Raw genomic sequence first — 457,595 nt, 5'->3', positions numbered from 1 at the left:
TATGGCCGCTTTACACGCCACGCCGCTGTGCTAGGCTCGCCCGCAAGTTCCCATCCTTTTCTCAGGGAGCGCCCCCAAACCAACATGCCCACTCTACCCACCAAGTCCACAGGCCCTGCAACCAACACTCTGGTGATCGTCGAATCGCCCGCCAAGGCCCGTACCATCGAAAAGTATCTCGGTAAGGGCTACTCGGTGGAATCGAGCATCGGCCATATTCGTGATCTGCCCAAAAGTGCTGCCGATATTCCCGAAAAGTACAAGGGCAAGGCGTGGGCCAGACTGGGACTGGACATAGAAGACGACTTCCGGCCTCTGTACGTGGTGTCGCCGGACAAGCGGGCGCATGTGGCCAAGCTCCGCAAGATGGCGAGCGAGGCCGACGAGATCATTCTGGCGACGGACGATGACCGCGAGGGCGAAAGTATCGCGTGGCACCTGTTTCAGGAACTCAAACCCAAAGTGCCGGTCAAGCGCATGGTGTTTCACGAGATCACCAAAGAGGCGATTCTGGCGGCCATCGCCAACCCGCGTTCTATAGACACCAATTTGGTAGAGGCGCAAGAAACCCGCCGCGCCCTAGACCGCTTGTACGGCTACGAGGTTTCGCCCGTGCTGTGGAAGAAGGTGGCCCCCAAGCTCAGCGCGGGCCGCGTGCAGTCGGTGGCGACCCGGATGCTGGTAGAGCGGGAGCGCGAGCGGATGCGCTTTGTCAGTGCGTCGTGGTGGGACTTGTTGGTCACGGCCCAAACCGCAGAGGGCGCGACTTTTCCCGCCCGCTTGACCGATGTGGGCGGCGTTCGCCTCGCTACAGGCAAAGATTTTGACCCGCTGACAGGTAAGCTGAAATCCGATTCCGGCGTGCTGCAAATGAACGAAACCCGCGCCGTAGCGTTGGCCGATGCTCTGAAGGGCCAGACCCTCACCATCGCTTCTGCCGAAGAAAAACCGTTTACGCAAAAGCCTTACGCACCGTTTATTACGTCCACTTTGCAGCAGGAAGGCAGCCGCAAGCTGGGGTTTGCCGCCACGCGCACTATGCGGGCCGCTCAGCGGTTGTACGAGGGCGGCTACATCACCTATATGCGTACCGATTCCACCAACCTGTCGGCAGAGGCAGTGTCGGCGGCCCGCGCACAGGTGCAGGAAATGTACGGCCCGGACTACCTGAGTCCTCAGCCCCGCGTGTATTCCAAGAAGGCCAAAAACGCACAGGAAGCGCACGAGGCGGTGCGGCCCGCCGGAAGCACCTTCCGCACGCCTGACCAACTGCGGGCCGAACTGGGCGGCGACGAATGGCGCTTGTACGACCTGATCTGGAAGCGCACGGTGGCCTGCCAGATGGCCGACGCACGGGGCCGGGGCCTGCGCGTGCGCCTGACTGGGCAGGCTTTAGGCGATGACGTCACCCTGAGCGCGTCGGGCCGCACTATCGATTTCCCCGGATTCCTGCGGGCCTACGTGGAAGGCAGCGATGACCCCGCCGCCGCCCTCGAAGACCGCGAAACGCCCTTGCCCCCGCTGAAAGCTGGGCAGACCGTGACCGGACAGGCCGCCAAACCCGAAGGCCACGACACCCAGCCCCCCGCCCGCTACACCGAAGCCAGCCTCGTGCAGTCGCTGGAAGGTGCGGGCATCGGGCGTCCGAGTACGTATGCCAGCATTCTGGGCACCATTCAAGACCGGGGCTACGCGGCCAAAAAAGGTCAGGCGTTGGTTCCGTCTTGGACGGCCTTTGCGACTTCTGCGTTGCTGGAACACCACTTCGGCAAGCTGGTGGACTACGATTTCACCGCCCGCATGGAAGAAGATTTGGACGATATCGCGGGTGGACGGGCACAGCGCGTGCCGTACTTGCGCCGTTTCTTCTTGGGCGACAACGGCGAAGGCATGGCGCTGCGGCCCCTGATCGAGCAGCAGATGGGCGAGATAGACGCACGCGGGATTGCGACCATCCGGATTCCCAAACTGGAAGGCACGGGCATAGAGGTGCGGGTGGGGCGCTACGGCGCGTACATGCAACTGGGCGAGCAAAAAGCCAACCTCCCCGAAGGCATGGCCCCGGACGAACTGACGGCGGAACGGGCCGCCGAGATTCTGAGCCGCCCCAGCGGAGACCGCGTGATCGGCACCGACGAGGCCAGCGGGCATCCGGTGGTGGCCCGCGCTGGGCGCTACGGCCCGTATGTGACGCTGGGCGAGGGCAACCCGCCTATTCGCACCGCCAGCCTGTTTCCCGGCGACGACCTGAACGAATTGACGCTGGAGCGGGCGCTGAGGCTGCTCAGTTTGCCCCGCTTGGTGGGCACGTCCGAGGGCGAGGAAGTCTGGGCCTTCAACGGCAAATACGGCCCGTACCTGAAGCGCGACAACGACAGCCGCAGCCTCACCAATCACGAGCAACTGTTCAGCGTGGGTATCATGGAAGCCGAGGCGCTGTTCATGCAGCCGCGTTTCCGGGCGCGTGGGGTGGCTGCCGCGCCGCTGCAAACCTTCGAGTTCGAGGGCCGGGCCCCCATTTTGCTCAAATCAGGCCGCTTTGGGCCGTACCTGACCGACGGAGAGCGCAACGCCACATTACGTAAGGGTGAAGAAGAAGGCACGCTGACCGCCGAACGTGCCCTAGAAATCCTCGAAGAACGGGGCAAGGAGCCGAAAGGCAAGCCCGCCAAACCCGCGAAGAAGGCGTCTGGAACGGCCAAAGCGGGAACGAGAAAGGCAGCTTCGGCCAGCAAGAAGGCCCCGGCTAAGGCCAGTGCAGCCAAGGCGACGGCCACCAAGAAAGCGCCCGCCAAGAAGCCTGCTTCCAAGGCGGCGGCGGCCAAAGCACCGGCTAAAACTCCGCTGACTTGGGCGGAACTCAAGCCCCATCTGTCGGTACTCAGCGAGCAGGAACGCCAACTCGTCACCGCCACCCGTGAGCGGGGCCAGAAAGTCGAAGACATTGCGCCTACGCTGGGGCTGGACGTGAAGAAGGCCAAAGGTATGGCGCTACAGGCCAGCAAGAAACTGAATCAGGCCGCGCGGGCCGAGTAAGGCAGGTTGCTGAGTGCCGTCCCGCGCCCGCCCCGAAGCGCCGCCGCCGCTGAACTTGGCCCGCCTCGCTGCGGGTGCGCCCGGTGCTTGGGTGGTGCTGCCGGGAGCCGAGGTGCGCGTGCTGGCGATGGACGGCAAGCAGGCTGGCCCCAGCGAGTCGGGCTGGCTGGTCTGCCTGACCGGAGAAGCCCTGATAGACCTGTCCGAGGGCGATTTTGTGCGCCTGCGGGCCAGTGAAGCCCATCGCCTGACCCCCGCAGACGATTGGGAAGCCCTGCCCGTGAAGGCTGGAACGGTGCTGATGCTGGTGCCGGACGGCCAGCAGTAAGGCGGGTTCCGTCTCTTTTCTGCTTGCCCTGATCGGACAGAAACCTAGCATGAACGGCTTTCAAATTGGCTGCTGACTGACCGCGTGCTGAGCTTGTGCCTGCCTGCTCCCCACGGTGGTTCGGCGTGCTGCGGCTGTTCAACCGTGTCGGTCATCCCGGCCCGCGCCTTTGGCTGAAGCCGCCAATTTCGCAATATTTATGCAAATTAATAACCCGGTAGTCAGAGGATTGTGACATCCTCCTGCTTAATCTCGCTCTTAGAAGACCAATCGGGCAGTTATCACAGCGCCATCTCCGGGTCTTTGCCCTCAGCCGTTCAAACCACTCGTTCTAGCCCTGACCTACGGAAGCTCGCCGCTTCTGTGTTCGGTGTCTTGCTCATTTTGTTTTGCGGGCAACCTCAGGTGAAGCAAGGAGACCACTATGAAAACAGAACAACGGTTCAGCTCGAAGTTGTTAGGAATTACCTTGGGTGCGGCGCTGTTGGCTGCGGGTTCTGGCGCATCGGCCCAGAGCAATTTAACCCTCAAAATTCTGGCTCCGGCGTCGGTGGGCGGGGGCTGGGACAACACCGCCAAAGCTATTGCCGAAACCCTGAAGCGCGAGGGGATTTTTAACGATGTGAGCGTGTACAACCTGCCCGGTAAAGCAGGCACGCTGGGCTTGGCCGAATTTGTGAAACTCAAGGGACAAAGCAATCAGCTCATGCTCACCGGATTTGTGATGGTGGCGGGGATTCCGCTCAACCAAAGTCCCTTCGACCTCAACAGCGACGTGACCCCGATTGCCCGCCTGACTACCGATTACGAAGTGCTGATCGTGCCTGCCAAGTCGCGGTTCCGTGATGTCGAAGACTTGGTTGCCGCATTCAAGGCCGCGCCGAGCAGCATCCGGTTTGGCGGCAGCAGCGCGGGCGGCAGCGCCCACATCGCCATCGGCAAGCTGGCCCGCGAACTCAATATTTCTATGGATCAGGTGAAATATGTGCCCTCGGCGGGCGGCGCACAGGCCACCGCTGCCATGTTGGGCGGAGAGCTGGACGTGGTCAGCGCGGGCTACAGCGAAATAGAAGACGCTCTGAAGAGTGGACAGGTACGCGGGCTGGCTATTTTGGCCCCCGAAGCTGTGAACGGCATCAATCTGCCCACCCTGATCGAAAAAGGCATCGACGTAGACGTGTCCAACTGGCGCGGCGTGGTGGCTCCCGCCGGAATCAGCGCCGCCCAACGCGCCCGCCTCACGCTGATGATGACCCGCATGGTGCGGAGCCGGACTTGGCAGCAGCAGTTGTCTCAGAACAAATGGAACGCCTACTTCGCAACGGGCGATACCTTTGACCGCTTCGTGCGCTCGCAAAAAACAGTAGTGACTCAATTGCTCCGCAGTCTGGACATCCTGAAATAAGTCGGCGCAGTCAGATCACCCTGCACGGACGGGAGAGCCTCACCTCTACGGCCCATTCGGATGTTGACCGCCTGTGGCCCCACAGAATTTACCGGAGAGTTGCCTATGTTCAGAGCCACCTACACTTCAGAAACGCTACCGCTGCTGCTCCGCTATGTGGCGAGCCTCGGTCAGACTGGGCTGATGCGCTGTCACTCGTCGGGCGCGGGCGTGACCGTCATTGGGATTTCGGGGCAGCAAGTGGTGTCTTGTACCACCGTGCCGCAGCACCTAGAGGGCTTGGCCGCCGTGCAAGCCCTGACGCGCCACGCGGGGGGAACCTGTCATTTCGAGGAAAGCTGGGCCGCCGAAGAAGAACCCGCGCCCCTTAGTGCGGCCAGCCTGATCGGGCTGAGTATGGACGCTCTGTTGGGGCGTGTGCTGGCCGCTTCAGAACCCAGCCATCCGGCTCACCTTGACCTGACGCATATCCGCCCCCATAGCGTGCCTTTTGCGTTGGTGGCCGCGCCTGCAAGGACAACAGGTAGAGCAGAGGCCGATCTGTTTGATCTAGACCTGCTTGACCTCGATGCTCTGGAGATAGAGCCGGAGAGGGCCGCCACCGAATCTCACCGCCTGCTGTGGGCACTCATAGACGGCCAGCGCAGCGCCCAAGCTCTGGCCTCGGCGCTGGGCCAACCCCTCGACGAAGTGCGCTGGACGTTGGCGCAACTGGAACAGCAAGGCTCGCTGCGCTTGGGCACGGGGCCGGTGCTGCCCGCTGCGGGCGTGACCGAGTTCATGCGGGGCCTGACCGCCGTCGTTGGCCCCGTCGCGCAACTCCTGATGCGCGACGCCCTCAAAGCGGTGGGAGCCACCAAAGAAGCCATTCCGGTAGAGGTGCTGCCCGGTCTGAAAGCAGATGTCCTGCGCGGTTGCCCGGTCAGCCGTCACCCCCAAATAGAGGTGTTGTTTGCGGCTCTCGCCAGCTTGCCCCCCGTACAGCCTGCCGCCCCGCCCACCGCGCCGCCTTTTTCTCCGCAAGACCTGACCCACCAACTGACCCATCTGCTTGGCCCGATTGCGCGGGAACTGGTGAACGAGAGCTTGCAACAGGTGCAGGGCGGTGCGGCCACCCGGCCCCTCGACAAGGCGCAGATTCCCAGTTTTCTAGATGCGTTGCAGGCGCTCCTGCCCCCAGCGCGGCGAGTCGAAGCGGTGTCTTTGCTGCAAAGTTTTCGCCGTTAGGGACAGTGTTTTGTTTGTAGTGAGTGTGATTGTAGGAGACTCTAAGCTCTAATACGGAATTAACTTGAATCCTTGACATGGGGTAGGTACGCCGCTCATACGCCCCCTCTGCTTTGCAGCTCTGCGAGGCACCCCGCTGCAACCCAAGCGCCCCTCTCCCGCAGGTGGAGAGGGCAACAGCACCTGTCCGAGACTCTTTTGCCGACTGTCCTCCAAGGAGTGAACTCTATGTTTACCGCATCTAAAGCGTCTCCAGCCAAGTTGTCTGCGGTCAAGTTGTCTCCACTCAAGCTGTCACTGAAACTCAAGATTTTTTTGCTGGTGCTGGTACCTCTGTTGGTGCTGGCAACCCTGATGCTTGCGCTGATGTCGGGCCGCCACGCCAACGAATACCGGGGGCTGTTGGTGCGGGCCACCGCGCAATCGTCGTCGGTGTTCGGGATGGGCGTGCAGGAACTCATGGACTCGTCGGGCAAACCCCTGAGCAGCAACGATATTCAGGACAGCGTGCAGATGCGCCTGATGGAACTGGTGGCGTTGGGGGCCACGCCGCTGCATTTTGCCAGCGTGTACAACCAAGACGGCACCTTGCTGGCCGCCTACGACAGCAGCTTTCAAGGCTCCAGCGTCGAAACTTCGGTGCTGCGCCAAAACTTTATTCGGCTGATGGGGGCGGACGTGAAGCCCATCAGCGCCTACAGCCAGAAGATCGGCAAATTTGAACCCACCGCGGCGCAGGTCACGCCCCCGGCCCTGACCAAGGTGCTGGGCAACCGGCAAACCACCCTGACCGGCTACCCGTTGCCCGGAGGCGTGGGCGTGGTGGTGCTGGGCCTCAGCGAGCAGTACATCCGCGAGCGCGTGCTGGCAAGTTTGGCTCCCACCGCCCTCCTGACCTTGCTGGTGGTGCTGCTGACGGCAGTCGGCGCGGCCCTGTTCGCCAACGCCCTGATTGGCCGGATTCAACGGTTGTCGGCGCGGGTCACGGCCATCAGCATGGGCGAACTCGATCAGCCGATAGACGCCGACGCCAAAGATGAACTTGGCGAACTGGCCGAATCGGTAGAGCGCATGCGCTTTAGCCTAGAAACCATCATGGCTCGGATGTAAACGGTGCAAGACGCGCCATTCATCCCCCGATGGGACATTCACAGCCCCGCCCAGTGCTAGCGTAAGCCCATGACGGCCCCCGCACTGCTGCCCACCCCCGACTCTGCCCGGTTCGCGGTGCTGGACAGGGCCGCACGGGGCGAGCGCCTGAACGCCGAAGAAATTGAGTCGTTGTATCACCTGCCCTTGCCCGACGTGGCGGCGGTGGCCCACGAACTGCGCCTGACTCGCCGAGACCCCAACACGGTCACGTTCCTGATCGACAGGAACATCAATTACACCAATATCTGCAACGTGGGCTGCAACTTCTGCGCCTTTTACCGCACGGGCCGCCAAAAAGACAGCTATACGCTGGATTACGAAACGGTCAGCGCCAAGATTCGGGAACTGGAAGCGGTGAACGGCACGCGCATTTTGCTGCAAGGCGGCGTGAATCCGGCGCTGGGGCTGGACTACTACTTGGGCCTGCTGCGCCACGTCAAAGCCCACCACCCCAGCATTCGCATCGACGCCTTTTCGCCCGAAGAAGTGCTGTTCATGGAAAAAAACTTCGGGCTAGACCTGAACACGTTGCTGGATACGCTGATCGAGGCGGGATTGGACGGCCTGCCGGGTGCAGGCGGCGAGATTCTGGAAGATGAAGTGCGGGCCAAAGCCGCGCCTGCCCGCATTCGCAGCGCCGACTGGTTCCGCATTCTGGATGCGGCGCAGCAAAAGGGGCTGTACACGATTTCCACGATGGTCATCGGCTTCGGCGAAACCTACGCGCAGCGCACCCGCCATCTGCTCAAAATCCGTGACCAGCAGGACAAGGCGCAGGCCGAGTACGGCGGCAACGGCTTTAGCGGCTTTGCCATGTGGACGCTGCAAACCGAGCATACCCGGCTGCACGGCAAGGCCCCGGGGGCCACCGCGCACGAGTATTTGCAGCAACTTGCCATCGCCCGAATCGCGCTGGACAACATCGTGAATATTCAGGCGTCGTGGCCCGCACAGGGCTTTAAAGTGGCGCAGGCGGCCCTGTATTACGGCGCGAACGACCTCGGCTCCACCATGCTGGAAGAAAACGTGGTCAGCGCGGCGGGCGGGCATGGGCGGCATCACGCCACCGTGCGCGAACTGATCCGCATCGCCGTAGACGCTGGATTTGACCCGGCCATTCGCAACAGCCGCTTTCAGATCATTGACCGGCCCGATGTGGACGCTGTGCTGAACCGTGCCGACGCCAATCCCGAAGCGGCGCGTGCGGTGGGCGCTCCCGGCTGAGCAAGCTCGACAGGACGGGGTTTCTGAAGCCTCTGCTCTAGCTTTTCAGTGCTTTTGCATCTGCTTTTCCGCCACAATAGGCCGCATGAGTGCCCTCGTCTTTGTCGCCTGTGAAAGTTACGGCGAGGGCGCGTGGCGTCTGGAAGCGCATTTTCACCTCGCCGCAGTGCGGGATTTCCTGACCGTGCTGGCCTCGGCGGGAATCAGTGGGCGCGGCCATCCCCCCGACCTGAGCGTGACGCTAGAGGCCGAACTCCTGTTTGAAGAGGAAGTCATCGCCGTGCCGACCTACTTGGCCGCCTCTGAACTTGGGCGGTTGCTGGGTCACGCGCCACCCGAATTGGCCGCCCAGTTCCGCGCATGGCACGCCCTGACCCGCGCCTTCGAGGGCATGGGCCGCCCCGCGAGGCTGATCGTGTGGCAGATCGAATGAGGCAGATCAAATGAGACAGGCGAGCTACGATTCCCGAACATCCGCAACCCCACCGGATGTTCGTCCACCTTCGCTCTCCCGTCTTTTTTGCTGCTCCTTCCAGTCGGATTCGTCTTCGACTCATCGCAATTATTTATGAGCGCCCTCGTCTTCGCCGTCTGCGAGGCCCGGATAGGGGAGAGTTGGTACGAGGTAGCCAGCTTCGAGCATGGCTCAGGCCGTCATCTGCTGGCGCTGCTGGATGAAGCAACGCTGTCTGGGCGCGGCTGGCCGCCAGAGCCGGGGGCGGGTGCGCGTGCAGGTCAGGAAGAAGCTCAGGCCTTTGGCGCGACGTTCTTGACTGGGCCGGAGCTGGCAGTTTTGGCGGCAGCAGACGACGACCCCATCACGCTCCCTGCATGGCAAGCCTTCGCCCGCGTGTACGAGGACGCGGGCGCGGCGGTGCGGGTGGTGCTTTGGTTTGTGTAGGTTGGGGGTTTTGTAGGCTGAAGCCTATGACCGCTTCAGCCGCCGCATCACGCCCGCCACTTCCGGCATTTTGAGGGCCACCGCCAGCCCCAAATAAGCCGCCAAGCCCGCGCCGCCCGCCACCGCCAGCCCCAGCATTCCCGGCAAGATAAATCCGGGTTCGGGCATCAGGCGTGAAATGAACCACGCCAACGCCCCGGCCACCGCCGCCATTGGCAAGATGCGGGCCAGGTGCGCGGCGATCTGGCGCGATGGAAAGCCTAGAGCGCGGCGATAGAGCCACGCCAACGCCCCGGCCATCAAAATACCGCTGATGGTGGTGCTGACACCAAAGCCCAGGAGCCCCAGTGGCGGCACCAGCAGGCTGTAGAGCCCCACTTCCAGCACAAAGCCGATGGCGCTGATAATCACGGCTTCGCGGGTGCGCTCGCGGGCATAGAAGGTTCTCAGCAAAATGGTGACAATGGCCCACGGCACCAAGGCCAGCGCCCAGCCAGTCAGGATTCCGGTTCCGGCCTCGAAGCGCGGCACATCGAAATTGGGGCGCAGGTTGAACAGACTGACCGCATATGGCGCGAGCGCCACCAACAGCGCCCCCATAGGCGCGGCCAGAAAAGTGGTGCTGCGAACCGCTTGCACGGTCAGCGCCCGGAAAGCAGGCCAGTCTTTCTCGGCGGCGTGTTGGGAAAACCGGGGCAACAATGCCAGCGCGGGCGACACCACGAAGAGGCCGTTGACCAAACTGAACAACGTTTCAGCGTAAAAGTAGCCTGATTGGGTTCCGGCCCGGAACTGGGTGCCGTCGCTGAGCAGGCGTGTGACATATAGATTCAGGAATTGCCGTGCGCCCGCCGTTAAGGTAAAGGGGGCCATTTGCCGCAACACCCGCCCCAGCGCTGGATGCCGCCTGAGCGCGGGCGTGGGCAGCAGTCCAAAGCGCCGTAGCGCGGGCAGTTGCACCACCAATTGCGCCACCCCGCCGATCAGCCACCCGAACGCCAGCCAAGTGGCCGTATCGGGTAGCAGCAGCAGCGCGATGATGGAGGCGATGTTGAAGGCCACTGGCGCAAAGCTGGATTCGCGGAAATGTTCGTCGGCGTTCAGCAGGCCCATCGCAACGCTGGACAGGCTGATCAGCATCAAAAACGGCATCACCAGTTGCGTCATGTACACGGCCAGCGCCCGGTCTACGTTGGAATTGGCGGCCAGCAGCAGGTCTACGATCAGGGGCGCGGCCAAGATTCCCGCCGCCATCAACACGAGATTCACGGCGATCAGCACGCCCGAAAAAGCCGATGCGAGGGCCTTGCGCTCTGCGGCGTCCAACGTTTTGTACACCGGAATAAACGAGTTGACCAGCGCACCTTCGGCCAGCAGTTCGCGCAAGAGGTTGGGAATCTTGACGGCGGCTAAGAAAGCGTCCAGCAAGGTATTGCCAAACAGCGCCATAATCTGCGCCCTCACGATGCCCGACAAGCGCGATCCCAGCGTTCCGGCCATCACGATCAGGGTGTTGCGCCGGATGGATTTTTGCGGCACGGGCTTTTTTGGCCCCCCGGTATCGGCGGGCGTACTGTCCTGAAAGTCGATTTGAATGACTGGGGGAGTGTTTGGAGGGCCGGAAGGCGGGACGGTCACGCGGTCAACTGTAGCGCCTCACTGCGGCCCTGACCTCTCGCGCCCCCCCAAAAGCTGTGGTAAACTCCCTCTTGCTTGTGGGGCCATGCGCCCAGCGGCAGTGCGGAGAGGTGCCAGAGTGGTTGAATGGGTCAGTCTCGAAAACTGAAGTACGGGCAACTGTATCGTGGGTTCGAATCCCACCCTCTTCGCCAAAGACCAAAGAACTGCCCCGGACAGATGATGTCTGGGGCAGCTTCTTTTTGCTTAACACGAGTGTGGATCGTGGAACGTGGTGAACACCAACACCACGTTCTTAGACTGCACCCGCTCTCGGCTTCAGCGCCCCCTGTGCCTGCAAGTATTCCGCGATCTGCACGGCATTCAGGGCTGCCCCCTTCAGCAGTTGGTCACCCGCCACGAACAGTTCTAGGCCGCCTTCAAACGCGAGGCTGGCGCGGATTCGCCCTACTTCCACGTCGTATTTGCCGCTGGCGGTGAGGGGCATGGGGTACAGCTTGGCTTCGGGGTCGTCACGCACTTCTACCCCGGCGGTATGGCGCAGCAGTTCGCGGGCTTCGTCGGGCGTGGCGGGGCGCTCCAGCTCCAGCGTAATGGCCTCACTGTGGGTACGCAGCGTAGGAATCCGCACGGCGGTACAGGAAATGATCAGGTTTTCGTCGCCCAAAATCTTGCGGGTTTCCCACGCCACTTTCATTTCCTCTTTAGTGTAGCCGTTGTCCTGAAAGGCGTCGATGTGCGGAATCACGTTGAAGGGAATCGGGTGGGCGAACACGCTGGCGGTGGCCTCTTTGCCGTGAAGCTGCATGTGCGTCTGCTCCAGCAGTTCTTCCATCCCCTTCTGGCCCGCGCCGCTGGTGGCCTGATAGGTCGAAACGATCATGCGTTTCACGCCGTATTTGCGGTGTAGCGGTGCAACGGCGACTACAGCAATAGCGGTGGTGCAGTTCGGGTTGGCAATAATGCCCTTGTGCCCCAGTGCGGCTTGCCCGTTCACTTCCGGTACCACCAACGGCACGTCCGCGTCGTAGCGGAAGGCGCTGGAATTGTCGATCACCAGTGCGCCGCCCGCCACCCACGCCGGGGCCAATGCCTTACTGATGCTGCCGCCCGCCGAAGCCAGAATCACGTCGGCGTCGATTGCGCCTTCCGGGGTGGCCTGCACGGTCAACTCCTGCCCCCGAAACGGCAGTTTCAGGCCCGCCGAACGGGGTGAGGCGTAGAGCTGCAACTCGCTAAAGTCCAGCGTGCTGTTCTCCAGCACCTTCATCAACTCGTGTCCCACTGCGCCCGTGGCCCCAACAATCGCTACTTTCAGTCCGCTCATAGGTCTATCCTCCCAGAAAAAAAGTCCTGCACAGTGTTTAACAGTGTTTGAACGACTTCCACCAAAAAAAACCGCCCGACGACTCTTCGCGGGGCGGTGCTGTTGGCTTGAACAATCCAGCAGACCGCCGCTCAGGTGGTAAGAGTTCCCTGAGTGTTGGTGTGCTGAATGGTGGGACGGCAAAGCATGACCCAACGGTAGCGGCCCAGCGGGTGCAGGTCAAGCGGGCGGGCTAGGGGGGTAGGTCTGTAGACTCGTCCCATGCAGCGTATCCCCACACAGCGCATCCTGATCACCGGCATGTCGGGCACGGGTAAATCGTCGGTGATAGAGGCGTTGGCGGCTCGTGGGTTCGCGGCCATAGACACCGACTCCGACAAATGGTGCGAGTGGCACACAGACGAATCGGCACAACCCGACTGGATCTGGCGTACAGACCGAATAGAGGCATTGCTGAGCGCCCCACACGAAACGGCCCTGTTCGTGTCCGGCTGCAAGTCCAATCAGGGCCAGTTCTACTCGTACTTCAATCAAATCGTGTTGCTGAGTGCGTCCCTAGAAGTCATGCTGAGTCGGATCGCGGCCCGCAGCAACAATTCGTATGGCAAAACGGCGGCAGAGCGCGAACAGATCGTGCAGCACCTGGAGTGGGTAGAGCCGCTGCTGAGGGCGCGGGCCACGCTTGAACTAGATACGTCCCGCTTCAGCGTGGCCGAAATTGCGGATCAATTGGCGGCGCTGGGGACGGGCTAAGGCTTTTGGCCTGCTACTTCTTGCGCTTGAGGAACCCCAGCCATCCGGCCTTGTTCGCCAAGCTTTCCGGCGTGCTGCGCGGCGTAGCGGGGGCAAAGTCTTCCAGCTTGATTTCGGCTTCGGGGTGAGGGGCGGTTTTCCAGTCGCCCTCGGCAGTCGCCACTGCCCCGCCAAAGCGCCCAGCGGCGTACAGCGCGTGCAACTGCTCCTGCTCCTCGGTGTTGGCGCGGGGGTCTGCGAGGGCTTCTAACATGGCAAGCAGGCTGTCGTCTTCGCAAGACCAGTGGCCCTGCGTAAACGTCGCTTCTTTGCCGTAAATGCGGATTCTGGCGGGCATGAACCACTCCGGGCCGGGCGGGCTGACCACCGTCCGGGCAATATGTCAGTTGTGTGACCCCCACAGAATAGCGCACCGGGTCAGTGAGGGGGATGAACTGGGGTGTTGGCCTTGCAAATGAAAGTGATGCTGCGTGTAAACCTCCCAGTCCCTGCGGGCCAGCCCCCCTCCCTCCGGGCCAGCCCCCCTCCCTCCGGGCTGTACCAGTCAAAGAGAGCGCAACAGCTGTTGTCCTCCCCTCTCCTGCGGAGCTTTTCAAGTCAAGGGGGGGCGTTGCAAAGCAACGCGGGTTCACCCACAAACCTAACCCCTACTTCTCCCCCAACCGCCGCTCGTTCCCGCCCGTCAGCCGCCCGATATTGTCGCGGTGTTGGTAGATCAGCAGGGCCGACAGCGCGGCGATGGCAAGGCACAGCCACACGCTTTGGCCTGTGACCACTGCTACCAGCGTTCCCGCGATGACGCCCAGAATGCTGCCCGCCGACACGAGGCGCGTGAGCCAGACTGTCGTCAGAAAAATAACTGCCGTGCCGATGCCTACCACTGGAACGAGCGACACCATGACGCCGAAGGTGGTAGCTGCGCCTTTGCCGCCCCGGAACTGCAAGAACGGGCTGAAATTGTGGCCGATGACGGCGGCGATGCCGCACAGGGCCGCCACATTTTCACCGAGGCCCAGCCACCGCGCTATCCAGATCACCAGCACGCCTTTCAGCACGTCGAAGGTTGCCACCGCCACCGCTGGGCCTTTGCCCGCCGCCCGCATCATGTTGGTTGCGCCGCTGTTGCCGCTGCCCACCGTGCGAATGTCGATGCCGCGTGCGCGGGCCAACCACGCCGCCGCCGGAAGCGAACCGAGGGCGTAAGAAATCAGGACAGCCAGAACCGCAGTCAGAGTCACGCCCAGAATTGTACGCTGCCTTTCTTTGGGGGCGCGGTGTTGATGGGCTTAGTCTGTCGGTTTTATTGGACTGCTGCATTCATCTGCACCACTCCCCTTCCCGACTCAGTACACTGCCCCATGATTTCGGCGGCGCTGACGGTAGAGCAGAGGCAACGGCTGGTGCGGGTGGCACGCGGTCAGGAGGACGGCGATCTGCTGATTCGCGGCGCGTCGGTGGTACAGCCCGCCACCCGCGAAGTGTTTGAGGCCGATGTGGTGATCGCAGAAGGCCGAATCGCCGCCTTCGGGCCGGGGTACGGTGCGGCGCGGGTTGTGGGGGCACGCGGGGCTTTCCTCGCGCCCGGTTTCATGGACGGCCACGTTCATATCGAATCGAGCTTGCTGACCCCGGCGGGCTTTGCTCGGGCGGTGTTGCCACGCGGCACGACTGGAATCGTGGCCGAGCCGCACGAACTGGTGAACGTGGTGGGCGCGGCGGGTTTGGGCTGGATGCTGGACGCGGGCCGAAGCTCTGGCCTGCGCGTCTGGGCCTCCGCGCCGTCGTGCGTGCCTGCCAGCGAATTCGAACAGGGCGGAGCGGCAGTCGGGGCCGCCGACATTGCCGAAATGCTGGCCCTCCCCAGCGTGCTGGGCCTCGCTGAAATGATGAATTATCCGGGCGTACTGAATGCCGATCCCGGCGTGTGGGAGGTACTGGAAGCGGGGCGCAGAGCAGGGGGATTCGGCGCGGCGCGGCGCATGGACGGCCACGCGTCGGGGGTGGGGGGGCGAGACCTGCACGCTTACGCGGCGGCGGGCCTGCATTCCGACCATGAGGCTACCACCCCGGAAGAAGCCCGCGAGCGCTTGCGGGCGGGCCTGTGGCTGATGGTGCGCGAGGGTTCGGCGGCCCGCAACTTGGCGGCGCTGTTGCCCGTGCTGAGGGAAGGCCCGCGCCGCGCCATGTTGGTCAGCGACGACGTGAGCGTAGACGAACTCTTGGAACTCGGACATCTAGACCGCTTGCTCAGAATGTGTGTGTCGGGCGGCCTGCACCCCGCCGATGCGGTAGCCCTCGTGACCTGCAATCCCGCCGAATACTGGGGCCTGCACGATTACGGCCTACTTGCACCGGGCTACCACGCCGACTGTGTATTGCTGAAGGATTTGGCAGGTTTTGAAGTGCTGGAAACCTTCGTAGGCGGGCAGGAAGCGCGGGCTGGAAGCAGTACGCCGCCGCTGCCGGGTGGGGGCGTGGACTTGGGCGCAGGCTGGAGCGCCGCCACCTTCGATGTTCCCGCCCACTGGCCCGTGATGGAGGTGCGGCCCGATCAGATCACCACCGGAATGGGCGCACCCGGCAGCGGCGACACACGCCTAGTGGTGGCAGACCGCTACGGACGCGCGGGGCCGGGTCAGACGGCGCATAGCACCTGCTGGACGTCCGGCACGGGCTTAACGGGTGGCACCTTGGGCATCAGCGTGCTGCACGACGCACACAACGCGGCTTTTTTGGGTGGCACCGACGCCGACATCCGGGCAGCGGGCGCGGCGCTGGAGCAGTTGGGCGGCGGCGTGGTGGTGGTGGCAGGCGGCGAAGTGCGGGCTTCGCTTCCCCTGCCCTACGCGGGCCTGATGACCGATGCCGATCCACATGCAGCGGCGGCAGCTGTGGGCCAAATCACGGCGGCGGTGCGGGCGTTGGGCTGCGTGTTGCCCTACCCAGTCACCACCCTCAGCTTCCTGGGCCTCACGGTTATTCCGGCCCTGAAACTCACGCCGCGCGGCCTGCTGGATGTGGGGGCGTGGCAGATGATCGGGGGAGCTGACCACAACTGAACGCGAGTAGTCTAATCTTCTCCTATAAAACAACGTGGGCGCGGCTCCAAACAGCAAATTTGTGAGGCGTTTGTGCTGCTTGATCACCTAAAGTAGCGTGAGGTTTTTAACATCCGTATGGCATTCACCGTTTCCAAACCTGATCGCAGTACCACTGTTCTGACACCTGCCCAAGCGTCACGCGCTTTTTCATGGACTCGCTTCCTCATTCTGCTGGCCTTGCTGCTGACCCAGATCGGCACAGTCACGGGGGTGCTGTTGGCCAATCGGCGCGGCGGGGAAGCCGTGGTGCAGGCGCAGGCCCGCCAGAACCTCCAGAAACTGGTGCGTGTCACGGCTGACAGTGCCCGTTCTTATCTGCAAACGTCGGTTCAGATCGTGCGGATCACGTCCTCTCTGATCGCTTCCGGTCAGACCAACGCCTACGACTCCGGGGCGCTGAGCCAGACGTTTGGCACTCTGCTGGACGCGACCCCGCAGCTGGACGCCGTGCTGGTGGGCCAGCCCGATGGCCGCTTCGTGTTTGTGCGGCGCGACGGAGCGGGGCAGTACATCAAGGTCATCGAGCCTCCGCCGCAGCGCCGAACCACGGTGACCACCCTGAACGAGGCGGGCCGCGTAACCTCGCAGTCCACGCCCGCCGATCCGTATGACCCCCGCACGCGGCCCTGGTACACCCTGGCTGTGGCTCGCCCCGGCCAGATCGTCTGGACTGCGCCCTACGTCTTCACCTCTTCGCAGTTGCCGGGCATCACGGTGTCGGCGGTGCAGCAGGGATTGGATGGCCGCGAACTGGTGGTCGGCGTAGACATGCAGCTCAGCGGCCTGACCCGAATGCTGCAGCAGGTGCAGCTGACGCCGCGTGCCCGCGCCTTTATTACCGATTCGGACGGCCACGCCATCGCCGCGTCCCGTGCATGGCCGCGCAGGATTCAGGGCCGTGTTCCCGCCCTGACCGAAGTGGGCGATCCGGCTCTGCAAGCCCTACTGGACGACGGCGGTGTGCCGAGCTTGGCCGGAGAAGAAGGCCCCAGCAGCGAGGTGACGCGGCGCTATCTGGTGGGCACGGAACCCTACGCGGCCATCCTGCGCCGGGTGGAGGTTCAGCCGGGCATCAGCTGGGTGGTGGGCGTGTACGCGCCCGAATCCGACTTTACGGGCGAACTGGACGGTGTGTTCCGTCAGCATCTGATCATCATCGCGGTGATGGCCCTCCTGAGCGCCCTGATCGCGTGGCCGCTGGCCTTTAGCGCCACCCAGCCGTTTGCGGCGTTGCAGCGGCAAGCCACCACTGACGCCCTGACCGGATTGCGGAACCGCGCCAGCCTATTGGCCCAACTCAGCGAGGATGTGCGCCACAAGGCCACCAACCCCCACGCCGGAGAACTGGGGGTCGTGATCTTGGATCTGGACGGCTTTAAGGCCGTGAACGACACCTACGGGCACGCGGTGGGCGACGAGGTACTGCACGCGGTGGGCGCGAGCTTGCTCAGTGCGGCGCGGGTAGGAGACACCCTGGGGCGGCTGGGCGGCGACGAATTTGCTCTGATCGTACACGGCGCGACCCGAGAGGCCGTGCGGCTGCGTGTGGAGGGCATCATGCAGGCCATCATGCGGCGGCCCATGACGGTCAACGAAGTTCCGCACCAGTTGGGCGCGACGGCGGGGCTGGTCTTTTACGAGCAGGCTGTGGCCGCGCCGTCCACCTTAGAGGAGATCGAAGAGGCCTCTCACCTGCTGCTCCTGCGGGCCGATACAGCCCTGCTGAGGGGCAAAAAGCGCGAGAAGGGGCGAGTCTGGCTGGCCGATGAATTCGGTGGGCCGACGGTGTTGTAGGGGCGCTTGAGTGTTCATGTCCTAGACCCGCACACGCCCGGAAGCGGCTGCCCCCGCCTTACCGCCGTACCTGCAAAGGCCGCGCCCCGAACAGTTGCGCCCGCAGACTTTCCCGCGCAGCAGTCAGCTCCCGGTCTAGCGTTGGCCCCCGCGCCGCCGCCGCACGCAGCCACACCGCGCCGCCTGCCGTGTGGCCGCAAGCCAGTTGGCTGGGTACAGCGGGCCAATCTGCGAGTTCTCCAGCGCCCACCCACACGCCGCTGGCCGCGTAATCCCAGTCGCTCCAAATCCCCGGTGCGCGGGTGGATTCAGTCGGCTTGAGCCGCAAGTGATCCAGATACAGGCGCTCCCCGCCGCGCCAAATTTCGACCCGGCTGCGGTACTCGGCAAAGGCCAACCGCTCGCCCATCTGCACGCGCCCAGAGGCCAGCGTTTCGGTCAGGCCCAGTTCTGCGCCGTCTTGGAAGTCGGCCCGCAAGGTCTGGTGAAAGGCGCTGCCCGCAAAGGGAATGGTGCGCTCCGGGTAGTATTCCAGCCGCCCGCCTGACGCCACCGTAAAGCGGATATCCTGCGTCGCCACTGCCCCAGACGGCGAAGGCTGAAGCCGCGTGGCCGACTGCGTGAGAATTAAAACCCGTGCGCCCGCGCCTACCTCGGCCACGATTTCGCTGTGATCGCCGCCCAGCACGCCGCCAGTGGGATTGACCACGAACACCATCAGCGTGCCGCAGGGCAACTCGAAGGGCCGAATGATCATCAGCGGCGCTTTTTGCAAGTCGCGGGTCAGCACAGTTTTGCCCCGCTGCTGCTCGAATGTCAGGTGCAGCAGGCCTGTGCGGGTGCGTTGGCCCAGCGTGCTGCTCGTCATTCCTGCAACCCGATCTTGGGCGGCGCGACATCCTTAAACAGCAGATCGTGTTCGATCCACGCGATCACTTCCGCCACGCCCAGCCCACGTTTGAGGTCAGTGAAGACATACGGCCTGACTTCCTCGCCCACTGTTCTTTGCGCCCGTGCGTCGGCGTCCATCACGCGCAAATCGGCTCCTACATACGGCGCGAGGTCTATTTTGTTGATGACCAGCAGATCGGAGTTCCGCACGCCGGGGCCACCCTTGCGCGGCACTTTTTCTCCGCCCGATACGTCCAGTACGAATAGCCACGCGTCTACCAGTTCCGGTGAAAAGCTGGAGGCCAGATTGTCGCCGCCCGACTCTATAAAAATCAGTTCCACGCCCGGAAAATCAGCTTCCAGCGCCTCCACCGCCTCCTGATTCAGCGACGTGTCCTCACGGATGGCGGTGTGCGGGCAGCCACCTGTTTGTACGCCCCGGATGCGCTCGGCAGGCAGGGCCGCAGCGGCGGTCAGAATACGCTGATCCTCGAAAGTGTAGATATCGTTGGTGATGACGGCGAGGGCGTACCGCTCCCGCAAGGTGCGGCACAGCACCTCCAGCAGCGCCGTTTTGCCCGAACCCACCGGGCCACCGACGCCAATTTTAAGCGGAGCAGGGGAGAGAGTCACGCCGAGTAGTCTGGCGCATTTTGGTTGGGTTAGGCTGGTTTGATGTGAGCATAATTGCCGCTTAAATTCATCTGTAGACAAACTGAATTCTATCGTCTACCCTGTGACCAAAGACACGTTTCCCCGACTCTGTTTCACTCAGGAGGCTCTATGACCCAGACCGAATCTGCTCCGATGTTGCTGACGCCTGCAAGCCTGCTGGCCCACTGGCAAGGCCACCGCCGCCTCACCCGCCGCGTGATTGAGGCTTTCCCAGAAGATCAACTGTTCAGCTTCAGCGTGGGCGGCATGCGTCCGTTTGGCGTGCTGGCGTGGGAAATCCTGACAATCTCTACTTACCTGATGAATGCGCTGCACACCGATCAATGGGGCGCGGAAACCATGAGCCGGGAACCGAAGCCGCAGGAACGCACGGCGCTGCTGGCCGAGTGGGACGCGCTGACGGCCCGCTTGGATGCCGAGCTTCCCGGCACCTCTGCGGCGCTGCTGACCACCGAAAAAGACTTGCCGTTTGGCCGCCAGACGCCCACCGCTGCCGCCTTTTACATGATCGACAACGAGGTGCATCACCGGGGGCAGGGCTACGTCTATCTGCGGGCGTTGGGAATCGAGCCGCCGCCGTTTTGGGAGCGCTGATGTCGGAGCTTCTCACCCCCGAAACGCTGCTGGCCCACTGGCAGGGCCACCGCCGTCTTACTCGCCGCGTGATCGAGGCTTTCCCAGACGATCAATTGTTCAGTTTCAGCATCGGCGGAATGCGCCCGTTCGGCAGGTTGGGCTGGGAAATGGCAGGCACAGTTGCCAACACGCTGCACGCCCTAGAGCACGACGACTGGACAGGGAAAGGCGTGGATGCGGGCGAGCGCACGAATACCAAAGCAGCGCTGCTAGACGTCTGGGACGCGGGTACGGCGCGGCTGAACGCAGAATTTCCCAGTTATTCGGCTCAGTACCTCGCCACCGAACAGGACATGGCGTGGGGGCGGGGATCGCCCATGCGGTTTTTGCTGTATCAGATCGACAACGAAGTGCATCACCGGGGGCAGGGCTACGTGTATCTGCGGGCACTGGGAATCGAGCCGCCGCCGTTTTACGTGCGCTGAGGCTTGCGCCCTCAAGTCTGAAACAGCCGACTTTCTAGCCCCGCCTGCTCGTGGGCGGCCATATCCAGCAGTGGGGAGAAACCGCCCAAATCATCAGGCGTGGCGTGCAGCGCGGCCTCAACGCACGTTTGCGCCGCGTCCTCTGCCAGTCGTGCGGCCCGTTGTGCCTCCAGCCCACCCAGTTTCATCAGCCGGGTGGCCGAGGTGACGCGCCCCAGCAGCCACGCGCTCACATACGCGCCCACCGCATCGGCCTGAGCCACGCCCAGCGCGGCAGCAATGACTCCAAAACTGGTGGCGTGGTGGCGCGTGGTGGGCAAATCGGCCAATTCCTGCGGCCAGAGATGCAGCGCGGCGCGGCGCAGGTTGGCCCCGACGCGCAGGCTGGCCTCACGTGGCCCCTGTACCAGCTTCAGATCAGTGAGGAGAGTGTCCAAATCAGTTAACTCAGTGGGTGTCGCGGCCCAAGCCAGCGCACAAGCGGGCGCGTCTTGCCTGCCCCAGCCATGTGCCAATTGCCCGCACAAGAAGGCGCTGAGGTCTGTGGCCGTGCGAACCTCTCCGCGCACCGTCAGGGTTTCTAGGCCGTCGCTGAAGGCATACGCCCCGGTGGGAAAGGCCGAATCGGAGAGTTGCAGCAGGCGGAGGAGTGCAAGGGTGGGCAGGCTCAAGATTCATGCTCCCAAGTGCTGCGCCCCAAAAAAGGCCGGGTCTGGCGGGAAAATGGCACGCCCAGCCGGGTCAGCAGGAGTTCTATCGGCGCGTCCCACAGCACCAAAAACACACCCTGATCTTCCACGAAGTCGCGGTGCAGGTTGCCTACCGCGTGGGCGACTTTGGCGGCCTCACTCATGCTGCGCGGCGCGACGGCGGCCACATCTTCCGGCGCGGCAGCCACCACGTAGGTCAAGCCGTCAATGCTGTCCAGCACGCTGCCGGGAACCAAGACCGTGCCAGTGGGGAAGGCCAATTTCAGTTCTACCCCGTTTGGCGCAGTCAGGCGGCGGCGCACCCGGCGGCGGTCTAGGGCCGTCATGGGTACGGCAACGGTGTGGGCTGAGGCTGCCACCGATTTGGTCTGCTCGCTCGCCAACACCTTCCGCCGTAATCCGGTCAGGCGGGTCAGGGCAACTCGCCCCGCACGAATCCGAACCAAGGCTCTAGCCCCACGCCGCGTTTGCTGCTCAGTTCGATCACCCGCACGCCGGGCCGGGCGCGGTCTATGTTCTCGCGGCAGAGGTTCAGGTCAAATTCCACCGCCTCGGCAATGTCCATTTTGGTAATCACCACTACGTCGGCGGTATTGAACATCGTCGGATATTTCAGCGGCTTGTCTTCGCCCTCGGTGGTGGAAATCAGCACCACTCTTGCTGCCTCGCCCAGATCGTAGGAACTGGGGCAGACCAGATTGCCCACATTTTCTAGAAACAACACGTCCAGCGGGGCCAAATCGAAGCGCGGCAACACCTGCTGCACCATGCTGGCGTCGAGGTGGCAAATGGTGCCCGTTACGATCTGTTCGGCCTGAGCGCCCCACTGCCTCAGCCGGGCCGCATCGTTGTCGGTGGCGAGGTCGCCTACTGCCACCGCCATGCTTACTTGCCCTCGAAGGTCTTGCAACGTCCGTTCCAGCAGCGCCGTTTTGCCTGCGCCGGGGCTAGAGACCAGATTGATGGCCCGCACGCCCGCTGCCTGAAACGTGTGGCGGTTTTCGGCGGCTACGCGGTCATTGTCCTTCAGGATGTTGCGGCGCACAGTCACGATTCGGGGGGCAATGGTCATTGTTCTCCTTTAGTCCAGTTCCAGTTCGTCCAATTCCAGTTCATCGCCCTGAAGCAGCGTGGGCGTGGGCAAATCGCAGACCGGGCAGCGCAGGCCGCGCCGCAAGTCCAACGTGACGGGGCCGTGCGTGGGGCAGTCTCCGACACCCGGCACCCGCACGATGCTCAGGCGTGCGCACTCTAGTGGCGTGCCCTCGGCGGCGGCAGGAAAGGCCGCCTGTAACGCTTCGGGCACCACCGCTGACCACTGCCCAATCCTGACCGTCAGCGCCGTAATTCGCCCGCCGCCGTGTTCCTGCATGGTTTCGGTGGCAACGGCGATTAAAGACAGGGCGATAGAGGCTTCGTGCATAGGCTTAAGTCAGAGTGTTCGAGAGGGGAGATTCGGAGTTGGACACATTCGCCTTGAGATCAGCTAGAGCCTCGGCATATTTAGCGAGAATAGGTTCAGGAACAGCCGCCCCATCATAGTTTTGGACTCTCCTTGCTTCTTCAAGCCTATCGAGTGTTTCCAGCAACACCGAATGATCTTGCTGAGGAAAACGTTTCGGCAATTGACATAAAACAGGCACGGCTACCAACGTCGCCGGATAGATCGTTCCCTGATCTTCTATTTCGGCCAGAATGTTTTCAAACAAGGGAATCTGGTCATTCGTATAGAAGCCTTCAGCGGTCAGCATCCAGTCGTAATCTCCCGGCCCTTCGGTAAGGACGCGCTCCAGCCATTCTGCAAGGCGGGGGCTGTGGTGGGCACTTTGGGCCAAAAGTTTTAATTTCTGCTCAGTGAAGATGGACATTTGGGTTTACCTCAGCATAGGAAATGCTTTTACGCCAGCGGTGATTATTTTTAACGAGATTACCTGCTGTCGCTGTGGGCCGGAGTAGTGGGATTGAGGGCGGCGGCATCATTCTTTCGGGAGGGAGCGCATGGCCTCCTGCTGCTCTTGGAGCCAGTGGAAATCTTCCTTGGCTTCAGCCATAGAACTCCCTGCATTTACGCGGCGATACTCCTTGATGAAGGCGATCAAGTCACTTTCCTGAACAGTTTGTCCCATCAAACGTGTGGTGATTTTTGGGAAGGGGAGGTCAACAAAAATGTAATCGGGATGCCACGTTCCCCAATCTAGCGAGCGTGGGAAGTCACCCCAGATATGAGTGTCTTTGCCGCATTTAAGCCCCCGAACCATGTCTATTTGCAGATAGCGACAGGTAGAACATTTCTTAGGAACCGTCACCTTTGAAGTGAAGTATTTGTGGTCAAAGAAGACTGGGTGGGTTGGCCCAGCGATGCCACAGAACCCATGATCTAAGTTCAGGTACCGGCCAATTCTTTCGGCAGCTCTTGTGCATGAGCCTTCAAACAGGAAGTCGCAGGTGCCGCACTTCTGCGGAACGGCTCCTCTAAGTCCCAGATGCCCGAAGGGAACAGGCGGCTCAATCGAGCCGTTGACAGAGCAGGCGGGGAAGGCATCGTGCCACATCAGAATAAAAAATACTTCTGCGCCAACGGCAGTTCGTCCAGCGGTTCACACGTTGCCAGTTCGCCGTCTACCCGCACTTCATAGGTTTCGGGATTCACGTCGATCTGCGGCGTCCCGGCGTTCAGAATCATATCGGCCTTGCCGATGCTGCGCGTATTCGCTACGGCGCTGTAGCGGCGGCCCACGTCCGGCAAGTGGCCCAGTTCCAGACTGATGCCCGACACGAAATGCAGGCAGGTGGCGTCCATTCCGCCGCCGTGTGCGGCAAACATGGGGCGCGGGTACACGGGCTGCGGCGTGGGAATACTGGCGTTGGCATCGCCCATCTGCGCGGCTACCACCAAACCGCCCTTGATGATCATGGCCGTTTTTGCGCCGAAAAAGGCAGGCTTCCACAGCACCAGATCGGCCAGTTTGCCCACTTCGATGCTGCCGACTTCGTGCGCGATGCCGTGTGCGATGGCCGGATTGATGGTGTATTTGGCGATATAGCGCCGGGCGCGGAAGTTGTCGGCGCGGGTGTCCGTGTGGAGTGCGCCGCGCTGAAGCTTCATCTTGTGCGCCGTCTGCCACGTCCGGGTAATCACCTCGCCCACCCGCCCCATCGCCTGAGAATCGCTGCTCATCATGGAAAACACGCCCAGATCGTGCAGCACGTCTTCGGCAGCAATGGTTTCGGGCCGAATCCGGCTTTCGGCAAAACTTACATCTTCGGGAATGCGCGGGCTGAGGTGGTGGCAGACCATCAGCATATCCAGATGTTCGTGGATGGTATTGACGGTAAACGGCATGGTGGGGTTCGTGCTAGACGGCAACACGTTGGGCAGCCCCGCCACCCGGATAATGTCGGGCGCGTGGCCGCCGCCTGCGCCCTCGGTATGAAAGGTGTGAATGGTGCGGCCCGCGAAGGCCCGGATGCTGTCTTCCACGAAGCCCGATTCGTTCAGAGTGTCGGTGTGAATCGCCACCTGCACGTCAAAATCCTCGGCCACGCTGAGGGCGGCATCTATTGCGGCGGGCGTAGTGCCCCAGTCCTCGTGCAGCTTGAGGCCCAGCGCCCCGGCCCGAATCTGCTCGGCCAGCGGCGCTTTGGTGCTGGCGTTGCCCTTGCCCAGCAGTCCAAAGTTCAGCGGCAGGCCCGCCAAGCTTTCCAACATGCGGTGAATGTGCCACTCGCCGGGGGTGCAGGTGGTGGCGCTTGTGCCCGCTGTGGGGCCAGTGCCGCCGCCGATCATGGTGGTCACGCCCGATTCCAATGCCGTCCAGCACTGCTGCGGCGCAATAAAATGAATGTGGGTATCCACGCCGCCCGCCGTAAGAATGTGGCCCTCGCCCGCGATGATTTCGGTGCTGGCCCCGATGGTCAGGCCCGGACTGACGCCGTCCTGCGTGCCGGGATTGCCCGCCTTGCCAATCGCCGTAATCCGCCCGTTCTTCACGCCTACATCGGCCTTAATCACGCCCCAGTGATCCAGAATGATCGCGTTGGTGATGACCAGATCGGGCACGTTCGGATCGGCGCGGGTAGCGGTGCTGCTCTGGCCGAGGCCGTCCCGAATGACTTTGCCGCCGCCAAATTTCACTTCTTCGCCGTAGGTGGTCAGGTCGCGCTCAATTTCGATCAGCAGTTGTGTGTCGCCCAAGCGCACCCGGTCTCCGGTGGTGGGGCCGTACAGGTCGGCATATTGCTTGCGGGAAATCCTCATCAAACAGACCCCTCTGCCCGGTGTAGGCGAGTGAGACGAGACCGATTGGTTTTGCTCCCCACCTCTAAGGGGGGGCGTTGCGAAGCAACGGGGGGTTGCCCTTTATCACTCTGCCCCCCTGAATCCGCCCGCCCTGGCCCGCTCCAGTGCCCGTTCCCGTTCCGAGTCCAAATCGCCGCTCACCAGTGCGTTCATGCCGTACACGCTGCGGGTTCCGCCGAGTGGCACGGCTTCCACTTCCCGTTCCTCGCCGGGTTCGAAGCGCACGGCGGTTCCGGCGGGAATGTTCAGGCGTTGGCCGTAGGCGGCGGCCCGGTCAAAGTTCAGCGCGGCGTTCACCTCAAAAAAATGAAAATGGCTGCCCACCTGAATCGGGCGGTCTGCGGTGTTGGCAACCATCAGCACGGTCACAGGTTTGCCCGCATTCAACTCTATTGCGCCGTCTTGCAGCAGGTATTCGCCCGCGATGACCCCGCTGTGGCCCCCGCGAATCGGGTCATGAATAGTGACCAGCTTGGTGCCGTCGGGGAAGGTGCCTTCTACCTGAATATCGTGGATCAGTTCCGGCACGCCGTCCATTACGTCGTCGGCGGTCAGGAGCGTCGCGCCCCAGCCCATCAGGTCTTCCACGCGCCGCCCGTCGCGGATGCCTTCCAGCACTTCCGCCGTGATGTACGCCACCGCCTCCGGATGGTTCAGCTTCAGGCCGCGTGCCCTACGCCTGCGGGCCACCTCAGCCGCCGTAAAAATCAACAGTTTGTCGCGTTCGCGTTCAGTCAGTTTCACGCAGGCTCCTTGGGGGTGAACAGGTCTGTAGAAATCAGCTTATGCCGCCGCGTCTGCATTCTGTCGCCGGGTTTCTAAGCAGGATGCAATCAACTGTTGACGATACAGGCAAACGTCCTGTTTCTGCGACTGGTTGTATTCCATCTGACAGACAGGCTGCGTGTATATAGCATCCGGTCTGACTCACCCGCCTACCTGTCTGTGTTCGTGTGGGGGATAGGCCGCCGTCATCCTTTATGCTGACTCTCAGATGAGCGCCGTGATTCACCTCCAAGCGTTGGGCCTGACCGAATACGAGGCCCGCGCCTATACCGCGCTGCTGGCGCTGGGCCGGGCTGTGCCTGCCCGTGTCGCGCGGCAAGCGGGCATTCCTCGCCCCAAGATTTACGAGACGCTGGAACGCTTGGAGGGGCGTGGGCTGGCGGCCAAAGTAGGCCAGAATCCGCTGGAATACGCGCCCCTCAGCGCCCGCGAGTACTTGGCCCGCTCGCGCCGATCCTTCGATGACCGCCTCAGTGCCCTAGACCGTGATCTGTCGCGCCTCGCCCCCGATCCGGCCCCCGAAGCCGTATACCACCTGTACGGCGAGGCCGCCATTCGCAGCCTGTGCGAAGACCTGACCCTGAATGCCCGCCGCAGCGTCTACATGGCCGGAGACGCGGCGTTGGCTGACCGGCTGGAGCGCCTGACCCCACGCGGCGTAGAGCTTCACCGCACGGTGCTGACCAATTTGCCCTCCATTGCCGCCGCCGGACAGCAGGCCTTCCTGCTCGCCCGCGACGGTGAGGCGGCGTTGGTGGCACACTTCATAGAAGAGGGCGGCGTCGGTGACGCGCACGGCGTCCACACGCACAATCCGGTCATCATTCACCTGATCGAGGGCTACGTGCGTTTGGCTGCCCAGCACGGGGTTTCTGCGCCGCCTGCGCCTTAGGCAGAATGCGTTTTACGCTGGTGGTTGACAAGTTCGAATCTCGCTGTTAACCTAGCTGAGCCTTGAGAGCGGCACAAGAGGCGAGCAAGAGAATACGGTGAGGGGCTGTGGCGCAGCTGGGAGCGCGTCTGAATGGCATTCAGAAGGTCAGCGGTTCGATCCCGCTCAGCTCCACCAAAGTCGGCCCCGCCCAACAGCGGGGCAACTTTTATCACTGCATAAGCATCAGTGTACAGTTGGCAGGACGCACCACCCTAAGGCGATGTAGCTCAGCTGGTTAGAGCGAACGACTCATAATCGTTAGGTCCGCGGTTCAAGTCCGCGCATCGCCACCACAAAAATTAGGAACAGAAAACCCCGTGTCAAAACGGGGCTTTTTTGTCTGAATTTTAGGAAGGCCCTGTGCTACAAAATCCGTTGCCCTAACAGACTGGCCGCCATGCTCACCATCACCTCGGCAGTTTGGTTCCGCACGTCCAGCACCGGGTTCACCTCCACGATATCCATACTGGTCACGCGGCCCGAATCCGACAGGAGTTCCATCAGCAGGTGGCCCTCGCGGTAGGTCAGGCCGCCGGGAACGGGGGTGCCCACGCCGGGGGCCACGCTGGGGTCAAGGGCGTCGGCGTCGAAGGACACGTGTAGGCGGGCCGTGTCCGACAGGCGCTCCTGCGTCTCTGCCACGATCCGTGTGATGCCCAACTGGTCTACGTCTTTCATGGTGTAGGCCTTGATTCCAGCCTCGCGCAGCAAGTCGCGCTCGAAGCGGTCTACGCTGCGAATGCCGATCATCACGATGTCTTCGGGGCGTAGGCTCCAGCCGCCGCCCAGTCCCACGAGTTCGGGGTCGCCGCGCCCAGTCAGGTGGGCCACCGGCATGCCGTGAATATTGCCGCTGGGACTGCTGCTGGGCGTGTTGTAGTCGGTGTGGGCGTCCACCCAGATCAGGCCCATGCGCGTGCCTGCCGCGTTTCCGCGCAGGGCGTTACCCGTGACCGTGCCCATGCTGACCGAGTGATCTCCGCCAAGTGTCAGGGGAAATACGTCGTCTGGCAGGGCCGCCAAGCGCTCGGCGGTGGTGCGGCAAGCCTGCACAATCGGGTCTAGAAACACCAGTCCGCTTTCGATGTGCTTGTCCATCGTTTCGGGAATAGCGACGGGCACGTCGCCCAAGTCGTGTACGGTATGCCCCAACTCACGCAGGGTGCGCGACAAGTGCGCGTTGCGGAGGGCCGAAGCGCCCATATCTACACCCCGGCGACCAGCGCCCAAATCCATCGGAATCCCCAAAATAGACACATTCATACAGACCAGCTTAGAGCTTAAACGGGACTATGCCTTGCGTCTGCAACAATATTTTCGGCGTATGGGGCTTAAAGGGCTGCAGTACACGGAGTCTGAATATTCAGGTGTATATTCATGAGCCTGTGTGTGAAGTGGTCAGGCCGCGCCAAGTCCACACCCACAAATCGCCATCTTCTTCATCCCACGCCTGCGCGGTGCGCTCAAAATTCTGTTTGATAAGGACGCGGTGGCTTTCCACGTTGGTGTGCAGGGTGTGTGCGATTACGGTTCTCACGTCTGGGCGCTGACCGAGGGAGGTCAGGAGTGCCCCCACCGCCTCGGTTGCCAGCCCACGCCCCCACGCCTGCGGAGTCAGGCCGTACCCGATCTCGACTTTGCCTGTCCGATCCGGAAATCCTTTGGTGCCCAGTTGCCCCACGGCGCAGAGGCTGGCGCGTTCTATCGCCACAAAATTGCTGTCGACTACCTCGGCCCCACTGTCGAGCAGTACAGGCAACATCGGCAAAAAATCGCCGGGCCATTCGGCAGGCAAATGAACCGTCACTTTTCCAGCTGGCCCGTCTACAGCGGCGTCAAATCCAGCTTGGCCTTCCGCCGACATCCGCCGCCACATCAGGGCGCGGGTCAGGGGCGTCAAAAATAGGCGCGGGGTGGTCAGAACGTTCATGAGTCCGAGCGTACTGGCTGGGTTCGTGTCTCGTCCAGCCTTTATCCCGGCTAGATGCTTGGGCCTGTGCGGGGCCGTTCGGCGCTAGACTCCAGAGAACAGCAACTCAGCCTCCGCTCCTGCGCGGTCTTCTTTTCCCCCGGCTTCGGCACTGACTTTGTTTTCCCTCTTTTTTCATGATCGATACGCCCACCCCCACCCCCTCCACTCTGCCCGGCGAAACGGTAGACCCGCACACGGCGCTTTCGGCGTCTGCCGCGCCCACCAAGCGCCTGATGCTGCTGGCCGACTACGTGCATCCTTTCGTGTACCGCGAAGGTTTTCCGCACGGAGCGCCGCCCGTCGATCTGGTACTGGCCGCCGGAGACTTGCCGGGGTATTACCTCGAATTCTTGGCGAGTACCCTGACCGTGCCCATCGTGTACGTGCACGGCAACCACGAAAACGAGTACGTGAACGAGGGCGACGGGCGCATTCCGCCGCGTGGCGTGATCAACGCACATGGCCGCGTGGTAGAAGAAGCAGGCCTAAAAATCGCGGGCTGGGGCGGCGCTCCCCGCTACCGCAAAGACGGCGCGGGCCAGTACAGCGCCACCGAGGGCCGCATGGGACTGGGCATGCTGGCGTGGCGGGCCAGACGGGGCGTGGACATCCTGCTCACGCACGCGCCGCCGCTGGGGCCACACGCGGGCCTCGATTATGCTCACCGGGGCTGTGATTCCATTTCCCGCTTCATCCGCCAGCGCCACCCCCGCCTCGTGGTTCACGGTCACATCCACGAGTACGAGGGTAAAAAGCAGGATTACACCGACGAAGAAAGCGGCTCGAAAGTGGTCAACGTGTACGGGTACAGGCTGCTGGAGCTGTGAGCGGCAAGCCTTTCTTAAGCCGTCAGACCCTAGACCCTTAGACGCCTGTCGCCCCTCCCACCCCCATTTCTTACCCCCACCGTCGGCCAAATAGCTTAAGGCGTCTGTACATTCGGCACATGTAACCCTGACAATTGACCCCTATACTTTTTCACGGCCCTGAGCGATGAGTTCCTTGTAGTGTTCGCTCTGCACAGAACAGTCTTGACAGACTAAGGGCCGGAGGGAGACGCCCACCTCTGTACCAACGGGCGCGCGAGCGGGCCGAATGTAGGCCGCAGGTGGGTTCGAGTCCCGCCACCCGCCACAACACGACACAACTTCAGGAGTCCCTAGCGGCTCCTGATTTTTTGGTATGAACCCGACAGAACGGGGCTGCTACTCTGCCGCTGTGTTCTTGCCGCCCCTGCTCGCCGTATCGCTGTTGGTTCCTGCCGCGCCCGTTCCGCAGGTCACGGCCCATGCGGGGGCTGCCGTGAGCCTCACGGTCACGTTTCCGTTGAAGGAAGTGCTGCTGAACCGAGCCGCGCCCAACCGCCTGACGCTGTATACGCCTTGGGGCGGCGCGGCGGGCGCTCCCAGTGGCGCAGTTCATACCCAGCCCGAGTTTAAGAGCTATTTCGGTTCGCTGCGGCCCTTGCTGCTGCGCGTGCCTGTGCCGCCGAACGTGCGCCCCGGCCTGTATGCGGCGCGGCTCAGCGGTCCTTTGTTCGTGTGCAACACCAAAGCCGCGATCTGTGTTCGCCGTGACCTGAATCTGGCGGTGAATGTGCGGGTGATGCCCGCCAGCGAAACGGTGTTGTCTGCGTCGCTGCCGCTGACAGACAGGGTGGTGGAGGGGCGGCGCTGAGGGCTGGGTTTGCTGGGGCAGCGTCTAAGGGTCTAAGGTGCTGGGGCGGGTGCGTCGCTGGGCGGCCTCCTCTGCCGGGGCTGCAAGGCGGAACGGTGAGGCCTTTGACCTGCCCTTAGCCCTCTAACCTTAGACGCCCTCCCTCCGCCCCAGCGGGTAGCATCTGCCCCATGTCTGTCACCTCCGGGCCTGCCCCTTCTCTCCCACTTTCCAACGCTGCCAAATTACGCGAGTTTCACCGCGCTATCGGCCTGAAGTTGCCCTCCCAGCCCACCGTCCCTTCCCCTGAACTGCTGGCCCTGCGCCGTACCCTGATCGCCGAGGAATGGGCCGAGGTGCAGCAGGAATTCGAGTCGCTGAAGACCCGTCTGGATGCTGCCGAAGCCCCCGCGCCCGCCCCGCTGGAACTTGCCCCGCTGGCGCACGAACTGGCAGACCTGCTGTACGTCACCTACGGCGCTCTGGACGCGCTGGGGCTGGATGCCGACGCCATTTTCGCCGAGGTTCACCGGGCCAACCTGACCAAAACCACTGGCCCCAAACGCGCCGATGGCAAGCAGCTGAAGCCCGAAGGTTGGCAGCCTGCCGATGTGCGGGCGGTGATTGCGGGGGCGGGGGAGGGCGTCTAAGGGTCAAGGGGCTAGAAAAGCAAAAAGAGGGGTTGCCCCCTCTGGTGGTGTGCTGCTGGTTTTGCGAGTCAGACGGTGCGCCTGAAGCTGCTTAAAACGGCGTTTCTTCCTCTGCTACCGCCACTGCTGCTCCGGTGGCTCTGGGCGCGGCGGTGGGGGCCGGGCGGGGGCGCTGGGGGGCGGCTTGGGCGGGGGCTGCGGCGGCTCGGGGTGCGTTGGCGGCTGCACCTCCGGGAACGGCGTACCGCTCTTGGCGGCGGCCTCCCCGGAAAATCGCCAGCGTCACGTATTCAAATTCGCCATCGGCTTTTTCGCGCACGTGGTCTGGGTCGCTGTTTTTGGCTCCCCGGCTGTACTTCACGGCGGCGGGCAGCTTCATTTTGCGGCTGTCCACGGGTTCCAGTTCGCGGCGGCGGTAACCGTGCCCTTTGTGGTACACCATTTCCTCGCCTTCGGGCGTGGTGTATTTGCGTGCGCCCAACAGCGCCCAATCAAAGTCGGCCTCGTTGTCGAAGGGGAACTGGTAACCGCCCGACGGCAACTCGCCGCTCGTCCAGCCCAAGCGCCCGTATTGACGCTGAACATCCAGCAATTTGTCGGCGCTGTCCACGTCTACCGTGACCCGCGCACCCAGATCGGTAATGAATTCGATATGCAACATAAGACCTCCTGAGATGGCTAACTACGTAAATAACATAACACAGGCGACGCGAAAATGCCAGAGGGACAGGGAACAGTTCTGTCCCGCGTTAGGCCTTCAAGCGCCGGATGGTTCGGCTGTGTTGGCTTCCCGTTCCCGCCGCGAGACCGTCCCCAGAAACAGGGCCAACAGGTCGCCCGTTTCAGGACTGCCCCGCCGCAGTTCTACCCGGTATGTCGCCAGTGTGCGGGCCACCCGTTCGGGCGTGGCAACAGCGTGTAGCACGTCGCCTTCCTGCGCGGCCCGAAAAAAGCTGAGGTGGGTCTCTACGGCTACCGCCTGCGCCTGGAGGTTGCTGATCACGGCAAACGCTTCGTCGGCGAGGCTGAACAACAGGCCGCCGTGCGCCGTGCCGTGCATGTTCAGGCCCGCGCCCGATACCGCCAGCGTCAGGTGCGTGCGCTGCGGCGTAGATTGCAACACGGTCATTCCCAGCATGGCAGCATAAGTCATGCCTGTAGACTAAGCTTTCCACGCCCCCCTAGCTCGGCAATGTTTGTCAGGGTGTGCCCCCTTAAACTAAAGGTGGATTTATGTACCGTTCAGGCCATTTGACGTTATCCTGTTCGCTATGTCGGTGTTGGTTCAGTCATGTCTTTGAGCAATCAGCAGAATAGATGCGCGGCCTGTTTGGTTTCATCTGAGCAAGCTCTTCCATTAAGTATGGCCTTTCAGCCTATCGTTGATGTGCTTAAGCGTGAAGTGTATGCCTACGAGGCACTTGTTCGCGGCCCGCACGGAGAACCTGCGGCTTGGGTCTTTGCTCAAGTCACGCCGGAAAACATGTATCACTTCGATCAGACTTGCCGCGTCACGGCTATTCGCGCGGCGGCCCGTGTGGGCATGCACACGCGGCTGTCTATCAACTTCTTGCCAAATGCTGTATACGATCCGGCCACCTGTATTCGTGCCACCCTTCAAACGGCGCAAGAAGTGGGTTTTCCATTAGACCGACTGATTTTTGAAATTACCGAGCACGAATCGGTATTGAATGAGGCCCGTGTGCGCCGAATTATCGATGCCTACCGGGGCTACGGCTTTGTCACGGCACTGGACGATTACGGTGCGGGGCACGCCACCGCCGGCCTGCTGCTGGCCCTGCGCCCCGACATCGTGAAGGTGGATATGGCGGTCATTCGTGGCCTAGACCGGGATCACTGGCGCTCCAACTTGGTGGATCATCTGGCCCAATTCGCCGCCAAAGTGGGCCTGATGGTCATTGCCGAGGGCGTCGAAACCGTGGAAGAAGCCCGCTGTCTGCTGTCGCTGGGCATCACCTATATGCAGGGCTACTACTTTGCACGGCCCGCCTTTGAGGCCCTGCCGCCCGTACCCGACGATGTGTACTCGGCCTGCCTGAGTGCGGATTGGGTGGCGCGTGTGGCGGTGGACTGAGGGGCGTTGTAGGGGAACGGTGCTGGATGGAGGAAAAGCGTCTAAGGGTCAAGGGTCTAAGAACAGCAGGCCCCGGCGAGACGTTTAGAGCGGTGAGGATGAGAGGCCACCCAGCCACCGAACCCGCCCCAACACCTTAGGCCCTAGACCTTTAGACTCAGCCCCTTAGGCTTCGCTCCTCAGCTCGTCAGACTCCCGCCCAGCCGGAAGAAAAGGCCGGGCCACATCCCCCACCAGATCGTCTTCGCCCGCCGCGTCCCAGTCGGTGTGGTAGACCTCGCGGCAAGCCAGCGGGCCAGAGGTTCCATGTGCTTTGGCGTAGGCGTCTGCCGCGTCGTAGGCGTGCAGAATGGCCGGAAACTGGAATTGCTGTTTGGTCAGCGTGACGAAGGCTTCGGCGTGGGCGGGTTCGGTTCGCAGGGTCACGCCGTCTGGGGCGGTCAGCGTTCCCGCGTAGGGCACACACATCTCTATGGGGCCGTCGCTGTCGGCATTCACCTCTCCGTGATAGATCACTACGCTTGGCCCGGTGGCCTGCGGGCCTGCCAGCGCGTGCAACTGCCCCAGCCCCTGCCGAATCACGTCGCTCAGTTGGTCTACGTACACCCGGCGCGTCAGCGTGGCAAAACGCTGTTCGGGCACTTGGCGTTGCTGCACGGGCAATGAGTCTGTTTGGGTCATTTCTGCTGCCTCCTGTCGTTGTTTGTAGGTCTGCCGGATCAAGTATTCGGCCAAAGCTCTTCTCTGCTGATGCAGGTGCTCCAGCTCTTGCCAGATGGCGTGCAGCATCGCGCCGCGCTGGGCAGGTGGGGCGTCCAGCAGGCTCTGAATCTGGGGCAAGGGCAACTCCAATTGCCGCAGCAGCCCGATGGCCCGCGCCCGTTCCAATTGCTGCGCCGAATACAGGCGGTAGCCGCTGGCCGGGTCAACCTGTGCGGGCGGCAACAGCCCCAGCGCGTCGTAGAGCCGCAGCGCCTTCAGACTCAGCCGACTGAGGCGCGAGAATGCGCCGATGGTCATGTTGGTCTGAGCGCCCAAATCACTGACTGTCGCTTCTGCGTCTGTGTGTGCCGCCATGCTGCCTTCCCCCGGAGGTGAAAAAATTGCGATGAGTCGAAGACGAAGCCGAACAAGGTGAGTGGCAACAGGTACGGGATTGCGGCTGACCTCAGTGTGCGGTCTGCCCTTGGGGGAAGGTCAAGTCCTGCCGCCGGATCAAGCTTTGCACGCTAGATTGGCCTCCATGACTGCCCCGCCCGGTTCCTTGTTGCGCGGCCCACTGTTGCGCGAAACGGAGGCGGGCTGGGTGCGCGGCGAAACGCTCAAGGCAGGCCACAGCCACAGTTGGGCGTGGTTAGGCGTGCCTTACGCGGCGCAGGCGGCGGGCCCCTTGCGCTTCCGGCCCCCGCAGCCGCATGGGGGCTGGGTGGGAATACGGGAAGCCCGCAGCTTCGGCCCAGACGTGCTGCAACCCCTCGATCCCTCGGTGACGCTCACGCCATCGGTAGAGGGCAGTCTGCTGCTGAATATCTGGACGCCCGCCCGCCCCGCGCCCGCTGGGGGCTGGCCCGTGCTGTTCTGGCTGCACGGCGGCGCATTCCGCGCAGGCAGTGGCCGCCTGTACGATGGCCGCGAATTGGCCGCACGCGGAGAAATTGTTGTCGTGAGCGTCAATTCCCGCTTGGGGCCGCTGGGCTACGCCAATTTTGGCGGCCTGTTTGCCGATGACCGATTTGCCCCCAATGCCGGGTTTCAGGATCAGGTGGCGGCGCTGCGCTGGGTGCATGCCAATATCGCGGCTTTCGGGGGCAATCCGGCCCGAATCACGGCGGCGGGCCAATCGGCGGGGGCGGCGGGTGTGTCGCTGCTGCTGGGGCACGGCTCTACTGCCCCGCTGTTGGCGGGGGCCATCTTGCAAAGCGGCGGGCTGAATCAGGTCAGTGATTTGGACAATAGCCTCGATATTGCCCGCGCCTATGCCAACGCGTTGGGCGTGCGCCGCGACAACCTGAACGCGCTCTGGACACTGCCGCCCCGTGCCTTCGTGGCCGCGCTGCACACGCTGGAAGGCGTGCGGAAACGCAGCCTGAATTCCCGCCCCTTCCTTGACGGCGTGCTGCTGCCTACCACCCGCGCTGAACTGCTGGCCCGCCCGCTGGCTCCCGTACCGCTGCTGATCGGGGCCAACCGCGAAGAATATTCACTGTTCGTGCGCCTGCCAGACCGCATTTTTCAGAAGATAGACCGGACGTATTTGGCGCATAAGCTGGAGCAACAAGCTTCGCCGGAGCGGGTGCTGAAGATTCTGTCGGCCTACCCGGACACCCTAGAAGGGCTGACCGCGCTGGGCACCGACCTGTTTTTTCACACGCCTAACGATGTGCTGGGCGACGCGCACCCGGCCCCGCACTGGCGCTACCGATTGGACTGGGGCACTAAAGTCGCGGGCCTCGGCGCAACGCACGGCATGGAACTGCTGTTCCTGTGGCCCCGCCCGATGGGGTTGTCGTCGGCCCTGATGCGCGGTGGGCAGGCCCGCCAACGTGCCGCGCTGGCACACAGAATGCAAACCGCGTGGCTGAACTTCGTGCGGGAGGGTAGCCCCGGCCCCGACTGGCAGCCCGGTAGCGCCGAACAGCCCAACGTGAATGTGTTGTCGCTGGCGGGCCTGAGTGTGGAAGCTGAGGCTGAGCGCAAACGCCGCGCCCTGTGGGACGGTTTAGTCGTGCCGATGCCGTGAGCGTCCAGCCTTTCCCACGTTCCACACTCCACGATTCAACCACCCCCATGTTAGATTCACCCCCATGCGAGGAAAACGGGGTCTAGGCGGGGTTTTGACCGGAGCGGCGGTGCTGTGGGCTGGGCTGTGGGCCGGTTCCCAACTGGCGTGGCGCTGGGCCGGGTTGGGGGTTGCCCGCCGGGGCCGCAGCGCCACGCCTACTGCCGCGCTGATGCTGGTAGGTGGCCCGGATCCTATGGTCACGCCGCCTATGCTGGATGCCCTGCACGCCGCCGGAGTGAAGGCCACGTTTTTTGTGGATGCCGACGCTGTAGCCCGGTTCCCCGACTTGACGCGCCGAATCGTGGAGGCCGGACACTCGCTGGGAGCCGATCTAGGCGGCTCTGCGGTGTCATTGCCTTGGGTGCTGATAAGCAAGCTGAAGCGGACGCGGCAAGCTATTCAAACTGCGACAGGTGAAGACATTCAGTTTTTCACCGCTCGCCCGCAGGCCCCGCCGCCCAGTGTGCTGTTGGCCGCCCACGCTACGGGCCTCACGCCTGTGCAGGGCGAGCCGATCAGCGCCGGATTGCCTGCTCACTTGCCGCAAGGCCGTCTGCTGGCGTTGTCTGGGACGCATTCCAGTACGCCTGACCTCTTGCCGCCTCTCTTGGCCGAACTCCGGGCACGCGGTTACGTTCCGCATCCCTTGCCCGCACTCCCCGGCCTGCGCCCCGAACACTCTGGCGACCTGATCCCTGACCTGATGGGCGTAGTCGACGTGCTGTATGACCGCACGGGCCGCATTCGGCGCATCGGGGGACACGCGCATAGCCTGTTCCGGTTGGGCACTGCTCCGTATCCGTTGCCCACCATCACGCTCACCGACCCGACCCAGCCGCAAGGCTTAAGCATCGCGGCGGGCCAGCGCATCGCAGAGTTTCATCTCGACAGCGCCCGCTTGGTGCAACTCGCGGAGCGCCCTGTGGCGGGGCGGCACGTGGTCAAGCACTCCATTCACGACCTTGCCGCCGCCATGCGTGACGATCCCCAGTGGAATACTCTCCCCGCCGTGTTCAGTATCAGCATTTTCTCCGATGTGCTGCGGTTGTACGGGTTTACGGTGGTGGAGTTGCCCGCGCCGATGCTGCGCCGCCTGAACTGGTGGTCACGCACCCTGCGCCGCGCTTACGGAGTGTCCGACCTGAGCCGCCCGCATACGCCCAAGCTGGCCGTCATCTCGCGCACCGAACTGATTCGGCGCTTTGGAGAACGCAAATAGACGCTGAGGCCGCGCCCGCTGACCTGTAGGCTGGGGCCATGCGTTCCTTTTTGCTGGCCTGCCTGATGGTCTCTTCCTCTGCTGTGGCAGGCGGTTCGGGCGGCGGGCGAGTGCTGCCGCCTGCGCCCACGCGCCTGCCTGCTTCGGCCCCGGTGCAGTCCGGTCAGGCCTGGGTCTTGGCCGGAACCACTGCAGACGGCGAGCAATTCCAGACCGTGTTGAAGCTGAGTGCAGACGCCCCCCAATTGGACGGTGCATGGACATTCCGCGCAGACCGGGGCGTGCTGCTGTACGATTCCGCCGCCCAGTCCGTAGTGGCGCTGGACTTGAAAGAAGTGGCCGAAGGTGGGCTGGCGCTGGCGTGTGTGCGGGTGGGTAGGCTCACTGCCGGGGCAGGGGAGGGCGTGCTGGTCAGCGGCACGGCCCCGCAAGTGGCGGCCCGCTTGGAAGAAGCGTTTGCTGTTGCCAGCGCCACCCCTGATCCGGCAGACCTCGCGGCAGCGGCGGCAGGGTTGCGGCTGGGACGCTGCACGCTGACCCAGCAGAACTAGCGGCCTGCGGGCTTGGCATCCCCTTCATCTTGCCCTGTTCGTAAACGTCGCTTGAGCTTCGGCTTGTCTGACCCATGTGTGCGGCTGTCACACTTGCCCCATGCCAGACAAAGACGACAAGAACAAGGGCCACACCAGCCTTCCCGATCAGTTTGACCGCAACAAGAAGGAAGTGCACGAAATCGACGACGGCCACAAGCCCAATTTGAAAGGCGCGAATGACCGCGAGGCCACCGCCGCCCGCAACAACGAGCATGAGGGCCACAAAGAAAAGCAGGATGTGGAAGAAGCCCGCTCGGTTCCGGCCAGCAAGCAAGGCTAAACTCTACATACAGCAGGCAGAGGCCGGGGAGAACATCCCTAGCCTCTGCTTTTTGGGGTTGTTAACGAATATCCAATGGCTCGTACACTTTTTTACTCGTGCCGTCATCAAACACCAGCGTGCCGATGGCTCCCACCCGTACATAGCGGCGGTCTGCACGGGCACGCACGTTCAGGGGCAAAGTAAAGCTGAAGCTGCCGCCCTGCTGCGCCAATTTCACGTTGCCGCCGCCGCCCACCGCATACGTATCGCGCCCCGGAAGGCGGAGCTTGGCGGTAGCGCCGCCCACGTAATATTCCAGTTCATATTCGAAGCTGGCGCTGATGAGTCGCCGTCCGTTGGGCACAGTATTGACCCGCAGGGTGCAGGCCGCGCCCTCACCCAGCGGCAGGTAGGCCGTGACGCCCCGGTTGCTGCGGCAGGATGTGAACGACCAATCCAGCAGCTTGAGCGCCGCGTTGTTTGTGGTTGTGGCCGCACGCGCCGGAGCCGGAGCGCTGTAGTTCGTGTAAGTCAAGTCGGCCAAGAGTGCAATAGCCGTTTGCCCACCGTCCCGCACGCACAAAATAGAGCGGGCGTTGGGAGCCGGATAACTGCTGAGCAGGCGCTCGGAGGTGGCCCCGTAGCAGGGTTCGATACGGCCTGTGAAGGCGGCGTACCCTATGGCCGTGCGTTGCAGATTGGCGAAGGTGGCTCGGTCTGTTTCGGCGTAAAAGGCGTCCTCGTCGATAAAAATCGCCATCAGTTCAATTCGGCCCTGCGCGTCGTCATTCTCGCGCCGGATAAAAGCCCGGTCTCCGGTATTCAGGTTATAGATCCAGTTCTGGCCGTTGCGGTAGGGTTCGCTACAACTGTATTGGCGGCAAAACGGGCTGTTATAAAAACTGTCGCGGGTGCCTAAGATTCCGGCGGCAGAGGCCGTCGACAGCGCCGCGCTAGAGAGGGCGGCCAAGAGCAAGCCCGCAAACGGACGTGGCAGATTCAGCATGCCTGTAGGGTAGTGGGTCAGTCAGATGGGCGGGGCCGCATATCCAGCAGATGCGGCCCCTGTGGTGTGGTTGTCAGGGCGCTACGAACGCCGCCCGCGCTGGCGCACCTTTTGGCCCGGCACCGTCGCCTGCTTAAAGTCCTTGCCCTGCAACTTGGCCTCAATGGCCCGGATTTGGTCGCGTAGGCTGGCCGCACGCTCAAAGTCCAAGTCCTCGGACGCCTGCCACATATCCAACTCGAGGTCGGTCAGTTGGCCGTTCAGGGTGTCGCGGTCGTCGCCCAGCGTCACGTTGTCCGGGTCGTCCAAGTTGGCTTCCTCGCCGCGAATCACGTTGCGAATCCCCTTCACGATGGTGGTCGGCGTGATGCCGTGTTCCTCGTTGTAGGCGGTCTGTTTCTCGCGCCGCCTGCGAGTTTCGTCCATCGCGCTCTGCATGGCGGGCGTCATATTGTCGCCGTACAAGATCACTTCGCCGTTCACGTTGCGGGCGGCGCGGCCAATGGTCTGAATCAGGGCGCGTTCGCTCCTGAGGAAGCCGGGTTTGTCGGCGTCCAGAATTGCCACCAGCGACACTTCGGGCAAGTCCAGCCCTTCGCGCAGCAGGTTAATCCCGATCAGCACGTCGTAATGGCCTAGGCGCAGGTCACGAATAATAACTTGCCGCTCCACGCTGTCTATGTCGGAGTGCATGTAGCGGGCGCGAATGTTCTTTTCCAGCAGGTATTCGGTGAGGTCTTCGCTCATGCGCTTGGTCAGGGTCGTGATCAGCACGCGCTCGCCCTTGCTGGCCCGCTCGCGGATTCGGCCCAGCAGGTCGTCGATTTGGCCCTGAATCGGCCTCACGCTCACGGGCGGGTCGACAAGGCCGGTGGGCCGAATGATCTGGTCGGCCTGAGAATCGCTGTTTTCGCGCTCGAAGGGGCCGGGGGTGGCCGACACATACACGGTTTGCCCGGTCTTCTCCATGAACTCCTGAAAGTTCAGCGGGCGGTTGTCCATCGCACTCGGCAGCCGGAAACCGTAGTCCACCAACGTCTGCTTGCGGGCGCGGTCACCGTTCGCCATGCCGCCAATCTGGGGCACGGTCACATGGGATTCGTCGATAAAGGTAATGAAGTCGTCGGGGAAGTAATCCAACATGGTGTACGGCGTATGCCCCACCGCCCGCCCGTCTATGTGCCGCGAGTAGTTTTCGATGCCGGAGCAGTAGCCCAGCACCTTCAGCATCTCTAGGTCATATAGCGTGCGTTCTTTAATCCGCTGCGCTTCCAGCAACTTGCCCACCGATTTGAAGTACTCCAGCCGCTCATCCAGCTCCTGCTGAATGGTCACGATGGCCCGCTCTATGTTTCCGGCGCTGCTGACGTAATGCTTGGCCGGATAAACCACGGTGGCGTCAAGATCAGCCAAGCGGTCACCCGTCACAGGATGCACCACCGTAATCCGTTCTATGTCCTCGCCCCACAATTCGACTCTTAGGGGTTGTTCATCGTAGCTGGGCCAGATTTCCACCATGTCGCCCTTCACCCGGAAACGCCCCGGCGACATCTCTAGGTCGTTGCGCTCGTACTGCATATTCACCAGTCGGCCCAAGATTTCATCCCGGCTGATCTGGCCGCCCACCTTCATAATCAAGTTCAGGGCGGTGTATTCGGCAGGATCGCCCAAGCCGTAAATACAGGACACCGACGCCACGACAATCGTATCGCGCCGGGTCAGCAAACTGCGGGTGGTGGAATGCCGCAACCGCTCAATCTCTTGGTTGATGGCCGCGTCTTTTTCAATAAACAAGTCTTTGCCGGGCACATAGGCTTCGGGCTGGTAATAGTCGTAGTACGAAATAAAGAATTCGACGGCGGCATCCGGAAAGAACTCCTTAAATTCGGAGGCCAATTGCGCGGTCAGAATCTTGTTGGGGGCCATGATCAGGGCGGGCCGCCCGGTTTCCTCGATCACTTTGGCAACGGTGTAGGTTTTGCCCGTGCCTGTCGCTCCCAACAGCGTCTGGGCGCGGAGGCCGGAGTTCAGGCCGTCTACGAGACTGCGAATGGCCGTTGGTTGGTCGCCGGACGGAGTGAATTCAGACTGTACCCGTAGCATCCCCCTAGTTTACGCTCTGGGCGTACTTAGATGAAAGGGGGAAAGGCTGCAAAAGCCCTCAGCCCGCGCTAATTAACACGGCCTAAGCCTTATGACCTGCATGGACTGGCTGCCCTGCCAGCCAGCCCCGAATTTCGGCGTCTGAGCGCAGAACCACGACTTTCAGATGCGGCACTTGCGCCAACTCTTGCCGCTGTCGTTGGGCCTGCGGTGGAAACTGCCAGATGTCTTGCAACAGGGCGCGGGACGGCCATTTGGCTCCATCGTGGCGAGCGTGAGGACGCAGATTCAGACGTTCCCGCCAGAAGGCCCGCCACAGGCACAGCAGGCGCGGCGGCATCAGAAACAGCACCAGATCGGCGCGTAAGGCCCGCTCCCGCAGCGTCGGACTGAAATTGCCGTCTAGAATCCAGCGTTCTTGGGCCAACGCCTCGGCCAAGCGCTGTTGCCACACTGTCCGTTCAACCTTGACCCAGCCGGGGTTCCAGTACAACTCGTCCAAATGAATGAGGGGCAATCCCGTTCGGGCCGCCAGTTTTTTGGCAAGAGTGCTTTTGCCTGCGCCGGGGCTGCCCACGATCAGCACCCGATTCATGGATATTTGCTTAACGGTCATGTGCGGCCACTTGCTCCCCCAATTCTGCCTGAGCCACGCCCAAAAACGCCTGCACGATGGGGTCATGCGGGCTGCGGGTAGGATTGCTGCGCTGCCACACCGCCACGATTTCTACCACTGGTGCGCCGTCTACGGGGCGGTACACCACCCCCGGCAACGCCAACCGCTCGAAGAAGGCAATCGGCAGGAATACGCCCACGCCCGCCGCGACCAACGACAGCAACGTGGGAATTTCTATCGCTTCCTGCGTCACGTTGGGTGTAAAGCCCGCGCCCGCGCACCAGCGCATCACCTGATCGAAGTAGGTGGCCCGCAACTGGCGAGGAAAAAACACGAACGGTTCGCCTGCGAGGTCTGAAATCTTGAGCTTGCGCTTGCGGGCCAGCGCGTGACCGGAGGGCAGCGCCGCCACCAGCGGTTGCCGCCACAGGGCGCGGGAATCCAAGTTCGGATCGCGCACCGGCAGCAGCATCAGCCCCACATCCACCTGCCCGCCGCGCAGGGCCGCTTCCTGCTCCTGCGCCGTCAATTCGCGCAGGTCTACCGACACGTTGGGATACAACTCGCGAAACTTCCGCACGATTTCGGGCAACCCGCCAAAGGCCAGCCCGCTCACAAAGCCCACCGTCAGGCGGCCCACTTCGCCCCGTGCGGCGCGGCGGGTGCGCTCCACGGTTTGGGTGGCCTGCGCCAGCGTCAGCCGTGCGCCCTCCAAAAACTCGCGCCCAGCCGGGGTCAGTTGCACGCGGCGGGTGGTTCGCAGCACCAGCGGCACGCCCACTTCGTCTTCCAAATTCTTAATAGAGTTGCTGAGGGCTTGCTGCACCACGAACACGCGCTCGGCGGCCCGCCCAAAGTTTTCTTCCTCGGCCAGCGCCACAAAATGCCGGAGGTGTCGGAGTTCCATCTAGGGCTTCTCCATGCTTGCCGCGTTGGCGATCCGCCCATTCAGGGTGCTCTGGGCGTGGTAGATGATTTTTCGCATAGATTCCCCCGGCCTGCTCTGACTTCCCCCATTCGCCTGCCCGACTCCCTTCACCTACCATTCTAACTGGTGGGTAAGCGGACAATAGCCTGTTGGAAGCGGTGAATGCCGGGGCTTAGACTGCACGCATGACAAACGTACCGCCGAAAGGGCCGCCGCGTGCGGGCCTCCCGCCGCAGGAGCGCGAGCAACTGAACACGGTGGAAACGCAGGAGTGGCTGGACTCTCTGGCCTACGTGCTGGCCGACGGGGGAGATGACCGCGCCGCCCAACTGCTCGAAGACCTCGACCACTACGCCTATTTTCATGGTGCGCCCATTCTGTTCAAGCAGAACACGCCCTACCTGAACACCATCGACGTAGACAAGCAGCCCGACTACCCCGGCGACATCGACATGGAGCGGAAAATCCGCAACATTATTCGCTGGAACGCGGTGGCGATGGTGGTCAAGGCCAACAAAAAGAGCGACGGCATCGGCGGCCACTTGTCGACGTATGCCAGCAGCGCCGAACTGCTGGAAGTCGGCTTTAATCACTTCTTCAGGGGTCACGGCGCGGGCCAAGACCGCGACTTGGTGTTTTTTCAGGGCCACGCCAGCCCCGGGGTGTATTCCCGTTCGTTCCTCGAAGGCCGACTGGACGGCGGACGCCTAGGCCGCTTCCGGCGCGAGTTGCAAGCCGAACCCGGCCTCAGCTCCTACCCACACCCGTGGCTGATGCCCGATTACTGGGAGTTTCCCACCGTCAGCATGGGGCTGGGGCCGATGCAGGCCATCTATCAGGCCCGCTACATCAAGTACCTAGAGAACCGGGGCCTGAAGCCCGCCGGAGACGCCAAAGTCTGGGCCTTCCTCGGTGACGGCGAAATGGACGAGCCGCAGAGCATCGGCGCACTCCGCTTTGCCTCCTACGAAAACCTCGACAACATCGTGTTCGTGCTGAACGCCAATTTGCAGCGCCTCGACGGGCCGGTGCGGGCCAACTCCAAGGTCATTCAGGAGTTTGAAGCCTTGTTCCGTGGCGCGGGCTGGAACGTGATTAAAGTGGTCTGGGACAGCAAGTGGGACGAACTGCTGAGCAAGGACTACAACGGCGAGATCGTCAAACGCTTCGAGCTGCTCGTAGACGGCGAATCTCAGCGCTACGCGGCGTTCGGCGGCAAGGAATTGCGCGAGAAGTTCTTCAATACACCCGAACTGAAAGCCCTGATCGAAGGGTGGAGCGACGCCGATCTGGAGTTACTGAACCGGGGCGGCCACGACGTTCGTAAAATCTACGCGGCCTACGCCTCGGCCACCAAGCACAAGGGCAGCCCCACCGTCATCATCGCCCGCACCATCAAGGGCTACGGCCTCGGCGATACGGCGCAGGCCCGCAACGCTTCCCATCAGGTCAAAAAGCTGGAATTCGACGCCCTGAAGAACCTGCGCGACCTGCTGGAACTGCCCATGACCGATGAGCAGGTGGAGCATCTGGAGCTGTATCACCCCGGCCCCGACAGCCCCGAAGTGAAATACACCATGGAGCGCCGCGCCGCGCTGGGCGGCCCCGTGCCTGCCCGCAAGGTGGAGTACCCGCATCCCACCGTGCCCACCGGCGAGTTTTATGAGGAATTTGCAGGCGGCAGCAAAGGCCGCGCCGTCAGTACCACGATGGCCGCCGTGCAGGTCATCTCCAAGCTGCTGCGCGACAAGGAAATCGGCAAATATATCGTGCCCATCGTGCCCGACGAGGCCCGCACCTTCGGCATGGACGCGCTGGTTCCGCGTATCGGGATCTACAGCCCGCGTGGACAAACGTATACGCCCGTCGATAGCGGCTCCCTGATGGCCTACAAGGAATCCAAAGACGGTCAGATGCTTGAAGAAGGCATCACCGAAGACGGCGCGATGGCCTCGTGGATCGCGGCTGGCACGTCTTATGCCAATCACGGCGTCCCCACCATTCCCTTCTTCGTGTTCTATTCCATGTTCGGTATGCAGCGCGTGGGCGACCTCGTGTGGGCCGCCGCCGACCAACGGGCACGCGGCTTTCTGCTGGGGGCCACTGCAGGTCGTACCACGCTGGCGGGCGAAGGGTTGCAGCATCAGGACGGTAACAGTCAGCTTCAGGCGTATGTGGTGCCCAACCTCAAGGTGTACGATCCGGCCTTCGCCTACGAACTCGCCGTGATTGTCGAAGACGGCATTCAGCGCATGTTCGTCAACGATGAGGATATTTTTTATTACGTCACCATCGACAACGAGAACGAAGTGCAGCCTGCCATGCCCGACGATGGCCGCAGCCACGACGAAATCCGTCAGGGCATCGTGAAGGGTCTGTACCGGTTTCAGCGCAGCCAGAGCAAGGGCAAGCTGAAGGCGCAGATTCTGGCGGGTGGCCCGGCCATGGGCGCGGCGCTGGAAGCTGCCCAGAAGCTGGAAGCCTACGGTGTGGCCGCCGACATCTGGTCTGTCACGAGCTACAAGGAACTGCATCAGGACGCCCTCGCCGTGCAGCGCCACAACATGCTGCACCCCACCGAAGCGCCGCGCACCTCCTACGTGGCCCAGCAACTCAGCAAAGACAACGCGCCCGGCGTCCTGATCAGCGTCAGCGACTACGTGAAGCTCAGCGCCGACGGTCTGAACGGCCACATCGACCGCAAAATCTGGACACTCGGCACCGACGGCTTTGGCCGCAGCGAGGCCCGCGAAGAACTGCGCGACTTCTTCGAAGTGGACACCAAGCACGTGATCTTGGCAACCCTGTACGCCCTGCTCCGCGACGGCAAAATCAAGGGCGACGTGGTGCAGCAGGCCATTACCGATCTCGGAATCGACCCAGAGCGCCAAAATCCGTTCCTGCGGTAGAGGCGTCTGAGGGTCTAAGAACTGCTGGCCTGTGTCCTCCCCTTCAAGGGGGGGCGTTGCAAAGCAACGGGGGGGGGTTGACCCAGAATCCCAGAACAACACCTCTCCTTAGTCTCTTAGACCCTCGACCCTTAGACCAAGCCCCTATGCGCACGCAACCTCAATTCCCCATCATCCCCACCGCACCCAAGGAGTCACCCTCATGGCGCAAGAACTGAAACTCCCCGATGTGGGCGACAATATCGAGCAAGGCACTGTCGTTTCTGTCCTCGTCAAGCCCGGCGACACCGTCACCGAAGGCCAGCCCATCATCGAAATCGAGACCGATAAAGCCGTGATCGAAGTGCCCGCTTCGGCAGGCGGGACGGTGGAAAGTGTGGCCGTGACCGTGGGCGACACCGTGAAAATCGGCGCGGTCTTGCTGACCCTCGGCGGCGGCGCAGGGACATCAGCGGGCGCATCTGCTGAAGCCTCCGCCCCGGTTGCTCCGGCTTCCGAACCCGACCCCGCCACCGTGGCCGACGATGCCGAAACCGCTCGCCGGATCGCGCAGGCCCAGCAGCAGAGCCAGAAAGAACAGGCCGCGCCGCCCGTGGAAACGGCATCTGCCGCGTCCGCTTCTGCCCCCGCTGCTGCTCCATCGGCCCCAGCCAGCGCAGGCGCTCAGATCACGCTGCCCGACGTGGGCGACAACATCGAGCAGGGCACTGTCGTCACGGTTCTGGTGAAAGCCGGAGACACGGTGACCGAGGGCCAGCCGGTCATCGAAATTGAAACCGACAAGGCCGTGATCGAAGTGCCTGGCAACGTGGGCGGCACGGTGCAGACCGTGAACGTGAACGTGGGCGACACCGTGAAGATCGGTGCAGTCCTGCTGACCTTGGGCGGCGGTGCGGCGGCTCCAGCTCCTCAAGCGGCTCCAGCTTCAGCACCTCCGGCCCCAGCCTCAGCAACCCAGACTCCAGCAACTCCGGCTCCAGCGCAGGCCGACGCGCCCGTGTCCAGCCTCAGCACCGAGCGCCCTACGCCTGCGGGTGCGGGTCAGCAGTCGCCCGAACGTGCCCACCCCGCCACGCAGCAGCCCGGTGCCGAGCGCCCCTACAACACGCAGGCCTACGACAACCGCCTGCTCGTGCCCGCCGCGCCCAGCATTCGCCGCATGGCCCGCGAAATGGGCGTGGACATCCATGACGTTCACGGCACGGGAATCGCCGGACGCATCAGTGAAGAAGACGTGCGCCGCAGCGCCGGGACGCCCAGTGTCGGTCAACCTAGTGTGGTTCAGCCGGGTGTTGCTGCTGCGGCTCCTATAACCCAACCTGCGGCCAGTGTGCCCGCCCCTGCTCCTGCCCAAGCTCCCGCATCTCTGCCCAATTTCGAGAAGTGGGGCACGGTGCGCCGCGAGGATATGAGCGGGATTCGCAAGGCCACCGTTCGCAGCATGGCCGCGTCATGGTCAAGCATTCCGATGGTCACGCACTTCGACAAGGCCGACGTGACCCGCATGGAAGAGGTTCGCAAACAGTTCGGGGCGCGAGTGGAGAAGGCGGGCGGCAAGCTCACCATGACCCACATTCTGATGAAGGTGGTGGCGAACGCCCTGCGCAAGTTCCCCAAATTCGGCGCGAGTCTGGACTTGGCGGCCAATCAGGTGGTCTACAAGGATTACGTCAACCTCGGCGTGGCCGTGGATACCCCTGTAGGCCTGCTGGTGCCCGTGCTGAAGGACGCTGACCGCAAGAGCATCACCGAAATCGTGCTGGAGCTGAACGAACTGGCCGGAAAAGCCCGTGACCGCAAGCTGAAGCCCGACGAAATGCAGGGCGCGACGTTCACGATTTCCAACCTCGGCGGCATCGGGGGGCACGCCTTCACGCCCATCGTCAACTCGCCCGAAGTTGCCATCTTGGGTGTCAGTCGCGGCGGCTTCGAGCCGGTGTGGAACAAGGAAACCAACGCCTTCGAACCGCGCAACATGCTGCCTCTGAGCCTCACCTACGATCACCGCCTCATCGACGGCGCAGACGCGGCCCGCTTTGTGCGCCACATCTGCGAAACGCTGGAAGACCCTTTCCTGATCTCGCTGTAAACGCCTGAATCTTAGTCGCCCCCGCCGATCTGGTGGGGGTTTTTAAGATTTATTGTTTCCCTTCCTGATGGACGACGTTCAAGGGTGGCCTAACCCCCCAGTCTGCTCTCCTGCGGAGCTGTACAAGTCAAGGGGAGCGCAACAGCTTTTGTCCTCCCCTCAAGGGGGGGTATTGCGCCAGCAACGGGGGGGTTTACACGCCAACTCAACACGCTCAAGCTGTTACGCGACTCAGCAACAACCTAAATCTTCCAGCCCCCCAACGCCGCAATTTGCCGCGCCGCCGCTTCCGGCTCCAGCTCGGTGGTGTCCAGCACGGGCACGCCAGCGGGTGCGCCGAATGCGCCGCGTGTGTCCAGCAGGGCAGCCAGCAATTCAGGATTCTTCAGCTTCAGGCGGTCTTGCCGTTCGGGGCGGTCTATTCGGCGGGCCAGTTCCTCGCGGTCACAGGTCAGCACAACGGGCACGAACACAGCCCCACGTGCCTTCGCCAACTCTGCCATGCCCCCGAATGTCTCCTCTTCTTTGGCCTCTGCTGTCAGGTAGTTGGTGAAGATGTGGCTCACAGACGGCGGTGCGAGGCGGGCCGCAGCCATCACCGCCAACCGCACCTGCTCCCGCAGTGGGCCGAGGCCAACAGGCAATTCATGATGCCCGGTCACGCCGCACGCCCGGAAAATCGGATCGCTCCAGAGGTGGTTGTCCAGCAGTATGGCTCCGGTCTGCCGCTCCAGCAGTTGCCCGATGGTGCGTTTGCCGCTAGCGGGAGGGCCGATCAGGTAAAAGAGAGTGGGCATAGGGGGCAGAATACGGGGGCGGGGGAGAAGGGGCATGGGCTGTACGGCGTAGGGCTGCCTAACGGTCAAGGGTATAAGGGCGTGTGGGACAGCCTTCATGGTCTATTCGGCAGCCAGCAAAAAACCCCAGCCGAAGCCGGGGCATCCTGAGCTGAACTTGTTTATTCCAATACAGCGTCGTAACTAATCTCTACGTTGCCCTTCATCACGCGGCTGAGGGGGCAGACTTCGGCGGCCTGTACCACATGCTTCTGAAATTCGGCGTCGTCGATGTTGCCGACTTTGCCGCGCACGCTCAGTTTCATGGCGCTGATTTTGAACCCTGCGCCGTCGCGCACCATTTCGCAGGTGGCCTCGGTACGCACGTCTTGGGGATCGTGCCCGTGAGCGGCCAGCAGCGCCGAAAGCTGCATGGTAAAGCAGCCTGCGTGGGCGGCGGCCAACAGTTCTTCGGGGTTGGTGCCCACGCCGTTTTCAAAGCGCGTGCCGAAGGAATACTGGGCGTCCTTCAGCGTGCCGCTGCCGCTGCTGATGGTGCCTTTGCCTTCGCGCAGGTTGCCCATCCACTGCGCGTTTGCCTTCCGTGCGATATCTGCCATAGTCCTAGCTTCCCGCTTTTGCCTCGGCCTGTGCATTTATTCACTCTTTAGCTTCCCGCCATACGGCAGCGTACACTCGCGTATGACTGCTGAATCTGTGGTGGCCGCTCCCGCGCCCGAGTCTTGGAGTTTTGACGCCCCCGTGAAGGGCTACAACTGGGCCGCCCATACGCCCACCACACGCGGCACAGTGTTGTTGGCCCACGGCTTCGGAGAATACGCGGGGCGCTACGTAGACCGCTATCACACCCTGATCCCTACCTTGCAGGCGGCAGGCTTCGCTGTGTACGGCTACGATCAGCGCGGCCACGGAGCTTCGGAGGGGCGGCGAGCGGTGATCAGCGCCCATAAGCTCACCGAAGACCACTTGAAGGCGCGGGAAGCCTTGCGTGCGCTGCCGGGGCCGCTGTTCGCCTTCGGGCACTCGCTGGGCGGCCTGATTACCGCCAGCAGTATTGCCCGCGATCCGCGTGGACTCAGCGGCGTCATCTTGTCTAGCCCCGCCCTGTTGGTGGGCGAAAATGAACCCGCGTGGCTTAAGCGGTTGGCTCCGTGGTTGGCCCGCATCGCCCCCGGCCTCGCCACCACCGATCTCGGTACGGCGAGCCTGTCGCGGATGCAGGCTGAAATAGACGCGTATCAAGCCGACAAATCCATTTATCAGGGCAAAGTGCCTGTGCTGACCGGCGCGTCCATGCTGCAACTCAGTGCCGAACTGTGGGCGCACACCGCCCGCTGGAACCTGCCCACCCTGATCGTTCACGGCACCGAAGACAAGATCACCGACATCAACGGGAGTCGGCGTCTGATGCAGGAAGCGCCCGCCCCCGACAAGCGCCTCGTGGAGATTGAAGGCGGCTACCACGAACTGCTGAACGACGAGTGCCGGGAAGAAGTGCGCGGTCTGATGGTGGATTGGCTGCGGGAGCGGACGGCGTGAAGGCTCTGGCCCCAGCAAACCCAGGCTAAATTCAAGCAGACAAAGCGGTCAGGTTTTCCACTATGGAGAACCTGACCGCCGTCCATCACGCCCCACTCACACCCCGCCCGCTATCTTCCGGGTACCGCAAAAAACGGTTTGTTGCCCACTTCGCCCCCTGTTCCGGAGGTTTTTTGATGCGTTCACGATTGCCCGCCGTGTTGTCCCTGTCCGCGCTCTTGGCCGCCTGTTCCACGGCCCCCCAAGACACTCCTCAAGCCGTGACCACGCCCACCGGAGCTGTAGCTGCCACTGCACCCGAAACCCGGCCCGCCACCCTGATCTTGGAAGACGGCACGCGCCAACAGGTCACCGGAATCGTCAGAGACGGCTATCTGCTGCTGGAAGACGACATCATTCTGGCCGACCTGAACGACTTGACGCCGCTGGGAACGTATGTCATCGATACCCGCCTGCGCTGGACGGCCCGCACCATTCCGTATACCTTCGCCAGCAACGTTCCGCAGGCCATTCGTGACCGCGTGGCACAGGCCGCCGCCACCATCGGCAGCACCACCAACATGATCGTGAAGCCGCGTACCACTCAGAGCAACTACGTGCAAATCACGTACAACACAGGGACAAGCTGCGCCAGCGGCCTCGGCATGACGGGCGGACGGCAGACCATCACGCTGGCTGACCGCTGCACCACCGGTACCATCATTCACGAATTTGGGCACACGCTGGGCCTGTTCCATGAGCAGACCCGCCCTGACCGCGACCAGTTCGTGCAGATTCAGTGGAACAATATTCCCGCCGACTGGCAATCTCAGTACCAGATTCGCAGCGGCAGCAAAGGCTACGGCACCTACGACTTCGATTCCATCATGCACTACCCCGCCACCTTCGACGGCAAACTGGCGATCAAGCCGCTCGACGCCAGCGTAGACCTCAACCGCATGGGCCAGCGCAACGGCTACAGCACCACCGACAAGGCCAACATCAACTTCATGTACCCCCGCTAAGGCCAAACAAGCACAACCAAGAGTGGGGCCAGCAGCGGGGGACGCCTCAGCTGCTGGCCCTGTTCGTGTTCTGTTGTTAGACCCTTCGACCCTAGACCCTTAGACGCCTTCCCGCCCCCTCACACTGCTCCCTCAGTCCGACCCTCAGTCCGCCGCGCCCACCGCGTCCGGCTCCGCCTGCGCCGCCACTTCGTCCGGGCCGCCCAGAATGTCTGGGTGAATGCCGAAGTCCTGCGCGATCAGGCGGGCTGTCATCTTGGCGCTCATCATCACGCTGGGGGTGCCTGCACCGGGCTGTGCGCCCGCGCCCACCAAATACAGGTTCCGCACGTCTTCGCTGCGGTTGTGGGGCCGGAAATACGCGCTCTGGATCAGCGTCGGCTCTGGCCCGAAGGCGTTGCCCATATAGGCGTCCAGCGTGCCTTCAAAGTAGTCGGGCGTGATGTATTCGCTGTGCGTCAGGCGCTCCCGCAAGTTGGGAATATAGCCCCGTTCCTCCAGAAAGTCGTAAACGCGCTCCACCAGTTTTGGCCCCTCTACACTCCAGTCTAGGCCGCTGGCATTGTGCGGCACGGGCACCAGCGTATAGGCGGCGTGGTGGCCTTCCGGGGCCAACGTCGGGTCAGTCAGGGTAGGTACATGCAAGTACTGGCTGAAGTCCTTGCTCAGCACCTTCTGACCAAAGATTTCGGTCAGCAGTTCTTCGTAACGTGGCCCCAGAATGATGTTGTGGTGGCGCAAATCCAGCGGGCGGTCGTTGGGGCCGTCGCGCCGAAATCCGAAGTAGATGACCAGCAGGCTCATGCTCTGGCGGGCGGCCCGCACGCGCACATCGCTGTTGACGAGGCGGGCTTGCGGCGGCACCAGCTTCAGATAGAGGTTGGCCCAGTCGCCGTTGCTGACCGTGATGTCGGCGTGCAGTTCCTCGCCGCCCGCCAGCGCCACGCCCCGCGCCACCCGCGCCCCGGTGGGCCGTTTGACTGGCTTGCCTTTGGCGTCGCTCACCAGCACGCGCTCCACTTCCGCGCCGTAGCGTATCTGGCCGCCCAGTTCCTCGAACTTTTGTACGAAGGCCCGTACCAACGCGCCTGTGCCGCCCATCGCGTAATGAATCCCCCATGTCTTTTCGACGAAGTGAATCATGGCGTAGATCGCGGGCACGCTCAGGGGATTGCCGCCCACCAGCAGCGTTTCAAAGCTGAACACCTGCCGCAGTTTGGGCGACTGGAAATACTTGCTGGTAAAGCTGAACAGCGTTCGCACGGCGTCCAGTTTCATAAGGTCGGGCACCACGCGCAACATGGTCGGCATATCGCCAAAGTGCGTGTAGCCCAGTTCCAAAAAGCCGCGCTCGAAGATGGCTCCGGCGTCCTTGTGAAAGCGCTCGTAGCCTGCCAGATCATCGGGGGCCAGTTCCAGAATCTGGCGGCGGGTGGAGTCGGGGTCGCCGTCGTAGTCGAAATAGGTGCCGTCATCGAAGTAGATGCGGTAGAAGGGCAAAATCGGCACCAGTTTCACGTAGTCGCGGGTGCGCGGGCCGCCGCTCTCGCCTTCGCGTACTCTCTCGTTTTCCAGCACATGCGCCGGATAATCGGGCGTGGTCAGCGCGGCCCGGTCACGTTCCAGCGCAAACAATTCTTCAATAAAGTGCGGCACTGTTATGACGGTTGGCCCCATGTCGAACACGTAGCCGTCTTCGGTGCGTTTCTGGTAGGCCCGCCCACCCGGAGCGTCCAGCTTTTCCAGAATGGTGGTATTAAATCCGAGGCTTTGCAGCCGGATGCCGAGGCTCAGGCCGCCGATGCCGGAGCCGATGATCAGGGCGGTTTTGCGCTGGGTGGAGTTGGATTGGGTGGGATTGGATGGGGGAGTGTGGGTCATGGGGGAACCTCGAAAAACTGTGAGTGGTGAGTGGTCAGTGGGAAAAGCACTGGTGACGCAGGGTTTAGGCGGGCAATGGCCCCAAGCACAGCCAAAGCGCACTTGCCCTTAGACTCTTAGACCAAAGCCGTAGAGAGGCTTACGCCCGCGCCATAAAGCCCCGCAGTTCCCACCACGCTTGCGGCAGCATCAGCAGTTTGCGGGGGCCACTCACGTAGGCGCGGCGGCGGAAGTTGTCGAAGTCGGCGCGTTCGAGGTCGTCCAGAATGCCCTCGTAGGCGCGGGCGGCAGTTTGTACGGCAAGGCGGGCGCTGCCGTGCAGCATAGGAATTCCGGTGCGGCCCTGCTTGTACCAGTCGCGGGCCAACGCCGACAGGTGGCGCATCAGGGCACGGTATTCGGGCGTCACTATTCCGCGTTGCAGATCTGCCCCCGACACGCCGTATTCGGTCATCAGGTCGGCGGGCAGGTACACGCGCCCTCGCTCCAGGTCTTCGCCCACGTCGCGCAAGATGTTGGTCAGTTGCATGGCCTGCCCCAGCATCAGCGCATGCTGCAAGGTGCGTTCGCCGCCGCTGTAGCCGCTGATGGGCGCGATCATGAAGCCCACGACGCCTGCCACCCGGCGGCAATACAGGGTCAGGTCGTCCATCGTCTGGTAGCTGTGGCCGTTCAAGTCCATTCTCAGGCCCTCGTGCAGTTCCCCGAAGGCCGACAGGGGAATGGGGTAGGTCTGCGCCGCCCACGACAGCGCCGTGTCTATCGGGTGCGTGCCGTCTGGCTGTGGGTCGGGCAGCCCGGCAAAGGCAACCTGCATGCGCGCCCACCAGCCGTCCAACTGGGTCACGGCGTCATGGCCCGTCAGTTCGTCGGCAATGTCATCTCCGTCGCGGCAGGCGGCGTACACAGCCCACACGGCGGCCCGCTCCTGCGCCGGGAAAAAGCGCGAACCCAAGTAAAAGGTTTTGCTGTGCAGGCGCGTCACGTCCCGGCAGTGCGCCACGGCGTCGGCAAGGCACGTCTGGGCAGGGGGCAGGGGGGTGGCGTTGGTCGTCACAGGTGATATTCCTCTCTTTGGGCGAGTCTAGGCGGCCTTCACTCGCAGAACGTCACGCTTTCTTACAAATAAGGCGAATTTGGCTACGGGGGACAGAAACCGGGCGGCACACCAGCCTCATCTTAAGGGACAGCTTCAATCTCCCTTCACCTTACCGTTTGGTCAGGAGTTGGATGTAAAGCTTCACACTCAGGCTGCGAAGATGAAGACTAGATAAAGATGCTGGATATTCAGCCGAGGCGTGCGGCTCCCACTTTTTCGTAGCGCTCGAACACGACTGCGCCCACATGCAACAAATCGGTGCGCTGACAGCCGGGCAACTGCCGCGCCACCCACGCCGGATCGTGGAACGACAGACCGCCTAATGCGGGCGTACTCAGCAGGGTTTGCAGCGGGCCAGCCGTGCGCGGCAGGTACATCAACCACAGTTGCCCACCGGGGCGGGTCAGGCGGACGAGTTCCCGCAAGAAGCGGGCCGGATCGTTGGTTTCATTCAGGGTCGCTCCCACCGTCACACCGTCAAAAGAAGCATCAGGCAAGCCGCTGGCCTCTAAGTTCAGCATGGCCCAATCGATCTGGCCGCCGTCCATCTGCTCACTGGGTTGATGACTGGGTTCGCGCCGCTGGGCTTCGGCCAACATGGGGCCGCTCAGGTCGGCAGCTAGAACTCGGCAGCCCGCACGGGCCAGCACCCCCGCATAAAAGCCGGTGCTGGTGCCCGCATCTAGCCAACTTTGGCTGGGTTGAGGGCGGCAGAGGTTGCTAAAAAGGGCTGCTTCCCGCTCTAAACCAAAGGCCTGCCCCCCCAACAAGGTGAGGGAATGCGCCCGCCACCACGCATAGCCCCACGCCGTGACAGGCCAGAGATTGCTGCGCTGGGCCACACTCAGGCTTGGCCCGGAGTGTGCAGCAGAGTTCAGGGTTTCTTTGAGGTGACGCGGCAGACTCATACCTTTCAGTATGCTGTTCCCGACAGGCCCGTATGCCCCGCTACCGTATGCACCGGTGAGGGGGGGCCGCATTCCCGGAGGAAGGTATGGAAGAACGCAAGAGTATGGGGGGCGCAATCGTCGACGTGTTCGACGCTGCCGTCACCCTCGTGAAGTCTGAAATCAGCGGCGTGGCCCGCCGGGTCGGAGACGTTGCCAAAGCCAAAGGCATCGGCGTGGTGTTGCTGCTCGCCGCCTCTGGCCCGCTCATTCTGGGCCTGATCTTCCTGATTTTGGCCGTGTATTTCGGCCTCGTTCGCCTCGGCCTCGGCTGGTGGGCGGCGGCCCTGCTGATCGCCCTGTTCAGCTTCGCCCTCACGGGTGCGCTGGTGTTTCTGGGCATCAAACGGCTGGGCGCAGAGGTCAAGACCGACGACGCTTCTGCCCGGCGCAGTGGCCCCATGACCGAAGACGAGATGCTGGAAGCCCGTTATCAGGCCGAGCAGAAGGCGCTGAAAGACGGCCAGAAGACCGAAGCGAAAACCACCGGAGCGCCCGTAACGCAAACCAGCGGGACGGCAGGCGGCTACAAGGTGGCCGATACCGGCTCCAAGCCCGCCACCTACGTGCCCGGCGGCAAGAGCATCGAAACGCCCGCCGCCACCCAGACCCACAGCACGCCCAAAAATGAACCGGGCCGCAGCAACACCACTGGCGGCGTAGACATGACCCGTGACCCTGATCTGCACACCGCCGGAGAAACCCGCGTGATCTCCGAGAGCGAGGGCCGGGCCACCATCCGCGTGGAGGGCGGCACCACCACGATTCCGGTGTTCGAGAGCAAGCCCGACGGTGAGGCACAGGTGTACGGCAGCGGCCTGAACAAAAAAATTGACGGCAGCGACACCCACGAGGACAGCAGCGGTCACGGCAACGCAGACCACAGCGCCGACGATGGCGGCGGACACAGTGGCGGGCACGGACACGGCGGCCACGCCCACGATCCCAACATTCAACACCCGGTGGTCTTGAAGGACGCGCCCGGCATCAAGGTCAGCACCACGCCCACCTACCGCGACGAGATGGACAAAGACAGTGTCAATGTCAACAAAAAGGAGAGCTGAGCATGGCTGAAGACCGTTCCTCTGATTTCTCTGATTTCCAGTCGCCCCTGAGCGAGCGAGACGAGAACCGCGCCCGCCTGAAGGCCAGCATCGACGCCCTGACCGAACAGGCCAGCCTTCAGGTGAACTTGCAAAAAGAGCCGCTGAAAATGCTGGGCGGCGCTTCGGCAGTGGGCGCGGTGCTGGGCATGGTGGTGGGCCGCCAGTTCCGGCGCAGCAAGAAGATTTACGTAGACGCCGCCAGCCCGGTCAAGCACCAGAAGGCCCTGATGAAAGTCCAGAAGGGCCAGAAGAGCAAGGGCGGCATCGGGAGTGCCCTGATTGCCACGCTGAGTACACTGGCTGTCAAAACCCTGACCGACAAGGTGATCACCCCGCGCCTAGAGGGAATGGCAAACTCCATGCTGGACAGGGCTGGGCAGCCCGTGAGCAAGCCAGCCGCCAAGCCGGGCGCACCCAAAGCCGACGCAGGCCACGCCGACGCTGCGGCAGAGGGCTTGAAGTCGGCGCTAAGCAAGCTGGGTCTGGGCAAATCTGACTCCGCCGAAGCCAAAGCCGAACGCGCCACGCCCCTGCTGAGGACTCCGGCTCCAGCCACCCGCACCAGTGCTGTGCCCACTAGCAGCGTGGCTCCGGTCAGCACAGGCGGCGTCGCCAGCTTCATCAAGTCTCACCCCGGCCAAGTTGCCGCACCCGAAAGCAAAGTGGAAGCCAAAGCTCAGGGCAGCGTCATTACTGAGACCGAGAAGGCAAATCCGAATCTCTGAGCGTTAAGAAGAACGTCGAAAGCGCGGCCTCCCAGATGAAGGGTGGGCCGCGCTTTTCTGGACGGTGCTGAATCTGGCTTGTCTGGTGTTGCTCTCTCCACCTGTGAGACTCGCAAAGTAGCGAGGTAGAGGGGTGAGTGAGCGAAGCGATTGCCCGTTTGATCTTCCCACCCACAACAAAACAGGCCCGGCGGCTTTGTCCACACCGGGCCTGCTTTTGTTTTCAACCAGTCAGAACTTCAGTCCTGCCTGACCCTCCAACTCCTACTCGTCAGCACTTACTCGCTTTTCTGAGTATCGGTTTCGGGGGCTACGGCTTCGGGAGCCGCTACAGGCTGAACGTCGTCTTTCTTGTCGTTGCTCAGGCCGAACTGGGCAAACAAGTCGGCGTACACGTCGCCAAGCTTGGTGCTGATCTTGCCGCCCTGAGAGGCGTCCTTCGCGTTGAAAGCGTAATCGCTGTCGCCACGACGGCCACCGCGTCCACCTGCGCCGCCGCCCTGACCGCCACGGCTAGGAGCGCCGCTGGGGCCTGCGCCGAAGCGGTCGCTGCGAGCGCCACCGCCTTGGCTGACGTAGTCGCGTGGGGGCGCGCCGCCACCGAGGAAGCGGCGACGGCTGAGGCTCGCACGCTGCTCCACGGGGTCGATGTTCAGGATCACGGCTTCAATCTCGTCGCCCTTCTTGAACAGGTCGGCGGGGTTGTTGACGCGGGCGGTATCGAGTTCGCTGATGTGAATCAGGCCCTCGATGCCTTCCTCGATCTCCATGAACACGCCGAAATCGGTCATGCCGGTGATCTTGCCCTTGACCTGCGTACCGGGGGGGTAGCGGTCAGGCAGCGCACTCCAGGGATCGTCGGTGGTCTGACGAATACCGAGGCTGATGCGGCGATCCTTGGGATCAATTCGCAAGATGACGGCTTCCACTTCGTCGCCTTCCTTCATGACCTCGTTGGGATGACGCACGCGCTTCGTCCAGCTCATTTCGCTGACGTGTACCAGACCCTCGAGGCCCGACTCCAGCTCGATGAACGCGCCGAAGTTGGTCAGGTTGGTAACCTTGCCCTTGACCTTCTGGCCGATGCTGTAGCGGTCTACGGCACCTTCCCAAGGGTCTTGCGTCAGGGCCTTCATGCTCAGGTTGATGCGCTCGCGGCCTTCGTCCACGTCAATGACCTGAACTTGAACCTTGTCGCCCACCTTGACCACGTCACGGGGGTGGTTAAAACGCCCGTAGGTCAACTCGCTGCGGTGAACCAGACCATCGATGCCGCCGAGGTTCACGAACACGCCGAAATCGGTGATCTCGACGACTTCGCCCTCGAACTGCGCTCCGGCTTCCAGCTGACCCACCGTGGCTTCACGGGCCTTGGCTTTCTGGGCTTCCATGATGGCGCGGTGGCTGATGATCACGCGGTTGCGCTTGCGGTTCAACTCGATCAGCTTGACCATCAGGGGGTGGCCGACGAAGGGATCGAGATCGTTCACGCGGCGGGTGTCCACCTGCGAGGCGGGCAGGAACGCACGAATGCCTTCCACCTGCGCGACCAAGCCGCCGCGTACTTTTTCAAGCACGTCGACTTCAAAGGCCTCGTTCTCAGCTTCCATCTTTTCCAGCACGCGCCAGCCCTTGTCCTGATCGGCGCGCTTTTTGCTCAGCACGATCTGGCTGTTGGGCAGGTCTACGCGAACCACATACGCCTCGATCTTGTCGCCGGACTTGTACAGCTCCTGCGCCTGCTCGAGAGTTACGGGTTCTTCGCCGATCTGGTTGAGGGGAATGACGCCTTCAACCTTCGCGCCGATATCTACGGCGATGCCGTCCTGACCGATGAACACGACTGTGCCGTCCACGATGTCGCCACGCGAGACGCTCTGGGGTTCCTGCGCCTCACTGGCGAGGATGTCCTCCATGGTCATGGCGGGGTATTCGCGTTCCTCGGCTTGAGGGGCTGCGGCGGGGGCAGCAACCACTTCGGCAGCGGGCGCGGCCTCCGGAGAAGTCGCCTCCGCCGTCGTGGCGGTGTCCGCCTGAGCCGTGTCCATCGCTGCGGTGTCCATCGCTTCGGTGCCCGTCGTGGGCTGAGTCCCGTCCTGATGGGCGGGGGTCTGGGTGTTGTCTTCCATGAACTCCTGTCCTCCTGAGCGTCGGCACTTGACATACCGTCGCCACAATCCTAAATCCTGCCTGATACCTGCGCGTCGGCGCGGCAACACCTCAGTGTATCAGAGTGGGGGGGGTAGGGCAACCGAATTTTGCGCGTGTCTACACGGTCTGAAGCGCGTCTGAACGCAGTCCATTCGATGTTCAGCCTTTTGCAGCCTGTAGGCGGCACACCCGTCTGACGCCGTTCTGATCAGAAGAGGTCTTGACGCCTGCTGCTGCGGCCTTTATACTCCCTAACGCTCGTATGCGGCGTCTGACGCTGTGGCAGAGCAACTGCGGAGGGTCTGCGGGCCATTCCAGTTTCGTTCTCGGTGGGGCGTCGTCTAACGGCAGGACTCCGGTCTCTGACACCGTCAATTATGGTTCGAATCCATACGCCCCAACCAACACAACGGCTCCTGCTTCGGCGGGAGCTTTTTTCGTGTGGCATAAGCGTTGTGTGGCTTGGGTTTACGGTGTTGCGTTAATCTAAACTACTTTATAAAGTAAACTGTGTCCTGCTGACCTTCTCAGAACGTGACTGGTGGTACGCTCAGGCCATGACCAGTGCCCAAAACCCTATCCAAGACCTTGACGTGGTGATCGTGGGGGGCGGCCCCGCCGGACTGACCGCCGCCATCTACACGGGCCGCGCCAACCTGACCACCCTGATTTTGGAAAAGGGCTTGCCCGGCGGCCAGATCGCCCAGACCGAGGAAGTGGAAAACTACCCCGGTTTCCCCGACCCGATTCCCGGCATGGAACTGGCCGAGCGCATGGTGAAGCAGGCCGAGAAGTTCGGCGCACGCATAGAGATGGATGAGGTGGAAGCCATCGAATCTACGCCCCAGCACCATCCGTATATGTTTACGGTGCGCGGCTACAGCGGCACCTACCGCGCCAAAAGCGTGATCCTGAGTACCGGAGCCAACCCCAAGCGCCTGAACGTGCCCGGTGAGGAAGCCTACTGGGGCCGGGGCGTCAGCACTTGCGCCACTTGCGATGGGTTCTTCTACCGGGGCAAAAAAGTCGTGGTGGTAGGCGGTGGCGACGCAGCCGTAGAAGAGGGCCTGTTTCTAACCAAGTTCGCCGATGAAGTCACGCTGATTCACCGCCGCGACACCTTGCGGGCCAACAAAGTCGCGCAGGCCCGCGCCCTCGCCAACCCCAAGATGAAGTTCATCTGGGACACCGCTGTAGAAGAAATTCAGGGGGATGGCAGCGTCAGCAATGTGCGCCTGAAAAACCTGAAGACCGGAGAAGTCAGCGACTTTGCCACGGACGGTGTGTTCATCTTCATCGGCCATATTCCCAACACCGATTTTGTGAAGGGCACCGTGAAACTGCGCGACGACGGCTACGTGGACGTGACCGACGAGATTTACACCAGCGTCCCGATGTTGTTTGCCGCAGGTGATGTGAGCGATCATGTGTACCGTCAGTTGGCGACGAGCGTCGGTGCAGGCACGCGGGCGGCCATGAGTGCTGAACGCGCCTTGGCCGCGTTGGAGTTAGAAACGCAGACAGGGACAGATACGGCAGCGGACTGAAACCAGTGAGCAACAAAGTGGGGAAGCTTGGGCCAACGCGTCCACCTTCCCCGCTTTCTTTGACCAATATTTGGGACTTTTGTTACAAACCCCCGTTTGCGTTTATCCTGTTTCTATGCTCCGCCTTTCGCCCCTCCAGCGGCTGATTCGCAAGGTGCGCGGCTATGCAGGCAAGGCGCTTCGCCTGAGCCGGAGTCTGACCACCCGCACCGCCCAGCCCGAAGACGCTTGGGCCGCCGAATATCTGACGCCCGAAGAAGCCCGCGTGTACGGCGGGATGGACGCCCGTGACCGCGAACATGCTTGCCGCGTGGCCCGCCACCTGCTGCGCGATTATCCCCACGCACAACCTGAACTGATGGCCGCCGCCCTGCTGCACGACTGCGGCAAAAGCTTGCGCCCGTACTACGTGATAGAGCGGGTGTTGGTAGGCCTGATTCCCAACCGCTTGGCCCGGCTGCTGCCGCCTGTGGGGGCCATCGGGATTCGGGCCAATCACCCGGAACTGGGCGCACAACTGCTGGCCCGTGCCGGGGCAAGGCCGCGCGTGGCCCGCCTTGTGGCCCGCCATCATCATCCGGTGGGCGATCCCGACGCCGCGCTGCTGCACCATTACGACGATCTGGAATAGGGTAGGCAGTGGATTCGTTACCTCACGCCATTCAAAGTCTGACCGATGCCTTGGGGTCTGCCTTGGAGCGGGGCCGAACAACCGGCATTTTCGCCCTGTCGCTGAGTGGCCCCGGCAGTATGCCCGTGCTGGCCGATCTGGACAGGCCCGAACTGCATTTGGATTTGCTGCCCGGTACGCCCGCCGAAGCCCCGCTGCTGGCGCTGGGGTATATCCGGCAACCCGGCGGCACATTCCTGCATCCCGGTGGTTGGCGCGTGGTTGTCGCGGAGGAAGGCACGGCTTGGGCCACCGATCAGGCGGTGCTGCGTGACTTGCTGCTGACTGTGCCCGACACGGCCCAGCGTTACCGCGCTGCATTCACACAGGCTGGACGCACCCACGCCGATGCCCTGCTGCTGCCCGCTGCCTACGCCCACCACGCCCAGACGGTGGGCTTTGCCCCGGCCCTCTTTGCGGCCCAGACTTTGGCCCCGCTGAACTTGCCGTGGATGCTGGCAGGTGGTTGGGCGCTGGATGCGTGGCACGGCACCGTCACGCGCCCGCATGAGGACGTAGACGTGACCGTGCCCCGGCACAGGCAGGATGAAGTGCGGGATGCGTTGGCCGCTGCGGGATGGCGGCTGGACGCCTGCCGAGGCGGGGCCTACCACGCTTGGACAGCTCCGATAGTAGCGCCCGACTTTCAAGTCCACGCCCGTCATCGTGGGTTGCCGCATGCTCAACTGCTGGATGTGATGCTGACCGACGTTAATGACGCTGGCGATGAACTCTGGCTTTACCGCCGTGATCCCCGTGTGACCCTACCGATGGGGCAGGCCCGCCTAGTCGGCGCACATGGGCTGCCCCATCTGGCTCCCGAAGCCGTGCTGCTGTTTAAAAGCCGCACCGCAGGCCGTGACCCCAGAGGCAAAGACCAGCGTGACTTTGCCCGCACCCTGCCCACGCTGAAGGCCGAAGCCCGCGCATGGCTGGAAGATGCGTTACGCCTCACGTCGCCGGGGCACGAGTGGCTGGCCATGCTAGGCAGTTGATGGCCCCGATTCCCACAACAAAAACAGCCCTGAGGTCGCCCCCAGAACTGCCGAAGCTGATGCTCAGGCTTCAGTCGTGGTCATGCATCCCGGCGGTGTGGGCGTGGCCGTGTTCCAGTTCCTCGGTGGTGGCGTCGCGCACGCTCAGCACCGTCACGTCAAAGTTCAGCACCTGTCCGGCCAGCGGCGGATTGAAATCCACTTTCACGCTGTCGCCGTCGATGCTCAGCACCGTGAAGGGCAATACGCTTCCGTCCTCGGCCTGCGCGTAGTAAGTCATGCCCACTTCGATGTCGTCCTCGAAATCGGCGCGGTCAAGTTCATCCGTGTTGTCTTCGTCGCGGGGGCCGTAGCCGTCTTCGGGCTGCACCGTCACCTGCAGCGTGTCGCCTGCCGAGCGGCCCTCTATGGCCTGCTCTAAGCCGGGAATGATGTTGCTGTGGCCGTGCAGATAGGTCAGGGGTTCGCCGGGTTCGCTCCGGTCTCTGATTTCGCCGTTGATGGTCAGGGTGTATTCAAGTTCTACAACTTTATCTTGGGCGATGGTCATGGTGTCTCCTGTGGCCGCACTTTCCGGCTCGTTTGCTTCAAGGGCGTCTAGGGTCAGAATTTCTAATTCGTCGTGGTCATGCATTCCAGCGCTGTGGGCATGCCCGTGTTCCAACTCTTCGGGCGTGGCGTCGCGCACACTCAGCACCGTGACCTCAAAGCCCAGCACTTCTCCGGCCAGAGGCACATTGAAGTCCACGCGCACGGTATCGCCGTCTATTTCCAGCACCGTAAAGGGTACTACCTCGCCGTCTTCATCCTGGGCATAGTAGGTTGCTCCCACTTCGATGTCATCGTCAAAATCTTCGCGCCCCAGTACGTCTACTTTGTCTTGGTCGCGCACGCCGTACCCGTCTTCGGGCTGTATGGTGACTATCAGGCGGTCACCAGTTTCCAAGTATGTCAGCTTCTCTTCTAGGCCGGAAATGATGCCGCCGTGCCCATGCAGATAGATCAGCGGCTCGCCGGGTTCGCTACGGTCTATGGTTTCGCCGTTCACGCTGAGCTTGTAATCGAGTTCCACCACTTTGTTCTGAGTAATCTTCATGCGCTCTCCGTTCCCCTGCCAATGTGCTGGCCGACTTGCTGCGGGCATTGCCCAAAAGTGTACCCTCTGGGTTGCAGCACAGGGCTGCGTATGGCCGAACCGTGAGAAATTGCAGCCCAATGCCTTCAAAAACCGCCTCTAAGAATCCGGCCCGCTATCCTGCCCGCATGACTGCCGCCCGCCCGCCAGAATTTCCTATGTTCGTCAGTGTGGACGAAGCCCGCCGGATGCTGGCTGCCCTGCTTCCGCCGCCCGAAACCGAATGGGTGGGGGTGGGGCAGGCGCACGGGCGCACGCTGGCCGAGCCTTTGGCCGCGTTGGTCAGTCATCCCAGCGCCACCGAGAGTGCGCTGGACGGAATCGCCTGCCGCGCCGCCGACACGCTGACGGCCACCCAGTCCACGCCCACGCGCCTGCAAGTCACCGGGGAAAGCCGCGCCGGAGTGCCTTTTGCCGGAGAGGTCAGCCCCGGCCAGTGCATCCGAATCTATACGGGTGCGCCCATGCCCGCCGGAGCCGACGCGATTGCGCCCGTAGAGCAACTACTAGACGACGGCCCAGACGCTGTTCTTGTTCAGCGTCCCGCCAGCCCCGCCGACGTGCGGCCAGAAGGCGGCGATTTCCGCGCCGGGGAAAAGGTGATGCCCGCCGGATTGCTCCTGACTGCGCCGCGTGTGGCGTTGGCCGCCGCGCTGGGTCACGCCCGTATTCCGGTGCGCCGCAAACTGCGTGTGGCGCTGCTGTCTACCGGAGATGAGGTGATTGAACCCGGCTTGCCGCTGCTGCCCGGTCAGGTCTACGACAGCAACAGCATCGGCCTGAGTGCCATGCTGCACGACTCCGGCTGCGAAGTGTCGCCGCTCGGCCACGCGCCCGACAGTCCGGCTGCGCTTCAGGCCGCCATAGACGGCATCGGCGGCGCAGACCTGCTGCTCACCAGCGGCGGCGTCAGCATGGGCAAATACGACTTTATGCGCGACTTACTCATCGGTCAGGGCCGCGTCTCGTTCTGGAAAGTGAGGATGCGGCCCGGTGGCCCCGCGTTGCTGGGCGGCTGGAACGGCCTTCCGGTGTTCGGCTTGCCGGGAAATCCGGTCAGCAGCCTCGTGGTGTTTCACGTCATCGTGCGTCCCGCCCTGACCGGACAGCCTGTGCAGACGCTGCGGCTGCGGGCGGCCACACCCTTTCGCGGCATCCCCGACAAAATGGCGTTCTGGCGGGCCAATATCGTGGGCGGCGAGGTGCATGACTACGGCAAACAAGGCAGCGGCGTGTTGCGCTCGCTGAGTGAAGCCGGAGCGTTGGTGGTGGTGCCGGAAGGCGGCGGTGTGGCGGTGGGCGAGGCTGTGGACGTGGTGTTGCTGTGACTTCTGTGAGTGGTCAGTGGGAAAAGCGTGGTGGCCGTAGCGTTGACGCTTTGATCAAGGCTGGAACACTGCGTGGGATCTGGCGTTTGGGCAGTAGGCTGCTAACCGACTTTTTTACCCTGTCCTGCCCGCCAGACCAGCCACATCAATAACGGTTGCAACGGCAGCCTCAGCCACAGCGCCCATTCCGGCAACGGGCGGTACCGTTCGGCGTTCACGGCCATATTCAGATTGGCCGGAAACACCGCCAGTAATAGCGCCAACAGGCCCAAGCGGGCGGCGGGGCGCGTGGCCGGGTGCAGCAACCCCAGCCCGCCCGCGATTTCGGCGGCCCCGCTGAGCAGGGTGGCTGTCCGCGCAGGCATCGGCACCCAACTTGGCACGATGGAATCGAAGGGTTCGGGCCGGACAAAATGCATAACGCCTGCAAATGTAAACAGGGCGGCCAAGAACAGCAGATCAGGCGTGAGCTTAGGCTGAGATTGCTTGTACAGAGATGGCATGGAATTAAAGACGCGGCAGGGTCACACCTGTTTGGCCCTGATATTTGCCTTTGCGGTCTCCATACGTGACTTCGGGGCGCTCGCCTTCAAAGAAGAGGAGCTGAACACAGCCTTCGTTGGCGTACATCTTGGCGGGAAGGGGCGTGGTATTGCTAAACTCCAGCGTGACATGGCCTTCCCAGCCAGGTTCTAAAGGAGTCACGTTGGCGACTATGCCGCACCGCGCGTAAGTCGATTTTCCCAGCGCCACAACCATTACGTTGTCTGGAATTTTCATGTATTCCAACGACCTTGCCAACACAAAGCTATTAGGCGGAATGATAATTTCATCGGCTTGAATATCGACGAACGATCTGTCATCAAAGTTTTTGGGGTCTACCAAGGCGCTATGTACGTTGGTAAATACTTTCCATTCGTCGGCGCAGCGTAGGTCATAGCCAAAGCTACTCAGGCCGTAACTGATGACCTGCGCGTTGTCTGAAGTGCGGATCAGGCGGTCTTCAAAGGGCGTGATCATGCCCTCTAGGGCCAGTTGCCGGATGCGCCAGTCGGGAAGAATGCTCATGGCCGTCATGGTAGCGGGTGACAGACAACAAGGCTCCGAGCCGCCATCTGCCGGGCTAGGCTGTGCGGGTGCGTGTGGCAGTCATTTCGGATGTGCATGGCAATGCGTTCGCGCTGGATGCCGTGCTAGAGCAGCTTCGGCGGGCAAGTCCTGACCTGATCCTCAATCTGGGCGATCAGGTGGAGGGCGTGGCAGACCCGGCGCGGGCAGGGGCGATGCAAGCAGAACTCGCCTCTGCCGGGGCACTGGAAGTACGCGGCAACAACGAAGAAAAACTCTGGCCGGATGGACGCCGCTCGGCCCTGTCGCGCTCCTTTGGCGAGTGGCTGAGCGGGCAAGTGGCCGCCCCGGCTTTGGCACGCTTGGCCGCTTTACCTCTGACCGCCCGCGCCTTAGACGGAGAACTGCTGGCCTGTCACGGCACGCCCGACAGCGCGTGGCACAGCCTGCTCTGGGAATGGCAGCACGAGGGAGAAGGCCCGCACGGTCAAAGTGGCCGGGGCTTTTACCGCTCGCGTGACCCCCGGCAAGTGCGGGCGCAACTGGAACCTTTGGGGGCCGGCGTGGTGATCTGCGGCCACACCCACCGCCCCGGCGCAACCCGTGTGGGCGACACGTTGCTAGTCAATGCAGGAGCCGTCAGCGATCAGGTCGACGGCGATCCCCGCGCCCGTTGGACACTGCTGGAGAGGCGGGCCGGAGCGTGGTCAGTGGAGTTCTGCGCCGTGCCCTACGACATAGATGCCGCTGTGCGCTGGGCCGAAACCCGTTCCCCGTTCGGGGCTTTCGTAGGCGGGATGCTCCGCAACGCCACCTTCGATGGGCGCGGAGTGGGGGAGGGGCGTTGACGGGCAAACGACAGGCGCTAGGCTGGGTCTAATGAAACTCTTGCCTATGAAGCGCTGCCGATCTCTGGCCTTCCTGCTCTGTGCAGGCTTGGCTTCCGGCGCGGCGGCCCAAGACGCGGACTTGCAGGAGTGTGGCGGCGTGGCGGGCGCTCCGGCGTGGGCGGCAGCCACCATCAAGGCGGGTGCCATCTACCGGGGAACGGTGGGTACCTTGCCGGTGGTGCTGCAACTGGGCGCGGGGGCAGACGGCGTGGGCGGCGAAGCGCGGTATTACTACGAGCGCCGGGGCGTCAACATAGAACTGACCCCGTTTCGCAGCGGTCAGAGCCTGATTTTGCAGGAAGAAGTCTGGAGCGGCCCCATGAATGGCCGCTTGGTTACAGGCTGTCTGACGCTGAACCGCAATGGGGTTGGATTTACGGGCACTTGGGCCAAAGCCAACGGCTCAGGCAAGCTGCCCGTGCGTCTTTCCACCCTGAATGTCATGGGTATGCCGCTGAAACTTCCCACTTCCCCCGGCTTGCTGAAACTGAGAACTGCTGACCCACTGGCTTTCCTGAAACTGAACCGGGCGTGGGCGGCTCAGGCGGGCGGCAAAACGGTGCGAGAGCCGCTGTCGGGCGTGGTTTATCCGCGTGTGGCGGGGGCAAGTCTGGCTCTCAGTGCCGCCCTACAAGACCAACAACTGGGGCACGCCGTCAGTGCGCTGGACTGCAAATCTATGTTGGGCAGCAGCGACATGGCCGAAGGGTACGATCTGAACGCGGCCATCACGTACACGTCGGCCAAGTTGGTCAGCCTGCGCGAAGATGCCGGGTACTACTGCGGCGGCGCTCATCCCGATAATTTCACTGTCGGCGTGATCTTAGACCGCGCTACAGGCCGCGCCGTGCCCTTGTCTGCCATCTGGCCCAAGTTGACTGATGCCCGTCAAAAGGCGCTGTATCTGGCAAACTTGCCCGCCGAAGTGGACACCGAATGCCGCGACGTCCTGCGCGAGCGGGGCAGCGAATTTACCTTTCACCTCACGCCAGCGGGCCTGAACCTCACGCCGACGAGTTTGCCACATGTAGTAGGAGCGTGTGCCGAAACCGCAGTGCTGCCGTTTGCCAGCCTGAAGGCCGAAGCGAACGCACAGGGGGCGTACTACCGCGAGTTCTACCGCTAAACGATTGCTCTGCCCAAAGAAAAACGCCCCAGCATTGGCCGGGGCGTTTTTGGTTGCTAGGCTAGGGGTTAGTCGCGGCTGCCACCCGTGAGGCGCAGGATGAAGAGAAACATATTGATGAAGTTGAGGTACAAGGAGAGTGCCCCGTTGATGGCAGCACGCTCAGCCATTTCGCCCGTGACGCCGCTGAGGGCCATGTTGCGGAGCATTTGCGTGTCGTAGGCGGTGAGGCCCGCGAACAGCAACACGCCTACCACGCTGATGATCAGGGTCAGGGTACCGCTGGCGAAGAACAGATTCACGATCATGGCAATGAACAGGCCGATGATGGCGAACAGGAAGAAGCGGCCCATGGCACTCAGGTCACGCTTGATGGTGAAGCCGATGATGCTCATGACGGCGAAAGTTCCGGCGGTGGTGGCAAAGGCACTGATGACGGCGGCGGGGCTATAGGCGAACAAAAGGGCACTGAAAGTCAGGCCGGTGAGGACGGCGTATACCATGAACAGCACACCAGCGAGGGCGCTGCTCATGCGCTGAACGAGGCCTGCCAGCACGAACACGAGGGCCAGTTGCGCCAGCATCAGCGGCAGGCGCAGGCCCATGACCTGCATCGCCAGCGTTTCGTTCTGGGCCGTAAAATAGGCGACTCCGGCGGTCAGCGCCAATCCGGCAGTCATCCACGAGTACGTCCTGGCCATAAAGGTTCGGACAACATTTTCCGTTTGAAGTTTGGTAGTGGGATAGGATTGCATACGCCTTAAGATACGGCTTTTAGTCTAGAAAAGTTCCCAAAATGCGTGAAGCAGCCTTGAGTCTGACCGGGCAGTTTGTCCTTGCATTTGGGGCGGGAAGGTTCGGGGTACAGGCACCTCAGCCGTCGCCCCAAAGGGCCAGTAGGCTACAGTCAGGCATGACGATCAAGACCGAAGCTGAGTTGCAGGGAATGCAGCGAGCAGGCCGCGTCGTGGCTGAGACGCTCCGGACACTGAAGGCGGCCATCTGCCCCGGTGTGACCCCCGCCGAACTCGACGCCCTCGCGGGTCAGGTGTTCCGGCAGCATGGGGCCAAATCCGCCCCACGCCTGACCTACAACGCCCCCGTCAACGTGTTCATCAGCGTCAACGACGACATTGTGCATGGGCTACCGACACAGCGCCCGCTGGCGGCTGGCGACGTGGTCAGCATCGATGTCACGCCGTTTGTAGACGGCTACTTTGCCGATGCTGCGGTCACGGTGGCGGTGCCGCCTGCCTCGCCCGTGGTCATGCGCCTGATCGAATGCACCGAGGCGGCGTTTCAGGCGGGAATGGCGGCGGCCACAGCGGGGCGGCCCGTGCATGCCATCGGTCAGGCGGTGGAACAGGAGGTCAAGCGCCGGGGCTTTACCGTGCTGCGGGAACTGTTCGGGCATGGGGTGGGCCGCGCCATTCACGAGGAACCAAACGTGCCCAACTATTACCGTCCGCAAGACAGAATGAAGCTGCACGAGGGCCTAGTGATCGCCGTGGAACCGATGGTGTCCACCGGGCGCTCACGCCGCGTCCGCACCTTGCGCGACGGCTGGACGCTGAGTACCACGGATGGCGGGTTGGCCGCCCACTTCGAACATACCGTGATGATCACCAAGGGTCAGCCGCTGATTCTGACGGCCTGATCGCTCTGTGCTTGCGCGACCATACGGATTCCGGCCACTGCGTCAGCTCTTGGAAAAGCGTCAACAGCTAACTCCATTCTGGAATCCGCACTTTTCCTACTCGTTCCGCTCGGATTGCAGCGCCAACTCTGGCGCTTTCAATCTGAATCCCGCTCAGCGCCGTACCAACAACGCCAACGGAAAATCTTCCAGCACTTTGCCTAGCGCTACTTTATCGCCGCGTACACGCACGGTTTGCCCGGTCAGCAGGTTGTCGTAGGTGCCGGGGCGGGGCATCGAAAGCTGGCGGTTGCCCCAGACTTCTCCCACCGCCCAAGGCGTTTTCTCGCGGGTCAGGCTGAGGCTTAGGCGGGGGGCGACGGTGACGGCCACTCGCGCCTTATCCACCGACTCCCGCGCAAAGGCAAGCAGGTATTTCCCGGCTTCTATCGGGCGGTAAGTGCCGTGTTGAAACAGCTCAGGGTGCTGGGTTCTGGCCTGCAACCCGGCCCACGTGACCAGCAGTTTCACGCCGCCATCTGCGTAGTTCTCCAGCAACTCCGACGCCAGTTTCAGGCCGTCCGAGCCGTGCCGCTTTTCTATTCGCCCCAGCAATTTGCCCAAGCGGGCGTAATCCACCGGGCGGCGGTTGTCGGGGTCTACCAAACTTTGGTTCCAGCCTTCTGCCCCCTGATAAGTGTCGGGCACGCCGGGAGCGGTCAGGCGTACCAGTGCGGCGCTCAGGCCGTTTTGCGCTCCATACGGGCTGATGCGGGCGTGCAGTTCGCGGAGCCGTTCGGTGTAGCGTTCGTTCGCCAACAGGCCGCGCACCATGCTTTCCAGCGCCGCCTCGTAATCTTCGTTCGGGCTGGCCCAACTAGTTCGCAGCTTGGCTTCCCGCGCCGATTTTTGCAGGTAGGCCACCAAGCGGTCTGGGAAGTCGCTCAGGTTGCCGTCCAGCGGATAGGCTCCCAGCACGGTTTGCAGCAGCGTGTAGGTGTCGGGCGCGTTGGGGGCGCGGCCCAGATCAAGGTCTGTTTCCAGCGTCCTGAGCAGCGGTGACCACTCGCTGAGGTGCGCGGCCCACGTCTGCGGCATTTCGGAAATCACGCTGATGCGGGCGCGGGTGTCTTCGCCGCGTTTGGTGTCGTGGGTGCTGAGGGCCAGCATCGCGGCGGGCCAGTGTTCGGCCCGGTCTTTGGCGGCGGCATGAAAGGACTTGGGCGGCGTGCCAAACAGCGCCGGGTCGCCGCCCACCTCGTTCAGTGACAGCAGGCGCGGGTAGCGGTAGAAGGCGGTATCCTCGGCCCCCTTGGCCGTGACCGGGCCAGTGAGTTGCTGAAAGCGCAGGGCAAAGTCGGCGTAGTCCTCCCGCGTAGGCTGGTCGGGTGCGTCCAGCGTCAGTACGGCTTTCAGGAAGTCGAACACGCTGGCATCCACCGCCCCGCCGCCCTGCCGGGTGTGCGCTTTGGCGTCGCGGATGGCGTGGTCAATTTTGGCATTGTCGCCGGGTTCGCGCTCGCCGCCCGCCCGCACATAGGTGCGGTACACCGGAAAACTGGCGATGACTTCCCGAATGGCGTCACGCAGGGCACTCAGCGTAAAGTCGCGGTACCGCAAGTCGGCTTCGGCCAGCGCCGCCAAATGCTCGGTCAGCACGTTCACTTCTCCGGCCAACGACACGCGCTGAATTAGGTGTTTGCCCCGGTACAGGTGCTCGCCGTAAGAGTCGCGGTCTCCCGTGAAGCGGCGGTAGATGGCCGTCAGTTCCTCGGCGTTGGCTCCTTCCACAAAAACACCGTTCAGTTGGGCCAAAAAGTCGTAGCCGCTGGTGCCGTGAACCGCCCACGCTTCGGGCAGGCGCTCGCCGGGTTCCAAGATTTTTTCGGCCACCACGTACAGCGGCAAAACACCTGCCCTACCGGGGCCGAGCGGAGCGAGTGGGTGCCGGAATGCCTCTGGGAGACTGGAAGCCTGAGCATGGGTTTTTTGCTCAGGCTGTAAGTTGGACAGAGGCAACGTCGATTCTGCTTCTGATACGCCCAGCGCCCGCGCCGCCCCCGTCTGGAGCGCCCGGAAGTAGCCCGCCGGGTCGAACAACCCATCGGTGTGATCGAGCCGCACTCCGGTAAATACGCCGTCTGCAATCAGTTCGAACAGCTTGGCGTGTGCCCAGTCGAACACGCGGGCGTCTTCCATCCTCAGCGCCGCGAGGTCGTTGATGTCGAAGAAACGGCGGTAATTGATCTGCTCGGAGGCCACGCGCCAATTGGCGAGGCGGTAGTTCTGCTCCTGCATCAGCCGGTCTAAGCGCTCCGGGTCGGCGTTCACTTCCTGCACGGCGGCGTCCAGTACCTTCCGCACGGTGCCCGACGCTTCGGCCAGCGCGGCCAGTCGCCGTTCCATCACTTCCACTTCTTGGGCGCGGCCCACCCGGTCTTCATCGGTCAGGGCGGCGTCGGTAGAGCGCGGCAGGTTGGACACGCTGCGGGCAATACTCGCCAGTTCGCCGCGAATGGCGGGGGCGGTTTGCGCGGGCAAATGCTCGGTCACGCGCTCCAGCAGGGCGGCCAAGCTGCGCGGCGACATGGGCAGGCGTCGCTCGTAATACCGGAACGAAAAGCGCCCGCCGTCACGCTCCAGTTTCAGCTCCCGGCGTTCCAGCACGCGCCCGTAAGCGTCGCCCAGCACAGGCAGCAGCACTTTGCCCTCCAACGCCCGTTTTAGGGGAGACCAAGAAATATCGAAAAAGTGCGCGTAACGGCTGGCCTGCCCGTGCGCCAACACATCTTCCCAGTAGCGGTTGTGGCCGCCCTGAATGCCCATGTGGTTGGGCACGAAGTCCACCACCACGCCCATACCGAGCGCCCGCGCCGCCGCCGACAGCTTGCGCAGGCCCGCCTCGCTGCCCAGTTCCGGGTTGATGCTGGCGTGGTCGGTCACGTCGTAGCCGTGCGTGCTGCCGGGGGCACTTGTCCACACGGGCGACAGGTACAGGTCGGTGATGCCGAGGCGGGCGAGGTAGGGCAGCACCCGCCGCGCCGCCGCGAACGTGAAGCCGGGGTGCAGTTGCAGGCGGTAGGTAGACGTGGGGATGTGGGCGGTGGGCGGTGTGGTGTGGGACTCTTGGACGTCAGCTTCAATCAGGGCTGGCTCAGTCAGGGTGTAGGTCATGCTGGCCCGCCCAGAAGCACGGCTTCGCCCGGCAGCAAGGCCGCGAACTTGCTGCGCCCCTCGCTGTGGCGGATCACTTCGGCAGGCAGGTTCAGATCAGGCAGGTTCAGATTCAGCGTCGCCAACTCCACTTCTTCCCGGCCCGTGTTCCAGAGCAGCAGGCGTTCCCCGGCGTCGGTGTGGTGGCGCACCCAGACCACATCGCCCGCATGTCCAGCCCCAACGTTTCGGCGCGAACGCTGACGCAGCACCGGGTCTTCTCGCCGCAGCCACAGCAGATCGCGGGAGAGGGCCAGCGTGCGGGCATGTTCGCCTTCCTCCGCCTCGTGCCAGTTCAACTTGGCTTTCAGGTAGGTGTCTTCGGCCTGTGGGTCAAGAATCTCTTGACTGGAAAACGACTCGAAGGTGCCAAACTCGCGCTTGCGGCCTTCCGACACCGCCGCGCCCAGTTCCCCGTGATGGTCGCTGAAAAACGGAAACGGCGCACTGGACGCCCACTCTTGCCCCTGAAACAGCAGCGGCGTCATGGGCAGCGTGAGCAGCAGCATAGAGGCTCCCCGGAAAGCGGCGTCCGACACGCGGTCAAGGTGATGCACCCGGTCTCCGATGGCGCGGTTGCCCACCTGATCGTGGTTCTGAATGAAGTACACGAAGTTGGGAGCGTCGAGGGCGTCGGCCTTCTTGCCGCGCGGCTTGTTTTCCTCGGCCCAGTACTGTCCCTCGTACACCCACCCCCGGTTGATGACGTTCGCCAACGCCGCCGCCCCGCCCCGGTAGGCCGAGTAATAGCCGTCCTGATCGCCCGTGAGCGTCACACGCACTTCATGGTGAAAGTCGTCCACCCAGATGCCGTCGAGGTGATAGTCGGTGACGAGTTCCGGCAAATTGCGGTAGTCCTCGGCCAACAGCAGGTGCGTGCCGCCCAGCTTGTGCACCTCCTGCGCCAACTCCTGCAAAATATGCACTTCGGAGTCGTCCTGCATAGCTTGTGTGGCGTCCAGCCTCAGGCCGTCGAAGTGATAATCGCGCAGCCACATGCGGGCATTTCCGGTGATGTAGCGGCGCATGTGGGCTTCGGCGTAATCCAGCCCGGCTCCCCAAGGGCTGGAAAACCGCTCGGTGAAGTAGGTGGGGGCGTAGGCGGCCAAATAAGCCCCGTCCGGCCCGAAATGGTTGTATACCACGTCCAAAATGACCGCCAGCCCCAGCCCGTGCGCGGCATCTATAAAGGTCTTCAAGTCTTCGGGCCGCCCATATGGTGCGTAGGGCGAATACAGGGCCACGCCGTCATACCCCCAGCCGCGCTCGCCGGGAAAGGCGGCAATGGGCATCAGTTCTATGGCCGTCACGCCCAGTTCGGCAAGGTACGGCAGGCGCTCCTGTGCGGCGCGGTAAGTGCCTTCGGGGGTAAACGTGCCCACGTGCAGTTCGTAAAACACGCAATCTTCCAACTTCAGGCCGCGCCAGTTCGTATTCACCCACTCGTGCTCTTCCACGTTCACCACTTCGGCTTCCCCGTGAACGCCATCGGGCAAAAATTGGGCGTAGGGGTCGGGTCGGGGCACACCGTCCAGCAAGAAGATGTAGCGGGAGCCGACACCGACAGGCAATTCGGTTTCGAAATACTGGCCGTCCAGCGCCTGCATCGGGTAGATTTGGCCGTCTACGCGCACTTCCACTTGTTTGGCCGTGGTCGTCCAGACCCGGAAGCGTGTGCCGCCGCCGGGAAGAGGGTGTGCGCCGAGCCGGGAAGCGTGGGCGGCGGTTTCGGGCAGTTGGCCGTTCATGGGTGCGTTCAGATTCGAGTCAGAATTGGTGGCTGAATCGGGGTGGATAGGATCAGTGATGGTCATGGTGGATCTCCTTGGGCTAGAGCAAGCCCGCCTCACGCCAACCGAATTGATCCAACCGAAAAGACCCGGCGTGAGCGGGCGACGAACTAGCGTAGGAACCAAGCGCCTGACAACAGTGAGAACAAGGTAAAGTCGGCTTGCCGCTTTTGAGATTTAGGCGAGCAGCTTGACCACAGCCAAACCGATGTTCCCGGAAACACAGCAAAAATAGGGACAGGCCCACACCCGGCGGCCTGTCCCTATTTGGCTTAGCGTTAAGCGCGTTGACAACGGTAGAGCTTCACACTGCGGCCCTTGAGGGTCGTTTCCTCCCCTGCCTTCACGGTTTCCGCCGCATGGTCGTCGGTGGTGTCCAGCATCAATTCCCACTGGCCGCAACTGTCCAATTCAGGCAGCTTGAAGGGCAAGTCGATGTAGGTGCCCGACAGCAGCAGCAGCAAATCGTCGTCGCGCAGGGGGTTGCCTTCGGCGTCTACATCGTCCAGCCCGTCGCCGTCGAGGAACATGCCCAGCGATTGGGTCTGGGGGTTGTACCAGTCTTCGTCGCTCATCTGCTGGCCGTCGAAGCGCAGCCACACGATGTCGCTCACGTCTTCGCCGCGAATGGTGCGTCCGCTGAAAAACTTGCGGCGGTGCAGGGCCGGGTGCGCCTTGCGGAGCGCGATCAGTTTGCGCGTAAAGGCCAAGAGTTCTTCGTCGATGTTGGCCCAGTCGTACCAACTGATTTCGTTGTCTTGGCAGTAGGCGTTGTTGTTGCCGCCTTGCGTGCGCCCGAGTTCGTCGCCGCCCAGAATCATGGGCGTGCCCTGACAGAGCAGCAGGGTGGCGAGCAAGTTGCGCTGTTGCTGGCGGCGCAGGGTGTTCACCACCTCATCGTCGGTTTCGCCCTCTACGCCGCAATTCCAGCTCTTGTTGTCGTTGTGGCCGTCTTGGTTGCCTTCACCGTTGGCATCGTTGTGCTTCTGGTTATAGGTCACCGTGTCGCGCAGGGTAAAACCGTCGTGGGCGGTCACGAAGTTGATGCTGGCATAGGGCTTGCGCCCGTCGTTCTGGTACAGGTCGCTGCTTCCGGTCAGGCGGTAGCCGATATCGCGGGCCAGTCCGCCCTCGCCCTGCCAGAAAGCCCGCATATCGTCGCGGTAAATGCCGTTCCACTCGGCCCAGTTGACTGGGAAGTTGCCCACCTGATAGCCGCCCTCGCCCACATCCCAAGGCTCGGCAATCAGTTTGACCTGACCGATGATCGGGTCTTGGTGGATGATGGTAAAAAAACCGGAGAGCTGATCGACTTCGTGCAGGCCGCGTGCCAGCGTACTGGCGAGGTCGAAGCGGAAGCCGTCCACGTGCATGTCGGTGACCCAATAGCGCAGGCTGTCCATGATCAGTTGCAAGGTTTGGGGGTGGCGCACGTTCAGGCTGTTGCCCGTGCCGGTGTAATCGAAGTAGAAGCGCGGATTCTCGGCCACCAGACGGTAATAGGTGGGGTTGTCGATCCCCTTGAAACTCAGCGTCGGCCCCATGTGGTTGCCCTCGGCGGTGTGGTTGTACACCACGTCCAGAATCACTTCTATTCCGGCGGCGTGCAAGGCCCGCACCATGTTCTTGAATTCGGGCACGGCCCCGGCTGGGTCGCCCCGCTGCGCCGCCGCCGAGTAGCGCACATCAGGCGCGAAGAAGCTGAGGGTGGAGTAGCCCCAGTAGTTGGTCAGGCCCTTGTCCAAGAGGAAGGGGTCATCCAAATGCTGATGCACAGGCAGAAACTCGATGGCCGTGATGCCCAAATCTTTGAGGTACTGAATCACGGGTTCGGTGGCGACGCCTGCATAGGTACCGCGCAGGGCTTCGGGCACGTCGGGGTGGGTCATAGTCAGGCCTTTCACATGCGCCTCGTAAATCACCGACTGGTGAAAGGGCACGTTGGGCTTGGCGTCGCCTACCCAGTTGAAGCCCGGATCGACGACGATGCCCAGCGGTGCGCCGCGCTGCTCTTGCGTCTGCATCACGTCGTCGGTGCCGCCCGGAACATAGCCGAACACGCCCTCTGCAAAGCGTTCGGTGCCGTCCAGCGCTTTGGCGTAGGGGTCGAGCAGCACCACGTTCGGATTAAAACGCAGGCCTTCCTCGGGCACGTATTCGCCGTGAACACGGTAGCCGTAGCGTTGGCCGGGGTTCACGCTGGGCAAGTAGCCGTGCCATACGAAGGCCGTCTGCTCGGTCACGGGAATCCGGGTTTCGTTCCCTGCTTCGTCAAACAAACACAGTTCGACTGCCGTAGCGTTTTCGGAGTACAGGGCGAAATTGGTGCCTTTGCCGTCCCAAGTGGCTCCGAGTGGATACGGTTTGCCGGGGCGAATTTTGGGCAGGGCGGCAGAGGAGGCGGCCTGATCGGGTACGGGTGTTGTTGAAGGTGCGGTCATAGTTTGGCTCTCTTTTCCGGGCGATGGCTTACGCCCGGAGATGGTGTCACAGGGAACTTGCGAAATAGTGTTCACGGGTCATGAGGAAACGGTGGCCTGCCTTGTCGGTACAAGACCACCGCGCACTCTGTTGGAAACGGTACCAGAAAGACTTTTTGTTCTCATTGGGCGACCTTACAGAAGGCCAGAATGTTCAAGAACATCTCAGGAACCTGCCTAGATGCCGTGCGGTTTTCAAGACGGAGGATGTTGATGATTGCTTTTCCTGAGCAGCACAAAAAAATTCGCCGCCGAGCAGTCTTTCCCCGGCGGCTCTGAATTGAGAGTGGGTGGTGTCTATAGCATTTGTCATAATAATGACCGAGCGAAGCGAGCGAATTTTACCGAGCAGGACGGAGAATGGAGACACCGAAAGTCCCTTTTCCGGTGGCGTAATTCGGAGAACTGCTCTAGAAGCCTAGATTCCCGCGTGGCCCCATCAGGCGGGCCAGCTTTTCGGGTGTCCAGAGTTCGTAGGTGTACATGGGGTACTGGCGCTTGAAGCGGCCTACCTTGTCCCACACTTCGCGTGACTCGAAGGGCACCACCAGCAGCAGCCGGATCACGCTGTCTTCGGCGTCGTAGATGTAGAAATCGAAGTAGAACGACTGCTCGCCGCCGCGCTCGGTGAACAGGGGGAAAGCAAACGGACGGTAGCGCCACGCCTTGTTCTTGTCGGTCAGGATTTGGGCGGCCACGCGCTTGAGGTTGCTGTCGGCAAAGGTCAGCAGTTCTCCGTCGCGGTCTTTAAAAGTCTTGCTGGGGTCTGGCGCGTCGAGTTGCACCCGCTTCAGCTCTGGCAGCGCCTTTTTGCCGTTGATCCGGGGGGCGGGGCGGCGGCCTTGCGTCTTGGTGAAGCCTCCGCCCGTGCGTCCGGTGGGGGCGCGGTCAGCAGGCCGTTCGTCGCCGCTGCGTGAATCGGTGGCGCGGTCATCCGGGTCACGGCTCCCCGCTCCGCCCCGCATTCCGCCGGACTTGGCCCCGCCGGGTCTGGTGCCTGTGGGCCGCACCCAGCCCGACTTGGTGCCCGTTTTGGTAGACCCCAATTTAGAAGGCCGTGCGCCCGACTTCTCCGCGCCTGCTTTGGCCCCAGCTTTGGCTTTGCCCCCTGATCTGGCTGGCCCCACTTTCACGATGTCCGTGCGGCCAGAGCTTGTGCTGGGTCTGCCCGAATCGGGTCGCCCTGAATCCGAGCGGGCCTCTGTTTGGGAAGGCCGCCCTTTGGGTCTGTCCTGAGCCGTCCCCGTTCTGGGGGAACCTGCTTTAGAAACACTGCTTTTTGCGCCGAAGCGTGAAGCCCCAGCGCGGGCGCTTCCTGCTCTGCCCGTGCTGGTACTTTTGCCGCTTCCGGCGCTGCTGATTTCACTGCCGCGTGCAGTGGTGCGCTCGCGGACAGGGGCGGTGTTTTCGCGGGTTGCCCCGCCTCGCCCCTGTGCCACATTGCGTTTTGGGGCGCGTCCCCGAGATCCCTTCTTTGGCCCCGTCATCCGGCCAGCATACCGGGAATGGGGAGTGGAGTGTGGAACGTGGATCGTAGTCAGGGCAACAACTTGGCTGGTGGCTCGCTTACTTCAAGCGTCAGCAGCGCAGGTTTAGAGCTGTTTACCACGTTCTACACTCTACGATCCACGCTCACACTCCTTACTTCGCCAATCCCCGGATCAGGCTCAAATCTACGAACTTGTTCAGATCCGGCACGTCCCGCGCAAAGCCTGCTTCCTTGTTCAGTTGCGCGTATTCAGCCAGCGTTTTCAGGTTGATGTCCCACGTCACGCGGGTGCGGGCCAGAGCCTTGAACAGTTCGGCGGTGTTGGGGCGCTTGCCCGTGAAGGTATAGATCTGCTCGGCCACGGCTTTTTGTGCGCCCGCGTTGCTGCCCTTAATGAAATTGATGGCGGCGAGGTGGCCCCGCAGCAGATCCTTGACCGTTTCGGGGTTCTGCGCGGCGTACTTGGTGTTCACGACCAGCACGGTGGTGGTGTAGTTGCCACCTTCCCAGATGGCTTTTTCGTTGGCGATGAGTTTCGCGCCCTGCGTTTCCATCACTGCGCCCCAAGGTTCCTGCACCAGCGCGGCGTCGACCTGCTTGGCGGCAAAAGCGGCGGGCATGTTGGCCGGGTCGATGGGCACGATGGTCACGTTACCGCCCTCGTCGGTGGCTTTCAGGCCGTTCTGGTGCAGCAGGTGGCGCAGGCTGATGTCCTGCGTGCTGCCGCGTGTGGGCACCGCCACTTTTTTGCCGCTCAGGCTCTTCACGCCCTTCCAAGCAAGGTCGCCGCGCCCCACCAGCACGGCTCCGGCGTTGGCCGCGCCTGCCACCACCTGAATGGGCACGCCGCGCATAAAGGCGTTCATGGCGGGGCCGGGGCCGACGTAAGCGGCGTCAATCGCGCCCGCTGCAAACGCCTCGTTAATTTGGGAACCGTTGGCAAATTCGCGCACCACCAGTTTTACGCCGCCGCCCAATTCCTTCTGAAAGAGGCCCCGCTGCACGGCGACCAGTCCGGCGGCGTGCGTCACGTTGGGAAACACGCCCACGCGCAGTTCTTTGGCCTGTTGTGCGCCTGCCTGAGCAGTCAGCGAGAGGGTCAGGAGGGAAAGGAGTGCAAGCTTCATGCCATACAGAATAGCAGATAAGTTGAGTAAGTTTGTAAACTAGTCGGCCCTGAGTTACCGGTCATGGCATGGTCACTGGAGGGTCATGCACCCCTGCTTAAAGTGCGTTCCAGACAGGGAAGACGACACCAGAGCGGCCCACCGTTTCCCGGTCATTCGACCCAAACAAGGGGGGAAGGTATGCAGCAGTCATGGCAGGAGCGGTTGGTGGCAGCAGGCAAGCGGGTGATGTTGGGCGTGTCTCTGGTGTTGATGGTGGGGGGAAGCGTGCAGGCCGACGTGGTGCCTAGCAGCCTCTATGGCCTGTATCAGAGCTTGGTGCGGAACTCTGCACAGTACTACGAGATTTTTGAGCCGGACGTGTTCTATATGGATACCTCCGACAGCGAGACAGTGACGCTCACCCTGGATGGCGGCGAATATTTGTTCAAGGCCACTTGTGACACCGATTGCGACGATGTCGATTTGGTGATCCGTGATTGGAACGGACGCCTAGTGGATTCGGACTTTCTGGACGATTCTGTGCCGCGTGTCAGCGGTTATTTTCCGCAAGGACGCTACACCGTCAAGCTCAACATGGAAAGTTGCGACTGGGATCCCTGCACCGCCGTGCTTATCTACCTCAAACGCTGAGCTTGGGCTAGGGGCTGTCTGCGGGGGCGGCCCCCCAACACAGCCTCTCAAGTCAGCGGTCACGTTTCGGTCACCGGGCGGTCACGTGGGTCTGCTTACAGTGCGTCTCAGACAGGAAGGACGGCACCACAGCGGCCCACCGTCATCCGGTCATTCAGTGGTTCGGTGCTTCGGCCCAAGCAAGGGGGAAAAGTTATGCAGCAGTCACAACAGCAGCACTCACCCAAAGATCGGCGCGGCAACTTGGCTCGGAAACTCTGGTGGGGTGTTCCTCTGGCACTGATGATGGCCGGAGCGGTTCGGGCCGATGCGCTGCCCAGCGACCTGCACCGCGTGTACAGCCAACAGGCCACCCTGACGCGCAACTTCGGCTATTCGGCCATGATGACGCCGCAAGTGTTTTATTTGGCAGCGGGCCAGCAGATAGAGCGCCAAGTCGATGTCGTGAGCGGTGAGACGATGGTGCAAGCCATCTGCAACAGCGAGTGCAGCGACCTGAACCTGGAAGTGATGGACGCATCCGGCTGGGTGCTGGTGTCCGACATGGCCGAAAATGCCGTGCCTGTGGCGTCGTGGTGGGGCGATGCAGGTTCCTACCGAGTCAGGATTACCATGAAGACCTGCGCCGCGCCAACGTGTACCGCCGCGCTGCTGGGCTTCAACTGATAAGGAGTCCGATTGAGTCCTGCACTTTTAGGATTCAATCCGAGCAGACTTGCAAAGCTGCGAAGCAGAGCGAGTAGGAAAGAGTACGGGCTACGCATTGTGGAGCTGCAAGCGGTGCTTCTCCGATTGTGGCGGAATGGAGCGGAGTCCGTATAAGCCACAATTACGCCACAACTCACCGCCGCCAGAAGGCCGACTTTGTTTCCGTTGGCCTTCTGGTCTGATTCGGGTTGATCCCCGCCTCCCCGCCTTCATAGGTCATTTTGCTTCCCCTCCCTTCCCGCCTCTCCGCCTACAATCTGCTTGTGACGGTTGCCGCTCCTAATCTTGCCAAACTCCTGCCCGCTGCCCCGGTGGGCAATCTCGTGTTGCTGCCGCAAGTGGCGCGGGCGGCGCTGTTTTCGGCCCACGCTGGCCCCGCCGTCCTGCTCACCACTCCAGACCGGGCGGCCCTCTACGGTTCGGCGGGCGTGCTGGGCGCACCCGTAACGGTCAATCCCGGTTTGCGCGACTGGGACACCCGGCACCAACATGTAGTGCTGGACGTAAACACGGCGCTGGACTTGTTTCCCGCCCGCCCCGAAGACCATGCCCTCAGCCTGCGCGTGGGCAACACTTATCCGCGTGAAGAGTTGCTGGCCCGCCTAGAACGCCTCGGCTACGAACGCGATGAAGAACCCGGCTACCAGTTGCGCGGCGACACGGTAGAACTGCGTCTGGAACCCGGTGCAGGCGTGCCCGCCGACGCCGAAGCCGTCTGGATTCGGGCCGAATTCTTTGGCGACGAGCTGGACACCTTGCGCCAACTGGTTCCCGGCGAGATGACGGGTGACAAGATCAAAGAGTTTGTGCTGGAACCCACCGCCGACTACCTGACCGATGTGAAATGGGACGCCACCCGGCTGGAACTCTTGCCGGGGCGGGTCTTCTTGGACGCCCCGGAGTTCTATGCTTCCTCACTTGGCCCCCTCACCGACGTGTTGTGGACGCGCCTACGCGAACGGGAAGTGACTTCGTTTGGCCGTGCCCCGTTGGAACTGACCGATTTCAACCTTGATCTGGTGGTGCTGCCGTTTTACCGTGCCCGCCTGAGTGACCTAGAGCGTGACATTACCGAGTGGCGCGGTGCGGGTTACCGAGTCCTGATTCTGGTGCGCCATGACCGCACGGCGGCGTATCTGGCCGACAAATTGCTGAATACGCATGAGATTCCGTGGCTCAGCATTCCCCGCGTTCCCGAAGGCGGCCTCGGCTTCCTGCGGGCGGCGGGCGAGGGCGGCTTCGTCATTCCCGAACACCGCACCGTCGTTCTCACCGAAGACCTGATCTACGGCTTTCAGGGCGGCAGTGCGCTGCGCGGCAAGCGGCTGAACGGCAAACCCGTCACCGACGCGCTAGGCCTGCATGTGGGCGATTACCTGATTCACCCCGAACACGGCATCGGGCAGTTTCAGGGGCTGGAAACGCGCACGGTGCTGGGCGTCACCCGCGATTACCTGAATCTGGAGTACCGCGCAGGCGCACGCCTCAGCGTTCCGATAGAGCAATTGCCCGTGCTGCGGCGGCATCCCGGTACCACTGACGACCCGCCCGTGTTGAGCAGTTTCGACAAAAAGGATTGGGCGCGGGCCAAAGAGCGGGCACGTAAGAATGCCGAGGAAGTGGCCGGAAAACTGCTGGTGCAGTACGCGGCCCGCCAAGTGACTCCCGGCAACAGCTTTCCGCCGCAGCCCGAGTGGGATTCGATGGTGGAGGCCAACTTCAAGTTTGAACTCACCGCCGATCAGAAGACGTCGCTGAAAGAGACGATGCGCGATCTGGAGGCCGCCAACCCCGCAGACCGCCTGATCTCCGGCGACGTGGGTTTCGGCAAAACCGAGGTGGCGCTGCGGGCCGCCCACCGCGTCATCGGGCACGGCAAACAGGTGGCGATCTTGGTGCCCACCACGTTGCTGGCCGAGCAGCACACGTCCACGTTCGTAGAACGCTTCAAGAGCCTGCCCGTGCGGGTGGAAGGCCTGTCACGCTTCACGGGCGACAAGCAGGCCAAAGCGATTCTGGCCGAGTTGGCACAGGGCAAAGTGGACATCATCATCGGCACGCACCGCCTGCTCAGCGCCGATATTCAGTTCAAAGATTTGGGCCTGATCATCGTGGACGAGGAACACCGCTTCGGCGTGAGTCAGAAGGAAAAACTGCGTGCCCTGCGCGGGATGCCTGACACCAAAGACGGCAAGCTGGACATTCCGGAGGGAACGAAGGCGGTAGATACGCTGGCGCTCTCGGCCACGCCCATTCCGCGCACGCTGTACATGAGCATGGTGGGTCTGCGCGACATGAGCAGCATCCAGACCCCGCCCAAGGGCCGCAAACCTATCCAGACCATCCTCGCGCCCTTCGATCCGGTCACCGTGCGCGACGCCATCCTCTCGGAAATCGAGCGCGGCGGCAAAGTCTTCTACATCCATGACCGCATCGCCTCTATCGGCGCACGCAGCCTGTATCTGCGGAACCTGATTCCCGAAGCGCGAATTGGCGTAGCACACGGGCGCATGAACGAAGAGGAATTGGAAGAAATCATGATGGGCTTCGAACAGGGCGCGTTCGATGTGTTGGTGTCCACCACCATCGTCGAAACCGGGCTGGACATTCCAGAAGCCAACACGATCCTGATCGAGCGCAGTGACCGCCTCGGCCTCGCGCAGCTTTATCAGCTCCGGGGCCGGGTGGGACGCCGTGCCCAGACTGCCTACGCCTACCTGTTCTATCCGCCGCGCATGACCGAAAACGCGCAACGCCGCTTGTGGGCCATTGCCGACTTGCAAGACCTCGGATCGGGGCACCTGCTGGCCGAAAAAGACATGGAAATTCGCGGCGTGGGCAACATTCTGGGCGAGGAGCAGCACGGGCATGTGCAGGCCGTGAGCATCGACGTGTACACCGAAATGCTGGCCGAAGCAGTGGCCCGCCTGAAAGGGGAAAAGACCAAAGCGCCCGCCAGCGTGTCTATCGATTTGCCCATCAACGCCCGCCTGTCGCCTGAATACTTTGCCACGCCGGAAGGGCAGCCCGACGACGAAGCCCGGATTGCCGCGTATGGCCGCCTGAGTGAAGCCCGCACCCTGCAAGCCGTGAGCCGTGTAGAACGCGATCTGCGAAAAAAATACGGCCCACCCAGCCCCGAAGTCCAGAATTTCATCGATCTCTCCAAACTCCGCATGACTGCCCTCGCCAAACGTGCACTCAGCATTGGCGAGACCATGACGCACATTCAGATCACCTTTGCTTATAAGTCGCTGGATTACGACGCGGCAGGCCTCCGCAATTACCCACACCGTACCGAAGTTCAAACGTTCCCGCCCAGTGTCAAGCTAGAGAAGCGCGGGATTAAGCCCGACGACTATGCCCGCACGCTCATCGATCTTCTGGGCTACTTCGGCTGATACCTAAGCTTAAGCAGGGCTTTAATAGACCATTCACGCCTATCATCTAACCCCACCAAATCTCAATCTTCCCTACAGTTTGGGTTTAGATACGGGCCACATGGAATCGGTTTCATTTAACGTTTGTGGCATGACGCTGAATGCCGATGCACTTTCACACCGCCTGAGTTGGCGCGGTGTTTTCGCTGGCCTCGTAATGGGCCTTGTTTCTACGCTGACCATCGTTGCCTTGGGCACGGTCATCACCGCCCTCACCGGCCTCACGCTGTCGGGTGTGGGCATTGCCGCTGCCATCTGGACGGCCATTGCCGCGCTCGTCGGTGCCTACGTGGCGGGCCTCACCGCCGTGCGGGCCAGTGCTCCTGCCACCCGCAACAGCGACGGCATCGCCGCCATGACCCACGACGACGCCACCCTCACCGGACTGGTCACGGCGGGTCTGCTGATTTTGCTGTCCACCCTGTTCGCCCTGAATAGCGCCAGTCGCCTGATCGGCACCGCCAGCAACGTGGTGGGGAATGTCGCCAACGCCGCTGGCAACGCTGCCGGAGCCGCTGGCAACGAAGTCGCCCAGAACGGCGGCGGGATCACCGGCTTCCTCAGCGGCATCAACGAGGACGACATCAGCGAACTGATCGCCACGAACAGCGACGACCTGAGTGAAGAGCAAGTGGACGCCGCCAGCAACGTCGTGACGGGCATTTTCCGCCGCGCCCAGTACGACCTCGGCCAACAGGATCTGGGCAACATCACCGACTTTGCTGCCGCCCGCGTGACCGCCATTCGCAATGCCCTGACCGGCGACCAGTTCGTGACCCGCTTGGAGCGTCAGGGCCTCAGCAACGCTCAGGCTCAGGAAGTTCGCACCAGCGTCACCACCGAAGTTGACCGCTTGGAGAAGCAGGCCGCTGACGTGGCCGCCGCCGCCGAACGCACCGCCCGCACCGCCGCCAGCACCGCTGGATGGGGCTGGTTGTTGGGCGCTGGTCTGACCCTGCTCGCCAGCATCTTCGGTGCCCGCAGCGCCGCCACGCACCGCGTCGTGCCCGTGACCACCAACACCACCCGCCGCTAAGCACAGCAGTCAAGCATCCGGCTCCGCCCCGATATGGGATGGAGCCGGATTCTTTTTGGTAGGCCGAATTAGGATTTAGGGCGTGGTTGGTGTAGCCCGGTAGACCTCAGTTTTCTCTATCAATTTTCCATCAGACAAGGCGTACACGCGGGTGCGCTCGCCGCCGGGAATGGCCTGCAGCACTGCCACACTCCGCCCATCCGAACCCGTGATGCTCCAGCGTTCGCCCAAATAGCGTTTCCAGCGGGTTTGACCGGTTCGGGAATCGCGGGAAATCAGCAAAGTTGTGGTCTGTAACGTCGGCTGACCACCAATAATGCTGGGAACGGTGCGGCTCGTTTCCGCCAAGAGTAGTAAAACTGTCCCCAGCACCCGCGTCTGCGTGAGCTGATAAGGCTTGGGGACTGTCGAGAAGACTGGAGCAGCGAGGGCGACCCCACCTATTGATAGCGGCCCAAATCGGAGTTGCTACCTTGGGTGAAGTATGGCGTCTTGGCACCCCTCGAAGTACACCCGCGCTCAGCTCGAAGAGCGACGACTGGCCGCGCTGCCCTTCCTCCAGGCGGGTGGGCAGAGCAATCAGCAGTTGGCCGATCAGTTTGGCGTTTCCATCCACACCGTCTACACCTGGAAAGAGCGTCTCAAAAAGCAGGGCAGTCTAGAAGCGACTGTCACGCCTGGTCGTCCAGGCCGCTTGACCCCTGAACAGCGACAGCAGATTGGCACCCTCCTGGAGGAGGGTGCTGGCGCGTTTGGGTTTCCCGATGAGACGTGGACGACCCCTCGCGTGCGGGAGGTCATCGGTCGTCGCTTAGGCGTTTGGTACCACCCGGATCATGTTCGCAAACTGCTGCACGGGTTGGGATTCTCACCTCAACGGCCGAGCAAAGGCGCGCTGGAACAGAACGAGACCGCCGTGCGAACCTGGGTGCAGACCACGCGCCCAGCGGTCGAAAAAAAAGGTTGCGCTCGGCGCGACCCTGGTGTACCTGGATGAAGTGGGCTTCAGTTTGAAAGGTGTGGTGCGCCGAACATGGGCCCCCAAAGGGAAGACGCCGATCGTGCGTCTTCCGGCCAGTTGGCAGAAACTGTCGACCACCTTGGCAATCACGTCGACAGGCCAATTCCTGCAGCACACTCAGGCAGGAGCGATCAAGACGGACAATGTGGTGACGTTTTTGGAACACCTTTTGAAGCATGTCCCAGGTGAGGTCATCTTGGTGCTGGACAACGCCGCCATCCACCGAGCGAAAGCCGTGTCGGCTTTCGTAAAGACCGTAGAACGCCTGGCCCTGGTCTATTTGCCCCCGTACTCGCCCGAATTGAACCCTATTGAGAAGGTCTGGGCTTATGTCAAGCGCAACATCCTCGGTAATTTCTGCCCCAAGACGGTGAAAGAGCTCAGAGAGCGACTCCGCTCAGGATGGCAACGGGTGCGGTACATTTGTCTACCACAGCGGCTCATGGCAGCAACTCCGATTTAAACCGGTATCAATAATAAGGCCCACAAGAGGAACTTCACCGCCCTTCCCGCGCATGTTCCAGCAGGTCTCCGGCAATCTGTAGGGCGGCGGGGCCGAGTGGCGAGCGTTCTACGCCGATCAGAGTCGCCAATTTGTCGCGCCTCACGCTGCTGATAAACCCCCAGCGCTCTAAGTCAGTGCGGTGGGTGCGTGCGGTTTCGTCGCGCAGCAGACGCACGGCTCCGTCGTAATAGCCGGAGTTGAAGGCGGCACGGGCACGCTTTTCCTGCTCCAGTAACCCCAAGCCGCGAGTCGCCAGCAGCACCCGCCGCGCCTCGGGTTCGCCGCCAAAGCCGTACAAGCTGTCTAGGCCGTACACCGCCTTGGGAAAGCGCAGCCCCGCCGCCGCCCGCCAAGCGTGGGGCAGCCGGATTTCAAATTCCGGCCACGTGTGAGAGTGGGTCAGCAGGGCCGGATACAGCAGATTGAGGGCCACGTCGCGGGCGTCGGCAAGGGCCAACAACTGCTCCTGCACGCTGTGGCCGGGGCCGGTGTAGGCCGTGTGCGCGGCGTTCAGGCGTTCTGTGCCCCGGTGCAGCAACTCCGAGCGCCACGCGGCCAACTGCGAGGCGTTCAGGTTCCATAAGGTGCGCTGAATCCGGCCATAAAACCCGGTGGGATCGTAGGCTACGCGGCTCGTCGCCAGCAGGGCCAGCGGCGCTTCTTGCCTCGCCGCGTCCCAGTCGCGCCATTCTTCTAGCTTCTCGTAGGGCCAGCGGTTCACAGTAATTCCGGCCCGCGTTTCGGTTTGCGCCGACAGCAGGCCACGCTCGAAGGTCACGAACGTCGGCTGGCTGCCCGCCCAAGCGTTTTCGGTGCCGTAGCTGCCCGCCTGCGCCACCGCCCGCACTTTGCGGTCAGAAACGAGGCGCTCGCTGATGCGTTCTGGGGTCAGCCGCTCGCCTGTCCAGCGGTCGGCGGAACCTTCTTTGTCTTGCCTTGCTTGTGTCACGCCTGCCCCCCGGCCCACAGAATAGGCGGCAAGGAGGCTGGACACCGTAACCGCCATGTGAAAGCGGAGAATATCGAACGCCTGACCCTATTCTGGCCCTCAACAAAGGAGTGACTATGCCGCGTGTTCCTTCAAGCTCAGAGCAGACCAACTCAGGAACGACAAGCTCTGATAGAGGCAACAAACCGCTCTCCGTCGAGAGTTTTCTGGCTTCTTTAACCCACCCTTGCAAGCCTGAAATTCTGGCTCTCAGACAGCTTCTTCTGAACGTTGATCCGGCAGTGACCGAAACTGTGAAATGGAACGCGCCCAACTTCCGGACATCGGGAGATTTCGCTACGTTTCACCTTCGCACTCAGGACAGCGCCCGCTTGATTCTGCATTTGGGAGCCAAAAAGCGGGCAGATTCGGACATCCGGGCCAGCCTGACCGACCCCGGCAACCTGCTGACTTGGTTGGGGCCAGACCGGGCCGCCGTGGGCTTCCGCACTCAGGAAGACATCGCCGCGCATCAGGCGGAATTGACGGCGGTGTTGCGCCAGTGGATCACTTTTTTGTGAGCGGCAAGAGTCATCTAGTCCTGTTCTGATTGCTCTGCCCCTTCCCCATGAGCCTCCTGCAATTTGCGCCAGCGTCCCGCCACCCGCGCTTCCCAGCCCTCGCCGGTGGGGGCGTACAGGCCCAACTGCACGCCGTCTGGCAGGTAATCTTGCTCAAAACTGCCTTCCGGATCGTCAAAATAGTAGGCGTAGCCTTTGCCGTAGCCCTGCTGCCGCATCAGGCCAGTAGGAGCATTCCGCAGATGCAGCGGCACCGGCAACGTTTCGCCTTCCCGCACGGCGTCCAGCGCGTTTTTCCAAGCCACGTACACACTGTTGCTTTTGGGGGCCAGCGCCAGATACACCACCGCCTGAGCCAGCGCCAAATCGCCTTCGGGGCTGCCCAAAAATTCCACCGTATCGCGGGCGGCGATGCACAGGCGCAGGGCTTGCGGGTCGGCCAGTCCGATGTCCTCTGCGGCCATTCTGACCACGCGGCGGGCCACGTACATGGTGTCTGCGCCGCCCTCAATCATGCGGGCCAGCCAGTACAGCGCCCCGTCTACATGGCTCCCGCGCACGCTTTTGTGCAGCGCCGAAATCAGGTTATAAAAGTCCTCGCCGTTCTTGTCCATCGCCGGAAGATGCTTGCCGAACGCCTCCGTAATCGCTTCGGGCGTCACCGGATCAGCGAGGCTGGCGGCCACTTCCAGCGTACTCAGGGCGCGGCGGGCGTCGCCTTCGGCCAAGCGGGCCAGCAGTTCTAGGGCTTCTGGCTGGGCCGATACCCCCGGCAACCCGCGTGGGTCAGACAGGGCGCGGTCTAGCAGGTGGCGCACTTCTTCCTGCGTCAGCGCCTGCAACACAAGGGTGCGGGCGCGGGAACGCAGGGCCGGATTCACCTCAAAACTGGGGTTTTCGGTGGTCGCGCCGATCAGGGTCAGCAGGCCGGACTCCACGTGCGGCAGCAGGGCGTCCTGCTGCGCTTTGTTGAAGCGGTGAATTTCATCCAGAAACAGAATCGTGCGCTGGCCTCGGCCCCGCAAGCGTTCGGCCTCGGCAGTGGCCTCGCGCACGTCCTTCACGCCCGCCGACACCGCCGACAGCGGAATAAAATGCGCCCCGACTTCGCCCGCCAGCAGCCGTGCCAGCGTGGTTTTGCCCACTCCCGGCGGCCCCCACAGGATCAGGCTGCCCAAGCGCCCCGACGCCAGCACCCGCGTCAAGGGTTTGCCGGGGCCGATCAGGTGAGATTGCCCCACCACCTCGGCCACCGTGCGGGGGCGCAGGCGTTCGGCAAGGGGCGCGGGCGGGTCGAACAGAGTCACGCGCCGGAGTGTAGCGGGGCGGGAGCCGGGGCAACGTGGTGAAAGGTGGGAAGGTGGGGTGGTCTAAGGTAGGTCAAGGGCAATCGCGTTGCTCACTCACCCCCTCCCCGGCCCTCCCCCCTCAAGGGAGAGGGAGCAAACAGCCCCAGATTCAGTTCTTGCCCTTCGCCTTCGCCCCTTGCGGGACTCGCAGAGCTGCGCAGCAGAGAGGGGTGAGGGGGCAATTCAGCAGCGAAACCGCCCCAACACCTTAGACCCTTAGACCCTTAGACTTTTAGACCCTTAGACCACGCCCCACCCCCACCGACATGCCATTCTTTCGGGCATGACCACTGCACCAAACGGCCATTCTTCGCCCGATATTGCCGAACCATATATCCGACTGGCTCACGGCATAGATGCCCACCTAGAAGGCTTTGTGGACGGCTACGGTGGCCCGCCGGAGTGGGCTGACCGGACTTGGCGCGAGCCTGCCACCCTGCACGCCCAAGCCGAGGCGCTGCTGGACGCGGTGAATGGGGTAGAAGACACGGCCCGGCGCACCTTCCTCACTGTGCAGGCGCGGGCCATGCACACCTTGACCGGAATGCTGACGGGCCAGCAGTTGCCCTACGCCGAGGAAGTGCGCGGCCTGTTCGACATTGACCCCGTGCGGTCAGAATTCAGCGTGCTAGACGAAGCTTTAGCGGCGTTGAGTGCGGCTCTTCCCGGCAGCGGCAGCCTGCTTCAGCGTGAAGAGGCGCTACGGGCGCGGGTGGCTCTGCCCAAGTCCGAGATTGTGCGGGTGGCCGCGCCTATTCTGGAGACTTTGCGTGAGCGTACCTGGCAGCGTTTTGGTCTGCCGGACGGCGAAAACTTTTCGGTGGAGTTGGTCAGCGATAAGCCTTGGGGCGGATACAACTGGCCGCTGGGGAATCTTCAGAGCCGCATCGACATCAACACCGATTTGCCCGTGCTGCTGCCCACCTTGCCCGATTTGCTGGCGCATGAGGGCTACCCCGGCCACCACACCGAACACGCCACCAAAGAGGCCAAACTGGTGCGTGGGCGCGGCTGGCAGGAACACGGGATTCAGTTGATCAATGCACCCGAATGCGTGGTCAGCGAAGGCATTGCCGTGAATGCCCGCGCCGCGCTGATGTCGCGTGAAGAGCAGGATGTGTGGCTGGCGGGCGAACTGGCTGCATTGGCGGGCCTAGATCCCGACGACGTTCGCGCCTTCCAGCACGCCGAGCTGGCCCGCGAGCACTTGAAGGGCGTTCCCGGCACGGCGGCCCTGATGCTGCACGCCGACGGTGTGCCCGAAGCCGAGGTGCTGGATTTCCTGATGCAGTACAGCGTGGCCCCGATTGAACGCGCACGCCAAAGCCTGCGTTTCATCTCGCAGCCTAGCTTTCGGGCTTACATCTTCACCTACAGCGTGGGCGGCGCACTGGTAGAAGGCTGGATGGAGCGGCACGGCGCGGCAGGATTTGCCCGCCTGCTGAGCGAACCGCTGACGCCGGGGCAACTGCGGGCAGAAACAGCTTAGAACTGGTGGTCGTTCAAGGCTGCCCTCGCCGCCCAATACCCCCCCATGCCGTGAATGCCGCCGCCGGGGGGCGTGGCGCTGCTGCACAAATACACGCGCGGATCGGGTGTGCGGTACGGCGTGGGCGTGGGCAGGGGCCGGGCCAGTAAGCCCCATAAATCGCCTTTGCCACCATTCACGTCGCCGCCCTCGAACACCGGACTCAGTGCCTGAAGCTGGCGGGCGTTGGTCAGGGTACGCCCCAAGATCAGATCACGGAAACCGGGGGCGGCACGTTCGATTTGCGCCTCTATCGTGTCGGCGTAGGAGTCGGGCGTATTCGGCGGCACATGAGCGTATGCCCAGAAGGTGTGCTGGCCTGCCGGAGCGCGAGACGGGTCAAACAAAGTGTGCTGCGCGGCGAGCACGTAAGGGCGTTCCGGCAAACCACCGCGTGACACGGTGGCTTCGGCCTGTGCAATGGCTTCCAACGTGCCGCCCAGATGCAGCGTGCCTGCCCGCCGCAACGCTGGGTCAAGCCAAGGCACCGGCCCCGACAAGGCATAATCCAGTTTCAGAATGCCGCTGCCGTAGCGGTAGCGCCCCAACCAGCGGCGGTAGGCGGGCGTGGCGGCGTCGCCCAGCAAGTCCAGCAGCACACGCGGGCTGGAATCCACCAGCACCACGCGGGCGGGGGGAAGGTCTTTCAGGCTCTCCACGTTCACGCCCGTTTGCACGTCGCCGCCCAGAAACCGCAGGTAGGCCACCAGCGCATTCGTCAGACTCTGTGCGCCGCCGCGTGGAAACGGCCAATTCACCGCGTGGGCCAGCGTGCCCAGCATCAGCGCCGCCGCTCCAGTGCCGGGAACCGACAGCGGCAACGTGCCGTGTGCGGCCAGCCCAGCCCATGCCGCACGCGCTTCAGGAGTCTTGAGAAGTCGTGCGCCCAACACGGCAGGCGGCACGCCTCGCAGCCCAAAGCGGGCCAGCGTCAGCGGGTGCTTGGGGAGCCGGGGCAAGGGTCGCAGCACGTCATCCAGCATGCCTTCCCAACCCGCCAGCATCGGCCCAAACAGCGTGCGCCAGCCCCGCCCCCCCGCGCCCAAGCTCTCGGCGGTGGCGTCCAAACTCTGCTCGATCACCACGCCGCGTCCGTCTTCCATCACATGTCCAAATGGTGCAGGCGGCGTCACCCAGTCCAGCCCGAAGGCGTGCAGCGGCCAGTCCCGAAACGCGGGCGAGGCCAGTCCCAGCGGATGAATAGCGCTGCCGACATCGTGCGTAAACCCCGGCAGGGTCAGCGCCGCGCTGCTGAGGCCACCGCCGGGTTGGGCATTGCGCTCCAGCACCAGCACCCGCAAGCCTGCCCGCGCCAGCGTGACTGCCCCAGCCAGTCCATTCGGCCCAGACCCGATCACGATGGCGTCCCATTCGGCAGATTTGGGGGCGGCGTTAGGGGTGGGGGACATGGGGAGAGTGTAGAGGGTGGGGGAGTGGATGGAGGCTGAGGTGGTGCGGGCTGGGTTTAAGGAGGGGCAATCGCTTTGCTCACTCACCCCCTCCCCAGCCCTCCCCCCTCAAGGTGGAGGGAGTCAAAAGCCCACGATTCTTGCTCTTGCCGTTGTCCCTCCACCCTTGCGGGGGAGGGGCGCTGCAAGGCAGCGGGGTGGGGGGGCCACCCAGTAGCCGCCCCCGCCCCACCACCTTAGACCCTAGACCTTTAGACCCTTAGACCAAGCCCCCTCCCCCTCAGACTGCATCCATGCCCCCGCTCCAGCACCCCGCCTCACCCCACCGGGCGCTACACTCCTTCCCGTATGGCCCCACGAGTATGCCGCTAGAGATTGGCGCAACCATCGCCGCCCGCTACACCCTGCGTGCCCTGTTGGGCGAAGGCGGCAGCGCCCGTGTGTTCCGCGCCCACGACGCCCTGCTAGACCGGGAAGTGGCCGTGAAGCTGATGCACGCGCATGTGCCGGACTCTGACCGGGCGCGGTTCCTGCGTGAAGTCCGCACTTTGGCCCGCCTGACGCATCCCGGCGTGGTGCCTGTGCTGGATTTGGGCGAGGAAGATTCTGGCCGCCCCTTTTTTACTATGCCGCTGTTTACGGGTGGGCAGATTACGGCGCTGGGGCCGCTGGAAGACGCGCCCGGCCCGCTGGCCCGCTTTCTCACGGCGGCGGCCTTCGCTTCCCGCGCCCTGCATTTCGTGCATTCTCAGGGCATCGTGCACCGTGACCTCACGCCCGGAAACATCTTGCTGGACGGGGCTGGACTGCCGCGCATCATGGATTTCGGGCTGGTCACGCTGACCGAACAGACCCGGCACCTGACCCGCAGCGGCGTCACGCTGGGCACGCCCGCTTACATGGCCCCCGAGCAGGCCAAAGGCGTGGGCGTGGAACCCCGCAGCGATTTGTACGCGCTGGGCGCGGTGCTGTACCGGGTGGCGTGCGGCAGTCCGCCTTTTATTGGCGATTCCGACCAGAGCGTGATGTTTCAGCACGTCTATGAAACGCCCAAAGACCCGCGTGAACTGAATCCTGCCGTGCCAGACGCCATTGCACGGGTTCTGATAGCTCTGCTGTCCAAGCGCCCCGAACACCGCCCCGAAAGTGGCGAGGCGTTGGCGCACCTGTGGGCGTTGGCTCGCCGCGACGTGTGGACGGCCCATGCGCGGGGCCAGTACCGGGGAGGCCGCGCCCGCACCGGAGAACACCCCGACGGCCCCGCCCGCGTCGCCAACCTGCGCGAAGCATGGAGTGTGGCCCTCCCCGGCGAGGTCACTTGGCCTGCCGCTGTAGTGGGCGAGGGCGACCTCGTGGCAGTCGGCACTCGCGGGGGCCAGTTGGTGCTGACGCATGCTTCCGGGCGGCCTTTTGCCACCTACGCCGCCCGCGACGAAGTGACCGCGCCTGCCACGTTTATTGGGCGGCATGTGCTGTACGGCGCGTGGGACGGCACCTTGCGCCGCGTGCAACTGTCGGACGGCGCAGAGGTCTGGAAGCATCAGGCCCGCGCCGAATTTACGGGCGCACCGACGCTGTGGGCAGACCGGGTGCTGGCCGCCAGCCGCGACGGGCATTTGCACGCCCTCGACGCCCGCACCGGAGAACTGGCGTGGGCCTACCGCGCGGGCGGGCCAGTGGCGGCCAGTCCGCTGGTGTGGGGCGGTGCGGCTCTCCTGTGCGATGAAAACGGATGGCTGCACGCCCTAGACGCCCGCACCGGAAGCCCCCTCTGGAAGGTAGAAGTGGGCACGGTTCACGGCACGCCCGCCCTGCTGCCCACCGCCCCCGGCGAGGCCACGCTGGTTGTCGCCACTTGGCCCGGAGAGATTCACGCCCTGCACCTGACCATTCGCGGCGGGCGGGCGGCACTGGGAAGCCCTGACCCCATTCTCTGGACATACGACCTAGAAGACGAAATCTGGGCCGCGCCCGCCATCGCCCGCTCATCGGTGGTGGCTGCGCCTGCCGATCTGACTCAAATTGCGGCCACGCCCACCGCTGGCCTCGTCACAGGCGGTATCGTCATTGCGGCGGGCTGGGGCGGTACGGTGCGTGCGCTGCGCCTCGCGGACGGCGAAGACGTATGGGCGCACACTTTAGAGGGCCGCGTCACCGCCAGCCCAGTCATCAGCGCGGGCTTGGTCTTTCTGGCCTCTGAACTGGGCGAACTCGTGGCGCTGGACGTGCGAACCGGAGAAGTCCGCTGGAGCCACCGCGAAACGACGGGTGTGCAGGCTACGCCACTGGCCGCCGACGGTACGCTGTACGTGGCTTTTATGAACGGGACGTTGCGGGCTTACCGGGGGGAGTAGGCGAGGGGGTCATGCCCTGACCATCCCCTGACATTCCAGTGACGCCCCGCTGACAGTTCACCTTCAGGCTGTCAGGCATGAAGAAGACTTTCTTGGGCCTCGCCCTTGTTGCAACCGCGTCGTTCGGCACCGCCTCCGCTCAGGGCAGCATCACGGGCGCGGGCGCGAGCTTCCCCTTCCCCCTGTACTCCAAGATGTTTGCCGAGTACAAGGAGAAGACTGGCGTCAGCGTGAACTACCAGTCCGTCGGCAGCGGCGCGGGCCAGAAGCAGATCATCGAGCGCACCGTGGACTTCGGGGCCAGCGACAACGCCATGACCGACGAAGCCATGAAAGACGCCCCCGCCAAGTTGCTGCAAATCCCCACCGCCATCGGCGCAGTGGTGCCCAGCTACAACCTGCCCGGCGTCACCACCCCCCTGAAATTCACCGGTAAAGTGCTGGCCGACATCTACCTCGGCAAGATCAAGACTTGGGGCGACAAAGCAATTGCTGCCCTGAACCCCGGCGTCACCATTCCCCCCTTGCCCATCACGGTGGCCCGCCGCAGCGACGGCTCCGGTACCACCTACGTCTTCGCCGATTATCTCGCCAAGGTCAGCAGCGAGTGGAAAAGCAAAGTGGGCGTGGGCAACAGCCTCCAGTGGCCTGTGGGCACGGGCGCACGCGGCAATGACGGCGTAGCCGGAGTCGTGAAGAGCACCCCCGGAGCCATCGGGTACGTCGAACTCGTGTACGCCAAGCAGAACAAACTGGCTTACGGCAGCGTTCAAAACCGTGCAGGCAAGTTCGTGGTGGCCGACAACGGCCCCGCCGCCGCCGCCGCACTGGGCGTCGTGATTCCCACCGATACCCGCGTCAGCATCACCAACAGCGCCAACGCCGAGGCCTACCCCATCGCCAGCTTCACCTACGTCATCTTCTATCAGGATCAGAAGTACGGCAACCGCACCGAAGCGCAGGGCAAGGCCCTCAAGAACCTGCTGAACTGGATGATCACCACCGGCCAGCAGTACAACGAGCCTCTGGACTACTCCAAGCTGCCCGCCAACGTGCTGAACAAGGCCAAAGCTTTGGTCAACTCGATCAACTACGGCGGCAAGAAGCTCTAAAAGCAGGAATTGGATTGGCGGGAGTGGGAAGGGCCGAGTGCCTGACGTCTTTCCGCCACCCATAGAAACGCTGTACAGTTCAGAGTTTTAGTCTATTTTGAACTTCCACGGGGCGGCCTCGCGTATGGGGCCGCCCGTTGCTGTGCCTGCACACCAGCGTCCTCCCTAGCCTTGTATGCCCAATTCTTCACGGCCTGACTTGTCCCTGACTTTAGGCGTGTGAACTGTTCTCATATGGAGCCTCTTCGTCTGGAACCAAGCTTGAATGCTGACCTGAATAGAGGGAACCGGACGTTTCTGCACTCCGGCCCGGAGGGGCCACACCGCCATGATTGAACCTGCCCGCCGTCCGCCTTCGCGTGGTGCTCTCTCCAGTCAGGGAGACCGCGTGTTTCAAATTCTGATTCTGGCCCTCGCCAGCGTCATCGTGCTGATTTTCGTGCTAAGCCTGTACCAGTTGGGCCGGGAATCCTTGCCCGCGCTGCAACGCTTCGGCTTCAGCTTCTTTACCGAGCGCACTTGGAACCCGGTGTCGGGCACGTATGGCGCGGCTACCATGATCGTCGGCACGCTCGTGACCAGCCTGATCGCCCTGCTGATCAGCGTGCCGTTGGCCGTTGCCAGCGCCCTGTTCGTGGCCGAGTACGCCCCCAAGTGGTTGGCGAATCCGGTAGGCTACCTCATCGAGTTGCTGGCTGCCGTGCCCAGCGTGGTGTACGGCCTGTGGGCTTTGTTCGTCATCGCACCCATTCTGGCCAAATGGCAAACCGCCTACTTCCTGAATCCCGACAACTTGGGCACTATTACCCGCTGTAGCGAACTGTGGGCCAACCAGCAGACCAACTTGCAGTGTTTCTTCGTCCCCAGCGGCGCGGGCGGGCGCGGCTTGGCGCTGGCCATCATCATCCTGACGGTCATGATTTTGCCCTACACGGCGTCGGTGGCCCGCGACGTCATTCGCCTTGTGCCTGCCGATCAGCGCGAGGCTATGTACGCCCTCGGCGCAACAAAATGGGAAGTCATCAGCCGCGCCATCTTGCCGTATGCCCGCGCCGGAATCTTGGGCGGCGTCATTCTGGCCCTAGGCCGTGCGTTGGGTGAAACGTTGGCCGTCGCGATGGTCATCGGAGACAGTCAGGAACTTCTGAAAAGCCTGTGGGGCAACGCCAGCACGATGGCTTCGGTCATCGCCAACCAATTCGGAGACGCGCAGGAGGCCATTCACCGCTCCAGCGTGGTCACCCTCGGCCTCAGCCTGTTTTTCCTCAGCGTCATTGTCAACTACATTGCCCGCCTGATCATCGCCCGCCTCACTCCCAAAGGCATTCAATGATGAGCACTGCACTGTCTGCTATGGCCCGTTCCAACGCCAAACTGTCTCCGGCCCGGCGCATCCAGAACACCCTGATGGGCGGCATTATTTTGCTCGCCACCATCGCCGTCGTCGCGCCCCTGATCCTGATTTTCCTGTACCTGCTGCGCGAAGGCGTGGGCGCACTGAACCTTGATTTCTTTACCAAAACCCCGGCCCCCGAGGGCGAAACGGGCGGCGGCTTGCTGAACGCCATCATGGGCAGCATCACGATGTTGGCGATGGCCAGCGTCATCGGCGTGCTGGTGGGTGTGGCAGGCGGCATCTTCCTTGCCGAGTACCCACGCCACCCCCTGATGCCCACCATCCGCATGATCAGTGACGTGCTGGCGGGCATCCCGGCCATCGTGATGGGCCTCGTGGCTTACGGCCTGATCGTGCTGGTCTTCGGCTTCAGTGGGTTGGCAGGTGCACTGGCCCTCGGCTTCCTGATGATTCCCATCGTCGTCCGTACCACCGAAGAAGTACTGAAACTCGTTCCCCTGACCGTGCGCGAAGCGGGGCTGGCGCTGGGGCTGCCGCAGTGGTTGGTCATCATGCGAATCGTGCTGCCTGCCGCACGCGGGGGCATCATCACGGGCGTCATGCTCGCACTGGCCCGCGTGGCCGGAGAAGCTGCGCCGCTGCTGTTCACGGCCTTCGGCAACCCCAACGTCAACTTTGACCCCAGCAAGCCCATGAGTGCGCTTCCCCTCGAAATTTACCGGGGAGCCACCAGCGCCTACGACGAGAACCAGCGCCTCGCCAAAGCCGGAGCTTTGCTGCTGATCCTGCTGATCTTCGCCACCAGCCTGCTGGCCCGCTACGCCACCCGCCAGCGCAAGTAAGGGGGAACGGGTTGTCTTTAGACCCTAGACCCTTAGACCTGCGCCCACAACCCACGATCCACCCCCCACTCCAAGGAGTCCCCATGACCGCTGCTGCCCCCATCCTCACCGCCCACGACGTCAATATTTTTTACGGCTCCAAGCAGGCCGTCAGAAACGTGCATCTGGAAGTCCAGCGCGGCTCCGTGAACGCCTTGATCGGCCCCAGCGGATGCGGCAAAACCACCTTCCTGCGGGCCATCAACCGCATGCACGACTTGACCCCCGGCGCACGTGTGACGGGCAAAATTATGTTGGACGGCGAAGATGTGTACGGCCCCAACGTAGATCCCGTGAACATGCGCCGCCGGGTGGGGATGGTCTTTCAAAAACCCAACCCATTCCCCACCATGAGCGTGTTCGACAACGTGGTCAGCGGCTTGAAGCTGGCCGGAATCCGCGACAGCAAGCGCCTGATGGAAGTGGCCGAACGCAGTTTGCGCGGCGCGGCCCTCTGGGAAGAAGTCAAAGACCGCCTGAAGACGCCCGCGACGGGGTTGTCGGGTGGGCAGCAGCAACGTCTGTGCATCGCGCGGGCGCTGGCCGTGGAACCCGAAATCCTATTGATGGACGAACCCACCAGCGCCCTCGACCCTGCCAGCACCGCCAAAATCGAAGACCTGATGAGCGATCTGAAGAAGGTCACGACCATCATCATCGTGACCCACAACATGCACCAGGCCGCCCGCGTGAGCGGTACCACCAGCTTTTTCCTGAACGGCGACCTCGTGGAACACGGCGTCACCGACCAGATTTTCACCAGCCCCCGCGACGAGCGCACCGAAGCCTACGTGACCGGGCGCTTCGGCTGATCGTCCATCCTCAGAACAGCTTCAGACCCCGCCCAGTGCAGATGCTCGGCGGGGTTTTCGCTGTTGTGCTGCCGTGTCCTGATAGGCTGGATGACCTGACCCGCACATCACAAGCCGCCACGATACTGCCCCCATGACGGCAGGGGCGGCGTGACAACCAAGATCGACGGTGGCAATACAGATGCAGGCAGGGAGAGCAGCGTACACATCACGGCCCGCTTTCTGAGAATGCTCAGTATCACGCTAGAACAGCTGGACGCCGTGCGCGACGCCAACAACCGGGCCGAATTCGCGGGCCTGACGTTGCGGGCGCAGAATCTGGAACGCGAAACCGACGCCCTAGAGCGCGAAATAGAGGACGCCTGCCTGCACGCCTTTTCGCTGGGCCTCTCGCCCGATGACCTCGCCTTTCACTTGCTGGTGTTCCGCAGCCTGACCAACTTGGAGCGCGTGGGCGACTACGCCTTCACGGTGGCGCGGGACTTGGAGGCCTTGGCCCCCCGCACCCGCAGCGCCACCCTGCAAGACGCCCTGCCGCTGGTGCGCCTGCTCTCGGAGATGGTAGAGCGGCTGGCCTTCGCCTTTGCCGAACGCGACGTGCCCGCCGCCCGCGAGGTGATGCGGCTGGATTTCGAGCAAGTGGACGCCTTGTACGAGCAGATGCAGCGGGCCAGCCTGACGCGCCTGCTGGAGCGCCCCGAAGATACCGAGGTGGCTCTGACCGCCGGACGCATGGCCCGCAATCTGGAACGCTTGGGCGACCATCTGGTGAACGTTGCAGAGCGGCTAGAAGCGCTGGTGCTGGGGCATTTTCCGGATATTGATAGGGCTGGGTAGCAGAGAGGCTTTGGGATATAGGCTGTGAATTGCAGGGGAGGAGAGCTATGTTTTTGCTCCCTCTCCCTTGAGGGGGGAGGGCTGGGGAGGGGGTGAGTGAGCGCAGCGATTGCCATTCCCGCCCGCCCCACCCACTCAATTCTTCATCCCACCTGAGATGGTTGTTTTACACTCTCCCACATGACCTCAACCCAACCCCCCGCAGCCCAGTTGGCGGCCCAGTTGCCCCGTTGGCGCACCGACGACCTGTACAGCGGCCTGACCGATCCCCGCTTTGCCACCGACCTGACCGAGTTGCGTGGGCAAGTGCAGGCGCTTGAAGCCCTCTTCGATTCAATCGGTGTCAGGAAGGGTGGCCCCGCCGCTACGCCGCAGACGCTGGAGCCTGTGCTGAACGGCATGAATGAGCTTTCGCTGCGGCTGACCAGTGTACGGGCCTTCATCACCGCGTTCGTGACCACCGACAGCCGCGACGCCGAGGCCCAGCGGGCACAGGGCGACCTGACCACGCTCACACTGCCGCTGGGGCCGATGCGTTCGCGCCTCACGGCTTGGCTGGGTGGGCAGGATGTGGAAGCTTTGCTGGCTGACTCCGAAGTGGCCCGCGCCCACGAACACCTGATTCGACGCGCTGTGGTGTACGCGCAGCACCAAATGTCGCCCGATGAGGAAGACTTGGCCGCCCGGTTGCGGCCCAGTGGCGCAGGCGGCTGGAGCAAATTGCACGGCAATGTGACCAGCACCCTGAAAGGTGACTTCCGGGGCCAGAAACTCCCCGTGACGGCCCTGCGAGCGCTCGCCACCGACCCCGACGCCAGCGTGCGCCAGGATGCCTACCACGCCGAAATTGCTGTGTGGCAGGATGCCGAAGTGGTGCTGGCCGCCGCCCTGAACGGGGTCAAGGGCGAGGAAGGCACGCTGGCCGCCCGCCGTGGCTTTGCCGACGCGGTGGCCCCCAGCCTGCTGACTCACGGTATAGATCGCCAAACGCTGGACGCCATGCAAGCCGCCGTGGTGCGCTCGTTTCCCGATCTCCGGCGCTACTTTGCGGCCAAAGCGCGGGGCATGGGCAAACCCAAACTGGACTGGTGGGACTTGTTCGCCCCCGCCGGACGCAGCGAAACCGAGTGGACGTATGGCGCGGGCAAGGCCTTCGTCGAAACCCAATTCCGGGCCTTTTCGGGCAAATTGGGAGACTACGCGGCCCGCGCCTTCGAGGGCGACTGGATCGACGCTGGCCCCCGCGACGGCAAACGCGGCGGGGCATTTTGCATGGGCTGGCAAGGCGCAGACAGCCGCATCCTGATGAACCACGATCCCAGCCTCGACAGTGTGTCTACGCTGGCGCACGAGCTAGGGCACGGCTACCACAACATGCTGAAAGCGGGCCGCACGCCCCTGCAACGCGAAACGCCCATGACCTTGGCCGAAACCGCCAGCATCTTCTGCGAAACTATTATTCAGAATGCGGCGCTGGAGCAGGCGACGGGTGCCGAGCGGCTGTACGTGCTGGAAACCCAACTGTTGGGCCACGCGCAAGTCGTCGTAGACATCCATTCCCGTTTCCTGTTCGAGCGGGCCGTCTTCGAAAAGCGGGCCGAGCGCGACCTGACCCCGCAGGAGTTCAGCGACCTGATGGTGTGGGCGCAGCGCGAAACCTACGGCGACGCCCTCGCCACGCCGCACCCGTATATGTGGGCCGTCAAGCCGCACTATTACTCCCTGTCGTTTTACAACTACCCGTACACTTTTGGCCTGCTGTTCGGGCTGGGACTCTACGCCCAGTACGTGCAGGCGCGGGCGGGGGGGCAGGAAGCCGAGTTTCAGGCCCGCTACGACGAACTGCTCGCCAGCACAGGTCAGGCCGACGCCCGCGCCCTCGCCGCCGGATTCGGCATCGACCTGCACGCGCCAGAGTTCTGGGAAGGCAGCTTGGATGTGATTCGGGGCCAGATCGCGGCGTATGAAAGGGCTGTCAGCGAGCAGTAGAACAGGCGAAATAAAACGTGGATCGTAGATCGTGGTTTGGCTGTTCCCACGTTCTACGATCCACCCTCTACGCTCCCTACCTCACTTTCACATCCTGATCAAACCACGTCAGCACCCGCTCCTTGCCAAACGGCCACAGGCTCAGGCCTTCTAGCGTTACGGCGCTGTGGGCCAGACTCGCGGCCTCCTGCACAAATTCGGGCAGGGGGCCGTGATTTTTGGGTGTGGCGTTCCACGTGGGCGCGTCGTAAGGGAGGCCTGCCAATTCTGCGGCGCGTTCTATGCCGGTGTGCAAGTCGCCCAGCTCATCGATCAGGCCGTGTTCTAGGGCGTCCACTCCGCTCCAGATGCGGCCTCGGCCCAGTTCGTTCACGCGCTCCTTGGTCAGCTTGCGGCCTGCGGCCACCCGCGACACGAAGCGGTCATACACCTCGCCAATGCTGCGTTCGATCAGGGCGCGTTCGTCGTCGCTGTAGGGGCGCGAGGCCGAATACATCAGGGCGCGGTCATTGCCCACCCGCTCCGGGTTCAGGTTGTTGCGGGCGTTGAATTCCTTCAACACGGGCTTGCCGCTGACCACGCCGATGCTGCCGGTCAGGGTGTACGGCGAGGCCACGATGTGCTTGGCGTGCGTCGCCACGTAGTAGCCACCGCTGGCCGCGTACTCGTCCATGACCACCACCACAGGCTTTTCACTGGTCGCCACCTCGCGCCAGATCAGGTCAGAGGCGAGGGCCGAACCGCCGCCGCTGTTCACGTACAGCACGATGGCTTTGGTTTTGTCGTCTTGCTTGGCCCGCTTGAGGGCCGCCGTAACCGTATCCGACCCGGCCATCGGGCCGCCCAGCAAGGGCAGGGGTACGGGGTTGTTGCGGCTCTTGCCCGGAATAATCGTGCCGATCAGCGGAATAATGGCGATTCGGCCCGCTTTGGCGTTGCTGGGTTTTTTGGGCATAAACAAATCCAGCACAGCAGCCATCGGGCGGGTGCCGGGGCCGACCAGTTCATCTTCGTAGGCGATTCGGGTGATCAGGCCCGCGTCCAGCGCCCCCTGAGCCGAGGTCAAGTCGCCCGACAGCCAGCCCCGTGCCGTGTCTTCACTGACGCCCCGCGCCTCCGCCAAATCCCGCGCCCACGCGCCTTCCATCCCGTTGATGTACGCGCCTAACTGTTCGCGGTTGGCCTCGTCCATATGATCCTGAGAAAAGCGGGTTAGCGCGGCCTTGTACTCGCGGATTCGCAGGTTCTCGAACTCTATGCCGTGCTTTTTCAGAAAGGCCCCGAGGAAGGTGGATTCCACCGCGAAGCCGCCCAGCATCACGTCTGCCGATTCGGGCGCGGCGATTTCGGTCGCGCCGCTGGCCGCGATCAGGGCGGTCATGGTCAGTTGGGGCAGGTGGGCCACCACCCGTTTCTCCTGTGCCAGCCGTCCCAGAATGCCGCGCACCGCGTGGGCTGTGGCTGGGGCCGCCGCAAAGCCGCCAAAGCGCACCAACACGCCGTGCAGCCACTCTGCGCCGCACAGTTTTTCCACGCGGGCTTCCAGTGCTTCCAGCGTTTCGGCGCGGTTGAGCAGGGCGGCGATGGGGCTGGCAGGCTGCCGCGCCGGGTACGCGCCCTGCAAATCCAGCACCACCCAAGTCGGGTGGGTCACGCCGTTGGGCAGGCCAGAGTCGGATTTATTCAGAAACGGAAGATTCAGGGGGGCCATATCAGCAAAGTACGCGCCGAGCATGAGATGGGTTCCCGTTGGGGATGATGGACGAGAGTCTTAGGGTCAAGGGTCTGAGGGTCTAATACGAACTTAAAATGAGTCGAAGACGAATTTCGAGCGAAGCGAGTGGAAGAAAAGACGGGATGGCGGCGATGGACGACCCTATCGGTGCTTTTGCGGATGTTCGGGAATCAAAGCAATCCCGTATAAGGAAGGTCAAGTGCAACCCCCAACGTCATGTCAGCTAGGGCTTTCAGTTCTGCTGGCCCGCTTTTGCCCCAGCCTCTGGCCCATCGCTTCGGCCCGTGAGATCAGTACCTGAGCGGCGTCGGGCGGCAGGTGGGCTTCGGCGGCGGTGCGGAACAGGGCCAGCCAGCGGGCCAGATGCACCCCGCGCACTCCCAACGGCGCGTGAATGTGGTTCAAATTGCCGCGCCAGCGTTGGCTCCCCAGTTCAGTCCCGCCCCCCAGCATCGTGACCCAAAAGGCGGTCACGGCCTCTAGGTGCGCTTCCCAGTCGGACACGTGGGCGGCGAAGACTGGCCCAAGTACCCCATCCGCCCGTGCCTGTGCGTAAAAATCGGCCAGCAGGGGACGCAAAACTGCCTCGCCCCCAATACTTTCCAGTGGCGTGGCAGGCGTGTGGGGAGTGGGGACTTCAAGCAGATTCAGAAACTCCCGTTTCAGCGTATCGGGCAAGGTTTCCCCGGCCCAAGCGGTCACGGTTCCTGCTCGCCACAGCAGCGGCGCACCGCTCAGCCAGCGTTCGGCTTGGGCGTCGCGGGGCAAGACCGCCCATTCTTCCGCCGTGCTTTCCCCGCCTTCTGCGTTTGCCCCGGCCTGAATCGCTGCCCCCAGCACCCGGCCCGCCAGTGCTGCTCCCGTGCCCCACGCCAATACCGGTAATCCGCGCCGCACCGCGCCCGATACCAGTGTCAACACGGCCCAGCGATCCGGTCTGTTCTGCACGTCGCGCACGGGTTGTCCGTCGTGCGGTACCAACAGGCCCGCCGCGTGTGGCAGGGCGTCGGCGGTGGCAAGCTGCACCGTCCAACCGTCCCAGCCGCCAGCCAACATGTCCGGCAGGGGAGAGGTGGTCAGCAGCAGGCGAGAAGTCACGTGCACAGCATAAGCGCCTGCCTCAATAAGCGCCTGCCCCAGCAACAAAAAACCCGCCGGGGAGGACGGGTCAGGTGGGGCTGGTCTGTCTTCAGTTCAGCGTCTTGATATAAGCGTGAATATTGGCGATTTCCGCGTCGCTGAGCTGCTCGGGCGAGAAGCGGGGCATGGTGGCGGCCAGTTCACGGTCAGGGGTTTTGCCCTCACGCAGCGTCAGCTTGAACTGATCCAGCGTCCAGCTCTTGGGGCCGTCGGCGGTGTTCAGAGCCGCGCCGATGCCGCCGCCGCCCTCTGCACCGTGGCAGGCTCCGCAACTGCTCACAAATTTGGCTTGTCCTTCCTCTACATTGCCTGCCTCGGTGGTCACGGTTGCGCCCGTAGACGACATTTCGGCGGGTGGGCGGCCCGATTCGCTGCCCTCGTTGGCGGTGGTGTTTTCTCCGGCCTGCGCGCCCTCGGTGGTGGCTACGGTGGCGCTGTTGTTCTCGGTCACGCCGTTTTCCTGATTTCCTATGGCTGCGCCCTGGCTGCCCATGACTGCGCCGTTTGGCCCCGCCTGCTCACCGCCCGCATTGGGGGCTTTGGCATTGCCCTGCGCCTCGGCGGAGCCTGCCGCCCCGGTAGCCGTACTCGTGGCGCTCGGCGCTTCTTCGCTGGGCACCGACCCGGCGCGTTCTTCTTGGTCGCCCGTGCCGCCCTCGGCCTTGGATTCGGTGTGGTGGGGCGCGACAGCAATCTGGTACGCGGCATAAGAGCCGCCCAGCGTCAGGGCCAGCAGCAACGTCATGGTGACGGCGAACGTGTTCTTCATAGGCCCACCCTACCATACGGTCAGGGGGCGTTTGACTGTGCTGGGCAGCTTTCAGACCTCTGGGCGGGGCAGTCTTTCGGGTCGGTGAAGGGGCCGCCAGAGGGCGTGAGAATGGTGTGGCTGCTGAATGGCACGGCCCCCCAGAGTTGGGCCAAACGACACGGCAAACGCACACAGCCCGGTGAAGGGTTGCAGTCTGCAGATGCATGGAGCGTGCATCTCCCATGCTTTTTAATGCTCTAGGCTCCTTCCCATGAACGACGCACCAGACCAAGATTTCCCGGCGCAGACCACAGGTACACGGGGCACAGCCACACAGATCGCAGGCAGGGCGCGGGCCACCATTTTTGGCGAGCAGGAAGGCCGGATTTTAGACCGACTGGCCGCCCTCGACCCTGATCTGATGGCCTACATCCGGGATTTTGCCTACGACACCGTGTACGAGCGTCCGGGCCTTGACCTGAAAACGCGGGAACTGCTGGCCTGCACGCTGTTGGTGGGGTTGGGCAGCCCGCCGGAACTGCGAACCCATCTGCGCGGCGCACTCCGGGCCGGGGCCACCGAGACAGAACTGCGCGAAACGCTGCTGATGTGCGTGCCCTATCTGGGGTTTCCGCGTGTGGTGGCGGCCTTCGAGCAACTGCGCCTGTTGCTGGAAGCGGCCAAAAAAACGCCCCCCACCCAACAGGCAGGGGACGCTGAATAACCGTGCGTTAAAACAGGGCGCTGGGGCTAAAACTTAGTAAGTGACCTTCAGGCCGATGCGGGCCTTGAAGACCGTACCGGGGCGCACGAAACGGTTGTCGATGGCAGCGTAACCAGCGTCGTCAGTGGCAAACGAGTCGCTTGCGCCGTTGCTGTTGCTCACGCCGATGGTGCTCTTGAAGTACTGCTCGACGCCGAGGTCGCCCACGATGCTGAGGTTACCCGCGATAGCGTAGCTGGCCATCACACCCGCGCCGATGCCGAAGGACGAAGCGTTGTAGGTGGTGCTGCCCGATGCGCCGTAGTCTTCGGTGGCCTTGAACATGCCGTAGCGTCCGCCAGCGTACAGCGTGGCGTCGGCACCGGGGGCCAGTTCGCCCAAGCTGTAGGTGCCGTCCACACCGACAGTCACGTGGCTGCCGTTTTCGGTGGCTGCGCCCGATGCTTTGTAGGAACCGAACGTTCCCACACCGAGGTCACTGGAATCATTGATGGAATCGCTGGGGTTGGTGTAAGAGGCGCTGACCTTGACACCCACGGGGCCGAGCAGGTTGGGGCTGTGAACGAACACGCTGCCGCTGAGGCCGCCCGCGTACCCGCCCGTCAGGCCGAGTTCTACGCCGCTGAGGCTCTGTGCGCCCGCTGCGCCCGTCATCATGCCCGCTACCACTGCCGTCATCAGGATCTTCTTCATACCTGTAGACTCGCCCACCAAGATGAGCCGCCCTCATGAACGGTGTCACGGCGGCTTTAGAAACGAAACAGGTCACCGTCAGAAAAGAAACAGAATCCACAATGTGCGCTGACTCTAATCTGGGCGAGCGCCGTGCAGCACACGGCAAAGCTGGAGTAACTCCAGACCCGACGGGATGAAATCCCCACACTTGACGCCGCCTTTATGTCTGCTCAACAAATCCCCTCGGGACGGGACGGCTGGACTCAGGCCCACCCGAATTCCAACACTGTGCTGTGTGCCAAACCCCTAGACTGGGCCACTTTCCATGCGCCGCGTGCGTCTCCGCGCCCGATCTGGGCCATGAACGCGGCGTCGCGGGCGAGTGTGGTCAGCACCCAAAAGTCTCCCCACGCTTCTAGGCCCCATTGTTGGCGCATGGCTTTGGCCGCCGCCGCCCACACGGGCTCACTGAGGTGCTCCAGCGGCGCGATGTAATGCACTTCGCCGTCTGTGCCGGGGGTGCGGGCCACTTCGCGGCGGTACTCCTCGCGCTCGCGGCGGGGCATGTCGTCCCACGTTTCGGCGGCGCAGTAGCGGGCAGGCAGGGCGCTGAAGGTGTCGCGGCAACGGGTAGGGCGCACGTCGTAGCGTGAGCAACTGCCACTTTCGCGGTTCAGCAGGGGGCAATACCCCACTTCGCGGCGGTGGCGGTCTACGTAGGTGTCGTCGTCGGGGGCGCTGCGGGCATTGGCAAGCACAGCGCGGGCGTGGGCTTCCATGCGGGCGGCCTCGGTGTCGGTCAGGGCCTGCGCCGTGATCAAGGCTTCGGCCAGCGACACCCGGATCGGCATATTGCAGCAGCCGAAGCAACCCGCCCCGCAAAACACGCGCCCGCCCCGCTGTTCGTAGCCCTTCAGCCACGCGCCCGACTGCCGGGTATAGCGGGCATAACCGCGCTTCACGGCGTCTGTGACGGCAGCGTGAGGCAAAACGGAGGCAGAGGAGGGGGTGGAAAAGTGGCGCGTCATCGAGAGTAGCCTAGCGCGGGTATACTGCGGCTACCGTGTTCCGACGCCCACGCCAGCCGCAGACGCCCACCCCGGAACCCCGGAAGACTGGCCCCACGCCGTCTGCCGAGGCTCCAGACGCCACCCGCGTTCTCTCGGAGTTGCTGGCCCGCCCCAGCACCGAAGGCATTTTGGAAGGTGCTTTGGCCCACGCCGCGCTCCTGCTGGGCGGCCAAACCCACGGCTTCGCGGTGCTGAGGCGCGGCCAAGACCGGGTGGTGGCTGTGTTCGGCTATCCCAAAGCCCTGATCGGTACGGCCCTCAGCGGCCCTTGGGCCAGTATGCGTGCCCGCCTGTTGGCCGACGGATCGCGCGAACTGTACGAGATGAACCCGCCCGAACTGCACGCCATTTTGGACGATGCAGGCATGCGAGAAGTGCCCGTGACGCTGGTGATTCCCCTGAGTGACCGGGGCCGCAACCTAGGGGCGCTGGTGCTAGACCGCGTGGTGGCCGATCCGATTTCGCCCACGCAGATGGAAACGGTGTCGCGCTGGGCCACCGCCGTAGGGCCGCTGCTGGGCATTCTGGATTCCCGCGACGACTGGCGGCACGCGGCGCGGCAAATTACGACGGCGCTGGTAGAAGCCGTGGAAAGCCGGGAATTCGACGCGTTGGGCCACGCACAGGCCGTAGCCGACGTGAGCCTGAAATTGGGCCGCGCTGTGGGGCTGGCCGAGCGTGAACTGGAAGAACTCTGGTACGCCGCTACCCTGCACGATCTGGGCAAGATTCACGGCGAACAGGGCCACGCGATGGTGGGGGCCAATTTCCTTCATGGCGTGCCGCACTTGGCCGAGGCGCAGAAGGCCATTCGGCACCACCACGAGCGCTGGGACGGGCAAGGCGACCCCGACAAACTGACGGGCGAGGACATTCCGCTCTACGCCCGAATTTTGGCCGTTGCCAACGCTTATGTGCGTGTGGGCGACATAGAGCGCCTGCGCGGTCAAGCCGGAAAAGGGCTGGACGCCCGCCTGCTGACGGTGCTGGAGAAGCTGCCGCAGTGAAGACGGGTATCAGTTTCAACGCTCTAAGGTTCAACCTGAAATCCGGCCTGAGTCCAGTCTTTCAAAGCTTTCTGCATTTTCCGGAAGCTTGGATTCTGCGCCCAGCACGCCTTTCCCACTCACCACTGACCACTCACCACTTGCTGGGCCTGACCCCATGACCCTGCGTCCCAATCCCAACGCCGAGGAAGGCAGCGAGGCCACCAGCCACCGCTTTCCGGTGCTGGAAGCCCGTTTTGGCCGTCTGACCCCGATGGACGCCGGAATGCAGAGCCGCGTGTACAGTACCCCGGACGGCACGACGGTGGTGAAGGTGTACCGCAACCATCAGGGCGAACACCGTCTAGAAGCGGACAACATGCGCCGCGCCGATATGGGTGCGTGGGTATTAGACGCCGTGGAAGCCGACGGCGTGGAGGCCTTGATTATGCGGCGATTCGCGGGGCGGCCCCTCACGGCTGCCGACGTGCCCCGCGCCCTGCCCCGCCTGCGCGAAATTATCGGGGCGCTGCATAGGGAACGCGCCGGACGGGTAGACCTGCGCCGCGTGCGCGAACGCCTGCGCCGCTTCCGCAGTGCGCTGGCCGCTTATCCGCTGGACGACCTGTTCGACGCCGTAGAAATTCCGCTGGAAGCTGGGCTGCTGGATCAACCGGCTGCCTTTTGCCATCTGGACATGTGGCACGACAACATTTTGATTGGGTCTGGCTTAGCTGGAACAGACCAACCGGAAGTCTTGGTCATCGACTGGACGAAGGCAGGCTGGGACGATCCCCTGCGCGATCTGGCGTTGCTGAAGACAGGCACGCTGGATTTGCTGCCGCCCGATGAAAGTCTGGACGCTGCCCTGACCTTTTTGCCCGATCACGCGCCCGCCACCCTGACCCGCTACCGCGCCTACCTTGCCATGACCACGCTGCACGACTTGTACTGGTTTCTGATGAACGAGCCGTATGAATTCGAGGGCCAGCGGGATCAGAAATTACCCAGAGCGCGGCATGTGCTGGGGCGGTTGCCGGGTTTGTAGGGGCGGGGTTCGCAATTACGATGGAAGGTGAACCCCCCCGTTGCTGGCGCAACGCCCCCCCTTAGAGGGGAGGACAGAACAGCTTTTACGCTCCCCTTTGAGGGGGGCTGGCTGCGCAGCAGACTGGGGGGTTTTGTCGCCAATGCCGCCCCATCCACCCTGTCGGGACACCCCGTTCCTGATACAGCCCTTGTCAGTCACTTCAGACTGCGGGCTCTGCTAAACTTGAACCCAGTCTAATTTGTCATGATGTAGCCTCTTCTTCAGAGTCCGAACCCCGCTGCACCCGGCAGCACCCCTCCCACAACATCCATCCAAGTGCATCCATACAGGAGAACCGATGAATATTCTGACCCTTGTCCGGCAAGTTCCGGATGCCGAAGCCCGCGTCAAAGTCTCTGGCAGCGCGGTAGACCTCGAAGGCGCGACGCTCGTCATTGACGGCATGGACGAGTACGGCGTGGAAGAAGCCCTGCGCCTGCGCGAAGGCGGCGCGAATATCGAGACGATTACGGCGCTCGCCATTGGCCCCAAGCGCAACGAGGACGCCCTGCGGACGGCGCTGGCGATGGGTGTAGACCGCGCCATTCACGTGGAAACCGACGAGAAACTGGACGCCGTGGCCCTCAGCCGGGTGGTGGCCCAGATCGCGCAGGCCGAGAATGCAACCCTGATCTTGGTGGGCGGGCAGGAAGCCGACTGGGATTCTCAGGCGTTGGGGGCGGCCACCGCCGAACGCCTCGGCTGGCCCCAACTGACGTGGACGAACGAGCTGAAGATTGAGGGCGAGAGCATCAGTGGGCGGCACGATGTAGACGACGGGAACGAGAGTTTCAGCGCCCCGTTGCCCGCCGTAGTCACCACGCAGCAAGGCCTGAACGAGCCGCGTTATCCCACGCTGCCCAACATCATGAAGGCCAAGCGCAAGGAACTGCGGAAAGACACGCTGGACACCTACGGCGCGGCCAATACGGTGCGTGTGGTGAACGCCGAAATTCAGACCCGCGCCCGTATGAACCGTGTGATAGACGGCAAAGACCCGCAGGCCGCCGCCGAGCAACTGCTGGACTTGCTCCGGAACGAAGCCAAGGTTCTGGCTTAAGGGAGATTGACCATGAAACTGATCGTTGCTGAACATGCAGGCGGCAAGCTGACCAAAGCCACGCTGGAAATGGTGGCTGCTGCCCAGAATGCGGGCGGAGAAGGCCCCGTGACGCTGCTGGTGCTGGGGCAAAATGTGGCTGCTGTTGCCACCGAAGCTGCCCAGTACGCCGAGCAGGTCTTGGTAGGAGACAGCGCCGCACTGGCCGTCTACAACCCCGAAGTGTGGGCCGCCGCCGCCGCGCAGATCGCGCAGGAAGGGGAAGCCAGTTTGGTGCTCATCGGCGGAAGCCGCAGTGGGCGCGAATATGCCCCCCGTGTGGCCGTCAAACTGGACGCACCATATCTGGAAGACGCCACCAGCCTCAGCGTAAATGGCGATACCGTGCAGGCGCAACGCTACACCTACCTGGCCCGCGTCACCGAAACGGTTGAGGCCAGTGCGCCCACCGTGATCGTGACCGTAAAGCCCGGATCGTTTGCGCCCGCCGCCCCTGTTGCCGCCGCTGGTGAGCAGTACGATGTGGAACTGGAATTGCCCGCCGCCCGTACCCAGATCACGGGCCGCAGCGTGGAAAAAACCAGCCGTGTGGCCCTCACCGAAGCCGACGTGATCGTGACGGGCGGGCGCGGCGTGGGCAGCCCCGACAATTTTGCCACCTACGTAGAAGGCCTCGCAGACCGCATCGGCGCAGGCGTAGGCGCGACCCGTGCAGTAGTAGACGCGGGCTGGCGGCCCTACGCCGAACAGGTGGGCCAAACCGGGAAAACCGTGCAGCCCAAGGCTTATATCGCGTTGGGCGTCAGCGGCGCGGTGCAGCATCTCAGCGGCATGGGCAAAAGCAAGTTCATCGTGGCCATCAACAAGGACGCCGAAGCCCCGATTTTCAAGGTGGCCGATTACGGCATCGTGGGCGACGTGAACCAGATCGTGCCCGCACTGATTGAGGCTGCCAAGAAGTAAATATCTAAAGCTGAAGCGCCGCCTGTCCTGATGGGGATGGGCGGCGTTTTTGGTTGCTCCGGGCTGGCTTTTGCCCTTGCCTTTCCTTAGACCCTAGACTTTTAGACCCTTAGACGATTCCTATTGCGGGGTTGCATCCCCCTGACAACTTTGTGGGTAGACTGGGCAGGCCATTCCAATTCGCCCCGGCCTTCGCTGGCCGCCCCCGCACCGCACAAGGAGTTTTATGCTGCCTTCCAAGCTGATGCCGTTTGCCGTCGCCGCCCTCACCCTCACTTTGGCCGCCTGTACGCAGGCCACCACGCCTGCCAGCCTAACCGACTATGCCAGCCGCCCAGAGTTGCAGGACGCCGAAAGCCAAGCGATTTTGGCCCGCTACGGCAACGATCCCGGCCTGATCGACGCGCTTCAGCAAGCTTACGGCGAGAAGCCTGCGCAACTGAGTTTGCCCGCCGTACCCGCCCTGACCGGACTTGACCTTGCCAGTGATCGCCTCGCCTACATCAAGCGCACGGGCTGGGGCAGCGTAGGCAATTACAACGCGCAGTACGCGGCCTATGCCTTCAGCGGACAGCCTTACACGGGCCTCGATTGGGGCCGCGACGGCTGCTCTGCGCCCGATGGCCTCGGCCTCGGCTACCGCGAGGATTTCCGGCCCGCCTGCAATGTCCACGACTTTGCCTACCGCAACCTCAAGGTGTACCAGCGCACTTCGGCCAATCGCCTGACCAGCGACGAGGTGTTTCAGACGAACATGAACACCATCTGCGCGGCCAAGAGCTGGTACAAGCGCCCCGCGTGCTACTCGGCGGCCTATGCCTACTATCAGGGCGTGCGAGTAGGGGGCGACAGCAGCTTTTAGAGCAGTTCTCCAAATTACGCCACCGAAAAAAGAGACTTTGGGTGGCTCCATTCTCCGTCCTGCTCGGTAAAATTCACTCGCTTCGCTCGGTCATTATTATGGCAAATGCTATAAAATCGCAGTTCATCGCAAGATGAACCGAGCGGAGCGAAAGGCGAAGGAAGGACAGCGCCGCGAGAATGGAGAGATTCCGGTGCTGTTCTGGAAACTCGGAATGTCAGCGCTGATGTCCTGAGAGTCTGTGTAGGACGTGGGAAGTGGCTGTAGGAAGGGCGCAAAAGCCCACAACCTACCTCCCACTTCCCACAACCCATTCTGTGCGGCGCTATCGTATCGGCATGGTCACAGTCGTTTCTCATCCGCTGGTGCAGCACAAACTTTCTCTGATGCGCGACGTGCAGACGGGCGTCAAGGAATTTCGGGAATTGGCTGCCGAACTGAGTTTGCTGCTGGCCTATGAAGCCATGCGCGACCTAGAAACCGTGCCCACGCGCCTGCACACGCCTATAGAAGAGGGCGAATTCCCAATGCTGAGCGGCAAAAAGCTGGCCTTGGTGGCTATTTTGCGGGCGGGGCTGGTCATGACCGACGCGATTGTGCAGCTCGTGCCCGCCGCCAAAGTAGGGCATATCGGCCTCTACCGCGATCCCGCCACGCTGCAACCAGTGGCCTACTACAACAAACTCCCCACTGACATTGCCGAACGCCGGGTCTTCCTCACCGATCCGATGCTGGCAACCGGCGGCAGTGCCAGCGCCGCCATCGGGTTCCTGAAGGAAGCGGGGGCGCAGACCATCAAGCTGATGTGCATTCTGGCCGCGCCGGAAGGCATCGCGGTCATTCAGCGTGACCACCCGGAAGTAGAGATCGTGGTGGCCGCCATCGACCCGCGCCTGAACGATCACGGTTACATCGTGCCGGGGCTGGGCGACGCTGGAGACCGGATTTACGGGACGAAATAAGCCGCGTGGCCCGCACTGTCAACCCGATTCAAGACCGGGCGCGGCGTGCTGCGCTGGAAAAAGCCGCGTATCTGGCGATTTATGAGCGCGGCTACGCGGGCGTCACGCTGGCCGACATCGCCGCCCATGCAGGCGTGAGCCGGGGCACGCTCGTCTACCACTTCGGCAGCCGCGCCGGACTGTTGGCCGCCGTGATGAAGCGGTTTACCCGCACGATCGGCGTCGCCACCCGGCGTGCCCTGCGCCAAGCCCAAACGCCTGAAGCCAAGCTGACCGCCTTCGTGGAAAACCAGTTTTACGGCGTGCAGAACACCCGGCGCTTCTACACCGTGTCGCTGGACTTTCTGGCGGCGGCTACCCGCGACCCGGCACTCATGGCGGTACAGCGGGATTCCCTGCAAGACACGTTGACGCTGGATTTGGAACTGGCGCGACTGGCCGGAGAAGGGGGTGCAGAGCGCCGGGCGCGGCAATTGCGGGCGCTCATCGATGGCCTGAGCGTGCGCTTTCTGGCCGATCCTGACCCCGATTTGCAGGCCTACCGGGACGACTGTCTGGCCGGACTGCGGGCCATTCTGGGCGGCGAGAGTCAACCACTTCCCTGACCGCCGCTTCAAACCCAGCCGCCTGCTGCTCTAGCTAGCAAAAAAGACCCGACACCTAGGCCGGGCCTTCTCTGGGGGTCAACTTACTTCAGGGCTTTGATCACGGCTGGCGTCAGGTCGGTGGTCTGCGTGTTGGCATACACCACGAGGCCGGTCTTGGCGGCGATGTTTTGGTCGAGAACCACGGTAAATCCACTGGTTTTGGCGACCTTGGCAACAGTGGCGTTCAGTTTGGTCGCCAGCGGTGCAAAGGCCGTGTTCAGGCGCGACTGGTAGCCGTTCTGGGTGGTGCGGAAGGTCTGCTGCGCCTTCACCAACGCCTGCTGATCGGCGGCCTTGCGGGACGCGGCGGCTTTGGCGGCCAACGCCTGAAGACTCTTGGTTCGGGCGGCCAGATCAGCCGTCACGTTGGTATTCAGTTTCAGGTAGGCGGCGCTGTTGGGCATGGCTTTTACAGCGGCTTGTACGTCAACGAAGCCTACCCGTGAGCGGGATTGTTGGGCCTGCGGCACCGTGACCATCAGGGCAAAAGGGAGCAGAAGAAACGTCAGTTTGAGATTCATGTGTACCTCTAGAGCATTTGTCATAAGAATGACCGAGCGGAGCGAGTGAATTTCACCGAGCAGGACGGAGGGTGGAGTGATCAGAAGTCTTTTCCCTGATCACGTAATTCGGAGAGCTGCTCTGAAGAAGGGGAAACGGGAGCAAAGAACAACCCCCGCCTGATGCGGGGGCGGGCAGGCTGACCCCGCAGGATCAGGACTGCTGGCTCAGGGCTTCAGGATTTTAACGGCGGCGTCGGTCATCTCGGCGCTGGGGTCGGCGTAGACCACTAGACCGCTATTCTTGGCGACGTTGCGATCCATGACCACGCCGAAGCCGTTGGTCTTGGCAACCTTGTCGATGGCGGCGTCAACGGCATTTTCGACCACGGCCACTTTGGGCTGAAGCTGCTTGTCGTACTCGGCGGCTTTGGCCTGAAGAGTCTTGATCAGGGTTTCACGGCTCTGCTTGTCGGCGGCGGTGGCCTGCGCGCCCTTGGCGTCGATGGCCTTGATCTGTTTGTCCATGACGCTCAATTCAGCGTCGGCCTTCTTCTGAATGGCCTCAATTTCAGGATTGGAGGGGTGAGAGGTCAGCAGCTTCTGCACGTCTACAAAGCCGATCTTCTGGGGAGCGGTCTGGGCGTGCGGCGCGAGCGTACCGAGGCCGAAGGCGGCGACGATGGCAATTGGGGCCAGTGCTTTGGGCGACAGGAATGATTTGGCGGAAAGCTTCATGATTCGCACCGTATCACGCTCATTTCTGAGCCGAATGAAGGCCGACGCCGCCTGTTCACATCTGCCGTCAGAGAGCCGTCAGGCCGGGAGAATCTCTCTTGGCGCTCTGGGCAACGTAAACTGGCTCTTATGCTGGTACGCGACTGGATGACCCCTGACCCTATGACGGTGATGCCCGATACCCCCGTGATGGACGCCCTCAAGATTTTGAAGGAGCGCGGCTTTCGGCGGCTGCCCGTGATGCAGGGCGGCCAACTGGTGGGCATCACCACCCGCAAAGACCTCAAGGACGCTGTGCCCAGCAAGGCCACCACCCTGAGCGTGTGGGAACTGAACTACCTGTTGAGCAAACTGACGGTGGCCGAAATGATGGCCCGTCCGGTCATCACTGCCTCCGAGGGCGAATATATGGAGGACGCGGCCCTGCGGATGCAGGAACACGCGGTGGGCGGCCTGCCCGTCCTCGACGACTTTGGGCAACTGTGCGGCATCATCACCATCACCGATGTCCTGCGGGCCTTTACCAACATCATGGGCCTGCGCGAAGGCGGCAAACGCCTGACCCTCGACATGCCCGACGTGCCCGGTAGCCTTGCGCGGGCTACGCAGGCCATTCACCCCAGCAATATCATCAGTGTGGCCACCTACCACAAAGACACTGACCCCACAGACGCCGAAGCAGGCCGCCGCCGCTTCGTGATGCGCGTGACCGGAGAAGGCGTGCGCGACGTGCGGGCGCGGGTGCGGGCCGTGGGAATAGATGTGCTGGACTGAGGGAGGCGGGGGGCGTGGGTTGTCGGCCCACCTTCCCCGCGTTGCTGAACAACAAGGTTCCAAGACAAAACTGAAAATGGAGCTAAAAACGAGAAAACCCGCACAAGGCGGGTCTTTTCTTGGTGGGATGTGTAGGACTTGAACCTACAACCCGCTGATTAAAAGTCAGCTGCTCTACCGATTGAGCTAACATCCCAACTCTGTCCCACTGCCCTAAGGGGCGGCGTGTGGCAGCGGGAATGAGTATAAGGACGCGGTACGGTTCTGTCAAATCTAGGCTGAATGGCTCCAGAAGGAGCTAGACCCTCAGCGCTTCAGATTGCGCGGCATAGGCGGCATTTTTTGGGGAAACCCGCCCTTGCCGGGGCCTTTGCCGCCGGGGCCACTCATGCGGCCCAGCATCTTCATCATGTCTTTCATCTGCTCGTGCATCTTCAGAATCCGGTTGATGTCCTGTACGGTGTGGCCGCTGCCCGCCGCGATGCGCTTGCGGCGTTTGCCGTCGATGATCTTGGGATTGCGCCGCTCTTTCAGGGTCATCGAACTGATCATGGCGTCGATGCGCTGAATTTGGGCCTCGTCCACATTGAAGCCTTCGGGCAGGGCGCGGCTCATGCCGGGAATCAGTTTGAGCAGGTCGCCCAGCGGCCCCATCTTGCGAATCTGGCGCAGTTGCACCAACAAGTCTTCCAGATCGAAGTCGCCGGGTTTCTTGACTTCCATCGCTTTCAGGTCGGCTTGTTGGGCACGCTCGATCAGACCCAGCATGTCGCCCATGCCGAGGATTCGGCCTGCCACGCGGTCAGGATAGAACGGCTCTAGCCCACTCAGCTTCTCGCTGGTGCCTGAAAAGTAGATCGGCTTTCCGGTGACGCTGCGGGCGCTCAGGGCCGCGCCGCCGCGAGCATCGCCGTCCATTTTGGTGATGATCAGGCCCGACAGATTCACGCGGGCGTCGAAGGTCTGGGCCACGTTCAGGGCTTCTTGCCCGGTCATGGCGTCCACCACCAGCAGCGTTTCGCTGGGTTGCAACTGGCTTTGCAGGTCGGCCAACTGATCCATCAGTGCGGCGTCTATTTGCAGGCGGCCCGCCGTGTCCACGATCACCAGATCACGGAAATCTTCTTTCAGGTGCGCTTCCAGCCGTGCCCGCGTCTGCTGAGGGGTTTCGCCGTCGGCCACCTTCAGCACGGGCACGCCCACCTGGTTTGCCAGCACTTCCAGTTGGTCGCGGGCGGCGGGGCGCTGGGTATCGGCGGCCACCAGCAACACGCGGCGACCTTTGGCCTTGTAGTGGGCGGCCAGTTTGCCCGTGCTGGTCGTCTTGCCTGCCCCTTGTAGGCCCACCATAAACCACACGTTGCCTTCGGTTTTCAGGGTCGGCTGCGCCGCTTGCCCGCCCAGCGTCTCGATCAGCTCGTCATGCACCATCTTCACGATGGTCTGGCCCGCGTTCAGGCTGCCCAGCACGTCTTGGCCCACGGCCTTTTCGCTCACGCGGGCCACGAAATCTTTGGCCACCGTAAAGTTTACGTCGGCTTCCAGCAGCGCCATCCGAATCTCGCGCATGGCGGCCTTCACCTGCGTGTCGGTGAGTTTGCTCTCGCGGCCCACCCGGTCAAGGATGTCCTGTAACTTGTTGCCCAGCGCCTCAAACATAGCGTGAGGCTACCACGCAGCCGGGGCCAGCTTTGTTGTGCGGAGTTTATTCTGAGCGCGGGATAGAGTGCCGGGGTGGGCAAATTGGTCAGAGACGGCATCCCGGCAATCGTGGGAGCAGGCGCAGTGGCGCGGATTCTGGATGTAGAAGAATATGCGGCTGCCCTACGAGCCAAGTTGCAGGAAGAAGTCGCGGAATATCTGGAAGCGCATGACCCGCAGGAATTGGCGGACGTGCTGGAGGTGTTGCACGCTCTGGCCGCCCTGCACGGCCTGACACCGCAGGAGTTGGAAGCACAGCGGGCTGCCAAAGCACAGGCGCGGGGCGGCTTCGGCGGGCGCGTTTGGATGGACTTCTGAGGGTGTGGCAAGTGGGTGGTGCGCTTTAGGAAAGGCGTGGGTTTGCAATGGAATGAGGAGAGACGCTCGGCCCCGAAGACCAGCTTTAAGCCGCCGCTCAACTCCTTTCTTAGGCCCTCGATCCGTAGACGCCTTTCCACCCGTCCCGCCATGCCTAACGCCCGTTAGTTTTCCTGCGCTACGCTATGCCCATGACCCCACCCCAGTCCACCCAGAACCAGATTTCTTGGCTGGCCGTGCCCACCGAAACTGACGTGCCCGAAGGCGTGCGGAAGCTGTGGAGCAAGGCGGAGGCCAACGTCGGATTCGTCCCCAACGTGTTCCGCGCTCAGGCCCTCAACGGTGAACAGTTCCTGGCGTGGTGGGGCTACTTCAATCTGCTGCTGAACAAGGAAGGCTTCTTGACGCCGCTAGAACGCGAGATGGTAGCCGTGGTGGTCAGCGGCGCGAACCGCTGTATTTACTGCGCGGTATCGCATGGGGCGGCCCTGCGCGAATTCCTACGGCAAGCAGGCGAAAACCCGCACACCGCAGACTTGGTGGTCGTAAACTGGCGACATGCCGACCTCAGCCCCCGTATGGCGGCCCTGTGCGCCTACGCCGAGCGCCTGACCCTGCATCCGGCAGAGGTGGCCGAAGCCGACTTGCAACCGCTACGCGACGTGGGTCTGAACGACCAGCAGATTCTGGAACTCGTACAGGTGATCGGCATGTTTAACCTGACTAACCGGGTCAGTGGGGCGCTGGGATTCCTGCCCAACGCGGAATACCACGGTCAGGCGCGGTAAAGAATACGGATTCCACTCCATTGCGCCCTATCCGGGACAGCACTATAGGCGGCTCCATAACGCGTAGCCCACATTTTTTCCTCGTCGCTCACTTCGTGCTGTGCCAGTCCGCTCGGATTGAACACTGAAAAGCACGGTGTTGAGTCGGAATCCTTATCCGGCACCGACAACAACGGCGGATTCCTGCTCTTCTGAACAAGCCAGACGGACAGGAATCCCCGAAAACACGAATCTTGAACTGTTGTCTTTAGCTGTTTTGGGTGTAGCCCGTGGTTTGCCAGCCACAGCCGCTGCGTACCAGATTCACGGTGCCGCCGTAGGTGCCGCTGACCGACTGGCCGTTGCTGACCTGTACTGCCGAAAAGGAGATACTGCCGCTGACGGTGGCGTTGTTGCCACTGACACTCGTAGAACCCACGCTGATGTTGGGGCTGATGTCGCGGTAGATGCCCGCGTAGGCACTCGCGCCTGCCTGAACGGCACTCTGCATGGCACTCTGGGCGGCGGAGGCGGCGTTGGCGGCGTCGTCGCTGGCGCTGATGTTGCACTGCGCGGGGGCGCTGGATTCGCCGCTACCCACCGTTCCACTCGCCGCAGAGGAAGCCGACAGGTCTACGCCGCGAAAGACGTAGTTCACGCCGACGGCCACGCGGGGGCCGACCACCGGGCCGAGCAGGGTATTGGTGCGCTGCACGCCCGCTTCTGCATACCCTTCTACCGGAAACAGCGGGATACCGTAGCGCACGCCCGCGCCTGCAAAGAGGCTGGCGTCTGTGCCGGAATTGGTATTGGCTCCGGCCAGCAGGTAGGCCCCCACCGTTTGCGACTGGTACACGTCGAAGGTCAGAGCGCCGCCCAACGACACGCCGCCCGCCACGCCCTGCACGTTGCTGCTGCAGTACACGCCTTGAATAAAGCCGCCGAAGCGCCCTTCCTGTAGGCCCGCCCGCACGCCCGCCACCTGACAGCCCAGCCCGAATCCGGTATTCAGGCCTAAGCGCACGTCGGCGGCGTTGGCCGTGCCCATCATGCCCATGCTGGTAGCCGCAACAGCTGCCGAGACGATCCATTTCACACTAGGTTTCATAGACCTCTGTTCTAACATGCCTGCCCCAAGCTCTTCTGACCATACCTTCACCACTGCTTTTTGGTAGACCGCATTGGAATCAGTACTTATAAAATCCCTGCCCGCTCTTGCGCCCCAACAGCCCCGCCTGCACCATCTTTCTCAGCAGCGGCGAGGGCCGGTATTTGTCGTCGCCCAGCCCCTTGTGCAACACGTCCATGATGGCGAGGCAGGTATCTAGGCCAATAAAGTCGGCCAAGGTCAGCGGCCCCATCGGGTGATTCATGCCCAGTTTCATGATGCCGTCTATGGCTTCCGGCTCGGCCACGCCTTCCATCACGCACTGAATAGCTTCGTTCAGCATAGGCATCAGGATTCGGTTGGACACGAAACCGGGGAAATCGTTGCACGTCAGCGGGGTTTTGCCCATCTGCTCGGCGGTCTGAATGACTTTTTGAGCCGTTTCGTCGCTGGTGCTGTGGCCGCGAATGACTTCGACAAGCGCCATGAGCGGAACGGGGTTCATAAAATGCATGCCGATAAACTGCTCAGGGCGGCCCGATGCACTGGCAAGCGCCGTAATAGGAATGCTGCTGGTATTGCTGGCTAAAATTCCGTCTGTCTTGACGATGCTGCCCAACGTGCGGAACAGCTCGGCTTTGATAGCTTCGTTTTCCACGATGGCTTCGACCACCAGATCGCTGTCGGCAAAATCGGCCAAGTCAGTGCTGAAGCGGATGCGGCCCATGATTTCGTCGGGCGTTTCGGTCAGCTTGCCCTTCTCATGCAATTTGGCAAGGCTCTTTTGAATGGTGGCCCGTCCACGTTCCAAAAACTCTGGTTTGACATCTTGCACGATGACGCTAAAGCCACTTTGCGCGGCCACCTGTGCAATCCCCGCGCCCATCTGTCCTGCACCTACGACTCCGAAGTTCATTCTGTGGCTCCTTGTGCTGTGTCTAAGGGACTGCGGCGGTCAGCTTTACGTGGGCAGACCAGTGAGTGAGAGCGTCTGGCATGGCCTTTGACTTTCTCAGTCTCTTAGACCCTTGACCCTTAGACAGCCTCTACTCCACCAGCGCCACGCCGTCCAATTCCAGCGCCTTCCCACGCTTCACAGGCGTAAACGGCGTGTAGCTGTATTCGCTGCATCCATTCAAGACAAACGGGTCATTCTTAAAGACATCTTCCAATTGCGCCTGACTGTCGGCGTGGGCCAGCAAAACTCCGCCCGTACCGTCCAACTTGCGGCCCGACACCAAGAACAGTCCGCCGACATAGTGCTGATCCAGCCAAGCGCGGTGCAGCGGCGTAATGGCGGCCAGTTCGTCGCCGGTTTTGAGGTAGCGGCTTTGGATGATCCAGAGGGTGGGGACGGTCATGGGGCAAGTCTACGGGAGCCGCGCCTCAAACCCGCCGAACTGCCAATGCCAGCCCGTTGCCGCCGCCCATGCACAGCGTCGCTACGCCCGTTTCCTTGTCGTGTGCTTTCAGTGCATGCAGTAGCGTGACCAGAATGCGTGCGCCGCTGGCTCCAATCGGGTGACCCAGCGCCACCGCGCCGCCGTTCACGTTCACGCGGGCGGGGTCTAGGCCCAGTTCGCGGCTCACGGCGAGACTCTGCACGCTAAACGCCTCGTTCAGTTCCCACAAATCCACGTCGCCTACGCCCATGCCCAGATTCTTCAACAGCTTCTGCGTGGCGGGCACGGGCGTCATCATCACCCATTCGGGGGCAAGGCCGCCTGTAGCGTACCCGGTAATTTCGGCCAGAGGCTTCAGCCCGTGCGCAGCGGCGGCGTCCTCGCTCATGACCAGCAGGCTGGCCGCGCCGTCGTTGAGGCCGGGGGCGTTGCCTGCCGTGACCGAACCGTCTTTGCGGAAGGCGGGTTTCAGGCGGCCCAACGTATCCAAGCTCGTATCGGCGCGGGGGCCTTCGTCAGCGTCTACAACGGTGTCACCCTTGCGGCCCTTCACGGTCACGGGCACGATCTCTTCGGCAAAGTGCCCGGCCCCCTGCGCAGCAATCGCTTTCTGGTGGCTGGCGGTGGCGTAGGCGTCCTGCTCGTCCCGCGTAATGGCGTATTTGTCGGCCACGCGCTCTCCGGTCAGGCCCATGCCCTCGTCGTTGATGGAACACCACAGCCCGTCCTGCGTGTTGGCGTCCAGTACCTGCGCGTGCCCTAGGCGGTAGCCCTTGCGTGCGCCGGGGAGTAGATGCGGCGCGTTGCTCATGGATTCCATGCCGCCCGCCAGCACCGCCGACTGGTCGCCCGCCCGGATGCTCTGGGCGGCCAGAATCACCGCTTTCAGGCCGCTGCCACACACTTTGTTGATGGTCAGCGCCCCCACCTCGTTGCTGAGGCCCGCCGCTAGTGCCGCCTGCCGCGCCGGGTTTTGCCCGCAACCCGCCTGCACGACTTGGCCCATGATCACTTCTTCTACCAGCTCGGCAGGAATCCCGGCCCGGCGCAGGGTATCGGCCAACGTAATACTCCCAAGTTCCACGGCCCGCACCGATTCCAGCGCCCCCAGAAACTTACCCGTCGGCGTGCGCGAGGCCGCCACAATGACTGCTTTGTTCATGTTGCCAAGAATAGCGCAGGAAAACTAACGGGCGTTAGGCATGGCGGGACGGGTGGAAAGGCGTCTAAGGGGCAAGGGGTTTGAGATAAAGAGGGTGGGATGGGTGAGCGGGGGGGGAATACGGGGCGGAGGCTGGGCTTAGGCCACGCTGCACGGTCTACGTTCTGCACTTTTTGCCCCTCCTATGACCGCTAGAATGGCGAGTACGTATGGACATGAAGAAATTGATGAAGCAGATGCAGCAAGCGCAGGCCGCCGCTGCCAAGATTCAGGACAACCTCGCCGCACAGTCGGTGGAAGGCACGGCCAGTGGCCTTGTGACGGTCACCATGAGCGGTCACGGCAAAATCACGGCCCTGAAGATCAAGCCCGAAGCTGTAGACCCAGACGACGTGGAAGCCCTTGAAGACCTGATTTTGGTGGCGATGCAGGACGCCACCGCCAAAGCCGACGCCCTCCAGCAAGACGCCACACGCGGGCTGGGCCTGCCCGGATTTTGAGCGGGCGTCCGGGGGCCGGTAGAGGAGAGGCATGAAGTATCCGCCGTCCCTCGTGGCCCTGATCCGCGAGCTGTCGCGCTTGCCGGGCATCGGCCCCAAGAGCGCCCAGCGGCTTGCTTTCCACCTGTTCGAGCAACCCCGCGAAGACATAGAGCGGCTGGCCGGGTCGCTGCTGGCCGCCAAGCGTGACCTGCACGTGTGCCCGATCTGCTTCAACATTACCGACGCAGACCGCTGTGACGTGTGCAGTGACCCCAACCGAGACCAGAATCTGATCGCGGTAGTAGAGGAACCCGGCGACGTGATCGCCATTGAGCGCAGCGGCGAATACCGGGGGCTGTATCACGTGCTGCACGGCGTTCTGAGTCCTATGAACGGCGTCGGCCCCGACAAGCTGCACATTCGGCCCCTGCTGCCGCGTGTGACGGAAGGCATGGAAGTCATTCTGGCCACCGGAACCACCGTGGAAGGCGACGCCACGGCGCTGTATTTGCAGCGGTTGCTGGAGCCGTTGGGGGCATTGGTGAGCCGCATCGCCTACGGATTGCCGGTGGGCGGCGCGCTGGAATACGCCGACGAAGTGACGCTAGGCCGGGCCATGACGGGGCGGCAGCGGGTGAGTAAGTAGGGTTTGTTGGGGCGTTGTCTAAGGTAGTGGGGTGGGTGCGTGGCAGAACTGCCCCCTTACCCCGCTGCGATGCAGCGCCCCTATCCGACAAGGGGCGAGGGATAAAAGCTAAGGGCGAGAAGCTTGGTTTGCTCCCTCACCCTTGGCTGGTACAGCTCCGCAGGAGAGGGGGGAGGGTTGGGGAGGGGGTGAGTGAGCAACGCGATTGCCCTTCCTTAGACCCTCAGACCCGCCCCCACCCACTCCGGCGTATCGTTCTTCCATGAGCGATGCGCCTGATTCTTTGCCTACAGCCCCAGCCCCCGCCGCCGAGTGGCTGTTGGCCCCCACCCTACCGGGCCGCTTCATTAGGCTGGAAGCCCTGACCGAAGCTCACGCTGAGGCTTTGAATGCTGGGGCCGATGCCGACACGGTAGCGATGCTGGCGCGGGGCGGGCCAGAAGAAGCCACCGCTGAAGCTTGGGCCGACTACATCGCGCGGCTGAATGCCCTGCCAAACCGTATCAACTGGGCCGTGCTGCTGGGCGGGCAGGCGGTGGGCCGCATCAGCTACAGCGAGGTCAAGACCGTAGACCGCTGGATGGAAATTGGCACGATGTTGCTGCCGGGGGCGCGGGGCGGCGTGGTGAATCCCGAATCCAAACTGTTGCTGCTGGCCCGTGCTTTCGAGGTGTTGGGGGCCAACCGAGTGCATTTCAAGGTAGACGCCCGCAATGCCCGCAGCCTCGCCGCCATGCGGAAAATGGGGGCGGTAGAAGAAGGCACGCTGCGCCAATATCAGGTGCGCCCGGATGGGTTTGCCCGTGACAGCGTCATGTTCAGCATCTTGCGAGGCGAATGGCAGAGCGTGAAGGCAGGGTTGGAAGCTCGACTGGCAGCGCCTTAAGGCCCGGTCTAGTTTCCATGAGAATTATCCCAAGCTTGTCATAACCGCCCTGTTAGTCTGGGGGAGCCATGTCTGCCCGTACCCCTGTTGCTGCCCTGCTGACCGCCGCCGTGTTCGCTTTTGCTCCGGCACAGGCGCTGATCGTGCCCATGACCGGCTGGACACCTGTAGCGGGCAACGCCAACGAGTGGATAGACGAAGCGGGCGCGTGCCTTCTGCGCGAGGAAAAACATGGGCAGGCCTTCCCCGCCTTCAAAACTCAGGATCAGGCCCGCGCCTTTGCCCTCAAACTGCAATCCAAACTCAGCGCCCGCAAAGTCCGCGAAGTGGTCACGCAACCGGTAGACCGCGCCGGGGCATGGAGCATTCTGGCGTCGTACTCCTACGAGCAGGGCGGCGTCACTTACCGCATCAGTCAGTTGTATCTCAGCGACAGCGGCATCCTGCGTACCGTGACAGGCAGCAGCGCGGAGTTTGAAGGCAGCCCGTGTGTCAACGCCATGCGCGAGTTTTTGCGGTATCTGGCCGATTGAGGGAATGAAGTCGTGTGTGAACCCCCCAGTCCGCTTCGCGGCCAGCCCCCCTTAAAGGGGAGCGAAAAAGCACTTGTCCTCCCCTCTAAGGGGGGGCGTTGCGAAGCAACGGGGGGGTTTACACGCCAACCCCATCCAAAACACCAAAAAACAGGGCCGACGCACATTCAAGCGTCGGCCCTGCCTTCGTTTTTGTCGCTTAGGCTTGCTCGGCTGCGGCCTTCAGCTTGTTGATGGCTTTGGCGAGGCGGCTCTTCTTGCGGGCGGCGGTGTTCTTGTGCAGGGTGCTGCCCTTGGCGGCCTTGTCGATCAGGCTCTCGGCCTTGCTCTGCACGGCGGCGGCGTCAGCAACGTTCTGCTGGGCGGCGTCCACGGCCTTCTTCACGAAGGTCTTGATGGTGCTCTTGCGGCTGCGGTTCAGCATGCGGCGCTTGAGGCTCTGGCGGTGGCGTTTCTGGGCAGACTTGTGACGTAGGGCCATATTCGTTCTCCTTATTCTCCCAAATCCATCTTGGATGCATTCGGGGCGGTTCCCACGCTGGGGAACTCGACGCACCGGGCAATTTCGGTTGCCTTCGGCGCACCCGCTCAGGCCACGTTGAGCCTGATTCGGGGTCAGCCAGAGTGCCTAGAAATGAATCAGAGGCAAAATGGGCAACTTCGTTACTGTATCCGGTATGGCGGATTGGGTCAAGCGCTAGACTGCCCGGCGTGAGCTTCCGGCCCCGAAAACCACGCGCAATCCCTGAATTGGACGGCACTGATGCAGAGGGAAAGCCCGCCAAGCCCGCCCGCGTGCCCACCCCCGAAGAAGCCCGCGACAGCCTGCTGGCCTATGCCTTTCGCGCACTGGGGGCAAGGGCGCTGACCGCCGCTGAACTGAAGACCAAATTGCAACGCCGCAGCGACGACGAAGCATTGGTAGAAGAAGTGCTGGAGCGGGTGCAGGAGCTGGGGTATCAAGACGACGCACAGGTGGCGCAGGCCGAAGGAGCGCGGCGCGGCATCGGCGGCTTCCGCGTGCGCCAAACCCTCAAGCGCCGGGGCGTCACGGCCCCCCTCATCGACGAAACCATGTTGGCCCGAGATCCAGACGACGAGCAGGCATCCGCCACCGAACTGCTCAGCCGCCGCTGGCCCAGCCTCAGCCGCAAGCGTGATCCGAGGTCTAGCGCCTACGGATTCTTGGCGCGGCGCGGCTTTCCGGGGGCCGTTATCTGGAACGCCATCCGCGAAGTCAGCGCCGAGCAGATCGACGATGAGGATGCCGTGGAGCCGGAGTTTATGGACGATGAGGAGTAGGGGGGCTGTGGTTGAGGCAGTCTAAGGGTCTAGGGTCGAAGGCTCTAAGAACGGCAAAAACCTCAGTCCTTTCGACCCTTTGACCCTTAGACTTCCCGGTGCGTGAACGCCCACCCCGTCTGCCATTTGGCCTGCTTTCTGTAGGCTACCCGCTTGCTTGACACTCCCAATCTGGCCCGCGTAAACTGCCGATTGCACCAAAGCGGCCCCAACTGGCGCGGCGGGCCGTGGAATCGGGGCGTAGCGCAGCCTGGTAGCGCACGTCGTTCGGGACGACGGGGTCGGAGGTTCGAATCCTCTCGCCCCGACCACGCCGGAAGCCTCCCTGCTCGTGGGAGGTTTTTTTTGTGGCGATCCCGCTTCGGTTATGCTGGACACTGCCGTTGCCTGTCTGCCTTTTCCTTCTTGCCGGAGTGCCCCTATGCGCGTGTTTGCCATTGCCGATCTGCACCTTGCCACCGTGATTCCCAAACCCATGACGGTGTTTGGGCCGCAGTGGGCAGGCCACCCGGAGGCGATTTGGTCACACTGGCGTGAACTGGTGCGTGATGAAGACGTGGTGCTGCTCCCCGGTGACCTGTCGTGGGCCATGCGCCTGCCCGACGCCCTGACCGACCTGAGCGTGGTGGCCGAATTGCCGGGAACCAAAGTGCTGCTGCGCGGCAACCACGATTATTGGTGGCCGACTGCCAGCCGCCTGCGGGCCGCGCTGCCTGCGGGAATGTTGGCAATCGTCAACGACGCCGTGCGCGTGGGCAACGTCGTCATTTGTGGTTCACGCGGCTGGACAACACCCGGACATGAGGCCTTGAATGCCGAAGACGAGCGCCTGCTGACCCGTGAGGCCGAACGCCTGAGCCTGAGTGTGAAGGCCGCTGGGGCGTTGCGGCAACCCGGCGACCACTTTCTGATGATGCTGCACTACCCACCCGCCTCGCCGCCCTACCCGCCCAATCCCCTGACCGACGTGATCGCGGCGGCCCGGCCCGATCTGATCGTGTACGGCCACCTGCACGGCGTTCCACCGGAGCGGGCCATTCAGCAGGTAGACGGCATTCCGGCCTACCTTGTGGCCGCCGACGGGCTTAAGTTTCGGCCCAAGTTGCTGCTGGATACCTCGCTGTAAAGCTTTAGCGTTACCGAGCGGAGCGAGAAACGAAAGAAGGAGGGCGCGCTGGGAATGGAGAGATTCCGGTGTTTTCCCGGAAACTCGCAATGTTAAGTGTGTCCTCCTTAGATACGGGGGACGGAGAGTAGGCAGAACGTAGACGGTAGATCGTAGAAAAGCGTGATGGCTACGCAATCTGGAGTCTGGGTTTAGAGTTCAAGTCAGGCTGAATACGTCCTGAACGCAGGACTCAGCCCCGCGCCGCGACCACCAACGTCACCACCAACGCTGCTAGCCCCATGCCGATGCTGCTGGCGGCCCCAGTCAACTCGCCTTCCTCGCGGGCGCGGGCGGTGCCGATGCCGTGTGCGACGGCTCCCAGTGCGATGCCGCGTGCCAAGGGATGCCGCACGCCCAACCGGGTCAGGAAGGCGGGCAAGATCAGCGCCCCCAACAGGCCCGAAAGCACGGCCAACGTCGCTGCCAGCGCTGGAGTCGCCCCCGTGATGTCTGCCAATTGCAGCGCAACCGGGCTGGTGGCCGGGGCCGTTGCCAGCGCCCGCTGTACATCCGGACTCAGGCCCAGCGCACGCGGGAGCAGGGTATCTAAAGCTACGCCCGCCAGTGTGCCCGCCGCCCCACCCAACAACAGCGCCCGCCATTGCCGCGCCAGCAGCCCACGCAAGCGGTACAGCGGCACGGCCAGTGCCACCACTGCCGGAGCCAAGAATGCCGAGATGGGTTCGGTTGCCCGCGTGTACGTGTCGTAGGACGTGCGTGTCAGGAGCAGCACAATACCGACTAGAACGGTGGCGAGCAAGGTGGGGTTCAGTAACGTTCGCAGCAGTGGGCGGGACTGCAAGTGAAGTTGCAGCACCACGCCGAGTGCGAAGGCCAGCAGGGTGAGGGCAAACCAGATCATGTCAGAGCCATCCAAAGCGCAGTTGTCCTCCCCTCAAGGGGGGCGTTGCGGAGCAACGGGGGGGGTTCACCTTCCATGTCAGTCCCGCACCAACCGCCCCGCCAACCAACCCGCTACACCTGCACCGAGCAGCAACCCGGCCACCATCACCAGCAGCCACAGCCCCCACTCGGCCCCGGCCCCCAAAAACTGAATGGCCCCAACGGTGGCCGGAACAAACAGCAGGCCCAAGATTCCCAGCAGGCCGTCGGCGGCGGGTTCTATCCAGTGCAGGCGCACCACACGCGATCCCAGCGCCAGCAGCAGCAACACCATGCCCACCACCGAACCCGGCAGGGGCCAATGCAGCAGCCTCATCAACCCTTCTCCGAGGGCGGCAAAGCCCACCAGCACGCCCAACCCCAGCACCACGCGCACGGCGGGCGGCAGGGCGGCGGTCTGAGAGGTCATCCGGGTTAGGCTTGCGGCGTCAGGCGGGCCAGCATGCCGCGCACCACCTGTTTGGCGTGGCGGGCCACCAGCGGCATAAAGGTTCGGTAATCCACGTTGGCATCGTGGTCTGCGGTGTCGCTGACGCTGCGGATGATCACGAACGGCACGCCCGCCTTGCTGCACACCTGCGCCACTGCCGCGCCTTCCATCTCGGCGCAGGCCGCCCCGAACAATGTCCAGAGCCGCTGCACGCCCTCGCGGGAAGCGATGAACTGATCGCCACTGGCAACTCTGCCGTCCAGCACGCGCACGCCCTCTACATCTCGCGCTGCTTCGAGGGCTACTGCTCGCAACGTTTCATCGGCGGGCCACGCAGGAAGCTCGCCCGGTATGCTGCCCAGTTCGTAGCCCAATGCGCCCACATCTACATCGTGCTGCACGCAATCGGTACTCACTACGATGTCGCCCACCCGCAGCTCTGGATGCACGCCGCCCGCCACCCCGGTAAAAATAACTTGTGTAGCTCCCTGCATCAGCAAATATGCGGTGGTCAGGGCCGCATTGACCTTGCCGATCCCGCCGCGAGTGAGCAGTACAGGTACGCCCTCCAGAGTGCCCTTATGCAGCGTCACGCCTGAGAAGGTCAGCGTTTCGGGGGCCTGCAAGTCGGCCAGCAACAACTCGATTTCTTCGTCCATCGCGCCCATGATCGCCAGCATAGGGGGCAGTGTACAGGAGCCGCGCCGCTGACCTATGCCTGCACGGCGCGGCGGCGTATGCTCGCCCTATGACTGGCCTGCATTCGCCCGAAGTGTCCGTGCTAGAAACCACCGACGTCTACAGCCACCTTGACCCCGCCGCGCTGCGCCACGCCGATTCGCTGAAATGGACGCTGTACGGCGAAGATGTGATTCCGATGTGGGTGGCCGACATGGATTACCCGGTGGCCCCCGCCATTCTGAATGCCCTGCAAGACCGCCTCACACGCGGTTTAGGCTACCCGCAACTGATGGGCGATCCCCTGTTGACCCGCCTGATTCAGGAGAAGGCTGCCACGCAAGGGCTGACCGACTTGCCCGCCGAGGGTGTGGCGTTGCTGCCGGGAGTCGTACCGGGGATTTTTGCCGCTGTACACGCTCTCACCGCTCCCGGCGACGGTGTGCTGACCATGCTGCCCGTGTACCACCCGTTTCACCTCAGCATCAACGATCAGCGCCGCGTGGTGCAGGCCGCCGCCCTCAAAGATTCCGGCACGCGCTGGGAAATCGACTGGGAAGCGCTGGAAGGGGCAGTCACTCCGTCCACGCGCCTGATGCTGCTGTGCCATCCCCACAACCCCACCGGGCGCGTGTGGAACGCCGAGGAACTGGGCAAACTGCGCGACTTCGCACTGAAGCACAACCTGTATGTCTGTTCCGATGAGTTGCACGCCGACTTAAGCTTTGCCGACGCGCTGTTCGAGTCGTTCGCCGCCGATCCGCGTGTGCGGGGCCGTACCGTCACGCTCACGGGGCCGTGCAAGGCGTTCAATACGGCGGGGCTAGGCATCGGGGCCATGCTCAGCCACGACGCGGCCCTCATCAAGCGCCTGAAAACGGCAGTCGGCGGCCTGATGGGGCATCCCAGCGCCCTGAGCATCACCATGTGGCAAGCGGCGTTGCAAGAGGGTGGGCCTTGGTTGGCCGAAACGGTGGCCTACTTGCGCGGCAATCGCGACTTGTTGCAGGCATTTTTGGCCGAAAGATTCCCGTATATCAAGTCCTATGCGGTAGAAAGCACCTATCTGGCTTGGCTAGATGTGCGCTCGCATCCGCACGCGGGCGATATTCAACAGGTTTTGCTGGAGCAGGCGCGGGTTGCCATTCACAACGGCCCCGTATTCGCCCCCGATCCTCAGAAGGCCGACTATCAGGGCTTTATTCGGGTCAACTTTGCTACCAGCCGTGCGCTGCTTACGGAGGCGTTGGAGCGGATGGCGGGGGTGTTGGGCGGGGACGTCGAATAAGATTAAGGTTTTGGGATTGCTGCCACGTTTCCCCCACCCCCCAGCCCCCGCCCCCAAAGGGGTCAGGGGAGTTTGTCGCTGCGCTCGGCAGGATTGATCTTGTTGCGTTCAGGCTTGGCGAAATCGTTCCTTTGAAGCGGAACTGCCAGTTCATTCCCAGATGGAATTGGCCCGCCCACTGCGTGGACGACGGCCTCACACGGATTTGGGCGGGGACGATTTGGGGTGGCGGTCACGGAACAACGCGATTACCCTTCCGCCCCATTCAGCAACTCCACCAACGCCCCGAAACTGACCACCGCCCCGGAGTCGTCCCGATCTGTAGGGACAGTCAACGCTTCTACCTCCGCCACACTGTCTACGCCGTCCAGTGTCCAAGCGGCCATCAAGGCGGCGCGGCATTGGGTCAACAGGGGCAAGCAGGCTTCCCAGTTGTCAGGCAGTGGGCAAACTGAGCGGTATCCGGCGAGCAGGTGAGGCCTCAGCATGGGCAACAGGTCAGCGGGCAGTTCCAGTCCGGCGCGGGCCAGATCAGTTGCCAGTGGGCCGAACACGGGTTCATCGAAGTCGATGATGACCACACGCTTGCCGTCCCAGATGGCGTTGCCGGGGCGTAAGTCGCCGTGCGTGAGGCCGAAGCCCTCGCCCCAGCCCTGTGTTTCGTCATCCGGCCAGCATCCAGCCGGGCCGCCCCACTCGTCTACCAGCAGGGTCAGGCGGGCAAAGTGGCGGGCCAAATCGGGGTGCTTGGCGGCGTGTGGGGCGGCGCGGTGCCAGAAAAATCGCCATGACGGGAAGACGCCGGGGAAGGCCGGGCCGATCATGTTCGGTGTGCCGGGAGTGGGCCGGAAGCTGCGCCCAGCCGCGTGCAACTCGCCAATCGCCTGCCCAAACGCTTCATAAAGTGCTGGTGTTGGCGGCAACTCCGACACGCGGGGGCCGTGTATCCAGCCAATGGCCGTGACCAGAAAGCCGTCTGGGAGTGCTTCTATGTCCTGCCCCGCAAGGCTGGGAAGTGGTGGGCACACGCCCGCGCCCGCCGCGTGCAGATGGCGCAAAAAGTCCAGCGGTGGACGCAGGGCGTCGGCGCTCCGCAGGCTGGAATGGGTGAAGCGGAGGGCGATGTCTCCGGCGGCAGTGCTTGCCCGGTAGACATGATTGAACCCCATATTCACTGGCCGCACGTTGCCTGCGCCCCAGCGTTCGGCTCCGGCGGCCACCAATTCGGGCGTGAGGTTGCTCAGGGCCGCTTGCCAGTTCAAGGGCTTTTACCCCACCGTGTCAGCGGCCACCAGTTCGCGCAGGCGTTCGATCAGTGGGCGCAAGCGCTCTCGCCGCAACTTCAGGGCTGCACGATTGACCACCAGCCGCGCACTCGATTCGAACAGCACGTCCACTTCCTCAAGGTTGTTGGCCCGCAGCGTGCCGCCCGTCTGCACCAGATCGATCACGGCGTCGGCCAGTCCGGTCAGGGCCGCCAGTTCAATGTTGCCACTCAGTTTTACGATTTCGGCGGGGATGCCCTGCGCGTTCAGGTAGGCGCGGGCGGCTCGCGGGTACTTGGTGCCCACCCGCCCGATGGTTCCAGTGGCCCCGATTTCACGAATCAGCGACAGGCGGCAGGCGGCAAAACGCAGGTCTACAGGTTCGTACACAGCGCGGCCCGATTCGATCAGCACGTCTTTGCCTACGATACCAACGTCGGCCACGCCAAGGTCTACGTACACGGGCACATCCTGATTCCGCAGTTCCAGCAAGGTCACGCCGGGGAATTCGTGGCGCAGGGCACGCGATTTTTCGGGCATGGTCAGGGGCAGGCCAGCGCGGGCCAGCAGCACCAATGCTTCTTCCAGAATGCGGCCTTTGGGCAGCGCCAGCGTGAGGTGATCGGGCGTGCGCGTGGGGGCGGGGGTCATGCCTCTGCTCCGTTTTTATCGGAACCGTCTACAACGGTAAATGTTTCGCCCTGCACCATGCGTCTGATGCCCCGTGCCATGCAGAACGCTTGTAATTCCGCCCTGTCGTCCGTCCATGCCAACTCTGCCGTGAGGCCAGCGGCGCGGGCCAATGTTGCGCCCGCCAAGTCCAGTGCCAGCACCACTTCAGGTTCGGGCGGCAGCGTGGGAGCCAGCACCCCGGTCAGGCGTTCCAGTCCCACCGCGAAGCCTGCGCCGGGCAGCCCGCCTTCCAGCGCGTACCGTCCGCCGCCCAACACCGGCTGGTTCAAGCCGTCTGCGTAGGCCCGGAAGGTGATGCCCGTGTAGTAGCCGTAGCGCCGACTGACGCCCAGATCGAACAAGAGGGGGCCGCTGTACAGGGCCGCCACAGTCCGCAGATGCGCCACCGCGTCCCTTGCCCGCTCGCCCTGAGCCAAAGCCTGCGCTGTGTCCAGCACTTCCGCGCCGCCGTACAGATCGGTCAGGGCATGCAGCGTGCGCGTCACTTCTGGGCTGAGGCCGTCTCGCCGTGCCAGCAGGTCTACATCTGCACCACTCTTGCGGTCAATGGCGTCGTGCAGGGCGTCCCGCGCTTTTCCGTGCAGGCCCGCGTCTTCCAGCACGGCGTCCACGAAGCCCGGATAACCCACCTCTAGCTGAGCTGAAACCCCCACCGCCCCCAGCGCCGCCGCCGCCAAGTGCAGCAGTTCGGCGTCGGCCTGCGGAGTCGCTACGCCGATCAGCTCCACCCCCACCTGATAGAACTCGCGCAACCGCCCCAGTTCGCTGGTCAGCGCCCGCAGCCACAGCCGCCCGCCGTAGTGCAGCCGCAGCGGGAATGGCCCCGCCGGAAACCGGGAACGCACCAGCCGCCCCATCGCGGTGGTGAATTCGCTTCTCAGGGCCAGCACTTGCCCGCCCGAATCGATCAGCTTAAAGGCCCGCGCATCTTGCGGGTGGCTGGCACTGGCGTATTCGAGAGCCGGAAGTTCGACGCCCCGGTAGCCCCACGCGCCGAACACTTCGACAAGTCGCGCCCGCAAATGCTCGCGCTGTGCCCATTCGGGCGGCAACACATCGCGCGTGCCTTCGGGAATGGCAGCGGCAAGGGGCGGGGCAGGCGAACGGGCGGGAGAACTCACGGGGGCATGATAGCGGGTGTGGGTTGTGGTGCTGTGCGGCGGGGGCTGAGTCTAAGGGTGCTCTGTCGAAGGGTCTAAGGGGGTGGGGCGGGTTCGGTTGTGGGGTGCCCCCCCTGCTTCGCAGCTCTGCGATTCCCACAAGAGGCGAGGGCAAAAAGCAGCAGCAGAGAGCTTTGTTTTGCTCCCTCACCCTTGAGGGGGGAGGGCTGGGGAGGGGGTGAGTAAGCAACGCGATTGCCTTTCTTAGACCCTCAACCCTTAGACTTCTCCCCCGTAGACCGTCCTCAAGCCTCCCGCCTGTACGCCACCGCCCCGCCCACTACCGTCAGCATGGGCCACCCGCGAAGGCTTTCGCCTGCCCACGGCGTGAATTTGGCCTTGCTCTTAAACTCTGCCGGGTTCACGGTGCGCTCGGTGTGCAGGTCAAACACGGTCAGGTCGGCGGGTGCGCCTGCTTCCAGAGAGGGTTCGGGCCAGCCCATCACGCGGGCGGGGGCCTGTGTCATCAGGTCAAGCAGGCGCTCTAGCCCCAGCGTTGCGCCAAACCGCGTCCACATCAGCGGAAAGGCCAGTTCTATGTAGGCAATTCCAGATGGCGCGGTCAGCAAGTCGCGTTCCTTTTCGGCGCGGGTGTGGGGTGCGTGATCGGTGGCGATGCAGTCCACGCTGCCGTCTAACAAGCCCGCCAGCAGGGAATCGGCGTCGGCCTGAGTTCGCAGCGGCGGGGCCACTTTATAGATAGAGTCGAAGGAACGCAGCGCCTCGTCGGTGAGGGTCAGGTGGTGGGGGCAGACCTCACAGGTCACGGGCAGGCCGCGCCGCTTGGCTTCGCGCACCAAGTCCAGCGCCCGCGCCGTGGAGAGGTGCTGAACGTGCAGGCGCACGGGGCGGTCCTGTGCCTGCAAGCCCGCCACGATTTCCAGGTCACGCGCCACCCGCGCCGCTTCTGCCGCCGCCGGGTTGCCGGGCAGGCCCAACGCCTCGCTCACTGCGCCCTCGTTCATCACGCCGTCGGCCCGCAAGCTGGCGTCTTCGGCATGCACGCTGACCACCATGCCGAGGCTGCCTGCATATTCCAGCCCCAGCCGCAACACCCGCGCGTCTTCGTTGGTGCGCCCATCGTCGGTAAACATGGCCGCGCCCGCGTCCTGCAAAAAGGTCAATTCGGCCAGCGTTTCGCCCGTTTGCCCTCTGGTCAGGGCCGCCGCAGGCCGCAGCCGCGCAAAGCCGAGGCGGTTGGCCTTCTCGATGAGTGAGCGCACGATGGCGGGGTCATCCACCACTGGCGACGTGTTCGGCATAGACACCACCGTGCCGTAGCCGCCCGCCGCCGCCGCCGCGAGGCCCGACGCGAGGTCTTCTTTTTCGGTTTGCCCCGGCTCCCGCAGATGCGCGTGCAGTTCGATCAGCGCAGGCGCAAGCGTGCCGCCCTTGCCGTCTATGATTTCGCCCTCAGCGGGCAGGTTCCAGCCTTTAATCAGGCCGTTCTCTAGGGTGATGGATTCCAGCGTTTCGGAATTGGGACGGCGGATATTGGTGATTGTTAGGGTCATGGGGACTCCTGATTCAGAAAAAGTCGTACATGATGCAGGGGTTGGGGCTGGTGCCGAATCGCTTGGTCTGATGCAAAGGAACCGTGCGGTCTACGGCGCTTCGGAGAGAAATTTCTATAGACGGGGTGCTATTCGGCTCTGGGCGCTGAGGAACAAAGCGGCAGCGTTCGATGCGGTACCAAGTCGTGTCTGTGATGCCCAGACTTTGGCAGGTGGGCGGAGCGAACAGCCTCTTCACTTCTTGCCAGAAGTTCTGCGGTTGTCCGGCGAGAACGCGGTACAGTTCCGAACCTAATCTCTCTTTGACAGAGATCACGCGCTGTCCCAAAACCGTTGTGCCCGCGCTGGTAGCCTTGACTTGCAAAACCACGCTGCCAGCCTCGGCGCTGAGCGTCCAGCCATCCCCACTCTGCTTGACCTTTCCCGGATAGATGGCCGTCAGTAGGGGAATCACTTGGCTGGGAGAAGCCGCAAAAACCTTGCACCATGTTCGGGAACGTGGCATTCGTGGCGCGGTGCAGGGACTTGATTGAAGGGCCGACAGTTGCTTATTGGCTTTCAGGAATGAAGCAGAGGGTTTGGCTGGTGAACACGCCCCCGCCCACCCTTGCGTCAGCATCAGGCCAGCCAACAAAGCCCGCCTCATTTCTTACTCGCGCCCAACCAGCAGGTGATACAGCACGCTCATCCGGACTGCCTGCCCATTCTCTACCTGTTTCAGCACGCGGCTTCTGGGGCTGTCGGCGGTGTCGGCGCTGATTTCCAGGTCACGGTTCATCGGCCCCGGATGCAGCACGATTGCGCCCGCTTCGGCCTCTGCCAACAGGCGCTCGTTCACCTGATACACGTCGGCGTATTCCTGCAAACTGCCGAGGTAGCCGCCGCTCATGCGCTCGCTTTGCAGGCGCAGGGCCATGACCGCGTGTGCGCCGCGCACCGCCTCACGCGGGTTGGTGGTCAGCGTGACTCCGGGGAGGGCCGCCAAATCTGCCGGAAGTAGCGTAGCGGGGCCGCACAGCACGACTTTTGCTCCCAGCTTAGGCAACAATTCGGCGTTGCTGCGGGCCACCCGTGAATGGCGAATATCTCCGATAATGGCAACCGTTTTGCCTTCCAGCGAGCCGTATTCCTGCCGCACCGTGTAGGCGTCCAGCAGGGCTTGCGTGGGGTGAGCGCGGCGTCCGTCGCCCGCATTGATCACGGGTTTGCCACTGTAGCGGGCCACCAGATGCGCGGCCCCGGCAGCGGCGTGGCGCACGATATAAGCGTCTACCTTGTAGGCCGTCAGCACCTCGATGGTGTCGCGCAGGCTCTCGCCCTTGCTGACGCTGCTGTTTCCGGTGGCAAAGCTGACCACATCGGCACTCATGCGGCGGGCAGCCAGTTCAAAGCTGATGCGGGTGCGGGTGGAATTCTCAAAAAACGCCGTGCAGACCGTCAGGCCTTGCAGCGCCGGAACCTTCTTCACGGGCCGTTCCAGCACCTGATTCATAGTGTCGGCGTTGTCCAGCAGGGCGGTCAGGCGTTCGGGCGTCCAGCCTTCAAAGTCCAGCAGGTGGCGCGGGCGGGCGGTCATTGGTCTGCCGTCCCGTTCAAGTCCCAGAGTTCGACAAGGTCTAGACCATCCGTTTCCAGCAACTTCACCTTCACCAGTTCCGACTTGGCCGTCGGTAGGTTTTTGCCCACGTAGTCGGCCCGAATCGGCAATTCGCGGTGGCCCCGGTCTACCAGAACCGCCAACTGAATTCCTTCCGGGCGGCCCAAATCAATCAGGGCGTCCAGCGCGGCGCGAACGGTGCGGCCCGTGTACAGCACGTCATCCACCAAAATCACGCGGCGGCGGGCCAGATCAAACGGCACATGCGTTTCGCGGATCACAGGCTGGTGCGAAATCTCGGAGAGGTCATCGCGGTACAGCGTGATGTCCAGCATTCCAGTGGGAATCGCCACGCCTTCCAGTTCTTCCAGCTTGGCGGCCAGCCGCGCGGCCAGCGGAATGCCCCGCGTGTGCACGCCGATCAGGGCCAGATTCTCCGCGCCCTTGTTGCGCTCCACGATCTCGTGGGCAATGCGCGTCATGGCGCGGCGCACCTCGTCGGCGGTCAGGATGGTGGCTTTGGGCTGGGGCGTCATGGAGTGCCCCCAACAAAAAAAAGACCGTCCAGCGCGGGCTGTCGGCGTGTTTGGGATACAGATGTCAGGCGTGGATTTATCTGGGCATTCATATGAACTCCTCTCCTGCCTCACAGGGCGGGCGCGACCTCACGGGATCGCTGAGAAAGGTGGCTGTGCTTCTCGGTGGATCAGGTCAGGCTTGACCTACTTCCGCAGGCGAGTCTATCAGGTGGGCGGGACTTGACCACTGCGCCGCTTCCAAAAAATATTACCTTCCGCTAAAGCTGCACTAAACTTGACACGATGGCACTCAAGTAATAGCATATCTCTATCAGCGCGAGGCCAAGAAAGCAGCGGCCAGCGCGACCAATCTCAGGAGGTATGAACAGTGATGCGATTTGATCCCTTCCGTGACATTGAAGAATTGACCCAGCGCATGGATCGTGCCTTTGGCGCGGCCAGCACCGCCCCCGCCCGCCTCGCCCCCCCGGTAGATGTGCATGAGGACGAAACCGGACTGGAATTGACCCTCGATTTGCCTGGCGTGCAGGCCGACGCCATTCAGATCGAGGCCGAGAACCAGACCCTGACCGTGCAGGCCGAGCGCACCTACAGCCGCCGCGAAGGCCGCACTGCACACCGTGTAGAACGCGCACACGGCGTATTGGCCCGCACCTTCAGCGTGCCCGCTAAATACGACCTGACCAAGGTGGAAGCCGACTACCAGAACGGCACGCTGACCCTGCGTGTGCCCCGCAGTGAAGCCGCCCAGAAGCGCACGGTGACGGTTCGCACAGGCGGGCAGTTGGAAGCCGCACCCAAGACGGTAGACGCTCCGAGCGCATAAAGAGAGGTTAGAAGTTTGCCTACATCGGTAGCGGTGTGGGCGGGCTTTTTTATTGGATCGTGGAGTGTGGAGTGTAGATCGTGGTTAGGCTTTTCCCGCGATCTACACTCCACGTTCTTTATTCTCGCCCGTCCATCTGCCGCTGCCGATCCCGAAACTGCCTCTTTTGCTTGTCCGTCGTCTGGGCGTGGCAATGCCCGCAACTCACGCCGCGTTCAAAGTGGGCGTGCGCGGTTTCCTCTGCCGTCAGAGGCCAACCGCAACTGTGGCACATTTCGCCCGCGCCGACTTCTAGGCCGTGTCCCACTGTCACGCGGCCATCGAAGACAAAGCACTCACCGTTCCAGAGGCTTTGGTCACTCTGCACGTGTTCCAGATAGCCCAGAATGCCGCCCTGCAAGTGCAGCACATCGGTAAAGCCGCGCTGACGCAGCAAGCTGGTGCTTTTTTCGCAGCGAATCCCGCCCGTGCAGAACATGGCGATCCGTTTGCCTTCCTGACCCCGCAACTGCTCGTCGGCCCACGCCGGAAACTCGCGGAAGGAGTCTATTTCGGGGTTCACCGCGCCCTGAAACGTGCCCGCCTTGACCTCATACCTGTTGCGCGTATCTATGACCAACACATCCGGGTCTTGCAGCAGCGCGTTCCACTCGGCGGGTGTCACGTATCGGCCCGCCTCTTCAGGTGGCGTCACGGGCACGCCCATCGTCACGATCTCGCGTTTCAGCCGCACTTTCAGGCGCTTGAAGGGCTGCTCGGCGCTTGCGGATTCCTTGTATTCCATGCCCGTAAATCCGGCGGCGATCAGGGCCGCGTGCCACTCGCTCACCGCTTCCCGCGTTCCGGCCAGCGTGCCATTGATTCCTTCGGGCGCAACGATCAGGGTGCCGCATAAGCCTAGGCAGGTGGCAATGTCTAGCAGATGCTCACGCAGGGCCGCCGCGTTTGGCACGGCGCGGAACTGGTAGAGGGCAGCCACGATATACGGGGCACTTGGTTCTGTCGCTTTAGGTACAGACATTTCTGATACAGACACTTTGGATACAGGGGCAATCGCGGCCATCACGGGCGGCAGTATAAGCGGTGGGGGCCGCGGCAAAGGCAGGTGGTTTACGGTTGCTGGCTATACCGGAAATACGACCTGACTTGCGGAAGAGCAACAAGACTGAGGGCGCTAGCCAAATAGAGCAGGCCAATGACGAGCCATCCCATTCGGAGCATTCCTGATAGTTCTGGGGTCACGATAAAAAGTTGGAAAGCTGTCCAGACGAGGAGCAAGCTCAGCATGACTCGCGCCCAGAAAAATCCTCGAAACACCATCCAACAGAGAAAAAATGTAAGGGTCAGTCGCACAGCATAAGAGAGATCAAAACCTAACAAGAGGCGTGCCACTGCCCCAAACACAGTCAGACCCAAGATCAGGCTGAGAATGCTGCCAACAATCCACCGACCTGTTTTAATTTGTCTGTTGGTCACATGATCAATCTAAGTGCTTCGCCTGTTGGCTTTCTGATGTTCTGAGCCTTGTGGCGCATTTGCCCCCGCACCTTTCCTGCTAGCCTCTCTCCTGCATGTCCACGCTCCTCACCGCCGAATCCATCTCCCTCGCATTTGGCGAGCGGGCGGTGCTGTCGGGCGTGAGTCTGAACGTGCAGCGGGGCGAGCGGGTGGCCCTGCTGGGGCGCAACGGGGCGGGCAAAACGTCGCTGCTGCGGGTGCTGACGGGCGAACTGATTCCCGATGAGGGCGAGGTCTGGCGCGAGGACGGCCTGCGGGTGGCAGTGTTGGCCCAGCATCATGCCCATGCAGAGGGTGTGCGCGTGCGCGATCTGGTGGCCGCTGCTCACCCTTACCGCGAACTGGAAACCGAGTTGCTGACGCTGGAAGCCGACTTGGGCAACCCCGACGCGCTGAGTGCGTGGACAGCCCTGCACGCCCGCCTGGACGATCTTCAGGCCTATGCATGGCCCTCACGCATGGCCCGCATTCTGGGTGTCCTTGATCTCACCCGCTTCATGGGGCGCGATGCGGCGTCGCTGTCGGGCGGCGAGCGGACTCGGCTGGCTTTGGCCCTCGCGCTGGCCCGCGAACCTGATCTGCTGTTGCTGGACGAACCCACCAACCATCTCGATATCCGTATGCGTGAATGGCTGGAAAGCTGGCTGCGCGATTTTGGTGGCGGCGTGATTCTCACCAGCCATGACCGCGACTTTTTGGATGCGGTGGCGGGCCGCAGCCTGTGGCTGGAAGGCGGAGGAGCCACCGAATACGCGGGCGGCTATTCCCGCGCCCGTGCCCAGCGAGAACTAGAGCGCCGCACCCAATCCCGCGCCGCCCGCCTCGGCCAGCAGGAAGCCGCCCGCTTGGAAGGTAGCGCCGAGCGGCTGGACGTGTGGGGCCGCCGCTCCCGCCCCCTCAAAAACCGCGCCCAGCGCCTGCCCCTAGCCGAAGCCCCCTTGCCTGAACGCCAACTGCGAATGCGCCTGCTGGCCGGAAGCGCCCGCGCCCCGCTGGTGGCGTGGGGCGAGCATCTCAGCAAAACGTATACCGATCACCCTATTTTGCGGGAAGTGGCCTTCAAGCTGCGGCAGGGAGACCGCGTGGCGCTGATGGGAGCCAACGGCACGGGCAAAAGCACCCTGCTGGGGCTGCTCGCCGGAATCCTGCACGCCGACGCGCCCCCGTTGGGTCAGCCGGAACCCGTGCTGCGCGTGGCGGGCGGCGTCACGGTGGCGTATCTGGATCAGATTTGGCACGGCCTGAACCCAGGCGAGGCGCTGCGGCCCCAGTTCGAGCGGCGCTTTGGCGGGCGGGCCAAAGCCCTCCTGGGCGGTGCGGGTTTCGTGGCTGCCGACTGGCCCAAGTTGCCGGAAGTCCTGTCGGGCGGAGAGCGGGCGCGGGCAGGCTTGGCGCTGGTGAGTGCGCTGCGGGCCGACTTGTTGCTGCTGGACGAACCCACCAACCATCTGGACGTGGACGCCCTGCAAGCCCTAGAGGAAGCCGTTCATGCCTACGGCGGCGCTGTTGTTATCGTCACCCATGACCGCCGTTTTGCCCGCGAAGTCGCCAATCGGCTGTGGGTCATCGAAGATGCGGCCCTGCGTGAGGTCACCGGTTGGGCGTCTTCCGGCTGGAAGGGCAGCGAGTACCTTGACCCGGCCCGCTCGCTGACCGGCGATCCGCCGCCGCCGCCGCCCTTGCCCACGCCCCGGCAGCGGTTGGTGGCCGTCGAAAATCAGTTGCTGGAGGCCCGCGTCAGTCTGAATGCCACAGGCGCACTCACCGGACGGGAAGAAGCGCGGCTGCGGGCGCAAACGCATCAGCTTCAGCACCACCTGTATGACCTGTACGCCGAAGCGTTTGCCGCGCCCAACTACGACGCTCAGGTGCGTGAGCCTCCGCTGACGGTGCGGGGGCAGAAGTTTGGGGAGTGGGGGGCGGAGAGTGCGGCGTCTAAGGGTCAACGGGAAGAACGTGTGATGCGGGGGGGCATGTTTTGGGCGGCGCACGATCCGGGTTGCCCGCATTTGGCTTGGGACGGGGAATGCCTGCGCTGGAGCGTCGTTTCCTCTGCCGAGTTGCCCGCGTGGTACGGCGCGGCGCTGCTGGGCGGGGCACTCCGCATCCTGTTCGAGCGCTGGAATGTAGGGCGTGTCCGGCTGGGCGAGGGCGGCCTACTGCTCACCCGCCGCGCCTATTTCGAGCGGGTGGGGCTGGTGGGCGGCAGCAAGAAGCCTGTGCCAGAGCCTGTATCAATCTGATCCCACTGGACTGTTAATGCAGCGGGGCGGCCAAGTCGGCGGTATCTTTTTGCGTCTAGGACGGTGTTGCGGACTTTGGGAATCGTCAAAATGTGAACGGCGGTAGGTTGACCCGCATCCTTACCCCATCCTGCCCCGCTATACTTCGCCGCATGGAAGACCAGATTAAGGGCCGTTTGGGTGGAGCAGACGGATACGACATCCGCTGTGTCATCGACGGTGACCGCATCACAGGCCGCGCAGGTGGCAAGCTCCACGGCAAAGACATCGACCTCGAAATTACGGAACGCGGCGTACAGGGCACTGTCGGCGCTGACCCGTTCAAGATCGAGCTTCAAGACGGGGAACTGAAAGGCAACGTCGGCTCGCAAAAGCTGACGCTGCGTGGCGTAGACCGCGTGACTGGCTACATGGGCGAACCCATCGTGGGCTGGAACGTGGTGGCACAGCAGACTGGCGATCAACTCGTCGGGCAGTTGGGCAGCACCGTGCTGGGCCGCAACTTCGAACTCTCGTTGGGCAGCGCTCCCGGTTGGGTCGGCACGTTGGTCGCTCTGGTGTCGTTTTACGCACTGGAACCCCGCGCCAGCATCAGCCGATAAAGCGGGGCTGGAACGTGGAGAGTAGATCGTGGATTGTGGTTAACAACCGTGCATCTTTTGGCCGCCAAAGCTAGAATCCTCACTCCTCCACAACAACCCTAAACGCAAGGCCAGTCGAGTTAATCTGACTGGCCTTGCGCCTTTCCTACGATCCACGATCCCCGTCCCTCAGGGCAACGCTATTCCCTGCGGCGCGATCACGTAGCTCAGCCCGCCCGAATGCGTCAGCCACAGCTTTTCAAAGGGGGCGCGGGGATAGGTGCGCCGCACGCCCGCGTCGGTGGGGGCGGCGGGGTCATTCATCACGGGGTTGCCGGATTTGTCGAAACCTACCAGTACCATCAGGTGGCCGTCGCTGCTGGGAATCGGCGCACCGGGCAATTCGCCTGCCTTCCAACCCAAACTGACCGCCAACGGCAGGCCTGCACCCGTGTATTTCTCTGCGGCAGCGAGGCTCGGCAGGCGAGTAATGAAGGCCCTCATTCCTTTCTCGCCCGCATAAGCAGTATTGAAGGGCCAGTTGCCCGTGCCCTCGTAGACGCGGTCAAACATGCCTTTGGCGGCGGTGGGCACGGCCACATTCACGCCGTAGAGGGCCAGAATCATGGAGGTACTCGTGGGGCTGCACCAGCCCGCACCCTCCGCGAACACCATTTGCGAACGCTGCGGCACGTCGGTGACTTTGCCCCACGCCGCCCGGTTGCTGGCCTGTCCCAATCCAGCGGCCCGCTTGGCCCGGTCAGAAGTATTGAAGGCCAAGAGGCGCACGCTCGTTCCCGCCCCGCGCAACGTCACGCGGTACTGGTAACTTGTGGCTTTGGCACTCAGGCGCAAGGTATCGGTCAGGATCTGGCCCGCTGCGTCCTTTTGCCCGTTCAGGCTGGCCCGCCCATCAGCGCTGCTCCATGTCCCGAAGGAAAACCAGCGCGTCCAAGCTGTGCCCGTTTGCGCCCGCACTTCCAGCGTCACGCTGCCCGCGCCGGGGGTGGTGCTGTTCCAAGAGGGCACCAGTTCGTCGAAAGCCGCCACCTTGATGGGCTGCCCGGTCAGCGTGCCGCTCGTTGCGCCTGCGGCCAGCATCAGCGTTTGCCCGCGCACCTCTACGCCGCGCAATTCCGCGCCTGCCCAGTCCTGCGCCCGCTCATGAAGGGTGGTGGTTGACGCCGGATAGGTCATGGTGGAAGCCCCCGCGCTGCCCAGCAGCATCAGTGAAAGGAGAATGGGAAGTTGCATTGCCACTGACTATGCCGTGTGGGAGGGGTGCGGCGGGTGAGTTTGGCTGGCCGTGCGGGCCGGAGCAGTGCGGAAAGACTCTGACGTTCTATCTACCCTGCATATACAAAAACGCTTCCGGCAACGCGGCCCGCCACGTCACCCAGTTGTGGCCGCTGGCATATTCGCGGTACTGGTGGGGTAAATCGGCGTCGGCAAAGAGGGCGGCCATGCGGCGGTTCGGGGCAGCCAGCCATTCCAATACGCCTGTATCGAGGCTGGTTTTCAGGTGCGTGGGCGGAGAAACGCTCAGGCGTTCGCGCAGCCATTCCCCGGCAGTCGTCGTGTCGATGATGCCGTCTTTTTCGGCACCGGGCCGCGCAATCAACGCCCCGCTGTGGCTGACCACGCGGGAAAAGAGTTCCGGGTGGGCCGCGCCCAGATGCAGGCTGATCAGCCCGCCGAGGCTCGCGCCCCACAAGCCGCGCTCGCTGGCGGTGGCAAGTTCGCCTTCCACACGTGGAAACACTTCGGATTGCAGGAAGTCCAGATAGCGGTCATTCAGGTAATACTCGGCGCTGCGGTCTCCGGGTTCCACGAACACCAACACCGCGCCCGACGCCAAGCCAGCTTCCACCGCCCTGTCCATCACCTCGCCCAGTTTGCCTGTGCGGTAAAAGGCCACGCCGTCCTGCACGTAGTAAATAGGCACGGCCTGAGACGAGTGATACCCGTGCGGCGTGTACACGATGGCGCGGCGTGTGCCGGGAAACACCGTACCTTCCCACGTCAGGCGGTGCGCCGTGCCCTTGCGGGTGGCGTCGGGCGCGGCCCACAGCGGGTGCTGCGTGTACTGGCCCACCACCACCGCACGCGGGTAGGGCCACCAAGGATTTAGCGACTTTTGGGCGTTGTCGGGGTCGGCAAAAGGCGTGCCCGCCTCGTCCAGCCACGCATATTCCACCCACGCGCCGCGCGGCAGGCTCAGCGTAATGGACTGGCCCGCCACCACGGGCAGCGCGGGGCGTTTGCGCCAATCGGTAAAGTCGCCCACCAACGCCGCCGCCCCCGCCGGAGCCGAAAAAGTGACCTGAGAACCTGCGACAGAAACAGACATAGGAGGAAGTGTAGCGGGTGTATGGGAGCGGGCAAAGTCGGGAGTTCAGGAGAGCTAGTTCTGCTTTCAGACGATCTCACTGGCTGAACAAATGAGAGAAATAGATGATTACCGTTGCTTGCGTAAAAGAACGGACATCCAGACAATATTAATGATACTCAGCAGAATTGCGAGCATGAATGGTAGATTCAGAACTGATACGCCTGAATTGGAATCATACCTGAACTTGATGGAAACGATGTTTATGTCTATATAGGAGATGGGGCCGGAGCCATTGCTTTGCATGTCGGTGTTGACACCACCTGACAGATAAGAGACATAATAGACGGATGCAAAAAGTACCAGAAACATGATGTAGATTGTGTTGAAAATCATTAAAGTTTTAATATTTTCCCCTAATTATGAAGTAAATGGTGCTGTTGCAGTAGATAGCTACAGTAGGGCCAGAGCGCATTCTTTCAAACCCTCACCGAATCCTATACGTCACCCCAAACCGCAGCCTCGTACTTTCAGGGTTGTTCTGCACGCCCACACTCACGCTGGCGCGGTCATTCACGTTGTAGGCGGCGCTGAAGCTGGGGCGCACGCTCTGCAAGTCCAGCCCGTTCAGGGGCGTGCTGACCTTGAAGGTAAATTGCTTGTCGGGCGTGGAATACGTGGCGTCGATGAGGCCCGCGCCCGTCAGGTCGGTTTGGTATTGCAAGTACAGATTGCGCGTCAGGTACGATCCCAGCGTGATGGTCGCGCCGAGGCTGCCGTCTGCTGTAGAGAGGTTGGGCGTCAGGCGGAACACGTCCAGGCCGAGGGCGCGGGCCACGTTGCGCTCTATTTCTCCCAGCACAAAGATGTTCAGCGCGGTTTGCAGGGCGCTGGCCCCCAGTGCGGTCAGGTTGCCGGGCAGCGTTTCTAGGTTGGGCACGCCTGTGGCGACAAGCGCGTACAGTTGCGCCTCGCTGTAGGCCTGCGTGGTGGCGGGATCGGTGCATTCGCTGCTGCCCGTGCCCCCGGCGTTGGCCGTGCAGCGCAGCGCGGTGGTCAGGTCAAGCGTGCTGGCTCCGCTGGCGAGGGTGCGGAATTCGCCCTTCACGTCCAGCGTCACGGGCACGCGCTGCCCGGTGGTGCTGGCCTGCACGTTGCCGCTGGCAAGAATCGCAAAGGTCGGAAAGAGGCTCTGACCGGTGAAGCTGACGAGGCCGCTCTGGATGGCGAATTCGTTTTCACGCAGGAAAATACTGCCGCGCTGAGACGTGATGTCGCCCGTGATGCGCGGTTGTGCGCCCGTCCCCGACACCACCAAGGAGCCGCCAAATTCGGCGCGGGCGAGGGCTTCGTCTACCCGGATGCCGTTGGGGGCGCGAACCGGAATGTCTTCCAGCACGAGGCGCTGGAGGAAGGGGCGAGCGGGGGCGGGTGCGTTGGGATCGCGGCCCAGTTCGGGGAAGGTGGAATAGATGTCGGGCAGCGGGGTCGCGTAGCTGTCGGTGGTGCGCCCGTTCGCGCCGCTGCCGCCCTCGGTGGTGGTCTGACCCGGTGCGGGAATGGTGGCGGTGGCCCCCACGCGCCCCAGCGTCAGGCGCAGAAAGTCGGCGGCCCCACTCACGCGGATCAGGGTTCCGTCGTCCACCGCACGCAGGTCGGCATTCAGCGCGCTCTCGCGGGCATAAATGACCGCCAACGGCAAGTTGTAGTTGCGGGCACTCAGGGCCAAGTCCCAGCGCGGCGCAATCTGTCCGGTCAGGCTCAGGGTTCCGGTTCCGGTCACAGGGTTGGTGCTGCGGCTCTGGGCGTCCAGCGTCCAGCCGCTTGTGGCCTGCGCCAGCGTGACGGTGGTGTTGGGGAGTGCGCCCAGTGCTTGTGGGGCCAGCAGCCCTTCAAAGCGCACGCGGGTTTGGCTCAGGTCGCCCAACGTCAGTTGGCCGCTGGCGTTCAGGGTGCCGTCGCTGCCCACCACGCCGCCCGTCAGCACGCGCCCGCTGGCTGTAAATGCGCCCGAATCTGGCAGATCGCCCGAGAAGGTCGGCACTTGCAGGCTCAGGCCCGCCAACGTGCCACTCAGGTTGCTGGCCCGCACCTGTCCACGCGGGCGGTCATAGGTTCCGGCCACCTCTAGGGTCAGGGTTCCTTTCAGGCTAGGGTCAAGGTCGGCAATGGCGGGCACCAGCACCAGCACCGGGGTAAAGGTCGTGTTGGTGAATTGCGCGGTCAGGCCCACGTTGGAGCGGCTGAAGGCTCCGCGCACATTCCACGTTCCGGCCCCGGCCAACTGGATATTCACGTTCCGCAGTTCCCGCGCCGCGTAATCCAGTGTGCCGGAACCCAGCAGCGTTTCGGTGATGCGGCCCTCGCCTGTGCCGCTGGTCGCACTCACGCGGATTCGTTCGGCCACCACGGTGGCGGTGCCTGCCAGCGGGTCGGCCACCGGAACCCGGAAGCGGGCCACTCCGGTCACGATGCCCTCGCCGGGGCTGTTGCCCACCAGTGCGCCCACGATTGCGCCTACGGGGAAGGATTTCAGCGTCACGTTTCCGAACAGTTCGCCCCCGCTGAGGCCGCCGAACAGGTCGGATTCGCCCAAAAAGCCGCGAATGCGCCAGTCGCCGCCAATTTGCGTGCCTTCTATACGGGCGGGCAGGGTCTTCGGCCCCAGCGTCAGGCCTGCGCTGCGAATTACAAAAGTGCCGCCACCGTCGTTGATGTTGGCCTCGCCGCTGACCCGGCCCGACAAGGCGGGTGCAATCGCCAGTTCTTTCAGTTCTACGGCGTCCAGCGTGGCCCGCAGGTTGTAGCCCTGATCGGTGGGACGCACGGCCAGCACGCTGCTCAGGGCAGGCACCACGTCGGCCAGCCCGCCCGAACCGATCACGCGGGCTTCTCCCATGTCGTTGGCGGCGGTCAGGTTGGCGCTGAAGGTCTGGCCGCCCAGCGCCACCGTGCCGTCGACTCGCACGCTCTGGCCCGCGCCCGACACCGGGTAGCGCGTGACTGTCACGTTTCCGGTCAGGCCCGCCGCGTCTGCACCCACGTTCAGGGCCAGTGTGCCGCCGTCCTGCGCCAGCGATCCGGTCAGGCGGCCTGTCCAGTTCTTGTCGGTCTGCTGGGCGTTCAGGGTCAAGGTTCCGGCGGGCAAGGTGGCGCTCGCCTGCACAGTGGGTTTTCCAGCGGTCAGATTTACGGTGGCCTGTACGTCGCCGTTCACCTTCAGGCCCAGATACGGCACCTCGTAGTCGGTGGTCACGTCCTGAATATTCAGCGTCAGTTGGCCGTCGCGGGTATCGGTGCTGATGGCCCCTTGCGCGGTCACGCGGCCTGTGAGTGCCGTCCCACTCAGGTTAATTCCCAAGCGCGAGAGGTCGAGGCCCGGCAAGTCGGCCCGCACGGTCTGGTCTGTCCAAGTGATCCGGCCATCCTTCAGACCGTCGCTGACGTTCAGATCGGCGGCCCGCAGACTGGCTGTGCCGCTGGCCCGCCACTCGCCCCGGCGCAGGCTCAGCACCAGATTGGGGTCGGCCAGCGGGCCAGAAGGCGTGACGCTCAGGCTGAGTTCGGGGCGGGTCAGGCTGGTGGCTCCCAGCCATTGCCACTGGCCCGCCGCGTTGGGCCGCAGTTCTATGGCTCCGCTGGCGGTGGCTCCGGGGCCGTCTACCAGACGCACCTGCACGCCCGTACTGCTGGCGACAATCTTCGCCCCCGCGCCCAGCAGTCCGGCGTCTCCGGTGGCGAGCGGGTGGGCAAATGGGCCGCTGAGGGTCAGGGTGGCGGGCTGGGTCAGCACTCCGGCGGGGCCACCGGTCAGGCGGGCGGTGCCGTGCCAGCCGGTGAAGGGATCGGCGTCCAGATTCAGCGCCGCCGTCACGCCTTGCGCGGCTAGTGTCCCGTCCAGCGAGAGGGCACGGGCGCGGTATGTGGCCTTCAAGTTGCCGTCCAGTGCGCCACTGCTGACCAGATTTACGTCGGCGGTTCCGTTCAACCCCGCCGTGCCTGTGGCTTTCACAGTGGCCCCAGCAACCGAAGCGGTGAGGCCCGTCAGAGTTACAGTCTGCCCGTTCAGCGTGGCAACGGTGGCCCCGGCCTGCGCCAGTGTGCCGCTCAGGTTAGCCAGCGTGCCCGTGATACTTCCGGTGGTATCGGCCAGCGTGACGCCGCTGAGGGCTGCGTCACGGGTGGTGAGGGTGGCCGCCAGTGTGGGAGCGGTCAGGGTGCCGCCCAAAGTCACGTCGGCGGTGGCCGCGCCCGTGCCGCCTACCAAGGGCAACGGCGTCAGGCGCAACGTTCCGGCCAGTGCTGGAATGAAGCCCTGTGTGCGCGTCAGGGTCACGCTTCCGGCTCCCAGTTCGCCGCCGCCGAGGGCGTAGCCGCCGCGTCCGTCTCCGGTCAGGGTGATGGGCTGAGCCACTCCGCCGACAGTAGCAGTTGCCGTTCCAGCTAACGCGGGCCACACGCCGTTCAAGTCCAACTTGGCCGAGTTTCCACCGCTGGCGACAGTCCCGTAAACCCGTGCCTGCAAGCTTTCCAGCCCCGCCGCGCCCGCCGTCAGATTCAGGTCGGAGGCTTCGGCGTACAGCGTGCCTGTGGCGTTGCCTTTCAGGTCGGCCCGCGCATTGGCCTTCAGGCTGAGTGCCCGCCCGGACAAGATCACGCGGGCGTCGAAGGCGTCGGCCACCGTACTGACTTGCCCCGCGACTGCCGGGTTGGTCAGGTCGCCCGTCAGGTTCAGGGCCGCGCCCAGCACGCCTGCGCCCAGTGTGCGGGCGTCTATGTCCCGCGCCGTCACGCGCACGCCTGCGGGCAACTGGCCCCGCGCCTGCAAGACTCCGCCGCGCAAGCTGCCGTCCAGCGCGGCTTCCAGCACATTTTGGCCGCCCGGCTGCCATACATAGGAAGCGCTGCCGTAGAGGCTGAATGGCCCGATGCCGCTGTCCCGAATGCTGCCCTGCTCACCCTTCAGCGCCAGATTCCGCAAGGTCACTTTGGATGGCCCGCCCGCCAACGTTCCCGCTGCCGTGACCGTGCCGCCGAAAGTGAGGGCGTCCATATCCAGATTCACAGGTAAGAGCCGTGCCAGTCGCAACGGTTCGGCCCGCAAGGTCAGGTCGTACTTGCCGCCCGCCAGCACCGCGCCGCCCGCCACGCGCTCTCCGGCCAGCCGCACCGAAACGTCTCCTGCGCGGTAGGTGGCCCCCAGATCGCCTGTCAATTCGCCCGCACTGTCCTCTATCCGGCCTGCGAACTGCGCGTCCAGCTTGCTCCAAGTGCCGCCGCCCAGCGTGGCCTGCCCGGTCAGGGCCAGTTGTCCGGCGCGTCCCCACAGTGCGCCCACGTCCAGCGCGGCCAAATCCAGCGTGCCGCCGGGCCGGAAAGGCAGATCGGCGGGCAGGGTTCCGGTGACGCTGGCAGTCCGGAGCTGTCCATTGAAGGGGGTACGCAGCGTGGCCGCCAGATTTAGCGGGCCGGAGCCGTTAAGCGTCGCGTTCAGGGCGTTGTTTTCTCCTAGTGTGCCACGTGCCTGCAAGCTGCCCAGCCAGCCCCGGCGGGCATTCCAGCCGCTTGCGCCGGTCAGGGCCACGCGCAGGCCGTCCGAGCCGATGTAGCTGGTGTTCAGGGCGAGGCGGGAATCCAACAACCCGCCCAGCGCATTCGCCCCCAGTTGCCCGCGCACAAATCCGGCCAAGGGTTCGCCCACAAAGGTCAGGCGGTAATCCTGCCCCAGCAGGCGGGCGGTCACGCGGCTGCCCCCGGCTTGCAGTCCGGTGGGCGCATTTTGCAGCGTGCCCTGCGCGTTCACATCCGGTTTGGAGAGGCTGCCGCTGGCCTGCACCGTGTACGTTCCCGGCAGATAGTCCGTCAGGGTGGCTTTGGCGCTCAGCCCCAGCGTGGGAAACACTGGCCCGCTGGCTCGCACCGTCAGCAGGTCGGGCAGCGTGGCCGACGCGCCCGCCAACCGCAACACACCGCCCCTGTAGCTGGCCGGAGCCGAGAAGCGCACGCCCGCCGCCTCACCCAGCGCGTTCAGGGTCAGGTTGTCCAGCGTGCCGCCGATGGTGGCGCTGAGGTTGCCCGCCGTGCCGCCCGAACCGTTGGTGGCGGTCAGCGTTCGCAGATCGGGCACATTCAGGCTGCCCGCCGTGTTCCATTTCCCTGCATTTTGCTTAAGGCTGATATTTACTGCCGCGCCCGACACGGTTCCGGCCAGTTGTGCCGAAGCGGCCCCAGTCGTCAGGTTGCTTGCGCTGGCGGTCAGATTCAAATTCCGGCCTTCATACACGCCCGCTGCCCGCAAGTTCAGCGTCTCGGCGGCGCTTCCGGTCAGGGTTCCCCCCACGCCGTCCACGTTCAGCACGGCGTCGGCCTGCGGGTAGAGGGGGCCGCGTACCCGCACGTCTAGACCCGCCAGCGTACTGGTCAGGTCTGCGCCCACCTGCCCGCGCTGCACGGTCACGGCTCCCACCGCCCGCTGACCCCCCAGCGCCAAATTGACCTGTGCCCGCCCGCTGGCCGCTGCAAAATCTAACTTGGGCACGCTGAGGCTGGCGCTGAGGGTTCCGGTTACGCCGCTGAGGAACGGTTGCAGGGCGCGGGCGTCCAGTACGGCTCCGTCAATATTCAAATCGCGCCCGTCGTAGTGAACCGGAATCCGCGAGCCCGGATGGGTCAGCGTGCCGGAAGCGGTGACGCCGTTCTTCCAATTCACCCGTGCCGCCAGTCCCAACGGCTGGCCCACATAGCGCGTGCCGTCGGTGGTCAGTGCCGCACCCGTAGCTGAGAGTTGGGCGATCAATCTTCCGGCCACGAACTCCTTCCGCACGGCTTCCGGCAAGAAGGGCAGGGCGGGGGAGAGGCTGGCGCTGAGCGTGCCGCCGATGGTAGGCAGCACCGTGACGCGGCCTGCGACGGGGCCGGAGGGCAGGGCCAGCAGTTGCGCCCCGTTGCCCACGAGTTGCAGCGTTCCCGGCGTGCTGCCGAAGCCGTAGCGCAGGTTCGCCGCGCCGTTCCATTGGCCGCCTGCATAGCCGAGGCCGCCCACATTCACGCGCCCCGTGCTGACCGATGCCGTGAGGGGCAACACCTGAGCCGGAAGGCTGACGCGGGCCTCTGCTGGCCCGAAGCTTTGGGCATTCAGGCGTACCAGACCGCGTAAAGTGGAGAGATCGCCGCTGGCATTGGCACTCAGATAGGGCCCACTAACCCGCAGATTCAGGCCTGACAGCACGCCGGAAACGAGGGTGCCGCTGGCATTGATGCTCTGGCCCGCCACGTTGCCCGCCACTTTGATCTGACCTTTGCCCGTCAATCCTGCGGCACTGGCCGTCAGGTCAAGAGCTTGGCCCTGAAAATCGCCCGCTGCCCGCAAATTCAGTGTGTCGGCGGCGCTTCCGGTGAGGGTTCCACGCACGCCGTCTATGTTCAGCACGGCGTCGGCTTGTGGATACAGCGGCCCGCGCACCCGCAGATTCAGGCCCGCGAGGGTGCTGGTCAGGTCTGCTCCCAGTTGTCCGCGCCGCAGCGACACCAGTCCGTCTGCCCGCTGCCCTCCCAGCGCCAGATTCACCCGCGCCCGTCCATCGGCCTGTGCGAAGTCCAGCTTCGGTACGGTCAGGCTGGCGGTCAGGGTTCCGGTCAGTCCGGGCAACACGGGTTGCAGGGCGCGGGCATTCAGCACCAAGCTGTCTAGCGTCAAGTCACGCCCGTCGTAGCGAACCGGAATTCGCGAACCGGGGTGGATCAGCGTGCCGGAAGCGGTGACGCCGTTCTTCCAGCCCACCCGCGCCGAGAGGTTCAGCGGGTCATTCAGATAGCGCGTGCCAGTGGTGGTCAGGACTGCGCCCGCTGCCGAAATTTGCGCGACGAGTCTGCCGGGCACAATTTCCTTCCGTACCGCTTCGGGTAAGAAGGGCAGGGCGGGGGAGAGGCTGGCGCTGAGCGTGCCGCCGATGCTGGGCAGCACCGTGACACGGCCTGCCACCGGGCCGGAAGGAATCGCCAGCAGTTGCGGGCCGTTGCCTTCCAAGCGGAGTTGTCCGGGCGTGCTGTTGGCCGCCGTACTCAGGACATAGCGCAAGTTTGCCGCGCCGCTCCAGTCACCGCCCAAGAAGGTCAGGCCGCCGATGTTGGCCCGCGCCCCAGTCAGCGAGGCGTTCAGGGGCAACACCTGCGCCGGAATGCTGACCCGCACCCCTGCTGGGCCGAAACTTTGGGCATTCAGACGCACCGTGCCGCGCAGATCGGACACGCTGCCGGTGGCGTTGGCACTCAGGTAAGGGCCATTCACGCGCACATTCAGGTCAGACACGGTGGCGGGCAGGGTCAGTTTGCCGCTGGCGATCACGCTTTGGCCCACGAATTCGCCCACTGCACGCACTCGGCCCCCCGCAGCGGTTAGGCGGAAGGGGCCCGCGTCGATGACGCCGCTCAGAACGTTGTTCCGGGCGCTCAAGTCGCCGTACAGTTTTTGCCCACCCAACGTCAGGCCGCGTGCCCGCAAGTCCAGATCAGAAAAGCCACGCAGGCTCACGCTGGCACTGCCGCCCGCGCCGTCGAACACGTTCACGGTGCCGCGTGGCTCAGTGCCGGTGCCGGTCACATTGCCATCTATAAAGAGGCCGCCTGCCGCCGTACCGCCCGCAATCGGGCCGCGCAAATCCACGTCGTACCGGCCCGAAGGCAGCGAGGCTTTGCCGCTGGCCCGCAAGCCTTCGCCGTCGCTCAGGCGCACGTTCAGGCTGTCCCAAGGGCCGCTCAGCGCGACCGTGTATTGATCCAGCACGCCGCTGGCTTCCACAGCTCCCCGGAAGGTTTGGCTGCCCCCAGCATCGGTGCTGCGCCCCGGCCCCCAAGTGGCACGCCCTTGCACGGTTCCGGTCTGGCCCAGCGCGGTCAGCGTTTGCCGCCCGGTCACGCGGGCCAGTCCGGTGCGGGCGTCGTAGGTCACGTTCAGATTGCCCCACGTTCCCGCCGCCGTCAGGTTGGGCGTCACGGTTCCGGTCAGATTCACGGCCTGCGCGGGAATGGTGACGCCACTAAACGAGAGCGGCCCGGTGCGCCCGGTCAGGCGGGCATTCAGGTTGCCGTATTCGCCCGCCAGCACAGCACTCAGCGTTTGCGGCGCGTCGGTACCGTTGCGGTAGGTGCCGCTGCCGCTGACCTGCACATTGGGAAACACCCGGCCTGCCAATTGCGCCCTCACACTCGGATAGGTCACGTTCAGATCGGCGGTGATGGGCTGCCGCGCCCCCTGCCCGTTGCGCTGCAAAGTGCCGCTGACGCCCGCGCCCGCTGCCGAAGCATTCACACGTGCGCTGCCGCCTAAGCCTGCCAACGCCAGATCGAGGGTTCCATCCAGCCCTTGCTCGGCCAGCGCAGGCAAGAGCGGGCGCAGGGCCGCCAGATTGACCCGGCCTGTGGCGTCCCAATTGGAGCCGTCAATGACGCCGCGTGCCGTATCGCGCCTGCCCGCTGCATTAGCGGTGGTCAGAGAAAAGCGCAGCCCGTCTTGCACACTGACCGTCCCCGCGATGTCGGCCCCCTCAATGCGGGCGTCTGTTAGGAATCCCGCCGAGAGTTGCGTGTCGGCCAGCACGGTCACGCGGTTGCCCGCCGTACCCAGCACCCCGCGCAAGCTGGCCGTGTCGCCGCGTGCGGTGGCGGTCACATCGAAGCCGTTGCCCCGCGCCGTCAGGTTGCCAGTGGCTTTCAGGGCGGTGGTCACGTTCAAATCGCCGTTCACGGTCACGCCGCCCGCCACCGCCAAGTTGCGGGCGCTCAGGCCGAAGGTATCGCCGTTCCACGTCAGACGCTGGTTGCCGGGTTCAAACGTGCCGCGTTGCCGCACATAATTCAGATTCAGAGGGCCAGTGAGGGGTGCGGTCAATCCGGGCAGGCCAGCCGTTAGCGTGCCCGTCAGGTCGCCGCCCGTCGCGTCCAATTGCCCTTCGCCGCCCAGAGTAATGCCCGCGCCGCTGAGGTTCTGGGCGCTCCAAGTGCCCTTAAATTCGCGGTCAAGCTTGAGGGCAATTGCTCCAGCCGCCATGCCTTGCCCGCTTTGCAGGTCAGCTGTCAAGCCCTGTGCGTTCAGCTGCGCCGTGCCTGCCAGCTCAAATGGCCCCACCGTGCCCCCACTGATGGCCGCCCGCAAGTCCGAGGGTTTGCCGGTCAGGGCCACCCGTGCGCCCACGCCGCTCACTTCCGGATTCAGCACCGCGTCTATAGCCTGCGTTTTCAGGTCGAAGGAACCGCGTGCAGGCCCGCCCAGCGCCGTACCGCCCAGCGTCAACACATTCTGTGCATCAATCTTGGCGGCCAGCGTGAGGGGTTGGCCCGCCAGTGTTCCTTGTACTTCAGCGCTTCCCGTTCGGCCCAGTGCCCAGCGCCCGGTGATGGCCTGATTTCCGGCCAGCGCGGTCTTTACGCTGAAGGCCAAGTCGTTGGTCTGCCCGGCGCTGTTGCCGTCTTCGGTCAGCAGGGTGTATTCCACGTTGGCATCGCGGAAGGGCACGCCCGCCACTTGGCCCGCGCCCTTGGCATAGGCTTTCACGCGCACCGTACTCCAGCCGCCAGCCGTGACCCGCAAATTCAGATTGCCCGTGCCAGTCGTGCCGAATGCTTTGGCGAGGCCAGCCACAGTCGGGTCGGCGTCGGCGGTCACACTCCAGTTCTGGGCCTTGAGGTCGACTGCACCCACCGCGTTCACCGGGCCATTCCAGCCGCGCCCCGCCAACTTCAGATCAACTCTGTCGCCCCGGTGCGTGGCGGTTCCGTTGACGTTGTTCACAGTCACGAATTTGGCCTGTGGTACGCGCAAGGCCGCGTCTGTCACCTTCAAATCTCCGCGAATCGGGCCGTCGTTCAGGACGTAGCGCCCAGTAATGCGGCCCGCCGTGACTCCCGGCCAGTAGTGGTTCAGCACGCGGGCATCGGCGTCCAAATTCAGGCCAAAGATGTTGCCGTCCTTGCCTTGAGACACCTGCACGTCGGCGTTCAGTTCGCCTTCCGTGGTGCGGCCCTTCACGGCCAGCGCACCGTTTTCGCCCTGTTCTACGCGGAAGCTTCCGTTGGGGATATTCACGCCCTCGCCGTTCACGTTCACGCGGGCGTTGTTCACGTCCAGTCCGCCCAGCACCACTTTCCAGCCGCCTTCGCCCGCCGCGCCGCCGCCCCTCAGCAACTCCTGTAATTTCAGGTTCACGGTGGCGTCCTGCACTGCCACATTCAGCTTCACGGTGCGCGACGCGAGGTCTACGCCCGCCACAGTGACGCCAGCTCTGGCTGCCGTGCCCTCTATTCCCGGCAGTTTGACGGTGGCCCCCGACAGAGTGGGAGACCACAGCGGCCCGCCCGTTCGGTCTGCCGTAATTTGCAAATCGTCTCCCAGCCGGGACAAGATCAGCCCACCCAACAGGCGCGGCGTCAGGGTGACCACCGCCATCAGCACCAAAAAGATGGCCAGGAGCACCCAAGGCCAACGCCTGCGCCGAGGACTCGGCTTGGGGTCGCCCTGTTGGGGCGGCAAGGCCGGGTCAGGCAAATGGGGTTCAGAGCCGTCTGTCACAGCGGACACACGGGGAATGGGGTGCGGGTCAAGGAGGCGGCCAAGACGACAGGAGCGGGCATTCCCGCTATTCTAGCCGCACTCACATGAATGTCAGGGGGCCTCGTCTCACCTGACCATCAGACACGGTGGGAGCGCTCGGGCGCACAGCGGAACCTGACAGACACTTGCCCCTGCCCCGCGCCCGCTACCATGCGCCCTATATGCGCCTTACCGCTCTTGTCACCGGAACCGTTCAGGGCGTGGGCTACCGCCGTTTTGTGCAGCGCTACGCCCGCGACCTCAAGCTTCAAGGCTACGCCGAAAACCTGACCGATGGACAGGTAGAAGTCATTGCAGAAGGCGACCAAGCCGACCTAGATCGCTTGCTGCACTGGCTTCACCGGGGGCCGCCCCACGCCCGAGTGCGTGAAGTCCAGACCCAGTACAGCGAGGCGACTGGGTTAAAAGATTTCCACGTGTACTAAATTGGCCGCCCTATCCTCCCCTCATGGAAGGGCATTGCGTCAGCAAGGGGGTTCGCTTTCCAACTTCAACCAAAAAAGGGAGAGAAGGCCCGTAAGCCCCCTCTCCTTTCAAGCTCCCAACTTCAGGAACTCAGCTTGAATTGACGCTTACTCCAGAACCTTGGCGACGACGCCTGCGCCGACGGTGCGGCCACCTTCGCGGATGGCGAAGCGCAGGCCTTCTTCCATGGCAATCGGCTTGATCAGTTCGACCACGAAGGTCACGTTATCGCCGGGCATGACCATTTCCACGCCTTCAGCCAGTTCCACCACACCGGTCACGTCGGTGGTGCGGAAGTAGAACTGGGGGCGGTAGCCACCGAAGAACGCGCTGTGACGGCCACCTTCATCCTTGGACAGGATGTAGACGCTGGCTTCGAACTTGGTGTGGGGCTTGATGCTGCCGGGCTTGGCCAAGACTTGACCGCGCTCCACGTCATCACGGGCCACGCCACGCAGCAGCACGCCGACGTTGTCGCCGGCCATGCCGGAGTCGAGCAACTTGCGGTGCATTTCGATGCCGGTGACGGTGGTCTTCTTGGTGTCGCGCAGACCGATGATTTCGACGTCGTCCTGCACTTTGACGATTCCGCGCTCCACGCGGCCCGTGGCCACGGTGCCGCGTCCGGTGATGGTGAAGACGTCTTCGACGGGCATCAGGAAGGTCTTGTCGGTGTCACGCTCGGGGGTGGGGATGTAGGTGTCCACCGCGTCGAGCAGTTCCCAGATGTAGTCGACCCACTTGTTGGTGCCGCGCTCCATCTTGGGGTTGGCGACCAGTGCGTCCAGCGCCTGCAGGGCGCTGCCCTTGATCACGGGCAAGTCGTCGCCGGGGAACTCGTACTTGGAGAGCAGCTCGCGCACTTCCATTTCCACGAGTTCGAGCAACTCTTCGTCGTCGACCATGTCGACTTTGTTCATGAACACGACGATATGGGGCACGCCGACCTGCTTGGCGAGCAGGATGTGCTCGCGGGTCTGGGGCATCGGGCCGTCCGCGGAGCTGACGACCAAGATCGCGCCGTCCATCTGCGCCGCACCCGTGATCATGTTCTTGACGTAGTCGGCATGGCCGGGGCAGTCGACGTGGCTGTAGTGGCGGGCGGTGGTGTTGTACTCGACGTGGGCGGTGTTGATGGTGATGCCACGCGCCTTTTCTTCCGGGGCTTTGTCGATCTGATCGTAGCGCTGGGTCTCGATGCTCGGATCAGCCGATGCCGCCGTGAAGGTGATCGCCGCCGTCAGCGTGGTTTTGCCGTGGTCGACGTGTCCAATCGTGCCCACGTTCACGTGGGGCTTCGTGCGCTCAAACGTTCCCTTTGCCATGATGAATCCTCCTAGGTGGGTCACCCGGCCTTCGTCCCTGATGGAAGGGAGTGGGCAGCGGGCAAGCCTTCCAAGTTTACAGGCCCGCGCCCCGCTGGGGTAGAGGAAGCCTGCCGTGCTGAAGAGAGGGCGAAGTAATGGGTCGAACTGGAGTAAAGACTAGAGAAAACGCGGCCCACTCGTCGCAGGCCGCGTTTTCAGGTTGGAGCTCTTGGTCAGGATTGAACTGACGACCTCTCCCTTACCAAGGGAGTGCTCTACCACTGAGCTACAAGAGCAGAAAAAAGTAAGCGGGAAACGAGACTTGAACTCGCGACATTCAGCTTGGGAAGCTGACGCTCTACCAACTGAGCTATTCCCGCGTCCTTGTGGTGGGCAGGGGCGGATTCGAACCGCCGTACACTTACGTGAACAGATTTACAGTCTGTCGCCTTTAACCACTCGGCCACCTACCCAGCCCAGTTTTGGCCCGTTTACTGCTATTCCACGCGTGGTTTCGTAGAATCTGGAGCCACCCAGGAGAATCGAACTCCCAACCTTCCGATTACAAGTCGGGTGCTCTACCAGATTGAGCTAGAGTGGCACCTTGAGCCTGCGCCGGAAAGCCGAAAAAGCGGTTTCCTTGAGCATGGAACCTTGAACATGGAAGTTGTCCGCCTGCGCGTTCTCTTCCGGTTGTGAATGGTAGCACCGCCCCCTAAAGGTGTCAACACAGGCCTCCGGCTCTGTGGAAGGGGGTCTGAACGTCATCAGTTGCGCCCCGCTGCCTGCACTTGGGTGTGTCCGTGTGCGCCTAGGCCGTGACATGCTGAGGTGAAAAGCCGCTTGGGACGGCGGCAAAGCAGTTTTCAGTCCCCGCGCTCAGCAGCCCTAAAGCAGAAGTTCATAGATGGGCGGATGCGCCATAACGCGCATTTCAAGCTGTGCCATTGGGCGTATGCTGGCGCTCTTGCGGGTTGTCTGGCCTCTTGGTGGGCAAGGCAACTGAGGTGTCCCTTCTCCCGTTTCTCGCCCATTGTTTCGGTCTGGCCTGATGTTGCTGAGCAGTCCTGACCCACACGAGGTTTCCCTTGGAAAGTTTAAGAACCCTAGCGCCGTACCTGAAAATGCATACGCGGCAGTACGTCATCGGTCTGCTGGCCGTCATCGTCGCCAACAGCGTCAACCTGTTGCCCTACTACTTTATTCGCCTCACCATCGACGGCCTGACCGGGCAGAGCGACACCAACCCCGACACGGCGGGCATTACGTTGGCGACGGCGGGCCTGTACGCGCTGGGCATCGTGCTTGCGGCCCTCACGGCGGGCGGATTCATGCTGCTAATGCGCCGCATGATCGTGGTGGCTTCGCGCCAGACCGAGTACGAAATCCGGCGCGACCTGTTTGCCCACCTGCAAACGCTGGACAAGCACTACTATGACCGCGCCAAAACGGGCGACCTGATGAACCGCCTGACGGGTGACCTGAGCGCCGTGCGCGAAATGCTGGGCTTCGGCGCGTGGCAGATCGTGAACATCGTGTCGGGCTTCGTCACCGCCTTTGCCGTGATGTTCGGCCTGAGCTGGCAACTGACCCTGATTGTCATTGCCGTGTTGCCCATCATCGTGGGCGTGCTGTTTTATCTGGCCCGTCAGATCAGCAAGCGGCACCGACTGGCGCAGGAGCAGAACAGCCTGATCGCCGCCAAAGCGCAGGAAAACTTCAGTGGAGCGCGGGTGGTGAAGGGCTACGCCATCGAAGACCGCGAAATTGCCGACTACAGGGCTATGAACCTACAGTTGCTGCGCCGCAACATCGACCTGACCAAAGTGGAAGGCCCGCTGCGCTCGTTTGCCAGCCTGCTGATCGGGCTGGCCTTCGGATTGATCCTGCTGGTGGGGGGCCGCCTGATTCTGAGTCCGACCAACGACGGCACCTTTACGGTGGGCATGTTCGTGCAGTTCGTGGGCACGCTGGAGCGCTTAGCGTGGCCCATGCTGATGGTGGGCTGGATCACCGGGGTCACGCAGCGCGGGCTGGCCTCGTGGCTGCGGCTGCGCGAGATGATGGATGCCCGCCCGCTGGTTCACGATGACCGCAACCGCACCAATACCCGCATCCGCGACCTGCTGGGCGACGTGGCTTTCGACAACGTGAGCCTGAATTACGGGAACGCCCGTGTGCTGGAAAACATCGATCTGACCATTCCCGCCGGAACCTTTTTGGGGATCACTGGCCCCACCGGAAGCGGCAAAACCCTGCTGGCACAACTGATCACCCGCTCTATGGATCCGACGTCGGGCGTGGTCAAGATGGACGGTCAGGACGTGCGGATTATTCCCCTGAACACCCTGCGCGACGCCATCAGCATCGTGCCGCAGGAACCGTTCCTGTTCAGCGATACCATTGCCAACAACATCGGCTTCGGCCTCGGCAACCGTGACTTGCCGCGCGTGCCCACCGGAATTAGCGTGGTGGGCGCGCCTCCCACCCCCGATATTCCGCAGATGCCCGACCCCGCCCGCGTGCGGAATGCGGCGCGGTTGGCCGGTCTGGACGGCGACATAGAGGGCTTTCCGGCAGGCTACGACACCATGCTGGGTGAACGTGGCGTAACCCTGTCGGGCGGCCAACGCCAGCGCACCGCCATTGCCCGTGCGCTGGTACGCGAGCCAAGGATTCTGATCCTCGACGACTCGCTGAGTGCCGTGGATACCGAAACCGAACGCAAGATTCTGGACGGCCTGCGTGAAGTCAGCGCCGGGCGCACCGTGATCGTCATTGCCCACCGCGTCAGCACACTGCGCCACGCCGACCAGATCGTAGTGCTGGAAGCGGGCCGCGTGGTGGAGCAGGGCACGCACGAAGGGCTGCTGGAGGCGGGCGGCCACTACGCCGAACTGGAACGCTTGCAAAGCCTCGCCACCGATCTGGACGACGATGACGACGCCATTGCCACCCCCGATGAAGCCGCCAACTTACTGGAAACGGGCCAGATGTCGGCTTCCAGTCTGTCTAAAGTGGAAGTCTCCCAAACCACCGCAGTGCCAACCAAAGAGCAGGTGACCAAATGACCGCCCCCGACCAATCCGGCGACGCTTTCCAGAAGGGCTTCGATGCCCAACTGACGCGCCGAATCTTCGTGTACCTGAAACCGTATGTGCCGCTGGTGGTGGCGGGCGTAATTTTGGCCCTGCTGATCGCGGTGGCCCAGCCCATGTTCGCCCTGATTCAGCGCCACGCCATCGACACTTATCTGGTGCCCTTCGAGCGCGACCGGACACTGACCACCGAAACCCTCTACCGAGGTCTGATGGTGGCCGCGTTGGGGTACATGGCCCTGAAAGTGGTGGAATTCTGCCTCACCTACGCCTTTACACTCGCCATCGGGTATCTGGGCCAGAACGTGCTGCGCGACATCCGGGCCGATGTGTTTACCAAGCTCCAGCGCCTGCACTTGGCCTACTTCGACCAGAATCCGGTGGGCCGCCTGATCACCCGCGTGACCAGCGATGTGGACGCCATCAACCAGTTCATCACGGGCGGATTGGTCAGCCTGATCCAGAGTACGTTCCTGATCGTGGCCTACGTGATCATCATGTTGCGCGTGAACTGGCAACTGGCACTGATTTCCTTCACGGTGCTGCCCATCCTGTACTTCGCCACCAACTTTTTCCGGGCCAAGCTGCGCGACGCCTTCCGCATGACCCGCACGCAGCAGGCCATCGTGAACACCAAGCTGAACGAGAACATCACCGGGATGCTGACGGTGCAGCTCTTTGGCCGCGAGAACCGTTCGGCGCTGGATTTCGACCACTCCAACCGCTCGCTGCTGACCGCCAACGTCAATTCGGTGAAGTGGTTTTCGCTGTTTATGCCTGTGGTGGCGGTGCTGGGGCAGGTGGCCGTCGCGCTGGTGCTGTACTTCGCCTCGCGCAACATCTTGGGCAATAACGTTGCAGGTGGCGTGGCCGCCGGAGCCTTCACCATCGGCACGCTCTACGCTTTTGTTCAGTGGACGCAGCAACTCTTTCAGCCCATTCAGGATTTGGCCGACGTGTTCAACAACCTGCAAGCAGCGATGGCCTCCAGCGAACGCATTTTTGGCGTGCTGGACACCGAGGAAGAGGTGGCCGACAAGCCGGATGCCAAGGCGCTCAACAACTTTGAAGGCAGCGTGTCCTTTGAGGGCGTGTGGTTTTCCTATGACCAGACCGTGACCGCCGATACGCCCGCAGGCGATGACCGCTGGATCTTGCGCGGCATAGACCTGCATATTCAGCCCGGCGAAAGTGTGGCGCTGGTGGGAGCCACAGGCGCGGGCAAAACCAGCGTCACGGCGCTCGTCAGCCGCTTTTACGACGTGCAGCGCGGCGCAGTGAAAGTCGACGGCGAAGACGTGCGCGACCTCGCCCAGTACGATTTGCGGCGGCATGTGGGCGTGGTGCTTCAGGACGTGTTCCTGTTTGCCGGAACCATCGAGGGCAACCTGACCCTGAACAGCCCCGACATTTCGCATGAGCGCGTGGTGGAAGCCTGCCAGTACGTGGGCGTTCACGACTACATCCTGAGTTTGCCGGAAGGCTACCAGACCGAAGTGCGCGAGCGCGGCGCGACCCTCAGCACGGGCCAAAAGCAACTGCTGGCCTTTGCCCGCGCCCTGATCCAGAACCCCGACATTCTGCTGGTGCTGGACGAAGCCACCGCCAACGTAGACACCGAAACCGAACTGCGGATTCAGCACGCGCTGCAAAAAGTCATGCTGGGCCGAACCTCCATCATCATTGCCCACCGCCTCAGCACCATCGAGGGCTGTGACCGCATCGTGGTGATGAGAAAGGGCCGCATTGTGGAGCAGGGCAGCCACCGCGAGTTGTTGCAAAAGGGCGGCTACTATGCCCGCCTGCACCGCCTTCAGTACGCGCAGGGCGACGCGGCAGACTAAACACGTTTGGAAAGTAGGGCGCTTGACAAGAGAGGCTGGGGCAACTGCTCTGGCCTCTGTTCGTATCGTGCCTTTGCCGAATATTGCTGACGGAGGAGTTATCTAAAGTGCCTCGGAAACTCCGTCATACCGCAAGCTTTGCTGTTTCCCTGCGGCTCAAGCGCCCTCATGGTGACCCAAGCATTCATTTCGTCGGCCCCAATTGAGAGGCAAGAGCGGGTGCTGGGGCGGGGCAAACGAGTACACTTGGAAATAATGCTGGCGTTTCGGTTGTTGATTATGGGTCTGGGTCTATTGGCGGGATGGGCCGCCGGATTGCTGCTCTCTAGTGGCAATGTAGGAGAAGGTCTGGCGCTGGTCAATACCCTCAGCCTGATGATGGCGGGTGCGCTGACCGGCTTTTTGCTCGCCCCACGCGGAGAAAAACTGGCGGGGCGCTGGCTCACGGCCTTTGCCCGCTGGTACGAAAAGCTCTCGCCGCGCACTGTCGCCGCCGCAACTTTCGGCCTCATCGTGGCCCTGCTGCTGAGTGTGCTGCTGGGCAACCTCCTGCGCGGCCTGCCCTTTTACAACTGGGTCTGGAATGTGGGCGTCACGTTGGTGCTGGCGGCCTTCTTCGTGTCCTTCGCCACCCAGCACGCCGACGCTTTCGGAGCCTTCGCGTTCCCCTCGGTGCGGCGCAAACCGGGCAGCAAAATCTTGGATACCAACGTGATCATCGACGGGCGCATTCTGGAACTGGCCCGCGCCGGGTTTTTGGAAGGCGAATTGGTGATTCCCAGCTTTATTTTGCGTGAGTTGCAGGTGTTGGCCGACAACTCAGACCCCCAGAAGCGCACGCGGGGCAAGCGCGGCCTGAGCGTACTGGAAGAACTCCGCGAGATTCAGCCGATCCGGGTGGAAGACTGGGACGATGCCGCCCTGACCACCGTAGACGACAAATTGATTCGGCTGGCCCGCGACACAGGCGGCAAGCTGCTGACCAACGACGGCAACCTGAGAAAAATCGCCAAGCTGCACGGCCTTGAAGTCCTGAGCATCCACGAAGCGGCGGTGGCCCTCAAGCCCCAAGTGCAAAGCGGCGATCACCTGACCATCGTGATTACCAAGGGCGGCCAGCAGCAGGGCCAAGGCGTGGGCTACATGGACGACGGCACGATGGTGGTGGTGGAAGACGGCATGAAATACCGGGGCAAGCCCACCCGCGTCCAAGTGATCAACAACGTGCAGACCAACGTAGGCCGCATGATCTTTGCCAAGGCGGAGAAGGACGGGAATGGGGACGCAGCATGAAAGCAGTGACGGGGCGATCTTCTTTGACCGTCGCCCGTTCTGATTTCCGTTGAAGCGATTATCTGTTCCGCAGGCGGAGAAAGACTTCTGGATAGACCGAAAGTCACTTTTGCAGGAGGCCAACTATGCGTTTTACGATTCCGGGTTTCACTTACGGCTTGACTGATGAAGAAGTCGCGTTGTGGGAGAGAACTCGCCTTTCTGTGAAATGCAACGAGGCCCCGGAAAGTGAGATCGCACAGGCATATGGCCTGACGTTGGAGCAACTGAAGAAACTGAAAGAGTCATTATCACAGCTCTCCACAGCTGGCGAAGAAGGGTAAGAGAAGAGAGAGAAACGAAAGCCAGAGGCCTTGAGTTGCATTCAAGGCCTCTGGCTTCTCCCACCAACGGTTCCTAAAACCGTTGCACGCTACTCCCCGCGACACTTTTGGTCACCAGCAGGCGGCTGGGCAGGCGCTCCGACAGGCTTTCGACGTGCGTGACGACGCCCACCATGCGGCCCTGCGTGCGGAGGTTTTCCAACGCGCCCGCTACGGCTTCTAGCGCCTGTGGGTCAAGCGTGCCGAAACCTTCGTCTAGAAACAACGCGCCCAGAATCTTGTTGCCCGCCAAGTAGTCGCTGAGGGCAATGGCGAGGCTCAGGCTGGCAAGGAACGTTTCGCCGCCTGACAGGGTTTTGACGCCTCTGGCCTCTCCGGCGTTCCAGAGGTCTTGCACCACGTATTCGCCGTCGGCCAGCGCGAGGCGGTAGCGCCCGTCGCTGATGGAATGTAGCAGGATGCCCGCCCGCGTCAGCAATTGGGCCTCCACTTCGGCCAACAGGAATTGCTGGAATTCATCGGCCCGCAGGCTGGTGGTCAGCGTTTTCCACGTGTCGTGTTGGGCGGCCAGAAGTGCGGCGCGGCCTTCTATTTCGGCCTTGCGTTGAAGGCGTTCTTTGGCGGTGCGCTCCTGCTCGCGCAGTTGCCCGGCCAGTTCGCGGGCGGCGGTCAGGGCAGCGTCGGTGGCGGTCAGGTCGCGGGTCACTTGCCCCAGTTCTGCCGGGTCGAAGGGAGCCACGCCCAGTTGCCGTTCAAGTTCCTTCAGGTTCTCCGAGAGCTGAGAAACCTGCGCTGTGTGCGTGCGTGCGGCCTCTTCCAGCGCGGCAATATCGGCTTCGGGCAGGGCAGCGGCGCGGGCTTGGGCGGCGTCCAGTCCCAACACAGTCAGGGCAGAGTCGAGGGCGGATTGAGCCTCCTGCATCTCACGAGCGCGGGTGGCGGCGGCGGCCTGAGCGCCTTGCAATGTGGCTTGCGCTCCGGCGGCGGCACTCGCGGCATTGGCGAGGGCAGCGGCGGCGTCCTGCACCCGCTTGCGAATGGCCGCCACACCGTCCAGCGCCTGCTTGCGCAGTTTGGCCGGGTCAGCCCCCGCCTCCCGCACCCGCAAAGCTAAGCCCGCCAGCAGGCGCAACGCATCGGTATGAGGATCGCCCGGAATATGGCTTTCCAACTCGCGCAAATCCACTTCACGCTGCCCGATCTGCGCTTCCCAGTCCCTCAGCGCGTCGGTGCGGGCGTCCACCGATTTCCGCAGCGTCGCCAGTTCCAGCCCGATTTCCTTGTAGCGCAGGCGGCGGCCTTCCAAATTGGTTTTCAGTGCCGAGGCTTCCTGCTCCAGCTTGACCAAATCGAGGTTAGACGCGGGCGGGACGTGTTCCACCTGTTGCAAACACAGCGGGCAAGGCTCGCCCGCGTGCAGATGGGTGCGGTAGGCGGCGGCCCCGGCCTCGATCTGGGCAGTTTTCAGGGCAGCGTCGGCGCGTTCAGAGGCAGTTTTGGCCTCCTGTCCCTCCCGCTTGACCCGTTCCTGTTCGTCGGTCAGGTTCTTCAGCTGCGCGGTTTCGGTGTTCTGGCGCTCGCGGTCTGCGTGCAGTGCGGCTTTCTGGGCTTCGATCTGCACCCGCTCCGCCTTCAGCTTGTCCAGCTTCTGGGCCAATTCGCGGGCGGCGTGGTGGGCGTCTTCATCCCAAGGCAGCGGCGATTGGTGCGTGGTTTGAACCGTTCCCCCAGCGCGGCGCAGGCGGGCGACGTCGTTTTCGGCTTCGCGCAGGGCCTCGGCGCGGGCCTCTAACTCTGGAATCGTCGTTTCGGCCTTCTGTGCAGCATCCAGCGTGGTCTGTGCGGTGTGGACGGCGCGGGCCACCACTTCCGCCTGACTCGCGGCGCGGGCAAGGGTAGCGGCCTCGCGTTCATGGGCAATCCGGGCACGCCCAGCGGCGTCCAGCAGCGGTTCCACACCTGCCACGCGGCGGGCCTGCGCTGCCCGTTGTGCGCCGTCCAGAATGCTGCCAGTGCGGGCCTGCAAGGTGGTCAGGCGGCGGCGGGTGTCCTCGCGGGCCAGCCACACGCGCTCGGTGTCGCGCAGGCGGGTTTGTCTGGCCCGCAAGGTTTCCAGCGTATCGGTCAGGCGTTCGGCCTCGGCGCTCAGGCGTTCGCGCTCGGTGTGCAGGGCGGCCACCGCTTCAGCCGTCACGCCCCCGTATTCGTTTGCCAGCACCTTTTGGTCACTGTCGGCGCGGTATTTCAATTCCTTGGCCTTATCGGACGCCACCTTTTGCATGGCCTGCACATGGTCTAGCCCGGTCAATTCGCCCAGCAACATCTGGCGTTCCTTGCCGTTGCCGTGCAGCAGGCGGGCGAATTCGCCCTGCGGCAGCATCACACTGCGGGCAAAGGTCTTGAAGTCCAGCCCCACCGCCCGCCGAATCCGCTCGTTGATGCCTTTGGTGCCGCCGTCGTTCAGGCCCGTCCAGCGCCCGTCGTCGTCTTGGCGCTCCAGCCGCACGTCGTTTTCGGCCTGCTTGCGGCCCTTGGTGCGGGCGGCGCGGTACACCTGCCCGCCCACTTCAAAGGTCAGGCTCACGCTCAGGCCGCGCTCTCCCTGAGAAATCAGGGCGTCCAGACCACTGGCTCCCAGCCGCGCCGTAGAGCCGTACAGCGCAAAGGTCATGGCGTCCAGCAGGCTGGATTTGCCGCTTCCGGTTGGCCCCACCAGTGCGAACAATTCCAGATCGTCAAAGTTCAGTTCGGTGAATTGTCGGAAGGCGGTGAAGCCTTGAAGCTCTAAGTGAATCGGCCTCACGCTTCTACCTCAATTCGCGCCCGCTCGTCGGCGTCCTTGAAGGCGGCCCGCAAGTCGTCGGGCAACTCGCCGCGTTTTTCTTGCCAGTACCGCTCGTACAGCTCGGTCAGGCTCAGGCCTTCGCGTTTCAATTCGGGCAAGGCCAAATCTTCCTGCACGGCGTCTAGGTCTACGGCCAGCGCAGTGGGAGCCAGCCTCAGCACGCGGTCTTTCAGCCCCGGCAAGGTGGTTCCGGCGGGCGCTCTCACCACCACTTTCAGCAGGCCCGTGAAGCCTTTCAGAGCCTCTAGGCGGGATTCCACCTGATCCATGTCTACGCGCAGGGTTCGCAGCTCTCGCCCACTCGCCAGCGGCAGGGCATGGACGCGGGCGGGGCGTCCGGCCTCTACCTCCACCAAGTTCACCTGTTTTTTCTCGCCGCCTTCGCCAAAATCCAGTTGAATGATGCTGCCCGGATAGCAGGCCAGCGGTGCATCGGACACCTGCTGCGGCTTATGCACGTGCCCCAGCGCCACATACTGCGCTCCCGGCGGCAATTGCAGGCCCGACAACGTGTAGCTGTTGGTCAGGTCAAACTGCATGCTGCGCTCGCTGCCGCTGGGTTTCGCGCCGTCCATCGTGGCGTGGGCCATCAGCATATTCACACTGTCTGCGCGGAAGCCTTCGCCCAAGCGCCGCAGAAAAAAGCCCATGCCCTCGCGGTATTTCTGCCGCCACGCGCCCACGTCGCCGCCCATCAGGTCAGCGGCCTTCACCAAACGGCGCTCAGATAAATAGGGGAGAGCGCCTACCGTCAATTTCTCGCCGTTTTTCAGTTCCAGCGTGCGAACCATGCCCGCCGGGTTGCTGGTGGGTTGCGCCACCACCTGAATGCCCACCCAGCCCAGCAGCCCCGCCACCGAATCCAGCCGCGCCGCGCTGTCGTGGTTGCCCGCGATGGCTATGCCGGGAATACCCGCGTCGCGCAGTTGCAAAAAGAAGTCGAACACGGCGGCTTCGGCATCGGCAGAAGGGTTGGCTGTGTCGAACAGGTCGCCCGCCACCAGCACGGCATCGGCGCGTTCGCTACGGGCGAGGGCGGCAATTTCAGTCAGAGCCTCGTGAATTTCCGGCGTGCGGTCAAAGCCCCGCAGGTTTCGTCCCGCGTGGAAGTCCGCCGTGTGTAATACGCGCATAGCGGAAAAAATAGCACGGGGCAGCCTAGGAACAGAGTGGATGTGGGGGATCGGCAGTGGTGGTTACTGGTGAACCCCCCGGTCTGCTTTGCAGACGGCCCCCCTTGAGGGGAGCGCAAAAGCTGTTGTCCCCACCTCTAAGGGAGGCGTTGCGTCAGCAACGGGGGGGTTCACCTTCCAACTTTAATTTGAGTCGCGTGTAAACCCCCAGTCTGCTGTGCAGCCAGCCCCCCTCAAGGGGAGCGCAAAAGCACTTGTCCTCCCCTTGAGGGGGGGCATTGCGCCAGCAACGGGGGGGTTCACCCACAACCTCAGCTTCATCCAACCCCCACATTTGACAGATTCACTCTAAAAGATTATGCTAGCAGCGTAATAGAAATCTTCCTCACGCTTCCCCTTTTCGCTGTTCTGCACGTCAACTTCAGGAGGTTCTCCCTATGCCTGCACCCCTCTACCGTCATGGAGACGTTCTGCTGCAAGCCGCCCAACCGCCCCGCTTGCCCCTGCGTCAGCAACCGCACCTCACTTTGGCGTATGGCGAGGTCACGGGCCACAGTCACCGCATCGCGGAAGCGGGCGCGGCGCAGTTGTACGCGCTGGGAACGCAGCGCACAGGCGATGATGTGGCCGCCGATCAATATCTGCATGTGACCGCCGCACACGCCACCCTGACGCATGAGGAACACGGCCCGATTCGCCTGCCTACTGGCTGGTACCGGGTCTGGCAGCAGCGCGAATACACCCCCGGTAGCGTCCGAACGGTGCTGGACTGATGTTCCGGGTGCAGAGCGGTGGGCGGTTCATTGCCAAGCCTCAAAAGGTGGAGCGTCAGTCGGAGCCAGAGCGTGTGGTTTCTGTGCCTGCCCCCGCCGCTTTGCCCCAGCCTGTGCCTCTGCATACGCCCCCGAGTGGGCCGCGTGTTCCGGTGCGCTACACCAGCCTGCCGCCTGTCGCCCCAGCCATCCCCCAAACCGTCACGCCCGACGAAGCCCGCGAACTGCTGAGGCGTGGGCCTGTGCCTGCCGCCCTCAGCGTGTCCGGCCCCCTCAACCTCAGCGGCGCGGCGTGGCTGCGTGGCTTGCCCGAGTGGTTGCGCTGCACGGTACTGACGGTGGATGATTGCCCCAATCTGTCGGCCCTGCCCACCGACTTGCACGCCGAACGGCTGAGCGCCCGCCGCACCCCCGCCCTGCACGAAATCGAGGGCCGCCTGAGCATCCGCGACAGCGTAAATCTGAACGGCAGCGGCGTGCGCGTCATTCGCGCCGACTTGCGGGCCACCCGCCTGAGCCTCGCCGGATGCCGTGACCTGCACGAGTTGGGCGGCAGCCTCAGCGTGGCGCACCTTGATGTCAGCGGGTGCGCGGCTCTGGCGGCCCTTCATCCCGACGCCCACATCACCCAAACGCTGGAATTGGCGGGCAGCGGCCTGACTGCGCTGCCCCCCAGTATTCGTGCGGGCCTGCGCTGGAGCGGCGTTCCCGTGGATGCCCGCTTTGCCTTTGCCCCCGACACCCTGACGGGACACGAGGTGCTGAATACCCGCAACGCCCAACGCCGCCGCGTGTTGCTTGACCGCATTGGCCTAGACCGCTTCCTGCAAGATGTGGGCGGCCTGATCCTGCACCGTGACCGTGATGCGGGCGGCGAACGCCAGTTGGTGCACGTGCCGTTCGACAACGATGAGCCGTTGGTGGCGGTGTTGGTGCGCTGCCCCAGCACAGGCGGACGCTACGCCCTGCGGGTGCCGCCGCATATCCGCACCTGCGCGGCGGCGGTGGCGTGGACGGCGGGGCTGGAACCGGGGGAGTATCAGCCTGTGCGGGAAGTGTAGGGAGGGAAGGGCGTCTGAGGGTCTAAGGAAAAGATTCCAACCTCAACTTGAGCCGTTTGCCCTTCCTTAGACCCTTGACCTTTAGACCTTTAAACCAGACTCCCACCTCAACAAAACCTAAACCCCTTGCATTGCCGAGCTGGGCAGTTTCTCGCCCCGCCGCCCTGCCTGCTGCTCTAAATTGTTCCTCAAGCCACCCTTCATACTCCGAGTCCTAGACCCCATTCACAGAGGTAGCCATGACCCAAAATCCCGATGCCATACAGGTTTCCTATTCGTTCGGTCAGTCGCACCTGATAGAAGGCAACGCCGCGCCCACCGATCTGCTGGTGCGGTTGCGCCTGCCCCAAACGCAGGCGGCGCGGCGGCCTCTGAACTTGGCATTGGTGATAGACCGCAGCGGCAGCATGGGCGGCAGTTTGCTGAAGCACGCCATTCGCGCCGCGCAGAACGTGGTAGACGGGCTGGATGCGGGCGACACCCTGAGCGTGGTGACGTATGACGACGAGGTGAGAACGCTGATCGCGCCTACCCGCGTAACCGATAAAGACGGCCTGAAAGCCAAGATTGCCAGCATTCGGGCGGGCGGCCTAACCAACCTGTCGGGCGGATGGCTGCGGGGCGTGGAACTCGTGGCGGCGCAGGCGGGGCCGCAGGTGGTCAGCCGGGTGCTGCTGCTGACCGATGGACAGGCCAACGTGGGCGTCCAGAACACGGGCGTCCTGACCAAAACGGCGGCGCAGAAGGCCGAAGCGGGCGTGACCACCACCACCCTCGGTTTCGGCAGCGGCTTCAACGAAGACCTCCTGATCGGCATGGCCCGCGCGGCTGGCGGCAATTTCTACTTTATCCAGTCCGCCGACGACGCCGCCGACGTGTTCGGCATAGAACTGCAAACGCTGAAAGCGGTGGCCGCCCAAAACCTGACGGTCACGCTCACGCCTGCGCCGGGGGTCACGGTGGCCGATGTGCTGAGCCTCTATAAACCCGGCTCCGATCCCCTCACCTTCGATCTGGGCGACATGTACGAGGACGAGGACAAGTTGCTGGGCCTCAAGCTGAATCTGCCCGCGCTGGGCGGCGGCACACATGGCCTGCTGGGCCTGACCTTCCGGGCCGATGCCGTGCGCGACGGAGCCATTCAGAATCTGAGCGGGGCCGTGCAGATCGAAGCCTTGGCCGCGCCGCTGGGAGCCGATTTCACCTCCGACATCAGTGTGACGCTGGATTTGGCCCGCCTGAGAATTGCCCGTGCCAAAGAACGCGCTGTAGAACTGGCCGACAACGGCAAGGCTGAAGAGGCCGAAGCCGTGCTGCGCGGCCTGATCCGTGACCTGAATTCGGCGGGCCTGCAAGAACACTTCGAGATTGCCGAAGAGCTGGAGCAACTGGAGCACTACGCGGGCCGCATCGCCTCGCGCCGCTTCGACAACGACAGCCGCAAGGAGTTGCGCGACCAGTCGTTTCAGGGCTTGGGCCGGGGCCGTGCCGACTTGCAGGGGCGCGGCGTCACGGTGGATACGGCGGTGCTGGCCCTGCCTGTGGTGGACGATGCGGCAGGCGGCATAGAACTGCTGTGCGTGCGTGATGGCGGCAGATTGCGTGTCAAGGCGGTCTCGGAGGGCTTCGATTCGGCCATGAACGTGCAGTTCCCGCGTGCGCTGCGGGCCGATGGAGCGCGGTACGTGGTGGGGGGCCTCGACACCAGCGCCGACGGCAGCTTTTACCGCGTGACCGGAGAGATTCGCCGTGTGGTGCGCCCCGGCGAAAGCGATCCGCTTCAGGGCATTAGCATCGGCGGGGGCGCGCAGACGCGCAGCCGCAGCAGCGCCAGCAGTGGCGTGACCAAAGCCGCCAAAACCGCCGCCGATCTGGAAGTCACCGATACGTCTACCGGGGGAATTCTGGTTCAGTGCGTGAAAGAAGGCAGCAAACTCCGCGCCCGTGTGGTGCAGGACGGCTACGAGCCCGACTGGAACATGCGCTTTCCCCGCAGCATTCGGGAAGACGGGCTGCTGTACGTGGTAGACGAAGTGAACACCGCGCCGGACGGCAAATCGTATATCGCGTCGGGGGAAATTCGGCGGTTGGTACAGTCGAATTGAGGGCGTGAAGGTCTAAGGATCTAAGGGTCTAAGGGTCTAAGGGAACTCGTGAAACTTTGTTTTTGCTCCCTCTCCCTTGAGGGGGGAGGGTTGGGGAGGGGGTGAGTGAGCAAAGCGATTGCTTTGTTATATCTCCACTCCCAATGAGCGGTCAGCCAAGCACGCGCTGGCCGCCTTCTTCTGCGCTGCCAAATCGCTTTAACCAAAGCACTCTGCACCTTGCCCATCCACAGGAGTTCCCCCATGCCTTCCCACTTCCTTCCCAGCAAGACCCGCAGTCATTCCGCTGGGGGCGTATTCTGTAGGTCTATGTCCGATGCACCCGCCCCTCTGAATTTGTTTGCAATCCGGCGTGTGCAGGGCCGATTCTGGTGGGGCCAGCCATGACCAATGCCCTTGAAACCGTGCGGGTCACGGGCAGCGTCAACCGGGTGCGCTTCCGCTCCGATACCGGGTTTACGGTCATGACCGCCACCATCCGCAACACCGATGGGGAAGACCCGGACGCCACCGTCATTGGCGTCATGGCCCCGCTGGAAGCCGGAGACACCTTCAGCGCCGAAGTAGTGATGGAAGAACACCGCGAGTACGGCTACCAGTACCGCGTGCTGAACATGGTGCTGGAGGCCACGCCCGCCGATCTGACCGAAGCCGGGATCGCGGCCTATCTGGAAGCCCGTGTGGGCGGCGTGGGTAAGGTGCTGGCCGGACGGATTGCCCGCATGTTCGGCCCCGCCACCTTTGACATTTTGGAAAGCGATCCGCAAAAGCTGCTGCAAGTGCCGGGAGTCACCCAAAGCACGCTGCACAAAATGGTGTCCAGTTGGTCTCAGCAGGGGCTGGAGCGGCGCTTGCTGGCGGGCTTGCAGGGGTTGGGCCTCAGCATTTCGCAGGCGCAGCGGGCCGTCAAACACTTCGGAGAGGTTGCGCTGGAGCGCCTGACCGCCGACCTGTACGCCCTGACCGAAGTGGAAGGCATCGGCTTCCTGACCGCCGATAAGCTGGCGACGACACTCGGCATGCCGCACGACGACGCCCGCCGCCTCACTGCCGCCGCCGTGTACGCGTTGCAGCAAGCCGCGCAGCAGGGCGGGCATTCCTACCTGCCACGCTTCCGGGCCGAACGGGGCGTGGCGCATTACACCCGCGTGTCGGCGGCGCAGGCGACCATTGCCGTGGATACCGCTGTGGAATTGGGCCGACTGTCCGACGATACACCGCCCCTGCTTAGAGGGCAGGAAGATGAGGCCGACAAGAGCCGCATTTACTTGCCCCATGTTCTACGGGCTGAAAAGAAACTGGCGAGCCTGATTCGCACGTTGCTGGCGACGCCCCCCGCCGACGACTGGATGGTGCCCGCCGGAGCCGACAAGGGTCTCAGCGAAGATCAGGCCCGCGTGCTGCACCTTTTGGAAGAACAGCGCTTGGTTGTCCTGACAGGCGGCCCCGGCACAGGCAAAAGCACCACCACCCGCGCCGTCGCTGACCTTGCCGAAAAGCTGGGCTTAGAAGTGGGGCTGTGTGCGCCCACCGGCAAGGCCGCCCGCCGTCTCGGAGAGGTCACGGGCCGCAGCGCCAGCACCATTCACCGCCTGTTGGGTTTCGGGCCGCAGGGCTTCCGGCATAACCACCTTGAACCCGCGCCCTACGACCTGCTTATTGTGGATGAGGTCAGCATGTGCGGCGACGCGCTGATGCTGTCACTGCTGGCCGCCGTGCCGCCCGGAGCGCGGGTGCTGCTGGTGGGCGACACCGACCAATTGCCACCCGTAGACGCGGGGTTGCCTCTGCTCACGCTGGCAAACGTGGCCCCCACCGTGCGCCTGAGTACCGTGTACCGCCAAGCCGCCGAAAACCCGATTATTCGCGCTGCACACGGCCTCTTGCACGGCCAAGCGCCGGAATGGGGCGACCCCCGTCTGAATCTGACCCTCACCGACACCGATGGAGGTGCCCGCCGCGTGGCCCTGATGGTGCGCGAATTGGGTGGCCCCGGTCAGGTGCAAGTGCTGACGCCTATGCGGAAGGGGCCGCTGGGCGTGGATATGCTGAACCAGCAACTCCAGAGCCTCTTCAATCCCGGCGAGGGCGGCATCCGCATAGCTGAGGGCGAAGCGAGGCCCGGAGACATGGTGGTGCAGACCAAAAACGACTACACCAACGAAGTCTTCAACGGCACGGTGGGCACGGCCCTGAAAGCCGAGGGAGGCCGCCTGACCGTGGATTTCGACGGCAATATCGTGGAACTGGCCGGCGCGGAACTGTTCAACCTGCAACTCGGCTACGCCCTCACGGTTCACCGGGCGCAGGGCAGCGAGTGGCACACGGTCTTAGGCGTGCTGCACGAGGCGCATATGCCGATGCTCAGCCGCAATCTGGTCTACACGGCCCTCACCCGCGCCCGCGAGCGATTCTATGCAGCGGGTACAGCCTCGGCGTGGCAAAAAGCCGCGACACGTCAACGGGAAGAACGTTATACGGCGCTGCTAGAACGGGTTAAAGCCAGGTAGGGGGAAGAGAGCGGTCAATGCCTGCTTTCGTTGCCTTGTCTAGCTAGATCGGTTGAGTCTAGCTTAAGTAAATGACTGCTACGTTTTCTCCCTGATCTACTTTGCTTAGGCTTGGGCCAAAGGAGGGAGACCAAGCGGCTAATAGGTGTGGGACGTACTTCCTCAACGCCAGTACCCCTTTTTCGCATCCAGAATCGCCCTGTCGCTTAAGAAAGGATCATGCCCGTCTCACCACACTTAAATGTAAAATTTCTTAAGTTCCCCCCAACAAGGGGTGAGATTCTTAACATTTACTCTTCATACTGATTGGGTATGCAGAACTCCCCCCGAACTCAAGGTGCGACGCTGATCGTGTCGCTCCTGATGGTCATGCTGGTCTTGGCTATGACGATGGTGCTTACCGCACAGGTCACGGTCTCGGCCCGCAGATCGAGTGCGGATCAGCAGACGATCTTGCAGGCCAGATACGCCGCCGAATCAGGCGTGTCCCGTGTGCAGTCCCAACTAGATTTGATGTCCAGACTCCTGAACGTCTCGGCGCTCGATACGGCTGTGCTCAACAGTTCGGTGGAATCCGATATGGCGGCGCTGTGCGGCCTGTCGAGCCTGCCCTTATTCACGGGCAAGGCCAACCTCTGTACATTCCCTGCCTCACAAGGGTTAGGGCGCGTGACCAGCGGCGTGAACGCCCGTACACAGTTCTTAGTCCGAACCATGAGCGAAGGGGCCTTTGACGCTCAAGGCATTCCGGAAGCCAACGCCTCTGTCCGGTCTCAATTTTGGTCTGAACTGTTTTCGGGTCAGCAGGGAACGCCCTACGCAGGCGGTCAGGACGCGACCTACGCCGCCCGCTTCGGCTTACAGCCCCTGAAAGTCGAGCGCACCCACGAAAATACCTACCGCTTTTACTTCAAGGTGCCCGACTTGCAGGTGAGGGGTCAGCTGGGCGCAAGCAGCCAGAATATTCAGGCCCGCGCCGCGCAACCGGAAGGGTTCTTGCTGATTTCGCGCCAACCCTTTTCACGCTACGCCCTGTTCACCAACCACCATTTCTCTGATGCAGAGGATGAGGCGAGAGGCGAGCGGGTCACGTTTACAGACCGCACCATGTTCAGTGGGCCGGTGCATACCAATCAGCACTTCTTGTTCCAGGGAACGCCTTGGTTTGGAGGCAGCGTCAGCTCTGCGGGCTGTCCTCAGTCGGGTATCGGTCTGGTCAGTGGTGTGCCCGACTGTACGCGGCCTCAGGAGCCCGGAGCGTTTTTTGGCAACAATACTCTGCTGACGCCTGAAATTGAATTCGCGCCTTCTAACGCGCCCGTGGTGTGCGAGGCCGACGCCAAGTGCCATGCCCCGCAGTTTGGCGGCAGCGTGACTTGGGACAACAAATACGTGGAACTGCCCACCGACAATCAAGAGCAGGAGGAGGTGGCAATTGAGCGCGGACTGGCCCTCAACGGCGACGTATCCGAGTTGCAACTGCGTCAGGGTCAGGTGTCGGGCCAACTGCGGCAGCTCATCAGTTACACCCAAAACGGCGTGACGACCCGTCTGGCTTACGGCCCCGACAACAAATTGCTGATTCAGGTTCCGGATGGGAGCTGGCAACCCACCAAGCGCGACCCGGCGGGCGTGATCACGGCCAATCCCGGTGGAGTGGCGGCGGTCTTCAACGGCGTCATTTCGGTCAGTGGCAACGTTCAGAACCTCAACGGTGGGCCAGCAGCTGACGCCACCCCGCCTGAACCCACCATTGCAGCATTTGCAGGTCTGACGTTGGCAGCTACGGGAAATGTGACCGTGACCAGCAGCCTGACCTACGCCAGCCCGCCTTGCAGCGGGGGGCATGTCCGCAACAGCAACGGCACCGTCACGCCCGCGGCCTGCGGCGACCTCACAGCCCGCAACATGCTGGGCATCTATTCTTCGGGCGACCACGAATCCTCACCCGGCGACATCGAACTGGTCAGCCCAGCCTCGTGCCCCAATGGGTTTGGCACCTGCGCCTCGTTGCCTGCCAACGCCCGAATCCACGCCGTCATGATGGCGAGTCAGGGCGCGGTGCGGGTGCGCGGTCATGACGAACCGGTGAATGCAAGCCCTTTCGAGCTGGGGAACATCCAACTGCTGGGCGGCATCATCGAAAACTATTACGGCGCGTTCGGCATCACCGATGGCCGGGGCTACGGGCGCAATTTTGTCTATGACCCCCGCATGAACGACGGCATGGCTCCTCCCGCCTTTCCCACCGAACGCCACTGGACGGTGGGCCTCAGAACCGAAAAATTGGTGAATGGCGTGCTGGCCAGCGAAGAACTGACCGGGCTGAGGCTGCGCGGCGATGTGGTCAGCACGGTTGCGCCGTGAGCCGTCCCGCCGAGAATGATCCCGCCAAGCCTCACGGTTCAACACGCGCTCAGTCAGGCTTTACACTCCTAGAATTGTTGGTCGTCATCGCCATCATCGGCATCCTCTGCGGCGTGCTGGGCTTCAGTCTGATGGGAATGATGCGCCGCACCGAAGTTCGGAATGCCGCCGCCGAAGTGATGGCCGACCTGCGCCTGGCCCGCGTCAATGCCCAGAAGACGGGGGTGTCCAGCCCGGTTGCCATCATCGACGGGACAGGCAGTTACACCGCGCAAGTCCGGCCCGGTGCCCTCCAATCCCGCACCTTAGACAGCGGTGTGACGTTAAAGGCCGTGTCTTCTAACGCACCACTCAAGGTGATCTATTACGCGCCTTTCGGCACCGTCGCCACCACCGGTTTGGTCTGGGAAGTGCGGAGCCCTGCGGCTCAGGTTCCGCCCCTGTACATCAAGGTCGTCGGCATCACGGGCAAGGTGATGCTCAGTGATTCCCGCGACTAAGCCCGTTGGCAAGGCTGTTGCTCAGGCCGGAAACGGGCCTGCACTTGCCAGCCGTGAGGCTGGACATCAGGCCGGATTCACCATCATCGAAGTGCTGGTCAGCATCATGCTGCTGAGCATTATCGTGCTGGTGATCCTGACTCCCCTCAGCGGTTTGTTTAATTTGACCCGCCGCAGCGATCAGCAGATTACCGCTACTCAGGCGGCCCAGCGCACGCTGGAAACGATCCGGGGCGAGTGGCTCAGTGGGGCACGGTACCGCCAAGCCTGCGTGTCTGTGCCCATTCCAGTAATGACGCCGCCCATTGCCGTCAATGTTCAGAGCCTAGACCGAGACGGAAACGTGATGACCACAGCGCCGCTCGACACCACTTGTGGCCCCACTGCCGATGATCCCCCTCTGCGCCGGATTCAGGTTGTCGTCAAGGTCGGGAACGCCGTTTCTAACCTGAGTGTGGATGTGGCCCGCCCATGAATGAACCTATGAACACCCTGGCGTGTCGGCACAACCGACATCTTCAGGGCGTCACCCTGATCGAGTTGTTGGTCGGGATGACGTTGGCCGTCCTTGTGCTAGCGACCGCGTTTAATCTGTTCACCTCGTCTACCAAAACCGCCTCTGACCTTCAGAACCGCAATGAACTTCAGGCCGAATTGCAGATCGCGCAAAATTACTTGGCCGCACAGGTGCGGGAAGCGGTGTACGTGTTTCCCAACAATACGACCCTGAATTTGGGCACCGGCTATACCACCAAACGTCCCGTCACAGGGTCTTGGCGAATCGGCAGCGCCGCTGCTCCAGTCTTGGCATTCATCAAGCCGCCTGAGGACGTGACTGTGAATTGCCCAGCCAACGAGAACGGCTGCTACAAGTTTTACGCCTATTATCCTGTGCTGCGCTCCTATTGGGTCGGTAACGCGACGTCTTACAACAATCCGGGGCAAGACCCGCAAAACGACAACCGCTGGGTGTTGGCCGAATACCGCGCCAATTACAGCACGCCGCCTTTGCTGTCTACCCTGAGTTCTGCATATACGCCGCCTGCTGGGGGGCAGGGCCGTCTGCTATTGGATTATGTTCAGCCCACCGCTCTGGCTTTGGCGGGCACGCCCACGTTGTTTGTTCAGCAGGACGCCCCGGCCCCAGCCAATGTGCAGGCGTCCGGCAGCGTGTCGGTGACCCTGAATTTTGCTCTGTCCCGGCAACTGCGCGGCAGTGTCATGAATTTGCCCGGACGCGGCGCTTCTACTCCCGCCGCCGATACGGTGCGGGCCGTCACGGTGTTTCCGCGCAACCTAGGCAGCTTGGCCCCGTAAGAACTCGGCGTCTTACCCCACTGCGCCGGGCGTGCTAACCTGAAATCCCGGAGGCCAAGCGCCCCGGTTTTTTGTTGATTCGTTTCTTGTGGCCCCCGGTTTCCGGTTGGTGGGGGCGGCGCTTGGAGAGTACATGCGATACATATTTGTGACGGGCGGCGTAGTCAGCAGTTTGGGCAAAGGCGTGGCCAGCGCCTCGCTTGGGGCGCTCCTGCGGGCGCGGGGCTACAAGGTCACGGCAGTCAAAATTGATCCCTACATCAACATCGACGCGGGCACCATGCGCCCCTACGAACACGGCGAAGTCTTCGTGACCGCCAGCGGCGCAGAAACCGATCTGGATATCGGCAATTACGAACGCTTCCTCGACCTCGATATTCCGGTGGGCAGCAACATCACCACCGGGCAGGTGTACCTCGAAGTCATCCGCCGGGAGCGGGCCGGAGACTACCTGTCCCAGACGGTGCAGGTCATTCCGCACGTCACCGACGAAATTAAGCGCCGGATTCGGGCGGCGGGCGAGAATGCAGGCGCGGAGATTGTGCTGATCGAAGTGGGCGGCACGGTGGGCGACATAGAAAGTCTGCCGTTCCTAGAAGCAATCCGTCAGTTCCGCTTCGATGAGGGCGACGACAAGGTGCTGTATCTGCACCTGACCTTGGTGCCCTACCTCGGCACGTCCAACGAATTTAAGACCAAGCCGACGCAGCACAGCGTAGCCACTCTGCGGAGCGTGGGCATCAGCCCCGACATCGTGATGGTTCGCAGCAAAGAAAAACTGCCGTCGGACATCACCCGCAAAATTGCCCTGTTTACCAGCGTGCGCGAAAACCGGGTGTTCTCCAGCTACGACGTGAACCACGTGTACGAAGTGCCGCTGGCGCTGGAAGAACAGGGCCTCGGCAAAGCAGTAGAAGACCTGCTGGGCCTAGAGCGCACGCATCCCAATCTGGGCGTGTGGCAAAACGCTGTACGCGTCATCAAGCACCCCCAGCGCGAGGTCACGATTGCCATCGCGGGCAAATACACCGCCATGCCCGACGCCTACCTCAGCATGCTGGAGTCGCTGACGCACGCCGGAATCGCCAACGACGCCCGCGTGAACATCAAGTGGATCAATGCCGAGGAACTGCGTGAAGGCGATTTGGAAGAGCAGTTGGGCGACGCGGACGGCATTCTGGTGCCCGGCGGCTTCGGCATTCGCGGTATCGAGGGCAAAATTCGCGCCGCCGAGTATGCCCGCACCCGCCTGACGCCCTATTTGGGTATTTGTTTGGGAATGCAAATTGCCGTCATCGAGTACGCCCGGCACGTGGCTGGAATCGAGGGCGCGAACTCGGGCGAATTTGACGAATACGCGCCCCACAAGGTCATCGACTTGATGCCCGAACAACTGGAAATGGACGGCATGGGCGGCACCATGCGCCTCGGAGACTGGCCCATGCAGCTGAAGGCAGGCAGCACCATCGCCGCGCTGTACGGCATTCCTCAGGGCGGCACCGTGCGCGAACGCCACCGCCACCGCTTCGAGGTGAATCCGGCGTACACGGCGCAGCTTCAGGCAGCGGGCTTGGAAATCAGTGGCGTGACGCCTGGCGTGGCGGGGCGCGGCGCGGGCCTCGTAGAAAGTATCGAGATTCCCGGCCACCCGTTCTTTGTGGCCCTGCAGGCCCATCCCGAATTCAAGAGCCGTCCGATGCGTCCCAGCCCACCGTTTGCCGGGTTCGTGGCAGCGGCATTGGCCGGAAAAGAAGGCGGGCGGGCCGTTGCTAGTCCGGTCAATGCAGACGCCGTTGAGGCCAACGCTGCTCAGGGCAACGCCGAAGCGTAGAGCAACAGCTTCATGCAGGGCGGCTTCTAGCTTTGGCTGGGGCCGCCTTCTGCTGTGCCCTCTTCCGTAGGCTGCTGCGGCAGAACCGGAATTCCCAAGTGCTTCAGTGCCGCGTCCACTTGAGGCTCCAGTTCTGCCAGTTCACCCACGTTTTCGATCACGTAGCTGGCTTTGCGGCGTTTTTCTTCCGCGGGCGTTTGGCGGGCGTCGCGGGCCAGCACTTCTTCGCGGGTCAGGTTGCTGCGGGCCATCACGCGGGCCACACGCACTTCCAGCGGCGCGTCCACCACCAGCACGGCGTGCATGCCCACTTCTAACCCGCCCTCGAACAGCAGCGGCACGTCCTGTACCAGCCAGCGTTCGCCGCGCAAGGTGGCTTCCAGTTCCAGCGCCGTCATGCGTGCCCGTACCCGTGGATGCACGATGGCGTTCAGCACTGCCAGCCGAGCAGGATCGGCGAACGCGGCGGCTCCCAGCGCGGCCCGGTCTAGAACGCCGCCCACCACTGTCCCCGGAAAAGCCTGCTCTATTTTCGCCAGCGTTTCCGGCTCCCGCGTCACCACATGCGCCTGCTCGTCGGCGTCCAGCACGGTCAGGCCACGCGCCCGCAAGAGGGCGGCCACCGTGCTTTTGCCCGCGCCTATGCTGCCCGTCAGGCCCAGACGGCGGGGAAAAGCAGGTGGCACAGCTGGGGCAGGCGGAATCGACATGGCCCAATTAAAAGACATACGGGCTGCCAACCGCGAAACAGATAAATATCTCCGCAAGTCCGGCGTTGAGGCGGTCTAGCTTCCGCTTTTTCGCAGACAGATGTGGCCCAGTTCCTCGGCCCCGCAAAGGGTCAGATGCGCGTCACGCACGGCGTAGACACTGGGGTGTGCCGAGCCACCTGAGAGCAGATCACACAACATTTCGGCGTGCCACCGCGCTCTCACGGGTGTTTCACCCGGTCTACTGCTGCGATTCGGTATCTTTTGTGCGGTATCATGGCGCAGCATCCCAGCCCAGATCGGGTTTTCCTGCCGCGCTTCACGGTGTAGGCCGGAGCCAGATCACGGAGGTTTTTGAGTGAAACGACGTACCCTCGGCCTGCTCCTCGCGGCGGCCCTCATCAACGGCGCAGCCGCGCAGACGCCGCCGACGGCTCCTGTTCCTCCTCAACCCGTGGCCCCGGTCACGGCTCCCGCTGCGGCTCCGGCCACCCCCCCCACTGCGGCACCCGCCGCCACTCCTGCCCGCCCCGTTCGCCCTCCTGTGGCCAATTACGTGGCGCTGGGCGTGTTCTATTACCAGCAGGGCAAATTCGACGAAGCGTATGTGGCCTTCCGCGCCGCCTCCGAAATAGAGCCGAACAACCCCGAAGCCCTGCTGGGGCTAGGGCGTTCTCAGGTCAAGCTGCGGCTGTACACGCCCGCTCTCGAAACGTTGCGCCGCCTGACCAGCACCGATAGGAGCAACGTCAGCGGTTATATCGCGCTGGCTCAGGCGTACCAGCAGCAATTTATCGGGGCCAGTGACCGCGCCAGCATCACAGGCAATCTGGCCGAGGCGCTGAGGGTGCTGACCGACGCCGAAACCGTGACCGCTGCCCTGACTGGCCCGGATAAAAACCTGAACCTCAGCAAGGTCTGGAATGAGCGCGGCTACGTCTTCAAGCTGCAGGGTGACGGCGGCAAGGCCATCGACGCCTTCAAACAGGCCAGCGCCCTGAATCCCGAAAACGACGTGATCCTGTTCAATCTGGGCGATATGTACTACGCCACGGGCAACCTGACGCAGGCCCTCGACAGTTTACAGCAGGCCGTGATCGCCAACCCACGCGACGCCTATAACCGCGCCTACTACGCCAAGTTGCTGGCCCTGAGCGGCAACACCAGCGCCGCCAAAGCCGAAGCCGCGCAGGCCGCCCGGTTGTCGCCCACCAACGCCTACGCTGTCGGCCAGTACGGCGTCGTCAGCTACCTCTCTAGAGACAGCGCCACTGCCCGCCTGCAACTGAATCAGGCTGTGAAGCTCGATCCTCTACGCTACCCGGAGTTCTACTTCTATCTGGGCCGTCTTGACCTCGACGCTGCCGATTTGCGCTCGGCCCGCGCCAACCTGACCCGCGCCGCTGCACTGGGCAGCACCACCCCCGAATACGCCTATTACCTCGGTCTCAGCTACGAGCGCGGGGCAGGCAGCGTGGCCCCAGACCGTATCAAGGCCCGCGAGAACTACGAACGCGCCCTGAAACTCAGCCCCAGCTACAAACTGGCGCAGGAAGCTTTGGCCCGTGTGCGCTAAAGCCTGAACACTGAAAAGCCCGCCCCTGATGTTGGAGGCGGGCTTTTTTTGGGGTGGGAGGGGAGAAGGGCAACCGCGTCGCTCGATCACCCCTTCCGCTGACGCAGCTCTGCGAGTCCCCCTCCCTTCGGGCTGTACCAGTCAAGGGGAGGAGCGAACAGCTCCAGCTTCCAGCTCTTGCTACTAGCCCTCATCCCTTGTGGGACTCGCAGAGCTACACCGGAGAGTAGGGGCCACCCCGTCACCGAACCCGCTCTCTCCCCCTAAACCTTCACACCCTTAGACCTTCCGCCCGCCTACTCCGCCTCAGCACTCTCCACATGCGCCAGCAACTTCCGCGCCAGCCGCTCCAGTTCGGCCCGTTCTTCCGGCGTCAGGACTTCCAGCACCGCCGCTTCATGCTGCACATGCCGGGGCAACAGCTTGTCCACCAACTCGCGGCCCTGTTTGGTCAGGCGAATGCGGGCGCTGCGGCGGTCTGTTTCGCTGCCCCGGCGTTCCACGAGGCCTTTGTCTATCAGGCGCGATACCCGGTTGGTGATGCTGGCCCCCGTGATGGCGCTCAGGTTGCTCAGTTCGGTGGGGGTGAGGCCCGCGTCGGGGGCACTGCGGCGGAGGGTCAGGAGCAAATCCCAGCCCGATGGATTGATGTCCGCCGGGGTGTAGGTCTGTTCTACATGCCGTCCCAGCGCACCCTGCAAGCGGGCCAGCAGCAAAAACATCAGCATCGGACTGGGGTCTATTTCGGGTTTTTCCCGGTGCCAGTCGGTACGAATCCGTTCGAGCAGTTGGTGGGTCTTGGTGGGGGTCATAGGCGCAGGGTCAGCTTAACACGCCCTCTTTGGCCGCCGATGCGGGGGAGAGAAGAGCTGTCCAATTCGCCCAGACCCCATCGGCCCAGATTCGCTTGACGCCCACCTGTGCCATCCTTACCATGAGGTCAATCGAGATCATTAGGCGTCTAAGTAAATGTCATCTCTCCCCAAGCAGTGCCCGGAGGCTCTCTTGATTCGCCCAAATTCAGCCCCACCTCTGACCCTGCCCGAAATCAACGCCCTGAGTGAGCAGGCTTTTGCCGACGCCTTTGCCGGGGTGCTGGAGCATTCGCCGCAGTATGCCCGCCACGCCGCCGCCCAGCGCCCCTTTGCCGATGCAGAAGCCATTGCCGCCGCCTTTGCCGCCGCTGTGCAGCAGGACTCACCGGAAGCGCAACTGGCCCTGATTCGCGCCCACCCGGATTTGGCAGGCAAAGCGGCGCTGGCCGGAGAATTGACCGCTGAGAGCGCCAACGAGCAGGCGTCTGCCGGACTAGACCGCCTGACACCCGACGAGTACGCCGAATTTCACCGCCTGAATACCGCCTACCACGCACAATTCGGCTTACCCTACGTGGTCTGCGTGCGTGAAAATACCAAAGACAGCATCTTCGAGGGCGCACGCCGCCGCCTCAGCAACACGCCGGAACAGGAACGCGCCGCCGCCCTGCATGAGATTGGCCGGATTGCCCGCCTGCGGGTGCTGGATTTGGTGCAGAGTGAGGGCATGACGCCCCCCACCGTCCCCACCAAAGTGAAGGTCAAGCTAGGAGCCAACAACTACGGCAAGGCCGACGTGCGGTTTTTCAAGGTCTTCCGTGATGCGCCGCGCCACGAGATCAAAGACGTGTGGGTGCGCGTGGCGATGGAGGGCGACTTCGAGGCCGCGCATGTGTCGGGCGACAACACCGATTTATTGGCGACTGACACCGTTCGCAACACCATTTATGGCCTTGCCGTGGACGGATTTACGGGCAGCGTGGAGGACTACGGCAAGACCCTGATCCGCCATTTCGTGTCTCAGGGGCCAAAAGTGGCGCGGGCGACGGCCTATTTCACCGAGCATCAGTGGCAAAGATTGACCGTGGACGGGCAGGAGCATGACCATTCCTTCGTGCGGCAGATGCCCAAGCACACCGCTGTGGTGGAAGGCGACGGACAGACATTTACCGTGACCAGCGGCATAGACGAGCTGTATGTGCTGAAAACCACCCAGAGCGGCTGGGAAGGCTACCTGATGGAGCAGTTCACCACGCTGCCCGAAACCAACGACCGGATTCTGGCGACGGTGGTGACCGCAAAGTGGGAATACGCTGTGCCAGACTGCGATTACGACGCTGTGTGGGGCCGCGTGTACCAGACCATTCTGGACACCTTCACCGATCACTATTCGCCCAGCGTGCAGAACACCCTGTACCGCATGGGCGAGGCGATTTTGACGCTGTGTCCCGAAATCAGCCGGGTGCATTTTTCGTTTCCCAACCGCCACCACATCCGCTACAACACCGAGCGGCACGGCATCGAGAACCCCAACACGGTGTTTCATGCCGATGCCGAACCCTACGGCCAGATAGAGGGCTGGGTGGAGCGGGCATGAGTGGGAGCGCGGGCCTCAGCACACATGTGTTGGACACGGCGCGGGGGCGTCCAGCGGCGGGGATTGCTCTTCAGTTGCACGCGGTAGAGGAAAGCGGGCAGCGCAGACTTCTGAACACCGCCGTCACCAACCAAGATGGCCGCACCGACGCTCCCCTGATCGAACGCGGCACGCTCACCATCGGCACCTACGAACTGACTTTTCATGTCGCCGCCTACTTTGAAGGCTTGGCCGGAGTGTCCCAACCGCCTTTTTTAGATAGCGTCACGCTGCGCTTCACGGTGGCCGACACCGCCGCCCATTACCACGTTCCATTGTTGGTGTCGCCTTGGTCTTACAGCACTTATCGGGGGAGCTAGGGGCGGGTCTTAGGCGGCTCTAGCGCCGGAGAATAGAACTGAGTAGAGGGCTGGAGCCGCCAAGCTTCAGCCTTTTGCTTGCTGTTTCCTGCTGTCCCCCGCCCAGTGTCGCTCGGAATGGCAGGGGAGGGGCTGCCGACTTGTTAAACTAAATTTGAAAAACATATTTCATCAGGTGAAATTTAGATGCTCATCACCCGGAGGTTGCCCCTATGTCCGATGCTCTGCCCGCTGGTTTGACCCTCTCCGCGCCCATTACGCCTGACCAAGCGGGCGTGCTGACGCCGGAAGCTTTGGCTTTCGTGGCCGACTTGCACCGCCGATTCAATCCGCGCCGTCTGGAAGTGTTGGCGGCCCGTGAAGCGCGGCAACTGCGGCTGGATGCGGGCGAGAAGCCGGATTTCCTGTCCGAAACGGCTCATATTCGCGCCGCAGACTGGAAGGTTGTGCCGCCCAAAGCCGATCTGAATGACCGCCGGGTGGAAATCACTGGCCCGGTAGACCGCAAAATGATCATCAACGCGCTCAACAGTGGTGCGAAGGTGTTTATGGCCGATTTCGAGGACGCTTCCAGCCCCAGTTGGGCCAACATGGTGGCGGGCCAGCAAAACCTCTCGGACGCGGTGCGGCGCACGATTACGCTGGAGCAGGGGGGCAAAAGCTACCGCCTGAACGAACGAACGGCCACGTTGCTGGTGCGGCCACGCGGCTGGCATCTGCCCGAAAAGCATGTGATGGTAGACGGACAAATCGTCAGCGGCAGCCTGTTCGACTTCGGCCTGTATTTCTTCCACAACGCCGCCGAACTCCTCTCACGGGGCAGCGGGCCGTATTTCTATCTGCCCAAGATGGAATCGCACTTGGAGGCCCGCCTCTGGAACGACGTGTTCAACCATGCCGAAGACACGGTGGGCGTGCCGCGCAGCAGTATTCGCGCCACCTGCCTGATCGAAACGATCTTGGCGGCGTTCGAGATGGACGAGATTCTGTACGAGTTGCGCGAGCATTCGGCGGGGCTGAATTGTGGGCGCTGGGACTACATTTTCAGCATCATCAAGAAGTTCCGTGAAGACCCGGCGATGCTGCTGCCGGGCCGCGCACAGGTCACGATGGAAGCCCATATGATGCGCTCTTACAGCCGCCTCGCCATTCAGACCTGCCACAAGCGCGGCGCACACGCGATTGGCGGCATGAGCGCGTTTATTCCGGTCAAGAACGATGAGGCCGCCAACGCCCGCGCCTTCGATCAGGTGCGGCGCGACAAGCAGCGCGAGGCGGGCGACGGCCATGACGGAACGTGGGTGGCGCACCCCGGCATGGTGGCCCTTGCCCGCGAGGTCTTTGACGAACTGATGCCCACGCCCAACCAGATCGAATCGGGCAAACAGGCCGATTTCGTGGTCACAGCCGCCGATCTGCTGCAAGTGCCGGAAGGCGACATCAGCGAGGACGGCCTGCGCCTGAACATCAACGTGGCGCTGCAATACCTGCGGGCGTGGCTGCGCGGGGCGGGCGCGGTGCCCATTCACAATCTGATGGAAGACGCCGCCACCGCCGAAATTTCGCGGGCGCAAATCTGGCAATGGCTGAGGCACGGGGCCACGTTGTCAGGCGGCGGGCAAGTGACCGAAGCGTTGGTAGAGCGCCTGCTGAACGAAGAACTGGACGCTCTGGGCCGGGAAGAACACGCGCAGGCCGCCGCCCTGTTTCATGAAGTCGCCACCGTGCGCCCGCTGGTGGATTTCCTGACCCTCAGCGGCTACCGGGAACTGGCCTGACCACCGAGATGACTGGGCCTGCCCGCCGTCCGGGGCGCACCCGCACGGGCGACACCGAACCCGTTCGCACGCTGGAACGCGGCCTGACTGTGCTGAGAGTGCTGGGGCAACATGGCCCCCTCACGCTGGGCGACGCGGCGCGGCACGCGGGTCTGAACGCCAGCACTACGTATCGCCTGCTGCACACGTTGCAGGCGCAGGGATTCGCGCAGGAATCGGCGGGGTTGTGGCGGGTGGGCGTGCAGGCGTTTGCCACGGGGCAGGCGTACTTGGGCGCGGGCGGCCTGATTCCGGCGGCAAGAGGCGAGATGCAAGCTTTGGTGGCGGAACTGGGCGAAACCGTGAATTTGGCCGTCCTGCAAGCGCCCGACGTGGTGTATGTCCATCAGGAAGAAGGGCGCGGGCTGATGCGGATGTTTACGCAGATTGGGGCGCGGGTGCCGCTGCACTGCACGGGGGCGGGCAAAGCGCTGCTGGCATGGCAACCCGCCGAAGAAGTGCGCCGCGCCGTAGCCGACATGTCGTTTCAAGCCTTTACGCCGCACACCCTGACCATGCCCGCCGCCTACCTGACCGAGTTGGAAGCGGTGCGCCGCGCCGGGTACGCCTTAGACAACGAAGAACGGGAATTGGGCGTGCGCTGCGTGGCCGTGCCTGTGTTGGACGGTGGGGGGCAAACGGTTGCCGCGCTGAGTTTGTCGGCCCCGTCCAGCCGCCTGCCCGATGCCCGCGTTCCTGAGCTGGCTGCCCGCTTACAACGCGCGAGCCAGAGCATTAGCGAAGCTGAAACAACACGAGACGCTGCCCTTTAGTGAGAGCTTTCTTAAAGCACACCTTAGAGTCTACCGCCTGACCGCTGCACATGGGGTGCGCGTAAGATAGAAAGCCAATGCCAGACCATCCCCGCACCGTGCGGGCGGTGTGACCCTTTGGCCCACGAAAGGAGCAAGTTGACATGGCCTATACCCTCCCCACCCTGCCTTACGCCTACGACGCACTTGAACCCCATATCGATGGCCGCACGATGGAAATTCATCACAGCAAGCACCATCAGGCCTACATCGACAACGCGAACAAGGCGCTGGACGGCACCGAATTTGCAGACCTGCCCGTAGAAGAACTGATTGCCAAACTCGATCAGGTGCCCGCCGACAAGAAGAACGTGCTCCGCAACAATGCGGGCGGCCACGCCAACCACAGCCTGTTCTGGACGGTGTTGGGCGCGGGCGGCACGGGTCAGCCTACCCCCGAAGTCGCGCAGGCCATCACCGATGCCTTCGGCTCCTTCGACGCTTTCAAGGAAAAGTTTGAAGACGCCGCCAAGACCCGCTTCGGCAGCGGTTGGGCGTGGCTGGTGGTGCAGGGCGGCAAGTTGGCCGTCGTGTCTACCGCCAACCAAGACAGCCCCCTGATGGGCGAGGCCGTGGCAGGCGTCAGCGGCACGCCGATTCTGGGCGTGGACGTGTGGGAACACGCCTATTACCTGAACTACCAGAACAAGCGCCCCGACTACCTGAAGGCCTTCTGGAACGCCGTGAACTGGGACGAAGTCGCCCGCCGTTACGCCGCCGCTCAGTAAAAGCTGACCTGAAAAAGCCGCCCACTGAATGGGGCGGCTTTTCTGGTTCGCCGAAACTACTGTGCGGAAAAGTTGATAGCGCTCTGGACAGTCAGCACAGGCTGAAGAATGCTCTTCCCACTACTCTGGCTGATGCTGCTCACGGCGTCCCGGAGCCAGTAGGTGCGCCCACCCGCGCCGCTGAGGTTCACCACTACCTGCACGCCTGCCGTGGGCTTCAGACCCTGTGCGGGGCCGCTGGCCGTCACCTGTGTGCAGCGGCTCCGGGCGTCGCAGGCGCGGGCGGTGTTCGGCGGGGCATTCCAAACCCCGCCCGCCGTGACCATGTACACGCCCAAGACTTTTAGCTTAGGCAGCGGCTTTTGCGTGGTCTGCAACCGGACTCGCACATTCAGGGTGCTGAGGGTCAATTGCGGCATAGCTTCCAGCTTTACGGTGCGCCCCGCCAGATTCAGCGTCGTGGGCGCGCTCAGCAGGTCTCCGGCACTGGGCGCAGGCGGCGAGGCCAGCCCACCGCAGGCCACCAACCCAGCGGCGGCGCACAGCAAGAGCAGCGCCCGCTTCATGCCCCTAGCTTAGCCGACATTCGCTACAATTGCCGCGAAGTTGCACACCAAACTTCAGCCCTCTGCCCTTTCTCCCACTTACCACCCGATGTCGGGAGCCGTGACCACTCGGTCGGCGGGCTGATCGGTAAACAGCGTGTAGGTGAAGGTGTAGGTGCCGGGAATCACGCGGGTCAGAATGAGATTGTCGCCCTCTACGCGGGGATTGACGTTGGCGAGGCTTGGCCCCTGCACCGCAATCGGGCCGCGCACGGCGGGCGTGCCGCTTCCGGTGGGCAGCGGGTCACCGATCCGCACATTTTCCAGTGTGCTGTCTACGGTCAGCACCAACGTGACCGTGTAGCCCGCCGCGCCGCCGTTGCCTGCATTGCCGTTCTGGACGCTGGCTTCTACCGTTTTGGCGAGGCTGGCCCGTGCGCCGCCCTGCACGTTGCGGGTCACGTTCGCGCCGCCGGGGTTACGCACGCGGGCCACACCAGTCGTCCTCAGATCAATCGGGTCAAGGATCGCTTCGGCGGTGTCGCTGCGGCACACGCGCACGGGGGCTTTCAGGCGCAGAGGTTGTCCGGCGCTGAAGTCTCCGGGCAGTTCCAGCGGGTAGTCGCTTGTCCAGCCCGCAGGCAGGTTGAGTTTCAGGCGGGCGGGGAGGCGATACGGGAATTCGGTTTTAGCGGTGGCCGTCAATTGGGTCACGTCGCAGGCATTCAGAATGTCGGGCGCGGTGATCAGCGTGATTTCGGTCTTCACGTTGTATTCGATGGTCACGCGGCCCGTGCTGCCGTCTACGACGCGCCCAGCCAGCGGCGGCGTAAAGGTGCTGCCGGGAATGGGCGTGGGTTTGACTGGATAGTCGCCGGGGGCCAGCGGCACGGTATTGGGCGTGGTCAGCGTGCGGCCCGCCACCTCGAAGGGAATGCCGGTGAGCGGAATGCGCTGGCTGCCATAAATCGCGACGGCGTCCACGGCCAGTTGACCTTCGGGTGGGCGGGCCACGAAGCGCAGTTTGTTGTAACCGGGCTGATAGCGGATTTCGGTGGACGAGACCACGTTGCCCGTACCTTCCAAAATGGTGGAACTGACGGGCACATAACCGGGCGGCAACTGCGGGCGCACGGTGCTGTCTCCGATCTGCACGTAGCTCGCGCCGGGAATCGGGCGGCCCTGAGGGTCAACCACATCTACAAGCAGTTGGTTGGCGATCTTGATGTTTTCAGGCGGCGTAAATCCGCCCACGCGGGCAAAAATAGGCTGGTCGTTCAGGCGGAAGGAATAGCGGATGGCGTTGGAATACTGCTTGGTGGTGGGCAGCACCCGGATAAACACCTGCCACTCTCCCACCTGATCCGCCGTCACGTTGAACTTTTCGGTCACGGTTTTGCCGTTCTCGCTGCTGGTCATGTTCACGCGGCGGCCACCGGGCAAAATGATCCACGTTTCGGCTTCCCGCGCTCCGTCCACGTCGTAGTTCAGGATGCCCACCGTTTTGCCCACCCAGTCGGGGGTCACGGTCAGGCGGGCGGCCAGCAGCGGCGTCTGCTCGGTGTCGCGGGCGTTTACGCTGAAGTCGCTGGTTTCCAGAGAAAAGGGCGAAGCAGTCCGCAGGGCGAACGAGTTTTTGCCGTCGCCCCGGCTGCTCACTTTCAGGGTGTACGTTCCCGCCGCGAGGCCGCCCGCGTACAGGCTGTCCCATGTATGCTCGCGGTTCATGCCGTAGCGCCGCTCGGCCACCAGTCCGTTCGGCCCGCTCAGGCTGAACACGCCCTCAAACACGTCGGTGCGCTTGTACAGTTCGTCTCCGAAGTAGCCCACGCCGCGCCGTCCGTCTACGTAATCGGCCAAATTGAAGGTGGGCGAATAGACTTCGAGGCCCAGCGGTTTGCCCGCGTCCTGCGCCGAGACACGGATAATGTAGGTTTCCTGCGCCTGCGGCCACTTTTCACCCACCGACACGAGGGGCAAAATGCCGCCCGTCTGGGCGAGTGCGGGGCCGCCGAGCAGCACGGCGAACGTGAGGAAAGCGGTAGCAACGGCGGCGCGGCGCACGTTGAGTGGGCGGGACAGGGAAGGCAACGTATTCACTGCCGGAAATGATACACGTGTCAGCAAGTGGGCTGGACAGGAGGGGGTGAGAAAGGCAGACGGGGCTGCTGAAACGTCTGCCGAAACCCCTACCATAGAGAGGTGCTAGCGCGTGCTGTGGCCTCCATTTCCGCTTCTGCCCTGTCGGGCAACCTGAGCGCCCTGAGTGCGCGGGCGGGCGTGCCGCTTTTGCTGCCCGTCAAGGCCGACGCCTACGGACACGGGCTGGAGTTGGTGGCGCGGGTGGCCGCCCAGCACCCCAGCGTGTGGGGCATGGCCGTTGCCACCCCGCGTGAAGCCGCGCAATTGGCCGCCCTGAACACCGGGAAACCCATCTTGCTGCTGACTCCGCCCACACCCGACGAAGTGGGGCCGCTGGCCGATCTGGGCGTGCGCCTACCCGTCGCGTCACTGGCCGAAGCCGACGCCTTGCCCGCCCATGCTCGCGCCCATCTGAAGGTAGATACGGGCATGAACCGCCTCGGAGCGCGGCCCGAACAAGCCGTGGCGATTGGGCAGTGCTTGGCCGAACGCGGCCTGCTGGAAGGCGCGTATACCCACTTCGCCAGCGCCGACGAACCCGATTTGAGTTTTGCCCATACGCAGCTAGAACGATTCCGGGGCGTGTTGGCGCAGTTGCCGCCCCTGCTGGCACACGCTTCCAACGGCGGCGGCATCCTGAGTTTGGGCCAGATACCGGGCATGGGACTGGCAAGGCCCGGACTCGTCAGTTACGGCTTCGCGCCCCCGCATCTGCGCCCTGTGCTGCCCCTGACCCCCGTCATGACCCTCCGCGCCCGCATCACCCACATTCACACGGCCCACCCCGGCGAAAGCGTCAGCTACGGTGGGCTGTGGCAGGCGCAGAGGGAAACGGTGGTGGCGACGGTGGGGATCGGTTACGCCGATGGCTACCCGCGCAACGCCACGCTGCGGGCGTCTGTTCTGGTGGCAGGTCAGCGCCGCCCCACGTTGGGCCGCATCTGCATGGATCAACTGATGGTAGACGTAACCGGGTTACAGGTAGGGTTGGGCGATTGGGTGGAACTCTGGGGGCCGGACGCCCTCACCGTGAGCGACGTGGCCGAGTGGGGCGGCACGATTGAATATGAGGTGCTGACGGGGCTGGGGGCGCGGGTGGAGCGGGTGAGGGCGGAGTAGGGGGAGTGTTAGGCGTGGGAGACGGATTTAACCTCAGTTGCTTGGTTCGCTCCCACGTTGAATTCCCCCACCCCCCAGCCCCCTACCCCCAAAGGGGGCATGGGGAGTGACGCTCCGCTGAGGAGGATTGATCTTGTCGCGTCCACACTCGCCTGAATCCTTCTCCTGAACCTGAATCGCCAGTTCATTCCCAGATGGAATTGGCCCGCGCGTTGCACGCACGACGGCCTCACATGGATGGGGCGGGGGCGATTTGAGGTGGCGGTGTCGGGGGTTTGGCTCCCTCTCCCTTGAGGGGGGAGGTTGGGACTCGCAGAGCTGCGAAGCAGAGGGGGTGAGTGAGCGCCAGCGATTGCCTTTCCCCCTCCAACTAAAAACCTACTTCAACTCCTTCCCCCCTCACTCCCCCCGCGCCGCCTCCACACTCTCAAATCCCGCCACAAATAACGCCACCCGCAATTCTTGGATAAATTGCCTGAGCCACGCTTCTACCGCGTCGGCACTGTCCAGCGCAGGCTCCAGCAGCGGGCGGGCGACGGCTACGGCAGTGGCTCCCAAACTGAGGGCGCGGGCGGCGTCTAGGCCAGTGCGAATCCCGCCCGAAGCGATCAGGGGCGTGTGGGGCGCGGCCTGCTTCGCTTCCCGAATGGCCTGCGCGGTGGGAATGCCCAGTTCGCACAAATCCGGCGTGATGACCCGGCCATGATGTACGAGCTGTTCTACCCGCGCCCAACTTGTGCCGCCCGCGCCCGCCACGTCGAAGGCGGCGAATCCTGCCTCTCTGACGGCCTGCAACGTAGCAGCGTCCAGCCCGTGCCCCACTTCTTTCAGTACCACCGGAAAGCCCAATTGCGGAACAATCTCAGTCAGCCGCGCCGCCATGCCTGCCCAGTCGGTGTCGCCGCCCGCTTGCAGGGCTTCTTGCAACGGGTTCACGTGGATTGCTAGGGCGTCGGCCCCCACTTCTTGCACAGCGCGGGCAGCCTCGGCGGGGCCATACGCGCCCCTGCTGCGGGTGGGCAAAAACTGCGCTGCCCCCAGATTGCCTATCAGCAGGATGTCGGGGGCCACGCCGCGTACCTCAAAACTGGCCGCTGCCGCCGGGTTTTCCAGCATTACCCGCTGAGAACCCAGCATCATGCCCACGCCGAGGCGCTGCGCCGCCACCGCCAGATTCCGGTTAATCTGCGCGGCCCGCTCCGCACCGCCCGTCATCGCGCCGATCAACACGGGGGCTGTTAGGGTGCGGCCCAGAAATGTCGTTTGCAACTCCACGTCATCCAAATTCAGCCCCGGCAAGGCGCGGTAGGGCCATGCCACCCGCTCTAGCCCGGTGGTCACGCCCGCGTATTGGCTGTCTGGGCGCAAGCAAGCCTCTATGTGCCGTAGCTTGCGCTCCTGAATCGCTGCCGTTCCTGCCTGCTCTCTGCTCCCGCCGACGCCGTTGCTCACGGCCCTAGCCTACCCGCCCGCGCCGTGTGGAGCGGTGGGATTGCCTGCCGTACATCAAGGTTTAGCAAAGGGGCTGTGTACACGGGGTGTTGACAGTTCGCAAAACCCGCGCTACTATTCCTAAGCGCCGGAAGAAACACCGTCCGGCACGATGAAAAGCAACCAAAGCACGGTTTATCTGTGTCCAGAAGTTGCCAAGGTTGACGCAGGGTAGAGCAGTCCGGTAGCTCGTCGGGCTCATAACCCGGAGGTCGCAGGTTCAAATCCTGTCCCTGCAACCAAAGCAGTAAGAACGAAAATTCCCCGCCGAAAGGTGGGGTTTTTTGTTGTGGTTCGGCTGTGTTCCGTCTTCGCTGTGTTTTGCTTCAGCGCATCTGGTCGCGCACTGCCGCCAACATGTCTTCAAATTCATCCTGAAAATCGTCTTCCAGTTGCTCGTCGCGCACCAGTTCGTCTTGCAGCGTCGTGCTTTGTTCGCGTGTCCAGCGCACGCGGGCATTCCTTGCCGTACTCACGTTACCCTTGCCCGCGATAAACCGGGCCGCATGCCGCACCGCTTCGCGCGGGTCTTCGGTGGGCGCGATCACGCTCAGGTTTCGCAGGCCGCTGCGGTCATTCACCAGCGAACAGATGACTTCTACGCGCTGGCCTTTGCGGGTTAGGAACACCTGATCCACGCGCCACATGCTGGTGGCCCGAATCGGTTCCGGCGCGGCGCGGGCGGCCTGTCGGCGGCGGGCCACGCTAGCTGTTCTCGCTGTTGGGGGTGGGCAGTGGAGGAGAGGTGGTGACCGAACTTGCGGCAGCCGGGGTCGCCACTGGATCAATGAGGGCGGGATTCACCAGAGCTGCGTCGATCGGTGCTGGGCCAACCGGAGGTGCGGCGTGCGGCCACTGGCGCACCTGCTCCAGCCCCAGCAGCACCCGGCCCACGCCTTCGGCCAAAGCTTCCAGTTCCAGTTCTCCGGGCACCACGATTACGGGGGCGATCCACGCCACGCGCCGTTCTATCCGGTCTACAAGGGCGTCCCAGCGGGCAATACCGCCTGTAAGGGCAATAGCGTGGGGGCGGCCCGGCAGCGCGGCGCACTGCTCGCCAATCGCCTTACACGCCTGCTGCACAAAGGCGGCGGTGGCGGCCTGCACGCCCGCGTCACTCAGTTCGCGGGCTTCCAAGTCCTTCAGGTTGGCCGTTCCGGTCAGCGCGCGGAAGCCGCCTTCTCCGGCCAAGAGGCGCAGGGCTGCGGCCTCGCCATGTTCGCGGGCCAACTTCAGCAGGGCACGGGTGGGCAGTGGGCCGCCCTGCATGGCTCCCATCGGGCCGCCATCGGGGCCAGTGCCCGTCGTGTCTATGGCGCGGCCTCCATCAAAAGCCGTGACGCTGGTGGTCGCGCCCAAGTGGGCCACCACAACTCTGGCGTCGCCCAGCCGTTTGCCGACTTCGTGCGCGGCGCGGCGGGCCACCACGCGGGCATTCAGGGTATGAAAGCGCGTGGCCCGCGTGACGCCCTGCACGCCTGTCGCGCGGGCTTCGGGCAACAGTTCATCCACACTCTGCGGGTCAACGATATACGCCGGAACGCCCCACACCTCGGCCAATGCCAGGGCCAGCGGCCCTCCAAAATTGGCAGGCTCGGACGCGCCCTCACCTTGCAGCGCGTAGTCGGCCAACTCCGGCGTGACTCGGTAGGTTCCGGCAGGCACGCGCCCGATCAGGCCGCCGCGCCCCACCACCGCGTCGGGTGCGGGCCAGTCGGCGGTCAGGGTGCGAATCTGGGCATTCAGGTCGGCCAGTTGTTCAGTACTCGGCGGGCCAGAAAGCGGCAGTTCGGCCCGCTCCAGTTCGACCCGCAATTGCCCCGGCAACGCAGAATTTAGGCTAGGTTCAACCCTTGCACACGCCAATTTCACGCTGCTCGACCCCGGATTGATCACATGCGCGATCATAAACGCCACAGCGTAGCATTCCCGCCGCGAATCTGCGCTGTCCTTTGTCGCGGATCAGCAAGAAAGGAGGGCATGCGTTCGGTTCTGCCTTTGCCTTGTGCCGACCTTGCCCAGTACGAAATTTCTGGAAGGAGAGGGAGGCCAGCAGTGAAGAAGCCTGATTCTCAGCATCTGACGCGCTGGCCAAAGCTTAATCATCTGGACTACACCCACTACGGAGCGGGGGCCAGAACAATGTTGAGTTCTGGCCCCCGCCTCAGTACAACTTACTTTAGCTGGGTTCGATCAGGCCGAAATGTCCGTCGTGGCGGCGGTACACCACGTTGCAGGTGTCGGAAGTCATGTTCTTGAACACGTAGAAATCGTGTCCGAGGGCTTCCATCTGAGCCACCGCGTCCTCGGCGCTCATGGGGCGCATGTCGAATTTTTTCTGGCGCACGATTTCGGGCCGGAATTCGCTCACGTCGTCCAGGCCTGCGGCCACATCCGCTTCGGCCAGGCCGGGTTCGGGGGCAGGAATGGGTTCGGTGCGGTGCTTCAGGAAACGGGTCTTGAATTTGCGAAGCTGACGCTCCAGCACGTCGCTGGCCTTGTCTATGGCGGCGTACATGTCGGCGTGGTGTTCTTCGGCCCGAATGATGCCGTTGGGCACGTTCAGCTGCACTTCAACGCGGTTGCGCCGTCCTGAATCCCGTACTTCTCTGACCGTCAGTGTCACGCGTGCATCGGTGATCTGGTCGCTGTAGCGATCAAGTCGCGTGAGTTTGTCCTCGACGTAATCGCGCATCGCGTCGGTGACTTCAACGTTTCGGCCAGCAAGCTTGTAGATGTGCACGGCTTTCACTCTCCTGTGTCCCGGCAGGGGCGGTAGGTTGTACGGTCTTGCCGGGAGTTCACTGTATACGCCGGGTCATACGCTTGTCAGGCGAACAGATCACAGCGCAAACTCATCTGACGCAGTATCTTAATGAGCGGAGAACTTGCCCACGCTGACCCTGATTCCGGCCCCGCCCGGAAGTCGTTGCGGTGTGCTGGCAAGCTGAGTTTTACCTGACTGGCACAGGACTGCCCACCCGCTGAGGCCGGGAGCTGAAGCAGAAGATGCGCTGCGAGCCGTCCCGCGCCTGTTCACGTACCGAAGATGAAGAATGAAGCAACAGCGCTGCCGCTGCCGCCCTACTTGCAGAAGCCTTTACTTCACCAGATCGATCTGGCTGCCGTCGGCGGTCTGGTAGCGCACCACGCCTACTGTCGGCACAAAATAGGTCAACTGGGTGCTCTGTGTGCCGCTGCTGGTCAGCACGGTGCGGATCAGCAGGGCGTTGTAGGACGTTGTGCCGATTCGCACCGGCTCTACGCCCATGACCCGGCTGACCGATTTCAGTGTGGCGCTCCCGGGGGTGCCGCTGCTGCTGCTCCACGTTTGCCCAGGCGTCAGCGGGCCGGGTGGGTACACGTTCAGGGGCGGCGTGTACCAGTTCACGCGCCCGCCCGCGTTCACGCCGCGCAGCCACACGCTGCCGTCAGCGCGGTATTCCATCAGGTCTTGGGTATACACGGTGCTGCCGTACTGGTGGGCCACCGGAACCACACGCACGCCCCGAAACACGGCGGGCGGGCCGATTTCCTGCGTTTCGCCACTGGTATAAGTCCAGCGCAGGCCCGCTTTCTGGGGATAGTACCCGTTGGGGGGGGCCGCGCCTGCACCGGGGGCACAGGTCAACAGCAGCAAAGAACTCAGGCAGGCGGCGACACGCATCCGGCCCACGCTAGGGCATCCGGCCTCACACGGGTCTGACTGCGGGATGTGGGTGGTGGGGTGCAGGTGCGGGAAAGGTGTAGGAGCCAGATTTCTCTGCCTTCCCACAACCCACACCTCCCCTACTCCTGATCGCGCCCCAGCTCGATGCTGCGGCGGGTGGCGGCAATCACAGCTTTCATCAGGCCGCCGCGCACGCCCGACTCTTCCAGCGCTTCCAGTCCGGCAATGGTTGTTCCGCCGGGACTGGCCACTTCATCTTTCAGCATGCCGGGATGCGCCCGCTGCTGCAGCAGTTCTCCGGCGGCCACCAACAATTTGGCGGCCAGTTCGTTGGCGAGGGGGCGGGGCAGGCCCATTCTGACGCCGCCGTCTGCAAGGGCTTCGGCCACTACAGCGGCGTAGGCGGGGCCGCTGGCGCTCATGCCCGTAAAGGCGTTGAACAGGTGTTCGGGCAAATCGTACACGTCGCCCACCGCGCCGAATAGGGTCATGGCAAAGGCCAAATCTCCGGCGTCCTGAGCTTCACGCGGCCCCGTGATGGCGGTCTGGCTGCGGCCAATCGTGGCGGCCAGATTGGGCATCACGCGCACCACACGCTTGGTGCCCAGTCGCCGCACCAGCGTGGCCGTACTTACGCCCGCCATTGTGCTGATGTAGCCGGTGTTTTCCTGCGCCAGCCACTCGGTCACTTCGGGGAACACACGGGGTTGCAGGCTGACCAGCACGCGCCCTGCATGGGCCAGGTCGGCCCGCTTGATGACCCGCGCTCCGGTGCGGGCGGCAATCTCCTGAACACGGGCCGTATTGACATCGAGCAGGCCGATATCGGATGGGGCGATGACGCGCTGGGCGGTCACACCTTCGAGCAGGGCGAGGCCCAATTTGCCGACGCCGACGATGGCAAGCTTCATGGGGCGCAGTATACGGACGGGTCGGCGTGGGCGGGGCGTGCCTGTGCAGCCCAGAGCCGTTGATCGCAGCAGGCGCAATGTTCCGGGCGGTGTTTGGCAGTGCTGACCGCATCGGAGAAGCCGTGAAGGCGAGACGCGTCCTAGCTTCGGACTTCGCGCTTTGGGGGTCTGCCGCCCCCTTCACAAGCTGTCGTGGCGGTTCTGAGTCTTTGTTACAGCTCTGTGTTACAGCCCTATTCCCGCCGAACCTGCACGGGCATTGCCGTCGTCCAGACTCCGCAGCACACCTTCAAATTGTTCCAGAATGTTGGGGTCGAGGTGCGTGCCTGCCATACGGCGCATCTCGAACAGGGCGTCGTGCTGAGTCCACGATTCCTTATAGGGGCGCTCGCTGGTCAGGGCGTCGTACACGTCAACCACGGCAAACAGCCGCGCCAGCATGGGAATTTCGTGTTGTGTCAGGCCGTCGGGGTAGCCCTGCCCATCCCAGCGCTCGTGGTGGTGGCGCACCACGCTCAGCACTTCGGGCGGCACGAATTCCTGTTCTCTCAGCATCTGTTCGCCAATCGTGACGTGCTGGTGCATCAGCTCGCGCTCCCGCGTCGTCAGCGGGCCAGTTTTCAGCAGCACCGCGTCCGGAATGGCAATTTTGCCGAGGTCGTGCAGGTACGCGCCCCAGCGTAGGTGCGTCAGTTGGGTAAAATCCAGATCCAGATACAGGCCGAGTTTCAGGGCCAGTTCGGTCACGCGGTCTGTGTGGCCTTTGGTTTCGTAACTGCGGTACTCCAGCACCGTGCCCAGCACCCGGAAGGCCTGTTCGCGGGTATGGGCTAGGGTTCGCAGCGCCACATACCGCTCGGCGGCGCTGCCCACCCGCTGCGCGAGGAGCGCCAGCAAGCCGGGGGTTTCGGGGGCAGGGCTGGCTCCCTCCCGCGTGTCCAGCAGCGCCAGTACGCCGGTCGTGCGCCCCGAGGAAAAAATGGGCGTCAGCAGGGCGCTGGTCAGCGGAAGGGGCAACATCGGGTGCGGGGCACTCAGCAGCAGTTGTTCGCCGCCGCTGGCGACGCTGCGCAGCATGCTCTGCGGCACGGTCAGTTGTTCTTGGCCCACCTGCACGATAGAGGTCAGGTCTGCCGCGCCGCCCTCCGCGCCCCGTGTGGTCTGCACCGTCAGGTAGGTGCCCGACTGCGCCCCGGTGCGGCCCGTCAGGTGGGTCAGCCCACGTTCGGCCAGCGTATACGGAATGTCGGTTTCCCCCAGACTCCGCAGCAGGCTCAGGGCGCTCAGGTGTCCATCCGACTCCGAGCCGGGCAGGTCGCCCAGCAGGCTCTGCAGGTGCGCGGGATGCTGGGCGGCTTCCAGCAGCGCCGCCCAAGCCGCCGGATTGGGGTGAGAAGGCCAGTACGGACACTGGAACACCCACGCCCCAGCCAGAGGCCCCGCCGCCCGCAGCGGCACAACGAGCGTGGCCTGACGCGCCGCCTGTCGCCCGAATGCCAGCACGAACGGTGTGGGATCGTGTCCCGCCGCCAGCCGCCGCACCAACGCGCTCCCGATCACAGGGTCTGGGTTGGCCGGACTGAGGGTGCCCAAGCGTACCGGGCAAAATGCCTGTGCTGGCCGCTGAGTCTGGGGTGTCGCCCCCGGCTCTGGCCGCTGCACCGTGATGAGCGCCGCGCCTCTGGCTCCCACGAGGCGCATGGCCGAATGCAGGGGGGCCTCGGGGGGAGCGTCGTGGGTGGCGAGGGCCAGCAGGTCGCGGTGCAGCACGCTGCCGAGGTGGGCGGCCCGCTCCCGCCGCTCGGCCTGACAGTGGGCGCGGGCTTGGGCGGCCAGCAACGTCAGCACGGGCAGGGCCGCCACCTGTGCCTGCTCTCCTGACTCCTCTGATGAGGCGGCTGATGAGGCAGCGGGCTGTGTTCCGGGCGCGGCGTAAGGTCTCTGCACCGACAGACAGCCTACCGGCGTGCCGTCTGGGGCATAGATCAATTCGGAGGACTGCTGAGCCCCGGAGCCGTGGGGTGCAGCCTCGTAAGCCGCGTTCTGCGCCGTGTGTAGGGTCACGCCGTCGCTGAGGTGGAGTTGCGCTCCGATCCCCTGCGCCTGCCAGAACGCCACCACTGCCGCCAAGGCCTCCGCAAAAGGCAGGGCCAGCCAGCCCAGCATAGGGGCAGGAGTCGCCACCGGAGACGCTGCCGAAGTCTGGGGCGGTGTTGCAGCACGGGCGGAGGGCCAGCGCAGCGTCAGGTACACGGGCTGTGGGCGGGCGTGGCGCTTGTCTGCGGGGCCGTTTTTGTTGACAGAGACTGCGTTGTCCGGGGCTGCGTTCACAGAGACTCCGGCACTGCCCAGCCCACCTGCTCCGGACGGCTCGTGAACGGACGAGTGCTGGCCGTATGGCTGCCGAATGGGGCTGCTGAAACACAGATCGGCGGTGGCCGCGCGGCGGTGCTGACCCGGCCACCTCACACCCGCCGGGGCCGCACCGGACAGCCGGGCGTGGCCAGTCAGCCGGGCCGCCGTCAGGTGGCGCTCGCGGATACAGGGCAGCCAGGCCAGCGCCGCCCGCACCTTGTCGGGGGCCGCCGACTCAACCGACAACTGCCCGTCGGGATGCAGGCACAGCTTGACCTCACCGGGCGGGACTGGGTGCGCCGAAGTCGCGCGGGCTGAAGTTGAAGTCGCCACAACAGCAGACGCCCCGGCTGGCGCGTGCGGTGTATGGCGACTTTCCTTCAATTTGCCCTCCCAACCTAGGCCTGCTCCATTCTTGTCTTGTCCCGGCAGGCCTTTAACCGAGTGTAAGGCCAAACGCTGAAAATCAGAAGAGTTAAGGAAGTCACCTCTTGGGGGATTGCACGCTTCGCTGCTTGGTGTTAAATGATTCGATGTTGACCTACCGCTGCAATGTTGGGAGTGGTCATAGGCAAAAGAGCGGGCATCAACGTGTCTTTACCGGGCTTGCTCAGGTCACATCAACGGGTTTAAGAATAGATGAGCACATGGACATTAAACTTGAGTCGGCAGACTGTGGCTTCCGGTCGGCGGTGCGGGCCAACCAAGCAAAGCAGCCGCTACACTCTGGCCTATGTTGGTGTACCACTTGCCCGGAACCTTCGAAACCCGTGAAGCCCACCTCGACCTGCTGTGGGAGGCGGGAGCCACTGGCCTTGAAGAACGCGCCGGATTGATCCGCGCTTACTTTGACGCCCCAGCCGACGTGCATCCCGATATCGCTGACGGCGAGTGGCAGGAGGAAGCCGAGCAGGACTGGCAAGCCGAATTTCGCCGCACACTGCGCCCTGTGAAAGCTGGCCGCCTGACCATCGTGCCGCCGTGGTTGGTGCAGGAGGTGGAAGCAGGGCAGGTGCCGCTGATCATCGAACCCGGCATGGCGTTCGGTACAGGTCACCACGCCACCACACGCATGGCCGTAGAAGCCCTCTCGGAACTGGATTTGGCCGGATTACGCGTGTTGGACGTGGGCACAGGCAGCGGCGTCCTCGCCATCGCCGCCGCGCTGTTGGGTGCAGACCACGCGGTAGGCGTGGACATCGATCCCATCACCATTCCGATTGCCCGCGAAAACGCCGAAATCAACAGTGTGCCCGCCAGACGCAGCCGCTTTGAAGAAGGCTCTTTGGGGCTGGGTGACGCAGACTGGCAAGATCGGCCTTTTGATGTGCTGGTCGCCAATCTGTACGCCGAATTGCACGACCTGTTGGCCGGGGAATACGCAGCCCACATGCAGGCAGACGCGCCCTTGATCCTGACCGGAATCCTGACGGGCAAGCTGCCACTGGTGCGGGAAGCACTGGAGCGCGAAGGCTTTGGGGCCGTGCAGGTGCGCGAAGACGGCGAATGGGTGCTGCTGACCGCCCGCGCCCCTGCTGCCCGGTGACGCCTCTCCGGGTACGGGTAGACGCCCTCACGCCCACTATCTTGCTCGGCGTGCGTGAGGCACGGCATTTGCAGGTCTTGCGCCTCACACCCGGCGACAGCCTGCGCGTGTTTGATGGGCAAGGTAGCGAGGCCGAAGCCACCCTGACCGAACTGACCGAGGTGGGCGCGGTACTGACCCTGGGCGCGGGCGTACAGGCCACCGCCGAAACGCCGCAGCCCGTCACCCTCGCCATTGCGCTCCTCAAGGGCGACAAACTCAGCGACGTGACCCGCGCCGCCACCGAACTGGGCGTGGCCCGTATTCAACTGCTCATCACGCGACACGCCGACGCCCGCGAAATCGGCACGCAAAAGCTGCTGCGCCTGCGCCGGGTGGCCGAAGAAGCCAGCAAGCAATCCCGCCGCGCCGTGACGCCAGAAATACTGGAGCCGATGCCTTTGGCCGAATTTGCATGGTCAGGCACGCTGTTCTTGGCCCATCCCGGCAGCCGCGCAACCTTGGCCGAACACCTGAACTGGCAGGCCCCAGTGACCGTACTCACCGGGCCAGAAGGCGGATTCTCTGACCCCGAAGTGTCACAGTTGCAGCAGCGCGGCGCAGTCTTGGTGACGCTTGGCCCACGTATTCTGCGGGCCGAAACTGCGCCGATTGCGCTGCTGGGGGCGATCGTGGCAACTGGGGTTTAAGGTCTAAGGTGCTGGGGCGGGGGTGTCGGCTTGTCCGCTGTTCAGGTGGGCAAGGCCTTGAGCTTAAGACCGTTATGGAATCCCTCAACCCTATACCCTTAGACGCCCTTGCCCGCAGCAATATCTAAAGCCCACGTCCCCCTGACGCCGCCCTCACCGTCCCTCTGCTATCCTGCGCCTCATGAAGCTCGTGCTGGCGGTTATTCAAGACGCAGACGCCTCTGCGCTGGTTCGGGTGCTGTCCGAAAATGCCTTTGAAGTGACGAAACTCGCCAGCACAGGCGGGTTCCTGCGCGAAGGCAATACCACCCTCATGATCGGCGTGACCGATGAACGGCTGGCCGACCTGAAGCGGCATGTGCAGCAAACCTGCCGCGCCCGCACCCGCCTCGTGACCCCCGGCGTCCCAATGGGCGAGCAGAACGAAGGCTTGGTCAGCGACCCAGTGGAGGTGCCTGTGGGCGGCGCGGTCATGTTCGTGATGGGCGTGCAGGAGTTTGTGAAGGTCTAAAGTGAATCAAAGGCGGCAGGTGCACTCACCACGCCGCCTCAATTCTGCTTTCTTCCCCAATGTTTTAGGCGTCCAGCCCGCCATCGGCCAAGTGCAATTTCTCGGCCACAGCCATCAGCGGCGGGCGCTGGGCTTCGGGCAGGGTGTGGGCGTACTGCTCGGTCTGCGCGGCTAGAGGCGGAAGGGAAGCATTGGCTTCGGTAGCCATGCCCGCTTGCAGCAACTCGGCCAGCTTGCCCAACTGTGCAGCCAGCAGTTTGGCAGGGGCGGGGTCTTCGGCGGCCAGTGCGGACTGCGCAGCCAGCAGCCGGGGCACGGCGGTCTGTACGTCAATTTGCTCTGCGCCGCCCGTCAGGAGCGCCAGTGTCGAAGTCAGGGAATCGGTCATGGGGGCAGAAGATCGCATAGGCGCAGGCCACACGGTAGGACTGCTCCCCTTCTGAAGAGGGTGTAAAGGCTGGGTGTGGAATTTCGTGTACTTTGCGGAAAGGAGTTGTGGGGTCAGTTGACAAGGGATAATTATCGAGGGCGTTTATACAAGGAAGCGAGGCGCAAACCACGGCCTGTGCAGTGTTTTTTTTGGGTGTATTCCGAATCTTTCCTTGACGCAGAAGAGCAACTTGAGATGTTCACAGGAGCGAGGAAAGATTTTGATGATTCTTTGCACTTCTATTGCCAAACCATTCGGCTCAGATTAGAAAATGAAGCACGGGACACTGGACGGGTAGACCAAGAAGGACTGAATGTTCAGGAACAATTGAGAACTTTGTTTGCAACGATGACTTTGCCAAACTTTGAAAACGTTGATTTCGAGCGATATGAAGAACTGACCTCCCGCCTGTCCTCTCCCCTTCCATCGTCTACGTCGTTAGGAAAATTTCAGCAAGCGGTCACTCTTGGCTTGGTGAGTTGGGAAGGAATGATTGTGGTTGCCGAGTTTGAGCATCAATTTATCTTGATTGACCTTGCCAATCTCGCTTGATCTAAGCCCATCAAGTTTATAAACCCTACTTCGTGTCGTACCAGTTCGGCCCCACGCCTACTTCTACGGCCAGCGGTACGCTCAGTTGCGCGGCTCCTTCCATCACGCGCTGGGTGAGGGCGGCCACTTCGTCCGCGCGGTCTTCGGGGGCTTCGATCAGCAGTTCATCGTGAACTTGCAGCAGCAACCGTGCGCCCAGCGCCTCCAGTTGCGCGTCTAGTTGCACCATCGCCACTTTAATAATGTCGGCAGCCGTGCCCTGAATCGGCATGTTGTAGGCCAGTCGTTCCCCGGCTTCGCGCAGGGTGCGGTTTGTCGCGTTCAGTTCGGGCACGTAGCGGCGGCGGCCATACAACGTTTCTACGTAGCCCTTCTCGCGGCCCTCGGCAAGCGTGGTATCGATGTACTGGCGAATACCCGGATAAGTGCTGAAATACACGTCGATGAACCCGGCGGCCTCGGCGTAAGGAATGCCCAGATCGTTAGAGAGGCGGTGGGCGCTCATGCCGTACAGCACGCCAAAATTGACGGTTTTGGCGGCGCGGCGTTGGTTGGCCGTAATAGTGGTTTCGTCCAGCCCCAACACCTGCGCGGCGGTGCGGCGGTGAATGTCCGCGCCTTCCAAAAAGGCCTGCTGCATCAGCTTATCGCCCGAAATATGGGCCAACAGCCGCAGCTCGATTTGCGAATAATCCGCGCTGATCAGGCAAAAGCCGTCGTCGGCAATAAAGCCCTTGCGAATCTCGCGCCCCGTTTCGGAGCGGATGGGAATGTTTTGCAAGTTGGGATTCAGGCTGCTGAGGCGGCCCGTTGCCGCTACCGTTTGGGCAAAAGTGGTGTGCAGGCGGCCTGTGCGGGCATTCACCAGCTTGGGTAGCGGCTCCAGGTAGGTGCCGCGCAGTTTTTCCAGCTCGCGGTATTCCAGCAGCGCCGGAATAATCGGGTGTTCGTTTCTCAGCGGTTCCAGCGCACTGATGGCGGTGGTGCGCTTGCCCGTCAGCTTGGTTTTCTTGCCACTCGCCAGCCCCAATTCGTCGTACAGCACGGCTTCCAGTTGATCCCGGCTGCGAATAGGGAAGACCCGGCCCGCGTGGGTGTGAATCTCGCCTTCCAAGCGGGCAATTTTGCCAGAAGTCGCGTCGGCTAGCCCGCGAATATACGCGCTGTCCAGCCGCACGCCGCGCACTTCCATGCGCGTCAGCACGGCGGCCAGCGGCACTTCCATCTCTTCGTACAGCTTGCGGCGGGGTTCGTCCAGCTTCGATGGCAAGATTTCCAGCAGGCGGTGCGTAATGGCGGCGCGGCCAGCGGCTTCGGCGGGCCAGAGGGTGCCCAGATAACGTTGACTCACGGCGGGCATGGCGGTGTTGGCGGGGTCAAGCAGGTACGCCATCAGCAGCGGATCGGCCCCCGGTTCCACCTTCAATCCGCGTACATTCAGATGGGCGGCGAGGGCTTTGGCTCCGGCGGCTGTCACGGTGCGCTGCCCGATAAACTCGGCCTCACTGACAGTGGCTGGGAACTGAACCGCCAGCTTTTGCGCGGCTTTTTCGGCGTCCTTCACCAGTTTGTCGGCAGCCTTCTGCTGGGTTTTGTTCAGTGGTGTGGTGGGAGCCGTGCTGTCTGGTACGTCGTCGAACAGGCCGCCGGGTGCGGGCGCGGCGCTGGCCGTGTCCCGCACAGGCTCGATCAGTGGAGCCACCCGCGCCGCCTTGCCGTCAAACGTAGCTGCCCCGGTCAATTCTGCCGTCAGATCATCTTCCCGTGACAGTACATAGCCCCACGTCACGTTCTGGGCGGGCGTTTTCCATTCGGCCAACGTGGGGGCCTCAAAGCTGGCAGTGTCTTCGCGGGGCATTTGCGTCTGTGAAGAGATGCCGGGCGCACTTTTACCTTTGGCCGCAAACGGTTCGGCCCCCGGCCCGCCCGTGCCGCCGATCATGGCTGCAATGTCGCGCTTGAGGGTATGCAGTTCCAGTTCGTCCAGCAGCACTTCCAGTTGCACCGGGTCGCCGGGAAGCCGTCCCACACCCAGTTCCAAGTCCAGCGGCAGGTCGGTGACCATGCACGACAACTGGTGGCTAAACGCGACATCTGCTTCCGAGGCGATCAGCTTTTCCCGCGTGCCCTTCGGCTCCAGCGTGCCCGCTTTGGCGGCGGCCATCACGGCGTCCAGCGTGCCGTATTCCTGAAGGAGTTTGGCGGCGGTCTTCGGCCCGATGCCCTTCGCGCCCGGAATATTGTCGCTGGCGTCTCCAGTCAAGGCGCGGTAATCCACCCACTGCCGCACCGTCACGCCGTATTTTTCCAGCACTTCGGCAGGCCCGATCAGGGAAAAATCGTTGGAAATCACGCGCACGCTCTCGTCCAGCAGTTGGTAGGCGTCGCGGTCACTGGTCACGATCCGCACCTGAAAGCCCCGGCCCTCGGCCATGCGCGTAATAGAGGCGATCACGTCGTCGGCCTCGTACCCCGGTTCCTCTAAGCGCGGAAACCCGATGGCGTCCACGATGGCGCGAATCCGGTTGATCTGGCCCGGTAAGTCGGTGGGCGTGGCGGCGCGGCCCGACTTGTACCCCTCGAACTGCTCGTGCCGGAAGGTCTTCACGGGTGGATCGAACACGATGATCATCTGGTTGTTGGCCTGCCGCGCCAGCCTCAGCGTCATTTTCAGAAAGCCGACGATGGCATTGGTGGATTCACCTTTGCTGTTGCTAAGGGGCGGCACCGCAAAATAAGACCGGAACGCCAGTGCATGCCCGTCGATCAGCACCAAGGTATTGGGATTTGCTGTGGACTGCCCTCCGTTCGGGGCATCGTCGGTGGGGGTGGTCATGGGGGCATTCTCTCATATGGGGGCCGCTGTGCCGCTTTCCGTACCCCTTAAATAGGGTTTCGGAAGCTGTAAGAGCAGAGGCGGAACGGAGAACGTGGATCGTGGTTTGGCTTTTTCCACCATCCACGATCCACGTTCTTGTTGTTACGGTTTACGCCCCCGCTGCCGCGTTCCCCCGCTCCTCCACCACCGCCGCCAGAATCCGCGCCACTTCATGAATCTCGGTTTCATCCGGCCCTTCCACCATCACGCGGATCAGGTTTTCGGTGCCGCTGGGGCGCAGATTCACGCGGCCACGCCCATTCAGGCGGGTTTCGGCGACTGCTACGGCGGCCAGCACGTGTGCGTCGGCGGCCAGCGCCTTCTTGTCTTTCACGCGCACATTCACCAGCGTCTGAGGAAACATCACCAATTCGTCGTGCAGGGCGTCCAGCGTGGTGTTCAGCTTCCGCATGCTCGCCAGCGTCAGCAGGGCGGTCAGCACGCCGTCTCCTGTGGGCGACACATCCAAAAACAGCACGTGCCCGCTCTGTTCGCCGCCCAGCGTCAGGTGTTGCCCGTGCAACCGCTCGTGCACATAGCGGTCACCCACAGCGGTGCGCTCCAGCGGAATGCCTGCCTCGCCCAGTTTCACTTCCAGCGCCATGTTGGTCATGATGGTCGCCACCACCGCCTTGTCGCCGCGTGCGCGGGCGTTCAGCAGCAGCATATGGTCGCCGTGAACCACGTTGCCGCGAGAATCGATCATCAGGGCGCGGTCAGCGTCACCGTCGAAGGCCACGCCCAAGTCGTAGTTGCCTTCGCGCACAATCTGTTGAAGGTGGGCCATGTGCGTGCTGCCGCACTCGCGGTTGATGTTGCGGCCATCGGGCGTGGTGTACACGGCAAACACGTCGGCCCCCGCAGCCTGAAACACCTTCGGGCCAACCCGAAACGCCGCCCCGTTCGCGCAGTCCATCGCCACCCGCAGTCCTGTCAAGTCTGGCGCGTGAGACTTCAGATAATTGACATACAGGCGCTCGGCTTCGGTGTAGTTGGTCACGCTGCCCAGCGCAATGCCCGTGACTGGTGCAAATGAGGCCACATCATCAATCGCGGCTTCAATTTCGTGTTCGGTGGCGTCGCTCAGCTTTTGGCCGTCGCGCCCGAAGAACTTGATGCCGTTGTCTTCGTAAGGATTGTGGCTGGCGCTGATGACCACGCCTGCATCGGCCTTCAGGTAGCGCGTGAGGTAACTGACGCCCGGTGTGGGCAGCACCCCTACATGAATCACCGTGACGCCCCGGCTGGTCAGGCCCGCGGCGAGCGCGGCTTCCAGCATATCTCCGCTCTGGCGCGTGTCTTTGCCAATGACGACGCTGGCTTTGCCGCCGCCCGCCCGTTGCAATACTTCTCCGGCGGCGGCTCCCAGCGCCATCACCCAAGCGGCCGTCAGCGGAAATTCGCCCGCCACAGCACGCACGCCGTCTGTTCCAAAATACTTGCGGTCACTCATAGTCGGGTCATCATACGCCCCTGAGTGTCATGAGTGCGGTGTGTACCGGGTGGCCCGCTGAAACGTTGAACCCGGTCAAACCGGGAACTCTTGGCGCGGCCCTCCCGTATGTTCTGGCATGAGTGGATTTTCTGCCGGATCGTTTTCGTTCAGTCGCAGCAGTGGCAAGCGGGGGGGCCTGCTGGGGGGGCACAGCCATTCCAGCGGCCACCGCGTGGGCTACGGTCACCGGGGACATGCCCGCCACACCGGGCGTCGGCGCGGGATGTTCGGCTGCCTCGGCGTGGTGCTGGCGGGCGTGGTGGCCCTCGGCGGCGTGGTAGGCCTGTTCTCGCTGCTGGCCTGAGTTTGTTGGATTGGCTGAACCGTTGGCGAGAGGCCCAAAATCTAGAGGCTCCCGCCGTTGTCCCGCGCTTGCCGCCGGGTGTGCGGGCCGCTTTTCCCGGTGCGCTGCGCTGCCTAGAAGCATGGACGGGAGAAGGGGCCGGATTTGCCCGCTATGCCTCGGCACATGGGCCGTTGTTCCTCAAATACTTGCCCGCTGCGGCCCAACAGCCCCGCCCCTACCACCGCCTTGCCCGCGAAATCGCCTACCTGCGTGACCTCGCGCCGCTGTCGCCCGTGCCACACGCGCCGCTCCTGCACGCCGCCCAAGACTCGGCCACCCACCGCGCCCACCTGATCACCGCTGACCTGACCGATTCCACGCTGGGCTGGGGAGCCTTTGCCTCCGACGAGGCGCGGGAAGGGGCATTGCTGGACATCGTGCGCTTGCTGGCGCTGCATCACGCTTTTTGGTGGAATCGGCCCGAAGTGACTGCTCCTACTGCCCAAGCGGAATGGACGTGGAATCCAGCGCGGGCGGTTCGGCAAGCACAAGAAATAGCCCGGTTCTCCGGCGCTGCCGTGCAGGACGCGGCCCGCCAGTTGCCGGAACTGTTGGCTGCCACATCCGGCGTCACCCTCGCGCACGGCGATATTCATTCCGGGCAGGTGCTGTGGCCGGAGGGAGGCGGGCCGCCCATTCTGATCGACTACGGCCAGACGCAGACCGCGCCGCTGGGCGTGGATTTCGCTCACCTGCTGGCCCTGCGCCTGAACGCCGCCGAACGCCTGCGCCTCGGCCCCAGTTTGCGGGCCACCTACCTAGCCGAACTCGCGCGGCATGGGCTGACGCTCTCGACCCAGCAGTTTGCCCATGAGGAACGGGCGGGCTTGGCCCTGAATTTGCTGTCTACCGCGCGGCAGGCGGTCCGCACCACAGACCGGGAAAGTGGCGTGGGAGAGGCGCTGGAACGGGCGGCGGCGGCGTGGCAGGCAGGGTGATGTGTCTAAAGGTCTAGGGTCTAAGGGTCTATGCACGGCGAACGACGCCTGCGGAGGTTGTCCTCAGGCCAGATTGTTGAAGAGCCACGCCAGCACAAAGCAGACGCCGCCTGCCACCAGCGCCAGCAGCATGGGTGCGAACGGCAATTCGGCCCGCCTGGTGCCCTGTCCCAATCGGCCTCGGCCCGCCGCTTCTGCCGCCGATGTGTCGAACGAACCTTTGATCATCAGGCCCGCCAGCAGACACAGCACGATGCCTGCCCAGTTCAGGCCTGCCAGCGCCCCGGGCAGCCCCCGCCCCAGCGCATAGCCGAGGCCCGCGCCCACCGCCGCCGCGCCCAGCCCGTACAGAATGCCGCGCCCCGCGAGTTCAGCCGCCGCTTGCCACCGAGATTGAGGTTGAAGGCTGTTGGTCATGTTGGGCAGTCTAGAAGATTTAGGACTGGTATAGGCCCAGAAATGCCCGGTAACGCGTTAATTCACCTGCTAAACCCTTGCGGAGGGCCGCCGTGTCCCGCACGCCCGGCAGCCACGTCACGTCGGACTTGAGTTCTCCTGCTTCTACCCGCAAATTGGCCCAGCCCACAGCGCGTTCGGCCCAAAATACGGGCAGCGCGTAGTATCCGAATTGGCGTTTGGCAGGCGGCGTGTAGGCCTCTAGACGGTAGGCCCAGCCGTGCAGATGTTCCAAGCGGCGGCGATCCCACACCAGCGGGTCGAACGGCCCCACGATCCGCAGGCCGGACGGGGCAGAGGGCTGCTCAAGCTCCCATTCGGCGGGCCACACATAGCGCAGGCCGTCCACTTTCGCGCCCATCAGAGTCTCTTTCACCGCCCGTTTGAAGGCCGCCCGCAAAGTCGTTTTCAGGTGCGGCAACCCAAATCCGCTGAGGCCGACGAGGTAGCCCAAACTGGCTTCGGGCAGTGGGCCGTACAGGTGGGCCAACAAGGAAACCACATGCTGCACGCGCTCGGCATCTGGTAGGGGCTGGTCACGCAGGGCGGCCAAGTGTGGTGCGGGGCCGTACACCCGCACGCCCGACACCCGCCGCAGCACCCGCGCTTCTCCCCGGTAGTGCAGCGCATCGAGCGCCCGCGTGGTGCCGCTCGATTGCCCGCCCCATGCGTTTTCTACCCGGCCCACACCCAGCGCCGCCGTCGCTTCTTTGGGGTGAAGTTCGCCCCGCTCCTGTAGCAGCGCCCGCACGCTGTTCAGCAGGGCCGGATGTTCGCGCTCTATGCGGGTGGGGGCCACTTCACGCGGATGCAGCCACGCCTGCACTTGCCGGGGCACGAAGCCGTAATTGGGCAACATGTCTTCTTCGGCGTCCAGCACGGCGTAGTGCTGCTCTAAGTCGCCTGCCCGGTAACCTGCCACTCGCGCCATCAGCGTCAGGTCTTGGGCACGCGCCGGAACCCGGATCGGGTCGGCCTGCACGAATTTCATGCTGTCCAGCGCGGCCTGAATGGAGGGCTGCGGCCCCAGTGTGCGGAGGGCCAGCGCCCGCAAGTGGGCCGGGGTGAGGGCGGTGGGGTGGTCGGGCATAGGGGAAGGATAGAGGGATGAGCAGGCACACGCAAAAAACCGCCCCAGCCTAGGCCAGAGCGGTTTCGGAAGAGTCGGTTTTACGCTTACGCGGCGGCGATTTCTTGCAGTTGCTTCTCGTTGCGCAGGGTGATCTTGCCGTAGCCTGCGCTGATCACGCCTTCGCGGCTGAGTTCGCCCACCACTTTGGTCACGGTTTCGCGCACGCTGCCCACTGCGGCGGCCAGTTCGTCGTGCGTGGCGTAGATCATGGTCTCACCGCTATCGAGCTGCGTGGCGAGGGCGGTGTCCTTCAGCTCCAGCAGTTCTCCGGCGATGCGGGCACGCAACCTCTTGCCGACAAGGCGGTAGATGCTTTCGTAGGCGCGCTCCAGCGTCCGGACAAGGTGAGTCGTCACCACGAGGTTGTCTTCGGCGCTCATCAGGGCGGGGTTGATCACGTCTACGCTGCTGTCGGTCACGGCTTCGGCAAAGTAAGCGCGGTTCACGCCTGCGAGGGCTTCTTCGCCAAAGTACTCACCGGGCTTCACGTAACGCAGGGTCAGGCCGTTGCCGTCGTCGTCCATGGTGTGCACGCGGATCAGGCCGCTGGCGACGCGGTACAGCATGTCGCTCTTGCCGGGGTACAGGATGACGGCTCCGGGGCGGTAGGTCACGGTGTCCACGAAGGTGCGGCTGTTGGTATTGGTCTTATGGCTGGTCTGTGTCATGTGCGTCGCCTCCAGGCGGTGGATTCGGGGTAGGAAGGACGCTGGGGCGAGGGCTTGTGCAGCCTTCCCAACGTTGATCACAGTGTAACCTAGAATCACATTTTTGTAAACACTTTTGTTTCTTTAATCAGCATTTAGCTTACGAAGTTCGGTCAGAAGTGGTGCGGAAGAAAGAGGCGTATAGCACGCTTGCCAACTCATATTCTGTGCAGAGCAGAAACTCACAGGGCGCTTAAGGTGCAGTTGATTCATCTGACCTCCTTGACAAGAGATAAGCAGATGACGACTGACCGGATTGTCACTAGGGTTGAGCAAGGCTTAAGCAGACTGCCACCCGACCATCACAAAACGCCGCGCCTGACCGCTGGGGCCGGGCGCGGCGTTTGGGGAGAGGGCTTACAGCTCGTCTTCCTTCCGCACCGGGAAGGCGCTGATCACGCGGTCTTTGTCACCGATGTTGATGACTTTCACGCCCTGCGCGTTGCGGCCTGTGGTTCTCACTTCTTCCACGCGGGTGCGAATCACGGTGCCTTTTTCGGTCAGCACCATCAGTTCTTCGTCGCCTGCCACGCGGGCCAGCGTCACCAGTTTGCCGGTGCGCTCGGTCACGTCCAGCGTAATCACGCCGAGGCCGCCGCGCCCTTTGCTGGGGTAGTCGCCCGCCGGGGTGCGCTTGCCGAGGCCGAATTCGCTGATGCTGAGGAGTTCGCTGGTTTCGTCGCCACCGGGCACGAGAGCCATGCTGACCACCACATCGTCGTCGCGCAGGCGCATCCCGATCACGCCCTGTGTGGCGCGGCCCGTGTCGCGCACCTCGGCGGCGTCGAAGCGCATGGCTTGCCCTTCGCGGCTGGCCAGCACAATATGGTCGCTCTCGCACACGATGCCCACGCCGATCAGTTCATCGCCGGGTTGCAGGTTGATGGCGATCAGGCCCGCCGACGTGATGTTGCCGTAATCGGTGATCTGGGTCTTCTTGACGATGCCCTTGCGGGTGGCGAACACGAAGCTGCCCTCTTCCTCGAAGCCCTTGACGCTCAGCACGCTGGCGATGTTTTCGGTTTCGCGCAGGGAAGGCAAGAGGTTGCGAATGTGCGTGCCCTTGGCGTCGCGGCCCGCTTCCGGCAGGTCGTAAATCTTCTCGTGGAAGACGCGGCCCTGATCGGTGAAGAACAGCAGGTAATCGTGCGTGCTGCCCACGAAGACGCGGGTGTTGATGTCCTCGTCGCGCAGCTTGCCGCCGCTGGAACCGCGTCCACCACGCGCCTGAGCGCGGTAAGCGTCCATGTTGGTGCGCTTGAGGTATCCGGCGCGGGTCATGGTGATCACCATGTCTTCCACGGCGATCAGGTCTTCGCGGTTGATGTCTTCTTCCAACAGCACGATGGTGCTGCGCCGCTCGTCGCCGTAGCGGTCACGGATGTCGCGCAGCTCCTTCTTGATCTCGCGCCACAGCAGTTTCTCGTCGCCCAAGATGGAACGCAGGCGGGCAATCGTGACTTGCAGTTCGTTGAATTCGTTGGTCAGCTTCTCGCGCTCCAGCCCCACGAGGCGTTGCAGGCGCATATCGAGGATGGACTGAGACTGCACTTCGGTCAGGCCAAAGCGGGCCATCAGCGCGTCGCGGGCCTCGGCTCCGGTGTTGCTGGCGCGGATCAAGGCAATCACTTCGTCAATATGATCCAGCGCCTTGATCAGCCCTTCCAGCACGTGGGCGCGTTCCTCGGCCTTCTTCAGCTCGTAGGCCGTGCGGCGCGTCACCACGTCGCGGCGGTGAACAAGGAAGTAGCGCATGGTGTCGATCAGGGGCAGCACGCGCGGCTCGCCGTTCACGATGCTGAGGTTGATGACCGTAAACGTGCTTTGAAGCTGCGTGTACTTGTAGAGCTGATTCAGCACGAGCGTGGGAATCGCGCCGCGCTTCAGCTCGATCACGATGCGGACGGGTTCCTTGCGATCCGACTCGTCGCGCAGGGCGCTGATGTCGGGGATTTTCCCGGCTTTGTACATCGCGCTGATGGTTTGCAGCAGGTTGGTTTTGTTGAGCTGGTAAGGAATCTCGGAAATGATGATCTGCGAGCGCCCATTCTTCTCGTCGATGCGGGCCTTGCCGCGCACCTTCAGACCAGAGTGCCCCGTGGCGAAGGCTTCACGGATGCCCTGCAAGCTGATGCGCCCGCCCGTGGGGAAATCCGGCCCCTTGACGTGTTCCATCATCTCGTCCAGCGTGATCTGGGGGTTGTCGATCAGTGCCAGCAGGCCGTTGCAAATCTCGGTCAGGTTGTGCGGCGGAATGTTGGTCGCCATGCCCACGGCGATGCCCGACGCGCCGTTGACCAGCAGGTTGGGAATGGCAGAGGGCAGCACAGTGGGTTCGGTGGTGGTCTCGTCGTAGTTGGGCTTGGTGTCTACGGTTTCTTTCTCCAGATCGGCCAGCAGTTCTTCGGCCACCTTGGTCATGCGGGCTTCGGTGTAGCGCATGGCGGCGGCCATATCGCCGTCCATAGACCCGAAATTGCCTTGAGGGTCAACCATCGGGTAGCGCATGTTCCACCACTGGCCGAGGCGCACCATCGCGTCATAAATGCTGGAGTCGCCGTGAGGGTGATACCGTTTCATGACCTCGCCCACCACGCTGGCCGACTTGGCGTGCTTGGTGTTCGACATCAGCCCTTCTTGCAGCATGGCGTACATGATTCGCCGCTGCACCGGCTTCAGGCCGTCGCGCACGTCTGGCAGCGCCCGGTCTACGATCACGTTCATGGCGTAATTGATGAAATTGGTTTTGACTTCGGTGGTGATGTCAACGGGAAGAATTCCGGTCATGAGGCTCCAATCTGCGCCGCAGGGCGTCAGGCGGGTTGGCGGAAAATGTTGACCGCCAACCGGGGGGATGAGAAGCCCGGCAAACCCTGCCGGGAATGGAACGAGTCTATCACATTATGCTATAGGCGTAACGGCAGATGCTCCCTCAACTGGCCCTATTGTACCGCACAGGGGCGTGGAAAAGGGGGTGTTGGGGGGCAAGAGGCAAGACAGCAAAACCCCGCCGAAGCGGGGCAATTGGAAGAGGTGAACGTTATTTGCAGTTATTGACGGCGGTCATGGCCTGCTTGAAACCCTTGACGTAAAAAGTGTAGTCCAGTGCGCTGGCCGAGTTGCGGAGAATCCGAACCGTCACTTTGGACTGGGCATTCTTGAAGGCGGCGACTAGGATTTGATCGCGAGCAGTGTCAAAGGCCATCGTCGTCAGGTCAATTTTGCCATTGTCTGTGGCTCCGTCGGATGGCAAAGTCTTTGCTTGCTGGCTGTCCACGCGGTACATCAGATTGGGGTAACGATCAGCGTCGTAATCACTGGTAGTGAGCAAGTCATTTTTGGTCTGCAAGTAAACATCGGGCTGACCATTCCGGCAAAGGAATGAGAAGAATGTATTTGCCTCTGTGTCGTTGATCTCAGCCACGGCAACGGTGCTTTTATTGGCGTCGGTCATGCTGTCAAATTCTCTAAAGTAGTAGACCTGTGTATTGGGAACGCGTTCGGCGGCGGCAGTGCCGATAAAAGCGGCACATAGAAGGGCTATTCGTTTCATGCTCAGTAGGGTAAATGGGTGAGGCAAATCGTGTTGCCTCATGTGCGGCGACTACCCCCATCGTCACCCCTTTTGCCCCACCGCTTGCCCCCCACCCGACAACCGTACCCGCAGCATCAAACTCAGGATCAGGCCCAGCAGCACCAGTCCCAACGCCAATTCGTAGGCGCGGCGCAGTCCCTCGGCCAACTCGAAGCCGCCCGCCGCAATCGCCGCTGGCCCGATGAGGAGGGCCATGACCGCCACGCCCAGCGCACCGCCCATCTGCCGGGCAAACAGCACGCCGCTGGTCACTGCGCCCAATTCTCCCTTCTGAGCGCCTTCCTGCGCGGCCAGCAGCAGGCTCAGCATGGCAAAGCCCATGCCCATGCCTACCGCGAAGCCCAGCGCCGACGTGACCCACAGCGGCGCGTGAACGGCGAAGATCAGGGCGGCGAACATCACAACCAGCACGGCAAATCCAGTCTGGGTCATGCGGGCCAGCGGAATGCGGTTCAGCAGGCGGGCGGCCACGATGGCGGTCAGTGTCCAGCCCACCAGCATGGGCGTGAGGATGGCTCCGGCAGCGGTGGCCCCGCCCCCCGTGACGCCCTGCGCGTACAGCGGCAGGTAGGCGATGACGCCAAAATACGCCGCCCCGCCCAAGAAGTTGCCTGCAAAAGCGATACGCGGCAGCCGTTCTTTCAGCGCCCGCATCGGTAGCAGCGGGGCAGGGTGGCGGCGTTCCAGCAGGATGGCCGCCACCAGAATCAGCAGGCCCGCGCCCACCATCAGCCACAGGCGGCTTTCTAGCCCCCAGACCGTCAGGCCGCTGCCCAGCGTAAACAGGCCCGCGCCCAGCCAGTCCAGTTTGGCGGGCCGGGGCGTGCCCGTTTCTTTCAAGTGCCGCCACGCGATGTACAGGGCCAGCATTCCGAACGGCAGACTCACAAAAAATGTCCAGCGCCAAGACAGGCTATCGGTGAGCCAGCCGCCCAGCAGCGGCCCCGCCAGCCCCGACACGCCCCACACACCGCTGATGAAGGCTTGCACGCGCCCGCGTTCGGTCAGCGCGTAGGTTTCGCCAATAATCGTGAGCGTCAGGGGCAACACCGCCCCCGCGCCGAGGCCCTGCAAGGCCCGCGCCGCGATCAGCCAGCCCATGCTGTTTGCCATGCCGCACAGGGCGCTGCCCAGCAGGAACACCACCACCCCGATCAGATACAGTCGCCGCCGCCCCAACACATCCGAGGCGCGGCCCCACAGTGGACTGGACACCGTGCTGGTCAGCAAAAACACGGCAAAGGGCAGGGCATACCAGCGTTCGCCGCCCAGATCGGCAATCACGCTGGGCATGGCCGAGGCCACTACGCTGGCTTCGAGGGCAGCCAGAAACACACCCAGTACGAGGCCAGTGGTGGCGACTCGGCGGGCATCTGGCCCCAGCTTGGGCGGAGGCGGCGGAACGGCAGTCATGGAGGTCAGCCTACGCCCGCTGCAAGGGGGGAGAGGGTGGGGAAGCGTTCAGAAGTCGGTCATCAATGCATTGCGGGCCTGCGGCGCACCACAGAATGCGCAAGCTCTACGGCTTAGATTTTGAACTGACCCCGCCTATACTCGTTCTTATTCGTGCAGGGTGGAGGCAACGTGACGGAACAGAACCTAGGGCGAAGCGTGCGGGGGCCACTGCGGGTCAATACCGGGCCAGAAGTGGCCGTGCAAATAGACGGCGTGGCCTTCGTGGGACGCACCGGAGAACCCCTGATCGACGTCATCAACCGCGCCCAGATCGAACTGGCGCAGGTCTGCTATCACCCGCAACTGGGGCCGATCCAGACCTGCGACACCTGCGCCGTGGAAATCAACGGGGTTGTGGGCCGCGCCTGCGGAACCCCCGTCACGGCGGGCCTGACCGTTCGCACCCAGACGCAGGCCGCCCGCCTTGCCCAGCGCGACGCCTATGACCGGATCGTGTCCAACCATGACCTGTACTGCACCGTCTGCGACAACAACAACGGCAACTGCACGGTACACAACACGCTCTCGCTGCTGGGCGTAGACCATCCCACGCGGCCTTTTCAGCCCAAAGGGTTGGCGCAGGATCATTCCAACGCCTTTTACCGCTATGACCCCGATCAGTGCATCCTGTGTGGGCGCTGCGTGGAGGCCTGCCAGAACGTGCAGGTCAATGAAACCCTGAGCATCAACTGGGAAGCCGAGCAACCCCGCGTGCAGTGGGACGGCGGCAAACCGATTGGCGAGTCCAGTTGCGTCAGTTGCGGGCACTGCATCACGGTGTGCCCCTGCAACGCGCTGATGGAAAAGTCCATGCTGGGCGAGGCGGGCCTGCTGACGGCGCTGCCCAAACCCGTGTTCGAGGCGGCCATCGATCTGGTTAAGGGGGTGGAGCATTCCAGCGGCCTACAACTGATCATGAACGTGTCGGATGTGGAGGCGGAAACGCGCTCGGCATCCATCCAGAAGACCAAAACTGTGTGTACCTACTGCGGCGTGGGCTGCTCCTTCGAGATTTGGACGAAAGATCGCCACATTCTGAAAGTGGAGCCGGGGCCGGGGCCAGCCAACGGCATTTCGACGTGTGTGAAAGGTAAATTCGGCTGGGAGTACGTGAACAGCGGGGATCGCCTGACCACGCCGCTGATCCGGGAAAACGGACGGTTCCGCGAAGCAAGCTGGGACGAAGCCCTTGACCTGATCGCGTGGCGTTTGGGCGAAATTAAAGGGCAGCATGGGCCGGATGCTTTGGCGTTTATCGCGTCCAGCAAGGCCACCAACGAAGAAGCTTACTTGGTGCAAAAGTTTGCGCGGCAGGTGATCGGCACCAACAATGTGGACAACTGCTCGCGCTACTGCCAGTCGCCCGCCACGCAAGGCCTGATGCGCACGGTGGGCTACGGCGGCGACAGCGGCACTATCCATGACATAGAGAACGCCCGACTGGTGATCACGGTGGGCAGCAACACCGCCGAAAGTCATCCAGTGCTGGCAACCCGTGTGAAACGGGCGCATAAGCTGGGGCGCACGCAACTGGTGGTGGTGGATATTCGTGAACACGAACTTGCCCGCCGTGCCGACACGTTCTTGCGCCCCCGCCCCGGCACCGATTTCGTGTGGCTGTCTGCCCTCTCGCGCCTGATTCTGGATAACGGTTGGGCCGACGACGCCTTCTTGCAGACCCGCGTGAACGGTCTGGAAGAATTCCGCGCCAGCGTGGACGCCTTTACGCTGGCCTACGCCGAGGCGGAAACCGGACTCGCGGCGGCAGAGATTGAGGCTCTGGCACGGCAAATCGTGGCGGCAGGGCAGGATAAAACCAAGGGTGGCGTGTGCATCCTCTGGGCCATGGGCGTGACGCAGCAGTGCGGCGGCAGCGAGACGAGTACCGCCATCAGCAACCTGCTCCTCATTACGGGCAATTACGGACGCACCGGCACAGGCGCTTATCCGTTGCGTGGGCACAACAACGTGCAGGGCGCGTCCGACATGGGGGCCATGCCCGATCAGGTCAGCGGCTACCAGAAGGTTGCTGACCCCCTAACCGTGCAGACCCACGAGCGCGAATGGGGCGTAACCCTGCGCCCAGAGCGCGGGCTGGACAACACCCAGATGATTGACGCCGCCATAGCGGGCAACCTCAAGGCCCTGTGGCTGACGGGTGAAGAAATGAGCCTCACCGACGCCAACGCCAACCATTTGGAGAAAGGCTATGAGGCGCTGGAATTTATGGTGGTGCAAGACCTCTACTTCACCCATACCGCCCGCTATGCCGATGTGGTGCTGCCCGCCGCCTCTGCGCTGGAAAAAGAAGGGACGTTTACCAGCACCGAACGCCGTGTGCAACGGTTGTATGAGGCTATGCCGCCGCTGAAGGGCACGCGCCCCGACTGGCAGATTTATACGGCGGTGGCGGAGCGTATGGGCCAGAGCTGGGGCTACACGCACCCCGCCGAAATCATGGCCGAAATTGCCCGCGTGACGCCCATCATGGCGGGCGTCAGCTATGACCGTCTGCAAGGCTTCGACTCGCTGTGCTGGCCTGTGGCCGAGGACGGCACCGATACGCCGCTGCTCTACGTTGACCGCTTCAACTTCCCGGACGGCAAGGCCCGCCTCTATCCGGCGCAGTATCAGCCGCGCCAGCACACGCCTGATGCCGAGTTTGACCTGCACCTGAACTCCGGGCGCATGTTGGAACATTTCCACGAGGGCAACATGACCTTCCGTGTGGCGGGGCTGGCGGCCAGCGTGCCCGATACCTTCGTGGAAATCAGCCCCGAACTGGCCGCTGAACGCCAGATCACGAACGGCCAATGGGTGCGTCTGATCAGTCCCAACGGCGCGGTGAAAGTGCAGGCCCACATCACCGGGCGGGTCAGCGGGCATGAGGTGTATGTGCCCATGAACGCCCGCCACGCCGAAGACGCTGTGAACCGCCTGACGGGCAACAACAGGGACACGGTGACCAATACGCCCGCCTACAAAGACACGGCGGTCAGGCTGGAAGTCCTACCGGAAGGTGGCCCGAACCCGCTGCCGAAGGGTAATTCCCGCTACGGCCATCCCACGCCGCAAACCGGGGTAGAGGTGGAGCGCAAGTGGGCGCGGCCTGATTATGTGTTTCCCGGCGGCCTGTTGCCCATGCTGGGAGACAGCCTGAACGCACGGTCTGACCGGCTGGGCGGGGATGATTGAAAGCCCTTGTCCCCACCTCTAAGGGGGGGCGTTGCGCGAGCAACGGGGGGGTTCACACGCCGACGTTTCCGCCAAAAACCCCCAGTCTGCTCCGCAGCCAGCCCCCCCTCAAGGGGAGCGCAACAGCTTTGAGTCCTCCCCTTGAGGGGGGGCGTTGCAAAGCAACGGGGGGGTTCACCTTCCACCATCCCGCCCACACACCCGGAGTCCCCACATGGCCAAAGCCCTAGAATTCACCCCCCAGCCCCCCACCCCCCAAGAACACCTCGACGCCTCTGTATCCGACTCTGCCGAAGCGTTGGCCGAAAGCCTGCGCCTGCTGCGCGAACTGCATGAACACGGCGTTTTAGATGTGCTTGTGAGGCTGGTGCGCGGCGGCGAGGGCCTCAGCGCCTCCGCCCTGCACCTGCTGGCGGGCGAGAGCAGCACCACGCTGATTAAGAACGTGGTGGAACTGGGCAAAACCGCCTCCGCGCTGAACCCGGATGAGGTGCGTGTGCTGGGGCAGGCCGTGAGCGCGGGCGTGACCGAGGGGGCCAAATACGTCGCTGAATTCAATGCCCGAAACCGGGGCATCGGCCTGCCCGAACTGCTGAGCCTGCTGCGTGACCGCGATGTGCAACTGGCACTGGGCGCAGTGTTCGGCGTGCTGAAGGGTGCGGGCCGCGCCTTGCGGGAAGCCGGGGAGGAGTAAGGCTGATGTCTGGCCCCGCCCTGACAGACTGGCCTGCGACGGTCTATTCCGGCAGTGGGGCAGGGGAGAAGTCGGAGACTTTAGCCGTAGAGGAGCCGCTGGAAGTGCGCCTGCACACGCCGTCTGGCCCGGTCACGCTGGGTATTCTGATGAGAACGCCCGGAGCCGACGCCGAACTGGTGCGCGGCTGGCTGCTGGCAGAAGGGCTGTGGCTGGGGACGCCACAGTTGGAACCTGACCCCGAAAATCCGAACGTGATGGGGCTGCACACGCCCGAGCATGAGCGGTTGGCGGCGGGGGCGCGGTTGGGCGTGTCGTCCAGCGCGTGCGGCGTGTGTGGCACGGGCAGCATAGAGCGGCTGGCGGTGCGGGCGGCCCTACCCGTTTGGACGGGTGGCCCGCTCAGCGCCGCGTTTCTGGCCGGATTGCCGGGGCGCTTGCAGACGCTTCAGCCGGGATTCGCGGCGTCGGGCGGGCTACACGCGGCGGGCCTGTTCGGGCCGGATGGGGCGTGCCTCTGCGCCTACGAGGACATAGGCCGCCACAACGCCACCGACAAGGTGATCGGCTGGGCGCTGGAACGGGGATTATTGCCGCTCTCATATCAAATTGCGATGATTCGCGAGAATCATCCGAGCGGAGCGAGTGGCAAAAAGGACGGGCTGGCGGCGTTTGCTGAACATCCGGTGCCTTTACGGATGTTCGGGAATCAGAGCAAGTCCGTATCAGACAGCATTCTGGTGGTCAGCAGCCGCGCCGGATTCGAGATCGTGCAAAAGGCAGTGATGGGCGGCGTGGCGGTGGTGGTCACGGTGGGCGCGGCCACCAGCCTCGCCGCCGAAACTGCCTCCACCTTCGGGCTTACTTTGTGCGGCTGGGCGCGGGCAGACCGCCTGACGGTGTATTCGGGGGCAGAGCGGGTGCGGCCATGAAGCGGGCAGACTTGGCCGATGCATTCGACTGGGACGGCTCCCTCCTCAATCTCTGGAGCTTTGGCATGGACGCCCCCGCGTGGCTCCGCGCCATGCACGCGCAAGACCGGGCCTTCCCCTGCGCTTTCCTGATCGGTGGCGAACCCGCCCCGCTGCCCGATCTGGCCGGGATAGAACTCTTGGCAACGGGTGGGGAAGATGACCCGATAGCCGAGTTTCACGCCGATACGCCTTGTCCGGGCAGTCAAGGTGCCTTGCAAGTCGTCTTTTTCCTCAACTTTGGCCTAGACCCAATGGAGGCCACCCTGCACCCGCTGGACGTGCCCGACGAGGCTGCTTTTGCCCGCCTGACCCGCTTGCTGAAGATTCTGACCGAGGCCACAGGCCAAGACGTGTTTCTGTGTGCTGAGAGCGGTGAATTTGAATCCCGTTTGGTCTACGCGGTCTACCGTTTCGACTCTGGCTGGGCAGTGGCCTGACCTTTGAGGCGGCCTCTGATCGCCCGGTTTACCGCGCTGCCCCTTCAATAAACCCGGCCACTTCCCCGACAATCGCCGCTTCAGTCACCTCGCGGGCAGTGCTGCGCTGGCCATCGCCCCGCTGCTCGCCGTAGCGTCCGAAATCGGCGTGGACGGCTCCCGGCAGCACCACCAACCGGGTGCTTTCGGGCAGGCGCGGCAGGCTGCTCTGCACTTCGGGTAGTGTGCTGAGGCCGTCATTTTGCGCGGCCAGATTCAGCACCGCCAGAGCTTGCCCGCGCAGGCTGATATTTCCGGCAGGATAGGCTCCCAGCAAGATCAGCCCGGCCACTTGCCCAGCCCCCTGACCCGCCAAAAACTGCGCGGCCATGGCTCCGCCGAGGCTGTGGCCTGCCAGAAAGACCCGGCCTGCGGGCAAGCCAAGCGCCTGAATCACGCCGCTTGCCCGGTTGGGTTCCAGCACGGCCAGATTCAGCGGAAAGCGCACGATGACGGTGCGGATGCCCCGGCTTGCCAGTGCATCTCCTAGCCAGCGGTACGCTTCGGGGGCAACAGCGGCTCCCGGATAAATCACGAGGGCGGCGCGGGTTTCTCCAGTGGCCGGAATGTCTATGGCATTGGGAATGGGCGCGGGGTTGGCCGCAGCGTTGGCGGTCATTCCTGTTGTAGAGGCGGGCGCACAGCCTGTTAGTGCGAGGCTGGCGAGGGCTACAGCTACAAAGACCATTGATCGGGGCTGGACTGATCGGCTCTGCATTGATCTATGGGGGGCAAGACGAACCATCTGTTCAGTATGCGGCAGCCTCAGCAGAGGGGGTGCGCGATTGCGGCGGAGGCACCTTGCTACAGTCGCCCTTGCTACACTGCTCCCCGATGCCTGCCCATGCCGACGCCGCGCCCCTTGCCCTGATCGGTGTGCCTGCGGGGGCCGCCCGCGCCTTTCGTGAACTGGGCATCGTGGCGGTGGGCGTGCCCGATACCGACTTGAAGGCCGTGCTGGACGCCTGCCATACCCTCCGGTTTTGTGGGGCGTTGGTTGGCCCTTCTCATGAAGAAGCGGTGCTGGGGGCCGTGACCCCCGACGCCGACGCCCGGCGAGTGGGGCGCGTAGACGCCGTGTCGTTCACGGGTGGCTTTGGCACTGGCGGCAGTCACGGCGCGTATGCGCTGACCGGGGCGCTGATGGACGCGCTGGAGGCCACCGGCTACGCGGCACGCGGCGCAAGTGCCGTCCTGCTGGGCAACACCGCCGACGATCTGGCCCGCGCCCTGCCCCTCTCGCGCCTCGGTTTTACCGATGTGGGTGTGGTGGCCGACAGTTCTCCCGATGCCGAACGCGCCGCCCGTGACCTGCCCGCCGGAGTGCGAAGCTTTGCCATGAGCCGCCGCGACTCCTCATTGAGTACCCTGACCGAACGCGCCGACCTGATCGTGCTCACGGGTGGGAGTTTGCCCGCCGGACTGGTGCAGCCGTACCACACGGTCATCGACCTGACAGGCCGCGCCCAGATCACGTCTACGGGGGCCACCAGTCTGAATCTATCGTCTCTGCCCGCCCGCCGTCTGGTGCGGCAACTGGCGCACGCCACAGGCCACCGCTTTCATCTGGAAGAGTTGGAACCGCTGGTGCGGGTATTGGGGTGAAGTTTGCGGGGAGCTTGAAGGGCGTCTAAGGGTCTAAGCAGGGCAATCGCTGGCGCTCATTCAACTCCTCTCCCCAGACCACTGCTCTGCGAGTCTCCCGCAAGGGGCGGGGGCTAACAGCAAGAGCAAAGGGCTTTGTTTAGCTCCTCACCCTTGACTGGTACAGCCCGAAGGGAGGAGGGAGGGCCGGGGACTCGCAGAGCTGCGCTAGCAGAGCGGGTGAGGGAGCAAAGCGATTGCCCTGTTTAGACCCTAGACCTTTGGCCCCCTAGACGCCCCCACCCTGTTACGCTACCCCCATGACGGCGGTTGAGGCAGCAGGCAACACAGCAAACACATCGGTACACGAGATGGGCGTGCGGGCGCGGGCCGCTGGGCGGGTGCTGCGTTCTCTGCCCACCGCGCAGAAGGTGGCCGCGCTGCACGCCATCGCCGCCGAGTTGCGGGCGCGGCAGGCAGGCATTCTGGCCGCCAACGCGCAGGACATCGCCGCTGCACAGGCCGCCGAATTGCCCGCGCACATGGTAGACCGCCTGAGGCTCTCTGCCGCCTCGCTGGAAGCCATCGCCGCCGATGTGGAAGCAGTGGCCGCCCTGCCCGATCCGGTGGGCGAAACCACGCCCGAAGAAGTACAACCCAGCGGCATTCGCGTCTCTAGGCGGCGCGTGCCTTTAGGCGTACTGGGCGTGATTTACGAGAGTCGCCCTAACGTGACCGTAGACGTGGCGGCGCTGGCCCTGATGAGCGGCAACGCCGTGATTCTGCGCGGCGGCAAGGAGACCGTGTTCAGCAACGCGACGCTGGAAGAGGCCATTCATGCCGCCCTGCACGCCCAGAACCTTCCCGCCGACGCCGTGCAGGTGATCCATGACCCGGCCCGCGAGCGGATGCGCGAACTGCTCCGGCTCGATACCCTCGTAGATGCCATTATTCCGCGTGGTGGTGCGGGGTTACACCGCTACTGCGTCGAGAACGCCACTGTGCCCGTCATCGTGGGCGGCATCGGCGTGGTGCATGTGTATCTGGACGCCAGCTTTACCCAAGACCCGGCAGATGTAGAACTGGCCGTGCAGATTATTCGCAACGCCAAGGTGCAGAAGCCGAGTGCCTGCAACGCGCTGGATACCTTACTGGTGGCCCGCGCCGCGCTGCCTGCCCTGCCCGCCATTGCCCAAGACCTCGCGGCACACGGCGTAGATCTGCGGGCCGATGCCGAAGCGTTGGCCGTTCTTCAAACCGATAGTCTTCAAGCCGCTGGCGTACAGGCCCAACCCGCCACCGACGCCGACTACTGCACCGAGTTTCTAGCCCTCACCGCCAGCATTCGGGTGGTTGAGGGCATGGAAGAGGCGCTGGATTTTATCGCCCTGCACGGCAACCACACCGACGTGATCCTCACCCGTGACCCCGCTCAGGCCGAACGCTTCGTGCAGGACGTAGACAGCGCCGCCGTGATGGTCAACGCCAGCCCCCGGTTCAACGATGGCGGGCAACTGGGGTTGGGCGCAGAAGTGGCGATCAGCACGCAAAAGCTGCATGCGCGGGGGCCGATGGGTCTGCGCGAACTGACCACCACCAAATGGGTGGTGCGCGGGGAAGGCCAAAGCCGGAGCTAAAGGGCTACAACCCCCATTTCTAAACCTCCGCCAAATGTTCAGCGTATGCCTGAATACTTTTGATTGAGAATTTATCGTTCAACGTTGAAAGGTAATTTCACTCCAATCTGGATGGCCCCACCTGTTGCGGCGTCTATCTGGCACAGACCGAATGCTGCTCCTTCACTTGGCCCACTCGCCGGAGGTTTCCCATGTCTGACGATCAAATCATCTTGCCCGCCGCTTCCGTAGATCGCCGCCGCGCCCTGCAACTCTTGGGCCTGACTGGAGTGGTGGCCGCCGCCTCGCCGCTGGCCCTCGCGCAAACCACCACGCCTGCTGCCCCGGCCACCCCCGCCGCGCCGCCCGCACCCACCGCTTTCGTCAACGGCAACGGCTTTTACCGCCAGAAGATCGGAGATATGACCGTTATCGTTCTCAGCGACGGCACGGCTCCGCTGGCCGCCCTTTTGCCCACTTGGGGCGCGAATCCTGACCGTCAGGCCGAGTTTGCCGCCACGCTGGCCGAATACCATGTGGCCGCCACCAACACGGTCAACCACTTCAACCCTACCATTATCGAAACGGGCAAAAACCGCGTGCTGATCGACACGGGGCGCGGTGGCGCGACAGGCCAGACGCTCGCCAACATCCGGCGGGCGGGCATTGATCCGGCCACCATCGACACCGTGTTCATTACGCACGGGCACGGCGACCATATCGGCGGCCTGACTACGGGCGGGCAGTCCAACTTCCCGCAGGCGCGGCACGTCATGGGCGCGGGAGAATTCCAGTTCTGGACGACTCAGGCCAACCCCAACGCCTCCGTGCAGGCCAACCTGATCGGCCTGAAAGACCGCTTTACGCTGATTCAGCCGGGAGCCGAAATCGTGCCCGGTCTGACGGCGATTGCCAGCCCCGGCCACACACTTAATCACCTCAGTGTGCGTGCCCAGAGCGGCAACGCGGGCCTGCTGGTCTTCGGAGACGCCGCCGGACACTTCCTGATCAGCCTGAAGCACCGGGGCGCTTACGTGGGCTTCGACACCGACGGCGCACTGGCGGCCCGCACCCGTCAGCGCCTGTTCGATCAGGCCACCACGGAAGGACTGTGGGTCACGGGCTACCACTTCCCGTTTCACGCGCTGGGCCACATTCGCCGCATGATCGGCGGGGCCTTCGAGTACGAACCCACGGTGTGGAACTGGAGCTGAGGCTCTGGCCTCATTCGACCCAAATTCTTGAGAGGCTCTGGCATTTGCTGGAGCCTTTTTGCTGTTGTGGCGAATTGGGAAGGCCTGAGGGCTTGAAGTCTGTCCCACGCGCTACCCTGCCCGTATGACCGTCATTCCCCCCACCTTGCAACTCACGCCCGGAGGCACGCTGTATGACCGAATCGGGCCGGAAGCGTTGGCCGAACTTGTCACGCGCTTTTATGAATTGGTGGCCCAACACCCCGATTTGGCCCCCATTTTCCCTACCGACCTGACCGAAACCGCCGAAAAGCAACTGGCATTCCTGACCGGGTTTTTGGGTGGCCCACCGCTGTACCACGAACGCTACGGCCATCCCCGGTTGCGGGCGCGGCACTTGCCCCACGTCATTACCCCCAAACGGGGGCGGGCGTGGCTGGCGTGCATGAACGCGGCGCTGCGGGCCACCCCCAGCATCGCTACCGCCGACGCGCAGGAGTTTTACGCGGCCCTGACGCGGGTGGCGGCACATATGGTCAATACTCCAGACGCCGGGCAAACCGGAGCGTCAGAGTAAGAAAACCGTGTTTGGCAGGCCACACTTGGACAACTCTTTTCAATTGACTAGCACGCCCCGCTCCCCCCTGCGGCTCAGTTTCCTACACTGACGCTATGACACAACCGCACCGCTCCATCGAAGACCTCCGCGCCGAGGTGGATCAGATCAACCGTGACCTACTGGTTTTGCTGTCTAGGCGCGGCGAAGTGGTGGCCCAGATAGGCCACGCCAAGACGCAGGAAGGCCGCCCACACCACTACGACCCCGCCCGCGAAGACAAGCAGCTTAAGGAAATGGAGGCGCTGAATCCCGGCCCCTTCACCGGAGCCGCCGTGAAGGCCATCTTCAAGGAAATCTTCAAGGCCAGCCTTGATCTGGAAGAGAGCAATGACAAGAAGCAGCTCTTGGTGTCGCGCAAGGTCAAGCGTGACGACACCGTGCTGGAAATCGACGGCGTGCAGATCGGTGGGAGTGCGCCCCCCACCATCATCGCTGGCCCCTGCTCTATCGAATCCGAAGAGCAGATGGATCAGACCGCCGCGTTCTTGGCAGGCAAAGGCGTGAAAATCTTGCGCGGCGGCGCGTACAAGCCCCGCACCAGCCCTTACGGCTTTCAGGGCATGGGCGTGGACGGCCTGATCATCGGGGGCCGCGCCGCCCGCGACAACGGCATGCTGTTCATTACCGAAGTGATGGACACCCGCGACGTAGAAGTGGTGGCCGAACACGCCGATATTTTGCAAGTGGGCGCACGCAACATGCACAACTTTGCCCTGCTGCGCGAAGTGGGCCGTTCCCGCCGCCCCGTGCTGCTGAAGCGCGGCCTGAGCGCCACCATCGAAGAGTGGCTCTACGCCGCCGAATACATCCTGTCGGAAGGCAACAACGAAGTCATCTTGTGCGAGCGCGGCATTCGTACCTTCGAAAAGTGGACGCGCAACACCCTCGATTTGTCGGCAGTGGCTCTTGCCAAGCAAGAAACCCACCTGCCCGTGATCGTAGATGTGACCCACGCTGCGGGCCGCCGCGACCTGCTGATTCCGCTGGCGAAGGCTGCCCTCGCTGTCGGCGCAGACGGCATCCACATCGAAGTTCACCCCAGCCCCGCTACGGCGCTGAGCGACAACGAGCAGCAACTCGATTTCGCCGGATTCGACGGCTTTATGGACGCCTTGGCGGGAATGCTGAAGCTGCCCGTGAGTGTGTAAGGGTAAGCAGAAGTAGAGCTAGAAAGTAGATCGTGGATCGGAGATTGTGGTTTGGTTGCCACGTTCTCCGATCCACGTTCGCTGTTGTCGGTATTGAAAACAGAAGCTCTAGCCCTTGCTTTCGCTTTTCCTTCGACCCTAGACCCTCAGACGATCCCCCGCTCCCCAAGCGGAAAGGTATGCAGCTCCTGCACTTCCCCCCGCATTTCCCGCGTCAGACTCAGGGCCGTAACCGTAAAGTGCGACACAGGCGGCGTCAGGTGGCGCACTTCTTCCCAGAGGTGCGCTTCGGCCCAAGGCAAAATGCCTAAGGCCAAGGTCAGGTGCGGCATGTAGGAATCGCCGTCGTAAGGAGCCTGAGAACTGGGCACGGCACCGAGGGCGCGGCGATGCAGGGCCAGCAGTTCGGGCGGGCGCTCGCACTCCAACATCAGGGCGTTGGGAAGCTGTTTCCAGCCCAGAATCTGCACTTCAAAGGGCGGGGTTTCGGCCAGCAGGTGACGAAAAACGCTGACCAGATCGCGGCTGCCCAGCGGCGTGCGGAACGGGGCGCGTAAGTTCAGGTGCGGCAACCCGAAGGCCCGCACGTTCAGGCGCTCTTGGGTACGGCGCAGCCAGCCGTCCAGTTCGGCGGGGGGCCACGCCACCAAACTATGCAGCGGCGGCAGCATCTGCGCCGTGCCAGCGGGCGTGTCGTTGGCGGGCAGATGGGCCCCACCCGGTACACTGGTGGGCGGCGACGGCGGCATGGTCAGGGGCCGATCCGGTACAGGCAAGTGCTTTGGCCGCAGGCGATCCGCGTTTCACGGGTCATCGGCACGCCCAAGAGCGTTTGGTACATAGTCAGTTCACTGACGCAGAGTTCCTGAAATTGCCGCGCCACGGTCAGGTTGGGGCAGTTACGTTTGCTGACCAGCCACGTGTCTCCGTCCTGCTCCAGCACGGCGTCAAAGCCCATTTCGCACAGCACGCGCACAAAGGCCTGCACCCGCACGGGCAGGGGTGCAGACAGCGGCACCTCGGCCTGAAGACGGGCGGCGATTTCGGCGCTGCGGGCATCGAACACCTGCATCACCGCGCCCTGCCCGAAGAGTTGCTGCACATGCCTCAGCACATCTACACACAGGCCCGAATAGGTTTTGGGAAACGACGCCTCGCCCTGATCGGTGAGGGCGAACACGTGTTGGGGCCGTCCGCGTCCGCCGGGGCGCTCGGTGCGCGACTCGATCAGGCCGCCGTCTTGCAGGTCACACAGGTGGCGGCGGGCGGCGGGCACGCTGACTTCCAGCTTGTAGGCCAAGTCCTGCGCGGTCTGGGGGCCGTGCCGCTTGATCAGTTCCAGCAGGCGCGTCTTGGTGCGCTCCGGGGCGGGAAGCGGCGTTGGCAGCGAAGTGAAAGGAGCGGCGGCGAGGCTCATACGACGGTCAGTTGGTCGGGCAGGTCGGCCAGAGACTGCTGCAACGACTGCGCCATAGAGCGCACGCTGACCTGTCCGGCAAGGTTGCGGGCAATCTGGGTCAGGGCCGCCGACGCCACCGAATCCGGGTGCGCCAACACCGCAGGCACGCCCGCGTCGGAATCCTTGCGGACTTCCATGTCTATCGGCACTTCGCCCAGCAGCAAGTGTTCCGCTCCCAGTTTGCGCGAGCCGCCGCGCCCAAACAGGTCGTAGGTCAGGCCGGTATCGGGGGCCACGAAGTAGCTCATGTTTTCCACGATGCCCAGCACGGGCACACTGGCTTTGCGGAACATATCGATGGCCCGCGCCGCGTCAATGAGAGCCACGTCCTGCGGCGTCGTCACGATCACAGCCCCGGTGACTTGCACAGTCTGCGTGAGGCTGAGTTGCACGTCGCCCGTACCCGGTGGCAAGTCCACGATCAGATAATCGAGGTCGCCCCAGGCAGCATCCTTCAGAAATTGCTGCACCGCAGAATGCAGCATCGGCCCGCGCCACACGAGCGCCTGCCCTGCCGGAGACAGGTTCGCCATCGAAATAAAGCGGACGCCATGCGCCTCGATGGGCTGCATTTTGCGCTCCGCATTGGCGGTCACTTTGGCCGCACCCTGCCCCATCATGTGCGCCACAGAAGGGCCGTACACGTCGGCGTCCAGCAGGCCGACTTTGGCTCCGTCGCGGGCGAGGGCGGCGGCAATATTCACGGCCACACTGCTTTTGCCCACGCCGCCTTTGCCGCTGCCCACCAGCAGCACATGTTTTACACCGGGCAAGGCAGGCTGAGAGGGGGCACGCACCATCGCGCCAAAGGTCACGACGACATCGGTGATTCCGGGCACGGCCATCACGGCTTCACGCACGTCTCCCTCGATCTTGCCTTTCAGCGGGCAGGCGGGCGTGGTCAGGTTGACCTTCACGGCGGCCACACCGCCCGACACTTCGGCCCGTTCGATCATGCCCAGCGACACCAGATCGCGGTGCAATTCCGGGTCGTTCACGGTTTTCAGGGCTTCCATCACAGCGTCCAACGCGGGGTCACGCATACCCCGCCATCATGACGGCTGCGCGGCGGGGGGGCAACTCATGGCCTTACAGTGCGGGCGCTGCACAGCTGGTGAGTGGGGAGTGGTCAGTGGGAAGAGCAAAAGAGTTGGAAGCTACTCAGTGTGATGCATTTCCCACTCACTACTGACCACTTACCACTCACGGTTCTTCCCTCTAGACTCCCCCTATGCCCCCTGCTCCCCTGATTGCCGATCTGCGCTCCGACACTGTGACCACGCCCACGCCCCAGATGCGGGCGGCGATGGCGGCGGCGGCGGTGGGCGACGACGTGTACGGCGAAGACCCCACCGTGAACGCCCTGCAACAGGAAGTGGCCCGCCTGACCGGACACGAGGCGGGATTGTTCATGCCGTCTGGCACGATGACCAATCAGGTGGCAATCGCGCTGCACACCCAGCGCGGGCATGAAGTGATCTGTGCGGAAGGCAGCCACATTTACGAATGGGAACTGGGCATGATGGCCGCGTTCAGTGGCGTGGTGCCGCGCTTCGTGCACGCGCCGCTGGGCATTCCTGACCCCGAAGGAGTGCGGGCCGCCGTGCGCCGCAGCATTCACCAGTCTCCTAGCGGTCTCATCAGCTTGGAGAACACGCACAACAAGGCGGGGGGCACGGTCATTCCGCTGGAGGTCTTGGCTGGAATCCGCGCTGTGGCCGATCAGGAAGGCTTGCCGCTGCATCTGGACGGCGCACGGGTCTTCAACGCTGCCGCCGCGCTGGATGTGCCGCTATCCGATATTACGGGCCAGTTCGATACGGTCAGCGTATGCCTCAGCAAAGGGCTGGGTGCGCCCGTGGGCAGCGTGCTGGTGGGCAGTAAGGCGCAGATGGCACAGGCGCACCGCTACCGCAAGATGATGGGCGGGGGCATGCGTCAGGCTGGAATTTTGGCCGCTGCCGCGTTGGTGGCCCTGCAAGACGGCCCCGCGCTGCTGAAAGAAGACCACCGCCGCGCCCGCCAGTTGGCCGAAGCCCTCGCCGGAGCCGGATTCGCCGTGAATCTGGCCGCCGTGCAGACCAACATCATCTACGCCACCCTGCCCGACGCTGCCGCCCACGCCGCACGCTGGGCCGCCGCCGGGGTGCATGCCAACGCGCTCGGCCCGGACTCGGTGCGCTTCGTGCTGCATCATCAGGTGACGGATGAGGCGCTGGAGCGGGCGATTGGGGTGCTGACGGGGGCTGTGGTGCAAGCCTAGGAGAACGTGGAGGGGAGATCGTGGATCGTGGGAAAGGCGCGGTGGGAAAGAGATATTGAATCTTGGTGGTGAGCTTGGCAAGAATCCCAGTGAAGCCATTCTTGTCACCACGATCTACGATCCACCTCCCACGTTCTCTCCCAGTTCTCCGCGCTAGGCTGGCCCCTATGACGGCCCCGGACGCCCCTTCATCCCCGACGCACACCCAGCCTGAGCCACCTGCGCCAACTTGGCCCGCCGACGAATTGCCCGCCGAATACCCAGTCAAGCCGCCCACCGATTCCGGGATTCGGGCGGTGGACGGCAACCGGGCCGCGCTGACCCTGCTCCTGACTCAAAATGTGGTGTCGGCCGTGCTGATGTCTCAGGGCGTGCCGCTGGGAACGGCGCTGCTACTGTCGTTCGTAGTCAATGCCATTTTGGCAGTCACCGTCTTTAAGCCCGCCATGCAAGCATTGGTGCGCGATTCGCGTTGGCGCACGCCGCCTTCTTGGGGGTTGGCGCTCGCCGCGTTCGTGCTGGCGTTCTTGGCGTCACGGGCCTTCGCGCTGTTTTTTTTGGTGCTCTTTCCGGCGGGCGCGGGGGCCATTCCGCAGTTTCTCAGTCAGGGGGCCGACTTGTGGGCGCTGCTGTTGGCGGCGGGCCTGCTGATTCCTTTTGCCGAAGAAGTGGCCTTCCGGGGCCTGATGATGCGCGGGCACGAGCGGGCGGCGGGCTTTACGGTAGCGGCCCTGATGTCCAGCTTCGCTTTTGCCGTAGCGCACGGTGTCCCGGCCAGCATCGCGGGCATTTTGCCCTTGGCCTACGCGATGGCCCGCCTGACGCAGCACACCGGAAGCCTCTGGAACGCCGTCATCGTCCATGCCCTCAACAACTCCATTGCTGTCGGGCTGGGCGCGTTTTTGGCGGGCCGCAACCTGCCCGATCCCACCGAGAGTGCCGAACTGCTCCGCAACCCCGCGCTGACTATTCCGCTGGCACTGGGGGCACTCTTGTTCGGCAGTGTGGTGCTGCTGGTGCTGCATCTGTGGCTGGTGCCCAGACCTGACCCTGCGGTGAAAAGTGCGCCGGGGCCGTGGCTCAGCGCCGCTTACGTGGGCGTCGTGCTGTTTGGCGTGGTGGCGGGCGTGCTGACCCTGCCCGCCGTCACGCAGATGATCAGCGGATTGCAGTGAAGCTGATGTTGCTGCTGCGCCCGTCCAGTCTGCTTCGCAGCTCTACCAGTTCGCAGGCAGCCCCCTTGGAAGGAAACGAAAGAGCAGTTGTCCTCCCCTGTAAGGGGGGGCGTTGCGTCAGCAACGGGGGGTTCACCTTCGGCGTTGGAATGCAAACCCCCCAGTCTGCTTCGCAGCCAGCCCCCCTTGAGGGGAGCGCCAAAGCACAGTTGTCTCTACATTCGGGGGGGTTGCCCTGCCATGGCTCCAAGCCCCAACAGACCTGAACAAAAAGAGAACGGCCTGAACATGGCCCATAGGTTGTGCAGGGCTGGCCCCCTACACTGGGTACAATGTCTCGTTCTTCCCGCTCCCGTAAGCCTGCCCCTATCGTGCCGCCGCCTGCTACTGTTTCTGCCCCGCTGCCCACCGACTTGCTGAGTGGGCCGCGTAGATTTGGCGCACAGTTGGCCGAATCTGACCCCCTGACGTGGCGGTACTGGGCGGCGGTGGTGGTGCCTGCGGCGTTGTCGGGGGTGGCGTATGCGCTGTTGGTACGGCCCGCCGCGAATCTGGCCGCCGAACTGACCAAAACAGCCGCGCCGCCCTTCATTGCCCACGTCACCAACGCCTTCGGCAGCTTTTTTCTGACCGTGCTGACCTTCGCCGTGATGTGGGGCTTAGGGCGCTTGGGCGCGGGCCGGGGCAAAAGCCTGCGCGGCAGCCGCGTCGCGGAAATCTTCAGCGCCTCGTTTGCCCTGCTGGTGCCGCTGTATCTGCTGGTCATCGTGTTGGCGCTCAGCACCCCGGCTGCCGCGTGGTTGCCCTCCGACGCGGCGTTGGCGGCGGCAGGCCAGAATCCGCAGCAGATTCAGCGGGCGGCGTTGGCGGCGGCGGCCCAAACCTCGGGGGCGTTGGCGCTGGCCTTTGCCACGTTGCTGGGCACAGCGGCGCAGTGTGCCTTGGCCTTTTTCGCTTTGCGCGTCACGGTAGGCCACACCGGACGGGCCGCGCTGGGGGCGCTGTTGCCGCTGCTGCCTGCCCTCGTGATCGGCTTTATTGCTATTGCCCCGCTGATTTTGGCCCGCTGAAGGAACAATAAAAAAACAGGCTCCGGCGCATGGGCTGGAGCCTGTTTTGTTGTCAATTCTTATACGGACTCCGCTTGATTCCGCCACAATCGGAACGCCACCGCTTGCGGCTCCATAACGCGTAGCCCGTACTCTTTCCTACTCGCTCACTTCGTGCTGTGCCAGTCCGCTCGGATTGAATCCTAAAAAGTGCAGGATTCAATCGGAATCATTCTTACCCGAACACGCTCTTGGCCGGATCCCACAAGCGCCACAGTTCGTAGATGCCGATCAGCAGGTGCAGCACCAGTTTGGCTGCCAGTCCGGTCAGCAGCCCCACCAACGTGCCCCACGCTGCCCGAATGGCTTCTGGCACGGGCTTCCGCACCACAAACAACTCGGCAATCAGCGCCCCGGCCAGTGGCCCCACGATCAGGCCGAAGGGAATGAAAATCCCGACAAGCCCGCCGATCAGAGCGCCCCACACAGCTTGTTTGCTGCCGCCGTATTTGCGTGCGCCCCACGCACTCGCCACGTTGTCCACCATAGAAATCAGAAACGTGATGACGGCGAAGGTGAGCAGAAAGGGAAGGTCAGGCCAGACCTGAAAGCCGTCAATAAGGGTAGCGGCCACCGTTCCGGCGAAAATGATGATGGTGGCGGGCACGGCGGGAATAAACGTGCCGATCATGCCCACGATCCACGCGACAAGGAAGATTAAAAAAGCAAGACTCATACGCTGTGAGGGTACGCGGAAAGTGGGCCGAGGGTTCCGGGGGCGGCGCTACGAGCTTGCCCTGATTCCCAATTCTCCGCAAAAGCACCGGAGAGTTGTGCATGTGCACAAATTCGTCATTTTTTCTATTCGCGCCTCTGAGGTTCGTCTTCGACTGACCCCGACTTACAGCGCCGCTACCCGCGCATTCTTGGCCCGTTTGTACAGTTGGGCAGGCCGTCCTACGCCGCTGCGCCGTTCTCCGCTGGGGGTCAGAATTCCCTGAGTCAGCAGGCGTTTGCGGAAATTGCGCTTGTCCAGCTTGCGGTCTAGGATCGCCTCGTACACGCCCTGCAATTCCGGCAGCGTAAAGGTATCGGGCAAAAATTCGAGGGCAAGGTTCGCATACTCCAGCCGCAGTTGCAGCCGCTTGATGGCCCTATCCAGAATCAGGTGATGATCGAAGGCCAGCGGCGGCGGTTGGTGGGCACTCAGCCACGCCGCGCCCAGCGTATGCCCGCCCGCCGTCACGCGCACGGTGCCGTGCGGCAACACCGCCAAGTGCGCCACGCTCACGATCCGGCCACGCGGGTCACGGTCGACCTCGCCAAAGGTATAAAACTGCTCTAGGTGCCGGGGTTCCAGTTGCACCGTCGTTTCGGTACGCAATTCGCGCAGGGCTGCCTCGTGCAGTTCCTCGCCGCCATGAACAAAACCGCCCGGCAAGGCCCAATCGCGGGCGTGTGGCAGTGCGCCGCGCTGAACGAGCAGCACCCGCAGTTCTCCGGCATGCATGGCAAACGCGGCCACATCCACGGCCAAGCCCACTTGCATGGCCTGCGGAGGAAGTTCGAGCGTGCCTGTCATCCCCGGATGGTAGGGTTTGTGTCCGGGGTACGTCAAGGGCAAATCCCGCTATAAGTGTAGAGGGCGGTGGGGGCATGGCAGCAACCAGACGGGTTTTCAGCTTAGTTTTGGGTGTTGGTTTTGAGCGTCAGTTTTGGTTCAGCGCGGCGGCTTCGGCCCGTGCCACCAGCACATGCGCCCTCAGCACCTCGGCCACGCTCCAGGCCTGAAAAGGGCAGCCGCCGGGGGTCAGACTGTCTCCGGCAAAGACTTCCGAGACGTGGCCCAGCCCCGCTTCCCAAATGTGCCCGGTCAGGCCCGCGAGGGCAGCGCGGGCGCGGCGTACTTCTCCGCGCGACAGCAGCACTTCTACAAACGCGCCCAGCGGCCAGGGCCAGACCGTGCCCTGATGGTAGGCCGCGTCGCGCACCAGTTGTGGCCCGCCGTAATTGCCCAAGTAGCGCGGGTCAAGCGGCGAGAGGGTGTGCAGGCCCACGGGCGTCAGCAGGTGCGTTTCTATATCCCGAATCACGGCGTCGGTTTGGGCAGCGGTGGCGGGCGTATCGGGCAAGGACAGCGCGATGGCGGCGTTGGGGCGCACGCTGCGGTCAGGCTGCCAAGAGCCGTTGTCGTTGCTAGGGTCGGGGGCCAACAAGTCGGCCAAGGCAGCGGCGGGCGGCGTGGGCGCGGTGGGGGTGTTGAGGGGCGTGGGCGGCCTCAGCACCGGCCCAGACAACACATCGTTGCGGCTGCCCGTGTCGCTGAGGCCGATGCTACCCATGCCGAACATCCCTGTCAGGCCGCCCATGCCTAGTGGCGCGGGCGAAGGCGGGCCAAGTGAAGGATGAGGAGCAGACCGGGCAGGCGGGAGGTCAGCCCCCAGACCCGACTCCCACAGCGCCGAAAATCCCTGATGGGCACGGCCCAGCAACTCGGCGTACATGGGCGGCTCGCCAAATGCCTCCGACAAGCGGGCTTCGGCCCCCAGCGCGGCCAGCCACAACGCCTGAATTTCTACGGGTTTGCCGTGCCGGGGCGTCACCACCCAGTCCCTAATTTTCACGTCCATCCACGTCAGTTGTACGCCCGGTTCTCCGGCCCGCAGCAGACCGTCGGTGGGGTCGGCGGCAATCCCGTGATCGGTGCCTTGCACGTGCCAGCGCAACAGTTCGCGCAGTTGGGGCAGGGCCGCCCGCACAAAAGGGCCGTCTCCAGTGGTGCGGGCATACCGTTCCAGCGCCACCGCAAGCCACAATGCCCCGTCTACGGTGTTGTAGCCCGCGCCCGTGCCGTCATCAAGAAAATTATTGGGCGTCAGCCCGCGCCGCAGCGATCCCAAAAAGGTGCCCAAGATGTCGCGGGCTTCCTCGTACCTTCCCGTGACCAGTGTCAGCCCCGACAGGGCGATCATGGCGTCGCGGCCCCAATCGGCAAACCACGGATAGCCCGCGATGACGCTGAGGCTGCGGGAACTGCTGCCCACATTCACCCGCTGCACGAGGTAGGCGTCGGCGGCCACCGCCAGTGTTGCCACCACATCATCCCGCACGCCGGACGCCTGCCACGCCTGCTCGGCCAGTTGGCGGCGGCGCGTGGCCTCCTGCCTGTAGGCGGCCCAAGGATCGGGAATGGTCAGCGGCTCCTGTGCCTCCACCACGCCCTGCACCACCAGCGCTACCTGCCCGCCGCCCGCCGGAAACTGCACCTGCCAGAGTGCTGCGCCCTGCGTGTACTCCACGTCCGGTTCTCCGCGTGCGGCGTCGTGGCGGTAGTACACCCGCTGCGAAAAGGGGGCCGGGGTGAGGGAATCGGAGGTCACGCCCCCACCCTGCGGCAGATACAGCGTGGCCCGCGTTTCCCGCTCGCCCTGCACGCGCACCTGCCTTCCCCCCGGCTGCACGGCGAACCCCAACTTGGGCGCGGCGCGGTGAACATGGTGCATGTCCCGGTCTACAAAAAACCCGCCCAGTGTCAGGGTTACGGGCACGCGGCTCTGCACCTCGTACAGATACACCACCGCGCCGGAATGCCGGGGTGCACACATCCGGCGGCGCATCCGCACCCCGCGTACCAACTGCTCGCGTTCGGGCAGCAAGTCCCAAGTGGTCGCGCCTGTCAACGTTTCCAGCCCGCGTCCCTCAAAGACCCCCGGCGCAATTTCTAGGGCGTGCAGCACGATGTCTTCCGCGCCCACCCGCAGCACCTCCAGCGGCGACACCAAGTGTGAATAACGGCGCACCGGTGGCTGCTGACTGACCGCCAGCCCCGAATAACAGCGGGTGGGCACGCCTGCCAAACTGGACAGGGCAAATCCGCCGAGGCCATCGGTCAGCAGCACCTCCAGATCAGGATTGCGGACAGCGTGCGGCCCAAACGTGTAGGCCGAGGCAGGATGGGGAGGGGCAGCGGGCGAACCGGTCATGGCTACAGCATGGCAGAGCGCAGGGAGGGGAGAGGAGGGCACGGATAGCGCGGTGCTTAATTTCAGATGAGTGGACGCCATGCCAGAAAAGGCGGGGGCGCGTGGTAAACTCAGGAGTCTGCCCACCCGGAAGCTGGCCCAAAGCCAGAAAAGACAGGTGGGCCACAGCCGCCCAGAGCGCCAGCGTGCGCCGGGCGTGCGGAGGTGATGAACATAGCGAAAGAACACAAGGTCAACGAGCAAATCCGCGTCCGTCAGATCAGGTTGATCGGTGACGGCGGCGAGCAGATCGGCATTATCGACACGCGTGATGCCATGACCATGGCCCGTGAAAAGGCTCTGGATCTCGTCATGGTGAGTCCTCAGGCCGTGCCCCCCGTCTGCCGCCTGCTCGACTATGGCCGGTTCCGCTACGAGCAGCAGCAGAACGAAAAAGAAAACCGCAAGCGCGTGCGGTCTCAGGAAGTCAAGGCCATCAAATTCCGCGTGAAGATCGATGACCACGACTTCGACACCAAAGCAGGACATGTGCGCCGCTTCCTGAACGAAGGCCACAAGGTCAAAGTGACCATCATGTTCCGTGGCCGCGAGCGCACACACCCGGAGTTGGGCGAGCGCATTTTGCACCGCGTAGCCGATACGTTGGCCGATGTGGGCGCACCCGAAGGAATGCCTAGCATGATGGGCATGGACATGAACATGATCATGACCCCCAAAGCTCCCCGCAAGGTAGACCCCCGCACCGCCGATATCGATTTGGAAGCGGGCCTGCCCACCGACATGTCAGACGACGCCGCCGTGCCCGAAACGGCGACTCCTGCGGCAACGTCCGAAGCCCCGGCTCAAGCCTAAGCTTCAGGTTCATTTCAACGGTCTGCCCTTGCGGTGGGCCGTTTTTTGTGTTGAGAGGGCAATCGCTGGCGCTCATTTATCCCTCGCCCCTTGCGGGAGAGGGAATGAAAAACTCAGCCTTATCCCTTTAGACCTTCCCCTAGCCCCCACTTTGACTTTTGATGCTTTATTTTGTAAAGTATGGGCAGTGCCATCGGGGGTCAGAACCGCTCTGGCTCCACTCAACTTAGGAGGTTTCCCCAATGATTAAAATGTATACGACGACTTGGTGCCCCGATTGCCACGCTACCAAAGCCGCCCTGAAGAAGAAGGGCTTGGAATTCGAGGAAATCAACATCGAGCAAGACGACAGTGCGGCGGAATACGTGATGAGCGTGAACGGCGGCAAGCGCAGTGTGCCCACGCTGGTCAGCGGCGACGTGGCCGCTAGCCTCAGCGGATTCCGCCCGCAAAAGCTGGATGCGTTTTTGGCACAGGCCGGATTGTAAGCATTTAGCATTCAGTACAGCAATAGCAAAGGCACGGTTCCGGTTTGGGGCCGTGCCTTCTGCTTTGGGTTGATAGATCGGGATTGGCTGACCCACTGGACACCTACTCTAATTAAGTGGCATGATGGTCAGACTATGAACGAGTATCTGACGGTGTTGCGGAGATTCAGAGATTTCTCAGGACGTTCGCGTCGGCGGGAATACTGGATTTTTGTCCTCGTCAACTGGGTGATCAGCTTCGTGCTTGGATTCGTTGACAGACAGCTTGGGCTAGATTTTGGGGTTGAGGGCCTTCAAATCGGTATTTTGGGCGGGATTTTCTACCTGATCTTCTTTGTTCCTAGCTTAGCGGTAGACATTCGGCGGCTGCACGATATTGGCCGTTCCGGGTGGTGGTATCTCATTATTTTTATTCCTCTGGCGGGGGCTATCTGGCTTCTTGTTCTGAACGTCACCGATAGCGAACCCGTCACCAACCAATGGGGGCCGAATCCCAAAGGCGCGGCTCCAGTACAAAGCGGCGCTTGGGGCTAACCCCGCCTAACTTGCCCCCGCGCCCCTTCCCCCGCTATCCTGACACCATGAACTTCGCCGCACCACAACTCAGACCAAGACGGCCCGGTCTGAGGGAGCGCGGCGGGGTGCGGCAGCGAATGCTTTTGCAGCCCAGCCTGACAACCCGAACTCTACGCGCCTGAGACCCCACGCGGCTCTCAGGCGTTGTATTGGCAAGGGTGGGGCCGGGTTTTTTTATGCCATTCAAGACTCAGGGGATGCAGCAGGCACAGCAAGAAAAAGGAGCTTAGATGCACGTATTTTTACCGGATGGAAAACAACTGGACTTGAACGCTGGCGCAACCGCGCTGGACGCCGCCAAAGCAATCGGCCCCCGCCTCGCGCAAGACGCACTGGCGGCCACATCCAACGGCGATCTGGTAGACCTGATGACGCCGCTGCCCGAAGGCGCACGCATCACGCTGATTACCAAAAAGAATCCTGCCGAGGCCGCGCCCCTGTTCCGGCACTCGCTGGGCCACGTGATGAGTCAGGCGGTAGGCGAGTTTTACGAGCGCAAAGGCTTCGACCCGGAAGCGGTCAAGCGCGGCGTCGGCCCCAGCATCGAAAACGGCTTCTATCAGGATTTTGACCTGCCGGAACCCCTGAAGGAAGAGGAACTCCCCCAGATCGAAGCCATCATGCGCGAGATTCTGGGCCGCAATCTGGAGTTTTCGCGGGCAGAAGTGAGCAAGGCTGAGGCGTTGGCCCGCTTTAGCTACGACCCCTACAAGGCCGAGCTGATCGGCGCACTGCCGGAAGACGAGCCGATCACGTTCTACACTCAGGGCAGCTACACCGACCTGTGCCGGGGGCCGCACTTTCCCAGTACGGGCAAGCTGCCTGCCGCCTTCAAACTGATGAGTACGTCGGGCGCGTACTGGCGCGGCAACGAGAAAAACCCGATTTTGCAGCGGGTGTACGGCGTGGCGTTCGCGTCCCAGAAGGAACTGGACGAGTACCTGACGCGCCTAGAAGAAGCCAAGCGCCGCGATCACCGCAAATTGGGCCGCGAGATGGAACTGTTTGTCATTGACCCTCTCGTGGGGCGCGGCTTGCCGCTGTGGCTGCCCAACGGCACCATTCTGCGCGAAGAACTGATGCGCTTCCTGCGGGAGCAGCAGTTTCAGCGCGATTATCAGGGTGTTATTACCCCCAATATTGGTAACTTGGAGTTGTACAAGACCAGCGGGCACTACCAAAACTACGGCGACAGCAACTTCAGCCCGATTACCGTGGACGACGAGCAGTACATGCTCAAGCCCATGAACTGCCCTCACCATGTGCGGATTTACGCCTCCAAGCCGCGCAGTTACCGCGATCTGCCCGTGCGCCTCGCGGAATTTGGCACGGTGTACCGCTACGAGCAGTCCGGCGAACTGAACGGCCTGACGCGGGTGCGCGGCTTCACGCAGGATGACGCCCACATTTTCTGCCGCCCCGATCAGCTCAAGAAAGAGTTCTTGGACGTGCTGGATTTGACGGTGCTGGTGCTGAAAACCTTCGGCATGAACGACGTGCGCTTCCGGGTGGGCACCCGTGACCCCGAAAGCACGAAGTACGTGGGCAGCGATGAAAACTGGGTGACCGCCGAGCGCGGAATTATGGAAGCGGTGGAAGAAGTGGGCCTGCCCTACACCGTGGAACCCGGCGACGCGGCCTTCTACGGCCCCAAGCTGGACTTCGTGGTGCGCGACGTGATCGGGCGCGAGTGGCAACTCGGCACCATTCAGGTGGATTACAACTTGCCCGAACGCTTCGACATTTCCTATGTGGGCGAAGACGGCGCGGATCACCGCCCGGTCATGATTCACCGTGCGCCGTTTGGCAGCCTAGAGCGCTTCGTGGGTATTCTGATCGAGCATTACGGCGGAGATTTCCCGCTGTGGCTGGCCCCGCGCCAAATCGCCCTGATTCCGATTGCAGACCGCCACAACGAGTACGCCGAGAGCCTCGCTGCCGAATTCAAGCGCGTGGGCCTGCGTGCAGAGGTGGACGATTCCACCAACCGCATGAACGCCAAGGTTCGCAACGCCGAGCTGAGCAAGATTCCGGTGATGCTGGTGGTGGGCGATCAGGAGCAGGAGCGCCGTGAAGTCAGCGTGCGAGAACGGACGCCGGAAGGCCACAAGGAACGCAAAGGCGTCGGCTTTGACGCCCTGCTGGCCGAGTTGCAGGAGCGCTACACCACGCGGGCCTAAATGGGAATCAGGAGTGTGGATCGTAGATCGTGGTGAAAAGCTCTGACCATGATCTACGATCCACTTTCTACGCTTTACCGGAAGCTCTGAAGCCGCTGCCCGATCACCGTTCCCGCGCTGGGTTTGGCCGTCGTGATGGCCTGCGCCGTCGCCAGTTCTTCGGCATCGGTGTAGTCGGCCAACTTCACGCCGTTCAGGAAGACGGTGGGCGTGCCCTGTACGGCAACCCTTTTCCCGGCGGCAAATTGCGCGTCCACGCTGGCTTTCTTGCTGTGGCTGCCTAGGCAGAGTTTGAAGGTGGTGGCATTTAGCCCGGCGGTTTTGGCATAGGCGTTGAAGCTGGTGTTGGCAGCGGGGGCGGCCTGCGGCGTCCACTCGCTGAAGCGGGCGAACAGCACGTCGGCATACGCGCCAAATTTGCCCTGTGCCCCCGCGCATTCGCTGGCTTCGGCGGCGGCAAACGCATTTTTATGGAACGACAGCGGGAATTGATGGTGCAGAACACGGTATTCGGCGGGCTTGGCTTTCCAGCCCACCAGCGCCGTGTCCCACAACTGCTTGCAGTACGGGCACTGAAAATCGCTGAAAATGCGGATCACGTTGGGTGCGCCCGCGTTGCCCAGCGCGTTTGTGGTGGCCGGAAACAGACTGTCGGGCTGAATGTTGACGGCGGCGTACACGTTCCAGCGGGCCGCCGCGCCCGTCCCCGTCAGCTTCACGGCAATGAGATCTGCGCCCGAATCGTCGGTGGTTTCCACGAACCCGGCGCGGGCGGTGGCCTGAAATTTGGGGTCGTTGAAGGTCTTGACCAATCCGGCCAGATTTTCTTCGGGGCTGCCCCACGCGGCCAACACGGCGCGGGCGGCGTCTTCGGCGTTGCCCAGCGAGGCTTCGGCCAGTACGCCTACCGTGCGCCCGCCCACCACATCCAAAGTAATTTTGGTAGTGCCGCGAGTCAGGATAGTTCCGGCTGGGGCAAAAGGCTTGAGAATGGCCTGTGCCTGCGTGGCGGCCACGGGTTGCAACAGTTGCGCCTGTGCCGGGGCCAACGCGCCCAGCAGACCCAATGAGACAGCTTGAATAAGGATGGTGTTGGTTCGGTTCATCCCACGAGTTTAGCGGGAGGTGAGAAAACTAAAGAAGTGAATATGCGCTTGGTGGGGGGGTTGAAATGGGTGGGTTCGCTGCTCGGAGGCTTCCACAAGACGTGGGGCAGAAACTGACGGCTAGGTTTCAAGCAGTTCTTAGGCGCTTAGACCCTTGAACGCTCCTCCTACACCCTCTCTACGCCCCATTCCGAATACGAGTGATCAGGTTCAGTAATGCCGACGCCAATGCCGCCGGATCGTGGCGGGCCTGTCCATCTTGCAGCAGGGCGGCGCTGCGAACCCGGCCCCGCAGGTCTCGGCTGGCTCCCGTCAAGTCCAGCACCGACGCGCCCTCAGCGGCGTAGCGCTCGCGCACCGGCTGGGGCACGGGTTCGCTGTTCATCAGGATGCAGTCGGGCATACGGCCAAGGTGCGCGTAGATGGCGGTCACGTGGTCTTCCAATGTCAGCCCTGTGGTTTCGCCGGGTTCGGTCATCAGACTGGCCACGTACACCAGCGGCGCGGCAGAGTCGCACACGGCCTGCGCGATTTCGGGAATCAGCAGGGCCGGAATGATGCTGGTAAACAGGCTGCCCGGCCCCAGCACGATCATCTCGGCTTCTTCTATGGCCTCCAGCACGGCAGGCAAGGCAGGCAAGTCGGGCGGATCAAGGCGCACTTCGCGGATCCGGGCCTTGCCCAAGCTGGTCGCCAGTTGGCTTTCGCCCCGGATCTCGCGCCCGTCGTCCAGTCCCGCAACCAGTGTGGTGGGCTGCGTGGTGGCCGGAAAGACCTGCCCGCGCACGCGCAACACGTCATGGATGTCCTGCATGGCCGCGCCCAGACCACCCTGTTCCTCACTCAGCGTCGCCAGCATCAGATTGCCGAAGGTGTGGCCTTCTATACCGTCGCCGCGCCCGAAACGGTGCAGCAGCAAGCGGGCCAGCACAGGGCTGTCGCTGAGGGCCGCGTAACAGTCGTTCAGGTCACCGGGCGCGATCATGTCCAGCGATTCGCGCAGGCGTCCACTGGAGCCGCCGTCGTCGGCCACCGTCACCACTGCCGTGATGTTGCCCGTGTGGACTTTCAGGCCCATCAGCAGGTTAGACAGGCCTGTGCCTCCGCCCACCGCCACCACCCGTGCGCCGCGTGCCAGATGGCGTCGTTCGTAGATCAGGTCAACGACAGGCGTCCCCGGAGCCGTGCCCGTGCCGCGCAACATCGAGCGATTCAGCATGGCGATACTCCAGAACGCGCCGCCCAACGCCAGCCCCATCAGGCCGATGCCGACCACGTACAGCGGCATCACTTGCGGCTCCGTGAATCTGTTCAGCCACAAAATCCAGCGCGTGGCCGTGAAATGCAGCGGGCCAGTCCACGTGAAATGCAGGAATCCCAGCGCCCCGGCAAAAGTGCAGGCGGCAAACAGCACCAGCCAGCGCTTGACGCCCATGCCCGGAGACAGCCACATGCGGGCCTGACGCTGAACGTGGCGGCCAGTCTTGAGGGCCTCGTCGCGCCGTCTGGGGAGATTTGGCAGGTGGTCTGCTTCTTCCGCGTCTGCCTCCAGCGGCGTGCTGTTCGGGGGCGGCACGGTGGTCATAAATCCTCGTGCAGTTTCATGTCGCGGTGATCGGTCACGTGGGCGTCCAGATCGGCCAGATCGGCAGCCAGCCGCGCCGTGACGGCCACGCTGCGGTGTTGCCCGCCCGTACAGCCCACCGCCACCGTGTAGCCGCGCCGTCCGGACGCCTTGGCCCGGCTGGCTGCCAGCCGCACAAAATCCCGAACCTCATTGTAAAAGTCGTGCGAGGCCTGATCCTGAAACACGTATCCCGCCACATCCGCCTCCAGCCCCGTTCTGGGGCGCAGTTCCGGATCATAATAGGGGTTGGGCAGCGTCCGCACGTCCACCACCAGATCGGCGTCACGTGGCGGCGCGTGCTTGAAGCCGAAGCTCATCAGCCTCAGGTCGAATTCCTGTTCCAGCCGGAACAACCGCATCACCCGCTCGCTCAGTTGGGCGGCACTCAGCGGCGTCGTGTCAATCACGGTATCGGCAATGGCCCGCAGCGGGGCCAGCAGATCGCGTTCGCGGGCAAAGTCCACCATCAGCGATTCGCCCAAAGGATGCTCGCGGCGGGTCAGGTTGTACCGCTTCAGCAGCACTTCGGCGTTGGCCTCCAAAAACAGCACATGCAGGTCTTCGCGGCGGCGAGACAGCCGAATATAGCTGTCTTCCAGCGCCCCCAAAAAGTCGCGGGTGCGGGCGTCGGTACTCACGGCCACCTTGTCCAGTTTCCGCGCCACCGAGAGGTCGTGCATGGCCCCCCACAACTCTGGGGGCAGGTTGTCGGTGATAAAAAACCCCGCGTCCTCCAGCGTTCTGAGCGCGGTACTCTTTCCACTTCCCGACAATCCTGAGACGACTACAAACGGCATGCGGTCAGTTTACCCGGATTGGGGCGGGTGTGCGGTTGTGTTGCAGTGGGCAGCGTGGAGCATCGGGGGTGAAGGGGATTTGTCTAAGGGTCGAGGGTCGAAGGGTCCAAGGGCAAAACCAAGAGCGTTGTTAGCGGGGTTCACCTGCAACCTCAATCCCCTTTCCCAAAAAGCCACGGCCCACACGCTCTCCACGCGGGGCCGCAGCAAGATCAACAGGTTTCAGATCAACAGTGTTTAGCGAACCTTCGTGCCGCTCGGCAAATCCAGCGTCAGGCCCACCAGATCGAGATTGCCCTCGGCGTCCTCTGCGGCCAAGATCATGCCCTGAGATTCGATGCCGCGCAGCTTGGCAGGCTTCAGGTTCGCCACCAAGATCACTTTGCGGCCCACCAGATCTTCAGGGGCGTACCACTTGCGAATGCCGCTGACCACCGTGCGGATTTCATCGCCCATTTTGACGGTCAGTTTCAGCAATTTGTCGGCTTTGGCGACGGCTTCGGCAGCCAACACCTCGGCCACACGCAGGTCGATGCGGGCAAAGTCGTCTATGGAAATCAGCGCTTCGGCAGCGGCGGGCGTATCGCTGGCGGCAGCGTGGGTGGGTGCGGTCTGTGCGGGGGCAGCGGGTTTGGATTCAGCCGTTTTTTCTTCGATCTGGGTCATGGTCTGTTTCTCTTTTTTGGGAGCGGGGGTGTTGTTGGTAGGGACTAGGGCTTCGGCAGAGTCGGTTTTAAGACTCTCTGGCTTAGGAAAGAGGATCGGGCCGCCCAACACGCGGGTTCCGGCGGGGGTCAGGCCCCACGCGCCCCTTAGGGTGTAGGTCTGCCCGCCCAGTCCCAGTTGCACGCGCAGTTCTCTGGCTTTGGCCGGAATCACGGCTTCCAGACACACACTCGCTACACGCAGACCCTCTACGGCGGTGTACAGCACGGTATCTAGGCGCTGTTGGGTGTCCTCGGATTTTGCCAGCGTCCACGGCGCACTTTCGGCGATGTAGCGGTTCAGATCGCGCACGAAGTTCATGGCGGCTTCTATGGCCATATTGATCTTCAGGTCGTTCACCAGCCGCAAAATCTCGGAGGGCAGGGCCAACGCCGCCGCCTCTATGCCGTGTTCGCGCTCGCTGGGCGTATGCGCCTGAGGTACCACGCCCCCCCGGTATTTCTGCACCATGCTGACTGTGCGCGACAGCAGATTGCCGAGGTCGTTGGCGAGGTCGCTGCTGAGGCGCGACACCAGAATGCCCTCGCCATACGCGCTGTCTGCGCCCAATGTGGCTTCGCGCAGCAGCGTATAGCGGATCGCGTCTACGGGGTGGTCGCGCACCAGTTGTTCGGGGTCTATGGCGTTGCCCAAAGATTTGCCCATCTTGCGTCCGTCTTCGGCCAAAATGTGGCTGTGCACCACCAATTTGCGGTAGAGGGGCAGGCCCGCCGCCCGCAGCATGGTCGGCCAAAATACGGCGTGCGGCTTCAAAATATCTTTGCCGATCACGTGCCAAGCGGTGCCGATCACGTCGGGCGACTGGCCCCGGCTGACAGGTGCAGAGACGTAGTTCAGCAGGGCGTCGAACCACACGTAAGTCACGTGGTCGGCGTCCCAAGGCAGTTCTATGCCCCACGGCACACGCGACTTGGGGCGGCTGATGCTCAGGTCGCCAATCGGCTCGCGCAGCATCTCCAGCACCTCGTTGCGGTATCCAGCGGGCTGAATAAAGTCCGGGTTGGCCTCGATGTGTTCCAGCAGCCACGCCTGATATTTCTCCATCTTGAAAAAATAGTTGGCCTCGCGCCGAAGCTCTGGCGGGTCTTTGTCGCCGGGATAGCGCCGCACGCCGTCCGGGCCTTCGACGAGTTCCTTGTCGGTCACGTAGCGCTCTGCACCCACCGAATACAGCCCCTCGTATTCGGCAAAATAGATGTCCCCGGCGTCGTGTACCCGCGTCAGCACTTCCTGCACGTAGCGTTTGTGGCGGCCCTCGGTGGTGCGGATAAAGTCGTCGTAGCTGATTTCGAGGCGATCCCACAGCCCCTTGAAGGCCCGCAAACTTAGGTCGTCCACGAAGGCTTGCGGCGTTTGCCCAGCTTTGGCGGCGGCTTTGGCAATCTTTTCGCCGTGTTCATCGGTGCCGGTCACAAACTGCACTTCTCGTCCCGACAGGCGCATATAACGGGCAATAGAATCGGCCAAAATCTTTTCGTAGACGTGGCCGATGTGCGGCGCACCGTTGGCGTAGTCGATGGCGGTGGTGATGTAAAACGCGCCCTTCTCAGCTTGATTCGTCATGGTGGCCTTCTCCCCGCCCGGCCCTTTCCCTGATGAGAGGAACGCCGGGGCAACTTGGCTAGGATACAAAACTCAGCCGCGACTGCGTGCGGCCTGCTTGGATTTCAGTGTCTATCCACAAAAAAGGGCCACTCTCGCCCGCGCCCCTGTGCTTCCGCCCAACCCTCTGTAAAACTCCAGCGTCAGGCCAGCCGGGGCATTCGCGCCAGCATTCGCCCGCTTGCCCGCCGGAGAGCGAGGAGGGGAGAGCGGCGCGGGTTCATAGATTCAGTGTAGCGGAAGCGTAGGGCGGGGGAATGCGCTAAGTGGCGCAGGGTTGGCGTGGGACAGGCGTTTCCGGGGGCGAGGTTTAAGGGTCTAAAGGTCTAAGGTGCTGGGGCGGGTTCGTCTCCGTGTGGAACGGCCTTCTGCTCCCGCCCTTGCCTTTCTTCGACCCTCAGACCCTTGACCCTTAGACTTCCGCCCCTTCGTCCCCAACACCCAGCCAAGACTTTATCTGACACACCGCTTGACTTTTTCAAGTTAGAGTGTCTGCTATGACCCACGCCGCCCCCGCTTCAGCAGACCCGAAACCCACGGCATCCGGCCCGCCCGGTGCTGTGCCAGACCGCCTCACCAGCCTCACGTTGCTGCTTTTGGCCGCCCTGACCATCATGTCGGGGGCCACCATCGCGCCCGCGTTGCCTGCCATGCAAGCGCACTTTGCCGATCAGCCCAACGCCAACCTGTTGGTGAAATTGGCGCTGACCATCGTGGGGTTGGTCATCGCCGTCAGTGCGCCTATTGGCGGTGTGCTGGCCGATAAATTTGGGCGGCGGCCCGTGCTGCTGTGGTCGTTGGTGTTGTACGCGGTGGGCGGAGCCAGCGGGCTGGTGGTGCAGTCGTTGGGCGAGGTGCTGGCGGGCCGCGTGCTGCTGGGCTTCGCGGTGGCCGGAACCATGACGGCGGGCGGCGCACTGGTCAACGACCTATTTTCGGGGCCTGCACGCGGCAAATTCCTGAGTCAGCAGGCGGCCTTCACCAGCTTTGGCGGCGCGGTGCTGCTGCCCCTCGGCGGCGTGCTGGCGGGCGTGGGCTGGCGTGCCCCGTTCGCCCTCTACCTGATTTCGCTGCTGCTTATTCCGTTGGTGCTGCGGTTGCCCAGAGGTGTGCCAGGCGGCATATCAGTAGCAGAAGCCGCCGAAAAACCGCGCTGGTGGCCCGTGATTCTGGTCTACTTTCTGGCGCTGGCCTACATGATCGCCTTTTACCTGATGCCCGCGCAGGGGCCGTTCCTGCTGCAAGCGTTGGGGGCCAAACCCGCCGCGACGGGGCTGCTCCTCGGCGCGTTTACCCTGATCGCCGCACTCACTTCGCTGGGGTACTCGCGTTTTGCTGGGCGCTTCGATCCCCGCCGGGTGGCCGCGTTGGGCATGGGACTGCTGGCCGGGGGCTGGGGCCTCGTGGCGGTTGCCCAGAGCATTCCCGCCGTGCTGGTGGGCCTCGTGGTGGCCGGACTGGGCGGCGGGCTGGTGTTTCCCAACCTCTATGCGTGGCTGGCCGACCTGACTCCCCCGGCATGGCGGGGCCGCATCACCGCCGGAATGAGCAGCGCCGTGTTTTTGGGCCAATTCCTCAGCCCGCTGGTGCTGGCTGCTCCCGCCGCCCAACCCGCTCAGGGCTTCGTGTGGGGAGCGCTGGGCATCGCGGTGATCGGGGCCGCGCTCTTTGCCCTGAGCTTGGTTCGGCCCAAAGTGGCTTAGGAGGTGTCGGTTGTGGGGCGTGGGAAAATAGAATCTCAGCTTTGAACGGAGGCGTTGCGGTGAGCGGTTCCGGGTCAACCCCCAGTCTCCTTCGCAGCCAGCCCCCCTTCCTGCGGGCCGTACCAGTCAAGGGGAGCGCAAAAGCGCAGTTGTCCCCACCTCTAAGGGGGGGCGGTGCGCCAGAAACGGGGAGGTTCACCTTCCGACTTCAGTTGAGCCGGGTTGATCTGCGGAGGCCTCAACTCTCAACACTACCGCAACCCACACCCCCGCTTCTGGCCCTTTCTGCCCGCCCCCGCCGCACTAGAATCTGACGTGTGATTGCTTACCTGAGTGGCGTAGTGCGCGAAATTCGTGAGGGAAGCGCCGTGGTGGTGGCGGGCGGGCTGGGCTACGAGGTGCAGTGCCCGGTGAGTACGCTGGGCCGCCTGAAAGTGGGCGACGTGGCCGAGTTCAATATCCGTTTCGTGGTGCGCGAGGACGCCCAATTGCTGTTCGGTTTTTCGGACGCCGATAGCCTGCGCCTGTTCGACCTCCTGATTGGGGTCAGCGGCGTGGGGCCAAAGCTGGGGCTGGCGATGTTGTCTGGAATGCCCGTGTCGGCACTGGCGCAGGGTCTCCTCAGCGGCGACGTGAAACTGCTGAGCAGCGTATCGGGCGTGGGCAAAAAAACCGCCGAACGGCTGGTGCTGGAGCTTCAGAACAAAATCCCTGAGCATCTGGCCGCGCCTGTGGTGGGCGGCGTAAAAGTGATGCCCGTCCACAGCAGCGCGGGCCGCGACGCCATAGACGCGCTGCTGGCGCTGGGATTCCGTGAGCAGCAGGTGCGCGGGGTGGTGGCCGAATTGCTGGGCGCTGACCCCGAACAGACCGCCGACGCCCTGATCCGCAAAAGCTTGGGGCGGCTGAGATGACGCACGGCCAGCCAGACGACATCGATATTGAAAATAGCCTCAGCGTGTCCGAATCCGATTCGGCAGCGGGCAAGGCAGACGGCGACGCGCCCGACGAACAGAAAGTCTCGTGGCTGGAACTGTTCTTCGACCTGATTTTCGTGGTGGGCTTCGATCAACTTGCCAAGCGGCTGGGCACGACCCCCAGCGCCGAAAATATCGGGGTGTTCCTGCTGATGTTTACGGCGGTGTGGTGGGCGTGGGCGGGCAACACCACCTTCGCCGGACGCTACGGCAACGATGGCCGCGCCTACCGCTGGGGCACGGTAGCGCAACTCGTGTCTATGGCCATGATCGCGCTGTCATTGCGGGGCGACGTGCAGGACATCGGAGCGCTGTTTGCCGTGGCGTTTGCCTTCAACCGGGCCGTGCTGGTGGTGATGTACCTCGCCGTGCTGCGGCAGTCGCCCGAAGCGGTGCATTTTGTGCGGCCTACGGCCATAGGTTTTGGCGTGGCGGCCCTGCTGTGGTTGATTTCTGCCCTGTTCGTGCAGACGCCCGCCGCCCTGCTGGGATTCTGGGGGGCCGCACTGGCTGTCGATATTCTCACGCCTATCCTGATTCGTTCGCGCAGTCTGGACGCCTTGCCGCACCAATCGCACCTGCCAGAGCGCGTGGGCCTGCTGCAAATCATCGCGCTGGGAGCCATCGTGACCGAAGTCGTGGACGGCGGGCGGCAGCAAGACCTGACCCTGACTTTTCTGGCCCCCGCCCTGTTTGCCATCCTGACCACCGTGGCCCTGTGGCGGCTGTATTTCGATCAACCCCGCCTGCTGCCCATTTTGTCGGCGCACAACGAATCCAGAGTCGGGGCGCTGCTGGTGTGGCTCTACGGCCACTTGCCCTTCACGCTGGGCGTGGTCATGTTGGGTGTGGGCTTTGGTCACGGCATCAGTCAGGTGGGGGAAAAGGACGCCGCCAACTTGCAACTCGTGGCGTGGCCGCTGGCCGCCGTGTTCCTGACCTTGGCCGCCCAACGCTGGAACGCCGCCCGCCTGACCGCGCACCCGCCCTTTGACCGCAGCATGATCACCCTCTTGGCCGGAGCCGTTGCTGGCGTTGCCCTCGCCTTCAGCGGACTGGAAACACAGCCGCTCCATGCCGTCGTCTTCGGTATCACCGGTCTGGCCGCCCTGATCGTCGCCACCGATCCCGGCACACGCCGCCTCGGCGTCATAGAAGAAAAGCGCGGGGGCGAAGAAGCCCCGCTGTAGACGGCCTGCGGGAGAGGAAGCGCAGTTGGCTGAGCGTAGCGGCTCTGCTTCCACACTCAGACATGTCCCCTACCGCACCACCCCAACCTCAATTTTTGGTGTCGTAGGGCGCGTGCATGGTATGGCTCAGGCTATGAGTGGACGACTTATGTTCCAGTGTGCCGGGCAGCGTGTGACCCTCAGGGGTGCTGGGCGGCGGCGTGTCGTAGAGGGCGGCGGCGGCCAGCCACGTGCCTTGGCGCACCAGCAGCAGGCTCAGGCCCGGCACGCGCACCACCAACAGGTCGTGTAGGGTGGCCGCCGGATGACCGGGAAGCACCGCTGCGAGTTCGCCCTTGTAATCCAGCCGCAGGGTCAGGGCACGCTCGCCGGTTCTCAGGGTTACCGGGTCTTGGCCCAGCAAAATGCTCCTGAACGCTCCTGTATCGGCCAGATTGACCGCCGTATGGGCCACCGGGTAGGGCAGAGGTTCCGGGGTAAAGGTGGCGATATGCAGCACTTCATGGAGCCCGGTCGCGCGGTCAGCGTCCAGCTCCAGCCGTTCAGCGGCGGCGTGAATACTCGTCGCTACGCTGGAGGGTGTAGACCGCTGGAGCCGGGCCATCAGGGCATCTATCCCTTTGCGGGCAAAGGCGATCAGCGTCTCCGGCGGGGCAGAGGCGTACTTGTCGGCACTTGCCGCGCCGAGAGCTGCAGTGTCGACCGTGCCGTTCCGGATCAGTTGGGCGGCGGCACGGGCCAACCGCAAATTGGCGTAATCTTCTTCGGCGTTCAGCAGCAGCGCAATGGCTCTGGCTTTAGAGGCCAGCCGTCCAATTTCCTCGTCGGGACGGCCATCGACCCGGAGCAGCACATACGCGCCGCTGACGAACGCCCGAATCTGTGCGCGTGCTGGCCCGATGACCACGCTGCGTTCGGCGGGCGGCAGGTCGGTTCGCAGCAGCACCACATGCGGCCCAAACTGAAGTTGCCAGTTGCTGCCGATAGGTTGCCAGCGCAAGTCCATGCCGCGCCAGTGGGCCGCCTGCCCGCCTGCCAGATAGATCACCAGTTCGTCTGTGCCGTCATCGGGGGTGGGCAGGGCCGACTGCGGCTTTTGGGCGTACAGAATGCTATGGCTGGGTGTGCCCGACATCGTGTTGGTGGGGGCACCGGCCAGCAGATCGTCCAAGGTGCGCTGGAGGTGCCGCGCGGCCTCCCGGATGGCGGGGCGTTCGCGGGGGTCGCGGGCCTGCGGGTACTGGGCACGCAAGGCGGCCACCAGCGCGGCGCGGGCTTCGGGGGCCACCCGTTCGCGTTCGGCGGCGGCCAGGCGGGCTTCCATCACGTCCTCGTCGGGGTGGCGGGCAAAGGGTTCCTCGTGAACGGCAGACAGGGCTGTTTTCACGCGCAGGCGGCCCTCTTCGGTCAGCAAAAGATCGGCGAACCCGGACGCGACCCGCGCCACGACTTCTGCGTCGTGCAGGGACACCAACGGGTCGCCCACCGCTGGCACAGGGAGCCGCGTGCGGATGCTGCGGCCTTCGCGCTCGGCATTTTCCTGCACGGTGTACATCACCCTCAGAGCGGTTCGGTCAGGCTGGCGGCCCCACACCTGAGCCAACTCCAGAATGGACGTTTTGAGGTGAACGTGCCAGGCCATGCGCTGTAATTCTTCCCAGGACTGGGACTCTGGGCTGTCGGCGCGGGCGGGCGCGCTCCATTCGGGTACGGCGTTGGCGGCTGGGCGCGACGACACGGGCGAGGCGTGAGCAGACTTGAACATATTGCGGTAGTTGCGGTCACACTCCATCATGCGGCGCAGCAACATCGGCTCCAGCGGCGCACCCAACAGTTCGTCGCGCAGCTCGGTCAGCGAGCGTTTGCCCCCACGTGGAACCCGGCCATCGAGTGCGTCGGCGACCTTGTACTCATACAATTCCACCAGTTCAGCCCAGTAAGTCACGCCTCTAGTATAGGGACAGAGCGTCACGCAAACCTCTCTGCTCAGCTTCCTTCAGAACCGGCCTCAGAGCGGGGCAGCGGCCTTCCGGTACAGCTTGGCCCTTATACGGGCGACATCGCAGCAGGGAGTGCCCCCGCTGACTTGGGCGCTTGACTTCCCTTTTGTAGAACGCCGTAAGTCCAGCGAAAGACCCGTCCGGTATAACTAGGAGGACATGACGCCCTTTTTGCGCCCACCGCCTGCCGCCTGCCCCGCGAGGAGCGGCCTTTGAACCTGCTGCTTCTGGCCGCGCTGTTCGTGGCTGGCCTGCTCCTGACCGTGCGGGCTGGCGAGCGGGTTCTGGCTGTGTTGGTGGCGGTACTCAGCGTGGCCATTGCCACAGTCCTGGTTGCCCTGGCGGTGGGTGCGGGGGGCGGGCTGCTGGCGCTTGACCGGGCGCAGGGGGTGCTGAGCGTGGTGGCCGTGTTGGTCGCCAGTGGGGTCTTCTTGTTGGGTGGGCGCGGGTTTCCGCCTTCTATTCGGCCTGCCGCCAAGCCCAGTCGGCCGGTGCGTGTGCAGCGTACAGCGCCGCCCGCCCCCCCGCCGTCTCGCCGCGCCACCCTGACCCAGACGGCCACCGATCTGCGTTTTCAGGACTATGAGGTTCTAGACCGCATCGGCATTGGCGGCATGGGTAGCGTGTACCGCGCCCGCAGGCGGCAAGATGGCCGGATCGTGGCCCTGAAAGTGCCGCAAGAAAAATACTTGGCCGACGCCAAATTCGTAAAGCGTTTTTACCGCGAGGCCGAAGTGCTCAAGCGCTTCAACCATCCCAACGTGGTGCGGGTCTACGACTACCGCATGCAGCCGCAGGAGCATTACATCGCCATGGAATTTCTGGACGGCGACAGCCTGGAAGCTGTGCTGGAAAACCGCACCATGAGCTTTCCGGAGGGCGTGCAGATTATCCGCGCCCTGGCCGACGCCCTGCGCCACATTCATATGCAAAATGTGGTTCACCGCGACATCAAGCCCGCCAACGTGATGGTCGTCAAGAACGCCTTTGTAGAAGGGCAACTGCGTGAAGGCGGCATCAAGCTGATGGATTTCGGCATCGCGGTGGGCAAGGTGCTGACCCGCCTGACCATGACCGGGGCGCGGGTAGGAACCCCGATCTATATGGCCCCCGAACAAGCCAAGGGCAACCGCGTGGACGCCCGCAGCGACGTGTATTCGCTGGGTCTGCTGGCCTACGAGATGGTCACGGGGCAAACCGCCTTCAAGGGCAGCTATGAGGCGGTGGTGCATCAGCAGGTGTTCGAGTCGCCCAAGCCGCCCAAGCAGGTGCGCCTGGAAGTGCCGGGCAAACTGAACGACCTGATCCTGAACATGATCGAAAAAGACCCGGCCATGCGGCCCACGCTGGATGAGGTGATGGCCCGGATAGATGCGGGCGTGCTGACCGACGAAGTGTTCACCGATCCGGTGACGTTGGCGATGAGCGTGCAGGAAAAACGCGGCACGCTGCGCCTGCTGGATTTGAAGGGCAAACTGCGGGTCAGTATGCGCGATCAGGGCAACGCGGAAGGCAATCTGCCCAGTGTCCCCAACGCGATGGCAGGCGACGCCGAGGGCAACCTGTACGTGACTCTACTGGAGTACCGTCAGGCCAAAACGGGTGCCCTGATTCGCAAGCATTCCCCCGATGGACGCGAGATTCTGGCGTTCGGAGCTTACGGCCTCGGCGAAGGCGACCTGCTGCATCCTGTGGGGATTGCTGTCGCGCAGGGCCATGTGTATGTGCTGGACGGCGAGGCCCATCATGTGAACGTGTATACCACCGAGGGCCGGTTCGTGCGGAGCTTCGGCGGACGCGGACAGGGACTGGGCCGCTTCGAGCGCCCGCGCACCATCGTCGCCGCCCCCGATGGGCACGTGTACATCCTCGACAGCGGCAACAACGAAGTGCAGAGATTTACCGCGCAGGGCGAATACATCAGCCGCTACGCCTTCCGCTTGGATCGCAGCAGCGAGAGCCTGCGCCCACTGGAAGGCCTAGGCATCGACGGCTACGGCGCGGTGTACATCGTGGACGGCGTGGCCCGCAAAATCCGCAAAATCGAGGTAGACGGCACCCCCGGCGTGACCTTTACCCTAGAAACTCTGGTGGGCGAACCCACCGACGCACCCTGGCTGCTGCAAATCACCAACGACGGCCAGATTTTCGCCGTGCGGCAGGGCGGGCAAGTGCTGCGTACCTTTTCGGGCGTGGGCGACCTGATCACGTCTAACGATATGTACGCGCCCGTGCAGTCCATGGTGCTCCTGACCCGGCCAGTGCCGACGCCTGTACCGACCTCTACACCGACAGCCACGCGGGCCTGAGCCGTGCCGCCAGAATCCATCCTCCCGGAATTGACCTTCTACAGCCGCCCCGGTTGCCACCTCTGCGAGCAGGCGCAGGCGCATCTGCTGGCGCTGGACTACCGTTTCACGGAAGTGGATATTACCGGGGATGCGGAACTGGAACGCCTGTACGGGCACGATATTCCCGTGCTGGCCGCTGGAAACCGGGTGCTGATCAAAGGCGTGTTCGGCAAAGGCCGCCTGAGTACATTGAAGCTGCTGCTGGTGCGGGAAGCGCGGGAGAGGCAGTCGGGCTGAGGAGTTGGGTGGTGGGCGCACCCTCCAGTCTGCTTCGCAGCAAGCCCCCTTGTTTTGCAAAGCTCCGCAGGAGAGGAGCGCAACAGCTTTCAGTCCCCACCTCGAAGGGGGGCGTTGCGTCAACAACGGGGGGGTTCACCTTCCAACTCAAGTCGCAAGAACCATCCGCGCTGTCCTCCGAGAGGCATCCCGGTTCGCTGGCGCAGGCCGCGCTATCGTAGGGCCATGCTGTCTTTTGTTGTTTCCCCTCTCCACTTGTTCGCGGTAAGTCTATGAGTTGGCTGGAACGTCTGCGCGACGGCCTCAGCAAAACGCGCAAGCAGATCAACGATACCGCCGGATTCCTCGGCAACGATGTGCGCGATGTGTTCACCAGCCGTCTGGATTCCATCGAAGACCTTGAATATGCCCTGATTGCCGCCGATGTGGGCCGCGCCGCCACCGAAGAAATTCTGGAAGACATCAAGCGCAGCGAGAAGACCAATTTGCAGGAAGCGCTGATGGAAGCCCTGACCCTGCAACTGGAACCCGATGCCCGCCGCGCCGAATTCCGCAAATTGGGTTTTGCGCCCGATGCCCGCCGGGGCCGAGTTGACCCCAAAGGGCACGTGATCATGGTCATCGGCGTGAACGGCGTGGGCAAAACCACCACGATTGCCAAGCTGGGGCAGTACTACATGACGCGGGGCAAAAGCGTGATGTTTGCTGCCGGGGACACCTTCCGGGCAGCGGCGGGCACGCAGTTGGGCGTGTGGGGCGAGCGCCTCGGCATCCCGGTCATTCAGGGCGCAGACGGCAGCGACCCGGCAGCCGTGGCCTTCGACGGCGCGGCGGCCCGCACAGCACGCGGCACCGATCTGCTGTTTGTAGACACGGCGGGGCGGCTGCACAACAAGCACAACCTGATGGAAGAACTGAAGAAAGTGCGCCGCGTGATCGAGAAGGCCGACCCCGGCGAACCGTCCGAAGTCTGGCTGGTGCTGGACGCCGTGACCGGGCAAAACGGGTTACAGCAGGCCAAGAAGTTCCATGAATCCACGCCGCTCACGGGCGTCATCGTGACCAAACTGGACGGCACCTCCAAGGGCGGCATTCTGATTCCCATCGTGCGCGAATTGGACGTGCCCATCAAGTTTATCGGTGTGGGCGAGCAGGCGGGCGACCTGCAACCCTTCGACAGTCAGGAATTCGTGCGTGCCCTGTTCGACATAGACATTCCCAAAAGCTGAGTTTCACCCATTGGGACAGCTCTAAAGCTGAAGAACCCACCTCCGACCCTGCCCCGTCGCTTCCAGACCGGGCAGGCGTATTGTCAGACTTGTGTGTGAACCAGAGTCTTAATGTAGACGTCAGATAGAGTTCAGTCTTCTGGAAACGTGTGTCAGACGCGGGAAGCGAGGAAGCTCGGCGCAGGACAGGCCGGAGGGCCTCCTGAAAGTGATCCCAGTTTCGGCGGCGATGGGGCCAGTGTGCCGGATCGGGAGCGCAGAGTGGGGCGGCGCTGCCCCCATTCGGGCGATCAATGAGAAGTTTTATATGTGCAGGGCAGGGCAAGCGGGTTTGTGACGTTAATGATTGATCCTGTGAGCGGTCTGACAGCCTGTGATTTCTAAGGTAGGGGTACTTCAACCGCACAGCACTCTCTCCGTGCGAAAAAGGAACACCCTCATGCTCCAGATCAAAGCTGCTCGCCTGACCGCCCTGACCCTGACCATCCTTGGAGCCGCCGCCCTCACTTCCTGCGGTGGCAGCACGGCCCCCGCGCCTCAGGCCACTGCACCCGTCGCCACCGCCCCCAAAGCGCAGGACGCCGGAAGCCAGACCATGAGCGCCGAGGAAGCGCAGGTGCTGCGCGAAGTGAACGCGGCCCGCGCGGTGGCCCGCACCTGCGGCGACGTGGCGTATGCGGCCACCACGCCTGTCACTTGGAACGGCTTCTTGGCCGTGGCCGCCCGCAGCCACACGGCAGATATGGCCGCCCGCAACTACTTTGCCCACGTGACGCCCGAGGGCCGCACGATTGCCATGCGTGCCGAGGCCGCTGGCTACACGAATTGGCAGACGCTGGGCGAGAACATCGCTGCTGGCTACACGGTTCAGAACGTGGTGCAGGGCTGGATCGACAGCCCCGGCCACTGCAAGAACCTGATGGATCCTAAATTCCGGGAAATGGGTGCGGGCTACACCTACCGCCCCGGCAGCACCTACGGCACCTACTGGGCGCAGGAATTCGGCACCCGCTAAGGCGGAACCGGAGCCAAGAGCAGGACTGAATCTGGGTTGAAGTCAGATTCAAATTGCGACAAACAATGGGCGCGGCAGTCCTGTGAGGGGGGCTGCCGCGTCCGCTTTTTGGCTCTGGATTGGCTCTTGAAACAGGTGGTTTCAGCCGCCCAAGTACGCCTGTAACACGCGCTCATCGCTGACCAGTTCGGCGCTGTTGCCCTGCAACGTCAGTTGGCCCGCGTCCAGCACATAGGTTCGGTTGCTGCTCTGCATCGCCAGCCGCGCATTCTGTTCGACCAGCAAAATGGTCACGCCCTGCGCGTTCAGTTCCCGGATGATGTCGAAGATTTCCCGCACGATGATGGGCGCGAGGCCGAGACTGGGTTCGTCCAGCAGCAGCAGTTTGGGACGGCTCATCAGGGCGCGGGCGATGGCAAGCATCTGCTGTTCGCCGCCCGATAGCGTGCCTGCCATCTGGCTGCGGCGCTCGCCCAAGCGCGGAAATCGGCCATACATCCGGTCTATGTCCGCCTTCACTTCGGCGTTGCTGCGGGTGTAGCCGCCCAACTCTAGGTTGTCCTGCACGCTCTGGCGGGCCAGCACTTGCCGCCCTTCCGGACTCTGCGCGATGCCCAATTTCACGGCTTCGTCGGCGGGCAGGCGGGTAATGTCGCGGCCCATGAAGCTGATGCGGCCTGAAACAGGCTTCAGCAAACGCGACACGGCCCGCAGAGTCGTGGTTTTGCCCGCACCGTTGGCCCCGATCAGGGTCACGACTTCGCCCTCATAGACCACGACGCTCAGGTCGCGCACGGCCTGAATCGCGCCGTAGTTCACGCTCATGTTCTCGATGCTCAGCAGCGGCGTTCCTGTGTTGATTGTTCCCGTAGCCCTTGATGCAGTGGTCATTCTCCCCCCAAATACGCTTCGATGACCTTGGGATCACGCTGCACGCTGGCCGGGTCGCCCATCGCGATCAGTTGCCCAAAGTTCAGCACGGCCACGCGGTCACACAGGTTCATCACCAGCGGCACATGGTGTTCGATGACCATCACGGTCAGGTCGAAGCGGTCACGCACCTCCCGAATAAAGGCGGTCAGACTGCCCTTTTCCGAGGTGTTCATTCCGGCGGCGGGTTCGTCCAGCAGCAGCACGCGGGGTTCGGTGGCGAGTGCGCGGGCGATTTCTAGACGTCTTTGGTCGCCGTAGCTGAAGTTTCCGGCTTCCTCTCCGGCCCGGTCAGACAGGCCCACCAAATCCAGCAACTCCCACGCTCGCCGCTCCACCTGCGCTTCCTCGGCGCGGTTGGCCCCGAAAATGCCGCGCCACAGCCCCGCGTGAGTGCGGGTATGCTGCGCGATTTTCACGTTTTCCAGTGCCGAGAGCGCCTTGAACAGCCGGATATTCTGAAAGGTGCGGCTCATGCCCAGCGCGGCCACCCGGTGCGGCGCGAGGCCCAACACGGGGCGGCCCTCATACATTAAAGTCCCGCTGCTGGGCGGCGTCAGGCCCGTCATCAAGTTAAACAGGGTGGTTTTGCCCGCCCCGTTCGGCCCGATCAGTCCGAAAATTTCGCCCTCGCGCACGTCGAAACTCACGTCGTTGACCGCAATCAGGCCGCCGAAGCGCCGGGTCATGTTGCGGGCTTCCAGCACGGTTCTAGATGTGGGTTGAGGCACGGCAGCAGTCATAGCGTGCCCCCTTTTGCGTCCGGCGCTGGGGCTACTGGCGGGCGGGCCGGAGGCGGCGATTTGCGGAGTTTGCCCAGTGCGCCCACGATGCCTTGGGGCAGATACAAGCTGGCGATGACCAACACGAGGCCGTTGATGACCAAGCGCCAGTCTTGCAAGAAGCGCAGCAGTTCCGGCACGGCAGTCAGGAGTGCGCCGCCCACCACTGGCCCCCACATACTGCGCGAACCGCCGATCAGCACGAAGGCGAGGATGGCAATCGAGGCGTCGAAGGTGCCCTGTTTGGCATTCCACGTGTTCAGGAACGGCGCACTCATAGACCCCACGATGCCCGCGATCACGGCCCCGATGACGAAGGCCAGCACCTTGTATTGGGTCGGCGGTACACCCATCGCGTCGGCAGCCAGCTCGTCTTCCCGAATGGCACGGAAGGCGCGGCCTACACGCGATTTTTGCAGCATGTAGGTGAAGGCCAGCACCAGCGCTAGCAGCGGCCCAAAAATGAGAATGTATTGCCAGCGGTCTTGGAATCCGAAGGCTTGCGGAATGCCGAAAATGCCGATGGCCCCGCCCGTAATAGCCAAATTCAGCGACACAACGCGCAGGATTTCCACAAACGCGATGGTGGCGAGCGCCAAGTAAATACCACGTAACCGCAGTGCCGGAACGCCCACGATCACGCCCGCGAGAGCACACAGCAGGCCCGCCGCCAGCCAAGTCAGCGGAAATATGCCGTTGCCCAGCGCGTCACGCAGGCCCGCGAAGGCCGGATTGGTGAGCATGATGGCGGCCACATACCCGCCCAGCGCATAAAAACCGGGACTGGCGAGGCTCAGTTGCCCAGCCATCAGCGGAAAATACAGGCTGAGGCCCAGCAGTCCGGCCTGAATCAGCGTGACGATCAGGAAGCCGTAGCTTTGCAGAAAGTCGCTCATGGTTGTCCTGCGCGTTGGTCTGAAATCGTGGTTGTTGGTTTGAGTGCTGCCATGCCCGCTTTCCCCCTCTGCTGTGCAGGTTTAAAAGTTCCCACCTCATGCCCGAAGCTTTGAGGCTCAGAACGAAACCAACTCATCGGTGACATGAACATCACTGGATTACACCTTCTGAATCAGGTTGCGGCCCAGCAGTCCTTGTGGGCGCACCAGCAAAATGACGAACAGCAGGGCAAAGGCCACCGCGTCTTTGTAGGCGCTGTATTCGGCGGGTACGAACGCTTCGGCCAGCCCGATGACCAATCCGCCCGCGACTGCACCCGGAATGCTGCCCAGCCCGCCCAGCACGATCACGGCCAGTCCCTTCAGGCCGTACACCACGCCGAAATACGGCCCGGCCACACCAAACGCCGTGCCCACCAACGTCCCCGCCAGCCCGCCCAAAAAGCCCGACAGGAAGAAGGTGATCAGAATAAAGCGGTCTACGCTGATGCCCAGCAGACTCGCGGTGCTGGGGCTTTCGGCCACCGCCCGCAGCGCCTTGCCGACTTTGGTGCGCCCGATCACGTATCCCAGCACGGCCAACATCACCAAACTGACGGCAAAGATGATCAGTTGCACGGTGCGGATGATGACCACCTTGTCACCGATCTGGAAACTCAGCGCGGGCCGAACCTCACCGTAAGCGTCGGAGGGAAAGTTGTAGATTTCCGCGCCCACCAGCAATTGAATCAGGTTCACGATGACCAGGGCCACACCGAGGCTGCTGACCAACGCCAACAGCGGATCAGCGCCGCGTGAGCGCATGGGCCGGAAGGCCAGCCGCTCAATCAGTACGGCAACCGCCCCCGCCGCACACGCGCCCAGAATCGTCGCCAGCCCGAACATCACTGCGCTGCCCGAAAAAGGCGAGCCGTCTGGGAAAATGTTGATCCCTTTAAGCAACCCGTTGTTTTCGAACTGGCCCACCGCCAATGTATAGGTAAAGTACGCGCCCAGAGTAAACACGGCCCCGTGTGCAAAGTTGATGATGCCCAAGATAGAAAAGACCAACGTATAGCCCAGTGCGAAAATGGCATAGACACTGCCAATCGCCAGCCCGTTCATCAGGTTTTGTACAAATGAACTCAGTTCCATAGCTCTCCTCGCGGGCGTACCAAAGGCGACGCGTTCAGTCCAGACATTTAATCGACCCTTTCAACTCACACATTCAGTCAACATCTCGCCGCCCACATTCAGCCCTAGTTTTGCTGAATGTGGGCGGCGTTAAAGGTCTAGGTCAGTTCGGCCTTATTTCAAGAAGACAAACGAGCCAGTCTTGGCGTCTTTCATCTTGATCTGGGCCACGTAGAAGTCTTTTTGCACCACTTCGCCCTCTTTGTCGAAAGAAATCAGGCCCAGCGGCGTATTGTATTTGCCCGCCAGAATCTGCTTGTTCAATTCGACGCGCAAGTCGCCCAAGTCCCAAGTGCCGATCTTCTTCTTGCGGTCTACGGCGCGGAGAGCTTCCACGAACACTTGCACGCCCGCGTAAGCCTGCGCGGCAAACTGCGGGGGGTCTTTCTTGTACTGGGCGCGGTATTCCTTCACGAACACCTGATTGGCGGCGCTCGGCTGCGAGGGGCTGTAGGCCTGCGCGATGATCACGCCGTCGCAGAGTTTCTGGCACACGGGGAACATGTTGGAGGTGTTCAGGCCGTTGCCGCCAATGATCAGGCCCTTATACCCCAACTGCCGGAGCTGCTTCACGAGGTTGCCGCCGTCGGCTGCGAGGCCCGACACGATGGCGAGGTCTACGTCGGCGTTCAGGACTGCCGTGACCTGCGTGGTGAAATCGGTGTCGGTGGTCTGGAATTTTTGCAGCGTGCTGACCGTCAGGCCCTGTGCTTTCACAGTTTCCTGAAAAGTTCCGGTTTCGCTGACCGAGAAAGCGTCGTTTTGGGCGTACAGCACGGCCACTTTCTTAATTTTAGGATCAAGCCGGAGTGCCGTGCGAATGGCGTTGGGGGCCACGACGGCCACCGGAGCCGACACGCGCGCAATGTAGTTGCCGATCTGCGGCACGCCCTTGGCGGTGTTGCTTGGCCCCAGCACAGGCACCTTGGCGCGGTCTGCAATCGGATCGGCGGCAAAGGCCTGCTGAGACAGGGTTGGCCCCACGATACCCACCACGTTTTCCTTGGTGATCAGGTTCTGAAAGGCGTTGATGGCGCTGTTTTCATCGCCTGCCGCATCCTGAAACACCAGCTTGAAGGGCGTACCGTTGATGCCGCCGCGTGCGTTCAGGAACTTCTCGGCAAATCTGGCCCCGATGACCTGCTCTTGGCCCAGCAGCGCCGTATTGCTGGTTTGCGCGACGGCTACCCCGATGGGCACGGGGCTTTCTACTTTCTGTGCAAAGGCGAGGCTGGCCGTAATAGCCAGTACGGCGGCGGCAGAAACCTTGAGCTTGGTTCGGTTCATGTGTATGCCTCCTGCACAACCCTCCACACAGGCAAGGTTGGACACGCACGTACCTCAAGAGTTCCTTAAAGGTACGTTGGTTTTAAGATGCGTTCACTATGGTTGCAGACTCGGCTTAAGTCAAGCCAGAACGCACAAAAGGAGGCCGAATGGCAACATTGGCCACAGGTTGAGACGCCTCATGAAGCCCGCGCCGCCCGCTGCCGAGCCACGAAAGCCAAGAAGTCGGCCTGCCCCAGCGTATTGACCACCTGTGCCGGAGTCAGTCCAGCTTTGCGGGCTACTGCCACGCCGTAGCGGGTGTCGGCCAAGCCGCCGGGAACGTGTGCGTCGGTATTGATGGCAAACGTCAGGCGCTCCCGCCAGCGCAGCACGTCGCGCCAGTCCAGATCGAGGCGGTAGGCGTTGGCATTGATTTCGACGACTGTGCCGTTGGCCTCACACGCGCCCAGCACAGCATCCAGATCCATCGCGTACCCCGGACGGCGCAGCAGCAGGCGGCCTGTGGGGTGGCCCAGCACCGTAATCAGGGGGTGAGAGGCGGCCCGCACCAGCCGTTCGGTTTGCCGCGCCGCGTCCATCGTAAACAGGCTGTGCACGCTGCCTACCACGTAATCCAGCGCCGCCAACTCATCATCGGGGTAGTCCAGCGAGCCGTCGTCCAGAATGTCCACTTCCGCCCCGGCGATCACGGGGACGCCCGCCGCCTGCAACTCGCGCACCTCCTGAATGTGCGCCCGCAGCCGCTCTAGGCTCATGCCGTTCGCGTAGTGCGCCGCCCGCGAGTGGTCACCTGTGCCCAAAAACTCGTGGCCCAGCTTCACCGCTGCCGCCGCCATCTCGCGCACCGAGGCGGCCCCGTCTGACCAAGTGGAATGGGTGTGGATCATGCCCCGCAAGTCGGCCACCGTGACCAGTTCAGCGGGGGCAGGCAGCGTTTGCCAGATCAGGTCGTGTTCGGGTTCGCGGTACTCGGCAGGCCGCAGGGTCAGGCCCAATTCGCGGGCTACGTCCAATTCTGTAGGCGTGACAACCAACTCACCACCGCGCATCAGCCCCCGCCCACTGAGATCGAAGCCTTTGGCAGCAGCCTTGGCCCGCAGTTCTTCCCGGTACGCCGTGCCGCCGCCCATCATCAGATCCAGTGCGCCGCGTGCCTCGGCGGTGCTATAGGCGATTTCTACAGGCACGCCGTCTACCCGCCCACTCAACAGCGGCTTGGTGCCAACGGGGGAGAGGGCTTCCACCCAGTTGCCCACCCGCGCCGTCACTTCTTCGGGCGTGGCGGTGACGGTTACGCGGGCGCTGTGAACCGTATCTAGCCCGCGCCGCACGTCGCCGGATATGCGGGCGCCCAAGTCGTGCAGGCGGGCAGCCAACGCCTCGGCCACATCCAGCCCGGTGCTGAGGTGCTGGCGTTCCTGTGCGGCCAATGCAAAATCCACCGCCGCCAGAATCGCGGCGGCACTTTTGGCCCCAAAGCCTTTCAGAGCCGCGAGTTGCCCGTTGTGCGCCGCTTCCCGCAAGCTTTCCAGCGAGTCGGTTCCGGCGTCCCAGAGGGCGCGAATCTTCTTCGGCCCCAGCCCCCGCACCCGGAACAGACCCAGCACTCCCGGCGGAACCTGACTGGCGGCGTCCTCCAGCGGTGCAAAGGTGCCGCACTCGGCGTAGGCCACCAGTTCGGCGGCAATACTTTTGCCCACTTTCGGCACACCTGCGAAGCCAGCGGCCACCAGCTCGGCGGCGTCGGTGTCCAGCGCCTCTAGGCTGCGGGCCGCGCTCCGGTAGGCGTTGGCCCGGAACACTTCTTGGCCCAGCAGCTCTAGCAGATCGGCTGTGGTTTTCAGTACGTTCGCCAGTTGCTTGCGGTTCACTCCGACTTCGGCCATTTCGGACTCATGCACGTTAGCCATGTCGCACCCTTCCCGCGTAGTTCACCACGCGGCCCCCCACATCATGAATCTGCTTGAGGGCGTCGGTAAAGCGGGAGCCGACTTCCTGCGGCCTGTGCGCGTCGCTGCCCAGCACGAAGCCGATGCCCCGGTCTGCGGCGGCGCGGGTCAGATCGGGGGCCGGGTAGGCTTCGCGCACGGGTTTTCTCCAACCTGCCGTATTGAAATCGAGGCTCAAGCCGCGCTCGGCCACCACGTCCAGCGCGTGCAGGGCCGCATACCCGTCGGGGTCACGGTGCCCGAATTTTTTGGGCAAATCCAAGTGCCCCAGCGCGTCAAACAGCCCCGTGCGGGCCGCGCCTTCTATCAGCGTGTAGTAGTGGCGGTAAATACTGCCCAAGTCGCGGGCGTCGTACTCGGCCACAAACTCCGGATTGTCGAAGCCCCACGCGCCGATGTAATGCACGCTGCCGATCACGTAATCCCAAGTGTGCGCCTCCAGCACGCCTTCCACAAAGCGTTCGGTGCCGGGATGATAGTCGGCCTCCAGCCCCAGCCGCACTTCCAGCCGCCCCGCAAAGGCTTCGCGGGCGGCCAGCACACTGTCTCTGTACTCCTGCAACTGATCCAGCCGCATGCGCCAAGGCGCGTCGTACCACGCGGGCATGGGCATATGATCGGTAAAACAGACCCCGCTGAGGCCCGCGTCCAGCGCCGCCTGCGCGTACTCGGTGGGCGTGCCTGCCGCGTGCCCACACAGCGGCGTGTGCATATGCGAATCGAAGAGGGCGAGCGTCATGGGAACTAGGGTAGCGCAGATGATTTTGGAGTGGTTGCAAAACGGGAGACGCCGAACAGAGCTTTATGGGCTTCGGTTCGGCATCTGTGCTGAGAATGAACTGAATACTTACTGGCTGGGAACTCTGGTTAACATTCCCAAGAGTAGAAACATGCCCACAGCGCCCATATATTGGAGCCTCAGAAGCCTCTCTTTTTTGAAGGGATGTTCAAATTGAGCAAGAAGCTTAATGAAAGGCAAACTCAATAATGAAACGAAATAGATTTCGGGCCGAATGCCAAAAATATATAATTCTTGAATCCTAAAGCAATTTACGTAATCTTCTGCCGTCTTGAATTCGGAAGAGATACAAGGATAATTGTCTTGAAAATTAAACCTAATTGCGAGATACACCGCGACTGAAAATATTAACGATACTATCGCCTGAGTATTGGTTCGGGAGATAATGCAGAGTACCGTGAAGACTGAAAGCGGAATAAGAATTGTTACGCCGATGTAGTTTGGGCCTGTCGACATCTACTCTATGACCTCAGATGCAGAACAATGCACGGTGTACTCCTGCTTCAAAATCGATGACCGATATGTCAGTCGCATGGCGGCACGATACACCATTTGCCCTCTGAATTCCTTTGGATTAGCTCTCCTCAGCAGCATCCCTCAGCCACCCCGCCGGAAAATCAGTAGCCGGAAAGATAGCCCGAGCTGCGGCCAGAAATTCGGGCCAACGCTCCGGGCGGTAGCGGCGGGAGAGGTGCAGCAACACCAATTGTTCCACGCCTACCGCTGCTGCCAGTGCCGCGCCCTGCTCTACGGTGGTGTGCTGGTGCCGCTCGGCCAGCGGCGCGTCTTCGGGCAGATACTGCGCCTCTAAGTACAGCGTCTGCACGCCCGCCAACTTGGGGGCCAATCGCTCCTGTTCGGCGGGTGTCAGCACAAAGTCGGTGAGGTAGGCGAAACTTTGCCCCGGCGTCTGCTCCAGTAACTGCGCTTTGAGGGCGGCGGCGTCGTGTGGCACGCCATTCACATCTAGCATCCCCTCCGCCCCCGCCTTAAGCTGCGCCAGCCACGCGCCCGGTTTCAGGCCCAGTTCGGCCAGTTTGCCCGTGTTCACCGTGACCCGGCCCGCCTCGCGCACCACGTAGCCGAGGCTGACGCCGTGATGGTGCAGGGGCAAGGCTTCCACGCTGAACTGCGGCGTATTCAGGATCAGGCCGTCGTGCGCCTGCTGGCCCTCGTCGTGGGCGACCTCAAACGCTTCGTTGGCCTCGAAGCGGTAGGAGTGAATGTGGTTATGGTGGACATCGTGAACGTGCCACACGCCGCTCAGTTCGGGGGCATGGTTCCACCAGTAGCCCCGGAAGCGGTGAGACAGAATGCGGGCCGTTCCCGGTGGCCCCCACACCTGATTCCCCGCTGTGGCCGCCGCTGGACGATCGAAAATGGCCCGAAACAGCGTGTCGAATCCGCCCACATGATCCATGTGCAGATGCGAAAACAGCACGGCGTCTACGGCTTGAAGCTGGCTGAACGGCACGGCGTCCAGCGTGCCCGCACCGCAGTCCAGCAGCAAGCGGGTTTGGCCCTGCCCAGCGTCCAGCGTGGCCCACAGCGCATTGTCTTCGGCGGGGCGGCCCAATACATCAACCTTCAACATGGCGTTACCCTAGCGGCCTACAGGGGAGAGGGGCTATGGGCCAGATCGCTTAAGCTCGTCACTTGCCTGCAACTAAATGCAGCCAGATTGCATAATCTTCCTGTATACTCTCCGCCTATGCCGAAGGACAGCAAGGCCACCACCACTCCGAAACAAGCGGGCAAAACAGGCAAAAAGGCGGCGGCCCAAGCGGTTGCTCAAGCCTCCGCGCCATTCCTGCACACGCCCGAAACGCTTCCCGCCCCCGTGCTGGCAGGCCGCGACTTCCTCAGCAATTTGGATATGAGTGCGGCAGAACTGCGCGGGGTGATGGACACCGCCCATTCTATGCGCCGGGGCGAGTGGCGCGGCGTGAAACCGCTGGCGGGCCTCAGCATAGCGCTGGTGTTCGAGAAGGCCAGTTTGCGAACCCGCACCACCTTCGACGTGGGCATGTACCAACTGGGCGGGCACGCGATTACGCTCAGCAACGCCGAAATTGGCCTCGGCACCCGCGAGCGCGTGTCGGATGTGGCCCGCAACCTAGAACGCTGGGTAGACGGCGTGATGGGCCGCGTATACCTGCAACAAACCTTGCATGAACTTGCAGACCACGCCTCCATCCCCATCATCAACGGCCTGTCGGACATGCTGCACCCGGCGCAACTGTTGGCCGATTACCAGACCATCGAGCAGGAATTTGGCACCGATCTGACGGGCAGGCGCGTGGTGTACATCGGGGACGGCAACAACCTCGCCAACAGCCACATTCACATGGGCATTTTGACGGGCACAGAGGTCACTATCGTAACTCCGGTGGGCTACGAACCCAACGGCGCGGTGCTGATGGACGCCGTGAAGCGCGGCGCGAACGTGACCCTGACCAACGATCTGGGGGCCATCGCGGGCGCAGACGTGCTGTACACCGATGTCTGGATCAGCATGGGGCAGGAAGCCGAAGCCGACATTCGCCGCCGCGCTTTTCAGGGCTATCAGGTCACGCCGCAAATGCTGGATACGCTCGCGCCACACGGCATTTTCCTGCATTGCCTGCCCGCCCACTACGGCGAGGAAACCGTGCCGGAAGCCACCGAACACCCCAAGAGCCGCGTGTTCGATCAGGCCGAAAACCGTCTGCACGCGCAGAAGGCGTTGATGTATCACCTGCTGGGCGCGACCAAACCGCGTTGGTAAGAGCCTGAATGAAGCTCCGGCTTGATACGCTGCCCCACATGCCCCGCGCCGCCCTGTCTCGTTTGATGCTGCGCCCTTTTACCCGCGCCGACGCCCCGGCCCTCTGCGCTTACCGCAACGATCCCGCTGTAGCCCGCTATCAGGGCTGGAATTTGCCCTATGCACTGGCCGATGCCGAAGCCCTGATAACCCAGATGCAGGGGCGCACATTGGGGCAAGATGGCTGGACGCAAGTGGCCTTTGCAGACGCGACAAGCGGCAAACTGCTGGGAGATTTCGCGGTGCGCGGCATGGGCCAGCAAGCCGAATTGGGCGTCACGCTGGCCCCCACTGCACAGGGGCGCGGCCTCGCGTCAGAGGGGCTGAGGCTGGTGCTTGGGCAGATCTTTGGTTCACTGGGGCTGCACCGCGTCTATGCCAGCATCGATCCACGCAATCAGGCTGCTGCTGCCCTGCTGCTCCGGGCAGGATTCAGGCATGAAGGGACGACGCGCCAAAGCTACTGGCACCGGGGAGAATGGACAGACGACGCGACTTATGGCCTGCTGTACAGCGAGTGGCAAGCACAAACCCCGCAGGAGAAATGATGACATCCACCCCTCTACCCACCATTTTTATAGACGGCGAGGCCGGAACGACGGGCCTGCAAATTCGGCAACGGTTGGCAGGCCGCACCGATCTGGAAGTGCTGAGCATCGACCCGGCCCGCCGAAAAGACCCGCAGGCCCGCGCCGAACTCCTCAACGCCGCCGATCTGAGCATTCTGTGCCTGCACGATGATGCCGCCCGCGAAGCTGTGACACTGACCACCAACCCGCACGCCCGCCTGCTGGATGCCAGCACCGCGCACCGGGTAGACGCGGGCTGGGCGTTCGGGTTTCCAGAACTGAACGCGGGGCAGGCTGAACAGATTCGCGCGGCCCGCTTCGTCTCCAATCCCGGCTGCTACAGCACGGGCGCGATTGCTTTGCTTGCGCCCCTCACGGCGTCGGGCCTGTTGCCTGCTCACCATCTGGTGAATATTCAGGGTTACAGCGGTTACAGCGGTGGGGGCCGCGCCCTTGTCGACGCACACGAGCAGAGCCAGCCTCACGCCATGCGCGGCGAGTTCCTAAGCTACGGCTTAGGGCTAGACCACAAGCACATTCCCGAAATGATGCGCTACGGCGGCCTGACCCGCACCCCCATTTTTGTGCCGAACGTGGGCGCGTGGGCGCAGGGCATGACCGTCACCATCCCGCTGCATTTGGAGGAATTGGGCGTTAGCGCAGAGCAGATGTATACCGCGCTGGCCGACCATTACGCGGGCCAAACATTTGTACGGGTCACGCCGCCCGCCGAGAATCCGGCAATTCTAGACCCGCAAACGCTGAACGGCACGAATGATCTGGAATTGTTCGTGTACGCCAGCAGCGACGGAAGCCGCGTCTTGCTGGCCGCCCGCCTCGACAACTTGGGCAAAGGGGCCAGCGGAGCCGCCGTGCAAAACCTGAATCTGATGCTTGGGCTGGCTGGATGAAACCACCAATCAACAAAGACACGCGGCTTTGCATGAGCTTGTCAGGCCGCCCCGGCAATTTCGGCACACGTTTTCACAACTATCTGTACGAGGCGCTGGGGCTGGATTTTCTGTATAAAGCGTTCACCACCACCGATCTTCCCGCCGCCATCGCCGGAATCCGGGCGCTGGGCATTCGCGGCTGCGCGGTGTCTATGCCCTTCAAGGAAGCCTGCATTCCGTATCTGGATAGGCTGGATGCGTCGGCTGCCGTGCTGCAATCGGTGAATACCATCGTGAATGAGGGCGGCGTGCTGTACGCCTACAACACCGATTATCTGGCGGTGCGGCAGTTATTGGCGCAGCACCGGGTTGATCCAGCCCTGCGCTTTGTGTTGCGCGGCAGCGGCGGCATGGCGCGGGCGGTGGCCTTCGCCCTGCGCGACGCTGGATTTGCGTCCGGTACGATTCTGGCGAGAAACGAAGCGGCGGGGCAAGCGTTGGCTCATGATTTGGGGAGTCAGAACTGCGGCTTCATCTGGCAGCCCGAACACTGGCAACCGCAACCTCAAGAAGCCCAAATGCTGATCAACGTGACCCCGATTGGCATGGCGGGAGGCCCGGAAGCGGCGGCATTGGCCTTTGCCCCGGCCCAAATTGCTCAGGCTCAGGCGGTCATGGATGTCGTCGCCTCTCCCGCCGAAACGCCGCTGATTCGGGCTGCCCGTGCAGAGGGTAAACCCGTGATTACTGGGGCAGAAGTGATCGAGTTGCAAGCCTTAGAACAGTTCGTGCTGTATACGGGCGTGCGTCCCAGCGCGGCGCAGGTGCAGGCCGCCGCCGCTTTCGCCCGACTCTGAGCTGGCCCCAGCGTCAGCCTTTCGTCAGACAAGCATCAGCGGGCCTTCGCCGCCTGCTCATGCCTGTCCCACCTGCAAGGCGTCCCATAAGAACACCGCGCCAACACGGGCGAAACTGGGGGTTCTTATGACCGGAAACGACCAAGCCATGACCGACAGCGATCTGCAAACCCTCGACGACAAGGCGATGGAAAGCCTGCGGGCACAGATCACCGAGCACCTGCAAGTGAAGGACATCAACGGCGAGCATGTGGGCACGGTAGACCACCTTGACGGCGATCAGATCAAGCTGACCAAAAGCGGCAGCCCCGATGGTCAGCACCATTACGTCAGCCTCAGCGACGTGCGGAGCGCCGATGAAGTCGCTGTGTACCTCAGCAAAACACGCGAAGAAGTGATGGCTTAAAGTTTAAGCGGCGATTTTCAGCGCAAGTGGGGGGCAACAGCGGGTGTGTTGCTCCCGCAGTTTTGTCTAAAAGATGTAGAGTAAGAAAAATCACATCTTGAAAAGGGGCGAAATCATGGCTGGAAAGTTTGTAGTGAAGCGCAGCGGCGATCAGTTTATGTTCAACTTGCACGCGGGCAACAGCCAGATCGTGCTGACCAGCGAGCGCTACACGGCCAAAGCTGGGGCCATGAACGGCGTGGAATCGGTGCAGACCAACGCCGCCGACAGCACGCGTTTTGTACTCAGCGACAGCGGCCTACGCTTCAGCCTCACGGCCCGCAACGGGCAGGTCATCGGCACCAGCGAAACCTATTCCAGCGAAAGTGCCGCCCGCGCAGGCATGGACGCCGTGACCCGCGCTGCGGAAGGGGCCACGGTAGACGACCAGACTCAGGACTGAGGGCCTTGTACTCCAGTCCCTAGATCAGCCCTCTTCTAAGTGCGACGTGATCAGGATTTCTCCGTTCACGTCGTCTTGCTGCACGCTGAAGTTGCCCTCTTTGACGCCTTCCAGCAGGGCGGCGAAGTAGGTGGTCTGCTCGCCCCAGTTCTGCGCCGGAATGCCCCGAAAGGTGAAGGTTCGCAGCCGAGTTCCGAAAGCCCGTAACGCACCCAGGGCGTCGGCCAGCGTCAGGCGTTCACGCGAGAGCAGCGGCACGTCTACCTGTCGCACGGCATTGTGGGCGGCCCGCACCAATTTGCTGAGGCTGCCCGCCGGATTGCGTGGGCGTTCCCGGCGGGGCAGGATCACGGGGACGGCGCGGGCGGCGATCAGTCCTTCCCGCTCGCGCCTCCGCGCTGATAAAAAGCCCACCAGCGCGTCTAATTCCGCTAAAGCTTCTACACCTTCCACCAGCTCATCCAGCAGATCGTCGGGCCAGCTTTCCTCGGTGGCTTCAGGCTGAAGTTGGGGCAGCAGCAAGCGGGCTTTGAGGGCAATTACGCTGGCTAAAGTGGGTAGCAAGTCGGGCTGAGCGTCGGCATACAGCGCACCAAAGCCTTGTGCCCAAGCCAACACTTCCCGTGTGAGGGACAGCAGCGGCACTTCGGGCGGCAGCACCCGGCCAGAGCGCAGGGCCGAGGCCAGTTCTGCCAGCGTGCCCGAAAAACAGGGCAGTTGCACAGCAAAACTGGTCTGAGGAGCGGGGGCCAGAGCTACAGCCGTTCCCACACCCTACCGCCCACGTCCCACATTCCATTCACGGTTTTGGAAATCACAACTTCAGGAATCCAACCTTCTCCCGCGCTTCCTCGAACACGGGCTGGGCAATGGCGCGGGCCTCTTTTGCACCCTGCACCAAAGCGTCGCGCACAAAGTCGGGGTCGGCACGCAGGGCGGCGGCCCGCTCCTGTATGGGCGCGAGTTCCTGCGTCATGCTGCCCAGCAACAGTTTTTTGCAATCTACGCAGCCAATCCCGGCGGTGCGGCAGCCCGTGTACACCGTTTCCAGCGTGGGCAGATCGCTGAACAGTTTGTGGTAATCCCCGATCAGGCACTTGTCTGGGTCGCCGGGGTCGGTGCGGCGCACGCGGGCGGGGTCGGTGGGAGCCACCCGCAGCTTTTGCCAAATGGAATCCAGCGGCTCCAGAATGCCGATGGTGGTGGCCTCGCCCTTGCTTTTGCTCATCTTGCCCGATCCGTCTAGGCCGGGAATCCGCAGGGCGTCCTTTTCCAGCACTGCCTTCGGTTCTGGGAACATGTCGCCAAACGCATGGTTGAACTTGCGGGCAATCTCGCGGGTCAGTTCGATGTGCTGCACCTGATCCTCACCCACTGGCACGGTGTCGGCCTTGTACAACAAGATGTCGGCGGCCTGAAGCACCGGGTACATCAACAGGCCCGCCGGGGTACTTTCCAGCTTTCCGGCTTTGTCTTTGTACTGCGTCATGCGCTCCAGTTCGCCCACCGGAGTGATGACCGTAAAGAGCCACGCCAGTTGCGTATGCTCCGGCACATGCGACTGCACAAAGAAGATGACTTTCTCGGGGTCTAGGCCCGCCGCCATGTTCGCCACCGCCATCTCGAAGGTGCGCTGGGCCAAGAATTTGGGGTCATAAGCGCTGGGATTGGTGGGCGCGTGCAGGTCTACCACGCAATAAATGGAGTTTTTGCCCAACTGGTCGCCCAATTTCACATAATTTTTCATGGCCCCGAAGTAGTTCCCGATATGGGGATCACCCGTAGGCTGAATTCCAGAAAAGACGCGCGGCATCGCGGAGAGCGGCAGGACAGAAGACATAGTGTCGGCAATTCTAGCGGGCCGGGGCAAGCTGAGGCGTGGGCCGAATGGCGCAGAGGCGGAAGTCGGTCACTTTTTTGCTGATCTGAGTGACGATTGCGGACAGAACCCTCCAGTCTGCTTCGCAGCCAGCCCCGCTGAGAGGGGAGCGCAAAAGATGTTGAGTCCCCTCTCAGGGGGGCATTGCGTCAGCAACAGGGGGGTTATCCAAACTCTGACCAAAAATCGGGCGGCCCCATCATGCGGGCCGCCCAGATCGGAAGGGGAGAGGATTAAGGCGTTTCTGCGGGTGTCGCCGGAGTTTCCGGAGCGGGCGTTTCCGTCGCTGGGGTGTCGGTGGCGGGCGTTGCGGGGGTGCCCGTCGCCGGAGTGTCCGAACCCGTTGCCGGGGTTGCAGGCGTGCCCGGAGTGGGCGTGGCCGGAGTCGTGGGCTTGGGCGCGGCTGCTGTCACACGCTTTTCCTGCGCGGCCAGAACGGTCTTCAGGTTGTCGGTGGGCTTCAGAGCGGCGACTTGCTTGGCGACAAATGCCGTGCCGACTTCATTCTTTTTGGTGCCCAACACCTGTTGCTCTATTTGGGCACGCACGGCGCTCAGGGGCTGGGTGGTGGCGCGTTTCAGATCAGCCACGTAGGCCACCGAGTAGCGCGTGCCGACTTGCACCACGTCGGTCAGGCTGCCATCTCCGGCAGTTTTCAGGGTGGTGGCGGTAAACACGGCGGCGTTCAGTTCCTCGCCCAGTTTGCCGTCGCCGCCCGTCACGGCTCCGCGCTCGCTGACGGTACCGCCCGCTTTGGTGGCGGCCTGCGTAAAGTTGCCGCCTGTCCAGCTGTTGCGGAAGGCCACAGCCTGCGCCCTGTCCTTAAAGCTGGCCTCGGTCACGGTGCCGCTGGCCGGGGTTTTAAACTGCTCAAGGTTCTCTTGGTAGTACTTCTGCACGTCGCTGTCGGTCACTTGCACGTCACGCGCACCGTAGGCGGCGAGGGCGGCGGCCAATTCCGGGCGGGTGCCCACCAACGCCAGTTTCTGATCCTGCGCCACTGTGCGGGCGGCGTAACCCTGAATCAGGCTCTGCACGACTTGCGGTTTCAGAATGCCGTTCACCAGTTGCGCGGCCTGTTCGGCGGGCACCTGTTGCAGCAGGCCAGTAAATTGCTCGTTGCCCACCACTTGCCCGATCACTTCCGAGTAGGGAATGTTCTGGCCCGAGACTTTCGCTACGGTGGGGTCTTCGGCCTTCCAGTTCAGATCGATGTATTCGATCTTCATGTCGGCGGCCAGCTTGTCGCCCCACACTTCTACGGCGGCGTTCTTCTTCTGCTCGTTCACAGCGGTCAGCACGTCGGTTTTGGCGTCGGCAAACGGCTTGGGCGCGGGCGCGAGGAACTTCTCCACCTTCACGATGTAAAACTTGCCGCCGCTCTTGATCACGTCGGTGACGCCGCCCTCGGTGAGCGCGAAGGCCGCCGTGCCGACTTCTGCGGGCAAGGCCACCTGCGCCACCGGGCGGGGAGCGCCGTTTTCCAGCGGGCCGAGTGCGCCGCCCCGGTCTTTGTTTTCGGTGCTGTTGGCGGTGGCCAGCGCTGCAAAGTCGCCGCCCGCCTTCACCTGTGCCAGCAGGCTCTTGGCCTTGGCCTCGTCGGCTACCACGATCTGACGGCCCACGATCCGGGCGTCGCTGACAAAGTTGTCCTTATTCAGCGTGTAGTACAGCTGCGCTTCGGCGTCGGTGGCGGGCGCGGCGGTGGCCTTGATGGAATCCACCTTGCGCTGCACGGCGAGGCCGTCGCGTACCTGCTTGCGGAAGGCCGCGTCGGTCAGGCCCGCGCCTTGCAGAGCGTCCGTCCAGGCCTTGTTGTCGGTCAGGTTGTTCTGCTCGCGCACTTTGGTCACTTCGGCATTCACGTCGTTCCGGCTCACGTCAATGTCTTTGGCGGCCTGAATGTACAGCACCTGACGAGCTTTCTGGGCCACTACGTAGGTCTTGAAATCGTCGCCCAGCAGCCCGCTGTCAGCGCTGCTCAGCACAGGATTGCCGCGCCGCAGGGCTTCGAGGTCTTCTACCGTCACGGTTTCGCCGTTCACTTTCAGGGCGGGTGTTCCGGTCTGGCGGTTAAAGAGGCTGCCGAGGTTCGGCGTGAACTGGTAAGCCATGCCCACCACCAACATCAATGCCAGAACGCCCAGCAGGACGTTCACGAACTTCTTGTTCTTCACTTGATCTCCTTCATGCAAAGTGCTACTTTACCTGAGCTTTGTGGGTTCCGGTTCGGAATCTGTGCGGGCACTCGTAGCTCAGGTGGATAGAGCGTTGGCCTCCGAAGCCAAAGGCCACAGGTTCGAGTCCTGTCGAGTGCACCATCCAAGAGCAGGTCAATCGGTAAGCCAGTCACGTCGCCCCAAGAGGCGGCGTTTCTGTTTGGGCGGCTTCCAGCAACGCCTTTTGCAGACTGTTGGCTGCTGGAATTGGGATGAGACGAGAAGGACACGGGCAGGATTCTAGCACGCAAGGTTAAAGGGGCGTGAAGGCAGAATCTCTGTTCTGAACGGTGTTTTTGGTTGCCTTTGCGCCGCCGAGACTCTGGCCGGACTGCTGGTGCGCCTCCCCCAGAGCGCCGCCTCACCCAGAGTGCTTACGCCATGTACGCTAGGCGGTATGACCATCCCTCCTGCTCCTGCTCCCGCCAGCGACTTGTTTGCGCTGCTGGCCCGCTTGCCCGGCAGTTACGCTGGCCCCACCCGCCCTGAAGAAGGCCCGCACGCCATTGTCGGCGTCGGTGAGGGCACGCTGGCCGTGCAATTGGCCGAAACCTTGGTGGCCGTCAACTTTACCCGCACGGGTACGCAATTCGTGCTGGACAGCGCCGACGCCGGAGACGCCGCCCGCACCTTTGCCGAACTGGCCGAAGTTGCGGGGGCAAAGGTTCGCCGCGTCAGCACGGGCGGCAGCGCCAGCGAAATAGACGTGCTGGTGCCGGGCGGCCCACTCGCCACGTACCATTTTGCCCAGTTTCTGGCCCACGCCACCGGGCACGGCGAGCAGGCGCAGGCCGCCGACGCGCTCCTCACCGATCTGGCCTACCGCTGCGCCCCCAGCGTGGAGCAGGACAATCCCGCCCGCGATTTGGCGTGGAGTTTGTGGGGCCGCACGCCACTCTTGCTGGCCGCGCCCGACGCCGAGGTGCTCCCGCAGGCGTGGCAGACCTTGCTGGCCCGTATCGGCAAAACGCTGAGTATTCCGGTTATGGGTGATCCGCTGCCCTTCGTCACGGGCGCGTTCGAGGCCCAGCATGAAAAGGGCGACGGCAAAATCGCGCTGCTGCTGGGCGACGCCGATCCTGCCTTGCTGGTGGCCCGCGAAATCTTGGAATCGCGCATCGATGAAGTCGTGCATGTGCCGTACTTTCAGGAGGAAATAGGCGGGTACGCGGCGCAGTTGGGCCTGTGGTACTTCGGCGCGTGGGTGGCCGCGTACCTAGCAGAACGCTACGAGCAGTCCCCCAATGACCTCGCGATTTTGCGCCGCGCTCAGGCCGTCCTGAGTGGCGAGGCCGCCGAGGACACCCTGAACGCCCCCCGCGAAGATGTGCGCCGCACGCCGATCATCAAGGACTGGCGCGATGATGACTCCGACTTGGCGGAGTTGGACGACGGCGAGGACTTTGATGGGGAAGACTTTGACGAAGATGTGGATGAGGACGAGCAGTAAATCCAACCCATTAACTAGCTGTGTGTTCTTGAAGCCCATCAATTAGAATAGGTGGATGACCACTGCTGTTGCCGCTCCCACTGTCCTTGACCAGATCAAAGCCTTATCGCACGAGATCCGCTTTGATCTGGTGCGGTATTTGGCAGGGGGCGAACGATGTGTCTGTGACCTAGAAGCCCTGCTCAGTCTGCCCCAATCGAAGGTGTCTTACCATCTGGGTATTCTGCGTGACGCCGAGTTGGTGCGGGCCGAGCAGCGCGGCAAGAATATGTATTACATCCTGCGGCAAGAAGCCCTGTTCAGCTTGAGCGGCTCTCTTCTCACCGAATTATTTGCCCAACCCGTCCACTTGACGCATCAAAATAATTCGATATGCTAAGCGGGACATGACCCGTGTTCTGATCCTCTGCACCCACAATTCGGCCCGCTCGCAGATGGCCGAAGCCCTCACCCGTGATGCAGCGCGGCGGCTCAGCCTTGATCTGGAGGTGCATTCGGCAGGCACCGAGGCCACCCGCGTGAAGGACGACGCTAGAACGGTGATGGGGGAGATCGGCCTGAGCTTGGACGCCCACACCAGCAAGACGCTCTGGGACGTGCCAGACGCGCAGAACTTCGATTACGTGATCACGGTCTGCGATTCTGCTGCCGAAGCCTGCCCTGTCTATCCCGGCAAAACGAACCGCCTGCATTACCCGTTCACCGATCCGAGTGGCGGCAGCTTGGAGCGTTGGCGGGCCGTGCGCGATCAGCTCCGGGTTCAATTTGATGCGTTCGTGCAGAGCTTGAAAGACGGTCAACCTGTCCCAGCCACCTACGAAAACAGCCCCGCCGTCGCGGTGGCCTAAGTGGGTGTTCTCCTGCCGCGTGCCCTCGCCGCCGAAGGCATCGGCACCTTTGCGCTGGTGTTTTTCGGCCCCGGCGCGGCGGTGGTGCAGGCGCAAACGGGAGCGCTCGGACATGCGGGGGTGGCCTTGGTCTTCGGCCTGACTGTCGCCACCGTCATTGCCGCACTTGCCCCCATCAGCGGCGCACACATCAACCCGGCAGCGACTTTTGCGCTGGTGCTGGCGGGCAAATTCCCACTGAACCGCGCCGTGCCGTATGTGCTGGCCCAACGGATGGGCGCGGCTTCGGCGGCTTTTGTTTTGCTGGCCTGTTCGGCGTGGAGGGCAATGTGGGCGTGACTGTGCCCGCCAGAAGCGTGGGTCAAGCTTTCGCGCTCGAAACTGTCCTGACCTTTTTCCTCTTGCTCGTCGCCCTGCGCTCCGGGTTGCCGTGGGTGGTGGGCGGCGTGGTGGCGCTCGAAGCCATGATGGGCGGCCCGATCACCGGGGCCAGCATGAATCCGGCCCGCAGTTTTGGCCCGGCACTCGCCAGCGGCATCTGGACGGCGCATTGGCTGTACTGGGCGGCTCCGCTGTTGGGCGCGGCCCTTGCAGTGGCGGCCAACCACTTCCTGAGTCCCAGCGAACCGATTGAAACCAAGTCCCATCAGGCCCAGGAATTCGCGCTCATAGGGGAAGGGCGCTGATGTCGCTGCTTTCGAATCGAAGCCCCTGCCGCCGCTGGCCGTGTACTCAGCCAAATATGTCTCTCCTACACGCACTCTATTGCTCCACAGGAGACAGCTCATGACCCTTCAAACGCTTCCCGGCCTCGCCGCCTAGACTTCTACCCTCGCCTTCCTGTCGGCCCTACGCGGCACCGATCAGCGCCCGCTGGAATTCCATCTGCACGGCGCGGTGCTGGTGCCTGCGGGCTACCACGTCACCGAAGTCAAGGCTGTGACTATCGAGGCGATGGACTGCGGCGGCAAGGCGACGGCGTGGCGCGAAACGGTGATTCAGCTGATGGACGGCTCTGCCGAGGAAGCGGAAGCCGGATTTATGACCAACCGCAAGTTCTTGGCTATTTATGATCGCGCTGCCAAGCGGTTGCCTGTGCAGGACGCCGCCGAGGTGCGGTTCGAATACGGCAACAGCTACACGCCCGCCCTGCAATACCACGTCACCCACACTGAAATGTTGCCAGAGCGAATGATCGTGCATCTGCACACGCCGGGTGTGCAGTGCAAAGCGGGCGAGGCGTGTGGACTGCCCGCAGACAAGGCGGCTGAGGCTGACTGCGCCCCTGAAAGCGGGTGCTGCACGCCTCAAGCGCCGATTTCTTTGAGTTAGGCGTGGAGGTAGGCCAGCTTAATTCAGCTAGGATGCCAGTTAGGCGGCAACTTCATTGCTCGTGGAGTTGATTGCTCACTTCGCCCTCAATTTGGATCAGATTGCCTGCGGTCGTCTGACTGTTGGAGTTCCATGCTTACACTCGCTTCTATAACTACCGCCAATCTCGAAGAGTATCTCAGCGTGAAGAAGATGGACGCCGCACCATCCGATCTGTTCCGGGGGCGCTTTGAGCGGGGTGAAGTTGCTGCCGAAAGTGCCAAGTTGTTGTCTAGGGACGGTCAGTGTATCGGCGGGTATTCCATTGCCAATGCCGGGCAGAAGAAAATAGTGTTCGTACATATCAATGATGTGTTGAGTACTTTGGAAGAGGCTGAAGTGTTGACCGAGCTGGCTAGTGGTGTTGGCGATAAGGCCGCCGCTCTCATCATCATCAATAAGTCAAACTCGGCACACGCTTTTGCCGCTGATTCTCCATTCATCTCTGTTCAGTCGCATTCATTCCATCATCTCACGCCCTTGGATAGGCCGTTGCCCCAGCCTGAAGCATTTGAACCTGTTGGAATAGAGATTCTCTCAACGCAGGAAGTGGCAGAATTTCTAATCCATTCGGACGGCGAATTTACTGTAGAGGGCCAGCTCGATTATTACGAATCGTGCAGCACTGTGGGCGGATTGCTGCAAAGAGTGAACGGCGTCATCGTGGCTCTGGGGATGGTCTGTGAGCCACGACCCGGCATGGCCAGCATTCAAATGATCGGCGTTCACCGGGATTATCGGCGGCAAGGCCGGGGTAGCGCCTTGCAACTGGCGCTGATGCACCGGGCCAAAGCCTTTGCGGATGTGTACGCGGGGGCCACCCATACAGACAATGCCGCCATGCTGCGGGTCATGCAAAAGAATGGGTGTCAGATCAGCGACGAACAGTGGGTATACACCTTCCGCTGAGGGGAAGAGCTGTTCTCAGAAGTCGCCCGTTCTAGTCGTCGGCCACAGCCAATACATGTTCCGCCGCTTCGGGCCTATCCACTTCAGGAACCTCCAATCCCAGCATGGCGTGGACACTGGCCGTCCAGCCATCATCGTTCAGCGTGCGGTGGTGGTGCGCCCATTGCCAGCGGCGGTAGGCGTCGGCGGCGCTCTCTAGGTGTGCGTCGTCCTGCGTGGCGTCTAGCAGCGGGTTGGGCGGCGGCGGGGCCAGATGATGCCGGGTCAGCGCGCCTTCCAGTTCGGCCAGCGTTTTGGGGCCAAACGCGAAGGCCACCCGCCCCGCTGTGACCCACATCCGCAGATCGGATTCGGTGGGCAGGGCGTACAGGATCAGTTCGCCGCCAGGGTGCGGGTCGCCCGGACGGGTCAGGGTCAGGCCTGGCACGTTGCCGCCCAAATACTCGGCCACCACGCCCTCGGCATAGGCACTGGCCCCGGATTTCAGGTGCTGCATGGCTTGTTTGGGGTCTAGGCGCGGGGTGGGGGAGAGGTGCGCCGCGTCCAGATGTTCTACCCCCAAAGTCGCGGGCAGACGCAACGCCTGACCGTGCAACTCCAAATTCACTTTGCCCCGGAATTCGTTCAGCACCAATTGTGTGGCAAGGTCGCGACTTCCGGGTGTGGCGTCGGTTTCGCCGTATTTCACGCCCTTCAGCGGCCCCACCCGGAATTGCAGGCTGTCGCCGCGTTTGCCCACCAGGCGCGTGTCGGTCAGGGTGTCGCGCACGTGCCAGAGCGGGGGGCGGTGGCCTTCGCCGTAAGGTTCGAAGCTGGCGGCCTCGGCCACTAAGTCCATCGTCGCGCCCAGCGTGGGTAGGGGGGCATCAAGCAAAAAGGTCGACACAGGCGTCGGAAATTGCCGGGCATACGCATGAATCCGGTCACGAAAGGCCGAGATGTTTTCCGGCGCAATCGAAAAACCCGCCGCGCCGGGATGCCCGCCGTAGCGTTTCAGCAAGTGTTCGCTGTCGCGCAGGCCCTGTACCGCGCTGATTCCCGGTGTGCTGCGCACCGAGCCTTTGCCCTGCGCGATGATGTACACGGGCTTGTGATACGTCTCTACCAATTTTGAAGCCACGATGCCCATCACGCCCGCGTGCCAGTCGTCGTGCGTGACCACCAGCGCGGGTTCCGAAGGGTCGGCAATTGCCAGTGCTTGCTCGAACATCTTGTCTTGCAGCACGCGGCGGTCTGCATTGCGCGTTTCCAAATACGCCGCGAGGGTGGCCGCCTCATGCTGGCTGTCGGTGGTCAGCAATTGCAGCGCGATATCGGCCTCGCCCAAGCGTCCAGCGGCATTGATGCGCGGGGCCAAGATAAAAGCCACGTCGCGGGCGGTGGGGCGGCGCACCTGTTTGGTGTCCATCAGGGCACGCAGGCCGGGATGCGTGGTGCGTTCCAATTCCTGTAATCCCGCCCGTACCAGCGCCCGGTTTTCTCCGATCAGGGGGGCCACGTCGGCCACCGTGCCCAGCGTCGCCAGAGCCGTGAGGGAACGGGGTTCGGGCAGGCCCAACTCGTTATAAATGGCCCATAGCAGGTGATAGGCCACGCCTGCCCCGGTCAGGTTGTGCAGCGCCCCGTTGTAGCCGCCCGTCAGCTGCGGGTGAACCACCAGCGTCGCGGGAAACTCCTTGCCGGGGGCGTGGTGGTCGGTCACGATCACGTCTACACCCTTGTCTAGCAGCGCCCGCACTTCTTCCACGTTGCTGACGCCGCAGTCCACCGTGACCAGTAAGTCGGCGGCGGCGGCGTGTTCCTCCACCCGGTCAGGATGCACGCCGTAGCCCTCGTTCAGGCGGTGCGGAATAAAACCGTGCACATCGGCCCCGACTTGCCGCAGCCCCAGCACCAGAATCGCTGTGGCGGTCACGCCGTCGGCGTCGTAATCGCCGTGAATGCGGATGCGTTTGTTGGCGGCTACCGCCTTCACGATTCGCCGCGCTGCTTCTATCAGGGCCGGATTGGGCGTCAGCGTCAGCGGGGGGTCAAGCAGTTCGCGGGTCAGGCCGCGTCCATGCAGCACCTGTGCCAGCGGCGGAGACACGCGCCAAGCCCGCATCACGTCCAGCAGTTCTTCCCGGCTGGCAGGCGGGGCCAGCAGCCAGCGCGGTTCGGGGGCGGTTTTTGTTTTGACTGGACTCATGGCTGGGTTCCTTGTGGCGTCTGTTCTGATTCGGTGGGTGCGGCGGGGGCCAGATTGGCCGGGGTCATGGCTCCCAAACGGGCTTGCAACGTGGCGGCCAACCGCTGTTCCAGCGCCGAACGTTCGCGCACGTCGCGCCTACGCTTGGCCCGCACATTCCAGAGGGGCGGCACGAACAAGAGCGTCGCGTACACCGCCCCCGTCACCAAAAACAGCGCCACCGCCGCGCCGACGGGCAGGCTCAGTTCGCCGCGTCCGAAGGGCAAGGGCAGCCGCACCACCTGCGGGTTTTCCAGCGCCACCAGCAGGAGGTACGCCGCCAGCGCCAGCAGCAGCAGAACTTGAAGGAACGAAACGAGCCGCATCAGGGAACAGTTTAGCGCCTACGCCGGGTCAGAAAGGCGAGACAAGCCCGGTCTTACGGGACGGCTGGCCCGTAGTTCACCGCTAGAATAGGCCCGATATGGTGCCCCGCCTGCGTTCCGTTCCGCGTCCTGCTCTGCTGCCACTCTCCCGGCTGCTGGCGGTGTCGCGTCCGGCGCTGTGGGTCAATACGGTAGGTACGCTCATTACGGGGCTGTGGCTCAGCGGGCATTTGTATAGCACCGCGCTAGAACTCTGGGTGCTGTTGCTGTATTTCACGCTCCCCTTCAACCTGCTGATTTACGGCCTGAACGACCTGTCTGACCGGGCCGAAGATGCCCGCAGTGGGCGCAAAGGCGGCTGGCAGGGGGCAAGGCTGGCAGCGGGCGAGGGAGCGCCCCTCCTGACGGCGATTCTGGCCGTGAATCTGCCCTTTTTGCTGGCGCTGGCGTGGCTGCTTCCGCCCGCTGCGTCGTTGGTGTTGGTGCTGTCGGCGGGCCTGTTCGCGGCGTACTCGGTGCCGCCCCTGCGCTTTAAGGGCCGCCCGGTGCTAGACGGCCTGAGCAACGTCGCTTACGCCCTGCCGCTGGTATTGCCCGCGCTGGTATTGGGTGGCCCCATTCCACTGCTGCCCTTGCTGGCCCTCATGGCCTACTCGGTGGGCAAACACGCCTTCGACGCCGTGCAGGACATTCCCGCTGACCGGGCAGGCGGCACGCGCACAGTGGCGACAACCTTGGGCGCGGCGGGGACGGCCTTCTATGCATTGGTCTGGTTCGCGCTGGCTGGGGCGCTGTTATGGGGAGAAAGTCGGCTGGTGGCCGTGACCTTGTGGGCGGTGTGCGGCGGCATGGCTCTGGCCCTCGCCCGCACGCCCACGCCCCAGCAGGCCGCCCGCCTGTACCCCCTCAGTATCGTGTCGCCTTGGCTGGTGGGCACGGTGGCGGGGGTGCAGTTGGTGTATGGGCTGGCGCGGCAGGGGTGAGCGGGGTTGTTGACCCCCTCCCTTTGTGGGACTCGCAGAGATGCGGAGCAGAGAGGGGCTTTGCGAAGCAAGGGGTGAGGGGGTTCTGTCTGCAACATGCTGTGGGGATCATCGGCGGCGGCTTGGCGGGCCTGACACTGGCGGCACTGCTGGCCCAGCGCGGTCACGCCATCACCGTGTATGAAGCAGACCGCTTGGGCGGAAAGCTACGGCGGATTGAGGTGGGCGGCCTGAGCGTTGACACCGGCCCCAGCCTGTTTACCTTTCCCGGCGTGTGGCACAGGGTTCTGGCCCGCCTGAAGGAAAGTTCAGACCCACTGGATTTGCGCCCGCTGCCGGGTGGGTTGGGCATCCATCACACGCCGTTTGGCCCGGTGCCATTGCCTGTGCGGCCCGGTCACGCGCTGCACGCCGACTGGCTGCGGGTCTGTGAGGCGGCGGCTCCAGTTGCGCCGCACCTGGAAACGCTACTGACCACGCCCCCCCGCTTCACTTCCCCCGCTTTCCTGCGGGCAAGCGCGGCATTGGCACGCGCCACCGGGCCGCACCCTACCGCCGAGGGCTGGATTCGGGCGCGGCGGGTGCATCCGGCGTTGGCCCACGCCCTGCGCACCCACGCCCTGAATGCCGGATTGCCGCCCGCCGATGCCCCGGCCCTGTATGCCCTGCTTCCGGCCCTGATCGCGGGCCATGTCTGCCGTCCGGCAGGGGGTATGGGCGTGCTGCTGGACAGCTTGCACGGCTTCTGCACGGCGCGGGGCGTGCAATTTCGGGGCGGCGTGGGGCAGGTGGATGCGGCGTCGGGAAGCCTGACGCTGGATGGGGGAGAGGTGGCCCGCCACGATCTGCTCGTCAGCGCCATTGACCCGGCCCGGCTGGCGGCGTTGCGGGGCTTGCCCATGCATTCGCCCCTGCCCCGGCGCACGGTCAGCGGCGTGGCCGTGTATGCCGCGTTCACGCATCCCGTCGCTTTGCCCGCCACCAGCATCATTCCACCCAGCAACTTTGCCGCCTTCCGCGCCGCCCTGCGTGCCGGAGCACTGCCGCCCGATACGCTGGCCCTCGTTCACGCCGATGGGCCGCGCTTGGCGGTGTTGCTCACGGCTCCGGCCACCGCCCGCCCGCTTACGCCCGAGCATCCTTGGGTGCGGGCGCAACTGGCGCGGGTAGAACAGGTCTTGAATATGCCGGGGCTGCTGGCTTCAGCCTCCGCGATAAGGGTGCTTGACCCCAGCCACTACGCACAGGGCGGGCATCCCGGCGGGGCCATCTACGGCCTTGGACACCCCGTCTGGCGTGGCGGCCCACTGCATCCCCAGCCTTACTGCCTCTCGCCCCGGCTGTGGCAAGTGGGTACAGGCGTGCATCCGGGCGGCGGCATTCCGGCCATTCTGGGCGGCGCTCTGATCGTGGATCAATTGCTGGCACAGTCATGATTTCGCAAGAAAAAACCCGCCGCAGGGCAGGTTCAGGATAGGAACTTGAGTTTAAATTCAGGTGGGGCCATGCACATTCGGGCCGACGTAGCCAGCCTCGCGCCTCGAATCGTCGTTGCTGTCCATCGCCCGGTTCAGGCGGGCTTGTTGGTGGGCAAAGTAGGCCATGATTCCCAAAAACACCAGCACAAACAGTAGTCCCATAGCAGTCGCCTCCCTGCCCGCAGCGTAGCAGGCAGAGAGGCGGGGTGTGTCAGCCGGGGTTTACTGCCCGGTGATGGCCTTCAGCGGGTTCACCAGTCCGTGTCCGAAGTTGTTGTCCTTGCCTGCCGCGCCCAGATCAGTGGCGGTGGTGGTGAGCAGGTTCAGCAGTCCGGTGTTGGTGAGGGTGGGTTTGGCGGCCCAGACCACGGCGGCGGCGGCGCTGACGTGCGGCGTGGCCATGCTGGTGCCGTCGAAGTAGGCGTAATCTGCGCCCGTCACACTGAGGGTGGCGGTAGGTGCGCCAGCGGCCAGCAGCGCTTCACCGTCGGCCTGCGTGATGCCCACCACAGGAACGGTGTAGGCATTGGTCAGGCCGATGCCGGGTGCGCCCAGTGCGTTGTTGTAGATCAGGACGCCGGTTGCGCCGCTGCGAACTGCGTTGGCGGTTTTTTCCTCAAAGGTGCAGGTGCCGCGCTTGATCAGGGCGATTTTGTCCTTGATAGCCGCACTGCTGGCGGTGGTGCCGCAAAATTCGTTGTTGGTGCCGCCCGCAACGGCCACTGGGCCTGTTACGGTGCCCTTGCCACTCAGGTCGGCGCTGGTGACTTCGGCAAAGCTGCGGCCCAGTGCGGTCACGTTGGCTGCCGTGCCTTTGCCCAGCGGAACGCTGCTCAGAACGCCCACGCCGGGGCCGACCAGATCCACTTGGGTGCCAAAGTTGCTGAAGCTGGCCTTGGCATTGTCCGCGTCGGTTGCGCCGATGGCCACCACGTTGTCGTAGGCCGCCGGATAGGACACCGCCGCGCCGTCGTTGCCTGTAGCCGCTATGATCAGCACGCCCTTGTTGTGCGCGGCAGTGTAGGCCCGCTGCTCGGTTCGGCTGGCCCGGCCTCCGCCCAGAGACAGGCTGATCACGACTTTGTTTTCTGCGCCGCCCTGAGACTTCAGCTGCGCCGCGCACCAGTTCACGCCGTTGATGATGCCGCTGCTGCTGCCGCTGCCGCTGTCGCCCAGCACGCGGGCCATGTACAGGTTCACGCCCGTTGCCACGCCCACCACACCGTTCGCGTCCATACCCGGTTGTCTGGCTGCCGCGCCCGTCCCTGCGCCCAGCTGGGCAAACACGGTTCCGGCCACGTGCGTGCCGTGCCCGTCCACGTCATTGAGTTTGTAGGGGTCTTCGCGGTTCACGTCGGTGGTCACGAAGTTCTTGTACCCCTTCAGCTTGCGTGCAAATTCGGGGTGGTTGGCGTCGATGCCCGTGTCGCCCACACACACCGCGACGCCCACTCCGGTGTAGTTGCTGGCCCGCAGTTGAGGCACTTTCAGCGCGTTGTCGCCCCAAGTGTATTCACCGCTGGGGTTGAAGATGGCCTGTGCTTTCAAGGCCTGAGAGGACAGAGCAGGGCTGCTGCCTTCGCGGGTCAGACTGCCACTTGGCCCGCCCAGCGCCTGATGCACGGCTTCCAGCTCCACGTATTCCACGTTCGGATTGGCCTTCAGTGCCGCCAGCGCAGAAGGCGACAACTGAACGGCGGCGGCGCTGATGTCGGCCCACTGCTGCTTCAGCGTTCCCCCAGCGGCAGTCACGGCCTGCGCCTGCAACACGGCCTGAGCCTCTAGCGCCTGTGGATTTACACCCTGTGCACTCAGCGGATTCTCTTTAAAGCCCACCAGATAGTTGCCACTGGAAGACAAGTCCGGCGTGCTGGCGTCGGGGACAGCGGCATTCTGCTGAGAGCAGGCGGCCAGCGAGAGGGCGAGGGTGGCAGCAAGCAGGGCACGGTTCAGTGACATCAGACTTCTCCTTGGATCATGCACAAAAGGGAATAGAAAGCCGTGTAGACGCCCAGCCTCATCCAGAGCGTCAGGGGTGGAAGCAAACTTGGTGTGGAACTTGGGCCGGATGCTATGCCGCAAGTCAGTAGTCTAGCGATATTTGTCTAGACAGAATTAGACTGAGTTTATAAAAATCTACAGGAGTGCGCGGTGGGCCGGAGTTTTCCCACAAGGGCCGTGAATTCGGTTCCATTTCAAGGTCAATGCCCCGACTCTGACCTGTGGGAGCAGGCGAGGGTCGGGGCAGTGAGATTTATGACCTTAAGGTGCTGACAGCGAATTTACCAGCGCTCTGTCACCGTTTTCAGTTGCATAAAGTTGGCGAGGTAATCCGGGCCGCCCGCCTTGCTGTCGGTGCCGCTCATGTTGTAGCCGCCGAAGGGTTGCACGCCTACGATGGCCCCCGTAATTTTGCGGTTGAAGTACAGATTCCCGGCCTCGAACTCATGTCTGGCCTGCTCCAGACGGGCGCGGTCACGGCTGCACACGCCCCCGGTCAGGCCGTACTCGGTGGAGTTGGCGATGTCCAGCGCGTGATCCCAGTCGCGGGCGCGGATGACCGAGATGACTGGCCCGAAGATTTCCTCCTGTGCAATGCGGGCGTCGGCGGGTACGTCGCCGAAGATGGTGGGCTGCACGTAATAGCCCTGCTTGCCGCCGTGTTCGCCGGGAGTTTCGCCGCCCAGCAGCAATTTGGCCTCGCCCTTGCCGATGCCGATGTATTTGCCGATCTTCTCGAAGGATTCTTCGTTGACCACTGCCGTCACGTTGGCGTTGTCTTCGCCCGTGCCCACCCGCAGTTTTCCGGCGCGTTCTACGAACTGGCCTACCACGTCGTCATACACGCTGTCTACGACGATCAGGCGGCTCATGGCGCTGCACTTCTGGCCGTTGAAGCCGAACGCGCCCTGCACGGCGGCGGTCACGGCGGTTTCAATGTCTGCCGTTTCGTCCACGATCATGCCGTCTTTGCCGCCCAATTCCAGAATGACTTTCTTGATCCACTTCTGGCCAGGTTGCACCTTGGCAGCCACTTCGTTGATGTGCAGGCCCACGCCGCGAGACCCCGTGAAGGTGATAAAGCGCGTTTTGGCATGCGTGGTCAGGTACTCGCCCACTTCCTCGCCCACGCCGGGCAGGAATTGCAGCACCCCGGCAGGCAGGCCCGCTTCCAGCATGATGTCGGTCACGAATCCAGCGATCAGGCCCGAATCTTCGGCGGGTTTGGCGATCACGCAGTTGCCCGCCACGATGGGTGCGGCCAGCATGCCCAGATAGATCGCGCAGGGAAAGTTCCACGGGCTGATGGAGACGCCCACGCCGATGGGCATAAACATCAGCCCGTTTTCCTCGCCTGCATACCAGGTGGTCTCGGCGGCCCCGAAGCCCGAATATTTCATGGCGCTGCGGGCGTAATATTCGAGGAAATCAATCGCTTCGGCCACTTCCACATCGGCTTCGGCGTAGTTTTTGCCCACTTCAATGCTCATCAGGGCGCAGGCTTCCAGACGGCGGGCCTTCAGCAGCGAACTGGCCTTCAGCAAAATGCGGGCGCGGGCGTCGGGCGTCCACTTTTTCCACGACTCGAATGCTTTCCACGCGCCGTCCAGCGCTTTCTGTGCATCGTCTACAGTGGCTTTGGCCGTGCTGCCCACAATCTCGGACGTATTGCAAGGGTTGATGGATTCCAGCTTTTCAGCAGTGTCCACGCGCACGCCGTCAATGATCAGCGGGTAGTGCTTGCCCACCAGTTCGGCGCGAACTTTCTTCAGTGCAGCTTGGTAGGCGGCCACGTTGTCGGCCTGCGTGAAGTCAATAAACGATTCGGGGCGGTACTCTTGGATTTTCAGCATATTTTCCTTTGATTCAGATAACTGTTAAGGGCGAGGGTCATAAATTCTGGTAAATGCAGCTTTGGAATAGTCTCTTTTCCCCATTGGAGAAACCGACACACAGAAGTATTGATCAGCGTCATGTTTGGTGGTTCCAAGCACAAAACCACTTAATTTGACGCCTTGGCCTCGTACATCTTTCGAACAGTTCACATTACAGCCTTTATAGGGGCCGTCAGAAATCACTGTTACCTTCCACTCGCCTTTTTCCCACACACATTCCATGTCAACTTCAAGCAATGGCCCATGCATTTAAGTTACCTCCTGATAGATTTATTCTAGTTTTAGCCCTTCAGCATCCCCCGCAACACGAACATCACGTTCGCCGGACGCTCGGCGATGCGGCGGCTGAAATAGGCGTACCAGTCGCGGCCATAGGGGATATAGGCGCGGACGCGGTAGCCTTGCGCGGCCAGTTCTTTCTGCAAGTCGCGGCGAATGCCGTACAACATCTGGAATTCAAAAGCGTCTTTGGAAATACCGTGCGCCAAAACGAAGTGCTGCACGTCGGCAATGATGGTTTCGTCGTGCGTGGCGACGTTCACGTAGTTGCCCGCCTTCAGGTGCGCGTACACCAGCTTGCGGTAATTGGCGTCCACGTCGGCCTTCACGGGCATCGCCACCGATTCGGGTTCAAGGTAAGCGCCTTTCACGATTCGCAGATTGGGTCGCAGATCATCGAGGCTGGCACGGTCTGCTTCGGCGCGGTACAGGTAGCTTTGTAGCACCGTCCCCACATGCTGCGCCCCGAATTCGCCCACCAGCACGCGGAATTGCTCCAGCGTCTGGTCTACGCGGGGGTGGTCTTCCATGTCTAAGCACACGAAACCGCCGTATTCCTTGGCCTTGCCGATAATCCGGCGGGCGTTGGTCAGGCCCAAATCTTGGCCGTCCACGGTCTGGCCCTGACCGATGCTGCTGAGTTTCACGCTCACATACGGCTTGATGCCCTCGGCGCGGGCGGCGTCCAGCAGGTGCAGCACTTGGCCCGCGAATTCGTTGGCTTTTTCGGGCGAGGCCACGAATTCGCCCAGCAGATCAAGGTTGCTCAGGATGCCGTCGGCGGCCAATTCTCCTACGGCGGCGATGGCGGTCTGGGCACTTTCGCCCGCCACAAAGCGCTGCGCTACGCTCCAGCCCCGTGAGCGCACCAAGGATTCAATTTGCTTCTGGCCCGAAACGGTCAGGACGGCTTTGCGGTAGAGCTGGTCAATCATGCGAGTTCTCCAAGGTTGTGCATCACGAGGGCGGCGAAGGTTCGGACGTGCAGGCGGGCGGCGGCTCTGGCCTCGTCTGCGTCGCGGGCCAAAATGGCTTTGAGAATGGCCGCGTGCTGGGCAGCCGTTTCGGGGTGGGCATTGTAGGTGCGGGTCTGGTGCTTGATGAGGGCCACCCGCTGTTCGAGGTCACGGGCCAGATCGCCCAACGCCCCATTGCGTGCGCCCTGTGTAATGGCCCGGTGAAAGGCCAAATCCAGCCGGGTCTGCGTGCGGTATTCGCCGTCGACAGAGGCATTCAGGTCATTCAGGGCGGCGCGGAGAGCGTCGGCGTCGGCGGGGGTGTGCTGGGCGGCGGCCAGTGCAGCAGCCAACCCGTCCAACTCCTCGCGCACCACGTAGGCGTCACGCGCCTCGGTTGCCGTCATGGTTCGCACGCGCACGCCCTTGTTGGCCTCGGCCACCAGCAGCCCGTCTTGCACGAGGCGCATCAGGGCTTCCCGAATCGGGGTACGGCTCACGCCCAGTTTCTCGCCCAATTCCACCTCGCCCAGCCGCTCTCCGGGCAGCAGATCGCCGTCCAGTACTGCGCGGCGCAGATGGTCGTACACCCCGTCGCGCACCAGCGTCGGGCGGGCAAAGGACAGTCCAGACGAACTCGGGGCGGGCAGACTCATTGTGGATACTGTATACAATCTGAGACAGGCTGACAAGAGGCAGATGGTACAGGGTTAGCGTTCTGCCGTTGGTCACGAAAGAGGTTGCGGCTCCCGAGCGAAAGACACGGACGCAACAGCATTCCGCCTAGGCTAATCAGTTCTTAGACCCTTAGACGCCGGGCCACAGCCCCAAGCCTCAGCCGTTCTGCCCTTCCCGCTTCTGCTCCGAACTCTTCGCCTGCTGCTCGCCGTTGCGCCCGTTTTCCCATTCCGACACGCGCCACAGCACGCCCAGCGTCAACAAAAACAGCGCGGTGGCCCCCGTTGCCAGCACGTACAGATGCAGACCGCACGCCACGCCAATCCCCGCCGTTGCCAGCAGGCCCGCTGCGGTGGTCAGGCCTTTGGCTCCCTCACCGTGCCGATCCGAAAAGATGGCTCCTGCGCCCAGAAAGCTGACGCCACTGACCACCGCGCCCAGAATCCCGATCAGATCGAAGCGCACCTGATTGTCTTCTTTGGCAAAGGAGTTGACCAGCGATTCGCCCAGTACCATGAACAGCGCGGCACTCACGCCCACCAGAATATGCGTGCGGAGGCCCGCGCTCCGGTTGCGACTTTCCCTCTCCCAGCCAATTGCGCCGCTGAGCACGAAGGCCGCCAAGAGTCCCTGCATCAGCCTGAGTTCGGCCCAGAATGCTTCCATCATGCCAGCTTAGGGGGGCGGCGATTGACCCGCATCTGACACAGCTTGCCGTTTTCTTGAGATCAGGTCAGTGGAATGTCAGGTTGGCAGCTTCAGCGTTCGTCGGCCCTGATGGGTTCGATGGGGAAAATGCGGTGGGCGAGGCGCTCCAGCCCCGAACGCCCGGCGCGTTGCTGGCAAGACTGCGTGCCTGTGCAGAGGGTGACGTAGCGGGTGCGGCGGGCGGCCACATGCACGCGGTACAGCGCCGCCTCGGTGCGCGAGCGGGTGTAGTGGCACAGGTCGCAGTGCAGGGCCCCCTTGGCTTTGGGATCAAGCGGCGTAAATTCGGCCAGTTGGTCGCCCTGAACCAGTGCCAGCCGCCCATCGGCCACCGGGTACAAACCCAGCGTGAGGGGCGGCGGGGCCGGGTGTGTGGCGTCGGCTTCGTGCCCGAACAGTTCCCGGTGCGTCTCTGGAAACAGTTCGCGCAGCAGGTCGCGCACGCTGTGTTCTTGGGGGCGGTGATCCTTCATGTCCATCAGTTTAAGCGGAGCTTTGGGGGGCGGAAGGTGGGCTTGGGCACGCCTTGCGGGTGGAAAAGGGAACCCCTCCGTCTGCTTTGCAGCCACCTTCGCTCAAAGGGAGGCCAAAAGATTTCCCCACCTCTAAGGGGGGGCGTTGCAGAGCAACGGGGGGGTTTACACGCCAGCGCTTCCGCCCAACCGTGCCCCCTCGCCCCGTTTCTTGCCCGCCGCCGCACTAGACTAGGGGCGTGAGGTCTAGAACCGTCAACCGCAGCGGCATCGTCATTCGCCGCCGGGTCACGCCTGCGGGCGACATTATCGTCACGCTGCTCACGCCGCAGGGCAAGCTGAAGGCCATTGCACGTGGCGGCGTGCGTGGGCCACTTGCCAGTCGCCTGAACCTGTTTCATCATGTGGGCATCCAGATTTACCAGACACCGCAATCTGACCTTGCCAGCGTGCAGCAAGCCGTGCTGGAAGGCGCATTGCCCAAGCTGGCCGAGCCGGAGCGCTACGCCTTTGCCCACCTGATGGCGGAATTGGCCGACGCCCTGTTTCAGGAAGGGGAATTTACCGAGCAGGCCTTCGAACTGTTCGCCGGGGCCTTACGCGGTATCTCTCATCAGCCTGACCCGGAATGGGTAGCACTGGTGATGGGATTCAAGCTGCTGGGCCTCGCCGGATTCGTGGCGCAAACGGCCCGCTGTGCCCGCTGCGGCGCAGATCAGCCCGCGCACCCTGACCCGCTGGGGGGCCAGATGTTGTGTAGCAACTGCGCCAGTCTGCCCGCCTATCCGCCCGAAGCGCTAGATTTTGTGCGCTACGCCGTGCGCCGAAGCGTCCGCGCGAGCATAGAAGCGCCCGTGCCCACCGAGCAGCGGGCCATGCTGTGGCGGGCACTGGAGCGCTTCGTGACCGTGCAGGTCGGCAACGTGCAAAGCTGGCGGCAGCTGGTGCCCCAGCCGCAAGAAAGCGTGAGGGTCTAATCTGGGCAGTTGCCCTTCTCAGACCCTCAGACGTTCCTTACCGCGCCCGGTACTTCTCTATAAAGTCAATCGCCTGCTGGCGCGTATTCCCTAAGAAGGTCAGAGGCCGCGCCACCGCCGCCATGATCGTCACATGGTTGACGCGGGGAATCACGTTGCGCGTCACGGGAATGCCCGCCGCTTTCAGGGCCGCTTCCATATTCACGGCGTTCATCGGGTACACCACGCTGTCGTTTTCGGCCACCAGCAGCAGGTGCGGGGGCGCGTCTTTGCGGACATGGCGGTCTGGCATGATGTCGTCGGGGTTGCCGCCTACCGGGAAGGCACGGGCACTGGGGAAGTCGCGGAAATCGTAGGAATACGGCCCGGCAATGCCGATCACGCCGCGCACACTGGCAATCGGCACGCCCGCCTCACGCAGCCAGCGTTCGTTGACCACGGCTTCTACAGCATTGAACCCGCCCGCCGAGTGGCCCATCACGAACAGGTTGTCGGGGTTGCCGCCTACCGACTTGGCGTTGTCGCGCATCCACTTCAGGGCGGCGGCGGCGTCCTGCACGTAGCTGGGGTAGCGGTTGGTGGGGGCGAGGCGGTAATTCATCACGCCCGTCACGTACCCGGCACGTGCCAACGATTCGCCTGCAAACTTGTGGCCTTCCTTGTCGCCGCCTTCCCAAGAGCCACCGTGAATAAACAGTACGACGGGTGCGTTGGTCACGCCTTCGGGCGAATACACGTCAAGCACGTTGCGGGCATCGGGGCCGTAGCGCTGGTTGTACTTCACGTCTAGGCCACGAGTGGACACCACGCGGTTGAGGTTCTCCTGCGCGTTTTGCGGCGAGCAGGCGGCGATCAGCAGCGGCAGAGACACGGCCCCTATCAGCAGCGCGGCGGTGCGGGCGCGGCGGGGGCGAGCGGTGGAATGAGGAATTGAGGAGCTGGCCTTGAACATGACTCACGCTAGCGGGTGCGGCGGCGGCCTGCGGGCACTTGGGGCACACTCCGGCCTTGGGGGAAGCCTGCGCGGGCCTTGAGCATTTGCTGATGTTTTGGCGGTGGAAATTGGAGTGTGGTGGCTAGGGCGAAGGGCGTCTATGAGTCTAGGGTCTAAGGGTCTAAGGAGGGCTGCTGGCTTAGGCTCAGGCTGTTGCTCCGTGCTGGAGCAATTCAGCGACACCCTGCCCCATCACCTTAGACCCTAGACCCTTAGACAATCCCCAGCCCTCCCCAGAATCAATCCCCACACTCCCCCCGCCCCGGCCCGCGCTAGGCTGAGCCGAATGCAGCACGACACGGCGGCCAGCCTTCCACATGCCACCTCCACAGACAGCCCCATGACCGATGTTCTAGTGATCGGCGGCGGCCCAGCGGGTGTGGCGTTGGCGGCTGAACTGGCGGTGCGCGGCCTCCAGGTGCGCCTCGTGGCCCCGCATCCGCCCCGGCGTTTTGCGCCCACCTACGGCGCGTGGCTGGACGAATTGCCTGCTTGGGCACGCGCCTGCACCGCTGACGTGTGGGCTGATGTGCGGGCTTACACCGGGCCGAAAGCCACCGCCCTCACGCGCCCGTATGCGCTGATAGACAACGCCGCGCTGCTGGAGTCCATGCTGGCCCGCGCAGGAAAGAATCTGACTTGGACGCAGGGCACCGTCCTTCGTGCCGATCCTCGTTCTATCCCCGGCGCGTTGCTGCTGGCGCACGGCGCGGCGGGCGAACGCTGGCCCGCCCGCGTAATCGTGGATGCGGGGGGGCATGGCGGCACCCTCACGCAGCCCACGCATCCGGGCGGCGCGGCCCTGCAAACGGCTTATGGTATTACGGCCACTTTTGCCCACCCACCCAGCGCACCCGGCGCGATGGTTTGGATGGATTGGCGGCAGCCTTCCAATTTGCTGCCGGATGCCGCCCCTACTTTCCTGTATGCCATGCACCTCGGCGGGCAGCGGTACTTCGTGCAGGAAACCAGTCTGGTGGCCCGCCCCGGCCTGACCCGCACCGAGTTGGAAGCCCGCCTGCACGCCCGCCTGAACGCGGCTGGCACGCCTCCCAGCCACATAGAATTTACCGAGTGGGTGGCCTTCCCCATGAATACGGCGGCCCCCGAACCCGGCCCGGTGCTGGCTTACGGCGCGGCGGGCGGCTTGGTGCATCCGGTCAGCGGGTTTCAGGTGTCGGGGGCGTTGGCCGATGCTCCGGCGGTAGCGCAGGCTATAGCCGACGCCCTGCCCGATGGAGAAGGAGCCACCCAAGCCGCGTGGCACGCCCTCTGGCCCCCCGAACGCCGCGCCGCCCGCGAACTTGGGTTAATGGGACTGGACGCCCTGCTGAGGCTTCCGGCAGATGGCCTCCCCGCCTTCTTCCACTCATTTTTTAGGCTACCTGCCACGCACTGGCACGCCTTTTTAGCCCCGCGCACGCCTACGCCCGCTTTGGCCCGCACCATGCTGCGCGTGTTTGCCCACGCCCCCAATTCGGTGCGCCTGCGGTTGGTAGAGGCGGCGGTGGCGGCGTCCAGCGTCAGTGTGCGGGCGTTGGGGTCTGTGTTCTCGGCCCAGCCGTCCATAAATACGGCCTTGACCTTTTTCCCGGCGGGCCTTCATGCTCATGCTTCAGGCTCAGGTATGACCCAACCCGAACAGAGCCAGCGTGAAGACCAGCATGAAATTGTAGAAGACGGCATGCAGGGAGCCACCGGAAGCGCCGACGCCAACGGCCTAGACCCCAATGTAGACCGTGAGGAGAAGTTGGCCGAACTGCGCGAAAATTTGGCCGATGTAACGCACGAAGAGGGCCAGCGGTTGGAAGAAGCCAAGGCCGAGGTTGCAGCGGAGTAGGTTGTTGATCTGATTTTACCGAATCAAGTTTTCACAACTAAATCTGCCCCAGTCTCGCTTGGTCAGCAGGAATCTGGGGCAGGTTCTTGTAGGTAATCGGGTTCAGCCAGTGCTGCTCTCTCCCAGCGCCCCATCCAGCGCTGCCAGCATTTCTTCCACTTCTGCCGCCGAGATACTCAGCGGTGGCCCCAACAGCAGATGATCGCCGCGCACGCTGTCTAGCGCGCCACTTCCGGGGTAGGTGATCAGGCCGCGTGCCCGTGCAGCGGCGGCTACCCGCTCGGCCAAACCGGGTGTCGGGTAAGCTTCCCCAGTGGCCGGATTGCCCAGCACCATGCCCAGCAGCAGCCCTTGCCCTCGCACCTCCAACACCTGTGCGTATTTGGCTTTCAATTCACGTAGTCCGGCCAGCAGGTGTGCGCCGCGTTCTTGTGCCTTTGCCACCAAGCCTTCCCGCTCCACGATGTCCAACACGCTCAGGCCCGCCGCCACGCTGACCGGGTGGCCCGCGTAGGTGAATCCGTGCTTGAATGCGCCGCTGCCGCCCATCACGGTGTCGTAAATCTCGGCGCTTGCCATCAGTCCGGCGAGGGGTGCGTACCCTGCCGCCAGCCCTTTGCCCAGTACCACGATGTCGGGCGTCACGGGATCGGTCAGACGGACGGCCAGCGGAACGCCGCAGCGGCCCATGCCGCTCATCACTTCATCGGCAATCAGCAGCACGCCGTATTCCTTGCAAATCGCGTGCAGGCGCGTGTGATAGCCCGCCCCCGGCGACAGCGCCGCATCCGACGCGCCCACCACAGGTTCCACCATCACCGCCGCCACCGACTCTGGCCCCGCCGCTTCCAGCACGGCCCGCAGGCGTTCAGCGTCGGCTTCTCCACTGAGCGCCGGGTCAGGCTTGGGCATTTTGGGCCACGCATCCTCACGCATCAGCGGCAAGTACAGGCTGCGGCGTGCGCCCATGCCACTGGCCGCCAGCGCTCCCAGCGACGCCCCGTGATAACTGGGAATCCGCGTCACAATCTTGAACCTTGCCGTGTCGCCCCGCTCGGCGTGGTATTGCCGCGCTAATTTAATGGCGCTTTCGGTGGCCTCCGATCCGCCCGATACGGCCCAAAATCGGTAATTCGGCAAGTCCAGAAAGGCCGCCAGCCGTGCCGTGTATTCCTCCAACACTGGCGACGTGAACTGCGAGCCGTGCACAAACGCCAGAGTGCGGGCCTGCGCCGCCATCGCCTCACCAACTTCTGCCCGCCCATGCCCGATATTTGCCACCAACGCCCCGGAACTGCCGTCCAGATAGCGCTTGCCGTCCGAATCGTACAGATACACGCCTTCGCCCCGCACGGCCACTGGGTAAGCCTTGCTGGAGCGGTAAAACACGCTGGATGTGGTGGACTGAATGGGTTGATCGGCGGGCGTTGGGGCGGTCTGGGTCATGGTTGGGGGCCTTTTATGCAGAGAGAATGGAGATGGAAGGTGAACCCCCCCATTGCTTCGCAATGCCCCCCCTTAAGGGGAGGACAACTGATTTTGCGCTCCTCTTTGAGGGGGTTTGCCCGCCTCACCACGTATCGCCGCCCCCCGCTGGAGGCCATGCTCCCAATGCCTGCCGCACGGTCACAATTTGGCCAAAGTGGTGCGCCGTGTGCAGGGCCATATCGGCCAACAGTTCGCCAATGGTTTCCTCGTGGTTCACCGGGCTGGCAAGGTCAGGGCGGGCGGCGTGTGGGTCTATGCGGGCCAGCAGTTCGTAAAAGTCGTTGCGGGTGCGCCGCCAATCGGATTCCTGAACGGCGGGCCATGTTTCGGCGGCGTGGGCAGGGTAGGGCTGAGCGCGGCCTTCTTCGATAATTGCCAGCATCCAGCGGTTCCACCAATTCACGTGGGCCAGCAGTTCGGCTACGCTGTGCGGTAGGTGCGGGGGGCGTTGGCAAGCGGTCTCGGCATCTAAGCCCGACAGCGTGGCTTCTACACCTACAAACGCCTGCCCGCCGCGAAACAGCTTGGGCAGCAGGCGGGCAAAGGCGATCTGGGCGCGTTCATTGCGGTCTGGGGTGGGGGCGTCGGTCATGGGGACAGTTTAGGTTGTGGGGGGGTCTAAGGGGACTTGTGAAACTTTGTGTTACTCCCTCTCCCTTGGCTGGTACAGCTGCGTAGGAGAGGGGGACTCGCAGAGCTGCGAAGCAGTGGGTTGGGGAGGGGGTGAGTGAGCGTCAGCGAATGCCCTTCTTAATCCCTTAGACTCTCGACCCTTAGACAATCCTTTCCTCAGTACCTCTGCGCCACCGTCTTCGTCTGCAAAAACCAGAACAGATAATCCGGGCCGCCCACCTTGGCATTCGTGCCGCTCATGCCGTAGCCGCCAAACGCGTGCGTGCCAGACAGTGCGCCCGTGCATTTGCGGTTGATGTACAGGTTGCCCACATGCATTCGCCGCCGCGCCTCGCTGATTTTGTGGGGGTCGCGGCTGTAGAAGGCGGCGGTCAGGCCATAGTCCGAATCGTTGGCGAGGTCTATGGCGTGTTGCCAGTCGCGGGCGCGAGTAAACGCCAGCACCGGGCCAAAGATTTCCTCTTGAAACAGGGGATCGCGGGGGTCGACATCGGCAAAGATGGTAGGGGAGACGTAGCCGCCTTGTCTGTCGCCCATATCGGGGGTCTCGCCGCCCAGCACCAGCCGCGCCGTCTTCTGTCCGGCTTCTACCGCCCGCCCAATCCGCTCGGCGCTTCCGGCATGAATCACTGGCCCTATGGCCCCGTTGTCTTCCGGCAGGCCCACCTTCAGACCCCGCGCCAGTTCGGTTACACGATCAAGCAAGGCGTCGTACACGCCGTCTTCAGCAATGACCCGGCTACAGGCGCTGCACTTCTGGCCCGCGTACCCGAACGCCGCCTGCACGATCCCCACCGCTGCGGCTTCCACGTCTCCGTCGGCACACACCACCGTCGGGTCTTTGCCGCCCATTTCGGCCATCACACGCTTGATCCACTTCTGGCCCGGTTGCACTTTGGCGGCGCGTTCCACGATCCGGCAGCCGATTTCCTTGCTGCCCGTGAAGGCGATCATTCGCACCTGTGGGTTGTCGACGAGGGGGTCACCCAATACGTCATCGGTTCCGGTCAGAAACTGCACCGTGTTTCTGGGCAAGCCCGCCTCAAACAGCAATTCCAGCATCAGCAGGCTCGACAGCGGCGTTTCACTGGCTGGTTTCCAAATTACGGTATTGCCCGCCGCCAGTGCGCCCAAGGCCATGCCCAGCGGAATAGCACTCGGAAAGTTCCACGGGCTGATACAGACCACCACGCCCAACGGTTCGTACACGGTGGTCACGTGTTCGTCGGGCATAGGGTACACGGGTTTGCCCTCGGCCCAGCGCAAGGTTTCGCGGGCAAACACTTCAAAATGATCTACCGATTCGGCCACTTCGCCGTCGGCTTCGGCCCAGTTCTTGCCGTTTTCCAGCGTCATCACAGCGTTAAATTCCATGCGCCGCGCCCGCAGCAGTTCGGCGGCCCGCTTGAAAATACTGGCTCGCTGCAACGGATCGGAAAAGCGCCACGTCTCGAAGGCGTGCTGCGCGGCGGCAACCGCTTCGTCCCGTTGCTGGGCGCTGGCTTTGGGAAAGCACCAGACCACTTCGCGGGTGTCGGCGGGGTTGCGAACCTCGTAGGAGCCTTGGCCCTCTACCCGCTCGCCGCCGATGTACAGCCCGAACGTGCGGCCCCTGTATTGCTCCCGGACTTTTGCGAATGCTTCGCGCTGGGCCTGCGCCACGGCGGGCTGGGCGAAGTCGTGGTAAGGCTCGTGTTCAAACGGCAGAAACCCTGCCATCAGGTGTGCGGTCATGGATACCCCCTTTGGGTGGTACTGCTCGGTCATGCTGGTTTAGGCCAGAGGTTAACACGCGCCCACCACAGCTACAAAACCCTTCTCAGACGGCAAATTTTGCGGACAATCTCGCTGATCTGGGCCGAGTGTTTCAGTCTTCACACTTGGCGAATGTAAGCCACTGCGACGAATGTAATTTTTCCCAGTACAGCCCAAGCTCGGCAGTTTTAAGCTGAACAGTAACTCAGGCGCAAGACCTTCCTCCGGCGACTTGTCCGGTGCCCTGTTCCCCCCCCTGGAACCAGAAAGCCTTGTGCCTAGGAGTCACCATGCTTGCCGTACCCACCGCGCCTGACGGAACCCATCCGATCAGCAATTACCGCCTAGATTTGCACAATCCTGCCGATCCTTACCGTCTGGATGTTCAGATTGTCGATCAGTGGTACCGGGTAAAAACCCAGTGCCTCAGCGACGTCTTGATCTTGGTGGGCGTGCTGCAGTCTCCCCCGGTTCAGGTGATCGATGGTTGGATCGTAGGCAACGATTCGGAATAGGGCGGCAAGCGGGTTCGGCTGTGCTGCGAGGAGCGTCTAGGAGTCTAAAAGTCAAAGGTCTAAAGTGCTGGGGTGGGGGCACTCACTGGGTGGCCCTTGACCTTTCTTAGAGCCTTGACCTTAGACATTTTCGCTATTTCAGGTACGGCCCAAACCGCGCCAACGCCCCCGCGTCCGGTGCGGAGGTGCGGGTCAGGCGGTTGCCCGCGAAGGCCAGCAGCAAGCGCTCTCCCGCTGCGCCCGCCTTGGCTCCAGCCGAGGTTTTCAGACTGAAGGGGCCGCCCAGCAGCGTCTGCATGGTCTGACTGTCGAAGACCAGTAGCGCACCCGACAGGGCCGGAGTGGTGGCCTTGACGCCGCCTGTGGCCGTCACAAATCCCGTTTTTACGTACAGTGTGATGGTATTGGCGGTCACGCCTTTCAGTCTCGCGTCGGCGTAGGTCACGTTGCCTGTGGCAGTCAGAGTTCCGGCCTTCAGGTCGTAAGTCACGTTTTGAGCCCGCAAAGTGCCGCCCTGCCGCGTGGTCAGCGTGGCGTTTTGGGCCTTCAGTGCGCTGCCCGGACTCAGTTGCATGGCCGACGCCACCAACTTGATTCCGCCCCGGCTGTCGGTGGCGGTTCCGCCCTGTGGCAGTTCGGTTGCGCCCGTTTCCAGATTCAGCGTCTGGGGGCCACGCGGCGTCACGGTCAGGCCGCCAAACGTGACCGCCTGCGCCGTGCCGAGGCCAAGCGCCAGCAGCGTGAGGGTGAGTGTTTTAGAGGGAGTGAGCATCTCTGTACCCTACTGCCCAAGCCCTGAGCGGCGTGAGGGTGCGCATCAGACGGGCTTCAGACTGTTCAATCTTAAAGCAATCTTTAGAGGGTGTCGGATACCCCCGCCAGTGTGAAGTTTGAACTATCTAAGGTTGTACAAACCTTGTACAGTCTACGTACAAAGGCACGGCAGCCGACCGTCTGGACGCACCAGCGGCCCCGCCGTCCTCACACCAAGGAGCGCGTCATGGCCCTGTATCCCTCCAACCCAGTCAGCACCACCGGCAGCATGTCGCCCAACGCCCTCGACCTCCGTAGCCGCCCGATTCGCCGGGGCGACACGCTGTACTACGCCGGAGATCAGGCCCCTACGCTGTACCGGGTCGAAACTGGACTCTTGCGGGCCGTGCGTCTGACTCCTCAGGGCCGCAACCTGACCGTGCGCCACATGCGCCCCGGCGACATTTTCGGCGAAGAAACCTTGCACGACCAGCCCCGTAGCCATCAGGTCATGGCGCTTACCGACGCCACCATCACGCCCATTCATTTGCAGCACCTCACGGGCGCAGAGCTGTGGGAAGTCACGCGCAGCCTCAGCACCCAACTCCAGCGCGTGATGAACGACGGCGTTCACATTCAGGACGGCGAACTGCGCGAACGCATTGCCCGCTACCTGCTGAACTTGGCCGATTCCAGCCTGGGCGGCACGCACCCCGACAACCTGCGTTTTGTGCGCGCCACACACGAACTGATTGCCGAGGGCACCGGAGCCACCCGCGAAAGCGTGAGCAAACTGATCGGCGAGATGCGCGACGACGGCCTGTTGACGCCCGCCTATCGCTGCCTGACGCTGACCGATGAGCGGCAACTGCGGGCATTGAGCGGGTATCACGGATAAAGAACCGTTAGTCGTGAGTAGTCAGTGGGAAAAGAGGAAGGCGGGGCACCTGAATAGGGGTGGCTCGCCTTCTTCTTTTTGAGGGGGGATTTAGACGACGCTTCCGTGTGAACCCCTCCGTCCCTTCGGGCCACCTCCCCTTAGAGGGGAGCGCAAAAGCTGTTGTCCCCACCTCTAAGGGGGGGCGTTGCGCCAGCAACGGGGGGGTTGCCCTTTCCACTCACCACTTACCACTCACCACTGACAACCCCTCTACAATGCGCCCAATGCGGATTAGACTTGACCCTTGGCCTGTAGACATAGAGGGCGGGCAACTGGCCCTGACGCCCTTTGAAGGTGAATTGATCGACATAGAAACGCCGCGCTGGGCGGCTGTGGCGGCGCGGCCCATTCCCGAACGCTTGGAGCGGGTGTACGTGGTAGACGGCAAGCGGCGCATGGAATCCCGCGTGTTTATTGAAGACGATGACGGCGCGGCGGGCATGGGCGGGTTCGGGGCGTATGTGGTAGGCGCGGTCAGTCTGTGCCCACACGGCACGCGGCCTGCCGAACTGACCGACGTGAAGGCCAAGCGGGTACTGGCGCACGCGCCGGGGCTGCGGCTTGATCCCTGCACGCTTTCGCCCCGCGACCCGCACACGGGAAGGTTGCTGTATAACCCGCTGGAGAACACCACATCTGACCCGCTGGCCGCGCTGCACACGTTGCAACAGGCGATGCTGGCCGACGAACAGGAACTCTCGCATGGGTACGCGTCCGCTGTGCCCATAGACGAACAAGATGACCGCGAATGGCTGACCACCCTGAGCGTGCAGGACGGCACCTTGCGCGGCAAAAACCTGTACGGCGCAGTCGTGGGCTGTGTCAAAACCATTCAGACCATGTACTTGCCCCCAGACCGGGCCTCATTGCTGGCCGAGCTGAAACCGGGGGAGCGCACGCCGATTTTGCACATGCAGTACAACAACAAAACGGTCACACGCTTTATCTGGTACGTGCGTTTGTGCGAGGCCGCGTTCTATCAGCACCCCATGAGCGGCGTGATGAGGCTGGAAATGTACGCGCCCGACGAACCCGACTTTTTGCCCCCGATTGTCCGGCAGGTGGCGAACCTGAGTGGCAACCTGCTGCTGAGGCTGGGCAGCCACGCCCACAAAGACCCCCGCGCCCCCCAGAACCTGATTCCCACAGCCGCGCTGGAGCAGGCGATGGCCCGCAGCATGGGCAGCGCCGATCTGGTCACGCGCCGGATTCGGGCGCATATCGCCCGCACCTTCGACCCAGCGGTTCTGGCATGACGGGTGGCCTGAGATTGGCGGAACCCGCCCGCACGATTGGCATGGTGTTGGGCACCGAAGACGCCACGCCCACGATCTTCTGGTTCGCGGTCACGCCCGGTTCCAGCGTGCAGCTCGACGACTTGGTGGTGGTGCAGACGCACAAACCAGACGGCCAGCCCGTCAACTTTTACGGCCTCGTGGACAGCGTTCGCAAGCGGCACGAGGGCATTACCTTCGAGTCCGATGTGGCCGATGTGGTGGCTGGAGTGCTGCCCGCCGCCGTGTCGTATGCGGCCCGCGTGCTGGTGACCCGTGTCAGCCCCGAAGACTTTATTCCGCCCCAGCCGGGGGATCTGGTGGCCCACGCACGCGGCGAGGCGCTGCACATGGCCCTCAGTGCCGACAAGATGGAAGAAGCCGCGTTTCCGGCGGGCCTGCTGGCCGATGGGCAGACCCTGCCGCTGAACTTCCGCTTCATCAACGGCGAAAGCGGCGGCCACATCAACATTTCCGGCATCAGCGGGGTGGCCACCAAAACCAGTTACGCGCTGTTCCTGCTGCACTCCATTTTCCGGAGCGGCGTGATGGATCGGGTGGCGGCCAAAAGTGGCGGCCAGATGGCGGGCACAGCGGGCGGGCGGGCCATCATCTTCAACGTAAAGGGCGAGGATTTGCTGTTTCTGGACAAGCCCAACTCCAAAGTCATAGACCGCGAAGACAAGGCCCGCCTCGGCAAAGGCTTTGCCCAAGACCGTTACAGCATGTTGGGCCTGCCCATGACCCCCTTCCGCGACGTGCAGTTCTTGGCCCCGCCCCGTGAGAGCGCGGTGGGCGGCGTGATCGTGCCACACGTCGATCAGCGCTCCGAGGGCGTGACGCCATTCGTGTTCACCCTGCGCGAATTCTGCTTGGGCCGGATGCTGCCCTACGTGTTCAGCGACGCGGGCGGTAGCCTGAACCTGGGTTTTGTTATTGGCAATATCGAGGAAAAACTGTTCAAGCTGGCGCAGGCGCAAAAAGACAACAGCTCCGCGCTGCACGTCGAGGACTGGCAGGCCGAACCGGATCAGATCATCGACGAGGGCCTCAGCTTCGATGACCTCGGCAAAACCCGCATCCAAACGTTCTCGCAACTGATTTCGTACCTCGAATACAAACTGCTGGAGGAAAACGACGGCCTAGGCGACAAACGCTGGGTGCTGAACCAAAATCAGGGCACCTTGCGGGCCTTCACGCGCCGCTTGCGTGGCGTGCAAAAGACCCTGACGCCCCTCGTGCGCGGCGACCTGACGCCCCAGCAGGCCGAACAATTCCGCCCCAACCTGATTCGCGGGCCGTACCAACTGAGCGTCGTGGACATTCACAACCTGTCTGGCCCCGCCCAGATGTTCGTGGTAGGCGTCCTACTGCGTGATCTGTTCGAGCACAAGGAAAAAAACGGGCGTCAAGACACCGTATTTGTGGTGCTGGACGAGTTGAACAAGTACGCCCCACGCGAGGGCGGCGGCCCCATCAAAGACATTTTGCTGGACATTGCCGAGCGTGGCCGCAGCCTCGGCATCATCCTGATCGGGGCACAGCAGACCGCCAGCGAAGTGGAGCGCCGGATCGTCTCCAACGCCGCGATTCGCGTGGTGGGCCGCCTAGACCTTGCCGAAGCCGAGCGCCCCGAATACCGCTTCTTGCCCCAGAGTTTCCGGGCGCGGGCGGGCATTTTGCAACCCGGCACCATGCTGATTTCTCAGCCGGATGTGCCGACGCCACTGCTGGTGAATTATCCGTTTCCGGCGTGGGCCACCCGTAAAGACGAGGTGGATGATCTGGCGGGGCGGCCTGTGGCGGAGGTGGGGGAGGACTGGCTGCGGTAGGCGTTGGGGTTTTAGGGGAAATTTAGTAGGTTTGTTGAATCTCTCCCACGTTCTCCCCCACCCCCCCGCCCCCGCCCCCAAAGGGGTCAGGGGAGTTAGCGCTCCGCTGAGGAGGATTGATCTTGTCGCGTTTCAAGTCGGCGTTCTTGCTCATCTGAAGCGGAATTGCCAGTTGTCTTGGAAATGGAATTGGCCCACCCGCTGCGCGGATGACGGCCTCACACGCACTTGGGCGGGGACGGTGTGGGGTGGCGGTGTCGTGGTTTTAGCTCCTCACCCTTGAGGGGGGAGGCTGGGACTCGCAGAGCTGCGAAGCAGAGAGGGTGAGTGAGCAACGCGATTGCCCTCAACACGAGTGATAGGGCAATCCTAAATGTTCGAGACTCTTTCTAGTCCCTCACACCCAAACTGCTTCCGGCTCCAGCCCTTCCGCTGGGGCTTTTCCGGCTTCCAAACCGCTGTTCTGTACGGTCTGCACAGGCGTCAGGCTCATGTCATGGTGGCATTCGATTTGGCAAGACAGGCGCACGCCGTCCGGGCCGCCGATCTGCATTTCCTTTTCGGTCAGCTTGTCTTTCTCGGCCTGCGTCATGGCTTCCGGTTCGCCCGCGCTGAACTGCACTCGGCAGGTGGTGCAGCGGGCCACGCCGCCGCAGCGGTGCAAAATGTCCACTCCGCCGCGCTCTAGGGCCAACACCAAACGTTCGCCTTCGCGGGCCTCTACCGTTCCGTACCCGTCAACTGTGATCTGAATCATGAGGTCAATCTACCTGACTCGGCCCGCACCACCTCCACAATCGCTCTCGCGCCCGCTTCTATCTGCGCCACCGTCAGGCCGCCGTAGCCCAAGACCAAGGCTTGCTGAGCAGAAATTTTTACCGTGAAGGGGCGCAATGTTCCCACAAAAATTCCGCGCAGGGCGAGGGCGGCGGCTACCGCTTCTGCATTCAGGGGCGGCGAGAGGTGTAGGCAGGCGTGTAAGCCCGCTTCTATCCCACCCAATTGGGCCAATTCCCCTTCGGTCAGAGGCGCTAAGGCCGATGCCAACGCTGCCTGCTGCTGCCCGTGCCAGCGCCGCGCCCGCCGCACGTGGCGGTCAAGGTGGCCGCCCAGAATGAAGTGGGTCAGGGCGTCCTGAGTCACCGTATTGTGTCCGGCGTCGGCCAGTACCCGCGCCCGCTCCAGCGCAGGCAACAACGCCGCCGGAGCCACCAAAAACCCCGTGCGAACCGCTGGCGTCAGCACTTTGCTCAGCGTGCCCAGATACAGCACCCGGCCCCCGCCGTCTTCTCCCTCATCCAGCGCGGTCAGGGGCGGCAACGGCGGCGCACCGTAGCGGAATTCTCCGTCGTAGTCGTCTTCTACGATCAGGGCGTCGTGTTGCCGTGCCCACTCCAGCAAGGCCAAGCGCCGGGGGACACCCATCCTCACCCCCAACGGGTACTGATGAGACGGCGTGACCACCGCCAACCGCGCCGGGGGAAGAGTATCCGTGATCAGGCCGTTTTCATCTACGGGAACTGGAATCACCGTGTGGCCCGAATCCAGTAGGACTTGGCGGGCGGCCCGGTAGCCCGGATTCTCGAACAAAACGCGGCTGCCACGCGGAAGCAGGCCCGCGATCAGGCCCAGCGCACTGAGGCTGCCAGCCGTGACCATCAGCCGCGCCGGGTCAGCGTTCAGCCCCCGCGAACGCGCCAAAAATGCCGCCAACGCCACCCGCAAAGGCCACTGCCCCGCCGCCGGGCCGTAATCGCCGCCGGGTGCGGTGCGCGTTGCCGCTTGCCACGCCGCCCGCCACGCCCGCACATCCAGCAGATGCGAGGCGGCCACACCGGGCTTGAACGAGATGCCCCCATGCGGCTGTCCGGCATCGACTGGAGCGGGCGGCGGCATGACGAACCACGCGGGCAGGGCTGCCGCGCTTGGCAGCGTCACAGGGCGGGCGGCTCCTGTCGCCACGCGCATTCCTACCCCCGGCACCGCGTCCAGCACGCCTTCTGCGGCCAGTTCTGCCAGCGCCAGCGTCACCACGCCCCGCGTCACCTTCAGCGCCCCCGCCAGCGCCCGCGATCCCGGCAGCACCACCCCCGCCGCCAGCGTGCCAGACGTGACCCCGGCCCGCAGTTGGGCGGCCAGTTGCAGATGCAGGGCGTCCGGGCTTTCCCGATTGAGGGTCAGGGCCAGAGGCAGATTCACGGCTACAGGTGGACTGGTCTTTTTTGTCAATCGCGGTACTGTTGTGGGGGCCACCATAAGGGTAGTGTAACGCTATGGGAAGTGATGCGATGAGTGATTCGAAACGTGGAGTACTGGGGGAGAGCGGCGCGGCAGCTCCTCATCTTCGCTCGATCACGGCGGCGGAGGCGCACTTGGCCTTGCCTGCCCTGCGCGAACTGCGGCCCCACGCGCCTGCTTTGGCAACTGCCGAAACGTTGGCCGCCCACTTGCAAGCCGCCCAGCCCGAACACTACCGCCTCGCCGGAGCCTTCGAGTCCGGGCGTGAGGAGGCCGCAGCGGTGGCAGGCTACCGGGTCATGACGACGCTGGCGTTTGGCCGGATGCTGTATTTAGATGATCTGTCCACGCTGCCTTCTGCACGCGGGCGCGGTCACGCTCTGGCCCTGCTGCGCTGGCTGGAATCCGAGGCGCGGCGGCTGGACTGCAAAGCACTTCATCTGGATTCGGGCGTGGGGCCGCACCGCTTCGACGCCCACCGCCTGTACCTCAAAGCGGGCCTGAACATCACCTGCCATCACTTCGAGAAGGTGCTGACATGACCTCTTCCTACTACGATCCCCGCACCCGTGACCCCAGCATCAGCCGCCGCCCCAACAATCGGCGCGACGATGAGTGGATTACGGCCCTGTTGGCCCGCGTGCGCGTAGGCCGGATTTCCAGCGTCTGGGTGGGCGACGACGGCGAAGCCTTCCCGTTCATCACGCCGCTGGCTTTTGCCTACCGCCCCGCCACACACGACATCGTGTATCACACTAATATCGCGGGGCGGCTGCGGGCCAATACGGAACAGAGTACGCCCGCCCCAGCCCGCACCACCTTCGAGGCGTCCGAATTGGGGGCACTCTTGCCCAGCAACGATCCGCTGGAATTGTCGGTGCAGTACCGCAGCGTCATCGCGTTCGGCACGGCGCGGGTGCTGACAGATAAAGCCGAAGCTCGCGCCGCGCTGACCGTCATGTCCGAGCGGGTGTTTCCGGGCCTCGTCGTCGGACGCGATACCCGGCCTATTTCGGCGGGCGATCTGGCGCGTACCTGTGTGTACGCCCTCAGCATCACGCACTGGAGCGGCAAGGAAAACTGGCAGCCCACCGCCGCCCAGACCGACGAGTGGCCCGATCTGCCTTCCGAGTTGACCCGTCTGAATCCCGCCCAAGACTGATCAACCCAGCACTGACCGGCTTAAGCCTAAACTTTGTCCAATCTTGGCCCCACTTCCGTCCTACACTGAATAACAAGTAGAGCAGGAACCTTCAAGGAGGTCTTATGACCGTACAAGACCCTATTCAGACCGAAACCAATGCCGCCCCTTCCAACTGGCTCAGCGCCGAAAATCGGCACGACAGCGGTGTGTACAACAAGCACCAAGTCGTGATGGTGCGGGGCAAAGGTTCAAACGTCTGGGACGAGAGTGGCCGCGAATACATCGATTGCGTGGGCGGCTACGGCGTCGCCACTATCGGCCACAGCCACCCCGACGTGGTGCAGGCTATCCGCGATCAGGCCGATACGCTGCTGGTGATGCCCCAAAGCCTGCCCAACGACAAGCGGGCCGAATTCCTGACCGAACTCGTGAGCGTGCTGCCCGAAGGCTTAGACCGTGTGTTCCTGTGCAACAGCGGCACCGAGGCGATGGAAGCGGCCAAGAAATTCGCCATTACCGCCACGGGCCGCCAGCACTTCGTCAGCATGAAGCGCGGCTTCAGCGGGCGCTCGCTGGGAGCCTTGGCCCTGACGTGGGAACCCAAGTACCGTGAGCCGTTTGGTGACGCTGTAGACAACAAAAACGTGTCGTTCGTGACCTACGGCAATATCGAAGAACTGCGTGCAGCGATTACCGAGGACACTGCCGCCGTGATTCTGGAACCCGTGCAAGGAGAAGGTGGCGTGCGCCCCGCCAACGCCGACTTTATCCGTGCTGCACGCCAGATCACCCGTGAGAAGGGTGCGCTGCTGATCATGGACGAAATTCAGACCGGATTTTGCCGCACCGGAAAAATGTTTGCCGTAGAACACTTCTGCGCCGAAAGCTGCCAAGACGCCGACGGTATTCGCTGCGGCTGCAACGTGGCCGCCGACTGCTTGGTCAAGCCCGACGGAATGACGCTGGCAAAAGCAATGGCGGGCGGCGTCCCCATCGGCGCATTCGTCATGACCGGCGACGTGGCCGACAAGATGCCCAAGGGCGGACACGGCACCACGTTTGGCGGCAACCCCCTGAGCATGGCCGCTGGTGTGGCCGCCATCCGCGCCATGAAAAACGAAGGCATGGCCGAGCAAGCTCGCGTGAAGGGCGACTACTTTATGGAGAAACTGCGGGCCATCAAGTCCACCAAAATCCGTGAAGTGCGTGGCCTTGGCCTGATGATCGGCGTGGAACTGAAAGAGAAGAGTGCGCCCTACATCGACGCGTTGGAGCATCAGGAAGGCGTGCTGGCCCTGCAAGCCACGCCGCTCGTCGTGCGGTTCCTGCCCCCAGTGGTCATTACCACCGAGCAAATTGATAGCGTTGTTGCCGCCTTTGAGCGTGTACTGAACAGCGTGAACCCCCGTGCAGAGCGTGTGGCACAGTTGGCGGAACAGGCTGGGGAAAAGCAGAGCGAGTAATCGGCCCCTGTCCTCCCCTTTAAGGGGGGGCGTTGCAAAGCAACGGGGGGGTTCACCTTCCAAGTTAGATTGAAGCCGCGTGCAAACCCTCCAGTCTGCTTCGCAGCCAGCCCCCCTTGAGGGGAGCGCAACTGCTTTTGTCCCCACCTCTCCTGCGGAGCTTCTCAAGTCTAAGGGGGGGGCATTGCGTGAGCAGCGGGGGGTTCACCTTCCACCTCAACTTCCAAGCAGGACAGCCCGCCCTTCCCGGCCAGCTGTCCTGCACTCTTTTTGCCCCCTTCATACCTGTTACCCACCGGGTTCACGTCTGCCTGCCCCGCCAAAGTGCTGATGCTGCTCCGGCCTCAAGCGTGTAGCGTGAATGCTATGACGGTAACTTCTCCCCCTTCTTCTGAATCGATTCAAAATTCGCTGCCGCCGCCTACCCCGGCTATTTCTCCTGCCCGTGAAATGGCGAGTATTGCCGTGCCCGTTAGCCTTGAAATGGTGTTGCAACTGGTCTTGACTTTCGTCAATCAGGTCATCGTGGGCACATTGGGCGCGGTGGCAGTGGCGGCAGTCGGCCTCACGGGAAGCGTCAGTTTCATGTTCTTCGTCACGCTCGGCGCACTCGGTTCGGGTACCAGCATTCTGGTGGCGCGGCGGGCCGGGGCAGGCGATCAGGCGGGTGTGAACGGCACGCTCACCGTCGCGTTGGGCGTCAGTCTGGTGGTGGCGGGGCTGCTGACCATTCCTATCGTGCTGGGCGCAGAACCGCTGCTGCGCTTGGCGGGCGGCGCGGAAGATGTCACGGCCATTGCCATTCCGTACATGCAGGTGGTCATGCTGGCGCTGGTGCCGGGAGTCATGGGCTGGATTCTGAGTGGAGCGCTGCGCTCGTTGGGGCACGCCCGCACGCCTATGGTCGCCACCATGATCACGGTGGTCATCGAAAGCATCATCGCGTATGGCCTCGTGTTCGGCGTCGGCCCGCTGCCTGAACTTGGCGTCGTGGGGGCGGCGTGGGCTATCGTGATCGCGCAGACGCTGAAGCTGGCGCTGCTGGCCTATCAGGTGTACGGGCCGCGCCACTTGGCCGCGTTTGCTGTGCCAGATCGGGCCGCTTGGCGCGGTATTGCTACTCCGTTGGTCACGGTGGCCGCGCCGCTCGCCTTCACCGAATTCGCATGGAGCCTCGGCGGATTCATGTACGCTGCCGTCTTTGCCCGCGTGGGCACGGTGGCACTGGCCGCCAGCCAGATCGTGCTGACCTTGGAGGGCATCTTTATCGTAGGCAGCTTTGGTCTGATGAGCGCCGCCACCGTCCTGATTGGCCGCTCGCTGGGAGCCGGAGACGCGCCCGGAGCCGTGACTTGGCTGCACCGGATCACCCGCGCGGGTCTGCTCACGGGCCTCGGCTTCGGCGTGCTGTTCGCGCTCAGTGCCCTGTTGTTGCCGCTGGTGTTTCCGGCAGTCGGGCAGGAGGTTCGCAATATCGCCTTCTTCGGCATCCTGATCAACGCGGCCACACAGGTCTTCAAGGTTCGCAACATGATCGTGGGCGGCGGCGTGCTGCCCAGCGCAGGCGACGGCAAAGGCGTGATTATCGGTGACGTGATCGGCGCGTTCGTGGTGGGCCTGCCGCTGGCGATTTGGCTGGGTCTCTACACCCCGCTAGGCGTGTGGGGCGTATTTTTGGCGCGTGGCCTAGAAGAAGTCGTGAAGGTCATCATCTTCGAACTCCGCAGCCGCCGTATCAACTGGCTCAGGCTGGCGCAGGAGCAGCGGGGGAAAGAGGTGGTGAGCGGGCACTGATACGATTCCGATTAAAAGCCGTGCAATTTGGCTTTTAATCCGACTGGAAGGAGAAGGAAAAGTGCGGGTTCCGGGAGATGGACGGACAGGCGGCGCTGTCCCGACTGTACGGGAATCATACGGAATCCGTATGGTAAGCTCTCGAGTTGCACCTGAAAGACAGGCAACCTTGCGACGGGTTGCCTGTCTGTTTTGATTCACTGTCTTCTAAACTTCCAACGTTTCCCGCAATTGCTTCACACTCACGTTTTTGGCGCGGGCGTCGAGGGCCACTGCGCCGTCTTTGAGGGCCACCACGCGCTGTCCCAGATGCAGGGCTTCATCCAGTTGGTGCGTCACGAAGACCACTGTGATTTTTTGCTGCCACCAGATGCCCAGCAGTTCATCGGCCAGCGAGGTGCGGGTCTGGATGTCGAGGGCGCTGAACGGTTCGTCCAGCAGCAGCAGCCCCGGCTGAGTCGCCAGTGCGCGGGCAAGGCTCACGCGTTGGCGTTGCCCGCCCGACAGTTCATGCACGCGGCGGTCTCCGTATCCGGTCAGGCCCACTTGCCGGAGCGAGTCGGTGATTCGGCTGTCGCGCTCGGTGCGGGGAATGCGCTGGCTTTCTAGGCCAAAAGCGATGTTGCCCGCCACCGTGCGCCACGGAAACAGAGCGGCTTCCTGCTGCACGAGGGTCAGGCGCGGGTGCGGCCCCACGACGGGCGTGTCGGCCAGCAAAATTTGGCCCTGCTGCGGCTTCAGGAATCCGGCCAACAGCGACAGCAGCGTGCTTTTGCCACTGCCGCTCGGCCCCACCACGCACAGGAATTCCCCGGCGTCTACCTTCAGGTTCAGCGGCCCGACGCCTGCTTTGGCCCCAGCGCCGCGCCCGGAATAGCGGTAGCTCACGCCGTCTAGGGTCAGGCTGGCCCCACGTCCATTGGTGGTGCGGGGGGCGGGTGGGGCTGGAGTCTCCATCGTGGCTGTCATGATTGCACCTCTAAGCCGTAATCGCGGCGTACCCGGCCCTCGATGGCCCGCAGCACGGTATCGAACAGGCCGCCAATAATGCCGATGATGATGATGGTACCGAGTACCAAGCCCACGTTGGCGGTGTTGCGGCCCACTTCTAGCTGCTCACCCAAACTAGCGACGCCCGCGATCAGCAGTTCGCCCCCCACCAGTGCCCGCCAAGAAAAGCTCCAAGCAGTGCGGAGTCCGGTCAGGATATTGGGCACCGACGCAGGCAGCAGCACCCGCAAGGTCAACCCTAACCCGCGTGCGCCGAGGGTGCGGCCCGCCACGCGCAGGGCAGGGGGGACGTTCAGAATGGCTCCCGACACCGCCAGCGCCACCGGAATGAAGCCTTCCAGAATGACCACGAACAGCACGGCGCGTTCGTTGAGGCCCAAAAACAGGATGGCGAATGGCACGAAGGCGATGCTGGGCACGCTCTGGATGCCCGTGAGGTACGCGCCCAACGTGGCCCGCAGCGGTAGCCAAGCGCCCATCAGCAGGCCCACGATGCCGCCCAGTACCACAGCTATGGCGTATCCGGTCAGCACCCGGCGGAGGCTGCCGCCGATAGCATCCAGCAGTTTGCCGTCTTGCGGGCCAGTGCCGAACAGCCCGTATTCGATTTCCTTCCAGACCGCACCGGGGCTAGGAAACACGTAGGGCGGATAGAGTTTGAGGACATCGGTGACCAGCCACCAGACACTGAGAATCAGGGCCAGACCAATAATTTGCCAAGAGATGACCCGCCAGCGCGAAGGCTGACCGGACGAGGCACGCGGGAGTTCTGCGGGGCGCGTGGTCATCTTATTTCTTCAGGAACTGCGAGAGGTCGGGGGCGGTGCGGGCGTATCCGGCGGCCACATTCAGCGCCGAGTACTCTTTCAGCGCCTCCAGATCAAGGGCGGTGGTAAAGCGTGTCCGGGCAAACGCACGCTGCATTACGCGGGGATCGATTTTGGCCCCGGTCAGCTTGAACAACTGGGAATTGACCGCTGCCTGCGCCGCTGCCGGACTCTTGTTGAGGAAGGCCACCGCATCGGTGTGGGCCTTCAAAAACGCGGCCACCAGTTGCGGGTTGGCCTGTGCGAATTTGGTATTCACGATCACGATGGTGGTGGGGTACTTTCCATCACGCCACACGGTCTTTTCGGTGCCGATGATGCGGTGTCCCTGCGCCTGCAGCACCGCGCCCCAAGGCTCCGGCACCAGCGTCGCGTCTACCCGTTTGGCAGCAAAGGCGGCCACGATGTCGGCGGGCGCAATCGGCGTAATCAAGACTGTGCCGCCGTCCGTCTTCGACTTCAGCGCGTTCTCGTTCAGGATGTGGCGCAGGCTGATGTCCTGCGTGTTGCCCAGACTCGGCACGGCCACGTTCTTGCCGCCCAGATCCTTATAACTCTTGATCGGGCTGTCTTTGCGGGCCACCACCACCGCGCCAGCCTCACTTGCTCCGGCAATAAACTGGATGGGCATCCCGCGCCCCGCCGCGTTGATGGCGGGGCCGGGGCCGATATAGGCAATGTCTACCTGCCCAGCCGCGAACGCCTCGGTCAGCGTGGTACCCGAGACGAATTCTTTGGCGTCCAGTTTCACAGCCCCAAACGCCTTCTGAAAGGTGCCGCGCTCTAGGCCCACAAGTGCGGGCGCGTGGGTCAGGTTAGGAAAAAAGCCGAGGCGAACGGTGGTGGCGGCCAGTGCGTGGGCCTCAGGCGACAGGGCGGCGGCCAGCAAAAAAGGCGTTGCCAACGTCAAAAAACTTCGTTTTGTCGGGGGCGGTTTGGATTGCATAGGATTCCTCCAGAGGCGGCTGAGGGCAGTGAACACGTTGGGCGCTCGGGGCACAAGCGGAATAGACCGGGAGCGCCTTCACAGGTTGTTCACGGCCTCTTTCGACTCTTGCTTGGGCAGATTTAGGGCTGAACGCTGTACGCTGCCCGTAGCACTTCGGCCACTTCTGGGCGGGTAAACTCGGCGGGCAGATGCTCTCCGGCCCGCAATTTTTCGCGGACTTTGGTGCCGCTGAGAATGAGGTGGTGGCTGCTATCGTGGGGGCAAGTGCGTGGGCTGACCAGTTGGCCGCAAGTCTGGCAATAGAAGGTGTGCTCAAATTTCAAAATCTGAATACCCAGTTCCTGCGCCGTGTAGGCCCCGAAAATCTCCTGCGCGTCGTAGGTGCCGTAATAGCTGCCCACGCCCGCATGGTCGCGCCCCACGATGAAATGCGTGACGCCGTAATTGCGCCGAGACAGGGCGTGCAAAATCGCCTCGCGTGGCCCGGCGTAGCGCATGGCCGCCGGGTACACGCTGAGCAGCGTGCGGGCCTGTGGATAGTAGCGGTCTAGCAGCACTTCATAGGCTTCTACGCGGGTGTGCGCGGGCACGTCGTCGCCTTTGGTGGTGCCCACCAGCGGGTGCAGCAGCAGGCCGTCCACCAGTTCCAGCGCCACTTTTTGCAGGTACTCGTGCGCCCGGTGAATCGGGTTGCGGGTCTGAAAAGCCACGCTGGAGCGCCAGCCCCGCGCTTCGATGACCTCGCGGACTTCGGCGGGCGTGCGGTGGTGGCGGGCAAATGCGCCGCGTGGCACCTCGAACAGGGCCACCGGTCCGCTCAGGTTCACGTCACCCTGCGCCAACAGGGCCGCCACGCCGGGATGCGCTGGGTCTTCGGTGCGGTACACCTCGCGGGATTCCAGCCCTTTTTGCGCGTCGAACTGCTCCTGCACGTCTATCCAGCCCACCGCCTCGCCGCCCCGCGTCAGCACCACACGGCCCCGGAGTGTGCCCGCATCTTTGCGGCGCACCGGCAGCGTAATCGGAATGCTCCACGGCGTGCCATCGTCCAACCGCAGGTGCTGAATGATGCTGAGGTAATCGGCCTCATTCACGAATCCGGTCAGTGGGGAATAGGCTCCCGTCGCCAGCATTTCCAAATCGGCGTAGGCGCGGTCATCCAGTTCCAGTTGGGGCAGGCCCACCAGTTCGGCAGCCTCAAAGTCATGTCCAGCGCGACGAATACGGTTGACCAAGCTTCCGCCGAGGGGCTTAGGCAGTGTGGCGGTGGGGTCGGTGGGGAGCAGGATGGTCATGGGGGATACCTCGGGGCTGTAGCCGTAGTGAAGGTTCAGACTCAAAAGATTGAAGGTGGATAAAACAGGTCAACTATTGAAGGATTAAAAAAGCTCTGAACATCGCGTCATCGTCATACCGGCGCAGCAATGAATCTTCACAGCTTCCCGTCCCCGGCCCACAGGCCACATTCGGTCTTGCCTTTGCCTGCCCAGCGTCCGGCGCGGGCGTCCTCTCCGGGTTTCACGGCGCGGGTGCAGGGCCAGCAGCCCACACTCAGGAATCCATCGGCGTACAAAGGATTCACGGGCAGGGCGTGGGCGGCGGCGTAGGCTTCCAACTGCTCCCGTGTCCAGAACGCCAGCGGATTGATCTTGCGGCGTGTGCCTTCCTCGACAAACGGAATGTCGGCGCGGGTGCTGGCTTGATCGCGGCTGCGGGCATTCAGCAGGGCCGAGGGCGCACGCTGGCGCAAGTACGCCTGCAACGGGGCCACCTTGCGTACCGCGCAGCAGGCGTCCGGGTCAGTCGAATACAGACTGGCATCGGTTTGGCCGTCTTCGGGCGTAGCTCCCGCGTTCAGCGTCACAAAAGTCATCTGGGGGTAGCGGGTGGCCAGATTGTCCCGCGTGGTCAGCGTTTCGGGGAAGTGGTAGCCCGTGTCCACGAACACCACTTCGCCCGTGTAGCCCGCCCGCCCCGCCAAGTCCAGCAGCACCACGCCGTTCAGATTGAAGGCGCTGGGCATGGTCAGATCAGGGTGGGTCTGGAGCGCCCAGCGGATCACGTCCAGCGGGTCGGTCTGGGCGTCGAAGGTAGGGGAGAAGACGGCGGCAGACTGTGTGGGCCGTTCTTCTAGGGCGGTCATGCGGAGACAGTCTCTTTAAGGCCAGCCAGAGGGCGCAACAAGCTCAAGCATTCCTCCACGCTCAAGCGGTCTGTTCTGAGGTGCAGATCGGGCGCTGTCGGCGCTTCGTAAGGGTCAGACACGCCAGTAAAATGTGCGATCTCTCCAGCGATGGCTTTCAGATACAGCCCCTTCACGTCACGTTCGGTCACGGTTTCCAGCGGGGCGTCCACAAAGATTTCGGCGGTATTGGGCAGGGCGGCCAGTACCTCGCGGCGGGTATCGGCGTAGGGCGAAATGGCACTGACCAACACCGTGACGCCGTGCTGGGCGAGCAATCCGGCCACGAAGGCGATCCGGCGAACGTTGGTATCCCGGTCAGCCTTGGAAAAGCCGAGGCCTTTGCTGAGGTTCTCGCGCACGGCGTCGCCGTCCAGCAGTTCGGTCTTCACGCCCGCTGCCAGCAGTTCGGCGTGCAGCGCAGAAGCCAGCGTGCTTTTGCCCGCGCCCGACAGCCCGGTAAACCACAGCACGCGGCCTTCTGGGGTGGCAGCCGCGCTCATGCGAACACTGCCTCAGCTATAGGCGCGTCGATCAATACCGTATCGGGCAAAAAGTGGCCTTGGCCTACGCGGTCTGCGTACTCCACAAAGCTCTCGCCCGCGCCCTTGTTCGCCTTGAAGTCGCTGAGTACCTTATCGGTGTATTCGGTCAAGCGCGTGGCAGGCACGATACCCTTCAGCTTGGCTCCCAGCCGTTCCGCCTGCCCGATGCTACCCGCCAGATGCACGTTGTAGACCTCTTCGGCCACGTCCTCGCCGCTTTCATCTTTGCGAATGCGCTGCGCTCCCATGAAGCCCAGATCGGCCACCTGATAGCGCGTGCAGGCGTTGCTGCACCCAGTCAGGTTGATCACGAAGGGCACGTCCAGATCGGCGTGCTTCGGCTCCAGCTCATCAATCATGCCCGCGACTCGCGCTTTGGTTTCGGTGAGGGCGAGGCGGCAAAACTGCGTGCCCGTGCAGGCAATCGTGGTGCCGCGTAGGGTAGCTTTGGGGGCCAGTTCCAGCAGCGCAAGTTCGGTCACCAGCGCGTCCACGTCTTCCGTCTGCACGTGCGGAATCATCATGTTCTGGAAGGCGGTAGTCCGCAGCACGCCCTTGCCGTAGCGCTCCGACAGATCGGCCAGAGCGCGGGCCTTGGCGGGATTAATCCGGCCCACGGTGGTGGACAGCACCACATAATTCAGGCCGTCACGCTGCGGGTTCACGCCCAGCACATCGCTGCCGCCGAAGCGGGCCACGGGTGCGGCGGGGCCGTCTGGCAACTTGTAACCGAGGTATTCCGTTTCCACGATTTCACGGAATTTTTCGGGGCCGAGGTCTTTGATCAGGTACTTCAGGCGGCTCTTTTTGCGGTTCAGGCGGTAACCATGATCGCGGTAGGCTCCGGTAATAGCGCGGCCCACTTCGATGACCTGATCGGGCCGGATAAACACGCCGAGGCGCTTGGCAAGGTGAGCTACTGCGCCGAGGCCGCCGCCCACCCACACGTCAAAGCCGACTTCCCCGTTCACTTCGTGGGCAAGGAATCCAATGTCGTTGATGTGGTGAATGCCTTCCAATTCGGGCGTCGCCGTGATGCTGATCTTGAACTTGCGGGGCAGGTCTTCAAACTCTTTGTTGCCGCTCAGGCTGCCTTCCATCGCGGTGGCCAGCGGGCGAACGTCGATGCGCTCGCGGGCATCCAGTCCGGCCAGCGGCGAAGCGATCACGGCCCGCACGGTGTCTCCGCAGGCTCCGCGCGTGTGCAGGCCCACCGTTTCTAGGCGGTTCAGAATGTCGGGAATATCTTGGATGCGGAGCCAGTGAAACTGGAAGGCCTGACGATCCGTCACGTCCAACAAGCCGCGCCCGTAGTCTTCGGCAATGCCCGCCACCACGCGCATTGTGGCCGCGCTCAGTTCGGCAGTCGGCACCTTCACGCGCATCATCAAGAAGCCGTCTTCTTGGGGCCGCTGGGGGTACACGCCCGCCCACTTCAGCAGGTCGATTTTCTCCGGGTCGATCTGGCCCGCCGCCGCGTACTGGGGAATCAGGTCAAAGATTTCAAAGGGGGGCAGTTCTTTTTTCAGGGTTTCGATGTCAGACATGGCAAGTTCCTTTGTGTACGGCTGGATTCAGCGGCTGAGGACGGCGAAGCGCAGGCGGCGGTAGTGGAAGTACATCAGGCAACCCACACAGATTTTTTGCGATAAGTTCAGCGCGGCGAGGGCCACCACCGTCAGCCCCAATACGGTGCCCAGCACAGTCAGGCCTAGTACGCCACTCAGTCCGGCGGCCAGCAGGAACACGCCGCCCACGCCCTGTGCAAAGTGATGGGCGCGGGGGTCTTCTTCCACCACGTCCGGCTTGAGGCCCAGCGCTGGCCCCGACATTCGGTAGGCGGCCCGCAGGGGCGAGAGGTTGGGGCGCACCGCACCCAGCAACATGGCCGCGCCCAGCGCCAACAGCACAAAGAATGCTAGGCCAGAAAATGTGCCCAGCACGACGCCCAGCAGCGTTAGGCCCACCACAGTCCACTGGTTGAACTGCAGCGCCGCGAGGTCGGTTCGTGCGGCCACCTTCGCGGAAGGAGAGCTTGGGGAAGAAGGCAAAACCGTCATGCCTTAGAGCATAGAGCATTAGATGACAAGAATGATCAACTTGTCTGCTTTTTGTTGGGGGGCAGTGGGGGGCCTGCTCAGGCGTTCGGCTTCAGCAGGTGGCCGAGGCAGTGGCCGTAGCTCACGCCCTGCCGCGCATCCACCACCAAATCCTGCACGCTGAACTCTTGCAGCACGGCCAGCATCGCGTCTCGCATGCGGGTATAGATGGTATTGCGGGCGTGGCAACGCTCCTGCTCCACGCATTCTTCGTGCCAGTTCAGACTGATGCAACTCAGCGGGGCCACCGGGCCGTCTATGGCCCGCACCACCTCGCACAGAGAAATAAGCTGAGGCTTGCGGGCCAGTGCGTAGCCGCCGCCGATGCCCTTTTTGCTTTTCACCACGCCTTTGGCGGTCAGCGCGGCCAGAATCCGTACCAAGTACGGGCGGTGAATCCCAGTGGCCTCGCTGATTTCGTCGCTGGAAATCCAGCGGGCGGGCTGGCCCACGCCTTGGCCCGCTGGAGGCTCGGCGGCCACAGGCGTCCCATGTTGCAGTCCCCCGTGTTGAAGGCCCAAATAGCCAAGCGCCTGAAAAGCGTAAACGTCGGTGGCCGAAAGCCGCATAGCCGCCAGTGTAGCGCGGCGGTGCGCGGCCCTGGCTTTTGCCGCCGCCAACAGCCGTGTTAGCCTGCTCCCCGATGCCTGCGCTGCCTGCCTTTGCCCACGCCGTTACTGAGCGCACCCGCACCCTCCAGACCCGGCTGTGTGTGGGCCTAGACCCCCGCGCCGACGCCTACCGCGATACGGCGCATTTGCGGCTGCATACGCTGGATGTGCTGGAAGCCACCGCGCCGTTCGCCGCCTGCGTCAAGCCTCAATTGGCTTTTTTTGAAGCTTTGGGCCTGCCCGGTTTTGCTCTACTGGAAGAGGTCTGTGCGCTGGCCCGCACGCTGGGCCTGCCCGTGATTCTGGACGGCAAACGCGGTGACATCGGCAGCACCGCCGAGGCCTACGCCCGCGCTTGGCTGGGCGGCCCCCACGCCGGAGACGCCCTGACGGTCAATCCATTTTTAGGCTTTGCCACCCTGACCCCGTTTGTAGCGGCGGCGCGGGCCAATGGCGGCGGAATCTTCGTGCTCGTGAAGACCAGCAATCCCGATCAGAACGATGTGCAGGGCAGCGGCATCAGCGAGCGGGTGGCCGTAGAAGTGGCCCGCCTGAACGCGGAAGAATTGGAAGGGGATGCAGTGGATGGAGAGTATGCCAGCGTGGGCGCAGTGGTAGGGGCCACCCACGCCCGTGACCTTGCCACCTTCCGCGCCCTGATGCCCCGCGCCCTGTTGTTGTTGCCGGGGTTGGGCGCACAGGGAGCCACCGCCGCAGACCTCGCGCCTGCCTTTCATGCGGGGGGAACGGGCGCACTTGCCAGTGCCAGCCGGGGCGTGCAGTACGCCAACGGGCTAGATGTAGCAGCGAGTGTGGCAGCGGCCAAGCGGTTCAGGGATGAGTTGAATGCAGCACTCTGAATGAATGCAGTACTCTAGCTGACCATGAAGCTTGCCGAAGCCCTGATCGAACGTGCTGACCTGCAAAAACGCGCCGCTCAACTGACAGAGCGAATTACGAGCAATCTACAAATTCAGGAAGGCGAAGAGGTCTCCGAGGATCCCCGCGCTCTGATTGCCGAATATATGAGCGTGGTAGAGGCGTTGGAAGCGCTGCTGCCGCGCATTCACCGCACCAATCTCGGCACCCGCTTGGGCCTGCTGCCGGATGCGCCCAGCCTGACCGAAGCCCTGACTGAGCGTGACATGTTGGATTTGCGCCTCAGAATGCTGCGCCTTGCGGCAGACGCGGCTTCCCTGAAACAGCAGCGGTATAGCAACAGCGAACTTCGTACCGTAGCCGTCATTCCGGCCCGTGAATTACAGGCTCAGGCCGACGCTTTGGCCCGCCAGCGCCGCGAACTGGAAACCCGGATTCAGCAGACCAACTGGTTGACAGAACTGACCGACTGAACCGATAATCAACGCTGGAAACGCGGCATAGTGCGGGCGAGGATTCACCCCCCGGCGGGGTAAGCCGACCTCCGAAGTGGGCAGACCGGGCTAATGCTCCAAAACTCTTACATTTCAGCCCATCACGCCGCACTTCTGACTGTTCAAGCGTCACACCCTTCACTTCCAGTTTCCTGACGCACGCCGCGTTTCCAGTGCGCTCCTTCACCAGTTGAGGGAGCGCTTTTTGTATTCCCTATAGCTGTTTCAGGCCGTCCAGCAACCGCTGCACATCGTCCTCGGTGGTGTAGTGGGCGATGCTGGCCCGCACCACGCCTTCCGGGTACACGCCCAAATCCTGTAGGGGCTGCACCGCGTAAAAGTGGCCCGCGCCCACATCTACGCCGCGTGCGCTGAGGGCTTCGGCGGTCTGGGGAGGCGCTTGGCCGTCTACGCGGAAGGCCACCGTTCCCACCCGGCCCTCCACAGTTTGCGGGCCGTACACCGTCACGCCCGGAGTGTGCAGCAGCCCTTCCAGCAGGTGCGTCAGCACAGGCCGTTCTAAGTCGGCAATGCGGGTAGAGGCGGCTTGCAACGCAGCGCGGGTCAGCAGTTCTGCGCCGCCCAATTCGCGCAGATAATCCAGTGTGCCCAGCCAGCCCGCCAGCAACTCAAACGGCGGCGTGCCGTATTCCATGCCCGTAATATCGCCGTCTGGTACGAAGCTGAGCTTGGGCCAAGGCAACTGCCCGCGCAGTTCTGGCCGAATCCACAGTGCCCCCAAGTGCGGCCCCCACACCTTGTACGGGCTGAACGAGACGAAATCCGCGCCCCACGCCCCCACATCGGGAAAGGCGTGTGGGGCAGCGTGAACGGCGTCTACGACTGTCCAAGCTCCGGATTCGCGGGCCATTGCCGACACTTCGGGAATGTTCACGGTCACGCCTAGAACGTTGCTGGCAGCGGTCACAGCCACGAGGCGGGTGCGCGGTGTCAGCAGACTCCGCAGGTCATCCAGATGCAGTTGCATGCTGGGCTGGCGGGCGTGCCACACGCGCACCGTCACGCCTACGTGCTCCAGCTCTCGCCAAGGGCTGGCGTTGGCCTCATGCTCCAGCCCGCTCAGAATCACTTCGTCCCCCGGCCCCCAGAGCCGTGCAAAGGCCGCCGCCAAGCGGAAATTCAGGGCCGTAGAACTTGGCCCCAGTGCCACATCGGGTGCTTCGGCATTCAGAAAGAGGGCAGTCGCCGCCCGCGCCCGCGTTTTCAGGTCAAGTACTGCCTGCCCCGGCGCGTGGCTGGGCATGGCATTGGTGGCCCCGAACTGCGTCAGGTGCGCCGTAATCGCCTCTATGGAACGCCGGGGAAGCAGGCCGCCCGCCGCGTTGTCGAGGTACGCCCGCCCATTCAGCAGCGGCGGAAACTGATCGCGGAAGGCGTGCAGCGCAAAGGGCAAGGTATCGGTGGAAGGCATGGGGAGAGGATACGGCGTGGGCGGGGATTGGTGGGATCGGGTGTAGGGGTGAGCGAAGCGATTGACCTTCCTTAGACCCTAGACCTTTAGACTCTTAGACCTTCCCCCGTCGCCTCCCCAGCCACAGCACCGCGCCGCCCACCAACAGGCCCCACACCGGACTGCCCACGCCCCAGACCGTTACGCCGCTGGCCGTAATCGCCAATGTCAAAAAGGCGGCTTCCCGCTCTGGCCCCGCGCCCAGTGCGGCCACCAGACTGCTGAGCGCCGTTCCTACCAATGCCAGCCCCGCCAGCGCCGACACCACCGCCACCGGAATAGCTGCTACCGCCCCCACCAACCAGCCCGCGAACACGCCCAGCAGCAGATAAAAGAATGCCGCGCTGATGCTGGCAGGCCAGCGCCGCGCCGGGTCAGGGTGGGCTTCTTCTCCGGCAGAAATGGCGGCGGTAATGGCCGCCAGATTGGTGGAATGCCCGCCGAATGGAGCCGCCAGCAGACTGCCAATGCCCGACGCCGTGATGAGTGGACTGGCCGGAACGCGCCCGAAGCCGCAGGCCCGTAGCACTGCCAGCCCCGGCAACTGCTGAGAAGCGAGCGTGAGAATGGTCATGGGCAGCGCCAAACTCAGGGCAGCCCGGACACTGAAGGCCGGAGTCGTCCAGACCAGCGTGCCGAAAATAGAGGCTCCAGCCGGATTGAACTCGCCCACCATGCCCGCCGCCACCGACAATCCTGCACCCACCACCAGCGCCGCCGGAACCGCCCAACGCGCAAAATAAATTCGGCCCAGCACGAACACGGCCAACATGCCGCCCACTGGCAGCGGAGCCACAGGCAAGGCCCGAAATGCGCCCAGCACGAAGGGCAGCAGCACGCCCGCCAAGAGTGCATTCGCCAAAGCAGGCGGCAGCCGCGACGTCACCCGCTCGAACGCGCCCGTTGCGCCCAGCACCAACATCACGGCGGCGCTCAGCACATACGCGCCCAGCACTTCGGGGTAGGTGAGGCTGCTGCTGGCCGCCACCGAGGCCACCAGCGCCAGCCCCGGCGTACTCCACGCCATGCTGATGGGTGCCCGCGTGCGCCACGTCAGCGCCGCGCCCGAAATACTGATGGCGAGGTAGCAGGCCAAGACCCAACTGGCCGTCTGGCCCGCCGACAAACCAAAATCTCGCGCCGCGCCCACCAGCAGGCCGATGCTGCTGGCAGCCCCCACCAACACCACCACAAAGCCCGCGATGCCTGCGCCCGCAGACCAGTCGTGCCGCAGATCGGCGAGGGTGGTACGCCGTGCTGGAATGCTCAAGAATCTGGCCCGGTCTGTACCGCTTTGCCGCCTACCCACACGCCATTTGCTCCCGTCTCAGTGGGCACAAACTGGGCCGTGAGCCGCGCAAATTGTCCCGGTTGCCGCTGCGCCCCGCGAATGCTTTCCGCGCCGTCTGGCAACTGGCCCCGCGCCGCCAGCACGCCCACCAAGCAGGCGAACATATTGGAACTCGCGGCGTCTTCGGTAAAGCCCTTCAGCGGCCCGAACGCCCGGAAGCTCACGTCTTCACGGCCCTCAGCGGTCAGTGTGTACAGAATTAAGCCAGTAGTATCGGTGGCCCGGTTCAGGTCTGAAATGGTGGCGTTGTCGGGTATGAAGCCGTCCAGCGCAACCAAATCGGGCACCTGTACCACCAAGTTGGCGCGGCCCGCCGAAGCCGCCCATGCCGCACCCGTCAGGCCAATGGGCGAAAAATCGGCCTGTACCTCTCCCGCCGTCACATCGCCCTGAAGCAGCAGCCATTCGCCGCCGCACAGTTGCGCTCCCACGCTCTTGCCGCCCATCTGCACTTCGGTCACGTCGGCAATCTGGCCCGCCGCGAACAGGTGCGCCAAAGCGGCCACCGCTGCCGAATCGCTCTCGCCCTTTTCGCGGGTGGGGGTAAAAATGCGGAGGCTGACGCCCGAAAAATCCGCCGATTCTATGAAGGCGCTGAGGGGCGCTTTGGCCTGTGCAGCTTGGGCCTGAAGATCGCCCATAGCATCAGCAAATACGGCCACCGTTTTTCCGACAGGTGGGAAGACGCGGTAGGTATGGGCGGTTCTGGAACTGGGATCGGCGGCGCTCACGGGTTAGAGGGTAGCGTCTGGCGGGGACGGGACGGTGACCAAGTTCTAACCGACTTCAATGATTGCCTGACCTCATTGACGTTGAGTGGCTCAATTCGACTGACGATTCCGGGTAAACCCCCCAGTCTGCTTCGCAGCCAGCCCCCCTCAAGGGGAGCGAAAAAGCAGTTGTCCTCCCCTCTAAGGGGGGGCGTTGCGTCAGCAACGGGGGGGTTCACCCACCAACGCCGATTAAGCGCTCACCCATTCCCGCAACACCTGCTCCAAATGCGCGTCGTCCAACTCATTGTGTTCGGCCAACGCCTTGATGTGATCGGTCACGCGGCGCAGGGCGTCCTCGCCGTAGTGCAGCCCCAATTCGCGGGCGCGGTGGCCGATGGCGTGCTTGCCCGTGACCTTGCTGGCGGCCTGAATGCGGCGGCCTACGCCGAACACCCCCGGCGGAATCGCCTCGTATGCGCCGGGATTCAGGTAGATGGCCTTCAGGTGCATTCCGGCCTTATGGTTGTAGGCAAATTCCCCGGTCAGGTAGTTGTTCCACGGAATCGGCAAGTCCACCATGCGGGCAATCATGCGGTCAAGTTCGGGCAAGAGTTCCAGATTGTATTTCTCGGTGAGGCCCTGCGGATCGAAGGTGAACATGCGGGCCAAAAATCCCCCCAGCGGCGTGATGCCGTTGCGTTCGCCGATGCCCAGAATGGTCGTGTCGATGTGCGTGGCCCCGGCTTCCACCGCTTCATAGGCGTTGCTGATGGCGCAGCCCGTGTCGTTGTGGCCGTGAAACTCGATGCCGCAGCCGTCGTGAATCACTTTGCGAACCTCGCGCACCAGCGTATAGACCTGCCGGGGCGTGGCGACGCCCACCGTATCGGCCAGCCCGACTCTATGCACACCCAACTTGGACACCGCCGCATACACCGCCATCAAATCAGCCTCTTCGCTGCGAAAGGTATCTTCGGCACTGAAGCGGATTTGCAGGTCTGGCCGGTTGGTTTTGATCCACCCGATCACTTCCTGCGCGGCCTCGATAATCTGCCCAATGTTCTTGCCGTGACTGAATTCGCGCAGAAAGCTGCTGGTGCCGAACAAGAGGTCTAGGCCGTCTACACCCGTGTCTACGGCCCGCTGCACGTCGTCCATATGGCAGCGCACATGGGTCAGAATTTTGGCGTTCAGCCCCAGTTCAGTCAGTTGCCGGATGTCGGCCTGCGTCTGCTGGCTCACCATCGGCGTGGTCACTTCTATAAATTCAACGCCAAACGCGTCTAGGGCGCGGGCGATCTCTATTTTATCGCCAGTCTTAAAGTTGCCCCGTGCAAATTGCTCGCCTTCCCGCAAGGTGGAATCGATGATGGCCCACGAATGCGCGGGAATCAGCGGCGTGTAAGGGGCGTCGGCGTCGGGAGAAAGAATGTCGTTGGTCATGGGTATCTCTAGGCTGGATTCTGGACGCCCGGTTAATAAATGTCAAGTTTCTAGGGCACAATGCCTAACAATTGCCAAGTTTTTCAGCGGAATGGGCTAGAGAATCCCGGCAGGTGGAGTCCGGGCCGCTGCCGTGAGTCCAGTCACCTCCTGATAGACCTCGCGCACCGCCCGCACCATCTCGGCCTCGTTGCCCGCGCCGCTCAGGTCAAGCAGAGTCACGACTTCGCTGGGTTCGAGGCTGGCATTGCTGCACGCCCGCAGCAGCGCGTAATGCACCACGCTGGTGCCGGGGCGAGCGCCGCCCGCCGGAGTCCACGCCTGCCGCAGCCGGGGCATCAGCGCCGCCGCAAACCGCTTGATGTCGCCCTCGTTGCGCTTCAGTTCCTTGTGCAGCAGGCCCACCGAGCGCACGCCCACGTAATGCAGCAGGCTCGCAAGGCGCTGCGGGCGTTCCGGGTCAGACCAGTGAGAGAGCAGGCGCACGCCCAACTCTTTAGCCACCGCCGTATCCAAATCGCGCACAGGCGGCAGCGTCAGCAGGTGGGTCATGCTCTGGGCGTCTATAAACACGTCGTCTGGGGCGGCGGCCACCCGTTCGGGCAAGGTGGCGGCGTAGTCGCGGGTCATGCGGTGCAGGGCCATGAATTCCTCGTCGGCCATTTCCAGCAGGCCCGCCAAGCGGTAAAAGCGGCGGCGTACCTCACGCGGCACGGCGTCCCGGTTTTTATAGCCCAAGTCATGCTCTATTTCGGCCCAAGCGTGTTGAAGAATCGAGCGAATCTGCACCTCGAATCTGGCCCCGGCAAGCTGCCCGCCCACAGGCAAGCCCTCGCCCTGCAACCCGCCTTCGGGCACGCGCACCACGTAATGCACGCCCATGTAGCCGAATCTGTCGGGGTCATGCATCTTAGATTTGTCTATCGAGTGGTTCCAGTCCACCTCATGATGCTTTTCGATCAGGCGCGACACCACGCCCACATCGGACTCGAAATAGGTGATGACGCGCACGGCCACCAGATCGGTCACGTCGTCCAGAGAGTCGTAGCGGCCCGCCTTGCGCCGCAATTTGTCCTCTAGGCTCCCCGCCCGCTTGACCCGCCCGGTGATGTGGTGAATGTTGAGGCCCGCCGCCGTCAGCAGGCGCGTAGTGTGGGCCACCGCCGCGTCCCTGAGTGCCTCGTAGTCCGGTAGCGCCTCCCGGTAAGCCCGCAGCAGATCGTCATTCATGGGTGCGGCCATGATAGGTCAGCCGGCGGGATAGGGCGGGGAGTTGTAAAGTTTTCTACATGTTTTGGGGGAGACGTTTCCGGGCGAACCCCCCAGTCTGCTTCGCAGCCAGCCCCCCTGAGAGGGGAGCGCAAGAGCTTTAGTCCCCACCTCTAAGGAGGGGCGTTGCGTCAGCAAAGGGGGGGTTCACCTTCCAAGTCACATCAATAACTGCCGCTCGCCTCCTCACCTCCCCGCACACATCCGGCCCATTCCCCGCCGTGCTAAACCCTGCCTTATGCCGCTGCTGTCCCGCTTTGCCCTCCTCGCCGCCCTGATTGCCGTTCCGCTCGCCTGTTCTGCCCGCGCCGCCCCCGATGTGTTCGTGGCCTACCCACCCGAAGGTCACCGTGTGGCATTCGATCATGTGATTTTGGAAGGCAGCGTGACGCCGGGAGCCAATCTGAAGATCGGTGGGCAGGCCGTGAGTGTGGGCGCAGACGGCCTGTTTATGCTGTGGTGGCCGTTACGGGTGGGCACCAACGATCTGCGGTTGGTCACGGCGGCGGGCGGGCAAACGGGCAGCCGCACCCTGCGCGTGATTCGTACCGTGCCCCGCGCCCTGCCTGCCACGCCTACCGCCCTAGACCGCGACAGCGTGACGCCGCGTATGAATCTGGAATTTTGGGACGCCGCCGCCGATGCTCCCGCCGAGCGCAGCATTCGGGTCAGTTTCCGGGGATCGCCGGGGGGCCGGGCCACGTTCCGGCTGGCGGGGGGCGCGGTGCAGACCATGCAGGAAGGGCCAGCGGGCCAGTATTCTGCCACTTACACGCTGCCTGCCACTGCCCGCGTGCAAAATGCGGCCTTCACAGTGTCCCTCACAGGCCGCGACGGGCGCACCACCGCTGCCGCCGCCCCCGGACGCCTGACCAGCACGGCGGCTGGCCCACGCACCGCCACCCAGCGGCCCGGAACGGTGCGCGGGCTGGGCCTCAACGACGCCACCAACCTGCTGACCACCCTCGGCGGCGATCCCTTCCTCTACCCCCGAAACGGCATGACGTTCGCGGCGGTAGGGCGGCAGGGCGACGACTTGCGCGTGCGGCTGGCCCCCGGCGTATCGGCGTTGGTCACGGCAACGCAGGTGGCCCTGACGCCCGGTGCGCCGCGTGTGGGAACGGCAGGAACCGTTGTGCTGGACGGATTGCCCGCAGTTCCCCCTGCCTTGCCGGAAGTCTTGCCCGTGCCGATCCCCCCCGATCCGATCACCCCGCCCGAATCGCCCGCGCCCCTTCCCTCTAACCCGGCTCCCCCAGAATCCAACTTGCCCGAATTGCCCCCGCAACCGCCACGCCCCAAGCAGGCCACCCCTCAACCCGTACCAGCGCCCCCCGTAACCCCTGTTCCGACTGCGCCCACCTCTGACCTGCGCGTGCGGGTGCCTTTGGGTGGCCTGCGCGTCCCCTTCACCCTCGATCAGACCGACGATGGGCGCGGGCTGACGCTCACGCTGTACGGCCTGTCTGCGCCGCCTGTGGTGGATGCTCTGCCCGCCGATCCGCTGCTCTCGCGCCTGACTGCCGCGCCTGCTGGCCCCGGTGTGTCGCGCCTGACGCTGGAACTGACGGCGGCTCAGGCGTGGGGCTTCAGCGCCCATTACGACGGCTCGGATTTGCTGCTCACGGTGCGCCGCCCGCCTGCCCTCGATCCGGCTCAACCGCTGGTGGGCCGGGTCATCACGCTGGATGCGGGGCACGGCGGCACGCAGTGGGGCGGGGCGGGCAGTCTGCGCGTACCCGAAAAAGGGCTGGTGCTGCCCATCACGTTGCGGGCCGCCGAACTCTTGCGGGCGCAGGGGGCCACCGTGATCCTGACCCGCACTGCCGACGTGACGCTGGGCCTGTACGAACGCGCAGAAGCTGCCGAAGCCGCCCGCGCCGATCTGCTGGTGTCTCTCCACGCCAATGCCCTGCCTGATGGACGCGATCCGCGCGGCATCCGGGGGCCGGAAATCTACTTCACGCACCCGCAGGCGGCGGGCGTCTCGGCCCAGATTCTGGCCTCCCTGCGCCGCACCTTGCCCGATCTCGGCCCCGGCGCAGGGCTGAAGCCGGGTGCAAATCTGGCCCTCACCCGCCCCAGCACCCAGATCAGTCTGTTGGTAGAGCTGGGCTACCTGACCGACCCCGGCAACCTGCGAATCCTGATGGACAAGGGCGGACGAGAAAGGCTGGCACAGGCCGTCGCAGAGGGCATCGCGGCGTTCTATGCGGGGCAGGGGAAGCCTTGAGCGGCGGTGAGAAGGGCGTCTAAGGGGCTAAGAAACCTCCAATTAAAGCGGTTGCCCTCGCCCCTTGCGGGAGCTGGGTAAGGGGGCGTCCAAGCGGCGAACCCGCCCCAACACCTTACGCCGCCCCCTATCAGCCCCCCGTCACACTTCCGCCGTACCCTGAAGCCATGAGCCTGCGCCTTGCCCTGCTTGCTGCCTTACTGCTCTGGCCTGCTTGGATCGGGGCGCAATCCACCGCGCTGCCCGAATTGCCCCCGGTAGAAAACTGGCAGCCTATCTTCGTAGAACCGGCCCCCATCCCGGTGGGGACTTCGGTAGGCGTGCCGCCTGTGGCTGTTGCCGTGCCAACCGGCCTAACTGCAACCCTGATCGCGCCACGCAGTGTGGCAGGCCGTGTGCCCCTCACGTTGAAAGTTGCCAACGCTGGTGCTGCCGCCGTGCAACTGGGTGCGGGCCGCGACAACGATCAGAACTGCGCTGTTGCGCCGCTGGTGCGAGTGCTACGGGTGGGCACGCGGGAAGTGGTGTATCCGTTGGCCGGAGAACCCAGATTGTGTGCCCAAGATTTCCGCAGCGACACGGCAGGCAAGGGTGAGGCCGTGACCTATACCCGTGAGCTGGAGCTTGCCTCCGGTGACTACATGATCGAGGGCTGGTTTGCAGGTTCCGGTAATGGCGCATCCCTGAAACTTTCGGCCCAACCAGTGCGGGTGACGGTGCGGTGAAACGGCTGAGAATGAAACAGCTCACGCTGCTGCTGATGCCAACTCTACTGACCGGTTGCGCGGTCTTCGGCGGGTTGCGTGGGCCGACGCCTGCGCCTGTTGCTCCTGCGCCAGTTATTGCCCCGGGCGCTGAGCCGATAGCCGCCCCTGTGCCGCCCGCCGCGTCTGCAACTGTTGAACTTCCACCCGTTCAACCCCCGCCTATTCAACCCACTGTCCAACCCAGTCCCACGCCGCCCAAGCCACAAATCAACATCCCGGCACCGCCCGCCAACCTCGGCCTGATTGCGGTTGCCAGCGCCTCTGCCGACGTGAAGGGTGTGACAGTCACTCTGGGCATTCGCAACACCTCCACCCGCCCGGTCACTTTCCGCTACACACCGCAGGTCAATTGGGGATCGTGCGAGTTGCCGCCGCTGGTGGCCGTTATTCGCGCCGATGGCAAGGCCGTTTCTGCCCCCAGCACAGGCGGGCGCATCGGCTGCACCGAAATTCTGCTGACGCGCACGCTGGCTCCCGGCGACACCCTGACCCTCAGGCGAATGCTGCCGCCCCTGACGTTGGGCAGCTACCGCCTGACCGCGTGGCTGGACGCCGAATCTGCCGGAATGCCGCTGCGGGTACAAGCGGAAGTGGTGGCACTGGTGGTGCGCTGAGGCTGTTGCCCCCTGCTCATTAGGGTTGCGGCGCTGATAAACTCCCATGTTATGGATCTCAAGGCTCAACTCAAACTCGCCGTAGAAGCGGCTGCCGCGCAGCTCGGCGCACAAGGCACCGACGCGGCCATTCAGGAAACGCCCCCCAGCAAAGCGGGCGACTACGGCACGCCCGCCGCCTTCCTTATTGCCAAAGCTCTCGGCGGCAACCCCGCGCAGATCGCCGCGCAACTGGCCGCCGCCGTTCAGCTTCCCGCCGGAATTCAGAAGGTGGAGGCGGCGGGGCCGTTCCTGAATTTCTTCGTGAACCGGGGCGAATTCGTGCGGAATGTGGTGGAGAACCCGGCGCAAATTGAAGCGCGGGTGGGCAAAGTGGTGATCGAACACACCAGCGTCAACCCGAACAAGGAGCTGCATGTGGGCCACCTCCGGAACGTGGTGCTGGGCGACAGCATGGCCCGCATTTTCCGGGCGGCGGGCCACACGGTAGAGGTTCAGAATTACATCGACGACACCGGGCGGCAGGCGGCGGAATCCATCTTTGCGGTCAACCACTACAGCCTAGTCTGGGACGGCGTGCAGAAGTATGACCGCTGGCTGGGCGAGGGCTACGTGCGCCTGAATGCCGATCCGCAAAAGGCCGCGCTGGAACCGGGCATTGCCGAAATCATGCACAAGCTGGAAGCCGGAGAACTGCGCGAAGAAGTGGAAAAAGTGGTTCACGCGCACCTGCACACCTGCTTTCGCCTCGGCGCACGCTATGACCTGCTGAACTGGGAATCCGACGTGGTGGGCAGCGGTTTCCTCACCGAAGCCATGAACATCTTGAAGAACAGTCCGTACACTTCGCGCCCCACCGAGGGCAAGTATGTGGGCGCGTTCGTGATGGACGTGTCGGAATTTATGCCGGGGCTGGAAGAACCCAACGTGGTGCTGATCCGCACCGATGGAACGGCCATGTACGCCGCCAAAGACATCGGCTACCAGTTCTGGAAATTCGGCCTGTTCGAGGGCATGAAATTCAAGCCCTTCACCACCAATCCCGAAGGCCACACGGTCTGGACGAGCGCCCCCGATGGTCAGCCCGACGTGGAGCGCCGCTTTGGGCACGCGCAGGAAGTCATCAACGTGATCGATTCGCGCCAAGACCACCCGCAAACGGTGGTTCGCAGCAGCCTCGGCGTGGCGGGAGAACACGAGAAAAAAGAGCGCAGCATCCACCTCAGCTATGCGTTCGTGACGTTGGAAGGCCAGACCATCAGCGGGCGCAAGGGTATTGCCGTCAGTGCCGACGACGCGATGGACGAGGCCGAAAAGCGGGCGTTGGCCGTGCTGAACGAAGTCAATCCTACGCTGGCCGCCCGTGAGGACGCCGCCGAAATTGCCCGCCGCATCGGTATCGGTGCGATCCGCTTTGCCATGCTGAAGGCTGAACCCACCCGCCAAATCGACTTCCGTTGGGATCAAGCGTTGGCCCTCAACGGCGACACCGCGCCCTATGTGCAGTACGCCGCCGTGCGTGCCGCCAGCATTCTCCGCAAGGGGCAGGAAGCCGGGCATGACGTGAGTGGTGTGGGGGCCGATTGGGACGCACTCCTAGACGTAGACCTGACCCTCGCCAAAATCGTCGCCAAATTGCCCGAAGTCGTAGCCCAATCGGTGCGCGTGCATTCGCCGCATGTGGTGGCCGCTTACGCCCTCGATTTGGCAACGTCGTTCAATGCGTGGTTTAACGCCAAAGACAAGGCCGGGAAGCCTGTGACCAACGTGCTGCAAAGCTCCGAAGGTCTGCGCGAGGCGCGGTTTGCTCTGGTGGCAAGGCTGCGCCACGCCTTTGAAGAAACGCTGGCATTGATTGGAATTGAGGTTCCTAGCGCCATGTAAACGCAAACTCCACGTTGCCTGAAAAGAGTGACGCACCGCCCAAGGTTTTAAGCTCTGGGCGGTGCGTCATAAATTATTCTGCTCTTCCTACCGCCGCACCCCGCCCCGCGCCAGTTCCCGTGTTTCCAGTCGCTCAAAAAATCCGGCCAGTTGGCGGGCCAGCGTGGGTGTAAAGCGGTTGCCGCCCAAGTGTGGCCCGTTTAGGATCACCCAATCGCTGACGCCCGCTTCGGCCCTGCTGTACAGCACGTCTGCGTTGGCTTTCATAGACACCACGCCGTCGTCGGGGCTGGCTGCCACGAACAGGGGCAGGGGAGCGTGGTTCATCAGTTGGGCCATTGGATTGAGCGACGGATCGGGCGGGGCCGTGCCAAGGCCGTAAGCGTCGGCAATTTCGGTGCGGCGCGACATGGAACCGCCCCACGCGGCCCGCAAATCGGCCCAGCCGTCTATCAGCGCCACGCCACTGACCGCATAAGGGCTGCCGGGAAGTGCCGAACGCAGGGCCAGCAGGCCGCCCATGCTCAGGCCCAGCGCGTAGGTGCGGCCACTCCACTCGAACTCTTTCACCGCGTCGGTGTGCAGTCCGGCCACCTGATCCAGCGCGGCGGGGCTGCCCCACGTATTTTCGCCGCCGTCGTCGCTGAGCAGCACGGCAAAAGAGGCGTCCAGCAGGGCCTGAATGAGTACGTTGACTTGCGGGCTGTTGTGCAATCTCTCGGCACTCTGGCCGCGTGGGTGCGCGACCACCACCAGCGCACATTTCTGCACCCGGCACGTGTTGGGAATCCGCAGGAACGATGGCCCGCTCAGACGGTCTAGCGTGATGGTTTCGGCAGGCACGGGGCCAGAAGAGGGCGTGACGGCAGGGGTCTGAAGGGGCGCGGGAGTCGGCAGGGCCAGGACGTTTTGGGGCGTGGCGGCCCGCGCATGGGGCAGGAGCGCAGCGGCCAGCAACGAAAGGGAGAGGGTCAGAAGTGGACGCATAGAACGGGGCGTATCCTAGCGCGGCGCGAATGACGGCATCCTGACCGGCAGCCATTCTTTACCAACTCAGCTTCAGCAGCTGAGCTTCCGCGCCCAACGCTCTAGCGGCCAAACAGGAATGTGCCCACCTTTGTCCCCAGCAGCAAGCGCCCCAGCAGGGCAGGGAGCGCCAACGCGATCAGGGCGTACAACGCAGTCGTCAGCAGCAAGCCTATGGGCCGCCCGTCGGGAAACCCGCGCCGCTCCAGCAACTGCAAAACGGCGGGGTGAATCAGGTAAATTTGTAGGCTGACCGTGCCGATGGTGGCCACGCCGCGCCGCAGCCAGTCGGGGCCGCGCTCTAGGCGGTAGGCGAGGCCCAACAACGTCAGGGCCACCAGCGCGGTGTATGTCCAGCTGAGGCCGCTGTAGACCACCGGGGTCACGGGCGTGCCGCCAGCATAGGCGAGGGCCACAGGCAAATACAGCGCGTAGGCGGCCACCAGCAGCGGCAGCAGCAACAGACGGCGCTTGCGCCACCACGCCTGAAATTCTTCTAGCCGTGAGCCGACCGCCACCCCCAGCACAATGGGCAAGGCGTACCACAGCACCGTACTGGCCGGAAAAGGCAGCCGCAACACTTCGCGGTTCAGCAGGTACAGGCCCAGTTGCACCGCCAGCCCGATCAGGAGGGCCGCCGTGATGCTGGGTTTGCGGCGGGCCAGCGGCAGCAAGAAGGGCAGCACCACGTACACTTCCAGCGCCACCAGCAAAAAATACAGGTGAAAACTGGCCTTCCCGTACAGCAGCCAGTCGCGCCAGCGGGCCGGATCGGTGAGGGTATCGGGCGTGCGCTGGCCCGTCCACACGTACCAGCCGATATACAAAGCACTCCAGAGCAGGTACGGCCACGCCCCCCGCGTCAGCCGCCGCCAAAAGTAACGCCCCGGATCAAAGCGCTTGAGCAGGCTGCGGGTTAGCACCACCGCCGACAGGAACACGAAAGCGGGCACGGCAAAATGCAGCGTGCGGTTGAGGATCAGCAGCAGTTCGTAAGTCGTCGATCCGGCTTCGGCTTGCCGCAGGGCCATGCCGCTGGCGTGGTGCGCCACGACTTCCAAAATCGTGAGGCCCCGGAAGGTGTCGATGGGCGTCAGGCGGGCCGGAGTGCGGACGGCGGGGCCGCTGGCGGGCGGCGAAGAGGAGAGGGGTGGGGGAAGCGCCGTCATTGGATAGGTTACTGTAGCGGGAAAATGCCGGGGCAAAAGCATTCAGCTGCTCAAGGTTGTTCATCATGAGAAAAGGGGAAACTCGGCGGCAGAATCGGCCAAAAAAGCTCCTGCGCTGGCTTCAGCTTCGCCCGCGTACCTCGAAGCCCGCTTCCCGCAAAATCTGGCTGGCGTGGGCCACATCTTCCAGCGTTTCCAGCCCCAGCCGCATCGCGCCGCCGTCCTCGCGGATCGCCAGCACCTCTATATCTTTGATGTTCACGCCCGCCGCCCCAAGCGCCTGAGTGACCGCGCCAATTTGGTTGGGCTTGTCGGGCACGGCCACCACCAGATCGTGCTTGGGCGGCAGCAGGCTGCGGCGCACCACAGGCAGGCTGTCGCGGGTGCGCTTGCCCTCGGTGGCGGCGGCCAACAGCTCTTCGGGTTCGTCCAGGTCGGCCTCTAGGCGCTCCAACTGTCGCCGAAAACGGGCCAGAGCTTCGCGGAGGGCCACTTTGTTTTCCACCACCATGTCGCGGCTCATGCGCGGATCGCCGCTCGCCACGCGGGTCAGGTCACGGAATCCCCCGGCGGCCAGCAGGCTCAGGCGTTCATCGCGGGCCACCATATGCGTCAGGGCCAGACTGGCGAGGTACGGCAGGTGGCTGACGGTGGCGACTAATGCGTCGTGGGCCTCCGGCGGCATGACTACCGGGGCCGCGCCCAAATGCTCCACCAACATTCGGGCGCGGCTCAGGGCAGTGAGGGGCGTGTGATCGGTGGGCGTCAGCACCCACACGGCGTTTTCCAGCAGCGCCGCCCGCGCATGGGTCACGCCGCCGCGCTCGCTGCCTGCCATCGGGTGTCCGGGCACAAAATTTCGCACGCCCAGCGCCTCCATCTCGGCGGCAATTCCGGCCTTCACGCTGCCTACATCGGTCACGAGGGCCGCCGGGTTCAAGTACGGCGCGAGGTCACGGGCCAGCGGCGTCAGCGCTCGCATCGGCGCGGCCAGCACCACCAAGTCGGCCCCGCGCAGCCATTCACCGGGCATGGCCCGCACTTCGTCCACCACGCCCAACGCTTCGGCTTCCCGCAGCACGTCCGGGTTGGCGTCGTAGCCGATGACCCGCCTTGCCAAGAACCGTTGCCGCAGTCCCAGCGCCACGCTGCCGCCGATCAACCCGACGCCTGCAACCACAGCCGTATCGAACAGGGGGGGCGGCAGGGGGGCAGAATCGGCGGACGGGGTGGCGGGCGTGGTCATGGGGGCGAGGCTAGCAGGAATGGGGGAGAGGGGGGCGGGGGTTGTCGGGACGTGTGGGTTGAATGGTGGTATTCAGGTTGGACGGCGTTCTGAGGTTGCTCCCACGCTTTCCCCCACCCCCCACCCCCCACCCCCCACCCCCCAGCCCCCGCCCCCACAGGGGTCAGGGGAGTTTACGTTGCACTGGGCAGGATTGATCTTGTCGCGTTTTGAGTCGGCTTGTCTGTTCATCTGAAGCGGAAGTGCCAGTTCATTCCGGAATGGAATTGGCCCGCCCACTGCGTGGACGACGGCCTCACGCGCATTCGGGCGGAGACGGTGTGGGGCGGCAGTGTCGTGGGTGTTCGCTCCTCACCCTTGAGGGGGGAGGCTGGGACTCGTAGAGCTGCGAAGCAGAGGGGGTGAGTGAGCGCCAGCGATTGCCCTGCCTTAGACCCTTAGACTCCCCCAAACCGCCGCCCCCCATTTCCCCTATCCTGCCCCCCGTGCCCGAACTGTTTACTCCCGGCCCCGAAGTCCTGCTCTACGGCCTGCCGCTGGCTTTCTTGGCGGGCTTTATAGACGCCGTAGCAGGCGGCGGCGGCACGATTACGCTGCCCACGCTGTTTTTCATGGGCCTTAGTCCGGCGCAGGCTGTTGCCACCAATAAACTGATGGCTATTTTCGGTTCGGGCAGTGCCACCGTGCAGTATTGGCGCAAGGGGCATGTAGACCGGGCGCTGGTGCTGCGGCTGATTCCGCTGGCCCTGATCGGCAGCGCGTTGGGCGCGTTTCTGGTGCGGTTCGTAGACCCCAACACCTTCCGCACACTCGTCGGCGTGGTCATTTTGGGTGTGGGGGCGCTGGTGCTGGCGAACAAACGCTTCGGCCTAGAAGACCGCTATCCGGGCCTGACCAACCGCACACTGGCCCTCACGCTGCCCGGTGCGCTGATCATCGGTGTGTACGACGGCTTCCTCGGCCCCGGCACAGGCACCTTTCTGATGTTCCTGTTCGCCCTCGTCGGCTTCAATCTCGTGCGGGCCAGCGGCAATGCCCGCACCATCAACTTCGCCACCAACCTCGGCGCGTTCCTGTTTTTCCTGATCGGCGGCCAAATGGTCTGGTGGATCGGCCTCCCGATGGGCCTCGCCAACGCCGCCGGAGCTTACCTGGGCGCACGCATGGCGATGCTCCGGGGCAGCGCCTTCGTGAAATGGATGTACGGCGGAATCGTGCTGCTGGTCGCGGCCCGGTTGCTGTTCACCTGAATGGGATTCAGAAATGTCGTTGCCCTTACCGTTTCTTAGACCCTCAAACCCTAGACCCTTAGACACTTCCCAAGGCCACCTGACCCACCCGACATCCCGCACGCGCACACTGGAGCCATGACCCACCCAGGCCAGCCCACGCCCGACGCCCCAAAAATCACCATCCGGCACCCGGCCCCAGACGCGCACTTGCCCACCGAGCAGGGCGAACATCCCTACCAAGAAGTGTCGTTTGGCAATGCATTGGAGCAGGCCGATCCCACCGAAGCGCCGCTGCCCGCCGATGATGAGGTGTAGTCATTGAAGCGCCACAAGCCCAACCGTGCCTTCCCGCGCCTTCATCTTGGCCTGTGCGCGGCAGAATGGGGGCATGACTCAGCCGACGCAACCAGCCACGACGCAACAAGCCATCCTTGCGGGCGGCTGCTTTTGGTGTACCGAAGCCGTGATGGTAGATGTGCGCGGCGTGCAAAAAGTAGAGAGCGGCTATATCGGCGGCCACACACCCCGGCCCGATTACGACAGCGTGTGCAGCGGCACCACCGGGCACGCCGAGGCCATTCGCGTCACTTTCGATCCGGCGCAGGTCAGCTTCCGTGACTTGCTGGGGCTATTTTTTGCCACGCACGATCCCACCACGCTCAACCGTCAGGGCGGCGACGCGGGCACGCAGTACCGCAGCGCCGTGTTTCCCCTGACGCCTCAGCAGGAGCAAGACACCCGTGAAGTCATTGCAGACCTGACCGCGCAGGCTGTGTTTGACCGCCCCATCGTCACGAGCATCGAACCCGCGACGACGTTCCATGTAGCCGAGGCGTACCATCAGGACTACTACGCCAACAATGCGCGGCAGCCCTACTGCATGGCGGTCATCGCGCCCAAAGTCGCCAAGCTCCGCAAGTATTACGGCGACAAACTGCGGGCCTAAGTCAGGGCTTAAGTCAGAAGGTGAGTGGTCAGTGTCCTCCCCTCCAAGGCGGGGCATTGAGAAGCTAGAGGGGGTTACCAGTTACGCCCGAACCGCCCCCAGCCACTCCTCGATATCCGTCCGCAGTCGCTCGGCCAGCGGGTAATTCAGGTAGCGCCGCATCTCATCCGGGTCACGCGACTGGCTGAACCACAAATCAAAGGTATCCACGATGCTGGGAGCGCCGTCCGGGGCAGCCTCGCGGCGCACGGGATCGCCCTGCCCCACGTCGCCTTCCTGAATCACGCGGGCATAAAAACCGGGGCGGCGCACCCGCGCAAAGCGTTTCACGAAGCCCAGATCGTTCATGCGGGCGGCCAGCACCATGCAGGGAATCCGGGCGGCGGTGGCCTCCAGCACGGCGCTCCCCACCCAAAAGCGTTCGCCCACGCGCACTGTTGCCGATTCCAGCCCGGCCATCAGCAGGTTCTCGCCGTAAGTGCCGGGGTCTAGGGATTCGCCCAATTCTTCGGCCCAGTGGTCGTAATCTTCCTGCGTGTACACGTAGACCGCCTGACCGGGGCCGCCGTGGTGTTTAGTGTCCATCACATGATCGCCTTCCAGTCCCAGCCGTGCCACACGCACCCGGCCCACTGCGGCCTGCTTATGAATGCCCGTGATTTCGGTGCGTGGGGCGGCGCTGTCGGGGCCGATGGTGAGGGCGGTGGGCTGGCCGATATTCACGCTGAGAAGCTGAAGGGCGGGTGCAGGCATGCGTTAAGTTAGCGGAGAAACGTCCTGCCGTAGAGCTTGTGCCCTAGCCTGTCGCCGCACCCGTAACCCCTGTCCCGGTTGTCCCGCGCCGCCTGTGGTGAAATAGAGCCGTGAGTCAGACCCGCCGCCCCACTCCATCTTCCTCCCTGCCCACATTGGCCGAGCGCGGGCGTGTGCCGACGCTGGCGGTGCTGCTGTGCATCTTCATGCTCACCGTCACGCCGTTTCTGGGTGGACTGATCCAAGGCCAAACGGGGAATCTGGCCCGCAATATCCTGTACGCCTGTGGAACGGCGGTGCTGCTGGGGCAGGTCTGGCGCGGCAGCGTGTGGGCGTGGCGCATTACGCTCAGCCTGTGCATGGCGGCGGGGCTGCTGGTTTTTATCGTGGGTATGCTGGCGGGCAGCGTCAGTTGGCAAGGCTGGGTCATCAGCATTGCTGGGATCGCGTTTTTGCTGCTGGGCACGGCTTTGGTGGCCACGCCCGCCATTCGCGCCTTCCTCGATGCCCGCTGGCTGTCGCGCACGTCGGCGGGCAGGCAGGCCAATAGGGATCAGGCCGCCAAGGAAGCAGGCCGCCGATGAGCCAGCCCAGCGAGACCGGCATGCGCCGTTTTACCGTGCAGGGCACCAATAACCCGTTCGTGTGCGGCCACTGCGGGCAGGAAGTGTTGCCCCTCAGCAACGGCAGCGTGCGGAACCACTGCCCCCACTGCCTGCACAGCAAACACGTGGACATCTTGCCGGGAGACCGCGCCAGCACTTGCCACGGCCTGATGGCCCCCATAAACGTAGACCAGAGCGGCAAAAAAGGCTGGGTCATCGTGCACGAGTGCCAGAAATGCGGCTTCGTGGGCCGCAACCGCGCCGCGCTGGACGATCCCAAACAGCCCGACGACTGGGACACCCTGATTGCCATCAGCAGCAACCGGTAGAGGTCGGCACAGTAAAAATCAGCGCCCTAGTGTGTCGGGGGCGCTGATTTGTTTTGGTGGGCCGGAAGAAATCGGCGTGCTGTAGCTCTTGACCTTCCTCAAACCCTAGGCCCGTAGACCGTCCTGATTCTCACTCAGCTCTTACAGCGTAGATCCTTGCCAAAGTACTTGGTACTCAGCGCCGCATAAGCGCTGCTGCGCTGCATCTTGATCAGGCCCAGATTCAGGGCGAAGCGGGTGCTGTCGTTGTCCTCACGCACCATCATGCCAATCGGCACGCTCCACAAGGGGGGGCCGAAGTGAATGTTGGCCTTGGGATACAGCGTTTTGACCATGCCTTCGGCCACGCTGTAGGCCACCGTCGCGTCTACGGCCTTGGAAAACACGGCCATGACCACATCGTTGTTGCTGGGGTACACGTTCACTTTTTTGTCGAAGGGCAGCTTCTGCACATACGAGGTCATGATCGAACCCGCGATCACGCCGATCTTCTTGTCTTTCAAGTCGGTGTGAACGTTGATATTGGGATCGAGCGAGACCACCGAGACGCCGAGGCAGGCGGTGGGGGCCGTAAAGTCCACCTTGTTTTCACGGGTGCTGGTGATGCCCAGCGCACTGATCGCTACGTCTACTTTGTCGTCTTGCAACAGCGTGGTCAGTTGATCAATGCGCGCAATTTCGTAAGTCACCTTGACGCCCAGATCAGCGGCCAACGCCTCGAGCAGTTCTGCCTCAAAGCCGAAATGTTTGCCCGCGTTGACCAGCGAAAAGGGCGGCACATCGGCAGGCGTCGCCACGCGCAGTACGCCGGAAGCCTTGATTTGAGAGAGGGTGCGGGCCTCGGCGTGCGGAGCGGCCAGCAGCAGGGTCAGCAGGGTGGCGGTGAGGGTACGGGCAGCGAACAGAGTGGGTTTCATTTGATCCTTTTGGTGCTTGGGCGGGAACGGGTCTGGGTTGTGGGGCCAAATCTGCGGGGGCAAACTGCACAGGCAAAGTCTGCCGACGCTGGGAAGGTCAGTCGATTTCTGGAACTGTCTCCAGAACAGTGCAGACAAACGGTGCAGACAGGTTGTAGGGCTTCAGCATAAAAGAGCCACTCTTTCAAGACCGTCACCGCCGAAGTGAACAATAAGTAACGGTAAGTCTTAATCAAGTAAGTCTGACATCAGCTAGTCAGCACTTAGTTGTAGTCAGCGTCAGCCTGAGTTGCCCCTCTGCGCTGCCCCGTTGCGTTGCCCGCCCGCGCCGGGTTGGTATGCTTCCGGGCATGGTTCTCTGGTTGGTGGTGGTATTTATCGTTCTCAGTGCAACATTGATTCTGGCCCTGACCTACGGCCCCATGAAGGCGGCGGCCAACGTGCGGGTCATCCGGGCTATCGCGGGCGTGCAGTACGCGGCGGCGGCGGTGCTGGCAGGCGCACGTATCGCGGGTCTGGCGTAATGGGCCTGAGCGTAGGCACGGTGCAGACTGTCGATCTGCACTTTCAAGGCACGCCGGGCGTGGTGGCCTCTGCCGTCTTCGAGACTGGCGACGGTTTGGCCCTCGTAGACACTGGCCCCAGCTCCACTCTGCCCGCGCTGGCAGCGGGTTTAGCGGCGCTGGGCGCACGTCTGGATGATGTTCGCCATGTGCTGCTCACCCATATTCATCTGGATCATGCCGGGGCGGCGGGAACGCTGCTGGCGCGGGTGCCGGGGGCGCGGGTCTACGTGCAGACACGCGGCGCGGCGCACCTGTCGCGGCCCGAACGCTTGGTGGCGAGTGCCACACAAATTTACGGCGATTCTATGGAAAGCCTCTGGGGCGAATTCCTGCCTGTGCCCGCCGAACGCTTGACCGTGCTGGCGGGCGGCGAAACGTTGCGGTTGGGTCAAACCGACGTGCTGCCGCTGTACACCCCCGGCCACGCGGTGCATCACCTCGCCTACCACGTCGGAGATGATCTGTTCGTGGGCGACGTGGGCGGAATCCGGCTGGACGAACGCCAATCGCCCCGCGCCCCCACGCCGCCGCCCGACATCGACTTGGAGGCTTGGCGGGCCAGCATTGCCCTGCTGCGCGAGGTGGACGCCCGCACCCTGCATCTGGCCCATTTCGGAGCGTATGCCCAAGCCGGGGCGCACTGGGACGCGCTGCTGGCTAATCTTCACACCGATGCACAGCGCATTCAGGCGGGCTTGCTGGCCGGGCAGGAACCACAAGCCCTGTCGGACGCCTTTACCGCCGCGCTGCTGGCCGAACTGCACAGCGAAAGCCCCGATTTGCCCGCCCGCTACGAGTTCGCTTGCCCACCGTGGATGAGTGTGCAGGGGTTGGTGCGTTACTGGCAACGGCAGGCGGCGCGTGCCCCGGCATCCGGGCAAGAATCCGCACAGGCGGAATCAACAGCGGCAGAATCAACGCAGGCGGCCCGCTGATGCGCGTGCTGGTCATCGGCAGCGGTGGGCGCGAACACGCCATTGTGCATGCCTGCGCCCGCAGCGGTCACGAGGTGCTGTGTACCCCCGGCAACCCCGGCATTGCGGCGCTGGCCCGCGTCATCTCTGGCCCGCAAGACGCCGAGAGCCTCGCGGAATTGGCCGTGCAGGAGGGCGTGGATGTGGTCATCGTGGGGCCGGAAGCCTCCCTCGCAGCGGGCGTGGTGGATGCCTGCACGGCGCGCGGCGTGCCTGCCTTCGGCCCCACCCGCGCCGCCAGCCGTCTGGAGGGCGACAAGGCGTGGAGCAAGGCCTTCATGACCCGTCACGGCATTCCCACCGCGCAGCACCGGGCCTTCGACAATCTGGCAGAAGCGTTGGCGCACGCGGCCCTCTGCCCCCTGCCCACCGTCATCAAAGACGCGGGCCTGCGGGCGGGCAAGGGCGTCACGATTGCCCACACCCACCTAGAGGCCGAGGCCGCGCTGCACGATATTTTTAGTCAAGCTGGTGCGAGTGCGGTCATCGAAGACTTCATGACCGGGCAAGAAGTGACCGTGCTGGCCCTCACCGACGGCGTGCGCTACGCCCTCACGCCGCCGAGTCAGGATCACAAGACTATTTTTGAAGGCGATGTTGGCCCCATGACCGGCGGCATGGGCGTCATCTGTCCGTTCCCTTTGCCTGCCGAAGCCTTGGCTGTCATCAAATCCGACATCATCGAGCGCACGTTGGCCGGAATGCGCGAAGAAGGCCTGCCTTACACGGGCGTGCTGTACGCGGGCCTGATGCTGACGCCCAGCGGCCCCAAAGTGGTGGAATTCAACGCCCGCTTCGGCGATCCTGAGGCCGAAGCGGTGTTGCCCCTGCTGGACTCCGACTTGGGCCAGCACGCGCTTGACGCCGCACAGGGGCAGCTCGACCCGGACTCCGTGCAGTTTCGGGCCGGAGCGAGTGCCGTCATCATCTTGGCCGCTCCCGGTTATCCCGCCGAACCACAGCGGAACATTCCGATCACGCTTCCACCCACCGAGGCAGGGGAGATCATCTACCACGCCGGAACCGCCCTGCAAGAACAGCAATTGGTGAGCAGTGGCGGGCGCGTGTTGGCTGTGACCGCCACGGCCAATACCCTCAACGCCGCGCTGGGCCGTGCTTATGCCTTGGCTGACCGGGTGGGTTTTGCAGGCGCACAACTGCGGCGCGACATCGGCGCACGCATCGGTGCTGTGCCGGAAATAGTGCCGGAAGCTGCCCCGCCTTCCGCCCCCGTTTGACCTGTCGCCCTTCCTTGCGCTAGTATCCGCTCCGCGCCCAACCCTGTGCAATTTGCAGGCCCAGCGTAGGCCGGAGTGGCGGAATTGGTAGACGCACTCGACTCAAAATCGAACGGGAAACCGTGGGGGTTCGAGTCCCCCCTTCGGCACCAAGAGTCTTGCAATCGCCCCTGCTTAGCGTGGGGGCTTTTGCTTGTTTGTCACCTGCCCTTTCCCAAGGAGATCATCTTGAAACTGTCCCTGTTCCTTCCCATTCTGGCGCTCTGTGTGGGCCTGTCTGCGGCCTCCGCTGCCCCTTGGCGAGACGCCCTGAAGCCCTATGAAGTCCGTGAACACACCCTCTGCACTGCCCTCAAAAAGTACGGCGGCGGTGGGCAAGCCTACCTGCCGTACCGAATCACCAGAACGCCGTTCTATCTGGTCAAGCCCACCATCGACAACTCGTTTACTCTGGACGGCTTCAGGCCCATAGGCGACACGTCGGACAAGGGGCAGGGGTTTTACACCAACGAGCAGGGCAAGGACGGCAAAACCACCCATATCATCCACTTCGATACCGTAGACCGCTACACCACCGATATTTGCATTATCGAGTTGTCGCAGCCGAAATAAGCGCGCAAGGAAGTGGGGGCGATGCGCTCGGTCAGAATTGGCGCAGACTGGCTGGTGTAAACTGTGGACATACAGCGGCGGTGCAGATTGGTGTGCGCCCCGACTCCTCCGAGGTAAATCATGATCCTGACCCTATTCATCGTTCTGTTCGCCCTCGTCTGTGTGGGCCTCGTCTTTTTCGTGCTGTTGCAAGTGCCCAAGCAGGCTGGACTCTCGGCCAGCATGGCAACGGGTGGCTCGCTGCTCGGTGGGCGCGGCGTAGAGGGCGGCCTCGTGCGGATTACCAGCATTCTGGGCGGCTTTTTCATGCTACTGGCCCTGCTGATCAGCTTCATTTCGCGCTGAATCTCCGCTGAACAGCAGTAGAACGGCTTAATACCGAAAAGACCCAGCCAAGACGTTTTGTCGGCCCGCCTTCCTGTCACGGAATCGGCGGGCCGCTGTTTGCTGCCCCGCGAGTATTAAGATGCGTGTCCTCAAAAATTAGAGACTTATGAGCAGATGACTAATCATTTGAAAACTTATACTCAGTTCAACCTAACGACTGTTTGGCATGACACAGGGCAGACCGCCGAATGTCAGTCATCCGTAACTTCAGTGCTTGACCTCTCCTAAGCCTATTCATATATTGACGGCGCTGGAACAGATTGCTCAACGAGAAATGCGCCCTTGGCCCACCGCCAAAGGCCTGCTTCGCGTTTCCAGAATTTTCGGAGGCACACCATGAAAAAAGCTCTGTTTATCGCTCTTGCCCTGACAGCTACCTCCGCTTCGGCGGCCCCCTTCGTGTACCCGGCGGCGTGGACTGCCGAGCAGAACACCGCCAACAAGCGCGGCGGCGAACTGCGTCTCAGCGTCTTGTCGGACTTCAAGACCATCAACCCCTTTACCTCGGCAGAAGCCGACAGCATTCCCGGCACGATGGTGGAGAACGGCGAGTTCGGTTCTGCTAGCCTCTTTCTCCAAGACCCCCGCAATGATGAGTTCCTGCCCTACATGGCCGATGCCAAACCAGTGGTCAGCAACAACGGCAAGCGCTTTGTCGTGAAAATCCGTCCGGGCATGAAGTTCAGCGACGGACAAGCCATCACTGCCGACGACTGGATTACTACTTGGAAGATTCACACCGACGACAAGGTAGGCAGCAACTCTTTCGACAACTTCTTCCTTAACAAGAAGCCCATCACCATCAAGAAAATCGATAACCTGACGCTCCAGTTTGATTTTCCTCAAGTCAGCTCGACGGCATATGGCCGCATGAGCTTTGCGCCTTGGCCTGACCATGTGTTCGGGAAGGCATACCGTGAGGGCGGCGCAGACGCGATCAAGAAGCTCTGGACACTGGGTACGCCTGCCAGCCAGATCGTATCGCCGGGCATGTGGGTGCTGGAAAGCTACCGCGCCGGAGAGCGCAGCGTGTTCACTAAGAATCCCTACTGGGGTGAGTGGAACAAAGACAGCCGGGGCAACGCGCTGCCTTACCTCGACAAGCTCTCCTACCGCGTAACGAACGACGCCAACGCGACGTTGGCTGCCTTCCTTGCGGGCCAGATTGATCAGGCTCCGATGCGGAACGCCGACGATTTGGCCCAGACCAAGCGGGCCATTGATGGGGGCACCCTGAAGGCCACATTGCTGCCCAACGTCAGCCCACAGGCACAAAGCTCTTGGATCACCTTCAACTGGAACAAGTCTGCCGAACCTGCTCAGCAAAAACTGTTCCGGGACGTGCGTTTCCGCCGCGCCATGAGCCATATCGCCAACCGTAAGGCGATGGTTGACCTTGCTTTGGGCGGTCTGGGCGTCGAAACCTACTCCAGCGTGTATCCCGTGTTCCGTCAGCAGATCGCCGCTGGTACGGCTGCGGGCGCGCCGAGGTATCCCTACAACCTTGCTGAAGCCAGCAAATTGCTTGCTCAGATCGGCTACACCAAGAAGAACGCGCAGGGCTACCTTGTCGACAAGGCCGGGAAAGTACTGGAGTTCAACCTCAGCACCAACGCGGGCAACACTGTTCGTGAGCAACTGGGCCGCATCTTTGCCGACGAAGCCAAGAAGGTCGGTGTGAAGGTCAACTTCACGCCCATCGACTTCAACAACCTCGTGAACCAACTGACCTCCAAGGGCGAAAACCGTCCGTTCGACGCCATCTTGCTGGGTCTCAGTGGGGGTGGCAACGTATGGTCTTTTGGCACCAACGTCACGCCTTGCGGCGGCAACCTGCACAGCTACAACAACCCCACCAACGGCGCTTGCTTGACCCCTCAGGAAAGCCTGATGACCAAGCTGTACTACCAAGGTGACGCCGAACTTGATGACGCCAAGCGCCGCGCCATCGGTGGGCAGCTGATGAAGGTGGAAGGCGAGTTGCAGCCCGTGATCTACCTCGTGGGCGGCAACTACCACGTGGCCTACAACGAGCGTCTGGGCGGCGAATTCGCCCGTAACATGATGGATGCCTTCTACGGCAGCCGTATGTGGGCGCTCTCTTTCATCAAGTAACCTCCCGCCCGCACGCATTCGGGGGGTGGCTCGCGCAAGCGGGCTACCCCCCAATCGCGTGAACCTTTCAGGAGTGCCCATGATTCCATTTCTCCTGCGGCGGCTGGTTCAGTCCATTCCGACGCTCCTTCTTGCCAGCATCCTCATCTTCTTTGTCATCCAACTTGCTCCCGGCGATTTCCTCACGCCCGCCAAGCTCAATCCCAACATCAGCGAGGAGCAGATTGCGGCCCTACAGCGCAATTTCGGCCTAGACCGTCCCGCTTGGCAGCAGTACCTGTTCTGGATGGGCAACATGTTTCAGGGTGACTTCGGGTTGTCGTTTCAGTACCAGCAACCTGTTCTAGACATCATCTGGCCGCGCATTCTCAACTCGCTGTATCTGGCCCTGATGAGCCTGATTCTGTACTATTCCATCTCTATTCCGCTGGGCGTGTACGGCGCGGTTCGCCAAAATTCCCCCGGCGACAATGCCGTCAACGTCGTGTTGTATTTCCTGCTAGGCTTCCCGAGCTTTTTTCTGGCTCTCATCGTTATCTACTTCATTTTGCAAATCCGCAATGCCACAGGCCTTGATATTCCTATTGGTGGCATGACCAGCAACAACTTTGAAGAACTCTCCCCATTTGGGCAGATGCTCGATATTTTGAAACATTTGATTATTCCGGCACTCGTCCTAGCGATTTCGGACGCGGCGGGCCTGACCCGTGTCATTCGCGGCCAAATGCTGGAAGTCATGCGCTCGGACTATGTGCGTACAGCGCGGGCCAAAGGCGTCAGTGAGCGCACCGCGATTTGGAAGCACACCTTCCGCAATGCCATTTTGCCCATCGTGGCAGGCATCGGCGGATTGTTGCCCGCGCTCATCAGCGGCGTCGGCTTTCTAGAAGTGGTATTCGCCTATCCGGGCATTACGCCCATGCTGCTTACGGCGATCGGCACGCAAGACCTGTATCTGATCGCCGGGTTTACCGTCATCACCACCGTTCTCCTGATCATCGGCAACGTCATCAGCGATATTTTGCTGGCCGTCGTCGATCCCCGCGTCAAGGTCTCCTGAGGAAGCTATGACCACAACCCTTCCAGAACGTCCAATCAAGTCGGCCCCGCCCCGCAGCCAGTCTCAGTTCGGGGTGGCTTGGTCGCAGTTCCGCAAGAATCGCCTCGCCAAAATCGGCGGCTCTATGCTGATCCTGCTGTACACGCTGGCCCTGTTCGCGCCGTTTATCGCGCCCGATGGCCTGTCCAGCTATTCCACATCCAATATCACGCGCTTTCACCCGCCCACGCCTATTCAGTTCCGCGATCCCCAAACGGGCGGTTTCACGCGGCCATTCGTGTACCAGTACGGCCAACAGCTGAACATGGACACCTTCGTGAACGAGTACAAGCCCACCACCACGCGCTGCCCGGTGTACTTTGGCGTGCGCGGCGACGAGTACCGCGTGCTGGGCCTGTTCACCGGCAACCTGCACCTGTTCGGTACGGGCACCGAAAATCCAAATTGCAAGGTGTACCTGTTCGGCGGCGAGGCACTGGGCCGCGACCTGTTTACCCGTACCATCTACGCCTCGCAAATCTCGCTCACCATCGGCGTGGGCGCGGTGCTGATCTCTACCGTCATCGGCCTGATCATGGGCGCAATGGCAGCTTTTTTCGGCGGCATCGCAGATACCCTGATCATGCGGCTCGTTGAAGTCTTGGCCGCCATTCCCAATCTGTTTTTGCTTATTTTGCTGCGGGCGGTGTTTCCGCAGGACATCAACCCGATTTTTGCGCTGTATATGATCTTGGGCCTCTTGGCCTTCATCGGTTGGGGGGGGTTGGCGCGGGTGGTGCGCGGGCAGATGCTCAGCGTGCGCGAGCAGGATTTCGTGTCGGCGGCGCAGGCCCTCGGCGCGGGCAATGGCCGGATCATGTGGCGGCACATGCTGCCCACCATGACCACCTACATCATCGTCACGCTCAGCCTGTCTATTCCCGGCTACATCTTGTTGGAATCGGGCCTCAGCTTCCTCGGCATCGGCGCAGTGGAGCCGTATGTCTCGTGGGGCGGCCTGCTCAGTCAGGCGCAGGAAGGCGGTTTTGCCAGCATTACCCAGCGGCCTTGGGTACTCATTCCGGGCTTTTTCATCGTGTTTACCGTCATGTGTTACCAACTGCTGGGCGACGGTCTACGCGACGCCTTCGATCCCCGCAAGCGGCAGTAGAAAAACAGTGAGTGATCAGTGGTGAGTGGGAAAAGATTGTGGTGGCCGTCTGATCACTGCGTTTCTCGCTTTTGAAACTACCGGATGAATACATGAAATTCCGTGACCCACTCCCTCCCAAACATGCCCGAACCGTTTTCCGCCTCTCTTCGCCATCCCCCGCCATGCTTGACCCGGCATTGGGTTGTATGATGCACTTCATGTTTCAGGAGAAGAAATGACCCACCAGGGTGAAGTTCTGCTGGCCGTCAACGGCCTCAAGACGTACTTCAACACCGACGACGGCGTCGTCAAAAGTGTTGACGGCGTGACGTTCCACATCAACAAAGGCGAAACCCTCGCTGTGGTGGGCGAATCCGGCTCGGGCAAAAGCGTCACCAGCCTCAGCGTGATGCGCCTGATTCCGATGCCCCCCGGCAAAATCGTGGAAGGCGAGGTGTTGTTTACCGGCAAAGACGGCAAGCAAAAGAACCTCGTGACGCTGCCCGAAGCAGAGATGCGCAAGATTCGCGGCAACGACATTTCCATGATTTTTCAGGAGCCCATGACCAGCCTGAACCCCGTGTACACGGTGGGCGATCAGATTGCCGAGGCGGTGATGCTGCACCAGAACAAGAACAAAAAAGACGCGATGGTGGTGGCTACCGACATGCTGCGCTTCGTGGGCATCCCGGCCCCCGAAAAGCGCGTCAACGAGTACCCGCACCAGTTGTCGGGCGGCATGCGTCAGCGCGTGATGATCGCCATGGCCCTAAGCTGCAAACCCGCCCTGCTGATTGCCGACGAGCCGACGACGGCGCTTGACGTGACCATTCAGGCCCAGATTCTGGACTTGATGCGCAAGCTGCAATCCGAAGTGGGCATGAGCATTCTGTTCATCACGCACAACCTCGGCGTGGTGGCCGAAATGGCTGACCGCGTGGTGGTGATGTACGGTGGGCGCGTGGTGGAAGAAGGCGACGTGGTGGAAATCTTCAAGGCTCCGCGCCATCCCTACACGATGGGCCTGCTGAACTCTATTCCGCGTCCCGGCGAATACGTGCATGTACCCGGACAGCCGAAAGGCCGCCTAGAAGCCATTCCCGGCAACGTGCCCAACCCGCTGAACCTGCCTGTAGGCTGCGCCTTCGAGCCGCGCTGCAAGTTTGCCGTACCCGATTGCAGCAAAGCCGTGCCCGCCCTTGAGGACACTGGAGGCGGCCATATGGCCCGCTGCATTCGCTGGCGCGAGTTCGATCAGGCCCAGCAGCACGAGGTGAGCGCATGACTTCTCCTACGTCTGTTCAGTCGGCCAGTGGCAGCCGCCGCAACATGCCCACCACCGGCGATACGCTGCTGGAAGTCAACAACCTCGAAAAATACTTCCCCATTCGCGGCGGCCTCTTGTCCCGTGTGGTGGGTAACGTCAAGGCCGTCAACGACATCTCCTTTAAGATCGGACGCGGTGAAGTGGTGGGCCTCGTGGGCGAGTCGGGATCGGGCAAGACCACCGCTGGCCGCGCCATCCTGCGCCTGATCGAGCCGACGGGCGGGCAAGTGCTGTTCAACGGCACCGATGTGACCAAGCTCAGCAAAGGCCAGATGCGCGATTACCGCCGCGAAATGCAGATCATCTTTCAGGATCCGTTCGCGTCGCTGAACCCGCGCATGACCGTCTCGGACATCATCGGTGAGGCCATGCAGATTCACAACCTGCACCCCGGCAAGGCCCGTGTAGACCGAATCGCGGAACTGCTGCAAAAAGTAGGCCTGCGCCCCGAGCATATGCGCCGCTACCCCCACGAGTTTTCCGGCGGTCAGCGCCAGCGCATCGGCATCGCGCGTGCGCTGGCCGTAGACCCGGCCTTCATCGTGGCCGACGAGCCTGTTTCGGCGCTCGACGTGTCGATTCAGGCCCAAGTCGTTAACCTGTTGCAAGACCTTCAGGAAGAACTGGGCCTCACAGTGCTGTTCATCGCTCACGATTTGGCTGTGGTGGAGTACATCTGCGACAGAATTATCGTGATGTACTTGGGCCGAATCATGGAAATCGCGCCCAGCCGCGAGCTGAACAACAACCCCAAGCACCCGTACACCGAAGCGCTGTTGTCGGCGGCTCCAGTGCCTGACCCCACCATCAAGCGCCAGCGGATTATTCTGGAAGGCGACATTCCCAGCCCGATCAATCCGCCGAGTGGCTGCGTGTTCCGAACCCGTTGCCGCTACGCGATTGCCGAGTGCGCCAACGTGATCCCCGAACTGCGCGAAGTGGCCCCAAATCACTTCAAAGCCTGTATCCGCGACGATATTCTGTAAGTCTGCATGACTTGACAGCCGCCTCTTCGGGGGCGGTTTTTTGCTGTCTCTACCGCTGATCATGGGGTGGGCAAAGTTTAAGGTGGTTCAGTAAAGGACGATGCTGAGTAGACCCCCCAGTCTGCTTCGCAGCCAGCCCCCCTCCCTTCGGGCTGTACCAGTTAAGGGGGGCGCAAAAGCTTTTAGAGCAGTTCTCCGAATTACGCCATCGAAAAAAGAGACTTTCGGTAGCTCCATTCTCCGTCCTGCTGGGTAAAATTCACTCGCTTCGCTCGGTCATTCTTGTGACAAATGCTGTAGTCCTCCCCTTGAGGTGGGGCGTTGCGTAGCAACGGGGGGGATTGATCTGCCAAGCCTTCAAGGTGTTTAGTGCCTTGCCCTCCTGCTCATTTCCGCGTTCCCCGTCAGGTGAATCGTGGCATGGTGGGGGCGTGCAACTTTCAAACACCTTCCGGCCAACGCGATTGAAACTGGGCTTCGTCACTCTGGTCATTGCTCTGGCCTCGGCAGCGCAGGCGACCACCTTGCGGCTGTATCCCAGCTTTGCCGAAGTGCAGGAACCCGTCAGCGCGGCCAGCACCAGCCTCAGCGTTTCGCTATCTCCAGCGGTGTGGGCGGGCGTCATTCCCGGTACAGTCAACTTGCGCGGGTTGGCCTTTAGCAGCGCGGTGCAGGGGCAAGACCCCGCGTGGCTAGCTCGCTGGGAAGGCAAAACCCTGACCCTCAGAACGGGCGTGACGGGCGAGAAAGCCGAATCTGTGACGTTGATCCGGGCCGCCGATCTGACCGTCAAGGACGGGGCCGGAGAGTTTCGCCGGGTCATGCTGGCCCAACTGAGCTTCCCCGAATTGCCGCCGCTGAACGCCGAAGCCGCCACGCCAACACTGACCTTTGCCCTGCCGCAGCCGGGAACGGGAACGCTGTCTTACCTCACCCGCGCCCTGAGTTGGACACCGCGCTACACGCTGAATATCGTTGGCACTGGGGCAGCAGCAAAGGCCGACTTGAGTGCGCTGGCAGACATGCGCAACGGCACAGATGGGGTGGTGCAGGCTTCTGGGGCCGAACTGTTCGCTGGAGACGTGCGGCTGGGTCAATCTCAGCCGTCTCTCGATTTCGACACGGTACGGGGAAACTCTGGGTTTGTGGCTATGTCGACGCCGGTCATGGGCAACATCGTCTCTCAGGGGCAATTGGGCGGCCTGTACCGCTTTGCCCTGACCCAACCGCTTGCCTTGCCTGCCAAAAGTACAGTCACGCTGCCATTTCTGAAGCCTGCCCTGACCATGTTTCAGCCGTTTTCCCGCCTGAACACGGGATTTCAGCCCACCGACTCCGAGGGCACTCTGCAACGCGCCTACCGCCTAAAGGCCGATCAACGTTTGCCCGCTGGTGTGGTCAGCGTGCTGGAAGAAGACCGCCTGACCGGTCAAGTCGGTGTCGGTGAATTGGCGAAGGACACGGAATTCGTACTGGAATTGGGCGCAGACCCGGACGTGCGCTACAGCCGCAGCGTGACCATTCAGAACGTGCAGCGCGGGCTGTTGGGCGGGGGCAGCCGCACCTACCGCGTCACCTACACGCTGCGAAACGAGCAGGCGCAGCCGAGACGGGCCGAAGTGCGTGAGGAAGTGTACGGCGCTCAGGTGGTGCTGGACGGCAAAACTGCAACGGGTTCGGCCACTGCCGTGCTTGCCTTCGACTTGCCTGCCGGGGGGAGCCTTTCCAAGTCGTATACGGTGGAATTGCCGCAGTAATGCAGTAATACAGAGTCCGACTTGCATCCCAGCCGCCTCTCCGGGGGCGGTTTTTTGCTGTCTCTACCGCTGATCATGCTGCCGCCGATCATGCCGCGATCATGCCCGCAGGCTTACAACAGGCATGCGGGCCGACCTTGCTCCTGTTCCTCATTCAAAGGTGGGCCGCGCACGGGAGAGCGTATGCAAAACAGGGTGACGTACACAGTCGGCATGCATATCACGGACGACGAAACCTTTGGCAGCAACGAACACGCCAGCATCAACCGGGGCGGCACGCTGGTGCTGGACGCGGGCACACCGCAGCGTGAAGACCTGACCATAGGCAAATGCGGCGGTGAGGTGCGTGTAGAACTGCGCGTGACTTACCGTCAAGAAGCCGGGGGCGCGGTCAACGTGACAGGCAAAGCGCTGCTGTACGAGGGCACCAGCGTCAATACGGGCGATCTGGACGGGCGGGCCGAGTTCAGCGGCGTGGTGAACAGCGGGCAGAACCGCACTTTCAGCCTGCGGGTTCGCAACACGGACGAGGGCGGCGATTTTGCCGATATGACGGTGGCAGTGGGCAATCTGGCCCTCAGTGAAAACGATCCGTGCGCCAATATAGACGCCAAAGCAGCAGCACTGGGCGCGGGTTTTACGGGTGCGGCGGTGTCGGGCTGCGAGCCGGTGCGCGGGGGCCACCGCAGGCGCTACCAGAACTGCGACATTTATTATTCGCCGCCCACCGGAGCGCACGAGGTTCACGGCGATATTCGGCGCAAATACGACGCCAAGGGCGGCCCCAATAGCGACTTGTTTTTGCCCGCCACCGATGAGACCACCACGCCTGACGGTGTGGGCCGCTACAACCATTTCAGCGGCAACGGCAGCATTTACTGGCACCCCCGCACCGGCCCGATGGAAGTCCGGGGCGGCATTCGCGCACGCTGGGCACAAACGGGCTGGGAGCGCGGCGCATCCGGCTATCCCACCAGCGACGAACTGAACATCAGCCAAACTCCGTGGCAGTGGTACAGCGATTTTCAAAACGGCGTGATCTTTTTTGAAGGCAACGCGGTAGTCGAACCCGCGACGGCCAGCCTCGGCGGCGCAGGCGTGCTGGCTGCCTTCGACGCCGCCTTCCGCAGCCGTACATCCGGTGACGCCCGCGTGCAAATCGATTCGGTAGTCGTCGTGGGCATCAGCGACACCGCCTACGATTTCACCCGCAGCGGCAACCGCGTCGTCACCTACCGCGTGTCGGGCGAGATCAGCAGTGGGCATTGGTTCGTTCCCGATCCCAATTTCGAGGTCACGATTCCGGTGCAGTTCGTCTCTACCCCGCAGCCGGACGCCCGCCGCGAGGTGACGTTGCTGGCGCGGCAGGCAGGCGTCATCAATATCCACGTCAGCAACTTTGCTGGGATTGGCGTAGGAGACGTGGCCAAAGCCCTCCGCGAGAAATTGGCCGCCATCTTCGCCAGCCCGATTCGGCTGGGAACGGTACCTGCCGCCGCTGGCCTGCTCAGTTTCAAAGTGATGAAAGACGGCGGCCTCACGTTGTATTTCCGCCCTGATCTGGCGGGCCGCTTTGCAGCGGTGGCCGCACAGAACATGCTGGATAACATCAAGATTTAGAGCCGCGCACAGACAGACATTCAGGGCCAACTGCTCTGGGTGTCTGTTCGTTGGGTGTCTGTTCATGTCGCCTCGGCTCTGTTCTGGTGGCAATGGGGGTAAGCCGACACGCAAAACGCTGTTTTTTGGCCTGCCAGACGACTGCTGGCGCAACCCCTCTACGAATCTGTCGCCCGTCTGACTGTGTTTCTCACATCTCATATTCGGGGCGGCGTAAGGATAAGCCCATGAAATCCAATTTGCCCTACAGTCTGACGATGGCACTCGCTCTTGCAACTGGTTCGGCTTCCGCCGCCGATCTCCGCATTTACCCCAGCTTCTCGGAAGTGCGCGAAACCGTGAAGGCGACTGGAACCACCCTCAGCGTGAATCTGCCGCAGGAAACGTGGAACAGCGTGATTCCCGGCTCGCTGGACTTGGACGGCGTGGCGTTTTCCAGCGCCGTGCAAAAGCAGGAAGCCAACTGGCTCACCAGTCTGGAAGGCAAACCCGTGTTCCTGCGAACGGGCGACAAGATAGAAACCGTGACCCTGATCCGCGCCCGCGATCTGTTGATTCGGGACGCGCAGGGCCGTTACCGCAACGTGCCTTACAGCGATCTCAGCTTCAGCGACTTGCCCCCGCTGAATCCGCAGTCGCCCACGCAAACGCTGACCTACACGGTGCCCAGCGGCGCAACCGGAACGCTGAGCTACCTCACGCGGGCCGTCACTTGGTCGCCGCGCTTTACCCTGAAGGCCAGCAGTGCCGGGGCTCAACTCTCGGCATTGGCGGATATTCGCAACGGCACCGAGTTGCCCTACAACGTGCAAAACACCGAACTGTACGCCGGAGACGTGGAAGTGCAGGACGGCCAGCCCATGCCTGCCGCGCCAATGATGATGCAGCGGGCGGAAGCGGCCTCGGCTGATTTTGCCGCTCCCAAAATCAATACGGTGGGCGAACTGCGCGGCCTGACCCGTTACGATCTGTCGGCCCCATTTACCTTGCCTGCCAGCAGCATGGTCACGCTGCCGTTCCTGACGCCCAAACTCACCAGTTTCGAGCGGTTCGTCGGCCTGACGTTCTTCTTCAACACCCAGCCCACCACGGGCACCATGAACCGTTTTTACCGCTTCAAGGCCGATGAACGCCTGCCCAGCGGCAGCCTGACCGTGCGCGAAGATGGCCGTATCGTAGGCCAGACCACCATCCCCGAAACGGGCAAGGGGGCAAACGTGGAGTTCAGCCTCGGTAACGACCCAGACGTGCGCTACACCCGCAGCGTGGAAACGCAGAACCAGCAAAAAGACAGCAAAGGCAACGTGACCCGCACCACCTACCGCGTGACCTACGCCTTCGAGAGCAGTAAAGACCGCGCCATCCGCGCCGAGGTGACCGAACGCGCCGGGGGCCGCCGCATCATCATCGACAGCGCCCCAGCCGTGCAGAATCAGGGCGTAGCGAACCTGCGGGTGGATGTTCCTGCCAATGGCAAAGCAAGCAAGAGCTTTGTGCTGGTGATCGACAATTCTTGAGGGAAGGTGGAGCGTCGCCAAAGAGAATGCTTGATCATTTTTCCCACGCGCTGATCTAAAACTAAACAAGAAGGGCCGTCCATTGCGACTGGCCCTTTTGCTGTTTCCACTGACTACTCACTGCCCTAAACAATGCCCTCCAAATACTCCCGCGCATCGGCCTTCACCGGCATAAAATACACGTGCTGGGCGCGTTCCCTTGCAAAGTCCAGGGCGGCGGCGGCAAAAGTACGGTTCCACTCCAGCGTCGGTTCGAAGCTGCGGGGAAACACGGCGTGGTTTCTGGCCCGCCAGTAGTTGAGGGTCTGCTCGGTGGTCACGGTGGTCGCGCCCCACCATACGTCCGCGCCTTCCGGCATCAGGTCGGCGTAGGCGTCCATTAGGCGCAGGTCAAAAAAAGGCTGGGTGAAAAAGCCCACCGCGCCCGCGTCCAGCTTGCGCTCTAGGTAATCGCGCTCGCGGGCAAAGCTTTGACGGTACGGATCGAGGCCCGCGTATACCCGCACGTCCGGCAATTCGCGCCGAAAGCGGCGAATCACGTCTACAGCATCCACGTCGTACACTTTGGCGCTCATATCGGCGGGCGCGTCGCCAGTAATAATCAGCACTTCGGTGATGCCGTGCGCGGTCAGCGTGTCCAGCATCGGCAACGGCTCACGCGGGTTGATGTCCACGGCCCGGATATGCGGAATGGCCCGGTGATGGGGCCGCGCCATCGCACAGCCCATCCAAGACCGGGTGGAAAAGCGGGGGAAATCGGGAATGTTGATGGTATCTATGCCCGGCAGATGCTCCCGCACCATCTCCAATTCGGCCCGCAAGCCAGAGCGGGAACGGGGCACGAGTTCGATGGAGACGCGGGTCTGGGGTGAAGCCCCAGTCGCAAAACTTTGGCTCACTGTGCGCCACCCGCTGCTGAAATTGGTTTAAGGGTCGAAGGGTCTGAGGGACTAAGAATCCCCACCGCCTTGTCTTGCGCCGTGCTTAGACTCTTAGACCCTTGCCCCTTAGACGCCGTGCCCGCCGGGTCGTAGGCCAAAATCGGCCCCAGCCAACGCTCGGCCTCTTCAACGGGCCAGCCTTTGCGCTCGGCGTAGTCCTCTATCTGGTCGCGTCCAATTCGGCCCACCGCAAAGTAACGGGCGTCTGGATGTCCAAAGTACACGCCCGATACGGCAGCGGCGGGCCACATCGCGCAGGATTCGGTCAGCGTCAGGCCCACTTCTTCGGCATTCAGCAGGGCAAACAGGGTGCGTTTTTCGGTGTGGTCGGGCTGGGCGGGGTAGCCGGGGGCGGGGCGAATGCCGTCGTAGCGCTCGCGGATCAAGTCCGTGTTGTCCAGCGCTTCGTCTGCCGCGTACCCCCAGTAGTCCATGCGCACATCGCGGTGTATTTTTTCGGCAAAAGCTTCGGCCAAGCGGTCTGCCAGCGCTTTCACCAGAATGGAGTTGTAATCGTCGTGCGCGGCCTCGAACGCCTTCGCCAATTCCTCGGCTCCGTGAATGGCAACGGCAAACGCTCCGATGTGGTCGCCTGCGGGCGCGATGTAGTCGGCAAGGGCAGTGTTGGGCGTGGTTTGGTCGCGTTGTTGGCGCAGGGTGTGGAGCCGGGTCAGGTGGGCCAGAGGGGTTCGCCCCGCCGCCACCTCATGCGTGTGATGATCCAGAGAATCCCTGTGCTGCTCAGCGTTCACCAGAATATCGTCGCCATCGCGCTCGGCAGCCCACAGCCCGATCACGCCCCGCGCCGTCAGCAATCCTTCGTCCACCACGCGCCGCAAGAGTGCCTGAGCATCGGCAAACAGTGAGCGGGCTTCCGCGCCGCGCAGGGGATCGGTCAAAATGTTGGGGTAGATGCCCTTCATCTCCCAGGCGATAAAAAAGGGCGTCCAGTCGATGTAATCCAGCAAGCCACTGATCGGCTGTTCGATGATTTGGCGTCCGGGTTGGCGCGGCGCGGGCGGCAGGGCGGGGGAGAGCCGGGGCGCACGTTCTCGGGCCGATTCTATGGGAATCAGGCGCACCTGACGGTCTCCGTGCCGCTCGCGCAGGGCGTCGTATTCAACCCGGATTCGGTCTTGCACGGCCACGGGGTCGGCCAACAGGTCGGCGGTGACCGTCACGGCGCGGCTGGCGTCCAGCACATGCACCACTGGCCCGCCGTAGGCCGGGTCTATTTTCACGGCGGTATGGGCGCGACTGGTGGTGGCTCCGCCAATCAAGAGGGGCTGGGTCATGCCCCGGCGCGTCATTTCGCGGGCCACCGTCACCATTTCATCCAAACTGGGCGTAATCAGTCCGCTGAGGCCGATGATGTCTACGCCCAACCTCGCCGCTTCGTCCAGCACGCGCTCGGTGGGCACCATCACGCCCAGATCGGTGACCTGATAGCCGTTGCAGGCCAGCACCACGCCCACGATGTTCTTGCCGATGTCGTGTACGTCGCCTTTCACCGTTGCCAGCAGCACCTTGCCTTTGCCCCCGGCCTCCTGCTTCTCGGCTTCCATGTACGGCGTCAGGTGGGCCACCGCCCGCTTCATCACGCGGGCCGATTTGACCACCTGCGGCAAGAACATTTTCCCGGCCCCGAACAGGTCGCCCACCACGTTCATGCCGTCCATCAGCGGCCCTTCAATGACGGCCAGCGGCGATCCGAGCAGGCGGTAGGCTTCCTCGGCGTCGTCCACCACGTAATCGGTGATGCCCGAAATCAGCGCGTGCGTCAGGCGTTCGGTCACGGGCAGTTCCCGCCACGCGCTCACCGCCGTCGCCTCGCGCTTGATGTCCTTATAGCTCTCGGCCAGCGTCAACAAGCGGTCTGTGGCGTCCGGGCGGCGGGCCAGAATCACGTCCTCCACGGCCTCGCGCAACTCCGGTTCTATGTCGGCGTAGACGGCCAGCATCCCGGCGTTCACGATGCCCATGTCCAGCCCCGCATCAATCGCGTGGTACAGGAACACCGCGTGCATGGCCTCGCGCACATGGTTGTTGCCCCGGAAGCTGAACGACACGTTAGAAATGCCGCCCGACACCAGCGCCCCCGGCAGATTGGCCTTGATCCAGCGCGTGCCCTCGATAAAGTCCAGCGCGTACCGGTCATGCTCCTCGATTCCAGTCGCCACCGTCAGCACGTTGGGGTCGAAAATAATGTCCTGCGGCGGAAATCCGGCCTGTTCAGTCAGCAACTTGTAGGCGCGAGAAGTAATTTCTATTCGCCGTTCCAGATTGTCGGCCTGCCCCTGCTCGTCGAAGGCCATGACCACTGCCGCCGCCCCGTAGCGCCGCAACAACCGGGCACGTTCCAGAAAGGTTTCCTCGCCGTCTTTCAGGCTGATGGAATTCACGACGGGCTTGCCCTGCACGCGCTTCAGGCCCGCTTCTAGAATGTCCCACTTACTGGAATCGAGCATCAGCGGCACACGGGAGATGTCGGGTTCTCCGGCCAGCAGGTTCAGAAATTTGACCATCGCGGCCTCGCCGTCCAGCATGCCTTCGTCAAAATTCACGTCTACGATTTGTGCGCCGTTCGTCACCTGTTGCCGCGCAATTTTGAGGCCCGCGTCGTAGTCTCCGGCCAAAATCGCCTTGGAGAAGCGCGGGCTGCCCGTGACATTGGTTCGCTCGCCCACGTTCACGAAGTTGATTTCGGGTGTAATCGTCAGTGCTTCCAGCCCGCTGAGGCGCAGGAAGGGCGGCAGCTTCGGCGCGGTGCGGGGCGCGATTCCGGCCACGGCGTCGGCAATGGCGCGGATATGCTCGGGCGTAGTGCCGCAGCAGCCACCCACGATATTCACCAGTCCGTCGCGGGCAAACTCGGCCAGCACGTTGGCGGTGTGTTCGGGGGTTTCATCGTACTCACCGAAGGCATTGGGCAGGCCCGCGTTGGGGTGCACGCTGACGAGGGTTTCGGTGCTGGCGGCAATGGCCCGCAGGTGGGGACGCAGCAGGTCGGCCCCCAGCGCACAGTTCAGGCCGAGGCTAAACAGGTTGGCGTGCGCCGTGCTGATCGCAAAGGCTTCGGGCGTTTGCCCACTCAGCGTGCGGCCCGAAGCGTCGGTAATGGTGCCTGACAGCATCACGGGCAGGCGGCGGCCCACGCGCTCGAACACGGTTTCGCAGGCAAACAGCGCGGCTTTGGCATTTAGCGTGTCAAACACCGTTTCGATCAGCAGCAGGTCGGCCCCGCCCACCATCAGGCCTTCTATGGCGTCGCCGTAGGCTTCGGCCAAACTGTCAAACGTCACGTTGCGGAATTCGGGGCGCTCCACATCGGGGGATAAGGTCGCGGTGCGGTTGGTCGGCCCCACCGCTCCGGCCACCCAACGGGGCCGCCCATCCAGCGCCTCGAATTCGTCGGCCACTTCGCGGGCCAGCCGTGCGCCCGCCTCGTTCATGGCGCGGGCCAAGCGTTCGGTGCCGTAATCGGCCTGACTGATGGTCGTGGAATTGAAAGTATTGGTGGAGGCAATATCCGCGCCTGCCTCGAAATAGGCGTGGTGAACGCCCCGGATAATGTCGGGCCGGGTCAGTTGTAGTAAGTCGAAATTGCCCCGGTACATCCGCAACGGGTCGGCGTCGGGCAGCCGGAAATCAGCTTCCGTCAGGTTGGCCCGCTGAAGCATGGTGCCCCACGCGCCGTCTAAAACCAAAATTCGTTGCTGCGCTTCTGTCAGGAGCGCGTGTGCGCGTTTGTTGTTGCTCTGCATTCTCATCACCTCTGCACATCCCCTGTGGGACAGCTCAGTCGGGTCGGCTGCGTGTGGGCCGCCCGCATCTACAACGTATGCGCTCTCTTTGCGCCGCTTCGTGGGCCATCTGCTCGCCGCCGCGCCATCGTCGGCACTGCTTGCGGCGAGCCTCTTCTTTTGGGGCACCGAATGCCGTGATGAAGGCCGGTTGCCGCGCCGTCGCCGGGCAGAAAAAGTCCCTCGGGCGCTCTGTGGGATGGCCGTGCGGGAGGCACGACGTGGGCGCAGTCTAGCGCGGCGGGGGCCGGACAAAAGAGCATGGGTCAGACAGGTTAGGGCGTGCTGATGATCGGCGGCGGTGACTGCCCTAGCTTCCAATCGAAGCGGGCCACAAAGACACCGCAAGCATCTTTGCGGCGTGCATACAAAAATGAACCGTCAAACCAAGATTCGATGTAAGCGGCGTCTTCTCGCACGAAATCGGTGGTGTCGCCACAGCCCGGACGATTCGGGATGAGGTAATCACGCACAGCCCGCGCCAATGTTTTCCGGTCTATGATCTCCAGCGTCAAGATTTTCAAATCCTGATACGGGCCAGTTCCTGTGACATGCTGCACCACAAAGAAGTCCTTACTTTGAAGTCTGAGCGTCCCAGCTGCCTTCCACAAGACCTCGCCCGTTTGTATATCCAATCCAATATTGACCTTCTGCCACATCTCCCAACCTGATGTGACTTCTAACCACAGAAGTTGCTGATCTCTTCCCCAATCCTGAGCTTGAACAGGTTCAGGGAAGAGATTGCCGTCTATTGCCCTTGACCAACGTCTATTCCCCGACAGATGGGTCACGGTTATTCGGAGCTGCATCAGAAACTGCGGGCGGCGAAGTTGGGTGATGGTCAGGCAACTGTTGTTCAGTACCGAAGTCAGCAGGAGCGAATGCCGCTTGGGAACGGCTACGGCAGGACAGGAAGGCGCGTCAATTGGTGCGGCGGCCTGTGCCGAGCTCAGAGCAAATGCCGTCAGGAAGCTCAGCACTAAGTTGGGAGCAGGCCGCATATGAACAGGATATTCGCTGAACTTGAACCCAGCCTCCTCCACAAGATGCAGGAATGAACCTTGCTGCGTCGTCGGCAGCAGTGAGACAGCTTCCCCAATGGGCCGGAGTCTGATCATGGCCTGATCACGCCCTCTGCCGATGATGGGTTCAGGCGCGGGCCAAAGCGGAACAAGCCAACCCAGATGGCGCGGCAGGCGCGGGCCGAATGCAACCCTTGGAGGAAAGACCATGACTGTATCCAGCACCCCGGCACCTACCCAGCTTCAACCTCAGCTTCCAGCCACCCCGCACGACCTCAAAACGCTGACCCGTGAAGTGCGTGCCCTGCGCGTCAGCTTGCGCGAACTGGCCGCGTCCGATTCGCTGGAGCGCCTGCTGAAACTCATTCCGCGCCCCGGTTGGACAACGCCCGCCGAATTCGAGTTGGTGCGGGGCAGTGTGGCCCAGATGCAGGCTCAGGTAGACGCTCTGCACACCTTTCAACGCACGGTGTTGAAGGGCAGCGAACTGGTGGGCCGGGGCGGCTGAGCAGGCAGGGCGTAAGCGGTCACGCTGCGGTCATGGCGGCTGCGGAAGATGAGGTCAGGTGGCGTGAGGAGAGCAGGCCAGATCAGACTGAACGGGCCGCCTAGAGGGGGAAATTGTTGGCCGTGACCATTGCCGCGCAGATTTGGACGGTTGAGATGTTGCCCAAACCAGCCTGGCCCAGTTCCAGAACACGTTGCTTCTGAAAGATTCCCGGAGGTTTTACCATGACGCACTTGTATAAGTCGGCCCTTGTTCTGACCACCGCCCTGCTGACGCTGGCCTCCTGCCGCCCAGATGTGCCCAGCGTTCCGGCGGCGACAGCAGTACAGATCAACGGAACGCGTGTGCTGAACGCCACTTCTATTCAATTCGGAGTCACGGCCCTCAACGGAACGGCGGTGGTCGGCACGGGCCAGATCAGCAATCCCAGCGTGGCCTTCACTACCCCTGGCGTCACGGGCAGCGCCAGCATATGCGGGCAAATTACGGCCCAGAACGTGGTCACGGCAGCGGTCAGCCTCGACGCGACGGGCAGCATGAGTAGCACCGACCCAGCCCAGAACCGCAAGCTGGCGGCCAAAGCCTTTGTAGACCGCCTCACCGGAGACAGTCAGGCCGCCGTGCTGTCGTTCGAGGCCAGCAGCACCCCCAGCGCCGGACTGCTGGCCAGCCGGTTGCAGCAGGCCATGACAGGCGACAAGGCCTTGCTGAATACGGCCATAGACAAGGCCACCTACGCTTCCGGCAGCACCAACTTTTACGACGCCGTTGTCGACGCTGTAAAAGTCGCCAAAGAGTCTGGCCGCACCAATCCCATCGTATTGGCCCTGACCGACGGCATAGACAATGCCAGCAGCAACACCGCAAATCAGGCCATTGCCTACGCCAAAACCAACAGTGTCCCGGTGTACGCCGTGGGGCTGGACGCCACCAATACCATCAATTTCAGTGAAATGGAGCGGATCGCCAGTGAAACGGGCGGCCTGTTCCGCAGCAATATCAGCAGCGCCGACCTGAACGATTACTTTTCCAAGCTCTACAATGCATTCACGGCTCAGGGTTGCGTGCAGATCAATCTGGCTGCTGCTCCGGCTACAGGCAGCGCCATCGAGGGCACCCTGACGCTGGACATTACCGACACGGGCAAGGCGACGGCCAGCCTGAAGGTGCCGTTCAGCTACACCGTCCGCTGAATCTCAAATTGTGTTGTGCCCGTGCCTTCCAAGAGGTGCGGGCTTTTCTCTTGTATACCGATGCTCATTACACACCCAAGCTGTACAGCACCACATGGTAAGCGCCCACTTGCCGCTCTCCTACATTCTGGAACCCGAAGTCGTCGTACAGCCCCCGCAATTTGGCCCGGTCTGAGGCCGTATCCAACCGCAGGAAAGGCATACCCAGCCGCCGTGTTTCATGTACAGCTTCGGCCAACAGCAACCGCGCTAAGCCGCCCCCCTGTGCGTCGGGATGCACCGCCAGTTTGTGCAGATACAGGGCTGTGCCGGGCGCGTCGTCGGGCCAGAACAGCTCATCCCTGTGCAGCAGGACGTAAGTGCCCACCGCTTGCCCGTTCTGCCACGCCACGCGCCAGCCAGAATCAGGGTAATGCCGCGCCAAACGTTCGGGCGTCAGGCTGTGCGGGGGCCACAATGGTTGCCCGCGCTCTGCCAGTGCTGCGGCAGAGGCCATCAGAATCTCGGAGGCGGTCTGCACGTCGCCGCTCGTGAGGGTCAGGGACTTCAGCGGCGGCCCCGCTTCGTGACCAAGCGATCTGGGTAGCAGTCGAAAATCTCGTTCCTCATAAAACTGCCCTTGGAAGAAGACGCCATCAGCCGTTCGTGTACTTCAGGTTCTACGCCGCTGTACTCGTACAATTTGCCGCTGTCAAACAAGACGGTCAGGGTGTGGGTGGCCGGATCGTAGCCCACGTGAGACATCATGCTGGAATCGACGGGCAGCAGGGGCACGCTCATGGCCCCATTCTATTCTTCAAGTTTTGATCTACTCTCCCAGCTTTGGCGCGGGTTCTATTCCTACGGCGTACAAGTCGTCTCCGCGCCGTTCCAGCCGCACGCGGGGCAGCGGGCCGTTCGCCTTGCCGAATACGGCTTCTCCCGCCTGCAACGGATCGAACACGCTGTAATGGCAGCGGCAGCCCAGTTGAGGATGATCGGCTTCCGGCGGCGGGCGGTAATTGAAGGCAAAGGCCAGCACTTCGGTGTCGCGTACCAGATTCACGGCGCAGCCCAAATGGGTGCAGACGCGCGAATAGGCGGCGTAGTGCTGCTCATCCACACTTAGCCCGCCCAGAACAGCACGGGGGATTCTCAGCACAGTACAGGGGCGCTTGTCGTAGGTGAAGGTCACTTCGGCCCAGTCCTGTTCCAACTGCGAAAGGGCCGCCACCCGTTGCGGCGTTCCCGCCACGAATTGCGGTTCGCCCGCCCCTCGCTTGCCCAGCAGCACGCGGGAACCGTACCAGCCCATATACCCGAACGCGCCTACCGTTCCGGCCACAGGCAGCACCCACCACCGCTCCAGCAGGGCGCGGCGCGACAGAATTCGGCGGCCTTCCAGTCGGCTCACTGGCGCTCTTTCTGCCACTTCTGCATCAGGTCAAGCAGGCCGTTCAGTTCGGCTTCGGTCAGGTCAGGGTAGGCAGGCATGGCTCCGCGCCCGTTGACTGTGACCAGTTTCAGGGCCTCCCGCGTGAGGCTAGAGGCACGCAGGCTGGGGCCGATGCCGCCGCCGCCCGCCGCGCCGTGACAACTGGCGCAACTGGCGGCGTACACGCGCAGGGCCGGATCGCTGTCGTTCTGGCGGGCGCGGATGGCCGTGATCAGTTCGTCGGCGTCGCGGCCTTTGGGGTCAAGCGTGCGGTAGCTTTCCAGCGCCGTCAGCGCCGCTTTATCTTCTCCGTACCGCGCCAGCGCAAAGCCCAGCAGCAACTGAGATTCGGCCTCTCTGGGGGCCAGTTGCGCCGCCGTGCGAATCAGCAGCGTGGCGCGTTCGGCATCACTGTCACTGACCTGTTGCCCGGTCTGGTCGCCCCGAGTCAGCAGCAAAATCCCCAGTCGGCGCAGGGCTTCGGGCTGGCGGGGGTTTTTCTTCAGGGCATTGCCGTAGGCCGTGACCGCCTGATCGTATTGCCCAGAATCGAAGGCGGCTTTGCCCCACGCCACGTAATCGGCATTCTCTCCGGTGCGTTCAGCGGTGCGGCGCAGGTCAGGCAATTTCAGCACGGCCTGCACGTTCTCGGCCTCGCCCGCGTTCAGGGAGGCCAGTTGCCAGCGCGGCACGAAGGTCAAGGCTCCGGCCACCGTCAGCAGGGCCATAGCACCCACGCCCAACAGCGCCAGTTGGCCCGTGCGCTGCGGGTTGCCCTGCACGGCGGGCGGCAAGGCGTCCAGCCCGCGCAGGGTCAGGGCGGCGCGGCGTTCCAGATCGGGGCGTTTAGCGTCGTCTTCGTGCAGTGCGGCCAACTCTCCATACAGCCTGTCGCGCTCGGCCAGCAGGCGGTTGCGCTCCGGAGCGTCGGGGTCTGGGGGGGTGGCCTGCCGCAGCGGGGCCAGCACCAAGGCCAGCGCCGCCACCACGATCAGGGCCAGCAGCAACACAGTCAGGATCATCATTCGCCCCCGCTCCGGCCTGTATCGCGCCGCACCTGTGCCAAAAAGGAATCGAAGGGTTCATCGGCGGTCTGCTCGGCCTGTGAAGCCGGAGCCGCCGCGCCCTGCCTGCGCCTCAAAAACAGCCACAGCACCACGCCGCCGCCGCCCAGTGCCGCCAACGGCGCACCCCACAACAGCAGATTGCTGCCCTCTTTGGGCGGGTCAAGCAGCACAAAGTCTCCGTACCGCGCCGAAAAGTAGGCGTACACGTCCCGCGCCGAGCGTCCGGCGGCCACTTGCTCGCGCACGTCGCGCAGCATCTCGCGGCTGATGTCGTTGGTGCTTTCGGTGATGGGCACGCCTGTGCAGATGGGGCAGCGGATATTCACGGCGATCTGCCGCGCCTGCGCTTCCTGCTGCGGCGTGAGGGGTGCGGCGGCGGAGGCAGAGGCACTCAGCACAACAGCCAGCGCTAAGGCTTTTCCCACAGCCCGCATCAAATCCCCTTCACCCCAATTTTCTCTAGGCCCACGTTCAGCCGCTCGCGGGTCAGTCCGCCCCTATCCATGTGCTGCACGGTGCCGGAGGCGTCTATAAACACGGTTTCAGGAATGCCGCTGACGCCGTAGTTGATGCCCGTTTTGATGCCGGGGTCTTGCAGGTTCGGATAGGCCAGCGCGTACTCGCGGATAAAGTCGCGGGCGCTCTTTTCACTGGTCTCCTGAAACAGCACGCCGATGACGGCTAGGCCCGTGCCCGCCGTCTGGCGCGTACTGAGTTCCCGGAACAGCGGCGCTTCCTCGCGGCACGGCCCGCACCACGAGGCCCAGAAGTTCAGCACCACGGGCCGCCCCTTCAGCGAAGCGAGGCTGAGGCTGGAGCCGTCCAGCGTGTTCAGGGTGAACGTGGGCGCGGGTTTGCCCACCAGCGGGCCGCCGTCGGTGGCGTTGCGGGCGGGGCTGAGCAGGGCCACGCCCAACACGGCCACCAGCGAAGCCGCCAGCAGGGGCGGAACGAAGCGCCGCCAAGCGGGAGCGGGTGTGGATTGGGATGGAGGAGTGTGGGTCATTGGATTCTCTCTAGCATTCTCCCTCTCATTTGGCTTGCAAAGCTCCGCAGGAGAGGGGGGAGGGCCGGGGACTCGTAGAGCTACGAAGTAGAGGGGGTGAATGAGCGCAGCGATTGCAGTTCTTAGACCCTTAGACGCCCTTAGTACTGACCACCACCAACACCTAATCCGTCGCGGGAGCCAGCCCTGCCGCCATGCGCCGCACCCCCACCTGCCGGGGCGACACCAGCGTCAAGCCTGCGCCGAGGCAGACGATCAGGGTGCCCCACCAGATCCACGACACCAACGGGCTTTCGATCAGGCGCACGCTGGCCCATTTGCCTGCCGGGTCGATACTGGTGAGGACGAGGTAAGTGTCGGTGATGGCCCCGTAGCGCACGGCGGGGGCAGGAAACAGCGTGCCGGGGGCCTGACGGAAAGTATTCAGGCGGGCTTCGAAGGGGCGGCCATCGATCAGCACACGCGCAATGGCGCTCGCTCCGTAGGGTTTTTGTTCTTCGCGTAGGGACACCAGTTGCAATTGCTCGTGTAGCAAGGCTCTCGGGGCCGCGCCTGTGTTCAGGGTGGCCTGAGCGTCGCCCCGGTACGCGCCGCTGAAGGCCAGCCCCAGCGCCATGACCACCAAACCGATGTGTGCGGTGTAGGCTCCGTACCGGCGGGGTTGCTCGCGTACCAGACTGAGGAAACCGCCGACTTGCCGGGCCTCGCGGCGTTGTTTCAGGGCGCGGGCGGTCAGGAGCCCCAGCCCCAGCAGGTTATAGGCCGAGAGCGCGATGGTTCCCAGCACGCCCGCACCGCGCACGCCCAGCACGAAGGCCAGCGCCGCCGCACCCACGCCCACGATCAGCAGGGGCCGCAGCGCCCGCCAAAACGTTTGCCCATCGGCCCTGCGCCACGGCAGCAGCGGCCCCACGCCCATCATCAGCATCAGGCCAAGGCCCAGCGGAATGGCGAACGCGTTGTAAAAGGCTGGCCCCACGCTGGCGTCCCGGCGGCCCTGCACAGCCTCGATGAAGGTGGGGAACAGCGTGCCCACCAGCACCATCACAGCAAAGACCACGAACAGCCAGTTGCCCGCCAAGAAGGCCCCCTCGCGGCTGAGGGCGGAAGGCGGATCTCCATCATCGCGCAGTTGGGGCGCACGCCACGCGGCCAGCCCGATTCCGGCAATGAGCAGGAAGGCCAAAAAGCCGAAGAACACTGGCCCCACCGGGCCACCCGCGAAGGCATGAACGCTCTGGACGATGCCGCTGCGGTTGAGGAACGTGCCCAGCACCGTACTCGCATAGGCCAGCACGATCAGCCACACGTTCCACGAGCGCATCAGTCCGCGCCGCTCCTGAATCTGAACGCTATGCAGGAAGGCAGTCGTGAGGAGCCACGGAATGAAGCTGGCGTTTTCCACCGGATCCCACGCCCAGTAGCCGCCCCAGCCCAGCGTTTCGTAGCTCCACCAGCCGCCTGCCACAATCGCGGCGGTCAGGAAGACCCACGCCACCAGCGTCCAGCGCCGCGTGACCGTGACCCAGTGATCGCTGAGGCGGCCCGTAACGAGTGCGGCCACCGCGTAGGCGAACGGTACGCTCAGGCCCACGAAACCCAAGTACAGCAAGACCGGATGCACAGCCATCATCCAGTGGTTTTGCAGCGCCGGATTGGGGCCGCGCCCATCGGCCAGCAGCGAGGCCACAGGCGTAAACGGCGAAGCCACCGTCGCGCACACGCCTACGAAAAACAGCAGGCTGACGAACATGGCTCCCAGCGCCCAAGGCCGCAAAGAATCGCGCCGCAAGGTCAGGCTCAGAATGAAGGTGAAGCCCGCCAGCATCCACGCCCACAGCAGCACGCTGCCCTCCAGCGCCCCCCACAGACTGGTTATTTTGACCCAAGTCGGAGAAGACCGCATGGAGTGTTCGGCCACGTAGCGCACCGAAAAGTCGTCTCGCAAGAGGGCCGTGAGCAGCACCATAATCGCCAGCGACATCAGCGCGAACACGGCCCAAGTGGAACGGCGCGCCGCTTCGGTGGCCCGTGCATCGGCCCGGATGCCGCCCAGTACGGCCAGCCACGTGCCCGCCAGCGTAAAGGCCAGGGCAGCCAGCAGCGCCAGTTGGCCCAGCGCTCCCAGCGCACTCGATTGAAAAGAAATCAGATTCAGCATTGGCAGTCTGCCCTCACGGTTGGGTTCTTACTCGGAGCGTTGCAACAGGTCTTTCAGCTCGGCCTGCGTTTTGGGCACGTTGTATTCCTCGCTGTGCTTGACCACCAGTTCACGCGCCTCGAAGGTGTTGCCGCTGAACTGGCCGCGCACCACCACCCCCTGATCTTCCTTGAACAGGTCGCTGACCGCGCCGTTGTAAGTGACGGGAAAGCTGGCCCCGCCGTCGCTGACATTAAATTTCAGGTCTAGCGTTTGTGGGTTGTACTGCACGGCTTTCACCAGCCCGCCAATGCGGATCGGGCGGCCTTCCAGTTCGTCGCGTTGCTGCAAGTATTCGCTGGGCGTCACAAAATATTCCAAGCTTTTGCCCAAGTTGCCGAAGGCGATAAAAGCCGTGAGACCCACCAGCGCCACCACGCCCAGTGCCACGGGCAGCGGGCTGCGCTTGCGGCGGCGGGCGGGCGGCAGCGGTGATGAGGGTGGGGGAGAGGAGGGCATGGTCATCCGCGCCTCTGGCCTGTGGTTGGGGCAGACTTGAGGTGGCTTGGTGTGGTCAGCTCAGCCTCATCCCGCGCCGCCCGCAGCCGGAGCCACAGCCAGCCCAAGTACGCGCCCAGCAGCACCAGCGTCACCACATACACCACGATCACGTAGACCGAATACTTATCCATGTTGGGCACCTCCACGCTGGGCACCCTGTCCGGCGATGTGCGGCGTCAGGCCACTCACGTCGCCCTGAAGATCGTTCATCAGTTCGCGTTCCTCGCGGGCCTCGTCGCGGGCGGCCAAAATGCCGCGCACCCGCAGCAGGTAGAGGTACAGCAGGGTAAAGGCGATGGTGGCAGCCAGCAGTACCCAGCCATACACCGGAGCCGCGTCGAAGCGCACTTTGCCCAGCAGCTTCAGCGTCTGCGTTTGGTGTACGCCGCGCCACCATTCCACCGCCATGTAATTGATCGGAATGTAGAGCGTGCCCACGATGCCCACCACCGCCGACACGCGGGCGCGGCGTTCGGGGTCGTCGATCATGGCGCGAATGAGCAGGTAGCCGCCGTACACCACCAAGCTCAGGGCGGTGGTGGTCAGGCGGGCGTCCCAAACCCAGTAGGTGCCCCACGTCGGCTTGGCCCACAGCATTCCGCCCACGATGGTGGCCACCGTAAACAGCACGCCCAGTTCTCCGCTGGCCATCGCCAGTCTGTCCCAGCGGCGTTTGCGCGTCATCAGGTACAGCAGCCCGAACAGGCCCGTGCCGCCGTAGGCGAGGTAACTGACCCAAGCGGTGGGCACATGCACGAACATCAGGCGCACCAAGGAGCCTTGGTTCACGTCCAGCGGCGAACTGAGGCCGAGGCCCACTGCCACCAACAGCAGCAGCAGGGTTACGGCCCCCAGTGGGGTAGTCACGCGGTCTTTCATCTTCATGCTCCTTGTATTCTGACCCGCGCCTGTGCGCTTTACCGTGATACCTGACCGGGCGGGCGATCCTTGTCGTGTAGCTCGTTGTTCCCTAGCTTGTTGTCCACTGTGCTTCCTACGGCCACAGAATGCCGCTTTTGCCCCCACATACCAAGTGCGAGTGTCCCCCGGTGGGGGCAGTGGGCAAGGTCAGTGCCGGAGGCTGAATAACTAGACCGCCGTGCAGTAAATTAGGCACAGGAGCCGTGAGAAACTTTACATTTCGCGCTCGCTGGAACGTCCCTATTTTTCCTCCAGTCCATCCCCGATCAACCAAGGAATGCCTATGCCTACCAACCGCCCAACCTTTGCCCTGACCACCGCTGCCCTGTTCTCTGCCGTCCTGCTCCTGAATGCCTGTGCGCCTGCCCAGAGCGGCGGCCCCGTGCCTGACCGCTCAACCTTTGCGCCTGCCCCGGGCGAAATCTTTAAGGGCATAGACGACGTGGGCGACATGGGCCTGTGGATGATCACCAAAGACCTGAAAAACGCCACGTGGCTGGGCGAAAAATACAAGGGCCGCACCCTGCGCGAACCCATCAACGTGATCCTGATCGACAAGTTTGCCCCCACGCCTGAAGCCGCCACCGCCCGCATGCTCGACAGCATGAACAAGGCGGGCTACGGCCCCAAAAACGGCCACAGCACGGGCTACTCCGGTTACCTGAATGGCCGCCTGTACGCCCAGTATCCGCAGGGCGACGGCGAGGCGTTCAGCGACGGCCACTGGTGGCAGAGCAACAATCACGGGCGCATGTTCGGCCCCGTCAAAACTAGCGGCGGCTACGTGTTCATCGGGGCCGTCAGCGGCGAAGATTTCCGGCTGTTCCCCACTCCCGGCCATCCCTTCAACAATTTCATGGTGGCCCGCGAAGACTTTGCCGACAAACTGACCGCCAACACCGTCTTCAAGAAGAAGGGCTACATAGATTTCAAGGCCAAGATCGATACGGCCACCGAAACGACGGCAGATCATGACGGGTGCGCGGTGATTCTGGTGGCCCGCGAATAGAGGGGGAATAGGTCAGGCTAAGGGTCGAAGGGTCTAAGAACACTTGCCAACTGGGGCACTTGCCTTTTCTTATAGCCTTGACCGTTATACCTTTAGACCGTTCCACACCTACAATTTCCACTCCATATCAGGGCCAGTCCACCCCGGATCGGCCCCTTTCATTGGCCGGGTGTTGTCACCACAGCGGGGACGCTCCGGCTTTCTGATGGGCTTCTGAACCGCCCCGGCCCTGACCGGTGGTATGTTGGGCGCAACATGACAGATATCGCCAAGGGGCTGGAAGGCGTCCTCTTCACCGAGAGCAAGCTGACCTTTATCAACGGAACCGAGGGCATCCTCACCCATTTGGGCATTCCCATTCAGGAGTGGGCCGAAAACAGTACCTTCGAGGAACTGAGTTTCGCCCTGCTGCACGCCCGATTGCCCAACGCCGCAGAGTTGGCGCAGTTCGACGCCGACCTGCGGGCCAACCGCGCCCTGCCCGAAAAACTGGTGGAAGAAATCGCCACGTTTCCCAAGCACGCTCACCCGATGCAGACGCTCCGCACGGCGGTCAGCTACCTCGCGCTGTTTGACCCACAGGCCGAGGACACCACGCCAGAAGGCCGCTACGCCATCAGCTTGCGCCTGATTGCCCAGATGTCTACCATCATTGCGGCCAGCGCCCGTACCCGCGAGGGCCAGCCCATCGTCGCGCCGCGCATGGATCTCACGCACGCCGCCAACTTCCTGTACATGCTGACCGGCAAAGAGCCGACGCCCGAACAGGCCCGTTTGTTCGACATCGCACTCGTGCTGCACGCCGATCACGGCATGAACGCCAGTACCTTTACGGCCATCGCCACGTCTTCAACGCTGAGCGATACTTACTCCTGCATCGTGTCGGCCATCGGCGCACTGAAGGGGCCGCTGCACGGCGGAGCCAACGAAGCCGTGATGGACATGCTGGACGAAGTGGGCACGCCCGACAAGGCTGCCGAGTACATTGGCGGCAAGCTAGACCGCAAAGAGAAGATCATGGGCGTGGGCCACCGCGTGTACAAATACTTCGATCCCCGTTCCCGTGTGCTGCGCGACTACGCCGAGCATGTGGCGAACAAAGAGGGTAAAAGCACCTACTACCAGATTCTCGAAACCATCGAGAAAACGGTGGTGGAGCGCATCGGCTCCAAGGGCATCTACCCCAACGTCGATTTTTACAGCGGCACCGTGTACAGCGACCTCGGTATCCGCAAGGAATACTTCACGCCTATTTTTGCGCTGGCCCGAATCAGCGGGTGGTGCGCCAGCGTGAACGAGTACACCAAAGACAACCGTTTGTTGCGCCCAGACGCCGTGTACACCGGGGCCACCGACGCGCATTACGTGAAACTGCAAGACCGGTAAGATCAGCAGCACAACCCAGAAGCAGGGCCAGAGAATTAGAATCTCTAGCCCTGCTTCATCTGTTCACTCTCAACCCTGACCGTCGTCAGGCATTCATGCCCTTGCCCCCGTGTAGTGTCCGTTCCACCACCTGCGTCACCTCGGCCTCAAAGCGGCGCAGATGTTCGTTCAGGCGGTCTAATTCGGCTGCTCCCAAGTCGGGCAGCCACAGCACGGCGCGGCCCAACACGGCAAAAGCCACCACAGGCGCGTCGGCGGGCGAGTCCTCGTCGTCATCTTCAACGGGGTCGAGAATCAGCGCCCCGTAATCCAGCCCCTGATTCATCAGGTTCATGCCGATCAAAATGTCAGGCAGGCTTTCTTCTTCCACAAACAGGTCAAGGTCGAGGTGAAGCCGCACCAGCACGCCGCCCCGGTGATCGGGTTCAGTAAACAGCGCCACCCGACTTTCCCCGTACTGCACCAGTGCGCCGTCTTCCATCGTCTCCACGGCCAGTCCAGTTGCCGTCAACGCGCTCACGATGCGCCCCAGTTCCGTCATGCGCGGAGTATAGAGCCGAGAAGGTCAGCCTTCTGAGGCTTGGGCGGGATTCGGTGAGACGGGAGGGGGTGAATGAGCGCAGAGGGTTGCCCTTGCCTTAGACCCTCAGACCCTAGACCCTTAGACGCCCTTCCCAGATCCCACAACCCACCTCCCACAACCCAGTCACCCGTGATACACCCACCCCCCATCCTGCCAAGTGCGGGCCAGTTGCCCCAACAGACGCAGATGCTCGGCGTGGGCCAGCGTTTCGGCCAGCGCAAAACGGCGGCCACTGGTGTTCAGGTCGCGGTTGAACATCGCCAACGACAGGCCGTAGGCGGTACGCGGCTCGGCGGTGGCCTCGGCGCGAATAAAGTCCAGCCGCTCGTGATGGTGGGCGCGGAGTTGGCGGGCGCGGGCCTGCACGCCGTCCATCACCGGGCCGTGATGCCCCACGACAGCCAAGCGGGGATTCAGGGCTTCCAGCTTGCCCAGCGTTTGCAGGTAGTCGCCCAGAGGATCGGGCCGCGTGTACGCATACAAACCGATATTGGGGCTGATGCGCGGCAAAATGGCGTCCCCAGCGATCAAAATCGAATCGGTTTCGTTCCATAAGCCAAGGTGTCCATCGGCGTGACCGGGCAGCCACAGCACTTCCCATTCTCGGCCCGCCAGCGTGACGTGTTGGCCTTCGCGCAGGGGCTGTACGCGGGCGGCAGGCTGAACGCGGGTGCGGCCCCGGCGGCTGTCGGCCTCCAGCGTCGCCAGCAGTTCCGGCGGCAGGCCGTGATCCTGCATGTGCTTGATGTGTCCCGGCAGCCAGTCTTCCCACATGTGCCAATACCGCTCGCCTCGCCCGATTTCCACGTCCAGCATAAACACGCTCGCCCCGCTGCGTTCCTCGATGACGCCCGCCAGTCCGTAATGATCGGGGTGATGGTGCGTGATGATGACCCGCTCGATGTCGGGCCAGTGCAGCCCCAGTTCGCTCAGGCCGTCTTCTATGGCCTGCCGCGCTTCGGGCGTATCCAGCGCCGTGTCGATCATCGTTATCGGGCTTTGGCTGCCGCCCGTATCGATCAGTACCGTCACCGTCTTCATAGGGTAAGGAATCGGCACCTGCAAGGCGTGCAAGGTGCCGATGATGGGGGTCAGCAGGGGCGCGGCGGCAGTCATATGAGGCGAGCGTAGCACCCGGCCCCCATTCGGCCCTTAAACCTCCAGCGTGACAGGCTCTGCCGTGATCTGGTCGCCCTTGAGATGCAGCCACGCGCAAGCCACAGGCAACCGGAAGCGGCGCGGCCCCACCGAACCCGGATTCAGGTACAGCACACCGCCTCGCCCCTCCAGCTTGGGCTGATGCGTATGCCCACTGATGACGACTTGCATACCCGCGACCTCGGGCACCAGATTAAGCTGATTTCGGTCAAGCTGAGTCAAGTCATGCAGGAGGTAAATCCACACTCCGCCCAGTTCCAGCAGCAGGGTTTCGGGAAGGGCCTTCAGCGGGGCGGTGCGGTCAACGTTGCCGCGAATCGCGTGGACTTCTCCCGGCATAGCTTCCCGCAAGGTGTCCAGAATCTCTGGTTTCCCCACGTCGCCCGCATGCAAAATGGCGTCTGCCGAATGCGCCAATGCCACGACTTCGGGGCGCAAGAGCCCGTGCGTATCTGAGATCACCAGCACCTTCAGAGCCCCAGTCAGCATGCCGCCCCCTTTAATTAAAGAAAAACTAAAGGCCGCGCTTCCCGGTGAGGGGGCGCGGCCTTGAGGAAGATTGGCTCAATTCGAGCGGCTCAACTGGAGTAGCTCAGTTCAGGCGCTTCATGATGCTTTGCAGGCTGGCGCTGTCTTTCCAGGCCATGCCCTTCTCAACGTAGGCGCGTGCGCCGTCGTTGTCACCGCGCTGCAGGGCCAAGAAGGCCAGCTTGGCGGCGCTCAGCGAGGCGTACTCTTTCTCGGTGTCGTTCAGTTCGCCCAGTTTGTCCCAAGCGTTGTAGGCGTTGATCCACCACTGGGTCTTGGTGTACAGCTGGGCCAAGTACGCGTTGTAGTCGCGGTTGGTGGCTTCCATGCTGGCGGCCATGTAGGCGGAATCCACGGCGGCCTTCCAGAGCGTGCGGTCATAGAAAGAGACGGGGTAGGCCACGTCGGCCTGCACGGCGAATTCCTGCGCCTTGGCAAACGCTTCGCTGGCGCTCATCGCAGCCATCATGGGGGCTTCGGTGGTGGTGGTTTCCGTGGTGGTGGTCTCAGTCGTCGTTTCGGTGGTGGTGGGGGTTTCCGTAGGAGTGGTGGTGTCCTGCGCAGCGGCGAGGCCAGCGAGCGCGAACGCGGTCAGCATGAGAATCTTCTTCATAACGAAACGCATCTTAAGGGCTACCCTAGCGGGCGTCCACCTCTTTCGCCCACAGCCACCGCACCGTAAAGGCAATGTAAAGGAGCTTACCTTCAAATGAGAAAACCTCACTCAAAATTCACAAGCCTGCTGCTGACCACCGGGTTACTGCTGGCAGCGCAGATTTCATCGGCCCAGTCCGCTGTGCCGCGCGTCACCCCTGCTCCTTCCGTCCCGGCCCCCGCAGTCACTTCCCAGCCGGGTTCCAATCAACCTGTTGCCCCCGCCAGCACGTCCCTAACGCCCCCCACCGCCGCGCCGCAGGTGGCTTGGTTCAAGGAACTGCGCGTGCTGTCGGGTGTGGCGGTCTCTGACAACGGTGACCTGACTTTTGTGGGGGCCGATGCCCGGATTCACCGCACCGACGCACGCGGCGTGGAGAAATGGAACTATGCCGCAGGCGATATAGGCCGCGCCCACCCCATCGTCACCCCCGAAGGCAACGTCGTCGCCGCCACTTACGACGACTATCTGTACTCGCTGGACGGAGCCGGAAAACTGCTGTGGCGAGTCCGGCTGGACGGCGACCTGTTCGCCAGCCCCGCCCTTCGCGTTGACGGCAGCGTCATCGCCACCACAGCGGGCGGCAGCGTGTACGCCGTCAGTGCCGCCGGGAAGATACTGTGGACACTCAAGATTGCCGCGCCCATCTTCAGCAGCCCGGCCATCGCCCCTGACGGCACCATCTACTTTGGCGGTCAGGACAACCGCATGCACGCCGTGACGCCCGAAGGCAAGCTGAAATGGGTCTTCGCCGCCGGATCGCTGGTGTTCAGTAGCCCCGCCATAGACGCGCAGGGCAACGTGTATTTCGGTTCCAGTGACCGCCGAATCTATTCTGTCGGGCCAGACGGCAAGGTGCGCTGGTCTAGGCCCACCGGACTGTTCGTGAATGCCAGCCCGATCATTACGGGCAGCGGCCTGGTGGTCGTGGGCAGCTACGACGGCAGCCTGTACGCCATCAATACCACCGGCGAACCCGAGTGGACTTACAAGGCAGGCTCGCCCATCGCCGCGCCCGCTGCCGAACTGAGCGACGGCACCATTATCGTGGGAGACCTCGGCGGCACGTTGCACGCGGTAGGCAAGGCCGGGCAAGCCGTCTGGACGCTCAAGACGGGCAAGAAGATAGATACCGGCGTGGCCGTCAGCGATCAGGGCATGCTGTATTTCGTGACCGAAGGCGGCGGCCTCAGTGCTCTTGCCAAGCAGCGCCCGCTGGCCGACGGCGCATGGACGACGTTCCGGGGCGTGCCCACAGGCTGGGGCCGCGTGCTGACGCCAGCCGAGGCTCAGGCCCGCACGCAAGCCCGCCGCGCCGCCGCGACTGCGGTGTTGGCGACCCTGCCACCCGTGCCCAAGCCACCGACTCCTCCAGCGCCCACGCCGCCAGTCACGCCCCCCCGCCCCACGACGCCCACCCCGCCCAAGCCGCCGGTTGTCATTCCCCCGCCTGCGCCAGTGCTGACGCCCGCGCAACTGGCCGGAGCCGCTGCCACAGGCGCACGCCTAGAGGCCGGGGTGGTGTACCTGCCCCTCTCGCCCGCTGCCGGAGCCTTGGGCCTGAGCGTGCGGGTGCTGACGCCGCGCACCGCCACACTGGCCGCCAACGCCACCGACGCGGGTCAAGTCGTGCCCGTGCGGACGCTGAACAAAGTGGCCTATGTGCCGCTGTCGGCGCTGGCCAAGCTGCCCGGCACCCAAGTGACGCTGACGCAAACGCCGACGCCCGCCGTCACCTTCACCCGTCTGGGCCGCGTGACCGCCTTCCCGCTGAATCTGCCCAAAGTCATGCCGATCAAGCCTCAGCCGGAATACCCAGACGTGATCGTGCGGAAGTAGGTGAGTCTGAGGGTCTGAGGATGGCTGGTGAAAGTGGGCTTTTGCTGGGGCTGTACGGCTCTGGCTTTAGCAGTTGCCCTTCCTTAAATCCTTGACCCTGAGACAAGCACCTCCGCAAATCCAACCAACAAAAAACCCGCCGTCACAGGCGGGCTTTCTTTTACCAAGACCAACTCAAAATGTTTTTCTCTGGTGGAGTCGAGGGGGATCGAACCCCTGACCTCGTCATTGCGAACGACGCGCTCTCCCAGCTGAGCTACGACCCCAGACTCCCAAGTTCCTATTTGAACACCTTGCAGGCGACAGAAAATCTAGCATGAGGCCCTGAAGCGTGCAAGCAGCGCTGCAAGGGGCAGGAGTGGCCTTCAGTGGCCCACTGGTGTGGACACCGTCACCGCAAAGGGCAGGCCATCAGAGTAAACTCCGGGCCATGAGTGCGCCAGCAACTGCCCCCACCCAAACCAATTTGCCGGAAGAGACGCCCAGCAGCGGCTCAGACCGTTTCAGCTACAAGTTTGGACAAGAAGGCATTACCTTCGACGATGTGTTGTTGCAGCCCCGGCATTCTACCGTATTGCCGCACGAGGTCAACGTGGAGGCCCAGCTGACCCGCCGCGTGCGCCTGAATATCCCGTTCGTGTCGGCGGCGATGGACACCGTGACCGAATTGGCGATGGCCGTTGCCATGGCCCGTGAAGGCGGCATCGGCGTGATTCACAAGAACATGGGCATAGACGCGCAGGCCGAAATGGTTCGCAAGGTCAAGCGCAGCGAAAGCGGCATGATCGTCGACCCCATTACGCTGCCGCCGCATGCCACCGTAGGCGACGCAGACCGTCTGATGGGCGAATACCGCATCAGCGGCGTGCCGATTACCGATCCCAACGGCCTCTTGCTGGGCATCATCACCAACCGCGACATGCGCTTTGTGGACGACCTGACCACGCCGATTGCCGACGTGATGACCCGCGACAACCTGATTACGGTGCCGGTGGGCACCACGCTGGAGCAGGCGCACGAGATGTTCAAGCGCAACCGTATAGAAAAGTTGCTGGTGACCGATGAGGGCGGCATGTTGCGCGGCCTGATCACCATCAAAGACCTGACCAAGCGTGTGAAATACCCCCGCGCCGCCAAAGACCACTTGGGCCGTCTGCGGGTGGCCGCCGCCATTGGCGTGAGTGCCGACCTGATGGACAGGGCCGCCGCGCTGGTGCAGTCGGGCGTAGACGTGCTGGTGCTGGACAGCGCTCATGGCCACAGCCAAGGCATCCTGAATGCCCTGAGCCGTGTGAAAGAGCAGTTTGACGTAGACGTGATCGCCGGAAACATTGCCACCAAAGCCGGGGCCAGAGACCTGATTTTGGCCGGTGCCGATGCCATTAAGGTGGGCATCGGGCCGGGTTCGATCTGTACCACCCGCATCGTTACGGGCGTCGGCGTGCCTCAAATCACGGCCATTTTCGAGGCCAGCAGCGTAGCCCTCGAAGCCGGAATTCCGGTCATTGCCGACGGCGGCATCAAGCAAACGGGCGACGTGCCCAAAGCCATCGCCGCCGGAGCCAGCATCGTGATGATGGGCAGCATGTTGGCCGGAACCGACGAATCTCCGGGCGAAACCGTGCTGCGCGATGGCCGCCGCTACAAGAGCTACCGGGGCATGGGCAGCCTTGGCGCAATGGATCAGGGCAGCAGTGACCGCTATTTCCAGTCGGGCAGCCGCAAGTTTGTGCCCGAAGGCATCGAGGGCATCGTGGCTTACCGGGGCACCGCCAGCGAAGTCATCTATCAGTTTGTGGGCGGTTTACGGAGCAGCATGGGCTATTGCGGCGCACCCGATTTGCAGGCCATGCGCGATCATGCCCAGTTCGTGCGGATCACGGGGGCCAGCCTTGTGGAAAGTCACCCGCACGGCGTCACCATTACGCGGGAAGCGCCGAATTACGGCGGCAAGTAAGCTTCTTGCCCCCGTGTCCACATCCCTGTGTCTAAACGAGCGGCTTTGCACTGTGTCCCCGTTCCCACACCCCACACCCACAGGCGCACTACCCTAGAGCTCATGAACCGACTGCCTTCTCCCCGCGAGCCTGTGAACGCCCTGACCCACTGGGCGGGAGCGGCTGCGGCCCTAATTGTGCTGGGGCCGCTGCTGTGGTGGGCGCACTCGCGCGGGCTGAGCCTGTGGCCGTTCCTAGTGTTCGGCGTCAGTATGGTGGCGCTCTACGCGGCCTCGGCCAGCTACCATTCCTTCCGGGCAGGCGAGCGCGGCCTGCTGTGGCTCCGCAAGTTGGATCACGCCGGAATCTTTCTCTTGATCGCCGGAAGTTATACCCCAGTCGCCTACTACGGGCTAGAAGGCGTGTGGCGCGAAGCCGTGCTGTGGGTCATCTGGGGCATCGCCATTGCCGGAATTACCCTCAAGTTGGTCACCATGCGCCTGCCCCGCTGGATCAGTACGCTGCTGTACGCGGGCATGGGCTGGACGGCCTTGGCCCTGATGCCGCAACTGGTGCAAAATTTGCCTCCCGCCGCTATTTTCTGGCTGGCCACAGGCGGCGTGATGTACTCCGTGGGCGCAGTCGTCTACGGCACCAAGCGGTGGCTCCCCGGCCCACGCGGGCGCAAGTTCCCCAAGCACTGGGGCTTCCACGAAGTCTGGCACCTGTTCGTGCTGGCAGGAACTGGCGCACATGTAGCGATGATGTTCAGCCTGAGTTGAGGCGTACAGAGTTCAACAAGCTCCCCTATCAAACACAACACCGCCCCCAGCTTATTCATGGGGGCGGTGTTGTGTTCAATCTTCAAAGCCGACTGATACCAATCAGGTCAGGCGTTCATGCGTAGCCCACTACGCCCAGTACCCACCGCTGTACCGTATTGATGATTCCGCTGATAGGCTCGCGGGCCAGAAAGATGAACCCCATCACCAGCAAAAAACTGAACGGCATGGCTTCAAATTGCGCGAGGCTGCGGCCCAGCGACGGCACGAGTGCGCCCAGAATGCGGCTGCCGTCCAGCAATGGGATAGGAATGAGATTGAAGACAGCCAACACGACGTTGATGCCTAGGACGGTGAGCAAGACCTGAAACGTCAAGTCGTTTTGGGGCAGGACACGCAGCAAAATGGCGGTCACAACAGCAATGAGCAGGTTGCTGATGGGGCCTGCCGCCGACACCCAGAGTACGCCCCAGCGCCCCAAATTGGCCGGATTGATGGGCACGGGTTTGGCGAATCCGAAGCCTGCCACCAACAGCAGCAGCGTGCCCAGCGGGTCTAGGTGCTTGCCCGGATTCAGTGTGACCCGCCCAAATCGGCGCGGCGTGGGGTCTCCCAATCTGTCGGCAACGTAGGCGTGGGCAAATTCGTGAACAGTTAAGGAGAGGACGAGCGCCACAGCGATAATCACGAACGCCGTGGGATTGGTGGTCAGCAGATTGAGAAGGCCCATAGGCCCTGCATTCTACGGGGAAGGCGTTGTCCGAATAGGGGCCGTTCTTCCTGCTCTGCGTACCGGTGCTAGGGCAGCAGCGTGATCGTGCTTTGTAGGCCCGCCCACAGCGGCGCGGTGGCCCATTGCAACGTGCCGGTCAAGAAGAGGGCTGTCCAAGCCAGCGCGGGCAGCAGCGTGCCGCGCAGGGGGCGGGGCAACTTGGTCAGCAGGGGCGGAAGCCGGGCCGTGTGGGCCAGCATTCGCCCCAGATCCAGCCCCGGCAGCGGCAATAGATTGAACAGGGTGTGTAGGCACAGGCCGTAAGCGGCGCGGCCCAGTCCGGTGCCGATCACGTCGGCGGTGGCGGGCAACAGTTGTTGCTGAATACGTTGGAGGGCCAACAGCAAGAGGGCCACTGCTACCAGCGTCAGCGGGCCAATCAGCAGCACGGCGGCAGCATTCGGCCCGCGCAGGGCCAGCGGCACGGGCCGGGGCAGCGCCACCCCGATCAGCAGATGCAGCGCCAGCCGCCACAGGTCAAGGTGCACCGCAGGCTCAGGCCAACCGAAGCCCGCCTGCACGCCGCTCCTGTCGCCCCAGTGGGCCGCGAGTCGGGCCTGCACCACGCCCTTTAGGATCATGCCTGCCAGCAGTGCGGCCACCTGCACCAGCAGCAGCAAGGGTTCGGTGGTCAGCAGAGTCAGCGGGCCGATCATGAAGGAGGCAGGTTCCGCACGTACTGCCTCAGCGCCGCCCGTTCATCCTCTGCCGACTGCACTTGCCCCGCTGCCCGCAACCCCGCGAGGTAGGCCAGCGCCGCGCCGATCTGTTGGCCCGCTGGAACGCCCAGCGCCACCACGTCGCGCCCAGTCAGGGGCGTGTAGGCGTCCGGGCGCAGCAATCGCCGCAGGATTCGTTCGGGGCTGCCGTCTGGATACGGCGTGTCGGAGAGGGCACGGGCCAGCAACGCGGCGGGCTTTTCGCCCAAATTCAGGCGGGCGGCCAAGTCGGCAGGATTCGGCGCGACGTGCAGCAGGGCAGCGGCGTAGGTCTGAAAGTTGACAGCCACGCCCTGCTCTTTTTCGGCGTCCAGCGCGTCCAGCAGCGGCAGACTGGCGGGGGGCGGGAGTTGGCCTGCGCCCCACGTTTCCAGCATCCGGGCCGCTCGTCCGGGGCGAGGTTCGGCCAGCAGCAATCGCAGCTCAGCCCATAGGCGCGGAGTCTGTTCGGCCATCTTCAGCGCGTCGGGCACTTGCGCCAGCAGATCGGGGTGGGCCGCCAAGTCCAGCCGCGCCGCCAACCGTGCCGCCCGCACCAACCGGCTGGCATCCTCGTGAAAGGAGCCGGAATGCAGGGGCCGCAGCACCCGCGCCTGTATATCGGGCAGGCCGCCCACCACGTCCAGCAGGTGAAGTTCTCCCCCCGGCTCCAGCACCAGCGCCAGCGCATTGAGGCCAAAATCGCGCCGCTGCAAATCTTCGGTCAGGGTTCCGGGTTCGGGAACGGGGTTGCCGCCTGCCACCGGGTATGTTTCGCGGCGGGTACGGATCAAGTCTACGGTTCGGTTATCGGGCAGGGTCACGGTGGCATTGCCAAACGCCGCATGAAAGGTGAAGGGCAGGCCTGTTGCCGTTGCCAAAGCCTGAAGATCTGCGCCTTCTATCGCCAAATCCAGATCAGGTGAAGTGTTGGAGGCAATCCCCAGCAAGCCGTCCCGCACCGCGCCGCCCACCAACGCCACAGTTGCCCCCGCCGGAACCAGCGCCGCGAAGTCGGTCAACCAGAGTTGATCGTCTGAGGGAAGGCTGTCCCAGACGGTGTTTGCTTCTTCTTGGCTCCTGCTCACTGCCCTGTCTTTCACTGAAAAGCGGCGGCGTCCAGCGTGACCTTCACCTCACGGGTCTCGCCGTCCCTGACCACCTTCAGCGTCACCGTATCGCCTTCCTTTTTGTCGATCAGCGCGGCTTGCAGGTCTTCTAAGGCATCTACGGGCAAGCCGTTCGCCTCCACGATCACGTCTCCGCCTAGCTGAATCGCGCCGCCCCGGAAGGCCTGAGTGTCCGTGCCGCCGCGCAGCCCAGCCGCGTAAGCAGGCGTTCCGGGCGCAACCCCGCCCACCACCAGCCCCGATTCCGGCAAGTTCAGCGTGCTTTTGCCCTCGCTGGACAGCATGCTCAGGCCCACCGCCACATTCCTCGCGCCGCCCGCCGTGCGCTGCTGCACCACCAAGCCGGGCGTCACTCCGGTCAGTTTGGGGGCCAGCACCACACCGCCGCCCGCGGCCTGAAGGCGGGGCAACAGGTTTTTGGCCGCGTTGATGGGAATGGCAAAGCCCACGCCCGCGCTCTGAGACGCGCCGCTGGCCCCACTGGGCGAATAGATTTGGGTATTGATGCCGATCACGCGCCCGCTGCTGTCTAAGAGAGGCCCGCCGGAGTTGCCCGGATTGATGGCCGCATCAGTCTGAATGGCCTTTTGGGTAATGCCTTCGCCGCTGCCACTGGTAGAAAACCCAATCGGAATCTGGCGGGCGGTGCTGCTGACAATGCCCTCGGTCACACTAAAATCCAGTCCGAACGGAGCGCCCATCGCCACGGCTTTCTGGCCCACTTGCAACGTGTCCGAATTGCCCAGTGGAATCGGTTTGATCAGGTTGGCGTCCAGTCCCTGCGGGCGAATCAGGGCCAAATCGTATTGCGGAGCCAGCCCGATGACTTTGGCCGTCACCGTTTCCGTGCGGCCCATCACGCGCACGCGGATTCTGTCGGCGGCACCTGCTCCGGCCTGACCTGCCACCACATGGTAATTGGTCAGAATATCGCCCTGAGCATTCACGAAAAAGCCGCTGCCGACGCCCTGCTGCACCTGCGTTTCCTCCGTGCCGCCGCCAAACATCCAGCCGAATGGATCGCTGCTGGCAATGTCTTGCTCGGTGCTGATGTACACCAGTCCCGGCTCAAAGCGCTTCACGATGTCGATGGTGTTCAGTTCATTCTGCAATTTCGCGGCGGCTTCGTTGGGTGCGGGAGCCGCCGCGGGCGCACTTGCCCCGCCTACAGGCACTTGATCTCTGAGCAACGTCGCGCCCAAGCCAAGTCCGGCGAGTACCAGCAGGGTTCCGATGAGAGGGGCCTTCATAGGGGGAATTGTAGGGGCGCTGTGCAGAAATGTGGGCAGTGCGGTATGGGAGGTGGGCTAAGGCTGGCTTAGAGGATCGTGGATTGTAAACCTGTGGATCGTGGAGATGTCAAATGAATTTCTAGCGAGGTGGCCGAAGTGCAGAGCAGTAAATCCTCACTGACCATCTGCGCCCTTCCCACGTTCTACGATCCACCCACCACGTTCCCGGCGCAAAGTGCCTTACGCCTTCGCCCGCTCCGGCCCGGCTCCCAGCGCCGCGATTTCTTCGGGGCTGATCTGATAATGCTCGCCGCACCAGTGGCATACGATTTCTTGGCCGCCCGCGTCCATCATTTCCTGACGCTCCTCGGCGTTAAAGAACTTCAGGCTGTCGCTGGCCTTTTCGCGGGAGCAGCGGCACTGAAAACGGGCGGCTTGTGCTTCGGCGGCCAGCAGCAGTTCCAACCCTTCGGCGGCGCGGTGCATCGCTTCCATCAGGCTGCCCCGGCGAAGGTTGTCGGTGATCTGGCCCATCGCGCGGATGTTGGCCTCCAGCTTGCCCAGCGTTTCATCGGTCACGCCCGGCATGGCCTGAACCAGCAGCCCGCCCGCGTGGGCCACCCGCCCGCCTTCCTCGTACACGCCCAGCAGCACGGCATTCGGAATCTGCTCCGATACGCCCAGATACATGCTCACGTCCTCGGCAATCTCGCCGCTCACGAGGTCGACGCTGCCCGTGTACGGCTCGCCGTTGTCCAGCAGGCGGGTCACGGCCAGTTCCCCCTCTGTGCCCACGATGCCGCTGACGTCCAGTTTGCCGTCGCTTTCGCGCAGGGGCAAATCGGCCCCCGGCTGGCGCACATAGCCGCGCACGCTGCCGTCGGTGCTGCCCTCGGCCACGATCCAGCCCACCGGGCCGCCACCCTCTAGGCGCAGGGTCACGCGGCTGTCGGTCTTTTTGCCCAGCACCACGGCCAGCAGCGCGGAAGCGGCCAGCGTTCGTCCCAGCGCCGCCGTCGCCGTTTTGCTGAGGTCGTGGCGCAGGCGGGCGTCTTCTACGATTTTGGTCGCGTCTATACCCACAAAGCGCAGCGTGCCGCCCGCCGCAGTTCCGCGCAACACATAGGAATCAGAGTTCTGGCTGGATGTCATCAGGGAATCTTACATGACAGCACTCAAGGCTGATGTGGGACGCCTTGCATTCAACTCGGCGGTGTTGCCCGCGATATAAGGCAGGCGCTGGCACACGTAAAGACTGACCTTAATTGGCGTGAGTGATGCTCCAGCCGTTGCCAGAGCCTGTTCTTGAGCCTTTTTAAATCAAGTTCAACGCGCTGGCGGGCCTTCTCGCACTTACCTGACGCGGCAGGGGGCACACCTTTAGATTTCTCAGGATGCTTCCTCATGACCGCTCTCTAATCTGCCGCTCTAGTGCCGTACTCGCCCGTTTGGGGTAGAGCCACTTCGGAGTATATGCACGTTGCCCTCAAGGAGAACCATGACCCTCATTCACTCCCCCAAAAAAGTCCTTAGCGCCGTCGCGCTTACCACGCTCGCCCTCACGCTGGCCGCCTGCAATAACCAGAGCAACAATGGCGCGGCCAGTACCCTCGTGGTGCAGGAATCCGCCGATATTCCCACCCTAGACCCCGGCACCACCTACGACACGGGCAGTGGGCAAGTCGTAGAAAACCTGTATGAGACGCTGCTGACCTACAAGGGCAACAGCCTGAGCGAGCTTGCGCCGCAGTTGGCAACCCAATGGACGGAAGGCAACGAGGGCCGCGAGTACCGTTTCACGCTGCGGGAAGGCGTGAAATTCCACGCGGGCAACGATTTCAAGTGTGCCGACGCCGAATACACTTTCCGCCGCAACTTGGTCACCAACACCGCCGACAGCGGCAACTGGTTCCTCTCCGAAAGCCTGCTGGGTACGGGCGCGAACGCCAACGACGACACCTCAATTACTTGGCAGCGCATTACGGACGCTGTGAAGTGCGACGGCGAAACGCTGGTCTTCAAGCTCCCTAAAGCTGACCCTGCGTTCCTGTCCAAGCTGGCCTACACGGGCCAGAGCATCGTAGACAGCGCCCATGCCAAGGAAATTGGCGAGTGGGATGGTACCGAAGCCACATGGAAGGCGGCGGTGGGCAAAGACCTGACCGGCAGCCCGCTGGCCAAAGACCCCAGCGGCACGGGCGCTTACCGCCTGCTGGAAAAGACCGCCAACGCGCTGACGGCCACCGCCTTCGAGGACTATTGGGGCGACAAGGCCAGTATCAAGAACATAGTCATTCAGCTGGTGCCGGAACAGGCCGCCCGCCTTCAAGCCTTCGAGCGGGGCGACGCCGATCTGATCGAAACGGGTGGACGGCCCATCATCGAGGAACAGTTGACGGGCAAGGAAGGCATCGCCATTCTGGACAACCTGCCCGATACAGGCGCGTTCGGCATCTCCATGAACCAGAATATGAAAGACGCCACCCGCATCGGCAGTGGTAAGCTGGACGGCAAGGGTATTCCCGCCAACTTTTTTAGCGACGTAGACGTGCGCCGGGGCTTCGTCGCGGCCTTCAACGTGCCGCAGTACATCAAGGAAGTTCAGGGCGAGAAAGGCGAGGCCCGTAACTTCCTCTTGCCCGATACGTTCCCCGGCTACGACAAGAATCTGGAAGCCCCCAAATTTGACCTGGAGGCCGCCCGCGCCGCCTTCCAGCGGGCTTGGGGCGGTCAGGTCTGGGCCAACGGCTTCACGCTGAACGCCACCTACCGCGCCGGAAGTGTCAGCGCTCAAACGGGCATGGAACTGCTGAAGAAGAACATCGAATCGCTGAATCCCAAGTTTCGCGTGAACATCGTGGCCAAGCAGTGGTCTGAAATCATCAGCGACGGTGCGGCGGGCAAAGAACTGATGATCATTACAGGCTGGGCACCCGATTACGCCGATCCCGACAACTTCGTGCATACCTTTTACAGCAGCGACGGCTACTACCAGCCCCGCCTGAACTTCAAGGACACGCAGCTTGATACGTGGATTAATGAGGCCCGCACGATCACCGACACGGCCCGCCGAAACGAGCTGTACGCCAACATTGCGCGCCGCGCCGCCGATCAGGCGTATTACGTGCTGCTGCCCAGCAATCCCGGCATTCTGGCCTACCGCGACACCGTCAAGGGCATCAGCGCCGAAGCCTTCAACCCGATGATCTCTTTCCGCACGGGCACGCTCTGGAAGGCACTCAGCAAAGGCTGAAGCCCAGACGCTCACTTTCATACATTCAGACTGCCGTTCCTTGAGGGGGCGGCAGTTTTTGTTTGTGTGAAAGGAAGTCAAAGGGTCTAAAGGTCTAGGGTCTAAGGAAAGTCAAGGGCAATCGCTGGCACTCATTCCCCCCACCCCGCTGCTTTGCAGCGCCCTCTGCTGCGCAGCTCTACGAGTCCCCCGCAAGGGTGGAGGGCAACAGAGAAGGGCTGGAAGCTGTGTGTTCTCCCTCTCCCTTGAGGGGGGAGGGCCGGGGAGGGGGTGAGTGAGCGTAGCGATTGCCTGTGCCCTGCCTTAGACCCTTAGACTTCCTGCCCCATCTTTCTCCGCCGCGCCGCGTATTCTGCGCCTATGCTTGATGCAGACCCCCGCGAACCCGACACCGAGACGCCCCGCGCCATCACGTTGCTGCTGGTCGACGATCATCCGGTGGTGCGCAAGGGCACACGTGAACTGCTGGAAACCGAATCCGACTTGCGCGTGGTGGGCGAGGCCGACAGTGGCGAAGACGCCATCGTGAAGGCCCGCGCCCTGCGCCCAGACGTGATCCTGATGGATGTGTCTATGCCCGGTATGAACGGCATCGAGGCCACCCGTGCCATTAAAGCCTTCCTGCCCGGTGTGGGTGTGCTGGTGCTGACCAGTTACGACGACGATGCCTACGTGTTTGCCCTGTTGGAAGCGGGCGCGGCGGGCTACCTACTGAAAAACGCCAGCGAGGATGACCTGCTGGGCGCGGTGCGGGCGGTGGCAGCGGGCGAAAGCGCCCTGCATCCCAGCGTGGCCCGCAAGGTGCTGGAGCGGTTCAGTGCCCAAACCACGCCCACGCCGCCCGAAGACGCCCTCAGCCCCCGTGAACTGGAAGTGCTGCTGGTGGCCGCCACAGGCCGTACCAACAAAGAAATCGCCCGTGATCTGGACATCAGCCCGCGCACGGTACAGGTTCACCTCGCCAATATTTTTTCTAAATTGGGCGTCGGCAGCCGAACCGAAGCGGTGTTGTTCGGAATTAAACGCGGCTGGATCGATCCGAAGCAGATTGGGTAGGAAAACCGTGAGTGGTGAGTAGTGAGAGGGAAGGGCGGGACGCTTTGCAGGGATCGTAGAACGTGGATCGTGGGTTGGGCGGTTGCTACGATCCACGCTCTACACTCCTGCCGCCCGCTGCACTTCCTCGGCAATCACGGGTAAGGCTCCGGCTGGCCCGATTCGCGTCATCCCTGCTAGGGCAGCGCGGGCGCGGCGGGGGCCGTCTTGTCTCAGCGCCCGCACTTCGGCAGCAAGGGCGTCTGGGTCAGCGTCCACCACACTCAGCGCCTCGCCCAGCAACCGGCCTTGCCTGCGGGCAAACCCTGCGGTGAACTGCGGGCCAGCCGTCGCAAAAGCCACTACTGGTTTGCCCAGTCCGGCCAGTTGTTCGTTGGCGGTGCCTGCCGTACCAATCGCCACATCTGCGGCGTGGGCAATGGCCCCGAATGCCCCGCGCAGTACAGGCACACGCACGCCTTCGCCTGTTGCGTAGGCTTTCGTTTCGCTCCCAATGTCTAGTGCCCAGCCAGCGGGCAGGGTTACGGCGTCCCAGTCGTGCGGCCATGCCACCAGTGCCGTGAATTCGGGCAGGCGGGCGGAGGCCAGCAGCATAGGCGGAAGGCTCTGGCGGTGGTCTTCGCGGGAGCCGGGAATCAGGGCCAGCACGGGGGGCTTATGTCGCGTGAACTGACTCAGATCGCGTTCGGGGGCGGCCAGCACATCCATCGCGAAGCTCCCTGCCCAGCGTGCCGCCACGCCCCGCGCCGCGTAGTAGGCAGCGGTGGGGGCGTCCCGTACGAACACGGCCCGTGCCCCCGCTGCCAGCCGCAGTTCGTAAGGCATCGGCAGGTTGGCCCCCAGCGCGTTCAGTTCCTGCATAGCCCCGCGCACGCTTAGGCCTTCCAGATACTGGGCGCTCAGCAGCGGCTGCACATGAATCAGCCCGATCCCGGCCCGCCGAGCTGCCAGTGTGCCCACCATCAGGGCGTAGGCGTCGCCCACCACCACCACCACGCCCGCGCCGCGTGCCCCCTGCACGGCGTCCTGCCACTGCCCCAGCGACTCCTGCACCAAGCCCGCCGCCACATCTGCCCGCAAATTTCCCACGCTGCCGAAAGGGAAACCGCCGCTGGGCAGCCTCAGCACCCGGCCCACCCGTACCGCTTCCGAGACTGCCGTGTACGCCCTGCCTTCTCCCACCAGCGGGCAGTAGCGCACGGGCAGGCGCAGCAATCCGGCCAACCGCGCTCCGATCAGGTCTTCTGCCGTGCCGTTCGAAATCAGCAGGGCGGCTTTGGGGCCAGCATTCTGGACAGCATTGAAGGTGGGGGAGAGGGGCAGGCCAGCAGAAGTCACGCCGCGCAGCATACCCGCCTGCACTGATGCTCCCTTCATCCTGACTTGCCCTGTGTTGGCGGTGCGGGCCAAACATGGTAGGAATACGGCCAGAGATATGAGCGCCCCTGTATGACTTACACCGTATGAGCTACCCCCTATGAGTGACTTCGACGCCCTGCAAGCGGCCATCCGCCGCCATGCCGAGGCGCGGCAGGCCGAACAGCGGGCGTGCGAGGCGTTCATCAACGCGCTGTACCACGCTCTGCGAACCGCCAGCGGGCCGGGGCTGCCCCTCAACAACGTCACGCTGGATTTTACGCCTGACCCCGCCAACCGCCTGCGTCCGGCCCCGCCGGGTGGATGGGTGGCCGCATGGTTGCGCCTCGGCCTGTGCGAAGTGCTGGTGCGGGTGCGCCGCACGGACGGAGTGTTTCAGGGAGAATACGGTTCAGACGGTGTGTTCCGCCTCTCCGCCATTTCGGAAGACGATTTGATTGCGCTGGCCCGGCGAGTCCTGCGCGACGTGGCCGCCACCTACACCAGCCAGAATTCGGGGAATGCCGGACAACTGAACTGAACGGAGTGGAGAATATTAACCAAAGTTACAATTAATCGCTTCACCAAGGTCAGACGATAGGCTCATGAACTCCGGCCTCAAAGTATTGACCACCGCGCTCCTGCTTACTCTCGGAACGGCGGGACTTGCCCAAACCAGCACGCCTGCGCCCACCATCACGGTTTCTGCCAACGAAACCGTGCCGCAGCTTCAGATCGAGACGACGGTTACGGTGACTCCGGCCAGCCCCGGCGTGCCTACCGTCAGCAGGTTGCGGCCTGCGCTGCCCGCCCAACGCTTCAGCTTCGAGCTGCCCGGCTTCGGCCCAGTCAATGTGTACGCCGACACACGCGGCGCGGGACGGCCCCTACTCCTGACCCATTCGGTCAATGCCGCCGCCAGCGCCTACGAGATGAAACCCGTGTGGGACGCCTACGCAGGCACGCGTCCGGTGTACGCCCTAGAGTGGCCCGGTTTTGGCAGCAGCGCCCGCCCCGATATTGCTTACACCCGTGACCTGATGACCCGCGCCCTGCTGCTGTTGGTGGCCCAACTCGCCAGCGATGTGGACGTGGTTTCCATGAGTCTCGGCAGCGAGTTTGCCGCCCGCGCCGCCCTGCAAGACCCCCGGATTCGCACGCTGGCCCTGCTGAGTCCCAGTGGCCTCGGCACGCCACGGGGCAACACACAGCAAGCCAACGCCGACGACGGCGGCCAGCGGCTGTACAACATCCTAAGTACCTTCGGCACCCCCCTGTACGCCATTTTGCGAACCCGCCCCGTCATCGAACTGTTCCTTGATCCGTCGTTCCGGGGGCCAGTCAACGTGGGCCTCATCGACTACGCTGTAGACACCAGCCGCCAGCCCGGAGCCAAGTACGCGCCCTTATATTTCATCAGCGGCCAACTCTTTACGCCCGACGCCTACGCCGATCTGTACAGCAAACTGACCATTCCAGTGGTGGTCATGTCAGATCAGGACGCCTTCGTGAACTTTGCCCGCCTGCCTGACTTTGCCGCGCTACCGGGCAAAAGTGCGGTCAGAATTGCCGACACCGATGGTCTGCCCCACTGGGAAAAAATGCTGGATGTGAAGGTGACGCTGGACGCTTTCTGGCGGGCGAATCCTTAAGCGCTGATTTGTGCCACTCTGAGCCATGTCAGCTTCAGCGCTTGCCCCGTCTCAACTTGCCATTCTCAAGGAGTTGGCGGGCGGCGCACTCGGCTACTACCGCGACGACGTGTGCGTGTTGCTGTATCTACGCTATGCCGAGCAGGACATCAGCCTGAGCGACGTGCTGGCGCTGGAACATGCGGGTCTGCTGGTCGGCGGTAGCATGTTCGAAATCAGCGATGCCGGGCGGCTGGCCCTCGCGGAGTGGGATGCGAGTTGTACGCCCCACTGACCTTCAAAGGAACAGCAAAAACCCCCCGTATCTGGGGGGCTTAAGTTGCACCGAGTCTATTCGCGTCGTCTCTGAAGCATGTCTTCTCGTGCGGATCAATTAAACCCATTCTCTTCAAGCAGTTTCAGCGTCCAATTCCTCGCGGCTGATGCGGCTGCTGAGGGCCGTGCAAGCCAGCAGTACGCCGAACATGGGCACAACGATTACGGCATAAAGAATGGCAAGTACGTTAGACATGAACACTCCTGACCTGAAGCACAACGAGAAAGTGGCTGATTGAAGAGAGAAGAGGGCAACGCAAGCACTTCACAGAAGACCTTGCGGGCAACTTGGCTCTATAACGTGAACTGCTGTCAGCATAGGTGTGAAGAACTGACAAAGGTCTTACGGTACATGAATCAAGAAGAGACAGTGGGTCATTCAGGAACTTGAGCGGAGGAGCAACGATTTCTGCTGCAATGAGATCTGAACTGTGTCATAGCTCAACTCCGTCTAGATGAGCTAACCCAGACCTCTTGCCCCGCAGAGAGTCAAAAAAATCCCATCCACCAGCCTAAACTGGAGAATGGGGATGAGCCTGCCCTAAGAGGACTGCCTAGTTGTCTACTTTGTCACTTCACCACGATATTGATGATTCGGCCCGGTACGTACACTTCTTTCACCACTGTCTTGCCTTCTGTGTATTTCTGCACGTCGGGCAAGGCTTGGGCGGCGGCCATCGCCTCAGCCTGCGTCGCGGTCTTAGAAATGGTGACTTCGCCACGTACTTTCCCGCTGACCTGCACGCCCAAAGTCACGGTGTCGCGGGTGGCGGCGGCTTCATCTACGGCGGGCCAGCTTTGGGTATGAATGCTGCCACTGTTGCCGCGCTCATGCCAGATTTCTTCAGCTACGTGAGGCACCACCGGGGCCAGCATCAGGTTCAGGATGTCCAGCGCTTCGGCATAAGCGGGCGTGGCGCGTACCGGGCTGCGTTTGGCGTCGGCCAGCGCGTCGGTCAGGATGTTCAGCGTGGCAAAAATAGTGTTGAAGTTCAGGCGCTCGAAGTCGTCGGTGACACGCTTCAGGGCCGAATGGGTGGCGTAGCGCAACTCCGCTTCGGTCACGCTTTTGGCTGGTCCACTTCCTTCTTCATCGAAGTACAAGCGCCACACGCGCGACAGCCACCGCGCTGGACCCTGAATTCCGGTGGGATCCCAAGGCCCGCCGTCTTCCCACGGCGCAATCGACAGCAAGTAGGCCCGCACGGTGTCGGCCCCGTACTCGCGCACCAAGTCGTCTGGGTCGACTACGTTGCCGCGCGATTTGCTCATCTTGTCGCCGTCTGGCCCCAAGATCATGCCCTGATTTCGCAGCCACTTGAACGGTTCGTTCTGCTCGGTCAGGCCCATGTCGCGCATGGCTTTCGTCCAGAACCGGCTGTACAGCAGGTGCAAAATGGCGTGTTCGATGCCGCCCGTGTACAGATCGACAGGCAGTTTGCCCGCTTCCGCCGGGTCGAACGGATGAACCTCGTCACGCGGGGACAAGAAGCGGTACATGTACCAACTGCTGTCCACGAAGGTATCCATCGTGTCGGTGTCGCGTTCGGCGGGGCCGCCACACACGGGGCAGGTGGTCTGCACCCACTCGCGGTTCAGCTTCAGCGGGCTTTGTCCGGCGGGCGTAAATTCCACGTTGTCGGGCAGGCGCACGGGCAGTTGGTCGGCAGGGACGGGCTGAGCGCCGTGTTCCTCGCAGTACACGATGGGAATGGGCGTGCCCCAGTAGCGTTGGCGCGATACCAACCAGTCGCGCAGGCGGAAGGTGGTTTTGGCTTTGGCGACGCCGTGTTCGTCCAGCTTGGCGATAATCTGGGCGATGCTGGCCTTGCCACCGCGCAGGCCGTCAAACTCGCCGCTGTTCACGATCAGGCCTTCGCCGTTGTAGGAGGCTTCGGGGTTTTCGCCCATGCCTGCGCCGCCCTCGGGCCGAATGACTTCCCGAATCTCCAGCCCAAACTTGCGGGCAAAGGCAAAATCGCGTTCGTCGTGCGCGGGCACGGCCATGATGGAGCCTGTGCCGTAGGTGACCAGCACGTAGTCGGCCACCCAGATCGGCACCTGATGGCCGCTGATGGGGTGCGTGGCGTAGCTTCCGGTAAATACGCCCGTTTTCTCGCCGCTGTCCTGCTGGCGCTCCACGTCGGTTTTGCGTCCGGCGGCTTCCAAGTAGGCCCGCACCGTGTCTGCCTGTTCAGGCGAGGTCAGTGCCGCCACCTTGCTGTGTTCGGGGGCCAGCACCAAAAACGTCGCGCCCATCAGGGTATCTGGGCGGGTGGTAAACACCGTTTCGGGGCCAGCAGGCGTGTCGAAGGTGATTTCCGCGCCCACGCTCTTGCCGATCCAGTTGGTCTGCATCAGTCGCACGCGCTCCGGCATGTCGGTGTCCCCGAAGTCCAGCAGTTCATCGGCGTAATCGGTAATTTTCAGGTACCACTGGCTCAGCTTGCGGCGCTCTACTGCGGTGCCGCAGCGTTCGCAGTGGCCGTTCACGACCTGTTCGTTCGCCAATACGGTCTGGTCTTTGGGGCACCAGTTCACCAACCCGTCTTTTTTGTACGCCAGCCCGCGCCGGAAGAACTCGGTAAAAAACCATTGGTTCCAGCGGTAGTATTCCGGATCACAGGTGGCAAAACTGCGGCTCCAGTCGATCATGGTGCCCATCCGCCCAAACTGCCCGATCATGTAGGCGATGTTTTCCCGCGTCCACTTGGCCGGGTTCACGTTGTTCTTGATGGCGGCGTTTTCGGCAGGCAGCCCAAAGGCGTCGAAGCCCATCGGAAACAGCACGTTGTAGCCGCGCATCCGCATCCAGCGGGCGCGGGCATCGGGCGCGACGTTGGCGTACCAGTGCCCGATGTGCAGGTTGCCGCTGGGGTACGGGAACATGGTCAGCGCGTAATACTTGGTTTTGCTGGCATCTTCGCGGAAGGTGTACAGGCCATCGGCGGCCCACTGCTCCTGCCACTTGCCTTCTATGGCGTGCGGGTTATACCGCTCGGCGCGGGGTTCTTTAATATCGGTCATGAGTAGATTCTCCTGAAGGGGCGAAATAAGTCTGGGGCAAAGAAAAGCCCCGGCCAACAACAGACCGGGGACACGCGCACAAGCCTAGGCTAGTCGCGCCGTCCCCGGCAAGTAAGCGCAGAGCGGATCATGGGAAACAGTGTAGCGGAATTGGCGCGGGCGGGTCTAAGGGGACTCGTGAAACTTTGTGTTTGCTCCCTCACCCTTGAGGGGGGAGGGTTGGGGAGGGGGTGAGTGAGCGTAAGCGATTGCAGTTTTTAGCCCCTTCAACTCTCGGCCCTTAAACGCCCTTAGCGCTGACCCCCCCCCAACTCCCTCACCATCAACACTTCATCCAGCCCCGGCCCATAGCCGTCCGGCGTGCGCTTGGTTTCCTGAAAACCGTGACGGGCAAAAAAGGGGGCGCTGTGTTGAGTGGTGTCTATCCAGCATTCGGCCTCGCCCATATCGCGCAGGGCGTCTAAGCGGTAGCGCAGCAGTAGGGAGCCTAAGCCGGTGCGGTGCAAGTCGCGCCTGACCATGCCCCATGCCAGCCCTGCCCGTCGCTCCGGCCTGCTGAAGTTTTGCCACACGCCGCCGCACGCTACCGGTTCCCCCGCTTGTTGCACTACCCAATACGCACCGGGACTGTGCAGATACGCCTCAAAGTCGGCGCGTTCGAACGGCAGGAAATAAGTGGGCATGTTGGACTCGAACAGGGCCAAGCAAACAGAAGTATCGGCGGGCGCAAAGGCACGAATCAGGGCGGTCATTTCCCACACCCTACACTCCACGGCCCCCACCCCTACAGCACCAGCCACAGCGTCAGCAGGCCAACCATCAACACGGGCGGCGTCAGGATCAGGCCCGCCCGCAGGTATTCGGCCCAACTGACCTTGACCCCCCGGCCAGCCAGTACATGCAGCCACAGCAGCGTGGCAAGGCTGCCAATCGGCGTCAGCTTGGGGCCGATATTCGCGCCCACGACTGCGCCGTAGATCAGGGCTTCACGGGCGGGGCCAGGCACGCCGCTGTCTTGAATGCCCAGAATGGCGATCAGCAGGGCGGGCAGATTGTTCAGGCCTGCGCTGAGGCCCGCGACACTCAGCCCGCTGGCGAGAACGGCGGGTAGCGTGCCCTGTGCCGCCGCGCCCGCCAGCCATACGCCGTAGCTGTCGGTGACGCCCGCGCCGCGCAGTCCGTAGACCACCGTATACATCGCCAAGCTGAAAGCCACCACATTCCACGGCGCGGCCCGCAGCACGGCCCGGCTGCCTACTGTGCGGCTCTGGCCTGCCACCAGCCACACGCCCAGCGCACACGCGCCCACCACCACGCTCAGCGGAATGTGCCAGCCCTCTGCCAGAATGGCTCCCGCCAGCAGCATGGGCAGCGCCACCCACCCGGCCCGGAACACGCCCCAAGACACCACCGCACTGGCCGGAGCGGGCAGGCCCGACAGGTCATAGCGGCGCGGCACGGCGCGCCCATACACCAGTAGCAGCACACCCACGCAGGCCAGCACCACCGCCGCATTCACGGGCAGCATCACCCGCACGTAGTCGGCAAAGCCAATGCCAAAGGCGTCGGCGGCAATGATGTTGGTCAGGTTGCTCAATGGCAGCGGCAGACTGGCGGCGTCTACTACAAAGCCGACAGCGAGGGCAAACGCCAGCGTCGCGGCGCGTCCGATGCCCAGCAACAGCGCTACCTCCAGCACAATCGGGGTCAGGATCAGTACGCCGCCGTCGTTGGTAAATAGGGCCGCCACCACCGCGCTGAACAGAGTCAGCAGCACCAGCAACCGCCGCCCGCTGCCCCCGCCCCAACGCAGCACATACAGCGCCCCCCAGCGAAAAAACCCCGCCGCATCCAGCAGGAGACTCAAGGCGATCAGAGAAACCAGCGTCAGCGTGGCGTTCCAAGTGGCCGCCCACAGCACAGGCAAGTCGGAGAGCTGCACCACGCCCGCCAGCAGCGCCACCCCTGCGCCCACGCTGGCAGCCCGCGCCGCGCCGATGCCGAGGGGCCGCCAGATGACCAGAGCGACGGTCGCCAGAACAATCAGAACGGCAAGCACAGGACTAAGGCGAGCAGTGGCCGCGATGGTTTTTCATCTTCTCCCACTCTCCACCTAGCCACTGACCGTTTTTCTCAATCCTGACTGGTAATAAAAGGCAAGTTCCTATCGTACTGGCTGCGGTCTAGGCCGTACCCATACACGAAGGCGTCGGGAATGGTGAAGCCCAGATATTCCACTGGCACTTCCACTTTGCGGCGACTGGGTTTGCTCAGCAGGGCGGCCACTTTCAGGCTGGCGGGGCCGCGTCCTTGCAGGTAGTGCAGCAGGTAGCTCATGGTAATGCCGGTGTCCACGATGTCTTCCACCAGAATTACATCGCGGTCACTGATCGGAAACTGCAAATCCTTGACCAGTTTCACTTCGCCGCTGCTTTGTTTTTCGTTGCCGTAGGAGCTGGCCTGCAAAAAATCGATGGTGCAGGGCACGCCGAGCGCCCGCACGAGGTCGGTATGAAACATGAATGCGCCGTTGAGGACACAGATCAGGTGGGGATCGCGTCCGGCGTAATCGTCCCGAATGCGCTGGGCGAGTTCGTGAATGCGGGCTTGAAGTTGCTCCTGCGTGATTTGCACGGGGCCGTTGCCGGGGGCGAGGCTCATATGCCTCATAACCTAACACGGCGGGTGCTGACAGAGGGCTGATAGGGCGCAACTCTGACTAGGACAGCCGCCGGATTGACCCGGCCCCGGCCCCTATACTTCCGGCTATGGTGCAAGGCAGCGTGGAAAGGATGGCAACAGCCGGAGCAGGACTGGATTTCAGCGGGGTTCCGGGCGTGCTGGGGCGCATCGTGGCCGAACGGGTGGCCGATTATGCGGGTGCAGATACCGAGTTGGGTACTGCCCGCCCCCGCCAACGCCGCTTTGAAACCGCGCTGAAGGTCGCCGGATTGTCGCTGATTGCCGAAGTCAAACGTGCCAGCCCCAGTCAGGGAGCCATTGCCCCACTTGACCCGGCACAGGCGGCACTGGCGTATGAAGCGGGCGGCGCGGCGGCCATCAGTGTCCTCACCGAGCCACGTCACTTCGACGGCAACCCGGAAGCCTTGCACGCTGTTGTCGCCGCCGTGTCGCTCCCCGTTCTCCGCAAAGATTTCGTCGTTCATCCTGCCATGCTGCGCGAGGCCGCCGACTGGGGCGCGTCTGCCGCCCTGCTGATGGTGAGCGTGCTGGGCGAGGCAGTGGGCGAGTATTTGGGGATGGCGCACCACTTGGGCCTAGATGCCCTCGTTGAAGTCCACGACGAACGCGAGCTGGAGATTGCTCTGGCCGCTGGAGCCGAAATCATCGGGGTGAACAACCGCGACCTGACCACGCTGCACATCGATCTGGCCGTCAGCCCGCGCCTGATTGCCCGCGCCCGCGCTGCCGGATTCGCGGGCCTGCTGGTGGCCGAATCGGGTTACCGCACCCCCGCAGACCTGAGCGTAGTGCGCGGGCTGGCCGACGCCGTGCTGGTGGGCAGCAGCCTCGCCGGAAGTGGGGATCTGGCGCAGGCGACGCGGGCATTGCTCAGCGTTTAGACCTCATCTTGCAAACAACCGCTGTTCGTACAAGCACGCCTTAAAGAACGCATTCCAAGCGTAGGGCCACGTTTGCCCGCTGCTGGCAAGGGCCGGGTTGTTGTGCCACGCGGGGCCGAGGAAGTTGGCCCAAGCGTCGGTGACATACGCCTGAATTGCTGGGTCAAGTGGATCTGTGTCTGGCTCAGGCTTGACGGGCAGGCTAGCCAGAAGATAGCCCCGCAAGCGCGACGCACTCAGCAAGAAGTGGTCATACGGCGAGTTGAGGGCAGCTCTGGCCTGCGCCTCGTCGCTGGGGTAGGGGCCGTTGAGCGTAACCTTCAGTGAGCGCAGGCGGTCAGCTTGCCCTACCGCGTCTTCCCAACCCATTTGGGTCAGGCCCACCGTGCGCGACAGGCGGCCTGTGGCCCCGCTGCTGCCGTAAGCTTCGGTGGCCCGCAGCGCCACGGTGTCGGTAAAGGTGCGTAGCCAGCCCGACAGGCCGAGGCCGCTGCGTGCGCCTGCCTGTTCGTTGTCCAGAATGCCCGCCAAGCCGCCCGGTGTGAGGTGCAGGGCATTGGCCGCCCGCACGAGATTTTGACGGTTGACCCGCACGATTTGCGGCGCAATTGGCACCGGGGCTTGGCGTGCCAGTGTGCGGTCACCGGGGCGGTTGGCCTCTGCCCAGGCCAAAAATGCCAGCCAATCCTGCACGTTGTTCAGCGCGGCTTCCGGGCTGCCGAACACGCTGCGGCGACTCAGGGCCGGATTTTGGTTGCGAATCTCGGTGTCGAGCAGGCGCATGACGGCGCTGGCCCGCGCACGGCCTAGGGTTAGGGACGCTTGCAAATACGTCTGGTAATGCAGCTCGCTCAGGCTCAGGCGGCGGCGCTCGCTCACGCGCACATCGGCCAACGCCGCCTGAAAACTGGGGGTGGTCAGGGCGTACCTCCGTACCACTTCTGCCGAGAGGGTGCCCACTCGCGCCGGGGGCAGGGGGGCCGCTTGCTGCGCTGGGCCGCCCAACAGGTGCTGGGCGTAAAAGGCCACCGTGGGACTGAAGGCCAGCAGCACCAACGCCAAAACCGCCGAGACCCAGCGCCCCACCTGCACTCGGCGCACGGGGGAAAGAGGCGGGGCGGTCATGGGGTCAGCCTAGCGGGAATGGGGGTGGGGGAGGGGGGGACTGTCAAGCCAAGTCAGGCAGCCACAAAAAAGCCGCCCCCAACGTGGAAGCGGCTGCAAGAAAAGTGAGCTTGAGGCGTGCGGCTTCAGCCTTTGACGGCTCCGGCGGTGAGGCCCGACACGATGTTGCGTTGGAAGACCAAGACCAGAATAATCAGCGGTACGGTGACCACGATGCTGGCGGCCATGATCTGACCCCAAGGCTGATCGAACTGCGTGGCCCCGGAGTAGTTGGCGATGACCACAGGCACGGTGCGGCGCGTGCCCATGAAGGTCAGCGCGAACAGGTATTCATTCCACGCATTGATGAAGGCCAGCAGGCCTGTCGTCACGAGGGCGGGCATCATGACGGGGAATAGTACCGAGAACAACGTCCTGAGAGGAGACGCGCCGTCAACGAGGGCGGCTTCTTCCAGCTCCCCCGGAATGTCGCGCACGAAGCTGGTCAGCACCCACACGGTAAAGGGAATGGTGAAAATCAGGTAGCTGAAGACCAAGGCCAGAGGATTGTTGTACATGTCGAAGTTGCGAATCAGGGTAAACAGGCCGCCCAGCACGGCAATCTGCGGGAACACGCTGACCGCCAGAATGATATACATGATCATGGACTTGCCCCGGAAGCGGAAGCGCCCCAAAGCGTAGGCCGCGAACGAGCCGAACAGCAGGCTGATAGCGACTGCGCCCACAGCGACAAGCAGGCTATAGCCGAGGCCGTTGATGAAGTTCTCGTTGGCGAAGACGTCGCGGTAATTGCCCAAGGTAGAGGGGGCGGTCACAAACTGGAGGGGCTGCAAGAACAGGTCGCCTGATTTGCGGAAGCTGGTCAGCACGGCCCATAGGAACGGCACCATCAGATAGATGGTGATGATGGCCACCAGAAGGTAAAAACCGGTGCGCTGCAGGTAGTACAGGGCGGGATTCTTGCGTTTTAGATTCATGATTCAGCCGCCTTTAGTCGAACTTCACGCGGAATGCGGTGACGTACATCACGACGATGACCATGATGATGACGAAAATAGCCACTGAAACGGCGCTTCCGACGCCCAGCAAGGAATTGTCGATCAGTTGCAATCGGGCGTAGCCGGTCATGGACGTAGAGCCTGCATTGACTGGCCCCAACATCACGTACATCACATCGAACACTCGCAGGGCGTCGAGACTGCGGAAGACTAGAGCCACCAGCAGTGCGGGCCGCAGCAGGGGCAGCGTCATGCGCCAGAACTGCGTCCACTTGGTCGCGCCGTCCATGTCGGCGGCCTCGTACATATCGGTGGGTAAGCTTTGCAGACCAGCCAAAATCAGGAGGGCCATAAACGAGGTGGTCTTCCAGACATCGACTGCGATCAACGCCCAAATGGCGCTGTCGGTATTGGCCAGGAGGGCTTGCCCGCCTAGCAGCCCGCGCCCGATCAGGCCGAAGGAATCGTTGTACATATAGCCCCACATCTGGGCGCTGACCACCGTAGGAATGGCCCACGGCACCAGCATGGCCGTTCGCAAAAAGGCGCGCCCCGGAAAAGCAGTGTTGACCACGAGCGCGATAATCATGCCAAATACAGTTTCTAAGAACACCGAAACTACCGTGAACAACATGGTGTTCTTGACTGCTTCCCACCATTTGGGGTCTTGCAAAAAGCCGAGTTGCACGCCTTCGGCAGTGGTAAACCAGAAATTGCCAATACCCAAAAACGTGCGCTCATCTGGGGTGGTCAGGTTGGCATCGAACAGGGAAAAGAAGATGGTGCGGTACAGCGGGTAGCCAGCCACAAGTGCAATGGCGATCAGCGTGGGCAGCAGCAACCACAGGGCCTGCTGGGCGCGGGCGGCCTCAATTCCCCGGCGTCTGATGGGTGCGGCAAGTTTGGGTGTGGCATCGGTGGTCATGAATGTCCCCCTGTTCCGCCCGGTGGGGCAGGATGGTGGCCGCATTGGGTGCCGTGCGGCGGCGGTGCGAAGAGGGGCGAAACTTGATCAGAGGCTGGAAAACTTACAGTGCATCTTCGCCCAATCCCATGTCATGAGAAGTACCTGATATGAGAGATATTCGACAAAAATAAAGCGTTGATCTGAAAAAGGAGGACGCCCGGTGTGTGGACGTCCTCCCGGCACGCTCAGGAGAGAGCGCGGTTAAGGATTACCAGCCACGTCCCTTGATGCGGGCGAGGTCGGTGGAGAGTTTGGCAACCGCTGCCGCGCCCTTGCTCTTGCCGTTCAGAACATCGCTGACAGCGGAGCTGAAGGCCTGAGAAACTTGGTTGTACTTGCTCTTGGTGGGGCCGGAAGGACGCGCGACGGCGTTGGTGAACACGCTGAGCAGGCTGCCGAAGAAGGGGTTGGCCTTCAGGATGGCCTGATCTTTGTAGAGGCGCTCGATGGTGGGGTTGTAGGTGCCTTCAATGGCGCGGATCTTCTGCTCTTCGGGGCCAGCGAGGTAGCGCACCAGCGAAATCGCGGTGGCCTGGTTCTTGGAGTAGGTGCTGACGCCGAGCTGCCAACCGCCCAGCGTGGCGGCGGGTTTGCCACCGGTGCCGGAAGGCAGGGGAGCGACGCCGATCTTGCCTTTGATCTTGGAGTCGTCGCCTTGGCCGAGTGCCCAGGCGTAGGGCCAGTTGCGCATAAACGCGGCGTTGCCCGACTGGAAAATACCGCGTGCTTCTTCTTCGCCGTAGGTGGTGACGCCTGCGGGAGAAACGCTCTTGACCCAGCTTGCGGCGGCGTCAAGCGCGGCGGCGGCGCGGGCGTTGTTGATGGTCACGTTGCCCTTGTCGTCGATGATGGTTCCGCCGCCGAAGGAAACAACCCATTCCAGCGCGTTGCAGGTCAGGCCCTCATAGTTCTTGCCCTGCCACACGAAGCCGGTGAAGGACTTGTTGGTCTTCTGCTCGCCGTCCTGAATCTTCTTGGCCATAGCGGCCATTTCAGCCCAGGTCTTGGGGGCGGTCTTGTAGCCGTACTTGGTCAGCAGGTCGGTGCGGTAGTACAGCAGGCCCGCGTCGGTAAACCAGGGCAGAGCCACGAGTTTGCCGTTCACGGTGTTGGCGGCCACGATGCCTTTGAAGTGCTGGTTGACTTCGGCGGCGGGCACCTTGGTCTTCAGGTCAACGAAGTGCTGAGACAGCAGGCCGGGCCAGACCACGTCGAGCTGGTACACGTCGATGTCGCTGCTCTTGGCGGCCAGCTGCTGCTGGTACAGGCCGAGGCGGTCATTGGTGAGGTTGGGGCTTTCGAAGATTTTGACGGTGTTGCCGGTCTTTTTGGCCCAGCGATCCGCGCCTGCTTTACAGAGTTCAAGTTCCTGACCGACAGCGCCGCAGGCCAGAGTGACCGTGACCGCTGCGGCCTGAGAGTTCGCTGCGATGACAGCAGTAAGACCGATGATGGCGATTGCTTTCTTCATGCATCCCCCTTGGTGGGTGTTCAACTGCACCGGTGTGCAGCCCCGCCCCTTTTCGGAAGCGGTTCCACGAAAGTCTAAAAGTTGGTACGTGAAGGCTACACCGTGAAATCAAGCATGTCAATGATGTCTTAACAATTGAGGGGCGACCCCCCGTCTTTATGAAGCTCGCCTGCCTGTGACACGGCAGTCAGCAGGCTGCACTGCAAACACGTTGCAATCACAATTGTAACCGCTTACAATAAAAGTACTCCCTCTTGCATCTTCTTAGTCGCCTTACAAAGTTCCCTAATGAACTTGCGAAACTGAAATTTCAGACGTTTCTTGAGAGGTGTATTCAGGGCCTGCCGAGTGCCTGGACGCCTGCACCATGAGCTGACCCACGATCAGGAGGCTGCGGGACGGCGGCGAAAGGCTGGCTTTCAGGTGAGCCGCGGTCAGACGGACTCCGGGGCATCGGCGGGACGCTTATCTGGCCCACCGCCCTCATCCGCGCACCGTCGCCGCTACACTGGCGTGATGTCTGTTCCCGCGACCCCTTCTTCTACCGACGGCCCCCAACCTTCTGCCACCGACTTGGCGCGTGCCGTGCTGGCGCAGGACACCACCCCGCAGGCCCTATTGTCGAACGCCTTGGCGCGTATTGACGCTGCCCAGCACCTGAACGCCCTGATCAGCCTGAATGCGGGGGCCGAGGCACATGCTCAGGCGGTGCAGGCACGGGTGCAGGCGGGCGAAACGTTGCCGCTGGCGGGCGTGCCCATCATCGTGAAGGACAACATCAACGTGCGCGGCACCCGGACGACTTGCGGCAGCCGGATTCTTGCCAATTACACCAGCCCCTACGACGCCACCGTGGCCCGCCGCTTAGTTCACGCGGGTGCGGTGATCGTGGGCAAGGCCAACATGGATGAATTTGCGATGGGCAGTTCCACCGAATCCAGCGCCAGCGGCCCCACCCTCAACCCTTGGGATACGGCCCGCGTACCGGGCGGCAGCAGCGGCGGAAGTGCGGTGGCTGTGGCAGCCAATCTCACGCCCATCAGTTTGGGCAGCGATACAGGCGGTAGCGTGCGCCAACCCGCCGCGTTTACGGGCGTGTATGGCCTGAAACCTACTTATGGGCGCGTCAGCCGGTTTGGATTGGTGGCCTATGCCAGCAGTCTCGATCAGATCGGGCCGTTTGCCCGCAGCGCCGAAGACCTCGCCCTGATCATGAACGTGATTGCCGGACACGACCCACAGGATGCCACCAGCCTCCACGCGCCCCCGCAGTTTGCCGCTGGAACCCCCGACGACTTGCGCGGCCTGCGCGTCGGCGTGATTCGCGAGAGTTTGGAAGGCAATACGGCGGGCGTGGAAAGCACCCTCAACGCTACGCTAGACGCCCTACGCGGAGCCGGGGCCAGCGTGCAGGAAGTCAGCATTGCCAGCGTGCGGCACGCCATCGCTGCCTATTACCTGATCGCCATGCCCGAAGCCAGCAGCAACCTCGCCCGCTACGACGGCATGACCTACGGTGACCGCTCAACCGCCCCCGACGTCAATACCAGCATGACCCTGACCCGCGAACACGGCTTCGGGCGGGAAGTACAGCGCCGTATCCTGCTTGGCACGTATGCCCTCAGCAGCGGTTACTACGACGCCTATTACTCCAAAGCCATGAAGGTACGCGGCCTGATCGCACAAGATTTTGCCCGCGCTTTTGCCGACTTCGATGTGTTGGTCACGCCCACTAGTCCCTTTCCGGCCTTCCGGCACGGCGAGAAATCCAGCGATCCACTCGCCATGTACGCCGCCGATGTGGATACGGTGGCGATCAACTTGGCCGGACTGCCCGCCCTGAGCGTCCCCGCCGGGTTTGAAACCGTAGACGGCGTGCGCCTGCCCGTAGGCATCCAGTTCATCGCGCCAACGCTGAAAGACGAAGTGCTGCTGACGCTGGCCGGGGGGCTAGAAGGTGTGGGAGCCGTGCAGATGGAAGCGCCAGCGGGGTATTGAGGGGATGGGTTGTGGCAAGTAGGTTTGGAAAATTGAATTGATTTTAGAAAGGGGGTGAAGAGTCATAAAATTAATTGCTACTACTTTCATAATTACGTTGGGAGTATGCGGCTGCCAGAAAGGAAATTCTTATACACAAGATCAAATGGTGGGTGAATATAAATCTTGGCCTCAGGAAAACGGTTATAGGTATATTTTAAAGAATGGTGGGGACTTGGCAATAATTAATAAAACCGGAAAATTGCAGAGTATTGGAGCTTGGAGACTAATTACATCTAGTTCAAAAAGAAAAGGCAGAATGATAAAGTATGAGCCTGTAAAATGTTCAAATAATGATTGTGCTGATATGGGGGACTTACGAACCAATGTATTATACTTGTACAAGAAGCGCGGCAAAGTTTTTATTGAGATGGGCAGCTATGAGGGCGAAGAATACGGGATCATAAAACTTGAACCACAATAAGTTTCATAGGCCTGCATCTACTTTCTCACGCCCACGCCCGCACCACCCGCAACTCTGCCCCGTCGCCATCCACCACCGCTACCAATTCCCCATTCAGCGTGACCACTTGCCGCCCCTGTGCCGTGTGCTGGGGGCGTTTGCCTTGGCGCAGTTCGCGGGCTAGGCGTTCGTCGGCCTCTAGGCGTGGAAAATCGAGGGCGTCCAAATCGGGAATTCTGTTGGCTTGGGCCAAGTGTTCCAAGTTGGCGGCGGCAGACAGGTCATAGCGGCCCACGCGGGTTCTCACCAGCCCCGACAGGTGGGCAGGCACCCCCAGCGCCGCGCCTACATCTCGCGCCAACGAGCGCAAATAGGTGCCGCTGCCTACGCGGGCACGCACCAGCAACGTAGGAAACTGGCCCAACGGGGCGGGAAACGGAAACGTTTTGCCCTCCGCGTCGGGCGTCCAGCCCTGCGGGGTAGGGGAGAAGGCGTGGGGCGCGGCCTGCACGCTCTCATACATGCCCAGCAGTTCCAGCGAATGAATGACCACGTTGCGGGCGGGCAAGTCCAGTGTGCCCCCGGCCCGCGCCACCGCATAAGCCCGCACGCCGCCCACCTGAATGGCGCTGTACTGCGGTGGCACCTGCGCCAGCGGCCCCACGAAATCGGCCAAGATTGCCCGCACGCCGTTTTCGGTCAGGGGCGGCACATCGGCGGTGTCGTCTACCGGGCCTTCGGCGTCCAGCGTGCGTGTGCCAGCGCCGAGGCTGATCCATGCCAGATAGTCCTTGCTGTCGGCGTCCATGAACTGCACGACTTTGGTGCTGTCGTTCACGCACAGCACGAGTACGCCCGTTGCCAGCGGGTCAAGCGTGCCCGTGTGGCCCACCCGTTTGGTTGCCAGCGCCCGCCGAGCGCGGCCCACCACGTCATGAGAAGTCAGGTTCAGCGGCTTGTCTACGGCGATCACGGGCATATGGGGCAAAGGCTATCAGGCTGGGGTTGTCAGGGCGGGGGCTATCCGGCTGGGAGACGTTGTTAGGCTGAGGGAAGGCTGGTTCTGTGCCCTACTGCGCCCCTTTGCCCCGCCGCCTCCCGTACACTGCCCGGTGTGTTGCGTGCTTCTTTCTGGTTGACGGCTGTGGTGTTCTTGCCCCTCGGCCTCCTGCTGTACTTTCTTCCGGCGACGTTGGCGGGCGCGGTGGGCGTATCGCCGCTGTGGCTGGCCCGCGTGTGCGGCGGCATTCTGGCCGTGTGGGGCGTGTTCCTGATCGCGTCGGCGTCGACTTCGGGCCAGCCCCATGCCACAGCAGTCGGCGGCCTCGTGGGGGCCAACCTGCTCAGCGCCGCCACCCTTATTCCAGCGGTGATCCGGCAGGGCGAGAGTATGCCCCCCGGCCTCCGCGCCATTTTGCTGGGCGGTGCGGGCGTGCTGACACTGCTGGCCGTGACCGCCCTGATCGCCTTTCCTTCCCGCAGGAGCCGCCTATGAACCCGCCTATAGAGAACGACAAGACCAATGCTGGCGGAAGTAACTCCGGCACCAACGCTGAACGCCTGCAAAAGCGTCTGGCCCGTGCTGGAGTGGCTTCTCGCCGCGCCGCCGAAGAACTGATTACCGCTGGCCGCGTGACCGTCAACGGTGAAGTGGCTACGCTGGGCCGCACCGTTACGCCGATAGATGAAGTGCGCGTGGACGGCAGCCTGATCGAGACGGCCACCACCGAGCGCGTCACCTTTATTCTGCACAAGCCGTCCGGCTACGTGACCACTGCCCACGACGAACTGGGGCGGCACACCGTGATGGAAGCCATGCCCAACGTGCCCGGCCTGCATCCGGTGGGGCGGCTGGACATGGACAGCGAAGGCCTGCTGCTCCTGACCACCGACGGAGACCTGACCCTCACCCTGACCCATCCGCGCTACGGCCACGAAAAAGCCTACCGCGCTTGGACAGACGGCGAATATCCGCCCACGCAGGAGGAGCTTGACGGCCTGATCGAGGGCGTGCTGCTGGAAGACGGCGTCGCTAAAGCCATCGACGCCACCCCGGCCCGCGTGGGCGCCTTCGTGACCATCGGTGACGGGCGCAAAAGGCAGGTGCGCCGCATGCTGGACGCCATCGGCCACCCAGTTATCCGCCTGATGCGCTACCGGATCGGCGGCCTGTGGCTGGGAGACCTCGAACCCGGCGAATACCGCGAACTGAGCGAGCGCGAACTGTACAATCTTCAGAACCCAGACCGTGTGCCGCCGCATGTGCGCGAGCGGGACGAGCGGGAAACGATGGGGCGCTGGGGGTAAAGGCGGGGCGCGTGGTGCCGGGAAGTGGGGAGTGGTTAGTGGAAAGGTCAACAGCGGTGTTGGGAGCGTGAATCTGAGGTCTTAGGTTTTCCTGTACCACACCCACCAGCTCAGCCCCTCTTGCCCGTCCATCTTTTCCCACTTCCTACTCACCACTGACCACTCCCCGCCCTTCCTGCTACACTCGGCCACGCGGGGGAATGCGCGGTCGCGCCCTGACCTTGAGGGGGAAACTTCTTGAGGGAGGGGTGAGGAAAGTCCGGGCACCGCAGGGCAGGATGCCAGCTAACGGCTGGTCGGCGAGCAGAGCGCCTGCGCGAGCGCCCACAGCGCGCAGGAAGCGGCGAAGCTGAAGGACAGTGCCACAGAAACCAGACCGCCAGTGTTCTGCCGAAAAGGCAAGGTCAGGGCGAAGGCTGAACATTGGTCAGGGTGAAACGGTGCGGTAAGAGCGCACCAGACTCGGCGGAGACGCAGGGTGCTGGTAAACCCCATCCGGTGCAAGACCCGACAGTACGCGAGGAGCGGCCCGCTCCATTGACCGTCAGGATGGTCGCACGAGGCGTCTGGCAACAGCCGTCCCAGAGAGATGACCGCTCAGCCCGCAAGGGTGACACAGAACCCGGCTTACAGTTCCCCCGCACCACGACAGCGTTTCCGCCACCTCAAATGTTTGGGGTGGCGGAAAGGCTTTCTGGTAGCCAAGTGATCGAACCAGAATAACCTGTCTGAGCCTTCCTCGTTACAGCCCTAGCGCATCCCGCGACTCTACACTTCTGCCCCCTATTTCAATGCAAACGCCGCCGCATCCCGCCCCGGCAAACTCAGATGTAGCCAGCCGCCGCTGACGCTGATTTTGGCATCCTGACCCGCGAACAGGCTGCGTGTGGCCGCCAGATTCCCCAAAGTCAGACCCAGCGACGAGAGGCGAATGGAATACGACTGGCGGGCCTTGCCGTTGTGCCACGCGGCCAACACAGGCTCGCCGTTCAGTTCGCGGGTAAAGAGCAGCAAGTCACTCTCCAATTTAAGCGGCACGGGCAGCAGCTTTTGTGCCCCCCGGCTCAGCGAAGGGCTGGCCTTGCGTGCGGCGATGGCGGCGCGGGCCACCTCATAGACGCTGCGTTCGGCGGGCGTCCAATCGGCCTCAAAGCGCATGTCGCGGCGGTTGTCGGGGTCGGTGCCGCCGCGCATGGCGATCTCGGTGCCCTGCCAGATCACGGGCACGCCGCGCAAGGTCATCAGCGCACGCAGGCCGTATTTGGTACGGGCCTGACCATCATCTTCAAAGAGGGTGCCGTTGGCAAAGCGCGGCACGTCATGGTTGTCCAGAAACAGGGCCACTTCGCCGGGGCGCTGGAGTTCTTCGGCCCGCGCCAGCACGCCTGCTACCCGGTCAAGGCCCTGCCCGCTCATGATGGCATCGCGCATGGCGGCTTGAAGACTGAACAGGAACAGGCTGTCGAATCCGGCCCGTTGCCACTCGGCTACCGTGCCTGTATCGGCGTCGTACCACTCGCCCAAAGTCCATGTTCCGGCAGCGCGGTCACGGGCCAGCAATGCATTCAAAAACGGGCGCTCCACGTGCTTGATCGCGTCGTAGCGGAAGGCACTCACGCCCCGCGCCCGCCAGAAGTCGGCGGCCCCGAACAACACCTGCTGAACCTCTGGACTGGACTGTTTGAGGTCGGGCAGACCCGCCAACGCGCAGTCCACGTCCTTGTTGGTGGTCGCGGCGCACTCGGCCTCGCCGTTAAACCACGCGGGTTGCTGCTTCACCACGTCTGCCGCGTACCCGTAATGGTTGATGACCTGATCGAGGACGACGCGCATTCCGGCCTTCTGGGTGGCCCCGATCAGGGTGTCGAAGTCGTTCAGGGTGCCGAAATGCGGGTCTATGTCCTGAAAATCGGCGGGCCAGTAGCCGTGATAGGCCGCCGTCTCGAAGGAATTGCTGGCCTGCTGGCGGTACACCGGCGTCATCCACAGGGCTGTTGCGCCCAGATTCTGGATGTAGGGCAATTTGGCCGTCAGTCCGGGCAAGTCGCCGCCATGCCACGCACGCGGATTGTTGCGGTCTACGCCAGCATTGTTGGCCGTGTTGCCATCAGCGAAGCGGTCAGGCATGACCTGATAGATGATCTGGCCCTCGAAACTGGACGCAGCTGCGGCAGTTTGGGCATTGGCAACGGACGACAGCAACGCCGACAGCAACAGCGTGCGCCGGATGACTTGAGACGACAGGCCAGCGGCAGGCCGTGAGGAGAGCAATGGCTTGGGCATAAATCATGGTACTGCCTTCCCCGCCCAGCCAAAAAATGGCCCCCCAGTGGTCAAGAAACAACCAAAAATGACCTGCCCCAGTCAGGACAGGTCAACGCGAATGCTGTGTGGCTTAGCGAACAGCGGTAATGCGGAGGGTACGTGCGCCGAACTGAATGGCCTCACTGCGGGTGCCCATCCAGATGTCGAGGCTGTTGGTCTTGCGGGCGGCCATCGTATCTTCCACGACGAAAATGCGGCCCCGGAGCATGTTGTTGTAGCGTCCGCTCATGTCTTCCAGCATGATTTTGCTGCCGTAAGGGAAGGTACGCAGGAGGTCGCGGCTGAGGGCCACTACGCCGGGGCGGGTGCGGGTGCCGGTGGCCGTAATAAACGGCGTGCTGTCGGTCTGGCCCGCGAGGCTGTTGTAGGCGGTGGCCCGCACGATGGCGGTGCGGCCTGTACGAACTGGGGCAGCCTGCGCGAGCGGCGTGGGAGTGGGTACCACGCGGGTAGGCGCGGCAGCACGCACCACAGGAGCGGCGGGGCGGGCAGGCGCGGCGCGGGTGGCCTGAGCCACAGCAGCGGCGCGGTTCTGGGCGGCTGTCGCCTGAGCCGCAGCGGGGGCCGCCGGACGGGGCGCGGCAGCCTGCGCCGGGGCAGTCACAGCGGGAGGCACAACCGTCAGCACGTCTCTGACCGAATCGGCGGCCAGTTCGGGGGCAGGCAAGGCGGGCGTGGCAGCGGCCACTCCAACGGTCAAAAGAGCAAGGGTACGGATGAAACGATGAAGCGGATTAAGCATGGATTCTCCTGCGGGCGGGCACGGGGCGCGTCCGTGGTGGTTCTCGGCTTTGGGGACAGTCACAGTGAGATGGTGTTGAAACTGATGGATCCGGCTCTCGTTCGGGTAGACTTCGCCAAAACGGCAGTCCGATCAAACAAGCTTCGAGCAATTTGGCCCCACAACAACGCAGGCCAACCCGCTCGCTTCTTGTATGAGCCTAATGGGATAGAATGGCAGCCTTATGAGATTATGGGATTTCTAAGCTCATATTTAGAGAAAAAAACGTGTGACATTTTTAACAGACTCAGATCTTTATGCCGATGAGCACGCTCATCTAATTATGAGATATATTCTAATCTACTCATTTATATTCTCATGATGAAATGAAATGAGGACGCGCCCAGACCCCCATTTGGGGGAGAGAAACCCGACATTTGGCCGGAACTGTGCTCTGACCCCCCTAATGGGATCGAGCTAACGTGTTCCGGCATGAGGGACGGAGTGACCCAACGTTCAGGTCACTCCGCTGTCTCATAGTTCACATCTATTGGAATTGAGGCGACATTACCCAAGCAAAACCTGAGTGCTGCCCCTCGTCTCTCCGCTTTACTGCTCAGGCTTCTTTTCGGGCAGGGTGGGAGCGGTTGCCCACTCGGACAATGTGCCAGACGCCAATTCGCGGTAGATGGGCGCGGCCAGTTGCGAGCCGTGATAATTGACCTTCGCGCCGTGAACTACGACAGCCACCGTGACGCGGGGGGCGTCGGCGGGAAAGAACCCGGCGAACACGCTGTCGTAGACGCTGTTGGAGTATTTGCCGTCTACGACGACCTGAGCCGTTCCTGTTTTGCCTCCCAGCGCGTAGCCCTTGATTCCTGCCGCATGAAAGATTCCGTCTTCGATGACCGCTTGCAGCAGACCGCGCATGGTTCTGGCGGTTTCGGGACGCAGCACTTCACGGCGCTCGCCCGCGCCAGAGCCTTCGACCAGCCGGGGCGACACATACAGGCCGTCGTTGGCCAGCACATTGAAGGCGGCGGCCAGTTGCAGCGTCGTGCTGCTCATGCCCTGCCCGAAGGAATTGGTGGCCCGCACCAGATCGTCCCAGTTCCGCAGGGGTTGCAGGCGGCCTGTGGCTGTGGACACCACCGGAATCGCCACATCTTGCCCAAAGCCGAACTGTCCGAGGTAATCCCGCAGGTCGGCAGCCGGAAAATGCTCGACGATGTGGCTCATGCCCACGTTGCTGCTGTAGCGCAGGATTTGCTTGGTGGTCAGTTGGGTGGGGTGAGCGACCGCGTCCCCGATGGTGCTGCCCCAGCGCCCGCCCACATAGCGGCGCATAGGCGTGTCGTAGACCGTGCCGGGCGTGGTCAGGCCTTCGTTCAGGGCGGCCCCCACGACCAGTCCTTTGATGGTGGAACCCGGCTCGAACACATCCAGAAAGGGGCGGTTGCGGCGGGCATCGGGGCTATAGGTGCGCCAGTCGTTGGGATTGAAGGCGGGGTAACTGGCCGCCGCCAGCACCCGGCCCGTGCGGGTTTCGATGACCACCACGGAGCCGTATTCAGCTTGATGCTTCTTGACCCCTTTTGCCAGCGCGGCCTCGGCATTGGCCTGCGTGCGGGGATCGAGCGTCAGCTTCACGTCTTCTCCGGCTTCCAGCGAGCGGTTGTAGGCGGCTTCCAGCCCCTCCAGCCCTTCCGTGCTGCCCATCATGCCCACCACTTGCCCGGCCAGCGTGCCCTGCGGGTACACCCGTTTGCCGCCCACACTGCGGGCCAGCACCGATCCGTCGGCGGCCACGATGGCCCCGCGAGACTGCACCACCGTGCGCTTGATGCCCTGCGGCAGCCCCCATTCCAGCTGAGCATAGGCCCAGACCAACGACAGGAACATGATGAGGGCCAGCACCTGCATCACACGGGAGCGGTTGTGAATCTTTACTTCCACTGTGTTCTCACCTCCAAACGGGTCTGGGAAACGGGGGCCGGGGTGCTGCTTGGCGGGCTGGCATCGGGCGGGGACGGGGGAAGACCGGCGGGCAGAGGCACTAGGGGAATGTCGGCGGTGACCTTGGGTTCCGCCTCGGCAAAGCGGCGCATGCTCTGTGCGAAGGCCCACTCGCGCACCCGCTGGGGCGTGGTCAGCGCCTGCACCTGAACTTCCAGACCGTCGCGCACCGTCAGGAGTTCGGCCTCGCGGTCAGTGGTGGCCCGCAAATTCACCCGCACATCCTGAGTGGCGTAGCGCAGGCCCACCAGCACGAGGGCCAGCATCAGGTAAATCAGGACGTAGCGCATGGCGCGGCCCCGCCAAGTGACGGCGCTGGTATCCATCGTCAGGCGGGCGATCACGCCTCTGGGCATCACACCTCTGGCCATCACACTTCACCCACAGGCGTGGCCTTCTTCTCGGCAGCCCGCAATTTGGCGCTGCGGGCACGCGGATTGCTGGCCTGCTCGGCTTCGGCGGCGATTACGGGGCGCTTGGTCAGGGGCGTCAGGGTTTCGTCGCCCAGCACGAAGCGCTTTACGATCCGGTCTTCTAGGGAATGAAAACTGATGACGGCCAAGCGCCCACCGGGAGAGAGGAGCGAAGACGCCGCGCAGAGGCCGTCGCGCAGGGCACCGAGTTCATCGTTGACGTGAATTCGGAGCGCCTGAAAGGTACGCCGCGCTGGGTGAATGCCTTTGCTGAAGCCGGGATAGGCCCGTTTGATGATCTCGGCCAGCCGCACCGTGCTTTCTATCGGGGCCTGCTCGCGGGCGTACACGATGCCGCGCGCGATCCGGCGCGACAGGCGGTCTTCGCCGTACTCATAAATAATGGAGGCCAGTTCCGCCTCTTCGTAGCCGTTGACCACGTCGTAGGCGCTTTCCCCCGACTGGCTCATTCGCATGTCCAGCGGCGCGTCGGTGTGGTAGGAAAAGCCGCGCCCGCCATCGTCGAGCTGAAAAGAACTGACGCCGATATCGAGCAGCACGCCGTCGACTTGCGACACGCCTGCCCCGGCCAACAGCGCCGCCATATCGCGGTAATTGCCCTCCAGCACGGTCAGGCCCGGCAAGCCTGCTTCGCGCGCCCGAGCCAATGCAAACGGGTCTTGGTCTATGCCGTACACCGCCGCGCCCGCCTCCAGCAGCAGCCGGGTATGGCCCGCGCCGCCCAGCGTGCCGTCTATGTACACTTTGCCGGGCGCGGGAGAAAGGGCCGCCACCACTTCGGCAGCCAGCACGGGCACATGGGAAAACGTGCCGCTTGGGTCGTCTTGCAGGTCTTCAGAGAGGTCGGATTCGGGAAGATCGGGGATCAGGTCGGATTCAGTCATGGAGTACGTCAGGGGTGTATTTGGGGGTCAAGCATTCTTACGCCACACAGTTCTCACGCGGTACAGGTCTTACGCGACAAAGTTGGCGAGCAGTTCGGGATTGGGGGGATTGTCCTGCACGGCGATAATGGCGGCTTCCCAGCGGGCCGGATTCCAGAGTTCCAACCTGCCGGGAGCGCCCGCTACGATCACGTCGTCTTCTAGGGCCGCAAAAGACCGCAGCGTTTGCGGCACCGATACCCGGAATTGGTTGTCCAGCTTCGCCTTGTTTGCCCCAGAGTAAAAAAACCGCACGAAGGAACGAGATCCGGCGTCGGTGAGGGGCAAGTTTTCCAGCTGTTCTTCTACGCGCCGCCAACTGGACAGCGGAAACACGTACAGGCAGCCTTCCATGCCGCGTGTCAGGATCATGCCGTCCTCGACGAAATCGCGGAACGTGGGGGGCAACACCACACGGCCTTTGTCGTCGATTGTGTACGGGTATTCTCCGAACGGCACTAAAGCTCCTTCCTACGCGGCTTCCCGCAGTGTTGGGCAACGCGACTGAGCTGGCGGGTGAGTGGCTTTTTGGGAGGGCAGACGGGGACAGATGGAGTGCGTCTGAGGCTTTTCCCACCTGAGTGCATTTGGGCGTTCAGGCGATCCGGCCCGGAAAACAACCAGAAACGTGCATGGGGTGCAATTTCAAGCTGATGCGGGAAGTGTAACAGGCATCTCCATGAATTTCCACAGATTCCCACTTTTTCCCCCTTTTCCCCACCCAATCCCCCCGCTGTTCCCACTTTGGGCCGAATCCGGGACACTTAACCGGACTATTTCCCGCTACTTTGAGGCCATGTCTGCCCCCCGTTTTGCCCACCAGAACGCACTTTTTGCTGGTTTATTGCTGGCTGCTGTCGGGATAGGCCTCGGCGCGTTCGGCGCGCACGCCCTCAAAGCACGTCTAGATCCCGCTATGCTCGCCAACTTTGAAACCGGGGTGCGCTATCAGATGTACGCGGCCCTGGCCCTGATCGCACTGGGATCGCAAGCCAGCATTCGCCGTGCCCCAGTGTTGCTTTTGGCTGGAGCCATCATCTTCAGCGGTACGTTGTACATCTTGGCGCTGACCGGACAGCGTTGGCTGGGGGCCGTGACACCCATAGGCGGGGCGCTGCTAATCGCGGGGTTTGTGGTGGCGGCGCTGGAAGCAAGAGGGAAGGGCGTCTAAGGGTATAAGAACAGCAAAAGCCACCGCCAACCCCGCACGGCTTCAGCCGACGAGGACGCCCGTTTTGCGAGTGATGATGGTAGAGACCAAGGCCCAGACGCAAAATTTTTGCCGACTCTTACGCCCGCAGAGCAGGAGGGTCGGGCAGCAAGTACGTGGCCTGCGGCTTCCAGCGGCCCTGCGCCCTGTTGCGCGGCACAGGCTGTTCGCCCTTGCCAAAGTGAACCATGCGAAAACGCCAGCGTTTGAAATGCAGTTCGCCCGCTTCGGCGTAGACCAGTTGGACGTCTACATTGGCGGCGGCTGGGTCGGTGTCGGCGGCGGCCAGCACCACGAAGGTCTGGAGGGTTCGCACGCGGTAAGTCTGGCGCACCTTGCCCACCGGTTGCTTTTTCAGCGGCGTGCCCTGCTTGGGCAGCAGGCGGGCCATTTCGTTGTACGCCCCGGCCTGCCAGAGCGTCAGGAATTCGGTGACGGCTTGCTGGGGGGTATGGGTGTTCATGGCGCAGCATGGCACATGGGGCGGGCCGCCGCCGTACTGCAAGTGGCTTAGGCCGAATGGGGGTGGGCCAATTGGAGTGGGTACAGTCGGCGGGGGGTGGGACTGGTAAAACATGTCTTCCAGAATTTCAAATGCTTGCACCCCTCAACAACGATGTCCCCATCACGCTTTTCCCACTGCCTACACCCAACCCTTCACCCCGCCCGTGCGTCCTCCATCTGCTTGATGCTCAGCACCCGGCTCGCGCCACTCGCGTCGGTGGTCACGCCCCAGAGTGCCTGCGCCACTTCCATCGTCGCCTTTTGGTGAGTGACCAGCAAAAACTGTGCGCCCCGTTCGGCAAACAGTTTCAGGAAAGCGGTGAAGCGGCGGATATTGGCTTCGTCCAGCGGCGCGTCTACCTCGTCCAGCACGGCCAGGGGCAGGCCGCCCATGTTGGCTTCCCCGCCCGCGTGGTTCAGGGCAAACAGGAATCCCAACCCCGCCATCGTGCGTTCTCCGGCACTCAGCAGTGTCATGGAACGGGTGCGCTTGCCCTTCGGCTGCACGGCCAGACGCAGGCCCACCAAGCGCCCAGCCTCGTTCCGTTCAGGTTCCAGTTCGCCCACGCCACCCAGCAACTCGGTGGAATACTCCCGGAAGGCGTCGTTCACGCGGTCAAAGGCGGCGCGGGTGGCCGCATTCTCCAACTCCTCCAGTTCCGAGAGGTGGGTACGCAGTTCGGCCCCCGCGTTCTCGGCGTCGTGCAGTTCGGCTCGCAGGCGTTCCAGTTCTGCCGATTCTTGCGCATGGTCGGCCTCGGCGCGGGCATTGACTGGCCCCAGTCCGGTCAGGTCGGTGCGGGCGCGGGCCAGCCCTGCCGCCCATTCGCGGGGCGTGCCGGGGGGTGTACAGCCATCAGGTAGGGGTTCGAGGCTGCCCTCACGCCGCGCCATCAACACGCGCAGGTCGTCCAAGCGGGTTCGCACCTTGTTCTGCTCGGCAATGATGTTGGCGTAGGCCAATGCTGCGGCTTCGCGGGCGGCGTCGGCGCGGGCCAATTCTCCTTCGTCCAGCGTGCCCAACGCGGCTTCGCGGCGGCCTACTTCGGCGGCAGCGGCCAGCAGGTGCGTTTCTTGGGTGTGGGTGGCCTCGGCGTTGGCGTGCAGGCGGGCGTTCAGGTCGGTGGCGCGGGTGGTAGCGGCGTGGTAGGCCCGCCAAGCGGCCTCCAGTTCGCGGGCCAGTGCCAGTGCTTCCAGCGCCTCACGTTCGGCGGCCCGCCCCGTTTCAGCAGCGTGGCGGGCGGCGTGCAGGTCGGCTTCCAGCGCGTCCGGGTCGGTAGTGGTAGGACTGAGTGGCAAAGAGGTGGGCTGGGTCGGCAGCGGCGCGAGGCGGCCCAGCAGCCGGTCTCGGTGGGTGGTCAGGCTGCGAATCTGGGCGTCCAGTTCGGTCACGCGGCGCTCGGCGTTCCGTTCTTCTTGCACGGCGGCTTCGCGGGCTTGCTGCGATTCGCTGTGCTGCGCGGCGCTGGCCTCCAGTCCGGCCTTGACCCGCCCCAGTTCGGCTTCTAACTTGCCCGCCACCCGATCCGCGTCTTCCAATTCCGCGTCCAGTTCCTGAAACCGCCGTTGATCGGTCAACACGCCCGTCCCCGTATCGCGCAGACGGCCCCCGGTAATCGCGCCGCCGGGTTCCACCACCTCGCCCTCCAGCGTGACGAGGCGCGGGCGGTTGGGGTGCGTGCGGGCAATTCTGTTGGCGTCGCGCAGGCTGTCCACGATCAGGGTATCGGCCAGAATAGCCTCGCCTACCAGCGGCGGATCGGTGGGGCAGAGGTCGGCCAGATTGCCGCGCACACCTGCTTCCCTCAGCAGAGCGGCATCCCGGCGGGGGCGGGCGCGGATCAAGTCCAGCGGCAAAAAGGTGGCCCGGCCCCCGCTGCGTTTCAGTTCCTCGATGATTTCGCGGGCATCCTCGCCCCGGTTCACCACGATCTGTTCTAGCCGCCGCCCCAGCGCCGCGCCGAGGGCCACCTCGTATTCGGCGGGCACGGTCAGCAGGTCGGCCACCGATCCCACGATGCCGGGATGATCGAGCCGCAGGGCGTTGCGTGCACCCTCGCCGTAGCGGGCATAGCTGTTCAGTGTGTGCTCCAGCCGCTCTCGCTCACGGCGCAGGGGCGCGACACTGGCCTTCACGCGGCCCAGCTCGGCCTCTAGGTGGCGAGCGTGATTCTGGGCGTCGGCTCTCGTGGCTGCTAATTCTGAAAAAGCAGTTTCGGCGTGCTGGCGGGCAACCATAGCGGCGCTGAGGCGTTCTGAGGCTGCTACCAACGCTTCCTGTGCCGTGTCCAAATTGCCCTCGGCCCGTTCCAACTCGGCCCGTAGGGTTCCGGCACTGGCATCGGCGCGGGCGGCAGTTTCGGCGGCCTGTGCAGCGGCGGCGCGGGCGTGAGTCAGATCGCTGTCCAGCGTGCGGGTGCGGCGTTCGGCGGCTTCGGCATGGGCGCGCGCAGTGGCGGCAACGGCAGTCAGGGCGGCCAAATCGGGGGCAGCTTGGGCGGGCGGCGCGGTGGGCAGGTTGGCGCATTCGGCGGTCAGTGCCTCCGCCTCAGTTTGCAAATGGGCGCGGTAGCGTTCGGCCTGTGCGTGGGCGTCTCGGGCGGCCCGCAGAGCATCAAGCGCCCCAGCAAAAGCGTCGCGGCGGGCGCGGGCGGCTTGGGCGGCGTCGCGGGCCGTTTCTACCTGCGCGGCGGCAGTTTGAACTTCTCCGGCTAGGGCAGTGCTGCGGGCTTCAGCGGCGGCAGCATCGGCGCTGGCCTGTGCAATTTCGCGTCTCAGAGCGTCTTGCCGTTCACGTCTTACCGCGTCTTCCAGCGTCAGCACTCGCAGGCTCAGGGCGCGGTGGGTGCGGGCGTCCTCGGCGGCGCGGCTCAGGCGGTTCAGGGCGGTTTCGCGTTCGTTCAGCAGCAGGCGCAGGCGCTCTAGGTGCGTATCGGCCTCGCGCAATCGGCCTTCCGTTTCTTGCCGCGCCGTGACCGCCCGAGACAGGCCCGCCGCTTCCTGCACGTAGCCCAGCAGCGTTCGGCCCTCCGCCTGCACCACGCCGCTCACCTCGCCCTGCCCGATGACTGCCAGGCCTCCCGGCCCCAATCCTGTGCCCCGCAGCGCAGCTTGCACGTCGCGGGCACGCACCGGGCGGCCCTGCAAATCCTGCTCGCCCGTGCCGTCGCGGTACACCCGGCGCAGCAGGTTCACGCGGCCTTCCGGCGTGTGCAGTTCCAGCCCCACCTCGGCCAGTCCCAGCGGAGCCTTGCCGCCGCTGCCGTGAAAAATCAGTTCGCTGCCCCGCCCCGCCCGCAGTTCCCGCGCCCGCGCTCCGTGTGTGGCCCAGCGAATCGCCTCCACCACGTTGCTTTTGCCGCTGCCGTTTGGCCCGATGACCGCCGAAACTCCCGGCCCGAATTCCAGCCGCGTGCGGTCTGCAAACGACTTGAATCCTTGCAAGGTGATGGCCTGCAAGATGTGCGGTGTTGGAATGGGGGATGAGGTCATAGGGGAGATTTGGGTTTGGATTCTGAGCCTTCAGGCACCAACCCAAGCGTGCGAAGCCACAGTCGTTCAGCTCGACTCGGAAGCCGCAGGTTGGCGAGCTGCAGGATGCCGAAGCGAGGCCAACCGTTACTGGTCAGCGCAGTCTTGCCGTGTAAAAGCCTCGCGCAGATCGAGGTGGCCCAGCGTGTCCACGTCCTGACCGTTCACCAAAAAGGTCACGTCCTCGCCCCGCGTTTCCAGCAGGGTGCGGGTCAGGGTACACAGCAAAATGCGCTCGCCGCTGCTCCCATACTTCAGGTTCTGGTAGGCGCTGGGCAGGTCTACAAAGTAGTGTGCGCCGCGAATGTATACGCGGGGAGCCGCCGTACCTTTGGGCACCACAGCCAAATTGCCCGCCGTGCTTGGCCCGCCCGCCCACACGTTCAGCGCTGCCTGCGCCAGTGCGCCGGGGTTTTCCTGCGTCACCTGCACCGTGCGGGTTTCGGCTTTCATGTCTTGGACTTGGGCGTCGCTGTAGTAGACCTTGACTTTTACATCGCGCTGCTGGGCCAGTTGCAATTTCGGCGCGTCGGGCTTAGGGGGCGGCTTCTGCACGGTTTGGTAGGCTGTATACGCGGCGGCCAGCAGCAGCAGCGTGACCACATTGAACAGGGAAAACAGACGCTTGATGGCGTTCACTGGGTGGCTCCCTGTGCCGATATTCCCTGCGTTGCGGCGGCTGCACCCAACTGACTGGCATTGTTGGCGCGGGCCGTCAGATAAGTCGCCACGCTGCGGGCGAGGGCCACGCCCATCGCCTGCAAGCGGGCTTCGGTGCCCAGATTGGCCCGGTCAGTGGCGTTGCCCGTCCACCCCAGTTCCAGCAGCAGGGCGGCCTGCGGAGCCTCTCCCAGCGTCAGCATGCGCGACACGCTGTCTTGTTTGGCGGTCACGCCGCCGCCGCGCAGCTCTCCGCGCAACAACTCGCTTAGGCGTCGGCTGCCGCCCGAACCGCCCACCACCAGCGTTCCATACGGCGGTGTGGTTCCAGCCCGCAGGGTATTCACGATCTGGGCACTGGCCCGGCCCGTCTGCTCGTACACAGTGACGCCGCCGCGCCCGGTGCCGGGAAAACGCCCCAGATCGAGGGCCAAGAACACGTCGCTCTGGCGGGCCAGCTTCAGCTTCTCATTCAGGCCGAGGGCGCTGCCTGCTTCGCGGGTCACCTTCACTTGCCAGCCTGCTTTGGCCAGCAGTTCAGCGGCGCGGCGGGCCACGTCCAGCGTCACGTCCCGGCCCAGTCCGTCCACGCGGGCGGGGTCAAGCACGATCAGGGGCCGCGAAATCCGGTCAAGCAGGGCCACCGTATTCCGGGGAATGCCCGGCCCCGCGTCAATGACCACCCGCGCCCCGCCGGGCCTGACCACCCGGTACACGCGGTAGCCGCTGCCGGGGGGCAGAGGAAAGCTGATGACCAGATCGTTGCCCTGCGCCTTCACTTCGGCGGCTGGGATGAACGCGCCCCGCGTGGTGTAGCGCCTCGCCTCGCCCTTCAAACCGCTGAGCGTAATCTGCACAGTCGTGCCGCGCAGTTCGTCCTTAAATTCCACGTCACGGGTGAGGTCAAGCACCAAGCGGTCTGAATCCTTCCCGGCGCGGCTGCTGACGCCCTGCAAATTGGGCGCGGCCACCCGGAAACTGCCCAGTTCGTAGCTGGCCCCCAGTCCCCTCGCCAGCGTATCCAGCGGCAGATACAGCGTGCCGTTGACCAACGTCGCGGTGCGTCCCGTGACCCGTTCGGTATCGAGTTGCACCGTATTGAAGGCGGTGGTGGCCCTCTGGTTGTCCTCGTCTATGGGCAGCAGCAGGGTGTGGCCGTACCCTTCTACCCGCACGATGCTGCCGTCCTGCTCAATGGTCAGCAGGCGGCTCAGCACCTCACGGCTGGCATATTCTGCGCCGTACAGCCCGATGCTCTGCACCTGCGCCCCGGCCAGATTCAGGCGCGTGAGGGCCACCTGCGCCCCGGCGATGCCCGCACACAGCAGCGCCGCCGACAGCAACACGGGCCGCCACCGCTGAGAGACAAGAGATCTCCTCACAGGCTCCGCAGTTCCCGCTGCACGGTTTTTTCGGCCTCTGCGCGGCGCTTGTCGTGCAGTTGTTTGCCGCGTGCCAGCGCCAGTTCGACCTTGAAGACCCGGCCTTTGGCATACAGGCGCGTGGGCACCAGCGTCAGGCCTTTTTGCTCCAGCTGCTTTTTCATTTTCATGATTTCTTGGCGGTGCAGCAGCAGGCGGCGGGTGCGGCGAGGTTCGTGGTTGTTGTAGGTGGCCTGCGTATAGACCGGAATGTACAGCCCTTCCAGTTCTACATTTCCATGGGTCAGGCGAGCAAAGGCGTCGCGGAAATCTACTCCGCCCGCCCTGATGCTTTTGACCTCGCTTCCGGTCAGACTGATGCCCGCCTCGAAGCGCTCCAGCAACTCGTACTCGTAATGAGCGCGGCGATTCGTGTACACGCCGAGCATTCTAGCAGGGCCAACATGAATTCCGGTTGGGTGGGGCGGGCGCTGGGCAAAAAAGATGCAGTGGCCGGGCAATTCTAGTTTTTTCCAAGGTGGATGGGGCTGTAGACGCGCAGCCCAATGACGGATTCCTAACTAGAAAACCCGCCCCGTACCAGTCCAATCGGTTCCGGTACGGGGCGGGTGGCGTGAGAGTGGATAACGGGGGGAAATTACTTTTTGGGCGGACGGCTGGGGCGCACTTCCACTTTGCTGGGCAGTGTGCGGGTGGGCATGTTCAGCAGGTCAACCGTCAGCTGGGCAATGTCTTCCGGCTGAATTTTCCAAGCGTCTTTTTGGTCATCGGGCGTGTGGCCTGCAAAGTGCGTGGCGACGCTGCCGGGCATGATCTGGGTCACCTTGATGCCGTGTTCGCGCAAGTCCAGTGTCAGCACTTCCGACAGCCCGTTCAGGCCGAATTTGCTGGCGTTGTAGGCTCCGCCGCCTGCAAACGGGTTTTTGCCTGCCAAGCTGGACAGCGTAAAAATGTAGCCGCCGCGTACCTTCAGGGCCGGAATTCCTGCCTTGATGGTATAGAACGCGCCGCTGAGATTGGTGTCGATCACGTCCTGCCAGTCCTCGATGCTCAGGTCAGCCACGTTGCCGAAATGGCCCACGCCTGCATTTACGAACAGGACATCTAGGCCGCCAAACGCCGCCACATGCGCGTCGACTTCACGCACAAGGGCGGCGGGGTCTTTCACGTCGCACACCACGCCGCGTGCGCCGGAGCCGACAGCAGCGGCGGCGGCCTCTACCTCACCGGCCTTGCGACTGGTCAGGGTCACGCCGTAGCCCTGCGCGGCCAAAGCGTGCGCCACAGCTAAACCGATGCCCTTGCTGGCTCCGGTGATAAAAGCACTTTTGGAAGGGCTGGTCTGAGGAGAAGTGGATTCGGTCATGTCGGAACGCTAACACGCCAGACATGGGAGTCTGAGCAGTCGACCTAAAGAAGTTGTCAACAGTCTGGTCGTTTGGTCAGACCAACGGAGCAGAAAGAGCGTTTGGGAGTGGAAGTGTCAGCATAAAATTACCGCCAGTTTCACTCGGCCAGATGCTCTACAGCTTGTTCAGGAAGGACGGAATGGCGCTGCTGCGGGCGTGCCAATCACCGCGGTGCCTCCAGATGGATTGAGCCCCTATACACAGGGTAATGGCCAACGGAGACAGGAAACCAAGCAACACCCCCGTGCCCAGCGAGACTTGCAAGCCCAGCAGCAGGGCCACCGCACCTACGCCCGCGATCCAGCCGCGCCGCTTAAGGATACTGACCACCGCACACCGCCGAAGATAGGGATAATTCAACTTACTGACTACGAAGGGAGAATCAATCTTAGATACGGGCTGTTTACGTAGAAAATGTGTCATAAGATCAACATAATTCTAGTTGACTTATCTTACAAAATAATGACGTAGAGCTTGGCGTTCGGTATGAATGAGTCGCCACTTAAAGTGTGAAGTTTACGTTATTAGTAATGTTGACCGGTGTTAGCAATGGTTCGGACAGTAGTTATCCCTGAAAATCAGGCCAGAGAAAAACGTCGTCCAGAACGCCTCGCCCGTTGCCCCTCTCAAGGTGCCTTGCAAGGCGAGAGGAGCTAACGCACCTTATTCTTGGGCTATGGTCAAAGGAAGTCGGAACCTGACCACACACTGAGTACCATCGGTCAGGGCAACTGCTTGGCCACCGTGTCGTACATATAGTTCACAAATTCCGAGCGCTTTTGCAGCAGGATGCTGATGCCGAAATCTTCGCGGGCCGACATCTTCTGGCCGTTCGGCAGCTCGAAATCCAGGCGTCCGCCGAGTTTGGCCCAGGGGACGAGGGTTCTGGGGGCAATAAAGGTGGGTGTGACCCGGATTGCGCCGGGAGTGGCCGCGTCGGTGGCGATTTTGGCAGTGGGGTAGCGGCGAGTGATCGCGCCTGCCGAGTCACGCTTCATGGCTTCCAGAATGCTTTTGCGTTGATCGGCTCCCACCAGATTGATGTTGCCTTCCACACGGGGTTCCAGAATCACGTAGGTGGCCGATGACAGTCCGGCCTTGCTCCAAGTGGGAGCGGAGACGGGCGTGACTGCACTGGCCGTGCCCAACGTCAGGGCGGCCAACAGGGTACGGGACAGGATCGGGGTCTTCATGCCCCCACTTCATCACAGCTTGTCTGACTCACCGTGAACTGGGCGTGAGGGCGAGGGCGGGGCGCATCAGGCGGCGGGCAGACGGAAAGCGCCGAACTGGGGAGAAGGCCGAGAGTCACAGCCAAAAGCGCGGGTGCCGGAAAGTCAGCGTACTCACGTTTCTTCTCACCTTGGCCCGGCGTTGACTTTGCCCAGCGTTGAAGGCGGACTGGACAGTCCGGGTTAAACTGGGCCATGCAGGAATTGCTGGACATCATGCGCCGCTTGCGTGCCCCCGATGGTTGCCCTTGGGACAGGGAACAGACCCATGAAACCTTGCGCCCTTACCTCTTGGAGGAGGCCGCCGAAGCCGCCGACGCCGTGGCTTCCGGCAACCGCCTAGAGCTGGCGGGTGAACTGGGCGACGTGCTCCTACAGGTGGCCTTCCACTCGGTCATTGCCGAGGAAGAAGGGACGTTTGGGTACGCCGACGTGGAACGCGGCATCGTGGACAAGTTGGTGCGCCGCCATCCGCACGTGTTCGGAAGCGTGAGGGCAGAGACGAGCGCCGAGGTGGTGACCAACTGGCAGGCCATCAAGGCCGCCGAGGGGGGCGGCAAACCCCGCAGCGCCGCAGACCGCGTGCCCGCCGCGTTGGGGGCGCTGGCCCGCGAGACCCAGGCGCAAAAGCTGGCCGGACGTCCGAAATTGCTGGACGATACTGGACGGTTGCAGGCAATATCGGCCATTCAAACTTTGCCCCCCAGCGAGGCAGGCGTGGCCGAAGCCTTGGCCGCTGTGGTGGCGTGGGCGCGTGGGCTGGGCATTGATCCTGAAGTGGCCTTGCGTGCCCATACCCACGCGGCGCTGGCGGCCCTGCCTGATCCAGTATGAGCGGGCCTGACGCTCCCGATCCGCTGGACGCCGTGCAGCAAGACCCTTGGGCGGTGTGGCTGGGCGGGCGTATCCGCCGTCCCCTCGATCTGCCCCAGTACCGACGCGCCGCCGTACTGGTGGCCCTGACCCGCGAACCCGATCCCCGCGTACTGCTGACGGTGCGCTCTGCCGATCTGCCCACCCACAAGGGCCAGATCGCTTTTCCGGGCGGCAGCATGGAACCCGGCGAAACGCCTGTGCAGGCCGCTCTGCGCGAGGCCGACGAGGAAGTCGGATTGGCCCCCCATCTGCCGGAAGTGCTGGGAGAACTCGACGATGTATTCACGCCCATCGGCTTTCATGTGACGCCTGTGCTGGCGCGTGTTCCGGCCCAATTACATCTGACACCTACCGCCGAAGTGGCCCAGATTCTCCTGCCGACCTTGGCCGAACTCCGCGCCCTGACCGTCACGAGCGAAATTCGTACCCTGCCGGACGGAACCTCCGTGACCCTGTACCGCTACCCTTGGCAAGGCCACGACATTTGGGGTATGACGGCCCGGATCGTGCATGATCTGCTGACGCGGGGGCCGATGTAGGGCAAGGGTCTAAGGATGATTTGTGAGCGTTGCCAATGCCGTGCAGCTTCGGCTCTGGTTGTCGCCCTTCTTAAACCCTGCGACCCTTCGGCCAAGCCCCTCACACTCAGTCCCCATGCCTACGCCACAAAAAAAGCCCCCACCCGAAGGTGAGAGGCTTCCTTTGTCCACCGCTGAGTTTAGCGGGTAGGGTTGATGGTGATCTGGCCGTTTTGCTGCACGTTGTAGGTGTTGATGAAGGTGCGGTAGCCGGGGGCGATCAGCACGACTTCACGTCCGCCGCGGGCAACGCTGACATTCAGGCCGCCGTTCTGGATGGTGCCGACCTGACGGCCATCAACGAAGACCAGTGCGCCAGCAACGTTGCTGCGGATGGCGATGGTGAACTGGTTGACGGGCGTGGGGGCGGGGGCGATGACCTGAGCAAACTCGACGTTCAGGTTGGTGGTGCTGCCCGCACGGATGGCGACGGTGGTGGTGTAGTCGCGGAAGCCGGGGGCCTGCACACGCACGGGGTAGCTGCCGGGGCGCAGGTTGCTGAAGGTGGTGTTGCCCGTGCCGAGGTTCTGGCCGTTCAGGATCACGGTGCTGCCCGATACGTTGGTGCCAACGAACAGGCTGCCGGTCTGGATGGGCGTCTGGCCGACAACGTTGAAGAAGGCGGTGTCGCTGACCCAGCTGTTCTGAGGCAAGGGGTTGACCACGATGCTCAGCGCCTGTGCCAGACGGTCTTGGCCTTTGGCGGCCACAGTGGCGAACTGATCCTGCTGGGTCTTGAAGGAGCTGATCTGATCGAGGTTCAGGGGCGACAGGCTGGCGAGCGCCAAGACCTTGTTCAGGCCGATGGGGCCGTCGACGCTGAAGGTGAAGTTGTCGCCAGCAGCGGGGAAAACACGGGTGGTGTTGGCCTTGACCAGTGCTTCGTCGCCCGAGATGCGGTTGGGCAGGATCTGGGTCACGTCGCCGGAAGAGTCGATGTTGAACAAGTACACGTAAGCGTCACGGTTTACGCTGGTGCTGATGCGGATAGGCTCGTTGACGCGGTAGTTGGGGCTGGCGTTGCCGCTCTGATCCTTGTCTACGCGAACGCTGACGCTCAGGTCAGGCTGCGTGGGGTTCACGATGATGCTCTGGGCGCTGATCTTGGGGGCGGCGGCGGCAGTACTCAGCAGCATCGCGGCGGGAATCATCAGAAGTTTTTTCATGGGTGGTACCTCCGAGAAGCAGACTAATGGCCTCCGCTTGACGCCCCATGAGCAACCCAGACCACAACGTTAATAGTGCTTCAGGCCACCGTCAGGAAGATAACTGGAGCCTGACGCACAAGTCACCTTCGGGCGGGTTTCAGCGAATAATCCGCGCTGGTTCGACGTTTGCCGCCCGCCGCGCCGGAATCAGGGCCGCCAACATCGTCGTTCCCAATCCGACCGCGTTGACCCACAGCAGGTCGGTCAGGCGCACCTCTACGGGCAGGGCCGTGATGAAATACAGGTCGCCGGGGAGCTGAAAAGGCCGCACCGTGAAATAGGCGCTGATGGCGAGACCCAACAGGTTGCCCAGCAGCAGGCCGCTGAATCCCAGCACCAGTCCTTCGAAAACAAACACACGAGTAATCAGTTTGCGGGTGGCTCCGATGGCCCGCAAAATAGCAATTTCCTGTGTCTTCTCGAACACGGCCAGCGTCAGCACATTCGCAATGCCGAAGGCCGCCACGATCACGATCAGAAAGACTACGAAGGCGATGACCCGTTTTTGCAGCGCCAACTGATCCAACAGCGTGCCGTACAGGTTTTGCCACGGCAGCGCCGAGTAGGGCAGCGTGCCTGTGAGGGCCGATCCGACGGCGGGCGCAGTGGCCGGGTCTTGCAGACGAAGCTGATAGCCCGTGATGTTGGGGGTCTGCTGAAGGGCTTGCAGCGTGCCCAGATTGGTGAAAGCGTAGGCGCTGTCTATGAGGTAATTGCCTGTGCTGAACACACCTTTGACCCTCAGGGTGGCGCGGCGCTGGGTGCTGTTGAGGAGCCTCACCTCATCGCCCGCGAAGGCTCCCACACTGCGGGCCAACGCTGCGCCCAGCATCACCTCGCCGTCCTTCAGGCCTGCCAACAGTTCCCCCTCTTCCGGCTGAAGTTGAAGCACCTGCGCTGCCGAGGCCTGTACACCGAACAGGGTGGCAAAATCTACGCCTGCGCTGCGGCCTCCGCTGGCCGGGCGGGTCAGCAGGCCCTTGTCGGCCAGAAAGGGGGTCACTGCCGTCACTTCCTTGTCGGCGGCTATGGTTTTTTCCAGTGCCGGACTCCGCGGCTGGGGCGTAAACGACGTGATGCTCAGGTGTGGACTGGCCCGCAACGTCGCGTCTATGAGCGAGCGCGTAAACCCGTTGGTGAGGCTCAGCGCGGCAATCAGCACCATCACGCCCACCGCGATGCCCCCAATTGTCAGCACATTCTGGGTGCGCCGCCGCGACAGGTGCGCCCGCGCCAGTGTCCACGCAAGGTCTGGGGTACGGCGGGCGGAGCGGGGTGGGCGTGTCGGATCGGCAGCGGGCATGAAGCTAGAGCTTACACGGGGCAGATGGGACGAGTTGCCCGTGTTTGTTCGGCGCTGCAGGATATGCGGTCACACATTGTGACTTTTGCACGTAGAATCAAAGTCAGTTATGCGACTCAACCGACTGCTTCTGCTGGCACCGTTCCTCACCGCCTGCGGCCTGATTCCCCTGCCGGAACAGACCGGGAATGATTTCCACGTCGTCAACGATCTGGGCCCTCTCAAAGCGTCTCAAGTCGCCTATCTCAACTCGAATCAGTTGGAATACCTCAAGATTCCCAAGCTGTCCTACCGGGACGTGACCTTTGAAGCCGCTGCCACTTACCGGGGCGGCTCAACACAGTTGCGCGTGCAGTTGTTTGCGCTGAATCGCAGCCCCAACTGCCCATTTGTAGAGGCAAAACAGGAAGGCTACGGCGGGGCGTATCTGTGTGACGGCACGGGAGACGGTCAGTACCTGACAGAGTTGCTGCTCAACCCGGATAAGCCGCTGCCCATTGTCCTCAAAAACCCCATTCTGGATCAGGCCGTGCGGGAAGGAACGCTGTATTTAGGGGCTAGAATCTTGGAGGGGCAACTTGATTTTGGTGAACGGGTGGAGTTCACGAACATCCGTTTCCGGGGCCGGTTGTAAATAACCCACGCGCCTCTTACGGCGGTGGGCTAATCTGGCCGACAGTGACCCCTGACGCCGTGCAGGACTACCTTCCTTACCTTCGCCGCATGATCGGCACCAGCCCCGTGAATCTGATGGGAGCTGTCGGCATCATTCTGAATGAAGCTGGGCACGTGCTCTTGCAACACGTGGCGGGGCGTGATGTGTGGGGCTTGCCCGGTGGTCTGTGCGAGTTGGGGGAGCCGCCGCAGCACACCATGACACGGGAAGTGCGGGAGGAAACGGGGCTGGAAGTTATGGAATTCAAGTTGCTTGAGTTACTGACTACCCCTCACCGTCACTTGCCCAACGGGGACGAAGCCTACTTCTATACGGCGGTGTACCACGTCACCGAGTGGCAGGGTACACCCGTTCCAGACGGCATAGAAGGAATAGAACTGGCTTTTTTCAGCCCGGACGACTTGCCCGCACTGCGCGGTCTGCCTGCACACTGGGCAGCGAAATGGTTGCTGGCCCGCTCCGACACAAGTTGAGAGCGGGCCAGCAGTGTTAAGTTTTAGCTTTACCCCGTATTCCTCACTCCCGCCGCCACGCCTTGCAAGCTCAGCAGCAGGGGGCGTTCGTATTCGTCCAGACCGTGTTCGGTGGCGCGGGCGCGGCGCAGCAGTTCCACCTGAATTCGGTGGATCGGGTCAATGTAGGGATTGCGTAGGGCAATGCTTTCGCGCAGGCGGGGTTCGTTGCCCAGCAGTTCCGCGCCGATCACGCTCTGCACGGCTTCTACGGCGTCGCGGTAACTGTATTTTAGGTGTTCGGCAAGGCGGGCGCTGCCTTCTGCCGTGCCTTCGCCGTTGTCCAGGAGGGTCAGGTACTCACAGAAAATCAGCGGGTCGCTTTTGGCAAGACTCATCTGGCTGTTGTCCAGCACGGTGCGGAAAAAGGGCCAGTCGGCGTACATGGCGCGGGCCTGCTCCACTCCTATTTCCCGAATCCCTTCGGTCAGGCCGTACCAACCGGGTAAATTGGCGCGGTTTTGCGTCCAGCTCATGACCCACGGAATGGCCCGCAGGTTGCCCAACGTGGGCGCACCGGGGCGGCGAACCGGGCGGGACGCGATATTCAGGCGCGAGATTTCGTGAATGGGCGTGACCCGCTCGAAGAAGGGGATGAAGTCGGCGTCGTCTACGAGGGTGCGGTAGGCGCGGGCACTCACGCGAGCGGCGCGGTCTAGGGCGTCCATCCACTCCTGCGGCGGGTCAAGCGCGGGGCGGGCGGCGGCCAGCATCAGGCCGTACAGGGCTTGTTCCAGATTGCGGCGGGCCAAGACGGGGTGGCTGTATTTGTCGGCCAACGCTTCGCCCTGCTCGGTAATGCGGATTCCGGCGTCGATGGTTCCGGCGGGTTGGCCCAAAATAGCCCGACTCGCAGGCCCACCGCCGCGCCCGATGGAGGTGCCGCGCCCGTGAAAGAAGCGCCAATGCACGCCTGCCCGCCTGCACACGTCGCTGATCTTGCGCTGCGCTTCGTGCAAGGCCCAATTCGCCGCCAAAAACCCCGCATCTTTGTTGGAATCGCTGTACCCCAGCATGATTTCCTGCACGCTGTCGCCCAGCACGGCTCGGTATTCGGGCAGGCTCAGCAACTCCCAGACCACTTGCGGGGCACGTTCCAAGTCGGCCAACGTTTCGAACAGGGGCACGGGCAGGATGGCAAACCCCACCTCGCGGGCCAGCAGCAGCGGCTCCAGCACGTCCGACACGCTTTCCGACATGCTGATCACGTAATGTCCGAAAGCGCGGGGGCCAACCAATCGGGTCGCCGCCTGCACTTCCCGAATGGGGCCGATGGCGGTTTCCAGCGTGTCGGTCAGGGCTTCTCCCGCAGGCCACAGCGGGCGGCGAGAGCGCAGTTCGCGGGTCAGCAGTTCCAACTTGGCGTGTTCGGGCAGGGCCAGATAGTTGGCCTCCACGCCTGCCGCCGCCAGCAGTTCGGCCACCGCTGCTCCCGTCTGCGCGCTGTGTTCGCGGACATCCAAGCTCACCAGATGTTGCCCGAACACGCGGGCCACCGTCAGCAAGGGCGTCAGCAGTTGATCGGCGCTGCGCTGCTGGCCTTCGGCGCGCAGTCGCTCGCGCAGGGCTTCCAAGCGCGGCAGGAGTTCTACAGGCAACCCATCGCGTACCGAATTGTGCAGGTCACGCAGCTCTTCGCGGTAGCTGTCGGGGGAATCTTCTGTGTTTCCCTCCTGACTCAGATCGGCATACGCCTGTTTTATCGCGCTCAGCAGCACTTCCCGCGCCCGTTGCCGGTGAATTTCCAGCGCTCCGGCAGTGGCCTGCGGGGTCACGAAGGGGTTGCCGTCGCGGTCACCGCCCATCCAAGAACTGAAACTGAGGGGGACTTGGGCCGCCGTGTCGCGCCCATACACCGTGCGGAAGGCCCGCTGAAGGTCGCGCTGGAGCGCCGGGAGTGCCTGTGCAATGGAAGTGACGTAATTCAGACCGCCCTTGACTTCATCCAGCACGGTGGGTTTCAGGCGGCGCAGTTCGGGGGTCGTCCACATGGCTTCCACGTGCGCGGCCACACGCTCTACCGCCGATTCGTCTTGGCTGTGCAGGTCGGGAATGGCGCGGGCCACCTCGACCAGATGGCTGCGAATGGTGCGGCGGCGCATCTCGGTGGGGTGGGCGGTAAACGTGAGGCCCAAATCAAGGCGGGCCAGCAATGCTTCGGCCTCAATAGCGCTCACGCCCTGCGCCTTCAGCTCTACCAGTGCGCCCTCTATGCTCTGTGGGCGCGTGCCCTGCGATCCCGACAGCACCCGCACCCGCTCGTATTCCTCGGCCAGATTCACAAGTTGGAAGTACCACGTGAAGGCCCGCGTCAGGTTGCCCGCATCGGCCTCGTTCAGCCCGCCGATCAGCGCCCGCAATTCCGAGTCGTCGCCGCCGCCGCGTACCTCGCGCACCAACGCCCGCGTGCGTTCCACTAGATCAAAAAACGCCTCGCCTTCCTGTTCCTTCAGCACTTGCCCCAGCGTGCGCCCCAGCAGATTTACGTCATTGCGAATGCCCATAGTCGTCCTCCCGGTGGTCTGCTTCAAGGTAACGGTAACGTTCGATGCTCACTGCGCGGTTGTCTTGCAGCTCCAGCGCCACGCCGTTCAGTTCGGCCCGGCCCTCTGCCACGGCGTAACGGTAAGAGCGCTCGGTCAAGAAGCGCTGAATGGGGCCTTCGGGCGCGGCCCCGATGATGCTGTCGTGCGGCCCGGTAAAGCCCGCGTCGGTCTGAAAGGCCGTGCCACCGGGCAAAATCCGGGTATCGGCGGTGGGCACGTGCGTATGCGTGCCGATCACAGCGGCCACCCGGCCATCCAGATACCACGCCAAAGCGGCCTTCTCGCTGGTGGCCTCGGCGTGAATATCCACGAACACGCTGCCCAAATCGGGCCGTTCCAGCACCTCGTCTATGGCCCGGAAGGGGTTGGCGACGGCGTCCATAAACACGCGCCCCAGCACATTGATGACCGTCAGGCGTTCGGTGGGGCCGGGTTTGCCGTCTACGCGGGTAGGCACGTCAAAGGTGCGCCAGCCTACGCCGGGAGTCGCGGGGTCGGCGTAGTTCAGGGGCCGCACGATGGGATAACTTTCCGCGTCGGCCAGCAGCGCGTGAATATCGCGGTGATGCCAAGCGTGGTTGCCCAGCGTCATGCAGTCCGCACCCGCCCGCAGCGCAGATTCGGCGGCGTCGCGGTGCAGACCGAAACCCCCCGCCGCGTTCTCCATATTCACGATGATGAAATCGAAGTTTCTGAGGCCGTCCGGCCCCCGCAGGGTGGGGAGATGCGCCGCCAGCACCCGGCGTCCGGGTTGGCCGTACACGTCTCCCACAAACAGCACACGAAGCATAGCCAGTACCTTAGCGCAGCCGCCCGCTCAGGCCGCCGTTTTGTGTAGGCCGGACACCAAGCGGCGAACACCCCGCTCTCCCACGCCAGATTTCGGCTCTATAAGATATGAGCGTGTTTTCAGCCCTTTATCTGGTCTTCATGTTATATCCAGTGTAAAAAACTTGCCAGTCAGCTAGAAAATGTCCAGGAGGCTTTCTCGCCGGTATACGGTCGGTCAGCCTCCCTCACGGGCTACTCACAGCACATCCCCTACCATCCACTTATGCCCACTGGACTTTTTGCACTGACCTCACCTGTCCGGTGGCGGCGTCCCTTCCCATTCTCCTCACAGTGCCGCCTGTGCGCCCCGGCCCTCCATGTTTGAAGACTTCGATTTCCCCTCCTATCCCTCACTGGGCAAATCCAAACTCCGCACGCCTGCGCTGTGTGCCGCCGATTCATCGGCTTCCGGTTCGCAGGGGTGGTCTGGTGAAACTGTTCCCAAAGCCAATCTGATGCAGGTGATGCTGGAAGCGCAGCCACAAGCCCTGTTCCTGCTGGACGCGGCGGGCCTGATTTTGGAAGTGGGCGGCGCGTGGGAAACCATGACGGGCCTGAGCGCCGATGAAGTGCGGGGCCGCCCGCTGCTGGAGTGGCTGCGTTATGACCGCGCCCACTACCCGGCAGCCTTGCGGCGCGGGCAAGGCGTGCTGGAGGACGCCGAACTGCTGACCCGCCACGCCTGTCATGTGGTGCGCGTGGTGTGGGCCGAGCGTGGCCCTCTGGTTGCAGGCAGCTTGGAAGCCCTGAAGGTCAGCGCCCAGCACACCTTCGATCTCAGCGAACGCCTGAACCACACCGAACGCGCTCTAGACGACGCGATTCATCTGTTGGGCGTCAGTCAGGATGCGTGGCAGGCCGAGCATATTCGCCGGATCGTGGATTTTGCCCAGCGGTTGGCAGGCGCGGCGGGGCTGGGGCCGAGTGAAGTGCGGGCCGTGCGCTGGGGAGCCGCCCTGCACGACATCGGCAAGGCGCGGGTGCCGCAGGAAATCCTGCATAAACCCGGCCCCCTGAACGCGCTGGAATACGAAGTGATTTTGCAGCATCCGCTGTGGGGCGTGCAGGTCTTGGCCGAACTGCCCTTTTTGCCCGCCCAGACGGTAGACGCCGTGCGCCACCACCACGAACGCTGGGACGGTCACGGCTACCCGCTGGGACTGCGCGAAGGGGCGATTCCGCTGGTGGCCCGGATTATGGCCATCGTGGACGTGTTCGACGCCCTGACCAGCGTGCGGCCCTACAAACCTGCATGGCCCTATCAGGACGCCGTAGAACACCTGATCCGCGAAAGTGGCCGCCAGTTCGACCCGGAACTTACCCAGCTGTTCGTGTGCGAGGTGCTGGGCTTTACTCATCTGCTGCCAAGGTTCGAAGCTCAGCAGTAGAAGCGGTCACGGAGACGGAAATGGTGGGCACTCAGTCGCTCTTTTCGCCTTTTCTTAGACCCTCAAACCTTCGACCCTTAGATGCCTTTCCCCTCACCGCGCCCCGCCCAAAGCGCTGCACCGATCAGACCCGCATCGGCCCCCAATTCGGCGTGAACGACTTCGGGCTGGTAGCGGGCCGGGAAGAGTGCGAGGCTGGCTTGTACCCGTGCCAAATAGCCGCCTCTGAGGCCCACGCTGCCGCCGAGTGCCACCCGTGTCATGCCCAACAGGGCCGCGATGTCGGCTATTTTCCACGCCATCAACGCTGCCGAGCGGGTGTAGACGGCTTCGGCTTTCAGATCCCCTCCCTCTGCGGCGTCGCACAGGGCGCGGGCATCGGCAAAGCCCAGCTGGACGGCTTGCCCCCCCAATGCCGTGCCGCTGCTTTCAAATTCCAGCGGCCCCAACTGGCCCAGCGGTGGTACGTCTTGCCCCAGTTGCCACGCGGCAGGCACACTGACAAAGCCGAGTTCGGCGTCCAGACCGTTGCCCGCCAGATGCAGCCGCCCGCCCAGCACCAGCCCCGCGCCCACGCCTGTGCTGACCGTAATGAACATGAATTCCTGTGTGTCCCGGCCCGCACCCGCCGCCCATTCGCCCCACGCGGCGGCGCGGGCATCGTTCAGGGCGGCGCAGGGCAAACCCAAGCCCGCGCCCAAGCGTTCGGCGAGGGCCACATCTGTCCAGCCGGGGAAAGTGTGGACGGCGGTGGCGGTGACTCTGCCGCCCGCGACCGCGCCCGCACAGGCCACCCCCAACGCGGCAGCGTGTGCGGAAAGTGGCGCGGCCAAGGCGAGGGCGGCGGCAATCACGGCGTCGGGCGTACTCGGTTTGGGCGTCCGGGCTTCGCGGCGCTCGGTGATCTGTCCGTTCCGAATCAGGGCGGCCCGCAGAGAGGTTCCGCCGATATCCAGCGCGAGAAGTGGGGGAGAAGTGGTCATCCTGTTTCCCCCGTGTGGCTGACGCTCAGCGGAAACACGCCCGTAAACAACCTCGGCCAACTCAGGTGCGCCTGCCCAAGCTCCAGCTTCAGCCCTGACCCGCCCCAATGCCTGTCCCACACGGCCTGAATTCGCGGCGTGATCAGCTCTTGCAGCTTGGCTTCAGCGTCGGCTCTGGCTTCGCCCAAGTCGTAGGGGCTGGGGCTGCCCAGGTGGGCGCGAACCTCGGCGCGGGCATACGCCTGATACAGCACGTCGTCTACCACGCGGGAAAACATGGCTTCGGCGTGGGCGGCTTTATCGCTGACTTGTGCCGCCAGCGCCCCGAACGCCACCGCGCTGCCCAGCGTATTGCCCGCCGTATTCCACGCGCTGAATCCTGCCAATTCTGCCAGCGAGAGCGGCTGCATCAGCGTCCACAGCCGCCGCTCGGCTCCGTTGGGGTAGGCGATGTCGGCCAGCGACACGGCCCGCCCCGCCTCCAAGTCGGCTCGAATGGTGTCTACAAAAGCGGGCAAGTGGCGGTGCGGCGTGTCTACGGTGGCCCAGTCAGGTTGAAGGTTGGCCTGCCGCAGCCCCGGCGTATTCACGGCCAGAATGAAATCGGCCTCGGCCACACTGTCGGCCAGCACGCAGCCCGCGCCCCGCAAGTGCGCCCGCACCAGCTCCCCCGCCGGACGGTCTTCGTAGATCAGGCCCGCGCCCGCGCCGAGTGTGCCGCTGTAGCGCACCCACGCCCGCGCTGGGGGCAGGCCGCGCCGCAGCGCCCGCGTTAGCAACGCACACGGCACCTCGTCGGCTCCGGGGTAGCAGTCGAACCGCGCCCACACGCCCAATTCGTCGGCGCGGGCTTCCAGCATGCGGCGGTCTAGGGCGGCCAAGCCGTATTCGCTCGTATCGTCCAAAGTAACGCTCAGATGGGTCAGCACGCCCTCTGCCAGCAAGTCCAGCGCGTGCAGATGCAGCGTGCGGTTGCGCTCCCGCGTGCCCACCCAGTCGGCCAGAATGTGCGGGGGCAAGGCGGCGCGGGCGGCGGTCAGGGCGTCCCGTTCGGCCTCGCCATGCCGCGCGTGCCGATCTGCCGCCACAGAGTAAGCCCGCAGCCCCGGCCCCCACTCGCCGTAATACTCCTTTTCTTCGTGTGGGTCGTTGTCGTGCGCTACCCGTACCACCACGCCATGTGCGTAAATATGCAAGTCCGGATTCAGCGCCCGTGCTTCCCGCAGCACGTTCAGCCGCTCCAGCACCCTGTCCAACCCGTCCGACACGCGCCGCGCCGGGATCATGCCACCCAAGCACAGCGTTTCCAAGCACACGATCAGGGTGTCGGCCTGCGCTGCATGGTCTAGCAGCCAAGTCCGCAGCGTGGCCGTGTTGCCGGGGGTGAAGAAGTTCGGCAAAGCTTCGGCGGGTGGCACCTGCACGGCAGCCCCGGTCATGCGGGCCAGTTGCAGCGGGTGCGCCAGCGTGGGTGGGCGGGTATCGGGCGGAATGAGGAGCAGCTTCATTCTTTGACTGTGTACTCTTGGGGGTGATCGGTGGAAAAATACTTATTAAGTGATTTAATAAAAGAATGCATGGCAGCTAGGTTCGCTCCTCCTCCTATTAGAGCACCCACACCTAAAGGAATCACGCGCCCTAGAGCAACCCCACCGCGTTTAGTTCCCATTTTGGTCAATAGAGTAAACCCAACCTTCTTATTTATTTCTTTTAGGGCCTTGCCACTGATCTTCATAGTTTGCTTGAAAGCGAAAGTCGCTCCAAATCTTTTTGCGCCCTCTTTAACAGGTACCACTGCTCCTGTCATTATACCTAATATTAGGATTAACTCTTCCTTTCTATCCTCATGAAAAACATCCTCTCCAGACAGGTGAGCCTTAGCCAGATGTAAATAAGACATTTTTTTGATCTGCAGCCAAGTTTCAGCTGATATAGTTGTTGTCATTAACGCAATTTGAGCCACAGTTCCAACACCTGGGATAGCACCGGGTAACGATGCTACTACCCCTTGACCAGTGGATATAATTTTTGCTCTCTTACATATTTTGTCCCATATGGCATCATCGCTGATTTTGGGCTTTTTTGTTTTAATATCTGCTACGTGTTCTATAATTTCCTCAGGAGAAGCGAATGCTTTCATCTTTTCAAAAAATTCTACAATTGACGTTTCGCTCATTTGGTCTCCATCCTTCACTAGGCTTTGTCAAAATTTTCTTTCAAAAAATCTAGTACGTGATCGCGCATGCTCACGCTGGTGTAATGGGCCACGCCCGCAAAAGTCGCCTCGTGCAGCAGGTGGGCGGCTCCGGCCTGTGCATAGGCTGCGCGGTAGGCGGCGGCAGTCGGGTGGTGATGGGCAGCAAGGGGAAAAGTCGGGTCAGCCTCGCCGCTCGCCAGCAGCAGAGGAATTGATGGAGCTTTGGTGGCGTGCGTCAGGGGGCGGTGGGCGTCCAGAAACTCGCGCAATTGGGGTTGCCCCACCTCTGGCTCCGCCCATACGCCCGATGTGATCAGGGCCGCCACACGCGACACGCGCCGCTCGGTCTGCATCAGCGTTTGCGCCACGTACCCGCCCATGCTGCTGCCCACAATCCACAGCGGACGCCTTTTCTCCGGGTGCGGGCCAAACAGGTCTTCCAGTGCATCTATCAGCGCCGGGGCTTCGGCTACTGTGCGGCGCACGCTCTCCCAGACGTATTCGCGGGCGTTCAAATCGGGCGGCGTATCGGCTTGACGTTCCCCGTGCAGGGCCGCATCTGGAATCACCACCGCCACGCCCCGCCCCGTCAGCGCCGAATACACGCCCAATTTGCCTTCTTTGGCCGCCCACGCGCCGTGATAGACGAGGCACAGGGCGCGAATCTCCACCCCCTCTACGGGCCGTTCGATCAGGCACGGAACGCCCGCCAGCACGCGGCGCTCGATCTGGTAGGGCGTCTGGCCATGCAGGGGCGCGGCGTGCGGGTCAGTGGGGGAGAACTCGCGGGTCATACGGGTTCCCAGCGTGCGGAGGATTTGGCAGTCCACACCCACACATCCGGAGTTCGCAGGCCCGCCCAGCCGTCAAAATCCAGCCCCAGCGCGAGCGCCAGCAAATTACCGTGTGAGAAGACGGCAGTCGTTCCAGCCGGATCGCGGGCGTCGTCCAGCGCAGCCAGAATGCGGGTGCGAGCAGTGTGACCCGATTCGCCACCGGGCAGGGTCAGGACAGGCAGGCGGAAGCTGAGCTTCAGAGCCGTTTGCCAAGAAGCGAGATCGCGCCCGCTCAGCACCCGTTCGGTCAGGCGCTCGTCGGTCTGCACGGGGAGGCCCAGCCGCCCTGCCAGTGGCCCCGCTGTGTCTACCGCCCGCACCCAAGGGCTGCTGACAATGCGGGTGATGCCGCTTCCAGACAGGCTTTCAGCCAATCGTGCTGCCTGCTCCACCCCTTCTGGCGTCAGTGGTGCGTCCGGCGCTTGCCCAGCAGCTTTGGCATGGCGAATGAGGAGCAGTGTGCCCGTCAAGTCTGTCCCCCTTCATCCCCACCCGCTGTCTTCACCTTCGGCGCGACGATGTTCAGAATCAGCCGAATCTGGCCCCGGTGGTTCACCTCATCTTCCATCACATGGAACCAAGCCCAGTGGTGGTTCATCTGAACAGTGCCGCCTAGTACCAGATCGGACGCCAACCACGTATCGTCTCGCGCCGCCAAGCCGTCCAAAGTCAGGGCCGAGGCCGCCTCCAGTTCGGCCAGATAGTGGCCCAATTCGTGGCCCCGGATGTGTGCGCGGGCCGCCTCTCCCAAGTCCAGCCCCAAGCGGTAGGGCGCGTAAGCTTCATCCTCAAAAATGTCCCGGCCCTCAAAAGACAGCCCGTGATAGATGCGGTGAACGGCGGCGATATGCGCCAGCAGCATTCCCACCGAGTTCCCGAAGCCAGCGGGAATGGCGTCCAGTTGAGCTACCGTCAGGCCCGCCACGTCATGCAGGGTGGTCAGGCGGGCGTAGTGCAACATGTCCACGAGTGCGCCGATGTGCGGCGTGAACCTAGGGTCATCCTGCGGCAAAATCTGGTAAGCCCGTTGAGTTTTCAGGTCTGTTGCTCTGCTCATATGAACTTACTCCGGTTCTCGATTACCCAGAACAGCAGTAGTTGCTCGTCCATCTCCGCAAGTCCATACTTTTTGCCACTCACTTCGTTCGGATGCGTCTGCGACTCATCGCAATTTTTTTTCACACCAACCCTCCCCGCGTCCGCATTTCCGTTTGCAGCGCCGCCACATCTACCGCCCGCACGTCGCCCCCAAAGTCCCGCGCCGCCCACGCCGCCGCGATGCCCGCCGCCTCGCCCATCGTGTGGCAATTCTGCTGCACCCGGATGGCCGACTGGGCCTCGAAGGAGCTGCTGGCCGCCCGCCCCGGCACCAGCACATTCCGCACTTGTTGGGGCAAAATGGCCCGGTAAGGAATCTCGTGGAAGGCGTCTGGGGCAAAATAGGGGGCGCTGCCCTCACGCTCATGGATCAGTTTTGCGCCGCGTGGACTGTGAATATCGACTGGGTAGTGGTTGCGGCAGATGGAATCGGGGAAGGTGCGGCAATCCAGAATGTCTTCCAGCGTGAGGGTGTAGTCGCCCACGATGCGACGGGTTTCGCGCACGCCCACCATAGGCGCGTAGGTGCCCACGAAGGCCGACTCGCAACCGGGAAAAGAGGCGCGGCAAAAGGCAGTCAGGCGGTCTATGGCCTCGCGCCCGTCTATCTGTGCGCCCGTGAGGTGCCACGGATCCGCGCCGTCGTTGAGGTCGGCCCGGATGCGCGGGCAATTGAAACTGATCTCGCCGGGCCGCCCCGGAACGCTGAAGCCCTGAAAATAGTCGCCGTCGCGCTCCTGCAGCAGCCCCGCGTCTACCCCCTGCCGAAATAGCCCTTCCAGCGTGCTGCCCTTGCCCCATACCATCCAAAAATGCATGAAGTCGGGCGATTCTTGCCCCTGCCCCTGCGCCCGCAAGAAGTCGCACAGCCGCGCCGTGTCTATTCCGGCCAGCGTAAACCGCAGACTCATGGCCTGATGAATGCCGTCTGAGTCGCCGCCGTGAAAGCTTGCACCTGCAGCGACGGCAACGTCGGCGTCTCCGGTGGAATCGATGACCACGCGGGCGGGCAGGGCTTGCAGGCCGCCCTTGTTGTGAATGACCAAGGATGTGACCCGTTGCCCGTCCATCACCGGGGCCACCACATGCGTGTGATACAGCGCCTCGCCGCCCGATTCCAAGAGCATCTGCTCCAGCACCACTTTCATGCCTTCCGGGTTGAACCAGTTGTCGTTGCCGCCCTTGTCTATGCCGCCGTCGCCGCGTGCGATCAATCGGGCTTTAAGTTCATCGGTCAGGCCCCGGTTCAAGTTCTGCCCGCCTGATACATTCCGCATCAGGGGCGTGACCCAAGCATTGGTGCCCGTGCCGCCCAAACTGCCAAACGCTTCAATGACCAGCACGCTGGCCCCACTGCGGGCGGCGGCAATCCCGGCCATCGCGCCCGCCGTGCCGCCGCCTGCCACCAGTACGTCCCAACTGCGGTCTAGGGTGCGGTAGGGGAGAGTTTGAGATGGAAGGCTCATCAGCGCACGATCCTTACGACTCCGGCCAGTTTTCCATTTACGCTGACAGCGACTTTGTCTCCCATTCCATTGCTTCCTGCGCTAGGAAAGAGTGTTTCCATGTACCGCACTGGGAAAGTTTCAAGCCCCAAAGTGCAGGGCTGAGATTCATCTCTACGGCGCAACATTTGAAGTTGCAAGTTGATTTTTCCACTAGACCGAGTGACGGTCATGCGGTCATAAGTGGTGCATCCACCCCCGCCCGGTAAGACTTTGATGGTCAGGTATGCCCCGGCCTTGACCTCTACGGGCAAGCTCACCGCCTGAATAGACAAATCCTGATAAGGACTGACGGCAGAAGTCACCACCTGTGCGGGGAACGAAAAGGCTGCCAGCGAGATCAGGGCGGCCCACCTTGCTAGGCTTCGCCTCACCCCTTCACCGCGCCTTCAATCCCCTTCATAAAGTACTTTTGCCCGAAGGCGAACACGATCAGGATGGGAATGATGGTCAGCACCGCGCCCGCCATGACGGCCCGACTGTTGGTGCTGAACGTCCCGCTGAGTTCCAGCAATCCCGCCGACAGCGGCAACAATTCCTTGTCGCGCAGCACGATTCTAGCCCATAGGAAGGAATTCCAGTAGGCCACGAATTCCAGAATCGAGAAGGCGACGATGGTGGGCAGCGCCAGCGGCAGCATCACGCGCCGCCAGATGGTCAGTTCTTTTGCGCCGTCTATGCGGGCGGCTTCGATCAGTTCCATCGGCACGCCCAAGTAGGCTTGGCGAATGAGGAACAGGCCCACGATGGAGGCCAGTCCCGGCAGCACGACGGCGGCATACTGTGCCAGCACGTTCAAAATAGGGTTGTCTTGGCGCAGCAGGCCCAGATTCACGGTGGTGGAATAGTTGACGATCAGGCCCGCCTCGTTGGGCAGCACCATCAGGGTCAGGATGGCGTAAAAAATCAGGTCGCGGCCCGGAAACTGCATTTTTGCCAGCGGATAGGCCGCCAGCGCCGCAAATCCCACTGTAAAGACGACGCCCAGCGTGCAGATGACGACGCTGTTGAGGGCCATGCGCCAAAAGGGAACGGTGGTGCCCTGAAACACTTCGACGTAATTCTTGATGCTCCAGCCCGACGGCCAAAGCTTGGCCTGATAGATGTTACCGGTGGGTTCGAAGCTGGTGATGAGTGTCCAGTAGAACGGATACAGCATGATCAGGGCGATGATGCACAGCACCAAGTAAGCCAGCCCGTTCAGCAGCAGGTTCTTGCGCTTGCGGCGGGAGCGGAGGCCGGACGCGACGTGCGCCGTTTCCTGTGCGGTGGCGGCCCGGCGTTGCGGCGATGTGGTGGCGGGTTGCTCAAGCATCGGCTTTGCCTCCCCGCGTAATGCGGAAATTGATCAGGCCGAAGAAAATGCTGATGATGGCGATGACCAAGCCTGCCGCCGCCGCCTGCCCAAATTTGAAGTCTACGAACGCCCGCGAGAACGTGTAGAACAGCGCCGTGTACGTGCTGCCCGCAGGCCCGCCGCTGGTCATCACGTAAATTTCCTCGAACACCTTGATGGCGCTGATGGTGGACAGCAGGCTACACACCAAAATCGTAGGCCGCAGCCCCGGCAAAGTGATGTTCCAGAACACTTGCAGGCGAGTCGCGCCGTCTATCACTGCCGCTTCTTCCAGTTCGGGCGCAATAGTTTGCAGGCCCGCCAGATACAGCACCATGTAGTAGCCGATGCCCTTCCAGAGCGTCACGAACATCACCGCGTACAGCGCCGTCACGGGGTTGTTCAGCAGGCTTTTGGGCTCGTCCATCAGCCCCAACGCTTGCAGCACGAAGTTCACCGGGCCTTCCTGCTGGTACATCCACGTCCAGATCAGGCCGACTACCGCAAAGCTGGTGACAACGGGCACATAATAGGCGGTGCGGAAAAAGCCGATGCCTTTCATGGGGCGGTTGACTAACATGGCAACGGCGATGCTGAGGCCCTGAATGACCGGAACCACCAGAATGTATTTCAGGCTGTTGCGGAGGCCCGACCAAAATTGCTCGTCCTGCGCCAACTCCCGGAAGTTATCCACGCCCACCCATTTGGGCGGAGTGATGACGTTGTATTCCGTGAACGCGAGGTACGTACCGAAAAACACGGGCCACGTGTGGTACACGACCAGCAAGATCAGGAACGGCAGCATGAAGGCGTAGGCGATCAGGGTGTTCCTGAGGGTGACTTTGGCCCCGGAACTGCCCTTCTTGTGCTGCTCACGGCGCGATTCACGCCGGGTAGGGATGGTCATGCTCGGCAGTTTACGCAGGGGAAGGGCCGACAGGATGAAGAAGTCTGCCTCGCCGTCTACAGGTCAGCAAAAAAGCAGACGCTCAGAAGCTTTTCTGCTCCGAACGTCTGCGGTTAGGGGTGGCTAGAGACTGGTGTTCGCTGAGAACTGGTGTTGCTGGTTAGCGTCCGTCGCCGTCTTTCGCTTCGCTTTTGCCTTCGGTGTACTCGGCATTGGCTTCGCGGTTATGAAGTTCGGCTTTGGCGCGGTCTTCCGTCGCCTGTGCCTTGTCCATCGCGTTCTCGGCGGGGTTGCTTCCCACATGGCTCGCCAGATCGTGTCCTGCGGCGCGGGCGCGGTCTGCACCCTCGTTGATCTTGGCCTTGGCAGCGTCCACCATATTTCCTAGCGTACTTTTGTCTTCACTCATGTGTGTAGACCTCCTGTGGTTTGGATTCCCAGTTGGTGCATTCGGGTCTGTTCAGCTTGCGCTCAAGCTTGTGGGGTCAGGTGAGGAGAATCCCAGCACACCGTTATCTTTGGTGGGGTATGCGGTGTGGGGAAGGCGTCTAGGGGGCGAGTCTCTAAGGGTCTAAGAACTGTTTCCTGTCCCCCAAAATTTTGAACTGCGTCTAAACCTATACGGTAACAGGCCCATTTCGGCGGCACTCATCCCCGGCACGCTACAGTTGCAACTGAAATGGAAACTCATATCAAGGTGCCCGCGCAGGGCGAAAAAATCACCATGCAGGGCGGCAAACTTAGCGTGCCCAATCATCCGGTCATTCCGTTCGTGGAAGGCGACGGCACGGGCGCAGACATCTGGAAGGCCAGCGTGCGCGTGCTGGACGCTGCCGTAGAAGTCGCTTACGGCGGCGAAAAGAAGATCGAATGGATGGAAGTCTACGCGGGCGAGAAGTCCACGCAGGTCTACGGCGCTGGCGAGTGGCTGCCCGCTGAAACGATCAAGGCGTTCGACGAATACCTGTTCGGCATCAAGGGGCCGCTGACGACGCCAGTGGGCACGGGCATCCGCTCCATCAACGTGGCGCTCCGTCAGGAACTCGACCTGTACGCCTGTGTGCGCCCCGTGCAGTACTTCGCGGGCGTGCCTAGCCCGGTCAAGCGCCCCCAAGACGTGGATATGGTCATTTTCCGCGAGAACACCGAAGACATCTACGCCGGAATCGAGTACAAGGCCGGAACGCCCGAAGCCGACAAGATGCGCGATTTCCTGATGAATGAAATGGGTGTGACTAAAATCCGTTTCCCCAACACGTCCAGCTTCGGCATCAAGCCCGTGTCTCAGGAAGGCACCGAGCGTCTGGTGCGGGCCGCCATCCAGTTTGCCCTCGACAACGGGCGCAAGAGCGTGGCTATCGTGCACAAGGGCAACATCATGAAGTTCACGGAAGGCGGTTTCCGCGACTGGGCCTACGACCTCGCCAAACGCGAATTCGGCGGCGTGGAAATTGACGGCGGCCCCTGGCTCCAACTCCCCGGCGGCATCGTCATCAAAGACGTGATCGCCGACAACTTCCTCCAGCAAATCCTGCTGCGTCCCACCGAGTACGACGTGATCGCCACCCTCAACCTCAACGGCGATTACGTGTCTGACGCCCTTGCCGCGCAAGTGGGCGGCATCGGCATCGCGCCCGGAGCCAACATCAACTACGTGTCGGGCCACGCCATTTTCGAGGCCACGCACGGCACGGCTCCCAAATACGCGGGCAAAGACGTCATCAACCCCAGCAGCGTGATTCTGTCGGGCGAAATGATGCTGCGCTACATGGGCTGGACGGAAGCCGCCGACCTGATCCTCAAGGGCCTCGACCAGACCATTCAGCAGCGCGTCGTGACCTACGATTTCGCCCGCAACATGGAAGGCGCAACCGAAGTTAAGACCAGTCAGTTTGCCGACAAGATCATTGAAAACATGCGCGGTGCAGGCGCTTAAGCTGTAGCACAAGCGTAGGAGGAGAGCCGGGGCCGGGTGCTTCGGCTCTCTTTTTTGGTTGTGGGCTTGGTCTAGGGGGCGGGTTCGCCGCTCGCCTGCCCCTCACCCCGCTGTTTCACAGCGCCCCTCTCCCGCAAGGGGCGAGGGAAACAGATAAGGGCAGAGAGCTTGGTTTAGCTCCTCACCCTTGAGGGGGGAGGCTGGGACTCGCAGAGCTACGCAGTAGAGGGGTGAGTGAGCGCCAGCGATTGCCCCTTCCTCAGACCGCTCGCCGCCCCTTCCGACCAACACCCTATACTCCTCCCCATGACCCGCCTTCTCTTTGCCCTCCTCGGCGTCATCTTGCTGGCGGTCACGGCGCTGGCGCTGGTGTGGCTGGCCGGACAACTGCTGGTGGGCCTCGGCGTGTTCGTGGTGGGCGCGGCGGGCGTGCTGGGGCGCTTGCTGTGGTATCTGGCCTTTACGGGCGTACTGGCGGGCATCGTGTTCTTCGTGGCGAGTGCTTGGCGGCCCGCTTCCCGCATAGCCCCGGTTCAGGCGCAGGCGTCGGCCAAAGCCAAGGCTGCAAAGGCCAAACCCGTCAAGGCCACTGGTTTCAAGCTCAGGGTCGCTCAGTCTGACAAAAGTGCGCCAGCACAGGCTCAGGCCGCCGAAGTACAGCAAGACACAACTGCCTAACCTTGCCGCCTCTAGCCCAATGCAGTCTCCCCAGCCGTAACCCCCGCTTCAGTTGGGGCAACAAAACCGGGTAGAATACTTGATTGTGACGCGCTGCCGCCCGACTGCTCTCTAGGCCCAACCTAGCGGCGACAGGTTTTCCAGCGCGTACTCCCGGAGGACTTTTGAGTTCAGTCAGCAGCAATACACCCAACCCTATTACCTACGGTTCCGACTACTGGCGCACCGGCATCAAGCCGTTGCTGGACGCCGAAACGGGCACCATGTTCAAACACGCACCTATCCGCGTCACGCTCGCTTTTCCCAACCGCTACAGCGTGGGCATGGCCTCTCTTGGCTATCAGGTCATCTACCGCATGTTCAATCAGGAAGAGGGAGTGGCCTGCGAACGTGCCTTCCTGCCCGACGATGTAGAGGCCTTCGAGAAGGGCGGCCAACCGCTGCCCACCGTCGAAACGGGCCGTGCGGCGGGCAACTGCGAACTGTTCGCCATCAGCGTCAGCTTCGAGCTAGACCTGACCAACATCATCCGCCTGCTGGACATCGCCGGAATGCACCCCCTGCGCGAAAAGCGCGACGATTCCGATCCTGTCGTCATGGTGGGCGGTCCGCTGACCAGTTCCAACCCCTACCCGCTCACGCCGTTTGCCGACGTAATCATCATTGGCGACGGAGAGCAGATTGTGCCCGTGGTGTCCGAAGCCCTGCGCGAAGCCACGTCCCGCGAAGACTTTTATGACCTGATTGACGGGATGCCGGGTGTATTCTTGCCTGCCCGCCACACCCACGAACCCAAATGGGCCACCGCGCCCAAAGAACTGCTCCCCGCTTACAGTCAGATCGTGACGCCACACAGCGAACTGAGCAACATGTTCCTCGTGGAAGCCCAGCGCGGCTGCCCCCGCCCCTGCACCTTCTGCCTCGCCCGCACCATGTACGGCCCCAACCGCAACAATCAGGCGCAGGAGTTGCTGGACGTGATTCCCGATTGGGTACAGAAAGTGGGCTTGGTGGGCGCGGCCCTCAGCGACTTTCCGCATACCAAATACGTGGGCCGCACCCTCACTGACCGGGGTATCAAGCTGGGCGTGTCGTCCATCCGTGCCGATACCGTAGACGCAGAACTGGCCGAAATCTTGAAGGCGGGCGGTCTGCGAACCTTCACCGTCGCCTCCGACGCGCCTTCCGAGCGCCTGCGCCGCTGGCTGAAGAAAGGTATCACTACCGAGGATTTGACCAAAACCGCGCAGATCAGCCGCGATCTGGGTTTCAAGGGCATCAAGGTCTACATGATGATCGGCCTCGGCCCCGAAAACGACGACGATATTTCGGAGCTGATCTCGTTCACCAAAGACCTCGCCAAGATCAACCGGATTGCGCTGGGCATCAGTCCTTTTGTGCCCAAGCGCCATACGCCGCACTTTGCCGACGCTTTTGCAGGCGTGCAGGTCATCGAAAAGCGCATGAAACGCATTCAGAAGGAACTGCGGACAACGGCAGAACTCCGCAACGTGTCGGCCAAATGGGCATGGGTAGAAAGCGTGGTGGCACGCGGCGGCCCCGAAGTCGGTATGGCGGCCTATTCCATCTACCGCAACGAGAGCATCGGTGCATGGAAAAAAGCGCTGGAAGAAGTGGGCTGGAGCGACGAGTTCGAGACCAACGCCGCCGCCATTGACCTGCCGCCCGGCCAGTACGCCCCCGGAGAAGTCAGCGCCCACGCGCAGGGCTTGGCGGTCTAATACGGGATTGCTTTGATTCCCGAACATCCGCAAAAGCACCGCATGTTCGTCCATCGTCGCAATCCCGTACTTGTTGCTACTCGCTCCGCTCGGATGATGTTCAAGAATCATCACAATTTGGTATAAGCCTCACGCGAACCCTTCACTTCTGCGCCCGCCCTCGCCCCATTCGGGATGAAGACGGGCGTTGTCATTGCAACTTGGTGAGCAAACCCACCCATCCCGTGCTAAAGATGGGCCGTGTCCCTAGCTCGCCTCCTGCTCTCGCCCCCCAGTTGCCGAGATGCTTACACGCTCCGGCAAGCAGTAGCGGGCAAAACCATTCTCATCACAGGCGCGTCGTTCGGCATTGGCAGAGCGGCGGCTTTGCTGTTGGCCGAAGCGGGGGCCGAAGTCTTGTTGCTGGCCCGCAGCGGCGATGAATTGGCTGAGCTGGCAACCGCTATTCGCGCCAATGGGGGAAAAGCCAGTTCCTACATACTTGATCTCTCCAAGTCTGCTGACCTCGCCCCAGTGGTGGCACAGATTCAGGCGGCGCACCCCCGAATACACATCATCGTCAGCAATGCGGGCAAGTCTATTCGGCGGCCTGTGCTGCAATCGGGCGAGAAGCGAGACCTAGAGCGCCTGCTGGCCGTCAACTTTTCTGGCCCGGCGGCGCTGTTGCTCCTACTCTTGCCGCGCATGGTGGCGCAGGGCGGCGGGCAGATCGTCAACGTGTCCAGCGTGTCGGTTGGCCCGCCGCCCTTGCCGCGCTGGGCGGCGTATCAGGGCAGCAAGGCGGGTTTCGATCTGTGGTTCAAGAGTCTGGGCGCAGAACTGCGGGGCCGGGGCGTGCGCGTGTGCAGCGTCTATCTGCCGCTGGTGCGTACCCGCATGATCGCTCCCACGCCCGCCTACCGCTTTGCCCCCGCCCTCACGCCGCACGAGGCCGCCGAAGCTGTGGCTTACGCGCTGGTACATCCCAAAGTTCAGCGGATTGCGCCGTGGTGGATGAAGTCGCTGGAACTGGCCGCGCTGCTGCTGCCGGGGCCACTCGGACACCTGCTCAGCGGGTGGGAAACACTAGAACTCAAGCTGTCCGGGCGGCAAAAACGATGATTCTAAGAGACGTGCGGGCGGCGGTGTCAGCCATCTCTCAGACCGGATTGCTGGGTGTGCATCCTGCTCAAGCGTTGGCCCAACTCGGTACGGCACTCGCGCAGCACGGCCCCTCGCTGTATACGCTGGCCGTGTGGGCGGCGCGGCGGCAACCGGAGGCAGTGGCGCTGGTAGACGATGACGGCCCCACCACTTACCGGGAGCTGGTAGCACGGGCCGACGCCGTTGCCGCGCAGCTTCCCAGTCAGTCGCGGCGTATAGGCCTGCTGGGCCGCAACCACCTGACCTTCGTGGTAACTCTGCTGGCCTGTGGCCGCTTGGGGCTGGATGCCGTGCTGCTCAATATCACCTTCAGCCCGGAAGAAGTGGCCGCCGTGTGCGCGTCTCAGCGACTTGATGTACTGGTGTGTGACGATGCGTTTGTCGAGGGCTTGAGCTTGGAAAGTGTGCCGATCTTGCCCGTTTCGGCTTTTTCAGGCTCAGCGGAACAGGTTCCAATCCGGCGTCAACTCAGCCGGGGCAGCATCTCTATCCTCACTTCCGGCAGTACGGGGACGCCCAAAGTGGTGAAGCGTCAGACGGGCGGCTTGGCGTTGCTGCCCACCGTCACTGCGTTGCTTCAGCAATTGCCCCTGCGGGCGGGTGCGCCCACGCTGCTTACGCTACCGCTGTTTCACGGACACGGTTTGGCAACTCTCTGCGTCAGTCTGCTGATGGGTGCGCCGCTGTATGTGTCGTCACGGGGCACGCCCGAAGCCTATTGGCGCTGTCTAGTACAGGAAAACATCGAAGTTCTGGTGTTGGTGCCCACCGTGCTTCACCGCCTGCTGAACCTGCCTGACATTTCCAAGCTGCCCGCACTCCGCGCCATCATCTGCGGCTCTGCACCCTTGCCCGAAGCGTTGGCCGAACGGACTCAACGGGCATTCGGCCCCGTACTGTACAACCTCTACGGCTCCAGCGAGGCAGGCCTGATTTCGTTGGCGACGCCTCAGACCTTGCTGGCGGCTCCGGGTACGGTGGGGAGAGCGTTGCCGGGAGTGGCGGTGCAACTGAACGGGAGAGAAGTGCGGGTGCGCTCTGGCCTCACGCCTCAGCAGACTTGGTTTGATACGGGCGATCTGGGAACAATCGGCGCGGCGGGTCTGCTGTTCCTGTCGGGCCGAAGCGACGATCTGCTGGTTTGCGGCGGTGAGAATGTGTATCCAGAGCAGCTCGAAGCCCGGATGACGCGGCTGCCAGATGTGCTGGAGTGTGCAGTGGTGGGCGTTCCAGACGCGGAATACGGCCAGTGTCTTCATGTCTTCATCGTGCCGAGTTCGGACGCTGTGCGGCTTGCTGACCTAGAGCGCGACTTGGCCCGGTTGCTGCCGCGCACGCTGCGGCCCAAGCACATCACGTTGCTGGCGGCCCTGCCCAGAAACGCCGTTGGAAAGCTGATGCGGGCGCGATTGCTCCCCGAATAGACTTTTCAAACGCCAACCTCTCCGGCTCAATTCCAGTCAAGCTCACGCCGCCCGCCGCTATTTGCGCGAAAATGCAGCCATGCCTTTGTCGCCCCGTGTCCTTGCAGAGATTCAACCGTGACCGTTTCTCCCTCACAGCCACAAACTATGGCCGAACGCATCCTGTCGGTACGCGGCGGCAAGCCCGTCTACGCCGGAGATTTGGCGGTTGTCGAAGTCGATCAGGTGATGGTGGTGGACTCTATCGCTCAGAGCTTTATCGAGCGGATGCAGCGTGACCTAGAGGCCGTGCCCAAGTACCCGGAGCGCGTGTCTATCGTGATTGACCATGTGGCCCCGGCTTCTACCGTCAGTGTGGCGCAGGCCCAGAAGGAAGCCCGCGAATACGCCGCCGCAACGGGTGTGCGGCTCTTCGACGTGGGGCGCGGCATCTGCCACCAAGTTCTGATGGAAGAAGGCTTAGCTCGCCCCGGCTGGATCGTGCTGGGTTCCGACAGCCACTCCACGACGTATGGCGCGGTGGCGGCCTTTGGCACAGGCATGGGCGCAACCGATATCGCCCTGGCCGCCGCGAGTGGCAAAACGTGGCTGCGTGTGCCCGAAAGCGTCAAGGTCACGTTTACGGGCAATCTTCAACCCGGCGTGAGTGCCAAAGACGCCGCACTGGAGATGATTCGTGTGCTGGGCGCAGATGGAGCCACCTATCAGAGTGTGGAGATGCACGCCGGAGACCGCTTTTCACGTGGCGAACGCATGACGCTGGCGAACCTGTGCGTTGAGGCGGGCGCAAAAGCAGGATTGGTGGTGCCGGGAGGCGAAATCCTGACCGATTACGGCTACGACATCCCCGAATGGGTGTATCCGCAAGCGGGGGCCACCTACGTGCGCGAAGTGGTGCTGGACTTGGACGCCCTGCGCCCCCGCATGAGTGCACCCAATGAAGTGGACAACGTGCATGACGTGGCCGCCCTCAGCGCCGAACTGCGCGGCATGCACGTCGATCAGGTGTTTATCGGCACCTGCACCAATGGCCGCATAGAAGACTTGCGCGAAGCCGCCGCCGTCCTGAAGGGCCGCAAGGTTGCCCCCGGCACGCGCCTGCTGATTATTCCGGCCAGCAGTCAGGTGATGGAACAGGCGATGGAAGACGGCACCTTGCTGACCCTGCAACGGGCGGGCGCGGCGCTAGGCACCCCCGGCTGTGGCCCGTGCATGGGCCGTCATCAGGGCGTGCTGGCCCCCGGCGAGGTCTGCGTATCCACCAGCAACCGTAATTTCATCGGGCGCATGGGCGACAAGGATGCCAAGGTGTATTTAGCGAGTCCGGCAGTGGCAGCGGCAACGGCGGTGATGGGGAGGATTGCTTTGCCGGAGGATGTGCTGGCAGTGGTGGGCGCTGTCGGCGGATACTGAACCCATGAGCGGCCCAGCCTTCAGCCGAATGAGCGTGGCGGAGTACTTGCAGACCGAGGAGAGTAGCCCGGTCAAACGCGAGTACGTGGACGGGTTCGTGTATCCGCTGCACGCTCAGGCGGGGGCCAGCAAAGCCCATGCCCGCATCAGCGCCAACCTGACCGCCGCCCTGCACGCCGCATCGTTGCGGATGGGCTGCCGTTTATACCAGTCTGATATGAAGCTGCGTCTTAAAGACAGCACGGTGTTTTTCTATCCCGATATGCTGGTGGCTGGCGGCCCAGACCTCACGAACGAAGAGTTCGAAACTGCACCGTGTTTGTTGATAGAAGTCCTCTCGCCCAGCACGGCGGCCAATGACCGATTGGGCAAATATCAATATCCACACGGCGCTGCCTAGCTTGCACACCTATCTGATGGTGGAACAGGCCGAACGCCGGGTGTATGCCTATTCCAGAAGTCTGGATGGTGGGGAGTGGCAACTCACTGAATTGTCTGGCAATAACAGCATTCATCTTCCGTGCCTAGATCAAACCCTATCGCTGGACGAAATCTATATTGGCCTGCTCGCCTGAACAGTGCGGGCGGCCCCTCAAGGAAACCCTATGCCTAGAATCTGGAAATTTGGCGACAGTGTAAATACCGATGACATCTTGCCCGGAAAGTTCGCGCCCTTCATGGCAGGCGAGGATGTCTTTCAAACGTTCGCGTTTCATTACATCCGGCCTGAGTTTGCCGCAGAGGTGCAACCCGGTGATCTGCTGATCGGGGGCAAAAACTGGGGCCTCGGCAGCAGCCGCGAATATGCTCCCGCCGCTCTGAAAAAATTGCAGGTGGGCGGCATCATCGCCCCCAGTTTTGCCCGGATTCATTACCGCAATCTGCTGAATCTGGGCATTCCTGCCTTCGAGGCCGATTTGACGGGCAGCCTGAACGACGGGGACGAAGTGACGCTGGACATGGCAACGGGACGCCTAACACGCGGCCCGGACGTGTTTCAATTGCCGCCCGCTCCGGAATTTCTGCGTGAAGCTCTGGCCGAGGGCAGCATCTTGGCCTTCTTCAAAAAGCATGGGCGCTTTCCGGGGGAACATAGTCCGGGCGAACACAGTCCGGGTGAACAGCAGGTGCAAGACCAGCCCGGCCCCATTGCCCCGTAAACTGGGCAACATGGCAACATTGGAAGTCGAATGCCCCGTCTGCGAAGAGATTCTGGAACTCACCGACCAAGACCGGGCTGAATTGGAGGTGGGGGACGTGATCGTGTGCGACTCCTGCAACGCCGAAATGGAGGTCACGCGCAACGGTGAGGGCGAGGATTTTGAACTGGAACTGCTGGGCGTGCTGACCACTTGCCCCAATTGCGGCGAGGAATTTGACGTGACCGAAGACATGCTGGCCGCCGCGCCTGTGGTAGAGGGGATGGA

The 457,595-nt window shown here is 63.0% G+C and carries 415 protein-coding genes, 14 tRNA genes, 1 other RNA gene and 1 pseudogene (1 of these 431 only partly in view); 211 read left to right on the top strand and 220 right to left on the bottom strand.

The window, feature by feature from the left end; genetic code table 11:
* Positions 1-84: 84 nt before the first annotated feature.
* The 8 genes from topA (at position 85) to SU48_RS10775 (ending at position 9,273) form a co-directional block, all read left to right on the top strand.
* Positions 85-3,036 carry a type I DNA topoisomerase gene (gene topA, locus SU48_RS10810; RefSeq protein ID WP_064015264.1) on the top strand — a complete coding sequence of 984 codons (2,952 nt, stop codon included), beginning with the start codon at positions 85-87 and terminating at the stop codon, positions 3,034-3,036.
* Between the two features lie 13 nt (positions 3,037-3,049).
* On the top strand, positions 3,050-3,364 hold the full coding sequence (locus SU48_RS10805; protein WP_064015263.1) for a hypothetical protein: 315 nt from the start codon (positions 3,050-3,052) through the stop codon (positions 3,362-3,364).
* 424 nt (positions 3,365-3,788) lie between these two features.
* Complete coding sequence (locus tag SU48_RS10800; RefSeq protein ID WP_064015262.1) at positions 3,789-4,769, top strand: Bug family tripartite tricarboxylate transporter substrate binding protein; 981 nt, start codon at positions 3,789-3,791, stop codon at positions 4,767-4,769.
* 105 nt (positions 4,770-4,874) lie between these two features.
* Positions 4,875-5,996, top strand: a complete 1,122-nt coding sequence (locus SU48_RS10795) for a hypothetical protein (protein ID WP_157451152.1) — start codon at positions 4,875-4,877, stop codon at positions 5,994-5,996.
* Between the two features lie 228 nt (positions 5,997-6,224).
* Entirely contained in the window at positions 6,225-7,106 is an 882-nt protein-coding gene (locus SU48_RS10790; RefSeq protein ID WP_064015260.1) for a HAMP domain-containing protein, read from the top strand.
* Between the two features lie 69 nt (positions 7,107-7,175).
* A complete protein-coding gene (locus SU48_RS10785; RefSeq protein WP_064015259.1) occupies positions 7,176-8,372 on the top strand; it encodes a CofH family radical SAM protein in 1,197 nt (398 codons plus the stop codon).
* 85 nt (positions 8,373-8,457) lie between these two features.
* Positions 8,458-8,805, top strand: coding sequence for a hypothetical protein (locus tag SU48_RS10780; protein ID WP_064015258.1), 348 nt, complete (start codon positions 8,458-8,460; stop codon positions 8,803-8,805).
* Positions 8,806-8,940: 135 nt separating this feature from the next.
* On the top strand, positions 8,941-9,273 hold the full coding sequence (locus SU48_RS10775; RefSeq protein ID WP_064015257.1) for a hypothetical protein: 333 nt from the start codon (positions 8,941-8,943) through the stop codon (positions 9,271-9,273).
* Between the two features lie 24 nt (positions 9,274-9,297).
* Here SU48_RS10775 and murJ read toward each other — a convergent pair whose 3' ends face one another.
* Entirely contained in the window at positions 9,298-10,773 is a 1,476-nt protein-coding gene (gene murJ / locus SU48_RS10770) for a murein biosynthesis integral membrane protein MurJ (RefSeq protein WP_064016004.1), read from the bottom strand.
* Between the two features lie 242 nt (positions 10,774-11,015).
* On the opposite strand from murJ, the gene SU48_RS10765 reads away from it, so the two are divergent.
* Positions 11,016-11,105, top strand: a tRNA-Ser gene (locus SU48_RS10765).
* A 101-nt stretch (positions 11,106-11,206) separates the two neighbouring features.
* On the opposite strand, the gene SU48_RS10760 is transcribed toward SU48_RS10765, so the two are convergent.
* Complete coding sequence (locus SU48_RS10760; protein WP_064016003.1) at positions 11,207-12,229, bottom strand: aspartate-semialdehyde dehydrogenase; 1,023 nt, start codon at positions 12,227-12,229, stop codon at positions 11,207-11,209.
* Between the two features lie 270 nt (positions 12,230-12,499).
* On the opposite strand from SU48_RS10760, the gene SU48_RS10755 reads away from it, so the two are divergent.
* Positions 12,500-12,991 (top strand): AAA family ATPase, encoded by a 492-nt coding sequence (locus SU48_RS10755; protein WP_064015256.1) that lies wholly within the window; start codon positions 12,500-12,502, stop codon positions 12,989-12,991.
* A gap of 13 nt (positions 12,992-13,004) precedes the next feature.
* Here the strand turns inward: SU48_RS10755 and SU48_RS10750 are convergent, their stop codons facing one another.
* The gene (locus SU48_RS10750; protein WP_064016002.1) at positions 13,005-13,328 is read right to left on the bottom strand and encodes a hypothetical protein; all 324 of its coding nucleotides are present in this window, start codon (positions 13,326-13,328) and stop codon (positions 13,005-13,007) included.
* A 310-nt stretch (positions 13,329-13,638) separates the two neighbouring features.
* Positions 13,639-14,229, bottom strand: a complete 591-nt coding sequence (gene plsY / locus SU48_RS10745) for a glycerol-3-phosphate 1-O-acyltransferase PlsY (RefSeq protein ID WP_064015255.1) — start codon at positions 14,227-14,229, stop codon at positions 13,639-13,641.
* Between the two features lie 120 nt (positions 14,230-14,349).
* Between plsY and SU48_RS10740 the strand changes: the two genes are divergently transcribed.
* A complete protein-coding gene (locus tag SU48_RS10740; RefSeq protein WP_064015254.1) occupies positions 14,350-16,050 on the top strand; it encodes an adenine deaminase C-terminal domain-containing protein in 1,701 nt (566 codons plus the stop codon).
* A gap of 117 nt (positions 16,051-16,167) precedes the next feature.
* Positions 16,168-17,886 (top strand): sensor domain-containing diguanylate cyclase, encoded by a 1,719-nt coding sequence (locus SU48_RS10735; protein ID WP_082869748.1) that lies wholly within the window; start codon positions 16,168-16,170, stop codon positions 17,884-17,886.
* A 58-nt stretch (positions 17,887-17,944) separates the two neighbouring features.
* Here SU48_RS10735 and SU48_RS10730 read toward each other — a convergent pair whose 3' ends face one another.
* Both SU48_RS10730 and ureG read right to left on the bottom strand, forming a co-directional pair.
* Positions 17,945-18,754: an urease accessory protein UreD gene (locus SU48_RS10730; protein ID WP_064015252.1), complete on the bottom strand. Its 810-nt coding sequence runs from the start codon at positions 18,752-18,754 to the stop codon at positions 17,945-17,947.
* On the bottom strand, positions 18,751-19,410 hold the full coding sequence (gene ureG, locus SU48_RS10725) for an urease accessory protein UreG (protein ID WP_064015251.1): 660 nt from the start codon (positions 19,408-19,410) through the stop codon (positions 18,751-18,753). Before ureG ends, SU48_RS10730 begins: the two co-directional genes overlap by 4 nt.
* A 150-nt stretch (positions 19,411-19,560) precedes the next feature.
* Here ureG and SU48_RS10720 point away from each other — a divergent pair, with 150 nt between their 5' ends.
* Positions 19,561-20,046 (top strand): DinB family protein, encoded by a 486-nt coding sequence (locus SU48_RS10720; protein WP_064015250.1) that lies wholly within the window; start codon positions 19,561-19,563, stop codon positions 20,044-20,046.
* Positions 20,046-20,513 (top strand): DinB family protein, encoded by a 468-nt coding sequence (locus SU48_RS10715; RefSeq protein ID WP_064015249.1) that lies wholly within the window; start codon positions 20,046-20,048, stop codon positions 20,511-20,513. Before SU48_RS10720 ends, SU48_RS10715 begins: the two co-directional genes overlap by 1 nt.
* Before the next feature lie 11 nt (positions 20,514-20,524).
* Here SU48_RS10715 and SU48_RS10710 read toward each other — a convergent pair whose 3' ends face one another.
* The 8 genes from SU48_RS10710 to SU48_RS10675 all read right to left on the bottom strand — a co-directional run bounded on the left by SU48_RS10710 (position 20,525) and on the right by SU48_RS10675 (position 26,267).
* Complete coding sequence (locus tag SU48_RS10710; RefSeq protein WP_064015248.1) at positions 20,525-21,184, bottom strand: urease accessory protein UreF; 660 nt, start codon at positions 21,182-21,184, stop codon at positions 20,525-20,527.
* Entirely contained in the window at positions 21,181-21,669 is a 489-nt protein-coding gene (ureE, locus tag SU48_RS10705) for an urease accessory protein UreE (protein ID WP_231881606.1), read from the bottom strand. The genes SU48_RS10710 and ureE overlap by 4 nt, the downstream gene beginning before the upstream one ends.
* Positions 21,636-22,295, bottom strand: a complete 660-nt coding sequence (hypB, locus tag SU48_RS10700; protein ID WP_064015247.1) for a hydrogenase nickel incorporation protein HypB — start codon at positions 22,293-22,295, stop codon at positions 21,636-21,638. The genes ureE and hypB overlap by 34 nt, the downstream gene beginning before the upstream one ends.
* A 9-nt stretch (positions 22,296-22,304) precedes the next feature.
* Positions 22,305-22,646, bottom strand: a complete 342-nt coding sequence (locus tag SU48_RS10695; protein WP_064015246.1) for a hydrogenase maturation nickel metallochaperone HypA/HybF — start codon at positions 22,644-22,646, stop codon at positions 22,305-22,307.
* 4 nt (positions 22,647-22,650) lie between these two features.
* Positions 22,651-23,091 carry a hypothetical protein gene (locus tag SU48_RS10690; protein WP_064015245.1) on the bottom strand — a complete coding sequence of 147 codons (441 nt, stop codon included), beginning with the start codon at positions 23,089-23,091 and terminating at the stop codon, positions 22,651-22,653.
* 108 nt (positions 23,092-23,199) lie between these two features.
* A complete protein-coding gene (locus SU48_RS14185) occupies positions 23,200-23,775 on the bottom strand; it encodes a hypothetical protein (RefSeq protein ID WP_157451150.1) in 576 nt (191 codons plus the stop codon).
* Entirely contained in the window at positions 23,775-25,481 is a 1,707-nt protein-coding gene (gene ureC / locus SU48_RS10680) for an urease subunit alpha (RefSeq protein WP_157451149.1), read from the bottom strand. Before ureC ends, SU48_RS14185 begins: the two co-directional genes overlap by 1 nt.
* Before the next feature lie 105 nt (positions 25,482-25,586).
* Entirely contained in the window at positions 25,587-26,267 is a 681-nt protein-coding gene (locus tag SU48_RS10675) for an urease subunit gamma (protein ID WP_064015242.1), read from the bottom strand.
* Between the two features lie 250 nt (positions 26,268-26,517).
* On the opposite strand from SU48_RS10675, the gene SU48_RS10670 reads away from it, so the two are divergent.
* The 3 genes from SU48_RS10670 to SU48_RS10660 all read left to right on the top strand — a co-directional run bounded on the left by SU48_RS10670 (position 26,518) and on the right by SU48_RS10660 (position 27,536).
* The gene (locus SU48_RS10670; RefSeq protein ID WP_064015241.1) at positions 26,518-27,201 is read left to right on the top strand and encodes a TrmB family transcriptional regulator; all 684 of its coding nucleotides are present in this window, start codon (positions 26,518-26,520) and stop codon (positions 27,199-27,201) included.
* Positions 27,202-27,302: 101 nt separating this feature from the next.
* Positions 27,303-27,378 (top strand) — tRNA-Ala (locus SU48_RS10665).
* Between the two features lie 81 nt (positions 27,379-27,459).
* Positions 27,460-27,536, top strand: a tRNA-Met gene (locus SU48_RS10660).
* Positions 27,537-27,606: 70 nt separating this feature from the next.
* On the opposite strand, the gene rocF is transcribed toward SU48_RS10660, so the two are convergent.
* Both rocF and SU48_RS10650 read right to left on the bottom strand, forming a co-directional pair.
* Positions 27,607-28,506: an arginase gene (gene rocF, locus SU48_RS10655; protein ID WP_064015240.1), complete on the bottom strand. Its 900-nt coding sequence runs from the start codon at positions 28,504-28,506 to the stop codon at positions 27,607-27,609.
* A 112-nt stretch (positions 28,507-28,618) separates the two neighbouring features.
* Positions 28,619-29,173, bottom strand: coding sequence for a GNAT family N-acetyltransferase (locus SU48_RS10650; RefSeq protein ID WP_064015239.1), 555 nt, complete (start codon positions 29,171-29,173; stop codon positions 28,619-28,621).
* Positions 29,174-29,448: 275 nt separating this feature from the next.
* Here SU48_RS10650 and SU48_RS10645 point away from each other — a divergent pair, with 275 nt between their 5' ends.
* The 3 genes from SU48_RS10645 (at position 29,449) to SU48_RS10635 (ending at position 31,521) form a co-directional block, all read left to right on the top strand.
* Entirely contained in the window at positions 29,449-30,042 is a 594-nt protein-coding gene (locus SU48_RS10645; RefSeq protein WP_064016000.1) for a metallophosphoesterase family protein, read from the top strand.
* A gap of 391 nt (positions 30,043-30,433) precedes the next feature.
* Positions 30,434-30,892: a hypothetical protein gene (locus SU48_RS10640; RefSeq protein WP_064015238.1), complete on the top strand. Its 459-nt coding sequence runs from the start codon at positions 30,434-30,436 to the stop codon at positions 30,890-30,892.
* Positions 30,893-31,062: 170 nt separating this feature from the next.
* On the top strand, positions 31,063-31,521 hold the full coding sequence (locus SU48_RS10635; protein ID WP_064015237.1) for a pyrophosphohydrolase domain-containing protein: 459 nt from the start codon (positions 31,063-31,065) through the stop codon (positions 31,519-31,521).
* 91 nt (positions 31,522-31,612) lie between these two features.
* On the opposite strand, the gene SU48_RS10630 is transcribed toward SU48_RS10635, so the two are convergent.
* A complete protein-coding gene (locus tag SU48_RS10630) occupies positions 31,613-32,182 on the bottom strand; it encodes a single-stranded DNA-binding protein (protein ID WP_064015236.1) in 570 nt (189 codons plus the stop codon).
* Between the two features lie 96 nt (positions 32,183-32,278).
* Positions 32,279-32,674: a hydroxyphenylacetyl-CoA thioesterase PaaI gene (gene paaI, locus SU48_RS10625; protein ID WP_064015235.1), complete on the bottom strand. Its 396-nt coding sequence runs from the start codon at positions 32,672-32,674 to the stop codon at positions 32,279-32,281.
* Between the two features lie 234 nt (positions 32,675-32,908).
* Between paaI and SU48_RS10620 the strand changes: the two genes are divergently transcribed.
* Positions 32,909-33,616 (top strand): EAL domain-containing protein, encoded by a 708-nt coding sequence (locus tag SU48_RS10620; protein WP_231881605.1) that lies wholly within the window; start codon positions 32,909-32,911, stop codon positions 33,614-33,616.
* Positions 33,617-33,781: 165 nt separating this feature from the next.
* Here the strand turns inward: SU48_RS10620 and SU48_RS10615 are convergent, their stop codons facing one another.
* A complete protein-coding gene (locus SU48_RS10615) occupies positions 33,782-34,693 on the bottom strand; it encodes a MerR family transcriptional regulator (protein ID WP_082869747.1) in 912 nt (303 codons plus the stop codon).
* Between the two features lie 166 nt (positions 34,694-34,859).
* On the opposite strand from SU48_RS10615, the gene SU48_RS10610 reads away from it, so the two are divergent.
* The 4 genes from SU48_RS10610 (at position 34,860) to SU48_RS10595 (ending at position 38,490) form a co-directional block, all read left to right on the top strand.
* The gene (locus tag SU48_RS10610; protein ID WP_064015233.1) at positions 34,860-36,356 is read left to right on the top strand and encodes a carboxylesterase/lipase family protein; all 1,497 of its coding nucleotides are present in this window, start codon (positions 34,860-34,862) and stop codon (positions 36,354-36,356) included.
* A 64-nt stretch (positions 36,357-36,420) separates the two neighbouring features.
* Positions 36,421-37,617 (top strand): YkoP family protein, encoded by a 1,197-nt coding sequence (locus SU48_RS10605; protein ID WP_082869746.1) that lies wholly within the window; start codon positions 36,421-36,423, stop codon positions 37,615-37,617.
* A 38-nt stretch (positions 37,618-37,655) separates the two neighbouring features.
* Positions 37,656-38,168 (top strand): hypothetical protein, encoded by a 513-nt coding sequence (locus tag SU48_RS10600; RefSeq protein WP_064015231.1) that lies wholly within the window; start codon positions 37,656-37,658, stop codon positions 38,166-38,168.
* Between the two features lie 100 nt (positions 38,169-38,268).
* Complete coding sequence (locus SU48_RS10595) at positions 38,269-38,490, top strand: hypothetical protein (RefSeq protein ID WP_064015230.1); 222 nt, start codon at positions 38,269-38,271, stop codon at positions 38,488-38,490.
* A 61-nt stretch (positions 38,491-38,551) separates the two neighbouring features.
* Here the strand turns inward: SU48_RS10595 and SU48_RS10590 are convergent, their stop codons facing one another.
* The 4 genes from SU48_RS10590 to SU48_RS10575 form a co-directional block, all read right to left on the bottom strand.
* Positions 38,552-39,478 (bottom strand): hypothetical protein, encoded by a 927-nt coding sequence (locus SU48_RS10590; protein WP_064015229.1) that lies wholly within the window; start codon positions 39,476-39,478, stop codon positions 38,552-38,554.
* Between the two features lie 81 nt (positions 39,479-39,559).
* Entirely contained in the window at positions 39,560-41,581 is a 2,022-nt protein-coding gene (uvrB, locus tag SU48_RS10585; protein ID WP_064015228.1) for an excinuclease ABC subunit UvrB, read from the bottom strand.
* Between the two features lie 82 nt (positions 41,582-41,663).
* Positions 41,664-42,197 (bottom strand): AAA family ATPase, encoded by a 534-nt coding sequence (locus SU48_RS10580; RefSeq protein ID WP_231881604.1) that lies wholly within the window; start codon positions 42,195-42,197, stop codon positions 41,664-41,666.
* Positions 42,187-43,104 carry a LysR family transcriptional regulator gene (locus tag SU48_RS10575; protein ID WP_064015226.1) on the bottom strand — a complete coding sequence of 306 codons (918 nt, stop codon included), beginning with the start codon at positions 43,102-43,104 and terminating at the stop codon, positions 42,187-42,189. The genes SU48_RS10580 and SU48_RS10575 overlap by 11 nt, the downstream gene beginning before the upstream one ends.
* A 206-nt stretch (positions 43,105-43,310) precedes the next feature.
* Here SU48_RS10575 and aceE point away from each other — a divergent pair, with 206 nt between their 5' ends.
* Both aceE and SU48_RS10565 read left to right on the top strand, forming a co-directional pair.
* A complete protein-coding gene (aceE, locus tag SU48_RS10570) occupies positions 43,311-46,034 on the top strand; it encodes a pyruvate dehydrogenase (acetyl-transferring), homodimeric type (protein ID WP_064015225.1) in 2,724 nt (907 codons plus the stop codon).
* A gap of 202 nt (positions 46,035-46,236) precedes the next feature.
* The gene (locus tag SU48_RS10565; protein WP_064015224.1) at positions 46,237-48,123 is read left to right on the top strand and encodes a 2-oxo acid dehydrogenase subunit E2; all 1,887 of its coding nucleotides are present in this window, start codon (positions 46,237-46,239) and stop codon (positions 48,121-48,123) included.
* A gap of 242 nt (positions 48,124-48,365) precedes the next feature.
* Here the strand turns inward: SU48_RS10565 and SU48_RS10560 are convergent, their stop codons facing one another.
* Positions 48,366-48,920 (bottom strand): P-loop NTPase family protein, encoded by a 555-nt coding sequence (locus tag SU48_RS10560; RefSeq protein ID WP_064015223.1) that lies wholly within the window; start codon positions 48,918-48,920, stop codon positions 48,366-48,368.
* 161 nt (positions 48,921-49,081) lie between these two features.
* Entirely contained in the window at positions 49,082-49,519 is a 438-nt protein-coding gene (locus tag SU48_RS10555; protein ID WP_064015222.1) for an OsmC family protein, read from the bottom strand.
* Positions 49,520-49,601: 82 nt separating this feature from the next.
* Here SU48_RS10555 and SU48_RS10550 point away from each other — a divergent pair, with 82 nt between their 5' ends.
* Both SU48_RS10550 and SU48_RS10545 read left to right on the top strand, forming a co-directional pair.
* Complete coding sequence (locus SU48_RS10550) at positions 49,602-50,459, top strand: alpha/beta hydrolase (protein ID WP_064015221.1); 858 nt, start codon at positions 49,602-49,604, stop codon at positions 50,457-50,459.
* Between the two features lie 176 nt (positions 50,460-50,635).
* Positions 50,636-51,463 carry a M12 family metallopeptidase gene (locus SU48_RS10545; protein WP_231881603.1) on the top strand — a complete coding sequence of 276 codons (828 nt, stop codon included), beginning with the start codon at positions 50,636-50,638 and terminating at the stop codon, positions 51,461-51,463.
* A gap of 144 nt (positions 51,464-51,607) precedes the next feature.
* On the opposite strand, the gene crtI is transcribed toward SU48_RS10545, so the two are convergent.
* The 3 genes from crtI to SU48_RS10530 form a co-directional block, all read right to left on the bottom strand.
* Entirely contained in the window at positions 51,608-53,344 is a 1,737-nt protein-coding gene (gene crtI / locus SU48_RS10540; RefSeq protein ID WP_064015219.1) for a phytoene desaturase family protein, read from the bottom strand.
* Positions 53,345-53,483: 139 nt separating this feature from the next.
* Entirely contained in the window at positions 53,484-54,401 is a 918-nt protein-coding gene (locus SU48_RS10535; protein ID WP_082869745.1) for a phytoene/squalene synthase family protein, read from the bottom strand.
* A 230-nt stretch (positions 54,402-54,631) separates the two neighbouring features.
* Complete coding sequence (locus SU48_RS10530) at positions 54,632-55,351, bottom strand: class I SAM-dependent methyltransferase (protein ID WP_064015218.1); 720 nt, start codon at positions 55,349-55,351, stop codon at positions 54,632-54,634.
* An 86-nt stretch (positions 55,352-55,437) separates the two neighbouring features.
* Between SU48_RS10530 and SU48_RS10525 the strand changes: the two genes are divergently transcribed.
* Together SU48_RS10525 and SU48_RS10520 are read left to right on the top strand one after the other, a co-directional pair.
* Positions 55,438-56,454, top strand: coding sequence for a phage holin family protein (locus SU48_RS10525; protein ID WP_064015217.1), 1,017 nt, complete (start codon positions 55,438-55,440; stop codon positions 56,452-56,454).
* Between the two features lie 2 nt (positions 56,455-56,456).
* On the top strand, positions 56,457-57,221 hold the full coding sequence (locus SU48_RS10520; protein ID WP_064015216.1) for a hypothetical protein: 765 nt from the start codon (positions 56,457-56,459) through the stop codon (positions 57,219-57,221).
* Positions 57,222-57,499: 278 nt separating this feature from the next.
* Here SU48_RS10520 and SU48_RS10515 read toward each other — a convergent pair whose 3' ends face one another.
* Positions 57,500-59,350: a 30S ribosomal protein S1 gene (locus tag SU48_RS10515; protein ID WP_064015215.1), complete on the bottom strand. Its 1,851-nt coding sequence runs from the start codon at positions 59,348-59,350 to the stop codon at positions 57,500-57,502.
* A gap of 352 nt (positions 59,351-59,702) precedes the next feature.
* On the opposite strand from SU48_RS10515, the gene SU48_RS10510 reads away from it, so the two are divergent.
* The 4 genes from SU48_RS10510 to SU48_RS10495 all read left to right on the top strand — a co-directional run bounded on the left by SU48_RS10510 (position 59,703) and on the right by SU48_RS10495 (position 62,584).
* Positions 59,703-59,776: transfer RNA gene (locus SU48_RS10510), tRNA-Gln, on the top strand.
* Between the two features lie 153 nt (positions 59,777-59,929).
* Entirely contained in the window at positions 59,930-60,919 is a 990-nt protein-coding gene (gene trxB, locus SU48_RS10505) for a thioredoxin-disulfide reductase (RefSeq protein ID WP_064015214.1), read from the top strand.
* Between the two features lie 115 nt (positions 60,920-61,034).
* Positions 61,035-61,550, top strand: a complete 516-nt coding sequence (locus SU48_RS10500; RefSeq protein ID WP_064015213.1) for an HDIG domain-containing metalloprotein — start codon at positions 61,035-61,037, stop codon at positions 61,548-61,550.
* Positions 61,551-61,558: 8 nt separating this feature from the next.
* Positions 61,559-62,584, top strand: coding sequence for a nucleotidyltransferase domain-containing protein (locus tag SU48_RS10495; RefSeq protein ID WP_064015212.1), 1,026 nt, complete (start codon positions 61,559-61,561; stop codon positions 62,582-62,584).
* A 70-nt stretch (positions 62,585-62,654) separates the two neighbouring features.
* Here the strand turns inward: SU48_RS10495 and SU48_RS10490 are convergent, their stop codons facing one another.
* Positions 62,655-63,134 (bottom strand): FKBP-type peptidyl-prolyl cis-trans isomerase, encoded by a 480-nt coding sequence (locus SU48_RS10490; protein WP_064015997.1) that lies wholly within the window; start codon positions 63,132-63,134, stop codon positions 62,655-62,657.
* A 387-nt stretch (positions 63,135-63,521) separates the two neighbouring features.
* A pseudogene (locus tag SU48_RS14440) lies at positions 63,522-63,680 on the bottom strand (FKBP-type peptidyl-prolyl cis-trans isomerase); the annotation flags it as partial.
* Positions 63,681-63,847: 167 nt separating this feature from the next.
* On the opposite strand from SU48_RS14440, the gene SU48_RS10480 reads away from it, so the two are divergent.
* The gene (locus SU48_RS10480; RefSeq protein ID WP_064015211.1) at positions 63,848-65,047 is read left to right on the top strand and encodes a molybdopterin molybdotransferase MoeA; all 1,200 of its coding nucleotides are present in this window, start codon (positions 63,848-63,850) and stop codon (positions 65,045-65,047) included.
* 101 nt (positions 65,048-65,148) lie between these two features.
* Here the strand turns inward: SU48_RS10480 and SU48_RS10475 are convergent, their stop codons facing one another.
* Together SU48_RS10475 and dcd are read right to left on the bottom strand one after the other, a co-directional pair.
* The gene (locus SU48_RS10475; protein ID WP_064015210.1) at positions 65,149-65,550 is read right to left on the bottom strand and encodes a DoxX family protein; all 402 of its coding nucleotides are present in this window, start codon (positions 65,548-65,550) and stop codon (positions 65,149-65,151) included.
* Between the two features lie 4 nt (positions 65,551-65,554).
* Positions 65,555-66,115 (bottom strand): dCTP deaminase, encoded by a 561-nt coding sequence (dcd, locus tag SU48_RS10470; RefSeq protein ID WP_064015209.1) that lies wholly within the window; start codon positions 66,113-66,115, stop codon positions 65,555-65,557.
* Positions 66,116-66,183: 68 nt separating this feature from the next.
* Between dcd and SU48_RS10465 the strand changes: the two genes are divergently transcribed.
* Positions 66,184-66,963: a metallophosphoesterase family protein gene (locus SU48_RS10465; RefSeq protein WP_064015208.1), complete on the top strand. Its 780-nt coding sequence runs from the start codon at positions 66,184-66,186 to the stop codon at positions 66,961-66,963.
* 31 nt (positions 66,964-66,994) lie between these two features.
* Positions 66,995-68,131 carry a hypothetical protein gene (locus SU48_RS10460; RefSeq protein WP_064015207.1) on the top strand — a complete coding sequence of 379 codons (1,137 nt, stop codon included), beginning with the start codon at positions 66,995-66,997 and terminating at the stop codon, positions 68,129-68,131.
* A gap of 68 nt (positions 68,132-68,199) precedes the next feature.
* Here the strand turns inward: SU48_RS10460 and SU48_RS10455 are convergent, their stop codons facing one another.
* The gene (locus tag SU48_RS10455) at positions 68,200-68,886 is read right to left on the bottom strand and encodes a Bax inhibitor-1/YccA family protein (RefSeq protein WP_064015206.1); all 687 of its coding nucleotides are present in this window, start codon (positions 68,884-68,886) and stop codon (positions 68,200-68,202) included.
* Between the two features lie 158 nt (positions 68,887-69,044).
* Here SU48_RS10455 and map point away from each other — a divergent pair, with 158 nt between their 5' ends.
* Positions 69,045-69,788, top strand: a complete 744-nt coding sequence (gene map, locus SU48_RS10450; RefSeq protein ID WP_064015205.1) for a type I methionyl aminopeptidase — start codon at positions 69,045-69,047, stop codon at positions 69,786-69,788.
* 153 nt (positions 69,789-69,941) lie between these two features.
* Here the strand turns inward: map and treY are convergent, their stop codons facing one another.
* From treY to SU48_RS10425, 5 genes are all read right to left on the bottom strand, one after another.
* A complete protein-coding gene (gene treY / locus SU48_RS10445) occupies positions 69,942-72,941 on the bottom strand; it encodes a malto-oligosyltrehalose synthase (RefSeq protein ID WP_064015204.1) in 3,000 nt (999 codons plus the stop codon).
* Positions 72,938-74,728, bottom strand: coding sequence for a malto-oligosyltrehalose trehalohydrolase (gene treZ / locus SU48_RS10440; RefSeq protein ID WP_064015996.1), 1,791 nt, complete (start codon positions 74,726-74,728; stop codon positions 72,938-72,940). Before treZ ends, treY begins: the two co-directional genes overlap by 4 nt.
* A 320-nt stretch (positions 74,729-75,048) precedes the next feature.
* The gene (gene glgX, locus SU48_RS10435; protein ID WP_231881602.1) at positions 75,049-77,211 is read right to left on the bottom strand and encodes a glycogen debranching protein GlgX; all 2,163 of its coding nucleotides are present in this window, start codon (positions 77,209-77,211) and stop codon (positions 75,049-75,051) included.
* A 449-nt stretch (positions 77,212-77,660) separates the two neighbouring features.
* Positions 77,661-78,737, bottom strand: coding sequence for a hypothetical protein (locus SU48_RS14390; protein ID WP_231881601.1), 1,077 nt, complete (start codon positions 78,735-78,737; stop codon positions 77,661-77,663).
* A gap of 154 nt (positions 78,738-78,891) precedes the next feature.
* Positions 78,892-79,866, bottom strand: coding sequence for an ABC transporter substrate-binding protein (locus SU48_RS10425; RefSeq protein ID WP_064015203.1), 975 nt, complete (start codon positions 79,864-79,866; stop codon positions 78,892-78,894).
* Between the two features lie 180 nt (positions 79,867-80,046).
* Here SU48_RS10425 and SU48_RS10420 point away from each other — a divergent pair, with 180 nt between their 5' ends.
* The 4 genes from SU48_RS10420 (at position 80,047) to SU48_RS10405 (ending at position 85,683) form a co-directional block, all read left to right on the top strand.
* Complete coding sequence (locus tag SU48_RS10420) at positions 80,047-80,499, top strand: hypothetical protein (protein ID WP_064015202.1); 453 nt, start codon at positions 80,047-80,049, stop codon at positions 80,497-80,499.
* 195 nt (positions 80,500-80,694) lie between these two features.
* Positions 80,695-81,165, top strand: coding sequence for a hypothetical protein (locus SU48_RS10415; protein WP_157451147.1), 471 nt, complete (start codon positions 80,695-80,697; stop codon positions 81,163-81,165).
* Between the two features lie 305 nt (positions 81,166-81,470).
* The gene (locus SU48_RS10410) at positions 81,471-84,608 is read left to right on the top strand and encodes a DEAD/DEAH box helicase (protein WP_064015200.1); all 3,138 of its coding nucleotides are present in this window, start codon (positions 81,471-81,473) and stop codon (positions 84,606-84,608) included.
* Positions 84,609-84,738: 130 nt separating this feature from the next.
* Positions 84,739-85,683 (top strand): hypothetical protein, encoded by a 945-nt coding sequence (locus SU48_RS10405; RefSeq protein WP_064015199.1) that lies wholly within the window; start codon positions 84,739-84,741, stop codon positions 85,681-85,683.
* 75 nt (positions 85,684-85,758) lie between these two features.
* Here the strand turns inward: SU48_RS10405 and SU48_RS10400 are convergent, their stop codons facing one another.
* Positions 85,759-86,031, bottom strand: a complete 273-nt coding sequence (locus SU48_RS10400; RefSeq protein WP_064015198.1) for a hypothetical protein — start codon at positions 86,029-86,031, stop codon at positions 85,759-85,761.
* Between the two features lie 136 nt (positions 86,032-86,167).
* Between SU48_RS10400 and SU48_RS14315 the strand changes: the two genes are divergently transcribed.
* Positions 86,168-87,167 (top strand): IS630 family transposase gene (locus SU48_RS14315; RefSeq protein ID WP_197474641.1). Its coding sequence is split into 2 segments (ribosomal slippage): positions 86,168-86,635 and positions 86,637-87,167, totalling 999 coding nucleotides; the frame shifts between segments, so codons are not numbered across the junction.
* A gap of 34 nt (positions 87,168-87,201) precedes the next feature.
* On the opposite strand, the gene SU48_RS10385 is transcribed toward SU48_RS14315, so the two are convergent.
* Positions 87,202-88,215, bottom strand: coding sequence for a hypothetical protein (locus SU48_RS10385; RefSeq protein WP_231881600.1), 1,014 nt, complete (start codon positions 88,213-88,215; stop codon positions 87,202-87,204).
* 224 nt (positions 88,216-88,439) lie between these two features.
* Between SU48_RS10385 and SU48_RS14385 the strand changes: the two genes are divergently transcribed.
* A complete protein-coding gene (locus SU48_RS14385) occupies positions 88,440-88,718 on the top strand; it encodes a DUF1801 domain-containing protein (protein ID WP_231881599.1) in 279 nt (92 codons plus the stop codon).
* A gap of 14 nt (positions 88,719-88,732) precedes the next feature.
* Here the strand turns inward: SU48_RS14385 and SU48_RS10375 are convergent, their stop codons facing one another.
* The gene (locus tag SU48_RS10375) at positions 88,733-90,025 is read right to left on the bottom strand and encodes a replication-associated recombination protein A (RefSeq protein WP_064015195.1); all 1,293 of its coding nucleotides are present in this window, start codon (positions 90,023-90,025) and stop codon (positions 88,733-88,735) included.
* A 325-nt stretch (positions 90,026-90,350) separates the two neighbouring features.
* Here SU48_RS10375 and SU48_RS10370 point away from each other — a divergent pair, with 325 nt between their 5' ends.
* Positions 90,351-91,556, top strand: a complete 1,206-nt coding sequence (locus tag SU48_RS10370) for a hypothetical protein (RefSeq protein WP_064015194.1) — start codon at positions 90,351-90,353, stop codon at positions 91,554-91,556.
* On the opposite strand, the gene SU48_RS10365 is transcribed toward SU48_RS10370, so the two are convergent.
* On the bottom strand, positions 91,553-93,004 hold the full coding sequence (locus SU48_RS10365) for a phytoene desaturase family protein (RefSeq protein ID WP_064015193.1): 1,452 nt from the start codon (positions 93,002-93,004) through the stop codon (positions 91,553-91,555). The genes SU48_RS10370 and SU48_RS10365 overlap by 4 nt on opposite strands.
* A 362-nt stretch (positions 93,005-93,366) precedes the next feature.
* Here SU48_RS10365 and SU48_RS10360 point away from each other — a divergent pair, with 362 nt between their 5' ends.
* The 7 genes from SU48_RS10360 to SU48_RS10330 all read left to right on the top strand — a co-directional run bounded on the left by SU48_RS10360 (position 93,367) and on the right by SU48_RS10330 (position 102,346).
* Positions 93,367-95,358, top strand: coding sequence for a serine/threonine-protein kinase (locus SU48_RS10360; RefSeq protein WP_064015192.1), 1,992 nt, complete (start codon positions 93,367-93,369; stop codon positions 95,356-95,358).
* A gap of 77 nt (positions 95,359-95,435) precedes the next feature.
* Positions 95,436-96,470, top strand: a complete 1,035-nt coding sequence (pstS, locus tag SU48_RS10355; protein WP_064015191.1) for a phosphate ABC transporter substrate-binding protein PstS — start codon at positions 95,436-95,438, stop codon at positions 96,468-96,470.
* A gap of 328 nt (positions 96,471-96,798) precedes the next feature.
* Positions 96,799-97,803 carry a phosphate ABC transporter permease subunit PstC gene (gene pstC, locus SU48_RS10350; RefSeq protein ID WP_064015190.1) on the top strand — a complete coding sequence of 335 codons (1,005 nt, stop codon included), beginning with the start codon at positions 96,799-96,801 and terminating at the stop codon, positions 97,801-97,803.
* A 20-nt stretch (positions 97,804-97,823) separates the two neighbouring features.
* Entirely contained in the window at positions 97,824-98,669 is an 846-nt protein-coding gene (gene pstA, locus SU48_RS10345; RefSeq protein WP_157451146.1) for a phosphate ABC transporter permease PstA, read from the top strand.
* Positions 98,670-98,752: 83 nt separating this feature from the next.
* A complete protein-coding gene (gene pstB / locus SU48_RS10340; RefSeq protein ID WP_064015188.1) occupies positions 98,753-99,520 on the top strand; it encodes a phosphate ABC transporter ATP-binding protein PstB in 768 nt (255 codons plus the stop codon).
* A gap of 228 nt (positions 99,521-99,748) precedes the next feature.
* A complete protein-coding gene (locus SU48_RS10335; protein WP_064015991.1) occupies positions 99,749-100,357 on the top strand; it encodes a phosphate signaling complex PhoU family protein in 609 nt (202 codons plus the stop codon).
* Positions 100,358-100,537: 180 nt separating this feature from the next.
* A complete protein-coding gene (locus SU48_RS10330; RefSeq protein WP_064015187.1) occupies positions 100,538-102,346 on the top strand; it encodes a M3 family oligoendopeptidase in 1,809 nt (602 codons plus the stop codon).
* 76 nt (positions 102,347-102,422) lie between these two features.
* Here the strand turns inward: SU48_RS10330 and SU48_RS10325 are convergent, their stop codons facing one another.
* From SU48_RS10325 to SU48_RS10315, 3 genes are all read right to left on the bottom strand, one after another.
* Positions 102,423-104,057, bottom strand: coding sequence for a S49 family peptidase (locus SU48_RS10325; RefSeq protein WP_064015990.1), 1,635 nt, complete (start codon positions 104,055-104,057; stop codon positions 102,423-102,425).
* Between the two features lie 243 nt (positions 104,058-104,300).
* Positions 104,301-105,179: a group III truncated hemoglobin gene (locus tag SU48_RS10320; RefSeq protein ID WP_064015186.1), complete on the bottom strand. Its 879-nt coding sequence runs from the start codon at positions 105,177-105,179 to the stop codon at positions 104,301-104,303.
* A 91-nt stretch (positions 105,180-105,270) separates the two neighbouring features.
* Positions 105,271-105,990: a c-type cytochrome gene (locus SU48_RS10315; protein WP_064015185.1), complete on the bottom strand. Its 720-nt coding sequence runs from the start codon at positions 105,988-105,990 to the stop codon at positions 105,271-105,273.
* A 253-nt stretch (positions 105,991-106,243) separates the two neighbouring features.
* Here SU48_RS10315 and SU48_RS10310 point away from each other — a divergent pair, with 253 nt between their 5' ends.
* Complete coding sequence (locus SU48_RS10310) at positions 106,244-106,696, top strand: carboxymuconolactone decarboxylase family protein (protein ID WP_231881598.1); 453 nt, start codon at positions 106,244-106,246, stop codon at positions 106,694-106,696.
* A gap of 33 nt (positions 106,697-106,729) precedes the next feature.
* Here the strand turns inward: SU48_RS10310 and SU48_RS10305 are convergent, their stop codons facing one another.
* Positions 106,730-107,389 carry a hypothetical protein gene (locus tag SU48_RS10305; protein WP_064015184.1) on the bottom strand — a complete coding sequence of 220 codons (660 nt, stop codon included), beginning with the start codon at positions 107,387-107,389 and terminating at the stop codon, positions 106,730-106,732.
* A gap of 245 nt (positions 107,390-107,634) precedes the next feature.
* Positions 107,635-108,399 carry a YkgJ family cysteine cluster protein gene (locus SU48_RS10300; RefSeq protein ID WP_064015183.1) on the bottom strand — a complete coding sequence of 255 codons (765 nt, stop codon included), beginning with the start codon at positions 108,397-108,399 and terminating at the stop codon, positions 107,635-107,637.
* A 35-nt stretch (positions 108,400-108,434) separates the two neighbouring features.
* Here SU48_RS10300 and SU48_RS10295 point away from each other — a divergent pair, with 35 nt between their 5' ends.
* From SU48_RS10295 to SU48_RS10265, 7 genes are all read left to right on the top strand, one after another.
* Complete coding sequence (locus SU48_RS10295) at positions 108,435-109,448, top strand: HD-GYP domain-containing protein (RefSeq protein WP_064015182.1); 1,014 nt, start codon at positions 108,435-108,437, stop codon at positions 109,446-109,448.
* 157 nt (positions 109,449-109,605) lie between these two features.
* Complete coding sequence (locus tag SU48_RS10290; RefSeq protein ID WP_064015181.1) at positions 109,606-110,475, top strand: phosphotransferase; 870 nt, start codon at positions 109,606-109,608, stop codon at positions 110,473-110,475.
* 340 nt (positions 110,476-110,815) lie between these two features.
* Entirely contained in the window at positions 110,816-111,577 is a 762-nt protein-coding gene (locus SU48_RS10285) for an electron transfer flavoprotein subunit beta/FixA family protein (RefSeq protein ID WP_064015180.1), read from the top strand.
* A gap of 12 nt (positions 111,578-111,589) precedes the next feature.
* Positions 111,590-112,540 (top strand): electron transfer flavoprotein subunit alpha/FixB family protein, encoded by a 951-nt coding sequence (locus SU48_RS10280; RefSeq protein ID WP_064015179.1) that lies wholly within the window; start codon positions 111,590-111,592, stop codon positions 112,538-112,540.
* A gap of 226 nt (positions 112,541-112,766) precedes the next feature.
* Complete coding sequence (locus SU48_RS10275) at positions 112,767-113,402, top strand: phospholipase A2 (RefSeq protein WP_064015178.1); 636 nt, start codon at positions 112,767-112,769, stop codon at positions 113,400-113,402.
* Positions 113,403-113,740: 338 nt separating this feature from the next.
* The gene (upp, locus tag SU48_RS10270) at positions 113,741-114,364 is read left to right on the top strand and encodes a uracil phosphoribosyltransferase (RefSeq protein WP_064015177.1); all 624 of its coding nucleotides are present in this window, start codon (positions 113,741-113,743) and stop codon (positions 114,362-114,364) included.
* 5 nt (positions 114,365-114,369) lie between these two features.
* Entirely contained in the window at positions 114,370-114,969 is a 600-nt protein-coding gene (locus SU48_RS10265) for a TetR family transcriptional regulator C-terminal domain-containing protein (protein ID WP_064015176.1), read from the top strand.
* 83 nt (positions 114,970-115,052) lie between these two features.
* On the opposite strand, the gene SU48_RS10260 is transcribed toward SU48_RS10265, so the two are convergent.
* Positions 115,053-115,532, bottom strand: coding sequence for an OmpH family outer membrane protein (locus SU48_RS10260; RefSeq protein WP_064015175.1), 480 nt, complete (start codon positions 115,530-115,532; stop codon positions 115,053-115,055).
* A gap of 207 nt (positions 115,533-115,739) precedes the next feature.
* Positions 115,740-116,249, bottom strand: coding sequence for an OmpH family outer membrane protein (locus SU48_RS10255; protein WP_064015174.1), 510 nt, complete (start codon positions 116,247-116,249; stop codon positions 115,740-115,742).
* A 129-nt stretch (positions 116,250-116,378) separates the two neighbouring features.
* Between SU48_RS10255 and SU48_RS10250 the strand changes: the two genes are divergently transcribed.
* Entirely contained in the window at positions 116,379-117,023 is a 645-nt protein-coding gene (locus SU48_RS10250; RefSeq protein WP_064015173.1) for a CBS domain-containing protein, read from the top strand.
* Positions 117,024-117,143: 120 nt separating this feature from the next.
* Here SU48_RS10250 and SU48_RS10245 read toward each other — a convergent pair.
* Both SU48_RS10245 and ffh read right to left on the bottom strand, forming a co-directional pair.
* Positions 117,144-117,219, bottom strand: a tRNA-Lys gene (locus SU48_RS10245).
* A 110-nt stretch (positions 117,220-117,329) separates the two neighbouring features.
* Positions 117,330-118,682, bottom strand: a complete 1,353-nt coding sequence (gene ffh, locus SU48_RS10240) for a signal recognition particle protein (RefSeq protein ID WP_064015172.1) — start codon at positions 118,680-118,682, stop codon at positions 117,330-117,332.
* Positions 118,683-118,757: 75 nt separating this feature from the next.
* Between ffh and SU48_RS10235 the strand changes: the two genes are divergently transcribed.
* Both SU48_RS10235 and SU48_RS10230 read left to right on the top strand, forming a co-directional pair.
* Positions 118,758-119,042 (top strand): nucleoside triphosphate pyrophosphohydrolase, encoded by a 285-nt coding sequence (locus tag SU48_RS10235; protein ID WP_064015171.1) that lies wholly within the window; start codon positions 118,758-118,760, stop codon positions 119,040-119,042.
* Between the two features lie 191 nt (positions 119,043-119,233).
* The gene (locus SU48_RS10230) at positions 119,234-119,830 is read left to right on the top strand and encodes a peroxidase-related enzyme (RefSeq protein WP_082869742.1); all 597 of its coding nucleotides are present in this window, start codon (positions 119,234-119,236) and stop codon (positions 119,828-119,830) included.
* Positions 119,831-120,077: 247 nt separating this feature from the next.
* On the opposite strand, the gene SU48_RS10225 is transcribed toward SU48_RS10230, so the two are convergent.
* The 4 genes from SU48_RS10225 to SU48_RS10210 all read right to left on the bottom strand — a co-directional run bounded on the left by SU48_RS10225 (position 120,078) and on the right by SU48_RS10210 (position 123,482).
* Positions 120,078-120,917 carry a hypothetical protein gene (locus SU48_RS10225; protein ID WP_064015169.1) on the bottom strand — a complete coding sequence of 280 codons (840 nt, stop codon included), beginning with the start codon at positions 120,915-120,917 and terminating at the stop codon, positions 120,078-120,080.
* Between the two features lie 79 nt (positions 120,918-120,996).
* On the bottom strand, positions 120,997-121,833 hold the full coding sequence (locus tag SU48_RS10220; RefSeq protein ID WP_064015168.1) for a 3-hydroxyacyl-CoA dehydrogenase family protein: 837 nt from the start codon (positions 121,831-121,833) through the stop codon (positions 120,997-120,999).
* 130 nt (positions 121,834-121,963) lie between these two features.
* The gene (locus SU48_RS10215; protein WP_064015167.1) at positions 121,964-122,278 is read right to left on the bottom strand and encodes a YciI family protein; all 315 of its coding nucleotides are present in this window, start codon (positions 122,276-122,278) and stop codon (positions 121,964-121,966) included.
* 25 nt (positions 122,279-122,303) lie between these two features.
* The gene (locus SU48_RS10210) at positions 122,304-123,482 is read right to left on the bottom strand and encodes a thiolase family protein (protein WP_064015166.1); all 1,179 of its coding nucleotides are present in this window, start codon (positions 123,480-123,482) and stop codon (positions 122,304-122,306) included.
* A gap of 209 nt (positions 123,483-123,691) precedes the next feature.
* Between SU48_RS10210 and SU48_RS10205 the strand changes: the two genes are divergently transcribed.
* The 4 genes from SU48_RS10205 to SU48_RS10190 all read left to right on the top strand — a co-directional run bounded on the left by SU48_RS10205 (position 123,692) and on the right by SU48_RS10190 (position 126,029).
* Positions 123,692-123,982, top strand: coding sequence for a YbaB/EbfC family nucleoid-associated protein (locus tag SU48_RS10205; RefSeq protein WP_064015165.1), 291 nt, complete (start codon positions 123,692-123,694; stop codon positions 123,980-123,982).
* 31 nt (positions 123,983-124,013) lie between these two features.
* Positions 124,014-124,610 carry a recombination mediator RecR gene (gene recR / locus SU48_RS10200; protein WP_064015164.1) on the top strand — a complete coding sequence of 199 codons (597 nt, stop codon included), beginning with the start codon at positions 124,014-124,016 and terminating at the stop codon, positions 124,608-124,610.
* Positions 124,611-124,872: 262 nt separating this feature from the next.
* Entirely contained in the window at positions 124,873-125,496 is a 624-nt protein-coding gene (locus SU48_RS10195) for a GNAT family N-acetyltransferase (RefSeq protein WP_064015163.1), read from the top strand.
* A 68-nt stretch (positions 125,497-125,564) separates the two neighbouring features.
* Positions 125,565-126,029 carry a hypothetical protein gene (locus tag SU48_RS10190; RefSeq protein WP_064015162.1) on the top strand — a complete coding sequence of 155 codons (465 nt, stop codon included), beginning with the start codon at positions 125,565-125,567 and terminating at the stop codon, positions 126,027-126,029.
* Positions 126,030-126,228: 199 nt separating this feature from the next.
* Here the strand turns inward: SU48_RS10190 and rpsT are convergent, their stop codons facing one another.
* The gene (gene rpsT, locus SU48_RS10185; protein ID WP_064015161.1) at positions 126,229-126,510 is read right to left on the bottom strand and encodes a 30S ribosomal protein S20; all 282 of its coding nucleotides are present in this window, start codon (positions 126,508-126,510) and stop codon (positions 126,229-126,231) included.
* Positions 126,511-126,740: 230 nt separating this feature from the next.
* Between rpsT and recX the strand changes: the two genes are divergently transcribed.
* The 3 genes from recX (at position 126,741) to SU48_RS10170 (ending at position 128,457) form a co-directional block, all read left to right on the top strand.
* Positions 126,741-127,331 carry a regulatory protein RecX gene (gene recX, locus SU48_RS10180; RefSeq protein WP_231881597.1) on the top strand — a complete coding sequence of 197 codons (591 nt, stop codon included), beginning with the start codon at positions 126,741-126,743 and terminating at the stop codon, positions 127,329-127,331.
* Positions 127,332-127,565: 234 nt separating this feature from the next.
* Positions 127,566-127,642: transfer RNA gene (locus tag SU48_RS10175), tRNA-Pro, on the top strand.
* 110 nt (positions 127,643-127,752) lie between these two features.
* Positions 127,753-128,457 (top strand): metallophosphoesterase, encoded by a 705-nt coding sequence (locus SU48_RS10170; RefSeq protein ID WP_064015987.1) that lies wholly within the window; start codon positions 127,753-127,755, stop codon positions 128,455-128,457.
* 232 nt (positions 128,458-128,689) lie between these two features.
* Here the strand turns inward: SU48_RS10170 and SU48_RS10165 are convergent, their stop codons facing one another.
* From SU48_RS10165 to SU48_RS10155, 3 genes are all read right to left on the bottom strand, one after another.
* On the bottom strand, positions 128,690-129,361 hold the full coding sequence (locus SU48_RS10165; protein WP_064015160.1) for an LrgB family protein: 672 nt from the start codon (positions 129,359-129,361) through the stop codon (positions 128,690-128,692).
* Positions 129,362-129,439: 78 nt separating this feature from the next.
* Complete coding sequence (locus SU48_RS10160; protein WP_064015159.1) at positions 129,440-129,811, bottom strand: CidA/LrgA family protein; 372 nt, start codon at positions 129,809-129,811, stop codon at positions 129,440-129,442.
* Between the two features lie 5 nt (positions 129,812-129,816).
* Positions 129,817-130,512 (bottom strand): 5'-methylthioadenosine/adenosylhomocysteine nucleosidase, encoded by a 696-nt coding sequence (locus SU48_RS10155; protein ID WP_064015158.1) that lies wholly within the window; start codon positions 130,510-130,512, stop codon positions 129,817-129,819.
* Between the two features lie 68 nt (positions 130,513-130,580).
* Between SU48_RS10155 and SU48_RS10150 the strand changes: the two genes are divergently transcribed.
* Complete coding sequence (locus tag SU48_RS10150; protein ID WP_064015157.1) at positions 130,581-131,798, top strand: MalY/PatB family protein; 1,218 nt, start codon at positions 130,581-130,583, stop codon at positions 131,796-131,798.
* Positions 131,799-132,046: 248 nt separating this feature from the next.
* Here the strand turns inward: SU48_RS10150 and SU48_RS10145 are convergent, their stop codons facing one another.
* The 7 genes from SU48_RS10145 to pyrR form a co-directional block, all read right to left on the bottom strand.
* Positions 132,047-133,060, bottom strand: coding sequence for a phosphotransferase enzyme family protein (locus tag SU48_RS10145; protein WP_064015156.1), 1,014 nt, complete (start codon positions 133,058-133,060; stop codon positions 132,047-132,049).
* Between the two features lie 6 nt (positions 133,061-133,066).
* Positions 133,067-133,714: an ATP phosphoribosyltransferase gene (gene hisG / locus SU48_RS10140; RefSeq protein WP_064015155.1), complete on the bottom strand. Its 648-nt coding sequence runs from the start codon at positions 133,712-133,714 to the stop codon at positions 133,067-133,069.
* The gene (locus tag SU48_RS10135; RefSeq protein WP_064015154.1) at positions 133,711-134,877 is read right to left on the bottom strand and encodes an ATP phosphoribosyltransferase regulatory subunit; all 1,167 of its coding nucleotides are present in this window, start codon (positions 134,875-134,877) and stop codon (positions 133,711-133,713) included. The genes hisG and SU48_RS10135 overlap by 4 nt, the downstream gene beginning before the upstream one ends.
* A gap of 284 nt (positions 134,878-135,161) precedes the next feature.
* Positions 135,162-136,430: a dihydroorotase gene (locus SU48_RS10130; protein WP_064015153.1), complete on the bottom strand. Its 1,269-nt coding sequence runs from the start codon at positions 136,428-136,430 to the stop codon at positions 135,162-135,164.
* Positions 136,431-136,443: 13 nt separating this feature from the next.
* Positions 136,444-136,884 (bottom strand): hypothetical protein, encoded by a 441-nt coding sequence (locus tag SU48_RS10125; protein WP_064015152.1) that lies wholly within the window; start codon positions 136,882-136,884, stop codon positions 136,444-136,446.
* A 195-nt stretch (positions 136,885-137,079) separates the two neighbouring features.
* Entirely contained in the window at positions 137,080-138,006 is a 927-nt protein-coding gene (locus tag SU48_RS10120; RefSeq protein WP_064015151.1) for an aspartate carbamoyltransferase catalytic subunit, read from the bottom strand.
* Positions 138,003-138,563: a bifunctional pyr operon transcriptional regulator/uracil phosphoribosyltransferase PyrR gene (gene pyrR / locus SU48_RS10115; RefSeq protein WP_064015150.1), complete on the bottom strand. Its 561-nt coding sequence runs from the start codon at positions 138,561-138,563 to the stop codon at positions 138,003-138,005. Before pyrR ends, SU48_RS10120 begins: the two co-directional genes overlap by 4 nt.
* Positions 138,564-138,933: 370 nt before the next feature.
* Between pyrR and SU48_RS10110 the strand changes: the two genes are divergently transcribed.
* Complete coding sequence (locus SU48_RS10110; RefSeq protein ID WP_064015149.1) at positions 138,934-139,392, top strand: Hsp20/alpha crystallin family protein; 459 nt, start codon at positions 138,934-138,936, stop codon at positions 139,390-139,392.
* A gap of 118 nt (positions 139,393-139,510) precedes the next feature.
* On the opposite strand, the gene trhO is transcribed toward SU48_RS10110, so the two are convergent.
* Complete coding sequence (trhO, locus tag SU48_RS10105) at positions 139,511-140,413, bottom strand: oxygen-dependent tRNA uridine(34) hydroxylase TrhO (RefSeq protein ID WP_064015986.1); 903 nt, start codon at positions 140,411-140,413, stop codon at positions 139,511-139,513.
* An 89-nt stretch (positions 140,414-140,502) separates the two neighbouring features.
* The gene (locus SU48_RS10100; protein ID WP_064015148.1) at positions 140,503-140,868 is read right to left on the bottom strand and encodes a hypothetical protein; all 366 of its coding nucleotides are present in this window, start codon (positions 140,866-140,868) and stop codon (positions 140,503-140,505) included.
* A gap of 95 nt (positions 140,869-140,963) precedes the next feature.
* Here SU48_RS10100 and SU48_RS10095 point away from each other — a divergent pair, with 95 nt between their 5' ends.
* Positions 140,964-143,153 carry an ABC-F family ATP-binding cassette domain-containing protein gene (locus SU48_RS10095; protein ID WP_064015147.1) on the top strand — a complete coding sequence of 730 codons (2,190 nt, stop codon included), beginning with the start codon at positions 140,964-140,966 and terminating at the stop codon, positions 143,151-143,153.
* Between the two features lie 152 nt (positions 143,154-143,305).
* On the top strand, positions 143,306-143,755 hold the full coding sequence (locus tag SU48_RS10090; RefSeq protein WP_064015146.1) for a hypothetical protein: 450 nt from the start codon (positions 143,306-143,308) through the stop codon (positions 143,753-143,755).
* Positions 143,756-143,923: 168 nt separating this feature from the next.
* Here SU48_RS10090 and SU48_RS10085 read toward each other — a convergent pair whose 3' ends face one another.
* The 3 genes from SU48_RS10085 to SU48_RS10070 all read right to left on the bottom strand — a co-directional run bounded on the left by SU48_RS10085 (position 143,924) and on the right by SU48_RS10070 (position 157,503).
* The gene (locus SU48_RS10085; RefSeq protein WP_064015145.1) at positions 143,924-144,988 is read right to left on the bottom strand and encodes a peptidase C39 family protein; all 1,065 of its coding nucleotides are present in this window, start codon (positions 144,986-144,988) and stop codon (positions 143,924-143,926) included.
* An 88-nt stretch (positions 144,989-145,076) separates the two neighbouring features.
* Positions 145,077-146,084 carry an alpha/beta hydrolase gene (locus SU48_RS10080; RefSeq protein ID WP_064015144.1) on the bottom strand — a complete coding sequence of 336 codons (1,008 nt, stop codon included), beginning with the start codon at positions 146,082-146,084 and terminating at the stop codon, positions 145,077-145,079.
* A gap of 466 nt (positions 146,085-146,550) precedes the next feature.
* A complete protein-coding gene (locus tag SU48_RS10070) occupies positions 146,551-157,503 on the bottom strand; it encodes a translocation/assembly module TamB domain-containing protein (protein ID WP_064015985.1) in 10,953 nt (3,650 codons plus the stop codon).
* Between the two features lie 326 nt (positions 157,504-157,829).
* Here SU48_RS10070 and SU48_RS10065 point away from each other — a divergent pair, with 326 nt between their 5' ends.
* Positions 157,830-158,093, top strand: coding sequence for an acylphosphatase (locus tag SU48_RS10065; RefSeq protein ID WP_064015984.1), 264 nt, complete (start codon positions 157,830-157,832; stop codon positions 158,091-158,093).
* A 147-nt stretch (positions 158,094-158,240) separates the two neighbouring features.
* Here SU48_RS10065 and tuf read toward each other — a convergent pair whose 3' ends face one another.
* The 5 genes from tuf to SU48_RS10040 all read right to left on the bottom strand — a co-directional run bounded on the left by tuf (position 158,241) and on the right by SU48_RS10040 (position 160,041).
* Positions 158,241-159,458: an elongation factor Tu gene (gene tuf, locus SU48_RS10060; RefSeq protein ID WP_064015142.1), complete on the bottom strand. Its 1,218-nt coding sequence runs from the start codon at positions 159,456-159,458 to the stop codon at positions 158,241-158,243.
* Positions 159,459-159,661: 203 nt separating this feature from the next.
* Positions 159,662-159,736: transfer RNA gene (locus tag SU48_RS10055), tRNA-Thr, on the bottom strand.
* Between the two features lie 11 nt (positions 159,737-159,747).
* Positions 159,748-159,820: transfer RNA gene (locus SU48_RS10050), tRNA-Gly, on the bottom strand.
* Positions 159,821-159,827: 7 nt separating this feature from the next.
* Positions 159,828-159,913: transfer RNA gene (locus SU48_RS10045), tRNA-Tyr, on the bottom strand.
* A gap of 51 nt (positions 159,914-159,964) precedes the next feature.
* Positions 159,965-160,041, bottom strand: a tRNA-Thr gene (locus SU48_RS10040).
* A 523-nt stretch (positions 160,042-160,564) separates the two neighbouring features.
* On the opposite strand from SU48_RS10040, the gene SU48_RS10035 reads away from it, so the two are divergent.
* From SU48_RS10035 to SU48_RS10020, 4 genes are all read left to right on the top strand, one after another.
* The gene (locus tag SU48_RS10035; RefSeq protein ID WP_231881723.1) at positions 160,565-162,511 is read left to right on the top strand and encodes an ABC transporter ATP-binding protein; all 1,947 of its coding nucleotides are present in this window, start codon (positions 160,565-160,567) and stop codon (positions 162,509-162,511) included.
* Positions 162,508-164,382, top strand: a complete 1,875-nt coding sequence (locus tag SU48_RS10030) for an ABC transporter ATP-binding protein (RefSeq protein WP_064015140.1) — start codon at positions 162,508-162,510, stop codon at positions 164,380-164,382. Before SU48_RS10035 ends, SU48_RS10030 begins: the two co-directional genes overlap by 4 nt.
* A 255-nt stretch (positions 164,383-164,637) precedes the next feature.
* Positions 164,638-165,675, top strand: a complete 1,038-nt coding sequence (locus SU48_RS10025) for a PIN/TRAM domain-containing protein (RefSeq protein WP_064015139.1) — start codon at positions 164,638-164,640, stop codon at positions 165,673-165,675.
* Positions 165,676-165,800: 125 nt separating this feature from the next.
* Positions 165,801-165,998, top strand: a complete 198-nt coding sequence (locus SU48_RS10020; protein ID WP_064015138.1) for a hypothetical protein — start codon at positions 165,801-165,803, stop codon at positions 165,996-165,998.
* Between the two features lie 73 nt (positions 165,999-166,071).
* Here the strand turns inward: SU48_RS10020 and SU48_RS10015 are convergent, their stop codons facing one another.
* Together SU48_RS10015 and SU48_RS10010 are read right to left on the bottom strand one after the other, a co-directional pair.
* Entirely contained in the window at positions 166,072-168,801 is a 2,730-nt protein-coding gene (locus tag SU48_RS10015; RefSeq protein ID WP_064015137.1) for an AAA family ATPase, read from the bottom strand.
* Positions 168,798-169,976, bottom strand: coding sequence for a metallophosphoesterase family protein (locus SU48_RS10010; protein WP_064015136.1), 1,179 nt, complete (start codon positions 169,974-169,976; stop codon positions 168,798-168,800). The genes SU48_RS10015 and SU48_RS10010 overlap by 4 nt, the downstream gene beginning before the upstream one ends.
* Before the next feature lie 437 nt (positions 169,977-170,413).
* On the opposite strand from SU48_RS10010, the gene SU48_RS10005 reads away from it, so the two are divergent.
* From SU48_RS10005 to SU48_RS09965, 9 genes are all read left to right on the top strand, one after another.
* A complete protein-coding gene (locus SU48_RS10005) occupies positions 170,414-170,749 on the top strand; it encodes a hypothetical protein (protein WP_064015135.1) in 336 nt (111 codons plus the stop codon).
* Positions 170,749-171,810: a DUF6745 domain-containing protein gene (locus tag SU48_RS10000; RefSeq protein WP_064015134.1), complete on the top strand. Its 1,062-nt coding sequence runs from the start codon at positions 170,749-170,751 to the stop codon at positions 171,808-171,810. The genes SU48_RS10005 and SU48_RS10000 overlap by 1 nt, the downstream gene beginning before the upstream one ends.
* 239 nt (positions 171,811-172,049) lie before the next feature.
* On the top strand, positions 172,050-173,915 hold the full coding sequence (locus SU48_RS09995; RefSeq protein ID WP_064015133.1) for a vWA domain-containing protein: 1,866 nt from the start codon (positions 172,050-172,052) through the stop codon (positions 173,913-173,915).
* Positions 173,916-174,298: 383 nt separating this feature from the next.
* Positions 174,299-176,425 carry an SF1B family DNA helicase RecD2 gene (gene recD2 / locus SU48_RS09990; RefSeq protein WP_064015132.1) on the top strand — a complete coding sequence of 709 codons (2,127 nt, stop codon included), beginning with the start codon at positions 174,299-174,301 and terminating at the stop codon, positions 176,423-176,425.
* Between the two features lie 312 nt (positions 176,426-176,737).
* Positions 176,738-178,792, top strand: coding sequence for a DUF4900 domain-containing protein (locus SU48_RS09985; RefSeq protein WP_064015131.1), 2,055 nt, complete (start codon positions 176,738-176,740; stop codon positions 178,790-178,792).
* A 74-nt stretch (positions 178,793-178,866) separates the two neighbouring features.
* Complete coding sequence (locus SU48_RS09980) at positions 178,867-179,292, top strand: pilus assembly FimT family protein (RefSeq protein ID WP_064015130.1); 426 nt, start codon at positions 178,867-178,869, stop codon at positions 179,290-179,292.
* Positions 179,276-179,767: a PulJ/GspJ family protein gene (locus SU48_RS09975; protein ID WP_064015129.1), complete on the top strand. Its 492-nt coding sequence runs from the start codon at positions 179,276-179,278 to the stop codon at positions 179,765-179,767. Before SU48_RS09980 ends, SU48_RS09975 begins: the two co-directional genes overlap by 17 nt.
* 8 nt (positions 179,768-179,775) lie before the next feature.
* Positions 179,776-180,609, top strand: a complete 834-nt coding sequence (locus SU48_RS09970; protein ID WP_157451144.1) for a PilW family protein — start codon at positions 179,776-179,778, stop codon at positions 180,607-180,609.
* Positions 180,610-180,742: 133 nt separating this feature from the next.
* Positions 180,743-182,440 (top strand): CTP synthase, encoded by a 1,698-nt coding sequence (locus tag SU48_RS09965; RefSeq protein ID WP_064015127.1) that lies wholly within the window; start codon positions 180,743-180,745, stop codon positions 182,438-182,440.
* 26 nt (positions 182,441-182,466) lie between these two features.
* Here the strand turns inward: SU48_RS09965 and coaE are convergent, their stop codons facing one another.
* The gene (gene coaE / locus SU48_RS09960; RefSeq protein ID WP_064015983.1) at positions 182,467-183,150 is read right to left on the bottom strand and encodes a dephospho-CoA kinase; all 684 of its coding nucleotides are present in this window, start codon (positions 183,148-183,150) and stop codon (positions 182,467-182,469) included.
* A gap of 358 nt (positions 183,151-183,508) precedes the next feature.
* On the opposite strand from coaE, the gene SU48_RS09955 reads away from it, so the two are divergent.
* Positions 183,509-184,726: a tetratricopeptide repeat protein gene (locus SU48_RS09955; protein ID WP_064015126.1), complete on the top strand. Its 1,218-nt coding sequence runs from the start codon at positions 183,509-183,511 to the stop codon at positions 184,724-184,726.
* Positions 184,727-185,022: 296 nt separating this feature from the next.
* Here the strand turns inward: SU48_RS09955 and SU48_RS09950 are convergent, their stop codons facing one another.
* Positions 185,023-185,538, bottom strand: coding sequence for a MarR family winged helix-turn-helix transcriptional regulator (locus tag SU48_RS09950; RefSeq protein ID WP_064015125.1), 516 nt, complete (start codon positions 185,536-185,538; stop codon positions 185,023-185,025).
* Positions 185,539-185,731: 193 nt separating this feature from the next.
* Between SU48_RS09950 and pucL the strand changes: the two genes are divergently transcribed.
* The 5 genes from pucL (at position 185,732) to sodA (ending at position 190,854) form a co-directional block, all read left to right on the top strand.
* A complete protein-coding gene (gene pucL, locus SU48_RS13945) occupies positions 185,732-187,138 on the top strand; it encodes a factor-independent urate hydroxylase (protein ID WP_231881595.1) in 1,407 nt (468 codons plus the stop codon).
* Complete coding sequence (gene uraH / locus SU48_RS09935; RefSeq protein ID WP_064015124.1) at positions 187,135-187,497, top strand: hydroxyisourate hydrolase; 363 nt, start codon at positions 187,135-187,137, stop codon at positions 187,495-187,497. Before pucL ends, uraH begins: the two co-directional genes overlap by 4 nt.
* 212 nt (positions 187,498-187,709) lie before the next feature.
* Complete coding sequence (gene aceB, locus SU48_RS09930) at positions 187,710-189,275, top strand: malate synthase A (protein ID WP_064015123.1); 1,566 nt, start codon at positions 187,710-187,712, stop codon at positions 189,273-189,275.
* A gap of 8 nt (positions 189,276-189,283) precedes the next feature.
* Positions 189,284-190,087: an IclR family transcriptional regulator gene (locus tag SU48_RS09925; protein WP_064015122.1), complete on the top strand. Its 804-nt coding sequence runs from the start codon at positions 189,284-189,286 to the stop codon at positions 190,085-190,087.
* Positions 190,088-190,230: 143 nt separating this feature from the next.
* Positions 190,231-190,854 carry a superoxide dismutase [Mn] gene (gene sodA, locus SU48_RS09920; protein WP_064015121.1) on the top strand — a complete coding sequence of 208 codons (624 nt, stop codon included), beginning with the start codon at positions 190,231-190,233 and terminating at the stop codon, positions 190,852-190,854.
* 56 nt (positions 190,855-190,910) lie between these two features.
* Here sodA and SU48_RS09915 read toward each other — a convergent pair whose 3' ends face one another.
* Complete coding sequence (locus SU48_RS09915) at positions 190,911-191,420, bottom strand: hypothetical protein (protein WP_064015120.1); 510 nt, start codon at positions 191,418-191,420, stop codon at positions 190,911-190,913.
* A gap of 78 nt (positions 191,421-191,498) precedes the next feature.
* The gene (locus SU48_RS09910; RefSeq protein WP_064015119.1) at positions 191,499-193,499 is read right to left on the bottom strand and encodes a hypothetical protein; all 2,001 of its coding nucleotides are present in this window, start codon (positions 193,497-193,499) and stop codon (positions 191,499-191,501) included.
* Positions 193,500-193,601: 102 nt separating this feature from the next.
* On the opposite strand from SU48_RS09910, the gene alr reads away from it, so the two are divergent.
* Positions 193,602-194,660 (top strand): alanine racemase, encoded by a 1,059-nt coding sequence (gene alr / locus SU48_RS09905; protein ID WP_064015118.1) that lies wholly within the window; start codon positions 193,602-193,604, stop codon positions 194,658-194,660.
* A gap of 399 nt (positions 194,661-195,059) precedes the next feature.
* On the opposite strand, the gene fni is transcribed toward alr, so the two are convergent.
* Positions 195,060-196,112: a type 2 isopentenyl-diphosphate Delta-isomerase gene (gene fni / locus SU48_RS09900; protein ID WP_064015117.1), complete on the bottom strand. Its 1,053-nt coding sequence runs from the start codon at positions 196,110-196,112 to the stop codon at positions 195,060-195,062.
* Positions 196,113-196,316: 204 nt separating this feature from the next.
* Here fni and SU48_RS09895 point away from each other — a divergent pair.
* Positions 196,317-196,393: transfer RNA gene (locus tag SU48_RS09895), tRNA-Met, on the top strand.
* Between the two features lie 84 nt (positions 196,394-196,477).
* Here the strand turns inward: SU48_RS09895 and SU48_RS09890 are convergent.
* The 6 genes from SU48_RS09890 to SU48_RS14380 all read right to left on the bottom strand — a co-directional run bounded on the left by SU48_RS09890 (position 196,478) and on the right by SU48_RS14380 (position 203,420).
* Positions 196,478-196,798, bottom strand: coding sequence for a hypothetical protein (locus SU48_RS09890; RefSeq protein WP_157451233.1), 321 nt, complete (start codon positions 196,796-196,798; stop codon positions 196,478-196,480).
* A 58-nt stretch (positions 196,799-196,856) separates the two neighbouring features.
* Positions 196,857-198,059 (bottom strand): butyrate kinase, encoded by a 1,203-nt coding sequence (locus SU48_RS09885; RefSeq protein WP_064015115.1) that lies wholly within the window; start codon positions 198,057-198,059, stop codon positions 196,857-196,859.
* A 271-nt stretch (positions 198,060-198,330) separates the two neighbouring features.
* The gene (hpf, locus tag SU48_RS09880; protein WP_064015981.1) at positions 198,331-198,894 is read right to left on the bottom strand and encodes a ribosome hibernation-promoting factor, HPF/YfiA family; all 564 of its coding nucleotides are present in this window, start codon (positions 198,892-198,894) and stop codon (positions 198,331-198,333) included.
* A gap of 357 nt (positions 198,895-199,251) precedes the next feature.
* Positions 199,252-199,818 carry a hypothetical protein gene (locus SU48_RS09875; RefSeq protein ID WP_064015114.1) on the bottom strand — a complete coding sequence of 189 codons (567 nt, stop codon included), beginning with the start codon at positions 199,816-199,818 and terminating at the stop codon, positions 199,252-199,254.
* Between the two features lie 122 nt (positions 199,819-199,940).
* Positions 199,941-200,732: a pyrroline-5-carboxylate reductase gene (gene proC / locus SU48_RS09870; protein WP_064015113.1), complete on the bottom strand. Its 792-nt coding sequence runs from the start codon at positions 200,730-200,732 to the stop codon at positions 199,941-199,943.
* A 225-nt stretch (positions 200,733-200,957) separates the two neighbouring features.
* Positions 200,958-203,420: an HD-GYP domain-containing protein gene (locus SU48_RS14380; protein ID WP_157451143.1), complete on the bottom strand. Its 2,463-nt coding sequence runs from the start codon at positions 203,418-203,420 to the stop codon at positions 200,958-200,960.
* A 400-nt stretch (positions 203,421-203,820) separates the two neighbouring features.
* Between SU48_RS14380 and SU48_RS09860 the strand changes: the two genes are divergently transcribed.
* From SU48_RS09860 to SU48_RS09850, 3 genes are all read left to right on the top strand, one after another.
* The gene (locus tag SU48_RS09860) at positions 203,821-204,633 is read left to right on the top strand and encodes a 50S ribosomal protein L11 methyltransferase (RefSeq protein ID WP_064015111.1); all 813 of its coding nucleotides are present in this window, start codon (positions 203,821-203,823) and stop codon (positions 204,631-204,633) included.
* Positions 204,594-205,322 (top strand): 16S rRNA (uracil(1498)-N(3))-methyltransferase, encoded by a 729-nt coding sequence (locus SU48_RS09855; RefSeq protein WP_064015110.1) that lies wholly within the window; start codon positions 204,594-204,596, stop codon positions 205,320-205,322. Before SU48_RS09860 ends, SU48_RS09855 begins: the two co-directional genes overlap by 40 nt.
* 181 nt (positions 205,323-205,503) lie before the next feature.
* Positions 205,504-205,833, top strand: a complete 330-nt coding sequence (locus SU48_RS09850; RefSeq protein WP_019010649.1) for a cyclic-di-AMP receptor — start codon at positions 205,504-205,506, stop codon at positions 205,831-205,833.
* Positions 205,834-205,897: 64 nt separating this feature from the next.
* Here the strand turns inward: SU48_RS09850 and SU48_RS09845 are convergent, their stop codons facing one another.
* Positions 205,898-206,221: a hypothetical protein gene (locus SU48_RS09845; RefSeq protein ID WP_064015109.1), complete on the bottom strand. Its 324-nt coding sequence runs from the start codon at positions 206,219-206,221 to the stop codon at positions 205,898-205,900.
* Positions 206,222-206,296: 75 nt separating this feature from the next.
* Here SU48_RS09845 and SU48_RS09840 point away from each other — a divergent pair, with 75 nt between their 5' ends.
* Entirely contained in the window at positions 206,297-206,815 is a 519-nt protein-coding gene (locus SU48_RS09840; RefSeq protein ID WP_157451142.1) for a hypothetical protein, read from the top strand.
* A gap of 25 nt (positions 206,816-206,840) precedes the next feature.
* On the opposite strand, the gene polA is transcribed toward SU48_RS09840, so the two are convergent.
* Entirely contained in the window at positions 206,841-209,651 is a 2,811-nt protein-coding gene (gene polA / locus SU48_RS09835; protein WP_064015107.1) for a DNA polymerase I, read from the bottom strand.
* Positions 209,652-209,802: 151 nt separating this feature from the next.
* Positions 209,803-211,146, bottom strand: a complete 1,344-nt coding sequence (gene glmM, locus SU48_RS09830; protein ID WP_064015106.1) for a phosphoglucosamine mutase — start codon at positions 211,144-211,146, stop codon at positions 209,803-209,805.
* Positions 211,147-211,264: 118 nt separating this feature from the next.
* Here glmM and SU48_RS09825 point away from each other — a divergent pair, with 118 nt between their 5' ends.
* Entirely contained in the window at positions 211,265-211,492 is a 228-nt protein-coding gene (locus SU48_RS09825) for a hypothetical protein (RefSeq protein WP_064015105.1), read from the top strand.
* A gap of 5 nt (positions 211,493-211,497) precedes the next feature.
* Positions 211,498-212,472, top strand: a complete 975-nt coding sequence (locus SU48_RS09820; protein ID WP_064015980.1) for a phosphotransferase family protein — start codon at positions 211,498-211,500, stop codon at positions 212,470-212,472.
* 63 nt (positions 212,473-212,535) lie between these two features.
* On the opposite strand, the gene SU48_RS09815 is transcribed toward SU48_RS09820, so the two are convergent.
* From SU48_RS09815 to SU48_RS09790, 6 genes are all read right to left on the bottom strand, one after another.
* On the bottom strand, positions 212,536-212,889 hold the full coding sequence (locus tag SU48_RS09815) for a hypothetical protein (RefSeq protein WP_064015104.1): 354 nt from the start codon (positions 212,887-212,889) through the stop codon (positions 212,536-212,538).
* A 19-nt stretch (positions 212,890-212,908) separates the two neighbouring features.
* Positions 212,909-214,018 carry a DNA glycosylase AlkZ-like family protein gene (locus SU48_RS09810; RefSeq protein ID WP_064015103.1) on the bottom strand — a complete coding sequence of 370 codons (1,110 nt, stop codon included), beginning with the start codon at positions 214,016-214,018 and terminating at the stop codon, positions 212,909-212,911.
* An 86-nt stretch (positions 214,019-214,104) separates the two neighbouring features.
* Positions 214,105-214,728 (bottom strand): helix-turn-helix domain-containing protein, encoded by a 624-nt coding sequence (locus tag SU48_RS09805; protein WP_064015102.1) that lies wholly within the window; start codon positions 214,726-214,728, stop codon positions 214,105-214,107.
* A gap of 396 nt (positions 214,729-215,124) precedes the next feature.
* Positions 215,125-217,554, bottom strand: coding sequence for a DNA gyrase subunit A (gene gyrA / locus SU48_RS09800; protein ID WP_064015101.1), 2,430 nt, complete (start codon positions 217,552-217,554; stop codon positions 215,125-215,127).
* A gap of 253 nt (positions 217,555-217,807) precedes the next feature.
* Positions 217,808-218,320, bottom strand: a complete 513-nt coding sequence (locus SU48_RS09795; RefSeq protein WP_064015100.1) for a hypothetical protein — start codon at positions 218,318-218,320, stop codon at positions 217,808-217,810.
* Between the two features lie 63 nt (positions 218,321-218,383).
* The gene (locus SU48_RS09790; protein WP_064015099.1) at positions 218,384-219,775 is read right to left on the bottom strand and encodes an MDR family MFS transporter; all 1,392 of its coding nucleotides are present in this window, start codon (positions 219,773-219,775) and stop codon (positions 218,384-218,386) included.
* A 210-nt stretch (positions 219,776-219,985) separates the two neighbouring features.
* Between SU48_RS09790 and fdhF the strand changes: the two genes are divergently transcribed.
* The 4 genes from fdhF (at position 219,986) to SU48_RS09770 (ending at position 225,117) form a co-directional block, all read left to right on the top strand.
* The gene (gene fdhF, locus SU48_RS09785; RefSeq protein WP_157451232.1) at positions 219,986-223,012 is read left to right on the top strand and encodes a formate dehydrogenase subunit alpha; all 3,027 of its coding nucleotides are present in this window, start codon (positions 219,986-219,988) and stop codon (positions 223,010-223,012) included.
* A 214-nt stretch (positions 223,013-223,226) separates the two neighbouring features.
* Positions 223,227-223,706, top strand: a complete 480-nt coding sequence (locus SU48_RS09780) for a DUF1641 domain-containing protein (protein ID WP_064015098.1) — start codon at positions 223,227-223,229, stop codon at positions 223,704-223,706.
* A 5-nt stretch (positions 223,707-223,711) separates the two neighbouring features.
* Positions 223,712-224,638, top strand: coding sequence for a formate dehydrogenase accessory sulfurtransferase FdhD (locus SU48_RS09775; RefSeq protein WP_064015097.1), 927 nt, complete (start codon positions 223,712-223,714; stop codon positions 224,636-224,638).
* Positions 224,635-225,117 carry a hypothetical protein gene (locus tag SU48_RS09770; protein WP_064015096.1) on the top strand — a complete coding sequence of 161 codons (483 nt, stop codon included), beginning with the start codon at positions 224,635-224,637 and terminating at the stop codon, positions 225,115-225,117. Before SU48_RS09775 ends, SU48_RS09770 begins: the two co-directional genes overlap by 4 nt.
* 28 nt (positions 225,118-225,145) lie before the next feature.
* Here the strand turns inward: SU48_RS09770 and SU48_RS09765 are convergent, their stop codons facing one another.
* Positions 225,146-225,775 carry an alpha/beta hydrolase gene (locus SU48_RS09765; RefSeq protein WP_064015095.1) on the bottom strand — a complete coding sequence of 210 codons (630 nt, stop codon included), beginning with the start codon at positions 225,773-225,775 and terminating at the stop codon, positions 225,146-225,148.
* Positions 225,776-225,990: 215 nt separating this feature from the next.
* Between SU48_RS09765 and SU48_RS09760 the strand changes: the two genes are divergently transcribed.
* From SU48_RS09760 to SU48_RS09740, 5 genes are all read left to right on the top strand, one after another.
* Positions 225,991-226,761: a hypothetical protein gene (locus SU48_RS09760; RefSeq protein WP_064015094.1), complete on the top strand. Its 771-nt coding sequence runs from the start codon at positions 225,991-225,993 to the stop codon at positions 226,759-226,761.
* Between the two features lie 299 nt (positions 226,762-227,060).
* Positions 227,061-228,377 (top strand): glutamate-5-semialdehyde dehydrogenase, encoded by a 1,317-nt coding sequence (locus SU48_RS09755; protein ID WP_064015093.1) that lies wholly within the window; start codon positions 227,061-227,063, stop codon positions 228,375-228,377.
* Between the two features lie 191 nt (positions 228,378-228,568).
* The gene (locus SU48_RS09750; RefSeq protein ID WP_082869738.1) at positions 228,569-229,570 is read left to right on the top strand and encodes an MBL fold metallo-hydrolase; all 1,002 of its coding nucleotides are present in this window, start codon (positions 228,569-228,571) and stop codon (positions 229,568-229,570) included.
* A 124-nt stretch (positions 229,571-229,694) separates the two neighbouring features.
* Entirely contained in the window at positions 229,695-230,126 is a 432-nt protein-coding gene (locus SU48_RS09745; protein WP_064015092.1) for a globin domain-containing protein, read from the top strand.
* A 95-nt stretch (positions 230,127-230,221) separates the two neighbouring features.
* Positions 230,222-231,316: a bifunctional 3-deoxy-7-phosphoheptulonate synthase/chorismate mutase gene (locus tag SU48_RS09740; protein ID WP_064015091.1), complete on the top strand. Its 1,095-nt coding sequence runs from the start codon at positions 230,222-230,224 to the stop codon at positions 231,314-231,316.
* A gap of 146 nt (positions 231,317-231,462) precedes the next feature.
* Here the strand turns inward: SU48_RS09740 and SU48_RS09735 are convergent, their stop codons facing one another.
* Genes SU48_RS09735 through SU48_RS09725 form a run of 3 tightly spaced genes read right to left on the bottom strand, consistent with a single transcriptional unit; the run spans position 231,463 to position 233,818 of the window.
* Positions 231,463-232,065, bottom strand: a complete 603-nt coding sequence (locus tag SU48_RS09735; RefSeq protein ID WP_064015090.1) for a 2'-5' RNA ligase family protein — start codon at positions 232,063-232,065, stop codon at positions 231,463-231,465.
* A 2-nt stretch (positions 232,066-232,067) separates the two neighbouring features.
* On the bottom strand, positions 232,068-232,733 hold the full coding sequence (locus tag SU48_RS09730) for a helix-turn-helix transcriptional regulator (protein WP_064015089.1): 666 nt from the start codon (positions 232,731-232,733) through the stop codon (positions 232,068-232,070).
* Positions 232,730-233,818, bottom strand: coding sequence for an Mrp/NBP35 family ATP-binding protein (locus SU48_RS09725; RefSeq protein ID WP_064015088.1), 1,089 nt, complete (start codon positions 233,816-233,818; stop codon positions 232,730-232,732). The genes SU48_RS09730 and SU48_RS09725 overlap by 4 nt, the downstream gene beginning before the upstream one ends.
* A gap of 188 nt (positions 233,819-234,006) precedes the next feature.
* Between SU48_RS09725 and SU48_RS09720 the strand changes: the two genes are divergently transcribed.
* The 3 genes from SU48_RS09720 (at position 234,007) to SU48_RS09710 (ending at position 237,283) form a co-directional block, all read left to right on the top strand.
* The gene (locus SU48_RS09720) at positions 234,007-235,038 is read left to right on the top strand and encodes a threonine aldolase family protein (RefSeq protein WP_064015087.1); all 1,032 of its coding nucleotides are present in this window, start codon (positions 234,007-234,009) and stop codon (positions 235,036-235,038) included.
* A 167-nt stretch (positions 235,039-235,205) separates the two neighbouring features.
* Positions 235,206-236,213 carry a CPBP family intramembrane glutamic endopeptidase gene (locus SU48_RS09715; protein WP_064015086.1) on the top strand — a complete coding sequence of 336 codons (1,008 nt, stop codon included), beginning with the start codon at positions 235,206-235,208 and terminating at the stop codon, positions 236,211-236,213.
* A 332-nt stretch (positions 236,214-236,545) separates the two neighbouring features.
* The gene (locus SU48_RS09710; RefSeq protein ID WP_064015085.1) at positions 236,546-237,283 is read left to right on the top strand and encodes a hypothetical protein; all 738 of its coding nucleotides are present in this window, start codon (positions 236,546-236,548) and stop codon (positions 237,281-237,283) included.
* Positions 237,284-237,497: 214 nt separating this feature from the next.
* Here SU48_RS09710 and SU48_RS09705 read toward each other — a convergent pair whose 3' ends face one another.
* From SU48_RS09705 to SU48_RS09695, 3 genes are all read right to left on the bottom strand, one after another.
* Entirely contained in the window at positions 237,498-237,998 is a 501-nt protein-coding gene (locus tag SU48_RS09705; RefSeq protein ID WP_064015084.1) for a DUF456 domain-containing protein, read from the bottom strand.
* Positions 237,999-238,163: 165 nt separating this feature from the next.
* The gene (locus SU48_RS09700) at positions 238,164-238,844 is read right to left on the bottom strand and encodes an NUDIX hydrolase (RefSeq protein ID WP_064015083.1); all 681 of its coding nucleotides are present in this window, start codon (positions 238,842-238,844) and stop codon (positions 238,164-238,166) included.
* A gap of 127 nt (positions 238,845-238,971) precedes the next feature.
* A complete protein-coding gene (locus SU48_RS09695; RefSeq protein ID WP_064015082.1) occupies positions 238,972-241,245 on the bottom strand; it encodes an amylo-alpha-1,6-glucosidase in 2,274 nt (757 codons plus the stop codon).
* 204 nt (positions 241,246-241,449) lie between these two features.
* Here SU48_RS09695 and infC point away from each other — a divergent pair, with 204 nt between their 5' ends.
* From infC to thrS, 4 genes are all read left to right on the top strand, one after another.
* On the top strand, positions 241,450-242,097 hold the full coding sequence (gene infC, locus SU48_RS09690; RefSeq protein WP_064015081.1) for a translation initiation factor IF-3: 648 nt from the start codon (positions 241,450-241,452) through the stop codon (positions 242,095-242,097).
* A gap of 242 nt (positions 242,098-242,339) precedes the next feature.
* Positions 242,340-242,585, top strand: a complete 246-nt coding sequence (locus SU48_RS09685) for a glutaredoxin domain-containing protein (protein ID WP_064015080.1) — start codon at positions 242,340-242,342, stop codon at positions 242,583-242,585.
* Positions 242,586-242,720: 135 nt separating this feature from the next.
* Positions 242,721-243,119, top strand: a complete 399-nt coding sequence (locus SU48_RS09680; RefSeq protein ID WP_064015079.1) for a DUF805 domain-containing protein — start codon at positions 242,721-242,723, stop codon at positions 243,117-243,119.
* A gap of 272 nt (positions 243,120-243,391) precedes the next feature.
* The gene (gene thrS, locus SU48_RS09675; protein WP_064015078.1) at positions 243,392-245,341 is read left to right on the top strand and encodes a threonine--tRNA ligase; all 1,950 of its coding nucleotides are present in this window, start codon (positions 243,392-243,394) and stop codon (positions 245,339-245,341) included.
* 74 nt (positions 245,342-245,415) lie between these two features.
* Here the strand turns inward: thrS and SU48_RS09670 are convergent, their stop codons facing one another.
* The 4 genes from SU48_RS09670 to metG all read right to left on the bottom strand — a co-directional run bounded on the left by SU48_RS09670 (position 245,416) and on the right by metG (position 251,160).
* Positions 245,416-246,447 carry a DsbA family protein gene (locus SU48_RS09670; RefSeq protein WP_064015077.1) on the bottom strand — a complete coding sequence of 344 codons (1,032 nt, stop codon included), beginning with the start codon at positions 246,445-246,447 and terminating at the stop codon, positions 245,416-245,418.
* A gap of 178 nt (positions 246,448-246,625) precedes the next feature.
* Entirely contained in the window at positions 246,626-247,900 is a 1,275-nt protein-coding gene (locus SU48_RS09665) for a gluconeogenesis factor YvcK family protein (RefSeq protein ID WP_064015977.1), read from the bottom strand.
* 128 nt (positions 247,901-248,028) lie between these two features.
* Positions 248,029-248,871: an RNase adapter RapZ gene (gene rapZ, locus SU48_RS09660; protein ID WP_064015076.1), complete on the bottom strand. Its 843-nt coding sequence runs from the start codon at positions 248,869-248,871 to the stop codon at positions 248,029-248,031.
* Between the two features lie 237 nt (positions 248,872-249,108).
* Positions 249,109-251,160: a methionine--tRNA ligase gene (gene metG / locus SU48_RS09655; RefSeq protein ID WP_064015075.1), complete on the bottom strand. Its 2,052-nt coding sequence runs from the start codon at positions 251,158-251,160 to the stop codon at positions 249,109-249,111.
* 536 nt (positions 251,161-251,696) lie between these two features.
* Between metG and SU48_RS09650 the strand changes: the two genes are divergently transcribed.
* The 3 genes from SU48_RS09650 to SU48_RS09640 all read left to right on the top strand — a co-directional run bounded on the left by SU48_RS09650 (position 251,697) and on the right by SU48_RS09640 (position 255,069).
* Positions 251,697-252,902, top strand: coding sequence for an MFS transporter (locus tag SU48_RS09650; protein WP_064015074.1), 1,206 nt, complete (start codon positions 251,697-251,699; stop codon positions 252,900-252,902).
* 317 nt (positions 252,903-253,219) lie between these two features.
* Complete coding sequence (gene ruvA / locus SU48_RS09645) at positions 253,220-253,816, top strand: Holliday junction branch migration protein RuvA (protein ID WP_064015073.1); 597 nt, start codon at positions 253,220-253,222, stop codon at positions 253,814-253,816.
* Positions 253,813-255,069: a low temperature requirement protein A gene (locus SU48_RS09640; RefSeq protein ID WP_064015072.1), complete on the top strand. Its 1,257-nt coding sequence runs from the start codon at positions 253,813-253,815 to the stop codon at positions 255,067-255,069. The genes ruvA and SU48_RS09640 overlap by 4 nt, the downstream gene beginning before the upstream one ends.
* Positions 255,070-255,157: 88 nt before the next feature.
* Here SU48_RS09640 and SU48_RS09635 read toward each other — a convergent pair whose 3' ends face one another.
* Positions 255,158-257,014, bottom strand: a complete 1,857-nt coding sequence (locus SU48_RS09635; RefSeq protein WP_157451141.1) for a hypothetical protein — start codon at positions 257,012-257,014, stop codon at positions 255,158-255,160.
* 267 nt (positions 257,015-257,281) lie between these two features.
* Here SU48_RS09635 and SU48_RS09630 point away from each other — a divergent pair, with 267 nt between their 5' ends.
* From SU48_RS09630 to SU48_RS09615, 4 genes are all read left to right on the top strand, one after another.
* Entirely contained in the window at positions 257,282-259,378 is a 2,097-nt protein-coding gene (locus SU48_RS09630; protein ID WP_064015070.1) for a protein kinase domain-containing protein, read from the top strand.
* A gap of 30 nt (positions 259,379-259,408) precedes the next feature.
* On the top strand, positions 259,409-259,657 hold the full coding sequence (locus tag SU48_RS09625; RefSeq protein WP_231881594.1) for a glutaredoxin family protein: 249 nt from the start codon (positions 259,409-259,411) through the stop codon (positions 259,655-259,657).
* A 272-nt stretch (positions 259,658-259,929) separates the two neighbouring features.
* The gene (gene ftsY, locus SU48_RS09620; RefSeq protein ID WP_064015068.1) at positions 259,930-260,886 is read left to right on the top strand and encodes a signal recognition particle-docking protein FtsY; all 957 of its coding nucleotides are present in this window, start codon (positions 259,930-259,932) and stop codon (positions 260,884-260,886) included.
* A gap of 439 nt (positions 260,887-261,325) precedes the next feature.
* Positions 261,326-261,901: a CAP domain-containing protein gene (locus SU48_RS09615; protein WP_064015067.1), complete on the top strand. Its 576-nt coding sequence runs from the start codon at positions 261,326-261,328 to the stop codon at positions 261,899-261,901.
* Positions 261,902-262,042: 141 nt separating this feature from the next.
* Here SU48_RS09615 and SU48_RS09610 read toward each other — a convergent pair whose 3' ends face one another.
* From SU48_RS09610 to SU48_RS09570, 8 genes are all read right to left on the bottom strand, one after another.
* Complete coding sequence (locus SU48_RS09610; protein WP_064015066.1) at positions 262,043-262,792, bottom strand: ABC transporter ATP-binding protein; 750 nt, start codon at positions 262,790-262,792, stop codon at positions 262,043-262,045.
* Positions 262,789-263,574 carry an ABC transporter ATP-binding protein gene (locus tag SU48_RS09605; protein WP_064015065.1) on the bottom strand — a complete coding sequence of 262 codons (786 nt, stop codon included), beginning with the start codon at positions 263,572-263,574 and terminating at the stop codon, positions 262,789-262,791. The genes SU48_RS09610 and SU48_RS09605 overlap by 4 nt, the downstream gene beginning before the upstream one ends.
* On the bottom strand, positions 263,571-264,509 hold the full coding sequence (locus SU48_RS09600) for a branched-chain amino acid ABC transporter permease (protein ID WP_064015064.1): 939 nt from the start codon (positions 264,507-264,509) through the stop codon (positions 263,571-263,573). Before SU48_RS09600 ends, SU48_RS09605 begins: the two co-directional genes overlap by 4 nt.
* A 159-nt stretch (positions 264,510-264,668) precedes the next feature.
* Positions 264,669-265,643 carry a branched-chain amino acid ABC transporter permease gene (locus SU48_RS09595; protein WP_064015063.1) on the bottom strand — a complete coding sequence of 325 codons (975 nt, stop codon included), beginning with the start codon at positions 265,641-265,643 and terminating at the stop codon, positions 264,669-264,671.
* Between the two features lie 153 nt (positions 265,644-265,796).
* Entirely contained in the window at positions 265,797-266,969 is a 1,173-nt protein-coding gene (locus tag SU48_RS09590; RefSeq protein ID WP_064015062.1) for an ABC transporter substrate-binding protein, read from the bottom strand.
* A gap of 179 nt (positions 266,970-267,148) precedes the next feature.
* On the bottom strand, positions 267,149-268,858 hold the full coding sequence (locus SU48_RS09585) for a DNA polymerase/3'-5' exonuclease PolX (protein WP_064015976.1): 1,710 nt from the start codon (positions 268,856-268,858) through the stop codon (positions 267,149-267,151).
* Positions 268,859-268,874: 16 nt separating this feature from the next.
* Positions 268,875-269,660 (bottom strand): histidinol-phosphatase HisJ family protein, encoded by a 786-nt coding sequence (locus SU48_RS09580; protein WP_064015061.1) that lies wholly within the window; start codon positions 269,658-269,660, stop codon positions 268,875-268,877.
* A gap of 634 nt (positions 269,661-270,294) precedes the next feature.
* The gene (locus tag SU48_RS09570; protein WP_064015059.1) at positions 270,295-271,314 is read right to left on the bottom strand and encodes an MBL fold metallo-hydrolase; all 1,020 of its coding nucleotides are present in this window, start codon (positions 271,312-271,314) and stop codon (positions 270,295-270,297) included.
* A 282-nt stretch (positions 271,315-271,596) separates the two neighbouring features.
* Here SU48_RS09570 and argF point away from each other — a divergent pair, with 282 nt between their 5' ends.
* The 6 genes from argF (at position 271,597) to SU48_RS09540 (ending at position 275,693) form a co-directional block, all read left to right on the top strand.
* A complete protein-coding gene (argF, locus tag SU48_RS09565) occupies positions 271,597-272,487 on the top strand; it encodes an ornithine carbamoyltransferase (protein WP_407919271.1) in 891 nt (296 codons plus the stop codon).
* A gap of 38 nt (positions 272,488-272,525) precedes the next feature.
* The gene (locus tag SU48_RS09560) at positions 272,526-273,074 is read left to right on the top strand and encodes a GNAT family N-acetyltransferase (RefSeq protein WP_064015057.1); all 549 of its coding nucleotides are present in this window, start codon (positions 272,526-272,528) and stop codon (positions 273,072-273,074) included.
* Complete coding sequence (gene argC, locus SU48_RS09555; RefSeq protein WP_064015056.1) at positions 273,074-274,006, top strand: N-acetyl-gamma-glutamyl-phosphate reductase; 933 nt, start codon at positions 273,074-273,076, stop codon at positions 274,004-274,006. The genes SU48_RS09560 and argC overlap by 1 nt, the downstream gene beginning before the upstream one ends.
* A gap of 32 nt (positions 274,007-274,038) precedes the next feature.
* The gene (locus tag SU48_RS09550) at positions 274,039-274,845 is read left to right on the top strand and encodes a shikimate 5-dehydrogenase (RefSeq protein ID WP_231881593.1); all 807 of its coding nucleotides are present in this window, start codon (positions 274,039-274,041) and stop codon (positions 274,843-274,845) included.
* 127 nt (positions 274,846-274,972) lie between these two features.
* Entirely contained in the window at positions 274,973-275,251 is a 279-nt protein-coding gene (locus tag SU48_RS09545) for a DUF2171 domain-containing protein (protein WP_157451140.1), read from the top strand.
* 115 nt (positions 275,252-275,366) lie between these two features.
* Positions 275,367-275,693: a YegP family protein gene (locus SU48_RS09540; RefSeq protein WP_064015974.1), complete on the top strand. Its 327-nt coding sequence runs from the start codon at positions 275,367-275,369 to the stop codon at positions 275,691-275,693.
* A gap of 24 nt (positions 275,694-275,717) precedes the next feature.
* On the opposite strand, the gene SU48_RS09535 is transcribed toward SU48_RS09540, so the two are convergent.
* From SU48_RS09535 to SU48_RS09525, 3 genes are all read right to left on the bottom strand, one after another.
* On the bottom strand, positions 275,718-276,464 hold the full coding sequence (locus SU48_RS09535; RefSeq protein ID WP_064015054.1) for a segregation and condensation protein A: 747 nt from the start codon (positions 276,462-276,464) through the stop codon (positions 275,718-275,720).
* A gap of 43 nt (positions 276,465-276,507) precedes the next feature.
* A complete protein-coding gene (gene trpS / locus SU48_RS09530; RefSeq protein WP_064015053.1) occupies positions 276,508-277,506 on the bottom strand; it encodes a tryptophan--tRNA ligase in 999 nt (332 codons plus the stop codon).
* A 299-nt stretch (positions 277,507-277,805) separates the two neighbouring features.
* The gene (locus SU48_RS09525) at positions 277,806-279,749 is read right to left on the bottom strand and encodes a peptidylprolyl isomerase (RefSeq protein WP_064015973.1); all 1,944 of its coding nucleotides are present in this window, start codon (positions 279,747-279,749) and stop codon (positions 277,806-277,808) included.
* A 67-nt stretch (positions 279,750-279,816) separates the two neighbouring features.
* On the opposite strand from SU48_RS09525, the gene SU48_RS09520 reads away from it, so the two are divergent.
* The 8 genes from SU48_RS09520 (at position 279,817) to SU48_RS09485 (ending at position 284,369) form a co-directional block, all read left to right on the top strand.
* Positions 279,817-279,893: transfer RNA gene (locus SU48_RS09520), tRNA-Arg, on the top strand.
* A 295-nt stretch (positions 279,894-280,188) separates the two neighbouring features.
* Positions 280,189-281,241: an SIS domain-containing protein gene (locus tag SU48_RS09515; protein WP_064015052.1), complete on the top strand. Its 1,053-nt coding sequence runs from the start codon at positions 280,189-280,191 to the stop codon at positions 281,239-281,241.
* 55 nt (positions 281,242-281,296) lie between these two features.
* Positions 281,297-281,620, top strand: coding sequence for an ArsR/SmtB family transcription factor (locus SU48_RS09510; RefSeq protein ID WP_064015051.1), 324 nt, complete (start codon positions 281,297-281,299; stop codon positions 281,618-281,620).
* A 7-nt stretch (positions 281,621-281,627) separates the two neighbouring features.
* Positions 281,628-282,089: an arsenate reductase ArsC gene (locus tag SU48_RS09505; RefSeq protein WP_064015050.1), complete on the top strand. Its 462-nt coding sequence runs from the start codon at positions 281,628-281,630 to the stop codon at positions 282,087-282,089.
* The gene (locus tag SU48_RS14430; RefSeq protein WP_064015049.1) at positions 282,090-282,428 is read left to right on the top strand and encodes an aquaporin; all 339 of its coding nucleotides are present in this window, start codon (positions 282,090-282,092) and stop codon (positions 282,426-282,428) included.
* Positions 282,425-282,775: an aquaporin gene (locus SU48_RS14425; protein WP_197474639.1), complete on the top strand. Its 351-nt coding sequence runs from the start codon at positions 282,425-282,427 to the stop codon at positions 282,773-282,775. The genes SU48_RS14430 and SU48_RS14425 overlap by 4 nt, the downstream gene beginning before the upstream one ends.
* 211 nt (positions 282,776-282,986) lie before the next feature.
* A complete protein-coding gene (locus SU48_RS09490) occupies positions 282,987-283,421 on the top strand; it encodes a DUF6428 family protein (protein ID WP_231881592.1) in 435 nt (144 codons plus the stop codon).
* A gap of 132 nt (positions 283,422-283,553) precedes the next feature.
* A complete protein-coding gene (locus SU48_RS09485; protein WP_064015046.1) occupies positions 283,554-284,369 on the top strand; it encodes a GNAT family N-acetyltransferase in 816 nt (271 codons plus the stop codon).
* A gap of 31 nt (positions 284,370-284,400) precedes the next feature.
* Here SU48_RS09485 and recJ read toward each other — a convergent pair whose 3' ends face one another.
* Positions 284,401-286,557 carry a single-stranded-DNA-specific exonuclease RecJ gene (gene recJ / locus SU48_RS09480; protein WP_064015045.1) on the bottom strand — a complete coding sequence of 719 codons (2,157 nt, stop codon included), beginning with the start codon at positions 286,555-286,557 and terminating at the stop codon, positions 284,401-284,403.
* A complete protein-coding gene (locus SU48_RS09475) occupies positions 286,554-286,922 on the bottom strand; it encodes a LapA family protein (RefSeq protein WP_064015044.1) in 369 nt (122 codons plus the stop codon). Before SU48_RS09475 ends, recJ begins: the two co-directional genes overlap by 4 nt.
* 98 nt (positions 286,923-287,020) lie before the next feature.
* Between SU48_RS09475 and SU48_RS09470 the strand changes: the two genes are divergently transcribed.
* Together SU48_RS09470 and SU48_RS09465 are read left to right on the top strand one after the other, a co-directional pair.
* Positions 287,021-287,905 carry a UbiA family prenyltransferase gene (locus tag SU48_RS09470; RefSeq protein WP_157451139.1) on the top strand — a complete coding sequence of 295 codons (885 nt, stop codon included), beginning with the start codon at positions 287,021-287,023 and terminating at the stop codon, positions 287,903-287,905.
* A gap of 101 nt (positions 287,906-288,006) precedes the next feature.
* On the top strand, positions 288,007-289,341 hold the full coding sequence (locus tag SU48_RS09465; RefSeq protein ID WP_231881591.1) for a phytoene desaturase family protein: 1,335 nt from the start codon (positions 288,007-288,009) through the stop codon (positions 289,339-289,341).
* 57 nt (positions 289,342-289,398) lie between these two features.
* On the opposite strand, the gene SU48_RS14295 is transcribed toward SU48_RS09465, so the two are convergent.
* The 7 genes from SU48_RS14295 to SU48_RS09435 form a co-directional block, all read right to left on the bottom strand.
* A complete protein-coding gene (locus SU48_RS14295; RefSeq protein ID WP_197474638.1) occupies positions 289,399-289,545 on the bottom strand; it encodes a hypothetical protein in 147 nt (48 codons plus the stop codon).
* 60 nt (positions 289,546-289,605) lie between these two features.
* Positions 289,606-291,342: a S8 family serine peptidase gene (locus SU48_RS09460; RefSeq protein ID WP_064015043.1), complete on the bottom strand. Its 1,737-nt coding sequence runs from the start codon at positions 291,340-291,342 to the stop codon at positions 289,606-289,608.
* Between the two features lie 323 nt (positions 291,343-291,665).
* Complete coding sequence (pruA, locus tag SU48_RS09455; RefSeq protein WP_064015042.1) at positions 291,666-293,237, bottom strand: L-glutamate gamma-semialdehyde dehydrogenase; 1,572 nt, start codon at positions 293,235-293,237, stop codon at positions 291,666-291,668.
* 323 nt (positions 293,238-293,560) lie between these two features.
* On the bottom strand, positions 293,561-294,493 hold the full coding sequence (locus SU48_RS09450; RefSeq protein WP_064015041.1) for a proline dehydrogenase family protein: 933 nt from the start codon (positions 294,491-294,493) through the stop codon (positions 293,561-293,563).
* A complete protein-coding gene (locus SU48_RS09445) occupies positions 294,490-295,170 on the bottom strand; it encodes a GntR family transcriptional regulator (protein ID WP_064015040.1) in 681 nt (226 codons plus the stop codon). The genes SU48_RS09450 and SU48_RS09445 overlap by 4 nt, the downstream gene beginning before the upstream one ends.
* A 178-nt stretch (positions 295,171-295,348) precedes the next feature.
* Positions 295,349-295,858 (bottom strand): MgtC/SapB family protein, encoded by a 510-nt coding sequence (locus tag SU48_RS09440; RefSeq protein ID WP_064015039.1) that lies wholly within the window; start codon positions 295,856-295,858, stop codon positions 295,349-295,351.
* 92 nt (positions 295,859-295,950) lie between these two features.
* Positions 295,951-296,373 (bottom strand): hypothetical protein, encoded by a 423-nt coding sequence (locus SU48_RS09435; RefSeq protein WP_064015038.1) that lies wholly within the window; start codon positions 296,371-296,373, stop codon positions 295,951-295,953.
* A gap of 239 nt (positions 296,374-296,612) precedes the next feature.
* On the opposite strand from SU48_RS09435, the gene recO reads away from it, so the two are divergent.
* Complete coding sequence (gene recO, locus SU48_RS09430) at positions 296,613-297,350, top strand: DNA repair protein RecO (RefSeq protein ID WP_064015037.1); 738 nt, start codon at positions 296,613-296,615, stop codon at positions 297,348-297,350.
* A gap of 37 nt (positions 297,351-297,387) precedes the next feature.
* Here recO and SU48_RS09425 read toward each other — a convergent pair whose 3' ends face one another.
* A complete protein-coding gene (locus tag SU48_RS09425; protein ID WP_064015036.1) occupies positions 297,388-298,302 on the bottom strand; it encodes an alpha/beta hydrolase in 915 nt (304 codons plus the stop codon).
* Between the two features lie 328 nt (positions 298,303-298,630).
* Here SU48_RS09425 and SU48_RS09420 point away from each other — a divergent pair, with 328 nt between their 5' ends.
* Complete coding sequence (locus SU48_RS09420; RefSeq protein ID WP_064015035.1) at positions 298,631-300,184, top strand: lycopene cyclase family protein; 1,554 nt, start codon at positions 298,631-298,633, stop codon at positions 300,182-300,184.
* A gap of 102 nt (positions 300,185-300,286) precedes the next feature.
* On the opposite strand, the gene SU48_RS09415 is transcribed toward SU48_RS09420, so the two are convergent.
* From SU48_RS09415 to SU48_RS09405, 3 genes are all read right to left on the bottom strand, one after another.
* The gene (locus SU48_RS09415; RefSeq protein ID WP_064015034.1) at positions 300,287-301,630 is read right to left on the bottom strand and encodes an aminotransferase family protein; all 1,344 of its coding nucleotides are present in this window, start codon (positions 301,628-301,630) and stop codon (positions 300,287-300,289) included.
* A gap of 124 nt (positions 301,631-301,754) precedes the next feature.
* Positions 301,755-302,264, bottom strand: a complete 510-nt coding sequence (locus SU48_RS09410) for a DinB family protein (protein WP_064015033.1) — start codon at positions 302,262-302,264, stop codon at positions 301,755-301,757.
* A gap of 197 nt (positions 302,265-302,461) precedes the next feature.
* Positions 302,462-304,039 carry an L-glutamate gamma-semialdehyde dehydrogenase gene (locus SU48_RS09405; protein ID WP_064015032.1) on the bottom strand — a complete coding sequence of 526 codons (1,578 nt, stop codon included), beginning with the start codon at positions 304,037-304,039 and terminating at the stop codon, positions 302,462-302,464.
* A gap of 311 nt (positions 304,040-304,350) precedes the next feature.
* Here SU48_RS09405 and SU48_RS09400 point away from each other — a divergent pair, with 311 nt between their 5' ends.
* Complete coding sequence (locus SU48_RS09400) at positions 304,351-304,575, top strand: hypothetical protein (RefSeq protein WP_064015031.1); 225 nt, start codon at positions 304,351-304,353, stop codon at positions 304,573-304,575.
* A 133-nt stretch (positions 304,576-304,708) separates the two neighbouring features.
* Here the strand turns inward: SU48_RS09400 and SU48_RS09395 are convergent, their stop codons facing one another.
* A complete protein-coding gene (locus SU48_RS09395) occupies positions 304,709-305,347 on the bottom strand; it encodes a hypothetical protein (protein ID WP_064015030.1) in 639 nt (212 codons plus the stop codon).
* A 228-nt stretch (positions 305,348-305,575) separates the two neighbouring features.
* Here SU48_RS09395 and SU48_RS09390 point away from each other — a divergent pair, with 228 nt between their 5' ends.
* From SU48_RS09390 to SU48_RS09380, 3 genes are all read left to right on the top strand, one after another.
* Complete coding sequence (locus tag SU48_RS09390; protein WP_064015029.1) at positions 305,576-306,226, top strand: Crp/Fnr family transcriptional regulator; 651 nt, start codon at positions 305,576-305,578, stop codon at positions 306,224-306,226.
* Positions 306,227-306,483: 257 nt separating this feature from the next.
* Entirely contained in the window at positions 306,484-307,524 is a 1,041-nt protein-coding gene (locus SU48_RS09385) for a nuclease (RefSeq protein WP_157451138.1), read from the top strand.
* The gene (locus tag SU48_RS09380; protein WP_064015027.1) at positions 307,521-309,374 is read left to right on the top strand and encodes an ATP-binding protein; all 1,854 of its coding nucleotides are present in this window, start codon (positions 307,521-307,523) and stop codon (positions 309,372-309,374) included. The genes SU48_RS09385 and SU48_RS09380 overlap by 4 nt, the downstream gene beginning before the upstream one ends.
* Before the next feature lie 397 nt (positions 309,375-309,771).
* On the opposite strand, the gene SU48_RS09375 is transcribed toward SU48_RS09380, so the two are convergent.
* Both SU48_RS09375 and pdxR read right to left on the bottom strand, forming a co-directional pair.
* Positions 309,772-310,131 (bottom strand): 2Fe-2S iron-sulfur cluster-binding protein, encoded by a 360-nt coding sequence (locus SU48_RS09375; protein ID WP_064015026.1) that lies wholly within the window; start codon positions 310,129-310,131, stop codon positions 309,772-309,774.
* On the bottom strand, positions 310,128-311,630 hold the full coding sequence (pdxR, locus tag SU48_RS09370) for a MocR-like pyridoxine biosynthesis transcription factor PdxR (protein ID WP_231881590.1): 1,503 nt from the start codon (positions 311,628-311,630) through the stop codon (positions 310,128-310,130). The genes SU48_RS09375 and pdxR overlap by 4 nt, the downstream gene beginning before the upstream one ends.
* Before the next feature lie 32 nt (positions 311,631-311,662).
* Here pdxR and SU48_RS09365 point away from each other — a divergent pair, with 32 nt between their 5' ends.
* The 4 genes from SU48_RS09365 to SU48_RS09350 all read left to right on the top strand — a co-directional run bounded on the left by SU48_RS09365 (position 311,663) and on the right by SU48_RS09350 (position 316,013).
* A complete protein-coding gene (locus tag SU48_RS09365; RefSeq protein WP_082869735.1) occupies positions 311,663-312,154 on the top strand; it encodes a GNAT family N-acetyltransferase in 492 nt (163 codons plus the stop codon).
* A complete protein-coding gene (locus tag SU48_RS09360; RefSeq protein WP_064015025.1) occupies positions 312,151-312,774 on the top strand; it encodes a pyridoxamine 5'-phosphate oxidase family protein in 624 nt (207 codons plus the stop codon). Before SU48_RS09365 ends, SU48_RS09360 begins: the two co-directional genes overlap by 4 nt.
* A 104-nt stretch (positions 312,775-312,878) precedes the next feature.
* Positions 312,879-314,219: an aminotransferase class III-fold pyridoxal phosphate-dependent enzyme gene (locus SU48_RS09355; RefSeq protein WP_064015024.1), complete on the top strand. Its 1,341-nt coding sequence runs from the start codon at positions 312,879-312,881 to the stop codon at positions 314,217-314,219.
* 366 nt (positions 314,220-314,585) lie between these two features.
* On the top strand, positions 314,586-316,013 hold the full coding sequence (locus tag SU48_RS09350; protein WP_064015023.1) for an MATE family efflux transporter: 1,428 nt from the start codon (positions 314,586-314,588) through the stop codon (positions 316,011-316,013).
* A 207-nt stretch (positions 316,014-316,220) separates the two neighbouring features.
* On the opposite strand, the gene SU48_RS09345 is transcribed toward SU48_RS09350, so the two are convergent.
* The 9 genes from SU48_RS09345 to SU48_RS09305 form a co-directional block, all read right to left on the bottom strand.
* Entirely contained in the window at positions 316,221-316,982 is a 762-nt protein-coding gene (locus tag SU48_RS09345) for an ABC transporter ATP-binding protein (RefSeq protein ID WP_064015022.1), read from the bottom strand.
* Positions 316,979-317,812, bottom strand: a complete 834-nt coding sequence (locus tag SU48_RS09340) for an ABC transporter permease (protein ID WP_064015021.1) — start codon at positions 317,810-317,812, stop codon at positions 316,979-316,981. Before SU48_RS09340 ends, SU48_RS09345 begins: the two co-directional genes overlap by 4 nt.
* 1 nt (position 317,813) lies before the next feature.
* Complete coding sequence (locus tag SU48_RS09335; protein WP_064015020.1) at positions 317,814-318,797, bottom strand: aliphatic sulfonate ABC transporter substrate-binding protein; 984 nt, start codon at positions 318,795-318,797, stop codon at positions 317,814-317,816.
* A gap of 122 nt (positions 318,798-318,919) precedes the next feature.
* The gene (gene sat / locus SU48_RS09330) at positions 318,920-320,095 is read right to left on the bottom strand and encodes a sulfate adenylyltransferase (RefSeq protein ID WP_064015019.1); all 1,176 of its coding nucleotides are present in this window, start codon (positions 320,093-320,095) and stop codon (positions 318,920-318,922) included.
* A 137-nt stretch (positions 320,096-320,232) separates the two neighbouring features.
* Entirely contained in the window at positions 320,233-320,943 is a 711-nt protein-coding gene (locus SU48_RS09325) for a phosphoadenylyl-sulfate reductase (RefSeq protein WP_064015018.1), read from the bottom strand.
* Positions 320,940-321,485 (bottom strand): adenylyl-sulfate kinase, encoded by a 546-nt coding sequence (gene cysC, locus SU48_RS09320; protein ID WP_064015017.1) that lies wholly within the window; start codon positions 321,483-321,485, stop codon positions 320,940-320,942. Before cysC ends, SU48_RS09325 begins: the two co-directional genes overlap by 4 nt.
* On the bottom strand, positions 321,482-323,074 hold the full coding sequence (locus SU48_RS09315) for a nitrite/sulfite reductase (RefSeq protein WP_064015016.1): 1,593 nt from the start codon (positions 323,072-323,074) through the stop codon (positions 321,482-321,484). The genes cysC and SU48_RS09315 overlap by 4 nt, the downstream gene beginning before the upstream one ends.
* 27 nt (positions 323,075-323,101) lie before the next feature.
* Positions 323,102-323,587 (bottom strand): DUF4395 domain-containing protein, encoded by a 486-nt coding sequence (locus tag SU48_RS09310; protein ID WP_064015015.1) that lies wholly within the window; start codon positions 323,585-323,587, stop codon positions 323,102-323,104.
* Positions 323,588-323,664: 77 nt separating this feature from the next.
* Entirely contained in the window at positions 323,665-324,195 is a 531-nt protein-coding gene (locus SU48_RS09305; protein ID WP_064015014.1) for an Rrf2 family transcriptional regulator, read from the bottom strand.
* A 74-nt stretch (positions 324,196-324,269) separates the two neighbouring features.
* On the opposite strand from SU48_RS09305, the gene pyrF reads away from it, so the two are divergent.
* Both pyrF and SU48_RS09295 read left to right on the top strand, forming a co-directional pair.
* Positions 324,270-325,097, top strand: a complete 828-nt coding sequence (gene pyrF / locus SU48_RS09300) for an orotidine-5'-phosphate decarboxylase (protein WP_064015013.1) — start codon at positions 324,270-324,272, stop codon at positions 325,095-325,097.
* Between the two features lie 24 nt (positions 325,098-325,121).
* Positions 325,122-325,589 carry a DIP1984 family protein gene (locus SU48_RS09295; RefSeq protein WP_064015012.1) on the top strand — a complete coding sequence of 156 codons (468 nt, stop codon included), beginning with the start codon at positions 325,122-325,124 and terminating at the stop codon, positions 325,587-325,589.
* Between the two features lie 235 nt (positions 325,590-325,824).
* On the opposite strand, the gene SU48_RS09290 is transcribed toward SU48_RS09295, so the two are convergent.
* The 5 genes from SU48_RS09290 to SU48_RS09270 form a co-directional block, all read right to left on the bottom strand.
* Positions 325,825-327,042 (bottom strand): cysteine desulfurase-like protein, encoded by a 1,218-nt coding sequence (locus SU48_RS09290; protein WP_064015011.1) that lies wholly within the window; start codon positions 327,040-327,042, stop codon positions 325,825-325,827.
* A 94-nt stretch (positions 327,043-327,136) separates the two neighbouring features.
* Entirely contained in the window at positions 327,137-328,351 is a 1,215-nt protein-coding gene (locus SU48_RS09285; protein ID WP_082869734.1) for a benzoate/H(+) symporter BenE family transporter, read from the bottom strand.
* Positions 328,348-329,163 carry a PhzF family phenazine biosynthesis protein gene (locus SU48_RS09280; RefSeq protein WP_231881589.1) on the bottom strand — a complete coding sequence of 272 codons (816 nt, stop codon included), beginning with the start codon at positions 329,161-329,163 and terminating at the stop codon, positions 328,348-328,350. Before SU48_RS09280 ends, SU48_RS09285 begins: the two co-directional genes overlap by 4 nt.
* Positions 329,164-329,394: 231 nt before the next feature.
* On the bottom strand, positions 329,395-330,588 hold the full coding sequence (gene lysS / locus SU48_RS09275; RefSeq protein ID WP_064015010.1) for a homocitrate synthase: 1,194 nt from the start codon (positions 330,586-330,588) through the stop codon (positions 329,395-329,397).
* Positions 330,589-330,684: 96 nt separating this feature from the next.
* On the bottom strand, positions 330,685-331,818 hold the full coding sequence (locus SU48_RS09270; RefSeq protein ID WP_064015009.1) for a GTP pyrophosphokinase: 1,134 nt from the start codon (positions 331,816-331,818) through the stop codon (positions 330,685-330,687).
* 277 nt (positions 331,819-332,095) lie between these two features.
* On the opposite strand from SU48_RS09270, the gene SU48_RS09265 reads away from it, so the two are divergent.
* The 4 genes from SU48_RS09265 to SU48_RS09250 all read left to right on the top strand — a co-directional run bounded on the left by SU48_RS09265 (position 332,096) and on the right by SU48_RS09250 (position 337,355).
* Positions 332,096-334,090: an N-acetylmuramoyl-L-alanine amidase family protein gene (locus SU48_RS09265; RefSeq protein ID WP_064015008.1), complete on the top strand. Its 1,995-nt coding sequence runs from the start codon at positions 332,096-332,098 to the stop codon at positions 334,088-334,090.
* A gap of 167 nt (positions 334,091-334,257) precedes the next feature.
* The gene (locus tag SU48_RS09260; protein WP_064015007.1) at positions 334,258-334,815 is read left to right on the top strand and encodes a hypothetical protein; all 558 of its coding nucleotides are present in this window, start codon (positions 334,258-334,260) and stop codon (positions 334,813-334,815) included.
* A 35-nt stretch (positions 334,816-334,850) separates the two neighbouring features.
* Positions 334,851-335,471: a hypothetical protein gene (locus SU48_RS09255; RefSeq protein WP_157451137.1), complete on the top strand. Its 621-nt coding sequence runs from the start codon at positions 334,851-334,853 to the stop codon at positions 335,469-335,471.
* A gap of 51 nt (positions 335,472-335,522) precedes the next feature.
* Positions 335,523-337,355 (top strand): arginine--tRNA ligase, encoded by a 1,833-nt coding sequence (locus SU48_RS09250; RefSeq protein ID WP_064015005.1) that lies wholly within the window; start codon positions 335,523-335,525, stop codon positions 337,353-337,355.
* A gap of 87 nt (positions 337,356-337,442) precedes the next feature.
* On the opposite strand, the gene SU48_RS09245 is transcribed toward SU48_RS09250, so the two are convergent.
* From SU48_RS09245 to SU48_RS09235, 3 genes are all read right to left on the bottom strand, one after another.
* On the bottom strand, positions 337,443-338,342 hold the full coding sequence (locus tag SU48_RS09245; protein ID WP_064015004.1) for an alpha/beta hydrolase family protein: 900 nt from the start codon (positions 338,340-338,342) through the stop codon (positions 337,443-337,445).
* A 101-nt stretch (positions 338,343-338,443) separates the two neighbouring features.
* A complete protein-coding gene (locus SU48_RS09240) occupies positions 338,444-339,550 on the bottom strand; it encodes an acyltransferase (protein ID WP_064015003.1) in 1,107 nt (368 codons plus the stop codon).
* A 121-nt stretch (positions 339,551-339,671) separates the two neighbouring features.
* Positions 339,672-340,796 carry a prephenate dehydrogenase gene (locus tag SU48_RS09235; RefSeq protein ID WP_064015002.1) on the bottom strand — a complete coding sequence of 375 codons (1,125 nt, stop codon included), beginning with the start codon at positions 340,794-340,796 and terminating at the stop codon, positions 339,672-339,674.
* A 485-nt stretch (positions 340,797-341,281) separates the two neighbouring features.
* On the opposite strand from SU48_RS09235, the gene SU48_RS09230 reads away from it, so the two are divergent.
* From SU48_RS09230 to msrA, 3 genes are all read left to right on the top strand, one after another.
* The gene (locus SU48_RS09230; protein WP_197474637.1) at positions 341,282-342,046 is read left to right on the top strand and encodes a TSUP family transporter; all 765 of its coding nucleotides are present in this window, start codon (positions 341,282-341,284) and stop codon (positions 342,044-342,046) included.
* Positions 342,047-342,163: 117 nt separating this feature from the next.
* On the top strand, positions 342,164-342,343 hold the full coding sequence (locus SU48_RS09225) for a hypothetical protein (RefSeq protein ID WP_064015001.1): 180 nt from the start codon (positions 342,164-342,166) through the stop codon (positions 342,341-342,343).
* A 73-nt stretch (positions 342,344-342,416) separates the two neighbouring features.
* Entirely contained in the window at positions 342,417-342,974 is a 558-nt protein-coding gene (gene msrA, locus SU48_RS09220) for a peptide-methionine (S)-S-oxide reductase MsrA (RefSeq protein WP_064015000.1), read from the top strand.
* Positions 342,975-343,055: 81 nt separating this feature from the next.
* On the opposite strand, the gene SU48_RS09215 is transcribed toward msrA, so the two are convergent.
* The gene (locus SU48_RS09215; RefSeq protein ID WP_064014999.1) at positions 343,056-343,727 is read right to left on the bottom strand and encodes an MOSC domain-containing protein; all 672 of its coding nucleotides are present in this window, start codon (positions 343,725-343,727) and stop codon (positions 343,056-343,058) included.
* Positions 343,728-343,837: 110 nt separating this feature from the next.
* On the opposite strand from SU48_RS09215, the gene SU48_RS09210 reads away from it, so the two are divergent.
* Together SU48_RS09210 and SU48_RS09205 are read left to right on the top strand one after the other, a co-directional pair.
* Positions 343,838-344,311, top strand: coding sequence for a hypothetical protein (locus SU48_RS09210; protein WP_082869733.1), 474 nt, complete (start codon positions 343,838-343,840; stop codon positions 344,309-344,311).
* The gene (locus SU48_RS09205; RefSeq protein WP_064014997.1) at positions 344,308-344,661 is read left to right on the top strand and encodes an RNHCP domain-containing protein; all 354 of its coding nucleotides are present in this window, start codon (positions 344,308-344,310) and stop codon (positions 344,659-344,661) included. The genes SU48_RS09210 and SU48_RS09205 overlap by 4 nt, the downstream gene beginning before the upstream one ends.
* Before the next feature lie 134 nt (positions 344,662-344,795).
* Here SU48_RS09205 and SU48_RS09200 read toward each other — a convergent pair whose 3' ends face one another.
* A complete protein-coding gene (locus tag SU48_RS09200; RefSeq protein ID WP_064014996.1) occupies positions 344,796-345,578 on the bottom strand; it encodes a substrate-binding periplasmic protein in 783 nt (260 codons plus the stop codon).
* 350 nt (positions 345,579-345,928) lie between these two features.
* On the opposite strand from SU48_RS09200, the gene SU48_RS13935 reads away from it, so the two are divergent.
* The 14 genes from SU48_RS13935 (at position 345,929) to SU48_RS09135 (ending at position 360,869) form a co-directional block, all read left to right on the top strand.
* Positions 345,929-346,102 (top strand): hypothetical protein, encoded by a 174-nt coding sequence (locus tag SU48_RS13935; protein ID WP_197474636.1) that lies wholly within the window; start codon positions 345,929-345,931, stop codon positions 346,100-346,102.
* The gene (locus SU48_RS09195; protein WP_064014995.1) at positions 346,102-347,079 is read left to right on the top strand and encodes an MBL fold metallo-hydrolase; all 978 of its coding nucleotides are present in this window, start codon (positions 346,102-346,104) and stop codon (positions 347,077-347,079) included. Before SU48_RS13935 ends, SU48_RS09195 begins: the two co-directional genes overlap by 1 nt.
* On the top strand, positions 347,079-348,356 hold the full coding sequence (gene purD, locus SU48_RS09190; RefSeq protein WP_064014994.1) for a phosphoribosylamine--glycine ligase: 1,278 nt from the start codon (positions 347,079-347,081) through the stop codon (positions 348,354-348,356). Before SU48_RS09195 ends, purD begins: the two co-directional genes overlap by 1 nt.
* 69 nt (positions 348,357-348,425) lie before the next feature.
* Positions 348,426-348,508, top strand: a tRNA-Leu gene (locus SU48_RS09185).
* Between the two features lie 76 nt (positions 348,509-348,584).
* Positions 348,585-348,968, top strand: a complete 384-nt coding sequence (locus SU48_RS09180; protein ID WP_157451136.1) for a hypothetical protein — start codon at positions 348,585-348,587, stop codon at positions 348,966-348,968.
* Positions 348,969-349,088: 120 nt separating this feature from the next.
* Entirely contained in the window at positions 349,089-349,313 is a 225-nt protein-coding gene (gene secG / locus SU48_RS09175; protein ID WP_064014992.1) for a preprotein translocase subunit SecG, read from the top strand.
* A gap of 378 nt (positions 349,314-349,691) precedes the next feature.
* Positions 349,692-351,470 (top strand): ABC transporter substrate-binding protein, encoded by a 1,779-nt coding sequence (locus tag SU48_RS09170; RefSeq protein WP_064014991.1) that lies wholly within the window; start codon positions 349,692-349,694, stop codon positions 351,468-351,470.
* 79 nt (positions 351,471-351,549) lie between these two features.
* The gene (locus tag SU48_RS09165) at positions 351,550-352,530 is read left to right on the top strand and encodes an ABC transporter permease (RefSeq protein ID WP_064015965.1); all 981 of its coding nucleotides are present in this window, start codon (positions 351,550-351,552) and stop codon (positions 352,528-352,530) included.
* A 7-nt stretch (positions 352,531-352,537) separates the two neighbouring features.
* Positions 352,538-353,680 carry an ABC transporter permease gene (locus SU48_RS09160; protein WP_064014990.1) on the top strand — a complete coding sequence of 381 codons (1,143 nt, stop codon included), beginning with the start codon at positions 352,538-352,540 and terminating at the stop codon, positions 353,678-353,680.
* A gap of 217 nt (positions 353,681-353,897) precedes the next feature.
* On the top strand, positions 353,898-354,947 hold the full coding sequence (locus tag SU48_RS09155; RefSeq protein WP_064014989.1) for an ABC transporter ATP-binding protein: 1,050 nt from the start codon (positions 353,898-353,900) through the stop codon (positions 354,945-354,947).
* Positions 354,944-355,975, top strand: a complete 1,032-nt coding sequence (locus tag SU48_RS09150) for an ABC transporter ATP-binding protein (protein WP_064014988.1) — start codon at positions 354,944-354,946, stop codon at positions 355,973-355,975. The genes SU48_RS09155 and SU48_RS09150 overlap by 4 nt, the downstream gene beginning before the upstream one ends.
* Positions 355,976-356,406: 431 nt before the next feature.
* Positions 356,407-357,732, top strand: coding sequence for a DUF4139 domain-containing protein (locus SU48_RS09145; RefSeq protein WP_231881588.1), 1,326 nt, complete (start codon positions 356,407-356,409; stop codon positions 357,730-357,732).
* 213 nt (positions 357,733-357,945) lie between these two features.
* The gene (locus SU48_RS09140; RefSeq protein WP_064014986.1) at positions 357,946-359,352 is read left to right on the top strand and encodes an LGFP repeat-containing protein; all 1,407 of its coding nucleotides are present in this window, start codon (positions 357,946-357,948) and stop codon (positions 359,350-359,352) included.
* 227 nt (positions 359,353-359,579) lie between these two features.
* Positions 359,580-360,869: a DUF4139 domain-containing protein gene (locus SU48_RS09135; protein ID WP_064014985.1), complete on the top strand. Its 1,290-nt coding sequence runs from the start codon at positions 359,580-359,582 to the stop codon at positions 360,867-360,869.
* 125 nt (positions 360,870-360,994) lie between these two features.
* On the opposite strand, the gene SU48_RS09130 is transcribed toward SU48_RS09135, so the two are convergent.
* From SU48_RS09130 to SU48_RS14180, 3 genes are all read right to left on the bottom strand, one after another.
* Complete coding sequence (locus SU48_RS09130) at positions 360,995-361,672, bottom strand: methylenetetrahydrofolate reductase (RefSeq protein ID WP_231881720.1); 678 nt, start codon at positions 361,670-361,672, stop codon at positions 360,995-360,997.
* Between the two features lie 92 nt (positions 361,673-361,764).
* A complete protein-coding gene (metH, locus tag SU48_RS09125; protein ID WP_197474635.1) occupies positions 361,765-365,574 on the bottom strand; it encodes a methionine synthase in 3,810 nt (1,269 codons plus the stop codon).
* Positions 365,575-365,888: 314 nt separating this feature from the next.
* Positions 365,889-366,614 (bottom strand): hypothetical protein, encoded by a 726-nt coding sequence (locus SU48_RS14180; protein ID WP_157451135.1) that lies wholly within the window; start codon positions 366,612-366,614, stop codon positions 365,889-365,891.
* A 229-nt stretch (positions 366,615-366,843) separates the two neighbouring features.
* On the opposite strand from SU48_RS14180, the gene SU48_RS09115 reads away from it, so the two are divergent.
* Together SU48_RS09115 and SU48_RS09110 are read left to right on the top strand one after the other, a co-directional pair.
* The gene (locus SU48_RS09115) at positions 366,844-367,143 is read left to right on the top strand and encodes a hypothetical protein (RefSeq protein WP_064014981.1); all 300 of its coding nucleotides are present in this window, start codon (positions 366,844-366,846) and stop codon (positions 367,141-367,143) included.
* A gap of 224 nt (positions 367,144-367,367) precedes the next feature.
* Entirely contained in the window at positions 367,368-368,336 is a 969-nt protein-coding gene (locus tag SU48_RS09110) for a vWA domain-containing protein (protein WP_064014980.1), read from the top strand.
* Between the two features lie 67 nt (positions 368,337-368,403).
* Here the strand turns inward: SU48_RS09110 and SU48_RS09105 are convergent, their stop codons facing one another.
* The 10 genes from SU48_RS09105 to ccsA form a co-directional block, all read right to left on the bottom strand.
* The gene (locus SU48_RS09105) at positions 368,404-368,856 is read right to left on the bottom strand and encodes a GNAT family N-acetyltransferase (RefSeq protein WP_331710177.1); all 453 of its coding nucleotides are present in this window, start codon (positions 368,854-368,856) and stop codon (positions 368,404-368,406) included.
* Positions 368,857-368,882: 26 nt separating this feature from the next.
* Complete coding sequence (locus SU48_RS09100) at positions 368,883-369,116, bottom strand: KTSC domain-containing protein (RefSeq protein ID WP_064014979.1); 234 nt, start codon at positions 369,114-369,116, stop codon at positions 368,883-368,885.
* 28 nt (positions 369,117-369,144) lie between these two features.
* Positions 369,145-369,729, bottom strand: coding sequence for a Rieske 2Fe-2S domain-containing protein (locus SU48_RS09095; protein ID WP_064014978.1), 585 nt, complete (start codon positions 369,727-369,729; stop codon positions 369,145-369,147).
* Positions 369,726-370,775, bottom strand: a complete 1,050-nt coding sequence (locus SU48_RS09090) for a c-type cytochrome (RefSeq protein WP_231881587.1) — start codon at positions 370,773-370,775, stop codon at positions 369,726-369,728. The genes SU48_RS09095 and SU48_RS09090 overlap by 4 nt, the downstream gene beginning before the upstream one ends.
* Complete coding sequence (locus tag SU48_RS09085) at positions 370,772-371,251, bottom strand: cytochrome c-type biogenesis protein (protein WP_064014977.1); 480 nt, start codon at positions 371,249-371,251, stop codon at positions 370,772-370,774. The genes SU48_RS09090 and SU48_RS09085 overlap by 4 nt, the downstream gene beginning before the upstream one ends.
* Positions 371,251-371,823 carry a TlpA family protein disulfide reductase gene (locus tag SU48_RS09080; protein WP_064014976.1) on the bottom strand — a complete coding sequence of 191 codons (573 nt, stop codon included), beginning with the start codon at positions 371,821-371,823 and terminating at the stop codon, positions 371,251-371,253. The genes SU48_RS09085 and SU48_RS09080 overlap by 1 nt, the downstream gene beginning before the upstream one ends.
* Before the next feature lie 163 nt (positions 371,824-371,986).
* Positions 371,987-373,984 carry a heme lyase CcmF/NrfE family subunit gene (locus SU48_RS09075; protein WP_064014975.1) on the bottom strand — a complete coding sequence of 666 codons (1,998 nt, stop codon included), beginning with the start codon at positions 373,982-373,984 and terminating at the stop codon, positions 371,987-371,989.
* Positions 373,985-374,011: 27 nt separating this feature from the next.
* Positions 374,012-374,488: a cytochrome c maturation protein CcmE gene (ccmE, locus tag SU48_RS09070; RefSeq protein WP_064014974.1), complete on the bottom strand. Its 477-nt coding sequence runs from the start codon at positions 374,486-374,488 to the stop codon at positions 374,012-374,014.
* A complete protein-coding gene (locus tag SU48_RS09065; protein ID WP_157451134.1) occupies positions 374,485-374,655 on the bottom strand; it encodes a hypothetical protein in 171 nt (56 codons plus the stop codon). Before SU48_RS09065 ends, ccmE begins: the two co-directional genes overlap by 4 nt.
* The gene (ccsA, locus tag SU48_RS09060; protein ID WP_064015962.1) at positions 374,648-375,403 is read right to left on the bottom strand and encodes a cytochrome c biogenesis protein CcsA; all 756 of its coding nucleotides are present in this window, start codon (positions 375,401-375,403) and stop codon (positions 374,648-374,650) included. The genes SU48_RS09065 and ccsA overlap by 8 nt, the downstream gene beginning before the upstream one ends.
* Positions 375,404-375,728: 325 nt before the next feature.
* On the opposite strand from ccsA, the gene SU48_RS09055 reads away from it, so the two are divergent.
* A complete protein-coding gene (locus SU48_RS09055) occupies positions 375,729-376,454 on the top strand; it encodes a hypothetical protein (protein ID WP_064014972.1) in 726 nt (241 codons plus the stop codon).
* Positions 376,455-376,709: 255 nt separating this feature from the next.
* Entirely contained in the window at positions 376,710-377,840 is a 1,131-nt protein-coding gene (locus SU48_RS09050; RefSeq protein ID WP_064014971.1) for a citrate/2-methylcitrate synthase, read from the top strand.
* 85 nt (positions 377,841-377,925) lie between these two features.
* Here the strand turns inward: SU48_RS09050 and SU48_RS09045 are convergent, their stop codons facing one another.
* The 4 genes from SU48_RS09045 to SU48_RS09030 form a co-directional block, all read right to left on the bottom strand.
* Complete coding sequence (locus SU48_RS09045) at positions 377,926-378,381, bottom strand: hypothetical protein (RefSeq protein ID WP_064014970.1); 456 nt, start codon at positions 378,379-378,381, stop codon at positions 377,926-377,928.
* A gap of 165 nt (positions 378,382-378,546) precedes the next feature.
* On the bottom strand, positions 378,547-379,539 hold the full coding sequence (locus SU48_RS09040) for an MBL fold metallo-hydrolase (protein WP_064014969.1): 993 nt from the start codon (positions 379,537-379,539) through the stop codon (positions 378,547-378,549).
* 36 nt (positions 379,540-379,575) lie between these two features.
* Positions 379,576-380,070, bottom strand: a complete 495-nt coding sequence (locus SU48_RS09035) for a metallophosphoesterase family protein (RefSeq protein ID WP_064014968.1) — start codon at positions 380,068-380,070, stop codon at positions 379,576-379,578.
* 103 nt (positions 380,071-380,173) lie between these two features.
* The gene (locus tag SU48_RS09030) at positions 380,174-380,722 is read right to left on the bottom strand and encodes a hypothetical protein (RefSeq protein WP_231881586.1); all 549 of its coding nucleotides are present in this window, start codon (positions 380,720-380,722) and stop codon (positions 380,174-380,176) included.
* Between the two features lie 96 nt (positions 380,723-380,818).
* On the opposite strand from SU48_RS09030, the gene SU48_RS09025 reads away from it, so the two are divergent.
* Positions 380,819-382,603 (top strand): outer membrane protein assembly factor BamB family protein, encoded by a 1,785-nt coding sequence (locus SU48_RS09025; protein WP_064014966.1) that lies wholly within the window; start codon positions 380,819-380,821, stop codon positions 382,601-382,603.
* Between the two features lie 190 nt (positions 382,604-382,793).
* On the opposite strand, the gene SU48_RS09020 is transcribed toward SU48_RS09025, so the two are convergent.
* A tRNA-Ala gene (locus tag SU48_RS09020) sits at positions 382,794-382,869 on the bottom strand.
* Between the two features lie 164 nt (positions 382,870-383,033).
* Here SU48_RS09020 and guaB point away from each other — a divergent pair.
* A complete protein-coding gene (gene guaB / locus SU48_RS09015) occupies positions 383,034-384,560 on the top strand; it encodes an IMP dehydrogenase (RefSeq protein ID WP_064014965.1) in 1,527 nt (508 codons plus the stop codon).
* A 102-nt stretch (positions 384,561-384,662) separates the two neighbouring features.
* Positions 384,663-385,322: a PAQR family membrane homeostasis protein TrhA gene (trhA, locus tag SU48_RS09010; protein ID WP_064014964.1), complete on the top strand. Its 660-nt coding sequence runs from the start codon at positions 384,663-384,665 to the stop codon at positions 385,320-385,322.
* Positions 385,323-385,437: 115 nt separating this feature from the next.
* On the opposite strand, the gene SU48_RS09005 is transcribed toward trhA, so the two are convergent.
* From SU48_RS09005 to hslO, 5 genes are all read right to left on the bottom strand, one after another.
* A complete protein-coding gene (locus SU48_RS09005) occupies positions 385,438-386,052 on the bottom strand; it encodes a site-2 protease family protein (RefSeq protein WP_064014963.1) in 615 nt (204 codons plus the stop codon).
* Positions 386,053-386,120: 68 nt separating this feature from the next.
* Entirely contained in the window at positions 386,121-386,750 is a 630-nt protein-coding gene (locus tag SU48_RS09000; protein WP_064014962.1) for a hypothetical protein, read from the bottom strand.
* Positions 386,747-387,814 (bottom strand): tRNA nucleotidyltransferase/poly(A) polymerase family protein, encoded by a 1,068-nt coding sequence (locus tag SU48_RS08995; protein ID WP_231881585.1) that lies wholly within the window; start codon positions 387,812-387,814, stop codon positions 386,747-386,749. The genes SU48_RS09000 and SU48_RS08995 overlap by 4 nt, the downstream gene beginning before the upstream one ends.
* A 77-nt stretch (positions 387,815-387,891) precedes the next feature.
* The gene (locus tag SU48_RS08990; RefSeq protein WP_064014961.1) at positions 387,892-389,172 is read right to left on the bottom strand and encodes a S1C family serine protease; all 1,281 of its coding nucleotides are present in this window, start codon (positions 389,170-389,172) and stop codon (positions 387,892-387,894) included.
* 222 nt (positions 389,173-389,394) lie between these two features.
* On the bottom strand, positions 389,395-390,306 hold the full coding sequence (hslO, locus tag SU48_RS08985) for an Hsp33 family molecular chaperone HslO (RefSeq protein WP_064014960.1): 912 nt from the start codon (positions 390,304-390,306) through the stop codon (positions 389,395-389,397).
* A gap of 346 nt (positions 390,307-390,652) precedes the next feature.
* Here hslO and SU48_RS08980 point away from each other — a divergent pair, with 346 nt between their 5' ends.
* Together SU48_RS08980 and SU48_RS08975 are read left to right on the top strand one after the other, a co-directional pair.
* The gene (locus SU48_RS08980) at positions 390,653-392,407 is read left to right on the top strand and encodes an ABC transporter substrate-binding protein (RefSeq protein ID WP_064014959.1); all 1,755 of its coding nucleotides are present in this window, start codon (positions 390,653-390,655) and stop codon (positions 392,405-392,407) included.
* A gap of 360 nt (positions 392,408-392,767) precedes the next feature.
* On the top strand, positions 392,768-393,463 hold the full coding sequence (locus SU48_RS08975; RefSeq protein WP_064014958.1) for a response regulator: 696 nt from the start codon (positions 392,768-392,770) through the stop codon (positions 393,461-393,463).
* Between the two features lie 99 nt (positions 393,464-393,562).
* Here the strand turns inward: SU48_RS08975 and SU48_RS08970 are convergent, their stop codons facing one another.
* On the bottom strand, positions 393,563-394,840 hold the full coding sequence (locus SU48_RS08970; protein ID WP_231881584.1) for a lipid-A-disaccharide synthase-related protein: 1,278 nt from the start codon (positions 394,838-394,840) through the stop codon (positions 393,563-393,565).
* A gap of 100 nt (positions 394,841-394,940) precedes the next feature.
* On the opposite strand from SU48_RS08970, the gene SU48_RS08965 reads away from it, so the two are divergent.
* From SU48_RS08965 to SU48_RS08955, 3 genes are all read left to right on the top strand, one after another.
* On the top strand, positions 394,941-395,360 hold the full coding sequence (locus tag SU48_RS08965; RefSeq protein WP_064014957.1) for a hypothetical protein: 420 nt from the start codon (positions 394,941-394,943) through the stop codon (positions 395,358-395,360).
* A gap of 64 nt (positions 395,361-395,424) precedes the next feature.
* Positions 395,425-396,471, top strand: a complete 1,047-nt coding sequence (locus tag SU48_RS08960) for an alpha/beta fold hydrolase (protein WP_231881583.1) — start codon at positions 395,425-395,427, stop codon at positions 396,469-396,471.
* 25 nt (positions 396,472-396,496) lie between these two features.
* Positions 396,497-396,745, top strand: a complete 249-nt coding sequence (locus SU48_RS08955) for a hypothetical protein (RefSeq protein ID WP_064014956.1) — start codon at positions 396,497-396,499, stop codon at positions 396,743-396,745.
* Between the two features lie 114 nt (positions 396,746-396,859).
* On the opposite strand, the gene SU48_RS14420 is transcribed toward SU48_RS08955, so the two are convergent.
* From SU48_RS14420 to hpt, 5 genes are all read right to left on the bottom strand, one after another.
* Positions 396,860-396,982 (bottom strand): hypothetical protein, encoded by a 123-nt coding sequence (locus SU48_RS14420; protein ID WP_269446944.1) that lies wholly within the window; start codon positions 396,980-396,982, stop codon positions 396,860-396,862.
* Positions 396,983-397,356: 374 nt separating this feature from the next.
* The gene (leuS, locus tag SU48_RS08950) at positions 397,357-399,813 is read right to left on the bottom strand and encodes a leucine--tRNA ligase (protein ID WP_064014955.1); all 2,457 of its coding nucleotides are present in this window, start codon (positions 399,811-399,813) and stop codon (positions 397,357-397,359) included.
* A 290-nt stretch (positions 399,814-400,103) separates the two neighbouring features.
* Complete coding sequence (locus SU48_RS08945; RefSeq protein ID WP_064014954.1) at positions 400,104-400,565, bottom strand: GNAT family N-acetyltransferase; 462 nt, start codon at positions 400,563-400,565, stop codon at positions 400,104-400,106.
* Positions 400,566-400,597: 32 nt separating this feature from the next.
* Entirely contained in the window at positions 400,598-401,872 is a 1,275-nt protein-coding gene (gene arsB / locus SU48_RS08940; RefSeq protein ID WP_064014953.1) for an arsenical efflux pump membrane protein ArsB, read from the bottom strand.
* Positions 401,873-401,946: 74 nt separating this feature from the next.
* Entirely contained in the window at positions 401,947-402,474 is a 528-nt protein-coding gene (hpt, locus tag SU48_RS08935) for a hypoxanthine phosphoribosyltransferase (protein ID WP_064014952.1), read from the bottom strand.
* A gap of 107 nt (positions 402,475-402,581) precedes the next feature.
* Between hpt and trpC the strand changes: the two genes are divergently transcribed.
* Positions 402,582-403,397, top strand: a complete 816-nt coding sequence (trpC, locus tag SU48_RS08930; protein ID WP_064014951.1) for an indole-3-glycerol phosphate synthase TrpC — start codon at positions 402,582-402,584, stop codon at positions 403,395-403,397.
* Between the two features lie 3 nt (positions 403,398-403,400).
* On the opposite strand, the gene SU48_RS08925 is transcribed toward trpC, so the two are convergent.
* The 4 genes from SU48_RS08925 to SU48_RS08910 all read right to left on the bottom strand — a co-directional run bounded on the left by SU48_RS08925 (position 403,401) and on the right by SU48_RS08910 (position 407,958).
* Positions 403,401-404,522 (bottom strand): hypothetical protein, encoded by a 1,122-nt coding sequence (locus SU48_RS08925; RefSeq protein ID WP_064014950.1) that lies wholly within the window; start codon positions 404,520-404,522, stop codon positions 403,401-403,403.
* 125 nt (positions 404,523-404,647) lie between these two features.
* Positions 404,648-405,499, bottom strand: a complete 852-nt coding sequence (locus SU48_RS08920) for a carbohydrate ABC transporter permease (protein ID WP_064014949.1) — start codon at positions 405,497-405,499, stop codon at positions 404,648-404,650.
* Positions 405,500-405,512: 13 nt separating this feature from the next.
* The gene (locus tag SU48_RS08915) at positions 405,513-406,445 is read right to left on the bottom strand and encodes a carbohydrate ABC transporter permease (RefSeq protein WP_064014948.1); all 933 of its coding nucleotides are present in this window, start codon (positions 406,443-406,445) and stop codon (positions 405,513-405,515) included.
* Positions 406,446-406,695: 250 nt separating this feature from the next.
* Positions 406,696-407,958 (bottom strand): ABC transporter substrate-binding protein, encoded by a 1,263-nt coding sequence (locus SU48_RS08910; RefSeq protein ID WP_064014947.1) that lies wholly within the window; start codon positions 407,956-407,958, stop codon positions 406,696-406,698.
* Positions 407,959-408,474: 516 nt separating this feature from the next.
* On the opposite strand from SU48_RS08910, the gene gatA reads away from it, so the two are divergent.
* Both gatA and SU48_RS14175 read left to right on the top strand, forming a co-directional pair.
* Positions 408,475-409,956: an Asp-tRNA(Asn)/Glu-tRNA(Gln) amidotransferase subunit GatA gene (gene gatA / locus SU48_RS08905; protein WP_064014946.1), complete on the top strand. Its 1,482-nt coding sequence runs from the start codon at positions 408,475-408,477 to the stop codon at positions 409,954-409,956.
* Positions 409,957-410,101: 145 nt separating this feature from the next.
* A complete protein-coding gene (locus tag SU48_RS14175; RefSeq protein ID WP_157451133.1) occupies positions 410,102-410,419 on the top strand; it encodes a hypothetical protein in 318 nt (105 codons plus the stop codon).
* Positions 410,420-410,444: 25 nt separating this feature from the next.
* Here SU48_RS14175 and truB read toward each other — a convergent pair whose 3' ends face one another.
* On the bottom strand, positions 410,445-411,377 hold the full coding sequence (truB, locus tag SU48_RS08900) for a tRNA pseudouridine(55) synthase TruB (RefSeq protein ID WP_064014945.1): 933 nt from the start codon (positions 411,375-411,377) through the stop codon (positions 410,445-410,447).
* A gap of 135 nt (positions 411,378-411,512) precedes the next feature.
* On the opposite strand from truB, the gene SU48_RS08895 reads away from it, so the two are divergent.
* The 3 genes from SU48_RS08895 to rnpB all read left to right on the top strand — a co-directional run bounded on the left by SU48_RS08895 (position 411,513) and on the right by rnpB (position 413,351).
* On the top strand, positions 411,513-411,893 hold the full coding sequence (locus SU48_RS08895; protein ID WP_064014944.1) for a hypothetical protein: 381 nt from the start codon (positions 411,513-411,515) through the stop codon (positions 411,891-411,893).
* Positions 411,890-412,705, top strand: coding sequence for a pseudouridine synthase (locus SU48_RS08890; protein WP_064014943.1), 816 nt, complete (start codon positions 411,890-411,892; stop codon positions 412,703-412,705). Before SU48_RS08895 ends, SU48_RS08890 begins: the two co-directional genes overlap by 4 nt.
* A gap of 192 nt (positions 412,706-412,897) precedes the next feature.
* An RNA gene (gene rnpB / locus SU48_RS08885) (RNase P RNA component class A) lies at positions 412,898-413,351 on the top strand.
* A gap of 137 nt (positions 413,352-413,488) precedes the next feature.
* Here rnpB and SU48_RS08880 read toward each other — a convergent pair.
* The 6 genes from SU48_RS08880 to mraZ form a co-directional block, all read right to left on the bottom strand.
* Positions 413,489-414,988 carry an alpha-amylase family glycosyl hydrolase gene (locus tag SU48_RS08880; RefSeq protein ID WP_407919258.1) on the bottom strand — a complete coding sequence of 500 codons (1,500 nt, stop codon included), beginning with the start codon at positions 414,986-414,988 and terminating at the stop codon, positions 413,489-413,491.
* Between the two features lie 112 nt (positions 414,989-415,100).
* Complete coding sequence (locus SU48_RS08875) at positions 415,101-415,730, bottom strand: RlpA-like double-psi beta-barrel domain-containing protein (RefSeq protein WP_331710176.1); 630 nt, start codon at positions 415,728-415,730, stop codon at positions 415,101-415,103.
* 630 nt (positions 415,731-416,360) lie between these two features.
* Positions 416,361-417,707 carry a peptidoglycan D,D-transpeptidase FtsI family protein gene (locus SU48_RS08870; protein WP_064014941.1) on the bottom strand — a complete coding sequence of 449 codons (1,347 nt, stop codon included), beginning with the start codon at positions 417,705-417,707 and terminating at the stop codon, positions 416,361-416,363.
* Complete coding sequence (locus tag SU48_RS08865; RefSeq protein ID WP_231881719.1) at positions 417,698-418,123, bottom strand: hypothetical protein; 426 nt, start codon at positions 418,121-418,123, stop codon at positions 417,698-417,700. The genes SU48_RS08870 and SU48_RS08865 overlap by 10 nt, the downstream gene beginning before the upstream one ends.
* A gap of 14 nt (positions 418,124-418,137) precedes the next feature.
* A complete protein-coding gene (rsmH, locus tag SU48_RS08860; protein WP_231881582.1) occupies positions 418,138-419,085 on the bottom strand; it encodes a 16S rRNA (cytosine(1402)-N(4))-methyltransferase RsmH in 948 nt (315 codons plus the stop codon).
* A 69-nt stretch (positions 419,086-419,154) separates the two neighbouring features.
* Positions 419,155-419,583 carry a division/cell wall cluster transcriptional repressor MraZ gene (mraZ, locus tag SU48_RS08855; protein WP_064014940.1) on the bottom strand — a complete coding sequence of 143 codons (429 nt, stop codon included), beginning with the start codon at positions 419,581-419,583 and terminating at the stop codon, positions 419,155-419,157.
* A gap of 337 nt (positions 419,584-419,920) precedes the next feature.
* On the opposite strand from mraZ, the gene SU48_RS08850 reads away from it, so the two are divergent.
* Complete coding sequence (locus SU48_RS08850) at positions 419,921-420,295, top strand: DUF423 domain-containing protein (protein ID WP_064014939.1); 375 nt, start codon at positions 419,921-419,923, stop codon at positions 420,293-420,295.
* Between the two features lie 118 nt (positions 420,296-420,413).
* Here the strand turns inward: SU48_RS08850 and SU48_RS08845 are convergent, their stop codons facing one another.
* From SU48_RS08845 to SU48_RS08810, 8 genes are all read right to left on the bottom strand, one after another.
* Entirely contained in the window at positions 420,414-420,938 is a 525-nt protein-coding gene (locus SU48_RS08845) for a hypothetical protein (RefSeq protein ID WP_157451132.1), read from the bottom strand.
* A 53-nt stretch (positions 420,939-420,991) separates the two neighbouring features.
* On the bottom strand, positions 420,992-424,330 hold the full coding sequence (locus SU48_RS08840; protein WP_231881581.1) for an AAA family ATPase: 3,339 nt from the start codon (positions 424,328-424,330) through the stop codon (positions 420,992-420,994).
* 126 nt (positions 424,331-424,456) lie between these two features.
* Positions 424,457-424,999 (bottom strand): GerMN domain-containing protein, encoded by a 543-nt coding sequence (locus SU48_RS08835; protein WP_064015954.1) that lies wholly within the window; start codon positions 424,997-424,999, stop codon positions 424,457-424,459.
* 5 nt (positions 425,000-425,004) lie between these two features.
* Positions 425,005-426,411 carry an N-acetylmuramoyl-L-alanine amidase family protein gene (locus SU48_RS08830; RefSeq protein ID WP_064014937.1) on the bottom strand — a complete coding sequence of 469 codons (1,407 nt, stop codon included), beginning with the start codon at positions 426,409-426,411 and terminating at the stop codon, positions 425,005-425,007.
* A complete protein-coding gene (gene smpB / locus SU48_RS08825; RefSeq protein ID WP_064014936.1) occupies positions 426,408-426,839 on the bottom strand; it encodes an SsrA-binding protein SmpB in 432 nt (143 codons plus the stop codon). The genes SU48_RS08830 and smpB overlap by 4 nt, the downstream gene beginning before the upstream one ends.
* A 209-nt stretch (positions 426,840-427,048) precedes the next feature.
* Complete coding sequence (locus SU48_RS08820; RefSeq protein ID WP_064014935.1) at positions 427,049-427,777, bottom strand: SDR family oxidoreductase; 729 nt, start codon at positions 427,775-427,777, stop codon at positions 427,049-427,051.
* Between the two features lie 157 nt (positions 427,778-427,934).
* Complete coding sequence (locus SU48_RS08815; RefSeq protein ID WP_064014934.1) at positions 427,935-428,150, bottom strand: hypothetical protein; 216 nt, start codon at positions 428,148-428,150, stop codon at positions 427,935-427,937.
* 392 nt (positions 428,151-428,542) lie between these two features.
* The gene (locus SU48_RS08810) at positions 428,543-429,013 is read right to left on the bottom strand and encodes a hypothetical protein (RefSeq protein WP_064014933.1); all 471 of its coding nucleotides are present in this window, start codon (positions 429,011-429,013) and stop codon (positions 428,543-428,545) included.
* A gap of 234 nt (positions 429,014-429,247) precedes the next feature.
* Between SU48_RS08810 and SU48_RS08805 the strand changes: the two genes are divergently transcribed.
* Both SU48_RS08805 and SU48_RS08800 read left to right on the top strand, forming a co-directional pair.
* The gene (locus SU48_RS08805) at positions 429,248-429,886 is read left to right on the top strand and encodes a MazG family protein (protein ID WP_064014932.1); all 639 of its coding nucleotides are present in this window, start codon (positions 429,248-429,250) and stop codon (positions 429,884-429,886) included.
* The gene (locus SU48_RS08800; protein WP_064014931.1) at positions 429,883-430,467 is read left to right on the top strand and encodes an NUDIX hydrolase; all 585 of its coding nucleotides are present in this window, start codon (positions 429,883-429,885) and stop codon (positions 430,465-430,467) included. The genes SU48_RS08805 and SU48_RS08800 overlap by 4 nt, the downstream gene beginning before the upstream one ends.
* A gap of 179 nt (positions 430,468-430,646) precedes the next feature.
* On the opposite strand, the gene SU48_RS08795 is transcribed toward SU48_RS08800, so the two are convergent.
* Together SU48_RS08795 and SU48_RS08790 are read right to left on the bottom strand one after the other, a co-directional pair.
* Positions 430,647-431,672: a PEGA domain-containing protein gene (locus SU48_RS08795; protein ID WP_064014930.1), complete on the bottom strand. Its 1,026-nt coding sequence runs from the start codon at positions 431,670-431,672 to the stop codon at positions 430,647-430,649.
* Positions 431,673-431,811: 139 nt separating this feature from the next.
* The gene (locus SU48_RS08790) at positions 431,812-433,017 is read right to left on the bottom strand and encodes an ABC transporter permease (protein WP_064014929.1); all 1,206 of its coding nucleotides are present in this window, start codon (positions 433,015-433,017) and stop codon (positions 431,812-431,814) included.
* Between the two features lie 109 nt (positions 433,018-433,126).
* On the opposite strand from SU48_RS08790, the gene SU48_RS08785 reads away from it, so the two are divergent.
* Together SU48_RS08785 and SU48_RS08780 are read left to right on the top strand one after the other, a co-directional pair.
* A complete protein-coding gene (locus SU48_RS08785) occupies positions 433,127-433,651 on the top strand; it encodes a hypothetical protein (protein WP_064014928.1) in 525 nt (174 codons plus the stop codon).
* A 44-nt stretch (positions 433,652-433,695) separates the two neighbouring features.
* Positions 433,696-434,166 (top strand): NUDIX hydrolase, encoded by a 471-nt coding sequence (locus tag SU48_RS08780; RefSeq protein ID WP_064014927.1) that lies wholly within the window; start codon positions 433,696-433,698, stop codon positions 434,164-434,166.
* 29 nt (positions 434,167-434,195) lie between these two features.
* On the opposite strand, the gene SU48_RS08775 is transcribed toward SU48_RS08780, so the two are convergent.
* Entirely contained in the window at positions 434,196-436,709 is a 2,514-nt protein-coding gene (locus SU48_RS08775; protein ID WP_064014926.1) for a phosphoenolpyruvate carboxylase, read from the bottom strand.
* Complete coding sequence (locus tag SU48_RS08770) at positions 436,693-437,541, bottom strand: TIGR00282 family metallophosphoesterase (RefSeq protein WP_064014925.1); 849 nt, start codon at positions 437,539-437,541, stop codon at positions 436,693-436,695. Before SU48_RS08770 ends, SU48_RS08775 begins: the two co-directional genes overlap by 17 nt.
* Positions 437,542-437,899: 358 nt before the next feature.
* Between SU48_RS08770 and SU48_RS08765 the strand changes: the two genes are divergently transcribed.
* On the top strand, positions 437,900-438,970 hold the full coding sequence (locus tag SU48_RS08765) for an HD-GYP domain-containing protein (protein ID WP_064014924.1): 1,071 nt from the start codon (positions 437,900-437,902) through the stop codon (positions 438,968-438,970).
* Positions 438,971-439,047: 77 nt separating this feature from the next.
* On the opposite strand, the gene SU48_RS08760 is transcribed toward SU48_RS08765, so the two are convergent.
* The 11 genes from SU48_RS08760 to SU48_RS08720 all read right to left on the bottom strand — a co-directional run bounded on the left by SU48_RS08760 (position 439,048) and on the right by SU48_RS08720 (position 448,241).
* Entirely contained in the window at positions 439,048-439,953 is a 906-nt protein-coding gene (locus SU48_RS08760; RefSeq protein WP_064014923.1) for an ROK family protein, read from the bottom strand.
* On the bottom strand, positions 439,950-441,461 hold the full coding sequence (locus tag SU48_RS08755) for a DUF4127 family protein (RefSeq protein WP_064014922.1): 1,512 nt from the start codon (positions 441,459-441,461) through the stop codon (positions 439,950-439,952). The genes SU48_RS08760 and SU48_RS08755 overlap by 4 nt, the downstream gene beginning before the upstream one ends.
* The gene (locus tag SU48_RS14170; protein WP_157451130.1) at positions 441,458-442,129 is read right to left on the bottom strand and encodes a hypothetical protein; all 672 of its coding nucleotides are present in this window, start codon (positions 442,127-442,129) and stop codon (positions 441,458-441,460) included. Before SU48_RS14170 ends, SU48_RS08755 begins: the two co-directional genes overlap by 4 nt.
* A gap of 17 nt (positions 442,130-442,146) precedes the next feature.
* Positions 442,147-442,944: an alpha/beta fold hydrolase gene (locus SU48_RS08750; protein ID WP_064014921.1), complete on the bottom strand. Its 798-nt coding sequence runs from the start codon at positions 442,942-442,944 to the stop codon at positions 442,147-442,149.
* Positions 442,941-443,456, bottom strand: a complete 516-nt coding sequence (locus SU48_RS08745) for a histidine phosphatase family protein (protein ID WP_082869726.1) — start codon at positions 443,454-443,456, stop codon at positions 442,941-442,943. The genes SU48_RS08750 and SU48_RS08745 overlap by 4 nt, the downstream gene beginning before the upstream one ends.
* On the bottom strand, positions 443,453-444,043 hold the full coding sequence (locus tag SU48_RS08740; protein WP_064014920.1) for a DinB family protein: 591 nt from the start codon (positions 444,041-444,043) through the stop codon (positions 443,453-443,455). Before SU48_RS08740 ends, SU48_RS08745 begins: the two co-directional genes overlap by 4 nt.
* Before the next feature lie 121 nt (positions 444,044-444,164).
* Positions 444,165-445,550 carry an FAD-dependent oxidoreductase gene (locus SU48_RS08735; protein ID WP_064014919.1) on the bottom strand — a complete coding sequence of 462 codons (1,386 nt, stop codon included), beginning with the start codon at positions 445,548-445,550 and terminating at the stop codon, positions 444,165-444,167.
* Positions 445,550-445,963: a hypothetical protein gene (locus SU48_RS14165; protein WP_157451129.1), complete on the bottom strand. Its 414-nt coding sequence runs from the start codon at positions 445,961-445,963 to the stop codon at positions 445,550-445,552. The genes SU48_RS08735 and SU48_RS14165 overlap by 1 nt, the downstream gene beginning before the upstream one ends.
* On the bottom strand, positions 445,960-446,904 hold the full coding sequence (locus tag SU48_RS08730) for a carbohydrate ABC transporter permease (RefSeq protein WP_064014918.1): 945 nt from the start codon (positions 446,902-446,904) through the stop codon (positions 445,960-445,962). The genes SU48_RS14165 and SU48_RS08730 overlap by 4 nt, the downstream gene beginning before the upstream one ends.
* Positions 446,897-447,832 (bottom strand): carbohydrate ABC transporter permease, encoded by a 936-nt coding sequence (locus SU48_RS08725; RefSeq protein ID WP_064014917.1) that lies wholly within the window; start codon positions 447,830-447,832, stop codon positions 446,897-446,899. The genes SU48_RS08730 and SU48_RS08725 overlap by 8 nt, the downstream gene beginning before the upstream one ends.
* 160 nt (positions 447,833-447,992) lie before the next feature.
* Positions 447,993-448,241 (bottom strand): hypothetical protein, encoded by a 249-nt coding sequence (locus SU48_RS08720; RefSeq protein WP_064014916.1) that lies wholly within the window; start codon positions 448,239-448,241, stop codon positions 447,993-447,995.
* A gap of 270 nt (positions 448,242-448,511) precedes the next feature.
* Here SU48_RS08720 and icd point away from each other — a divergent pair, with 270 nt between their 5' ends.
* The 10 genes from icd to SU48_RS08675 all read left to right on the top strand — a co-directional run.
* A complete protein-coding gene (gene icd, locus SU48_RS08715) occupies positions 448,512-449,768 on the top strand; it encodes an NADP-dependent isocitrate dehydrogenase (protein ID WP_064014915.1) in 1,257 nt (418 codons plus the stop codon).
* A 306-nt stretch (positions 449,769-450,074) separates the two neighbouring features.
* Positions 450,075-450,446 carry a hypothetical protein gene (locus SU48_RS14370; protein WP_231881580.1) on the top strand — a complete coding sequence of 124 codons (372 nt, stop codon included), beginning with the start codon at positions 450,075-450,077 and terminating at the stop codon, positions 450,444-450,446.
* Between the two features lie 263 nt (positions 450,447-450,709).
* Positions 450,710-452,188: a B12-binding domain-containing radical SAM protein gene (locus tag SU48_RS08705; RefSeq protein ID WP_064015952.1), complete on the top strand. Its 1,479-nt coding sequence runs from the start codon at positions 450,710-450,712 to the stop codon at positions 452,186-452,188.
* Between the two features lie 240 nt (positions 452,189-452,428).
* On the top strand, positions 452,429-453,289 hold the full coding sequence (locus tag SU48_RS08700; protein WP_064014914.1) for an SDR family NAD(P)-dependent oxidoreductase: 861 nt from the start codon (positions 452,429-452,431) through the stop codon (positions 453,287-453,289).
* On the top strand, positions 453,286-454,755 hold the full coding sequence (locus SU48_RS08695) for an AMP-binding protein (protein WP_064014913.1): 1,470 nt from the start codon (positions 453,286-453,288) through the stop codon (positions 454,753-454,755). The genes SU48_RS08700 and SU48_RS08695 overlap by 4 nt, the downstream gene beginning before the upstream one ends.
* A gap of 147 nt (positions 454,756-454,902) precedes the next feature.
* Positions 454,903-456,168: a 3-isopropylmalate dehydratase large subunit gene (locus tag SU48_RS08690; protein WP_064014912.1), complete on the top strand. Its 1,266-nt coding sequence runs from the start codon at positions 454,903-454,905 to the stop codon at positions 456,166-456,168.
* 4 nt (positions 456,169-456,172) lie between these two features.
* Positions 456,173-456,568 carry a Uma2 family endonuclease gene (locus tag SU48_RS08685; protein WP_231881579.1) on the top strand — a complete coding sequence of 132 codons (396 nt, stop codon included), beginning with the start codon at positions 456,173-456,175 and terminating at the stop codon, positions 456,566-456,568.
* Entirely contained in the window at positions 456,525-456,743 is a 219-nt protein-coding gene (locus SU48_RS14365) for a hypothetical protein (protein WP_231881578.1), read from the top strand. Before SU48_RS08685 ends, SU48_RS14365 begins: the two co-directional genes overlap by 44 nt.
* A 30-nt stretch (positions 456,744-456,773) precedes the next feature.
* On the top strand, positions 456,774-457,328 hold the full coding sequence (locus tag SU48_RS08680; protein WP_064014911.1) for a LeuD/DmdB family oxidoreductase small subunit: 555 nt from the start codon (positions 456,774-456,776) through the stop codon (positions 457,326-457,328).
* A gap of 10 nt (positions 457,329-457,338) precedes the next feature.
* Positions 457,339-457,595 carry the 5' portion of a hypothetical protein gene (locus SU48_RS08675; RefSeq protein ID WP_064014910.1) on the top strand. The gene runs 97 nt beyond the window's last position, so only the first 257 of its 354 coding nucleotides appear in the window; the start codon lies at positions 457,339-457,341; its stop codon lies off the right edge, out of view.

The sequence above is a fragment of the Deinococcus puniceus genome (assembly GCF_001644565.1).
GTDB lineage: Bacteria > Deinococcota > Deinococci > Deinococcales > Deinococcaceae > Deinococcus > Deinococcus puniceus.
This window is presented reverse-complemented; position numbering and strand designations above follow the sequence as displayed.

Bases quoted from the DNA above. Each gene is read 5' to 3' on its own strand.
- SU48_RS10070 (WP_064015985.1), bottom strand. From the start codon at position 157,503: ATGGCGGTGGTCACCCTGACGCCGCGCCTGTTGGGTGGGCTGATCTTG.
- SU48_RS09405 (WP_064015032.1), bottom strand. From the start codon at position 304,039: ATGACCGCACACCTGATGGCAGGGTTTCTGCCGTTTGAACACGAGCCT.
- SU48_RS09845 (WP_064015109.1), bottom strand. From the start codon at position 206,221: ATGACCGATTCCCTGACTTCGACACTGGCGCTCCTGACGGGCGGCGCA.
- SU48_RS09345 (WP_064015022.1), bottom strand. From the start codon at position 316,982: ATGACAGCCACGATGGAGACTCCAGCCCCACCCGCCCCCCGCACCACC.
- SU48_RS10800 (WP_064015262.1), top strand. From the start codon at position 3,789: ATGAAAACAGAACAACGGTTCAGCTCGAAGTTGTTAGGAATTACCTTG.
- smpB (WP_064014936.1), bottom strand. From the start codon at position 426,839: ATGCTCGGCGTGTACACGAATCGCCGCGCTCATTACGAGTACGAGTTG.
- SU48_RS09385 (WP_157451138.1), top strand. From the start codon at position 306,484: ATGCGCCCAATGCGGATTAGACTTGACCCTTGGCCTGTAGACATAGAG.
- SU48_RS09130 (WP_231881720.1), bottom strand. From the start codon at position 361,672: ATGGTGCGGGAGCATCTGCCGGGCATAGATACCATCAACATTCCCGAT.
- trhA (WP_064014964.1), top strand. From the start codon at position 384,663: ATGAACCGACTGCCTTCTCCCCGCGAGCCTGTGAACGCCCTGACCCAC.
- SU48_RS10150 (WP_064015157.1), top strand. From the start codon at position 130,581: ATGACTGGCCTGCATTCGCCCGAAGTGTCCGTGCTAGAAACCACCGAC.
- SU48_RS09415 (WP_064015034.1), bottom strand. From the start codon at position 301,630: ATGACCCAGACCGCCCCAACGCCCGCCGATCAACCCATTCAGTCCACC.
- SU48_RS10480 (WP_064015211.1), top strand. From the start codon at position 63,848: ATGACTGCCGCCCGCCCGCCAGAATTTCCTATGTTCGTCAGTGTGGAC.
- SU48_RS13935 (WP_197474636.1), top strand. From the start codon at position 345,929: ATGGTTCTCTGGTTGGTGGTGGTATTTATCGTTCTCAGTGCAACATTG.
- SU48_RS09165 (WP_064015965.1), top strand. From the start codon at position 351,550: ATGATTCCATTTCTCCTGCGGCGGCTGGTTCAGTCCATTCCGACGCTC.
- SU48_RS09740 (WP_064015091.1), top strand. From the start codon at position 230,222: ATGACACAACCGCACCGCTCCATCGAAGACCTCCGCGCCGAGGTGGAT.
- SU48_RS08820 (WP_064014935.1), bottom strand. From the start codon at position 427,777: ATGACCGAATCCACTTCTCCTCAGACCAGCCCTTCCAAAAGTGCTTTT.
- leuS (WP_064014955.1), bottom strand. From the start codon at position 399,813: ATGACCGATATTAAAGAACCCCGCGCCGAGCGGTATAACCCGCACGCC.
- rpsT (WP_064015161.1), bottom strand. From the start codon at position 126,510: ATGGCCCTACGTCACAAGTCTGCCCAGAAACGCCACCGCCAGAGCCTC.
- SU48_RS10590 (WP_064015229.1), bottom strand. From the start codon at position 39,478: ATGCTGAATCTGCCACGTCCGTTTGCGGGCTTGCTCTTGGCCGCCCTC.
- SU48_RS09860 (WP_064015111.1), top strand. From the start codon at position 203,821: ATGTTGGTGTACCACTTGCCCGGAACCTTCGAAACCCGTGAAGCCCAC.
- pstC (WP_064015190.1), top strand. From the start codon at position 96,799: ATGATTGAACCTGCCCGCCGTCCGCCTTCGCGTGGTGCTCTCTCCAGT.
- SU48_RS09710 (WP_064015085.1), top strand. From the start codon at position 236,546: ATGTCTCGTTCTTCCCGCTCCCGTAAGCCTGCCCCTATCGTGCCGCCG.
- SU48_RS10205 (WP_064015165.1), top strand. From the start codon at position 123,692: ATGGACATGAAGAAATTGATGAAGCAGATGCAGCAAGCGCAGGCCGCC.
- SU48_RS10360 (WP_064015192.1), top strand. From the start codon at position 93,367: ATGCCGCTAGAGATTGGCGCAACCATCGCCGCCCGCTACACCCTGCGT.
- SU48_RS10085 (WP_064015145.1), bottom strand. From the start codon at position 144,988: ATGCAACTTCCCATTCTCCTTTCACTGATGCTGCTGGGCAGCGCGGGG.
- SU48_RS09315 (WP_064015016.1), bottom strand. From the start codon at position 323,074: ATGTCTGACATCGAAACCCTGAAAAAAGAACTGCCCCCCTTTGAAATC.
- SU48_RS10780 (WP_064015258.1), top strand. From the start codon at position 8,458: ATGAGTGCCCTCGTCTTTGTCGCCTGTGAAAGTTACGGCGAGGGCGCG.
- SU48_RS09250 (WP_064015005.1), top strand. From the start codon at position 335,523: ATGGATCTCAAGGCTCAACTCAAACTCGCCGTAGAAGCGGCTGCCGCG.
- SU48_RS09065 (WP_157451134.1), bottom strand. From the start codon at position 374,655: ATGGATAAGTATTCGGTCTACGTGATCGTGGTGTATGTGGTGACGCTG.
- SU48_RS08740 (WP_064014920.1), bottom strand. From the start codon at position 444,043: ATGAGCAGAGCAACAGACCTGAAAACTCAACGGGCTTACCAGATTTTG.
- SU48_RS10310 (WP_231881598.1), top strand. From the start codon at position 106,244: ATGAACGACGCACCAGACCAAGATTTCCCGGCGCAGACCACAGGTACA.
- SU48_RS14185 (WP_157451150.1), bottom strand. From the start codon at position 23,775: ATGTGGCACGATGCCTTCCCCGCCTGCTCTGTCAACGGCTCGATTGAG.
- treZ (WP_064015996.1), bottom strand. From the start codon at position 74,728: ATGAACGGCCAACTGCCCGAAACCGCCGCCCACGCTTCCCGGCTCGGC.
- SU48_RS10335 (WP_064015991.1), top strand. From the start codon at position 99,749: ATGCTCAGTATCACGCTAGAACAGCTGGACGCCGTGCGCGACGCCAAC.
- SU48_RS10795 (WP_157451152.1), top strand. From the start codon at position 4,875: ATGTTCAGAGCCACCTACACTTCAGAAACGCTACCGCTGCTGCTCCGC.
- SU48_RS10010 (WP_064015136.1), bottom strand. From the start codon at position 169,976: ATGCGCGTATTACACACGGCGGACTTCCACGCGGGACGAAACCTGCGG.
- SU48_RS10030 (WP_064015140.1), top strand. From the start codon at position 162,508: ATGACCGCCCCCGACCAATCCGGCGACGCTTTCCAGAAGGGCTTCGAT.
- SU48_RS09510 (WP_064015051.1), top strand. From the start codon at position 281,297: ATGACCACTGCTGTTGCCGCTCCCACTGTCCTTGACCAGATCAAAGCC.
- hisG (WP_064015155.1), bottom strand. From the start codon at position 133,714: ATGACCCCCGCCCCCACGCGCACGCCCGATCACCTCACGCTGGCGCTG.
- SU48_RS09815 (WP_064015104.1), bottom strand. From the start codon at position 212,889: ATGACCAACAGCCTTCAACCTCAATCTCGGTGGCAAGCGGCGGCTGAA.
- SU48_RS09805 (WP_064015102.1), bottom strand. From the start codon at position 214,728: ATGACACAGACCAGCCATAAGACCAATACCAACAGCCGCACCTTCGTG.
- SU48_RS08840 (WP_231881581.1), bottom strand. From the start codon at position 424,330: ATGACCTCATCCCCCATTCCAACACCGCACATCTTGCAGGCCATCACC.
- SU48_RS09360 (WP_064015025.1), top strand. From the start codon at position 312,151: ATGACCTCTTCCTACTACGATCCCCGCACCCGTGACCCCAGCATCAGC.
- SU48_RS10525 (WP_064015217.1), top strand. From the start codon at position 55,438: ATGGAAGAACGCAAGAGTATGGGGGGCGCAATCGTCGACGTGTTCGAC.
- SU48_RS09200 (WP_064014996.1), bottom strand. From the start codon at position 345,578: ATGAAACCCACTCTGTTCGCTGCCCGTACCCTCACCGCCACCCTGCTG.
- SU48_RS14295 (WP_197474638.1), bottom strand. From the start codon at position 289,545: ATGGGACTACTGTTTGTGCTGGTGTTTTTGGGAATCATGGCCTACTTT.
- SU48_RS10020 (WP_064015138.1), top strand. From the start codon at position 165,801: ATGCGTTTTACGATTCCGGGTTTCACTTACGGCTTGACTGATGAAGAA.
- SU48_RS09050 (WP_064014971.1), top strand. From the start codon at position 376,710: ATGACAGATATCGCCAAGGGGCTGGAAGGCGTCCTCTTCACCGAGAGC.
- rocF (WP_064015240.1), bottom strand. From the start codon at position 28,506: ATGAATGTGTCTATTTTGGGGATTCCGATGGATTTGGGCGCTGGTCGC.
- SU48_RS09750 (WP_082869738.1), top strand. From the start codon at position 228,569: ATGTCTGACGATCAAATCATCTTGCCCGCCGCTTCCGTAGATCGCCGC.
- aceB (WP_064015123.1), top strand. From the start codon at position 187,710: ATGTCCGATGCTCTGCCCGCTGGTTTGACCCTCTCCGCGCCCATTACG.
- SU48_RS09245 (WP_064015004.1), bottom strand. From the start codon at position 338,342: ATGCGTCCACTTCTGACCCTCTCCCTTTCGTTGCTGGCCGCTGCGCTC.
- SU48_RS10580 (WP_231881604.1), bottom strand. From the start codon at position 42,197: ATGACCGTTAAGCAAATATCCATGAATCGGGTGCTGATCGTGGGCAGC.
- proC (WP_064015113.1), bottom strand. From the start codon at position 200,732: ATGAAGCTTGCCATCGTCGGCGTCGGCAAATTGGGCCTCGCCCTGCTC.
- SU48_RS10490 (WP_064015997.1), bottom strand. From the start codon at position 63,134: ATGACCATCGCCCAAGATAAAGTTGTAGAACTTGAATACACCCTGACC.
- SU48_RS09005 (WP_064014963.1), bottom strand. From the start codon at position 386,052: ATGGGCCTTCTCAATCTGCTGACCACCAATCCCACGGCGTTCGTGATT.
- SU48_RS09850 (WP_019010649.1), top strand. From the start codon at position 205,504: ATGAAGCTCGTGCTGGCGGTTATTCAAGACGCAGACGCCTCTGCGCTG.
- SU48_RS08810 (WP_064014933.1), bottom strand. From the start codon at position 429,013: ATGAAGACCCCGATCCTGTCCCGTACCCTGTTGGCCGCCCTGACGTTG.
- upp (WP_064015177.1), top strand. From the start codon at position 113,741: ATGGTCACAGTCGTTTCTCATCCGCTGGTGCAGCACAAACTTTCTCTG.
- SU48_RS09950 (WP_064015125.1), bottom strand. From the start codon at position 185,538: ATGACCCCCACCAAGACCCACCAACTGCTCGAACGGATTCGTACCGAC.
- SU48_RS09475 (WP_064015044.1), bottom strand. From the start codon at position 286,922: ATGCGGCTCGTTTCGTTCCTTCAAGTTCTGCTGCTGCTGGCGCTGGCG.
- SU48_RS09505 (WP_064015050.1), top strand. From the start codon at position 281,628: ATGACCCGTGTTCTGATCCTCTGCACCCACAATTCGGCCCGCTCGCAG.
- SU48_RS09270 (WP_064015009.1), bottom strand. From the start codon at position 331,818: ATGAATGACGATCTGCTGCGGGCTTACCGGGAGGCGCTACCGGACTAC.
- SU48_RS14170 (WP_157451130.1), bottom strand. From the start codon at position 442,129: ATGAGCGAAACGTCAATTGTAGAATTTTTTGAAAAGATGAAAGCATTC.
- SU48_RS09925 (WP_064015122.1), top strand. From the start codon at position 189,284: ATGACTGGGCCTGCCCGCCGTCCGGGGCGCACCCGCACGGGCGACACC.
- SU48_RS10720 (WP_064015250.1), top strand. From the start codon at position 19,561: ATGACCCAGACCGAATCTGCTCCGATGTTGCTGACGCCTGCAAGCCTG.
- SU48_RS09995 (WP_064015133.1), top strand. From the start codon at position 172,050: ATGACCCAAAATCCCGATGCCATACAGGTTTCCTATTCGTTCGGTCAG.
- ffh (WP_064015172.1), bottom strand. From the start codon at position 118,682: ATGTTTGAGGCGCTGGGCAACAAGTTACAGGACATCCTTGACCGGGTG.
- SU48_RS09420 (WP_064015035.1), top strand. From the start codon at position 298,631: ATGCAGCACGACACGGCGGCCAGCCTTCCACATGCCACCTCCACAGAC.
- SU48_RS09380 (WP_064015027.1), top strand. From the start codon at position 307,521: ATGACGGGTGGCCTGAGATTGGCGGAACCCGCCCGCACGATTGGCATG.
- SU48_RS10025 (WP_064015139.1), top strand. From the start codon at position 164,638: ATGCTGGCGTTTCGGTTGTTGATTATGGGTCTGGGTCTATTGGCGGGA.
- SU48_RS10515 (WP_064015215.1), bottom strand. From the start codon at position 59,350: ATGGAAGACAACACCCAGACCCCCGCCCATCAGGACGGGACTCAGCCC.
- SU48_RS09715 (WP_064015086.1), top strand. From the start codon at position 235,206: ATGACGGCCCCGGACGCCCCTTCATCCCCGACGCACACCCAGCCTGAG.
- SU48_RS10595 (WP_064015230.1), top strand. From the start codon at position 38,269: ATGCCAGACAAAGACGACAAGAACAAGGGCCACACCAGCCTTCCCGAT.
- SU48_RS10530 (WP_064015218.1), bottom strand. From the start codon at position 55,351: ATGAGTCTGCCGCGTCACCTCAAAGAAACCCTGAACTCTGCTGCACAC.
- SU48_RS09150 (WP_064014988.1), top strand. From the start codon at position 354,944: ATGACTTCTCCTACGTCTGTTCAGTCGGCCAGTGGCAGCCGCCGCAAC.
- SU48_RS09075 (WP_064014975.1), bottom strand. From the start codon at position 373,984: ATGCTGAATCTGATTTCTTTTCAATCGAGTGCGCTGGGAGCGCTGGGC.
- icd (WP_064014915.1), top strand. From the start codon at position 448,512: ATGGAAACTCATATCAAGGTGCCCGCGCAGGGCGAAAAAATCACCATG.
- recJ (WP_064015045.1), bottom strand. From the start codon at position 286,557: ATGAGTCCAGTCAAAACAAAAACCGCCCCCGAACCGCGCTGGCTGCTG.
- SU48_RS10550 (WP_064015221.1), top strand. From the start codon at position 49,602: ATGACTGCTGAATCTGTGGTGGCCGCTCCCGCGCCCGAGTCTTGGAGT.
- SU48_RS09610 (WP_064015066.1), bottom strand. From the start codon at position 262,792: ATGACCACTGCATCAAGGGCTACGGGAACAATCAACACAGGAACGCCG.
- SU48_RS09115 (WP_064014981.1), top strand. From the start codon at position 366,844: ATGACTGTATCCAGCACCCCGGCACCTACCCAGCTTCAACCTCAGCTT.
- SU48_RS09325 (WP_064015018.1), bottom strand. From the start codon at position 320,943: ATGACCGCCCTAGAAGAACGGCCCACACAGTCTGCCGCCGTCTTCTCC.
- SU48_RS09355 (WP_064015024.1), top strand. From the start codon at position 312,879: ATGACCGTACAAGACCCTATTCAGACCGAAACCAATGCCGCCCCTTCC.
- SU48_RS10165 (WP_064015160.1), bottom strand. From the start codon at position 129,361: ATGATCTGGTTTGCCCTCACCCTGCTGGCCTTCGCACTCGGCGTGGTG.
- SU48_RS09765 (WP_064015095.1), bottom strand. From the start codon at position 225,775: ATGACCGCCAACGCTGCGGCCAACCCCGCGCCCATTCCCAATGCCATA.
- pdxR (WP_231881590.1), bottom strand. From the start codon at position 311,630: ATGGTGGCCCCCACAACAGTACCGCGATTGACAAAAAAGACCAGTCCA.
- secG (WP_064014992.1), top strand. From the start codon at position 349,089: ATGATCCTGACCCTATTCATCGTTCTGTTCGCCCTCGTCTGTGTGGGC.
- SU48_RS08695 (WP_064014913.1), top strand. From the start codon at position 453,286: ATGATTCTAAGAGACGTGCGGGCGGCGGTGTCAGCCATCTCTCAGACC.
- SU48_RS08730 (WP_064014918.1), bottom strand. From the start codon at position 446,904: ATGCTTGAGCAACCCGCCACCACATCGCCGCAACGCCGGGCCGCCACC.
- ftsY (WP_064015068.1), top strand. From the start codon at position 259,930: ATGAGTTGGCTGGAACGTCTGCGCGACGGCCTCAGCAAAACGCGCAAG.
- SU48_RS09350 (WP_064015023.1), top strand. From the start codon at position 314,586: ATGACGGTAACTTCTCCCCCTTCTTCTGAATCGATTCAAAATTCGCTG.
- SU48_RS10600 (WP_064015231.1), top strand. From the start codon at position 37,656: ATGCGTTCCTTTTTGCTGGCCTGCCTGATGGTCTCTTCCTCTGCTGTG.
- SU48_RS10455 (WP_064015206.1), bottom strand. From the start codon at position 68,886: ATGCAATCCTATCCCACTACCAAACTTCAAACGGAAAATGTTGTCCGA.
- SU48_RS10630 (WP_064015236.1), bottom strand. From the start codon at position 32,182: ATGTTGCATATCGAATTCATTACCGATCTGGGTGCGCGGGTCACGGTA.
- SU48_RS09375 (WP_064015026.1), bottom strand. From the start codon at position 310,131: ATGATTCAGATCACAGTTGACGGGTACGGAACGGTAGAGGCCCGCGAA.
- recD2 (WP_064015132.1), top strand. From the start codon at position 174,299: ATGACCAATGCCCTTGAAACCGTGCGGGTCACGGGCAGCGTCAACCGG.
- SU48_RS09205 (WP_064014997.1), top strand. From the start codon at position 344,308: ATGAGCCAGCCCAGCGAGACCGGCATGCGCCGTTTTACCGTGCAGGGC.
- polA (WP_064015107.1), bottom strand. From the start codon at position 209,651: ATGACCACCCCCACCGACGATGCCCCGAACGGAGGGCAGTCCACAGCA.
- SU48_RS09550 (WP_231881593.1), top strand. From the start codon at position 274,039: ATGAGCTTGTCAGGCCGCCCCGGCAATTTCGGCACACGTTTTCACAAC.
- SU48_RS09600 (WP_064015064.1), bottom strand. From the start codon at position 264,509: ATGAGCGACTTTCTGCAAAGCTACGGCTTCCTGATCGTCACGCTGATT.
- paaI (WP_064015235.1), bottom strand. From the start codon at position 32,674: ATGACTTATGCTGCCATGCTGGGAATGACCGTGTTGCAATCTACGCCG.
- SU48_RS10650 (WP_064015239.1), bottom strand. From the start codon at position 29,173: ATGAACGTTCTGACCACCCCGCGCCTATTTTTGACGCCCCTGACCCGC.
- SU48_RS08980 (WP_064014959.1), top strand. From the start codon at position 390,653: ATGACCCTCATTCACTCCCCCAAAAAAGTCCTTAGCGCCGTCGCGCTT.
- rsmH (WP_231881582.1), bottom strand. From the start codon at position 419,085: ATGACTGAATCCGACCTGATCCCCGATCTTCCCGAATCCGACCTCTCT.
- SU48_RS08705 (WP_064015952.1), top strand. From the start codon at position 450,710: ATGTTCAAACACGCACCTATCCGCGTCACGCTCGCTTTTCCCAACCGC.
- SU48_RS09885 (WP_064015115.1), bottom strand. From the start codon at position 198,059: ATGATCGCGCATGTGATCAATCCGGGGTCGAGCAGCGTGAAATTGGCG.
- SU48_RS09410 (WP_064015033.1), bottom strand. From the start codon at position 302,264: ATGACCGACGCCCCCACCCCAGACCGCAATGAACGCGCCCAGATCGCC.
- SU48_RS10155 (WP_064015158.1), bottom strand. From the start codon at position 130,512: ATGCTGGCGATCATGGGCGCGATGGACGAAGAAATCGAGTTGTTGCTG.
- gatA (WP_064014946.1), top strand. From the start codon at position 408,475: ATGTCTGTTCCCGCGACCCCTTCTTCTACCGACGGCCCCCAACCTTCT.
- SU48_RS10160 (WP_064015159.1), bottom strand. From the start codon at position 129,811: ATGACCTCTCAGACCGCCGCCCTGCCGCCCGCCGTGCGCGTGGTGCTG.
- rapZ (WP_064015076.1), bottom strand. From the start codon at position 248,871: ATGCCGTTTGTAGTCGTCTCAGGATTGTCGGGAAGTGGAAAGAGTACC.
- SU48_RS08945 (WP_064014954.1), bottom strand. From the start codon at position 400,565: ATGACCGCCCTGATTCGTGCCTTTGCGCCCGCCGATACTTCTGTTTGC.
- SU48_RS10250 (WP_064015173.1), top strand. From the start codon at position 116,379: ATGCTGGTACGCGACTGGATGACCCCTGACCCTATGACGGTGATGCCC.
- SU48_RS10555 (WP_064015222.1), bottom strand. From the start codon at position 49,519: ATGGCAGATATCGCACGGAAGGCAAACGCGCAGTGGATGGGCAACCTG.
- SU48_RS09395 (WP_064015030.1), bottom strand. From the start codon at position 305,347: ATGCTCACTCCCTCTAAAACACTCACCCTCACGCTGCTGGCGCTTGGC.
- SU48_RS14175 (WP_157451133.1), top strand. From the start codon at position 410,102: ATGGTGGGTGAATATAAATCTTGGCCTCAGGAAAACGGTTATAGGTAT.
- SU48_RS10750 (WP_064016002.1), bottom strand. From the start codon at position 13,328: ATGCCCGCCAGAATCCGCATTTACGGCAAAGAAGCGACGTTTACGCAG.
- SU48_RS14180 (WP_157451135.1), bottom strand. From the start codon at position 366,614: ATGCGGCCTGCTCCCAACTTAGTGCTGAGCTTCCTGACGGCATTTGCT.
- SU48_RS08880 (WP_407919258.1), bottom strand. From the start codon at position 414,988: ATGCCCAAGCCATTGCTCTCCTCACGGCCTGCCGCTGGCCTGTCGTCT.
- SU48_RS10275 (WP_064015178.1), top strand. From the start codon at position 112,767: ATGCTGCCTTCCAAGCTGATGCCGTTTGCCGTCGCCGCCCTCACCCTC.
- SU48_RS09195 (WP_064014995.1), top strand. From the start codon at position 346,102: ATGGGCCTGAGCGTAGGCACGGTGCAGACTGTCGATCTGCACTTTCAA.
- SU48_RS09100 (WP_064014979.1), bottom strand. From the start codon at position 369,116: ATGAGCGTGCCCCTGCTGCCCGTCGATTCCAGCATGATGTCTCACGTG.
- SU48_RS09390 (WP_064015029.1), top strand. From the start codon at position 305,576: ATGGCCCTGTATCCCTCCAACCCAGTCAGCACCACCGGCAGCATGTCG.
- SU48_RS10385 (WP_231881600.1), bottom strand. From the start codon at position 88,215: ATGGCGGTTACGGTGTCCAGCCTCCTTGCCGCCTATTCTGTGGGCCGG.
- SU48_RS09435 (WP_064015038.1), bottom strand. From the start codon at position 296,373: ATGAAGGATCACCGCCCCCAAGAACACAGCGTGCGCGACCTGCTGCGC.
- SU48_RS09615 (WP_064015067.1), top strand. From the start codon at position 261,326: ATGCTCCAGATCAAAGCTGCTCGCCTGACCGCCCTGACCCTGACCATC.
- dcd (WP_064015209.1), bottom strand. From the start codon at position 66,115: ATGAGCATTCTTCCCGACTGGCGCATCCGGCAACTGGCCCTAGAGGGC.
- SU48_RS09640 (WP_064015072.1), top strand. From the start codon at position 253,813: ATGACGCACGGCCAGCCAGACGACATCGATATTGAAAATAGCCTCAGC.
- SU48_RS09470 (WP_157451139.1), top strand. From the start codon at position 287,021: ATGGTGCCCCGCCTGCGTTCCGTTCCGCGTCCTGCTCTGCTGCCACTC.
- trpS (WP_064015053.1), bottom strand. From the start codon at position 277,506: ATGCCGCGCGTCTTTTCTGGAATTCAGCCTACGGGTGATCCCCATATC.
- SU48_RS10300 (WP_064015183.1), bottom strand. From the start codon at position 108,399: ATGACGCGCCACTTTTCCACCCCCTCCTCTGCCTCCGTTTTGCCTCAC.
- SU48_RS08790 (WP_064014929.1), bottom strand. From the start codon at position 433,017: ATGCCCGCTGCCGATCCGACACGCCCACCCCGCTCCGCCCGCCGTACC.
- crtI (WP_064015219.1), bottom strand. From the start codon at position 53,344: ATGACCCACACTCCCCCATCCAATCCCACCCAATCCAACTCCACCCAG.
- SU48_RS09795 (WP_064015100.1), bottom strand. From the start codon at position 218,320: ATGAAACGAATAGCCCTTCTATGTGCCGCTTTTATCGGCACTGCCGCC.
- SU48_RS08960 (WP_231881583.1), top strand. From the start codon at position 395,425: ATGAACTCCGGCCTCAAAGTATTGACCACCGCGCTCCTGCTTACTCTC.
- SU48_RS09685 (WP_064015080.1), top strand. From the start codon at position 242,340: ATGATTAAAATGTATACGACGACTTGGTGCCCCGATTGCCACGCTACC.
- SU48_RS09560 (WP_064015057.1), top strand. From the start codon at position 272,526: ATGCCCCGCGCCGCCCTGTCTCGTTTGATGCTGCGCCCTTTTACCCGC.
- ccsA (WP_064015962.1), bottom strand. From the start codon at position 375,403: ATGAAAGACCGCGTGACTACCCCACTGGGGGCCGTAACCCTGCTGCTG.
- pstA (WP_157451146.1), top strand. From the start codon at position 97,824: ATGGCCCGTTCCAACGCCAAACTGTCTCCGGCCCGGCGCATCCAGAAC.
- SU48_RS09725 (WP_064015088.1), bottom strand. From the start codon at position 233,818: ATGCGTGACCCCGCGTTGGACGCTGTGATGGAAGCCCTGAAAACCGTG.
- SU48_RS10575 (WP_064015226.1), bottom strand. From the start codon at position 43,104: ATGGAACTCCGACACCTCCGGCATTTTGTGGCGCTGGCCGAGGAAGAA.
- SU48_RS10370 (WP_064015194.1), top strand. From the start codon at position 90,351: ATGACCACTGCACCAAACGGCCATTCTTCGCCCGATATTGCCGAACCA.
- SU48_RS10000 (WP_064015134.1), top strand. From the start codon at position 170,749: ATGTTCCGGGTGCAGAGCGGTGGGCGGTTCATTGCCAAGCCTCAAAAG.
- SU48_RS09440 (WP_064015039.1), bottom strand. From the start codon at position 295,858: ATGGAAGCATTCTGGGCCGAACTCAGGCTGATGCAGGGACTCTTGGCG.
- SU48_RS08760 (WP_064014923.1), bottom strand. From the start codon at position 439,953: ATGACCACTTCTCCCCCACTTCTCGCGCTGGATATCGGCGGAACCTCT.
- SU48_RS09970 (WP_157451144.1), top strand. From the start codon at position 179,776: ATGAACACCCTGGCGTGTCGGCACAACCGACATCTTCAGGGCGTCACC.
- hypB (WP_064015247.1), bottom strand. From the start codon at position 22,295: ATGACCATTGCCCCCCGAATCGTGACTGTGCGCCGCAACATCCTGAAG.
- SU48_RS08925 (WP_064014950.1), bottom strand. From the start codon at position 404,522: ATGACCGCCCCGCCTCTTTCCCCCGTGCGCCGAGTGCAGGTGGGGCGC.
- SU48_RS10690 (WP_064015245.1), bottom strand. From the start codon at position 23,091: ATGTCCATCTTCACTGAGCAGAAATTAAAACTTTTGGCCCAAAGTGCC.
- SU48_RS09225 (WP_064015001.1), top strand. From the start codon at position 342,164: ATGACCCACCCAGGCCAGCCCACGCCCGACGCCCCAAAAATCACCATC.
- SU48_RS09545 (WP_157451140.1), top strand. From the start codon at position 274,973: ATGACCGGAAACGACCAAGCCATGACCGACAGCGATCTGCAAACCCTC.
- msrA (WP_064015000.1), top strand. From the start codon at position 342,417: ATGACTCAGCCGACGCAACCAGCCACGACGCAACAAGCCATCCTTGCG.
- SU48_RS10225 (WP_064015169.1), bottom strand. From the start codon at position 120,917: ATGAAACCTAGTGTGAAATGGATCGTCTCGGCAGCTGTTGCGGCTACC.
- SU48_RS08720 (WP_064014916.1), bottom strand. From the start codon at position 448,241: ATGAGTGAAGACAAAAGTACGCTAGGAAATATGGTGGACGCTGCCAAG.
- SU48_RS10365 (WP_064015193.1), bottom strand. From the start codon at position 93,004: ATGTCCCCCACCCCTAACGCCGCCCCCAAATCTGCCGAATGGGACGCC.
- SU48_RS10785 (WP_064015259.1), top strand. From the start codon at position 7,176: ATGACGGCCCCCGCACTGCTGCCCACCCCCGACTCTGCCCGGTTCGCG.
- SU48_RS09460 (WP_064015043.1), bottom strand. From the start codon at position 291,342: ATGTCACTGAACCGTGCCCTGCTTGCTGCCACCCTCGCCCTCTCGCTG.
- SU48_RS10775 (WP_064015257.1), top strand. From the start codon at position 8,941: ATGAGCGCCCTCGTCTTCGCCGTCTGCGAGGCCCGGATAGGGGAGAGT.
- SU48_RS10330 (WP_064015187.1), top strand. From the start codon at position 100,538: ATGACCTCAACCCAACCCCCCGCAGCCCAGTTGGCGGCCCAGTTGCCC.
- SU48_RS09295 (WP_064015012.1), top strand. From the start codon at position 325,122: ATGAAGCTTGCCGAAGCCCTGATCGAACGTGCTGACCTGCAAAAACGC.
- SU48_RS09485 (WP_064015046.1), top strand. From the start codon at position 283,554: ATGCTTACACTCGCTTCTATAACTACCGCCAATCTCGAAGAGTATCTC.
- SU48_RS09965 (WP_064015127.1), top strand. From the start codon at position 180,743: ATGCGATACATATTTGTGACGGGCGGCGTAGTCAGCAGTTTGGGCAAA.
- glmM (WP_064015106.1), bottom strand. From the start codon at position 211,146: ATGAGTGACCGCAAGTATTTTGGAACAGACGGCGTGCGTGCTGTGGCG.
- SU48_RS09045 (WP_064014970.1), bottom strand. From the start codon at position 378,381: ATGACGGAACTGGGGCGCATCGTGAGCGCGTTGACGGCAACTGGACTG.
- SU48_RS08990 (WP_064014961.1), bottom strand. From the start codon at position 389,172: ATGAAGGCCCCTCTCATCGGAACCCTGCTGGTACTCGCCGGACTTGGC.
- SU48_RS09235 (WP_064015002.1), bottom strand. From the start codon at position 340,796: ATGACCACGCCCGCCACCCCGTCCGCCGATTCTGCCCCCCTGCCGCCC.
- SU48_RS09110 (WP_064014980.1), top strand. From the start codon at position 367,368: ATGACGCACTTGTATAAGTCGGCCCTTGTTCTGACCACCGCCCTGCTG.
- SU48_RS10120 (WP_064015151.1), bottom strand. From the start codon at position 138,006: ATGACCGCCCGCCCGCGCCACCTGCTGGACTTTGAAGGCTGGACGCCC.
- uraH (WP_064015124.1), top strand. From the start codon at position 187,135: ATGAGTGGGAGCGCGGGCCTCAGCACACATGTGTTGGACACGGCGCGG.
- SU48_RS09585 (WP_064015976.1), bottom strand. From the start codon at position 268,858: ATGGCCGAAGTCGGAGTGAACCGCAAGCAACTGGCGAACGTACTGAAA.
- SU48_RS09255 (WP_157451137.1), top strand. From the start codon at position 334,851: ATGCCAACTCTACTGACCGGTTGCGCGGTCTTCGGCGGGTTGCGTGGG.
- SU48_RS09590 (WP_064015062.1), bottom strand. From the start codon at position 266,969: ATGAACCGAACCAAGCTCAAGGTTTCTGCCGCCGCCGTACTGGCTATT.
- SU48_RS10090 (WP_064015146.1), top strand. From the start codon at position 143,306: ATGGAAGACCAGATTAAGGGCCGTTTGGGTGGAGCAGACGGATACGAC.
- SU48_RS10670 (WP_064015241.1), top strand. From the start codon at position 26,518: ATGAGCGCCGTGATTCACCTCCAAGCGTTGGGCCTGACCGAATACGAG.
- SU48_RS09790 (WP_064015099.1), bottom strand. From the start codon at position 219,775: ATGACTGCCGTTCCGCCGCCTCCGCCCAAGCTGGGGCCAGATGCCCGC.
- sat (WP_064015019.1), bottom strand. From the start codon at position 320,095: ATGACCATCCTGCTCCCCACCGACCCCACCGCCACACTGCCTAAGCCC.
- SU48_RS10755 (WP_064015256.1), top strand. From the start codon at position 12,500: ATGCAGCGTATCCCCACACAGCGCATCCTGATCACCGGCATGTCGGGC.
- SU48_RS10425 (WP_064015203.1), bottom strand. From the start codon at position 79,866: ATGAAGCTTGCACTCCTTTCCCTCCTGACCCTCTCGCTGACTGCTCAG.
- argC (WP_064015056.1), top strand. From the start codon at position 273,074: ATGACATCCACCCCTCTACCCACCATTTTTATAGACGGCGAGGCCGGA.
- SU48_RS10305 (WP_064015184.1), bottom strand. From the start codon at position 107,389: ATGAAGAAGATCCTGATGACGGCAGTGGTAGCGGGCATGATGACGGGC.
- SU48_RS09260 (WP_064015007.1), top strand. From the start codon at position 334,258: ATGAGCCTGCGCCTTGCCCTGCTTGCTGCCTTACTGCTCTGGCCTGCT.
- SU48_RS09855 (WP_064015110.1), top strand. From the start codon at position 204,594: ATGGGTGCTGCTGACCGCCCGCGCCCCTGCTGCCCGGTGACGCCTCTC.
- SU48_RS08775 (WP_064014926.1), bottom strand. From the start codon at position 436,709: ATGGGCATTCGCAATGACGTAAATCTGCTGGGGCGCACGCTGGGGCAA.
- SU48_RS08965 (WP_064014957.1), top strand. From the start codon at position 394,941: ATGAGTGACTTCGACGCCCTGCAAGCGGCCATCCGCCGCCATGCCGAG.
- SU48_RS08725 (WP_064014917.1), bottom strand. From the start codon at position 447,832: ATGACCATCCCTACCCGGCGTGAATCGCGCCGTGAGCAGCACAAGAAG.
- SU48_RS09365 (WP_082869735.1), top strand. From the start codon at position 311,663: ATGAGTGATTCGAAACGTGGAGTACTGGGGGAGAGCGGCGCGGCAGCT.
- hpt (WP_064014952.1), bottom strand. From the start codon at position 402,474: ATGAGCCTCGCCCCCGGCAACGGCCCCGTGCAAATCACGCAGGAGCAA.
- SU48_RS10005 (WP_064015135.1), top strand. From the start codon at position 170,414: ATGCCTGCACCCCTCTACCGTCATGGAGACGTTCTGCTGCAAGCCGCC.
- SU48_RS09035 (WP_064014968.1), bottom strand. From the start codon at position 380,070: ATGCTGACTGGGGCTCTGAAGGTGCTGGTGATCTCAGATACGCACGGG.
- SU48_RS09170 (WP_064014991.1), top strand. From the start codon at position 349,692: ATGAAAAAAGCTCTGTTTATCGCTCTTGCCCTGACAGCTACCTCCGCT.
- tuf (WP_064015142.1), bottom strand. From the start codon at position 159,458: ATGGCAAAGGGAACGTTTGAGCGCACGAAGCCCCACGTGAACGTGGGC.
- SU48_RS09680 (WP_064015079.1), top strand. From the start codon at position 242,721: ATGAACGAGTATCTGACGGTGTTGCGGAGATTCAGAGATTTCTCAGGA.
- SU48_RS09915 (WP_064015120.1), bottom strand. From the start codon at position 191,420: ATGAAGCGGGCGCTGCTCTTGCTGTGCGCCGCCGCTGGGTTGGTGGCC.
- SU48_RS09760 (WP_064015094.1), top strand. From the start codon at position 225,991: ATGCCTGCCCATGCCGACGCCGCGCCCCTTGCCCTGATCGGTGTGCCT.
- guaB (WP_064014965.1), top strand. From the start codon at position 383,034: ATGAGTGCGCCAGCAACTGCCCCCACCCAAACCAATTTGCCGGAAGAG.
- SU48_RS09090 (WP_231881587.1), bottom strand. From the start codon at position 370,775: ATGATGATCCTGACTGTGTTGCTGCTGGCCCTGATCGTGGTGGCGGCG.
- SU48_RS08805 (WP_064014932.1), top strand. From the start codon at position 429,248: ATGCAGGAATTGCTGGACATCATGCGCCGCTTGCGTGCCCCCGATGGT.
- SU48_RS08975 (WP_064014958.1), top strand. From the start codon at position 392,768: ATGCTTGATGCAGACCCCCGCGAACCCGACACCGAGACGCCCCGCGCC.
- SU48_RS08865 (WP_231881719.1), bottom strand. From the start codon at position 418,123: ATGCCCAGAGGCGTGATCGCCCGCCTGACGATGGATACCAGCGCCGTC.
- SU48_RS09080 (WP_064014976.1), bottom strand. From the start codon at position 371,823: ATGACCCACACTCCTCCATCCCAATCCACACCCGCTCCCGCTTGGCGG.
- recR (WP_064015164.1), top strand. From the start codon at position 124,014: ATGAAGTATCCGCCGTCCCTCGTGGCCCTGATCCGCGAGCTGTCGCGC.
- SU48_RS09700 (WP_064015083.1), bottom strand. From the start codon at position 238,844: ATGACAGGCACGCTCGAACTTCCTCCGCAGGCCATGCAAGTGGGCTTG.
- pstB (WP_064015188.1), top strand. From the start codon at position 98,753: ATGACCGCTGCTGCCCCCATCCTCACCGCCCACGACGTCAATATTTTT.
- glgX (WP_231881602.1), bottom strand. From the start codon at position 77,211: ATGACCGCACCTTCAACAACACCCGTACCCGATCAGGCCGCCTCCTCT.
- SU48_RS09240 (WP_064015003.1), bottom strand. From the start codon at position 339,550: ATGACGGCGCTTCCCCCACCCCTCTCCTCTTCGCCGCCCGCCAGCGGC.
- SU48_RS10610 (WP_064015233.1), top strand. From the start codon at position 34,860: ATGACTGCCCCGCCCGGTTCCTTGTTGCGCGGCCCACTGTTGCGCGAA.
- SU48_RS09335 (WP_064015020.1), bottom strand. From the start codon at position 318,797: ATGCAATCCAAACCGCCCCCGACAAAACGAAGTTTTTTGACGTTGGCA.
- SU48_RS08735 (WP_064014919.1), bottom strand. From the start codon at position 445,550: ATGAGCCTTCCATCTCAAACTCTCCCCTACCGCACCCTAGACCGCAGT.
- truB (WP_064014945.1), bottom strand. From the start codon at position 411,377: ATGCCCGTGATCGCCGTAGACAAGCCGCTGAACCTGACTTCTCATGAC.
- SU48_RS10080 (WP_064015144.1), bottom strand. From the start codon at position 146,084: ATGTCTGTTTCTGTCGCAGGTTCTCAGGTCACTTTTTCGGCTCCGGCG.
- pyrR (WP_064015150.1), bottom strand. From the start codon at position 138,563: ATGACGCCCCAGCCCAAAGCCACCATCCTGACCGCCGACGAGGTGCGC.
- SU48_RS09770 (WP_064015096.1), top strand. From the start codon at position 224,635: ATGAAGCGGGCAGACTTGGCCGATGCATTCGACTGGGACGGCTCCCTC.
- SU48_RS09705 (WP_064015084.1), bottom strand. From the start codon at position 237,998: ATGAGTCTTGCTTTTTTAATCTTCCTTGTCGCGTGGATCGTGGGCATG.
- SU48_RS09085 (WP_064014977.1), bottom strand. From the start codon at position 371,251: ATGCGGGCTGTGGGAAAAGCCTTAGCGCTGGCTGTTGTGCTGAGTGCC.
- SU48_RS09985 (WP_064015131.1), top strand. From the start codon at position 176,738: ATGCAGAACTCCCCCCGAACTCAAGGTGCGACGCTGATCGTGTCGCTC.
- SU48_RS09755 (WP_064015093.1), top strand. From the start codon at position 227,061: ATGACGGCGGTTGAGGCAGCAGGCAACACAGCAAACACATCGGTACAC.
- SU48_RS08890 (WP_064014943.1), top strand. From the start codon at position 411,890: ATGAACCCGCCTATAGAGAACGACAAGACCAATGCTGGCGGAAGTAAC.
- SU48_RS10285 (WP_064015180.1), top strand. From the start codon at position 110,816: ATGAATATTCTGACCCTTGTCCGGCAAGTTCCGGATGCCGAAGCCCGC.
- SU48_RS09605 (WP_064015065.1), bottom strand. From the start codon at position 263,574: ATGACTGCTGCCGTGCCTCAACCCACATCTAGAACCGTGCTGGAAGCC.
- SU48_RS10220 (WP_064015168.1), bottom strand. From the start codon at position 121,833: ATGAACTTCGGAGTCGTAGGTGCAGGACAGATGGGCGCGGGGATTGCA.
- SU48_RS08765 (WP_064014924.1), top strand. From the start codon at position 437,900: ATGTTTGAAGACTTCGATTTCCCCTCCTATCCCTCACTGGGCAAATCC.
- SU48_RS10735 (WP_082869748.1), top strand. From the start codon at position 16,168: ATGGCATTCACCGTTTCCAAACCTGATCGCAGTACCACTGTTCTGACA.
- SU48_RS08955 (WP_064014956.1), top strand. From the start codon at position 396,497: ATGTCAGCTTCAGCGCTTGCCCCGTCTCAACTTGCCATTCTCAAGGAG.
- SU48_RS14365 (WP_231881578.1), top strand. From the start codon at position 456,525: ATGACCGATTGGGCAAATATCAATATCCACACGGCGCTGCCTAGCTTG.
- SU48_RS10195 (WP_064015163.1), top strand. From the start codon at position 124,873: ATGAGCGATGCGCCTGATTCTTTGCCTACAGCCCCAGCCCCCGCCGCC.
- SU48_RS10290 (WP_064015181.1), top strand. From the start codon at position 109,606: ATGACCCTGCGTCCCAATCCCAACGCCGAGGAAGGCAGCGAGGCCACC.
- SU48_RS10405 (WP_064015199.1), top strand. From the start codon at position 84,739: ATGACGCTGAATGCCGATGCACTTTCACACCGCCTGAGTTGGCGCGGT.
- trhO (WP_064015986.1), bottom strand. From the start codon at position 140,413: ATGTCTGTACCTAAAGCGACAGAACCAAGTGCCCCGTATATCGTGGCT.
- SU48_RS10615 (WP_082869747.1), bottom strand. From the start codon at position 34,693: ATGGCGGCACACACAGACGCAGAAGCGACAGTCAGTGATTTGGGCGCT.
- trpC (WP_064014951.1), top strand. From the start codon at position 402,582: ATGGTGCAAGGCAGCGTGGAAAGGATGGCAACAGCCGGAGCAGGACTG.
- uvrB (WP_064015228.1), bottom strand. From the start codon at position 41,581: ATGCTACGGGTACAGTCTGAATTCACTCCGTCCGGCGACCAACCAACG.
- SU48_RS08970 (WP_231881584.1), bottom strand. From the start codon at position 394,840: ATGAAGGGAGCATCAGTGCAGGCGGGTATGCTGCGCGGCGTGACTTCT.
- SU48_RS08910 (WP_064014947.1), bottom strand. From the start codon at position 407,958: ATGAAGAAAGCAATCGCCATCATCGGTCTTACTGCTGTCATCGCAGCG.
- SU48_RS09670 (WP_064015077.1), bottom strand. From the start codon at position 246,447: ATGAACCGAACCAACACCATCCTTATTCAAGCTGTCTCATTGGGTCTG.
- SU48_RS09030 (WP_231881586.1), bottom strand. From the start codon at position 380,722: ATGAAGAAGATTCTCATGCTGACCGCGTTCGCGCTCGCTGGCCTCGCC.
- SU48_RS09780 (WP_064015098.1), top strand. From the start codon at position 223,227: ATGGCCAAAGCCCTAGAATTCACCCCCCAGCCCCCCACCCCCCAAGAA.
- SU48_RS09540 (WP_064015974.1), top strand. From the start codon at position 275,367: ATGGCTGGAAAGTTTGTAGTGAAGCGCAGCGGCGATCAGTTTATGTTC.
- SU48_RS10095 (WP_064015147.1), top strand. From the start codon at position 140,964: ATGTCCACGCTCCTCACCGCCGAATCCATCTCCCTCGCATTTGGCGAG.
- murJ (WP_064016004.1), bottom strand. From the start codon at position 10,773: ATGGCCGGAACGCTGGGATCGCGCTTGTCGGGCATCGTGAGGGCGCAG.
- SU48_RS08755 (WP_064014922.1), bottom strand. From the start codon at position 441,461: ATGAAGCTGCTCCTCATTCCGCCCGATACCCGCCCACCCACGCTGGCG.
- SU48_RS10790 (WP_064015260.1), top strand. From the start codon at position 6,225: ATGTTTACCGCATCTAAAGCGTCTCCAGCCAAGTTGTCTGCGGTCAAG.
- SU48_RS10420 (WP_064015202.1), top strand. From the start codon at position 80,047: ATGCAGCAGTCATGGCAGGAGCGGTTGGTGGCAGCAGGCAAGCGGGTG.
- SU48_RS09695 (WP_064015082.1), bottom strand. From the start codon at position 241,245: ATGACCGGTTCGCCCGCTGCCCCTCCCCATCCTGCCTCGGCCTACACG.
- SU48_RS09570 (WP_064015059.1), bottom strand. From the start codon at position 271,314: ATGTTGAAGGTTGATGTATTGGGCCGCCCCGCCGAAGACAATGCGCTG.
- SU48_RS10065 (WP_064015984.1), top strand. From the start codon at position 157,830: ATGCGCCTTACCGCTCTTGTCACCGGAACCGTTCAGGGCGTGGGCTAC.
- thrS (WP_064015078.1), top strand. From the start codon at position 243,392: ATGCACGTATTTTTACCGGATGGAAAACAACTGGACTTGAACGCTGGC.
- SU48_RS08750 (WP_064014921.1), bottom strand. From the start codon at position 442,944: ATGACCCGCGAGTTCTCCCCCACTGACCCGCACGCCGCGCCCCTGCAT.
- trxB (WP_064015214.1), top strand. From the start codon at position 59,930: ATGACCAGTGCCCAAAACCCTATCCAAGACCTTGACGTGGTGATCGTG.
- ureC (WP_157451149.1), bottom strand. From the start codon at position 25,481: ATGAGGATTTCCCGCAAGCAATATGCCGACCTGTACGGCCCCACCACC.
- SU48_RS08690 (WP_064014912.1), top strand. From the start codon at position 454,903: ATGGCCGAACGCATCCTGTCGGTACGCGGCGGCAAGCCCGTCTACGCC.
- gyrA (WP_064015101.1), bottom strand. From the start codon at position 217,554: ATGACCGGAATTCTTCCCGTTGACATCACCACCGAAGTCAAAACCAAT.
- SU48_RS09340 (WP_064015021.1), bottom strand. From the start codon at position 317,812: ATGACCACGCGCCCCGCAGAACTCCCGCGTGCCTCGTCCGGTCAGCCT.
- SU48_RS10715 (WP_064015249.1), top strand. From the start codon at position 20,046: ATGTCGGAGCTTCTCACCCCCGAAACGCTGCTGGCCCACTGGCAGGGC.
- SU48_RS09650 (WP_064015074.1), top strand. From the start codon at position 251,697: ATGACCCACGCCGCCCCCGCTTCAGCAGACCCGAAACCCACGGCATCC.
- SU48_RS09290 (WP_064015011.1), bottom strand. From the start codon at position 327,042: ATGCCTTCCACCGATACCTTGCCCTTTGCGCTGCACGCCTTCCGCGAT.
- lysS (WP_064015010.1), bottom strand. From the start codon at position 330,588: ATGACCAACGACATTCTTTCTCCCGACGCCGACGCCCCTTACACGCCG.
- SU48_RS09040 (WP_064014969.1), bottom strand. From the start codon at position 379,539: ATGACTGCCGCCGCGCCCCTGCTGACCCCCATCATCGGCACCTTGCAC.
- SU48_RS09580 (WP_064015061.1), bottom strand. From the start codon at position 269,660: ATGACGCTCGCCCTCTTCGATTCGCATATGCACACGCCGCTGTGTGGG.
- SU48_RS10460 (WP_064015207.1), top strand. From the start codon at position 66,995: ATGAAACTCTTGCCTATGAAGCGCTGCCGATCTCTGGCCTTCCTGCTC.
- metH (WP_197474635.1), bottom strand. From the start codon at position 365,574: ATGCAGAGCAACAACAAACGCGCACACGCGCTCCTGACAGAAGCGCAG.
- SU48_RS10545 (WP_231881603.1), top strand. From the start codon at position 50,636: ATGCGTTCACGATTGCCCGCCGTGTTGTCCCTGTCCGCGCTCTTGGCC.
- SU48_RS09450 (WP_064015041.1), bottom strand. From the start codon at position 294,493: ATGATTGACCAGCTCTACCGCAAAGCCGTCCTGACCGTTTCGGGCCAG.
- SU48_RS09735 (WP_064015090.1), bottom strand. From the start codon at position 232,065: ATGCCGCCGTCGCCGCCCACCAGTGTACCGGGTGGGGCCCATCTGCCC.
- SU48_RS09310 (WP_064015015.1), bottom strand. From the start codon at position 323,587: ATGACGGTTTTGCCTTCTTCCCCAAGCTCTCCTTCCGCGAAGGTGGCC.
- SU48_RS09055 (WP_064014972.1), top strand. From the start codon at position 375,729: ATGCCTACCAACCGCCCAACCTTTGCCCTGACCACCGCTGCCCTGTTC.
- SU48_RS10635 (WP_064015237.1), top strand. From the start codon at position 31,063: ATGTCTGTCACCTCCGGGCCTGCCCCTTCTCTCCCACTTTCCAACGCT.
- pstS (WP_064015191.1), top strand. From the start codon at position 95,436: ATGAAGAAGACTTTCTTGGGCCTCGCCCTTGTTGCAACCGCGTCGTTC.
- SU48_RS09135 (WP_064014985.1), top strand. From the start codon at position 359,580: ATGAAATCCAATTTGCCCTACAGTCTGACGATGGCACTCGCTCTTGCA.
- SU48_RS10730 (WP_064015252.1), bottom strand. From the start codon at position 18,754: ATGACGAGCAGCACGCTGGGCCAACGCACCCGCACAGGCCTGCTGCAC.
- SU48_RS08785 (WP_064014928.1), top strand. From the start codon at position 433,127: ATGCGACTCAACCGACTGCTTCTGCTGGCACCGTTCCTCACCGCCTGC.
- topA (WP_064015264.1), top strand. From the start codon at position 85: ATGCCCACTCTACCCACCAAGTCCACAGGCCCTGCAACCAACACTCTG.
- SU48_RS14370 (WP_231881580.1), top strand. From the start codon at position 450,075: ATGACCCGCCTTCTCTTTGCCCTCCTCGGCGTCATCTTGCTGGCGGTC.
- SU48_RS09775 (WP_064015097.1), top strand. From the start codon at position 223,712: ATGTCTGGCCCCGCCCTGACAGACTGGCCTGCGACGGTCTATTCCGGC.
- SU48_RS09745 (WP_064015092.1), top strand. From the start codon at position 229,695: ATGACCGTCATTCCCCCCACCTTGCAACTCACGCCCGGAGGCACGCTG.
- treY (WP_064015204.1), bottom strand. From the start codon at position 72,941: ATGACCTACACCCTGACTGAGCCAGCCCTGATTGAAGCTGACGTCCAA.
- SU48_RS09515 (WP_064015052.1), top strand. From the start codon at position 280,189: ATGACCATCCCTCCTGCTCCTGCTCCCGCCAGCGACTTGTTTGCGCTG.
- SU48_RS14390 (WP_231881601.1), bottom strand. From the start codon at position 78,737: ATGACGGGGCCAAAGAAGGGATCTCGGGGACGCGCCCCAAAACGCAAT.
- SU48_RS10280 (WP_064015179.1), top strand. From the start codon at position 111,590: ATGAAACTGATCGTTGCTGAACATGCAGGCGGCAAGCTGACCAAAGCC.
- SU48_RS10210 (WP_064015166.1), bottom strand. From the start codon at position 123,482: ATGAACAAAGCAGTCATTGTGGCGGCCTCGCGCACGCCGACGGGTAAG.
- SU48_RS09265 (WP_064015008.1), top strand. From the start codon at position 332,096: ATGCCGCTGCTGTCCCGCTTTGCCCTCCTCGCCGCCCTGATTGCCGTT.
- SU48_RS10560 (WP_064015223.1), bottom strand. From the start codon at position 48,920: ATGCCCACTCTCTTTTACCTGATCGGCCCTCCCGCTAGCGGCAAACGC.
- SU48_RS09595 (WP_064015063.1), bottom strand. From the start codon at position 265,643: ATGGAACTGAGTTCATTTGTACAAAACCTGATGAACGGGCTGGCGATT.
- SU48_RS10740 (WP_064015254.1), top strand. From the start codon at position 14,350: ATGATTTCGGCGGCGCTGACGGTAGAGCAGAGGCAACGGCTGGTGCGG.
- SU48_RS09890 (WP_157451233.1), bottom strand. From the start codon at position 196,798: ATGTGGCGCGTGGATCAGGTGTTCCTAACCCGCAAAGGCCAGCGCGTA.
- SU48_RS10035 (WP_231881723.1), top strand. From the start codon at position 160,565: ATGCATACGCGGCAGTACGTCATCGGTCTGCTGGCCGTCATCGTCGCC.
- SU48_RS10215 (WP_064015167.1), bottom strand. From the start codon at position 122,278: ATGACCGTCCCCACCCTCTGGATCATCCAAAGCCGCTACCTCAAAACC.
- SU48_RS10315 (WP_064015185.1), bottom strand. From the start codon at position 105,990: ATGAAGAACACGTTCGCCGTCACCATGACGTTGCTGCTGGCCCTGACG.
- SU48_RS09720 (WP_064015087.1), top strand. From the start codon at position 234,007: ATGCCCCCTGCTCCCCTGATTGCCGATCTGCGCTCCGACACTGTGACC.
- SU48_RS09160 (WP_064014990.1), top strand. From the start codon at position 352,538: ATGACCACAACCCTTCCAGAACGTCCAATCAAGTCGGCCCCGCCCCGC.
- SU48_RS08795 (WP_064014930.1), bottom strand. From the start codon at position 431,672: ATGAAAAAACTTCTGATGATTCCCGCCGCGATGCTGCTGAGTACTGCC.
- SU48_RS08800 (WP_064014931.1), top strand. From the start codon at position 429,883: ATGAGCGGGCCTGACGCTCCCGATCCGCTGGACGCCGTGCAGCAAGAC.
- cysC (WP_064015017.1), bottom strand. From the start codon at position 321,485: ATGAGCGCGGCTGCCACCCCAGAAGGCCGCGTGCTGTGGTTTACCGGG.
- SU48_RS10325 (WP_064015990.1), bottom strand. From the start codon at position 104,057: ATGGCCCCCCTGAATCTTCCGTTTCTGAATAAATCCGACTCTGGCCTG.
- SU48_RS14420 (WP_269446944.1), bottom strand. From the start codon at position 396,982: ATGTCTAACGTACTTGCCATTCTTTATGCCGTAATCGTTGTGCCCATG.
- sodA (WP_064015121.1), top strand. From the start codon at position 190,231: ATGGCCTATACCCTCCCCACCCTGCCTTACGCCTACGACGCACTTGAA.
- SU48_RS08915 (WP_064014948.1), bottom strand. From the start codon at position 406,445: ATGACCACCGATGCCACACCCAAACTTGCCGCACCCATCAGACGCCGG.
- map (WP_064015205.1), top strand. From the start codon at position 69,045: ATGACGATCAAGACCGAAGCTGAGTTGCAGGGAATGCAGCGAGCAGGC.
- SU48_RS09665 (WP_064015977.1), bottom strand. From the start codon at position 247,900: ATGTGGCTGTCTCCGGGCATGGGCGTCAAGCGCTGGCTGGTGCTGTTT.
- SU48_RS09025 (WP_064014966.1), top strand. From the start codon at position 380,819: ATGAGAAAACCTCACTCAAAATTCACAAGCCTGCTGCTGACCACCGGG.
- SU48_RS08850 (WP_064014939.1), top strand. From the start codon at position 419,921: ATGTCTGCCCCCCGTTTTGCCCACCAGAACGCACTTTTTGCTGGTTTA.
- SU48_RS10130 (WP_064015153.1), bottom strand. From the start codon at position 136,430: ATGACCCTAACAATCACCAATATCCGCCGTCCCAATTCCGAAACGCTG.
- coaE (WP_064015983.1), bottom strand. From the start codon at position 183,150: ATGTCGATTCCGCCTGCCCCAGCTGTGCCACCTGCTTTTCCCCGCCGT.
- SU48_RS09445 (WP_064015040.1), bottom strand. From the start codon at position 295,170: ATGAGTCTGCCCGCCCCGAGTTCGTCTGGACTGTCCTTTGCCCGCCCG.
- SU48_RS10230 (WP_082869742.1), top strand. From the start codon at position 119,234: ATGACCCCACCCCAGTCCACCCAGAACCAGATTTCTTGGCTGGCCGTG.
- SU48_RS10255 (WP_064015174.1), bottom strand. From the start codon at position 116,249: ATGAAGCTTTCCGCCAAATCATTCCTGTCGCCCAAAGCACTGGCCCCA.
- pruA (WP_064015042.1), bottom strand. From the start codon at position 293,237: ATGCTGAAAATCCAAGAGTACCGCCCCGAATCGTTTATTGACTTCACG.
- SU48_RS09155 (WP_064014989.1), top strand. From the start codon at position 353,898: ATGACCCACCAGGGTGAAGTTCTGCTGGCCGTCAACGGCCTCAAGACG.
- SU48_RS10260 (WP_064015175.1), bottom strand. From the start codon at position 115,532: ATGAATCTCAAACTGACGTTTCTTCTGCTCCCTTTTGCCCTGATGGTC.
- SU48_RS10500 (WP_064015213.1), top strand. From the start codon at position 61,035: ATGCTCCGCCTTTCGCCCCTCCAGCGGCTGATTCGCAAGGTGCGCGGC.
- purD (WP_064014994.1), top strand. From the start codon at position 347,079: ATGCGCGTGCTGGTCATCGGCAGCGGTGGGCGCGAACACGCCATTGTG.
- SU48_RS10645 (WP_064016000.1), top strand. From the start codon at position 29,449: ATGCTGCTGGCCGACTACGTGCATCCTTTCGTGTACCGCGAAGGTTTT.
- metG (WP_064015075.1), bottom strand. From the start codon at position 251,160: ATGACGAATCAAGCTGAGAAGGGCGCGTTTTACATCACCACCGCCATC.
- SU48_RS09825 (WP_064015105.1), top strand. From the start codon at position 211,265: ATGAGTGGATTTTCTGCCGGATCGTTTTCGTTCAGTCGCAGCAGTGGC.
- SU48_RS10605 (WP_082869746.1), top strand. From the start codon at position 36,421: ATGCGAGGAAAACGGGGTCTAGGCGGGGTTTTGACCGGAGCGGCGGTG.
- SU48_RS10170 (WP_064015987.1), top strand. From the start codon at position 127,753: ATGCGCGTGTTTGCCATTGCCGATCTGCACCTTGCCACCGTGATTCCC.
- SU48_RS10475 (WP_064015210.1), bottom strand. From the start codon at position 65,550: ATGCCATCTCTGTACAAGCAATCTCAGCCTAAGCTCACGCCTGATCTG.
- SU48_RS10190 (WP_064015162.1), top strand. From the start codon at position 125,565: ATGTCTGCCCGTACCCCTGTTGCTGCCCTGCTGACCGCCGCCGTGTTC.
- SU48_RS08685 (WP_231881579.1), top strand. From the start codon at position 456,173: ATGAGCGGCCCAGCCTTCAGCCGAATGAGCGTGGCGGAGTACTTGCAG.
- aceE (WP_064015225.1), top strand. From the start codon at position 43,311: ATGACAAACGTACCGCCGAAAGGGCCGCCGCGTGCGGGCCTCCCGCCG.
- hslO (WP_064014960.1), bottom strand. From the start codon at position 390,306: ATGACATCCAGCCAGAACTCTGATTCCTATGTGTTGCGCGGAACTGCG.
- SU48_RS09000 (WP_064014962.1), bottom strand. From the start codon at position 386,750: ATGATCGGCCCGCTGACTCTGCTGACCACCGAACCCTTGCTGCTGCTG.
- SU48_RS08920 (WP_064014949.1), bottom strand. From the start codon at position 405,499: ATGAATCTAAAACGCAAGAATCCCGCCCTGTACTACCTGCAGCGCACC.
- SU48_RS08680 (WP_064014911.1), top strand. From the start codon at position 456,774: ATGCCTAGAATCTGGAAATTTGGCGACAGTGTAAATACCGATGACATC.
- argF (WP_407919271.1), top strand. From the start codon at position 271,597: ATGAGTGCGGCAGAACTGCGCGGGGTGATGGACACCGCCCATTCTATG.
- SU48_RS09215 (WP_064014999.1), bottom strand. From the start codon at position 343,727: ATGCCTGCACCCGCCCTTCAGCTTCTCAGCGTGAATATCGGCCAGCCC.
- SU48_RS09875 (WP_064015114.1), bottom strand. From the start codon at position 199,818: ATGCGTGTCGCCGCCTGCCTGAGTTCTTTGCTGCTGTTGACCTGTGCC.
- ccmE (WP_064014974.1), bottom strand. From the start codon at position 374,488: ATGACCATGCCCTCCTCTCCCCCACCCTCATCACCGCTGCCGCCCGCC.
- SU48_RS10415 (WP_157451147.1), top strand. From the start codon at position 80,695: ATGCAGCAGTCACAACAGCAGCACTCACCCAAAGATCGGCGCGGCAAC.
- SU48_RS09140 (WP_064014986.1), top strand. From the start codon at position 357,946: ATGCATATCACGGACGACGAAACCTTTGGCAGCAACGAACACGCCAGC.
- pyrF (WP_064015013.1), top strand. From the start codon at position 324,270: ATGCCTGCGCTGCCTGCCTTTGCCCACGCCGTTACTGAGCGCACCCGC.
- SU48_RS10695 (WP_064015246.1), bottom strand. From the start codon at position 22,646: ATGCACGAAGCCTCTATCGCCCTGTCTTTAATCGCCGTTGCCACCGAA.
- SU48_RS09400 (WP_064015031.1), top strand. From the start codon at position 304,351: ATGCTTGCCGTACCCACCGCGCCTGACGGAACCCATCCGATCAGCAAT.
- SU48_RS09305 (WP_064015014.1), bottom strand. From the start codon at position 324,195: ATGCGGCTTTCGGCCACCGACGTTTACGCTTTTCAGGCGCTTGGCTAT.
- SU48_RS08770 (WP_064014925.1), bottom strand. From the start codon at position 437,541: ATGCTTCGTGTGCTGTTTGTGGGAGACGTGTACGGCCAACCCGGACGC.
- SU48_RS10565 (WP_064015224.1), top strand. From the start codon at position 46,237: ATGGCGCAAGAACTGAAACTCCCCGATGTGGGCGACAATATCGAGCAA.
- SU48_RS10520 (WP_064015216.1), top strand. From the start codon at position 56,457: ATGGCTGAAGACCGTTCCTCTGATTTCTCTGATTTCCAGTCGCCCCTG.
- SU48_RS09730 (WP_064015089.1), bottom strand. From the start codon at position 232,733: ATGAGCCTCGCCGCCGCTCCTTTCACTTCGCTGCCAACGCCGCTTCCC.
- SU48_RS09425 (WP_064015036.1), bottom strand. From the start codon at position 298,302: ATGTTCAAGGCCAGCTCCTCAATTCCTCATTCCACCGCTCGCCCCCGC.
- SU48_RS09810 (WP_064015103.1), bottom strand. From the start codon at position 214,018: ATGCCCGACCACCCCACCGCCCTCACCCCGGCCCACTTGCGGGCGCTG.